General features: G+C 40.1%; 490 protein-coding genes, 14 tRNA genes, 3 pseudogenes, 3 riboswitches and 7 other annotated features (2 of these 517 cut by a window edge). Of the genes and pseudogenes, 107 read left to right on the forward strand and 400 right to left on the reverse strand.

Features of this window, described 5'->3' with window-relative positions; genetic code table 11:
* From opp4C to FPV17_RS13345, 10 genes are all read right to left on the reverse strand, one after another.
* Positions 1-724 carry the 5' portion of an oligopeptide ABC transporter permease gene (gene opp4C / locus FPV17_RS13300; RefSeq protein ID WP_035398754.1) on the reverse strand. 188 nt of this gene lie to the left of the window's left edge, so the window shows 724 of its 912 coding nt (coding positions 1-724); its start codon is at positions 722-724; its stop codon lies beyond the left edge, outside the window.
* A gap of 12 nt (positions 725-736) precedes the next feature.
* Complete coding sequence (locus FPV17_RS13305; RefSeq protein WP_144559229.1) at positions 737-1702, reverse strand: ABC transporter permease; 966 nt, start codon at positions 1700-1702, stop codon at positions 737-739.
* Between the two features lie 74 nt (positions 1703-1776).
* A complete protein-coding gene (locus FPV17_RS13310; RefSeq protein ID WP_060703930.1) occupies positions 1777-3525 on the reverse strand; it encodes a peptide-binding protein in 1749 nt (582 codons plus the stop codon).
* Positions 3526-3606: 81 nt separating this feature from the next.
* Positions 3607-4590 carry an ABC transporter ATP-binding protein gene (locus FPV17_RS13315; RefSeq protein ID WP_035398753.1) on the reverse strand — a complete coding sequence of 328 codons (984 nt, stop codon included), beginning with the start codon at positions 4588-4590 and terminating at the stop codon, positions 3607-3609.
* Entirely contained in the window at positions 4587-5606 is a 1020-nt protein-coding gene (locus FPV17_RS13320; protein ID WP_144559230.1) for an ABC transporter ATP-binding protein, read from the reverse strand. The genes FPV17_RS13315 and FPV17_RS13320 overlap by 4 nt, the downstream gene beginning before the upstream one ends.
* Before the next feature lie 155 nt (positions 5607-5761).
* On the reverse strand, positions 5762-7168 hold the full coding sequence (lpdA, locus tag FPV17_RS13325; protein WP_035398752.1) for a dihydrolipoyl dehydrogenase: 1407 nt from the start codon (positions 7166-7168) through the stop codon (positions 5762-5764).
* Positions 7169-7171: 3 nt separating this feature from the next.
* Positions 7172-8458, reverse strand: coding sequence for a dihydrolipoamide acetyltransferase family protein (locus FPV17_RS13330; protein WP_144559231.1), 1287 nt, complete (start codon positions 8456-8458; stop codon positions 7172-7174).
* Positions 8459-8555: 97 nt separating this feature from the next.
* Positions 8556-9533, reverse strand: a complete 978-nt coding sequence (locus FPV17_RS13335; RefSeq protein WP_035395840.1) for an alpha-ketoacid dehydrogenase subunit beta — start codon at positions 9531-9533, stop codon at positions 8556-8558.
* Positions 9534-9536: 3 nt separating this feature from the next.
* Positions 9537-10622 (reverse strand): pyruvate dehydrogenase (acetyl-transferring) E1 component subunit alpha, encoded by a 1086-nt coding sequence (pdhA, locus tag FPV17_RS13340; protein WP_035395838.1) that lies wholly within the window; start codon positions 10620-10622, stop codon positions 9537-9539.
* 506 nt (positions 10623-11128) lie between these two features.
* A complete protein-coding gene (locus FPV17_RS13345) occupies positions 11129-11779 on the reverse strand; it encodes a YkyA family protein (protein WP_052008053.1) in 651 nt (216 codons plus the stop codon).
* 292 nt (positions 11780-12071) lie between these two features.
* Between FPV17_RS13345 and FPV17_RS22595 the strand changes: the two are divergent.
* The 5 genes and pseudogenes from FPV17_RS22595 to FPV17_RS13370 all read left to right on the forward strand — a co-directional run.
* A pseudogene (locus tag FPV17_RS22595) lies at positions 12072-12143 on the forward strand (YjcZ family sporulation protein); the annotation flags it as partial.
* Positions 12144-12304: 161 nt separating this feature from the next.
* Entirely contained in the window at positions 12305-12856 is a 552-nt protein-coding gene (def, locus tag FPV17_RS13355; RefSeq protein ID WP_035395834.1) for a peptide deformylase, read from the forward strand.
* A gap of 284 nt (positions 12857-13140) precedes the next feature.
* Complete coding sequence (locus tag FPV17_RS13360) at positions 13141-13350, forward strand: DNA-dependent RNA polymerase subunit epsilon (protein WP_035395832.1); 210 nt, start codon at positions 13141-13143, stop codon at positions 13348-13350.
* A complete protein-coding gene (gene rnjA, locus FPV17_RS13365) occupies positions 13351-15018 on the forward strand; it encodes a ribonuclease J1 (protein WP_144559232.1) in 1668 nt (555 codons plus the stop codon).
* A 152-nt stretch (positions 15019-15170) separates the two neighbouring features.
* On the forward strand, positions 15171-15947 hold the full coding sequence (locus FPV17_RS13370) for a mechanosensitive ion channel family protein (protein ID WP_144559233.1): 777 nt from the start codon (positions 15171-15173) through the stop codon (positions 15945-15947).
* A 39-nt stretch (positions 15948-15986) separates the two neighbouring features.
* On the opposite strand, the gene FPV17_RS13375 is transcribed toward FPV17_RS13370, so the two are convergent.
* The 8 genes from FPV17_RS13375 to FPV17_RS22000 form a co-directional block, all read right to left on the reverse strand.
* Positions 15987-16238: a YkuS family protein gene (locus FPV17_RS13375; protein WP_144559234.1), complete on the reverse strand. Its 252-nt coding sequence runs from the start codon at positions 16236-16238 to the stop codon at positions 15987-15989.
* Positions 16239-16300: 62 nt separating this feature from the next.
* Positions 16301-17422, reverse strand: a complete 1122-nt coding sequence (locus FPV17_RS13380; RefSeq protein ID WP_035395830.1) for an N-acetyldiaminopimelate deacetylase — start codon at positions 17420-17422, stop codon at positions 16301-16303.
* Complete coding sequence (locus tag FPV17_RS13385) at positions 17419-18627, reverse strand: aspartate aminotransferase family protein (protein ID WP_035395829.1); 1209 nt, start codon at positions 18625-18627, stop codon at positions 17419-17421. Before FPV17_RS13385 ends, FPV17_RS13380 begins: the two co-directional genes overlap by 4 nt.
* A gap of 59 nt (positions 18628-18686) precedes the next feature.
* Positions 18687-19406 carry a 2,3,4,5-tetrahydropyridine-2,6-dicarboxylate N-acetyltransferase gene (dapD, locus tag FPV17_RS13390; protein WP_060703927.1) on the reverse strand — a complete coding sequence of 240 codons (720 nt, stop codon included), beginning with the start codon at positions 19404-19406 and terminating at the stop codon, positions 18687-18689.
* A gap of 63 nt (positions 19407-19469) precedes the next feature.
* The gene (locus tag FPV17_RS13395) at positions 19470-20366 is read right to left on the reverse strand and encodes an AEC family transporter (RefSeq protein WP_035395853.1); all 897 of its coding nucleotides are present in this window, start codon (positions 20364-20366) and stop codon (positions 19470-19472) included.
* A gap of 33 nt (positions 20367-20399) precedes the next feature.
* The gene (locus FPV17_RS13400) at positions 20400-21425 is read right to left on the reverse strand and encodes an HD-GYP domain-containing protein (protein WP_186370622.1); all 1026 of its coding nucleotides are present in this window, start codon (positions 21423-21425) and stop codon (positions 20400-20402) included.
* A gap of 102 nt (positions 21426-21527) precedes the next feature.
* A complete protein-coding gene (locus tag FPV17_RS13405; RefSeq protein WP_144559236.1) occupies positions 21528-22628 on the reverse strand; it encodes a mechanosensitive ion channel family protein in 1101 nt (366 codons plus the stop codon).
* Between the two features lie 58 nt (positions 22629-22686).
* The gene (locus tag FPV17_RS22000; RefSeq protein WP_158332003.1) at positions 22687-22863 is read right to left on the reverse strand and encodes a hypothetical protein; all 177 of its coding nucleotides are present in this window, start codon (positions 22861-22863) and stop codon (positions 22687-22689) included.
* 191 nt (positions 22864-23054) lie between these two features.
* On the opposite strand from FPV17_RS22000, the gene FPV17_RS13410 reads away from it, so the two are divergent.
* Positions 23055-23630, forward strand: coding sequence for a copper resistance CopC family protein (locus tag FPV17_RS13410; RefSeq protein WP_035395822.1), 576 nt, complete (start codon positions 23055-23057; stop codon positions 23628-23630).
* 389 nt (positions 23631-24019) lie between these two features.
* Positions 24020-25114 (forward strand): sporulation integral membrane protein YtvI, encoded by a 1095-nt coding sequence (gene ytvI / locus FPV17_RS13415; protein WP_144559237.1) that lies wholly within the window; start codon positions 24020-24022, stop codon positions 25112-25114.
* 46 nt (positions 25115-25160) lie between these two features.
* Here ytvI and FPV17_RS13420 read toward each other — a convergent pair whose 3' ends face one another.
* Both FPV17_RS13420 and FPV17_RS13425 read right to left on the reverse strand, forming a co-directional pair.
* A complete protein-coding gene (locus tag FPV17_RS13420) occupies positions 25161-25805 on the reverse strand; it encodes an SDR family oxidoreductase (protein ID WP_035395819.1) in 645 nt (214 codons plus the stop codon).
* Positions 25806-25934: 129 nt separating this feature from the next.
* Positions 25935-26006: transfer RNA gene (locus tag FPV17_RS13425), tRNA-Val, on the reverse strand.
* Positions 26007-26158: 152 nt separating this feature from the next.
* Here FPV17_RS13425 and FPV17_RS13430 point away from each other — a divergent pair.
* Complete coding sequence (locus FPV17_RS13430) at positions 26159-26710, forward strand: GNAT family N-acetyltransferase (protein WP_144559238.1); 552 nt, start codon at positions 26159-26161, stop codon at positions 26708-26710.
* A 27-nt stretch (positions 26711-26737) separates the two neighbouring features.
* Here FPV17_RS13430 and FPV17_RS13435 read toward each other — a convergent pair whose 3' ends face one another.
* Positions 26738-26947, reverse strand: coding sequence for a copper ion binding protein (locus FPV17_RS13435; protein ID WP_144559239.1), 210 nt, complete (start codon positions 26945-26947; stop codon positions 26738-26740).
* A 21-nt stretch (positions 26948-26968) separates the two neighbouring features.
* The gene (locus tag FPV17_RS13440; protein WP_144560491.1) at positions 26969-27253 is read right to left on the reverse strand and encodes a metal-sensing transcriptional repressor; all 285 of its coding nucleotides are present in this window, start codon (positions 27251-27253) and stop codon (positions 26969-26971) included.
* A gap of 169 nt (positions 27254-27422) precedes the next feature.
* Between FPV17_RS13440 and FPV17_RS13445 the strand changes: the two genes are divergently transcribed.
* Together FPV17_RS13445 and FPV17_RS13450 are read left to right on the forward strand one after the other, a co-directional pair.
* Positions 27423-28196, forward strand: coding sequence for a Cof-type HAD-IIB family hydrolase (locus FPV17_RS13445; RefSeq protein WP_035395814.1), 774 nt, complete (start codon positions 27423-27425; stop codon positions 28194-28196).
* Between the two features lie 259 nt (positions 28197-28455).
* The gene (locus FPV17_RS13450; protein ID WP_144559240.1) at positions 28456-28881 is read left to right on the forward strand and encodes a cytidine deaminase; all 426 of its coding nucleotides are present in this window, start codon (positions 28456-28458) and stop codon (positions 28879-28881) included.
* Positions 28882-29273: 392 nt separating this feature from the next.
* Here FPV17_RS13450 and FPV17_RS13455 read toward each other — a convergent pair.
* The 9 genes from FPV17_RS13455 to FPV17_RS13495 form a co-directional block, all read right to left on the reverse strand.
* Positions 29274-29346: transfer RNA gene (locus tag FPV17_RS13455), tRNA-Arg, on the reverse strand.
* Positions 29347-29414: 68 nt separating this feature from the next.
* A complete protein-coding gene (locus FPV17_RS13460) occupies positions 29415-29780 on the reverse strand; it encodes a hypothetical protein (protein ID WP_035395808.1) in 366 nt (121 codons plus the stop codon).
* A gap of 144 nt (positions 29781-29924) precedes the next feature.
* Positions 29925-30353, reverse strand: a complete 429-nt coding sequence (locus FPV17_RS13465; RefSeq protein ID WP_035395805.1) for a BrxA/BrxB family bacilliredoxin — start codon at positions 30351-30353, stop codon at positions 29925-29927.
* A gap of 65 nt (positions 30354-30418) precedes the next feature.
* Entirely contained in the window at positions 30419-31687 is a 1269-nt protein-coding gene (locus FPV17_RS13470; protein ID WP_437183298.1) for a dihydrolipoamide acetyltransferase family protein, read from the reverse strand.
* 10 nt (positions 31688-31697) lie between these two features.
* Positions 31698-32681 (reverse strand): alpha-ketoacid dehydrogenase subunit beta, encoded by a 984-nt coding sequence (locus FPV17_RS13475; RefSeq protein WP_144559242.1) that lies wholly within the window; start codon positions 32679-32681, stop codon positions 31698-31700.
* On the reverse strand, positions 32681-33682 hold the full coding sequence (locus FPV17_RS13480; RefSeq protein ID WP_144559243.1) for a thiamine pyrophosphate-dependent dehydrogenase E1 component subunit alpha: 1002 nt from the start codon (positions 33680-33682) through the stop codon (positions 32681-32683). The genes FPV17_RS13475 and FPV17_RS13480 overlap by 1 nt, the downstream gene beginning before the upstream one ends.
* Before the next feature lie 16 nt (positions 33683-33698).
* A complete protein-coding gene (gene lpdA, locus FPV17_RS13485) occupies positions 33699-35120 on the reverse strand; it encodes a dihydrolipoyl dehydrogenase (RefSeq protein WP_144559244.1) in 1422 nt (473 codons plus the stop codon).
* A gap of 15 nt (positions 35121-35135) precedes the next feature.
* Positions 35136-36233, reverse strand: coding sequence for a Glu/Leu/Phe/Val family dehydrogenase (locus FPV17_RS13490; protein ID WP_144559245.1), 1098 nt, complete (start codon positions 36231-36233; stop codon positions 35136-35138).
* Positions 36234-36389: 156 nt separating this feature from the next.
* Complete coding sequence (locus FPV17_RS13495; protein ID WP_035395799.1) at positions 36390-38366, reverse strand: sigma-54 interaction domain-containing protein; 1977 nt, start codon at positions 38364-38366, stop codon at positions 36390-36392.
* Positions 38367-38521: 155 nt separating this feature from the next.
* On the opposite strand from FPV17_RS13495, the gene FPV17_RS13500 reads away from it, so the two are divergent.
* On the forward strand, positions 38522-38773 hold the full coding sequence (locus FPV17_RS13500; protein ID WP_035395795.1) for a DUF2627 domain-containing protein: 252 nt from the start codon (positions 38522-38524) through the stop codon (positions 38771-38773).
* Positions 38774-38798: 25 nt separating this feature from the next.
* Here the strand turns inward: FPV17_RS13500 and FPV17_RS13505 are convergent, their stop codons facing one another.
* The 24 genes from FPV17_RS13505 to FPV17_RS13620 all read right to left on the reverse strand — a co-directional run bounded on the left by FPV17_RS13505 (position 38799) and on the right by FPV17_RS13620 (position 58957).
* Positions 38799-39554 carry a hypothetical protein gene (locus FPV17_RS13505; RefSeq protein WP_144559246.1) on the reverse strand — a complete coding sequence of 252 codons (756 nt, stop codon included), beginning with the start codon at positions 39552-39554 and terminating at the stop codon, positions 38799-38801.
* A gap of 196 nt (positions 39555-39750) precedes the next feature.
* Positions 39751-40542 carry a sporulation transcription factor Spo0A gene (spo0A, locus tag FPV17_RS13510; protein ID WP_144559247.1) on the reverse strand — a complete coding sequence of 264 codons (792 nt, stop codon included), beginning with the start codon at positions 40540-40542 and terminating at the stop codon, positions 39751-39753.
* 264 nt (positions 40543-40806) lie between these two features.
* A complete protein-coding gene (spoIVB, locus tag FPV17_RS13515; RefSeq protein WP_144560492.1) occupies positions 40807-42093 on the reverse strand; it encodes a SpoIVB peptidase in 1287 nt (428 codons plus the stop codon).
* A 125-nt stretch (positions 42094-42218) separates the two neighbouring features.
* A complete protein-coding gene (gene recN / locus FPV17_RS13520) occupies positions 42219-43898 on the reverse strand; it encodes a DNA repair protein RecN (protein WP_144559248.1) in 1680 nt (559 codons plus the stop codon).
* Positions 43899-43916: 18 nt separating this feature from the next.
* Positions 43917-44366, reverse strand: coding sequence for a transcriptional regulator AhrC/ArgR (gene ahrC, locus FPV17_RS13525; protein WP_035395786.1), 450 nt, complete (start codon positions 44364-44366; stop codon positions 43917-43919).
* A gap of 190 nt (positions 44367-44556) precedes the next feature.
* Positions 44557-45366, reverse strand: a complete 810-nt coding sequence (locus FPV17_RS13530; protein ID WP_144559249.1) for a TlyA family RNA methyltransferase — start codon at positions 45364-45366, stop codon at positions 44557-44559.
* Positions 45367-45372: 6 nt separating this feature from the next.
* Complete coding sequence (gene dxs / locus FPV17_RS13535; protein ID WP_144559250.1) at positions 45373-47259, reverse strand: 1-deoxy-D-xylulose-5-phosphate synthase; 1887 nt, start codon at positions 47257-47259, stop codon at positions 45373-45375.
* Between the two features lie 158 nt (positions 47260-47417).
* A complete protein-coding gene (locus FPV17_RS13540; protein WP_246117038.1) occupies positions 47418-48302 on the reverse strand; it encodes a polyprenyl synthetase family protein in 885 nt (294 codons plus the stop codon).
* Entirely contained in the window at positions 48299-48502 is a 204-nt protein-coding gene (xseB, locus tag FPV17_RS13545; RefSeq protein ID WP_052008054.1) for an exodeoxyribonuclease VII small subunit, read from the reverse strand. The genes FPV17_RS13540 and xseB overlap by 4 nt, the downstream gene beginning before the upstream one ends.
* Before the next feature lie 19 nt (positions 48503-48521).
* Entirely contained in the window at positions 48522-49889 is a 1368-nt protein-coding gene (gene xseA / locus FPV17_RS13550; RefSeq protein WP_144559251.1) for an exodeoxyribonuclease VII large subunit, read from the reverse strand.
* Between the two features lie 36 nt (positions 49890-49925).
* Complete coding sequence (gene nusB / locus FPV17_RS13555; RefSeq protein ID WP_035395775.1) at positions 49926-50330, reverse strand: transcription antitermination factor NusB; 405 nt, start codon at positions 50328-50330, stop codon at positions 49926-49928.
* Between the two features lie 117 nt (positions 50331-50447).
* The gene (locus tag FPV17_RS13560; protein ID WP_035395770.1) at positions 50448-50852 is read right to left on the reverse strand and encodes an Asp23/Gls24 family envelope stress response protein; all 405 of its coding nucleotides are present in this window, start codon (positions 50850-50852) and stop codon (positions 50448-50450) included.
* A gap of 14 nt (positions 50853-50866) precedes the next feature.
* A complete protein-coding gene (gene accC / locus FPV17_RS13565) occupies positions 50867-52228 on the reverse strand; it encodes an acetyl-CoA carboxylase biotin carboxylase subunit (protein WP_035395768.1) in 1362 nt (453 codons plus the stop codon).
* Between the two features lie 19 nt (positions 52229-52247).
* Positions 52248-52727 (reverse strand): acetyl-CoA carboxylase biotin carboxyl carrier protein, encoded by a 480-nt coding sequence (accB, locus tag FPV17_RS13570; RefSeq protein WP_035395765.1) that lies wholly within the window; start codon positions 52725-52727, stop codon positions 52248-52250.
* Positions 52728-52859: 132 nt separating this feature from the next.
* Positions 52860-53207, reverse strand: coding sequence for a hypothetical protein (locus FPV17_RS13575; protein WP_035395762.1), 348 nt, complete (start codon positions 53205-53207; stop codon positions 52860-52862).
* 111 nt (positions 53208-53318) lie between these two features.
* On the reverse strand, positions 53319-53861 hold the full coding sequence (locus tag FPV17_RS13580; protein ID WP_035395759.1) for a SpoIIIAH-like family protein: 543 nt from the start codon (positions 53859-53861) through the stop codon (positions 53319-53321).
* 2 nt (positions 53862-53863) lie between these two features.
* Entirely contained in the window at positions 53864-54514 is a 651-nt protein-coding gene (spoIIIAG, locus tag FPV17_RS13585) for a stage III sporulation protein AG (protein WP_060703914.1), read from the reverse strand.
* Complete coding sequence (spoIIIAF, locus tag FPV17_RS13590) at positions 54502-55119, reverse strand: stage III sporulation protein AF (protein ID WP_035395756.1); 618 nt, start codon at positions 55117-55119, stop codon at positions 54502-54504. Before spoIIIAF ends, spoIIIAG begins: the two co-directional genes overlap by 13 nt.
* Before the next feature lie 12 nt (positions 55120-55131).
* On the reverse strand, positions 55132-56319 hold the full coding sequence (gene spoIIIAE / locus FPV17_RS13595) for a stage III sporulation protein AE (protein ID WP_035395753.1): 1188 nt from the start codon (positions 56317-56319) through the stop codon (positions 55132-55134).
* 15 nt (positions 56320-56334) lie between these two features.
* The gene (spoIIIAD, locus tag FPV17_RS13600; RefSeq protein ID WP_035395846.1) at positions 56335-56724 is read right to left on the reverse strand and encodes a stage III sporulation protein AD; all 390 of its coding nucleotides are present in this window, start codon (positions 56722-56724) and stop codon (positions 56335-56337) included.
* A gap of 18 nt (positions 56725-56742) precedes the next feature.
* Positions 56743-56949, reverse strand: coding sequence for a stage III sporulation protein AC (gene spoIIIAC, locus FPV17_RS13605; protein WP_038481281.1), 207 nt, complete (start codon positions 56947-56949; stop codon positions 56743-56745).
* A gap of 26 nt (positions 56950-56975) precedes the next feature.
* The gene (gene spoIIIAB, locus FPV17_RS13610; protein ID WP_035395751.1) at positions 56976-57488 is read right to left on the reverse strand and encodes a stage III sporulation protein SpoIIIAB; all 513 of its coding nucleotides are present in this window, start codon (positions 57486-57488) and stop codon (positions 56976-56978) included.
* The gene (gene spoIIIAA, locus FPV17_RS13615) at positions 57485-58387 is read right to left on the reverse strand and encodes a stage III sporulation protein AA (protein WP_144559252.1); all 903 of its coding nucleotides are present in this window, start codon (positions 58385-58387) and stop codon (positions 57485-57487) included. The genes spoIIIAB and spoIIIAA overlap by 4 nt, the downstream gene beginning before the upstream one ends.
* 123 nt (positions 58388-58510) lie before the next feature.
* On the reverse strand, positions 58511-58957 hold the full coding sequence (locus tag FPV17_RS13620; RefSeq protein ID WP_035395746.1) for a hypothetical protein: 447 nt from the start codon (positions 58955-58957) through the stop codon (positions 58511-58513).
* Between the two features lie 159 nt (positions 58958-59116).
* Between FPV17_RS13620 and FPV17_RS13625 the strand changes: the two genes are divergently transcribed.
* Positions 59117-59659, forward strand: coding sequence for a shikimate kinase (locus FPV17_RS13625; RefSeq protein ID WP_035395743.1), 543 nt, complete (start codon positions 59117-59119; stop codon positions 59657-59659).
* A 55-nt stretch (positions 59660-59714) separates the two neighbouring features.
* Here the strand turns inward: FPV17_RS13625 and efp are convergent, their stop codons facing one another.
* From efp to FPV17_RS13640, 3 genes are all read right to left on the reverse strand, one after another.
* Positions 59715-60272, reverse strand: coding sequence for an elongation factor P (efp, locus tag FPV17_RS13630; protein ID WP_035395740.1), 558 nt, complete (start codon positions 60270-60272; stop codon positions 59715-59717).
* A gap of 88 nt (positions 60273-60360) precedes the next feature.
* Positions 60361-61425, reverse strand: a complete 1065-nt coding sequence (locus tag FPV17_RS13635; RefSeq protein ID WP_035395737.1) for a M24 family metallopeptidase — start codon at positions 61423-61425, stop codon at positions 60361-60363.
* Positions 61426-61473: 48 nt separating this feature from the next.
* On the reverse strand, positions 61474-61983 hold the full coding sequence (locus FPV17_RS13640) for a YqhR family membrane protein (RefSeq protein WP_246117039.1): 510 nt from the start codon (positions 61981-61983) through the stop codon (positions 61474-61476).
* A 196-nt stretch (positions 61984-62179) separates the two neighbouring features.
* Between FPV17_RS13640 and FPV17_RS13645 the strand changes: the two genes are divergently transcribed.
* Positions 62180-62563 carry a hypothetical protein gene (locus tag FPV17_RS13645; protein ID WP_144559253.1) on the forward strand — a complete coding sequence of 128 codons (384 nt, stop codon included), beginning with the start codon at positions 62180-62182 and terminating at the stop codon, positions 62561-62563.
* Positions 62564-62583: 20 nt separating this feature from the next.
* On the opposite strand, the gene FPV17_RS13650 is transcribed toward FPV17_RS13645, so the two are convergent.
* The 3 genes from FPV17_RS13650 to splB form a co-directional block, all read right to left on the reverse strand.
* On the reverse strand, positions 62584-63480 hold the full coding sequence (locus FPV17_RS13650; protein ID WP_144559254.1) for a patatin-like phospholipase family protein: 897 nt from the start codon (positions 63478-63480) through the stop codon (positions 62584-62586).
* A gap of 128 nt (positions 63481-63608) precedes the next feature.
* Entirely contained in the window at positions 63609-64034 is a 426-nt protein-coding gene (gene mntR, locus FPV17_RS13655) for a transcriptional regulator MntR (protein ID WP_035395733.1), read from the reverse strand.
* A gap of 78 nt (positions 64035-64112) precedes the next feature.
* A complete protein-coding gene (gene splB / locus FPV17_RS13660; RefSeq protein ID WP_035395731.1) occupies positions 64113-65138 on the reverse strand; it encodes a spore photoproduct lyase in 1026 nt (341 codons plus the stop codon).
* 144 nt (positions 65139-65282) lie between these two features.
* Between splB and dat the strand changes: the two genes are divergently transcribed.
* The gene (dat, locus tag FPV17_RS13665; protein WP_035395729.1) at positions 65283-66137 is read left to right on the forward strand and encodes a D-amino-acid transaminase; all 855 of its coding nucleotides are present in this window, start codon (positions 65283-65285) and stop codon (positions 66135-66137) included.
* Here dat and helD read toward each other — a convergent pair.
* Positions 66134-68437 carry an RNA polymerase recycling motor HelD gene (helD, locus tag FPV17_RS13670; RefSeq protein ID WP_144559255.1) on the reverse strand — a complete coding sequence of 768 codons (2304 nt, stop codon included), beginning with the start codon at positions 68435-68437 and terminating at the stop codon, positions 66134-66136. The genes dat and helD overlap by 4 nt on opposite strands.
* Positions 68438-68515: 78 nt before the next feature.
* A complete protein-coding gene (lipM, locus tag FPV17_RS13675; RefSeq protein ID WP_508609591.1) occupies positions 68516-69349 on the reverse strand; it encodes an octanoyltransferase LipM in 834 nt (277 codons plus the stop codon).
* Positions 69350-69465: 116 nt separating this feature from the next.
* On the opposite strand from lipM, the gene FPV17_RS13680 reads away from it, so the two are divergent.
* Complete coding sequence (locus tag FPV17_RS13680; RefSeq protein ID WP_035395727.1) at positions 69466-69852, forward strand: rhodanese-like domain-containing protein; 387 nt, start codon at positions 69466-69468, stop codon at positions 69850-69852.
* A 44-nt stretch (positions 69853-69896) separates the two neighbouring features.
* Here the strand turns inward: FPV17_RS13680 and gcvPB are convergent, their stop codons facing one another.
* Genes gcvPB through gcvT form a run of 3 tightly spaced genes read right to left on the reverse strand, consistent with a single transcriptional unit; the run spans position 69897 to position 73839 of the window.
* The gene (gene gcvPB, locus FPV17_RS13685) at positions 69897-71381 is read right to left on the reverse strand and encodes an aminomethyl-transferring glycine dehydrogenase subunit GcvPB (RefSeq protein ID WP_144559256.1); all 1485 of its coding nucleotides are present in this window, start codon (positions 71379-71381) and stop codon (positions 69897-69899) included.
* The gene (gene gcvPA / locus FPV17_RS13690) at positions 71378-72724 is read right to left on the reverse strand and encodes an aminomethyl-transferring glycine dehydrogenase subunit GcvPA (protein WP_144559257.1); all 1347 of its coding nucleotides are present in this window, start codon (positions 72722-72724) and stop codon (positions 71378-71380) included. The genes gcvPB and gcvPA overlap by 4 nt, the downstream gene beginning before the upstream one ends.
* A 20-nt stretch (positions 72725-72744) precedes the next feature.
* Positions 72745-73839 carry a glycine cleavage system aminomethyltransferase GcvT gene (gcvT, locus tag FPV17_RS13695; RefSeq protein WP_144559258.1) on the reverse strand — a complete coding sequence of 365 codons (1095 nt, stop codon included), beginning with the start codon at positions 73837-73839 and terminating at the stop codon, positions 72745-72747.
* A gap of 153 nt (positions 73840-73992) precedes the next feature.
* A riboswitch (glycine riboswitch) is annotated at positions 73993-74088 on the reverse strand.
* A 158-nt stretch (positions 74089-74246) separates the two neighbouring features.
* Between gcvT and FPV17_RS13700 the strand changes: the two genes are divergently transcribed.
* Both FPV17_RS13700 and FPV17_RS13705 read left to right on the forward strand, forming a co-directional pair.
* Positions 74247-75923, forward strand: coding sequence for a DEAD/DEAH box helicase (locus FPV17_RS13700; RefSeq protein ID WP_035398854.1), 1677 nt, complete (start codon positions 74247-74249; stop codon positions 75921-75923).
* Complete coding sequence (locus FPV17_RS13705) at positions 75910-76710, forward strand: YqhG family protein (RefSeq protein ID WP_035398856.1); 801 nt, start codon at positions 75910-75912, stop codon at positions 76708-76710. The genes FPV17_RS13700 and FPV17_RS13705 overlap by 14 nt, the downstream gene beginning before the upstream one ends.
* Before the next feature lie 42 nt (positions 76711-76752).
* Here the strand turns inward: FPV17_RS13705 and FPV17_RS13710 are convergent, their stop codons facing one another.
* Positions 76753-76938: a DUF2759 domain-containing protein gene (locus FPV17_RS13710; protein ID WP_035398858.1), complete on the reverse strand. Its 186-nt coding sequence runs from the start codon at positions 76936-76938 to the stop codon at positions 76753-76755.
* 124 nt (positions 76939-77062) lie between these two features.
* On the opposite strand from FPV17_RS13710, the gene FPV17_RS13715 reads away from it, so the two are divergent.
* On the forward strand, positions 77063-77695 hold the full coding sequence (locus tag FPV17_RS13715) for an MBL fold metallo-hydrolase (RefSeq protein ID WP_060703902.1): 633 nt from the start codon (positions 77063-77065) through the stop codon (positions 77693-77695).
* Between the two features lie 50 nt (positions 77696-77745).
* Here FPV17_RS13715 and FPV17_RS13720 read toward each other — a convergent pair whose 3' ends face one another.
* From FPV17_RS13720 to comGC, 7 genes are all read right to left on the reverse strand, one after another.
* Positions 77746-77988 (reverse strand): DUF2626 domain-containing protein, encoded by a 243-nt coding sequence (locus tag FPV17_RS13720; protein WP_038485837.1) that lies wholly within the window; start codon positions 77986-77988, stop codon positions 77746-77748.
* 72 nt (positions 77989-78060) lie between these two features.
* Complete coding sequence (locus tag FPV17_RS13725; RefSeq protein ID WP_035398860.1) at positions 78061-78246, reverse strand: YqzE family protein; 186 nt, start codon at positions 78244-78246, stop codon at positions 78061-78063.
* Positions 78247-78292: 46 nt separating this feature from the next.
* A complete protein-coding gene (gene comGG / locus FPV17_RS13730) occupies positions 78293-78655 on the reverse strand; it encodes a competence type IV pilus minor pilin ComGG (protein ID WP_035398862.1) in 363 nt (120 codons plus the stop codon).
* Positions 78633-79094, reverse strand: a complete 462-nt coding sequence (locus FPV17_RS13735; protein WP_035398863.1) for a competence type IV pilus minor pilin ComGF — start codon at positions 79092-79094, stop codon at positions 78633-78635. Before FPV17_RS13735 ends, comGG begins: the two co-directional genes overlap by 23 nt.
* On the reverse strand, positions 79075-79368 hold the full coding sequence (locus FPV17_RS13740) for a hypothetical protein (protein ID WP_035398866.1): 294 nt from the start codon (positions 79366-79368) through the stop codon (positions 79075-79077). The genes FPV17_RS13735 and FPV17_RS13740 overlap by 20 nt, the downstream gene beginning before the upstream one ends.
* Positions 79349-79774 (reverse strand): competence type IV pilus minor pilin ComGD, encoded by a 426-nt coding sequence (comGD, locus tag FPV17_RS13745; RefSeq protein WP_158332084.1) that lies wholly within the window; start codon positions 79772-79774, stop codon positions 79349-79351. The genes FPV17_RS13740 and comGD overlap by 20 nt, the downstream gene beginning before the upstream one ends.
* A complete protein-coding gene (gene comGC / locus FPV17_RS13750; RefSeq protein WP_035398870.1) occupies positions 79761-80072 on the reverse strand; it encodes a competence type IV pilus major pilin ComGC in 312 nt (103 codons plus the stop codon). The genes comGD and comGC overlap by 14 nt, the downstream gene beginning before the upstream one ends.
* A gap of 162 nt (positions 80073-80234) precedes the next feature.
* Here comGC and yidD point away from each other — a divergent pair, with 162 nt between their 5' ends.
* Positions 80235-80477, forward strand: coding sequence for a membrane protein insertion efficiency factor YidD (gene yidD, locus FPV17_RS13755; protein ID WP_035398872.1), 243 nt, complete (start codon positions 80235-80237; stop codon positions 80475-80477).
* Between the two features lie 22 nt (positions 80478-80499).
* Here yidD and FPV17_RS13760 read toward each other — a convergent pair.
* From FPV17_RS13760 to hlpB, 12 genes are all read right to left on the reverse strand, one after another.
* Positions 80500-80582: transfer RNA gene (locus FPV17_RS13760), tRNA-Leu, on the reverse strand.
* A gap of 7 nt (positions 80583-80589) precedes the next feature.
* Positions 80590-80680, reverse strand: a tRNA-Ser gene (locus tag FPV17_RS13765).
* A 15-nt stretch (positions 80681-80695) separates the two neighbouring features.
* A tRNA-Ile gene (locus FPV17_RS13770) sits at positions 80696-80769 on the reverse strand.
* A 21-nt stretch (positions 80770-80790) separates the two neighbouring features.
* A tRNA-Gly gene (locus FPV17_RS13775) sits at positions 80791-80861 on the reverse strand.
* Between the two features lie 25 nt (positions 80862-80886).
* Positions 80887-80958, reverse strand: a tRNA-Gly gene (locus FPV17_RS13780).
* A gap of 7 nt (positions 80959-80965) precedes the next feature.
* A tRNA-Gln gene (locus tag FPV17_RS13785) sits at positions 80966-81040 on the reverse strand.
* A 4-nt stretch (positions 81041-81044) separates the two neighbouring features.
* Positions 81045-81121: transfer RNA gene (locus tag FPV17_RS13790), tRNA-Met, on the reverse strand.
* 47 nt (positions 81122-81168) lie between these two features.
* Positions 81169-81261: transfer RNA gene (locus tag FPV17_RS13795), tRNA-Ser, on the reverse strand.
* Between the two features lie 8 nt (positions 81262-81269).
* Positions 81270-81342: transfer RNA gene (locus FPV17_RS13800), tRNA-Ala, on the reverse strand.
* Between the two features lie 157 nt (positions 81343-81499).
* Positions 81500-82537: a competence type IV pilus assembly protein ComGB gene (gene comGB / locus FPV17_RS13805; protein WP_144559261.1), complete on the reverse strand. Its 1038-nt coding sequence runs from the start codon at positions 82535-82537 to the stop codon at positions 81500-81502.
* A 3-nt stretch (positions 82538-82540) separates the two neighbouring features.
* The gene (locus FPV17_RS13810; RefSeq protein ID WP_144559262.1) at positions 82541-83539 is read right to left on the reverse strand and encodes an ATPase, T2SS/T4P/T4SS family; all 999 of its coding nucleotides are present in this window, start codon (positions 83537-83539) and stop codon (positions 82541-82543) included.
* Between the two features lie 61 nt (positions 83540-83600).
* The gene (gene hlpB / locus FPV17_RS13815; protein ID WP_035397035.1) at positions 83601-83900 is read right to left on the reverse strand and encodes an HNH nuclease-like protein HlpB; all 300 of its coding nucleotides are present in this window, start codon (positions 83898-83900) and stop codon (positions 83601-83603) included.
* A gap of 75 nt (positions 83901-83975) precedes the next feature.
* On the opposite strand from hlpB, the gene FPV17_RS13820 reads away from it, so the two are divergent.
* Together FPV17_RS13820 and FPV17_RS13825 are read left to right on the forward strand one after the other, a co-directional pair.
* Positions 83976-86264, forward strand: coding sequence for an ATP-dependent helicase (locus tag FPV17_RS13820; RefSeq protein ID WP_144559263.1), 2289 nt, complete (start codon positions 83976-83978; stop codon positions 86262-86264).
* A gap of 82 nt (positions 86265-86346) precedes the next feature.
* A complete protein-coding gene (locus FPV17_RS13825) occupies positions 86347-87729 on the forward strand; it encodes a glycosyltransferase (protein WP_246117040.1) in 1383 nt (460 codons plus the stop codon).
* Here FPV17_RS13825 and FPV17_RS13830 read toward each other — a convergent pair.
* On the reverse strand, positions 87703-88791 hold the full coding sequence (locus FPV17_RS13830) for a glycosyltransferase (protein WP_035397038.1): 1089 nt from the start codon (positions 88789-88791) through the stop codon (positions 87703-87705). The genes FPV17_RS13825 and FPV17_RS13830 overlap by 27 nt on opposite strands.
* A 112-nt stretch (positions 88792-88903) precedes the next feature.
* On the reverse strand, positions 88904-90451 hold the full coding sequence (locus FPV17_RS13835; RefSeq protein WP_144559265.1) for a glycosyltransferase family 2 protein: 1548 nt from the start codon (positions 90449-90451) through the stop codon (positions 88904-88906).
* A gap of 88 nt (positions 90452-90539) precedes the next feature.
* Between FPV17_RS13835 and FPV17_RS13840 the strand changes: the two genes are divergently transcribed.
* Positions 90540-90950, forward strand: coding sequence for a hypothetical protein (locus FPV17_RS13840; RefSeq protein WP_035397042.1), 411 nt, complete (start codon positions 90540-90542; stop codon positions 90948-90950).
* Here FPV17_RS13840 and FPV17_RS13845 read toward each other — a convergent pair.
* A complete protein-coding gene (locus tag FPV17_RS13845) occupies positions 90939-91895 on the reverse strand; it encodes an NAD-dependent epimerase/dehydratase family protein (protein WP_035397044.1) in 957 nt (318 codons plus the stop codon). The genes FPV17_RS13840 and FPV17_RS13845 overlap by 12 nt on opposite strands.
* A gap of 9 nt (positions 91896-91904) precedes the next feature.
* Entirely contained in the window at positions 91905-93158 is a 1254-nt protein-coding gene (locus FPV17_RS13850; protein ID WP_060703888.1) for a nucleotide sugar dehydrogenase, read from the reverse strand.
* Between the two features lie 503 nt (positions 93159-93661).
* Here FPV17_RS13850 and FPV17_RS13855 point away from each other — a divergent pair.
* The 3 genes from FPV17_RS13855 (at position 93662) to FPV17_RS13865 (ending at position 96145) form a co-directional block, all read left to right on the forward strand.
* Positions 93662-94363 carry a BMQ_0737 family morphogenetic spore coat protein gene (locus tag FPV17_RS13855; protein WP_144559266.1) on the forward strand — a complete coding sequence of 234 codons (702 nt, stop codon included), beginning with the start codon at positions 93662-93664 and terminating at the stop codon, positions 94361-94363.
* A 142-nt stretch (positions 94364-94505) separates the two neighbouring features.
* Positions 94506-95234, forward strand: coding sequence for a hypothetical protein (locus FPV17_RS13860; protein ID WP_144559267.1), 729 nt, complete (start codon positions 94506-94508; stop codon positions 95232-95234).
* Complete coding sequence (locus tag FPV17_RS13865; protein WP_144559268.1) at positions 95231-96145, forward strand: glycosyltransferase family protein; 915 nt, start codon at positions 95231-95233, stop codon at positions 96143-96145. The genes FPV17_RS13860 and FPV17_RS13865 overlap by 4 nt, the downstream gene beginning before the upstream one ends.
* Before the next feature lie 15 nt (positions 96146-96160).
* Here the strand turns inward: FPV17_RS13865 and FPV17_RS13870 are convergent, their stop codons facing one another.
* The 8 genes from FPV17_RS13870 to FPV17_RS13905 all read right to left on the reverse strand — a co-directional run bounded on the left by FPV17_RS13870 (position 96161) and on the right by FPV17_RS13905 (position 101262).
* Positions 96161-96643: a glycosyltransferase gene (locus tag FPV17_RS13870; RefSeq protein ID WP_144559269.1), complete on the reverse strand. Its 483-nt coding sequence runs from the start codon at positions 96641-96643 to the stop codon at positions 96161-96163.
* Positions 96640-96978: a hypothetical protein gene (locus FPV17_RS13875; protein ID WP_144559270.1), complete on the reverse strand. Its 339-nt coding sequence runs from the start codon at positions 96976-96978 to the stop codon at positions 96640-96642. The genes FPV17_RS13870 and FPV17_RS13875 overlap by 4 nt, the downstream gene beginning before the upstream one ends.
* A 243-nt stretch (positions 96979-97221) precedes the next feature.
* Entirely contained in the window at positions 97222-97548 is a 327-nt protein-coding gene (locus FPV17_RS13880; protein ID WP_035397053.1) for a DUF1360 domain-containing protein, read from the reverse strand.
* 106 nt (positions 97549-97654) lie between these two features.
* Positions 97655-98434 carry an enoyl-ACP reductase FabI gene (gene fabI / locus FPV17_RS13885; protein WP_035397055.1) on the reverse strand — a complete coding sequence of 260 codons (780 nt, stop codon included), beginning with the start codon at positions 98432-98434 and terminating at the stop codon, positions 97655-97657.
* Between the two features lie 54 nt (positions 98435-98488).
* Complete coding sequence (locus FPV17_RS13890; RefSeq protein ID WP_144559271.1) at positions 98489-99430, reverse strand: RluA family pseudouridine synthase; 942 nt, start codon at positions 99428-99430, stop codon at positions 98489-98491.
* Positions 99423-100223 carry an NAD kinase gene (locus tag FPV17_RS13895; RefSeq protein ID WP_035397057.1) on the reverse strand — a complete coding sequence of 267 codons (801 nt, stop codon included), beginning with the start codon at positions 100221-100223 and terminating at the stop codon, positions 99423-99425. Before FPV17_RS13895 ends, FPV17_RS13890 begins: the two co-directional genes overlap by 8 nt.
* 16 nt (positions 100224-100239) lie before the next feature.
* Positions 100240-100863 (reverse strand): GTP pyrophosphokinase, encoded by a 624-nt coding sequence (locus FPV17_RS13900; protein ID WP_035397059.1) that lies wholly within the window; start codon positions 100861-100863, stop codon positions 100240-100242.
* Between the two features lie 21 nt (positions 100864-100884).
* Positions 100885-101262: a UPF0738 family protein gene (locus FPV17_RS13905; RefSeq protein ID WP_052008181.1), complete on the reverse strand. Its 378-nt coding sequence runs from the start codon at positions 101260-101262 to the stop codon at positions 100885-100887.
* A gap of 100 nt (positions 101263-101362) precedes the next feature.
* On the opposite strand from FPV17_RS13905, the gene FPV17_RS13910 reads away from it, so the two are divergent.
* The gene (locus FPV17_RS13910; protein ID WP_186370623.1) at positions 101363-101944 is read left to right on the forward strand and encodes a CYTH domain-containing protein; all 582 of its coding nucleotides are present in this window, start codon (positions 101363-101365) and stop codon (positions 101942-101944) included.
* Between the two features lie 51 nt (positions 101945-101995).
* On the opposite strand, the gene FPV17_RS22390 is transcribed toward FPV17_RS13910, so the two are convergent.
* Positions 101996-102637 carry a lytic transglycosylase domain-containing protein gene (locus FPV17_RS22390; RefSeq protein ID WP_052008182.1) on the reverse strand — a complete coding sequence of 214 codons (642 nt, stop codon included), beginning with the start codon at positions 102635-102637 and terminating at the stop codon, positions 101996-101998.
* Positions 102638-102805: 168 nt separating this feature from the next.
* Here FPV17_RS22390 and FPV17_RS13920 point away from each other — a divergent pair, with 168 nt between their 5' ends.
* The 3 genes from FPV17_RS13920 (at position 102806) to FPV17_RS13930 (ending at position 104451) form a co-directional block, all read left to right on the forward strand.
* Positions 102806-103201 carry a globin domain-containing protein gene (locus FPV17_RS13920; protein WP_144559273.1) on the forward strand — a complete coding sequence of 132 codons (396 nt, stop codon included), beginning with the start codon at positions 102806-102808 and terminating at the stop codon, positions 103199-103201.
* Positions 103202-103218: 17 nt separating this feature from the next.
* On the forward strand, positions 103219-104112 hold the full coding sequence (locus tag FPV17_RS13925; RefSeq protein WP_144559274.1) for a ClpXP adapter SpxH family protein: 894 nt from the start codon (positions 103219-103221) through the stop codon (positions 104110-104112).
* A 153-nt stretch (positions 104113-104265) separates the two neighbouring features.
* Positions 104266-104451, forward strand: a complete 186-nt coding sequence (locus FPV17_RS13930; protein ID WP_035397063.1) for a hypothetical protein — start codon at positions 104266-104268, stop codon at positions 104449-104451.
* Between the two features lie 3 nt (positions 104452-104454).
* On the opposite strand, the gene pepF is transcribed toward FPV17_RS13930, so the two are convergent.
* From pepF to trhA, 8 genes are all read right to left on the reverse strand, one after another.
* A complete protein-coding gene (gene pepF, locus FPV17_RS13935; RefSeq protein WP_144559275.1) occupies positions 104455-106260 on the reverse strand; it encodes an oligoendopeptidase F in 1806 nt (601 codons plus the stop codon).
* An 83-nt stretch (positions 106261-106343) separates the two neighbouring features.
* On the reverse strand, positions 106344-107522 hold the full coding sequence (locus FPV17_RS13940) for a competence protein CoiA (RefSeq protein WP_186370624.1): 1179 nt from the start codon (positions 107520-107522) through the stop codon (positions 106344-106346).
* 99 nt (positions 107523-107621) lie between these two features.
* On the reverse strand, positions 107622-108251 hold the full coding sequence (gene mecA / locus FPV17_RS13945; protein ID WP_035397065.1) for an adaptor protein MecA: 630 nt from the start codon (positions 108249-108251) through the stop codon (positions 107622-107624).
* 191 nt (positions 108252-108442) lie between these two features.
* Positions 108443-108838 (reverse strand): transcriptional regulator SpxA, encoded by a 396-nt coding sequence (spxA, locus tag FPV17_RS13950; RefSeq protein WP_035397066.1) that lies wholly within the window; start codon positions 108836-108838, stop codon positions 108443-108445.
* Between the two features lie 498 nt (positions 108839-109336).
* Entirely contained in the window at positions 109337-109906 is a 570-nt protein-coding gene (locus FPV17_RS13955; protein ID WP_144559277.1) for a GNAT family N-acetyltransferase, read from the reverse strand.
* 160 nt (positions 109907-110066) lie between these two features.
* On the reverse strand, positions 110067-111296 hold the full coding sequence (locus FPV17_RS13960; protein WP_035397068.1) for a putative glycoside hydrolase: 1230 nt from the start codon (positions 111294-111296) through the stop codon (positions 110067-110069).
* Between the two features lie 24 nt (positions 111297-111320).
* Positions 111321-111548, reverse strand: coding sequence for a MerR family transcriptional regulator (locus FPV17_RS13965; RefSeq protein WP_035397070.1), 228 nt, complete (start codon positions 111546-111548; stop codon positions 111321-111323).
* A 270-nt stretch (positions 111549-111818) separates the two neighbouring features.
* The gene (gene trhA / locus FPV17_RS13970; protein ID WP_035397072.1) at positions 111819-112469 is read right to left on the reverse strand and encodes a PAQR family membrane homeostasis protein TrhA; all 651 of its coding nucleotides are present in this window, start codon (positions 112467-112469) and stop codon (positions 111819-111821) included.
* Positions 112470-112550: 81 nt separating this feature from the next.
* On the opposite strand from trhA, the gene FPV17_RS13975 reads away from it, so the two are divergent.
* Entirely contained in the window at positions 112551-113066 is a 516-nt protein-coding gene (locus tag FPV17_RS13975) for an HD domain-containing protein (RefSeq protein WP_035397074.1), read from the forward strand.
* Between the two features lie 3 nt (positions 113067-113069).
* Here FPV17_RS13975 and FPV17_RS13980 read toward each other — a convergent pair whose 3' ends face one another.
* Entirely contained in the window at positions 113070-113579 is a 510-nt protein-coding gene (locus FPV17_RS13980; protein WP_052008183.1) for a TlpA disulfide reductase family protein, read from the reverse strand.
* Between the two features lie 31 nt (positions 113580-113610).
* Between FPV17_RS13980 and FPV17_RS22005 the strand changes: the two genes are divergently transcribed.
* Both FPV17_RS22005 and trpS read left to right on the forward strand, forming a co-directional pair.
* Complete coding sequence (locus tag FPV17_RS22005; protein WP_158332035.1) at positions 113611-113772, forward strand: hypothetical protein; 162 nt, start codon at positions 113611-113613, stop codon at positions 113770-113772.
* A 103-nt stretch (positions 113773-113875) separates the two neighbouring features.
* Entirely contained in the window at positions 113876-114865 is a 990-nt protein-coding gene (gene trpS / locus FPV17_RS13985; RefSeq protein ID WP_144559278.1) for a tryptophan--tRNA ligase, read from the forward strand.
* Positions 114866-114960: 95 nt separating this feature from the next.
* Here trpS and FPV17_RS13990 read toward each other — a convergent pair whose 3' ends face one another.
* The 3 genes from FPV17_RS13990 to FPV17_RS14000 form a co-directional block, all read right to left on the reverse strand.
* A complete protein-coding gene (locus FPV17_RS13990; RefSeq protein WP_035397075.1) occupies positions 114961-115437 on the reverse strand; it encodes a MarR family winged helix-turn-helix transcriptional regulator in 477 nt (158 codons plus the stop codon).
* Between the two features lie 275 nt (positions 115438-115712).
* Positions 115713-116459 carry a YjbA family protein gene (locus tag FPV17_RS13995; protein WP_035397076.1) on the reverse strand — a complete coding sequence of 249 codons (747 nt, stop codon included), beginning with the start codon at positions 116457-116459 and terminating at the stop codon, positions 115713-115715.
* 41 nt (positions 116460-116500) lie between these two features.
* Complete coding sequence (locus FPV17_RS14000; RefSeq protein WP_035397078.1) at positions 116501-117340, reverse strand: DUF2268 domain-containing putative Zn-dependent protease; 840 nt, start codon at positions 117338-117340, stop codon at positions 116501-116503.
* Positions 117341-117503: 163 nt separating this feature from the next.
* Here FPV17_RS14000 and coaA point away from each other — a divergent pair, with 163 nt between their 5' ends.
* Entirely contained in the window at positions 117504-118454 is a 951-nt protein-coding gene (gene coaA / locus FPV17_RS14005) for a type I pantothenate kinase (RefSeq protein WP_052008184.1), read from the forward strand.
* 43 nt (positions 118455-118497) lie between these two features.
* Here coaA and FPV17_RS22230 read toward each other — a convergent pair whose 3' ends face one another.
* Positions 118498-119151 (reverse strand): CAP domain-containing protein, encoded by a 654-nt coding sequence (locus tag FPV17_RS22230; RefSeq protein ID WP_081762346.1) that lies wholly within the window; start codon positions 119149-119151, stop codon positions 118498-118500.
* Positions 119152-119530: 379 nt separating this feature from the next.
* Between FPV17_RS22230 and FPV17_RS14015 the strand changes: the two genes are divergently transcribed.
* The 3 genes from FPV17_RS14015 to FPV17_RS14025 all read left to right on the forward strand — a co-directional run bounded on the left by FPV17_RS14015 (position 119531) and on the right by FPV17_RS14025 (position 123172).
* Positions 119531-120124 carry a cell wall hydrolase gene (locus FPV17_RS14015; protein WP_144559279.1) on the forward strand — a complete coding sequence of 198 codons (594 nt, stop codon included), beginning with the start codon at positions 119531-119533 and terminating at the stop codon, positions 120122-120124.
* 83 nt (positions 120125-120207) lie between these two features.
* Positions 120208-120633 carry a hypothetical protein gene (locus FPV17_RS14020; RefSeq protein WP_060703875.1) on the forward strand — a complete coding sequence of 142 codons (426 nt, stop codon included), beginning with the start codon at positions 120208-120210 and terminating at the stop codon, positions 120631-120633.
* A 79-nt stretch (positions 120634-120712) separates the two neighbouring features.
* Entirely contained in the window at positions 120713-123172 is a 2460-nt protein-coding gene (locus FPV17_RS14025; protein ID WP_144559280.1) for a CBS domain-containing protein, read from the forward strand.
* Positions 123173-123193: 21 nt separating this feature from the next.
* On the opposite strand, the gene fabF is transcribed toward FPV17_RS14025, so the two are convergent.
* The 4 genes from fabF to FPV17_RS14045 all read right to left on the reverse strand — a co-directional run bounded on the left by fabF (position 123194) and on the right by FPV17_RS14045 (position 126021).
* Positions 123194-124435, reverse strand: coding sequence for a beta-ketoacyl-ACP synthase II (gene fabF, locus FPV17_RS14030; protein WP_144559281.1), 1242 nt, complete (start codon positions 124433-124435; stop codon positions 123194-123196).
* 43 nt (positions 124436-124478) lie between these two features.
* Positions 124479-125414 (reverse strand): beta-ketoacyl-ACP synthase III, encoded by a 936-nt coding sequence (locus FPV17_RS14035; protein ID WP_035395387.1) that lies wholly within the window; start codon positions 125412-125414, stop codon positions 124479-124481.
* Positions 125415-125524: 110 nt separating this feature from the next.
* Positions 125525-125836, reverse strand: a complete 312-nt coding sequence (locus FPV17_RS14040) for a hypothetical protein (protein ID WP_035395389.1) — start codon at positions 125834-125836, stop codon at positions 125525-125527.
* Entirely contained in the window at positions 125833-126021 is a 189-nt protein-coding gene (locus FPV17_RS14045; protein ID WP_035395390.1) for a ComZ family protein, read from the reverse strand. The genes FPV17_RS14040 and FPV17_RS14045 overlap by 4 nt, the downstream gene beginning before the upstream one ends.
* 145 nt (positions 126022-126166) lie before the next feature.
* Here FPV17_RS14045 and FPV17_RS14050 point away from each other — a divergent pair, with 145 nt between their 5' ends.
* Positions 126167-127771, forward strand: coding sequence for a peptide chain release factor 3 (locus FPV17_RS14050; protein ID WP_144559282.1), 1605 nt, complete (start codon positions 126167-126169; stop codon positions 127769-127771).
* 26 nt (positions 127772-127797) lie between these two features.
* On the opposite strand, the gene FPV17_RS14055 is transcribed toward FPV17_RS14050, so the two are convergent.
* From FPV17_RS14055 to ctaG, 14 genes are all read right to left on the reverse strand, one after another.
* The gene (locus FPV17_RS14055; RefSeq protein WP_144559283.1) at positions 127798-128541 is read right to left on the reverse strand and encodes an STAS domain-containing protein; all 744 of its coding nucleotides are present in this window, start codon (positions 128539-128541) and stop codon (positions 127798-127800) included.
* Positions 128528-129187 (reverse strand): cobalamin B12-binding domain-containing protein, encoded by a 660-nt coding sequence (locus tag FPV17_RS14060; protein ID WP_035395394.1) that lies wholly within the window; start codon positions 129185-129187, stop codon positions 128528-128530. Before FPV17_RS14060 ends, FPV17_RS14055 begins: the two co-directional genes overlap by 14 nt.
* Positions 129188-129288: 101 nt before the next feature.
* Positions 129289-129957, reverse strand: coding sequence for an NAD-dependent epimerase/dehydratase family protein (locus FPV17_RS14065; protein WP_144559284.1), 669 nt, complete (start codon positions 129955-129957; stop codon positions 129289-129291).
* Between the two features lie 32 nt (positions 129958-129989).
* The gene (locus FPV17_RS14070) at positions 129990-130646 is read right to left on the reverse strand and encodes an alpha/beta fold hydrolase (protein ID WP_144559285.1); all 657 of its coding nucleotides are present in this window, start codon (positions 130644-130646) and stop codon (positions 129990-129992) included.
* A 151-nt stretch (positions 130647-130797) separates the two neighbouring features.
* Positions 130798-130977 carry a YjzC family protein gene (locus FPV17_RS14075; RefSeq protein WP_035395400.1) on the reverse strand — a complete coding sequence of 60 codons (180 nt, stop codon included), beginning with the start codon at positions 130975-130977 and terminating at the stop codon, positions 130798-130800.
* 35 nt (positions 130978-131012) lie between these two features.
* A complete protein-coding gene (gene argF, locus FPV17_RS14080; protein WP_144559286.1) occupies positions 131013-131969 on the reverse strand; it encodes an ornithine carbamoyltransferase in 957 nt (318 codons plus the stop codon).
* Complete coding sequence (gene carB / locus FPV17_RS14085) at positions 131945-135103, reverse strand: carbamoyl-phosphate synthase (glutamine-hydrolyzing) large subunit (protein ID WP_144559287.1); 3159 nt, start codon at positions 135101-135103, stop codon at positions 131945-131947. The genes argF and carB overlap by 25 nt, the downstream gene beginning before the upstream one ends.
* Positions 135096-136172: a carbamoyl phosphate synthase small subunit gene (locus FPV17_RS14090; RefSeq protein ID WP_144559288.1), complete on the reverse strand. Its 1077-nt coding sequence runs from the start codon at positions 136170-136172 to the stop codon at positions 135096-135098. Before FPV17_RS14090 ends, carB begins: the two co-directional genes overlap by 8 nt.
* Positions 136173-136247: 75 nt before the next feature.
* Positions 136248-137399: an acetylornithine transaminase gene (gene argD, locus FPV17_RS14095; protein WP_144559289.1), complete on the reverse strand. Its 1152-nt coding sequence runs from the start codon at positions 137397-137399 to the stop codon at positions 136248-136250.
* A gap of 15 nt (positions 137400-137414) precedes the next feature.
* On the reverse strand, positions 137415-138179 hold the full coding sequence (gene argB, locus FPV17_RS14100; protein WP_052008022.1) for an acetylglutamate kinase: 765 nt from the start codon (positions 138177-138179) through the stop codon (positions 137415-137417).
* A gap of 13 nt (positions 138180-138192) precedes the next feature.
* Positions 138193-139419, reverse strand: a complete 1227-nt coding sequence (argJ, locus tag FPV17_RS14105) for a bifunctional glutamate N-acetyltransferase/amino-acid acetyltransferase ArgJ (RefSeq protein WP_432813896.1) — start codon at positions 139417-139419, stop codon at positions 138193-138195.
* A gap of 16 nt (positions 139420-139435) precedes the next feature.
* Complete coding sequence (gene argC, locus FPV17_RS14110; protein ID WP_144559290.1) at positions 139436-140473, reverse strand: N-acetyl-gamma-glutamyl-phosphate reductase; 1038 nt, start codon at positions 140471-140473, stop codon at positions 139436-139438.
* Between the two features lie 293 nt (positions 140474-140766).
* Entirely contained in the window at positions 140767-141366 is a 600-nt protein-coding gene (locus tag FPV17_RS14115) for an SCO family protein (protein ID WP_035395409.1), read from the reverse strand.
* A gap of 15 nt (positions 141367-141381) precedes the next feature.
* A complete protein-coding gene (ctaG, locus tag FPV17_RS14120) occupies positions 141382-142269 on the reverse strand; it encodes a cytochrome c oxidase assembly factor CtaG (RefSeq protein ID WP_060703861.1) in 888 nt (295 codons plus the stop codon).
* A 117-nt stretch (positions 142270-142386) separates the two neighbouring features.
* Here ctaG and FPV17_RS14125 point away from each other — a divergent pair, with 117 nt between their 5' ends.
* The 6 genes from FPV17_RS14125 (at position 142387) to FPV17_RS22010 (ending at position 148889) form a co-directional block, all read left to right on the forward strand.
* On the forward strand, positions 142387-143199 hold the full coding sequence (locus FPV17_RS14125) for a Cof-type HAD-IIB family hydrolase (protein WP_035395414.1): 813 nt from the start codon (positions 142387-142389) through the stop codon (positions 143197-143199).
* A gap of 22 nt (positions 143200-143221) precedes the next feature.
* Positions 143222-143677, forward strand: coding sequence for a GNAT family N-acetyltransferase (locus tag FPV17_RS14130; protein WP_035395416.1), 456 nt, complete (start codon positions 143222-143224; stop codon positions 143675-143677).
* A gap of 118 nt (positions 143678-143795) precedes the next feature.
* Positions 143796-144401 carry a YkzI domain-containing protein gene (locus tag FPV17_RS14135; RefSeq protein WP_035395417.1) on the forward strand — a complete coding sequence of 202 codons (606 nt, stop codon included), beginning with the start codon at positions 143796-143798 and terminating at the stop codon, positions 144399-144401.
* Positions 144402-144535: 134 nt separating this feature from the next.
* Entirely contained in the window at positions 144536-145789 is a 1254-nt protein-coding gene (locus FPV17_RS14140; RefSeq protein ID WP_144559291.1) for a hypothetical protein, read from the forward strand.
* Positions 145761-148727 (forward strand): DEAD/DEAH box helicase, encoded by a 2967-nt coding sequence (locus tag FPV17_RS14145; RefSeq protein WP_144559292.1) that lies wholly within the window; start codon positions 145761-145763, stop codon positions 148725-148727. The genes FPV17_RS14140 and FPV17_RS14145 overlap by 29 nt, the downstream gene beginning before the upstream one ends.
* Before the next feature lie 15 nt (positions 148728-148742).
* A complete protein-coding gene (locus tag FPV17_RS22010) occupies positions 148743-148889 on the forward strand; it encodes a hypothetical protein (RefSeq protein WP_186370625.1) in 147 nt (48 codons plus the stop codon).
* Positions 148890-148917: 28 nt separating this feature from the next.
* Here the strand turns inward: FPV17_RS22010 and FPV17_RS14150 are convergent, their stop codons facing one another.
* From FPV17_RS14150 to FPV17_RS14190, 9 genes are all read right to left on the reverse strand, one after another.
* Complete coding sequence (locus FPV17_RS14150; protein ID WP_035395421.1) at positions 148918-149418, reverse strand: BsuPI-related putative proteinase inhibitor; 501 nt, start codon at positions 149416-149418, stop codon at positions 148918-148920.
* Between the two features lie 14 nt (positions 149419-149432).
* Entirely contained in the window at positions 149433-150254 is an 822-nt protein-coding gene (locus tag FPV17_RS14155) for a YitT family protein (RefSeq protein WP_035395423.1), read from the reverse strand.
* The gene (locus FPV17_RS14160; RefSeq protein ID WP_060703853.1) at positions 150244-151026 is read right to left on the reverse strand and encodes a serine aminopeptidase domain-containing protein; all 783 of its coding nucleotides are present in this window, start codon (positions 151024-151026) and stop codon (positions 150244-150246) included. Before FPV17_RS14160 ends, FPV17_RS14155 begins: the two co-directional genes overlap by 11 nt.
* 53 nt (positions 151027-151079) lie before the next feature.
* Entirely contained in the window at positions 151080-151340 is a 261-nt protein-coding gene (locus tag FPV17_RS14165; RefSeq protein ID WP_035395425.1) for a YbyB family protein, read from the reverse strand.
* Positions 151341-151454: 114 nt separating this feature from the next.
* A complete protein-coding gene (locus FPV17_RS14170) occupies positions 151455-151832 on the reverse strand; it encodes a rhodanese-like domain-containing protein (protein ID WP_035395427.1) in 378 nt (125 codons plus the stop codon).
* A gap of 20 nt (positions 151833-151852) precedes the next feature.
* Positions 151853-152401 (reverse strand): hypothetical protein, encoded by a 549-nt coding sequence (locus FPV17_RS14175; protein WP_144559293.1) that lies wholly within the window; start codon positions 152399-152401, stop codon positions 151853-151855.
* A gap of 117 nt (positions 152402-152518) precedes the next feature.
* Positions 152519-153964, reverse strand: coding sequence for an acyl-CoA carboxylase subunit beta (locus FPV17_RS14180; RefSeq protein ID WP_035395490.1), 1446 nt, complete (start codon positions 153962-153964; stop codon positions 152519-152521).
* A gap of 61 nt (positions 153965-154025) precedes the next feature.
* Positions 154026-154868, reverse strand: a complete 843-nt coding sequence (locus FPV17_RS14185) for a dimethylarginine dimethylaminohydrolase family protein (RefSeq protein WP_035395431.1) — start codon at positions 154866-154868, stop codon at positions 154026-154028.
* A 202-nt stretch (positions 154869-155070) separates the two neighbouring features.
* Complete coding sequence (locus FPV17_RS14190) at positions 155071-155367, reverse strand: IDEAL domain-containing protein (RefSeq protein WP_144559294.1); 297 nt, start codon at positions 155365-155367, stop codon at positions 155071-155073.
* 155 nt (positions 155368-155522) lie between these two features.
* On the opposite strand from FPV17_RS14190, the gene asnB reads away from it, so the two are divergent.
* Positions 155523-157406, forward strand: coding sequence for an asparagine synthase (glutamine-hydrolyzing) (asnB, locus tag FPV17_RS14195; protein WP_144559295.1), 1884 nt, complete (start codon positions 155523-155525; stop codon positions 157404-157406).
* Between the two features lie 65 nt (positions 157407-157471).
* Here asnB and FPV17_RS14200 read toward each other — a convergent pair whose 3' ends face one another.
* The 12 genes from FPV17_RS14200 to FPV17_RS14255 form a co-directional block, all read right to left on the reverse strand.
* Positions 157472-157918, reverse strand: a complete 447-nt coding sequence (locus tag FPV17_RS14200) for a chemotaxis protein CheW (RefSeq protein WP_144559296.1) — start codon at positions 157916-157918, stop codon at positions 157472-157474.
* Complete coding sequence (locus FPV17_RS14205) at positions 157908-159854, reverse strand: chemotaxis protein CheA (RefSeq protein WP_144559297.1); 1947 nt, start codon at positions 159852-159854, stop codon at positions 157908-157910. Before FPV17_RS14205 ends, FPV17_RS14200 begins: the two co-directional genes overlap by 11 nt.
* A gap of 174 nt (positions 159855-160028) precedes the next feature.
* Complete coding sequence (locus tag FPV17_RS14210; protein WP_144559298.1) at positions 160029-160397, reverse strand: hypothetical protein; 369 nt, start codon at positions 160395-160397, stop codon at positions 160029-160031.
* Between the two features lie 81 nt (positions 160398-160478).
* On the reverse strand, positions 160479-161126 hold the full coding sequence (gene phoU, locus FPV17_RS14215; RefSeq protein ID WP_035395439.1) for a phosphate signaling complex protein PhoU: 648 nt from the start codon (positions 161124-161126) through the stop codon (positions 160479-160481).
* Between the two features lie 12 nt (positions 161127-161138).
* Entirely contained in the window at positions 161139-161915 is a 777-nt protein-coding gene (gene pstB / locus FPV17_RS14220) for a phosphate ABC transporter ATP-binding protein PstB (protein WP_144559299.1), read from the reverse strand.
* Positions 161916-161931: 16 nt separating this feature from the next.
* Positions 161932-162735 (reverse strand): phosphate ABC transporter ATP-binding protein PstB, encoded by an 804-nt coding sequence (gene pstB / locus FPV17_RS14225; protein WP_144559300.1) that lies wholly within the window; start codon positions 162733-162735, stop codon positions 161932-161934.
* A gap of 10 nt (positions 162736-162745) precedes the next feature.
* Positions 162746-163633 carry a phosphate ABC transporter permease PstA gene (pstA, locus tag FPV17_RS14230; protein ID WP_144559301.1) on the reverse strand — a complete coding sequence of 296 codons (888 nt, stop codon included), beginning with the start codon at positions 163631-163633 and terminating at the stop codon, positions 162746-162748.
* Positions 163630-164559, reverse strand: coding sequence for a phosphate ABC transporter permease subunit PstC (gene pstC / locus FPV17_RS14235; protein ID WP_035395442.1), 930 nt, complete (start codon positions 164557-164559; stop codon positions 163630-163632). Before pstC ends, pstA begins: the two co-directional genes overlap by 4 nt.
* Before the next feature lie 91 nt (positions 164560-164650).
* Positions 164651-165580 carry a phosphate ABC transporter substrate-binding protein gene (locus FPV17_RS14240; RefSeq protein WP_144559302.1) on the reverse strand — a complete coding sequence of 310 codons (930 nt, stop codon included), beginning with the start codon at positions 165578-165580 and terminating at the stop codon, positions 164651-164653.
* Between the two features lie 217 nt (positions 165581-165797).
* Positions 165798-166271: a DinB family protein gene (locus FPV17_RS14245; RefSeq protein ID WP_144560500.1), complete on the reverse strand. Its 474-nt coding sequence runs from the start codon at positions 166269-166271 to the stop codon at positions 165798-165800.
* A gap of 72 nt (positions 166272-166343) precedes the next feature.
* Positions 166344-167807 carry an amidase family protein gene (locus tag FPV17_RS14250; RefSeq protein WP_035395446.1) on the reverse strand — a complete coding sequence of 488 codons (1464 nt, stop codon included), beginning with the start codon at positions 167805-167807 and terminating at the stop codon, positions 166344-166346.
* Positions 167808-167855: 48 nt separating this feature from the next.
* The gene (locus FPV17_RS14255; RefSeq protein WP_144559303.1) at positions 167856-168548 is read right to left on the reverse strand and encodes a gamma-glutamyl-gamma-aminobutyrate hydrolase family protein; all 693 of its coding nucleotides are present in this window, start codon (positions 168546-168548) and stop codon (positions 167856-167858) included.
* 130 nt (positions 168549-168678) lie between these two features.
* Between FPV17_RS14255 and FPV17_RS14260 the strand changes: the two genes are divergently transcribed.
* Both FPV17_RS14260 and FPV17_RS14265 read left to right on the forward strand, forming a co-directional pair.
* Complete coding sequence (locus FPV17_RS14260) at positions 168679-169794, forward strand: NAD(P)/FAD-dependent oxidoreductase (RefSeq protein ID WP_060703844.1); 1116 nt, start codon at positions 168679-168681, stop codon at positions 169792-169794.
* 74 nt (positions 169795-169868) lie between these two features.
* The gene (locus tag FPV17_RS14265; protein ID WP_144559304.1) at positions 169869-170312 is read left to right on the forward strand and encodes a DUF4385 domain-containing protein; all 444 of its coding nucleotides are present in this window, start codon (positions 169869-169871) and stop codon (positions 170310-170312) included.
* A gap of 1 nt (position 170313) precedes the next feature.
* Here the strand turns inward: FPV17_RS14265 and FPV17_RS14270 are convergent, their stop codons facing one another.
* The 10 genes from FPV17_RS14270 to FPV17_RS14310 all read right to left on the reverse strand — a co-directional run bounded on the left by FPV17_RS14270 (position 170314) and on the right by FPV17_RS14310 (position 177005).
* Positions 170314-170937: a uracil-DNA glycosylase gene (locus FPV17_RS14270; RefSeq protein ID WP_035395450.1), complete on the reverse strand. Its 624-nt coding sequence runs from the start codon at positions 170935-170937 to the stop codon at positions 170314-170316.
* Positions 170938-170943: 6 nt separating this feature from the next.
* Positions 170944-171078: a hypothetical protein gene (locus FPV17_RS22395; RefSeq protein WP_281284303.1), complete on the reverse strand. Its 135-nt coding sequence runs from the start codon at positions 171076-171078 to the stop codon at positions 170944-170946.
* Between the two features lie 28 nt (positions 171079-171106).
* Positions 171107-172255 (reverse strand): amidohydrolase, encoded by a 1149-nt coding sequence (locus FPV17_RS14275; RefSeq protein ID WP_246117041.1) that lies wholly within the window; start codon positions 172253-172255, stop codon positions 171107-171109.
* A gap of 59 nt (positions 172256-172314) precedes the next feature.
* Entirely contained in the window at positions 172315-172602 is a 288-nt protein-coding gene (locus FPV17_RS14280) for an AbrB/MazE/SpoVT family DNA-binding domain-containing protein (RefSeq protein ID WP_144559305.1), read from the reverse strand.
* Positions 172603-172816: 214 nt separating this feature from the next.
* Positions 172817-173095, reverse strand: a complete 279-nt coding sequence (rpmA, locus tag FPV17_RS14285; protein WP_038481584.1) for a 50S ribosomal protein L27 — start codon at positions 173093-173095, stop codon at positions 172817-172819.
* A 4-nt stretch (positions 173096-173099) separates the two neighbouring features.
* Positions 173100-173441, reverse strand: a complete 342-nt coding sequence (locus FPV17_RS14290; RefSeq protein ID WP_035395455.1) for a ribosomal-processing cysteine protease Prp — start codon at positions 173439-173441, stop codon at positions 173100-173102.
* Positions 173442-173446: 5 nt separating this feature from the next.
* Positions 173447-173755: a 50S ribosomal protein L21 gene (rplU, locus tag FPV17_RS14295; protein ID WP_035395457.1), complete on the reverse strand. Its 309-nt coding sequence runs from the start codon at positions 173753-173755 to the stop codon at positions 173447-173449.
* Between the two features lie 12 nt (positions 173756-173767).
* Positions 173768-173841: a sequence feature (ribosomal protein L21 leader region), on the reverse strand.
* 55 nt (positions 173842-173896) lie between these two features.
* Entirely contained in the window at positions 173897-175381 is a 1485-nt protein-coding gene (locus FPV17_RS14300) for an Rne/Rng family ribonuclease (RefSeq protein ID WP_186370626.1), read from the reverse strand.
* 69 nt (positions 175382-175450) lie between these two features.
* Entirely contained in the window at positions 175451-176236 is a 786-nt protein-coding gene (locus FPV17_RS14305) for a M50 family metallopeptidase (protein ID WP_144559307.1), read from the reverse strand.
* 49 nt (positions 176237-176285) lie between these two features.
* A complete protein-coding gene (locus FPV17_RS14310) occupies positions 176286-177005 on the reverse strand; it encodes a peptidoglycan DD-metalloendopeptidase family protein (RefSeq protein WP_052008030.1) in 720 nt (239 codons plus the stop codon).
* Positions 177006-177124: 119 nt separating this feature from the next.
* Between FPV17_RS14310 and FPV17_RS14315 the strand changes: the two genes are divergently transcribed.
* The gene (locus FPV17_RS14315; protein ID WP_144559308.1) at positions 177125-178042 is read left to right on the forward strand and encodes an aldo/keto reductase; all 918 of its coding nucleotides are present in this window, start codon (positions 177125-177127) and stop codon (positions 178040-178042) included.
* Between the two features lie 29 nt (positions 178043-178071).
* Here FPV17_RS14315 and FPV17_RS14320 read toward each other — a convergent pair whose 3' ends face one another.
* Positions 178072-178605 (reverse strand): biotin transporter BioY, encoded by a 534-nt coding sequence (locus FPV17_RS14320; RefSeq protein ID WP_035395461.1) that lies wholly within the window; start codon positions 178603-178605, stop codon positions 178072-178074.
* A 154-nt stretch (positions 178606-178759) separates the two neighbouring features.
* Here FPV17_RS14320 and FPV17_RS14325 point away from each other — a divergent pair, with 154 nt between their 5' ends.
* Complete coding sequence (locus FPV17_RS14325) at positions 178760-179215, forward strand: cyclic pyranopterin monophosphate synthase MoaC (RefSeq protein ID WP_052008031.1); 456 nt, start codon at positions 178760-178762, stop codon at positions 179213-179215.
* A gap of 214 nt (positions 179216-179429) precedes the next feature.
* Here the strand turns inward: FPV17_RS14325 and minD are convergent, their stop codons facing one another.
* The 12 genes from minD to FPV17_RS14385 all read right to left on the reverse strand — a co-directional run bounded on the left by minD (position 179430) and on the right by FPV17_RS14385 (position 193357).
* Entirely contained in the window at positions 179430-180227 is a 798-nt protein-coding gene (minD, locus tag FPV17_RS14330) for a septum site-determining protein MinD (RefSeq protein WP_035395463.1), read from the reverse strand.
* Positions 180228-180259: 32 nt separating this feature from the next.
* A complete protein-coding gene (gene minC / locus FPV17_RS14335; RefSeq protein WP_144559309.1) occupies positions 180260-180946 on the reverse strand; it encodes a septum site-determining protein MinC in 687 nt (228 codons plus the stop codon).
* A gap of 66 nt (positions 180947-181012) precedes the next feature.
* Entirely contained in the window at positions 181013-181537 is a 525-nt protein-coding gene (gene mreD / locus FPV17_RS14340) for a rod shape-determining protein MreD (protein WP_060703835.1), read from the reverse strand.
* Positions 181534-182436: a rod shape-determining protein MreC gene (gene mreC / locus FPV17_RS14345; RefSeq protein WP_144559310.1), complete on the reverse strand. Its 903-nt coding sequence runs from the start codon at positions 182434-182436 to the stop codon at positions 181534-181536. The genes mreD and mreC overlap by 4 nt, the downstream gene beginning before the upstream one ends.
* Positions 182437-182447: 11 nt before the next feature.
* Positions 182448-183479, reverse strand: a complete 1032-nt coding sequence (locus FPV17_RS14350) for a rod shape-determining protein (protein WP_035395468.1) — start codon at positions 183477-183479, stop codon at positions 182448-182450.
* 242 nt (positions 183480-183721) lie between these two features.
* Positions 183722-184411: a RadC family protein gene (radC, locus tag FPV17_RS14355; RefSeq protein ID WP_144559311.1), complete on the reverse strand. Its 690-nt coding sequence runs from the start codon at positions 184409-184411 to the stop codon at positions 183722-183724.
* Positions 184412-184424: 13 nt separating this feature from the next.
* Positions 184425-185006 carry a Maf family protein gene (locus FPV17_RS14360; RefSeq protein WP_035395471.1) on the reverse strand — a complete coding sequence of 194 codons (582 nt, stop codon included), beginning with the start codon at positions 185004-185006 and terminating at the stop codon, positions 184425-184427.
* A gap of 243 nt (positions 185007-185249) precedes the next feature.
* Positions 185250-187199 carry a S9 family peptidase gene (locus FPV17_RS14365; RefSeq protein ID WP_144559312.1) on the reverse strand — a complete coding sequence of 650 codons (1950 nt, stop codon included), beginning with the start codon at positions 187197-187199 and terminating at the stop codon, positions 185250-185252.
* A 91-nt stretch (positions 187200-187290) separates the two neighbouring features.
* Entirely contained in the window at positions 187291-188361 is a 1071-nt protein-coding gene (locus FPV17_RS14370) for a hypothetical protein (protein WP_035395472.1), read from the reverse strand.
* A gap of 45 nt (positions 188362-188406) precedes the next feature.
* Positions 188407-189144, reverse strand: coding sequence for a prepilin peptidase (locus FPV17_RS14375; protein WP_144559313.1), 738 nt, complete (start codon positions 189142-189144; stop codon positions 188407-188409).
* 225 nt (positions 189145-189369) lie between these two features.
* Entirely contained in the window at positions 189370-190656 is a 1287-nt protein-coding gene (locus FPV17_RS14380) for a bifunctional folylpolyglutamate synthase/dihydrofolate synthase (protein ID WP_144559314.1), read from the reverse strand.
* A 58-nt stretch (positions 190657-190714) separates the two neighbouring features.
* Positions 190715-193357 carry a valine--tRNA ligase gene (locus FPV17_RS14385; protein WP_144559315.1) on the reverse strand — a complete coding sequence of 881 codons (2643 nt, stop codon included), beginning with the start codon at positions 193355-193357 and terminating at the stop codon, positions 190715-190717.
* Positions 193358-193405: 48 nt separating this feature from the next.
* Positions 193406-193627: a binding site (T-box leader), on the reverse strand.
* A gap of 155 nt (positions 193628-193782) precedes the next feature.
* Between FPV17_RS14385 and FPV17_RS14390 the strand changes: the two genes are divergently transcribed.
* Positions 193783-193995, forward strand: coding sequence for a YszA family small membrane protein (locus FPV17_RS14390; protein ID WP_035395480.1), 213 nt, complete (start codon positions 193783-193785; stop codon positions 193993-193995).
* A 12-nt stretch (positions 193996-194007) separates the two neighbouring features.
* On the opposite strand, the gene FPV17_RS14395 is transcribed toward FPV17_RS14390, so the two are convergent.
* From FPV17_RS14395 to ilvD, 23 genes are all read right to left on the reverse strand, one after another.
* On the reverse strand, positions 194008-194694 hold the full coding sequence (locus FPV17_RS14395; protein WP_144559316.1) for a DUF1129 domain-containing protein: 687 nt from the start codon (positions 194692-194694) through the stop codon (positions 194008-194010).
* 138 nt (positions 194695-194832) lie between these two features.
* Entirely contained in the window at positions 194833-195837 is a 1005-nt protein-coding gene (gene ysxE / locus FPV17_RS14400; RefSeq protein WP_060703826.1) for a spore coat protein YsxE, read from the reverse strand.
* A complete protein-coding gene (locus tag FPV17_RS14405) occupies positions 195834-196712 on the reverse strand; it encodes a hypothetical protein (RefSeq protein WP_144559317.1) in 879 nt (292 codons plus the stop codon). Before FPV17_RS14405 ends, ysxE begins: the two co-directional genes overlap by 4 nt.
* Before the next feature lie 10 nt (positions 196713-196722).
* Entirely contained in the window at positions 196723-197826 is a 1104-nt protein-coding gene (spoVID, locus tag FPV17_RS14410; RefSeq protein WP_186370627.1) for a stage VI sporulation protein D, read from the reverse strand.
* Between the two features lie 139 nt (positions 197827-197965).
* A complete protein-coding gene (hemL, locus tag FPV17_RS14415) occupies positions 197966-199261 on the reverse strand; it encodes a glutamate-1-semialdehyde 2,1-aminomutase (RefSeq protein WP_144559319.1) in 1296 nt (431 codons plus the stop codon).
* Positions 199262-199263: 2 nt separating this feature from the next.
* Positions 199264-200256 carry a porphobilinogen synthase gene (hemB, locus tag FPV17_RS14420; protein WP_035395960.1) on the reverse strand — a complete coding sequence of 331 codons (993 nt, stop codon included), beginning with the start codon at positions 200254-200256 and terminating at the stop codon, positions 199264-199266.
* The gene (locus tag FPV17_RS14425; protein WP_144559320.1) at positions 200240-200992 is read right to left on the reverse strand and encodes a uroporphyrinogen-III synthase; all 753 of its coding nucleotides are present in this window, start codon (positions 200990-200992) and stop codon (positions 200240-200242) included. Before FPV17_RS14425 ends, hemB begins: the two co-directional genes overlap by 17 nt.
* Complete coding sequence (hemC, locus tag FPV17_RS14430; protein WP_035395955.1) at positions 200992-201921, reverse strand: hydroxymethylbilane synthase; 930 nt, start codon at positions 201919-201921, stop codon at positions 200992-200994. The genes FPV17_RS14425 and hemC overlap by 1 nt, the downstream gene beginning before the upstream one ends.
* Before the next feature lie 195 nt (positions 201922-202116).
* Entirely contained in the window at positions 202117-203490 is a 1374-nt protein-coding gene (hemA, locus tag FPV17_RS14435; RefSeq protein ID WP_035395953.1) for a glutamyl-tRNA reductase, read from the reverse strand.
* A 162-nt stretch (positions 203491-203652) separates the two neighbouring features.
* Positions 203653-204252 carry a ribosome biogenesis GTP-binding protein YihA/YsxC gene (gene yihA / locus FPV17_RS14440; RefSeq protein WP_060703822.1) on the reverse strand — a complete coding sequence of 200 codons (600 nt, stop codon included), beginning with the start codon at positions 204250-204252 and terminating at the stop codon, positions 203653-203655.
* Positions 204249-206582 (reverse strand): endopeptidase La, encoded by a 2334-nt coding sequence (gene lon / locus FPV17_RS14445; RefSeq protein WP_144560502.1) that lies wholly within the window; start codon positions 206580-206582, stop codon positions 204249-204251. Before lon ends, yihA begins: the two co-directional genes overlap by 4 nt.
* A 198-nt stretch (positions 206583-206780) precedes the next feature.
* The gene (gene lonB / locus FPV17_RS14450) at positions 206781-208451 is read right to left on the reverse strand and encodes an ATP-dependent protease LonB (RefSeq protein WP_035395949.1); all 1671 of its coding nucleotides are present in this window, start codon (positions 208449-208451) and stop codon (positions 206781-206783) included.
* A gap of 141 nt (positions 208452-208592) precedes the next feature.
* Positions 208593-209864 carry an ATP-dependent protease ATP-binding subunit ClpX gene (clpX, locus tag FPV17_RS14455; RefSeq protein ID WP_035395947.1) on the reverse strand — a complete coding sequence of 424 codons (1272 nt, stop codon included), beginning with the start codon at positions 209862-209864 and terminating at the stop codon, positions 208593-208595.
* 316 nt (positions 209865-210180) lie between these two features.
* Positions 210181-211479, reverse strand: coding sequence for a trigger factor (gene tig, locus FPV17_RS14460; RefSeq protein ID WP_035395946.1), 1299 nt, complete (start codon positions 211477-211479; stop codon positions 210181-210183).
* Between the two features lie 156 nt (positions 211480-211635).
* A complete protein-coding gene (locus tag FPV17_RS14465) occupies positions 211636-212691 on the reverse strand; it encodes a hypothetical protein (protein ID WP_060703821.1) in 1056 nt (351 codons plus the stop codon).
* Between the two features lie 207 nt (positions 212692-212898).
* Entirely contained in the window at positions 212899-213486 is a 588-nt protein-coding gene (leuD, locus tag FPV17_RS14470; RefSeq protein ID WP_035395937.1) for a 3-isopropylmalate dehydratase small subunit, read from the reverse strand.
* Positions 213483-214898, reverse strand: a complete 1416-nt coding sequence (leuC, locus tag FPV17_RS14475) for a 3-isopropylmalate dehydratase large subunit (RefSeq protein ID WP_144559321.1) — start codon at positions 214896-214898, stop codon at positions 213483-213485. The genes leuD and leuC overlap by 4 nt, the downstream gene beginning before the upstream one ends.
* Positions 214899-214909: 11 nt before the next feature.
* The gene (gene leuB / locus FPV17_RS14480; protein WP_144559322.1) at positions 214910-215992 is read right to left on the reverse strand and encodes a 3-isopropylmalate dehydrogenase; all 1083 of its coding nucleotides are present in this window, start codon (positions 215990-215992) and stop codon (positions 214910-214912) included.
* A 10-nt stretch (positions 215993-216002) separates the two neighbouring features.
* Positions 216003-217541 carry a 2-isopropylmalate synthase gene (locus FPV17_RS14485; RefSeq protein WP_035395933.1) on the reverse strand — a complete coding sequence of 513 codons (1539 nt, stop codon included), beginning with the start codon at positions 217539-217541 and terminating at the stop codon, positions 216003-216005.
* Positions 217528-218556, reverse strand: a complete 1029-nt coding sequence (ilvC, locus tag FPV17_RS14490) for a ketol-acid reductoisomerase (RefSeq protein WP_035395931.1) — start codon at positions 218554-218556, stop codon at positions 217528-217530. Before ilvC ends, FPV17_RS14485 begins: the two co-directional genes overlap by 14 nt.
* A gap of 19 nt (positions 218557-218575) precedes the next feature.
* Positions 218576-219094 carry an acetolactate synthase small subunit gene (gene ilvN / locus FPV17_RS14495; RefSeq protein ID WP_060703820.1) on the reverse strand — a complete coding sequence of 173 codons (519 nt, stop codon included), beginning with the start codon at positions 219092-219094 and terminating at the stop codon, positions 218576-218578.
* On the reverse strand, positions 219091-220830 hold the full coding sequence (gene ilvB, locus FPV17_RS14500; protein WP_144559323.1) for a biosynthetic-type acetolactate synthase large subunit: 1740 nt from the start codon (positions 220828-220830) through the stop codon (positions 219091-219093). The genes ilvN and ilvB overlap by 4 nt, the downstream gene beginning before the upstream one ends.
* Positions 220831-220901: 71 nt before the next feature.
* Positions 220902-221126: a binding site (T-box leader), on the reverse strand.
* Between the two features lie 3 nt (positions 221127-221129).
* Entirely contained in the window at positions 221130-222794 is a 1665-nt protein-coding gene (gene ilvD, locus FPV17_RS14505) for a dihydroxy-acid dehydratase (RefSeq protein ID WP_144559324.1), read from the reverse strand.
* A gap of 269 nt (positions 222795-223063) precedes the next feature.
* Between ilvD and FPV17_RS14510 the strand changes: the two genes are divergently transcribed.
* The 4 genes and pseudogenes from FPV17_RS14510 to FPV17_RS22405 all read left to right on the forward strand — a co-directional run bounded on the left by FPV17_RS14510 (position 223064) and on the right by FPV17_RS22405 (position 224635).
* Positions 223064-223474, forward strand: a complete 411-nt coding sequence (locus FPV17_RS14510) for a hypothetical protein (RefSeq protein ID WP_052008062.1) — start codon at positions 223064-223066, stop codon at positions 223472-223474.
* A gap of 84 nt (positions 223475-223558) precedes the next feature.
* Positions 223559-224113 (forward strand): CatB-related O-acetyltransferase, encoded by a 555-nt coding sequence (locus FPV17_RS14515; RefSeq protein WP_035395927.1) that lies wholly within the window; start codon positions 223559-223561, stop codon positions 224111-224113.
* Positions 224114-224136: 23 nt separating this feature from the next.
* A pseudogene (locus FPV17_RS22400) lies at positions 224137-224346 on the forward strand (glycosyltransferase); the annotation flags it as partial.
* A complete protein-coding gene (locus tag FPV17_RS22405; RefSeq protein WP_144559325.1) occupies positions 224339-224635 on the forward strand; it encodes a glycosyltransferase in 297 nt (98 codons plus the stop codon). The pseudogene FPV17_RS22400 and the gene FPV17_RS22405, both read left to right, overlap by 8 nt.
* 79 nt (positions 224636-224714) lie before the next feature.
* On the opposite strand, the gene FPV17_RS14530 is transcribed toward FPV17_RS22405, so the two are convergent.
* From FPV17_RS14530 to FPV17_RS14585, 12 genes are all read right to left on the reverse strand, one after another.
* Positions 224715-224788: transfer RNA gene (locus tag FPV17_RS14530), tRNA-Arg, on the reverse strand.
* Positions 224789-224790: 2 nt separating this feature from the next.
* A tRNA-Gly gene (locus tag FPV17_RS14535) sits at positions 224791-224864 on the reverse strand.
* A 193-nt stretch (positions 224865-225057) separates the two neighbouring features.
* Complete coding sequence (locus FPV17_RS14540; protein WP_035398143.1) at positions 225058-225570, reverse strand: metallophosphoesterase family protein; 513 nt, start codon at positions 225568-225570, stop codon at positions 225058-225060.
* Between the two features lie 2 nt (positions 225571-225572).
* Positions 225573-226160, reverse strand: a complete 588-nt coding sequence (locus tag FPV17_RS14545; protein WP_144559326.1) for an XTP/dITP diphosphatase — start codon at positions 226158-226160, stop codon at positions 225573-225575.
* Between the two features lie 20 nt (positions 226161-226180).
* Complete coding sequence (gene rph / locus FPV17_RS14550; RefSeq protein ID WP_035398141.1) at positions 226181-226897, reverse strand: ribonuclease PH; 717 nt, start codon at positions 226895-226897, stop codon at positions 226181-226183.
* Positions 226898-226993: 96 nt separating this feature from the next.
* Entirely contained in the window at positions 226994-228127 is a 1134-nt protein-coding gene (locus FPV17_RS14555; RefSeq protein ID WP_144559327.1) for a GerMN domain-containing protein, read from the reverse strand.
* Between the two features lie 131 nt (positions 228128-228258).
* Positions 228259-229227, reverse strand: a complete 969-nt coding sequence (gene trhO, locus FPV17_RS14560) for an oxygen-dependent tRNA uridine(34) hydroxylase TrhO (RefSeq protein WP_144559328.1) — start codon at positions 229225-229227, stop codon at positions 228259-228261.
* A 184-nt stretch (positions 229228-229411) separates the two neighbouring features.
* Complete coding sequence (fdxA, locus tag FPV17_RS14565; protein ID WP_035398139.1) at positions 229412-229651, reverse strand: 4Fe-4S ferredoxin; 240 nt, start codon at positions 229649-229651, stop codon at positions 229412-229414.
* Positions 229652-229782: 131 nt separating this feature from the next.
* The gene (gene racE / locus FPV17_RS14570; protein ID WP_144559329.1) at positions 229783-230601 is read right to left on the reverse strand and encodes a glutamate racemase; all 819 of its coding nucleotides are present in this window, start codon (positions 230599-230601) and stop codon (positions 229783-229785) included.
* A gap of 31 nt (positions 230602-230632) precedes the next feature.
* Positions 230633-231100: a MarR family winged helix-turn-helix transcriptional regulator gene (locus FPV17_RS14575; RefSeq protein WP_144559330.1), complete on the reverse strand. Its 468-nt coding sequence runs from the start codon at positions 231098-231100 to the stop codon at positions 230633-230635.
* Between the two features lie 221 nt (positions 231101-231321).
* Positions 231322-233037 (reverse strand): phosphoenolpyruvate--protein phosphotransferase, encoded by a 1716-nt coding sequence (ptsP, locus tag FPV17_RS14580; protein WP_144559331.1) that lies wholly within the window; start codon positions 233035-233037, stop codon positions 231322-231324.
* Positions 233037-233300, reverse strand: a complete 264-nt coding sequence (locus tag FPV17_RS14585) for a phosphocarrier protein HPr (protein ID WP_035398136.1) — start codon at positions 233298-233300, stop codon at positions 233037-233039. Before FPV17_RS14585 ends, ptsP begins: the two co-directional genes overlap by 1 nt.
* 373 nt (positions 233301-233673) lie before the next feature.
* Between FPV17_RS14585 and FPV17_RS14590 the strand changes: the two genes are divergently transcribed.
* Entirely contained in the window at positions 233674-233898 is a 225-nt protein-coding gene (locus FPV17_RS14590; RefSeq protein ID WP_035398135.1) for a helix-turn-helix domain-containing protein, read from the forward strand.
* A gap of 23 nt (positions 233899-233921) precedes the next feature.
* Here the strand turns inward: FPV17_RS14590 and FPV17_RS14595 are convergent, their stop codons facing one another.
* From FPV17_RS14595 to FPV17_RS14610, 4 genes are read right to left on the reverse strand one after another with little or no spacing between them, the layout of a single operon-like run.
* The gene (locus FPV17_RS14595) at positions 233922-234362 is read right to left on the reverse strand and encodes an acyl-CoA thioesterase (protein ID WP_035398133.1); all 441 of its coding nucleotides are present in this window, start codon (positions 234360-234362) and stop codon (positions 233922-233924) included.
* A gap of 57 nt (positions 234363-234419) precedes the next feature.
* Entirely contained in the window at positions 234420-235169 is a 750-nt protein-coding gene (sdhB, locus tag FPV17_RS14600; protein ID WP_060703812.1) for a succinate dehydrogenase iron-sulfur subunit, read from the reverse strand.
* Positions 235166-236932, reverse strand: a complete 1767-nt coding sequence (gene sdhA / locus FPV17_RS14605; protein WP_144559332.1) for a succinate dehydrogenase flavoprotein subunit — start codon at positions 236930-236932, stop codon at positions 235166-235168. Before sdhA ends, sdhB begins: the two co-directional genes overlap by 4 nt.
* Positions 236933-236964: 32 nt before the next feature.
* A complete protein-coding gene (locus FPV17_RS14610; protein WP_035398131.1) occupies positions 236965-237573 on the reverse strand; it encodes a succinate dehydrogenase cytochrome b558 subunit in 609 nt (202 codons plus the stop codon).
* Positions 237574-237867: 294 nt separating this feature from the next.
* On the opposite strand from FPV17_RS14610, the gene FPV17_RS14615 reads away from it, so the two are divergent.
* On the forward strand, positions 237868-238290 hold the full coding sequence (locus FPV17_RS14615; protein ID WP_246117042.1) for a YslB family protein: 423 nt from the start codon (positions 237868-237870) through the stop codon (positions 238288-238290).
* Between the two features lie 17 nt (positions 238291-238307).
* On the opposite strand, the gene uvrC is transcribed toward FPV17_RS14615, so the two are convergent.
* The 15 genes from uvrC to FPV17_RS14690 all read right to left on the reverse strand — a co-directional run bounded on the left by uvrC (position 238308) and on the right by FPV17_RS14690 (position 256147).
* Positions 238308-240083 (reverse strand): excinuclease ABC subunit UvrC, encoded by a 1776-nt coding sequence (uvrC, locus tag FPV17_RS14620; RefSeq protein WP_144559333.1) that lies wholly within the window; start codon positions 240081-240083, stop codon positions 238308-238310.
* 57 nt (positions 240084-240140) lie between these two features.
* Positions 240141-240455 carry a thioredoxin gene (gene trxA, locus FPV17_RS14625; protein WP_035397723.1) on the reverse strand — a complete coding sequence of 105 codons (315 nt, stop codon included), beginning with the start codon at positions 240453-240455 and terminating at the stop codon, positions 240141-240143.
* Positions 240456-240617: 162 nt separating this feature from the next.
* Positions 240618-241583, reverse strand: a complete 966-nt coding sequence (locus tag FPV17_RS14630; protein WP_035397716.1) for an electron transfer flavoprotein subunit alpha/FixB family protein — start codon at positions 241581-241583, stop codon at positions 240618-240620.
* A gap of 14 nt (positions 241584-241597) precedes the next feature.
* A complete protein-coding gene (locus tag FPV17_RS14635; protein ID WP_144559334.1) occupies positions 241598-242368 on the reverse strand; it encodes an electron transfer flavoprotein subunit beta/FixA family protein in 771 nt (256 codons plus the stop codon).
* Positions 242369-242385: 17 nt separating this feature from the next.
* Positions 242386-243156 (reverse strand): enoyl-CoA hydratase, encoded by a 771-nt coding sequence (locus FPV17_RS14640; protein WP_060703811.1) that lies wholly within the window; start codon positions 243154-243156, stop codon positions 242386-242388.
* 5 nt (positions 243157-243161) lie between these two features.
* Positions 243162-243761, reverse strand: a complete 600-nt coding sequence (gene fadR / locus FPV17_RS14645; protein ID WP_144559335.1) for a fatty acid metabolism transcriptional regulator FadR — start codon at positions 243759-243761, stop codon at positions 243162-243164.
* 124 nt (positions 243762-243885) lie between these two features.
* Positions 243886-245586 (reverse strand): long-chain-fatty-acid--CoA ligase, encoded by a 1701-nt coding sequence (locus tag FPV17_RS14650; RefSeq protein WP_144559336.1) that lies wholly within the window; start codon positions 245584-245586, stop codon positions 243886-243888.
* 383 nt (positions 245587-245969) lie between these two features.
* Entirely contained in the window at positions 245970-246380 is a 411-nt protein-coding gene (locus tag FPV17_RS14655; protein ID WP_038481759.1) for a DUF350 domain-containing protein, read from the reverse strand.
* Between the two features lie 12 nt (positions 246381-246392).
* On the reverse strand, positions 246393-248756 hold the full coding sequence (locus FPV17_RS14660; RefSeq protein ID WP_144559337.1) for an endonuclease MutS2: 2364 nt from the start codon (positions 248754-248756) through the stop codon (positions 246393-246395).
* Entirely contained in the window at positions 248756-250486 is a 1731-nt protein-coding gene (polX, locus tag FPV17_RS14665) for a DNA polymerase/3'-5' exonuclease PolX (RefSeq protein WP_144559338.1), read from the reverse strand. Before polX ends, FPV17_RS14660 begins: the two co-directional genes overlap by 1 nt.
* A gap of 48 nt (positions 250487-250534) precedes the next feature.
* Entirely contained in the window at positions 250535-251074 is a 540-nt protein-coding gene (locus FPV17_RS14670) for a CvpA family protein (RefSeq protein WP_035397711.1), read from the reverse strand.
* A gap of 1 nt (position 251075) precedes the next feature.
* Entirely contained in the window at positions 251076-251312 is a 237-nt protein-coding gene (gene zapA, locus FPV17_RS14675) for a cell division protein ZapA (RefSeq protein WP_035397709.1), read from the reverse strand.
* A 298-nt stretch (positions 251313-251610) separates the two neighbouring features.
* Positions 251611-254037 (reverse strand): phenylalanine--tRNA ligase subunit beta, encoded by a 2427-nt coding sequence (gene pheT / locus FPV17_RS14680; protein WP_144559339.1) that lies wholly within the window; start codon positions 254035-254037, stop codon positions 251611-251613.
* Positions 254038-254053: 16 nt separating this feature from the next.
* On the reverse strand, positions 254054-255088 hold the full coding sequence (gene pheS / locus FPV17_RS14685) for a phenylalanine--tRNA ligase subunit alpha (protein ID WP_035397706.1): 1035 nt from the start codon (positions 255086-255088) through the stop codon (positions 254054-254056).
* A 54-nt stretch (positions 255089-255142) separates the two neighbouring features.
* Positions 255143-255353, reverse strand: a binding site (T-box leader).
* Between the two features lie 50 nt (positions 255354-255403).
* Positions 255404-256147, reverse strand: a complete 744-nt coding sequence (locus tag FPV17_RS14690; protein ID WP_035397704.1) for a TrmH family RNA methyltransferase — start codon at positions 256145-256147, stop codon at positions 255404-255406.
* Positions 256148-256262: 115 nt separating this feature from the next.
* Here FPV17_RS14690 and sspI point away from each other — a divergent pair, with 115 nt between their 5' ends.
* Entirely contained in the window at positions 256263-256469 is a 207-nt protein-coding gene (gene sspI / locus FPV17_RS14695) for a small acid-soluble spore protein SspI (RefSeq protein ID WP_035397702.1), read from the forward strand.
* 286 nt (positions 256470-256755) lie between these two features.
* On the opposite strand, the gene FPV17_RS14700 is transcribed toward sspI, so the two are convergent.
* Both FPV17_RS14700 and FPV17_RS14705 read right to left on the reverse strand, forming a co-directional pair.
* Positions 256756-257040, reverse strand: a complete 285-nt coding sequence (locus FPV17_RS14700) for a hypothetical protein (RefSeq protein WP_035397700.1) — start codon at positions 257038-257040, stop codon at positions 256756-256758.
* A 17-nt stretch (positions 257041-257057) separates the two neighbouring features.
* A complete protein-coding gene (locus tag FPV17_RS14705; RefSeq protein WP_490723215.1) occupies positions 257058-258128 on the reverse strand; it encodes a M42 family metallopeptidase in 1071 nt (356 codons plus the stop codon).
* Between the two features lie 172 nt (positions 258129-258300).
* Here FPV17_RS14705 and FPV17_RS14710 point away from each other — a divergent pair, with 172 nt between their 5' ends.
* Positions 258301-258708 (forward strand): hypothetical protein, encoded by a 408-nt coding sequence (locus FPV17_RS14710; protein ID WP_035397698.1) that lies wholly within the window; start codon positions 258301-258303, stop codon positions 258706-258708.
* 54 nt (positions 258709-258762) lie between these two features.
* On the opposite strand, the gene FPV17_RS14715 is transcribed toward FPV17_RS14710, so the two are convergent.
* From FPV17_RS14715 to FPV17_RS14770, 12 genes are all read right to left on the reverse strand, one after another.
* Positions 258763-260289, reverse strand: a complete 1527-nt coding sequence (locus FPV17_RS14715) for a solute symporter family protein (RefSeq protein WP_035397695.1) — start codon at positions 260287-260289, stop codon at positions 258763-258765.
* Positions 260286-260612 (reverse strand): DUF485 domain-containing protein, encoded by a 327-nt coding sequence (locus FPV17_RS14720; RefSeq protein WP_035397693.1) that lies wholly within the window; start codon positions 260610-260612, stop codon positions 260286-260288. The genes FPV17_RS14715 and FPV17_RS14720 overlap by 4 nt, the downstream gene beginning before the upstream one ends.
* 173 nt (positions 260613-260785) lie before the next feature.
* A complete protein-coding gene (locus FPV17_RS14725; protein ID WP_035397691.1) occupies positions 260786-261370 on the reverse strand; it encodes a TVP38/TMEM64 family protein in 585 nt (194 codons plus the stop codon).
* 29 nt (positions 261371-261399) lie between these two features.
* A complete protein-coding gene (locus FPV17_RS14730; RefSeq protein ID WP_035397689.1) occupies positions 261400-261657 on the reverse strand; it encodes a DUF1294 domain-containing protein in 258 nt (85 codons plus the stop codon).
* 56 nt (positions 261658-261713) lie between these two features.
* Complete coding sequence (gene rplT, locus FPV17_RS14735; protein ID WP_035397687.1) at positions 261714-262073, reverse strand: 50S ribosomal protein L20; 360 nt, start codon at positions 262071-262073, stop codon at positions 261714-261716.
* Between the two features lie 32 nt (positions 262074-262105).
* Complete coding sequence (rpmI, locus tag FPV17_RS14740; RefSeq protein WP_035397685.1) at positions 262106-262309, reverse strand: 50S ribosomal protein L35; 204 nt, start codon at positions 262307-262309, stop codon at positions 262106-262108.
* 38 nt (positions 262310-262347) lie between these two features.
* Positions 262348-262851 carry a translation initiation factor IF-3 gene (gene infC / locus FPV17_RS14745; RefSeq protein WP_035397683.1) on the reverse strand — a complete coding sequence of 168 codons (504 nt, stop codon included), beginning with the start codon at positions 262849-262851 and terminating at the stop codon, positions 262348-262350.
* A 66-nt stretch (positions 262852-262917) separates the two neighbouring features.
* Positions 262918-263042 (reverse strand) — a sequence feature (ribosomal protein L20 leader region).
* Positions 263043-263102: 60 nt separating this feature from the next.
* Complete coding sequence (locus FPV17_RS14750) at positions 263103-264296, reverse strand: ABC transporter permease (RefSeq protein ID WP_035397681.1); 1194 nt, start codon at positions 264294-264296, stop codon at positions 263103-263105.
* Positions 264297-264320: 24 nt separating this feature from the next.
* Positions 264321-264992, reverse strand: a complete 672-nt coding sequence (locus FPV17_RS14755) for an ABC transporter ATP-binding protein (protein ID WP_035397679.1) — start codon at positions 264990-264992, stop codon at positions 264321-264323.
* Positions 264989-266332: an efflux RND transporter periplasmic adaptor subunit gene (locus FPV17_RS14760; RefSeq protein WP_035397677.1), complete on the reverse strand. Its 1344-nt coding sequence runs from the start codon at positions 266330-266332 to the stop codon at positions 264989-264991. Before FPV17_RS14760 ends, FPV17_RS14755 begins: the two co-directional genes overlap by 4 nt.
* Position 266333: 1 nt before the next feature.
* Positions 266334-267056 (reverse strand): YIP1 family protein, encoded by a 723-nt coding sequence (locus FPV17_RS14765; protein ID WP_035397673.1) that lies wholly within the window; start codon positions 267054-267056, stop codon positions 266334-266336.
* Positions 267057-267251: 195 nt separating this feature from the next.
* Complete coding sequence (locus tag FPV17_RS14770; RefSeq protein ID WP_318251696.1) at positions 267252-267635, reverse strand: OsmC family protein; 384 nt, start codon at positions 267633-267635, stop codon at positions 267252-267254.
* A gap of 119 nt (positions 267636-267754) precedes the next feature.
* Here FPV17_RS14770 and FPV17_RS14775 point away from each other — a divergent pair, with 119 nt between their 5' ends.
* The gene (locus FPV17_RS14775; protein WP_035397671.1) at positions 267755-268291 is read left to right on the forward strand and encodes a GrpB family protein; all 537 of its coding nucleotides are present in this window, start codon (positions 267755-267757) and stop codon (positions 268289-268291) included.
* Positions 268288-268605, forward strand: coding sequence for a hypothetical protein (locus FPV17_RS14780; RefSeq protein ID WP_035397669.1), 318 nt, complete (start codon positions 268288-268290; stop codon positions 268603-268605). Before FPV17_RS14775 ends, FPV17_RS14780 begins: the two co-directional genes overlap by 4 nt.
* Before the next feature lie 85 nt (positions 268606-268690).
* Here FPV17_RS14780 and thrS read toward each other — a convergent pair whose 3' ends face one another.
* From thrS to FPV17_RS14860, 16 genes are all read right to left on the reverse strand, one after another.
* Positions 268691-270610: a threonine--tRNA ligase gene (gene thrS, locus FPV17_RS14785; protein ID WP_144559341.1), complete on the reverse strand. Its 1920-nt coding sequence runs from the start codon at positions 270608-270610 to the stop codon at positions 268691-268693.
* Between the two features lie 322 nt (positions 270611-270932).
* Complete coding sequence (ytxC, locus tag FPV17_RS14790) at positions 270933-271790, reverse strand: sporulation protein YtxC (protein ID WP_035399041.1); 858 nt, start codon at positions 271788-271790, stop codon at positions 270933-270935.
* Positions 271791-271944: 154 nt separating this feature from the next.
* Entirely contained in the window at positions 271945-273057 is a 1113-nt protein-coding gene (mqnC, locus tag FPV17_RS14795; protein WP_144559342.1) for a cyclic dehypoxanthinyl futalosine synthase, read from the reverse strand.
* Positions 273058-273186: 129 nt separating this feature from the next.
* Entirely contained in the window at positions 273187-274113 is a 927-nt protein-coding gene (gene dnaI, locus FPV17_RS14800) for a primosomal protein DnaI (RefSeq protein WP_144559343.1), read from the reverse strand.
* Complete coding sequence (locus FPV17_RS14805; RefSeq protein ID WP_210244242.1) at positions 274114-275529, reverse strand: replication initiation and membrane attachment family protein; 1416 nt, start codon at positions 275527-275529, stop codon at positions 274114-274116.
* A 54-nt stretch (positions 275530-275583) separates the two neighbouring features.
* Positions 275584-276039, reverse strand: coding sequence for a transcriptional regulator NrdR (gene nrdR, locus FPV17_RS14810; protein ID WP_038481841.1), 456 nt, complete (start codon positions 276037-276039; stop codon positions 275584-275586).
* A 75-nt stretch (positions 276040-276114) separates the two neighbouring features.
* Positions 276115-276516 carry a hypothetical protein gene (locus FPV17_RS14815; RefSeq protein ID WP_052007691.1) on the reverse strand — a complete coding sequence of 134 codons (402 nt, stop codon included), beginning with the start codon at positions 276514-276516 and terminating at the stop codon, positions 276115-276117.
* 142 nt (positions 276517-276658) lie between these two features.
* A complete protein-coding gene (gene speD, locus FPV17_RS14820; RefSeq protein WP_035393973.1) occupies positions 276659-277051 on the reverse strand; it encodes an adenosylmethionine decarboxylase in 393 nt (130 codons plus the stop codon).
* A 207-nt stretch (positions 277052-277258) separates the two neighbouring features.
* Positions 277259-278290, reverse strand: coding sequence for a glyceraldehyde-3-phosphate dehydrogenase (locus FPV17_RS14825; protein ID WP_035393971.1), 1032 nt, complete (start codon positions 278288-278290; stop codon positions 277259-277261).
* 260 nt (positions 278291-278550) lie between these two features.
* Positions 278551-279144 carry a dephospho-CoA kinase gene (gene coaE, locus FPV17_RS14830; protein WP_035393970.1) on the reverse strand — a complete coding sequence of 198 codons (594 nt, stop codon included), beginning with the start codon at positions 279142-279144 and terminating at the stop codon, positions 278551-278553.
* 15 nt (positions 279145-279159) lie between these two features.
* A complete protein-coding gene (gene ytaF / locus FPV17_RS14835; RefSeq protein WP_144559345.1) occupies positions 279160-279783 on the reverse strand; it encodes a sporulation membrane protein YtaF in 624 nt (207 codons plus the stop codon).
* Positions 279784-279841: 58 nt separating this feature from the next.
* Complete coding sequence (gene mutM / locus FPV17_RS14840) at positions 279842-280666, reverse strand: DNA-formamidopyrimidine glycosylase (RefSeq protein ID WP_035393969.1); 825 nt, start codon at positions 280664-280666, stop codon at positions 279842-279844.
* 17 nt (positions 280667-280683) lie between these two features.
* Positions 280684-283311, reverse strand: a complete 2628-nt coding sequence (gene polA / locus FPV17_RS14845; protein WP_144559346.1) for a DNA polymerase I — start codon at positions 283309-283311, stop codon at positions 280684-280686.
* A 219-nt stretch (positions 283312-283530) separates the two neighbouring features.
* Positions 283531-285294, reverse strand: coding sequence for a two-component system histidine kinase PnpS (gene pnpS / locus FPV17_RS14850; RefSeq protein WP_144559347.1), 1764 nt, complete (start codon positions 285292-285294; stop codon positions 283531-283533).
* Positions 285287-286006 carry a response regulator transcription factor gene (locus FPV17_RS14855; RefSeq protein ID WP_060703800.1) on the reverse strand — a complete coding sequence of 240 codons (720 nt, stop codon included), beginning with the start codon at positions 286004-286006 and terminating at the stop codon, positions 285287-285289. The genes pnpS and FPV17_RS14855 overlap by 8 nt, the downstream gene beginning before the upstream one ends.
* 93 nt (positions 286007-286099) lie before the next feature.
* Positions 286100-286543, reverse strand: a complete 444-nt coding sequence (locus FPV17_RS14860) for an Lrp/AsnC family transcriptional regulator (RefSeq protein WP_035393966.1) — start codon at positions 286541-286543, stop codon at positions 286100-286102.
* A 149-nt stretch (positions 286544-286692) separates the two neighbouring features.
* Here FPV17_RS14860 and FPV17_RS14865 point away from each other — a divergent pair, with 149 nt between their 5' ends.
* Positions 286693-287316 (forward strand): YitT family protein, encoded by a 624-nt coding sequence (locus FPV17_RS14865; RefSeq protein WP_035393964.1) that lies wholly within the window; start codon positions 286693-286695, stop codon positions 287314-287316.
* Positions 287317-287355: 39 nt separating this feature from the next.
* Here the strand turns inward: FPV17_RS14865 and mdh are convergent, their stop codons facing one another.
* The 11 genes from mdh to FPV17_RS14920 all read right to left on the reverse strand — a co-directional run bounded on the left by mdh (position 287356) and on the right by FPV17_RS14920 (position 301594).
* Complete coding sequence (gene mdh / locus FPV17_RS14870) at positions 287356-288300, reverse strand: malate dehydrogenase (protein ID WP_038481872.1); 945 nt, start codon at positions 288298-288300, stop codon at positions 287356-287358.
* A 41-nt stretch (positions 288301-288341) separates the two neighbouring features.
* Positions 288342-289607, reverse strand: coding sequence for an NADP-dependent isocitrate dehydrogenase (gene icd / locus FPV17_RS14875; protein WP_035393963.1), 1266 nt, complete (start codon positions 289605-289607; stop codon positions 288342-288344).
* A gap of 66 nt (positions 289608-289673) precedes the next feature.
* Positions 289674-290789, reverse strand: a complete 1116-nt coding sequence (gene citZ, locus FPV17_RS14880; RefSeq protein ID WP_035393961.1) for a citrate synthase — start codon at positions 290787-290789, stop codon at positions 289674-289676.
* A gap of 324 nt (positions 290790-291113) precedes the next feature.
* On the reverse strand, positions 291114-291512 hold the full coding sequence (locus FPV17_RS14885; protein ID WP_035393959.1) for an FxsA family protein: 399 nt from the start codon (positions 291510-291512) through the stop codon (positions 291114-291116).
* A 55-nt stretch (positions 291513-291567) separates the two neighbouring features.
* On the reverse strand, positions 291568-293322 hold the full coding sequence (gene pyk, locus FPV17_RS14890; RefSeq protein ID WP_035393958.1) for a pyruvate kinase: 1755 nt from the start codon (positions 293320-293322) through the stop codon (positions 291568-291570).
* 21 nt (positions 293323-293343) lie between these two features.
* A complete protein-coding gene (pfkA, locus tag FPV17_RS14895; RefSeq protein ID WP_035393957.1) occupies positions 293344-294303 on the reverse strand; it encodes a 6-phosphofructokinase in 960 nt (319 codons plus the stop codon).
* A gap of 142 nt (positions 294304-294445) precedes the next feature.
* Entirely contained in the window at positions 294446-295423 is a 978-nt protein-coding gene (locus tag FPV17_RS14900) for an acetyl-CoA carboxylase carboxyltransferase subunit alpha (protein ID WP_060703799.1), read from the reverse strand.
* Positions 295424-295438: 15 nt separating this feature from the next.
* Positions 295439-296284 (reverse strand): acetyl-CoA carboxylase, carboxyltransferase subunit beta, encoded by an 846-nt coding sequence (gene accD / locus FPV17_RS14905; RefSeq protein WP_144559348.1) that lies wholly within the window; start codon positions 296282-296284, stop codon positions 295439-295441.
* Positions 296285-296307: 23 nt separating this feature from the next.
* A complete protein-coding gene (locus FPV17_RS14910; RefSeq protein ID WP_035393954.1) occupies positions 296308-296967 on the reverse strand; it encodes a FadR/GntR family transcriptional regulator in 660 nt (219 codons plus the stop codon).
* 9 nt (positions 296968-296976) lie between these two features.
* The gene (gene ystJ, locus FPV17_RS14915; RefSeq protein ID WP_095151166.1) at positions 296977-298179 is read right to left on the reverse strand and encodes an NADP-dependent malic enzyme; all 1203 of its coding nucleotides are present in this window, start codon (positions 298177-298179) and stop codon (positions 296977-296979) included.
* Between the two features lie 136 nt (positions 298180-298315).
* Positions 298316-301594 carry a DNA polymerase III subunit alpha gene (locus tag FPV17_RS14920; protein ID WP_035393995.1) on the reverse strand — a complete coding sequence of 1093 codons (3279 nt, stop codon included), beginning with the start codon at positions 301592-301594 and terminating at the stop codon, positions 298316-298318.
* 111 nt (positions 301595-301705) lie between these two features.
* On the opposite strand from FPV17_RS14920, the gene FPV17_RS14925 reads away from it, so the two are divergent.
* Both FPV17_RS14925 and ytrI read left to right on the forward strand, forming a co-directional pair.
* A complete protein-coding gene (locus FPV17_RS14925; protein WP_035393950.1) occupies positions 301706-302041 on the forward strand; it encodes a YtrH family sporulation protein in 336 nt (111 codons plus the stop codon).
* Entirely contained in the window at positions 302041-302559 is a 519-nt protein-coding gene (gene ytrI / locus FPV17_RS14930; RefSeq protein WP_144559349.1) for a sporulation membrane protein YtrI, read from the forward strand. The genes FPV17_RS14925 and ytrI overlap by 1 nt, the downstream gene beginning before the upstream one ends.
* Positions 302560-302571: 12 nt before the next feature.
* On the opposite strand, the gene FPV17_RS14935 is transcribed toward ytrI, so the two are convergent.
* Positions 302572-303501, reverse strand: a complete 930-nt coding sequence (locus FPV17_RS14935) for a DHH family phosphoesterase (RefSeq protein ID WP_144559350.1) — start codon at positions 303499-303501, stop codon at positions 302572-302574.
* An 84-nt stretch (positions 303502-303585) separates the two neighbouring features.
* Between FPV17_RS14935 and FPV17_RS14940 the strand changes: the two genes are divergently transcribed.
* Positions 303586-303873 (forward strand): YtpI family protein, encoded by a 288-nt coding sequence (locus FPV17_RS14940; protein ID WP_144559351.1) that lies wholly within the window; start codon positions 303586-303588, stop codon positions 303871-303873.
* Positions 303874-303900: 27 nt separating this feature from the next.
* Here FPV17_RS14940 and FPV17_RS14945 read toward each other — a convergent pair whose 3' ends face one another.
* From FPV17_RS14945 to FPV17_RS14955, 3 genes are all read right to left on the reverse strand, one after another.
* Entirely contained in the window at positions 303901-305211 is a 1311-nt protein-coding gene (locus tag FPV17_RS14945) for a DRTGG domain-containing protein (protein WP_144559352.1), read from the reverse strand.
* 69 nt (positions 305212-305280) lie between these two features.
* On the reverse strand, positions 305281-305520 hold the full coding sequence (locus FPV17_RS14950; RefSeq protein ID WP_035393943.1) for a hypothetical protein: 240 nt from the start codon (positions 305518-305520) through the stop codon (positions 305281-305283).
* A 100-nt stretch (positions 305521-305620) separates the two neighbouring features.
* Positions 305621-306307 (reverse strand): metal-dependent hydrolase, encoded by a 687-nt coding sequence (locus tag FPV17_RS14955; RefSeq protein ID WP_144559353.1) that lies wholly within the window; start codon positions 306305-306307, stop codon positions 305621-305623.
* Positions 306308-306421: 114 nt separating this feature from the next.
* Here FPV17_RS14955 and FPV17_RS14960 point away from each other — a divergent pair, with 114 nt between their 5' ends.
* Positions 306422-307534 (forward strand): M24 family metallopeptidase, encoded by a 1113-nt coding sequence (locus FPV17_RS14960; protein WP_060703791.1) that lies wholly within the window; start codon positions 306422-306424, stop codon positions 307532-307534.
* A gap of 36 nt (positions 307535-307570) precedes the next feature.
* Here the strand turns inward: FPV17_RS14960 and FPV17_RS14965 are convergent, their stop codons facing one another.
* The 19 genes from FPV17_RS14965 to ezrA all read right to left on the reverse strand — a co-directional run bounded on the left by FPV17_RS14965 (position 307571) and on the right by ezrA (position 325921).
* Positions 307571-307948 carry a hypothetical protein gene (locus FPV17_RS14965; protein WP_035393941.1) on the reverse strand — a complete coding sequence of 126 codons (378 nt, stop codon included), beginning with the start codon at positions 307946-307948 and terminating at the stop codon, positions 307571-307573.
* 46 nt (positions 307949-307994) lie between these two features.
* Positions 307995-308747, reverse strand: a complete 753-nt coding sequence (locus FPV17_RS14970) for an SDR family oxidoreductase (RefSeq protein ID WP_035393993.1) — start codon at positions 308745-308747, stop codon at positions 307995-307997.
* A 163-nt stretch (positions 308748-308910) separates the two neighbouring features.
* Positions 308911-309057, reverse strand: a complete 147-nt coding sequence (locus tag FPV17_RS22015; RefSeq protein ID WP_158331950.1) for a hypothetical protein — start codon at positions 309055-309057, stop codon at positions 308911-308913.
* Positions 309058-309146: 89 nt separating this feature from the next.
* Positions 309147-310526, reverse strand: a complete 1380-nt coding sequence (gene argH, locus FPV17_RS14975; protein WP_144559354.1) for an argininosuccinate lyase — start codon at positions 310524-310526, stop codon at positions 309147-309149.
* Positions 310523-311734: an argininosuccinate synthase gene (locus FPV17_RS14980; protein WP_144559355.1), complete on the reverse strand. Its 1212-nt coding sequence runs from the start codon at positions 311732-311734 to the stop codon at positions 310523-310525. Before FPV17_RS14980 ends, argH begins: the two co-directional genes overlap by 4 nt.
* 235 nt (positions 311735-311969) lie before the next feature.
* Entirely contained in the window at positions 311970-312746 is a 777-nt protein-coding gene (locus FPV17_RS14985) for an EcsC family protein (protein WP_144559356.1), read from the reverse strand.
* Complete coding sequence (locus tag FPV17_RS14990; protein ID WP_035393935.1) at positions 312743-313651, reverse strand: hypothetical protein; 909 nt, start codon at positions 313649-313651, stop codon at positions 312743-312745. The genes FPV17_RS14985 and FPV17_RS14990 overlap by 4 nt, the downstream gene beginning before the upstream one ends.
* 186 nt (positions 313652-313837) lie before the next feature.
* On the reverse strand, positions 313838-315022 hold the full coding sequence (locus tag FPV17_RS14995) for an acetate kinase (RefSeq protein ID WP_060703789.1): 1185 nt from the start codon (positions 315020-315022) through the stop codon (positions 313838-313840).
* A gap of 179 nt (positions 315023-315201) precedes the next feature.
* A complete protein-coding gene (locus tag FPV17_RS15000) occupies positions 315202-316188 on the reverse strand; it encodes a class I SAM-dependent methyltransferase (protein WP_144559357.1) in 987 nt (328 codons plus the stop codon).
* A 307-nt stretch (positions 316189-316495) separates the two neighbouring features.
* Complete coding sequence (gene tpx, locus FPV17_RS15005) at positions 316496-316996, reverse strand: thiol peroxidase (RefSeq protein ID WP_035393932.1); 501 nt, start codon at positions 316994-316996, stop codon at positions 316496-316498.
* 117 nt (positions 316997-317113) lie between these two features.
* Positions 317114-317566 (reverse strand): GerW family sporulation protein, encoded by a 453-nt coding sequence (ytfJ, locus tag FPV17_RS15010; protein ID WP_035393929.1) that lies wholly within the window; start codon positions 317564-317566, stop codon positions 317114-317116.
* Between the two features lie 15 nt (positions 317567-317581).
* Positions 317582-318256, reverse strand: a complete 675-nt coding sequence (locus FPV17_RS15015; RefSeq protein ID WP_144559358.1) for a DUF2953 domain-containing protein — start codon at positions 318254-318256, stop codon at positions 317582-317584.
* A 67-nt stretch (positions 318257-318323) separates the two neighbouring features.
* Complete coding sequence (locus FPV17_RS15020; RefSeq protein ID WP_052007678.1) at positions 318324-318857, reverse strand: RDD family protein; 534 nt, start codon at positions 318855-318857, stop codon at positions 318324-318326.
* 11 nt (positions 318858-318868) lie between these two features.
* Entirely contained in the window at positions 318869-319831 is a 963-nt protein-coding gene (sppA, locus tag FPV17_RS15025) for a signal peptide peptidase SppA (RefSeq protein WP_144559359.1), read from the reverse strand.
* Positions 319828-321414 (reverse strand): amidohydrolase, encoded by a 1587-nt coding sequence (locus tag FPV17_RS15030; RefSeq protein ID WP_144559360.1) that lies wholly within the window; start codon positions 321412-321414, stop codon positions 319828-319830. The genes sppA and FPV17_RS15030 overlap by 4 nt, the downstream gene beginning before the upstream one ends.
* Positions 321415-321509: 95 nt before the next feature.
* The gene (locus FPV17_RS15035; protein ID WP_035393924.1) at positions 321510-321704 is read right to left on the reverse strand and encodes an alpha/beta-type small acid-soluble spore protein; all 195 of its coding nucleotides are present in this window, start codon (positions 321702-321704) and stop codon (positions 321510-321512) included.
* Positions 321705-321780: 76 nt separating this feature from the next.
* The gene (thiI, locus tag FPV17_RS15040; protein ID WP_144559361.1) at positions 321781-322986 is read right to left on the reverse strand and encodes a tRNA uracil 4-sulfurtransferase ThiI; all 1206 of its coding nucleotides are present in this window, start codon (positions 322984-322986) and stop codon (positions 321781-321783) included.
* The gene (locus tag FPV17_RS15045) at positions 322986-324116 is read right to left on the reverse strand and encodes a cysteine desulfurase family protein (RefSeq protein ID WP_144559362.1); all 1131 of its coding nucleotides are present in this window, start codon (positions 324114-324116) and stop codon (positions 322986-322988) included. The genes thiI and FPV17_RS15045 overlap by 1 nt, the downstream gene beginning before the upstream one ends.
* Before the next feature lie 107 nt (positions 324117-324223).
* On the reverse strand, positions 324224-325921 hold the full coding sequence (ezrA, locus tag FPV17_RS15050) for a septation ring formation regulator EzrA (RefSeq protein ID WP_186370628.1): 1698 nt from the start codon (positions 325919-325921) through the stop codon (positions 324224-324226).
* A 190-nt stretch (positions 325922-326111) separates the two neighbouring features.
* Between ezrA and hisJ the strand changes: the two genes are divergently transcribed.
* On the forward strand, positions 326112-326900 hold the full coding sequence (gene hisJ, locus FPV17_RS15055) for a histidinol-phosphatase HisJ (RefSeq protein ID WP_035393921.1): 789 nt from the start codon (positions 326112-326114) through the stop codon (positions 326898-326900).
* Here the strand turns inward: hisJ and refZ are convergent.
* Positions 326897-327529, reverse strand: coding sequence for a forespore capture DNA-binding protein RefZ (gene refZ, locus FPV17_RS15060; protein WP_035393918.1), 633 nt, complete (start codon positions 327527-327529; stop codon positions 326897-326899). The two genes, hisJ and refZ, sit on opposite strands and share 4 nt — an antisense overlap.
* A 166-nt stretch (positions 327530-327695) precedes the next feature.
* Here refZ and msrC point away from each other — a divergent pair, with 166 nt between their 5' ends.
* Together msrC and rpsD are read left to right on the forward strand one after the other, a co-directional pair.
* Positions 327696-328193 (forward strand): free L-methionine (R)-S-oxide reductase MsrC, encoded by a 498-nt coding sequence (gene msrC / locus FPV17_RS15065; RefSeq protein ID WP_144559364.1) that lies wholly within the window; start codon positions 327696-327698, stop codon positions 328191-328193.
* Between the two features lie 211 nt (positions 328194-328404).
* A complete protein-coding gene (gene rpsD, locus FPV17_RS15070; RefSeq protein ID WP_035393914.1) occupies positions 328405-329007 on the forward strand; it encodes a 30S ribosomal protein S4 in 603 nt (200 codons plus the stop codon).
* Positions 329008-329074: 67 nt separating this feature from the next.
* On the opposite strand, the gene tyrS is transcribed toward rpsD, so the two are convergent.
* On the reverse strand, positions 329075-330319 hold the full coding sequence (gene tyrS / locus FPV17_RS15075) for a tyrosine--tRNA ligase (RefSeq protein WP_144559365.1): 1245 nt from the start codon (positions 330317-330319) through the stop codon (positions 329075-329077).
* Positions 330320-330364: 45 nt separating this feature from the next.
* Positions 330365-330574 (reverse strand) — a binding site (T-box leader).
* A gap of 104 nt (positions 330575-330678) precedes the next feature.
* Between tyrS and FPV17_RS15080 the strand changes: the two genes are divergently transcribed.
* Positions 330679-333183 carry a transglycosylase domain-containing protein gene (locus FPV17_RS15080; protein ID WP_186370629.1) on the forward strand — a complete coding sequence of 835 codons (2505 nt, stop codon included), beginning with the start codon at positions 330679-330681 and terminating at the stop codon, positions 333181-333183.
* A gap of 40 nt (positions 333184-333223) precedes the next feature.
* Here the strand turns inward: FPV17_RS15080 and acsA are convergent, their stop codons facing one another.
* The gene (acsA, locus tag FPV17_RS15085) at positions 333224-334933 is read right to left on the reverse strand and encodes an acetate--CoA ligase (RefSeq protein ID WP_035393910.1); all 1710 of its coding nucleotides are present in this window, start codon (positions 334931-334933) and stop codon (positions 333224-333226) included.
* A 186-nt stretch (positions 334934-335119) separates the two neighbouring features.
* Here acsA and FPV17_RS15090 point away from each other — a divergent pair, with 186 nt between their 5' ends.
* Genes FPV17_RS15090 through FPV17_RS15100 form a run of 3 tightly spaced genes read left to right on the forward strand, consistent with a single transcriptional unit; the run spans position 335120 to position 337616 of the window.
* Positions 335120-335752, forward strand: a complete 633-nt coding sequence (locus tag FPV17_RS15090) for a GNAT family N-acetyltransferase (RefSeq protein ID WP_035393908.1) — start codon at positions 335120-335122, stop codon at positions 335750-335752.
* A 47-nt stretch (positions 335753-335799) separates the two neighbouring features.
* Positions 335800-336450 (forward strand): acetoin utilization AcuB family protein, encoded by a 651-nt coding sequence (locus FPV17_RS15095; RefSeq protein WP_035393906.1) that lies wholly within the window; start codon positions 335800-335802, stop codon positions 336448-336450.
* The gene (locus FPV17_RS15100) at positions 336450-337616 is read left to right on the forward strand and encodes an acetoin utilization protein AcuC (RefSeq protein ID WP_144559366.1); all 1167 of its coding nucleotides are present in this window, start codon (positions 336450-336452) and stop codon (positions 337614-337616) included. The genes FPV17_RS15095 and FPV17_RS15100 overlap by 1 nt, the downstream gene beginning before the upstream one ends.
* A gap of 25 nt (positions 337617-337641) precedes the next feature.
* Here FPV17_RS15100 and ccpA read toward each other — a convergent pair whose 3' ends face one another.
* The 10 genes from ccpA to FPV17_RS15150 all read right to left on the reverse strand — a co-directional run bounded on the left by ccpA (position 337642) and on the right by FPV17_RS15150 (position 348484).
* Positions 337642-338640 (reverse strand): catabolite control protein A, encoded by a 999-nt coding sequence (gene ccpA, locus FPV17_RS15105; protein ID WP_035393903.1) that lies wholly within the window; start codon positions 338638-338640, stop codon positions 337642-337644.
* Positions 338641-338985: 345 nt separating this feature from the next.
* Complete coding sequence (locus tag FPV17_RS15110; protein ID WP_144559367.1) at positions 338986-340077, reverse strand: bifunctional 3-deoxy-7-phosphoheptulonate synthase/chorismate mutase; 1092 nt, start codon at positions 340075-340077, stop codon at positions 338986-338988.
* Positions 340078-340231: 154 nt separating this feature from the next.
* Positions 340232-340675, reverse strand: coding sequence for a YtxH domain-containing protein (locus FPV17_RS15115; protein WP_035393901.1), 444 nt, complete (start codon positions 340673-340675; stop codon positions 340232-340234).
* Between the two features lies 1 nt (position 340676).
* Positions 340677-341123: a DUF948 domain-containing protein gene (locus FPV17_RS15120; RefSeq protein WP_035393898.1), complete on the reverse strand. Its 447-nt coding sequence runs from the start codon at positions 341121-341123 to the stop codon at positions 340677-340679.
* A 263-nt stretch (positions 341124-341386) separates the two neighbouring features.
* The gene (murC, locus tag FPV17_RS15125; RefSeq protein WP_144559368.1) at positions 341387-342694 is read right to left on the reverse strand and encodes a UDP-N-acetylmuramate--L-alanine ligase; all 1308 of its coding nucleotides are present in this window, start codon (positions 342692-342694) and stop codon (positions 341387-341389) included.
* 169 nt (positions 342695-342863) lie between these two features.
* Positions 342864-345527, reverse strand: coding sequence for a DNA translocase FtsK (locus tag FPV17_RS22410; RefSeq protein ID WP_144559369.1), 2664 nt, complete (start codon positions 345525-345527; stop codon positions 342864-342866).
* 60 nt (positions 345528-345587) lie between these two features.
* Positions 345588-346190, reverse strand: a complete 603-nt coding sequence (gene ytpR, locus FPV17_RS15135; protein ID WP_144559370.1) for a YtpR family tRNA-binding protein — start codon at positions 346188-346190, stop codon at positions 345588-345590.
* A gap of 64 nt (positions 346191-346254) precedes the next feature.
* A complete protein-coding gene (locus tag FPV17_RS15140) occupies positions 346255-347055 on the reverse strand; it encodes a DUF1444 domain-containing protein (RefSeq protein ID WP_035393892.1) in 801 nt (266 codons plus the stop codon).
* A 75-nt stretch (positions 347056-347130) separates the two neighbouring features.
* Positions 347131-347457: a thioredoxin family protein gene (locus FPV17_RS15145; protein ID WP_035393889.1), complete on the reverse strand. Its 327-nt coding sequence runs from the start codon at positions 347455-347457 to the stop codon at positions 347131-347133.
* A gap of 10 nt (positions 347458-347467) precedes the next feature.
* Positions 347468-348484, reverse strand: a complete 1017-nt coding sequence (locus FPV17_RS15150) for a PTS sugar transporter subunit IIC (protein ID WP_144559372.1) — start codon at positions 348482-348484, stop codon at positions 347468-347470.
* Between the two features lie 142 nt (positions 348485-348626).
* On the opposite strand from FPV17_RS15150, the gene FPV17_RS15155 reads away from it, so the two are divergent.
* The gene (locus tag FPV17_RS15155; protein WP_144559373.1) at positions 348627-349073 is read left to right on the forward strand and encodes a YtoQ family protein; all 447 of its coding nucleotides are present in this window, start codon (positions 348627-348629) and stop codon (positions 349071-349073) included.
* Positions 349074-349115: 42 nt separating this feature from the next.
* Here FPV17_RS15155 and FPV17_RS15160 read toward each other — a convergent pair whose 3' ends face one another.
* Together FPV17_RS15160 and FPV17_RS15165 are read right to left on the reverse strand one after the other, a co-directional pair.
* Positions 349116-349610: a DUF84 family protein gene (locus tag FPV17_RS15160; RefSeq protein ID WP_144559374.1), complete on the reverse strand. Its 495-nt coding sequence runs from the start codon at positions 349608-349610 to the stop codon at positions 349116-349118.
* Positions 349607-350680 carry a M42 family metallopeptidase gene (locus FPV17_RS15165; protein WP_144559375.1) on the reverse strand — a complete coding sequence of 358 codons (1074 nt, stop codon included), beginning with the start codon at positions 350678-350680 and terminating at the stop codon, positions 349607-349609. Before FPV17_RS15165 ends, FPV17_RS15160 begins: the two co-directional genes overlap by 4 nt.
* A 249-nt stretch (positions 350681-350929) precedes the next feature.
* Between FPV17_RS15165 and FPV17_RS15170 the strand changes: the two genes are divergently transcribed.
* A complete protein-coding gene (locus FPV17_RS15170) occupies positions 350930-351232 on the forward strand; it encodes a hypothetical protein (RefSeq protein ID WP_035393876.1) in 303 nt (100 codons plus the stop codon).
* Between the two features lie 35 nt (positions 351233-351267).
* Here the strand turns inward: FPV17_RS15170 and trmB are convergent, their stop codons facing one another.
* A complete protein-coding gene (gene trmB / locus FPV17_RS15175; RefSeq protein ID WP_144559376.1) occupies positions 351268-351903 on the reverse strand; it encodes a tRNA (guanosine(46)-N7)-methyltransferase TrmB in 636 nt (211 codons plus the stop codon).
* A gap of 74 nt (positions 351904-351977) precedes the next feature.
* Between trmB and FPV17_RS15180 the strand changes: the two genes are divergently transcribed.
* A complete protein-coding gene (locus tag FPV17_RS15180) occupies positions 351978-352214 on the forward strand; it encodes a YtzH-like family protein (protein ID WP_035393873.1) in 237 nt (78 codons plus the stop codon).
* Positions 352215-352261: 47 nt separating this feature from the next.
* On the opposite strand, the gene FPV17_RS15185 is transcribed toward FPV17_RS15180, so the two are convergent.
* The gene (locus tag FPV17_RS15185) at positions 352262-353056 is read right to left on the reverse strand and encodes a phosphotransferase family protein (protein ID WP_035393870.1); all 795 of its coding nucleotides are present in this window, start codon (positions 353054-353056) and stop codon (positions 352262-352264) included.
* Positions 353057-353421: 365 nt separating this feature from the next.
* On the opposite strand from FPV17_RS15185, the gene purU reads away from it, so the two are divergent.
* Entirely contained in the window at positions 353422-354285 is an 864-nt protein-coding gene (gene purU / locus FPV17_RS15190) for a formyltetrahydrofolate deformylase (protein ID WP_144559378.1), read from the forward strand.
* Between the two features lie 47 nt (positions 354286-354332).
* Here purU and FPV17_RS15195 read toward each other — a convergent pair whose 3' ends face one another.
* Together FPV17_RS15195 and FPV17_RS15200 are read right to left on the reverse strand one after the other, a co-directional pair.
* The gene (locus FPV17_RS15195; RefSeq protein ID WP_144559379.1) at positions 354333-355055 is read right to left on the reverse strand and encodes an SDR family NAD(P)-dependent oxidoreductase; all 723 of its coding nucleotides are present in this window, start codon (positions 355053-355055) and stop codon (positions 354333-354335) included.
* Positions 355056-355146: 91 nt separating this feature from the next.
* Positions 355147-355449 (reverse strand): hypothetical protein, encoded by a 303-nt coding sequence (locus tag FPV17_RS15200; protein ID WP_035393864.1) that lies wholly within the window; start codon positions 355447-355449, stop codon positions 355147-355149.
* A gap of 297 nt (positions 355450-355746) precedes the next feature.
* Here FPV17_RS15200 and cysK point away from each other — a divergent pair, with 297 nt between their 5' ends.
* Both cysK and FPV17_RS15210 read left to right on the forward strand, forming a co-directional pair.
* Entirely contained in the window at positions 355747-356682 is a 936-nt protein-coding gene (cysK, locus tag FPV17_RS15205) for a cysteine synthase A (protein ID WP_035393862.1), read from the forward strand.
* 334 nt (positions 356683-357016) lie between these two features.
* On the forward strand, positions 357017-357235 hold the full coding sequence (locus tag FPV17_RS15210; protein ID WP_038482055.1) for a DeoR family transcriptional regulator: 219 nt from the start codon (positions 357017-357019) through the stop codon (positions 357233-357235).
* A 12-nt stretch (positions 357236-357247) separates the two neighbouring features.
* Here FPV17_RS15210 and FPV17_RS15215 read toward each other — a convergent pair whose 3' ends face one another.
* The 7 genes from FPV17_RS15215 to FPV17_RS15245 form a co-directional block, all read right to left on the reverse strand.
* Complete coding sequence (locus tag FPV17_RS15215; protein WP_144559380.1) at positions 357248-357973, reverse strand: pseudouridine synthase; 726 nt, start codon at positions 357971-357973, stop codon at positions 357248-357250.
* Between the two features lie 49 nt (positions 357974-358022).
* On the reverse strand, positions 358023-359183 hold the full coding sequence (rodA, locus tag FPV17_RS15220) for a rod shape-determining protein RodA (RefSeq protein ID WP_144559381.1): 1161 nt from the start codon (positions 359181-359183) through the stop codon (positions 358023-358025).
* A 20-nt stretch (positions 359184-359203) separates the two neighbouring features.
* The gene (gene ftsW / locus FPV17_RS15225) at positions 359204-360346 is read right to left on the reverse strand and encodes a putative lipid II flippase FtsW (RefSeq protein ID WP_035393860.1); all 1143 of its coding nucleotides are present in this window, start codon (positions 360344-360346) and stop codon (positions 359204-359206) included.
* 177 nt (positions 360347-360523) lie between these two features.
* Positions 360524-362137, reverse strand: coding sequence for a putative polysaccharide biosynthesis protein (locus tag FPV17_RS15230; RefSeq protein WP_035393857.1), 1614 nt, complete (start codon positions 362135-362137; stop codon positions 360524-360526).
* 153 nt (positions 362138-362290) lie between these two features.
* Positions 362291-363160 carry an SMP-30/gluconolactonase/LRE family protein gene (locus FPV17_RS15235; RefSeq protein ID WP_144559382.1) on the reverse strand — a complete coding sequence of 290 codons (870 nt, stop codon included), beginning with the start codon at positions 363158-363160 and terminating at the stop codon, positions 362291-362293.
* On the reverse strand, positions 363157-363558 hold the full coding sequence (locus FPV17_RS15240; protein WP_035393853.1) for a secondary thiamine-phosphate synthase enzyme YjbQ: 402 nt from the start codon (positions 363556-363558) through the stop codon (positions 363157-363159). Before FPV17_RS15240 ends, FPV17_RS15235 begins: the two co-directional genes overlap by 4 nt.
* Positions 363559-363773: 215 nt before the next feature.
* The gene (locus FPV17_RS15245) at positions 363774-364961 is read right to left on the reverse strand and encodes a M20 metallopeptidase family protein (RefSeq protein ID WP_144559383.1); all 1188 of its coding nucleotides are present in this window, start codon (positions 364959-364961) and stop codon (positions 363774-363776) included.
* Positions 364962-365097: 136 nt separating this feature from the next.
* Here FPV17_RS15245 and FPV17_RS15250 point away from each other — a divergent pair, with 136 nt between their 5' ends.
* The gene (locus FPV17_RS15250; RefSeq protein WP_144559384.1) at positions 365098-366360 is read left to right on the forward strand and encodes a BaiN/RdsA family NAD(P)/FAD-dependent oxidoreductase; all 1263 of its coding nucleotides are present in this window, start codon (positions 365098-365100) and stop codon (positions 366358-366360) included.
* A gap of 35 nt (positions 366361-366395) precedes the next feature.
* Here FPV17_RS15250 and leuS read toward each other — a convergent pair whose 3' ends face one another.
* A complete protein-coding gene (gene leuS / locus FPV17_RS15255) occupies positions 366396-368810 on the reverse strand; it encodes a leucine--tRNA ligase (protein WP_144559385.1) in 2415 nt (804 codons plus the stop codon).
* 53 nt (positions 368811-368863) lie between these two features.
* Positions 368864-369081, reverse strand: a binding site (T-box leader).
* A gap of 73 nt (positions 369082-369154) precedes the next feature.
* Positions 369155-370354: an MDR family MFS transporter gene (locus tag FPV17_RS15260; RefSeq protein WP_144559386.1), complete on the reverse strand. Its 1200-nt coding sequence runs from the start codon at positions 370352-370354 to the stop codon at positions 369155-369157.
* A 153-nt stretch (positions 370355-370507) separates the two neighbouring features.
* Here FPV17_RS15260 and mnmL point away from each other — a divergent pair, with 153 nt between their 5' ends.
* From mnmL to FPV17_RS15275, 3 genes are read left to right on the forward strand one after another with little or no spacing between them, the layout of a single operon-like run.
* Complete coding sequence (gene mnmL, locus FPV17_RS15265) at positions 370508-371458, forward strand: tRNA modification radical SAM protein MnmL/YtqA (protein WP_144559387.1); 951 nt, start codon at positions 370508-370510, stop codon at positions 371456-371458.
* Positions 371455-372027: a tRNA 5-(aminomethyl)-2-thiouridylate-methyltransferase MnmM gene (mnmM, locus tag FPV17_RS15270; protein WP_144559388.1), complete on the forward strand. Its 573-nt coding sequence runs from the start codon at positions 371455-371457 to the stop codon at positions 372025-372027. Before mnmL ends, mnmM begins: the two co-directional genes overlap by 4 nt.
* A 16-nt stretch (positions 372028-372043) precedes the next feature.
* The gene (locus FPV17_RS15275) at positions 372044-372610 is read left to right on the forward strand and encodes a beta-class carbonic anhydrase (protein ID WP_144559389.1); all 567 of its coding nucleotides are present in this window, start codon (positions 372044-372046) and stop codon (positions 372608-372610) included.
* Here the strand turns inward: FPV17_RS15275 and brfA are convergent.
* Both brfA and FPV17_RS15285 read right to left on the reverse strand, forming a co-directional pair.
* Positions 372575-372796: a ribosome rescue factor BrfA gene (gene brfA / locus FPV17_RS15280; protein ID WP_035393848.1), complete on the reverse strand. Its 222-nt coding sequence runs from the start codon at positions 372794-372796 to the stop codon at positions 372575-372577. The two genes, FPV17_RS15275 and brfA, sit on opposite strands and share 36 nt — an antisense overlap.
* A gap of 52 nt (positions 372797-372848) precedes the next feature.
* A complete protein-coding gene (locus tag FPV17_RS15285; protein ID WP_060703763.1) occupies positions 372849-373631 on the reverse strand; it encodes an alpha/beta hydrolase in 783 nt (260 codons plus the stop codon).
* Positions 373632-373720: 89 nt separating this feature from the next.
* Here FPV17_RS15285 and FPV17_RS15290 point away from each other — a divergent pair, with 89 nt between their 5' ends.
* Complete coding sequence (locus tag FPV17_RS15290; protein ID WP_035393846.1) at positions 373721-374239, forward strand: gamma carbonic anhydrase; 519 nt, start codon at positions 373721-373723, stop codon at positions 374237-374239.
* A 66-nt stretch (positions 374240-374305) separates the two neighbouring features.
* Here the strand turns inward: FPV17_RS15290 and metK are convergent, their stop codons facing one another.
* Positions 374306-375505 carry a methionine adenosyltransferase gene (metK, locus tag FPV17_RS15295; protein ID WP_055736184.1) on the reverse strand — a complete coding sequence of 400 codons (1200 nt, stop codon included), beginning with the start codon at positions 375503-375505 and terminating at the stop codon, positions 374306-374308.
* Positions 375506-375733: 228 nt separating this feature from the next.
* Positions 375734-375839, reverse strand: a riboswitch (SAM riboswitch).
* Positions 375840-376195: 356 nt separating this feature from the next.
* Between metK and pckA the strand changes: the two genes are divergently transcribed.
* Positions 376196-377779, forward strand: a complete 1584-nt coding sequence (pckA, locus tag FPV17_RS15300; RefSeq protein WP_144559390.1) for a phosphoenolpyruvate carboxykinase (ATP) — start codon at positions 376196-376198, stop codon at positions 377777-377779.
* 10 nt (positions 377780-377789) lie between these two features.
* On the opposite strand, the gene FPV17_RS15305 is transcribed toward pckA, so the two are convergent.
* The gene (locus tag FPV17_RS15305; protein WP_144559391.1) at positions 377790-378575 is read right to left on the reverse strand and encodes an alpha/beta hydrolase family protein; all 786 of its coding nucleotides are present in this window, start codon (positions 378573-378575) and stop codon (positions 377790-377792) included.
* Positions 378576-378681: 106 nt separating this feature from the next.
* Here FPV17_RS15305 and FPV17_RS15310 point away from each other — a divergent pair, with 106 nt between their 5' ends.
* Genes FPV17_RS15310 through FPV17_RS15320 form a run of 3 tightly spaced genes read left to right on the forward strand, consistent with a single transcriptional unit; the run spans position 378682 to position 381217 of the window.
* Positions 378682-379668: an ABC transporter substrate-binding protein gene (locus tag FPV17_RS15310; RefSeq protein WP_144559392.1), complete on the forward strand. Its 987-nt coding sequence runs from the start codon at positions 378682-378684 to the stop codon at positions 379666-379668.
* Positions 379669-379680: 12 nt separating this feature from the next.
* On the forward strand, positions 379681-380433 hold the full coding sequence (locus tag FPV17_RS15315; protein ID WP_144559393.1) for an ABC transporter ATP-binding protein: 753 nt from the start codon (positions 379681-379683) through the stop codon (positions 380431-380433).
* Positions 380420-381217, forward strand: a complete 798-nt coding sequence (locus FPV17_RS15320) for an ABC transporter permease (RefSeq protein ID WP_035393838.1) — start codon at positions 380420-380422, stop codon at positions 381215-381217. Before FPV17_RS15315 ends, FPV17_RS15320 begins: the two co-directional genes overlap by 14 nt.
* 43 nt (positions 381218-381260) lie before the next feature.
* Here the strand turns inward: FPV17_RS15320 and ytkD are convergent, their stop codons facing one another.
* The 5 genes from ytkD to FPV17_RS15345 all read right to left on the reverse strand — a co-directional run bounded on the left by ytkD (position 381261) and on the right by FPV17_RS15345 (position 385048).
* A complete protein-coding gene (gene ytkD / locus FPV17_RS15325; protein WP_144559394.1) occupies positions 381261-381740 on the reverse strand; it encodes an RNA deprotection pyrophosphohydrolase in 480 nt (159 codons plus the stop codon).
* Positions 381741-381805: 65 nt separating this feature from the next.
* Entirely contained in the window at positions 381806-383107 is a 1302-nt protein-coding gene (locus FPV17_RS15330; RefSeq protein ID WP_367614609.1) for an MFS transporter, read from the reverse strand.
* Between the two features lie 21 nt (positions 383108-383128).
* Positions 383129-383620, reverse strand: a complete 492-nt coding sequence (locus tag FPV17_RS15335) for a YwpF-like family protein (RefSeq protein ID WP_144559396.1) — start codon at positions 383618-383620, stop codon at positions 383129-383131.
* A gap of 20 nt (positions 383621-383640) precedes the next feature.
* On the reverse strand, positions 383641-383841 hold the full coding sequence (locus FPV17_RS15340) for a hypothetical protein (protein ID WP_035393833.1): 201 nt from the start codon (positions 383839-383841) through the stop codon (positions 383641-383643).
* Positions 383842-383875: 34 nt separating this feature from the next.
* Positions 383876-385048: a MalY/PatB family protein gene (locus FPV17_RS15345; RefSeq protein ID WP_060703761.1), complete on the reverse strand. Its 1173-nt coding sequence runs from the start codon at positions 385046-385048 to the stop codon at positions 383876-383878.
* Between the two features lie 148 nt (positions 385049-385196).
* Between FPV17_RS15345 and FPV17_RS15350 the strand changes: the two genes are divergently transcribed.
* Positions 385197-385829, forward strand: coding sequence for a deoxynucleoside kinase (locus FPV17_RS15350; protein WP_144559397.1), 633 nt, complete (start codon positions 385197-385199; stop codon positions 385827-385829).
* Positions 385822-386451 carry a deoxynucleoside kinase gene (locus tag FPV17_RS15355; protein WP_144559398.1) on the forward strand — a complete coding sequence of 210 codons (630 nt, stop codon included), beginning with the start codon at positions 385822-385824 and terminating at the stop codon, positions 386449-386451. The genes FPV17_RS15350 and FPV17_RS15355 overlap by 8 nt, the downstream gene beginning before the upstream one ends.
* Position 386452: 1 nt before the next feature.
* On the opposite strand, the gene FPV17_RS15360 is transcribed toward FPV17_RS15355, so the two are convergent.
* The 6 genes from FPV17_RS15360 to FPV17_RS15385 all read right to left on the reverse strand — a co-directional run bounded on the left by FPV17_RS15360 (position 386453) and on the right by FPV17_RS15385 (position 391842).
* Positions 386453-387058 (reverse strand): restriction endonuclease, encoded by a 606-nt coding sequence (locus tag FPV17_RS15360; RefSeq protein WP_035393829.1) that lies wholly within the window; start codon positions 387056-387058, stop codon positions 386453-386455.
* A gap of 111 nt (positions 387059-387169) precedes the next feature.
* Positions 387170-388144 carry a siderophore ABC transporter substrate-binding protein gene (locus tag FPV17_RS15365; protein ID WP_144559399.1) on the reverse strand — a complete coding sequence of 325 codons (975 nt, stop codon included), beginning with the start codon at positions 388142-388144 and terminating at the stop codon, positions 387170-387172.
* A gap of 101 nt (positions 388145-388245) precedes the next feature.
* Complete coding sequence (locus FPV17_RS15370; RefSeq protein WP_144559400.1) at positions 388246-389061, reverse strand: iron ABC transporter ATP-binding protein; 816 nt, start codon at positions 389059-389061, stop codon at positions 388246-388248.
* A complete protein-coding gene (locus tag FPV17_RS15375) occupies positions 389058-390011 on the reverse strand; it encodes an iron chelate uptake ABC transporter family permease subunit (protein ID WP_035393827.1) in 954 nt (317 codons plus the stop codon). The genes FPV17_RS15370 and FPV17_RS15375 overlap by 4 nt, the downstream gene beginning before the upstream one ends.
* Positions 390001-390954 carry an ABC transporter permease gene (locus tag FPV17_RS15380; protein WP_144560504.1) on the reverse strand — a complete coding sequence of 318 codons (954 nt, stop codon included), beginning with the start codon at positions 390952-390954 and terminating at the stop codon, positions 390001-390003. Before FPV17_RS15380 ends, FPV17_RS15375 begins: the two co-directional genes overlap by 11 nt.
* Positions 390955-391203: 249 nt before the next feature.
* Positions 391204-391842 carry a phosphatase PAP2 family protein gene (locus tag FPV17_RS15385; protein WP_052007645.1) on the reverse strand — a complete coding sequence of 213 codons (639 nt, stop codon included), beginning with the start codon at positions 391840-391842 and terminating at the stop codon, positions 391204-391206.
* A gap of 134 nt (positions 391843-391976) precedes the next feature.
* Here FPV17_RS15385 and FPV17_RS15390 point away from each other — a divergent pair, with 134 nt between their 5' ends.
* Positions 391977-392120: a Fur-regulated basic protein FbpA gene (locus tag FPV17_RS15390; protein ID WP_144559401.1), complete on the forward strand. Its 144-nt coding sequence runs from the start codon at positions 391977-391979 to the stop codon at positions 392118-392120.
* Positions 392121-392128: 8 nt separating this feature from the next.
* Here FPV17_RS15390 and FPV17_RS15395 read toward each other — a convergent pair whose 3' ends face one another.
* From FPV17_RS15395 to cyoE, 4 genes are all read right to left on the reverse strand, one after another.
* On the reverse strand, positions 392129-392623 hold the full coding sequence (locus FPV17_RS15395; RefSeq protein ID WP_035393824.1) for a small multi-drug export protein: 495 nt from the start codon (positions 392621-392623) through the stop codon (positions 392129-392131).
* A 220-nt stretch (positions 392624-392843) separates the two neighbouring features.
* A complete protein-coding gene (locus FPV17_RS15400) occupies positions 392844-393215 on the reverse strand; it encodes a DUF1516 family protein (RefSeq protein WP_144559402.1) in 372 nt (123 codons plus the stop codon).
* A 69-nt stretch (positions 393216-393284) separates the two neighbouring features.
* Positions 393285-393779 (reverse strand): CcdC family protein, encoded by a 495-nt coding sequence (locus tag FPV17_RS15405; RefSeq protein WP_144559403.1) that lies wholly within the window; start codon positions 393777-393779, stop codon positions 393285-393287.
* A gap of 82 nt (positions 393780-393861) precedes the next feature.
* Positions 393862-394788 carry a heme o synthase gene (gene cyoE / locus FPV17_RS15410; RefSeq protein ID WP_246117043.1) on the reverse strand — a complete coding sequence of 309 codons (927 nt, stop codon included), beginning with the start codon at positions 394786-394788 and terminating at the stop codon, positions 393862-393864.
* A 309-nt stretch (positions 394789-395097) separates the two neighbouring features.
* On the opposite strand from cyoE, the gene FPV17_RS15415 reads away from it, so the two are divergent.
* Positions 395098-396030, forward strand: a complete 933-nt coding sequence (locus FPV17_RS15415; RefSeq protein WP_035397556.1) for a manganese-dependent inorganic pyrophosphatase — start codon at positions 395098-395100, stop codon at positions 396028-396030.
* Between the two features lie 24 nt (positions 396031-396054).
* On the opposite strand, the gene FPV17_RS15420 is transcribed toward FPV17_RS15415, so the two are convergent.
* The 13 genes from FPV17_RS15420 to FPV17_RS15475 all read right to left on the reverse strand — a co-directional run bounded on the left by FPV17_RS15420 (position 396055) and on the right by FPV17_RS15475 (position 409351).
* Positions 396055-397230 (reverse strand): Ger(x)C family spore germination protein, encoded by a 1176-nt coding sequence (locus FPV17_RS15420; RefSeq protein WP_246117212.1) that lies wholly within the window; start codon positions 397228-397230, stop codon positions 396055-396057.
* 5 nt (positions 397231-397235) lie between these two features.
* The gene (locus FPV17_RS15425) at positions 397236-398693 is read right to left on the reverse strand and encodes a spore germination protein (RefSeq protein WP_144559405.1); all 1458 of its coding nucleotides are present in this window, start codon (positions 398691-398693) and stop codon (positions 397236-397238) included.
* Positions 398680-399783, reverse strand: a complete 1104-nt coding sequence (locus FPV17_RS15430; RefSeq protein ID WP_035397563.1) for an endospore germination permease — start codon at positions 399781-399783, stop codon at positions 398680-398682. The genes FPV17_RS15425 and FPV17_RS15430 overlap by 14 nt, the downstream gene beginning before the upstream one ends.
* A gap of 107 nt (positions 399784-399890) precedes the next feature.
* Positions 399891-401258, reverse strand: coding sequence for a GntP family permease (locus FPV17_RS15435; RefSeq protein ID WP_035397566.1), 1368 nt, complete (start codon positions 401256-401258; stop codon positions 399891-399893).
* A gap of 87 nt (positions 401259-401345) precedes the next feature.
* Positions 401346-402344, reverse strand: a complete 999-nt coding sequence (gene pdxA / locus FPV17_RS15440; protein ID WP_144560505.1) for a 4-hydroxythreonine-4-phosphate dehydrogenase PdxA — start codon at positions 402342-402344, stop codon at positions 401346-401348.
* Complete coding sequence (locus FPV17_RS15445) at positions 402344-403642, reverse strand: four-carbon acid sugar kinase family protein (protein WP_144559406.1); 1299 nt, start codon at positions 403640-403642, stop codon at positions 402344-402346. The genes pdxA and FPV17_RS15445 overlap by 1 nt, the downstream gene beginning before the upstream one ends.
* A 20-nt stretch (positions 403643-403662) precedes the next feature.
* Positions 403663-404430 (reverse strand): DeoR/GlpR family DNA-binding transcription regulator, encoded by a 768-nt coding sequence (locus tag FPV17_RS15450; RefSeq protein WP_246117044.1) that lies wholly within the window; start codon positions 404428-404430, stop codon positions 403663-403665.
* 205 nt (positions 404431-404635) lie between these two features.
* A tRNA-Ala gene (locus FPV17_RS15455) sits at positions 404636-404708 on the reverse strand.
* Positions 404709-404820: 112 nt separating this feature from the next.
* Complete coding sequence (locus FPV17_RS22020; protein WP_158332046.1) at positions 404821-404982, reverse strand: hypothetical protein; 162 nt, start codon at positions 404980-404982, stop codon at positions 404821-404823.
* Between the two features lie 61 nt (positions 404983-405043).
* Positions 405044-405460, reverse strand: a complete 417-nt coding sequence (locus FPV17_RS15460; protein ID WP_035397575.1) for a YugN-like family protein — start codon at positions 405458-405460, stop codon at positions 405044-405046.
* A gap of 98 nt (positions 405461-405558) precedes the next feature.
* On the reverse strand, positions 405559-406905 hold the full coding sequence (locus tag FPV17_RS15465; RefSeq protein ID WP_144559407.1) for a glucose-6-phosphate isomerase: 1347 nt from the start codon (positions 406903-406905) through the stop codon (positions 405559-405561).
* A gap of 66 nt (positions 406906-406971) precedes the next feature.
* Positions 406972-408075, reverse strand: a complete 1104-nt coding sequence (gene ddlA, locus FPV17_RS15470; protein ID WP_060703746.1) for a D-alanine--D-alanine ligase — start codon at positions 408073-408075, stop codon at positions 406972-406974.
* A gap of 112 nt (positions 408076-408187) precedes the next feature.
* Positions 408188-409351, reverse strand: coding sequence for an iron-containing alcohol dehydrogenase (locus FPV17_RS15475; protein WP_144559408.1), 1164 nt, complete (start codon positions 409349-409351; stop codon positions 408188-408190).
* Between the two features lie 171 nt (positions 409352-409522).
* Here FPV17_RS15475 and FPV17_RS15480 point away from each other — a divergent pair, with 171 nt between their 5' ends.
* Complete coding sequence (locus FPV17_RS15480; RefSeq protein WP_035397578.1) at positions 409523-409756, forward strand: DUF378 domain-containing protein; 234 nt, start codon at positions 409523-409525, stop codon at positions 409754-409756.
* A 29-nt stretch (positions 409757-409785) separates the two neighbouring features.
* Here FPV17_RS15480 and yugI read toward each other — a convergent pair whose 3' ends face one another.
* The 5 genes from yugI to FPV17_RS15505 all read right to left on the reverse strand — a co-directional run bounded on the left by yugI (position 409786) and on the right by FPV17_RS15505 (position 413925).
* Positions 409786-410199: a S1 domain-containing post-transcriptional regulator GSP13 gene (gene yugI / locus FPV17_RS15485; RefSeq protein WP_035397581.1), complete on the reverse strand. Its 414-nt coding sequence runs from the start codon at positions 410197-410199 to the stop codon at positions 409786-409788.
* Positions 410200-410278: 79 nt separating this feature from the next.
* Positions 410279-411412: a DEAD/DEAH box helicase gene (locus FPV17_RS15490; RefSeq protein WP_060703745.1), complete on the reverse strand. Its 1134-nt coding sequence runs from the start codon at positions 411410-411412 to the stop codon at positions 410279-410281.
* 14 nt (positions 411413-411426) lie between these two features.
* Positions 411427-412206, reverse strand: coding sequence for a hydroxyethylthiazole kinase (gene thiM, locus FPV17_RS15495; RefSeq protein WP_035397611.1), 780 nt, complete (start codon positions 412204-412206; stop codon positions 411427-411429).
* A 28-nt stretch (positions 412207-412234) separates the two neighbouring features.
* The gene (locus FPV17_RS15500) at positions 412235-413428 is read right to left on the reverse strand and encodes an aminotransferase (RefSeq protein ID WP_144559409.1); all 1194 of its coding nucleotides are present in this window, start codon (positions 413426-413428) and stop codon (positions 412235-412237) included.
* Positions 413428-413925 carry an Lrp/AsnC family transcriptional regulator gene (locus FPV17_RS15505; protein WP_144559410.1) on the reverse strand — a complete coding sequence of 166 codons (498 nt, stop codon included), beginning with the start codon at positions 413923-413925 and terminating at the stop codon, positions 413428-413430. Before FPV17_RS15505 ends, FPV17_RS15500 begins: the two co-directional genes overlap by 1 nt.
* Positions 413926-414054: 129 nt before the next feature.
* On the opposite strand from FPV17_RS15505, the gene FPV17_RS15510 reads away from it, so the two are divergent.
* On the forward strand, positions 414055-414603 hold the full coding sequence (locus tag FPV17_RS15510) for a cysteine hydrolase family protein (RefSeq protein ID WP_144559411.1): 549 nt from the start codon (positions 414055-414057) through the stop codon (positions 414601-414603).
* A gap of 64 nt (positions 414604-414667) precedes the next feature.
* Here FPV17_RS15510 and FPV17_RS15515 read toward each other — a convergent pair whose 3' ends face one another.
* The gene (locus FPV17_RS15515; RefSeq protein WP_035397590.1) at positions 414668-415138 is read right to left on the reverse strand and encodes an S-ribosylhomocysteine lyase; all 471 of its coding nucleotides are present in this window, start codon (positions 415136-415138) and stop codon (positions 414668-414670) included.
* Positions 415139-415260: 122 nt separating this feature from the next.
* Here FPV17_RS15515 and FPV17_RS15520 point away from each other — a divergent pair, with 122 nt between their 5' ends.
* Both FPV17_RS15520 and hbs read left to right on the forward strand, forming a co-directional pair.
* Complete coding sequence (locus FPV17_RS15520) at positions 415261-416085, forward strand: YihY/virulence factor BrkB family protein (RefSeq protein ID WP_035397592.1); 825 nt, start codon at positions 415261-415263, stop codon at positions 416083-416085.
* A gap of 70 nt (positions 416086-416155) precedes the next feature.
* Complete coding sequence (gene hbs / locus FPV17_RS15525; RefSeq protein ID WP_035397595.1) at positions 416156-416428, forward strand: non-specific DNA-binding protein Hbs; 273 nt, start codon at positions 416156-416158, stop codon at positions 416426-416428.
* 34 nt (positions 416429-416462) lie between these two features.
* On the opposite strand, the gene FPV17_RS15530 is transcribed toward hbs, so the two are convergent.
* The 3 genes from FPV17_RS15530 to FPV17_RS15540 all read right to left on the reverse strand — a co-directional run bounded on the left by FPV17_RS15530 (position 416463) and on the right by FPV17_RS15540 (position 419810).
* Positions 416463-417788 (reverse strand): Na+/H+ antiporter family protein, encoded by a 1326-nt coding sequence (locus tag FPV17_RS15530; protein ID WP_035397597.1) that lies wholly within the window; start codon positions 417786-417788, stop codon positions 416463-416465.
* 120 nt (positions 417789-417908) lie between these two features.
* Positions 417909-418190: a hypothetical protein gene (locus FPV17_RS15535; protein ID WP_035397599.1), complete on the reverse strand. Its 282-nt coding sequence runs from the start codon at positions 418188-418190 to the stop codon at positions 417909-417911.
* Positions 418191-418325: 135 nt separating this feature from the next.
* Positions 418326-419810, reverse strand: a complete 1485-nt coding sequence (locus FPV17_RS15540; protein WP_144559412.1) for a leucyl aminopeptidase — start codon at positions 419808-419810, stop codon at positions 418326-418328.
* A gap of 139 nt (positions 419811-419949) precedes the next feature.
* Here FPV17_RS15540 and FPV17_RS15545 point away from each other — a divergent pair, with 139 nt between their 5' ends.
* The gene (locus FPV17_RS15545) at positions 419950-420423 is read left to right on the forward strand and encodes a divergent PAP2 family protein (RefSeq protein ID WP_035397603.1); all 474 of its coding nucleotides are present in this window, start codon (positions 419950-419952) and stop codon (positions 420421-420423) included.
* 37 nt (positions 420424-420460) lie between these two features.
* On the opposite strand, the gene FPV17_RS15550 is transcribed toward FPV17_RS15545, so the two are convergent.
* From FPV17_RS15550 to FPV17_RS15560, 3 genes are all read right to left on the reverse strand, one after another.
* The gene (locus FPV17_RS15550; protein ID WP_035397613.1) at positions 420461-421084 is read right to left on the reverse strand and encodes a 3D domain-containing protein; all 624 of its coding nucleotides are present in this window, start codon (positions 421082-421084) and stop codon (positions 420461-420463) included.
* A gap of 85 nt (positions 421085-421169) precedes the next feature.
* Positions 421170-421496: a YuiB family protein gene (locus FPV17_RS15555; RefSeq protein WP_035397606.1), complete on the reverse strand. Its 327-nt coding sequence runs from the start codon at positions 421494-421496 to the stop codon at positions 421170-421172.
* Positions 421497-421617: 121 nt separating this feature from the next.
* Positions 421618-422820, reverse strand: coding sequence for an NAD(P)/FAD-dependent oxidoreductase (locus tag FPV17_RS15560; RefSeq protein WP_144559413.1), 1203 nt, complete (start codon positions 422818-422820; stop codon positions 421618-421620).
* Between the two features lie 250 nt (positions 422821-423070).
* On the opposite strand from FPV17_RS15560, the gene FPV17_RS15565 reads away from it, so the two are divergent.
* The gene (locus tag FPV17_RS15565) at positions 423071-424066 is read left to right on the forward strand and encodes an NAD(P)/FAD-dependent oxidoreductase (RefSeq protein WP_246117045.1); all 996 of its coding nucleotides are present in this window, start codon (positions 423071-423073) and stop codon (positions 424064-424066) included.
* A 39-nt stretch (positions 424067-424105) separates the two neighbouring features.
* Here the strand turns inward: FPV17_RS15565 and FPV17_RS15570 are convergent, their stop codons facing one another.
* Genes FPV17_RS15570 through FPV17_RS15585 form a run of 4 tightly spaced genes read right to left on the reverse strand, consistent with a single transcriptional unit; the run spans position 424106 to position 429507 of the window.
* The gene (locus tag FPV17_RS15570; protein WP_035398263.1) at positions 424106-425236 is read right to left on the reverse strand and encodes a mannitol-1-phosphate 5-dehydrogenase; all 1131 of its coding nucleotides are present in this window, start codon (positions 425234-425236) and stop codon (positions 424106-424108) included.
* Positions 425236-425670 carry a PTS mannitol transporter subunit IIA gene (locus FPV17_RS15575; protein ID WP_035398266.1) on the reverse strand — a complete coding sequence of 145 codons (435 nt, stop codon included), beginning with the start codon at positions 425668-425670 and terminating at the stop codon, positions 425236-425238. The genes FPV17_RS15570 and FPV17_RS15575 overlap by 1 nt, the downstream gene beginning before the upstream one ends.
* Positions 425667-427730, reverse strand: a complete 2064-nt coding sequence (locus tag FPV17_RS15580; protein WP_144559415.1) for a BglG family transcription antiterminator — start codon at positions 427728-427730, stop codon at positions 425667-425669. Before FPV17_RS15580 ends, FPV17_RS15575 begins: the two co-directional genes overlap by 4 nt.
* 55 nt (positions 427731-427785) lie before the next feature.
* A complete protein-coding gene (locus FPV17_RS15585) occupies positions 427786-429507 on the reverse strand; it encodes a PTS mannitol transporter subunit IIBC (RefSeq protein ID WP_144559416.1) in 1722 nt (573 codons plus the stop codon).
* Positions 429508-429718: 211 nt separating this feature from the next.
* Between FPV17_RS15585 and FPV17_RS15590 the strand changes: the two genes are divergently transcribed.
* Both FPV17_RS15590 and FPV17_RS15595 read left to right on the forward strand, forming a co-directional pair.
* Positions 429719-430546, forward strand: a complete 828-nt coding sequence (locus FPV17_RS15590; RefSeq protein ID WP_144559417.1) for a transporter substrate-binding domain-containing protein — start codon at positions 429719-429721, stop codon at positions 430544-430546.
* Positions 430547-430564: 18 nt separating this feature from the next.
* Entirely contained in the window at positions 430565-431239 is a 675-nt protein-coding gene (locus FPV17_RS15595; RefSeq protein ID WP_035398270.1) for an amino acid ABC transporter permease, read from the forward strand.
* A 33-nt stretch (positions 431240-431272) separates the two neighbouring features.
* Here the strand turns inward: FPV17_RS15595 and FPV17_RS15600 are convergent, their stop codons facing one another.
* Positions 431273-431626, reverse strand: a complete 354-nt coding sequence (locus FPV17_RS15600) for a HesB/IscA family protein (RefSeq protein WP_035398272.1) — start codon at positions 431624-431626, stop codon at positions 431273-431275.
* A gap of 63 nt (positions 431627-431689) precedes the next feature.
* Complete coding sequence (locus FPV17_RS15605) at positions 431690-431860, reverse strand: Spo0E family sporulation regulatory protein-aspartic acid phosphatase (RefSeq protein ID WP_081762414.1); 171 nt, start codon at positions 431858-431860, stop codon at positions 431690-431692.
* 213 nt (positions 431861-432073) lie between these two features.
* On the opposite strand from FPV17_RS15605, the gene mqnE reads away from it, so the two are divergent.
* Complete coding sequence (gene mqnE, locus FPV17_RS15610; protein ID WP_060703736.1) at positions 432074-433168, forward strand: aminofutalosine synthase MqnE; 1095 nt, start codon at positions 432074-432076, stop codon at positions 433166-433168.
* A 37-nt stretch (positions 433169-433205) separates the two neighbouring features.
* Here the strand turns inward: mqnE and dapF are convergent, their stop codons facing one another.
* Genes dapF through FPV17_RS15625 form a run of 3 tightly spaced genes read right to left on the reverse strand, consistent with a single transcriptional unit; the run spans position 433206 to position 434571 of the window.
* Positions 433206-434057 (reverse strand): diaminopimelate epimerase, encoded by an 852-nt coding sequence (gene dapF / locus FPV17_RS15615; protein WP_144559418.1) that lies wholly within the window; start codon positions 434055-434057, stop codon positions 433206-433208.
* A 6-nt stretch (positions 434058-434063) separates the two neighbouring features.
* Entirely contained in the window at positions 434064-434303 is a 240-nt protein-coding gene (locus tag FPV17_RS15620) for a hypothetical protein (RefSeq protein ID WP_035398276.1), read from the reverse strand.
* A 43-nt stretch (positions 434304-434346) separates the two neighbouring features.
* Entirely contained in the window at positions 434347-434571 is a 225-nt protein-coding gene (locus FPV17_RS15625) for a YuzB family protein (RefSeq protein WP_246117213.1), read from the reverse strand.
* 213 nt (positions 434572-434784) lie between these two features.
* Here FPV17_RS15625 and FPV17_RS22245 point away from each other — a divergent pair.
* Together FPV17_RS22245 and FPV17_RS15630 are read left to right on the forward strand one after the other, a co-directional pair.
* Positions 434785-434949 (forward strand): annotated as a pseudogene (locus FPV17_RS22245) (TetR/AcrR family transcriptional regulator); the annotation flags it as partial.
* Between the two features lie 393 nt (positions 434950-435342).
* Entirely contained in the window at positions 435343-436410 is a 1068-nt protein-coding gene (locus FPV17_RS15630) for an NAD(P)/FAD-dependent oxidoreductase (protein ID WP_060704078.1), read from the forward strand.
* A gap of 39 nt (positions 436411-436449) precedes the next feature.
* On the opposite strand, the gene FPV17_RS15635 is transcribed toward FPV17_RS15630, so the two are convergent.
* Entirely contained in the window at positions 436450-436782 is a 333-nt protein-coding gene (locus FPV17_RS15635; protein WP_081762415.1) for a YuzD family protein, read from the reverse strand.
* A gap of 286 nt (positions 436783-437068) precedes the next feature.
* Here FPV17_RS15635 and FPV17_RS15640 point away from each other — a divergent pair, with 286 nt between their 5' ends.
* Both FPV17_RS15640 and FPV17_RS15645 read left to right on the forward strand, forming a co-directional pair.
* On the forward strand, positions 437069-437308 hold the full coding sequence (locus FPV17_RS15640; protein WP_035398283.1) for a NifU family protein: 240 nt from the start codon (positions 437069-437071) through the stop codon (positions 437306-437308).
* A 99-nt stretch (positions 437309-437407) separates the two neighbouring features.
* A complete protein-coding gene (locus FPV17_RS15645; RefSeq protein ID WP_081762416.1) occupies positions 437408-437629 on the forward strand; it encodes a hypothetical protein in 222 nt (73 codons plus the stop codon).
* A 45-nt stretch (positions 437630-437674) separates the two neighbouring features.
* Here FPV17_RS15645 and FPV17_RS15650 read toward each other — a convergent pair whose 3' ends face one another.
* The 4 genes from FPV17_RS15650 to yutH form a co-directional block, all read right to left on the reverse strand.
* Positions 437675-437896, reverse strand: coding sequence for a transcriptional regulator SplA domain-containing protein (locus FPV17_RS15650; protein WP_035398285.1), 222 nt, complete (start codon positions 437894-437896; stop codon positions 437675-437677).
* A gap of 45 nt (positions 437897-437941) precedes the next feature.
* Entirely contained in the window at positions 437942-438832 is an 891-nt protein-coding gene (gene thrB / locus FPV17_RS15655) for a homoserine kinase (RefSeq protein ID WP_060703734.1), read from the reverse strand.
* 2 nt (positions 438833-438834) lie between these two features.
* The gene (gene thrC, locus FPV17_RS15660; protein ID WP_144560506.1) at positions 438835-439896 is read right to left on the reverse strand and encodes a threonine synthase; all 1062 of its coding nucleotides are present in this window, start codon (positions 439894-439896) and stop codon (positions 438835-438837) included.
* Positions 439897-440021: 125 nt separating this feature from the next.
* A complete protein-coding gene (gene yutH / locus FPV17_RS15665; RefSeq protein ID WP_035398287.1) occupies positions 440022-441068 on the reverse strand; it encodes a spore coat putative kinase YutH in 1047 nt (348 codons plus the stop codon).
* 117 nt (positions 441069-441185) lie between these two features.
* Between yutH and FPV17_RS15670 the strand changes: the two genes are divergently transcribed.
* Positions 441186-441668 carry a phosphatidylglycerophosphatase A family protein gene (locus tag FPV17_RS15670; RefSeq protein ID WP_144559420.1) on the forward strand — a complete coding sequence of 161 codons (483 nt, stop codon included), beginning with the start codon at positions 441186-441188 and terminating at the stop codon, positions 441666-441668.
* 100 nt (positions 441669-441768) lie between these two features.
* Here the strand turns inward: FPV17_RS15670 and FPV17_RS15675 are convergent, their stop codons facing one another.
* The gene (locus tag FPV17_RS15675; RefSeq protein WP_035398291.1) at positions 441769-442533 is read right to left on the reverse strand and encodes a TIGR01457 family HAD-type hydrolase; all 765 of its coding nucleotides are present in this window, start codon (positions 442531-442533) and stop codon (positions 441769-441771) included.
* 2 nt (positions 442534-442535) lie between these two features.
* Positions 442536-442982: a type VII toxin-antitoxin system HepT family RNase toxin gene (gene hepT, locus FPV17_RS15680; RefSeq protein ID WP_035398294.1), complete on the reverse strand. Its 447-nt coding sequence runs from the start codon at positions 442980-442982 to the stop codon at positions 442536-442538.
* A gap of 70 nt (positions 442983-443052) precedes the next feature.
* Here hepT and FPV17_RS15685 point away from each other — a divergent pair, with 70 nt between their 5' ends.
* Positions 443053-443298 carry a hypothetical protein gene (locus FPV17_RS15685; protein WP_038482437.1) on the forward strand — a complete coding sequence of 82 codons (246 nt, stop codon included), beginning with the start codon at positions 443053-443055 and terminating at the stop codon, positions 443296-443298.
* 39 nt (positions 443299-443337) lie between these two features.
* On the opposite strand, the gene FPV17_RS15690 is transcribed toward FPV17_RS15685, so the two are convergent.
* Positions 443338-443613, reverse strand: a complete 276-nt coding sequence (locus FPV17_RS15690; protein ID WP_038482440.1) for a YutD family protein — start codon at positions 443611-443613, stop codon at positions 443338-443340.
* 170 nt (positions 443614-443783) lie between these two features.
* Here FPV17_RS15690 and FPV17_RS15695 point away from each other — a divergent pair, with 170 nt between their 5' ends.
* Complete coding sequence (locus FPV17_RS15695) at positions 443784-444389, forward strand: YhcN/YlaJ family sporulation lipoprotein (protein ID WP_052008317.1); 606 nt, start codon at positions 443784-443786, stop codon at positions 444387-444389.
* Positions 444390-444428: 39 nt separating this feature from the next.
* Here FPV17_RS15695 and lipA read toward each other — a convergent pair whose 3' ends face one another.
* Positions 444429-445355, reverse strand: coding sequence for a lipoyl synthase (lipA, locus tag FPV17_RS15700; RefSeq protein WP_144559421.1), 927 nt, complete (start codon positions 445353-445355; stop codon positions 444429-444431).
* A 173-nt stretch (positions 445356-445528) separates the two neighbouring features.
* Between lipA and FPV17_RS15705 the strand changes: the two genes are divergently transcribed.
* Positions 445529-446524: a M23 family metallopeptidase gene (locus FPV17_RS15705; RefSeq protein ID WP_144559422.1), complete on the forward strand. Its 996-nt coding sequence runs from the start codon at positions 445529-445531 to the stop codon at positions 446522-446524.
* 26 nt (positions 446525-446550) lie between these two features.
* Here the strand turns inward: FPV17_RS15705 and FPV17_RS15710 are convergent, their stop codons facing one another.
* From FPV17_RS15710 to FPV17_RS15785, 18 genes are all read right to left on the reverse strand, one after another.
* Positions 446551-448167, reverse strand: coding sequence for a Na+/H+ antiporter NhaC family protein (locus FPV17_RS15710; RefSeq protein WP_144559423.1), 1617 nt, complete (start codon positions 448165-448167; stop codon positions 446551-446553).
* 87 nt (positions 448168-448254) lie between these two features.
* Positions 448255-448427: riboswitch (Lysine riboswitch) on the reverse strand.
* Between the two features lie 83 nt (positions 448428-448510).
* Entirely contained in the window at positions 448511-449257 is a 747-nt protein-coding gene (gene yunB / locus FPV17_RS15715) for a sporulation protein YunB (RefSeq protein WP_060703728.1), read from the reverse strand.
* A gap of 61 nt (positions 449258-449318) precedes the next feature.
* On the reverse strand, positions 449319-449801 hold the full coding sequence (locus FPV17_RS15720) for a dihydrofolate reductase (RefSeq protein WP_035398625.1): 483 nt from the start codon (positions 449799-449801) through the stop codon (positions 449319-449321).
* A complete protein-coding gene (locus FPV17_RS15725) occupies positions 449798-450592 on the reverse strand; it encodes a thymidylate synthase (RefSeq protein WP_144560507.1) in 795 nt (264 codons plus the stop codon). The genes FPV17_RS15720 and FPV17_RS15725 overlap by 4 nt, the downstream gene beginning before the upstream one ends.
* Positions 450593-450608: 16 nt before the next feature.
* On the reverse strand, positions 450609-450920 hold the full coding sequence (locus FPV17_RS15730) for a YunC family protein (protein ID WP_035398624.1): 312 nt from the start codon (positions 450918-450920) through the stop codon (positions 450609-450611).
* 38 nt (positions 450921-450958) lie between these two features.
* Entirely contained in the window at positions 450959-452317 is a 1359-nt protein-coding gene (locus FPV17_RS15735) for a bifunctional metallophosphatase/5'-nucleotidase (protein ID WP_246117214.1), read from the reverse strand.
* A gap of 81 nt (positions 452318-452398) precedes the next feature.
* Positions 452399-453160: a sulfite exporter TauE/SafE family protein gene (locus tag FPV17_RS15740; RefSeq protein WP_246117046.1), complete on the reverse strand. Its 762-nt coding sequence runs from the start codon at positions 453158-453160 to the stop codon at positions 452399-452401.
* A gap of 18 nt (positions 453161-453178) precedes the next feature.
* Positions 453179-454024, reverse strand: coding sequence for a DUF72 domain-containing protein (locus tag FPV17_RS15745; protein ID WP_035398622.1), 846 nt, complete (start codon positions 454022-454024; stop codon positions 453179-453181).
* Positions 454025-454209: 185 nt separating this feature from the next.
* Positions 454210-455607 (reverse strand): Fe-S cluster assembly protein SufB, encoded by a 1398-nt coding sequence (gene sufB / locus FPV17_RS15750; RefSeq protein ID WP_035398621.1) that lies wholly within the window; start codon positions 455605-455607, stop codon positions 454210-454212.
* Between the two features lie 19 nt (positions 455608-455626).
* On the reverse strand, positions 455627-456070 hold the full coding sequence (gene sufU, locus FPV17_RS15755) for a Fe-S cluster assembly sulfur transfer protein SufU (protein ID WP_035398611.1): 444 nt from the start codon (positions 456068-456070) through the stop codon (positions 455627-455629).
* Entirely contained in the window at positions 456057-457280 is a 1224-nt protein-coding gene (locus tag FPV17_RS15760; protein WP_035398609.1) for a cysteine desulfurase, read from the reverse strand. Before FPV17_RS15760 ends, sufU begins: the two co-directional genes overlap by 14 nt.
* Complete coding sequence (gene sufD / locus FPV17_RS15765) at positions 457277-458587, reverse strand: Fe-S cluster assembly protein SufD (RefSeq protein ID WP_144559426.1); 1311 nt, start codon at positions 458585-458587, stop codon at positions 457277-457279. The genes FPV17_RS15760 and sufD overlap by 4 nt, the downstream gene beginning before the upstream one ends.
* A 51-nt stretch (positions 458588-458638) precedes the next feature.
* Positions 458639-459430: a Fe-S cluster assembly ATPase SufC gene (gene sufC / locus FPV17_RS15770; RefSeq protein ID WP_035394565.1), complete on the reverse strand. Its 792-nt coding sequence runs from the start codon at positions 459428-459430 to the stop codon at positions 458639-458641.
* Between the two features lie 202 nt (positions 459431-459632).
* Positions 459633-459782 carry a YuzK family famiily protein gene (locus FPV17_RS22630; protein WP_496196956.1) on the reverse strand — a complete coding sequence of 50 codons (150 nt, stop codon included), beginning with the start codon at positions 459780-459782 and terminating at the stop codon, positions 459633-459635.
* A complete protein-coding gene (locus FPV17_RS22025; protein WP_186370630.1) occupies positions 459722-459883 on the reverse strand; it encodes a hypothetical protein in 162 nt (53 codons plus the stop codon). Before FPV17_RS22025 ends, FPV17_RS22630 begins: the two co-directional genes overlap by 61 nt.
* A 110-nt stretch (positions 459884-459993) precedes the next feature.
* Positions 459994-460323, reverse strand: coding sequence for a carboxymuconolactone decarboxylase family protein (locus FPV17_RS15775; RefSeq protein ID WP_144560508.1), 330 nt, complete (start codon positions 460321-460323; stop codon positions 459994-459996).
* 99 nt (positions 460324-460422) lie between these two features.
* A complete protein-coding gene (locus FPV17_RS15780; RefSeq protein ID WP_060703723.1) occupies positions 460423-461334 on the reverse strand; it encodes an ABC transporter substrate-binding protein in 912 nt (303 codons plus the stop codon).
* A protein-coding gene (locus tag FPV17_RS15785) for a cobalamin adenosyltransferase family protein (protein ID WP_144560509.1) crosses the window boundary here: on the reverse strand, positions 461331-461373 show its 3' end. Its footprint extends 479 nt past the window's final position; only the last 43 of its 522 coding nucleotides appear in the window; its start codon lies off the right edge, out of view; it ends in the stop codon at positions 461331-461333. The genes FPV17_RS15780 and FPV17_RS15785 overlap by 4 nt, the downstream gene beginning before the upstream one ends.

Below are 461373 nucleotides of genomic sequence, written 5' to 3' on the forward strand. Positions count from 1 at the left end.
AACTTAAAGCAGATTCCGCTACAATCATTGTGGCCATAATAATGGTGGCACTCACAATAATTGGGCCAACAGCATTTGGAAGAAAATGTTTTCGAATAATTCGAGCATCCGAACAACCAATGCTTCTCGCACTTAACACGTATTCTTTTTCACGGATTGACATAAACGTCCCTCGAAGGATCCGACAAATTTGCGGCCAAGAGGTAATAGCGATGACCATTATAAAGATCGGAACCGTCGTTCGCTCAAGAATAGCCACAATCGTCATAAACAATAAAATGAACGGGAAGATTAAAACAATATCCGTCATGCGCATAATAAGAGAATCTACTTTTCCCCCATAATAACCGGCGATCGATCCTAGCGTTCCCCCAATAAGAACCGTAAACAACATCGCAAAAAATCCAACGGTAAGAGAGATTCTTGCTCCATAAACAAGTCTAGAAAAATTATCCCGACCTGACCCATCTGTCCCCAACCAATTCTCACTGTCCGCTCTCGCTTCAATTTTTGTTAATTGTGAAGCAGTTGGGTCATGAGTGGCGATCACATCAGCAAAAATAGCGATGACAATCATGATACTTAAAAACACAATTCCTACGATTGCTAATTTATTTTTTCGGAAACGGCGGAAGGCAAGCCTCGTCGGACTTACACTTTTTTCCTCAGTTAAATTCGGCAGTGTAGGGGCAATATCAGGTGTTTCGTTTAATCTCGGTTCCATTCTTCACTCACCTCAATCAAGTCGAATACGCGGATCAATGACCGCATAAAAAATATCCGCCAATAAATTTCCTACTAAAACAGATAACCCAATGAGTAAATTCACTGCCATAATAACAGGATAATCTCGATTAGACATACCAGACAAGAACAGTGTCCCTATTCCAGGATAATTAAATACCGTTTCAACAATAAACGCACCACTTAACAGCATGCCAATTTCCATTCCGAGCAAAGTCACAATCGGGATCATCGCATTGCGTAACGTATGCTTGTACAAAACAGAATTTGCTCCAATTCCCTTTGCACGTGCCGTCCGAATAAAATCACTGCCCTTTATATCAAGCATTTCCGATCTCATGTAGCGCATAAAGATCGCCGTACTTGAAAGACCGAGTGTGACACCAGGTAAAACAAGATGTTGAATTCGACTAATAAAGGCTTCAAAACCTGTTAAACCCGGAGAGCCAATCGATCCTTGTGTTGGAAACCACCCAAGCCCAAACGAAAATACATAGATAGCTAATAACCCTGCGAAAAAGTTTGGCGTTGCTAACCCTACAAACGCAAATGAAGTCGCTGCGTAATCTAATACAGAGTATTTTTTTCTTGCTGAGTAAATTCCGATTGGAACTGAAACGATTAACGTTACAAATAAAGCAAATGCTCCTAAATAAAACGTATTCCCCAAACGCTGTGAAATTAATTCGCTAACAGAGCGTCCTGTAAAATGGGTTGACATACCTAAATCACCCGTTGCCGCTCTTCTGAGCCAATTCCAGTATTGAATATGTATCGGATCATTTAATCCTAATGCAGCTCGCCGTTCCTCAATAACTTCTCGTGGTGTATTTGGATCAATTGCTTCTCCACTCAAAGCATCTCCAGGCGCCAAATAGGCAAACAAGAAAACAATGACAGTAAGGAAAAAAACCATTGGGATAAATTGTATAATGCGCCTTAAAATAAATTTGAGCACGTAGGCCACCTCTTTTTTAAACCAAAATGAAAGAAAGTTGAAGCAGCTTAGTAAAGCTGCTTCACTCCATAACGTTATTCTGAAAGATACCATTCATGAGTATCGTCTTTAAACGTGAACGGCTTAATGGTTAGGCCTTGGACACGGTTGTTAAAAACATGGATTTCACTTTCAGCGTAAAGTGGTACTGTATATGCGTTATCGATATAGAGCTGAGCCCACTCTCCATATTTTTCTCGTCTAAATTCTTGATTATCAAATGCTAATTCAGGATCAACCGCTTCTTCTAGTAGCTCTTCTTGTGCTTCATCATAGAAACGAGAATAGTTATAACCTGCCGTACCACCATTGATTGGCCACGGATCTGGGTCACCTGATGATAGAGACCAGCCTGCTAAAAATAAATCTAAATCATTATCATTTTGCTCAATGAGATCAAAATGCGCTGGCGCCTCACGTGGTGTATTTAAGTTTACTTGAATACCAACTGCTTCTAATTGTTCCTTGATGACAGGCGCTACCTGTTCCCGAACTGGGTTTCCAACTGGGTAATCCACATTAATGACAAGATCATTCCCATCTGGATCTTCTACAAAACCATCACCGTCTACATCTTCGTAGCCAGCATCAGCAAGTTTTTGTTCTGCTAATTCTGGGTCATATGCTAGCCCTTCAACAGCATCTGGGTTATACGCCCATGATGCTTCAGGGAACGGCGCATCTAGCACTTCACCATGTCCACGTAAAAATCCATCAACAAAGGACTGACGATCAATCGCATGCACAATCGCTTGTCTAAACTCAACATCTTGAAGCTTTTCATTTGGCTCCCAACTATCACGGTCCGTTAATTGATCATTTGGCCCATGGTTCACCTTAAATCCAAGATACTGGTAACCGAGTTGTGGTTGTTCTTCAATTGTTAATGAATCGTTTCCTTCGATTGTCGCAACATCGGCTGCCGGGAAGTCTCGTGGAACATAATCAAGTTCTCCTTGTTCAAGCATTCCAGCTGCTACAGATGCTGAAACAATATTCCATGTAATCGATTCAAGTTTAGGAGCACCTAAATAATAATCTTCATTCGCTGTTAATACATACTGCTCATTCTCTAAAGCCTCTGTTAATTGAAATGGACCTGTTCCAATAATTTCACCTGGGTTAATAGAGGCGCTATGAGAAGCCATATCCCCAACTTCCACATCTGCAAACACATGCTCTGGAAGAATCGCCATAGCTGTGTCCGCTAATGCTTTTACACTAGGCGTATCAAAAATAAACTTAACCGTGTATTCATCGACTTTTTCTACTCCAGCAAACGTATCCGCTTCACCGTTTACATACTCCTCATAGCCAGTAAGTGTATTGACATAGTTTTGTCTAATTCCACCAGCTCCGGCATAATCAGGATCAGCCATAGCGGTAAAGGTAAACACCACATCATCCGCAGTAAAATCTTCTCCATCATGCCATTTCACATCTTCACGCAAGTAATAGGTTAATTCTGTATTGTCATCGTTAAATTCCCAGTCTTCTGCTAGCTCTGGAATAAATTCAAATTCTTCATTTTGCTGTACAAGGCTTTCATGGGTAATGTCTAATATATGAGCATCGTATAAGGACGTATAAAAAATCGGGTTAAATAAGTTGTCAGGTGGTGAAAACATGGCTAAGTTTACATTTCCACCTTCAACTTCCCCTGTCTCTCCGCCTTCGCTACCCTCATCATCTGTACTTGTATCTGTATCTCCACCATTACAAGCGACGAGCGCAGTGGCAAAAACGGCTGTTGCTAAAAATGTGTAAAACGGCTTCTTTTTCATTCATCTTCCCCCTAATTTTTTCATTCACATTCTGGTAAGACGTTCATATGTAGAAGCCTCACCCCCTCTAAAAAGTTCAATTTATTCGCTTTTTTCTGTATATAAGTGACAAGCAACAAAGTGTTCTGGCTTGTACTCAACTAAATCAGGTCTTTCTTGTTTGCATCGATCATGTACGTGCGGACATCTCGTATGAAACGCACAGCCTACTGGCGGGTTTGCAGGACTTGGCAGTTCACCTGTCAACGTAATTTTTTCCTTCTTTTGCGTGACGTCAGTGGAAGGTACAGCTGAAATTAATGCCTCAGTGTACGGATGCAACTTCCCCTCATACAGATCTTTTTTCGTGGCCACTTCAACAATACGACCTAAATACATAACGGCCACTCTAGTACTAATATGCTTTACGACACTTAAATCATGGGCGATAAATATGTATGTAAGCTTAAATTCATCTTGTAAGTCTTTCATTAAATTTAATACTTGTGATTGAATGGATACATCTAAAGCAGAAACAGGTTCATCCCCTATAATGAGGCTAGGTTTTGTACTTAACGCTCTTGCAATTCCAATACGTTGCCTTTGTCCCCCTGAAAATTCATGTGGGTATTTATCGTATGACTGCTTTGGAAGTCCAACAGTTTCCAGTAATTCTTCTGCTCTTTTCTTTCGCTCCGCTTTCGTCGTTACTGTTTTATGAACCAAAAGAGGTTCTTCTATTAATTCACCTATGCTCATTCTTGGGTTTAGCGAAGCGTATGGATCTTGGAACACCATTTGCATATCTCGACGAAACGGTCTTAATTTTCGATTTGAGATACCAGAAATTTTCTCTCCTTTGTAAAAAACATCACCGTGAGTTTGGTTTTGAAGCTGTAAAAGGATTCTTCCTAATGTTGATTTTCCTGAACCTGACTCTCCAACAATACCGAGAGATTCACCTTCATATATTTTTAAAGAAATTCCATCTACTGCCTTTATATGTCCAACGGTACGTTTTATGACACCTTGTTTAATCGGAAAGTACATCTGTATGTCTTTCGCTTCTATTAGTACATCCTTCATGAATGAACCTCTCTCTCTTGAAGACGTTGCTCGTTAGGTGTTAAAGAGCCTTCTTTATACATAAGACATCGAACTTTACGCGCCCCCTCAGTCTTAACTAATTCCGGCAATACGTCGGCACAAACATCGGTTGCATAATCGCATCTTGATGCGAATCGACAGCCAGAAGGGAATTGGTGCGCTGGTGGTACCATTCCTCTTATCGCCTCTAGACGTTCCTTATCATCCTCTAAATTCGGCATACTTTTTAACAAACCTTGAGTATACGGGTGACTTGGGTTTGTAAACAATTCATAAGCAGGAGCCTCTTCCACAATTTGCCCCCCATACATCACAAGTACCCGGTCAGCTGTTTCCGCTACGACTCCTAGATCATGAGTAATTAATAAAATAGAAGATTGAAACTCATTTTTCACTTTAATCATTAGGTCTAAGATTTGCTGTTGAATGGTTACATCTAAAGCAGTTGTAGGCTCGTCTGCAATTAAAAGCTTCGGATTACAAGACATAGCCATGGCAATCATGACACGCTGTCTCATCCCTCCAGAAAGTTGATGTGGGAATTCAGTTAAGCTTTCTTCTGCTCTACTAAAACCAACAAGCTTTAATAGCTCGATTGCACGCTCTCTCGCCTGATTTTTCGATACATTCGTATGCTTCCTGATTGTCTCAATAATCTGATTTCCTACTGAAAACACAGGGTTTAAAGATGTCATTGGTTCTTGGAAAATCATCGCAATGTCTTTCCCGCGGAACTTGTCTAGTTTTTTGGCAGACAATGTATTTAAGTCAGTTCCGTTTAACGTAATAGTGCCAGTCACTTTTCCTGGTGTATCGACTAAACCCATAATAGACATGGACGTCATACTTTTTCCACTACCCGATTCTCCTACTAAGGCGACAACTTCATTCTGGTCAATGTGGAAACTAACGTCATCTACAGCTTTAACGAGACGATGCTTGTTTACTTGAAAATAGGTTTTAACATTCTTCAGCTCTAGTAACGGCTTTCCCATCTTTACCTCCGTTAATTTAATTTGCTAATTTTTTGATAATTATAGCACAAAATAAACATTTGCCAATCCTTTTTTGATAGGATTTCTTACATTATTTTATTTACGCGTAAAAAACCCCTTATATGATAAGAAATCACATAAGGGGCAACTTTTTATTACATTGTGTGAATCGGTGTTCCAAGCGCTACTTCCGCTGTTTCCATCGTAATCTCTCCAAGAGAAGGGTGAGCATGAATGGTAAGAGCAATATCTTCTGCAGTCATACCAGCTTCAATCGCAAGACCTACTTCAGCAATCATATCTGAAGCATTCGGGCCAGCAATTTGAGCACCGATTACTAAGCCATCTTCTTTACGCGTAACAAGCTTCATGAAGCCATCTGTGTCATTAAGAGACAGAGCACGTCCATTTGCTGCAAATGGGAATTTCGACGCTTTTGCATCGTAACCAGCTTCTTTTGCTTCCGCTTCTGTATAACCAACTGTTGCAAGCTCTGGCTCAGAGAAACATACCGCTGGAATAGCAAGGTAATCAATTTCAGACGCTTCGCCACTAATCGCTTCTGCAGCAATTTTCGCTTCATAAGATGCTTTATGTGCAAGCGCTGGACCAGGAACAATATCACCGATCGCATAAATGTTTTTCACATTTGTACGACATTGCTTATCAATCTTAACAAGTCCACGATCAGTCATTTCAACGCCAATACCTTCAAGGCCCAGTTCGTCTGTATTAGGTGTACGACCAACTGTAACAAGTACATAATCCGCTTCAATAACCGTTTCTTCACCTTTTACTTCTGCTGTTACTTTAACACCTTTATTTGTTTCTTCCACACCTTTAGCCATTGCTTCAGTGTGGAATGTTACATGATTAGCTTTTAATTTCTTTTCAACAAGTTTCGCCATTTGTTTCTCGAAACCAGGCAAAATTTGTTTCGATCCTTCAAGTACAGTGATTTCAGTACCAAGGTTAGCATATGCACCTGTTAGCTCAATACCGATATAACCGCCACCAATAACAACCATTTTCTTTGGTACTTCTTTTAGTGCAAGAGCACCTGTTGAATTGATCACACGATCTGTGTACTTAAATGATGGAATTTCAATTGGACGTGAACCTGTCGCGATAATACAGTTCTTGAACTTGTATGTGCTTGAGTTCTTTTCGTCCATAATTTTAACGGAATCTTCTCCAGAGAAATATGCTTCCCCACGAATAATTTCCACTTTATTTCCTTTTAAAAGTCCTTCAACGCCTCCTGTTAATTTCTTAACAACAGAACCTTTCCACTCTTGGACTTTGTCGAAGTTAACTGTTACATTTTCAGCAACAATTCCCATGTCTTCAGAAGATTTTGCTTGGTGTGCACGATGACCTGCTTGAATTAATGCTTTTGAAGGAATACATCCAACGTTTAAACAAGCGCCACCCATGCTATCTTTTTCTACAATAGTTACTTTCTGTCCAAGTTGCGCTGCGCGAATAGCTGCAACGTAGCCTCCTGGACCAGAACCAATTACGAGCGTATCTACTTCTTGTGCGAAATCTCCTACAACCATGTCTTACCCCTCCATCAATAGTAATTGTGGGTCATTAAGCAATCGCTTAATTTGATTTAAAGCGCTTTGTGCCGTTACACCATCAATTAAACGGTGATCGTAGCTAATTGATAGTGATAACATTGTACCCACAACAATTTCGCCATCTTTTACGACTGGCTTCTCTTCAATTCGACCAATCCCAAGAATCATTACTTCTGGGTGGTTAATTACTGGTGTGAACCATTGTCCACTTGCAGAACCAAGGTTTGAAATTGTTGCTGATCCACCTTGCATTTCCGCACTTGAAAGCTTTCCATCACGGGCTTTTACTGCTAGCTCATTAATTTCATCTGCCAATTGGAAGATTGATTTACGGTCTGCGTCTTTAACAACTGGAACGACTAAACCTTGCTCTGTGTCTGCTGCAATTCCGATGTTAAAGTACTTTTTGTAAACAATTTCGCCTGCTTCATCATCGATGGATGCATTTAATGCAGGATACTTACGAATCGCTGACGTTAATGCTTTTACAACGTAAGGAAGATACGTTAATTTCGTACCTTGATCAGCTGCAACTTGCTTGTACTGCTTACGGTGAGCAACAAGTGCTGTTACATCAATTTCATCAAGATGCGTTACGTGAGGCGCTGTCTGCTTCGACTTCACCATTGCTTTTGCAATTGCTTTACGGATTCCTTTAAGCGGTACACGCTCTTCTCGTTGTTCGCTAGAAGCTGCTGGTGCAGATGTTGTTGTTTTCGCTTCTTTTTCTTCACTTTGATCCGCTGATGAAGTTGTCTCTTCACTTTGATCACCAGATAAGAATGCGTCAATGTCTTCTTTCACAACACGTCCATTTTTTCCTGAACCTTTAACGCTTGAAATGGTAACACCTTTCTCACGTGCGTACTTACGAACCGATGGCATTGCAATAACACGAGCACCGTCGCTTGATTCTGTATCAGCTGATTCAGAAGCTTTTTCTTCTGTTTTCTCAGCAGACGCAGTTTCTGATTTTTCTTCTTTAGCAGACTCATCGCTTCCGTTTTCTTCCTCGCCATCATCTTCAGAACCGTCATCAATAACTAAAATAACGTCTCCAACATAGCTTGTTGTACCTTCGTCTACTTTTACCTCAAGTACTTTACCATCAACTGGCGATGGCAGTTCCACTACAGATTTGTCGTTTTGCACTTCAAGAAGAATATCATCCTCTTTAACTTCGTCGCCTTCTTTGACAAACCATTTTACAATTTCGCCTTCATGGATTCCTTCGCCCACTTCTGGCAGTTTATATTTATAAGCCACGGCTAAGCGCCTCCTTCATTATAACTCGAATTTAATCTCTATAAAAGAAAGAACGACCTAGTTTTCGACTAGCTTCGTTTCTTTCTTGAAATTTTTCTTAGAAGTTTATTACTTCTTTTGCTTTTTCTACGATAATGGCTGGGTTTGGTAACCAAGCATCTTCAACCGCTGCGAATGGATAAACCGTATCAGGTGATGTTACACGAAGAACAGGTGCTTCTAAAGAAAGGATCGCACGCTCTGTAATTTCAGCAACAATTTGAGAAGCGATTCCCGCTTGTTTTTGTGCTTCTTGTACAACAATTGCACGATTCGTTTTTTCAACAGACGCAATGACGGTTTCCACATCAAACGGGCTAACTGTCATTAAGTCAATTACTTCTGCTTCAACGCCTTCTTCAGCAAGTTCCTCTGCTGCTTTCATTGAAGCTTGTACCATTGCTCCATAAGCGATGATGGTAATATCTTTTCCTTCACGCTTAATATCTGCTTTTCCAAGCTCAATCGTGTATTCTTCTTCCGGTACATCTTGACGGAACGAACGATACAATTTCATGTGCTCAAGGAATACAACAGGATCGTTATCACGAATCGCTGAGATTAATAACCCTTTTGCATCGTATGGATTAGAAGGAATAACCACTTTAAGACCTGGAGTTTGCGCCATTAATCCTTCTAAAGAATCAGCGTGCATTTCAGGTGTTTTTACGCCTCCACCAAATGGTGAACGTACAGTAACTGGCATTGTTTGCTTGTTACCTGAACGGTAGCGCCAACGAGACATTTGACCAGCAATAGAATCAAATACTTCGAATACGAATCCAAAGAATTGAATTTCCATAACCGGACGGTGTCCAGTAAGTGCAAGACCAATTGCTAGTCCACCAATACCAGACTCTGCTAATGGTGTATCAAACACACGATCTTCACCAAATTCTTTTTGTAAACCTTCTGTTACACGGAAAACGCCGCCGTTTTGACCGACATCTTCACCAAAAACGAGTACATCTTCATTTTTGTTAAGCTCATTACGCATGGCATCCGTAATCGCTTGTGCCATTGTCCAATTACCCATGGGTTACTTCGACTCCTTTGCCGTATACTCTTCCAATTGTTCACGAATGTTTACTGGAGGGTTTTCAAACATAAAGCCTAGCAAGTCTGTAACGTTTTGCTTAGGTGTTTTATCTGCATCTTTAATTGCTTGCTTGATGTCCTCTTTCGCTTGTTCAACAACTTCGTTTTCTTTCTCTTCGCTCCAAAGCTTTTTGCCTTCAAGGAATTTACGGAAACGAATAAGTGGATCTTTTTTCGCCCATTCATCATCCTCTTCAGATGTACGGTAGCGAGTTGGATCATCACCAGCCATTGTATGTGCACCATAACGGTACGTAAGTGTTTCAATAAGTGTAGGACCTTCGCCAGCTAGAGCACGTTTACGCGCATCAAGGGTTGCTTTATAAACAGCCAATACGTCCATTCCGTCAACTTGAATGCCTTCAATTCCAGCTGCCACAGCCTTTTGAGCAATCGTTTTCGCCGCTGATTGCTTTTCAACTGGTACAGAGATAGCAAAACGGTTGTTTTGAACGATGAATACTGCAGGTGCATTGTACGCACCAGCAAAGTTAATTCCTTCATAGAAATCACCTTGAGAAGCTCCACCATCACCTGTATACGTAATCGCAATGTTTTCTTTCTTTTTACGCTTAAGTCCAAGAGCTACACCAGCTGTTTGGATAATTTGTGCGCCAATGATAATTTGAGGAACAACAATGTTTAATCCATCAGGGAATTGGCTTCCACCAAAATGTCCACGAGACCATAGAAACGCTTGGTGTAAAGGTAAACCATGGAATACAATTTGTGGAATGTCACGATAACCTGGTAAGATCCAATCTTCTTGCTCTAAAGCAAAGTGTGAACCAAGTTGAGATGCCTCTTGTCCAGCTGTCGGCGCATAGAAACCTAAGCGTCCTTGTCTGTTAAGGGAAATCGCACGCTGATCCCAAATACGCGTATAAACCATACGTCGCATAATTTCTTGTAGTTGTTCGTCGCTTAAATCAGGCATTTCTGATTCATTTACGACTTCTCCTTCTTCGTTAAGAATCTGGAAGGTCTCAAATTGTTCTTCAACTTGATCAATTGTCTTTGTACTCAATTTGTTCACCAATCCTTTCAATAGTTAAAAGCGGTATGTGAAGTCTTGCTTGTATACGTTTTTCATTCGAAAAATGCACTGTTAGCATGCCCAATCCTAATGAATACATAACCGCAATAAGTCGTTGTTAAACCAGACAACTATTTTAGCACTAAGCACGCGGTCATCTGTTACAATGAATTGTAATTACTAGTAGTACAACTTCTTACTGATTGTAAGTCTACATGAAGAGCACAATGATCGTCAATCCTTTTGCTTACATATTACTAACGTTATTTACTAACAATCTTTGGAAACGCTTCATGTTTAATGTGTTATAGTATACATTAAATCTGGACTAATACAGTTTGAACTTTACTCATTTCCCCTCCCTTTAGAACTTCACCGTATGAAAACGCCATCATTTTAAATTAGTTAGAAACGCCTATGCCGTACTAAAAACACCCTCCCTCATTTCCACTTTTGACAGTGTGCATGAGAGGGGGTGCACAAACACTTACCTACACTTATTCAAACCGTACTTCTAAATCAGATGCTTCATAAAAAGCTCGCTTTGCATCATTATAAGCTGTTGTATATTCATTAAACTGCTCTGTTGCTTCACGACGCTCTTCGTATTTTTGATTCGTTTCTTCAATATGAGCTGTTAATGTTTCTGCGTCTAACTCTTCGTCTTTTAACATTTCATATAATTGTTCATCCAAGTCTAACGATTCTTCGTAAATAGTATGTAGGTCTTGATAACTGGCATAACGATTATCCATCGCTTCTTGTACGTCGTTCGCTAAGTCAACTAAGTTTTCATCTTCAAGCTCCGAAAAATCAGCTACAGCATTTTCAAACACATTGTATCCTTCTTCAATGCTCTCTTGTTCATTAGAAAGTAATTCTCGTCTCTCTCCTACAGATGCAATGGCTTCATCTGCTAAGCGAACAATTTCATCGTAAGCATCCATGTCCAAATCAACAATTTGAGAATAGAGCTCAGCTTCATGTTCTTCCGCATCCATCATCGGTTGCTGTTGCTCATCAAATCCTTCATTTTCTATTTCAGCGGCCTCTTCTAATGAACTATGAATCGACTCGGTTGCTGTTTGTCCACAAGCTACTAAAAACAAGCTTGAAAACGCCACGGTCGCTATAAACCTTTTCGACAAAAACCTCTCCTCCTTCGAGCTTTCTCAACTCTTTTTTCTCTTCTCTCACAATATCTAACAATCGATCATTTGGCAAGCTTTTACTATTATAAAAAAAGATATAGGCATTTATCCAAACATTTTTTTCTTTCTTGCATAGGATGTGGATATAAATCGCCTAGTGCGGTGGTTATTAAAGGAGGAATTTCAAATGAGTTATGGAGAAAAGTACGGATATAACTATGGGTATGACCAATGCTGTGAGCCTTATGGCTATGGGTATGGATACGGACAACATTGTGGTGGAGGCGGTGGAAAAGGATTTGCGTTAATCGTTGTTCTTTTCATCCTTCTAATTATTGTTGGTGCTTCTTGGTTCTCAGGTGGCGTAGAAGAAGGTCCTGACTGTGATTACCAAGGTCCTGGCCACGGTCCAAAAAAATAAACGAAAAAGCGACGCGAGATGTTCGTGTCGCTTTTTTCTGCTTGCACATCGGATTATTTATCCTTAAACTATTGAAAGATAAGTAAAGGAGTGAAATCCATATGATCACAATGAAAGACGTGGTTCGTGAGGGACATCCTGTGTTAAGGAAAGTGGCAGAGCCTGTAGAAACCCCATTAAGTCATGAAGATAAAGAGACATTACTTTCCATGCTTGAGTTTTTAAAAAATAGTCAAGACCCGGAAACCGCCGAAACGTACGATTTACGACCTGGTGTTGGCCTTGCGGCTCCACAAATCGGTATTTCAAAACGATTATTTGCTGTCCATGCGACAGACGAAAACGACAAGCTCTATAGCCTTGGAATCGCCAACCCTAAAGTAGTTAGCCATTCTGTTGAACAAAATCAATTAGATAGTGGTGAAGGGTGCCTTTCTGTTGACCGTGAAGTAGAAGGGGTTGTTCCAAGACATGCTCGATTAACCGTAAAAGGAATCGATCACAATAATGAAGAGGTCACATTACGATTACGTGGCTATATTGCTATCGTGTTTCAACATGAGCTTGATCACTTAGATGGGGTCATGTTCTATGATCGAATTGAAGGGCTTGAAGATAAATTTAAGCAGCCGCTTCCTGGCTTTGCTCTTTAATTTCCAGTAACCCCCTCGTGTTTATTTTGTTTGTTGATACACACTATGAACAAAACAATGAGAGAGGGGGTTTTTCTTTTGTTAAAGAAGTGGCGTGAAAAACTCTTGAAACGGTGCAAAGATCTTTTGCCAAAGTCTTTATTTCTTGATGTGTAATTCAACTTAATTGTGGAAAGACTTGAAGCCATCCGGTATTATTTATACGGGTTGGCTTTTTGGCATTTCTAAAAAGCGTGATTTCCGATATAATAGATAAACAATGGTATTAAAGGAGAGGTTCATTCATGATCTTTAAAGTGTTTTTCCAAGAAAATCATACACAGGCGCCTGTAAGAGAGCGCACAAATTCCTTATATATTGAGGCTGAAAGCGTTAGTGATGTTCGTGCTAAGTTAATCGAACACCCTTACAATATCGAATATATTACACCGCTCACGGGTTCGTTTCTAGAATATGAACAGCAACGTGACGGTTATAAGGTTGTGAATGCATAAATGAAACAAGTAAAGAACAATCAAACCGCAGTTTTCGCTCTTGGAGGTATGGGTGAGATTGGAAAAAATACATACGGTGTTCAGTTCCAAGATGAAATCATCCTTATTGATGCAGGAATTATGTTTCCAGAAGATGATTTACTTGGCATCGATTATGTAATTCCAGACTACACGTACCTGGTAAAAAACAAAGATAAGATTAAAGGCTTATTTATTACTCACGGTCACGAAGATCATATTGGTGGTATCCCTTATTTATTAAGGGAGTTAAATATTGACGTGTATGGTGGGAAGCTTGCACTTGGATTGTTAAAAGGAAAGCTTGAAGAGCATGGTTTACTTCGCAATGCAAAGCTTCATCCGATAACGGAAGATCAAGTTGTGAAATTCACAAAAACCGCTGTCTCGTTCTTCCGGACAACCCATAGTATTCCTGAATCCTATGGAATAGTGGTGAAAACTCCTCCTGGGAATGTTGTTCATACTGGTGACTTTAAGTTTGACTTTACACCTGTAGGAGAACCAGCCAACTTAACAAAGATGGCTAAAATTGGCGAAGAAGGCGTCCTATGCCTATTGTCTGATAGCACGAACAGTGAAATTCCAGACTTCACCATGTCTGAACGAAAAGTTGGTGACAGCATCAACAATATTTTCCGTAAAGTCGACGGTCGAGTCATTTTTGCCACTTTTGCTTCCAATATTCATCGCTTACAGCAAGTTATTGAAGCAGCAGTTGCCAATAACCGTAAAGTCTGCGTGTTTGGTCGTTCCATGGATTCGGCTATAGCGATTGGACAAGAGCTAGGACATATCGTTGCGCCAAAAGGAACATTTATTGAGCACTCTCAATTAAATAAGCTTCCTGATAATCAAGTCACCATTTTATGTACGGGTAGCCAAGGAGAACCAATGGCTGCTTTATCTCGTATAGCATTCGGTACTCATCGTCAAATTCAGATTATCCCTGGTGACACGGTTGTCTTTTCAAGCTCTCCGATCCCTGGAAATACACTTTCTGTCGGTAAAATTATTAATCAACTTTATCGCGCTGGTGCAAATGTTATTCATGGACCACTTAATGATATTCATACGTCTGGTCACGGCGGACAAGAAGAACAAAAGTTAATGCTTCGCTTAATGAAGCCACAATATTTCTTACCTATTCACGGTGAATACCGGATGTTAAAAACCCATAATAAGCTGGCGCAAGCATGTGGTGTTTCAGCTGATAATTGCTTTATTATGGACAATGGCGATGTTTTAGCGCTTCACCCAAATGAAGCTGGCGTTGTTGGTAAAATCCCTTCTGGTTCTGTTTATGTTGATGGGAATGGTATCGGCGATATTGGAAATATTGTTTTACGTGACCGCCGTATTTTATCAGAAGAAGGTCTCGTTATTGTAGTCGTTAGTTTGGATATGAAGGAATATAAAGTGACTGCGGGTCCTGACTTAATATCTAGAGGCTTCGTTTATATGCGAGAGTCTGGGGACTTGATTCATGAAGCGCAAAAATTACTTACTGCTCACTTGCATCAAGTAATGGAACGAAAAACAAACCAGTGGTCAGAAATCAAAAATGAAATTTCAGACTTACTAGGACCATTTCTATACGAAAGAACAAAAAGAAAGCCAATGATCCTACCGATTATTATGGAAGTGTAATGACAAGCTGTCCTATTAAAGTTGTTTCTTTAGCTTTAATGGGATAAGCTTTTTTTAAATCCAGTAACATTGCTATTTTCCAATCACTTTTTGAGAAATTTGTCCAAATATGATACGCTCTTTTTGCAACAAAAAAGGAAAGGGATGAACATATGTTTGAAAATCTTAACGATTGGCTTTATCACCCAATCACGCAAACATTATGGCAAGTTCTTTTTGCCATTATTATTTATTTTATTGTTCGATCAGTTGGTAAAAACATCATTAAAAAAGTATTTAATAAAAAACAATCGAAGCAAGTGTCAAAAGCACGGTTACAAACACTTGAGAAGTTGCTTTTAAATGTATTTTCATACGTGCTATTCTTCATTATCGCCTTCAATATACTTGATACCCTCGGGTTTAACTTAGGGCCAGTTCTTGCTGCAGCCGGTGTTGTTGGTTTAGCAATTGGCTTCGGTGCTCAAGGGTTAGTGAGCGACGTTGTAACTGGTTTCTTCTTGCTATTAGAAAGACAGCTAGAAGTTGGGGACTATGTTACGGCAGGTGGTGTTGATGGAATTGTAGAAGAGCTCGGGTTTCGCACGACAATGATTCGAGGTTTTGACGGGACGCTTCATTATTTGCCAAATCGCAACATTACTAATGTAGACAACCATTCACGCGGGAATATGCGTGCCCTCGTTGACTTAACAATTCCATCAGGAGAGCAAACCGATACTTCTATTAAAAAAGTACAAGCAGCAATCCAGTCTTTTGACCACCCTGCTTTAGTAACAAAGCCTGAAGTAATTGGCGTTGAAACAAATGATCTTTCTGCTACTGTTATACGCGTCATTGCTAAAACAGAAAATATGCAACAATGGGCTGTTGAACGTGAATTACGTAAAGTCATCCGTGCTTATTTTGAAACAGAAGAAGACGCTTAAAAAAGAGTCTGCCGAAATCCATTCGGTAGACTCTTTTTTCTATTTGTTTTGATTCGATAACACTTGTTCTACCCGCTCGCCTACTTCTTGAGCAGTTAGACCATCTGCTGACACAATACTTGTTTGCCCTTGAGGGCTCATCCCTGCCACATCTGCGTCTCGACCTGAAACAATACAACAGTCGCAATCGTTTGTCTCCGTAGTCTGTTGCATATGAACAACGTCATGTCCTCGTGACTGAAGCTCGTTTTCAATATCCGTTAATCCTGTTTGAATCGCGATTTTAGCCATATGAATACCTCCTTTTATCAATCGTTACGAAACCTAGTTTGCAACGATCGTAAGGAAACTATTCATCCTTGTTTTTGGTTTAAAAACGAACACATATGTTCAACGGCTAATGTGATCGCTTCTTCTTGGGGGTTCAACCTTGCATCATGAAGACCAAACGAGCTGTCGACCCCTAACCAAAACATGAGTCCTGGATAGGCTTTAAGAAAATAACCAAAATCCTCTCCAGTCATTGCTTCTTTCGCATGTACAAACTGAACGGCGGACTGGGCTTCACTAAAAGCGATAAAAGCTTGTGTAAGAACTGTATCATTGTTCACTTCACAATAATTCGAGCCATAGTCAATGGTCGCTTCGCAAGAAAAGCCAACTTCGATACCATGAGTGAGCGCTTCAATCCGTTGTTTTACTTTCTTCATAGCATCCATTGATAATGTTCGAATGGTTCCTTCCACTCGCGCCCCACTAGCAATAACATTTTGCTTGGTTCCACCTTTTATTACGCCAATCGTAACAACAGCAGAATCAAGTGGATCAACATTTCTCGAAACGATTGATTGCAATTGCGTCACAAAATGAGCAGCCGCTACAACCATGTCATTTGCTGTATGAGGATAAGCGGCATGACCGCCTGTTCCTTTAAAGTCAATAAAGAGCTCAGATGTATTGGCAAATAGCAAACCCGGCTTCGTTGAAATCGTTCCAACAGGCAAATTAGGATCAATATGAAGAGCGTACATTTCTTCCGGCTTCCACTTATCTAATACTCCGGATTCAAGCATTGGTTTTGCTCCACCCGGGCCTTCCTCAGCTGGTTGAAATACAAACAACAGTGAAGTTGGCGGTTCATTTTCACTAAAATAATTGAGCATCCCTAGAGCAATTGTCATGTGAAGATCATGACCACAAGCATGCATGGCGCCTTCATGTAGTGAACGATAGGAAAGGTTCGTTTCTTCTTGAACTGGTAAACCATCCATATCTGCTCGATAAGCGATGGTGTAAGGGGATTTCCCGTCAACCTTTACAATAACGCCAGTTCGCCACGTCGTTACAGTTAACCGTTCTTGGTTTAACGCACCGACTGTGTCTAAAATTAAAGCTTGCGTTTTGTATTCTTCAAACCCAAGCTCGGGAATTTGATGGAATTTACGTCTTAGTTGGATAAGTGCTTCATCATTCATACGTTCAGCTCCTGCTCCACCTCTTGCAACACGCTCGTAAAATGTGCAATAAACAAATCAACTTCTTCACTTGTTACGACCAGAGGTGGTAATAAGCGTATAATCGTTCCCTGTGTTAGGTCAACAAGCACACCTTTTTCGATCATACGTCGTTGAATAAACGCTGCTTGCTTCGGTGTTCCTTTAGTTGGTAGCCCCATCATCATTCCCCGTCCTCGGAAACGGTCCAAAATATGTGGGAATTGTGCTTGTACGTCTGATAACCCTTTTTGTAACTGCTCCGCTCTCATACGACTAGTATGAAGCAGTCCCTCCTCAAGCAAGTCTAAAACGGTTAATCCTAACGCACAGCTTAAAGGAGACGGCGCAAAGGTTGTTCCGTGATCCCCTGGCGCAAATAAGTGAGTCAGGCGTGGGCTTACGATCATTCCGCCTAATGGAAGACCTCCACCAATCCCTTTTGCAAATAAAATAACGTCCGGCTGAACATTAGCCTGCATATAAGCAAATAGCGTTCCAGTTCGTCCCATTCCTGTTTGAATTTCATCCATACAAAAAAGAACATGATGGGTTGCGCACAATTGTGATACAGTTTGCACATACTCATGTGACAATGGAACAACGCCACCTGATCCTAACACTGGCTCCATTACGACAGCAGCTGGCTTCTTTTGAATAAGAATGTCTTCCAACCCTTTTGCATCTTCAGGCTCTACTTCATACACAGGTAGGTCATGTAACGGAAAATCTTGATAGACACCTTCTTGCCTCGTTAACTTCATAGCACCGAGGGTCCGTCCATGAAAGCTCCGTTTTAAAACAACAACGCCCTTTCTAGAGAAATCATGCTGCTTGCTCCATTTATGAATAAGTTTGATAACCGCCTCGGTCGCCTCTGCGCCAGAATTCGCAAAAAACACCTTTCCACCGATTGTCCGCTCCGACAATTTTTCAGCGAGCTCGACAGCAGGTTTATTTACGTATAAATTTGAGATATGTAGAAACTTACTTCCTTGGGTTTGAAGTGTTTTTAAAATAGCAGGATGTGAATGACCTACTACATTGACCGCTAAACCTGTTATAAAATCCAAGTACTGACGGCCTTCTTCATCAATTAAAAAGCTTCCTTTCCCCTCACTAATAACAAGAGGAAGTCGGCGATACGTGCTCATTAATGCTTGTTCATCTCTTTTTAGCCAATCCATGATAAAGACTCCTTTTTATGAAAACAGCTTTGCCTTAAAGGCAAAGCTGGATTATCAAATTAATCTTCATTTAAACGACGAAGCTCTTGCTTAATTTCTGTTTTTCCTTTTGTTTTTTCGTCGATTTGCTTAATCACTTTTGCTGGTGTACCAGCAACTACTGTGTTAGCTGGAACATCTTCTGTAACAATCGCTCCTGCTGCAACAACAGCACCCTCTCCAACACGTACCCCTTCAAGAATGACTGCATTCGCACCAACCACTACACCATCTTCCACAACAACCGGTGAAGCAGATGGTGGTTCAATGACACCAGCTAAGACAGAGCCTGCACCGATATGACAGTTCTTTCCTACTGTTGCACGTCCGCCAAGTACAGCGTTCATATCAATCATTGTTCCTTCTCCAATAACGGAACCAATATTAATACTGGCGCCCATCATAATGACAGCACCTTTACCAATTTCTACTTGGTCGCGAATAATTGCACCTGGTTCAATACGTGCTTCTATTCCTTTTAAGTCAAGTAGCGGGATGGCTGAATAGCGTCGATCATTTTCAACAACATAATCTTCAATACTAGCCTCGTTCTCTTTTAAAACTGGCTCAATAACAGCCCAATCTCCAAAAATAACCCCAGTCGTGCCATTAAAGAACGTTTGTACTTCTTCAGCAAATGATAGCTTCTCAAGCTGTCCCTTAATATGTATTTTTACAGGTGTTTTCTTCTCTGCTTTTGAAATAAATTGAATAATTTCGTTTGCATCCATCATGTTCATCTGTATAGCCTCCTTATATCACTGTTCATTATGATAAAGTGTGTTTCGAAAAAATGCAATGGACTAGCTTAAGATCCATAGAATAAATGTAATGGAGAACAAACTAAATAAGGTTGTAATGAGCGTAATCGTTGACACTAACTTAGGTCTTGCATCAAATCGAACCGCGTACATAACAATCGTCGCTGCACTTGGCATTGCTGATGAGACAATAAATACATTTCGAAGCATCTCATCTATTGGTAAAAATAACGTAATTCCATACGCTACTACTGGCGAAATCATCATGCGGAGAAACACACCAACACCAATTTTTTCCCAATCAAATTGCTTCCACTCAATCATGGCAAGCTGCATCCCAAGAATAAGCATCACAACTGGAATCGCTGCTTCAGCGACTAAATCAATGGATGCAAACAGTTGGGCAGGAAAAGGAATTGAAAAAACATTTAAACTAAGAGCGATAACCGTCGCATACGTCGCAGGCATTTTTAGAATTGCTTTAAGTGCAACCGTAATGGTCGCTTTCCCTCTCGCTGCATAGTAGACACCGAAACTATTCATTATGATGGATTGCAAGACCATAAAGGAAATGGCAAGTTCAAAAGCAGTCTCACCGTATGCAAATAAAATAATAGGTGTTCCATAGTTTCCAACATTCATAAAGGCTGTCGATAAGATCATTCCGCTCTCGTCTTCGATCGATAATGATCTCGTTTTTGCATATATTTTTGCAAGAATAATTAATATAAACATTAACATAATCGAAAATAAAACCATATAAAAATAGTCCATATTAAGAGGAGATGTATAAAATGTACGGAAGACGAGGCATGGTGTTAATATGTAAATAGCAACACTTGATATGGAACGTATATCAAGCATAAACGCTCGCTGGAGTAGAAATCCTGCTCCAAAAATGCAAAAAACAGGTAAAACGACTTGAAAAAATAGTGTCACAAAGGTCAACCTTTCTTCTTACAAAAAAATAAACTAATATATAAACAACGTATAATCTTTTGCTAAATCAACTTTTTTAACAGTTTGATTGCTTCGGCCAGCGCTGTCTTCTTGCGGAATCATCGTCACAATTGGACGGTGAGGCAACCCCTTATTTTGAGAAACGACGACACCATAGTTTCCGTTCGACAAACGCACCTGACTTCCAGTTGGAAAAAACGTCACACACATCATAAATGCACTTAAACTGAACGAACTGTATCGCTTAGGGGCAAATGCTAGCATAAATTCTAATGCTTTTGCAAAACTCATTAATGGTTTCTTTTTTCGCTGATTTGTTAATCGATCAAACACATTTGCAACAGCGATCGTTTGTGTTATTTCATGAAGGAAGTTCGCTTTTATCCCCCTTGGATAGCCGCTTCCATCAAGAGATTCATGATGACTAAGAGCAACAATAGAAGCTAAAGGGTCTAGGTTTCTTTGCGTTTGCAAATAGTTGTACCCTCGCCAAGTATGATCATCCCCTAATACTTGATTTTCTTCATTAAATTTCTCCGAAACGACTTTACCAATATCGTGAAGCAAGGCTGCTCGCACTACCCGCTTTAATTGCTGCTCATTAAACCCATTTTCCATCCCTATCGCTGTAGAGAGAAAAGCAACCGTTAAAGAATGCTGATACAAGCCTTCGTCCATCCTATTAAGCATTGTTAATGATTCTTGCACTTCAGTTTGTTGTAACACTAGTGTGAAAATCTCTTTCAGCTTATTGTTCCAGATAAGTGATTTTTCTTCAACAAGTAGCTGTTGATTGGACATATATAGGCGAGTATGCGCGCAGCAGACTGTCTCATCAGCATTATGTTGTGATAGTGGGACTAACAACGGCAACGTATCAATACCAAATTGCTTTAACCGTTTTAAATGAATGGCCGTTAAAGAAACCCCTTTTCTTAAAAGGATTTGTCCATCCAGGGAAAAAATCTCTTTGCCTAACAAAGATCCAGGCATTACATCTTTTAGACGAACGTATTTCGTCTCTAACCCAACTACCATACACATACCCCCTTCAATCGTTAACGCTTTCATTATTATAACGAAGGAACGATGATTTAGGAAGTAAGCAAGCAAAAACCTTGCACAGCTATGCAAGGTTCGTTAACTTTCTGCTTTTTCCAACTGATACTGTTCATGTTCGTGGGCGTCAAATACAACAATAGGTTTTAGTACAGACACACCTTCTTTCGATAAAATATCCAGAATTTCATAATTAATCTCTTCTTTAACTTCATGCCATTCCGACCAAGCCACGGTTTTTGTGAAATAGTAAATAAAAATGTTGTAGCTCGATTCACCAAATTCGTCAAAATAGATCATCACTGTATCTGTTACAACACCTGGATGACTAATGACAAGCTTTCGAATTTCTTGGACAGAATGCTCTAAATCCGATCGAGTGGTTTCTTGACCAACACCAATTGAATAATTGACTCTTCGCATATTCATCTCGGACCAGTTCGTTATCGCTTCATTTGATAACGTTTTATTTGGTACAACCACAACAGCATCTGCAAACGTTCGGATTTTTGTACTTCTAAATGTAATATCTTCTACCGTACCTTCTACTGAAGCAGATGATATCCAGTCGCCTTTTTTAAACGGCTTTTCCGTAATAATGACGATCCCTCCAAAAAAATTAGCAACCGTTTCCTGAGCCGCTAATGCAAACGCTAATCCACCTAAACCAAGACCAGCAACAAAACCATTGACATCAACGTCAAAGCTAGAAAGTACGGTTACAAACGTAAGAGCGATGACGACAAAACGAAGAATATTTGAAATAAACGGCAGCAGCATATGGTCGTCGCTTAATTGAAGCTTATTCTTTGTATAAGCCATAAACGTACCGTGAGTAGAAACGTAGTTGTATAATCCCCAGCCACCAAGAATGATTAAACTTGCATTAAACAAATTTTGTAGGGCTTCAATATCGGAAAAATTGACGCCGTAATAAACAAGTGCTACTCGAGCACCAATAATGACAAAGAGAAAACGAAGTGGTTTCTCATAAGAAAGCAACAGTTGAGTAAGAAGTGTTGCATGCGTTTTACGTGAGAGCCCTAAAATTACTTTAAAGAGATACGTAATAAAAATCTTTCGAAATACAAGAAACAAACTAAAAATCCCAATAGCAATCAGTAACCTAATCCATGGAAATTCCACAAAAAAGCTAACAATTGAATCCCAAATCGTGCTCATGGTCCAACTCCTCTTACAATCGATCTACCCGTATTCTAGCATGGAGAAAATGTTTAGGCTATTGTAAAAGAATGCGAAATAAACGACCCATTTTGGATTTTTGGTTAATTGTGTAAAATGTCGGTCGATTGTTAACATAGGCAACAGGCTTTGACTGAAGCGGAATAACACGCATCGTTAGCAACCCTATTAAAGCGATCATAACAATAAAAACATCTACTTTACGAATAAGCATCCTCGTTTATTCCTCCACTTTTTTCGTTAGTATGCAACAGGATCTAAGCAATTATTTGATTGCCCATGATTTTGTTTAACAGAAGCTGTCTATACTAATAATCGTGACAATTTTGTAGACAGATAAAGACTTCATCAAAAACACACAATTTATTGTTACAATACAAGAGAACATGAATTGGAGGGTTACAAATGAAACGTAGTTTTACAAGTTTTTTACTTTTACTTACACTTATGTTAGCACTACCTAATTTGGCTCAAGCTCATTCACATCAAGAGTCATCTTCACCTGAAGAAAATGAAGAAGTAACGGCGCCTTTAGACGAAATAACCGTCACGTTTGATTCAGGTATTGCTAGTGGAAATATGACGGTTACAAACAATACATCAGGTGAAGAAGTAGAACCTGATTCCGTTGACGTGGAGTCAAATGCGATTATTGCCTCTTTTAGCGAACCACTTCAAAATGGGGAGTACGTTGTTTATTGGGAAAATATTGGTGACGATACCCACCACATCGATGGTGAGTTCACTTTTGTTGTTAATGTTGAAGAAGAAGGTGAAGAGGAGTCAGCTGTAGAAGAAGACATAACTGAAGAAGAATCTACAGATGAAGCAACAGAGCAAGAAACAGATGTCGAGCAAGATCAGTCTGAAACAGAAACAGCAGAATCTGGTTCTGCCGTTCTATGGATTTCCATTATCCTAGCCATTCTGTTTATTGGCGGTTTAATTGGTTTTGTTGTATCTCGTAAGAAAAAGAACTAATTGAAGTGGAGAAGTCACTGATGTGGCTTCTTTTTTTTGTTGCGAAGCGACTGTATTTGTCGACTTCTTCGATTTAAGATCATTCGTGTTTCTTACTAAAAATACATTCTGGTCATATAGGTGTGAAAACGTGTGTTTACGCATTCACAAGCAGTACCTAACTTGTTCCTTTTTTAACCCGACTACACACGATTGAAAGAACAAGGAAAAAATGTTTAAAATCAAGAAGTTTTCGTTTTGAGATTGAACACTTTCAGCTATAATAGTAATAAGAAATTGTTTTTCAACACATTTAATTTGATGACTACAGATAGCCCCTTTACAAATGTTTATGCTTGGCTACATTAAAATCACGTGTTGTGTTGTATTAAAGGAGGTTGTCTTAAATTATGCTTAATCGCACCGTTTTAAAGAAGCTCTTCATGGTTATTCTGATTGTCGCAGCGGTGCTTTTCGTTTACTTTAATTTCTCGGCGTTTATGCCTATTCTTTTAGCTTTATTGACGGCAATGATTTTTGAACCATTTGTCAAATTCTTAAAACGAAAATTAAACAGTGAGCGTCGACTTCTACCTGTAACGATTGTCTTCCTTTCGTTTTTACTTATTTCAGGTTTGGTACTGTATGTTTCAATTAGGTATCTAGTGGAATCGATTTATGGTTGGTCATTACAAGTTCCTCAATATGCATTTGAAGTACAGCAGTTTGCAGATGAAATGATTGAAGGATTTCAAAATACATTAGAAAGTATTCCTCAAGGAACAGCGATTATTGCTGAATTAGAGCGACTGTCTACTACAATGGTCGATGCCGTTCTCGGGTTTACAGCAACTGTTATCACGACTGTTGCTTCGTGGTTGCAATCAATACCTAATTTACTCTTTGTTGCGTTGATTTATGTAATTACATTGTTTTTATTCAGTCTTGATCTACCACGTCTATTAAATAACACCTTTAATTTATTTAAAGATGAAACATCACAAAAGCTCCGATTTGTTTTTCAACGAATGGGGAAAGTGTTTTTAGGTTATTGGAAAGCTCAGTTTATATTAAGTGTAGGCGTTTTTATTGTTTGCTACATCAGTTTACTGTTTATCGCTCCTGGACCTGCGCTTATTATGTCAATTCTAATCTGGGTTGTCGATATTATTCCCCTTTATGTTGGACCTGCTCTTATACTCGTACCTTGGGGGTTAGTAGCAATGATTCTCGGAAACACGGCTCAAGGAATTCAGCTTATTGTCCTTGCACTCGTTCTACTCATTATCCGTCGAATTATTGAACCAAAAGTATTAGGTGATTCAATTGGTTTAAATGCTTTACCAACTGTATTATCGATGTACTTCGGTTTTGTTTTCTTTAATGTTATTGGTTTAATTCTCGGTCCATTTGTTTACATAGCGATTCGATCGGCAAAAGAAGCAGGCTTATTTCAATTAACAGCTGAAAAAGCGCCTATACCGAACAACAAACACTCTCTTTAATAGAAAAAGCGCAACGAACGGTTCATTCGTTGCGCTTTTTGGCCTGTTAAAGATTTGTTAACGCTTCTTCAATGGTTTCATGTCCGCTTGTTAAGTCAAACGATTGATTTATCGTACGCTCATCTTCAAGGCACGCGATTATCACATTGGCAACATCTTCACGTGGGATGTCTCCACGATCCAATTCCACGTTTATTTTCACTTTACCCGTTCCTTCATCATTTGTTAGGCCACCTGGGCGGATAATTGTATAGTTTAGACCACTTCTTCTTAGCCACTCGTCTGCATAATGTTTAGCCGCACTATAGTATGGGGCTTTCGACATCCAGTTATTGCGATCATGTACGCCAATTGCACTAACAATCATAAAACGGTTAACATTTGCTTGTTTCGCCGCTTCCATTGACTTGATGGCTCCATCAAAGTCAATCATCATCGTCTTGTCTGCCCCTGTGTGACCTCCAGAGCCAGCTGTAAAAACAACCGTGTCAACATTGTCCATTATTGAAACTAACTCCTCTACGGTCCCCTCAAGGTTACCGATTACAGCATGTATTCCTAAGTCTTCATAATTTTCTTTTTGTTCCGTTTTTCGAACCATTGCAATCGGCGTATGATCTGTATGCTTTTCTAACTTTTGGACGATATGCCGACCAATTTGTCCGTTTGCTCCTATGATTAGTACATTCATTATTGACTCATCCTTTCATTATTTGCACTTTCTTTACTATACCCTAGTCTAAAATGAGAAAAACATTGGGGAATCAAGGATCGGTGCCAAACGAAAAAAAACACCGCTTAGATGAGCGGTGTTTTACGATGCGCTGTACAAGATTTGAACTTGTGACCCCTTGCCTGTCAAGCAAGTGCTCTCCCACTGAGCTAACAGCGCATATTTTTATGTATGACCAACAAGATACATCTTAGCAAATAATCTTTAAACCGTCAATCGTTTTTTCGTACTTTTACTAGCGCAATTATTGTGCAATTGTGTCGTTTTCATGCTAAAATACGAGTATTATGATAGAGAGATGGTGAACGCTGTTGGAATCCGAAAGTTTTAGTACCCCTCGACTAATGTTACGTGAGTTAACGCTAGAAGACGCAGCATCGCTCTTACCCATTTGGTCTGACATCCGTGTCACAAGGTACATGAAAATTGAACGATTAACAACGGAAGAGGAAGCGCAGCAATTAATTCAATTATTAAAAAGCCAAATTAAAGCTGGGCAGTCCTCGCGATATGCAATTATCTTAAAAGACACCCACACCATTATTGGTACATGTGGTTTTGAAAGCTTTCAACCAGAACATCAAAGCGCTACGATTAGTTATGAATTAGGTAAACACTACTGGGGAAAAGGATACGCGTCGGAAGCTCTATGGGAAATTATTGAAGACGGTTTCCAGCGACGTCGCATACATCGTATTGAAGCGCGCATTGAACCTGAAAATGACCGTTCCATCCATGCACTACATAAGCTAGGCTTTATGCATGAAGGTCGTTTAAGAGGTGCGCTAAAAAAAGGAGATAAATTTGTTGATCAACTAATTTTCTCCATCCTGGCTGAAGAATTTGAGTCATCCCTACGGTAAAAAAACGTGCGCGATCTCGCGCACGTTTTATTCCTTTTCAATCTCGTATCCTTGATCTTCAATTTCTTGTTTTACCTTGGATAAAGTTACAACGTCGCGATCATATTGTACAACCACTTCTTGCTCTTCTAACGACACCTGAACTTTTTCTACACCCATTAACCCTCCAACAGCTGATTCAATTGCTTGAACACAGTGCTGACAAGACATTCCGCTTACCTTTACTTTCTGTTCCATGTTGGACAGCTCCTTTAAGATTTACTTTGAAAAACGACTAATCACGTCTATTAATTCTGAGATAGCTTCATCACCATTTCCATTTTTCACAGCATCTGCTACACAATGTCTTGAATGATCTTCTAGCATTGTCATACTCACTTTCCGCAACGCTGCTTGAATTGCAGATAATTGGATGAGCACATCTACACAATATCGATCTTCTTCCACCATTTTTTGAATCCCGCGTACTTGTCCTTCTATTCGTTTAAGTCGATTGGTCAACGACGTTTTGTCATCATGATGTCGGTGTGTTTTTTGTTCCATTTGCTGCTCACTCAACCGTGTCACCCCACTTTCTTTTAGTATACAAGATCAACTATTGATTGTAAAAGCAACGAACTCTATCATTGACACGTTGCGTTCAATACGATATGTTTTGTTGGTGAATGTCTTAAATTAGAGAGATAAAATCTATATAATTGGGAGTGTAAATATGGAGAAGGCAACGATTTTTTTTGATATTGATGGGACTCTTTTAGATGACAACAAAGAATTACCTGTATCTACAAAAGAATCGATTAAACAGCTGCAAGCCGATGGACACCATGTCGCGATTGCAACTGGACGAGCTCCTTATTTTTTCAAAGAGCTAAGAGAAGAATTACAGATTGATTCTTATATTTGTTTTAATGGGCAATACGTTGTTTATAAAGGTGAGATTATTTATCAAGACACATTAAATCCGACAACGTTTAGCCGTTTTGAGCGCTATGCTACTTCGGTTAATCATCCGCTCATCTTTATGTCAGCAGAAACGTACACAGCGAATCATGCTGAACACCCACATATTCTTGAAAGTATCCATTCATTAAAATTAGATTTACCTTCGTATAATCCAAATTATTACGAGCAAACCAACTTGCACCAAGCACTTCTCTTCTGTAAACCTACTGAAGAGGAACAGTATCGCGAACGGTTTCCTGAGTTTAAATTTGTACGCTGGCATCCCCTTTCCGTAGACGTACTGCCTGCCAACGGCTCAAAAGCCCTCGGTATTTCTAAATTTATTGCCCATGCAGGAATTGATTTAAAACATGTATATGCATTTGGCGATCAACTAAATGACCTTGAGATGCTTTCTTATGTTGAACACGGGGTTGCAATGGGCAATGCGCCACAAGAGGTGCAAGCACAAGCACGCTACATTACGAAGCACGTGAATGAAGGCGGAATTAAGCATGGCCTTTCTCTTGTGGGATTATTATAGGCTTTAGACGTTCTGTCTACAGAAAAAAGAGCAATCGGCCGATTGCTCTTTTTCTTAGTTACAGTATGTAATTATCGGCAGTTTACAAAGGTTAATGAACGTCATTACTCGGAGTAATCGACAACGATTTTTGGTTAAGATTTAATAATATTTATATTATTCATAATGAACACTTCTTAAGTTAGAATATAAAGATACTGTAAATAGACATATTTTAAATCTATGTAAGTAAACAAATAAGAAAAAATGAGGGGAACTTATGAAAACTTATCCTTTAACAGAAAATGATTTTAACTTAATTGATGAAGCTAAGCGTAAAATTACTCAGCTCTACGAAGATGATAGGCATCATATAGGAGCGGCTTTAAAAACAAAGTCAGGTACTATTGTTTCTGCGGTACATATAGAAGCATATATTGGACGGATTACAGTATGTGCTGAAGCTATCGCGATTGGAAATGCCGTTTCAAACGGAGAAAAATTCTTTGATACAATTGTTGCCGTTAGGCATCCTTATTCTGATGAAAAAAATAGAGAGTTAAGAGTCGTTAGTCCGTGTGGGATGTGTAGGGAACTCATCTCCGATTATTCACCAGATTGTTTTGTTGTTTTAGATATAGATGGCAAGTTACAAAAAACTAAAATTGGTGAACTAATCCCACTAAAATATAGTCGCGAATCATAGTTTAGAAACTTTAATGAACTAACAGCGAGCGTTAGCAGTATAAAGTATATTAGCTATTAATCTTATGATAGCTTATTTATGCCTATCTATAGTACAACATAGGACCAAAAACAGGTGCTCTTTACCTCTTAAAGTGACACAAAATAAAGACAACCTCCCCTTTTTAGGTGTGCCAGATTCTATCCATGCAAAACGCCTCAAAAGCATCGTCAAAAGACACCTCGCGTAGGCTTTCATAATTACTCAATGACCGATACTCAAACGACTCTAACTTATTTTTACGCACAAAAATACGCCTCCCTCTTTCGAAGAGAAGACGTTCTATTTCCGCTTGGTCTTGCGTTATATGACCGACATAAACGGCTGTAACCGTTGGTATGAAGGGATTTAGACGCGCCTAGCAGGATTCGAACCCACAACGCGAGAACCGGAATCTCGTGTGATATCCCCTTTCACCATAGGCGCCAACGACACGTATAAATATACTTGAATAAGAGGGAGTTGTCAATAAAAAGATCTCCCTCCACATATCATTACGTTGACTGTTGGTTGCTTTCACCTTCAGCAAACATAACTTTAAAGCGCTCGTTAATGTCTTCTTCTTTATAACCAGCTTGTCCTAAACGAACACCAAAGTTTTTCGCATAAAGCTGTAAACGTTGAGACATTTTCTTGTATTTCTTCGCTTCTTGATTGGAGGCATCACTTGCGCGACCATCAGCATTCGAAATAATGTTTTCAACAACAAATAACGCTTTCCATAGCGTTTCTTCATCCATTCCTTGATGAATCGTGCTTAGTTCATCTACTACTTCTTTATAAAACTGCTGAAACTCTTTAAAGGTAATATCTTCTTCCATATTTAAATAATGTTGGATTTTATCGTATTGCGCTTGCATGTTTTTGACCTCCTTTATTCTCCGTTATTATACCATAGGACCGATTAGCGTGCGACTGTATGTCGAATTGATTCCCATCGAACGTATACATAAAAAAGCTTATTTCAAGAGGATCTTCAACCTCTTAAAATAAGCTTTTCATTTTTATTTACAGTATTCATCAAATGCTTGTTCAAGCTTTTGTACAACTTGTATTGGTTCGTGACCTTCAATTTCGTGGCGTTCCACCATCATTTTAATTTCTCCATCTTTTAAAAGTGCAAATGATGGAGATGAAGGACCATATCCTTTGAAGTACTCTCTCGCTTTGGCCGTTGCTTCCTTATCTTGACCAGCAAATACGGTCACAAAGCGATCTGGTGTTGCTTCATAGTTTTTCATATATGCCGCCGCCGGACGAGCAATCCCACCAGCACAACCACATACTGAGTTAACCATTACGAGCGTCGTGCCCTTTTCAGTAAGCGCCTGATCAACGTCTTCAACAGTTTGAAGCTGCGTATAGCCAGCTTGTATCATATCATTTCTTGCATCTTGTACGACATCATTCATGAAAAAATTAAATTGTTGCATGAAATCACCCTCCTCCCTATTATTTTAGGGGAAACGAATCGAATGTACAAGTTTAAAAACTTCGGTTAATAAACAGATGTCGTTTCATTAATGGCTTCAAGCTTTGTTTTAATAGCTTGTAAAAACTTCCCGCAAATTAGTCCGTCAAGAACACGGTGATCAAGAGAAAGGCACAGGTTCACCATGTGACGAATGGCAATGACCTCTCCTGCTTCCGTATCCAAAACAACAGGTCGTTTTACAATCGACTCCACAGAAAGTATAGCTGCTTGTGGGGTATTAATAATCGGTTGTGACAGAATGGAGCCAAATGATCCCGTATTGTTAATAGTAAATGTACCACCTGTCATATCATCGCTTTTTAACTGACCTGTTCGGACTTTTTTAGCAAGATCATTTGTACGCTTCGCTAATCCTTTTACAGTTAATTCGTCTGCATGTTTAATAACAGGAACAAACAAAGCATCTTCAGTCGCTACTGCCATCGAAAGGTGAATGTCTTTTTTACGGATAATCGCATCGCCCGCCCATTGAGCATTAACTTCCGGGAATTCTTTTAGCGCTTCGACACAAGCTTTCATAAAGAATGGCAAGTACGTTAAGCTGAAGCCTTCTTTTTCTTTAAAGGAGTCCTTTAACCCTTGTCGGACTTTGACAAGATTCGTCACGTCCACTTCAATCATCGTCCAAGCATGAGGCGCCTCTGTTTTACTTTTCACCATATTTGTTGCGATTGCTTTACGGACACCTGAAACAGGAATGCGCTCATCCTCACCAGATGCAAGGCTAACCGATTGGGTATCATTCGATTTTGTGACAGATTGTTCCACAGACACTTCGTCCTCTACTGATTGCTGAGGTTTTTCCACTCCACCTTGTACACGGTAAGCTTCTACATCTTTTCTCGTAATGCGGCCACCTTTTCCAGAACCGGTTACATTGGCTAAATTAATTCCATAATCTTGTGATAAGCGTAAAACAGCAGGTGAATACCGTTGACGCTGGTCTGTAGTGCTTTCTTCATTTGCCTCTACTTTCGGTTCAACATCGACTTGTTTCGGCGTTTCAGAAGGCTTCGCTTCTTGGCTGCTTCCCTCTTCTTCAATCGAACAAATCGCCGTTCCAACGGACACCGTATCTTCTTCTTTAACAAGTAACGCTTGTATCGTACCTGTATAGGAAGAAGGAATTTCGGCGCTTACTTTATCTGTCATGACTTCAGCTATCGGCTCGTATTTAGTTACTTTATCACCAGGTGCTACTAGCCATTTGCTTATCGTTCCTTCTGTTACACTTTCGCCTAGCTGAGGCATCGTCATGTTCGTTGCCATCATATTCCTCCTTCTAAAACTCCGCCAAATCGCGGATGGCTTTTTCGACTTTATCAGGATTAATCATAAATTCTTTTTCTAATGTAGGCGCATAAGGCATTGCCGGAACATCAGGTCCAGCAAGACGCTTAATTGGTGCATCAAGATCAAATAAACAATGCTCCGCAATAATTGCACTTACTTCACTAATAATGCTACCTTCTTTGTTATCTTCTGTAATTAACAAGACTTTTCCTGTTTTTTTCGCCGCTTCAATAATACCATCTCGATCAAGTGGATAAACGGTTCTTAGGTCAAGAATATGCGTTTGAATGCCTTCTTTTTCTAAGCGCTCCGCTGCTTGTAAAGCGAAATGGACAGCAAGACCATAGGTAATGACCGTCACATCATCCCCTTCGCGTTTTACATCTGCCTTGCCAATAGGAAGCGTGTAATCCTCATCCGGCACTTCGCCTTTAATTAATCGATACGCTCGCTTGTGTTCAAAGAAAAGCACTGGATCATCAGAACGAATCGCGGCTTTAAGAAGGCCTTTTACATCATAAGGTGTTGAGGGCATCACAATTTTTAACCCCGGTGTATTAGCAAACATCGCTTCGACGCTTTGTGAGTGATACAGGGCTCCGTGGATACCACCGCCGTAAGGAGCACGAATGGTGATCGGACACGTCCAGTCGTTATTTGTGCGATAACGAATTTTCGCTGCTTCAGACACAATTTGATTTACAGCTGGCATAATAAAGTCAGCAAACTGCATCTCTGCCACAGGACGCATCCCATACATAGCCGCTCCAATTCCTACGCCTGCAATCGCCGATTCTGCTAAAGGTGTATCAATTACTCTCTCCTCACCGAATTGTTCGTACAAGCCAGCTGTTGCACGAAACACACCGCCTCTTTTACCAACGTCTTCACCTAAAACAAAGACGCGCTGATCCCGCTCCATTTCTTCATGTAAAGCCTTCGTCACAGCTTCAATATATGATAATACTGCCATTAGTTCCCCTCCTCACTATAAACATGCAAATACATGGTGCTCGGATCTGCATAAGTTGCTGCTTCCGCATATTCCGTTGCTTCATTTACAAGCTGCTTTACCTCTGCTTCCATTTCGTCAAGCACCTTATCAGTTAACAAACCAGCTGTTTGTAAATAAGCTGCATACGTGTGAAGGGGATCTTTTTCTTTTGCTTCTGCCACTTCTTCTCTTGAGCGATAGGCGCGATCATCATCGTCACTTGAATGGGGAGTAAGACGATAAGAGACCGTTTCAATTAAAGATGGACCTGCCCCAGCTCTTGCACGATCAGCTGCTTCCTTTACAGCTTCATAAACAGCAAGCGGATCATTTCCATCTACAGTTACTCCTGGCATTCCATAACCAATTGCCCGATCCGACACTTTTTCACAAGCAAGCTGCTTTTCAATTGGAACACTAATCGCGTATTTATTGTTCTCACACATAAATATAACAGGGAGCTTGTGTACGCCTGCAAAGTTCGCTCCTTCATGGAAGTCTCCTTGGTTAGATGAGCCTTCTCCAAATGTGGTAAACGCAACAAAATCTTTCTTTTCTAGACGACCGCCTAACGCTACGCCAACGGCATGTGGCACTTGTGTCGTTACAGGGGAAGAACCCGTTACAATTCGGTTAGTTTTCTGTCCAAAATGACCAGGCATTTGACGTCCACCTGAATTTGGGTCCTCTTCTTTCGCGAAGCCTGACAGCATTAAATCTTTCGCAGTCATACCAAAGGTTAGCACAACCCCCATATCTCGATAATAAGGGAGCACATAGTCTTTATCTCGATCAAGTGCAAAGGCCGCGCCTACTTGCGCCGCTTCTTGTCCTTGACAGGAGATGACGAAAGGAATTTTTCCAGCTCGGTTTAACAACCACATGCGCTCATCAATTCGTCTAGCGAGTAGCATAGTGCGATACATATCAACTGCTTGTTCATCCGTTAACCCTAATTGTTCATGTTTGTTTTTTGTCATTCAAATATCCCTCCCATTACATGTGAATAGCACGTTTATCAATTAATAGGGCTGCCTCACCTATTGCTTCAGACATCGTCGGATGCGGGTGGATCATCTCACCTAATTCAATGTGAGCAGCATCAACGTATTTTGCAAGAGCCGCTTCACTAATTAAATCCGTTGCATGTGAGCCAATTATATGAACTCCTAAAACATCATTTGTTTTTTCATCTGAGATGACTTTCACAAAACCCTCTTCTTCTCCTTGAACAAGCGCTTTGCCAACTGCGGCAAATGGAAAGGTGCCTACTTTCACTGAATGATTTTGCGCTTTTGCTTCCTCTTCTGTCAAGCCTACTTGTGCGGCCTCCGGAAAACTATAAATACAAGATGGGACTATTGCTTTGTTCAGAGGCTCCACCTTTTCACGCGTCATGTGAGCTACTGCTATTAACCCTTCGTGTGTTGCAACGTGAGCAAGCTGCAAGCCGCCGATACAGTCACCAATTGCATAAATATGCGATTCTTTCGTTTGACCGAATTCATTCACTTTTATGTAACCGCTTTCTAAATCAATTTCTGTGTTCTCTAAGCCAATGCCTCGAACATTCGCCGTTCTCCCAATAGATACCATTAACTTGTCAACGTGAAATTGAATTGAACCCTCTTCTGTTTGTACATTCACCTTAACAGCGTGCTCCTCCACAGCAATTGATGATTCATCGATTGTCGCATTCGTATAAATGGCGACGCCTCTTTTTTGAAGCTGCTTCATCATTTCCTTGGAAATATCACCATCGGCTGTTGGTAAAATACGACTTCCTGCTTCGACAACTGTTACTTTTACACCAAAGTCAACGAGCATGGATGCCCACTCCACTCCAATAACGCCTCCACCTATAATAACGATAGAAGAAGGCAATGCGTTAAACTGAAGCGCCTCTTCTGAGCTAATAACAGTTTCCCCATTAAACGGCGTATTCGCTAACGCTCTTGGAGAAGAACCTGTTGCTAGAATGACATTTGAGCCTATTAACATTTCATTTTCTCCATCGCCTAGGTCGACAGACACAGTTCCTGGGGTTGGTGAAAAAATAGACGGTCCTAACAATGTTCCTTTTCCTTTATATACATCAATTTTCCCTTTTTTCATTAACCCTTTTACACCATTAGCTAAACGATCAACAATACTCTGCTTTCGCTCTTGTACTTGTGGGAAGTCTAGCTCAGGCTCGCCAACAGACACACCATAGTGGCTAGCTTCTTTTGCTAACCGAAACACTTCTGCACTTCTAAGCAATGCTTTACTCGGAATACAACCCTTATGTAAACAAGTTCCCCCTAGAAGTTGCTCTTCTACTAGCGCTGTCTTTAATCCTGATTGTGAAGCACGGATGGCGGCAGCATAGCCACCAGTACCGCCACCCACTATTACGAGATCATAATTCTCTGCCATGATAGTCCGCCTCCATTACTTTTTACGAGAAAGAATGTGGTGCTCATTTTGCAAAAACGTTCCTCTTGCATAACGCATCCGTTCAATTCGTTCTTCTGCCATTTTATCCGCAGCCTGTGAAGTAGGTATCTGCTTTGTACGAGCAATTTCAAAAACACGAGAAACATTATCATAAATGCCTTCTACTTTTTTAAACGCTCGATCTCGGTTGTACCCATTTAATTCATCCGCTACATTAATAACGCCACCTGCATTAATAACATAGTCAGGTGCATAGGCGATGCCCATATCTTGTAAAATTTGACCATGACGTTCTTCTTTTAATTGGTTGTTAGCCGCGCCTGCAATTACTTTAGCCGTTAACTTGCTTAGCGTTTCATCATTGATTACTCCGCCTAATGCACATGGCGCGAAAATATCACAGTCTTGCTCGTAAATATCATCAGGGTCTACTGCTTTTGCCCCAAATTCAGAAACAGCTCGTTCAACAGACGGTTTGTAAATGTCCGTAACAATAAGTTGAGCGCCTTCTTCATGTAAGTATTTACATAAGTGATAGGCAACATTACCGACACCTTGGACTGCGATTGTTTTACCTGCTAAATCTTCCGAACCAAGACCCGCTTTAGCCGCAGCTTTCATTCCAACATAAACACCGTAAGCTGTTACTGGTGAAGGATTCCCTGAAGCACCAAAAGCAGGGGAAATACCTGTAACATAATCCGTCTCATCATGAATAATATCCATATCTTCAACCGTTGTGCCTACGTCTTCTGCAGTAATGTAGCGCCCGTTTAACCCTTGAATATAACGACCAAACGCTCGAAACATTTCCGGATTTTTATCTGTACGAGCATCGCCAATGATAACGGCTTTACCTCCGCCAAGGTTTAACCCAGCTGCCGCATTTTTATAAGTCATGCCCCTTGAAAGACGTAGAACATCTTCAAAGGCATCCTCCTCTGATTGATAATTCCACATTCTTGTACCGCCAAGCGCTGGTCCCAATGTAGTATCATGGATCGCGATAATCGCTTTTAAACCTGACGTTTGATCTTGACAAATAACAAGCTGTTCATAATCTTTCTCTTCCATCTTTGTAAATAATTTCATTTTTAAGTCCCCCTATAAGAATTTCTGGCTCGTCTTCACATGTTCACAACTGTATACATGCAAAAACAATGCCAACTGCTAATCTTAAGGAAATAGGCTAATGTAACCTTCCGCCTGCAAAATCTTGCACTCCCCTGAAATATTTTGCATGCAAAATCATTCAATTCCATATTTCTCTAGTTTATAATAAAGCGATCGAACAGAAATACCGAGGCGTTTTGCAGCTTCTGTTTTAACATAATGAACATGGGCTAACGTCTCTAAAAGAAATCCACGCTCTTGCTCTGCTAAAAAATCCTCTAGCTTTTCTGGTTTGGCACGATCCACCTTAGGCGCACTTCCTGGTTTTAGCACACTTATATCTGCATGTGCAACAAAATCGATTTCAGTTTCACCTAAGTTTTTGTATATCATTTCTCTTGCCAATACATTTTCTAACTCACGAATATTGCCTGGCCACGCGTACTGTTGAAGTTGAGCCAATGCATAATCCGATAAGTTTCTAATATTACGTCCATAGTCTTCATTTATTTTTTCAATAAGGCGCAAAGCAAGTATTGGAATATCTTCTATTCTTTCCCTCAATGGAGGAATGTAAATCGGCAATGTATTTAAACGATAATAAAGATCTTCTCTAAACCGTTTTGTTGACATAAACAACTGCAAGTTCACATTTGTAGCTGCAATGACTCGGGCTTTAATCTTAATTGGTTTTGTTCCCCCAACTCGGACCACTTCACTTTCTTGAAGAACGCGCAATAATTTTGCTTGTGTCTGTAAGGACATTTCGCCTACTTCGTCAAGAAAGATACTTCCTTCTCCAGCCTCTTCAAATAACCCTTTTTTCCCTGTTCGTAAAGCACCAGAAAACGCACCCTGTTCATAGCCAAAAAGCTCACTTTCGAGAAGTGTTTCTGTCAACGCCGCACAGTTTACGCGCACAAACGGTTGATGCCGACGTTCGCTTTCATAATGGATTGCATGTGCGAATAATTCTTTTCCCGTTCCTGTTTCACCTAAAAGCAATATAGGTAAATCAGTGTTCGCTCCTAATTTTCCTTGGGCGATGGCGTGCTGAATACCATTAGATTGGCCTAAAATATCTTGAAACGTATAATTTGCTTCTAGGCTGGCAATTTTCTTCTTTGCTTGCTTTAACTCGCCCATAAGGGAGTTTAATTCAGATACATCATGGATAACGCCAATACTTCCTTTTAATTTCTTGTCCACAATAATAGGCGCAACATTGACAATGACGTCTCGTTTGGCTGGGCCTAACTTTAATCGTGCCCCTCGTACAGGTCGCTGGGTTTGCAACACTTGCATATGAATGCTTTCGCCTTCTGAGATATCTGTTGTCGCTGGTTTACCAATAACTTGCTCTTCCGTTAAACCAGTAATTTTCTTATATGCTGGATTTATAAGAAGACCGACACCAAACTCATCAACAACCGAAATTGCATCATTAGAAGAATTAATGATCGCTTCCAGCATTTCTCTCATTCGATTAAGATCCGTGATTTGCTCTGCCATTTGCCTTGCTTCTGTTACATCTTTAAAAACAGCAATCGCACCTCTAATCGTACCTTTTGTACTTAACGGCATACGAGTCGTCACTATTTTCGTCCCGTTTGCAAACGTTTGAAGCTGATTGTATTCTGGTTGCTGACGTTCAATTACACGTGGCAAACCACTTGTTGGCAGTAGAGATTGAATTGCCTGACCAACACTTTCATGCCTGTTCACATCAGCCATTTCTGCTGCTGCATCGTTCAAATACATCACTGTGTAGTCTGCTTTGACAATAATAACACCGTCATCAATAGAATCAATTGCTTTTTGCATTAGGGATTGTTTCGAGAATTCAGCACTAATGACTCCCCACGTTTCTTCATAAGACCAAACATTAGTTTCTGCCGTAGTGCCGATCTTTGTATACCTTTGAATGATCGTAAAATCATGTTGATTAAAAGACTGTTCATCCATTAAATCAATATTGTGCTCTGCTGCAAAAGCATTTATTTTAGCTGTTTTGCTATGTATGGCCGCAACAGTAAACATAGGCAGATGCGTTAAACATCGTAATAAGGCAAATGCATCAGGACCATCATCAATAAACAGAATCTTATTCATTCTCGCACCTCTGATATTTTTAGTAGTTGGTCATAAATGCTACTGCCATTTATTTTAGTATCGTACAATTAATGATCTTATGCAAGATTAAACTTGTCCATAATGGTTTTTTTGGTCTACAATAGATGTGAAATACGAACAAGAAAGGATGTTCTATGGGCAGAGTGTTTGCTTTATTACTAATTCTCATCCCAATAGTTGGCGCTGGTTATGGAATTAAGTTAATGCGAGATGCGTTTTTCCTCGTTGAGCTTTTCCCTTATCCAAACTTATGGATTCAATTTTTTGCTGGCTTATTTTTCTTCCTTATCGGGTTAGGATTAATGGCAGGTTTTATTTTCCATAGAGACAAAAAACGTGGTAAAGTGTCAGAAACGTTTTTAAAGAAAAACGAACAACAGCTGTGAGAGATGTATCCTTTCAGCTGTTGTTTTATTCTGTTGAACCTATTTTTTTAGTCCATTGACTATACGCTCCTTGTAACATTGGCCAAATCAGGAATAAAACGATACTGATACTAGCTAGTGAGAGGAATAACAATTGCCCTGATGTTCCTGGCACTGTAACTGTCCACAACGCAAGGGATGCGCCAAGAATAAGAGAACCATTGATGCCGTAAATTGCTTGACCTTCTACCTCTAATACAATGATGATGTAAAAGATCGTTGTAACATACAAAATGTCAATAAATGTTGGTAGTGTCATAAAAAAACAACCAATCAACAGTAACGTTAAATAGTAAATTGTTAACCTAAACGGTATTTTATTCGCCATATAGCTAGCAAGAGGGAATAGAATAAAGCAAGCAGTGTTAACACTAAACACTTTTATGTTACCCATTGACAATAGATAGGAAAAAAAGACAAGTATCACAACGTAACAACAAATCATACCTGTTTGATTGATGGTTTGCTTTGTTTTTTTCTGGTGTCTTTTTAACTGACTTAAATCGAGATAAAAGCCAACAGCCCATGTTAAAAAGATGTAGGCAATAGCTAAATATGAAAAATACAAATGAGTCCCCATTACTAACGAACTAAGCGCTATATAGCCATATAAAAGAAAGGTCCCAAGACTAAAAGGGATGAACGTATCTTGAGGATTTTTTTTACTCCATTGTAAATCTTTAAAGCCGTACATCAGAGCAACCGCAATAAAAGGAAGTGATAAAAATAATGAAGAAATCATGAGACGATCACTCGCTTCCACCTTCTATTAACTGACTCGCTGCTTTTTTAAAACGAGAAAAACAACATGCTTTATTATTTACCATCATTTCAATCCTCTCCCTTTCCTTTTTCTTAGTATTTGAAGAAGAATTGAATCCATACAAAAAAGCGTGAAAATGAATGAATCATTCCACGCCTTGTGTGTAAGCCAAACGCTAGCTTACTTTATGCTCAATTCGGAGTTTATCTGCAACCATAGCGATAAATTCTGAATTTGTAGGTTTTGCTTTTGTATGACTAACCGTATAGCCAAACAAATTCGAAATTGAATCAATATTCCCTCTGCTCCAAGCCACTTCAATGGCATGACGAATAGCTCTTTCCACTCGACTAGCCGTTGTATTAAACTTTTTTGCAATATCTGGGTAAAGTACTTTCGTAATTGAGCCAAGAAGCTCAATATCTTTATACACCATCGTAATGGCTTCTCTTAAATACATATATCCTTTAATATGTGCAGGGACGCCAATTTCATGAATAATGCTTGTGATGCTCGCATCTAAATTAATTTGCTTGCTTTCTTTCCTAGGTGCTGAAGCAAACGACATTGATGTTGTTTTCGGTATACGCACTTGTTGTTTGCCAGCAATTTCTCGAATTTTATCCATTAATGCTTCCATATCAAATGGCTTAAGCACATAGTAAGCTGCTCCAAAGTCTACTGCTCGCTTCGTCACATCTTCTTGGCCAAAAGCCGTTAACATGACAATTTGAGGTCTGTTGCTTTTTTGACTAAGCCGTTCTAATACAGCTAACCCATCTAAGTGTGGCATAATAATATCTAACAGTAATACATCTGGTTCTTTTTCTTCAACCAAGCTTAAGCATTCCTGCCCATTAAAAGCTGTTCCAGCTACTTCCATATCTGGTTGCGCACCTACGTATTCACTTAATAAATGCACTAATTCTCTGTTATCATCAGCGATACAAACGTTAATCTGACTCATTATGTTTTCCCCCAGTTCCTTTTGTTGTATGTAACCGATTCGACAAAGATGCAGACAATCCTTTTAAATAAATCATTTAGATTTTAATTATAGGAAATCCTACGTTTTTCTTGTAAATCTTCTTCTTTTCGACAGATTTTCAATCGTACTTTCTTTTTAATATACCATATCCTTAAAGGGGATGTGACGATTCTTGAGGATTTCTTCACGGTGATTTCGTCACATAAAAATGAGGATAACAAAAACACCAAGCAAAGCAGAGAATTAACTCGCTTGCGCTTGGTGTTTTACTAATCCTGTATGAATACCCGATTCCTCAAGCATCCAGCTAATATGGCATCCGTATCCAGAAGTAGGATCGTTGACAAATACATGAGTGACTGCTCCAACAATCTTATCCCCTTGAATAATAGGACTACCGCTCATTCCTTGTACAATGCCACCTGTTTTTTCTAACAGTCGTTTGTCTGTCACCTTTATAACCATTCCTTTGGTTGCTGGGCTTTCTTGTGGCGTACTTGAAACAATCTCAATATCAAATTGCTCCACTTCTTCTCCATCTAAAACCGTTAATATTTTCGCTGGACCTTCCTTCACTTCTGAGGCCGTAGAAATCGGCAATGGTTGGTCATAGACGTTATTCTTCAATTGAACCGTCTCATTTAACGTTCCATAAATGCCTAATGCGCTGTTTTTTTGAATGGTCCCTAATATTTCACGATCTTTTGATATGCTAGCAAGCTTTTCACCAGGCTCCCCATTTATTCCACGGGAAATGGATGTAACTGATGATCGTAATAACTGGCCATTTAATACTGAAACTGGCTTCTTGGTATCAATATCGGATATAACATGGCCAAGGGCACCATATCGTTTACTCTCCGGTTCATAAAAAGTCATAGTGCCCACACCCGCAGCTGAGTCACGAATATATAAGCCGAGACGATACAAATGATCCCCTTTTGCTTTCTCTGGCTTCAATACCGTGGTAATTTCTTTCTCGCCTCGTAATACTTTCACTTTTAATTCTTTGTTTGCTTCTCCTGCATGCTGAACATGTTTAGACACTTCGCTCATGGTATGCATTTTTTCTCCGTTTATGTTCGTTATCATATCACCGACTTCAATTCCAGCAAATTCCCCTGGGGATTTCTGTCCTGATTTAGTGTCTATTTTATGATGACCAACAACTAGAACGCCTTCTGTGTTTAACTTAACACCGATTGATTGACCGCCTGGTACCACTTTTATTTTTGGTAAAATGGAAACGTCAATTTTTTTTGCTGGCCAATTTCCATTTTGCAGAGTCACGTTTGTGTGACCTGTTTTTATTCCTTGAAGAATCGTCTCACTTTCCATGTGCTCTACTTCTAGATGCGAATTCCCCTCAATTGCAAAGCCGTTTGCTTCAATTGCCGTCTCGCTTCCTTCAAATAGAACGATGGATGTTGGAATGTCTATAAATTGTTTAAATTGTGGATTAAACCCTAAAAAAAGTAGACAAACTAAAAACAAGACCCCAATAACATACCGTACACCCTCTTTTAGCAACCTTTTCACTCCTCACTCCCAACCTACACCTCCATGCTGGCTGTACTATTAATGTTGCCTTCACACGGACGAAATATAACTGTAAATAAAAGAAAAAAGCCACCTAATCAAGGTCGCTTTTCCAATTATCCTTTTTTGTGCGTTGCCAGTTCAAGCAATTCTTTAGCATTTTCCTTCGTAATCTCTGTCACTTCAAACCCAGATAACATTCTTGCCAGTTCATTTGTTTTTTCATCATCATTTAATTGAATAACGTCGGTTTTCACTCGTCCTTCAATTGTTTCTTTCCGAATAAATAAATGATGATCGGCCATAGCTGCTACTTGAGGAAGGTGCGTAATACATAAAACTTGTGATCCCTCTGATATTCGGTACATTTTTTCGGCAATCGCTTGCGCCACTCGACCACTCACGCCTGTATCCACTTCATCAAAAATAACAGATGTAATTTGCTGAGAAGCAGAGAAAATGGTTTTAAGCGCGAGCATAATACGTGAAATTTCTCCACCTGAAGCAACTTTCACAAGTGACTTTAATGGTTCCCCTTCATTTGTAGAAATTAAAAACTCTGCTTGATCTTGACCATTTTTATAGAAGGTTTCCCCTGTTTCAAGCTGCACTTTGAATGACGCTTTTTCCATATACAGCTGGCTTAACTCCATCATCAGTGAAGCTTCAAGGTTCTTCGCTAACCGTTTACGAATATCTGTTAACGCTTCACTTTCAATTGTTAAATCTTCAATAATAGCGTTTCGTGTGTTTTGTAGCTCTTCTAAATGGATATCTTTATTCTCCATTTCTTCTAGCTCTTGCTCGATTGCTTCTGCATATGCTAACACTTCTGCTATGGATTCCCCATATTTACGCTTCACTTTTTCAATCTCTGCGAGTCGATTTTCAACATCCTCTAGTATAGTTGGGTTAAAATCAACCTGATCTAATGCTTCACGAATAGAGTAAGACGCTTCTTCAATGAGGTAATAGCTTGATGACACTTGTTCGAATAGTGGCTGTAAGTCTGTATCAATACTAGCGGCTGTTTCCAAATGGCTTAGCATGCCACTTAAATAATCAAGGCCCTTATCTTCTCCATAAAGATGCTCATAACTTCTTGTAAGCGCTTCGTACAATTTTTCACTATTAGCAAGCTTATTACGATTTTTTTGGAGCTGTTCATCTTCTCCAATTTGTGCATTCGTCTTAGCGATTTCTCCTAGTTGATACGTATACAAATCAGTCTTTTGTGCAATTTCCTGAGCATTTTGGTCAAGTTCATTAATGCGCTTTACTGTTGTTTGAAGCTTATTGAAAAGCTTTCGGTATTCGTGAAGCGCTTTTTTTATATCATTCCCGCCAAACTGATCTAATAATCCTAAATGCTCGTCCGCTCTCATTAGGGATTGGTGCTCATGCTGACCGTGAATATCAACAAGAGCTTGTCCAATTTCGCGTAGTGTTCCGATCGTCATGAGCTTTCCATTTATGCGGCAAATGCTTTTACCTGTATGAGTAATTTCCCGTCTCATAATGAGCATATCATCTTCAACATCAATGCCTAAGGATTCCAACTTAGCTTCTATTTGATGCCCCTCTTCCATGACAAACAAGCCTTCAATCTCTGCTTTCTTCTCACCGTGGCGAACAAACTCAGCTGAGCCTCTTCCTCCTAAAAGTAAGCCAATAGCATCAATAATAATCGATTTTCCAGCACCAGTCTCTCCTGTGAGGACGGTTAATCCTTTCTCAAATGGAACGGTAAGGGAAGAGATGATGGCAAAATTTTTAACGGTTAATTCCATTAGCATAGTAGACTGCCCACCTCTTTAAAGCATATTTAAAAATCGTTCTGTGACGGTTTCGCCATTTTTCTCGGTTCGACAAATAATGAGAATAGTATCATCGCCACATATCGTTCCCATCAATTCTGGCCAGTCTAGATTATCAATGAGAACAGCAATCGCATTGGCGTTACCAGGCATTGCTTTCATAACGACTAAGTTTCCAGACTGATCAATGCTTATAAAGCTATCGGTTAATATCCGCTTAAGTTTTTGCTGCGGGTTGAACTTTTGATCAGCAGGTAAGCTATATTTATAGCGTCCGTCCTGCATAGGAACCTTCACTAAGTGCAGTTCTTTAATATCTCTTGACACAGTCGCTTGCGTAACGTTGTAGCCATCACTTCTTAGTTGATCAACTAAATCATCCTGTGTCTCAATTTCTTTGTTTGTTATAATTTCTCTAATTTTTATATGGCGTTGTCCTTTAGTCATGCCATCACCTTACCTTTTAACAAATTCATTACGGTTAGCCTCTTCTATTATCTATGCTTTGCTTGTTATGAGAAAGAATTCAGAAAAGAACAGTTGATCAAGCTGTAAAGAAACCCTCTTCTGCAAGCAAGAAAAAGATCATCATCGTGTCCAATTCATCGCTAGTATAAAAGAGGGTATCTTTCGTTATTTACTTTCGAAGGGCTTGCGCCGCTTCTACAATGTGTTCAATTGTTTCAGCAGTCAATTCCACCTGTTCCACTTGTTTTTTCAGATGAAGTAAAAATTCGATGTTGCCGTCTCCACCTGTAATTGGTGAGTAGTCTAGCGCCAGAGAGCTAAAGCCAAGCTCATGAGCCACTGTTAGAACGGAACGAATCACATGCTTATGCACGAGGGGATCACGTACAATGCCTTTTTTTCCAACATGTTCTCTTCCTGCTTCAAATTGAGGCTTGACTAGCGCAATAACATCGCCATTATTAGCAAGAATCGTGTACAATGGTGGTAAAATCAACCTCAAAGAAATAAATGATACGTCTATTGAAGCAAATTCTGGTTGTGCTTTGGCAAAGTCGTCTTTTGTCGCGTAACGAAAGTTCATTCGCTCCATGACTGTCACACGCTCATCTTGTCTAATTTTCCAGGCTAATTGATTGTACCCAACATCAACAGCATACATCGCTTTTGCATGGTTTTGAAGTGCACAGTCTGTAAACCCTCCCGTTGATGAGCCAATATCTAGACCTACTTTGTCTGCTAGCTCTAACTCAAAGACGTCAATTGCTTTTTCTAATTTTAACCCTCCGCGACTAACGTATTTAAGCGTATCTCCTTTAATGCGTAAAGGAACGTCTCTGTCTACTTTTAAACCCGGTTTATCCAAGCGCTCATGCTCACTGTAGACGAGTCCAGCCATAATACTTCGCTTTGCTTTTTCTCTTGTGTCAATTAGTCCTCGCTCAACTAATACAACGTCGAGCCTTTCTTTTTTTCCCATTTGTCGTTAGGCTCTTTTCTTTTTTAGTGGTAGTTCAGAAAGAAGAACATCCGCTATTCGCTCAGGTGTTAAGCCAATTTCCTCGTACAATTCCTTTACACTTCCGTGCTCGATAAACCAATCTGGTACACCAAGTCGTTTTATAGACGCTTGTAGACCCTGATCATTGTAAAATTCCATTACAGCACTTCCGAAGCCACCTTGAAGAATCGCTTCTTCTACCGTTAAAATAGGTAACTCTTCTTCAGCAATTTTGCGAAGCATGTCTTCATCAAGTGGTTTAACCGAATTCGCATTAACAAGTCGAACATTATACCCTTGTGCTGTCATGTTTTCAATTGCTTTCTCAGCCACTGGAATCATTGTTCCAAATGTAAGAATGACCGCGTCTGTTCCTTCATTTAATACTTCCCATTTGCCAATTGGTAGCTGCTTTAATTGTGCGTCCATCTTTACGCCCGTCCCATTTCCTCTAGGGTATCGAACGGCAATTGGGCCATCATCGTATTTTATCGCTGTATAAAGCATATGTTGAAGTTCATTTTCGTTTCTAGGATTCAAAATAACCATATTTGGTAACGCTCTTAAGAAAGAAATATCGAATACACCTTGGTGGGTTTCTCCATCCGCTCCAACAAGACCCGCTCGGTCGATGGCTATAAGTACATTAAGATTTTGACGACAAATATCATGAACAACTTGATCGTACCCTCGTTGCAAGAACGTTGAATATACGGCAAATACTGGCTTCATGCCTTGGGTAGCAAGACCAGCAGACATTGTTGCTGCATGCTGCTCAGCGATTCCAACATCAATCATTCTTTCTGGAAATTCTTTTGCAAACAAATCAAGTTTTGATCCACCTGGCATTGCTGGCGTAACAGCAACGACACGCTCATCTTCACGAGCAATGGTTTTTAACGTATTTGCAAAAACACTAGGGTAACTTGGTGGCCCAGATTTTTTAACCATTTCCCCGTTTTCGATTTTATATGGGCCTGTTCCATGCCAAGCGCCTGTTGCGTCTTCTTCTGCTGGCTTGTAGCCTTTTCCTTTTTTCGTGACAACATGAACAAGTACCGGTCCACTTACCTTCTTCGCATAATTTAAGTTGTTTTTTAAATCGTCTAAATCATGACCATCCACTGGACCCAAATACGTAAAGCCCATCTCTTCAAAAAAGATTCCTGATACAACCATATATTTAAGGCTATCCTTTAGACGTTCCGCTGTATCAGCAAGCTTTCCACCAAATGCAGGAATTTTTCTTACTAACCATTCTAAATCGTCCTTCGCTCGCTGATACTTTCCAGCTGTACGGAGCTTTCCTAGAATATGATGCAACGCACCAACATTTGGTGCAATCGACATCTCATTGTCGTTTAAAATAACAATTAAGTTCTTTTGTTCATGTCCGATATGGTTCAACGCTTCTAACGCCATTCCACCGGTAAGTGCACCATCCCCAATGATGGCAACCACACTTTCGTCCGTACCTTTTAGATCTCTTGCTGTCGCCATGCCCATTGCGCCAGATAGGGAAGTAGAGCTATGACCTGTTTCCCATACATCGTGTTCGCTTTCATTTCGCTTAGGGAAGCCGCAGAGTCCTTTATATTGACGCATTGTATCAAACTGATCTGCTCGTCCAGTTAGTATTTTATGGACATACGCTTGGTGCCCTACATCCCACAAAAACTTATCCCTCGGTGAATCAAACAATTGGTGAAGTACGAGGGTCAATTCGACAACACCTAAATTTGGCCCAATATGACCACCATTTACAGATAGTTTTTCAATTAAAAACTGGCGAATATCTGTTGCTAACTGTTCAAGTTGTTTATTCGTATAATGTTTAAGAAAGCTGGGATCTTGTATTTCTTCAAGGTTCATAAACGAAACCTCCATTTACTCTTCATTTTTTATCTTTATCTCGTTAAGATGATGTACGTCTAGTATAACAAAAACAAGCCTATCTAGAACAGTAATACCCTGTATTGTGAACCATACACCATTCTCATAAAAAAAACCAGCCAAACGATGCTGGTTTCTTAACGATCCCGATTAACAATATACGTTGCCATATCTTCAAGCAGTGTGTTTCGTAACCCAAGTTCATTTAATGACTGTAGTGCTTGGTCGTAATGACTGGCTAGCATTGCCTTTGCTCCGTCCAGCCCCAATATGCCAGGATACGTACTTTTATCATTATGTACATCGCTACCGACTGGTTTTCCAATCGCTTCTACGTTGCCTTCAAGATCCAGGATATCGTCTTTAATTTGGAACAACAATCCGATTTCTTTTCCAAAGGCACTTAATTTCCTTTGGACATCTGGTGTGGTTCCAGCAATAACTGCGCCTGCTTCAACAGCGAAAGCGAGAAGCTCACCTGTTTTACGATTGTGAATAGATGCGAGTTCATTTACATCGAGATTTTTCCCCTCTGCAAACATATCGGCAAGCTGTCCACCCACCATCCCTTTTGCACCAGCTGCTTCACTAAAAAGGGAAATAAGCTGTAGCTTGGTTTCAGCCTTGAAATGGGAAATTTTTGAGAGAAGATAAAAACTGTGTGTTAAGAGAGCATCTCCTGCTAATATCGCTGTCGCTTCGCCAAACACTTTATGATTGGTTGGTTTTCCACGTCGAAGATCATCGTCATCCATTGCTGGTAAATCGTCATGAATCAGCGAATAGGTGTGAACCATTTCTAGCGCACAAGCTACTTCAAGACCATCTTTTATCGGGAGCTTGTATGCATCTAAGACGGCCATCAACAGTACTGGTCGAACTCGTTTTCCACCAGCCTCTAACGAGTAAAGCATCGCGTCTTTTAAACGGCTTTCTGCATCTATGGTACGAACGTATTCCGGTAATTCTCGTTCAATTAATTGCTTGGTTTCGTGAAGGAACAATTCAAATGTGGTGCTCACTCTTGTTCCTCCTTCTGAACGTTCAGCTCTAAGATTTCACCATCTTCGGTCATAATTTGGTCAAGCTGCTCTTCAATTGAAACTAATTTATCATGACACGTTTTTGATAAGCTAATGCCTTTTTTATAAAGGTCAATGGCTTTCTCCAATGCAACATCCCCTTGTTCAAGCCCTTCAACAATTTCCTCTAGTTGTTTCATTGCTTCTTCAAACGGAATATCATTCTTCTGTTTCTCCACCTTGGTCAACTCCTTCGTGTATGATTTCTTTAATCACGCCTGTTGCCCGTCCATCTTTAAAAAGAAGGCGAACTTCAAGGTTTTCTTCTAGCTCATCTACAGATTTCACGAGCTTGTCTTCATTCTCACTATAAATGAGAGAATAACCACGGTTCATGATTTTTAACGGACTTAGCAGTTCAAGTTGAGCGAGAAGAGACGTCAGCTGGTTTCGCTTAACCGTCACTTGATTTTTTAACGCTTGACCTAATCTATGATCCAATACGTTTAACTCTTTTTTCTTTAATGCAGCCGCTGCTTCTGGATGATGACGCAAAAAGCGGTGTTGTATGGATGTATAAGAAGCTCGTTTTTCTTTTGTAAATCGCTGCATTTCTCGATTCATTCGCTCAACCGCTTGGTCTAACTGCTGTTCCTTTTGCTCAACGAGCTGCCTTGGGTAACGAAACGCATAGGAACGCTTAGCATATTGGAGTTGCGCCCGTTTCTTTTCAGCCATTTGCACCATGGCTCTTACCAACCGCTGTTTGTAATGATTTACTTGCCGTAATTGTTCACGAACATCAGGCACAGCAAACTCTGCTGCTGCTGTAGGTGTAGGCGCCCGTAAATCGGCTACGAAATCACTAATGGTAAAATCTGTTTCATGCCCCACTGCGGAAATAACCGGTATAGACGATGATCCAATGGCTCTAACAACGCGCTCTTCGTTAAACGCCCACAACTCTTCCATTGATCCTCCGCCTCTTCCTACAATAATGACGTCAAAAAGAGCTGCTTGATTTGCTTGAAGTAATGCCCGTTCAATTGAATCAATTGCTAAATGGCCTTGAACTGCAACTGGAAAAAGCGTCACGCGAATGTTAGGCATTCTCCGTTTTAACGTCGTCATAATATCACGTATGACTGCACCTGTTTGTGAAGTAATAACAGCAATATGCTTCGGATAAACCGGTAAAGGCTTTTTACGCTCATCAGCAAACAAGCCCTCATGTTCCAGTTGTTTTTTCAAGCGCTCAAAGGCAACATGCAAGCTTCCTATTCCATCTGGTTGCATTTCTTTAGCATAAAATTGATACTGTCCATAAGGTTCGTACACATTAACCTCGCCCCTTATGAGCACGTTCATTCCGTTTTCAGGAATAAAGCGCAAATGTTGATTGTAGCCAGCGAACATGACCGATTGCATTCTCGCATTCGCATCTTTAACGGTAAAGTAAAGATGTCCTCTAGAATGACGCTTTACGTTCGAAAGCTCGCCACGAATCCACACTTCCATTAATTGTGTATCGTTCTCAATTAACCGCTTGATGTAACGAGTCGCTTCACTAACGGACCATGCTTCCATTATAGCCCTCCTTCCGCTTTCACTTCTCCCTACACGTTATTGATCTTTTAAGGCTGTTTCATATGCGCCTGATAGTACGCCATTCATAAAGCGTCCTGATTCTTGTCCACCAAATGCTTTGGCAAGCTCAATCGCTTCATTTAATGAAATGTTTTTTTCAATATCCTCTATATAGAGCATTTCATATAAAGCCATTCGTACGATTGAACGGTCAACATGACCGAGTCGATCAATGGTATAGCCTTTTAAGTTCTGACTAATAAAGTGATCAAGCTGTTCTTTATATGTTAACGTTCCTTTTACTAAATCTAGAAAGAATTCGTTTGATTCCTCTTCCTCAGTGAGCGTGTTCTCGATTGCTTGATCAACCGTTAGTGTTGACACTAAACTAAGCTGATAAAGAACTTGGACGGCTCGAAGTCTTGCCACACGTCTATTCATAGTAAGCTCCTTTATTCTTAATCCTGTTCATTATAACGTAAAATCTTGTCTAGGTAAAAACGCAAAGAAAGAGAATCGACCATGGTCGATTCTCTTCTCCATATCATCGTCTTACTTTTATTCAACTTCTTCTTCCGTGGGTGCGTTTGGTGTATCAAAATAGACGCCCACAACATGAACATTTATTTCTGTTAATTGAATGGCAGTCATCGTTTCAAGGGCTTGTTGAATATTTAACTGAATCAACTTTGCCACTTCTGGAACCGATGCTCCGTATGAAATAACAATAGAGACATCAACGATAATTCCTTGTTCTGTTAAATCAACTTTAACACCTTTGCCGTGATTTTTGCGGCCTAATCGTTCTGCTACATCAGCAGCGAAATTACCTCGAAGTGCTGCCACACCTTCAATTTCTTGTGTAGCGATTCCAGCAATAACTTCAATTACTTCTGGTGAAATTTCAACTTTTCCTAAACCGTTTTTTTCTTCTTCTAACTCAAGTAATTGATGATCTTCCATTATGCACGACTCCTTTACGATTGTTTAGTAGGTATGACTTCATAGTCTTCAATAAATTTCGTATTGAAATCTCCAGAAACAAACTTTTCATGATTAAACAAATGTAAATGAAATGGAATCGTCGTATCAACGCCATCAATTTCAAATTCTTCAAGCGCTCGCTTCATCTTCGCAATCGCTTCGTCTCTTGTTTCACCGTGGGTAATGACTTTAGCAATCATAGAGTCATAAAATGGGCTAATTCGATAACCAGGATAAGCTGCCGAATCGACTCTTACACCAAAGCCACCAGGAGCAAGATACTCTTGAATCGTTCCAGGTGAAGGCATGAAGTTTTTAAGCGGATTTTCAGCGTTAATACGACATTCAATTGACCAACCTTTAAACGTAATATCTTCTTGTTTAACACGAAGTTTTTCGTTGTTGGCAATTCGAATTTGTTCTTTCACCAAGTCAATTCCCGTCACCATTTCTGTCACAGGGTGCTCTACTTGAATACGGGTGTTCATTTCCATGAAATAATAACTGCCTGTATGGTGATCAAATATAAATTCAACCGTTCCAGCTCCTGAATACTCAACAGCTTTTGCAGCAGCAACAGCTGCCGCTCCCATTTCTGCACGTTTTTCAGGGGTAATGGCTGGAGATGGGGTTTCCTCTACTAACTTCTGAAGTCTTCTTTGGATCGAGCAATCACGTTCACCTAAGTGAATGGTATTCCCGAAATTATCAGCTAATACTTGTATTTCTACATGTCGAAAATCTTCTATATACTTTTCTAGATAAACACCCGGATTACCGAAAGCCGTGGCTGCCTCTTGCTGGGTTACGGAGATTCCCGATTTCAACTCTTTTTCATCACGCGCAACGCGGATACCTTTTCCGCCTCCGCCAGCCGTTGCTTTAATAATGACTGGATAGCCAATTTTTTCAACAACTTGTTGGGCATCCTCAAACGACTCAATGATTCCTTCTGAACCAGGCACTACTGGAACTCCAGCAGCTTTCATCGTCTCTCTTGCTACATCTTTTGTCCCCATTTTACTAATGGCTGACGGACTCGGACCGATAAATGTAATGTTGCAATCCCCACATATCTCTGCAAAATTGGCATTCTCGGATAAAAAGCCGTAACCGGGATGAATCGCATCTGTTTCAGTTAATGTCGCAACGCTCATTAAGTTCGTGAAGTTCAAGTAGCTTTTTGTTGACGCGGTTGGTCCGATACAAAAAGCTTCATCCGCTAATTGGACGTGCAATGCATCCGCATCGGCTTCAGAAAACACTGCAACTGTTTCAATTCCGAGCTCTTTACAGGCTCGAATAATACGTACCGCTATTTCTCCTCTATTTGCAATCAATACTCGTTTTATCATAACTTGTCCTCGCCCCTAGCTATTGACGTTCAACAACCATTAACGGCTGCCCGTATTCTACTAGTTCTCCATTTTCAGCAACAATCTCGACGATTTTCCCTTTTGCTTCAGATACAATTGGATTCATTAATTTCATCGCTTCTACGATACAAACAACCGTATCTTCATCAACTGTATCGCCTTCTTGTACGTATGGATCTGCGTCCGGTGAAGGAGCTGCGTAAAACGTTCCCACCATTGGAGAGGTAACCGTAATAAGGTTTTTGTTTTCCTGAACCGGTTCAGCAGCTGGCTCTGTTTTTGGAGCCTCTTGTACTTGTGTAGGTGCTTGATTCGTTGTTGTAGCTGGTGCAACAGCTTGTACAGTTTGTTCACTCACTTGGGTCGCTACTTGCTTTTTCAATGATAGTTTCACATTCTCTTGTTCTAACTCAAGCTCATTTACGGAAGATTGATGTAATGCATCTATTAAGGTTTTAATTTCTTCTACTTTTAACACAATAAAACAACTCCTTATGATTGACAATTCTTCTTAGAAACTTCGTCTACTTTATAGACTTCTCGATAAAACTCTAGAATCCTCTATGTATGCTTATCTTTGTAAACAAAGAGGAAAGAGGGTTTCCCCTCTTTACTCAGCTGGTTCTGTTGGGTTCGATACCTCTGTTTTATATTGGCGAAACACAGGAAACTCAGACAAGTTATCAGGGATTTTCCCATTTTCTAACAAAATAATTTTGACGACGTTTTTATTTCTCGCCATGTGAAACTTATCACCGTATTCATTTTCTTGAGTGTACTGCTTTAAGTTTGTATAGTCTTCTTCTTGAATGGAGACACGAAACGAGTCGCCATCCTCATCTTGGACTTCTTCAGAAAAGCCTACTTCGAATTCAACGATTTGTATATGATCGTTTTTAATGTTTCTGGTTTGCTCAAGGACAGCCTTTGCCCCTTCTGTTAATTCGGACCAATCCATTACAATCTCTCCTTGTTTCATTCTACATTGCTGTATTATACCATGGGTGAGGATGGATTGCATTCTGAATCTAAAAAGAGGACTTGAATTGCTTCAAGCCCTCTGTTTCTATTATTCTCCGTGCTTTACATAAACTTGGTCTTGATCCGTCAAACTTAACTCTTCACGAGCAAGTGACATAATGGCTAGCGCTTCAGTTTTTGAAAGCGCGTCTGCTTGAACCAGTATCTCAATTTTATTATCTCCCGTTTGAACAAGTGCATCTGAGTAGCCAATTTCCTTAATTAATTCCTCTAATTGCTCTTCCACATCTGTCACAGCTAGTACTTCAAGCGCACGATCATTCGCAGCAACTTTTTCTTCTGCTGTTGTTTCTGAACTTGCAGCTTCACGACTAACCTCTTCTGCTTCTTTTAATCGAACTTCTTCACGCTTTAAACGAGCCTCAGTCATCGTATCGCTGCCAGATACTTGGCTTAACAACTCCTCATTTGCATCTTCTTCGTTCAGCCCGTCCAGTACTTGTTCAGCTTCTTCTAGTAGATTATTTGACGTTGCTTCCTCACCAGAATCATTTAACACATAGTACGTTCCTAATACGAGCATTAGAGATAACATTGTTAGTAGCCATACTGTTTGTTTTTTCAAGACCATTTTTATTCCTCCTCGATTTTTCTAGGTAATACCGATACGCGATGGGGGGCGACATCCAATAAGCGTGTAACCGCTTCTACAACAAATGCTTTTACTTGAATGTTTTCCACTCCTTCCGCCACAACAAGAACGCCCGCAACGGAGGGTTTTTCTGTTGAGCTCACTAAAGGCTCTTCTTTATCGCCATTACGGATAATGACAACAGACTCTTCTTCTTGAACATCTTCTACTTGGCGTGTCCCACCTTCTCGATCGGTTTCTGAAGTTGTTTGTTTACCTATGCGCACATTCTTTTCATACACATGTCGTTCAGATTCCGCTAAATTAACGGTTACGGATACTGCATTCACTCCAACAATTTCCGTTAATAGATCTCTTAACTCGTTTTCGTAGCGCATTTCATAATCTTCCATCGAGTTCCTCTCAGCTTCTTTTGCAAATACTGGTGTTGCGTCCTCTTCTTCTGGGGCTACAGCAGGGAGATCCTCTTGAGCTGGTTGATACAGTTGACCTAAAAGCATGAAGAGTACGCCAATACCGCCTAAGAGCAACAGATACCTGGGCGAAATGTTCCGTTTTTTTTTATCCGGCTGCTTCGGTAACCATTTCTTAAACCAGTCTGTATCTTTTGCTTCATTATTCAATTCACCCATCCCCCTTCCTCTTTTAGCGTTATGACTGAACTCGGCACTCCCCAAATGTCCGCTAACATCGAAATCACATCTTGCTCCTCATAAGAAACCGCATCTTCCTTAGATTCGGTTTCGCCAATCATAATTGAAACTGGCTCTACCTCATCTGTCCGAGATGTGCTTGTACGTTCTTCTTCTTGATAAGGAACAACAACTACTTCAATCTGTGTGAATTCTCCGTTGTTATCTTGAATGATGGAAAGGTCCGTGACCATGAGGTCTTCTTCTTTTTTCAAGTCTCCATTTGCTTGGTCTTTTAATTGGACAGCCACTTGTTCAGATGTATATGCATCAAAGAACCGTTCTATATCTTTTTTTTGCGAATTTATTTCTTCTTCTACATTTATTTCCTCTGAAGTCGTTTGCTGTATGACTTCATTTAGCCATTCATCTGGATCTTCGTAGAATATGTTCAGAACTGGTTGGAGCAAAAAAAGGAGTAAAAGTAAACTCATTGTGATTTTTACGTAGTTCTTTAATTTGGTGTTCGGTAAAGCCATTTCCAATACAACCGCTAGAAGAATAATGATAACGATCGATGTTATCCATTCGTTTATATACGTCATGCTCTTCCCCTTTCATCGCATCATGAAGGCAATATTGCTTGCAGCAACCATAATCGTGATTGCTAAGAAAAACATAAAGCCGATTAACGCCATTGCAGCAAATATATACAAAACAGCTTTGCCAATGATGGCTAAGCAATCAATAATTGCGCCATTTCCAAGAGGTTGTAGCACGGCAGCGGAAAGTTGGAAAATCAATGCAATGGAAAGAACCTTTAAAGCTGGAAACGCACAAATCGCCAGCAGCATAATTAAACCGCTCATGCCGATTGTATTTTTCAGTAATAAGGATGCGCTCATAACCGTGTCCGTTGCGTCTGTAAACATCCGTCCAACAACCGGGATGAAGTTGCCTGCAATAAATTTTGCGGCTCGGAGTGTGAGACCATCTGCAGCTGCTGCTGTTGTGCCTTGAACAGACACAGCGCCTAGAAAGACCGTCATAAATACGCCGAGCAAGCCTAGCGATAGCACTCGAAAGAGATTCGATAAGCGCGTCACTTTGTAATCGTCTGTAAACGTACTCACGATTCCAAGAACAGCAGAGATAAACAACATTGGCAATACGAATGTTTTGACTAAGATACCACTCGTATGCACTAAAAATATGATAACCGGATGAAAAAGTGCTGAACTCGATAGCCCACCGAGAGAAGCCATTAATGCGAGCAACATTGGCAAGAGCGCTATTGAAAAGTGAATCATAGCGTCAATCGCTTCAATGGCATAAGTCATCGCACTATGAAAGCCATTCATTGCAATCATACACAGTACAAGGAGCGTAACCGCATACGCTGTTTTACTTACCGTGTGCTGCTCAAACGCACTTTGAAACGACTGTAAAATGTATGAAAAGATGGTTAAAAGCAAGATCATACCAAGCAATTTCCCATTTAAAACAAGTTCATGAAGCAAATATTTAATGAAGCCGATAAACCATTCTTTAACATCAAACGTTTTCTCACCAGTTAAAAAATCAGTTAGAGAACCTTTCTGACTCTCTGGCAAAAAACCGCCGTATTCATCAACGATTTCATTCCAGAAAACTTGTATCTCATCCATTTTCAGAATATCAATCTGTTCCTCTACTAAGTCATGAAGGGCTTGTGTTGGGTCCTCTTCTTCCGCAGAAACCCTTTCAACGTTAAAGGTGATAAAGAGCATAAGCATGGTGGCAACAAAAACCAGTTTACCTTTCATTTATGCTTGTCCTCCTTACGATGGGAGTAAAGCGAGAATCATTTCAATCACTGCTTTAATGATTGGAATCGCGAGGACAAGAATAAAAATTTTCCCTGCTAATTCAATTTTACTCGCTATAGCCGCTTGACCAGCATCCCGTGAAATTTGAGCACCAAATTCTGCTATATAGGCAATCCCAATTATTTTTAAAATCGTTTGTAAATAAACTGTGTGAATATTTGCTTGTACAGCTAAATCATTAATTAATTGAATAACACTGGCTATCTCGTCGAGTAAAAATAGGAAAATGAGTGAGCCGACAAACAGCGTTAGCAAAAATGCAAAAACAGGCTTTTGCTCTTTCACAATTAAAGCTAAGAACGTGGCGATAAGACCCAAACCAACAATTTGTATAATTTCAATCGCCGATCCCCTCCACTTCTAAGCTTGGAATAAGAAAACGCTTCTTATTTTTTGAAACAAATCATCTACAATGGTTGCAACCATATAGAGAACAACAACAAAACCAATTAACGTCACCCAATGGGCCCAGTCTTCTTTCCCCATTTGTTTAAGAACTGTATGCAACATCGCTACAATAATGCCGATCCCTGCTATTTGAAAAATGGTATTTACATCATAGGCCACGTTACTGTTCCTCCTTTTCACTTGCACTACATCATTAGAATGATAATTAATAAACCTGCTAACACGCCTAATGTTTTGTACATTTTTTCATACCTTGCTTGAAGACCTCTTGCTTCTTCTTCATCTCTTTCTAAATGAGTTTGCGTTAATTTCAACTGCTTTTGCTGATGGTTTCTATCCATTGTCCCGATAGTCGCACCAAATTGAAGCAAGACTTCCTTTTCTTTTTCTTTCAAAGATAGGGATTTCCATGTCTCCTCAATGGCCGCTTCCCATGCTTCATTGGCAGTAGCTTTTCGTTCGGTTAGCTTTAGTGAAAAAGATGCAAATAACGCGGCAACAGGGCCATTTAGTTGCTTGGAAATATTAATGGATGCCTTTGCTAAAGGTGTTTGTCCATATACGATCTCTGCTTCAAGAGATTGTAGTGCTGACCGCAACTGCCGGATATGCTGCGGACGTTCTTTAAGAAGTCGTGCCTGATAAAATCCGTAAGCTGTCGTACAGCAAACAATAAGAAGCGCTCCTAGCCATCTCATCGTTGATAAACCAATGAAGGAATGCGTATTTTGCTAACGGCACCTGGATATGGTGTTCGTCCAACTTCAATAACACGATCAAACGCTTGCTCTTTAAGAAGTTGTTTAAAGATTGGCCGTTTCGCTATCTCTTCAAATGAGTACCCATGAGCAGTTGCCATGATGACAACTCCAGCATGTCTCGCTTCAAGAATGGCTTGAGCATCTTCTTCTCTTCCAATTTCGTCGACGATCATCACTTGCGGAGACATGGAGCGAATCATCATCATCATACCTTCTGCCTTTGGGCAACCATCTAATACATCTGTTCGTGAACCTAAGTCGTGTTGGGGTGTACCATTCATACAACCAGCTATTTCTGAACGTTCATCCACAACCGCTACTTTACTCGCCGGAATGGTTGCTGTTCCTGTACTAACATTTCTGGCTAGATCACGTAATAATGTTGTTTTTCCTGTTTGTGGGGCGCCAATAATTAATGTATTGCGCCAACCGTTTTTTCCGTCATAAAGCTCAGCCACAAGCTTATTTGATACACCTAGCTTTTGTTTTGCAACTCGAATATTAAAAGAACGAATAGGACGAATCGTTTTTACTTTTCCATTATCCAAAATCGTTTTTCCAGCTAACCCTACCCGGTGCCCGCCTTCAATAGTGATATAACCCTTTTGAAGCTCCTCTTCAAATGCGTATAGCGAGTACGCACTAAGTTGATTTAGAAACATATTTGCATCTTCTTCTGTAAAGAAAGTGGAAGAAAATAACGTCTTATTCGAAAACAAGCATTCCACCGTCTGATTAATACGTAAGCGGATCTCTTCTATACTTTTGTTCGTTTTCATCGCTTGTGTAACATAAGCCTCCACGTGTTGAGGCAGCAAGTTCAAAATTGACTGCATTAGCTTCTACCTCTCTTACTTGGATTTTCTAGACATAGAACGCTTTGCACGTTTTGTATTACGTTATGTAAAAGTAGACAAGTTAAGAACCAACCTACACAACAAAAAAAACGATCTCCTTTGTTAGGAAACCGTTTTGTTATCTAAATCTGCATACAACACTTGCTGAAGCGGGAGCAAACGCTTCAGTAATTTTCGTTGCTGAATCACTTGGCCGTCCGTCCTCAGATGAACAAGATGTTCAGGTAGTTGAATATGGGTACAGGAGCGAACATGATCTCTTACCAACATTTGAATAATAGCGTGGTGAGCGTCTGTTCCTTCTGTTGTAATAATCGTGATTGATGGCTGGTGATCGCTCTTAAGACCACGGAATAAGCGTTTCAAATGGAGATAAGGCGTTTTTTTAGCCGGAATAATAAACACTAAATGTGTCGCTCGGTTTTGATTAAGATCATGAACTGACATCGTTTCAAGGGAATAAGCATTGATAAAGGGATAAGTCATTTGTAAATAAGCTGTTAAACCGTCTGCTTTTTTAGATTGACCGTTAATAACGGAAACATTCATTTAAACACCCCTTATTCTTATTAATTTAATCGGGATTAAGATACTACTAGTTTACGTCATTCAAAGGGATAGTGCAACACCGTTTTGATTAAATTATTCGGCACCATCCTTTATTTCTTGCTATACTGGGACATAATGCATAAAAGTGAGTGTTGACTAGTGAATAATTTGCCTTTAATTGAAAGAAACATCGTTCTCGTTGGATTTATGGGTGTAGGGAAGACAACGGTTGGACGTTTACTTGCCCAAAAGCTTTATCGAGATTTTATTGATATTGATGCAGAAATTGAGCATGCGCAAGGGATGTCTATTCCCGATTTATTCCGGAAACATGGAGAACCATATTTTCGCGAAATAGAAAAAGAACACGTGCTTCATGCTAGCGCTTCAAGAATGAAAGTCATCTCTCTAGGCGGTGGTGCGTTTACACAAGAAGCAATTCGCAACTACTGTTTAAAACATTGCCTGGTTATCTTTTTGGACATTCGTTTTGATTCTTGGAAAGATCGCATTCATATGCTCACCGGTAACCGTCCCATTTTAGAAGGAAAATCAGTAGAAGAATTAGAAGACCTTTACACATCAAGACAACAAGCCTATGCACTAAATCATTCACAAATGACTACAGACTCGTTAACAGCAGATGAAATCGCAAGCTATTTAAAAGAGTCATTAATTACTGCATATGAATTAGAAAAATAAAAGCCGCCGCAATCGTTAAGATTGCGACGGCTTTTCTATTTCAACTTTAACCCTACTACGCTCTTGATACATAAGAAGAGTTTCTCGTATCAATAATAAGCTTATCTCCTTGGTTAACAAAGAAAGGCACTTGAACAGTTAAACCCGTTTCCACTGTAGCCGGCTTTGTGCCACCTGAAGCTGTATCGCCTTTAATTCCCGGTTCTGTTTCAGTCACTTCTAACGTCACCGTGTTCGGTACTTCTACGCCTAAAGTTTCACTTGCAAATGTAATAACATGTACTTCCATGTTTTCTTTCAAAAACTTCAGTTCATGTTCAATTTGCTTTGTTGGAAGCTCTAGCTGCTCATACGTTTCATTATCCATAAACGTATGCATATCGCCACTTTCATACAAGTACTGCATACGGCGATTTTCAATGTGCGCTTTCGCTACTTTTTCTCCAGCGCGAAACGTCCGTTCTTGGACAGCACCAGTACGCAAGTTACGCAATTTTGACCGTACAAATGCAGCTCCTTTACCTGGTTTTACGTGTTGAAACTCCATCACTTGCCAGATACCATTATCTACTTCAATCGTTAAACCTGTTTTAAAATCATTAACTGATATCATTCTATATCCTCCAATTAAACACTCTTATTCCCAATAGTTACTATACCACAGCTTCACGAGTGTGTCTCCGCCTTTTCCGATTCCTTTTTTAAAGGATAATAAGTTCTTTTGAGGAATAATTTAATCGTTCATTTCCCGTTTCCGTAATTAAAATATCATCTTCAATTCGTGTTCCGCCAACACCAGGAATATAAATACCCGGTTCTACCGTTACGACCATGCCTGGCTGTAACGGCACATCTGATGCCATTGATAAACCAGGCGCTTCATGTACTTCCATTCCTAAACCATGACCTGTAGAATGTCCGAAATAGTCCCCGTATCCTTTTTCTTTAATATAATCACGCGTTAGCGCATCTGCTTCTTTGCCAGTCATCCCTGGTTTTATGCCATCAATCCCAAGTTGCTGTGCCACACGAACCGTTTCGTAAATCGTTTTCAACTCATCGGAGATGTTACCAACGGCGAGTGTACGTGTAATATCAGAGCAATACCCTTCATAATAAGCGCCAAAATCTAACGTAACTAGCTCGCCACTTTCAATGGTTTTTTCAGAGGCAACACCATGTGGTAAAGCAGATCGTACACCTGAAGCGACGATAATATCAAAAGACGACGAGACAGCACCTTGTTTGCGCATAAAAAACTCTAGTTCATTTGAAACGTCAATTTCTTTGATCCCTGGTTTAATAAACGTTTGAATGTGCGCGTACGCTTTTTCGGCAATATCAGCGGCTTTTTTCATCGTTTGTATCTCTTCTGGCGTTTTGATAAGGCGGAGCGGTTCCACCATTTGATTGATTGCAACGAGGGTTGCACCTGTTAACGTTTGCTCCAATTGTTCATATTCTGCATATGTAAGTTTTGTTTTTTCAAATCCTAATTTCTTAATGCCTAAAGAACTTGATTGAACAGCAATTTCGTTCATGAGCGTCCCAGCTTGTTTCACAATTTGAAAACCATGAACTTGTTCTTCCGCTTGTTCCACATAACGAAAGTCAGTGATGAATCGTGCATCCGTTTCAGTAAGGAGCACTGCACCTGCTGTACCTGTAAATCCAGTAACGTAACGACGATTAATCGGACTCATGATTAAAAACCCATCCACGTCATGGTCCCGTAATTTCTTTTGCAAAGACTGAATAATAGTCATGCGACTCCCTCATTTCTAAATGGTTAATAAGAGAATTGTAGCACAACTTCATTCAGCTTTAAATGAATCTTCCTTTGACATCGGTTCATTTTGTTCAGCATACTCATAAGAAATGGAATAGCCGATGAATAATCCATACAAAATAAAGAGACAAAGTGTTGTCACAATCGTGTTTAATGAATAGCTTTGAACAGGTTTGAGATCAACAATAAACGGGTTAAGTATATAAAATACAATGACCCAAAGCAAAACACCAAATCCTACACCTGGCCACATGCTATTCACTTTTTGTAACGTCCACTTATAGAAAAAGGCGATGCCTATTGAGAGAATGGCAATGACAGCAATGCCAACGAGTTGACCAGTGTGACCTAGCTTCCAGTCTCCTAAAGCCCACGGCAGTAAGACAAAGGACGGACCAACTTCTGTTAAATGAAAATAGTAGCTACTATAGCCTATAAACGACCAAATTAAACCGCCAAAAAAACCAATAAGAACGACTTTCATTGGAAATCCCATTTGTTTCGTGTCAATGATTTCTTGATCCATTTTATTCATACGATCAACACCTCCACTAGTAGGATGTCCTTAAAAAAACAAAAACATGACTTTTTTTAACAGGATACCTCTTATTTTTAAAAAAACTGTCGAAATAGAAATGTATCATGCACTTGATTGCGTTGTGTCATTCACTTTATACTGTAAGTAGAAGAACGTGATCGATTGTTCATGTCCATTTAGGAAGGGGATTGTTATGAAGAAACTCTTTATGATTTTAGTGCCGATTATTTGTATACTGGCTTTTATCCAAATTCTTTCAAACATTCCTTACTTTTTAAGCGCCATTGGGGGTATGGCTCTTTTTGCTGGTATGATTTATCTCGGTTACCGGTTTTACTTATCCAAGCGATATGGCGTTCCGTTTAAAGGCCGAACATCAAAAGGACCGAACCGATCACAAATACGAAAAGCACAGCGAACAAGCACCGTAAAGCCTCAAACAAAAAAACCATTCTCTCCTTCTGTTAAGCAAAGAGAATTAAATCAAAAACAGTTAAAAAAAGTTCCAAAGCGTCGATCTTCTCCTCATTTAACGGTTATCGAAGGAAAGAATACGAAAAAGAAGAAAAAAGCGTAACTATGGTTTTTTCTTCTTTTTTATCCGCTCCAACTTGTTAAAAATTGTGCCGTTTTCTCCTTACCTAATCTAATCATCTTCTGTTTTTCTTCATCAGTTAAATCAAAATCAGTTGCTTTAATATGTTCAACCGGTATAAATACAATATTGCGCGCATGATCCTGACTTATGTAACGTGCGTCATGTGCATGCGTCATTGTCTCAAAAATCGCTTTATACAAATCAAAAGCATTGTGCACTTGATTAATAGGACGTTCCCCTTCTTTAGGGGATAATTGAAATCCAATGACTGGCCTTTTATAACCACCTCGCACACCATCTTTGAAAACCCACATCGGAAAATTACTTAATAAACCGCCATCCACAATATAGGAAGGCTTGTTCCCAACAGCTTGATTTTTTAATTTAACCGGTTCAAAAAAATAAGGAATGCTACAACTCATTCGTACAGCAGTCGCCACACTAAATCGGTTTGGGTCTAATCCGTACTTCGGTAAATCATCTGGAATGACCACCATTTGACCTCTTGTGACATCTGATACAACGACTCGTAACGAACTCGGGGCTAAGTCACTAAACGTTCTGACTCCTTTTTGTTCTAATTGTTCTTTAATCCACTCTTCTAATTTATCCCCTTTATAGAGACCCATTCGGAAATAGAGGTTTAACCATTTCGTAATTTTAAAAGGCATAACCGCAAGACGTTCATCTCGAAATGTTGCTACATCAAGAGAATTTAACATCGTGAAAATGTCTTTACTTGAATAACCGGCCATTAGAAATGCCGCCACAATTGAACCGGCACTTGTACCTGCAATGCGTTCAAATAAAAGCCCTCTCCTTTCCGCTTCATCAATGGCTCCAACAAAGGCAAAAGCTTTCACCCCACCACCAGCAAAGACAGCATCGACCTTCAATACGATCCCCCCTTTTACTTTAACTGTATGAGCAAAAGGGGTTGACTCATTTCTTATCAACCAAAAAGCAATGAAAACAAAAAAGATGCAAGGCATTGTTAACCCTTGCATCTCCCTTAAAAACCCTATTAATCAGCTTGATCGTTTCGTTTCTGAATATCCCTTAATGTTTCCAGTCTACTTTCTTTTTCTTGAAAGTACTGAACTAAATCACCGATTCGATCGATCGCATCCCAGCTAATATGATGCTCAATCCCTTCAACATCTTGATAGATATGATCTTCATTCACACCAATAATTTTCATGAAATCTTCCAACAGTTCATGTCTGTAGACTAACCGCTTTCCAATTTTATTTCCTTTTGCTGTTAGCATCAAACCTCTATATCGTTCATAAACAAGATAATCGCTTTTGTCTAGCTTTTGTACCATTTTCGTTACCGAAGAAGGGTGGACTTCAAGTGCTTCTGCAATATCAGATACACGGGCATAGCCTTTTTCTTCAATCAACATATAAATACGTTCTAAATAATCTTCCATGCTCGGTGTTGGCATAGAATCCCCCCAATCCAAAGCGGACATAAATCCATTCACTCTTATCTTACTATAAAATGGGAGGAAGAACCAAGGAGATTAAGTGAAGTATTCAATTTTCGCTTGTGGGAAAAAGCGATCAATATAGTCAGTTAACGTATTACGCAGCTCACCGGCTTGTTCATCTTGGTAGACATATTTCCCTCTACCGTAGCGTCCCCACTTGTATTTGCGTTCTTCCTCTTCCATTTCAAGCTTTGATTTCGGATAGCGTTTTTGAATAATTCGCTTTGCCGTTTTTGTAAACCGGTGCTGAATCATTTCAAACGTGAGGTCTTTTTTGGCATAAGCAGGTAAAATCGCTTCTAGTCGCTCAAACAATTCGAGATAGCCTTCTTCCCAACCTTCATGCCAAATAATTGGCGCAACGATAAACCCTAATGGATAATCCGCTTTCGCTACTTTTCCTGCTGCTTCTATTCGTTCTAAAAAAGTAGATGTCCCCGGCTCGAAGTATTTAATGACATGTGCCGCATTAACGCTAAAACGGAAACGAGTATTCCCGTTATGCTTGGCATCAAGTAAATGGTCAACATGATGATATTTTGTAACAAACCGTAAACGAGCGTGATCGCGCTCACCCATAAACTCAATTGTCTTCTTTAAAGAGTGGGTTAAATGATCGATGCCAACAATATCAGATGTACAAGCCGCTTCAAATCGAGTTGCTTCTGGGGCTCGTTCTTTAATGTATCGATCAGCAGATTCATAAATATCTTCTAAATTTACATATGTGCGAATATATGGCTTATCTCCAAGAGTCGTCTGCAAATAACAGTAATGACAGTGACCCATACAGCCAGTCGCTAAAGGAATCGCATATTCTGCTGAAGGCTTTGATGTATCAAATTTTAACGTCTTACGAACACCAATAACGAGTGTAGATTTAGCATTTCGGTATTTTTGATTATCATTCTTTCCTGGAATATTCCGCACTTGGTTGTGAGAGGTTGTTTCTCTAATTTCAACGCCCTCTTTTTTAAACTTTTCATATAGCTGTTTTCCTAACGGATAGTCAAGAGCACGTGGCTCAATATATACTAGCTGAGGATAAAAGGGTCTCACGCTCAACTTCCTTTCCTACTTTGATACTACTATCGTGCTTAAAAATCAAAATTTCATACAAAGGTTTTTGAACGTTATTGACAAATTGTTAAGGATTACGGAAAATAATAAGGTAAATACGATAAAAAAAGCGAGGGCATCTTAATGACATACGTTCTCTATAACGATTCAATTCTTGATGAAAATGACGTGGCAATTTCTTATAAAGATCGTGGCTATCATTTTGGGGATGGCGTCTATGAAGTCATTCGCGTTTATAACGGCCAATACTTCACCCTTGATGAACATTTAACTCGACTTTATGAAAGTGCAAAAAAAATTGAGTTAGAAATTCCTCATTCATTTGAAGCATTTAAAACACTGCTACACGATTACAAAGAAACATTAAAAACGGAAAACGGCTCGATTTATGTGCAAATTACCCGAGGTGCTAGTGACCGCAATCATTTGTATACGAAAGAAGAAAAGCCGGTTATCCTTGGCTTTGAAGTAAAAGGAAAAAGTGTGGACACTAAGCAAGAACAAGGTGTCGCTGCTTATGTAACAGAGGATGTACGCTGGCTTCGATGTGATATTAAGTCATTGAATTTACTTGGAAATGTTATGGCTAAACGAAAAGCGTTTGATCATGATTGTGAGGAAGCCATTCTCTATCGTGAATCAGGTGTAACGGAAGGATCATCTTCCAATTTATTTTTAGTTAATAATGAGACTCTTTATACCCATCCAGCTAACAACCTCATATTGAACGGGATTACACGGCAAGAGATTTTAGCGATTGCAAAAGAACTCAAAATTGGGGTTATTGAGGAACCATTCCCTAAAGAAGTACTCCTGCACGCAGACGAAGCATTTATTACCAGCACTTCACTAGAGATCGTGCCTGTTCATACGTTTAAAGGTGATATTGAAGCGACTATTTCTGTTGGTACTGTAACGAAAAAGCTTCAGCAAGCATTAAAAGAACATGTACAAAAGAAAACAAACGCATCCGTTTAGGATAGCGTTTGTTTTTTGTAGGCAGACTCATCAATTTCCTGCAAGAAACGAGACGGCGCTCCTACAGAAAACAGCGCAAGCTCATGCATCGCTCGTGTACATGCTGTGTACAAATGAAACCGTTCTTGCTCCGTATGAAACTGCTGGTCCGACGCATTAAAAACAAGAACGGAATCAAATTCTATTCCTTTTGCTAAATAAATTGGTAGCACTACAATCCCCGTATCGTATTCATGATGATCCTCTGTAACAAGCTGAATCGTTAGCCATTCACTTAACGTCGCATGGGCTTTTTTCGCTTCTTCAGCTGTTTTTGTTAAGATTGCAATGGTTTGATACCCTTCGTCTTGTGACGCTTCAATGAACTCTACCATAGGCTTAATGACGGTTACTTGATTGGCCGCCTGAACAATGGTCGGCTGTTTTCCGTCTCGATCAAATGGCTCCACTTTCTTCGGCTCTGGCAATAGTTCACGGCTAAACGACATAATCGGTTTTGTCGATCGATAACTCTTTTTAAATTCAATGTACGTGGATTCTTTAGGAAGACCTATTCCAGCTAATAATTCTGCAGCCGTACCGAACTGATGGTTTAAGGATTGCGAATAATCCCCAACGATTGTAAAACGGGCACGCGGATATAACATCTGCAAATACATTAATTGAAACGACGAATAATCTTGAGCTTCATCAATAAACACATGTTTAATTGATCGGTCTACTTGCAACCCTTTTAATTGATCCAACAAGTATAAATAAGGTGTGGCGTCTTCATAGGGCATTCGTCCTTCGCCAAGCTCGTGGACGGTAAACAAAGCTACTTCTGAAAACCCATCAATCTTCTTATGACGATCCGAAAGTAGAAATTGTTCGTACATTGCATCACTATCTAAAAACGAAAACGACCGCACAAGTCGCTGTAATGGCTTAAATGCTGCTTTAGCAATCCGTTTTGCCAGCAATTTTTCTTGTTGCTCTTCAAGATCAAATGTATCGCTATTTAATTGCTTCCCGTCTACTTGATGGTAAGTCTGCATTAATGTCTCTTTATCGGCAAGCTCTCGTTCTTGTTCCACCCAATCACTGGAGCGCTCTTTACCTTCTTGCTTAGCAAGCTCCTTTAACAGCCACTCAGCCGTAAGTTTTAAGCGGTTTTGAAGCGTAATGGAATGGTCTAAGCAGTAAAAGTACGTTTGAATATCTGTTTTTTTCACAATCGTACTGCCTTTAAAGCGTAGGTCTTTAAACAAAACACCGTCAATTTCAAGTTCAGCCAAATAATCGTCCAAATAGTGTTTGAATAAAGGGCTCGATTTTAATTCAATACTACGTTTCCGTGTACGATAACGCTCTGTTGTCTCATTTGAGAGCATAAACTCCAACTGTTCAAAATGATTCTCGACTTCAAATTTTTTCCCTAACCGTTTATATAAGTAACCTTTTAAAGTTTGCTGAGTCATATTTTCTTCACCTAATTCCGGAAGCACAGTCGAAACATAGTTTGAAAACAACTCATTTGGAGAAAACAATATCAACTGCTGCGCATCCAGCTGCTCTCGGTGTCGAAATAATAGATAGGCGGCTCGCTGCATTGCAACAGACGTTTTACCGCTACCAGCTACTCCTTGCACAATTAAAAAGCGGTTTTTTTCATTTCGTATCGCTTTATTCTGCTCTTTTTGAATGGTAGATACAATGGTTTTCATGGAAGTGGACGCTTGATCACTTAGCGCATCCTTTAATCGTTCATCTCCAATCGCAAGAGAGGTATCAAACATCGCTTTCAGCTGACCTCTGCGAAACACATATTGCCGCTTCCCAACTAAGTCAGCCTCTATCTTACCAGCAGGCGCATTGTAGGAAACTGGTCCAATCTCTGCGTCATAATACACACTTGAAATTGGCGCTCGCCAATCATAGATAAGAAACTCTTCTTCCGACTCGTTCATTAATGAGGCTAACCCAATATAAATAGGATCTTCTTGCTTCTGTCCTTCTTCTTTTAAATCAATCCGTCCGAAATAAGGGGCGTTAGCGAGTCTACGTAGCGTCTTCATTTGCTTTTTCATAACATCGCTGCTACGCTCTCGCTCATGTAAAAGCTCTGCTTGCTGACGGATACTAGAGATTGTTTCTTCAGCATCCTCCGTATTGGAAAAATTCATTGTTACATTATCCCAAAAGGTTTCTTTTATTTCTTTTTCATCTTCGTGCACACCTTCAAGCTGTTGCTTTAATAGCGTTTGTTTTGTACGAATAAAGGCATGAATAAATGCCGCACGTTCATATTCATATTGCAAAAAAACACGTCCCTCCAGCAAACTCCTTTTAACCGTATCGTCTATAGTAGCACAAACAATTTTTCCTCTTCAAGGTTTTCATCTCTTATAATTCCACTCGTCGTTTTCATACCGATCTTTTGCAAGCTGCTGGACTTCCTTTTCTTCCTCCGCTGTTAACGTATAAGGTTCAAGGATAATCCCTAGTCCTTTTTCAAATCCGCTTTTAAATGCATGAACAGCTTCTTGCATAGAAACAGGCTTTTCCCTTAACTCATTAATGGCTACAGCTTTTTTTAAAAATTGCTGCTGCATTCGTTCTCGCAATCGGTTCGAGCGATAATGAAACAAATCGAACAGCTTGTCGACGTCAAAATCGAATACGATTGAGCCATGCTGTAAAATGACCCCTTTTTGTCTCGTTTGAGCGCTTCCAGCAATTTTTCTACCTTCTACAACAAGTTCATACCAAGACGGTGCATCAAAACAAACAGAAGAACGAGGGTTTTTTAACGCTTCCTTTTCTTGCTTACTTTCAGGAACAGCAAAGTAAGCAGAGAGCCCTAACTCTTTAAACCCTTCAAGTAGACCGGTAGAAATGACACGATACGCTTCTGTTACAGATGCAGGCATAGCGGGATGCTGCTCTGAAACGATAACACTATACGTTAATTCATGCTCATGAAGTACACCTCTCCCTCCTGTGGGACGACGTACAAAACCTAACTCTTTTTCTTTTACTTTTTCCATATTGATTTCTTTTTCTAACTGTTGAAAGTAGCCAATGGATAGCGTCGCGGGATTCCAACCATAAAACCGAATGGTTGGGGGAATGGCACCGCTACTATGCCAATTTAATAACGCTTCATCTAAAGCCATATTGTAAGAGGGTGTTTTGTTTCCGGAATAAATAAATCTCCAAATTTCAGTCAACTAAATCGCTTCCTTCTTGTTGTTGTTTTCGTTTTGCCATACTTACGATTGAAAAACCTACGCCCTATCGATATAATAAAGAAAGATGAAACATTGAAGGGGAGTTCGCTAGAATTATGGAATTACAGACTATTATTCTTATTGTGCTTACAGTTGCATTACTTACATTTATCGTTGTCCGGTTACGTACACCAAACTATTTAAAAACACTATCTCAAGATGAGTTTATTAAAGGCTACCGAAAAGCGCAACTTATAGATGTTCGTGAGACCCGTGAATTCGACGGCGGCCACATTTTAGGCGCACGAAATATTCCAATGTCTCAGCTTCGTCAGCGACAAAACGAAATTCGCAAAGATCAACCTGTGTATATTTACTGTCAATCAGGGGCTCGAAGCAAACAAGCAGCAAAACTTATTAAAAAGAAACGAGGAGCCGAAGATATTTCTCATCTAAAAGGCGGCTTCCGAAAATGGACAGGTAAAGTAAAAAAGAAAAAATAAACGAAAAGCAGCTGTTGTGCACAGCTGCTTTTCTTTGTTTCTAACTACGAATGCACCGTTTCTCCATGCCGTTCATATTTTAAAATCGGTTTTCTAGCTGCCAACGTTTCATCAAGTCGGCTCACAACGGTGTGGTGTGGTGCTTCCTGAACCACTTCAGGTGTTTTTTCTGTTTCCTCAGCAATTTGAATCATTGCGTCTATAAATGCATCAAGGGTTTCTTTTGATTCTGTCTCTGTTGGCTCAATCATCATGCATTCTTCAACATTTAACGGAAAGTAAATGGTTGGTGGATGGTAGCCAAAATCAAGCAATCGTTTTGCTATATCAAGCGTACGAACACCCAGTTTCTTTTGTCGTCTTCCAGATAGCACAAACTCATGTTTACAGTGCTGTGTATACGGTAAATCATAAAAAGGTGCTAATCGTCTCATCATATAGTTTGCGTTTAAAACGGCGTATTCAGATACGAGCCTTAATCCTTCTGCTCCCATTGTGCGAATATAGGTATATGCCCGTAAATTAATGCCGTAGTTTCCGTAGTAAGGCTTCACACGACCAATAGACTGGGGACGATGATAATCGAATTCATATTGATCTGCTTTTTTCACTAGAACCGGTTTTGGTAAAAACGGCAACAAATCTTTTTTCACACCAACAGGACCTGAACCTGGTCCACCGCCTCCGTGAGGACCAGTAAATGTTTTATGCAAATTTAAGTGAACGACATCAAAACCCATATCTCCTGGACGAGTAATTCCTAAAATCGCATTTGAATTCGCACCATCATAATAAAGCTTCCCACCTGCTTCATGAATGATTGCCGCCATTTCAACGATATCTGCTTCAAACAATCCGAGAGTATTCGGGTTTGTTAGCATTAACGCTGCCGTTTCTTCATTAACAACTTCACGTAAATGATCCAAATCAACAAGACCAAACTCATTTGTTCTGACTGTTACCGAATCAAATCCTGCTACTGTTGCTGATGCCGGGTTTGTACCATGAGCAGAGTCAGGCACAATGACTTTCGTCCGTTTAAAGTCTCCGTTCGCCTCATGATACGCACGAATCATCATTAGTCCTGTCCACTCACCATGAGCACCGGCTGCTGGCTGAAGAGTGACTTCATCCATACCTGTAATTTCTGCTAGTGACGTTTGAAGCTGATACAACATCTTAAGAGAACCTTGAACTTGATATGCTGGCTGGTAAGGGTGTACGTTGCTTAGTCCAGATATTCTTGCGACATCTTCATTCACTTTCGGATTGTATTTCATTGTACACGAGCCTAGCGGGTAGAATCCTGAGTCTACACCGTGATTTCGTCTCGATAAAGCAGTATAGTGCCGCATAATTTGTAGTTCTGATACTTGAGGTAACTCAGGTTCTCGCTCACGCAAAAACGCTTCCGGAATAAGAGAACTCATATCTTCTTCAATAATGTCGAGTTCTGGTAAACTATGTCCGAGTCGCCCTTCTTTGCTTTCTTCAAAGATTAGTGCCATTCCTCCGTTTTGTACTGTCATGCGAACGCCCCCAGTTCTTTTGCAAAGTGATCCAACTCTTCTTTTGAACGTAGCTCTGTCACACAAATGAGCATTTGATTTTCACGAGTATCATCGACTTCAGCCAAATTAAATCCGCCAATAATCCCTCTTTTGAAAAGCTCTTTGTTTACAAGTTCAACCGATTGATTCAGTTCGACTACAAATTCATTAAACGTTGCTCCATAAGCTTGAATAGCGACGCCTTGTTGCTGGAGCTGTTTCTTTAAATAGTTTGTTTTTTGTACATTTTGTGTGGCCATTTCTTTTACGCCTTTTTTCCCAATAGCTGTCATAGCTACAGAGGCAGCTAACGCGTTTAATGCTTGATTAGAACAAATATTTGACGTTGCTTTGTCACGACGGATGTGCTGCTCACGGGCTTGCAACGTTAACACAAAGCCTCGATGGCCATTTTCATCAACCGTTTGACCAACAAGACGTCCTGGCACTTTACGCATTAATTTTTTTGTTGTTGCAAAATACCCACAATGCGGACCGCCAAATTGCGTCGGTATACCGAATGGTTGAGCATCGCCAATAACAATATCTGCCCCGAATTCACCAGGGGGCTTTAATAAACCGAGTGCAAGCGGATTACTTGAAACAACAAATTGCGCTTTTGTTGAATGAGTGATTTCCTCAATATCGGCTAACGGCTCTAAACTTCCAAAGAAATTCGGATGTTGAACAATGACACAGGCCACATCATGATCATGAAGCTGCTTCAAAGCTTCTACATCCGTTACACCGTCTTTTGTATCAATTTCTTTTACTTCTAAATTTTGTCCATATGCGTTTGTTCGCAGTACGTCTCTTGCTTCTGGATGAACCGACTTTGATACTAGAATCGTTTTCTTTTTCGTATGCCCTGCTGAGAGCATTGCCGCTTCTGCTAAAGCGGTTGGTCCATCATACATAGATGAATTGGCTAAATCCATTCCCGTTAACTCACAAATCATCGTTTGAAATTCAAAGATCGCTTGTAGCTCACCTTGTGAAATTTCTGGTTGATAAGGCGTATACGCTGTATAAAATTCAGATCGAGAAATGACGTGATCAACGATAGAAGGAATATAATGTTCATAAACACCGGCACCTAAGTACGATGGAAATTCTTTAATGGATGTATTCTCTCTAGCAAGTTGCTGAAAAAACGAAAGCAACTCTGGCTCTTTTAACGCCCGTTCAATTGCTAATGTCCGATTAAAGCGTGTATCCTCTGGTATATCTGATAACAAATCTTCAATTGATTGAACACCAATTGCCTGTAGCATCTCTTGTTTATCTTCTTCAGTCATTGGTAGATAACGATGTGCTTCCATTCAAAATTCCTCCTATTATCTTAAACACCACGTTTATAAAATGGCGTTTTCACTACTTTGGCTGCAATGTTTTTACCTCGAATATGAACGGTAACTTCTGTATCTAATGCGGAAAAGCTGGCATCCATTAATACGAGTCCAACATTTTTCCCTAGAGTCGGTGATTGAGTGCCAGACGTTACAACCCCTACCTTCTTATCATCTTTATACACCTCGTATCCATGTCTAGGAATGCCTCTTCCAATCATTTCAATTCCGACTAGCTTTCGAGCTGGGCCTTCCGTTTTTTGTGCTTTTAATGCATCTTGACCAATAAACGAAGTCGCTTTATCTACTTTAACTGCAAAGCCGATGCCAGCCTCAATAGGGGAAATTTCACGATTAAGTTCTTGACCGTATAGTGCCAATTTTGCTTCAAATCGCAACGTATCTCTGGCTCCTAATCCACATGGAAGCAAGCCATACGGTTCTCCTGCTTTTAAAATGTTGTTCCAAAGCGCTGGCGCATCATTACTGGATACATACAGTTCAAAACCATCTTCTCCTGTATAACCTGTTCTTGAAAGAAACGTCGGTACAGTCCCAAGGGATACACCTTCTTTGAAACGAAATGGTTTGATGCTCCCTATAGTCGTCTCCGTAAGTGTTTGTAAAATGTACATTGCTTTAGGTCCTTGTACAGCAAGTAGCGCCGTTTCTTTCGACACATTGTTCAAACGTACATTGCCTTGAATGTGCTCTTGAATCCAAGCAATATCCGATTCAATATTGGCAGCATTTAGAACAAGTAAATACGCATGTTCTGAGCGACGATAAACAATTAAATCATCCACTGTCCCACCGTTTTCTGTGCACATTGCATGATACTGGGCCTGACCATCTTCCATTTTTGAAAGATCATTTGTCAAAAGTCTTTGTAAATTAGCTAGTGCATCTGGTCCCTCTACTTCTAATTCACCCATATGTGATACATCAAATAGTCCAGCTGCTTCGCGAACCGCAACGTGCTCTGCTTTAATTCCACTAAACGAAACGGGCATTTCCCATCCACCGAAATCAACTGTTTTCGCAAGATTTTGATATTCTTCAAATAAAGGTGTTCGTTGTAACGTCATATGTACCCTCCTCTAAGTTCTTGACCGATAAAAAAGGACAGAGCAAACACATCTGTGTCTGCTCTGTCCTTTGAACCAGAAAGTTTCATTCAGATTTATCTATTCTGAATTGTCTTCGTAGGTGGCTTGCTCATCAAGCTCTCTCCAGAGATGCGTCCAGTAAAAGTCTTCTTTGCCTGAGAGATTCACATTTGTTTGCTCCTTCGGCGCTATGCTAATGAATCACATAGTCTCTCCCTTTACTATCATCCGCTTTATTCAATTCATTTACCGTTTAAAAAGCTGGAATTCGTACATACTAAAAAGAGTCTGTTAACACTTCTAATCCTACCAACGGACAAATAAATAAGCAACAGATTTTTCTTAATTTCAGCATATTTTTTCTTAATATAAAGGATGTGAACCCGTTGGATATTAACATTAATTTCGATAAAGACTGGAATGTTCGGTTTTTAGAAAAAATGGATCATGATGGTCCTTGGTCAGACTTTGAAACCTATAAACTTGCTTTTGAAGCGCAACAACATTTACAAATACCAGAATTTAGCGGCCTTGTTGCGCCACGATACCTTCCGCAGCTTCAGCCTTATCAACATCAAATTGAAGCGGCAGAAACCGTTATTGAAGAGATGCACGGAAAAGCGATTCTTGCTGACGAAGTAGGACTAGGTAAGACCATTGAAGCAGGCCTTATTTTAAAGGAGTACATGATTCGTGGTCTAGTGAAAAAAGCCCTTATTTTAGTACCCGCTTCCCTCGTTTCTCAGTGGGCAAACGAGCTCAATTCAAAGTTCTTTATTCCAGCTATCCCACAAAAAAAAGCATATGTGTGGGAACAGTGCGATGTGGTCGTTGCCTCCATTGACACCGCGAAACGGGCACCACATCGTGACATTGTCTTAGATCAACCGTATGATATGGTTATTATTGATGAAGCACATAAATTAAAAAATCCTAAAACAAAAAACTATGAATTTATCCGATTGCTAAAGAAGAAGTACTGTTTGCTTTTAACAGCAACCCCTGTTCAAAACAAGCTTGAGGAAATTTTTAATCTTGTATCCTTGCTTAAGCCTGGACATCTGGGGAACATTGAAAGTTTTGATAAAGCCTTTCGCTCTGACAAACGCTCAGCTAAAAATGATGAACAGCTGCGTTCCCTCGTTCAAAAAGTAATGGTACGAAACAGACGTGAAGATACAGGTATTGAATGGACAAAGCGCGTTGTCCAAACGATCCCTATTCATTTTAGTACAAGTGAGCGTCAGTTCTATGAAAAGCTAGAACAAAGTAAAGGGGCAATTAACCACTTCACTTTGCTAACCTTAAAGCGAGAGTTGTGCTCAAGTCGAGAAGCAGTGTTTATGACACTAAAAAATACGATTGAAAAAGCCCAAGAAAACGAAAGCGATCCTAGCTATGCAATCAATCTTCTAAACGAGGCGGCTACGATTGAAGGCCATGCGAAAGCAGAAAAAGCGTTGGAGCTTATTAAATCAATTGATGATAAAGTGATCATTTTTACTGAGTACCGTGCGACGCAACTTTATTTACAGTGGTTTTTTAAACAGCATCACATTACATCGGTACCTTTCCGAGGCGGATTTAAACGTGGAAAAAAAGATTGGATGCGTGAGCTCTTTAAAAACCATGCTCAAGTATTAATTGCAACAGAAGCAGGTGGTGAAGGGATTAACTTGCAATTTTGTCACCACATTATTAACTACGATCTTCCGTGGAATCCGATGCGTATTGAACAACGAATAGGACGTTTACACCGCTTAGGTCAGCAACATGATGTGCAAATCTATAATTTCGCTGTTCAAGATACCATTGAACAGAAAATATTAGACTTGCTGTACGATAAAATACATTTATTTGAATCTGTCATCGGTCAACTAGATGACATTCTTGCCAAAATCGAACTGCCTGATTTAGATGAACATGTCAACAACATATTCGAACATTCTTCTTCAGACGGTGAAATGAAAATTAAATTCGATCATCTTGCTGCGGTGATTAATGAAGCTCAAGAAGAACTGAAGTCAGAAAACGAGGAGAAAGAGGATCATGAATCAGCTTGATATTCACAGCTATTTAAAGCGCTATTTCCTTACTCATGACAGTACTCTAGTAGAAGAATCTCCAGCTCATTTAACGGTTAAACTGTCAATCAAACTCGATAAAGCGCTTATGAACCGTCCTTTTTATTGGCATTACCAAGAGAAAATCGGTTCTGAACCTAATCCGATGACCATCACTCTCATTACAGACCAAAATCGCTGTCCAGAAGATCTGCAGGGAGAAGTTATTCATTTCGGTTCTCCTCGTTTATCGCAAATCTTTGAATCAGCCAATGAACTCGGCTCTTTTATACGTATGTATGAAACAAAATCAAACGTTAGTGCAGGCTCACATCCTTTACACCCTTGGCTTTCAATTAATGCCAATATTTCGTTTCAGTGCGATCGAAAAAAGGACATTCTCCTTTCACTAGGACTGAATTTAATTCACGGACAAATTGTTCCTCAATTTTTTGATAAAGTGCAGCAACTTACATTGACGCCAAAAATTCCTGATTACTGCTTTACCCTTTCTCCTCTTATTAGGATAGAGTCTGGCATCACTCGGCTTCAAAAAGTGATGAAAACCTATATTGAAAACGAACCAACGGAGTGGGCTTTATCTGCTAATAAGCGTTGGGCTTATGACGAAGCGTTATTAGAGTCCTTTTATGAAGGTATTGATGATAAGCCAGACAGTTACTTTGCTGAAAAAGAGGCGCTGCGCGAACGCTACGAACCTCATATTAACGTTTCGATTGTCAATGGGGGCATTTTTTACCTGCATCAACAATTGTTCCAACAATAACAAAACCCAAGCTGCTTGAACAGCTTGGGTTTTGTTTTCGTCCTATTCTAAAGGAACTCCTCCACCACGAACAATATAAGAATAGATTGTTGCGATTGAAAAGAATCCAAAAACAAGTACAGATACGCCACTAAAGCCTACAGCGAAAAAGTTTTTTCGCTTTAAACTGACGATGGCACCTGCAACAGAAAAAATTGCTACTAATAATGCTAAACCTGCAAAAACCATGAGCTTTTCCTCCAGTATGTATTTGATTTTATTGTACTCGTTTTCATTACGTTTGTCGAGCGCTCTTCTTTTCTAATAAGTAGCGCTATGATACACTTTACTTCACAAGTAAAGGAGGTTTCATATGTTTAAACAAATTCCATTAGGTCCTATTCAAACTAATGCGTACGTACTGTATAACGATGCGAAAGAAGCCGTCATTTTTGACCCAGGCGGGGATGCTGAAGCACTTATTAATTGGTTGAAAAGAGAACAGCTTACTCCACTTGCTATTTTACTTACACATGCACACTTTGACCACATTGGCGCTGTCGATGCCGTTCGAGATACTTATTCCATACCCGTATACTTACATACGAAAGAACGCCGCTGGTTAGAAGACCCTGACTTGAATGGTTCCTCTCGCCTGACGGGACGTCCCATCACAACCGCTAAGCCCGCAGATATTTTGCTTACAGAAGACAAGTCATTAACGATCGGTTCCTTTACCTTTTCTGTCTTCCATACACCTGGACACTCACCTGGAAGCGTCTCCTTTTATTATCAAAAAGAAGCTGTTTTATTTTCAGGAGATGTTTTATTCCAACACAGTATCGGCCGAACAGACCTCCGTGGAGGCGATCACGCTTTATTATTAGCTAGCATTCATAATAAGATACTACCTTTACCTGAGGGCACTGTTGTTGCATCCGGACATGGTCCGCTTACCACCATTGGACAAGAAATGGATCATAATCCGTTTCTCTCAGGTTATTAAAAGAAACCGCTGCTTACTTACGTTAAGCGGCGGTTTACTGTATGTATATATTAGTGCCCAAAGCTCGGTACATTGATAAAGAGAGCGTAGTATGTAAAACCTACAAAAAACACCGTACAATAGCCTGCAAAAATATACACATATACACGTTCAGACAGCTTCAGGTAGCCAAGCGCAATTAAAATAAACGTTTGCGCAAAAAACAGGAGAGACATATTATACATATTGCCAATGTAAAATAAAACTGCAAAAATTCCTGTCCAAAACCCTAGGCCTCGATACATGCGATCCATCATGTCTACCCCTCCTCTTCTTAGACGGCTGTCCTACCCATTATATACGAGAATATGATTTTTTGTAAATGCTTACTTACGTCTTAGCTGTCTTTTAAAGACCGAAAGAGCAAATGGAGCTATACCGAATGCCCAATGAGAAAGAGGTTCTCGCTCCATCTTCTTTTGTTCACGTTTTTCAGTTCGCTCAGATTTAGGTTGATCAATTTTTTTCACTGCTTCTTGGGTCGCAAATTTTAATAAATCTTGAAAAGACATATTCTCACCTCACCCTTTAGTCTTCCCAAGATCATTTGATCATATGCTAATCCTTTTCCATCTCATCACGCATCTCATCTACTGAATCCAACATAAAGGTAGCAACTCGTTCTTTGCCGTTGCGCAGTGTTGCTTTCAGCTTATACGCCCTTTCACTCTTATCCAAACGTTCTCCTAAAACGTCACCAATTGGAAGCTGTATGAAAAAAGCATGTTCGTTGTCTGTCACTACTTTTTGAACTCCTATATGGAGTAAATTCTCAAGTTGCATAAGATCTTTTTGGTCCTGCAAATAAGCTTGTTCACGCTGATAATGATCCACTTGCCATAAAAGATACAGTGTTAACAGAAGCAAAAAAAAGAGGGTTGGCAAAAAGACCATCCCTTCATCTGATTGTTTGATACGCATGCACCCACTCTTTCGTCGAAACAAACAGTCTTTTATAGTGTTGACCCGTTTCTAGTGTAATGGAACAATGGAGCTGCCCATACAACTGGCGATCAGATGATGGCGGAGAGCAATGAAACGTGGAGACATCATCTAATACGATTACTAGGCCTTTTTTATCTTTAAAGCGCTGTATTCTTGATTCCATCCTTAACTCATACGAAATGACTGCACCATCAATAACGATTTCTAAAGCTTCATTATGCCACCTTATTGTTTCCGCTTCTTTTACGTCTTGATTAACATGATTCAAAAAACGAATAACATCAACATTGCTATGGTTCACATCCGTTTGAACGAACAAAAAAAGATTGGTTAAAAGAAGAACGATAAAGCTAACAATACTTAAACCAATTAACTGTTCTACGTACGTAAACCCTTCATGGTTGTGCCAACGCATAGACACATAGCAATTCTTGTTTTTTCACGTAGCTTATCGCACAGCTTTCTACAATGGAAGTATCTGAAGTCGTTGGACGCCACCCTTCATTCAGTGGTAAAAGCAATCGTCTCTCTTCTAGCTCATACAAGAGGGTTAATTCTTCGACAATGGTTTGTCGCTTCTCCATTATCCATAAACAAGTTGGCAACAGTGTAAGTCCCATAATACTTACAAGCAATAGTGCAGCCATTGCATCTATTAAGATAAACCCTTTATTGTTGCCGATAAACAATACGCCCCTTTCCAATTTGAATCGTAAATCGAGTGTGGTAATGTTCCGTACGTACATCCCAAGAACCAGACTTGCGTGGATGTCCATTCGCTAAAAACGCTACATCCTCTAACTGTATGGTAACAGGTTCAATTTCTATACTTGTCGGGTAAACAACACGACGTTTTTCTTTTTGATCGACAAATAAAATGAGGGTATTGTCTTCAAAAAGTACCGTAGCCACTTTCCCTTCTGTCATTGCTAAATGTTGTGCATGCACTAGATCATTTTTAAATTGCTCGATGGTTTGTTTTTGAACGGTTTTGTCTTGTGATTGGAAATAGAGTATAGGGAGGAATAGAAACAGTGAAAGCAGGAGAAGAGTAAAAAGTAATTCGATAAGCGTAAAACCTTCATTCGTTTTCAATAACAACTTGTCTTCCATTTAATACTAGTTTTTTGCCGGATGCACATGTAATGTGATCTACATACTTTTCAGCTACTAATACATCTAGAGAATCGGGTAATTTTCCGTGTTCCACTTCATAAGCGCCCACTTGGGTTTGGACAAGCTTTTTCGTGGCGTCACAGCTCTTTCCACCGGCCATGTCTGTGTTTTTACTCATATTCGGCAGGGCAATCAAAAGCAACACAGAAATAATCATTAAGACGACAAGCATTTCAATTAATGTAAACCCTTCGTCTCTCTTACTTGTTTTTTTCATAGATCACCTCATCATTATCGTAAGTATAAATCCATTTCCTCCTTTCTTTTAAGCTTAGAACTTAATTAGACAAAACCTTCCATATTCCTGCAAACTTTTTAACTTTTTCTCGTTCATTTATTTGTTATACTAAGAGAGAGCTCGCATGAAAGGATTTTCTACGTGAAATTTATTTTATTAAGTTTAATTCGATTTTATCGAAACTATATCTCCGTTGCATTGCCACCTAGATGTCGATTTTATCCTACCTGTTCTCAATATGGGCTAACAGCTATTGAACAGCATGGTGCAATTAAAGGAAGCTACTTAACGATTAAACGGTTATTAAAATGTCATCCTTTTCATCCAGGTGGCTTTGATGAAGTACCGAGTCCCAAAACCTCAAAAAAAGACAACGACATTTAAATGTCGTTGTCTTTCTTTTGTATGCGGGTGAAGGGACTTGAACCCCCACGTCATAAAGACACTAGATCCTAAGTCTAGCGCGTCTGCCAATTCCGCCACACCCGCGCATTAATGGCGGAGAAGGAGGGATTTGAACCCTCGCGCCGCTTACACGACCTACACCCTTAGCAGGGGCGCCCCTTCAGCCACTTGGGTACTTCTCCGTAATCTATAAGGGATGGGCCTGAGTGGACTCGAACCACCGACCTCACGCTTATCAGGCGTGCGCTCTAACCAGCTGAGCTACAGGCCCCTTTTATTAACAAAATAAAAAAGCGGGTGATGAGAATCGAACTCACATCATCAGCTTGGAAGGCTGAGGTTTTACCACTAAACTACACCCGCATGGTAAAAATAATTTTCATAAAAGAGCGGAAGACGAGATTCGAACTCGCGACCCCCACCTTGGCAAGGTGGTGTTCTACCACTGAACTACTTCCGCATATAAATGGCTGGGCTACCTGGGATCGAACCAGGGAATGACGGAATCAAAATCCGTTGCCTTACCGCTTGGCTATAGCCCAAAGTTGGTTGCGGGGGGCGGATTTGAACCACCGACCTTCGGGTTATGAGCCCGACGAGCTACCAGACTGCTCCACCCCGCGTCGTTATATTGCATTTGGACATTGCTTATTCACAAAGGAATTAAATATGGCGGAGGAAGAGGGATTCGAACCCCCGCGGGCTTTGACACCCCTGTCGGTTTTCAAGACCGATCCCTTCAGCCGGACTTGGGTATTCCTCCGTATAAAGTGGAGCCTAGCGGGATCGAACCGCTGACCTCCTGCGTGCAAAGCAGGCGCTCTCCCAGCTGAGCTAAGGCCCCATAAATCATGACGTATGTAAGTCGTAAGTGATTACCTTAGCGACATTTAATAATATAGCATATAAAAATCATAAGCACAAGGCTTTTTTAAAATTTTTATTGGAATCTCTTTCGTCTCTTTATTTTACCTATTAAAGAAATCTCATGCAAGTTTTGCCTACATGAGATTAAACATTTCATACATTGGCAGCATGATAATCAAAAATAAAAAGAAAATAAAACTACCAATGAAAAGAAATAATAGCGGCTGTACAGCCTGCAAACCTCGTTCGATTTTTTGATCAAGTTCTTCCAGTATCCAACTACTAAAGAACTGTAAATCAGATGCTAACTTACCCGTGCGACTTCCATTTTCAACGATAATGCGTAACTCCTCCATATAATATGGCTGTGTTTCTAAATAAACGGCAAGGCTGTAGCCGTCCTTTAAGGATTGATTTATTTGATTCGCTTCATCTTTGAAAAATGGCATGTAAGATTGTTTCTCAAAAATGAAAATCGCTTCATGAATCGACATCCCTGTCTGTAATAGTTTCCCTAATTGCAATGAGAAATAAAATGTAATTACTTGTCTTATCATTGTGTTAGTTGGCTTCCATTTCATTAGCAAACGTACCTTTTCATGTGGCGTTTGCTTTTGCACATATTTTCTAAACACAGCGTACATCATTATGGCGAAAAGAAGGAAGCTAGCTAAAATAATTGGAAGGTTTGTTAGGAAGGCAAAGAAATACTTAATAAAGCGTGGGGGTGTTTGATTCATTGTTACAAACAGTGATTGGAAATGAGGCACGATATAGAGATTTAATAAAACGAGGGCGACGATAGCACCAAACAGTAAAACAAGGGGATAGCGTACTAATTTCTGAAGCTGCAGGCTCGTTTGTAACCTTTTTTGATAAAGCTTGCTTGCTTCCATTAGTCCCTCTGCGACCTTTCCCTGCTCTTCATAAAAGAAAATATACGATTGAACATCAAGTGGCAACTCCATATCCAATAAGCTGGAGGAAAGAGCCTCTCCTTTTGTTAACTTGTGCTCCATAAGTTGAATGATACGTTGCGTTTCTTTTGTTGATTGAACAGATAAAAAAGATAAAGCCTGTTCTGTACTATACCCACTCTGCAATAGTTCTCCTAATTTCATAATAAAGGAGATCTTCATTAACTTTGTCATACGTTTACGTTTTTTTATCATGGACTACCTCGTCTGACTTAAACGCATGCAAGTCTCGTCATCGATCATACCTATTGCCCATGCCTTTTTTGTGACAGGTAGAAACGGAGCTTGCAGCTGCACTCCATCCATCGCTTCCTTTAACTCTTTCCCTAGTAGCCAGTCAAATATAGCCATACGATTGCCTCCCTCTTTTTGTGTAACGAGCTTTTGATAAAGAATAGCTTGAATACACGAAAGGCTACTTTCTATCCCTAAATCCCTTAATCTTTCTAACGTTGAAAATGAATTTGTCACATGAAGGCTAGCAATAACAACATGACCAGTATTGGCAGCTTGGACAGCTATAGCTGCGGTTGCTTGATCTCGAATCTCACCAATCACGATAATGTCTGGGTCATGCCTTAAAATGGCCCTTAACGCATGTTTAAAAGAAAGACCACCCCTTGTTTGAATTTCAACTTGGGTCATGCCTTCAATCCGATGTTCAATAGGGTCTTCTACGGAAATAATTCGATAGCGTTGTTTTTCAACAAGTTGCTTTATGATGGAATAGATGGTTGTCGTTTTCCCTGAACCTGTTGAACCGGTTACTAGGACTAGTCCTGGTGTCGCATTTAACAGCTGATTAAAATGATGTTTGTCTTTCTTGAAAGGAGAAAGAGTTTGTAATGGTTGGAGGCTTGCGCTGTTCAAAATTCGAATGGCGATACTTTCTAAAGGGGTTGTAGGGAGGGTAGAGATTCTCATTGCAATGGGCGTTTCATTCCACTTGTATTCAAGTGCCTTACTTTGTGAGTGCCTTCGTTCACTAATGTCCATTCCAACAACGTATTTAAAATGATTCGAAAGCTTTTTAGATTCTTCAATACTAATACGCTGAACAAAGGTCATTACGCCTGTTATCCGATAATAGACGCAATAGCCGTCGTTGCTAGGACTAAGGTGAACATCTGTCGCTCCTACTTTTAATGCCTGTATAAGTAGCGTATCACTAATAAACGTGTTTGTCTGTATATGCATCCACTACTCCTTTCTGTTTCGTTGACCTATTTATTCTACGGTTCTTTCTTCAATCCCTGCTTCACCTTCTTTTTTTTCGATTTCTTGCTGTTTTTGTTTTTGGAATGGTTTCTGGTGGTTGTTTTCGAATCCATTTTAGAAACTTTCTTAGTTTATCATCTTGTTTTAAATCAAGAATGGTTGTTAAGCGTGAAGCAAGTTCTTTATTTGTATACAGCGCATGAATCTGTTTGTGGCAAGGGATACAAAGATTCGCCGTTTCTGCAAACGTCCCTCCTTCATCCTTTGGTAGTAAATGGTGAACTGTTGTGGTGACATTTTCACGCTCACACAGTTCACAACAGCCTTGTTTCTTATTCATCCCTACACCCTCCTTTATCTTTATATTGAAGTCTACCCTTTTCATTGGTACGATAAAAGCTTGAAAGGAGCGCTCATGCAAACAGCACGATATTTTAATCAAACCGTTAACATACACACACTTGAACGATCTGAGTGGAATAAACTGTACTTAGCTAGTAAGCAAGGTAAACTGACTTGCATTCACTGTAAAGCTCCTTTACGCATGGCACTATCCATTCACAAAAAACCGAGCTTTATTCACCCTGATCCAGTAAATGAGGCTTGTTATACAGAGACCAGTTCAACCATGACTGTTCAAAAAGCGCGGACACAACCAAGAGAGTTTTCCGGCTTTCGCTTACCAACGAATAGCCAAATTGAAAAGGAACCAACAAATGAAACGGATTGGAAAGAGCCAGAACCATTAGTTGTCCGACATCGTTTTCAGGAACCAAAACGCTCCGACCGCCCAGACGATTCTTACCGCCGCACTCTTGAAGATGCATCGCTGTCGTTTAATGATGATCAATGGCGCAGCATAAAAAAAACAGACGGTCCTTTGCTTATTCTTGCAGGAGCTGGTAGCGGAAAGACACGTGTCATAACAGCAAGAGCTGCGTATATGATCACAGAGCTTGACATTCCGATTAATCGCATCGCGCTCGTTACCTTTACATCGAAAGCAGCACAGGAAATGAAGGAACGCATGCTACTTTATCCTGGTATTACGAGGGAAATTGGCGAAAAAATACTCATTCGGACATTTCATAGCTTGTTTTTACAAATGCTTAAACACCATCAGAGCGAGCAATGGCACCACTCACGATTAATTCAATCCCCTCATTACCTTGTTAAACAAATAGGTATGACCCTTGGACTTGATGAAAATGAATTTGCATACGATTCAGCGGTTACGCAAATAAGTTATTGGAAGAATCATATGATCCCCCCTGAACAGGTACAAGCCAAAACCGCTTTTGAGGAAAAAGTAAAAACGATTTACCAAGAATATGAACAACAAAAGCAGTTTCAGCACTATTATGATTTCGACGATATCTTATTAGGTTGTTTAGAGCTCTTAAAAGAGAACTCAGCTTTACTTGAAAAATACCAAGAACGATTTTCTTACTTATCTGTTGATGAATTTCAAGATATTAATTTACTTCAATTTGAAATTGTGCGTTTGCTCTCTCAAAAGAACAATAACCTTTGCGTAGTCGGTGATGATGATCAATCCATCTATGCCTTTCGTGGGAGTGATCCGTCCTTTATTCAGTCGTTTCAATCATATTATCCATCGGCAACGGTTGTGACGCTTGAAGATAATTACCGTTCAACCCATGAAATTATTGGGACAGCCAACACGGTTATACAAAAAAACCAGCAACGATTATCGAAAACCTTACGAGCTCAAGTAACAAAAATGGACAATACACCAACAATTTTTTATCCCTACAATGAGGAAGAGGAAGCATCAATTATTGTTGAGGAAATTGCTTCTACATTGGCAACCGGTCAATCTATCGAGCAAATTGCCGTTCTTTTTCGAACTAGCGCCGGGGTACGTGCGCTAACAGAGCGTCTCATTGATGCCGACATTCCCTTTCAATTAGATCAAACAGCTGGGACGTTTTATGATAAGCCAATCGTTCAGAAAGCACTTGCTTTTTTAAGGCTTTCTCTTTATGAGGATCATGATGAAGCCGCTCCTTATGCTTTACAAGCTTTATTCTTAAAGCAAGATAAACAACAAGAATTAATCGCTATCAAGCAAAAACGAGCTTGTACATTACTTGAAGCATTCCCATTTTTAACCGGAACACAACCGTTTCAGAAAAAAAAGTTGCAACAGCTACCAGAGTTATGTAGAAAATTAACGACACTCACTCCTATTCAAGCGCTTGAAAGTATTGAACAAGATATCGGTTTTAAAGATACACTAAAGAAACAAGCTCAAGAAGGAAATCAGCTGGACAAAGGAAGCGATTCGTTTAGACAATTAAAAGCATTAGCCAGGCAACATGATACTGTTGCTTCCTTTCTCCATTATATTGACTGTATGACGGTAAAAATAAAAGAACATAAGTACCGTCCCCATTCTTCAGGTGTACAGTTATTAACCATTCATCGTGCAAAAGGGCTAGAGTTTGAGCATGTCTATATTATTGGCTGTGTGGATCGGTCTCTTCCACATGATTATGCCTTAGACGCTTTAAAAGAAGGAGACGAAGCCCCTCTACAAGAAGAGCGACGCTTGTTGTATGTAGCGATGACACGAGCAAAATCACGCTTGTACCTTTCTTCTCCTCTTTATTATTTTGAGAATAGAAGCTTCGCGTCTCGCTTCTTGCTTCCTGTATTAAAAAACCGCTCACGGTCGTGAGCGGTTTTTTCCTTTGGACTAGTACAACCTTCCCTGCTCATAGATTGATAAAGGAGAAAAAAATGAAAGGTAGGAAATGACAATGAAGCGACTAACAAGCATTATTATGTTAACGTACAATCAGTGGTCTTTAACGAAGCTATGCTTAGATAGTTTGTTTAAGCATACTGATCAGTCAATGATTGAAGTAATCGTAATTGACAATGGATCCACTGACGAAACCAAAAGCGAATTGGAAAAAGAAGAACGTATTACTTTTATTGCCAACGACCATAATAAAGGATTTGCAGGCGCATGTAACCAGGGAGCCGATCTAGCAAAAGGAGATGAGCTGCTCTTTTTAAACAACGATACAATTGTTACCCCACAGTGGCTCACTCGTATGCAACAAACATTAGACTCGGACCAGCATATTGATTTAGTTGGACCGGTTAGTAATTACGTTAGCGGAGAACAGCTTATTCAAGATCCATACCATTCTCTTGATGACATTGATGAGTACGCTAAGAAAAGACGCGATGTATACGACAAACAAAAGAAATACGTCATGCGTCTCGTCGGCTTTTGTTTACTCGTTCGTAAAGCTGTTTTTGATCAAATCGGTGGATTTGATGAACGGTTTGCCATTGGCTCCTTTGAAGATGATGATTTTTGCTTACGAGCCGTTCAATCTGGTTCTCGATTAGCGATTGCCCTTGATGCTCATGTGCATCATCACGGTCATGCTACGTTCACCGGTAGCCCAGAAATTAATTTCAATCAAACTTACGCAGAAAATTACGCACGCTATGTAAATAAATGGGGCACCGATCTCTCTTATTTTATGCACGGAAGACCAGAGCTTGTTCAAGTCGTGCCTCAAGATGCAAAACGTATTTTAGATATTGGATGCGGCGCAGGTGCAACTGGTCTACAGTTACTAAATCGGCAGCAATGTAAGCTGGTTGGCATAGAAGGAAATGAAAAGATGGCACAGATTGCTCGTAGCTATTATGAGTCCGTCTATACCATCAACATTGATGAAACGATCCCTCCACTGGAAACAGAATCCTTTGACGTTCTTTTATTCGCTGACGTTTTAGAACATTTAAAAGACCCTTGGAAAACGATTCAAGAATATAGCAAGTTTCTAAAAAAAGACGGAGCTATTATTGCGAGTATCCCAAATATTGCTCATGCTGAAGCACTAATTCCACTTTTAACTGGCCGTTTTGATTATCGTGATGCCGGTATACTAGACCGCACACATTTACGCTTTTTCACACCACAAACATTGTATACGCTGTTTCCAACTGACCAATTCTCTATTCGCCAACAATTTTCCACACACATTCCTGTCGATGCTAAAATAAGTACATTTTTTCATGAAGTTAGTTTATTAGGCAAAAAGTTCGATTTAGAGTTAAGTGGATTGTCAGACTTAATCAAAACCTACCAATCAGTCGTTTTGTTTAAGAAGTTGTAGTTGTTCTTTAAAATAAGAACGGTTGTATTCAATTCGGCTATCATCCGGAAGAAACGTTGCTGCCTGTTCATTGTGCTCGTTTGCTTTTTCTGTAAACCCAAGCTTGTCGTAACATACCGCTAGTTGAAGATTTGGAATCCATGTTTCGCATGCGACATTTTGGAAGTAAGCATTTTCTTCTTTATTACGTATCGCCATTTCATACCAGAATACCGCCTCTGAAAATGCTTGCTTCTCCATAAAGGAGTGACCAATACGGCAGCACGTTTCTGGTTTTGGTTTTCCGTATTCTAATGCTCGAAATGTCCAATCTTTTGCTACTTTCGGCAAGCCTAGGTTTATATAGCAATCAGCTAATTTGTTACAAGAACGAATGAGGTCTTCTGACCAACCTTTATCCGTTTTAATGAATTTCAAATAATACTCAACAGCATCTTCAAACCGACGATGATCTGTTAACTCATTCGCGTAATAAAGCAAGTCTCTTGGAGTAAACGCTTCCCCTGACGCTTTCATCCCTTCATAAATATCAAGGTTGCGTGTTAAATCGTGGCCATCATCAGCCGATAAGTGGGTTACAGCAATATCACTATGATGCAATTCTCCGTATACTTCTAAATATTCGTGAACCGCTCCGTGCCAGACAAAGCCACGTTCTTTCTTTACGATTCGAAATCGTCTGATACTCGATGTCACCCCTCCATTCCCATCAAAAGCTAAATGATAATCCATTGATACAGCATCAACCTTTTCTTCCAGGGTAGACTTTAGTAATTTAAGCTTTTGACGGTCCTCTTCCTTTAAAATATCATCCGCATCTAGCCACATGACATACGGTTTCGTTGCATAAGAGAACGCTTTGTTTCGTGCTTTAGCGAAGTGATTTACCCAAGTAAAGTCATACACTTTATCTGTAAACGAAGTAGCAATCTCTTTTGTCCGATCAGTAGAACCTGTATCTAGAATAATAATCTCATCTACTACCTCTTTCACGCTGGACAAGCAGCGCTCTAACACGGCTTCTTCGTTTTTCACAATTAAGCATAAACTGATTTCAATCATCCGAAACACCTCCACAGCCCATTTTATGTGTCAGCATGCTGGGATGTGCCTGTATACACATAGGATAAAGATAGCTTTCTACTGTCTACCTTAAGTCTAGATTCTTCGATTGCTACATTTTGGAGTAGCTCTCGTCTCCTTCCCTCATCACTAAAGCCACCTCGAACGGTTTTTTTGTAAATAGATAACGAAAGCCGAGAAGCAACTCACGTATAAGTTCATCCTCAAACATATGAAGAAATGGCTGCACATTTACCTCTGGCCCAGCAAACATTGATACGTCTTCAAGTAAAAGGTCAATCTGCAATCTTTCAGGTATACCAACTTGTTGTGCCTTCATTTGCGGCAAAAGAAACGGCGGTAGAAGCAGGCTTGATAGATGCGCACTTGCTGTAAGATTTAACATGGTTACTAACTGCTGGCCAGAAAAAAACACTGACATGTCTTCGAGTGAAGTAAACAACTGCTCTTGGTTATTGTAAATAAGTGCATCTGGGTGAATCATCGCTTGTTCAACAAACTGAGCGATATGGTAAACGGTTAATGGTATACAGCCGTGATGAAAGAGACAATAATCTCCTCGCGAAAACCGCTGACCAACTTTAAAAGCAGGCCCCATTTTTTCAATTTGTTGAAGGCGGAGGTAAGGTTGTTTCATTTGCTCTAGTTGCCAGCATAGTACAGAGCATTCTCCTGAAACAACTGGAATCACTTCTACCGTTTCATTGTGCTGTAATTGAGCAATCGTTGTTACAAGTGAAGTGTCGTAATGATCATCAATATAGACGCCAAAAGACACAGGTTTTTTCGGCTGATCTTTGCACCACGCCTCTCTGCATTGTTCAAGCTCTTGCTCATCCCACACTACTTGTATTTCTACGAGATCACGATTACCGTGATGAATTACGTAATGAAGGGCTTCTAACATATCACCTTGCATACGCTGCATCGCAGTAGAAAGCTGACCGCTTCCTTTTGCTACATGATTCTTTCGAGGTTTATTCATTTTTAAGACATCAATTGTAAAAGGGACTGTTACGTTCTTTGTTTTCTGTAAAGCCATACTGTTGGCAAGCATCGGATTTACCAATGCAGAAACGCCGATTTCTTGAATTAAGTGATGGCTCATTGTATGTGGAATGGTTAAGAGATTTTCTGCTCGAAGGTCTTTTCGACCCTGGATGTGATTTAAAAAATAGCGTCCAGCTGAAATCGTATCTGCTTTATCAAAATGGGTAATCCAATCAATAGAGTTTAAACTTAAATCTTCTCCGTTTTCAATGGCTACTATAAAAGGGATGTATTGCTCTGCCTGTATAACAATATCGGCGTCTGTAAACAAATAAATATCTGCATTTGCTGCTTCTGCACCGATAGCACGACCTACATCATTTCCTAGCGGGTAATGAAATTGAATGACTTTAGCACCTTTTTCACTGGCAACAGCGGCTGTCTGGTCCTTCGAGCCATTTACAACAACAATCAATTCATCAGGCATGAGCCGATTGATTTCATCCAGCACTGCGCCCAGCGTATCTTCTTCATTCATAGCCGGCACAATAACAGCTAATCGATAGGCATGATTCCGCTGGACTGGCTGTTTTTGCAGGGGGTGCTCTTTCTTAACACGGTTTTGATTTTTGCGCTGGAAATATTGCATTTGCCGCCTTCCTTTCTCTTTTTTGCATCATGAATCGCCTCTTTCGTTCATAAGATGATAGAAATGCCAGCTGAGAGGACTGAGTAAAATGACACAATCCACTTCACGGCTAACACCCGTACAGCTTCATCAACGTCTCATCCATGCAGAATCAGAAATTGTCCGCTTAAATAAAGAACTAGAGCGTTATAAAAATGATTATCACTACAACATGATTGATGAATTGCTTGCAGAAAATCAAGACCTTCTTGAAGAGTGCGCGCGATTAAAAGAACAGGCATCGGATAACAAGTCGCCTAAAACAAGCCAACAAACGGAAAGTGTTGAACCCGCACCTAAAGTTGAAAAGAAACAGGATGAACAGCAGCATCCTCATTCACCAGATGAATCCGTCTTCTTTTCTAGTAAAGCCAGTTTACCGAAGCAACAAGATACGCAAGAAGATTCAAGTCAAACTAGTTGGTTCGCTCGAAATATGAAAACTAGATCAAAGAAATAAGCGATAATACCGAATAGTGTCTTTTAGCCCATCTGTTAAGGAAACAGATGCCTGATAGTGAAGTATCTTTTCCATCTTTTCCGTACAAGGTACGCGCTTCCTCATATCTTCAAAGCCACTCTTATAAACCTGTTTATATGGTATAAACTGGATATCTGATTGGCTATTTGTGAGCTGAATAATCGACTGTGCAAGTTGTAAAATGGATATTTCCGTGGAAGACCCAATATTAATCACTTCACCATTGCAATGATGGCCAACTGTTCGACTCGTCGCTTCCACTGTATCTTTCACATACGTGAAGCACCTTGTTTGCTTACCATCGCCATGAACAGAAAGGGGCTCATTTCGTAAAGCAGCTGAAATGAAAATTGGAATGACCCCTCCATACAAACCCGACTTTGCCCTCGGTCCATACGCATTAAAATAGCGTAAAATTGTCACCGGCAATCCTTTCTTTGCAGCGGCCAAAAACATGTGCTCTTCTAACGCTTTAACTGTCGCATAGCACCAGCGATGGGTACTCGTTGCTCCCACTAACCGATCACCATCTTCTTTATAGGGCAAGTTCTCACTTTTTCCGTATACTTCAGAAGTGGATGCAAAAACGACTTTCGTCTTGGAGTTGACTGCTTTCTTCAACACGACTTGCGCAGGGATTAAGTTTCCTGCAATAATTTCATCTGGTTCCTCTACACAACGGCGAACACTAAGTGAAGCAGCTAAATGAAACACGACATCAGCCCAGTTAATCCAGCGCTCGGATACATCAGCATCTTCTACCCGACTTTTAATAAAAAAGAACCGTTTTGAGCGAACGAATTCTTCCACTAGACGTGTATCTTCCACTTGATCCATGACGCATACCGTGTGCCCTTCCTGAAGTAGCTTTTCTGTTAAGTGAGAACCAATAAACCCCAGTCCCCCTGTCACCAATATGTTCATACGCTCCTCCTATAACTTGTGAATATGCGGACCTTCGACGCTCAAACATTGTTTTGTATCAAAAATGCATTTACTGTGCTGTACAACCTTGTCATAATCAAGATCATCATGATCGGTCAGTAAAACAACAAGATCAAAGACAGCCAACGTATCTTCTGCGATCGTAATAGATTGATACGCTTGATCGCACAAGGTGTAAACCGGTACAAAAGGATCGTGGTAAGCAATAGTAAAGCCTGCTTGAATGAGTCGCTCCGCCACTCCTATCGATTTAGACTCTCTCGTATCCCTAGTATTCTTTTTGTAAGAAAGCCCAATTAATAAAATGGCAGCCTCTTCCACCGAATGAATGAGGGACCGTATTCGCTTGACAATATAATCCGGCTGCTCATCATTAACCGCTTTAGCTAGATCAATAAACCGTGTTGTCGCTCCAACTTGATTAACCTTCCATTTAAAATAAAGAGGATCAACTGGTATACAGTGCCCCCCTACACCTGGTCCAGGACGATATGCTGAAGATCCATATGGCTTCGTTTCAGCAGCGAGTAAGACTTCTTCAACGTTAATCTCTAATTCGTAACAGGCACGCGCCATTTCATTCACAAACGATAGATTAATAAAACGCTGGGTGTTTTCAAACATCTTCACCGCTTCTGCCACTCTTGTTGAACTGACAGGCACGAGCTCTTTAAATATGGTTTCATAAACATCTTTCACTCTCTGTAAACATTCCGAAGTCATGCCACTTATTACTTTTGGAACATCGGTTAAATGGAATTGCTTATTCCCTGGGTCGATTCGTTCTGGTGAATAGCCAACAAAAAACGTTTTTCCGATAAGAAATCCTTCTCTTTCAATAAGAGGCACAACGATTTCTTCTGTTGTTCCTGGAAACGTAGAACTTTCCAATATAAGAAGCTGACCTTGTTGCAAGTGTGGTGCTAATTGTTTTAAAGCGGTTTGCACATAGCATAAATTGGGAGTCCCGGTACTAGCTAATGGTGTAGGGACACACAAAATAATAACCGTCGCTTGTTTTGCTTCTTCACACTGGTCTGTTACTGTGAACGATTCGTTCATCAACGCCTCAATCGCTTTATCGTCCACTTCGTTTATATACGAGCGGTGTCGATGTAAGTCATGTACCTTCCCTTGATCTTGATCAATGCCAATGACACGGTGCCCTCTACGACTACATTCAATGGCTAAAGGCAGCCCAACGTATCCTAAGCCAACAATGGCTATATTCTGTTTCTTCATGTCACACAAACCTCTCTTATTTATCTTTCTGGTACATTTGCCTAATGATCTACACTATTCACCTCAAAAACAAAACGTTCAGTAAAGCCCTTTTTTAGCGAAAAATGCTTTTCATAAAGAAACGATTTTAGAGAACTGGAGAGCCGAGAGAAACAAAAAACCGTTTATCTCTATAGAATAGAAACAAACGGTTTTTCTCATTAAGGTCTTTTCTTACCACAACAGCCAGTGTTGTGTTTCTTATCTGCTGCTGGCTTAGCGACTGGTCTTTGTGTCACGAAATACCCATGTGGATTCTTTTTATATTGCATTATAATCTCTCCTTATCTAGAAAAATGAACGCCTTCTATTCTATGCAAAGAAAAGAAAGTTTGTTTAAGGTTTAAAAATAAGCGCACATATTTAGACAACAGTCATACTATACAGTAGTCCGAACGCCTTTAGTTGCTTTGTTATTTTTAACAACTGCCTACTAACGGTTAAAATTAAAAGGAGGTCCCTCCATGAGTCACGATCATGAAAAACACAATGTTTGCATTAGTGTCCCGAAGGTCTTTGATTGGGTGACACGTCAAGTTGATTTACCAACACTTAGCTTTAGAGAGCCTGAACTTTCAACGCTCTTCCCTGATTGCACAGGTCCAACACCGGGACCAGGCTCACTATGCGCTTTACTACAGGCATTCCCGAACTACCAAACGGTTTGCCGTGTGTTAGAAAATTCACTTCTAACAAACGAAGTAACAAACCCATTCGGCCGTACAGAAGTTGAAGTTACGTTACCGAACGGTGAAGAAGTATGCTTAGAAAAAGTAAAAGTATTAGCGAAAGGATTAATCGAGGTTGATATTCTAGATGAGCTTGGGAACCTAATCTGTACCTCAGATCCAATTGATTTCGCAACGATTCAAACGTTTTATCTTTGTGCTCCTGAGGGCACATCTGTAGATGCATTTATTTCTGCAGGTCAGTGCGACGCGGAAGTAGTTTGTGATGCCAACTTCTCCCAACTCGATATTTCATTCTCGTTCTGCTTAGATGTTCACGTATTTGCTGATGTTCGCTTAGAAATTGAAGCAGCTTACTGTAAGCCAAGACATGAGTTCCCAGTATCTGATGTCATTTGCAGCGAGAACAAATTCCCACCTCAGTGCCCGGTTGTATTCCCTGGCAAAGGGTTCGGAAAGAAATCGCCTGTTAACTAAACAAGCGTAGGTCGCACTCGAATAGTGCGGCTTTTTTTCTGTTCTTACGTTCCAAATGGACAGATGCACAGCTTTTTCTTCTTATTTTCGAAACTGTCTCATAGACTGTAGCAAGGGAAATTAAAAAAGTGAGGCGGTTTAATTGACGGAAAAACGAATGAATACGTTAGATAAAAAAATCATTCAACTTAATCAAAAAATTCTTCACTATCGTTCAGAGGTAGTAAAACAAGATCGACTATTAACAGATCAACGTAAACGAATTCATGACCAAGATGCGGTGATTGAAGAATTAACACTTCGTTTAGAGGAATTAGCGAATGATCCGGCTGTTTCGGAAGCGATCTCCTCACCAAAAGTAGAGGATCCCCCTTCATTAGGGGACAATGACATTCAAGTAGACTCGTTTTTCACGTATGCAATTATGGCCCCCTTTGAAACAAATGAAGAGGAGCCCTTCGTCATTAAAGGACATATGATCATTGAAAACCGAGGAGCATCTCCTTTAGTTAATCCAGTAATTTGTTTAAGTTTCAATAAACCCGAACTCGCCAATTTATCAGGAAGGATCGAACGTTCAAAGAACAATCTGCAGCACTATTCCGTATCTCGAGAAGGCGTAACAGATACGTGGAAATTTGTTGAGGAACAAGCCGATAAGCACGCAAAACAAACAGGACAATTCTGGCTATCACCTCCTATTGACGAAATCCCACCACGATCATCTATAACCTTTTCCGACTTTGAAGTGGTGATTCCAGCAGTTAAAAAAAACACTTCCCTTTCTTTACAAATTACAGGGTTTGTATATGGAGCGGATTTAACTGAAGGAAAAGCGTCTTTAAATACGATTGCCTTAACCGTGTCATGAATCTTTTATTCCTTACATCTCCTTTTGGTGGGGTCTATCCTTTTTTTGAAAACGCATTAAAAAAAGGATTAACGGTATTTGCTACTGTCTACACCCAATCTTATACTGCCTGTAACGGTCAAACACTGGTCCGGTTTTGTCGACAAAACCAGGTCGATTGGATCGTAACATTTAATGGTTATTTTTTTTCAGCTAAAGACAAAGACCTTTTTCATGCAAATCAGCTTCCTCCATTAGCAGTTTGGTTAACGGAAGAGCCTTATTACACTTCATCTTCGCTCGATGTGCTTACATTCGCTACAGTAGCATGGTCTGTCGAATCTGCGTCCGCTGCATTTTACAACAATCATTCTACACCCATTTCTGTCACTTATGTACCCCTTGGTTACGATGATCAATCGTTTTATCCTGCAAAGAACAACGGTGTTCCACACTATGATCTTACGTTTGTTGGCTACCCATATGAAAGTCGAATGACTTGGTTAAAGCAAATTGACCAGCACTTTTCGTTAAAGGTGGCCGTTGTTGGACCTTGGCAGAAGGATGACCTTCCATCTAAAGCCGACCACATCGCCACCTGGTTATCACCTGAAAAGGTAGGCAGGCTCTATCGCCAATCGCGCGTTGTCTTAAATAGTTATCGAACTGGAAACAAAGACATTGAAGCTAGAAGTATAAACAATCGTACGTTTGAAATTGCCGCTACAGCAACATGTCAACTTAGTGAATACCGAAGTGGAATTCGAGATTTTTTTTCACCAACGGACATTGCCACATTTACGAATTCAGAGAATTTGCGAACCCAACTTCAGAAATTATTAGAAAACGACGATATTCGTACTCAGTACGCCCTTTCAAGCCCAAAAAGTTGCAGAGCATACGTTTTACCATCGGGCTCAGCAACTTTATAAAGAGCTTCACTCTTACTACTCGTAAGAGTGAAGCTCTTCTTTTGTTAAGCATCTTTTTTTGAGCTGTTCATAAAGAGCTGCTCCTGAGACCTCTTCCACGACCCATCCTCTCCCAATGGTTTTAACAGCTTCTGCTTGTGCACCTAAATTGAAAACAAGAACAGGATAACCTAACTTAATTGCTTCGTGTGTGGTGTAAGAAAAGGTTTCTGGAACGACGGACGGGATACAAATCAAATCAATTTGATCTTCGATTAACAGTGCTTCTAAATTTTCTCCATTATAAGGACCACGCTCAATGATTCTTCTTCTCTGCTTTAATGATGATGCGAGATCCCCATAGGAATAGAGTGCTAACGGAAGAGGGGCTTGATCAAGGTGATCTAGCAGTTGAGCCACAACATCCTCTCCCTTATGTAAAAAGAGGTTGCCCAGAAAGCCAAGACGAAGTTGCTTATGGTTCTGTTGGTCATGCTTTCGAATTTGTTTTTGTTTCAATGGGGCAAGGAGTGGGGAATAACAGTAATTTGTAAATCAGGGAAATAGGTTAGGTACATCTCTTTTGTCGAGACACTAGGGGCAACAATGGCAGATGCTTTTTTATAAAGCGAGTGGTAGCGATTTCTCCATTCATCGACCGTAAAAGAAGGACCTCCTGCTTTTACCAATATAGATCTAGTTGCTGTTTCTGTTATGCAACCTTCGCAAACTGTACTATCTTTTTCCATTCCACAATAGCGACGGTTATTATTAATAAAAAAAACATTTGGACAAACCCCAAAAAAATCATGAAGACATACCGTATACGGACAACCAAGCACTTGCAACAGCATCTCAACGTCACCAAATGGAAAGCCCCATAAATGATGAAGCTCTATTTTTTTAATGGAGAGATTTTTTAATCGATTGATAAGCGGATAAATGGATGAGTAGGTTTCCTTTTTAGCATTGCTCCATACAAGTCGGAACTGGCGCGCAGTTGCAACGCATTAAATTGTCATATCATCTAATCGTGTTTGGATATACTGACTAACGCCCCCGCCACCGTTATGGTGCATAAGAAGGGTGTACATTTGTTAAATCCTTCTTGAGACGGACTCAATAATAGCGGCTCCATACGCAATGCTGAGACAAAGAAAAATCGGAAAAAAGAAGCTTGGCAGGCACCAAAAGCCAATAAAAAAGAATACTGCTACCCACACACTTGTACACCAATAACACGACAGTAATGAGCCAATAAACTTACGTAAACCTTTCCCTTTCGGGTATGCATACAAGGTTCCATCTTCTTCTTTCAACTGAATAAAAGAATTGCGAAACCATTCCATAATATCGTCGGTGACAAAGAGCCTTGTCATTCTTGCTGTTGCTAATAATAAAATCAACCATTCAAACCACGTCATTGCCGACGCCTCCTCTCCTTTATATATATGAGTATATGAAAGGAGATATGAAGATAGGGTTTGCATAAAACAAAAAAGCGACCGATTACTTCGGTCGCATTAAAGATTATACAAGAGATAGCGTGCTATAACCGCCATCTACATGAATGATTTCACCTGTAATTCCACGAGATAAATCGCTAGCAAGAAAGAGGGCTGTGTCGCCAACCTCTTCTTGTGTCGTCGTTTTACGTAATGGTGCTTTTTCTTCAATCTCTTTTAGAACATCATTAAAGCCGCCAATTCCTTTTGCAGCAAGGGTACGAATCGGTCCAGCTGAAATGGCATTAACACGAATACCATCTTTTCCTAAATCATTTGCTAAATATTTTACACTTGCATCAAGTGCTGCTTTCGCTACGCCCATCACATTGTAGTTTTTCACAACGCGTTCGCCACCTAAGTACGTTAACGTCATCACGCTTCCACCTTCTGTCATAAGCGGACGTGCTGCTTTACAGACAGCTGTTAGTGAATAGGCACTAATATTTTGAGCTAAAAGGTAGCCATCACGGGTAACGTTTAAATACTCGCCTTCTAATTCCTCTTTATTGGCGAAAGCAATACAGTGCGCAACACCAGAAATGGTTCCAACTTGTTCTTTAATGTCGTTAAACGTTGCATCAATTTCTTCGTCACTCGAAATGTCACAAGGAAGAACGAGATGCTCTCCTTCAAGAGATTCAGCTAATGTTTTTACATTTTTTTCTAATCGTTCTCCTGCGTATGTAAAAACGAGTTTTGCACCGGCTTCGTCTAGTGATCGTGCAATTGCCCATGCAATGCTTCGCTTGTTCGCTACACCCATTACTACATATGTACGTCCAGTTAAATCAATTGATTTCATCTGTTAAGCCTCCAATTTTTATTATCAGGTACTAATAGTTTATCACATTATTAATCAGTCAACTAGCTTAGAAGGGAAAAAATCTTGATTCGTATCTTCTATCGCCATATCGGCACAAACCCGTTTCCAAGCTTTAGGCAGTGGGCTTTTGATTACATACCTTTCTCCAGTTAGCGGTTGTGTGAATGTTAGCTGGTAACAATGCAATGCTTGATGGGAAAAACATCGTTGATCGCCTCCGTATAAGCCATCTCCTAAAAGAGGAAAACCGATCGATTGAAGGTGAACGCGAATTTGATGCGTTCTCCCTGTTTGCAATTCAAGTTGAAGAAGACTTTCTTTCTGATTAGAGGCAATTCGTCTGTAATATGTAAGAGCTGGCTTGCCGTCAGCCCGTACTTCTCTTTCAATAATGCTTGAAGCTTTGCGACCGATTGGTGCGTTTATCGTTCCCTTTAATTTCGGTACACCCGTGACTACTGCTGAATAATAACGTTTCAATTCACCTTGTTGCTGCGCTTTAGAAAGTAGATCGTGCGCATGACGATGTTTGGCAATCATTATTAATCCACTCGTTCCCCGATCTAGTCTGTTAACCGCATGAAACGTTGCCGCAATATCTTGTTTTTGGTAATAGTTCAACACTGCATTGGCTAGCGTATGATCAGGATGATCGTGGGAAGGAATGGTTGCCATCATGGCTGGCTTTTCCACGACGAGAAGGTCTGTGTCTTCATAATGAATGGTGAGTGCTATGTTTTGTGGCTTTAAAGATGAACTCACCTGCTCATTAGGTAGACAAACTCGTACGTGATCTCCTTCTTTCACATATGCTCTAACAGTAACAGGCACATCGTTTAGAAAGATTTCGCCACCTTGAAACTTTATCGCAGACAGCAAACGCTTGGAGAGCTGTTTTTCTTCACGTAAAAAAGCGCGCAGTGAGAGATTTGCCTCACTTTTCCTAACGCGCCATTTTAGCTCCTTTTTATTCACTGATAAACGACTCCTTCACACGCTTCCAAAACGGAAACGGACGAAAACGTGCAAAACGAACTTTTTCTTCCGCTACTCGACATTGAACGGTATCAACATTTTCCTCATAATTTGGCACATTGAAATGATCAATCGTTACTTGAACGGATACATCATTTAATAATTTCAATAAACACGTATGATGTTGAGGCAACACAAGTGGCGAACCCAACGTACGATAAACTCGATTATTAATCGAAGCCATCTCAGAAAGCTGAATCGATGCTAAGGATGGATGCAAAATAGCCCCACCTAATGCTTTGTTATAAGCTGTGCTTCCTGACGGAGTTGACATACAAAGCCCGTCTCCTCTAAACGTTTCAAAGACCTCACCTTTTATTTCGACATTACATACTAGAGATCCTTCTGAACTTTTAATCGTTGACTCATTCAACGCTAAGTAGCGCCTTGAGGCTCGTCCATCTCGATACCGTATCACCACTTCTAATAAAGGATACTCAACAATTTGATAGGGCGTTTTAATGATATGTGTGACTAAGTGATCCGCTTCTTCTGGTACCCAATCTGCATAAAAACCAAGGTGCCCCGTATGTATACCTACAAAAGCCGTTTCTTCTAACCGGTGTGCATATAAATGAAATGCTTCAAGTAACGTGCCATCTCCACCTACAGTAATGACAATGTCTGGTTCTTCATGATCGAGAATTAAATCCGCCTTAAGCAACTTTTCTTTCATTGACTCACATAAATCATTCGAAAGGTTATCCCCTCTCGAAGCAACTGAGAACTTCACGCCATTAGCCTCCTGCCTATCCTCTATTTTGGCGTTGTTTCGCGGTAATAATCCGCTGCGCCTCTTGAACTTCATCCCGAATAATGGACATTTCCTCATCTAGCCAAAATGCAGCTTCAGACGCTCGTTGCAACCGCATGTTAATATCATCAGGGATCTCTCCACTGTACTTATAACGTAATGAATGCTCAATCGTTGCCCAAAAGTTCATTGACATCGTTCGAATTTGCAATTCGACAATGACATTTTCTCTACCCTTAATCGTATGAACAGGATATTGGAGCATCATATGATAGGACCGATAGCCACTCGGTTTCTTTTCTTTTATATAATCACGCTCAGAAACAATCACGAAATCCGTTCGAGATCGAATTAAATCAATAACTTTATCAATATCTTCTACAAATTGGGTGACAATCCGAACACCACCAATATCTTGCATTTCCCCTAAACGATCAAGAGGGATTTGCTTGCGTTCTGCTTTATTTAAAATACTAGATATTGGTTTTACTCGACCAGTAACAAATTCAATCGGTGTATGGAGAGATGTTTTTTGATATTGCTCACGAATTCCCTTTAATTTCACTTTTAACTCGTCTACCGCTTGCTTATAAGGAGTTAAGAAAGAATCCCAATCCATTTTTCATCACCTGCTTTTTCGCTATTCAAACACAGACTTCACAGCCAGTTCAAATGCTTCTCCGTAGTTTCCATTCCCTTGTATATTTTCTAACAAAAACGTCATTTCATCATTAAATTGCGCTAATGTCAAACGAGTACTTTCGTTCAATTTTAAATAGAAGGTTGTTTCGCTTTCATAACCTTTTTTCAACTCGGGCCAAACTTGTTCATCGAACCGTATGCCACGGAAGCCTTTATGATCTTCAATAATATACAAAAATGCAAATTGATCAGAGTCCACTAAGATCCGCTCGCCGTCCTTTAAGTCATTCGCACTACGCTCGCTAACCTCCTGATTTAAATAGACCGTTGTTACCTCGTTTCCTACTTCAATTGATTGTACGTGTAAGTATTCCATCTGACCCCTCCAACTTGCCTCTTTTTCCGATTATATCTTATCATAAATGAGAGCCAAAACACACATGATGAGTATAAGCGAACGAAGGGTGAGACGATTAATGACAACAGAAATGGAATATGAAGCGAAATCTCTTCTGACAAAAGAAGAATACGAGCAATTACAACACGTCCTCGGTAAGAAACAACCACTTACTCAGCGAAACGAATATTTTGATACACAAGCATTTCATTTAAAGGATAAAACGGCCGCATTACGCATACGAACGAAGGCAGGAAAAGCTGTCTTAACGTTAAAGCAACAAACAGACGAAGGTATGGTGGAAACCCATCAAAAACTAGAAGAAACCGATCAAGCTTTATTCCTTTCAGGAACATTGCCTGAAGGGGCTGTAAAAATAGCCATAGAATCCCTTCTTCCAAATACGTGCGTTTTTTATCCATACGGACAGTTGACTACACACCGAATTACGTATCCATATAAAGACGGGTTACTTTGTCTCGATCACAGTGAATACAACCATCGAGAAGATTATGAGATTGAGTATGAAGGTACCTCGATGATCCAAGCAGTTGAAGTGCTGACAGAGCTGTTACATCAACAGCAGATAACGTGTAAACCTGCTGCCAACAAAGTCGCTCGCTTCTTTTCCACCTCTCCTCACTTTACCGATAGTAACTAATTCGCAAGTAACAAAAGGAACCAAGCGCACGAAACGTTTGGTTCCTTTTTGTTAGGCTTGCTGATAAGTACTCATTACTTTCGGTACATACGCTTGAGTTTCTTTAAATGGCGGTATTCCGTTGTATTTATCAACGTTACCTGGACCTGCATTATAGGCGGCTAGCGCTAGAGATACATTACCATCGTAACGATTGAGCATATCTTTTATGTAACGTACGCCGCCTCGGATATTTTGTTCCGGATCAAATATCGATGTCACGCCAAGCCCTCTTGCAGTTCCGGGCATAAGCTGCATTAACCCGCTCGCCCCAGCAGAACTTACCGCTTTTTCATTAAAATTTGACTCATGCTTTATTATAGCCATCGTCAGCTTCGGATCCACTTGATATTCATTCGAAATCCGTTCAATTAAAGGCATATAGGCTTGAGCGTTTGCATCGACATTTTTAGATAAAGAAGCCCCATTTATCGATGAAGAGGCACCACTTCCTGCAGGCACCTGCTCTAACTGCTGATTAAATAAGGGCAATAAAAAAGGTAACGATAAAGAAGAAGATTGCGCAGAAGATGTTTGTTGCATCGCCGTTGCCAAAAACGTGCTAAAATCAGTTTGATTCAAGGGCACTGTTTGAGCAGTGCTAGTGCTCACGCTATCATACCCTTGTGCTAGTGGCCAAAAATGAATAGTCAACCTAGTTCACCTGCTTTTCACGTACATTTTCTTCTATTGTACAGGGATCTCCAAAAATAGACAATATGATTACCCTTTTTACTCGTTCTAAAACACATGATTTGCCCAACGTCGTAAACGTTGCTACAATAGAACTATGGTATTGATGTAAAAGGAGCGAGGGTAACCGTGCCTGACCAAAACAAAACTAGCCCTTATGCTTTAATCGGTGGAGAAGCGACACTTGATTCTCTCGTTGAAGCTTTCTATGGCTACGTAAAAAACCATAGTGATTTAACTCATTTATTTCCTGACGATTTAACAGAAACAAAAGATAAGCAAAAAAAATTCTTAACGCAATTTTTTGGTGGTCCACAAGCATATACAGAGGAGTACGGTCATCCACGACTGAGGGCTCGTCACATGCCATTTGTCATTAGCCCTGTTCAAGCGGATGCTTGGCTTGCCTGTATGGAAAAAGCGATGGACGACGTGCATTTATCAGGTGATATTCGTGAATTTATGATGCAGCGACTTACACTTACCGCTCATCATATGGTAAATCACGCATCAGCACCAAGGTAAAAGAAAGGAGTTGTACCATGAACCTTAAACGTCATTCTTTCGAAGAGTGTAATCAAGAAATGGGTATTTGTGGCATCTCCGACTCACGTGAGCAATTGCCACTAAAAAAGCCGATTGAAATTTATTTCTTCATTGATCCACTTTGCCATGATTGTTGGACCATTGAGCCGATTATAAAAAAGTTTCAGATTGAATATGGTCATTACTTTAAAGTACGAATTCTTTTAGCAGGGAAATTATCGTATTGGAACGCTTTTAACCGCTCTTTAAAAAAGAAAAGCAAACAAGAAACACAACTTGATCCTACGATGTGTTGTGCAGGTAAAGTTGAACTAAACAAAATGGATATCAATCCATATAACGCGTACATTGCGGTTAAAGCAGCCGAACTTCAAGGACCTCGTGCTGGTTTACGTTTCTTAAGAAAACTACGGGAAGCGTTGTTTCTCCGAAAATGTAACGTGACAGATGAAGCCATTTTAAAGCAATGTTCTAGAGAAGCTGGACTAGATGTAGATGTCTTTTTAGATGACCTGCATTCTGCGACTGCTACAAAAGCGTTGCAATGTGATATTCAGACAACATCAGAAATGGATGTTGAGTCTGTACCGAGTCTCGTGTTTTTTAACGGCAACTCTGAAGAAGCCGGTATAAAAATTTCTGGTCATTACCCTTATCACATTTACGTACAGCTATTGGAAGACATGTTAGGTTTTACTCCTGAGCGCGCATCCCATCCAAACTTGGAGGCGTTCCTTTGTCATTATGGATTTTTAGCAACCTCAGAAATTGCTACTGTTCTTGATAAATCGCCTGAAGAAGTAGAGCGTTCATTAAAATCGTTAATGCTCCAGCAAAAAGTAGAAGCGGTCCCGTTTAAATATGGCACTTTTTGGAAATGGATTGCATAAGAAAAGCTACGTATCTTTGACTAGATACGTAGCTTTTTTATATTGCAAAGAGAATGTGACATGCAAAATCTATCTTAACGTATAATGAAAGTAGAATGCAAGTTTTTCTTTATGATCCTTCGCTATCTCGTTTAACAAAGGAGCGTTTAACCAATGAAAAAAAGCATGTTTTTCCTTCGTTTAGTGCTATTGTTTGTTGCATTTGGCCTTTACTTGATGAGTTTGTTGCATTTATTTCCCATTTGGATTGCAACACCGTTATTATTTGGTGCCAGCTACTTTCTCTTTCGACCGAATCAAAAGAAAAACCGGTTTAAAGGCTATCGATCTCGGGGTTAACTATTATTCAGCAAGCATTCTCTCAAGCTCATCTAATGTTTCTTCAAAGCGCTTCATCGTCACTTGTACAGGTTCTTTTGCTGTCATATCAACACCCGCTTCTTTCAGAAGCTCAATAGGAAAATCTGTCATACCTGATTGTAAAAACGTGATGAATCGGTCAGCTGCAGGCTTTCCTTCTTCATGAATGGCATCTGATAAAGCGACAGCAGCACTATAACCGGTTGCATACTGATACACGTAGTAGTTCATAAAGAAATGAGGTATTCGTGCCCACTCATAGGCGATGGCGTCATCTGTAATCACATCTGGCCCATAATACTTTTCATTTAACTCTTTATAAGCTTTTGCTAGTACGTCTTTTGTAATCGCCTGACCTTTTTCATTTTGACTATGAAGGAAATGCTCAAATTCTGCAAACATTGTTTGACGAAAAACAGTTGTTCTCATCCCATCTAATAATTGATTTAGTAAGTAAATCTTCTTTTGTTTATTTGTTTCTTTTTTTATTAAATAATCGTGTAACAACAGCTCATTTAAGGTTGATGCTACTTCAGCCAGAAAAATGGTGTAGCGTCCATACACAGGAGGCTGATTTTCTCTCGTGTAATAGCTATGAACACTATGCCCAAATTCATGTGTGAGAGTCGACAAACTCGTATGCGTGTCCTGCCAATTCATTAAAATGAACGGTTTCGTTCCGTAGCTCCCTCCACTATAGGCACCACTATCTTTCCCTTTATTTTCATACAAATCGACCCAACGTTCATTTAGACCTTTTTGAACAATGGATACATACTCTTCTCCAAGAGGCGCAAGGGATGAGAGCATCGTTTCTTTCGCTTCCTCATAGGTAAAAGGCAGTTGAACATCTTGTACAATGGGCGTGTATAGATCGTACATATGTAAATGTTCAAGTTTTAACAAGCGTTTTCTAAGGCGCATATAGCGGTGTAAAAGCGGCAAACTCTTTCCAACCGTTTCAACTAGCTGGTCATACACACGTTCTGAGATGTAATTTTCATCAAGGGCTGCTGCTCTTGCTGAATCATAGCCTCTCATCGTTGCTTCAAACTGCTTTGCTTTTACCTCTCCACTTAAAATTGACGCGATTGTATGGCTAAATTGCTCATAAGTAGCATAGTAAGACTCATATACTCGCTTTCGGACAAAACGATCCGGTTGCGCCATAAGCGTTATAAATCTTCCAGGCGTTACAGTAATGTCTTCTCCCTTTTCGTCTTTAACCGTCTTAAACGTAATATCAGCATTTGTTAGCAATGAATAGGTTTTTCTAGATGCTGCAAACGGTTCTTGCAAACGGGATAATAACGCTTCTTCCTTCTCCGATAAAATATGGTCTTTTCGATGATGCATGAAAGCAACATATTGCTTGTACTTTTGTAACGGCTCATACGATTGTAAAAAGTGGGCTAAGTTCGACTCATTCATTTGCAAGATCTCTGGTTGCAAAAAGGCGGTCTTATCATTAAAATTTACATAGAGCTGTGATCCTTTTTCACTGCGCTCTTGTAAAACAGAGTTGGTCGTGTCTACATCACTACTATGACGAGCATAAACCAAGATCTTTGTAGCCTCTACCTCCAAATCATAATACCCTTCTAAAACTTGAAACAACATGTTTGCTGAAGAGACCACTTTCCCTTTATACTTTTGGAAATCCTCAACTTTTTCACGCAACTGCATACAAGCGTGTTCCCATTCTTCAGGTGTACTATAAATGGACTCCAAATCCCAAGTTGACTCTTTCGGAATTTCTTCTCGTTTTAACACTGTTTCTTCTGCCATTCCGCCTACCTCCTTCTATATGTTTTTTCATTATAACAAGTATTTTGAACAATAGCACGACTGTTCCATAATAGATGGTACCATCACGACAAATACGCCTCTTGCTTTTTATTTACTTCTGACCATTTTTGCACAAGAACCGTTTCACTTTCAATCGTTTCTTTTGCCGAATAGACTCGTTTATATACGAGGGACGAAACAGCTGATTTTTCCAAATAACGGAAGGAAATGAGAAGATCCATGTATTGTGTGACTAATTTGGGAACAACACTACTGTAGGTACATTGGGCTCGCAGCCCCCATTGAAATCGTTGAACTAGGGCAGTCAATCGTTGGTTTATAGTTGTATAGGAGAACGGTTTATGAAGGGGAAACTGTTCTAAAATATCAAAAACGAAAAAGGTTTGCCATACATGAGGGGGAGCTGTCACATATAGTTGAGCTGGTAATGACCATCCAATCAACGGAGGTATTCGATCTAAACGCATTTGTTGGTAATAAGGAAGGAGGAAGGGATATTGAAGCATCATTTGTGTAGCTGCTTTTTTACGGTATCGTACATATTCATCGTTTAAAGAGATCGCGGATCGCCAAGGAGGTGAGAATAAGCGCTGCGGCGTTAATTGATTCAATTTGATATAATCACAACTAGCAAGCACGACGTTGCCATGAAGACTAAACAAATTTGATAAAAAGCAAAACAAGTTACATAGGGGGTCAAAATAATAGAGGTATCGACGGTGGTTGTATAGATAGATGGCGTAAAATTCAAATTCATGAAGAAGAAATTGAGCAGCTCGTTTTCGCTTTAATCGCTGTGCACCGAGTACCCATACAGGCACAATATTTAATGAACGGTAGGCATCGTTACGCGAAATCATATCTTCAGCACTTATAGCAGAACACTGATATTCAATCGCAATACTTGTATTGCCAGCTTGGATGTGAATATCTGGTCGTTGTTTTGTTTGGGGTAAGTAATGTTCCAGTGACGTTTTTGGGAAGGTGTGTAAGAAGAAAGCGTGGAGTAGTTCCTTTCCTTGTTGGTGAAGTAGCGATTCGTTCGTTGAGCTCCCTTTGCACGCAGTTAATTTGCGATGAGCAAAGTGCCAACGACGTTTCTTTCCTAGTCGTACGACAACTTCTTGCTTACAACTTTGACAAAAGAACGTCTCTTCTCGTCTTTTTTTTAACCAGTATTGTTTTGATTGCGAATTGTGAATGTGGACTTGCGCGTCGTTTTGATTTTTCGCAGTGTACAAACCATCTCTCCTTTCTTTCTTAATAAGACACATTCTCGCTATCGTCTCATTAATCCTTCTTCCATCACGAAAAAAAGGAACGTCAACGGACGCTCCTTATTAAAACGCTTGCTTAATAACACTTAATGCATTTGTAACAGCAATTTCTTTTCCATACTCTTTTAGCCTATGGATCGTCAATTCTGATTCATATCCAAACTCTAACATACGACTTAATAAGTTATCTTGTTCATCTTCTGTATAATGATCGTTATTAAAGTGGATATGCAAATAGTAACGACCTTCGTAATGATACAAGCTATTTGTCAAAAACTCAGGCTGAACGGATTGACTCAGAGAAATAACATCTTCGAATTCTCTGAAACCAATAATAATCTCAAGTTGGTCGTACTGTGAGTCCACTTGCTTATTTAATTCGTCTAGCTCCGTGTTTTCTTCCTCAACATCTTCTTCTTTAACAGGAATCTCAAGCTTCATATTTCCATCAGAGATTTGGCCACGTGTCACGAGAATTTCTAAGCCTTTATCGTGTGCATGGACTTGAATCCATAGAGGCCCATCAAGCTCAAAATCATCACGATCACTTGCTTCATTCATCATGTCATAAAAGAGTTCTTCTCCTCGTTCACGATTATACCAGATCTCTTCACGCTCGAAACCACGTTCCTCAATATCTTTATAGGTAATAAAAAATCGAATTGTTGTATCGTTTACGCGTTCAATCTCCATTCTCGCTCCCCCTCCTAACGGATTATGGTTGTCACACTCAAGAAGTGAGCAGATCCTCTATTTCTATTGTATGATAGATCAGAAAAAAATGAAATGAATCTGCATGCTTTCGGCGAGATTATTGATTAATAATTTTCTCTTATTGAAAGAAAAAAGTCAAGAAAAAACCTTCTGTATCCAACAGAAGGTCATTAATTCACAAGACGTTGTGCTTCTTGAAGTTGGAACGTACGAACTTTTCGTGGCAAGAAGCGACGAATTTCCGCATCATTGTAACCTACTTGAAGGCGCTTTTCGTCAAATATAATCGGTCTACGTAATAATCCTGGATTATCACTAATAATGGTAAATAATTTTTGTAGCGGCAAAGATTCCAATTCAACATCAAGCTCTTGGAATACTTTAGAGCGAGTTGAAATGATCTCATCTGTACCATCTTCCGTCATACGAACGACATGTTTTACTTCTTCTACAGAGAGTGGTGCTGCAAAAATATTCCGCTCTTCAAATGGAATATCATGCTCTTCTAACCATGCTTTTGCTTTTCTACAAGATGTACAACTAGGGGATGTTAGTAGTGTGACCATCTTATTGAATCTCTCCTTTACATCATTATCAAATGGACTTCTATTTGCATTCGTTCACTTAATCACATTCTTATTATACAATTTTGTCTAATAGTTGTATAGTGTTGAACCGTAAAACTTATACAAAGATTAAACAAAAAGTATGTGAAAGACTACAACTATTTGTATAGTTACCCCGAATTGTTTTTATTTAAACCTGTTTTCTTTTCCTCATTTGTTGCTTTTAATGATTACAAAGGGATTTTTCACATACATTACGATCTAACCTAAAAAAGACAGATACAGAACAACGCTCTCCAATTATGACAGATGTCATTCTAGAGAGCGTTGCTTGCCTATCTATCGTTAAGCACTACATTTTTTTGATTGAGGATACGGATGGTCATGTAGACGACGTTTCCGAAACTTGCCAAAACGCTTCCGCAATAAATCTTCCCAAATCCGACGTTTCTTTTTATTTTTTTGCTTCTTTTTCTTTTGCACACAAACACCACCTTTTCAAGAAGGTTTCAAAGGTTTGCTTTCTTCCTCATACGTTAATACTTTATTTACTGGCTCATAGGATTCTCCATATAAATGTTTATCTTTATACGTATGAATCGTTTCGTACGTGTGCTTCATTTGTTCATAAATTGTATTCTCATCATCGTTCTCTGGTGACCAAAAAAGAATCTCTAATTCATTGACTTCATTCGTCGCTAGAGAACGCCGACGATAGCCGATTGATTTAGCATGAGTAAAGCCTTCTCGCTTATAGAACCGCTGTCTTTTTTTTGTATCTGTGTCTTCGTAATCAATGGGCTCTACTTCTAGTATAATCGGCTTCTTCTTATTTTTCAATTGGTCCAACAATTTTTTCCCTAAACCTTCCCCTCTCGCATTGCTTGAAACAAACAGATAATCAACAAATACAAACTCGTCTGTTTCCACATACATTAGTACATGTTGATCACTCTCGTCTTTGTGATAAATATCGCTTTTTTCCTTTAACAAAAGCTTCATATGCTCTTCCGATTTCATTTCCTCAATAGGGAAATACTCTGCAAGTTTATCATACCAAGTTTTCATTACACATTTCCTCCTTTTTATTTACTATACCGTCATTTCATTATTTACAAACCTACTCTCTAGTAGTATTTCCTGACGAGACCATCTTATGAATAAGCGGTTCCTAAAAAAAAGTTGTTCAACTAGGTTTACACCTAGTTAAACAACCTCTTTGTTTTGTTTAAGGATTCACGTAATTAACGCCTTCTGTATACGTGTTACTTGCATTCCAAAGTAAAAATTCATGAATATCATTGTCATGAAGTGCTTTAATTTGTGCTTCAACTTCATTTACACCATAGTTTATATAGTTCCCAGACCCTAAATAACTGGCTGTAAAATCTTGCAACCAAGGTCTTTGAACAGGTTTTTCATCACCTAATTCAGCTAACACATCGTTTTCTAACTGAGAATACTCGTCCATAACTTCATATGGATACAAATCAGGCTTATCAATATCTCCAATGGAAAATGGTCCCCAGTGACTCGGATACGGCATTGACGAAATAACGTCAACATTTCTAGAGATTTTCACGAAATCTTGTCCAACATTTTCTTCAAAGCCACGAGCTGCAGCACCGAAGATATCAACAGATACATCTACACCAAATGGCTGTAATTCTTCTCGTGCATAGCCAACAAAATCTGCAACTGCATCAATTCGGCTTTCAACGGTAGCCCCATTACCGTCATCATAGTTTCCTAAACCATACTCTAAGCTGTCTGAACGACTTAAGAAACCTTCTGGGAAGCGAACATAATCAAATTGAATGTCTTTAAAGCCCATTTTCGCAGCTTCTTTTGCGACTTCTACATTGTAATCCCACACTTCTTCTAAGAATGGATTTACAAATGCATCATTATTTCGGTTTTTCCATAATTGACCATTGCTTTCTCTAAAAGAAAGCTCTGGCCTTAAGTCAGCAAGTACCGAGTCTTTAAACACAACAATACGCGCAATAGGATAAATATCATTCTCTTCTAATACTGACATCATTGCCGCTGGATCATCAATATAGTTTTTGGCAATATCGTAAAATGGTGAATCCTCTTCAGGCATGTACGTAATGTTTCCAGTATCATCCTTAATATCGATGACCATTGAATTAATGTCTGTCTCATTTACAAAGTCAACAAGTGTATTTAACCTGGAGCCGCCTGCAGAGTGAGCTGTTAAAAAGATCCCTCTTACACCGTCCTCAGGATAGTCAAATTGATAGCCAGATTGATAGACAAATCGAGCAGATGACGAAGGGATTTCAAATGCTTTGCTGTCGCTTGTTACTTTTTGTGAATGCATCAATGCCACACCAGAATCTGCCTTTGCTTCTGATGTTGCCATTAATAACAACGCAGATCCTAGTGCCCCTGCACCGATGGTATAACATGTTCGTTTTAAAAAGTTATTCATACCTACACTCCTTATTTTTAATCGCTAATCTTCGTCTTTAGCATCCCAATCTTCTTCTAACTCTAGCTGCTCTTTTAAAAGCTGTTTTCGTTTTTGTTCTAGCCGATCTTTATGCTGAACAAATTGTTCTTTGTTAAAAAGCCATCGATTCCCGTCGTAAACACCTTTAATGTTTCCTAAAAGAAGCTGTTCTTTTATGTACGATTCAGTAAGTCCTAAATATGTGGATAACTGCTCTAACGTAATATACAAATTACGAGCCTCCTCGACATAAAGTATAACGTCCTTGGTTCATTTATGCCATCAAAAAGGCAGAAAAAAATCTAATTTTTTTCAAGAACCTTCCTTTTTTCCCAACACGCTTTTTTCAACTAATTGGAAATCGGTAAACCTTCTTGCAATTTTTCTCGATTTGAATAAATTCTTTTTATTCGTCGCAGCCACTTGCCCTTTTGCTCAAAAGAAAAAAGCGCATTTGACATGGCACATACGTCAATGGCGCTTCGTTTTTTTATTACTTCATTACAAACCTACTGGTAACACATGATGGAGGATTAAAAAGAAATGGAAAACCGAGCCGGCTATAACAAACAAATGCCATACCGCATGATGATAGGGAAATCCTCTCCACATATAAAAAATCGTACCAACTGAGTAAAAGATACCACCAATGAGTAAATACCAAATACCCGTAGTTGAAAGTGAATGAAAAATCGGCCCTATTGCAAGCAATGCAAGCCATCCCATTAATAAGTAAATCATTGTTGATATGAACAAGAATTTTTTCACGAAAAAGATCTTAAAGATCACGCCACCAATGGCAAATCCCCAAGCAATTCCAAATAACGTCCATCCTAAGCCGCCACCTACTAGAATAAGTGCAATAGGCGTATACGTCCCTGCAATAAACACGTAAATGGCTGCATGATCCATTATTTCAAACACATCTTTTGCTTTACCAGGTGGAAAGCTATGAACCATTGTTGAGGAAATATATAGGAGCAACATACTTGCCCCATAAATGGTAAATGTCACAACATGCCAAGCAGTACCATACAAGCTCGAATAGACAATGAGCAACGTTAGGGCAGCGATACTCAGCAGTGTACCAACACCATGTGTAATGGCATTTGCAATTTCTTCTCGTTTTGTAAAAATATGCGTCTCCGCCAACTAAACCTCTCCTTTACAAACGCTTTAAACCATTATAGCATAGGTAATTAAAACTGCATATTGCTTGGAAGGAGTGAAAAGATGAGAGATGTTACATTAACTCAAGTCTTTGACCATCATATTACACAAAAATACATTAATCGTTCAGGTATGGCTCATGCAATTCGTGTGGCTTATCACGCGTACGCCTTAGCCATTAATCATAAAGTTGACGTTGATTTAGCTACTAAGGCGGCATTCTTGCATGATATCGGCCATTACACATGGTATAAAAATGGAAAATGGGACTATTCACTTTATAAAGCGTATGACATTCATCCCATAAAAGGTGCTGAACGTGCCCATAAACTATTAATTCGACTTGGTGAACATCCAAAAAAAGCAAAAGAAATTGCCATTGCTATTCTTCTTCACACCGATTCACATTTACCTCCAAGTCAGTTATCTTTAACACCGCTTCAACAAATTGTTGCTCAAGCGGATACGCTCGATGAAGAACCAGGAGGCGATCACCATTATCGTTCAATTACAATGGAACGCGCCCGTAGCCTTCTTCAAGACCTTGATGTTCAAATTGATGCGCTTTTGAATGAGTAAGCTTTACGATTGTTCGCTAATGGATAAAAACTCTTCTTTATTAATAGGACCGTTTATCCGTTGAATAATCGTTCCATCGGCATTAATCACAATCGTTGTGGGTATGCCAAAAATTTGAAACCCCTTTTGCAAAGATCCGTCATTATCTAAGAGTGGATCAAATGTTGCCTCATATTGTTGTAAAAATGGGGTTAACGCTTTTACGCTATTTTCCGAGCTAGTTAAATTTATGGGGATAAATTGACTCTTTGGTTGCTGGTTTAATTGTTCACTTAAGCTAACAATAGCAGGCATTTCTTCTTGACAGGGATAGCACCAAGTCGCAAAAAAATGAATTACCGTTTTATCATATGCACCAATCTCATAATGGATTGTTTTTCCATTTAGTGTTGAGCCACTAAAGGGTGCCAATACTTGATTCATGTGAGGCCCTTCTTCCCGAGCTTCAGCTGTAGATGTCACGAGTAGAAGCCCTATTAGCCAAAGTACGCCGAGCCATTTTCCTTGCTTCATTTTATCCCTCTTTCTCTTAAGGAGCTTTTTTATGACCCTATTACATGTGTATCAGTTCGTCGCTGTTCTTGCTTTCTTACTATTTGTTTTCTTTTTTCAAGATATACCTTTTTCTTTATTTTGGTTTTCGCTATTACTTGCACTAAACATCGGTCTTTTTATTTTGCGAAAGAAAAAGAGTCAGCATCGTTAATGGACACCCTTCACAAACCTGAGATAAACAGAATAGGTCCATTTGCAATTATAGATAAACTGAATTAGGATAATTTAGGAGTAGACGAACAGGAGTGAACGTTATGCAAACAGTATTTTCAGGAATTCAGCCGAGCGGTATCTTAACCCTCGGAAATTATTTAGGTGCATTAAAGCACTTTTCTTCTATGCAACATGATTATGATAGTTATTTTTGTATTGTAGACCAACATGCCATTACAGTCCCACAAGAGCGGTTAAAGTTAAGACAGCAAATACGAAGTCTTGCGGCCCTTTATCTCGCATCAGGGATTGATCCCACGAAAGCGACGTTATTCATCCAATCAGAAGTACCTGCCCATGCTCAGCTTGGCTGGATGATGCAATGTTTATCCTACATTGGTGAACTTGAACGAATGACCCAGTTTAAAGACAAATCAGCAGGAAAAGAGGGGGTTTCGTCTGCACTACTTACATATCCACCTTTAATGGCTGCAGACATTTTGCTTTATCAAACGACAATTGTTCCTGTTGGAGAAGATCAAAAGCAACATCTAGAGCTTGCTCGCAACTTAGCAGAACGCTTTAATAACAAATATGGCGATGTATTTACAATTCCAGAAGTTCAAATTCCTAAAGTCGGTGCCCGTATTATGTCATTGAATGACCCGACTAAGAAGATGAGTAAATCGAACCCTCAACCAAAAAGCTATATTTCTTTACTAGACGAACCTAAAACCATTGAAAAGAAAATAAAGAGTGCTGTTACCGATTCAGATGGAACGATTCGCTTCGATCCAGAAAATAAACCTGCTGTTTCAAACCTGCTCTCAATCTTTTCATTATGTACAGACGAAAGTATTGCATCACTTGAAGAGCGTTATCGTGACTCCGGCTACGGTCCGTTTAAATCGGATCTTGCTGAAGCCGTTATTCACACGCTAGAACCCGTGCAAAAACGCTATTACGAGTTAATCAACTCTAGTGAATTGGATGATATTCTTGATGCCGGCGCCGATAAAGCCGCCAAGCTAGCTAACAAGACCTTGAAAAAAGCGGAAAACGCAATGGGCCTTGGACGAAAAAGAAGATAAGTCATTGCCCCCTCATGAATCATGTGGGGGGTTTTTTATAGTTGGAACACAAATAAAACGCCTTCTCTAATTGAAAGCGTTCTGTGTCGATCGATCTATTTATCAAGCGATTGCTTGTGTTCGCTAATTTTCACTGAGCTATATTGGCGCAATCTGTCCCTAATTTTATTCATTAATTGATAAAACTGAGCCACTTCTTGTGCCTCAAAATCTGAAAACAAAGCGGTAAAGTAAGTATGTACCTCTTCTTGGTACGCCTTCATTTTCGCTTTTCCCTCTTCTGAGAAATGAACATATTTTAAGCGACTATCTTTGTCACTCTCTTTAAATTGAATTAACTTTTTTTGTTGTAATTTTTTCAATCGATTGGATACTGCGCTTTTATGTGTCCGTTGGTATTCTGCAATCTCTTTTGATGTTAATGGTCCTGTTAAATCAATTATAATTAGTACAGCAAGCTGTTCAGGAGAAAGCTCCCTGAATTCATGCGAAAGTTCTTCTTCAATTATTTGATGGCCATAAAAAAATACATCTTTAAAGACATCCATAGCTTCTAAAAGCGTATTTTTCAAGTCACCACATCCTTTTATCTATCCATTTTTAACATGATGAAAAAAAGGCTTCCGACTATGGAACCCTTCTTTTTTGTTTAATAGCCGTTTTGCTTTTTCAATACTTTTCCAACAAAAAATGACAATCCGAGTGTACCGACTAATAAAACAACTGAAAAGATTTGCATGACTAAATAGGCCATATCGTTTGTATCCAACCGACTTCCCCTCCTTCTTACTTATTATTATTATAAGAGAAAGCCGATTTGATGTAAATAAAACGCTTTAGAAAAGATTTACTTTACTCGTTCAGGGTGCTCAAGCTCCCACAGTTTTTCAAAAAACGTATGGCCCTTAACCATCCCCTTGCACAACTGATAGTGTTCAGTAGACCAACCTGCGCCTACACCATCTAATAAGTAGGCCCAAACATCTTCCCGTGCCTTATTTTTCAATTGTTCATAGGCATTTGGATCCCATTCCGTACACCAATAAATCAGCTCAGCATCAGAAGCAGTGGTATAGAGTTGATCCAATACCATAAACAATAATTGTTTTAATTGACGCTCACTTCTTGTTAAGCCTTGTAAATCATTTGGGCTCAATGACAATAAGTGATAGTCTTTGTCAGGCAAAGGAGCCAATAATTCAAAATATTGAACTTCTTGATCGTTCAGTGCATCGTAGACGAGCTGTTCCTGCCTTGGCGTTAACCGGCTCTTTCGTATCGGTGTTTTATATCCCATCGTATCAACCGCTAAAATTCTTGTGCCATCTGTTATGATAAAACAGTAGTCTAACTGAATACGAGACATGTTCTTTCTTAAATAGCTCTTTTGATGCACAGCATCTAACAGGTTCTGTGGTAAATCCAGCAACTGATTTTCAATATAGGAAAAAAGATCGCTGCTTCCACGGATTAGTTTTACTTGATCCAACACTTCAACACGATCTACACTTCGCCACTCATGGAACTCGCACACATTATAGCCGTTTTCTTCACCTTCAAACCAGTTAACCCAAACATCACGCATCATCACCATACTTTTTCCTCCTCGCTAGTTTGTTCTTGATCACAGTATGGTCATGGCTTATCGTTCTTAAACCCATTTTCTATAGATCCATAGCGATAGATTTTTTCTGCAGGTGTTGTAAGAAGCCCAATCGTTTCTTCTTTTAAATGAGAGGCAGCCTGTTGACATAATTGATAGCCAAAGTAGTAGCCAAGCATAGGGGGTATGTGCTTTTTGGCATTTCCATATAAATGATCCTTATACCTTCTCCTGCCCTTTAATTGGAGCTTTTTATGAATAAAGATGACCGCCCATTTATCGTTCCATGTCTTGTCATATAAAGAAGTCCACGGTGCTAAATACGCTTCTCCTAACCATTCCTTCACAGCTAGCTCTGCCAATCCCTCCATTACCATCGATTCCAATAACGTAATGGTTTCTTCATTCTCTTTTGTATGAGACAGCCTGCAAACATGGTGATATTCATGAATTAAAAGGGCAAAAAGATCGTTTGCTTCAATGGTTTCCGGAACAATTAAAACAATGCCATTTTGAAAACTGAGACCCATCATACCTTTCACATCGGTCTGTCTTTTCTTTAATTGCTCGTTGGCAAGTAAAAGATATACAGGTACATTTGGCCCATTCCAGGCCTCTTTTAGCTGTAAAAACTTTTCTTGTAAAACGGACCAATAGTTTTTAGTAATAAACAGAGAAAGTGCATCTGTATCTTTTATTGTAAATAAACCTACTTTCTCCAAATACATGGCCAGCTCCGTATCCGTTCCAAACTGAAAAAGCGGCTGCAACGGTTGAGCAAATAAACGTTGATACGTTAATTCACTGTCCTTCTGAGCACGAACATGCTTTAAAAACATTTCACCCCATTTATTTGTGCGAATAACAGCCATCTTCTCCTCCTTATGCTTTCTTACGTCTCCAATGGACAAACTTCTGTATAAAACATACGCTTTCATTTACACTATGCAAGAAAGACTCCGATCTTGATTATCCGATCTGACCATGCTACGCTTCTCATACACATGTTAAGAATTGGCCGTAAAGGAGATCCATATGACAACGGATGAGCTGACAAAAACACTAGATGCTTTTACACGGCTAACTCGAAAAGAGTGGGCCACATTGAATAAAGGATTGCGTTCAAATTTAACGGAACAAGAGCGAAAAGAGATAGAAGGAATTTATGAGACGATTTCCGCTTCTGAAGTAAACGATGTGTATATGCCATTATCTGAATTACTTTACAAACGAATGTATCATAATGTAAAACTACATCAAGATATGAATGAATTTTTACAAAGGAGCCGAAAACGGGTTCCCTTTATTATCGGCATCGCTGGAAGCGTCTCTGTTGGAAAGAGCACCACGGCTCGTTTAATTCAAGCACTTGCAAAAAGGTGGCCGAATCAACCAACTGTCTCGCTTGTGACAACCGATGGCTTTTTATATCCAAATGAGGTTCTAGAAGAAAGAGGTTTAATGAAACGAAAAGGGTTTCCGGAAAGTTATGATATTCGTCGCCTGATCTCATTCCTAACTGAACTTAAATCTGGGGTAAATGAAGTTGAAGCGCCTGTCTATTCCCACCTAACATATAATATTGAAGCAGCTCAAACACAGAAAATCGTTCAACCTGATGTTGTCATTGTTGAAGGGATTAACGTTTTGCAAGTAAACCGCAAAGGAAAACGGATGCCGCCTCTATTCGTATCTGACTTTTTTGATTACAGTATTTATGTTGATGCTGATGAGGAAGACATTATTTCCTGGTATGTGGAACGATTTCACTTACTAAGAAATACTGCCTTTCAAGATCCAAGCTCTTACTTTCATCGCTACAAAAACTTAAATGATGCAGAGGCAACAGAAATGGCTAAATCGATTTGGCACTCAATTAACGGTGTAAATCTTGAGAAGAATATTAAGCCGACACGATTGCGCGCAGACTTAATCTTAACAAAAGGAAAGCAACATCGGGTTGAACACATTCAACTTCGAAAATAAAAAACACCTTATTCCGTTAAAACGGAATAAGGTGTTTTTGTCATTACCCTTTAAATAATTGAACGAACATTTTTCCATAAGGACCGCCATCAACAATGCCGATTCCTACTTCTGAATAGCTACTACTTAAAATATTTTCTCTATGACCTTGAGAGTTCATTAAAGCAGTATGAGCTTGCTCAACCGTTTGATTTCCTGCCAAATTTTCACCAGCTGTCTGGTATGTAATACCAAAGTGGTCCATCATTTGAAAAGGAGAACCATAAGTAGGAGATTCATGAGCAAAATAGTTGTTGTCAATCATATCTTGAGCTTTCACACGAGCTACTTCTGTTAACTCTTGATCAATTTCAAGCGGAGCTAAGCCGCTTTCAGCGCGTGCTGAGTTAACAAGATCAACCATTTGCTGCTCTTCTTCGCTAACGTCGCTTGCTTCAGCAACCTCTTCACTAGCATCTGACTCTTCTTCTACTACTTCAGTTTCTGACTCTGGTGCCTCTTCTTCTACTTCAGGCTGTTGCCAATCGCCAGTAGACCAATTTATATCACCATATGATGGAGCTGAGGAAAAACAATCGCCACTCCATTGTATTGGTGCAGTGTTATATTGATGACCTGTTGACGCCTCTGCACGATCAACGTGGTTCAATCCTAGAGCTAGTGTTGCTACGAATGTTGCAATCGCAAGTTTCTTCATTCCAGTATCCTCCTAAAATAGATCAAGTTGCGTTGCCCAATTACTTGAGCACATGGCAATCCTAGCATAGCTTTTTTTTTGAGACGATGGAAAAATGTTCATGTGTATCCATGTTGAAATGAATTGTAATAGTGGTTTTGGCTCGATAATACAGGTCTTTTTTGCTGTCAACTTTTCTTTTTTTAACTGGAAATTGCGTCGATAATGTTATGAAGCTGTAATCTTTGTTTTATCTGTTACATACTTGTCATATTTGGTACAGACCCACTGCGATCATACTCTTCACTAATTGGAAAACATTCCTAGGTGCAACGGCTTCTTTTTTTGTTAAAGTTAGATCGTGCGTTTTTTACTAAACATTCTAGGAGTGAATCATGTTATGTTAAAAAAAATAACTCTTTCATTCGTTGCTTTTTTTGGTATCAGTTTGTTTTCATCTACTTCAATAGATGGTAAAACGATTAAGCATCCGGTACAAGCTGGAGAATCACTGTATACAATTAGCGAACGTTATGGCGTATCACAAGCTTCTATCCAACGAATTAATCAGTTACAAACGAATCAGCTTGAAGCTGGAACTACCTTAACCATTCCGACAGCCATCACAGCTTCCGATCGTGAATGGATGGCGAAACTCGTTTATGCTGAAGCAAAAGGAGAATCCTATGAAGGAAAAGTCGCGGTAGCTACTGTTTTACTCAATCGACTCGACCACCAAGATTATCCTGATACAATGTATGATGTGATTCATCAAGTAACACCATCAGGTCACTATGCTTTTTCTCCTGTATTAGATGGTGCCATTCATAACGATGCCGATGAAGAATCACGTCGAGCTGTCAATGAAGCCATTGCTTATCGAGGGTTAGGTCAACAGTCCCTGTATTTTTATAATCCTGCTACCGCAACAAGTGGTTGGGTGGCTACAAGAGAGCAAACAATTGTTATTGGTAACCACGTCTTTGCAAAATAAATAGTGAAAAAAACACATTGTCTGCAAAAGCAATGTGTTTTTTTCATAGATATGGGTATGGATAAACGAAAGAGGTGATTACATTGAAGACGATTACACGTTATGATCGAATGGTGGCTGGTGCTCTTAGTAGCCGTTTTGAACCACAAGGGGTTGAAACCATTAAACGTATCTCAAAAACAAGTCCTACGTTACGAACAGCAAGATCCGTTTCTGAAAACGACATTTACAGTTATGGCTTCGCTTTTTATAAGAAAGAAGCGCAAAATCCTTCGAAACGAGCCTATTCGTTGCCGAATGAATCCCTTCATCTTTTGCAAAATCACTACATTTTTAACACTCTTTATCATAAAATCAAACCGTTCATTCACTCATTATCGACAAGCCCGTTTCACAATGATCAACAGCATGACATCAAAGTTCTCGCAACTCACATTCACGGGTTTAACGAAACATCGAAGCTGACACCCTTTGTTCAGGATGGCTTTGTTATCGACTCCTACCGATAAGAACAGCGGCTAAAACCGCTGTTTTTTTGTTATACTAATATGATAAGTGAATCGCCTAGGGCATGAAAGGAGTGGTGACATGAGGCTCATTGTTAGCCATACTAATCTTGATTTTGACGGGCTCGCCTCGTTAGTAGCTGCGCATAAATTCGATCCTAAAGCCGTTTTAGCGCTCCCACCTAGTCTAGGAGAGCGAGTAAAACAATTTTTACATTTTTACAGCGATTCCTTTGATTGGTACACGTATAAACAGATTGACTGGAGTAACGTCAGTGCTATTACGTATGTCGATTGCTCCACAGATGAGCGAGCGGGCGTTGCCTCTTTTTTAGTTAATAATGAAATCGAGCGTTCTTATATTGACCACCACCAATCAGAAGCTACTGGTGCAAATATTACATTATTACTCCAACCAATTATTCATCAAGGAATCGCCGTATCCCCTATAGAAGCTACGTTATTCGGCTTAGGCTTATATAGCGATACAAATCGACTTACAAATGATACTGTTACGATTGCCGACATGAAAGCGGCGGTCTTTTTACATGAAAATGGTATGGATTTAACGGTTATACGGGAGTTTTTACAAGCACATGCCGGCGAACACCCTTTGTTCAAGACACTTTTTAATGCGGTCGATATTCAGACGATTGCAGAAAAACGAATTGTTTTTTCAACTTGTATAGCCGATCAGTATATCGCCGATATCGCAACGGTAGTAGAAGAAATTCACAGCCTGTATGCACCAGATGCAACCATTGTTCTTTGCCAACTGCACCATCACACGTATATGATTGCACGCGCTACGAGTGCAGACATTCCCATTCAAATTCTTGCGCAACAGTTAGGTGGAAATGGGCATGATTATGCAGCTTCTGCCATTTGTCGAAACGAGCCACTCGCTAAAGCCTATGCAACCGTACGCCATTTGCTCACAGCGTGCATCCAAGTTAAAACCCCTATCCGTTCTATTATGCACTGGCCAGTTCAAACTTTTTTTGCTTCCTCTACTGTAGCGGAAGTATTTCATGAAAGTAACCACTTACCGTATAAGGGATTTCCTGTTGTGAATGATAGGAAGCAGGTTATAGGAATGCTAACAGCAGCAAAGCTTAAAAAGGCGATTGATTTAAACCAAGGCACTGAATTAGTAGCATCAATCATGTCTAAAAAAGTTCTTACATTAAAGGCAACCGATTCAATTGAACAAGGAAAAAAAGTAATGATGGAAAACGAAATTGGTCGCATCCCCATTTGCCAGAGCGATGGAACATTAGAAGGAATCATTACTCGCAGTTCGATCATTACGAGTCCATTTGAACATCCGCCTCATTACAGCGATAGCGAACTCACTCGCTACTTCGGGGAGAAACGCTTTACCTTTTTGCGGAAAATTGGAGAGCTTGCTGATGCACAAGATGTGCAAGTATACATCGTTGGCGGTATTGTGCGTGATTTTATTTTAAACCGTCTTTCAAAGGATATTGATTTGGTTGTAGAAGGAGATGCGATTTCGTTTGCACGTACCCTCGCCAATCAATTTGGAGGAGAGGTACAACAACACGATCATTTCTTGACTGCCACGTGGATCATTCATAGCGTTTCCATTGATCTTGTAACAGCAAGAAGGGAACACTATCGCACACCCGGTGCTCTGCCAGACGTTCAAGCAGCTAGCATAAAGGATGATTTAGCTCGCCGTGACTTTGCAATAAATGCGATTGCCGTTTCGCTTAACGCGTCCTGCTTTGGTGAAATATTGGATCCGTTTCAAGGTCGTCAACAGATTCAAGCAAAAACCGTTTCCATTTTGCATCCATTAAGTTTTATTGAAGACCCGACACGCTTGTTTCGAGCACTTCGCTTTGCAAAAAGACTAGGCTTCCAATTAGGCGACGAAACAAAAAAACAGGCAAAGATAATGGGACATGCTATCCAGACTATTAGCAAGCAACGTCTTTATCATGAGTTGGAGCTCAGTCATAGAGAAGATCAGCTTCCTTGGTTGTTTAAAGCACTTAATGAATATCACGTTTGGAAAATCTTCTTTGGTGCAAACATGAGTGAAAATGCGTATAAACACATTCAACACTTGTTTCGTGAAGGTGTTAACGAATCCATTTTTTTGGCTATTGCCGCCATTGCTTACGAGCAACATTCGTTAGAGTCCCTGCACGCATTCGCATTAACCAAGTTAACTAAAAAGCTTTTAACCGATATCCAACTTATTGAAGACTATCAAGACGAAACCTCTCTCGACAACTTACATGGCTCACTTTTTTCAGTAAAGGACGCCGCCATTTTCTTTTTTATTACCCTACCAAATAAAGAGAATTCGATGCTGTCACAGTATCGGAATGCACGAGAGATGCTAACACCTCTCGTTACTGGAAGAGATTTAATTGCACTAGGGTTTAAGCCGAGTCCACTCTTCTCAACATGGCTTTTAGACATTGAAAAACGACAGTTAACTGGAGAAATAAAAACGAAAGCAGATGCGCTAGCATGGGTAAGCAAAAAAAACAAGCATGAGAGCTAATTCTCATGCTTGTTTTTATTACTACTCTTCAAAGCGTTTAAAGACGAGGGATGTGTTATGCCCTCCAAACCCTAATGAGTTGCTTAATACAGCTTCTACATTCATTTTGCGTGCTTCATTTGGTACATAATCTAAATCACACGCTGGGTCTGGTTCCTCTAAGTTAATTGTCGGTGGGACAATCCCTTCTTCTATTGCTTTAACAGAAAAGATTGCTTCTACTGCACCTGCAGCACCAAGCAAGTGACCTGTCATCGATTTTGTCGAGCTAACAGCTACTTTATACGCATAGTCACCTAACACCGTTTTAATCGCGTTTGTTTCATAAGGATCGTTTAAATCCGTACTTGTTCCATGTGCATTAATGTAGCTAATTTGCTCATTCTTTAAACCAGCATCTGCAATTGCAGCTGCCATTGCACGAGCTCCACCCTCACCATCTGGTGCTGGCGCCGTCATATGATGTGCATCACCAGTAGAGCCGTAACCAACGATCTCAGCATAGATTTTCGCTCCACGGGCTTTCGCAGACTCTAAGCTTTCTAAAATAAGAATTCCCGCACCTTCACCCATGACAAAACCACTTCGATTTACATCAAACGGTCGTGACGCTTTCTCCGGATTATCAGACGTTGTAATGGCCTTTGCAGATGAGAATCCGGCTACTGCCATGTTTGTAATAGGTGCTTCACTTCCACCAGCAATCATAGCATCTGCATCGCCACGCTGGATTGTTTTAAACGCATCACCAATTGAGTTTGCGCCAGAAGCACATGCTGTTACAGAGCAAGAGTTAGGTCCTTTTGCCCCAGTAAAAATGGAGACTTGACCACTTGCCATGTCAGGAATCATCATTGGCACAAAAAATGGACTTACCCGTCTTGGACCTTTTTCAAGTAATGTCCGAAACTGTGTTTCATACGTTTCCATTCCACCTATACCGGAACCAATCCATACACCGACACGTGCAGCATTATCATCGTTTATTTCTAGTCCCGAGTCGGCAAGTGCCTGTTTTGCCGAGGCCACGGCAAATTGTGTAAAGCGGTCCATGCGTCTTGCTTCTTTTTTATCAATAAAATCCGCTGGATCGAAGTCATTAATTTCGGCAGCTACTTTCATTGGATAAGACTCCGCATCAATCCTTGTTAAATAACCAATCCCTGACTTGCCAGCAATAGCGGCTTCCCAAGAGCTTGCTGCATTTAGTCCCAATGGTGTAACAGCACCAATACCTGTAACAACTACTCGTCGTTTCTCCACTATAGTTCGCTCCTTTATTTACGTTTAATAATCTAACTTTTCATTAACGTCCCCAGCGCAAAGCAACAGAACCCCATACAAGACCTGCTCCAAAGCCTACTAGCACTAGTACATCACCGTCTTTAATTTTCCCAGCCTCAAGTTCCTCTACCATAGCCATTGGAATGGATGCGGATGAGGTATTTCCAAATTTATTTACGGTGACTGACATTTTTTCTTTCGGTAATTCTAATCGTTCACGAGATGCTTCCATAATTCGAATATTCGCTTGGTGAGGAACAAGGAAATCAACATCTTCCTTTGTTAAGCCAGCTTTCGTTAGTGCTCGAATGGATGAATCTCCCATTTGACGAACAGCAAACTTAAATACTTCGCGACCATTCATTTCAATAAATTCATTTTTCTTATTAATATGCATGCCGCCAGATCCATCTGAACCTAGGTCAAATGCTAGGATACCACGATCTTCTGAGACTGGTCCTACGACACACGCACCTGCTCCATCACCAAATAGAACGGCTGTATTTCGATCGTTCATATCAGTTACTTTTGTTAACTTCTCCACGCCTATAACAAGAACATGTTGATAAGCACCTGTTTCAATAAACTGTTGTGCTGTAGCAATTCCGTATATAAAACCAGCGCAAGCAGCACTAATATCCATTGCTGCTGCTTTTGTCGCCCCTAAGCGATTTTGTACAATCGACGATACACTTGGAAACGGCATGTCAGGTGTAACAGTTGCAACTAAAATTAAATCAATCTCTTCTGCCTTTACTTCTGCCGATTCAAGGGCTTTTCTTGCTGATTGATAAGCCATTTCTGACGTTTCTACGTCTTCAGCAAAACGTCGTTCTTCAATACCGGTTCTTGTACGAATCCATTCATCTGACGTTTCTAAAAAGGATTCAAAATCTTTATTTGTAACTACTTTTTCAGGAACAAAGCGTCCCATACCGAGTAAGCCTGCTTTAGCCATGGATATTCCCCTTCCATATCGAACAGAAATTAGTACCTGATACTAATATTAGCAAACAATTTAAGAAACTGTCTAGTACTAATTCTATTCAATTAGAATGGAACCCTTTTTTAAACGTCATTTAGCCCTTTTAACAGCGCCTCAAACCATTTATCCAAATCTGTTTTCATCTTCTCTTCCGCTTCATTTGCAGCCGTTTGCTGTTTTATTTTTTCATACGAAGACATAAAAGGTTCGATTTGACCTGTTTTAAATTGAGCGACTGCATAATAATAGAAGATTTGAATTGGTAAGTGATCCGCTTGCTCTAACATGCCAATAAATGGCGCCATCGTCTCTAGTCCTTTATCATACTCACCTTTCTTTATGTATGAAATCCCTTCCTGAACCGGCTTCATAAAGCGCTGCAATGGCTGTGTCATGCTTCTTCGCTATCTTTCTGCCCTAACTCATACGCTTCATTCATCACTTTGGTAAACAATGCTAACATGGGCTGCAAATCGTCAAATCCTAGTTCAATCCCTTTTCCTTCTAACAATTCTTTAGCCTCTGGCACATATTTCATTGCAATCTGCATAAATGCCATGTTTTTTTCTTGTTCAGTCATCTGTACAGCCTCCTTTTTATCTTTCTTAACGTAACTGATTGTATTTTGATTCGCAAGTGAATTGCCCCAATCTAAAAAAGGAAAGTGAAACGGAAAGAAAAACTTGTTATAATAGGTAAATCGACGTTTGGAAATGAGGATGAACATGAACGGAACATTAACAGATAAAATTAATTCAAGACGCACATTTGCGATTATTTCTCACCCAGATGCAGGAAAAACAACGCTTACGGAAAAACTATTGCTTTTTGGTGGTGCGATTCGTGAAGCTGGAACTGTAAAAGGAAGAAAGAACGCGAAACATGCAACAAGTGATTGGATGGAAATAGAAAAGCAACGTGGGATATCTGTAACAAGCTCTGTACTTGAATTTTTGTACAACGGCTACCATGTCAATATTTTGGATACACCAGGACACGAAGACTTTTCAGAAGATACGTATCGGACTTTAACTGCTGCTGATTCAGCAACCATGTTAATTGATGCCGCTAAAGGAGTAGAAGCCCAAACAAAGAAATTGTTTAAAGTGTGTAAGCTTCGCGGTATCCCCATTTTTACGTTTATTAATAAATTGGACCGACAAGGTAGAGACCCGTTTGAACTAATGGAAGAACTTGAAAATCTGCTAGGAATTCGATCTTTTCCAATGGGATGGCCAATTGGGATGGGCCAGTCATTCAAAGCCGTTTACGATCGTGTAAATAAACGTTTAGAACTCTACAACCCAAACAACCCGAAGGATATTGATATTATTAGCGTCACTGGTCCAGATGATCCGAAAATTGACGAAGTTGTTAAAGACGAAGGGCTTGTACAGCAATTTCGTGAAGAGTTAGAGCTTCTTGACGTAGCTGGTGATGAGTACGATTTAGAGCGAATTAACAATGGCGAGCTCACACCTATTTTCTTCGGATCCGCTATTTCTAGTTTTGGAGTACAGACTTTTCTTGAACACTTCTTAAGCTTATCACCTGCGCCTAGCCCGCGCGATAGTTCTATTGGAACGATCGATCCGATGGAACGCGAACAATTCTCTGGCTTTATATTTAAAGTACAAGCGAATATGAATGCCAAACACCGTGATCGGGTAGCGTTTTTACGGATAACGTCAGGTACATTTAAGCGAGGCATGTCTGTTAAGCATGTCCGAACGAATAAACCATTGAAACTTGCACAGCCTACACAATTTTTGGCGCAAAGTCGGAGCATTGTAGACGAGGCGTATGCGGGTGATATTATTGGCTTATTTGACCCAGGGCATTTCCGGATTGGCGACACATTGGTTGAAGGCGATTCATTTGAATTTAGCGAGATGCCACACTTTTCACCTGAGCATTTTTCAGCTATCACAGTAAAAGAAGCGCTTAAGCATAAATCGTATGAAAAAGGGCTACAGCAGCTGACAGAAGAAGGGGCTATCCAGCTCTTTCGTACGTATAATAAATACGTTGAACAACAAATTGTTGGCGTTGTTGGCGTTCTTCAGTTTGAAGTGCTCGAACATCGATTGAAAAGCGAATATCATGTAGATATTCAAATGAGCCGTCAGCCATTTTCTTTTGCACGTTGGATTGATGGTGATGAAAAAGAGTTGAGCGTATTTAAAGAAAAACAGCGAAATTTAGTTACAGATCGTGAAGATCGTATCGTTGCTTTATTTGAAAATGAATTTCAAATGCGGACAGCGCAGGAAAAATACCCTAACCTACAGTTTTATGAAAACTCGTTTTATAAGAAAACCGTTGAATAAAAAAACCAGCCAAATGGCTGGTTTTTTTACATATGCTTACGAATCATTTCAGCTAAACTACCGTTAAATTGAGTTCGTTTCTGAATATCATTTCCGTGTAATAGCTGTGCATGTTCTGGTCTTAAACCGATAACTCGTGTTTCAATTCCCATGATTTGTAGAGCTTGGACTAAACGTAGCAACTCTCTCATCCCTAGGTTAGTGATGTTACCAACACCACTAAAGTCGAAGAAAAGATAGTCATAATCGGCTTGATACACATTTTTTGAGATGACTCCCTGATTTTGCTTAATTAAATGTTCATCTAAGTCACCAAAAAACGGTACAAATGCAAGCTCAGCTGATATGGCAATAAACGGAGCTGAAAGTTGTTTAATCATACTTAAAGATTCTTCAAGCTCTTCTTTTTTCTCAAGCAGTTCAAAGTCTGTCTGTGCCAAGCGTCTGCTTTGCTTTTGAACCTTTTCAATCAGCTCTGTTAAGTTTCCATCTTGTTTAATACAAATAATATGGAAACGCTCTTCGTCCCAATTTGCAAACAATGTATGCAGTACATAAGGAGCTTCTATTGTATCCATATTTAATTCGATCTTCCCGTTTTCTTGTTTAGAAAGAAAGCGGGTTACTTTATCCACACTTCCTATATCTAAAAGATCGATAAACGAATCAGCTAGTTTAAACGCTTGTTTAGCTACAGTGGATCGATTCAAAATTCGATACGTTTCGTCTAACTCAAAATAGGGAACTGGTAAACGATTAATTGCGGACATCCGCACTCACCCCTAATTGTCTTTCCTGCCATTTAGCTAGTTCTGTTAAGTTTCCAATTAATACGGTCTGATTATTACAGAGCGGACTTAAGTCGTACATTGAGACAAGTCGTCCACCAATTACAATCGTTGGTTTATGGGGTAATTTTTCTAACGTATCAACATACAAATTCAAACTACGGGCGTGATAGGGAATAGACACTGAAATGGCAATGGCATCGGGCTGCCATTTCTTCGCCATCATCTCCGCTTGCTCGAGGGGGACACTTGCTCCTAATAGACGTGTCGTCCAGCCAAGCTCTTCCAATAAACAGGCGCACATTTTGATGCCTAGATCATGTTGCTCTTGATCTAAACATAGAAACATGACGCTTTTACCGTTTTTAGGCGCTCGCCATTTTCGTATATAATAGTGATAGCGTGTCAATACAAAATCGCACGTTGACGTAGCTAAGTGCTCATCAGCAATTGTAATTCGATTCTGTTCCCATAGCCATCCAGTATGAACCATTGCTTTCGTTAATAATTTTTCATATATCCAAATACTATCATACCCAGCATCAGAAAGGCGACGGACACAATTCCAAGCACGATCTTCATCTCCATCAAGCAAGGCGTCTACTAACACTTCCCATGACTGCTCCATTAAACGTTCCGCCTCCTCCCAACCATTGTCCTTATTTACCTAGTTTAAGAGTAAAGGTTTTGTCCTACGAACGCAAGTACGAACAGCTGCTGGAAAACCAGTTATTTTAAGTCATTTTGTCGGATCCACTTTTTTTCTGCCTCCTTGTATGCTCTGCGCCCCTCATCAAGAGACCATTTTGGCGAAAAAGGGAGAAAGTCCTCATTTTCTTCGTCACTTCCAATTACCGAATACGTCCCATTCTCTTTTTCAATAGCAGCATACACATAATCCACTAAATCGTTAATGTAAAGCAAATCCCGATTGCCTTGATTTATTTGTTCATCAATATACGAAAACGATAGATTGCTGTGTAATCCGTACGCTTGTGGACTACGCAAAATAATAAGAGAGAATGGTGTGGAAGATGCCAATGCCTTTATCTCTTCTTCCATTGTGGTGCGCGTTTCCCCTTTTCTTGTTGTTGATAGATAAAGCAGACGATCATGCTGATGTAAGCCAGAAGCAAATGCGAGTACTTCTTCTTTCTTTTCATTATCTGCGACGTACACATAAGTAGCATTCTCGCTTAACGGTCTAAACTCGTTTACGTTTTTATGGATAAACGTAAAGTGTGCATTCCTCCCCATACTCATTTCAATCATTTGTTTTTCCTGTGTCTTTTCTACCATGTGGTCAACAGCGACCACTTCCCAACCTTCATCAAGAAATTTCGCGCACACATGACTCCCAATAAAACCCAAACCACCAATAACCGTTAGTTGATTCATTTTACTAACTCCTTTCCTTCGTCAGAGCACCATTACGTTGCTGAGATAAAGGTTTGATAAAAGCCACTTAGCTCGTTCGCCAACGTGCGAGTTCTAGATAAATTCACTTTCGTTGACTCTTCTGCGCTGTCTCTTTTCACATTCTGTAAAAACGACTGGACTGGTAAATGGTAGGCTGTAAATAGTTTTTTATCCAAATTTGCTACTATCTTTCTATCACAATGCTTTAACCCATATTGTCTACTCATTTCTTTTTTAAATCGTTTTAACGTGACCTCGTCATCTTGGTAATGAAGAAAACAGTCTTCTAAGGACAAGAGTGGATTAATAAAGGCTGCAGCTCGTATATGAATGTCATCTGAGCAACATAACTGCTGCGCTATAAGCGCCCCTGTTCCTTCCGCACATAAGAATATTTTTTCGTTAATGGTTTCTTGACGCAATAAAAGCTGAATTAAATGTTCAGCATGCTTTACCGCTTTTTTTGAACCCCATTCAGCAATTAAGAGCCCTGAAGAAAATACGGTATACCCTTTTTTTACAAATGGATCAATAAAGTGCTCAGCATGACCTGAATGGAGGGTTTGATAATCAAGTAACATAAATATGGCATAGCCGTTAGGCTTCTCCGGAATACAATAGCTATTTTTACAGCCATTTAAGTCAATGTAGCGGACATAAACAGGCATAGTGTCCATCTCTCCTGAACGATATAGATTCGTAATAGCTTATGTTTTTCCAGCAAAAAGTGAAAGCAAATTAGAAAAGAAATTCATCAATCCATAAAAAAAAGCTATACACACCTATTGAAAGGGTGTACAGCTTGGTCATGTGAGATGGTTATGGCTTACGTTTTTGCGTCCATTTTCGATCATCATTTGTTAATTCTGGAAAAACATCTCCAGCTTGCAAATGAACCGATTTTGGACGAGTAACCATACTTCCGGTTTCACCAATTTCGACGTAAATTCCATTATTAGGCGCTTTTTGTCCAGCAGTAAATTGTTTGTTTTGGCCCATTTCTCCACCACCTTTAACAAAAAGGATTCCCTACACTAGCATCCATTATGTGAAATTACAGAGGCCAAAATAGCTTTTTGAACATGAAGTCGATTTTCTGCTTGATCGTATACAACAGATTGTGCACTATCAATGACTCCGCTTGTCACTTCTTCATCTCGATGTGCAGGAAGACAATGCATAAATATCGCCTTCGAATCAGCTTCAGCCATTAAGCCTTCATTTACTTGATAGGGTTTCAAGTCTTGACTATGTTTGCTTTGCTCGTTTTCATAACCCATACTCGTCCATACGTCTGTATAGATGATGTCAGCTCCTTTAGCCGCGACGAGTGGATCCTGCTCCACCTTAATGATCGCACCGGTCTCCTTTGCTTGTTCCTTCGCTCGAACGAAAATTTCGCTATCAACTTCGTAACCATCAGGGCTTGAAATCGTAACATTCATCCCTGTTTTGGCACCCACAGCCATTAAAGAGTGAGCTACATTGTTTCCATCACCAACATATACAAGGGTGAGGCCTTTCAAAGCCCCTTTTTTCTCTTTAATCGTCAGAGCATCAGCAAGCGCTTGACAAGGGTGATAGGCGTCTGTTAAAGCGTTAATAACAGGAACCGTTGCATGGGTTGCAAATTCCTCTACAGTTTGATGTGAGTTCGTTCGAATCATGATGGCGTCAACATAACGAGATAGTACATTTGCCGTATCTTTTATTGGCTCTCCTCGACCAATTTGTAAGTCTTTCGGGCTTAAAAATAATGCATGCCCACCTAATTGTGTCATCCCTACCTCAAACGACACTCGAGTTCTTGTTGACGCGTTCTCAAAAATCATACCGAGTGATTTCCCGCGTAAAAGTTCGTTTAACTCTCCCTTTTGAGTCGCTTGTTTTAATTCACTTGCTTTCATTAACAAATAATCAATTTCCTCGACGGTATAGTCAAGCAAGGTTAACATATGTTTTCCGGTTAAATTGATGGCAGTGCTTTGCATAGTGTCGACTCCTTTTTCACATTTAATGGGTCTCGCCACTCCGCTATTGACTTTAATCGGAAGGACGGATGATCATAATAATAAAGACTGGCAGCAACGGTAGCTTGTTCTGTAAAGACCGACAATTGCTGTGCAAGCGCTTGATGGCGATACCTTTCATTGCCTGGTTGCCCTGGTAGTGTTAGGTCAATTAGCGCCTTCGCGCCAGTTGTTTCAATCCACTTTTCAAATTGGTCCGTTTCAATGGTAAAGCCAGCTTCTTGCAGTAAAGGTGAGACGTATTCTTCTATGCCAGCTTCTACCTGTAAGAAAACGGATTTGTTCAGATGATCTTCAAACAATGATGGCAACGTCTCAAATGGTGCACTTACTTTCGCTAGAGCCTCTTCTGGCGTTTCACCGATCATTAATAATTCTCCCGTTGATTTCATTTCTGCTCCTAATTTTGGATCAAGACCAGACAATTTCCCGTATGAGAATACAGGTGCTTTAGCCGCAAAGAAGGACGGCTTCTGTTTTCTTATAGGAAGCTGATCAATGGTTTCCCCTAGCATTAATCTTGTTGCATAAGCAACAAATGGTTCACCTGTTAGCTTTGCGAGGAGTGGCACTGTACGAGAAGCACGAGGATTTACTTCAATAACATAAATGTCCTCTCCTTGCACAACAAATTGAATGTTAAAAATGCCCTTGAAGGCCATCGCATCGGCTAGTTTTTTGGCGATGATTTCTAAACGATTCTGAATCGCATTGCTTACACGATAAGGTGGCGTAATAGCCAAACTATCGCCAGAGTGAACGCCTGCTTGTTCCACATGTTCAAACATACCAGCGACATAAATCTCTTCTCCATCTGTTAACACATCCACATCTATTTCAACACCTTGTACATACGTATCCATAAGGAGTGGAAATAACCCTTTATACGGATGATCCTTTAAATAATCTTCCACTTGTTCTTTCGTTTGTAATATGGCCATCCCTTGACCTCCAATAACAAACGAAGGTCGCACTAATATTGGAAATGTTGCTTCATCACAATAATCGAACGCTTCCTCTATCGATGAAACGGCCACACCAGGAATCGGTTCCACGCCAATTGTTGAAAGTAATGTATAAAAAGCATCACGTTCTTCCAGCTCATCTACACAAGCGGAAGAAACACCAAATACATGAATTCCTGCTTGTTCAAGCTCCTTTGTCAGTTTTATGCCAGTCTGACCACCTAGCGTTACAACAACGCCTTCAACATGTTCATGATTTACAATAGCCACTACATCTTCAAGAGCGAGAGGTTCAAAGTAAAGGCGGTCTGCGGTCATGTAGTCTGTGCTAACAGTCTCTGGGTTGTTATTAATGATAATGGCTTCATAACCAAGCTCACGAATCGTCTTTGCGCCATGAACGGAACAATAATCAAATTCAATCCCCTGACCAATTCGAATAGGGCCTGAACCAATAATGATAATTTTTTTGTTGGGTGAAGGAAGACTTTCATTTTCGCCAAAGTAGCTTGAATAAAAGTAAGGTGTTTGTGCTTCAAATTCTCCAGCACATGTATCAACCATCTTATAAACAGGTTTGATTCCCATTTCTAGACGCGTGTCTCTTACTTCCACTTCAGTGACTCCCCATAGATTGGCTACGTTTTGATCGGAAAAACCTGCTTTTTTGTAGTCTTCCATTTGGCTTTTCGTTACAGATTGTAAAGAACCGGCCTTCAAATCGTTCTCTACTTCAATTAGGCTTGCAAAACGTTGCAAGAAAAAGCGATCTATTTTCGTTTCTTGATGAAGCTCTTCAACATTTATTCCACGGCGAAGAAGTTCAAACAGAATAAAGAGGCGACGATCATCAGCTTGACTCATTAACGTCCAAAGGTAGGACGTCTCGTCTTTATCAAACTCGCCTCTTGCTAAATCTTCAATACCAATCTCCAGTGACCGAATGGCCTTTTGCAGCGCAGCACCAAAAGACCGCTCAATTGCCATCACTTCACCTGTAGCTTTCATTTGTGTCCCGAGGGTTCGATCAGCTTGATAAAATTTATCAAATGGCCAGCGTGGAAATTTTACAATGCAATAATCCAAGGCTGGTTCAAAGCTTGCGTACGTGTGACCTGTAACAGGATTTAACAGTTCGTGTAAGTGATAACCAACCGCTAACTTGGCAGCAATACGGGCAATGGGATATCCTGTTGCCTTTGATGCAAGTGCCGAAGAACGTGAAACCCGAGGATTCACTTCAATTAAGTAATATTGATCACTATGCGGATCAAGCGCAAATTGAATATTACAACCACCGATAATGCCTAGCGCGCGAATGATTTTTGTTGAAGCCGAACGAAGCATTTGATAATCCCGGTCAGTCAACGTTTGTGATGGTGCTACAACAATTGAATCTCCTGTGTGAATGCCAACTGGGTCAATGTTTTCCATATTACAAATCGTAATACACGTATCGTTCGAATCACGCATCACTTCATACTCAATTTCTTTAAACCCTGCAATGCTTTTTTCAATCAAGCATTGATTAATCGGGCTCTGTCTAATTCCATTGGCCACAATTGTACGCAACTGATTCACATTCTGGGCAATTCCGCCCCCGGAACCACCAAGGGTATAGGCAGGTCTAACAATAATAGGAAAATCAATTTTCTCAGAAAAAGCAACGGCTTCTTCAACCGTGTGGATAATGTCACTTTCAGGGACAGGTTCTTGTAATTCATTCATTAAATCACGGAATCGTTCTCGATCCTCCCCTTTTTTTATTGACTCAATGGGTGTGCCCAACAAGCTCACGCCATATTTCTCAAGGGTTCCTTCATCATGAAGTTTTAACGCTAAATTTAATCCTGTTTGACCACCAAGCGTAGCCAATAGACCATCTGGTTTTTCTTTTTTTATAATATTTTCTACTGTCGCAGCCGTCAATCGTTCAAAATAAACAACATCAGCACAGTGCTCATCTGTCATAACGGTTGCTGGGTTAGGGTTTAGTAAAATTACGCGAATGCCTTCTTCTTTTAATGCAAGACATCCTTGTGTCCCCGCATAATCAAATTCTGCTGCCTGACCAATCACAATGGGTCCTGATCCGATGACTAACACGCTTTTTATGGAATGGTTATGCATATAGATGATCTCTCTCCTTTAGCGCCACAGTTTGAATAAACTCATCAAAAATGGCGTTTGAATCCATTGGTCCGGGGCTTGCTTCTGGGTGAAATTGTACTGTCATGATTGGTAAATGCTTGTGCATAAGCCCCTCAACGCTTTTATCGTTCACATTAACATAGCGAACGTCAAAATCAGTCTTTTGAATGGATGCCTCGTTTACAACGTAACTATGATTTTGACTTGTCATATAGACTCGGTTCGTTTGATAGTCCAAAACGGGTTGATTTGCTCCTCGGTGACCGAACGTTAGTTTTTCTGTTTCACCGCCAAACGCTAAAGCTAAAAGCTGATGACCTAGGCAAATCCCTAATGATGGATACGTAGTTGCCAGTTCATAGATAGTCGTTAAACAGGATTCTAGTTTTTTGGGGTTTCCGGGACCATTTGAGAAGATCAGTCCATCTGGTTTTAAAGCATCAATGGCTTCTTTTTTTGTCTCATAAGGCACTACGGTTACTTTCATTCCTTTTGCGACAAGTTCAATGGCAATAGACTGTTTATAACCGTAATCGATAAGAACAATGTGTTTTGTTCCTTCCTCGTTGAAGATCTTTTGATCTTTCGTACTGACAAATGGGACAACATCTTTGTGTTCAAGTCCTTCGTTTTCTTTAACTGACTGACTAGCGTCTGTTGTCATTGTTGCTTTCATATCTCCATGTTTACGAATACGTTTGACGATTGCTCTTGTATCTACTTGCGTCATATATGGAATGCCATGTTTTTCTAAGTACATACAAAAGCTCTCTACTTGACTATAATGGGAAGGATTTTCCTCTACTTCAGCTAAAATGACGCCCTCTACTTTCGGACCTTCGCTTTCAAAATCCCTTTCATTTACGCCATAGTTTCCAATCATTGGATACGTAAAGACAACAATTTGTCCTTTAAATGAAGGGTCACTAACTACTTCTTGATAACCCGTCATTCCTGTAAAGAAGACAATTTCTCCGTTAACAGGTTCCTTCCCGTGCCACAAACCTTCAAATTGCTCTCCACTCTCTAATAAAACGTACCCTTTCACACTCTATCACCTCGTAAAGAATAAATATTCTTTTTATCGGATAAAAATACATTTATGTGTAAAAAAAATGCCCGTTTATCCGTTTTGTTCAATGTCTGTTAAAACAGTCTTTAGTATTAGTTGAGCTTCTTTCCACTCTTGTTTCGTTATTGTAAGTGGCGGTAATAATCTAGTTACATGAGCACCTGCAGGCAATAATAACAATCCTCTTTCTTCACACCTATGAATAACTTGCTGTGCTTCCACTGTCGTTTCAAGTCCAATAAGGAAGCCACTGCCACGGATGTCTTTCACAATAGAACATGTGGATAGCTCTTTTTTTAATTCTTTTACCCATTCGTCTGCATGCGTGCGGATCGTTGTCAAGAACGCAGGTTCATAAATGTCTAAAACAGCTTTTACAATAGCCATTCCTAACGGATTTCCACCGAACGTTGAGCCGTGTGAGCCTGCTTGAAACGATTCAATTAATGGTTTCTTTCCTAACATGGCGCCGACTGGGAACCCGTTTCCTAGTCCTTTAGCGACCGTCACAATATCCGGATCCAACCGATAGTGTTCATAAGCAAAAAACGTACCTGTTCGACCGATTCCTGTTTGGATTTCATCAATGATTAGCAAAAGATTGTGTTTTTCTTTAAGGGTGTTGATGGCTTCCACATACGCTTCGTTGATCACATGTACGCCACCTTCTCCTTGAACAACTTCAATCATAATGGCGGCTGTATCCTCTTGCACGGCTAATTCGAGTGCATCGGTATCGTTAAAATCAACATAGGTAAAGGAAGATAGTAAAGGACCGTATCCTTCATGAATAGCGGCTTGACCTGTGGCGGCCATAGAACCTAGCGTTCTTCCATGGAACGATTGCTTCATCGATATAATATGTGACTTGCCAGTAGCTTTTCTAGCAAGCTTGATTGCTGCTTCATTTGCTTCTGCACCGCTATTGCAGAAAAACACCGCATCACAACTACTTTTTTCAACAAGCTGTTTTGCTGCTTGTTCTTGAACTTCATAATGGAATAAGTTGGAGCCATGCCATAATAAATCTGCCTGTTTGTGCAATGCTTGCACGATACTTGGGTGATTATGCCCTAAATTCGTAACGGCGATGCCAGACATAAAATCAAGGTATCGTTTGCCGTCTTGACTGTATAAAAACGCTCCCTTACCTTGGGTTAACTGGATATCTTTCTTTTTATAAGTAGGAAATAAATAGCTCATAATCGACTCCATTCTTTATGGGACAAGCGTTCCTTTCTCAATAACCGTGCCACTTTCTACAGTTAATCGCTCTTTTCCACTTACAATACGCACTCGCTGCAAATGTTCAGAAAGACTATCCAGTGCACCTGTCACTTTAGGAATCATTCCGCCTGTAATGTCCCCTTGTTCAATAAATTTCTTAATGTCTATTTCATTTAGTTTAGCTTGTTTCTCGGCTTTAATATAAACACCATCTACATCAGTCACAACAATAAACTCTTCTGCAGCTAAAGCTTTTGCCACGGATGAAGCAACTGTATCTGCATTAATATTTACTTGCTTGCCACATGCCGTTAAGCCTAACGGAGAAACAACCGGAACCATTTGTTCACGAAGTGCCGTTTCTAACACTTCTGTATGAACCATCTTCACATCACCAACTAAGCCTAATCGTTGTTCATCCATTAAAGTTGCATGAATGAAACGGTGATCATACCCGTTTAACGAAATCGCGTTCATTCCTAGAGCTTGAAGTTGATTAACAATGGATTGGTTCACCTGATGAAACAAGACATCCTTTACAATCGTTAGCACCGGTGCAGTTGTCTTTCGTAACCCTTGTTCAAATTCGACTTCAATGTTGGCTTTCTGCAATTGGTCATTAATAGCTGGCCCACCACCGTGAACGATAATAAGTTCCTCACCTGAGCGCTGACGCTCAATTAGACCATTGTAAAAATCTTCACTAAGTTCAGCTAGCATGCTTCCACCAATTTTTATAACCGTTCGTTTGCTCACGTATGATGACCTCCTAAGTACGATACCCTGCATTGATACGAACATAGTCATAGGATAAATCACAGCCCCATGCTTTCCCTACTCCTGTACCTACATGGAGATTAACTGAAATAACGATCGTTTCTTCATCTGTCATATAAGTCGTTATCGCTTTATCGTTCGTTCCGCATGGTTCGCTTTCCTTTAGCGTTGCATATGGACCAATAGCAATATCAATTAGATCCGGAGAAATCGTGCAACCACTATAACCAATTGCACAAATAATCCTACCCCAATTGCCATCTTTCCCAAATACTGCTGTCTTCACTAAATCGGAACCTACTATTGTTTTCGCTATTATTCCTGCTTCGTCATTGGATTTTGCACCAACTACCTGTACCTCAATAAGCTTTGTCGCACCTTCTCCATCTCGAGCAATCATTTTAGCAAGCTCTGTTGCACAAAGCTGAAATGCTTCTTGAAAAACAGCCCATTGTGGATGGTCTTGGTTAAGCTGATTATGCTGCACCTTGTTAGACGCCAAGGCAAGAACCATATCATTTGTAGAGGAGTCACCGTCTACGGTTATTCGATTGAATGTTTTATTTGTTACGTCTTTTAATAATTGTTGTAGCTCGTTGCCTTGAATCGTTGCGTCTGTAACTAAAAAACTAAGCATCGTCGCCATATTTGGATGTATCATCCCCGAACCTTTTGCAACCCCAGCAATACGAACTGCCTGCTCATCGATAACAAATTCTACACAAATTTCTTTTGTTGTCGTATCTGTTGTTAGAATGGCTTCCGCAAAGCTTGCTTGGCTTTCTGTTAATGATAACGTTTTGATTCCTGTTCTTACTTTCTTCATTGGCAACGGTTCGCCAATCACACCTGTCGAAGAAACAGCCACATCGGTTTCATTGAGATTTAATTTCTCTGCTACACATTTTTGCATTTCCTCGGCATCAATCATCCCTTGTTTACCCGTACAAGCGTTGGCATTGCCGCTATTTACAACGACTGCTTGTAACGTACCTGTAGTTTCAATAAGAGATTTCGTAAGACGAAGCGGCGCTGCTTGGATTTGATTTGTCGTAAATACACCAGCTGCCTCTGCTACGTTCGAACAATAAATGAGTCCAAGATCAGGTTTTTCTCGTTTTAACCCGCAATGAGTGCCAGCTGTATGAAACCCTTGCACATCGTCAATACAGCCGTTTTTTATTATGTTTATCTGTTCATGTTGTTGCTCATTTAAAATCACGGCTTTACCTCCATTACGGATAAATAGGAAGCATCGTTAAACCTGTATGCTCATCCCATTCATTCATTAAATTCATATTTTGAATGGCTTGCCCTGCAGCGCCTTTGACAAGATTATCAATGACGGAAACAAGGATAACCCGGTTCGTACGCTCATCATAAGCGACACCAATATCACAATAATTACTCCCATACACATGTTTGGTCTGAGGAAAATCGCCAATGTCACGAATACGAATAAATGAATGTTGCTCATATGCTTGTTTCAGACAATCGTAGAGCTTCTTATTAGTGACACCTTCTATTCCTGATGCATAAATGGTCGCCATAATGCCTCGCACCATCGGAACAAGGTGTGGCTGGAAGCTTACTTTCACTTCTTCGTTTGTAAATGATGTCAGCTCTTGTTCAATTTCAGGTGTATGCTTATGGGAAGCAACGCCGTAAATCTTAAAATTCTCATTCATTTCACTGAAATGCGTCATTTGTGTTGGGCTCTTCCCTGCTCCAGATGTGCCTGTCTTTGCATCAATGATAATGGATGTTGGATCAATCAATTCTGCTTGTAGTACAGGTCCCAGCGCTAGCAATATTGCAGTTGGAAAACACCCGGGGTTCGCAATGAGCTGTGCCGTTTGGATTGTCTCTTTATTCCATTCACTCAATCCATAAGACGCTTGTTTTATCAATGAAGCAGATGCAGCTTCTCGTTTGTACCAAGTTTCATAGATTGATTGTGAATGTAACCGCAAGTCCCCCGACAAATCAATGACCCGAATGCCTTGATCTAGTAGCCATTGACTCCACTTGCTTGACACTCCTGGTGGTGTCGCTAAAAAGACCGTGTCTACTTGACCACTCAGCTCTGATTCGACTAGTGGCCGAAGCTTATATGTATCGCCATTACGTAAATGAGGATAGTGATTGGTTAACAGTACTCCTTCTTCACTAGATGTATAAAGATTAATGGAATTTATTTTTGGATGCTGGTTCAAAAAACGGATTAACTCCACCCCTCCGTATCCACTAGCACCGATAATACCAACATTCATCGTCTCACTCCCGAATCATTTTCTTTTGATATTTACCTATTATAAATATGAATAAAAATAAATTCAACTGTATTTTTATTTTATTTATACTCTTTTTTCATAAGTGGTAAACAGAATTGATTTAAACTGTAATGCTCTAAACACTTTCATTACTTACTCAGGAACCACCTCTCGTATTTCCTTCTTATTGAGATTAAATCGTTTAAGCAAAATAAAAAAAGCACGATCGGTAACCGCTCTAGTGCGATTGACGATCATGCTCTTCCATTAAAAACGCTGAGAAACGACTTGCATTACTCATTTTCTGATACATATCTAATAATATCTTCTAGAATGTCAGCTTGGTTCATTTCAAGTCCATTGTACTTCCTTACAACCTGTCCCTCTTTATTGACTAAAAAGAAACTTGTGGAATGGATAATATCTTCTGGTGTATCACCATACGCATAAGGTACACGAAAGGCTTCATTTGAAAATGTTTCAAGTTCGTCGATGTCATACCCTGTAAGAAAATCCCAACTTCTAGAACCAACACCGATGTTTTCCGCATATTGCCTTAGTTGCTCAGGTGTGTCTAAAATCGGATCAGCTGTGAAGGTAATAAACTGAAGAGGATAGCCCTCTGAAGCTAAATCTTGTTGCAATTGATTCATATTTGGCATCATAGTCAAGCATACAGTTGTACAGTTTGTAAATGCGAAATTAGCAAGCCAATGCTCTCCTGCTACATCATCCGATCCAAATGCTTGCTCATCCTGATTGGTAAACGTAAATTCTGGTACATGAATAGCAGCTTCTGTTAAATCGAATTCAGATGATTGGCCCATCCCATACATCCAACCGCATCCAGATAATAAAAATAAGGTTATTATACTTATAATCGTTTTCATCATAACCACCCTTCGTCTTTAGGATCGAGGAATATCGCTAATAGTTAATTCACCGTCTTGAAGCTTTTCTTTCTTTAACCATTGTTTAAAGACGTAACCAATTGAAATGCCATACACTATTTCTTGGAATACTTTCATTAGAACACCGGCCAATTGTTGATCTGTTCGTGCATCCAAAAATTGCAATGATTCAGGACTACCGAACGCTGTTAATAACGCTTCTGGACCTGTTCCACCGGGTAAACAATACGCCATCACATTTGCCCAAATGAGTGGATCCGTATATACAGCATACATTGCATTAGGTGCGAATATAATCAGTGCACAAGCTGGCGTAATTAATAACCCATTAGCAAAAATATAAAAAATGCGTCGTAATTCTCGAAGCTTGTACGAACTTGGTACAGGCGCTAGAATAAACCACCACATTAAAGCTGCTGTAAGAAGCAATACCCATTGATAGAGGCTATGTAAAAATGGTGCTTGCATGAGCGTGTCAAACATGAGCGGAACATGATAAAATGAAAAAAGACCATTAAACAGAAGTAGCGCAGCAACGGGATTCCATATGTAACGTAACGGTCGAAATGCCCATTTGCTTTTGAGAAAAGTTTCGTACCATTTTGTTGGAATACCGAGTATTAGCAAAGGCACCGCAACAAAATAGGCGAAGACCATTTGTAACATATGAATCGTCATCATGACGTGACCAAATACATAAAGTGGACTCCCCCAGCCTAAATAAAGCGCTAGCAAGCCGCTCATAAAAAAGAAACTCTTTTTAACAGAGCCTGTTTTTGTTTTTCGGATCAACCAACAATAAAAAATGGCAACTATCACAATGGATACAAGCAATTCCGGTGTCCATAATGCACGGAATCCTAAGCTTGAAGCAAACGTTTCCATCTGCGTCCTCCTTCCAAGCAGGAACTTCTTATACGTACCTATCATAGCACATCGAGGTCTTATTCCATATGTGCATCCGTGTATTTTTTGTTACTAATTTAAATTAAAGGAGAACGTATGTTACCAAGACATTTAATCGCACTAGACTTAGACGGCACGCTACTACCAGGGAACCAGACTATTTCAACACGTACAAAAACAGCCTTATTAAGCGCTAAAAAGGCTGGACACCTCGTTGCTATCGCAACAGGACGGCCGTATCGCGCAAGTAAACGTTATTATCAAGAACTTAATTTAACAACACCCATTATTAATTTTAATGGAGCAAGCGTTCACCACCCACTGGATCAACATTATCCTAAAACAAAGGCCACAATTGATTTGGAAACGAGCCGTCATCTTATTAAAACGTGTCAGCAAGTTGGCATTGAGAACATGATGGTTGAAATTGATGATGCTTTTTATATGGCTAAAAATGAAGGGTTCTTCGCTAACTTCCTAACAGAAGGTATTGAGCCCATTGCATCTGGAACAGTAGACGACTTACTCACTGCTCCACCAACAGCAATTCTAGTTGAGCCCCTTGTAGATAAAACGTTGGAGCTACGGGCTGCATTAGAAGGTACCAAGAGCGAGACAACTTTGCAACGTTGGTGGAAAGGGCAAGTGCCGGTGTTAGAAATAGCCCCTAACCATGTCACCAAGGCTACTGCTTTACAAGAATTGGCTAACCACTATAATGTGTCAACTGAACATATTATCGCTTTTGGGGATGAAGAAAATGATTTAGAAATGATTCAATTTGCTGGACAAGGTGTTGCCATGGGTAACGCCATCCCTGAACTTAAGGAGATTGCCCACGCGATTACTGACACAAATGAAAAAGATGGGATTGCGAAATACATTGAACAAGCACTTCAACTGAGGTAACTATTTCTGGGAGGGGACAATCATGATTGACATTGTTGAACTTTCAGCGGATACAACGGCTGAAACAAAAAGAGAGCTAACCTCTCTCTTTGAAAAACAACTGCATAACATTGCGGGGAAACAAGCCATTACGCAAATTGAAACGCTATTAAACGAAGCCCTACTTCCCCATTCTCAAACGTATTTCTTTATTGCACGCTATGAAGGAAATGCAGTTGCCTTTGCCTTCTTTAACACAATGACAAGTTTCCAAAAAGGCGGTCAATACATTTGGTTAAATGAAATTTATGTAGACGAAGCGTATCGGAACCAAGGTATTGCCAAAAAACTGTTGCTCCGCATTATTTACTGGGCAGAGAATCGAAAAATAAAAGGAATTGAATTGGAAACAGGATTACATAATGAAGCGACAAAAGCATTATACAATTCACTTGGCTTTTATGACGTCGTTTCAAAACGATACTCTTTCCGTTTTTAACAATAAGCTATGCGCCTATTTTCTTGAGAACTAGGCGTATAGCTTCTTTTTTTTTACGATTTTACATAGACTAAAGCAATCTCTTATTTAGTGCCTTCTGCAAAAGGAGTGTAAGAACATGTCTGCAATTCCTTGGCCGACAGAATTTCAAGAACTTTCAATCAAAATCACAAAGCGCACACTGCATCAGTTTATTAAAAAAATGATGGCACATGAATATGCTCTTTACTGGCGCTATGATTCAAGCTTTATCTATCTCATTATTGAGTTGGAAGACTTGGTTCATGAACTTCCTTTCATTCGCAATGATCAGTTTCTAACCCTAAAAGCAAAAAAGCTATATGTTTATGATTCCATTCTTTCTGATGTGATTGAAGAACTCTTACAATCTGAAAAAGGAACAGGCGTCGTGAAAAGAATGACGGAAGGACCACAGTATGTAACAACATACGAACATGGCGATATTGCCTCTACAGTTGAAATTGAAGGGAGTGAGCAAGGTATGGCGAATAAAAATGTACCGATGATTCAATATAAAGAGAACGGAAAATCCCTTGGTCCAAAAACAATGATTAATGTAATGAATTTAGAAATCAATTATATTTTAATGGAGCTGTTTGAAGCAATGGAAGAAAGCAACGAAGAAGCCATCGCTGAACACAAGCACCGTCTGAAAAAATTAGTAAACCGTCGCTCACAAGTAGAAAAACTTCTTAAACTTTAATGCATTTTACCCTTAGCACATCATGTGCTTTTTTTTTGAGTTTACACCATTTACAGCAAATCATTGGCTAGGCTTTTTTTTCATCGCTAAAACAGGTAAAATAGAGAGATACTGTTTTATCATGAGGTGAAAAATTGACGAACACCTATCGCCGGTTGCGTACTGAAATGGAACCGTTTCTAAAAGGAATGAACCGAAAGCTAAAATCATCTCGATACCTCTCCCCTAATCAGATTGAGACATTTGGGCTAGAGGTGAAATCAGAATTACAATCATATAAAGAAGACGAACAGTTACAAGGATTCTTTGTCATCATTGATTTTGTCTATGAACAAGCTCAACAAGACGGACAATGGTCTTCCCTTGAACGGAGGCTTAATCCTTTTTTTGATACAGTCGCTCATTATTTATATACAGCTTACTTTTCTAAATCAAAGAAACTAAAAGCACGCTTTGCAAAAATGTTAGGAACGTATGTGGTACAGGCTATGCAAGATGATGACGCCCCTTATGCTCGACTTTTTTCCGCATATATGAAGACTTTCTCAGCGGATCAAATTGACAAACTGGATCATTACTTTATTGGACAAGATATGAAAGATGCTTCACGCAGCTTTTGCATTGCGATTAGCTACTTCTATTTATACATCGGTAAAGAATCTCAAGCAATCACTTTAATGAAGCAAGCAAGCCCATTAACAGCAAGTGAAGCCGAGGCACATATCGCATTATTAACACAGCGTGAACGATATGAGCAAGTGCTGCGTTGGTTTGATACCTTCTTTCCAAACAAATCCGACAAACTTGGCACGCTACAAGAGTATTATGATCAGTCAACTTCCTTACATGACTCATCGTCAATTCAGTATGAAACATGGGATCGGTGGTTAAAAGCCCCTTCTTTTAAACGCTTTAAGACGCTAATGAGTCATTATTCGGCTAAACAAAAGGAGTTAGTGCTCGATTATTTATTGCCACATCTAGAGGAACGGCTTTTTAATGAGGCCAATAAACTCGTTTATATACAAATGCTACTTGAAAAGGAAGACTTTGAACGAATTCAGCGCTATTTCCTTTTGCATGAAACCAACCCATTAGAGTTACATGAGCAGAAACAGCTGCTGTTGCAACGACTTGCTGAAGCGCGACCTGCACTTTCACTTCCTGTGTATCACCAGTTTATTATTCGTCTAGCAGAAAAACGCTCACGAAAATATTATGTTGAAGCAGCTGAATATGTTGACAAGCTCGCCTTTATTTATAAGCGGTTAAATGAACCAAATCGGTACAAGCAATTTAAGCAAACTTTACTGAAACGATATCAATCGTATCGTGCGTTTATTGAGGAGTTGAAACGTCGTGAACCAAACATCAATATGGATTCATAGTGGCTGGGTGGATCAGTCCTTTTTCATTTGGGCTGAATCAAAAGGACAAACAACTCAAGGAAGAAGCGGGTTTATTTACCCTTTTCTCTATTCTCCTTTTGAATTAAAGCTCCGACTCTTTCAAACCGATCCGATTTCATTTTATGGCACATTCTTGACGTTATCAAGAGCCATCATTCATGTTCCTCTCGCTTCACGTGAGTTCCAATCTTATGTGGGCTCGACCATTATTTATCAATCGGCTGATTCATGGAAGACGCATTTTTTTCCTATAGAAGGCATTGAGCTGTCGCTACAAGAATTTGTTCAGTTTTATCCATTATTCCGTACTTGGAAACATGATTTTCAATTAGCGGATGATTTTCACGTATGGCTTCGTTTTTTGGATGATGTGTACAGGCTTATTGAAGAAGGTTTTTTTGAACCAAATCAACATGGTCAGTGGATACTAAAGGTGAAGGATAGCTGGTATACAAACTGGATGAACGCCATGCCAAAATCGACTTTTTCTATAGCAGCAACTCAAGAGGGGCAACAATTTGCTCAACAAGAAGATGACGATTATGATTTAGCACGAAAAGCCATTATGGAAGCGATTATTGATGCCGCAATTCGCAGCATTGTACTTGAAGAAGACGTTGCTCCTGTTTACGATCAATGGCAACAATCCGTAGATGAACCGATTCAGCCATTCTTGAAATCATTAAAGAATAGAGAAATAACACCGATGATGAAGCACTGGCACACGCATTCGTTTCAGCACCAACTCGGACTGAAACAGGAAGAACCATTTAAAACGGCAATTGTGTTAAATGAACCTCAAGACAATCAAAACTGGACCTTGTCTCTTGCTTTAATTGATCGAACGAATCAAGAACAACTTGTACCGGTGCAGCAGTTGTTAACGGGAGAACACCCATGGTTAACGAATCCAATTCCGCAGTTAAAAAAAGATTTAACCTATGTACAAGATGCGTTTACAGTACTCTCGGGCTTAAATTTATCTTCACCTACTGTTCATGTTAGCAGTGATGAAGCGTATGAACTCTTTATGCAGCATGAACAGTTTGAGCAAGTGGGCATTACATTAATTGTTCCTAATCAATTAAAACAAACACCATCTATTCAAGTGAAGCTCAAAGATTTGCAACAAGAGACGTATAATAGCGTCGATCCACTATTAAATTGGCAAAGTTTATCGCGATTTGATTATTCTATTATGATCGGTTCTGAAGAAATGAGCCAAGCCGATTTTGAAGCCTATGTCAATGAGCAAAAATCGCTCCTGAATATTAATAACCAATGGCTCGTTTGGGATCCAAACCTTGCCGAACGACTAAAGCAGTTCCTTGATAAACTACAACATCAGTATACGTACTTAGATGCATGGCGACTCGATCAGCAAGAAGAGTTTGATGAGCTAGAAGACATTGATGTATCCATTGAATGGTCGCAAAAAATACAGGAAAAGCTGCCTCATTTATATCGAAATGAGCCTAGCATTGTCTCTATTCCTTCTACATTAGAAGGAGATTTGCGCACCTATCAACAGCAAGGGTTCAGTTGGCTGGTTCATTTAAGACAAATTGGCTTTGGTGGCTGTCTTGCAGATGACATGGGGCTTGGAAAATCCATTCAGACGATCACGTATATTCTATATGTTCTCGAACAGCAAGAGGAAAAAAAGGAGCCATTTCTTCTTATTTGTCCCACCTCGTTACTTTATAACTGGGAAGCGGAATGTCAAAAGTTTGCTCCAGATTTAAATGTGTTTATTCATCATGGAAATGACCGTCTTCTAGAACAAGATAAGCGACTCTATGAGTACGATCTTATTATTACGTCTTACACACTTGCATTACGTGATGAGAGCATGCTTCACGCTCATTATTGGAATGGCCTTATCCTTGATGAAGCGCAGCATATTAAAAATAAAGAAACAAAACAGCGTAAAGCGATTCGTAAACTGAACGCGACTCATCGAATTGCTTTAACGGGAACACCTATTGAGAATCGCTTAACGGAACTTTGGTCATTGATGGATTTACTAAACCCTTCTCTACTTGGAACGTACAAACAGTTTTATTCAAACTATATTAAACCGATTGAAAAAGATCGAGACGAAGTTCGTCAGCACCAACTAAGAACGGTTATCCAGCCATTTTTACTTAGACGTACGAAAGAAACAACAGAAGCAGAATTAAACTTGCCAGCCAAGCATGAACGATTAACACACGTTCCTCTTTCTATTGAACAAATTAGCTTATACCAAGCGATTGTAAACGATATTGAAGATCAAATTCATACCGTTTCAACAATGGAACGTCGAGCGCTTATATTGCGAACAATCACCCGGCTAAAGCAAGTTTGCAATCATCCAGCTCAGTTTCTAAAATCGTCCTTAGATGAACATACTTCTGGTAAATGGCAAGCCTTTCAATCATTGATACAAGACATCTATGAACGTGGTGAAAGCACCCTTATCTTCACACAATATAAAGAGATGGGTAAGCTGATTCGTACGTATCTAGAAGAAACATACGATGCATCTACTTCTTTTCTTCATGGGGGATTAACAAAAAAACAGCGACTTGAAGCCGTTCAAACATTCCAAGAAAGTCAACAGCCTTCTTTCTTTGTTCTATCTTTAAAAGCAGGCGGCGTTGGCTTAAATTTAACAAAAGCTACAAATGTGATCCACTATGATCGTTGGTGGAACCCTGCAGTTGAAAACCAAGCAACTGATCGAGCATATCGTATTGGTCAAACCGATGATGTGCATGTCTACAAATTGTTAACAGAGGGTACAATCGAAGAAAAAATAGATCGGATGATAGTAGGTAAACAACATTTAGCCGACGGTATTTTAGCATCTTCTTCACAAGTAACAGAACTTAGTGATGATGAATTACTAGCGTTGCTACGGTTATCTTCTTAAAAAGGTGGTATGACTGTGAGAGAAGAATTTGAAATGTATTGGAAAGCAAAAAACAGAGAGCAAGGGGCTAAAGAAGAAACTCTCCCGCAAACACCTGCAGGCTCACCTGAATGGAAGGCGCTCAAAGAAGCCATTCAACAAAAGGCAAAAGGAAAAAGGTAGGCACTTCATCTGTGCACTACCTTTTTCTTTATTCTGATTCACTTATTTCAACTTCTATTGACTTTGTAAACGTACCTGGATCACTTAGTGATTCTACAGTACTGTCGTCAACCATTAGCTCTACAGTCATCATATAGGAACCGGCTGGTATATCCTCTGTGGGAATCTCTTCTCTTAAATCTTGTGTTTCGCCTGGTTCATATGTCTTTTCGGTTACACTTTGTGCAAACATATGCTCATTTGAATAACGGAACACTTCTTCTTCTTGTGCGTTTACAAGGGTAATTTCATACAGCTGTTGCGAAGGAAACGTTAGTGTCTGGGCTTCCTCTGAATCGTTTTCAATATACATTTCCACATAGAGCATGTCGTCTGAAAGTTGATGATCAACTGTAAATAACCACTCACCACTCATCGTTGAATCTCCTCCGGCAGGTATATCTTGATTTTCTTCTTCATCAGCCTGTCCTCCACATGCGGCTAACGTAAAGGCAAGTGATATACCTACTAATACATTCCACGTCTTCATCGCAATCCCTCCTATTAATCTTTCCGGAACAAACCAAAGATACTAGCCGTTTCTACAATATTGGTAAATGCTCCCGGATCAACTTCCTCCACAATATTTTTCAACTCATACAATTCGTATCGTGTTAACACGATAACGAGCATTTCTTTTTCTTCAAATGTATAGCCGCCTTTTGCAGGTATACGAGTAATTCCCCGTGTAAGCCGCTGATGAATGGCTTTATTTAACACGTCCGCATTTTTCGTCACGATCATAGCTGTTAGCTTTACATACCTTGTATGGATGGCATCAATAAAGCGTGATGTCACATAAATGGAAATAAGGGTAAATAACGCTTTTTCTGGATCGAGCATGACACCTGAAGCAATGACTATGATCGAATTTAAAATAAAGAAAAAGCTTCCAACAGGACGGTCGGAAATACGGGCTAACACGAGTACGATAATATCAAGTCCGCCAGAAGAAGCGCCCCATTTAAGTAATAATCCTGCACCTGCTGCAGCGATAACACCTCCGAAAACGGCATTAAGCATGATGTCTTCAGAAAACGCATAGACAGGCAACACTTCCAAGAAAATGGTTGTTAAAACAACACTTGCAAAGCTATAAATGGTAAAGCTTTTCCCAACCTTTAACCAACCTAGAATAGCAACGGGTATGTTTAGTAACAGCAATAATATCCCTGTTGATAGTGGCACGATATACGATAAAAGCTGTGCAACACCTGTAAAACCACTCGCAAAAACATCCGCTGGTATAAAAAAGAAGTTTAAAGAACTGGCTAACAGAAATGAGCCAATGACAACAATAAAAATTTTACCGATTTCACGATTCATACGAGAGGGTCACCTTGTCCTGATTCGTGCTTTGTTTCTCGAACCAAGCAGATGCATCAAGAATCGCCTTTCGCGTAATCTTATGGTCGGCTCCTTTTTCAGCAAAAAACGTAATGTTTGCATTGTTCACATCAGGAGCGTCTTTTAGCTGTTTTAGAAAGCTTTCTGCAAATGAATACGGAACCGTCTCATCCTCAGTTCCGTGCCAAATGTAAAGCTGGCGCCCCTTTAAAACACTGACATCTTTTGAAAGATCATCGATTCTAACTTGGTCCAAGACATGTTTCTTTTGCTCTTCTGTTAGATGTGTACCTCGCTGAGCAGCTACTTCAAACATGAGTTTTGAAAATTCCTCATATTGCGGTGCACCCATAAATAAGCATGCCTTTTTAATCCACTCGTATCGCGCTAATAGACCATACGACGTAATCGCCCCCATTGAGGTTCCGCCAATATAGAGTTCATCTTCTTGTACAGCGTAACGCTCAACAACGCCTTCTACTAAATCAGGGAATTCTGTAATCGATTGTTGAACAACTGTCCAGAAATGGTGGTAAGGATCATGTGTACCTTCTCCTCGGGTTCCATGATAGAGCGCGTCTGGCAAAATAACTCGAAACCCTTGTTTGGCAATCGTATAGGCAATGTGTAAATTGTGTTCTTTGGCACTCGTTACACCGTGATAAAAAAACAACGTTGGTTTCTCATCGGAACCTTCTTCCTCTACAACTAGCATTGGCACAGTATGTATCATGTCTTCTTGTATAATCATTTTTTCACTCCTACGCTCAAAAAAGCTACCTTGTTAGGCAGCCTTTACATTCATTATTGATATCGCTCATTGTAACGCTGAACGCTGTACAAAGAACCCTCATCCACCATTTTACTATCTTCTGAAAAAGGCCTTGGATTGCCTAATTGGAACGCTTTGATTTTTTCTTCTTTTGTTTTACCTGTTACTTTGTTAAGAAAGTCTGTCCCTTTCTCTTTTAACTCAGCTCGTTTGTCACCATCCACTAAGTAAACGGTTAATGCTCCTGCCACAGCGGCTGATGCTACTGCAACAACAGTTTTTTTTGCGTCCATTATGAAAAACCCCTCTCTAACATAATCAGCTTTCGTCTCTTATAATATGTTCCCAAGTAGGGTGGTTCATAAACCTAATAAGGAACTCTTCCAACAGAGTCCCTTATTTTTTACTTATTTTTCATAGAGTTCGGCAGATTCTTTTACAATCCATTCTTGACCGAATGTTTGCTCACCATCCCACTCTAACATGCCGCCTTCATAATTACGGACATTTAGAAACCCTTGTTCTTTCATATATTTAGCTGTATGTTGACTTCTTCTCCCACTACGACATACTAGGATATAACTTTTTGCCTCATCCATCTTTGGAAGCATTGTGGGCATCTCGTTCATCGGAATTAACGGAACACCTGGAATATGCCCGTCTTCGTATTCCGTCACTTCTCTTACATCAATGACGATCGGTTCCTGATTTGGTTGTTTGTTTGTTAATTCATCTTTTAATTCTGCTGTTGATAATTGGATAACACCATCTTCTACTTTACTCATCGTAGCCTCCTATTTTTTTCTTATTCAATTGACATCTCAATATGCGGGAATGACTCACGCACTTGCGTTAACGTCACTTCTTCTGCTTGTAACTGCTCGAAGGCAGATAACACAACACCATCAATATAGTCGGATACGTTAATCGTGCCGTCTGAGCGCACATAGGCTTCATCATTTTCAGCTATTTCATAAAGAGGCTGAAAAGATTGGATACGAAAACCGATTGTTCTTCCTTGTATGTCTCGCGTGTAGTCTCTAGTATCAATGGCATGTACGCGAAAAACCGAGGAAAGATGGATATAGCGCACTTGTTCACTTTCCACATGTTTTTCTTGATCACTAGCAATTAATACATCCCCACCGTACGCAGCAGGTGTAAACACAGACATAATAAAATAAAGCGTTAAGGCCATTAGAAAGACTAGAAAAGAGCTTGTCCGTTCTCTTGCTTTTGTATACACACCTTTTTTCTGAATACTACGATGAACAATGACAAGCGTTACCGCAAGTAGAACAATGCTAATCCCAATAATGACAAATTGAAACCATCCTTCTGATAAAATAACCATTTAAAACGACTCTCTTTCTCGTACAATGATGTTGTTAAGTCATTTTTTATCGTACCATAAGAGCGGTCATTAACAAACGAAAAAGGATAGAAACTGTTAAATCTATTCATCTTGTCGTTACATAGGCATATTACCGCTATGCCTTTTAATTTCTGTACGTTTATGATGTAAACAAGCAAAACGATTAATTAAATACATCCGTGTGTCTCGAGGGCGAATCACATCATCAATATAGCCTTGTTCTGCTGCTTCATAAGGAGAATCAGACCGATTCGTTTTCGCTTCAGCCAAAATGGTTTTTGAGCTTTGATGACCCATTACCGCAATAGAAGCCTGTGGCCAAGCCGCGACAAAATCTGCTCCAATCCCTTTGCTATTTAACGCGACAAAGGCTCCTCCATACGCTTTTCGAAGAATCACAGTAATCTTTGGAACCGTTGCCTCTGCAAAGGCATAAATAAGCTTAGCACCGTGGCGCAACAACCCTTTACATTCTTGGTCCTTTCCGGGTATAAATCCACTAACGTCCTCTAAGACGAGAATAGGAATTGAAAAACAATGACAGAAACGAACAAACCTTGCGCCTTTATCACTCGCATTAATATCTATGCATCCCGCTAAATGTACCGGATTATTCGCTACTACTCCAACTGTTTCACCATTTAAACGAATAAAAGCGGTAACCATGTTTTTCGCATAGCCTTTTGAAAGTTCGAATAATTGCTGCTCGTCCGCTAAACAAGTAATGACGTCTTTTACATTGTAAACATCGCAGTCACTTTTCGGTAGGCAAGCCTCAATCTCTTGTAATTTGTCATCATGTCCAATTCTTGTATTCGTCTCTTGTAAATAGGATAAAAATGTGCGCACTTGGTCAAATGCTTCCTGTTCCGTTTCAGCAACAAAATGAGCTAGCCCGCTTTTTGTTCCGTGTACATCCGTACCACCTAACTCTTCACTCGTCATCGTTTCTCCACTTATTGCTTGCAACACCTTTGGTCCTGTAATAAACATTTGGCTTATTCGTTTTACCATAAAAATGACGTCGCTTAATGCTGGAGAGTATGCAGCACCGCCTGCACATGGGCCAAGCATAATCGAAAGCTGAGGGACTTTTCCAGAATAGTGTACATTTCGCTTAAAAATCTCTCCATAACCATGAAGTGCTTCAATGCCTTCTTGAATCCGTGCACCACCTGAATCGATTAAGCCAATGATTGGCATCTGTTTTTCGTATGCAAAATCCATTAATGAACAGATTTTCTTTGCATGCATGGCGCCTAATGTCCCTCCAGCTATGGTAAAATCTTGGGCATATAAACAGACATGCTGACCATTGATTTTACCAATTCCGGTAATAACACCATCGCCAGGAAAACGTTCTTTGCCAGTAGCAAATCGGAAAAGTTCAGAGAAACTGTTTTTATCAAGAAGTTGATCAATTCGTTCCCGTGCTAACAACTTTCCACGTTGATATTGTGCTTGTTGTTTGTCCTTTCCACCACCAAGCCTGATCGTCTCCAAGCGCTCTTCAAACTCGGTTTGTTCATTTTGCAGGTCCATTTCCATCCGCCCTTTTTTAGCATCTGGTTGTAATGTAACCAGAATGAACAAACCTATGCGTTTAGCCCTTCCGCAATACAGGTAGCGTCACACAACGAAAGGAACCACCTGATTTAATAATTTCTGAAAAATCGATTTCAATAATGGTGTACCCTCTAGCTCGTAACGCTTCATTTGTTTTCTTGTTTTGTGGCAAGGCAATCACTCGTTTTTTTCCAATTGATAAAACATTGACACTCAGATAAAATTGCTCTTCTTTCGAAACCTCAATACAATCATACCGATCCGTTATCTTTTTTAAAAACGACGGTTCAATGGCATCAGGGTAAAGTAACGCTTCATGATCAGATACTGGCTGAAACACGCAGTCAAGATGAAGAAATTTATGATCAAATGGAATCCATTCAAATTGTTTTTCTTCGTGATTTGCTTTTAACGTGTCAATACTATTTTGCGACGTACGACCGCTCGCTCCTACAAAAACAACATCTTTTGTGACAATAACGTCACCACCTTCAATCGTTCCTTCATGTAGTGAATAGAATGGGCGTCCAATAGATTGTAGAAAGGATTTTAATTTCTTTTCTTCCCCTTGCCTAACCGCACTTTCCATCCGACCGACGTAAAGTTTATTCCCAATTGTAAAACCACTATCACGCATAAAGATTTGTTCAGGAAATGCTTCATTCGGAGGCAATACTTTTACATCAATTCCCTCTTCTCTCATCGTATCCACAAGTGTCTGATGCTGCTTGCAAGCGAGCGCTTGGTCAATATTTTCATTCATATACTTTCGCTGTGTTTCGTTAATCGGTTCTTTAATCGTCATAAATTCCGGCTCGCACACGAGAACTTCTTTTAATGGATCAAACTCAGTATTACAATACACTTTTTCATTTTCCATAAGTGAAAAGCTCCTATCTTTTGATACAATCCTTTATTAAGATTTGCATAAGCCATTGAAAAAATCAATTTTTTCCATTATATTTTTATATATTCGTATACCTACAACTAGGTGTATAATAAAGAAGGTAATCTTACCTAATTTATACAGTATATCCGATATTAAAATGAAAAGAATCAGACCAAATGTATTGGTCTGATTGTTAATGAAAAGTCAGAAATAAATTGTAGCCATTTTCTGAAATGGTTTTACCGTATTTATGACGCTCGATGTGAGAGGAGAGCTCTGAAGAAAGAATGTGGAATTGTTCTTTATCACGGTTTTCCAAAGCAAGATCAATTTGTTTTCTTAAGTATTGATCTTTAAAGTAGTAACTAGAATAAGCAAGAACAGCACGTGCATAAAGTGATTGAACCGTCAAATCAGTACGAACTTCTAAACTATTAATGATTTGCAACTGCTTTAGGACATTCTTATCAATGGCAAATGGCTCTTTCATTATTCTCCCTCCATCTGTTATGATGATATCGTTTGATTTACGTATTATTTACCCTTAATAGTATGGTCATAAACCTTAGGGCTATGGATGTTCCGGCCCATTTTTTATTGATGATAGGAAAATTTATATCCAATTTATGCGGAGGTGCCTCACTAATGTGTGGTTTTATAGGAGAACTGTTACACAAACATAATGAAACTAATCATGCAAGCGACCAAACCTGGAATGAAGCCTTAGAAGTTATTCATCATCGTGGACCAGATCAAACTGGTGAATATAAAGATGGCTTTGTTCGCCTTGGCTTTAAACGTCTTAGCATTATTGACTTAGAGAATGGCTCTCAACCATTTTCTTACGAAGATGGCCGCTACCAGATGGTCTTTAATGGTGAAATTTATAACTATATTGAGCTTCGTGAAGCATTACAGGAACAAGGTGTTACCTTTCATACTCATTCCGACACAGAAGTGTTAATTGCTCTTTTTGCCCATGAAGGAAAAGACATGATTAAAAAATTGCGCGGTATGTTCGCGTTTGCGATTTGGGACACTGAAGAAAAAACGCTTTTCTGTGGTCGTGATCGATTTGGTATTAAGCCATTTTACTATATGCGTGATAATGGTCGAATTCACTTTGGCTCAGAGCAAAAATCATTGATGCCATACATTCAAGAAATTGAAGTGAATACGGAATCGTTGCAACACTATGCTACTTTTCAATATGTACCAGAGCCAAATACATTAACAACAACGGTTGAGAAATTGTTGCCTGGACATTGTTTAACCATCGATCAGAATTTATCAATTGAAGTAACAAGCTACAGTGATCGCTCTTTTTATCAACAATCTCGCAACCAGTCTCTTGAATCATTAGTGACAGAAACAAAAGAAGTACTAATAAATTCTGTCGAAAAACATATGCGCTCGGATGTACCAGTCGGTTCGTTTCTTTCTAGTGGCATTGACTCTACAGCGATCGTTGCGATGGCAAAAGAGCAGCACCCTGACTTATTAACATTCACAGTTGGTTTTGAAACACAAGGCTATAGTGAAATTGATATTGCTCAAGACTCCGCTGACAAATTAGGTGTCCGCAATATTTCTAAGATTATTACACCCGAAGAATTTTTACATGAACTTCCGAAGATCATGTGGCACATGGACGAGCCAGTTGCTGATCCAGCAGCAGTCCCTCTCTATTTTGTGGCAAAAGAAGCAAGTAAACATGTAAAAGTAGTTTTATCCGGTGAAGGGGCAGATGAGCTATTTGGTGGCTACCGAATTTATCGTGAGCCTTTAGACTTAAAATTCTTTGATAAAGTTCCTAAGAGCCTTCACCCTGCATTAAATCGTCTTGCACACCGTCTGCCATCTGCTGTTAAAGGACGAGGATTCTTGTTAAGAGGAACAACGCCGATAGAAGAGCGTTATGTCGGAAATGCCTTTATCTTTAATGAAGAGGAAAAAAGAGAGTTATTTCACTCTTACAATTCATCTCATCCTTACACAAATGTTACACGCCCACTTTATGATGCTGTGCGTGACTATGATGATTCTACGAAAATGCAGTACGTTGATATGCATACATGGCTTGCAAGCGACATACTTGTTAAAGCAGACCGTATGACAATGGCTCATTCTCTCGAATTACGCGTACCATTTCTTGATAAAGAAGTGTTTGAATTTGCGCGTGCACTTCAAACCGACTTTAAGCTTGCCAATAAAACGACAAAATTTGTTTTGCGCGAAGCTATGAAGGAAATTGTTCCTGAGTCCATTGTATCTCGAAAAAAATTAGGCTTCCCAGTTCCAATTCGTGTTTGGTTAAAAGACGAGCTGTACAGTTGGGCTGAGCAAACGATAAAAACGAGCGGAGCTGACGAATACTTTAATAAAGACTATTTGCTAAGAATGCTTGAAGACCATCGTCAAGGAAAAGCAGACTACAGTCGAAAGCTATGGACAGTGCTTTGCTACATGATGTGGCATGACTTACATCTTGCGCCAACGAATGAGACGGCAATTAAAAACGTTATGTAGTAAAAACTTGCTTACAGCAAAAAACAGCTCATGGAAAGAGTTCCATGAGCTGTTTTGTTTATCGTTTAGGAGGCTAGACATTCTGTTTCCAAAAACGCTAGAAAAGCTTGTAAATCGATAATCGTTACAAAACGATCGCCCATTTGCACGAGCTGCTTTGAAAACGAACGATCCATACTTTGTTCCTGTAGATCTTGAAAAGCCCCTTCTTCTACTTGAACAATATCGCTTGCTTCTTCCACCAATAGGGCTACGTTTTTATCTTCCCATTTACACACAAGTAATCGTGTATGTATAGTACCTTCTGTCTTTTCCTGCTCGAATACGTTCTTCATATCGACTACTGCAATAAGTTCGCCTCTTACAAGTATGACTCCTTCAATAACCGTCGGCGTATTTGGAACAGTCGCGATGGTTTTGAGCCTTTCAATGGATAGGAGCTGGCTAAGTGGTAGCCCGTATTGCTGCTGTCCACTAGTAAAAACAATGATTTTCTCTAGATTATTGCTCATGATAAGCCCTCCATTGATTCGTGAAAAATAAAGAAGTGTCTACAACCATAGCAATATTTCCATCGCCAAGAATCGTTGCCCCTAATAATCCTTTTGTTGTCTTCAATAAATGACCGAGAGTTTTAAGGACAATTTCACTATGACCAATAAAATCGTCTACACGAAGAGCGACGAGCTTGTCTTTTTGATATAAAACCACAACGGACCATTCCTCTTCCTCTAAAGGATCTTGTGCACCAACAAATGCTTGAAGAGAATAAAGCGGAATAAACTGTCCTCGAACGTGTATCATGGCTTGATCTTGCGAATACTGAATCGCCTCTTGTCTGACTGTTGCTGTTTCCAAAACAGCTGATACTGGAATAGCATATGGCCGGTTGTCTACTTGAACGAGTAAGGCTTCCATAATCGACACAGTAAGAGGTAAGGAAATCGAAAAAGTAGATCCTTTCCCTGCTGTTGAATAAACATCAATGGTACCGCCGATTTTTCCTAAATTTGTTTTTACAACGTCCAAGCCAACGCCTCGACCTGACAAGTCAGTCACTGCTTCGGCCGTACTAAATCCTGATTGAAACAGTAATTGATAAATGTCTTCATCCGCTCGCTGCATAGCTTCTTCTTCAGAAAGGAGATTTAACTTAAGAGCTTTTTGCAATACTTTCTCGCGGTTGATACCGCCTCCATCATCTTCAATCTCAATCGCTACTCGACTACCCTTGTAAAATGCCCTTAGCGTTATTGTACCTTTTTCCTTTTTTTGTTGTGCTAAGCGCTGTTCTTTTTGTTCAATTCCATGGTCAATGGAGTTTCGTAACAAATGCAAGAGCGGGTCGCTTAATTCATCAATTAACGCTTTATCAATTTCTGTTTCTCCACCCTCAATAACAAAATCGATGTCTTTCTTTACCTCTTTAGCGATTTTGCGGACCATTTTTGGAAACCGCGAAAAAATCGTGTCGAGTGACATCATTCGAATGGATAACATAACCGATTGAAGGTGGCTTATGCTTCGATTAATTTTTTCAGTTGTTGTCGTCAAGTCTACATCGTCCACTTTTTTGGATAACTCTTCTAAACGGCTCTTTTCGACAACAAGCTCCTCAAATAAATACATAAGCTCATCAAGCTTACCTAACTGAACACGGATTGATTTTTGCGTTTTTTCTTCTCTGGCTTCTTGCTTACGTTGCTCAGGAACGGCTGTGGGTGTCTGTTGCTGTATCGTAAAATCTTTAACGTCTACATGAGTGATTTCTGTTAGCGATCCAACCGATTGAACAATTTCATTAGTTTCTACACCTGTAGCTGCAACTACTTGAAAGGTCTTTTCAAATAATCCTTCTTCAAGCGCCTCTGTGTAAGGGTTTGTGTACAGAATTTCACCTAGCTTACTGATTTCACTGATGACCATGTATGCACGCACACCTTTTAGCATCGCTTGTTCATCAACACTAACGGTAATCGTCTTAACCGAGATCCCTTCTTGAACGGCCTGTTCAATAATACGCAACGTATGTTCATCCATCTCTTGACTCGTAGATGTTTGTTGACCTGAACCTTGGTTAATCGCATCTAATTGCTGTTTAAGCTCTGGTGTGTGTGAGAGCTCGATACCTTGTTCGGCAACAGATTCAATTGAGCTATCTAAAAAATCAACGATGGCGTAAAAAAAATCGACATAGTGATCAGTTAAGCGTACTTTTTCCGATCGTAAATCATCAAGAACATTCTCAAATTGATGGGTGAGCTCTGCCATAACGGTAAAGTTCATCGAAGCAGCCATCCCTTTTATTGTGTGTGCTGATCGGAAAATATCATCAAGGGTTTTCCCTTGATGTTCTTCTTGTGCTAATTTTGGTAAATGCTCATTTATAAGTGAAAGGTGTTCAAGACTTTCATCAATAAACATGGACACATAACGGTTTTGACTCAATGGATTCTCCACCTTAAAAAAAGAATACGAGGAGATTTACCCTCGTACTCTTTATCGGATTGGTTTGGTTAGAAGTTTATAGTATTGTTTATTTCAGCGAGAGACTCTCTTATTACCTATTATGTGAGACAAAACGTTAAGTGCAACTAATCACGTACCCATAAACTATTACCATCACCGTCCATTTACGCCAAGTAACCATACTGTTAAACTAGCAAACACAACAATACTCATATGTATGGAAAAACCTGCATAGTCTTGACGCTTTAAAGCCATTCTGCTCGTTTCAAAAAAGAAAAACATCAGCAAGGCAATGGCACCTTTTACGGCATAATAAGGCATAAATTGATACATATATAGACTAACACTACCCGTTAAAAGCAAAAGAATTTGCGTAACACGAACAAACAGAGCGACTAATGTACGCCCAGTTCGAATGTCTCTCCAAGTTAGCAATAGCCAGATAGCAGCCCCGATAAAGAACAGTGGCCAAACGTGATTATGAAACGACAAATACGGTAAAAAGGTTTGGGCAGGAATCACGCAATGCCCTCCTTCAGCTGTAGAATAAGAATACCTACTCAGTATAGCATAAAACAAAAAAACGAGAGCAAAGAACCCTCGTTAGTTTAAATCAAAATGGTGACCATTCGCTTCATAAATAATCCATTCTGATAAATTCGTTGCATAGTCAGCAATACGCTCTACATAACGAGCGATAAAAGCTAACTGAGTCGTTCCTTCCACATTTTGTTCGTTCACATCTTGTCTAAATAAGCGTTTAATAAATTTCCCGAACTGCTCATCAATAAGGTCATCTTCTTTCGCCAATTGCTGTGCAGCAATGACATCTTTTTCTTTATAAGCGATTAGCGCTTTTGCAACCATTGCCCGGGCATCCTTTGCTAAAGTCGTTAACTCAGTTAACGTTGCCTCGTCGACATCTGAAAGTCGTCTTGACACTTTAGCCATATCGACTGCTAAATCCGCTACGCGTTCTAAATCACCGCTAATTTTCATCACAACGATCAGCTTGCGTAAATCACCTGCAACTGGTTGTTGTCTAGCAATAATATCAAAAACTTGTTCGTTTAATTCTAGCTCTCGCTTATTGATCTTTTTATCATTTGCGATAATCGCTTCTACTTTTGTCGTATCACGATGCTCAAACGATTGAATGGCTTCGTCTAGCTGTATGAGCGTACGTTCACCTAATTCTTGAATATGCGATACAGTTTCCTCAAGCTGTTGAACAAACATGCTTCGTAACATTTGGTTCGCTCCTTATCCAAATTGACCTGAAATATAAGCTTCTGTCCGCTTATGTTCCGGATTTGAGAAGATCTTACGTGTATCGTCCATTTCAATCAGTTCACCCATATAGAAAAAGGCGGTTTTGTCCGAGATGCGAGCGGCTTGCTGCATGTTATGTGTGACAATGACAACCGTATAGGTCCCTTTTAAATTGGAAATAAGTTCTTCAATTTTTGTTGTTGAAAGCGGATCTAATGCACTCGTCGGCTCATCCATTAACAGGACTTCAGGTTTCGTCGCAAGAGCTCGTGCAATACATAGACGCTGTTGCTGCCCTCCAGACAACCCCATTGCGTTTTTGTTTAATCGATCTTTTACTTCATCCCATAAAAAGGCACCTTTTAAGCTTAATTCAACACGTTCATCAAGCTCTTTTTTCTTCCGAACACCATGCACTCTGGGCCCGTAGGCTACGTTTTCGTAAATGGATTTTGGAAATGGATTAGGCTTTTGAAACACCATGCCGACATGCTTTCGTAATTCTGCTAGATCCATTGAAGAATGCAGAAGATTATCCTGCCGATAATTTAATTCCCCTGACATTCGAATTGTTGGATTTAAACGTGACATTAAGTTCAATGTTTTAATAAATGTTGATTTACCACACCCTGAAGGACCAATAATGGCTGTCACTTCTTTTTCATGTAAATCGAGATTAATATTTTTCAAAGCATGGTTTTGGCCGTACCATAAATTAAAATCTCTCACGCTGTAGACTGATTTTATTTCCTCTAATGTCTCCACCATAGCAAATGTCTCCTCCTTACCCAAATCGACCAGAAATATAAGCCTCTGTTTGTTTATGATCAGGGTTACTAAACAACTTTTCTGTTGGATTCGTTTCGATTAGTTCACCATTATAGAAAAACGCCGTTCGATCAGACACTCGTGAAGCTTGCTGCATATTGTGTGTCACGACAACAACTGTATATTGTTTTTTGAGTTCAATCATTAATTCTTCTACTTTAGCAGTAGCAATTGGGTCGAGTGCTGATGCAGGCTCATCGAGTAAAATAACCTCAGGCTTTAATGCTAACGTTCTGGCAATACATAAGCGCTGTTGCTGTCCACCTGAGAGTTCAAGTGCTGAATCATGCAAGCGATCTTTTACTTCATCCCATAGCGCAGCTTTTGTAAGAGATTCCTCAACAATGTCTTTCCACTGCTTTTTCGGCACACCGTGAAACCGTAAGCCATGAGTCAAGTTATCGTAAATGGACTTTGGGAATGGATTCGCTTTTTGAAATACCATTCCGATTTCCTTCCGCAACGCTACAACGTTGACGTCGTCACTTAATAAGTTCACTTCCTCATACATCATGTTCCCAGTTACTCTTGCCGATGGAATTAAGTCGTTCATTCGATTAATACTTCGCAAGAACGTCGATTTTCCACAGCCTGAAGGACCTATTAACGCCAGGATTTCATTCCGATGAACAGCTAAATTTAAGTTTTTCACAGCATGGTTTTCACCATAATAGATATTAATATCTTCTGCTTTTAGTAACGTTGGTGCAGTCATCATTTCTGTTTGTTCCACTTCTTTTTGAACGGTCAGCGTCGACATCAAATTCCTCCTATTTTGCAGACGTTAATTTTTTGTGTACGTAGCGCCCTAGTAATCGAGCTAATAAGTTAAATAAGAGAACCGCAATGATAAGAACGAGAGCCGCGCCATCGGCAATATCTCTTGCATCAGGAACAAGCCCTTGTGTATTCACTTTCCAAATGTGTACTGCAAGAGTCTCTGCTGGTCGAAACACATTAAGAGGTGATGTTTCTGAGAACGGGTTGAAGTTCGCCCAATCTAGCCTTGGTGTTGTCACACCTGACGTGAAAAGTAAGGCTGCTGCTTCACCAAACACACGACCTGCAGATAAAATCACTCCTGTCAAGATGCCGGGAAACGCTGCTGGTAAAATAATGGTTCGAATGGTATCCCAATGCGTAATTCCTAATGCCAAACTTGCTTCTTTTTGCTCTCTTGGTACGCTCGTAATAGAATCTTCCACAACACGAACCATTACTGGTAGATTAAATACTGTTAATGCAAGAGCTCCACCTAATATAGAGTAGCTCCACCCTGTTAGTTGAACAAAGACAAGTAAACCAAACAAGCCAACAACAATGGAAGGCAATGACGCCAGCACTTCAATACAAGTACGTATAAAATCTGTCACTTTCCCTGGTTTAGCGTATTCAGCCATATAGATGCCGCCGCCTAAACCGAGCGGTACAGTGAATAACATGGTTAATACTAAAATGTAAAATGAATTAAATAACTGTGGTCCAATTCCTCCACCTTCTCGGAAAGAGCTAGGTGGGCTTGTTAAAAAGTCTAAATCAAGCTGGCTAAAACCACGTACTACTATATAACTAATTAAACCGGCTAATACGGCAACGATCACAAGTGCAATCATCGTAAATACTGACGTTGCTAATCGATCTGTCCATCGTTTATTCATGAAAAACGCCTCCTAGATGACAAGAAACGAACGATGATAATGAACAAATAAGACATAACAAGCAAAATTAATCCGAGCGACCAAAGCACATTGTTTTCTGTACTACCTGGTACCGTATGCCCCATGTTTAATGTAATAATCGTCGTTAATGTTGCGGTTGGATCAAGTAAAGACTCAGCAATTGTGCGAGAGTTTCCGATAACCATTTGTACTGCAAGGGCTTCACCAAATGCTCGAGCCATCCCTAGCACTACAGCGGTTAATAACATAGGTGTTGCTGCTGGTACAATCACACGCCGAATCGTCTGCCATCTCGTCGCACCGAGTGCCAATGACGATTCTCTCATCCCATTTGGTATGGACCGAAGAGCGTCTGTTGCTATGCTTGTAACAGTTGGTAAAATCATGATGGATAACACGATCATTCCGGCTAAAAGACCAAATCCTTGGCCACCAACATTTTCTCGGATAAATGGAACAATGAGAGTTAAACCGATAAACCCGTATACAACAGAAGGAATACCAACTAATAACTCTACTGCTGGTTGAAGAATTTTTCGCCCCCAGCTTGGTGCAATTTCTGTCATATAGATAGCGGCACCAATTCCTAAAGGTGCAGCTACAAGCGCAGCTAAAATGGTGACGGCAAATGAGCCCACAATAAATGGTAGAGCGCCGTATACCGGTCCACCTTGCTCTGCACTTCTTGATGGGTTCCATTCTAAACTTGTTAGAAATTGTATAGGGCTAACTCCATCAGCTACAAATGCTTGTATCCCACGCAAAACGAGAAAAAGCGTAATGGCTAATGTTGTTAAAATAATAATGGCCGCACATGTATAAACAACAAGTTTTCCAGTGCGTTCTTTTTTTATCGTTTTTTTCTTGTCTAGCAAACGGTCTGCTACAGATTGGGTAGCTGGCATGAACTTCTTCCTCCTTGATCTTCTCCTCAATGAAAATCAATGTTTGAAAAAGAGACTCGACTTGTGGAAGCAAAGTCTCTTTTATTTATCTTTATTTTGCTGTTTCGTTTCCTTCGGCATCTCTTTCCACTTGCATACCGGTTTCTGGAATATAACCCATTTCTGGAATGACGCCATCTTGAACCGTTTCACTGAATAAGAAGTCGATAAACGCTTTTGTTAACCCTTCCGGTTCCCCATTTGTATAAGAGTGCATATATGCCCAAATTGGGAAGTCCCCAGACATAACATTTTCGTCTGTTTGTTCGACTCCATCTACCGACAATGGAAGCACAGAACCTTGATCATCATAATAAGAAAATGCAAGGTATCCAATCGCTCCTGGTGTCTCGCTAATAATTTGACGAACGGTACTTGATGAGTCTTCAGTAATGGCATCTGAAGAAGGTTCATTTCCTTCTAAGCCGTATTTTACAAATGTATCTCTCGTTCCTGAAGAATCTGGACGATTTACAAGAACGATGTCTTGATCAGCACCACCAATTTCACTCCAATTTGTTACTTCTCCTGTAAAAATATCAATCATTTCTTCTGTTGAAAGATCGTCTACTCCTACTTCAGGGTGAGCGGCTGGTCCCATTCCAACAACTGCAATTCGGTGATCAACCAAGTTGGAAGCATCAATATCATCTTTCTCTTCTGCAAATACGTCAGAATTTCCAATCTCGACCTGTCCACTTGCAATGGAAGAAAGACCTTGACCAGAACCTCCAGCTTGTACAGAAATACTCGCTTCTAAATTCTCTTCCATGAAGACTTCACTTGCTGCCGCCACGAGCGGTTCCATTGCACTAGAGCCAGCTACGAGAATGCTCCCTGATACTTCTTCGCTGTTGGTATTCTCATCAGCTCCACCGGTTGATGCATTGTCTCCTCCTGTATTTGCTCCATCGTCTGACCCACATGCAGCTGCTGTTAATAGAAAGGCTGCGAAAACGGCTCCAAGGTTTAGCTTCTTCATCTGTTTTATTTCCCCCTATTTGTTGAGCGGTATCGTTCTTACAAGCCCAAGTATAGTTGTAAAGTATTAAGTTCATTTATGGCTCATGTAAAGCTTTTGTAAAAAGCATGAAGGTGGCATTTACAAACATTTGCACATTCAGGCTACGTATCTTGACTCTTCCAGCACAAAAAAGCACATGGCGCTTAACTCCTCCATGTGCTTTCATCCATTTTGTTTATCTTGATTGTTCTTTCGTCGGTCCGTATAGACCAGGAACTGTTAAACCTGCTTGACGAAGTAGGACTGTCATTTGACCACGATGATGGGCTTGGTGATTTATCAGTAAACGCAACATCGCTCCTTTTGTCAAGGTTGCTCCTAATGCTTGAAGTTGTTCCTCCATAAATGCATCTGAATTCACCTGCTCCACAGCGTGTAACAACGCTTGGCTGACACGTTCATAAGAATCTTTCATTACACTTGCACTACTAGGCTGTTTGTCGGAAAGGTCCACATCCAGATTAAGACCGAGTTGCCCAACAAAAAAGACAGGCGAAGTAGTCAAATGCCAGCCTAGCCAACCCAATGTATTATGCCCCTCTTCAATGGCTTGTCCTAACTTCTCGTCTGATAGGGCATTTAATACTGCTAGTGTTAACTGAGACTCCTGTTTCCACTCTTGAATAAAATCGTCAACTTTACGATACATCATGTCCAACTCCTTTTTTCTATCATATAGTAGTATAGTAAAAAGCATCTCATCCATTCAAGCAAGACGAACTCAACCTTGCCAACGTTCACTTTGCTCAAGGGTTAAAGCTAAACGAAATAATAACGATTCGTTCCCTTTTGCTGCCATCGCTTGAACGCCAATCGGCATTCCTGCTTTTGTTTTGTAAACTGGCAAACTGATGGCCGGTTGACCTGTTAAATTAGCCAGTTGTGTAAACGGTGTGTACGTCAAACTTGGTAAAAACATTTCATATACAAACGCTAGTTGCTCTTTTGCAGCCAGCTGCTGAATTTGCTCTTTCATCTTTCTTTCATCAGCAGCAGAGGGGGTCAATTCACCAATCTTTGGTGCGATGGAAGCGGCACTAGGCGTAAAATAAAGATCATAGGTTTCGTGGAATTCCATGGCAATTGCCGCATGCTGATCCCAAGTTGTTAAGCTATTGGCATAATCAGCGGCTCGAACATTTTTTCCAGCTTCCGCTAATACAAAAGACTCTGTCTCGAAATCCTCTTCATGTAATTGACGATTTAAAGATTGTTCTAGTCGCTGCCGTACGTTTGCCATCTCTCCTGCATTCATCAAATAATATTGCTCCATTAATGAGCGCCCATCAATTGCCGGCGTCGCCTCTTCAACGTAATGACCTAAAGAATCAAGATATTGAATCGTTTCCATAAGTGCTTGCTTTGCTTCGCTAGAAACAGGCGTCCCGACTGGCGAAGTGTACGAATAAGCAATTCGTAATGGAGAGAGTCGTTTAGATAAAGATCGCTCAAATCCCTCTTCAAAAAGCGGTGTATGAAAAGCGGCTTCTGGTTGATGAATTTGCAGGACATCCAATGAGCGAGCACTATCACGAACAGAGCGACTGAGTACAAAGTCAATTGCTGCTCCTTGCCACTGCCTTCCGACTCCTGGTCCAACTGGCGTTCGTCCTCTCGTTGGTTTTAAACCAACAAGGCCACTAAAAGAAGCGGGAATGCGAATGGAACCACCACCATCACTGGCACCTGCAATTGGTACGATTCCACTTGCCACAGCAGCTGCAGCTCCACCGCTCGACCCACCTGGAGAATAGGATTCATTTAGTGGATTTTTGGTTGCACCGTATAATTTCGGTTCAGTAATATTCTTCAATCCAAATTCCGGAGAATTCGAGTAGCCCATCATACAAAAACCGGCTTTTTGAAGTCGTTTGGTGTAGTGGCTTGTCTTTGTCGCAATAGATCCTTTTAACAAACCACTTCCTCCATTCATTTCTTCTCCTTCGAGCGCTTGCGATGAATTTTTCAATAAAAAAGGAACGTGATAAAACGGTTCATTGTGGTTTACTGTCTCCAGTTCGTTAAAGACCTTTTCTTCTCGAGTTGAAAGAACGGCATTTAACTGTTGATTCGTTGCAATTCCGTCCAAGCAAGCTTGCAACACCTCAGTCGGCTTTACTTTTCGTTCTTTTACTAATGAGCTTAGCCCTACACCATCGTACTGCTTGTATTCATTAAAATTCACGTTAGATACCTCCTTTTCTTCAGTATAAAAGAACGCACATCATTTTGCTTATGATGTGCATGCATGAATAAAGGCTTGAAACAATTTTTTCGACTGCTCATCTGTCAAATTTTCCGGGTGCCACTGAACACCAATTTGAAAAGGGTGAGATTGATGTTCAATTGCTTCAATTACACCGTCATTCGTCCAAGCAACCGCTTGAAAAGGAAATGATACATTGCGGACAGCTTGATGGTGAAAACTATTCACGTACATAGTCGTGCAGTTAACAATTGATTCTAATTTCGACGATGCCTTTAGTTGAATTTGGTGACTTCTATATTCCCTAGGTGCTCGTTGACGATGTTGCACGAGTTCTCCTTCATATTGTGTGTGTAAGTCCTGATACATATCGCCTCCGGCTGCAATAGTTAAGATTTGCATGCCACGACAGATGCCCAATATTGGCTTTCCTTCAGCTAAAGCCGCTTTCGCTAGTTCGTATTCAAAATGATCCCGCTCGGGGGTAAGATCGCCTAAATCCGGGTGTGGATCTTCATTAAATAACATCGGGTTAATGTCCCCGCCTCCTGTTAATAACACGCCGTCTACTGTTTTTATGTAGTGCCATGCTTTGTCAGGCTCAATGTTTGGTAAGACAACCGGAAGTACAGTTTTACCATTTATCGACGAGATATTGTCGATGGCTGTACTCAGTCTTCCTTCTTCAACAATAGATGAGGTAATTCCAATTAGAATCATTTGCAAGCCTCCTTTATTACTTACACTATGCGTAGCCTTAAAAATGATGTCAAGGGCACAATTGACATTTCCTACTGAATTCGCTACGCTTTTCTAATGATCGTTTGAACAGAAGTGAGGCATTTTATTTATGAAGCGAATTGTGATTCTTGGTGGTGGGATTGTTGGAAGTTCCACAGCTTTTCATTTAGCAAAACAAGGCTATGACGTCATTCTAATAGATAGCCGTCATCCCCATCGTGCTACAAATGCTGCAGCCGGCATTGTTTGTCCGTGGCTATCAAAAAGAAGAAATCAAGCATGGTACCAATTAGTAAGACGAAGCGCAGCTTATTACCCATCGTTTGTGAAATCATTAACAGCATTTGGTGGAGAAGAGACTGGATTTAAGCGTACTGGAGCCTTATGGATACATGAAAAAAAAGAGAATGTTTTAGAAACTATTGAGCGTGCAACAGAGAAGCGTCGGGAGGCACCGGAAATTGGTTTGCTCACTTATCTTGAAGGGGAAGAGCTACAGGAGCATTTCCCTCTTCTCCACTCAGAGTATTACGGTGTCTTAGTAGAAGGGGCAGGTCGTGTAGATGGTCAGCTGTTAACAAACTCAATTCAGCAAGCTGCTCAAGCCCTCGGTGCTTCAATTCTTCACGATGAGGCATCTGTAAAAGAGCATGAGGATGGTCGAATTGCCGTCGTTACAAGTGCTGGCGAACTCGACTATGATGAACTTATTATTACGAATGGTGCCTGGGTAAAACCGCTTTTCGAATCAACCTCGATGACAATCGATATTCGGGATCAAAAAGCACAAATTGTCCATATGCAAATTGATGCAGATACATCTCGTTGGCCAGTTGTTATTCCTCCTGGAAATCAATATCTTCTCGCTTTCGAAGGAGGAAAGATTATCGCAGGTTCTACTTACGAAAATCATACAAACTTTGAACCGTCTATAACCGTTGACGCCGTTCATACAATACTTCATGAAGCACTGTCTGTCGCTCCTGGTTTAAAAGCAGCTACATACATTGATACAAAAGTCGGCTTCCGTCCAGTTGCCCCTCACCATATGCCATTGTTCGGAAGACTACCGAACCAAAAAACAGTATGGATTGCAAATGGACTTGGATCTACAGGTCTTACTGCTGGTCCATATATCGGCTATGCACTTGCTGAATCTGTCGCTAATCGAGAAGTACCGCTCTCTCCATCCCTGTTTGATGTAGCATCTATTATCAAGCACTAAGTCCAGTCCATACGCTGGGCTTTTTTTGCTTACAGATTGTGTCATACGGGTATGGTATGAATGGAGGTGTTAGGATGAGCTACTACAAACAAATGGATAAACATGCGAATCATCGTAAATCCCCTGAAAAGTATTTAGTAGGCAGAGGCGAGCAAGGGGTCTTAATGGTTGAACCCTATAAAAGTGAAATTTTACCTCATTGGCGCTTTAAAACACCTGATATCGCTAAGGCTTCTGCAGAGAAAATATACGAACAGTTTCTCCAATATCAAAAGGAGGAAGATTTCGTAGGTATGGACATGGCAAGAAAATTTCTGCAAATGGGCTATACGAGGGCAAGACGATATGCCAATTATCCAGGTGGAAAAAAATACGATCAAGATGGTCATTTAAATAAACGAGATATTGATGAAGAAAAGGCAAAAGCAGCACGTTATTTTGAAGAAAAGTGGAAAATAGTTCGAGAAGATAAAGACTATTTAAACATGAAAAAACAGCATCAAGACCGTTATGGATAACTTACAAAATGGTCAAGAGCTGTTTTAAACGTTTCATGTCAGCTAGTATCGTTTCTTTAATGGCCGGTCGGTAAAAAATAGAAGAAGGATGATACGTCGGAAAGATGATTGCCCTATTATCTCGTATGTACGTACCCTCTAATCCATAGGAAAGCAGTTTTGTGCAAAAAGGTTTTCCATGTTGCTCGCTTACCTTAAACGGAGAACCAGCTAAGCGTTCCAAAGCTATTCTGCCCAACGTAACAATGACTTCAGGCTGAATAGAAGCAATCGTTTCATCTAGAAGAACTGCATGCGCGGCAATCTCCCTTTTTGTTGGCGTACGATTTCCGCGTTCTTGTATCGGCTTGTTTTTGCTTTTTCGATCTGTTTTATAAGGCCTACTACGAACAGTACTTGTCACATAAATCTCCTCACGACTTAGACCGATTAACTGTAAGTACGCTTCAAAACTTTGTTCAGATCGTCCCGAAAAAGGTTTTCCAGTCACTAATTCCGTTCGTCCTGGTGCTTCCCCAACAAATAGAACACGCGCCTTTTCATTGCCTTCCCCATGTAAAAACCCCTCGCAAGGGAAAGGCTGCATTCCTCGTTGTGCGTCTCGTATTAATTCCTTTTTGAGCATTGTTTCTTAGCCTCTTTTAGTCTTTAATTGGGCTTGTAAGAGCGCTAACTTCGTAATGCATCGTTTACGCTCTCCATCGCTTGTTGCGCACCATATCATTTGATGCAATGTGTGAAGCTGGTGTTGATCTCGGCTTTTCATAGAAACCTACTTCCTCTTTTTCGTCTTATTACCTAGTATAGACCGCTTCACCATTTATAATCGTCTGTTCTACTACAGTGTCAATCGCTAATGGATGACCACTCCAAATCACAATATCGGCATCTTTACCGCTTTCAATGGTTCCTACTCGATGTTCTAACTGAAGATGTTCTGCTGCATACACCGTGATGGCTTTCAAAAGTGTATGTTCATCAATCCCATGCTTTCGCGCATACCCTGCAGTCGTTACTAAATGTTCAATTGGAATAACTGGATGATCTGTTGTGATGGTAAACGGAACACCTGCGTCTGCAAAACCTTTCACCGTATCCCAGCTCTTATTAGCAAGTTCTTGCTTAGACCGTGCAGAAAATGTCGGTCCAATCGTAAAACGAAAGCCACTATCAAGCAGTTCTTTTTCAACGAGATGACCTTCTGTTACATGCTCAATGGTTATTTCAATCGAAAATTCTTTTGCTATCCGAATGGCTGTCATAATATCATCTGCTCGATGTGCATGAATGCGCATTGGTATGTCACCCTTAAGAACTGGCAACAGTTGTTCCATCCCCAAATCCCTCGTCAATAATTCACCTTTAGCTTTTCGATTATAGTAATCCTGTGCATGCATTAGTTCTTGACGAAGAACAGCAGCAACCCCCATTCTCGTTATAGGCATTTTTCCTTTTGCCCCGTGAACTGATTTCGGATTCTCTCCTAAAGCGGCTTTCATCGCTGATGGTGCTCTAACAATCATTTCTTCTACAGAACGACCAGTTGTCTTGATTACACACGTTTCGCCACCAATCACATTCGCGCTCCCTGGAAGAACCTGAACGGTTGTCACACCCGCTTTTCGCGCATCAAAGAAGCCACTATCACTTGGGTCAATCCCATCAAGAGCTCGTACTTCTGGTGTACACGGTTTAGTGATTTCGTTAAAATCATGACCCGCTTTTCCCACATCTTGTGCGTAAACACCTAGATGAGTATGAACGTCTATAATTCCAGGTGTAACCCAGCCTCCATTTGCATCGATGATCACGCAATCTTCTTTGCTATTAACCTTCGTTGCAACATCAATGATTTGATGTCCTTCTAGTAAGATTTCAACAGATTCTTCTTCTGTCTTAACACCTGACCAGACTTTACCGTTCCTTATGACTGTTTGTTTCACTTTATCCTCCCCTTTCTCTATACTAGTTCGACGCAAAAAAACCGCTGCCTTCTTTTTGGCTAACGGTGGGAATCCTCCATTTTTTCTTGTAGTTCTTTAATGAGTTGTTCGGCGCCTTCTTTACTCAAACAAATACTACCATTTGCGAGTTTAATATTTTCATCCGAACTCTCCCCAGTAATTAAGCACGCACTGTAGGGCTGATATTTCTCAAGTACAATTTGATCTCCATCAATTAAAATAGCAAGAGGTGTTTTAATTTCAATATTTAACATGCTTCTTAACTCTTTGGGAATCACAATTCGGCCTAACTGATCTAACTTTCTAACAATACCTGTTGATTTCACTTTTTTAACTCCTCCTTGATTTGACGAATTCCTAATTTTACCTATTTATTCACCACTCTAGTTTACTTCATCTTTTCCTGTTTTAACAGTGTGTTTCGACAAAATTAGTGTTAAGTCGCATCGGAATTCCAAAAGCTGCTAGCTTATCTAGTACTTTTTAATCATTTTCGCACAGCTGTTTTTTCAACAAAAAAAACCTTGCGTATGCAAGGTTTTATGCTGGATATACACTAACTTGTTTACGATCACGACCAACGCGCTCGTATTTAACAACACCGTCTACTTTCGCAAAAAGAGTGTCGTCTCCACCTTTACCAACGTTTGTTCCAGGGTAAACGCGTGTACCTCTTTGACGAACAAGGATTGATCCTCCCGTTACCGTTTGACCATCAGCACGCTTTGCGCCTAGGCGTTTAGAACGAGAATCACGACCGTTTTTCGTACTACCTACTCCCTTTTTCGATGCGAAAAATTGAAGGTCCATTCTTAACATATCGTCACCTCCTGTCGGTTTCAATACTCATAAATGAGCGATATGATTGTTCCATTGAATGAAGAGAAAGTTCCATCCCTTTCAAAAGCAATTGAACTTGATCATATGTTTTTGTATCCAGATTTTCTGGAACTTCACAGTGTAAATAACCACCTTCTGAACCAGCCAAATCAACAACAAGATCAACACCACATAACGAATGAACAGCATTTATCGCTCCAATGGAAACAGCAGAAGCACCTGCACAAACAATATCTTGTCCATGAGGACCTGCTTCAGCATGTCCGCTCATCGTAAACATGGTAATATTCTCTTCTTGATCATGGTGAAATTGAATACGTATCATCGGGCTTAGCCGTTAATTTTACCAATTACAACTTTTGTATACGGTTGACGATGACCTTGCTTACGACGGTAGTTTTTCTTCGCTTTCATTTTGTATACGATGATTTTCTTATTACGTCCGTGTTTTTCAACCGTTCCCGTAACAGATGCACCTTCTACGAATGGAGCGCCGACTTTTGCTGAATCGCCACCTACAAATAGGACTTTATCAAAGCTTACTTCTGCTCCAGCCTCAGCATCTAGTTTTTCAACGTAGATCTCTTGACCTTCTTGAACTTTGATTTGTTTACCACCAGTTTCAATAATTGCGTACATTTCTGCACCTCCTCATAACATAAGACTCGCCATTTTAGGCAGGAGCGTATCCGTTTAACACCTAATCCGCGCGGTTGTAAGTTCATTGGGTGCCACCAAATCACTAACACACATCATCATAGCACAGTTTCGAATTCACTGTCAATCATTGTTCGTAAGGGTTTTAAGTCGTTTTTTTGCAGCCTGTTCGTCACCTTGAAACAGAATATCATATGGCTTTTCTACTGGCAGTTGGTTTGTGCTTAGAAGAATAATACTTGAATTCAACCAATACTCTAATCGCTTTAATACAGCTTCATCGTTTTCATGAAATAGATGAACTAGCTCTGGACGAGCTTGAATAAGCATGCACTCAGCACCTCGTTGCTGGGCTAATTCATTTTCCAGTTGAAAAGCAAAGCCATGATTCGTAAGAATGCGTCCACTGCCTTGGCAAGTTGGACAAGTTTCCTGCAACATATCTGCCATCGGTAACGATGCTTTTCGGCGTGTCAGCTCTAGCATGCCTAGCTTCGTAAAACCCTTTACACTTGTTTTAATATGGTCCTGCAGTAACTCTTTTTCAACTCGCTTCAAGATGTCTCGTTGTGCTTTTTCGCTTTCCATTTCGATAAAATCGATTAAAATCATACCGCTATAATTTCGTAAGCGCAGTTGTCTACAAATTTCCACTGCTGCTTGCTGGTTTACTTCAAAGGCCATTTGGGGTTTTGTTGCTTTTTTAGTGTATTTTCCTGAGTTTACATCTACAACAGTAAGCGCCTCTGTTTCATCAAAGATTAAATAGCCACCATTCTTCAACCATAGATGGCGTCGTAGCGCTTTGTGAAGCTGACCTGAAACAGATAAGAAAACATCTTCACTTCCTGCTGTAAGTCGAACCCTTTCCTTCAGTGAAGCAGGTAGGAGTTGTTTCAACATTTGAAAATCATCATAATCGTCAACAATCCATTCATGAAGCTCATCGTTCGACTGGCGTTTTATCAATTGCTCAATTAAAGATGAACCTTGGAACAGTTGTGACGGAACTTGTGACTGATCTGTCTGTGTTCTCTTCCATAGTGCTCTTAGAAAACGCATTTCCTCTTCAATATCGGCTAGTGTAGCTTTTTCACCTTGCGTTCTTACAATAACGCCCTCTTCGCCTTGTAGAAAAGAAGTAACGTGCTCAGCTAGAGATTGGCGCGTCTCTTCTTCACGAATCTTCTTTGATATGGATACGCCGTGCCCTTCTGGTAAGTAAACAAGCGCATGTCCTGGTAGCGAAATTATTTCTGTTAGTCGAGGCCCCTTTGTTCCATCGCTTTCTTTCGTTACTTGCACGATAATCTCGGTACCCGCTTTTACATATTGGTTGATTGACCGCTCCTCGTTCCCTTGACGAGCATCCCTTTGAAAAGCTAACAACTCGTCTCGATGAAGAAAACCGTTCTTTTCGCCACCGATTGACACAAACGCAGCCTGCATGTTTGGCATCACTTTTTCGACTTTCGCTTTAAAAACAGATCCAACTAGATTAGAAATAAACTCGCTCTCGATATACCACTCTACTACTTTTTCATGATCGTCAATAACGACCGCTTCTCTTTTCAATGCTGTTTTTTTCATTCTTATTGTTTTGGCCATTCGTATACTGCTCCTTTTTCCTACCTTCTTATTGTAAAGGATGCAAAAAGAAGACACAATCATGTCTAGTTATCTCTTATTCAATTCGTCTATGGTCACGTGCGCTCCTTTTTGAAAGTAGACGTCTAACACTGCCGCTAATGAGTAAGTGGTTCGAACATGATTCTCTACTAATACAACAGTGTGTAAGTGATTTTTTCTAATCTTCTCACTCACTACTCTAAGCGTCGTTTCTTTCTCAACATAAAGATTCGACCTTTTTGTTGAGGTTTGATCGTCTAATTTAGCCATTAAAAAACGTATAAATCGATAATTCCGTTGGCGATAATCTAAAATCAAGGTGAGGATCAAGAAAGAGAAAATCATGATAAGATTTAACTTGAGCATAAAAATTAGTACAACAAAGAAACCAATGAAAAGCAGGATAAGTGACGTTAACCGTGTTGCTCTCATTGCCAGTTTATAAGGCAGGAAAGCACTGTACAGAAGATGGACAAGTCTCCCGCCGTCAAGGGGATGAATGGGAATTAAATTAAAGAGTAAAATGGCCATGTTGTGACTGATAAATAGTTGATGGTCTTGTACCATCCAAACGTCTGTCGTGTGTAAAAGGAAATAGGAAAGCCCCATCATCCAAGTATGTTGTAAGGGGCCCCAACAGACAATCCATGCCTCTTCTCTAGCAGGTCGAATGCCTTTAGGTTCTAAAACAGCGGCTCCACCGAAAGGCAGTAGTTCAATTTTAATAACGTCCCAATTAAACCGCCGCGCCATCCATACATGACCCATTTCATGGACAAAAACGATGAATAAGAGCATGAGCACTTCTTTAAAACGCCCACTTAACACACCCATTGCAATAATGACCCAAAAAAACGGGTGGATGTGTATTTTTTTTAGAAAATTAATCAAAGTTCATCACAGTGCTAGGGTCAATGTACTCACCATTTTCTTTTAATGCGAAGTAGAACAATCCTGCCTGCTCTTCATCCGCTTCTAGGATCGTACCAATTGCCGATCCTTTTGATAAAATATCATACGGGCGTACATGAACATCATCTAGCATTCCATAAACAGATACAGTTCCGTCTTGATGCTGAAGCTCAACCACTTGCCCAAGTGACTCTTCATCTTCATACAAATTAATGACATGACCGCCTTTCACTGCCTTTACAACTTCTTCAACACCTGTTTCAAGTAGAATGCCCTTTCGATCTTCTGAGAAGCTTTCTTTAATACTACCTGAAGCAGGTAATGCATAATTGACAATGTCATCACTACCTTCTTGTGCCCTTTGATCAGGCAATAGTTCCAATGGTGAACCAAATACACTTTCAAAATAAGAAGAAACAGCCGCAAATTGAAAATGTTCTTCAAAAGAATGATTGACGAATGCTTGAACACTTTCCGCTTGCTTATGATTAGCATCATAGGCGATTCCGATTGCAAAGAACAAACAACCTGATAGAATCGCTTGCAGCGCAAATTTATGAAAGCGAGAAGAGGTTGGCTCCTTGTCTTCTAACCGTTGAAATGGCATTCGGTCCTCTACTTGTTTAGGGTTGTCTTCTTTTTGCTTCTGCATGGAAGCAATTTGTTTTTCAATTTGTTTTCGTCGATCCACCTTTAAGCCCTCCTTAACGTGCGAAACACACTTTCTTTCATCGTATGACTTGTCCTGTTCATCTATTCAGATTAATACTAAAATAAATAGGGAATAGATTCTCAAGAAGGAGTGGTAATATGGAAAAAAGGAAACTTGGACAATCGTCCCTATACATCAGCAAGATGGGATTAGGTGGAATGTCTCTTGGAACAAACATAGAAACCGCTAAATCCATCATTGATGAAGCACTTGATCTAGGCGTTAATTACTTGGATACTGCGGATTTGTATGATTATGGGCAAAATGAAAAGATTATAGGAGAAGCAATTAAAGGAAAGCGGGACCAAGTCATTCTTGCGACAAAAGCTGGCAATCGGTTTACACCAGGAAAAGAAGGCTGGGAATGGGACCCTTCTAAGTCTCATATAAAAGAGGCCGCTAAAAATAGTCTTTCACGTTTGAACATTGACTATATTGATTTGTTTCAGCTACACGGTGGAACCATTGAAGACCCTATCGACGAGACGATCTCTGCTTTCGAAGAATTGAAAAAAGAAGGATACATTCGCGAGTATGGTCTTTCTTCCATCCGTCCAAATGTCATTAAAGAATATGCGGAGCGCTCTGGAATCGTCTCCATTATGATGCAGTACAGCATCCTTGATCGTCGTCCAGAAGAATTATTCCCTTATTTAGAGGAGAAACCTATTAGCGTTGTTACTAGAGGGTCATTAGCAAAAGGCATCTTAACAAATCGAGCATTGCAACAGGTGAAAGCAGCTAAAGATGGCTATTTATCCTACTCTTCAAAAGAGCTAGCACAATTAAGAGATGTTCTTCAACAAAACTATGGGCACACCCACTCATTAAATGGACTTGCCTATCACTACTGTTTATCACACTCACCTGTTGCAAGTGTCGTAGCAGGGGCAAGCAGTATAGAGCAAATTCGACAAAATGTAAAAGCTGTTACAGACGAATCATTAGCACAAAAAGAGTTGGAGAATATCGCACGCATTGCAAAACAAGATGTTTATGAACAGCATCGTATGTAAAAAAAGACCGTGGCCCCGGTCTTTTTCTCTTAAATGGCTGGAACTGCTCGTAGTACTCGAAGCGTTATAAAAGTCGCAAGAATGGCTTTTAAGACATCTCCAGGTACAAAAGCTAGTGTCATTCCAAATGCTTCTTTTATTGAAACACCAGTAGTAGCCGCTAAATAGCCAGCACCACATATGTATAGTAAACCTAATCCAAATAGAAGATTTACACAAAATACGTTAAAAAACGTTCTCTTTTTCATTCTTGACACAACGTACCCTACACTTAGCGCGACAAGCATCCAGCCAATGATGTACCCCCCAGAAGGACCGAAAAGTACTCCAACCCCACCTCTTCCACCAGCAAGCAAAGGAAGGGAGCATGCAACAAGGAAAACAAATAATAATACGGCTAAAAATCCTCGTTTTGCACCAAGTAGACCACCAATAATCATTGGCGCAATGGACTGTGCTGTAATTGGCACAGGCGATATCGGTAACGGAATTGGAGGTATCGCTCCAAGCACTGCCATTACAGCTGTCATCATTGAAATTTTTGTTAAATCTCGAATCCCCATTCGACTTACCCCACTCTTTTTTCTTATACATTAGCTGAAGAACGCCCTATTGTCAACTTAATTTATAAACGGTTAACAATCATGACAATCTTGACGTAGACCGGTTCTGTCGATTATGATTACGGTAACAATCTGTCGAGAAAAGAGGGGTAGGATGAGGCGAAGGCAAGAAGTTGATTCTAGTGGCTTTATTGATATTTCATCAATGAATGCAATAAAACAGCATGCTTATGCAAAATCAAGCGTTCAAATTGATAAAGAGCTCTACGAAAACTTTCAAAATGGCGATTTACGGCATAAGCATATTTTAGAGAACGCACGTTTTGCTGGGATCATGGCTGCTAAAAACACATCAACGCTTCTGCCAAATAACCACCCAAAAGAACTAACGTACATAGCGATACAGTTTAACTGGGAAGTCAATTCAGGCAGCTGGGATTTAATTATAGAGGTAGAGGCAAAAGCAAAGCACCCTTTGCCGATTCACACAGAAGCGATGGCGGCAGCTTCTATTGCCGCATTAACTGTTTATGATTTATGTCAGCACGATGCGCAATCGATTGTGCTAGGACCTACTTATCTTTCTCGGAAAGGCAACCAAAGAGCGTGAATCGCTCTTTTTTCTTTTGTTTAACGCATTGCCCTAAACCGATTTAAAAAGCGATCGTCCCATTACGTAGTAGCAAGCAAAAGCCCTTTCTTTTTGTAGAAGCTCATCAATTCGATCCATCTTCAAATTAGAAGTCTCTAAAAACAAAAAAAAGCTAACCCCATTAAAGTCTGATACATGACCTTAATGGACTCAGCTCCGTTTCTACTTTTCCTTATCGAACACCAAACAAACGTTTGATCTTTGTAAACATTGTTGTCGATTCTTCAATTGACATTAAAGGAATCGTTTCTCCAAGAATTCTACGTGCTATATTTCGATAAGCAATAGATGCTTTGCTCGTTGAATGTAAAGCAATCGGTTCGCCTTTATTAGAATGCTTTATCACTTGATCATCATCGAGCACAATGCCAATTAAATCAATTGCAAGGATCTTCGTAATTTCGTCTACATCGAGCATTTCACCATTTTTCACCAAGTGCGTTCGAATTCGATTAATTACCAAACGAGGACGTTCAACGTTCTCCTGTTCAAGAAGACCGATAATACGATCCGCGTCTCTTACAGACGAGACTTCTGGCGTGGTAACAACAATCGCTTTATCTGCACCGGCTACCGCATTACGAAAGCCATGCTCAATCCCAGCTGGACAATCAATAATCACAAAGTCGTATTCTTGTTTTAATTCATCTACAAGATGCTTCATTTGCTCTGGTAAAATGTCCGTTTTATCTTTCGTTTGTGCTGCAGGAAGTAAGTACAGATTCCCGTCGAAACGTTTATCTTTAATCAATGCTTGGTGCAAGTCACAGTTACCTTCCACGACATCAACTAAGTCAAAGATGATCCGATTTTCTAAACCCATCACAACATCTAAATTCCTTAAGCCAATATCCGCATCAATTAAGCATACTTTTTTTCCTTCTAGAGCAAGCGCAGTTCCAATGTTTGCAGATGTAGTTGTCTTTCCTACACCGCCCTTACCACTTGTAATTACAATTGCATCGCCCACGCTCATATCCCCTTTCTTTCGTACGATCCAAATTAAGAAACCGCTTCGGCCTCTTTTAATCCTCTACTCTCTACATCAAATAAACGTTGCACTTTTGTCAAGGTCATTTCACCGCTCGTACTGTCGATAAATACCGCCTGCATCTCAGCATCTTCAATTGTTTTATCAGCAAAATGAAGCATATGTTCATGAATATGTAAGCTTGTTGGAGACATATGGCTCGCACAAATAAAGGCACTCGTATCACCGTTATAACCGGCGTGAGCCTTCCCTTTTAACGCCCCCATAATGTAGATATTGCCAGTAGCCATTAAACAGCCACCCGGATTCACATCACCAATTAGAAGGACATTTCCTTTCATTTTAACGATTTGACCAGACCGAATCATTCTCGTTAAGGTTGCCGTCTGTACTTCCTCTTGCATCGCTTTTGCCTTTTCAACCGTCACAACATTCGAATGATAGTGATGGACGCGCAAATGGCTATTCGATGTAATAATGGATTCAATCGTTTCCTGATCGGATTTAGTTAATAATCGATTACCTAAATCAATTTGTACGTAAACAATTGGATCATTCTTCTCGCTTTTATAGTAATCAGATGATAATTTCTCACGAAGATCTTCTATTAACTGATCAAATGAACAACGATCATCTAACAAAAAGATCAAACCATCTTTTGTTCCTTTTATTGTAACGAGTGATTTCACTTGTGACATCCCTATTTCACCTCTACTAACTCCCATTGTAACAATACATTCCACGTTTAATGCATAATTCCTGCTTTAACGATTGCGAAAGCTTGCTTGCTCATTTACATGGTTCGCTAATTTTCTAAACGGTAACACTAATAATATGGCTAGTGCACTGTTTAAAACGAGTGTTGGTAGCAAACGGTCGAGAAGGAAATCCCCACCCGTCATCGTCGTTACACTTAGAATATAAAACAGACCATATTGAAAATATTCAAAGAGAAAAACAGCTATTGTACAAAGTAAAACTGCCCAAAGCGCCGATTCTTTTACCGCTTTTAACGGAACTGCTGATAGATAGCCTAAACAAGCAAATCCAAACATATAGATCCCTAAATAATTCGTAAATACAACATCATAAAGGAGACCAAAAGCAAGTCCATAAATAAGCGCAACTTGCTTGCCTGAATATAAACCAATTAAGACAATGGTCATTATAACTAACCTTGGAACGACATATTGTGTCGCTTCTGTATAGTTAGCCAGCATATAAGGAAGAAGAGAGCCTTCTAAAATGAAAAGAAAAACGAGTACAATGGAAAAATAGGTCCGACTCATTCTCCCTCACCCTCTTCATCACCCAGGTCCTCTTCGGCTGAATCCATGCTAGGTAAATGTCTTTGAACAACGAAGACGTAGTCGAGTTTTGAAAAATCAGCAGTTGGATGAATATAGATATTCTGAGATAGGCCAAATTCATCTACTTCCACTCTCTCTACTTCACCGATTAATAAGCCTGAAGGGTAAACATCGCCTAAACCAGATGTTGTTACCGTTTCCCCTTCGCTAATCGGCACGTCGATATCCACTTTTCGCATAATCAATAAATCTTCTGCGACATCGTACCCTTCAATAAAGCCCATAGCTGGATCCTCATCTTCTTCCTCAACGAGCACTTGTGCTGACACTAAATTAGTTGGGTCATTATCACTTAATAACTGCACAAAAGAAGTAAACTTACTTGCGTCAGTCACTTTCCCAACCAATCCACCTTGTGAATCGATAACAGCCATATCACCTGTCACTTCATCTCTCTGACCGCGATTAATGCCAATATACTGCTCCCATGCATCAGGTGAACGATTAATCACAACAGCCGATATACGAGAGTAGTCGCTAAGGGTCTCGTCAATATCTAACATCCCTCTTAGACGTTCGTTTTCTTCATCCAACAAATCTTTTTGAACAGATAACTGTGCGTATTCCTCTAATCGTGTGCGTAGTAATTGATTCTCATCGTATACATGAATGATCTCACTTACATTTTCATAAATCCCACCAATAAAATGCGCGGGTGCAGACACTAAGTTCTGAACCCAACCAATGGCATCACGCATAATTTGTTCTGGTTGAGATAAATTCCGGTCGTCTCTCATCGTGTAGCCAATTAACGCCATTAAAATGATAATACTTACTAATAAAACAATGAGCTTCTTGTTAGAGAAAAAAGATCGCATTCTCTATCCCTCTATTTCCAATTTGATCGAGCTGAACCTGCTTTTGTACGGAATAAATGAATATTTTCCAGTGCGCGTCCTGTGCCAATCGCTACACAATCAAGTGGGTCTTCAGCCACAATAACAGGCATATTTGTTTCTTCACTTAACACTTTGTCCAAATTCTTCAGTAATGCTCCTCCACCTGTTAAGACAATACCACGATCCATTATGTCGGCGGCTAACTCAGGTGGTGACTGCTCAAGTGTATCTTTAACTGCTTCAATAATCGTTTCCACTGTGTCCGAAAGCGCATTGGATATTTCACCTGACGTTACCGTAATCGTCTTCGGAAGTCCAGTTAAAAGATCTCGACCACGAATATCCATATCCTGACTTTCTTCGTCGTCAGCGCTTGCTGAACCAATTTCAAGCTTTAATGTTTCGGCTGTACGTTCCCCAATCATTAGATTGTAAGTCTTTTTCACATATTGAATAATGGCATCGTCCATCTCATCGCCAGCTACGCGAATGGATTGACTTGTTACAATTCCGCCTAATGAAATAATGGCGACTTCTGTCGTACCACCACCAATATCAACTACCATACTACCGGTTGGTTCCCAAACTGGTAAGTTTGCACCAATTGCAGCCGCAAAAGGCTCTTCTAGCGTGTATGCTTCTTTTGCGCCTGCTTGTTTTGTTGCATCCTCTACAGCTCGTTTTTCAACTGCTGTAATACCAGACGGCACGCACACCATGACAGCTGGTTTGCGGCTAAACATCGAACTATTTTTCATTGCTTGTTGAATAAAATGCTTAAGCATTGTTGCAGTAGTATCAAAGTCAGCAATGACACCATCTTTCATTGGTCGAACCGCCACAATATTCCCTGGCGTACGACCAATCATTTTCTTTGCGTCATTTCCCACCGCTTGGATTGAGTTCGTGTCTGTACGTAGTGCTACAACAGATGGCTCTCTAAGCACAATTCCCTTTCCTTTTGTGTAAACGAGTGTATTTGCTGTCCCTAAATCAATTCCAATGTCTCTATTTCCAAACATGTATGTATACTGTCTCTTTCGCTTTCTGTACAAGCGACCTAATAAATAGACAGATTCCTCCCTTTGCATTCACGTAGGTTCGTGGTTTTTCATTCTATTTATAATGGATGTGCATGCTTTCGCTACATTTCGACATCACTATAACGCAAACTCATACCCTTTATTATATCGAATTGTAAGCAAAAAAAATAGCCTTAAAGTTCCCTAGGCAAAAAAAAGTGATTCCATGGTTATTGATAATTTTACATACTTATAAATCCACGTTCTTTTAAACTCACATAATGAGTTTCATCACCAATGATAATGTGATCCAAAAGTGAGATGCCAAGTATTCTTCCAGCTTCATTCAGTCTTTTCGTTACATTAATGTCTTCTGGACTAGGAGAAGGATCACCACTCGGATGATTGTGAAGACAAATAACAGCAGCGGATGACGTACGCAATGCCTCTTTAAATACCTCTCGTGGATGGACGATGCTCGCATTTAAACTTCCAATAAAGACTGTTTTTTGTTTTATTACATAATTTTTGGTATTTAAATAAAGTACGACAAAATGCTCTTGATGAATGCCGATTAGATCATCGGCAACGATCTGAACCGCATCATCTGGAGAAGCAATGACTCTTTTTTGTCCTTTTCCTTCTCGGTTTATTCGTTTACCAAGTTCCATTGCCGCTGCAAGTTCAATTGCTTTTGTTACTCCTATCCCTTTAATGAGCCTCATTTCTTCAAGTGATGATTCACTTAAAGCAGTTAATGTTTTATAAGTAGAAAGCAATTGAGCAGCAACCTGCAACGCCGAGTATTGCTTTGTACCTGAACGGAGCATAATGGCAAGGATTTCTTGATTTGAGAGGGCTTTCGCCCCCTCACGGAGGAATCGTTCTCGGGGACGCTCTTGAAGAGGGACATCGCGAATAATAATGGACACGTACGTAGCTCCTTTATTTAGAGATTTTAGGGAAAATGCGAAAGGTAGCGAGAGCTTGAATGGTTTTAACAACTGGTAAACCAACAACTGTGTAATAATCACCTTTTATCTCTGAAACAAACATGGCACCTAAGCTTTGAATGCCATATCCACCCGCTTTATCACACCATTCATCTGTTTCTAAATATTGCTGCAGAAGTTCATTTTGAATCGATGTCATTGTCACGTAGGTTGTTTGAGAGAAAAGAATGGACTTTTCACGCTGAAAAAGCGCAACTCCGGTAGAGACACTATGAGTTGAATCCGACAATGAAAGTAACATTTCTTGTGCCTCTTGCTTTGATTGTGGCTTTCCCAGATGGTGGCCATTATGAGACACAATTGTATCAGCAGCTAACACAACGTGATCCGGAAATTGTTTCGCAACAACACTGGCTTTTCGACGTGCAAGAATACAGACCGCTTCTTCGGTTGATTGTTTACCATCTAGTGATTCGTCTACCTCGCTTGCATAAACAGAAAATGGAATGTGGCATTGTTTAAGGAGTTCACTTCGCCTTGGGGAACTAGAAGCTAATAGAAGGGGATGGATCATAAAGCACCTCTACTTTTTCTTTTTATTGTACAGGTGTTAGAAGTAGTTTACCAATAGTAAAGAGGAAAAAACAACAACAATTTAAAAGAAGACGAAAAACCTGATGATGTAAGGTTTTTCGTCTCTATAATACTTCTTCTGTTTCGTTAAATTTAACAGAGTTCTGCTATCCTACATTCTATTTAGCTACGTATCTTCTCAACATACCGTAATATAAATTTAAGTATGAAAGAAGTTGACTTATTACGAAAGATACTCTTCGAACCAACCTAGAATAGCTTCTAATCGCTTCACACGGAGACTCGGTTTTCCACTTCTGGACAATTCATGATTCGCTTCAGGAAAACGAATAAACCGTGTTTGTTTGCCTAATCGTTTTAATGCGATAAATAGTTGCTCTGCTTGCTCTATTGGACATCGAAGGTCATTCTCACCGTGCAAAATAAGCAAAGGTGTTTCCACATTGGCAACATATTTTATAGGAGAATGTTGCCAAAGAGTCTCCATCTCATCAAGCTCAGCTTTAATTTGCCAGTCAGAAAAATAATACCCTATGTCACTAACGCCGTAAAAGCTAATCCAGTTTGAAATCGAACGTTGCGTAACAGCTGCTTTAAATCGATTGGTATGACCAACCGCCCAATTCGTCATAAACCCACCGTAGCTTCCGCCAGTCATACCAAGCCTAGACTCATCAACCCAACTATTTGTTTTAACGACATCGTCAAGAATGTCCATAAGATCCTGAAAATCGCCTCCACCGTAATCGCCGCGAACAGCATCAACAAAGGCTTGTCCATAACCATGGCTTCCTCTCGGATTTGTATAAAGCACACCGTATCCTTTTGCCGTCAACATTTGAAATTCATGAAAATACGTATTCGCGTACATCGCATGTGGTCCACCGTGCACTTCTAAAATCAACGGATACGTTTGACCTTCTTCGTAAAAAGTCGGTTTCATTAACCAGCCCTCTACAAATGAACCATCTTCCCGGCTAACATTTACTTTTTCAGGAACACTAACTTGGAATTCTTCTTCAAATGCTTCATTAAACGTTGTTAAACGGTTTAATGCCTTGTCTTTATTGCTTACATGATAACATTCACTTGGCTCCACAACAGAACTATGGGTTACAATGAATTCATCTTGATAAAAATCAAAGCCGTTTATATGTGCATCCGTGTTAGTCAGCTTTTGCTGATCACCATTTAGTGAGAATCTCCATACGTTTACTGCCCCTTCGCTGGAAACCAACGTATATAGCGACTGACCATCGTTAGAGAAACGCAATCGATTTGATCCTGTTTGCTGTAAAAAGTCTCCAATTGCTATATCGCCAATAAAATGATCGACATTTTCTGTTAGATTTAGTGTTTCCACAGTACCGGTGCGATAAATGTTTATCTTTGGAAGAGTCGCATTCTCATATTCCCGTTGATGGCTCAATAAAGCAATTGTCTGTCCATCTGGCGACACAGCTCCGCCAGTAATCACTTGAACTTCTTTCGTCACTTGCCGCTCCTGCTTCGTATCCATATTAATAAGGTAGGCGTGTGCGCTAAATGAGAAATCACGGTTTTCCGCTCGATCACTCGCAAAAAGAATGTGACGGGAGTCTCCCGAAAAGTCTAATAGCTGACTATCATATTGATCAGTAGTTAGCCACTGTTGTTTGTCTGTCCTTAAATCAACGCTTCCAATGCGCATCACTCGATCGTCATGCAGACCACGCTGGTCAGACTTATATTTCATTTGATCAATAACAAGCGGCTCTGGTTTTTGTCGTGCTTGTTCATTTTCTTCGGACTCTTTAAAAAACGTTGAATACGCGACTGTTGCTCCATCGGGGGCCAGCATATAAGAAAGAATCCCATGTTCCTCATACGTTACTTGCTTGGCATCGGCCAAGCCCTGCTTTAAGAATACTTGGTTTTTTCCTTCGCGATTGGATAGATATGTATAGCCATCACCACTTGGTAGCCACTGAGGCGCCACATGCTTACCTTTTTCTTGGGTTAATTTAGTTTGTTTACCTGTCTTTATGTCTATTACATATAAATGAGATTGATAAGTATTCTCGTGCTCATCTAAGTTCGTCACGACAAGGATTGCTTTTGTTCCATCAGGAGAAACAACTGGATTCGTTACCGTGCTTAATTGATATAAAGATTGTGCCATTAACTCTTTCACTCGATAAACCTCCTTTTTTGTAAAGTATATCGAAATCTTTCGGAAGACGAAAGAAAAAAGATGTCAAATGACATCTTTTTAATGGCACTGGCTATTCTTCATTAATAAATGTTACTACTTCTTCATATTGGACAATGAGCTGAAGTAACTGTTGTTGTATGTGATAAAGCGCATCGTTTTCGTTAGATTCATGATAGGTATTCAGTTCTTTTACAGCCGAAAATAATGTATCCGCATACTGCAAACTTTTTTCACGAGCTTGCTCATTCATTTGTGAAAAAGCTCTATCACGAGAATCGCGCAAATGCTCAACAGACTGATTTAATTGTGCTATATTCTCCTTGCTAATGGAACCGCGTTCGTTTGCCACAATGAATTGGGAAGAAACGTTATTCAAAAACTGATAGACTGCATTCGCGCTCGTGTACCAATTTGCAGCATCTTCTCCACCGACTGACACTTCACCACCCTCTACTGTATACGTCTTCACATATGTCTCCTGTCCCTGTTCACCGTAATGCTCGCTTAGTTCTGTACCCCTTGCTTGATCATTAGCTACTCCTAAAAACATATATTGCGTTTCCTCACCTGGTATGAGTACGGCAGGCAGCCCTTTTTCTTTTGTCTCTAATACAACTTTTTCAGCTGTTTCCATATCTGTGAATGCGGCTCCTTGAACAACGTCCACGTGTAAGCTTGGAAAGGAGACATCTGTATAGACCGTTGCTTGAGCAGGAATAACAGCCTCGCCATACGCCGTGTCATCGTTTAAAAAGAATTGGAAGACAACAATACCAAGTCCTAGTCCAACAACAATAGCAGACATAACAGCACCAACAATTGGCCAAGGAATGGACAGCTGGATTTTATTTTTTCGATTTTTAGGAGGGAGCTTTGGTCCTTTAGAGCGGTCACCATCATCCCAAAAAGGCTCATTTCCAGATTTTTTCACATTTAATTTTTCAGTGAAGTCCACAACTTTATCTTCTTCTGGTTGTAAATCGTCATTATCTTGTGGCGTTGAATGGTTTTTTTGAAATACTGAACGATCCCAGCTAATCACTTCAATCGGTTCTGAGTCTTCACTTTTGGGTGCAGGACGACTGTTTTTTTTCATTGATTGCGGGAACTTAAAATTCATCGAATGCTTTTGATCACTCATAAGTAAACACCCCTTTCCCTCTATACATATGAGGCTTGTCTTTATTTAGACCACATAAGGTAAAAAATAGACAATTAGTGCGGCGATGCTAATAAATGGTGCAAACGGAATTTTCATTCGCTTACTGTCTTCATATTTCTGTCTAAACGAGGGATGTATAAACACAAATAATAGGGCAATTGAGGAAGCCACTGCAATAATGAGCAATGTCGATTGAATACCAAACAACAGCATAAAAAGAAGAAATAATTTAACATCGCCACCACCGAGCTGTTCTTTTTGACAAGCATAAAGTAAGGTACTCAAAAGTACAAGGCTAATGACCAATGAAAAAAGATCAAACGTAATGGGATGAACAAAGAATCGTAGCGCAAGGAGCGGAATGGAAAACAAGAGTAAAATACGATTTGGTATGCGAAAGGAGCGAATATCTGTAAGTGTAAGGAGGATTAACATTGAAATGAGTAAAAACGACATAACATAGTCTACGAAGTGATTAGCATAATACCAAGAGAGAAAAAATAAGACACCTGTTATGACTTCAATAAGAGGAAAGTAAAAAGGGATCTTCTGATGACAAAAGCGACATTTTCCCCTTAATAACAAATAAGAGATAACAGGAATCAAGTCGATGGCTTGGATTGTCTGTTGACAATGTTCACACTTTGATCGCCCTTTCATCGTTTGCTTGAACGTTCCACGGGACAGAAATGAAAGAAAGTACGAGCCTGTAACCATCCCTACGAGGCTTATATAGATGCCGATTACAAAAGATTCAGCCAACCGCTATGTTCCTCCTTCTACTTTATGTGTCTTTACTCATTCCACACCATTTGTCTCTTTCCCTGCTATTTTAGAAAATGATTTCCACTCATGTGCGGAATAAAATTTTTGCTATTGCAACTATAAAAAAGATCACTGTCCTTTAGAGCATGTGCTAAAAACCGATAATGAATCGTATCAGGTTTTTTCACTTTAATAGGACAGCATTCTCTTTGTTTATCTTAACTAAATGTTTCCGACTTCCTTCTTTTTCAGAAAATGACGAGCCTCTGAAATAAAATAAAGAGAGCCAGTTACAATAATGACTTCATCCGCAGCGGCTGTTTCTATTTTCTCTACTATTTTTGTCTTCCAATCAACCACTTCTTCTTTTTGTACAACTTGCTCAATTTGTTGAAACAATTCTTTTGCAGGCATCCCACGAAAGAATGAAAAGGAACAACAGTAATACGAAACGTTCATAGATTGGAGCGCTTTTATTAAAGGTGCAACGTCTTTCCCTTCTGTCACGCCGATAAATAACGCAATTTTTTTGGAAGCAAATTGTTGCCTTAACGTCTGTGCAAGTGCATGAAAGCCTTCTTGATTATGTGCACCATCAATTAATAATGCAGGATACTTACTTAACCACTCCATCCTACCTGGCCATGTTGTTTTTCGTAATCCTTCTCCTTTTGCAAAATCGGATATGGGTCGGTCTAAATGCTTCTCGATTTCTTCACTTGCTTTTAATGCAAGCGCAGCATTATGATGCTGATGCTCTCCAAGCATTGACACCGTGTACGAATTACCTTGATACGTAAATCGACTTGTGTCCATCGTTTCGTATGTGAAATCATCCTTTAGAATTGAAATAGCTGCCTGCTTTTTATGCGCTTGCTCTTCAATGACCGCTCGCACATCACTTTGAATGTCACCAAGAATAATTGGCGTGTTCGGTTTAATAATCCCTGCTTTCTCAAACGCAATCTCTTCCAGGGTATTTCCAAGAATATGCATGTGGTCATGTCCAATCATTGTGATCATCGATACGATCGGTTGAATCACATTGGTCGAATCAAACCGACCACCTAAACCTACTTCAATTAAACAAATATCTGGTTTTGCTCGCTCTGCAAAATAGAGGAACATAATAGTCGTAATCACTTCAAATTCTGTTGGCGAACCAAGGTCCGTATCCGCTAATTGTTCAACCAAAGGTCTTACTTTGTTTGCTCCCCACACTAAATCTTCACTAGAAATTGGATTGCCGTTAACTGAGATACGTTCTTCAAATCGTTCTATGTAGGGAGACGTAAATGTTCCTACTTGAAATTGTTCTTCTTCTAGTATATGTCTTAAAAAACTTACAGTGGACCCTTTCCCATTTGTTCCGCCAATATGAACAGCTTTTATCTGTTGTTCCGGATGATTTAATTTCTCAAGCATCCATTCCATTCGCTTTAAGCCGGGCTTAATACCAAAAGGCAGCAAGGAATGAATCCATGCAATTGCTTCTTCACTCGTTTTCACTGCACGTCTCTCCTTAAAAAAGGAGCTCAGGCGTTCTTTACGCTTGAGCTCTTTCATTTTATGCGCTTAGTTCTGCAATTCGTTCAATAACAATCGTTCGTTTTGACTCATAATCTGCTTTTTTCTTCTTTTCTTCTTCTACTACTTGCGCAGGTGCTTTTGCAACAAATCCTTGGTTGCTAAGCTTCTTTTCAATACGCTCAACTTCTTTTGTTAATTTTTCTTTCTCTTTTTCCAACCGTGCAATTTCTGCGTCTAAATCAAGAAGTCCTGCTAACGGCATAAAAATCTCCATCCCAGTTAAAGCATGCGACATTGCTTTTTCTGGCGTTTCTAAATCATTTGCAATAACGAGCTTACTCGGATTTGCAAACTTTTCGATGTAGGCTGAGCCAGTTTCTAAACATGCTTTGGTTTCATCATCTGCTGGTCGAATAAACAATTCAATTTGTTTACTCATTGGTACATTTAGCTCCGAGCGAGTATTACGAATAGAACGAATGAGTGTTTTTAATGTTTCCATATCCTGAAGTGCCTTTGGATCATAGAATTCACTCGTAAAGAGCGGCCATTCTGCAACTGTAATAGACTCTCCTTGATGAGGCAAGTACTGCCAAATTTCCTCAGTAATAAACGGCATAAATGGATGAAGCATGCGCATCGTATGGTCAAGCACATAAGCAAGAACGGAACGAGTCGTCGCTTTTGCCTCTATATCTTCTCCGTATAGAGTTAGTTTCGCCATTTCAATGTACCAGTCACAAACGTCATCCCAAATAAATGAATAAAGCGTACGTCCGGCTTCTCCAAATTCGTAACTATCCAGCAAACGCGTAACCGTTTCTGCTGTTTGACCTAAACGTGTTAAAATCCACTTATCTGCTATCGTTTTCTCTTTCGTTATATCAATTTCGTTGTAGTTTAGCCCATCCATATTCATTAACGCAAATCGAGAAGCATTCCATATCTTGTTACCGAAATTCCAAGTAGACTCGACTTTTTCCCAATAAAAACGAAGGTCATTCCCTGGAGTACTTCCCGTTGCTAAGAAAAAGCGCAATGAATCGGCTCCGTATTTATCAATTACCTCTTGCGGATCCACACCGTTTCCTAGGGATTTACTCATTTTCTTACCCTCAGCATCACGAATGAGTCCATGAATAAGTACATCTTTGAACGGTCTTTTGTTCGTAAACGCTTTTCCTTGGAAAATCATACGAGATACCCAGAAATAAATAATATCGTAGCCAGTTACAAGCACATCGGTTGGATAATAACGTTTTAAATCCTCGGCATCTTCATTTGGCCAGCCCATTGTTGAAAACGGCCATAGCGCTGAAGAAAACCACGTATCTAATACATCTTCATCTTGTACCCAGTTTTCTGGATCTTGAGGTGCTTCTTTCCCGACATAAAGCTCATTCGTCTCTTTATGATACCAAGCTGGGATTCGGTGTCCCCACCAAAGTTGTCTAGAAATACACCAGTCGCGAATGTTTTCCATCCAGCGTGTATAGGTGCCTTCAAAACGTTCAGGCACAAACGTTACTTTCGTGTCTTCATGCTGCTGCATTTTGAGAGATTCTTCTGCAAGAGGCTGCATTTTCACAAACCACTGCATTGATAAATAAGGTTCGACCACAACGCCGCTACGCTCTGAATGACCAACAGAGTGAAGGTGCTCTTCAATTTCAAATAATACACCTGACGCCTGTAAGTCTTTAACAATCTGCTTACGGCAATCAAAACGATCGAGCCCTTGATACTTGCCAGCATTTTCATTCATGGATCCATCTTCGTTCATAACGAGAATGCGCGGCAGATCGTGACGATTTCCAATTTCAAAGTCATTCGGATCATGAGCTGGGGTAATTTTAACAGCTCCCGAACCAAAATCACGATCAACGTACTCGTCTGCTACAATCGGAATTTCGCGACCAATAATTGGTAGCTTCACCTTTTTACCTACTAGGTGACTGTACCGTTCATCTTTTGGGTGAACAGCTACTGCTGTATCTCCAAGCATGGTTTCCGGCCTTGTCGTTGCGATTTTAATAGAACCTGTTCCGTCCACTAACGGGTACTCCATATGATAGAAAGCACCTTGAACATCTTGGTGAATAACTTCTATATCAGAAAGAGCTGTTTTCGTATGCGGGTCCCAGTTAATGATATATTCCCCACGATAGATAAGACCTTGTTCGTAAAGTGATACAAACACTTCATTAACTGCATCCGATAAACCTGAATCCAATGTAAATCGTTCTCGGGAATAATCTACGGAAATACCAACCTTTGCCCATTGCTTTCGAATAAAATTGGCATATTCTTCTTTCCATTCCCAAGACTTCTCAACAAAGCCTTCACGACCAAGATCATGCTTTGAAATTCCTTGTTCTTTTAGGCGCGCCTCCACTTTAGCTTGAGTTGCAATTCCTGCATGGTCCATTCCCGGAAGCCAAAGTGTGTCATAACCTTGCATTCGTTTTGTTCGAGCAAGAATATCTTGCAAGGTGGCATCCCATGCGTGACCAAGATGGAGCTTTCCGGTAACATTTGGTGGTGGAATGACAATGGAGTACGGTTCTTTAGATGGATCGTCTGTAGGTTTAAAGAACTCGCCTTTTTTCCAGTAGTCGTACCATTTCCTTTCTGTTTCATTTGGATCATATTTTGTTGGCATTGTATGCTGCTCCGTCATTGGGCAGGCCTCCTTTAGCTTAAAAAAATACAAAAAAACCCTTCCGTCTCAAAGGACGAAGGGATTGTTCGCGGTGCCACCTTTGTTCACAGACTTAGTCTGTGCAACTCAAATCGACTAACGGCTCGAAACCGTTTCTGTTTACTAGAAGGTTCAACAGAAAAGCTTACAGGCGACTTTCAAGTACTTACTCTCTAGAAAGACTTTCAGCCAAGGTCCTTCCTCTCTACTAGAAGCAGTTTCTTTACTCCTCCTGATCACAGCTTGTATATAGGATCTATCCGTATTTTATCGCTTGCTTACAAGTACGTCAATATTAGCTTTGGTTATTTTTATATAGTCTATACATTCAGAACTGCTTTTGCAACAGTTTTAGGCTGCTTGCATACAATACAGTAATCATTATACAAAGGAGGAAGGTTGCTATGACTAAGCGATTTCAAGGCTTTCCACCACCATGTCCGCCACCTGGTCCACCTAAAAAATTTGGGCGCTTTAAATTTATTTGTATTCAATGCTTACCGCCCATTTTAGTGTTTCAGCTTATTCGTACATTACTTCTTCCAACAGCTGTAGACTTATTTTTATTAACCCTTATTATCGTTTTTTTCATTTGCTTGTTTTTCGGTATTGTGTAGTGTAAGCCACCTTCAAGAAAAAAGAATCACATCATTTTGATCCTTTTCCAGTTCTTTTTCTTCTAACTGATTTTTCCATTTACCTGCAACAAGAAAGAAGACAACCATGAAAACCGCAATAACGGTTGAATTGATGAGGGTTAACCGAATCGTTAAAATGCCGTCCCACAACCGCATGCTCGCAAAGAAGAGAAGAAATGCCGTTAATTGCGTTACGATGCCAATCCCTTTCCACATAACGGCTTTTTCTTTTGTCGAAGCTTTATCATATAGATAAAAGCCGAACAAGCCTACACTCGCTAAAAGAATAATAGGTAAAAACGAAAAAGAAGATGCCTGAATATTTGAATCTAATAAGCCTGCTATTTGAATAATGAACTGCAAAACAAAATAGACAACTAGGATAAGCAAACCAACTCTTAGTAACAAAGCCATTTTTAACGATGTTGACATTTTTGGAACGTTTTTTGTTCGCTTCTCACAGTATGTGTAAATGTTCTTTTGATTCAGCTCTAAATCAATCGCATTTTTTTCAGCGTACAACCACTCATCTAGTATTTGGTGAAGAATCTGATTTCGTTTCCGTTGTGAAAAGCTAGCAGCTTCCATATAGTCAATTGCTTCTTCAAATAAGGCTTGCTTTTCATTTGTGAGCTTTTTCTTTTTTTCTTCAAGCGCTTCAGTGCCTTTTTTCTCCATCTTATACACCTACTCTCTTTTATCTGCCATTACTTTAAGCATACCCGAATTGTCCCGAACTAAGCGTATACCTCTTTATTTAATGCCATATTTTTCTTTTTATCAAGTGTAAAATCCTAAAAAAAAGCAAGCATCAGCTTAAGACTGATTACTTGCTTCCTCTTCTTCCTGAGGGACAATCTTCGGAACAAATCGCTGCACTTTACGCAGTGCATAAATGCGTTTTTCAAGTTTTTGCGTTAGCTCTAACTCATTTCCACCTTTTCGATAATCCATCATCGTGTAGTAAATCGGCTCAGGAAAAAGGAGATAGGCACTTACTAAGTATTTTTCAGCAGTAACGAGGGGCAAATGCTGTTCATATCTAGCGAACCAGCGCAGTACTTCATTTTCATCCCACAATGAGTGCGGAAAACCGTGTCTACACAAAGTCGCTAAATCGCGAGCTGGTGTATCTAAACTGGCACGCTCAAAGTTAATCAATAAAGGCTGGCCATTTGTTGCGTGCAACAGATGATGTCGAGATAGGCGCCCATGAGTTAACACACTACGGTAACTACCTTTATCGATTGTAGTCTTGTACCATTTCTCCAAATAGGTCGTTGCCTCATCCGCTAATTGCTCAAACATTTTAAAATGCGTAAGAAATGAAAGTTCAAATGGAGATAAATACGCTTTTACTTCTGCTTCATCTGCAAAACGGGATAATTCTAGCGAGTGCATTTCCCACCTAGACAGTAGGCGTTCACACGATTGATCAATAACATCTTTTGAAGCAGTTTGAGATTTAACCGTCATCCGATGAATGGTTCCAATTGAATCAGCCATAATCTCTTCAATTGATTGTCTTCCTTGGTAATCCTGGGTTTCGATCCAAGGCATTAGATAATACGACTTACCGGATACAAATAACGAATATTCCCCGAATTTTGTCGGAATAATCGGAACGAATGATGGATAGTTTAATCGTGAAAGCTTCCTTATCGCATGAATACATTCTTCTGCTTGAACTGGATCCATTGATGATTGTTTTAATGCAAACGCTCCATGTTCAGTTTCAATACGATAAATATTCCCTTGTTGTTCAACCGTTACGGCTGTTAAATCGTAATAATAAAGCAATGCTTCAATAAACGGGTTCATGTTGTCACCTTCTTTGCATCAAGCCACTTTGCTAATGCCGAAGCAAATGACTGCGTTTTATCCCACTCTCTTTTTAGGTAATCAATTAATTCAGAAAAGGCTTGACCATTGGAGGCCGCACTCCCTCGTAATAACGTATCCAATTCATCAGGAATAAGCACTGTAGCCATGATGGCTTTTCGTTCGTTGGCAGTCAACATTGCCTGTTTATCCAATTCATTTAACAATGCATGCAATGACGCTTCATCTTTGCGCTCGTACCACGATTTAAGAAATGCCTTAAACGACTGATAACCGTACTCCGGTTTTTTTACACTTCCTTGTACGACTAGCATATGTCCACGGAATGAGCCTGTTAGTTCTGTAAACGAATCCATTTTAGGTACAGTCATTTCGTCAGACTTAACTATCTTCTTAGCCATCGTTAAACGATGATTCGCTTCCTGAAATAGAGTCCGAAAAAACAGCCTTTGTTCACGAGTGGCTTGTTCTAAAATAGGATAATCACTCGATAGCTCTTTTGGCAGCGAGATCATCGATTGATCTTTCCGGCCGGCCTGAATCATCAAACCTAGAATTTCTCCCCACCGCTTCTCATCTTGATCTTCCCGTTGTCCAGTTGGTACTTCATCATGCAAACTAATGAATTGGTTGTCCTCTTCCATATAAGCAGCGCCTTCAACGGTTCTTAGCATCCGGTTCATCATGACATAAGGCGCGACACTACAGTTGTCACGCCACTCCATATGCCACTTTAAACAAGCTTCATCTTCCCAATAGCAGATTTGCTTTATACCTTTTTCTGTGTTTAGTTTATGTTTTGATTCTAAAGACGCCTGTTTAAACCCATACTCTTCTTTGATGCGCTCAATCATCGGTCACCACCTACTTACCCTTCGAAGGTATATAAATGATTTGCCCCTCTTCAACTTTTTCACTATCAAGGTTGTTATAACGCGTTAATTGACTAGTGGAAAGTTCATAACGATCGGCAATAACCTGTAGCGTTTCTTCTTCTTGAATAATACACATCTTCCATCTGGAGAACTGTTCATCCTCATTTCGAAGCATGCTCGTTAAGTACGAAGCGCTGTCACGTTCATTCTTTCCTACATCCTCAGTCACTTCTTCGACTACATCAACTGGATCTTCAAGCTCGTTCATTTCACTCGTTTCAGTCAAATAACGGTAGGCAGGAGAGGCCTCATCATTTAGATCACTGACAGTAGCGATATCATCTTCATCCACCTCTTCTTCCCAATTGGATTGAGTGAACGTCTCCACAATGTCTTGCTCCATACTTCTATGGTTATAAGCTAGTTCTTGTTCTGGTTCTTGCCTTGGTTCTTGTTCTAGTTTTTCTTCTGTTCTTTGCTCCACATATGATTGACTTTCCTCAACCGCTTCATCCGACTGATACGCTTCGAATTGAAAAGCCGTTTCCTCTGTGCTTTCATACTCTTCTGATTCAGTTTCATTTTCAACAACTTCGTACTTATACTCAGAATCAACCAACTCAATTTCTCGCTGTTGCTCGTCTGACTTCACGCCACTAATCGACACATCTGCTGTTAATTGAATGCAGCTTTTCTCTGGTAAATCGTAATCAAAGCTCGATACTTCTACATAAATATCATCAACATGCTGAATTCGTGTCATCGGGATCGTAATATCAATTGGAAAAACATGTTCAATCTGGCCTGCTCCGGCTTCCGTTTCTGTCTGAATATCACCTGATTGACGAAAATCACTTAAAGCAGTAAAAGATGCGTCTTCATCTTCTTCTACCTCTTCCTGTATTTCTTCTACCATTTTGTATTCGCCAATAAAACGAAGACCACCTTGAATGGTTACATGATCGTCCATTTGCTTGACTGAAATTTCCGGTGTGAGGGACATGCCAATAATTTCATCAATTTGTTGCCCTTTATTAAGCCAAACAGAATCTTCAATCGAAAATGTTAAGGCTGACGACTGTTCTTGAGACAATTTAATTCCTCCTTCTTCACCATCATCCGTTGTACACGTACACTATTACGTCTATGAGCTAAGCTAGTCGATTATGCGTACAACAGACGAAAAAAAACAAGCCTTTCTAGTTTCGTACTAGCAAAAGGCTTGTAGTCGATCATTCAGCTTGAGAAAGAGTAGCAAATACACGATTTGCCGCTTCAATTGTTTTTTCGATATCGTCGTCTGTGTGAGCCGTTGAGAGGAAGAGCCCTTCAAATTGTGAAGGAGCAATTGAAACCCCTTCTTCTAACATCCCTCTAAAATAACGTGCAAATAACTCTAAATCAGCAGTCTTCGCCTGATCAAAATTCGTGACATGCTCATTTGTGAAGAAAAGACCAATCATCGATCCTGCACGGTTAATTGTATGGGGGATGCCATGTGCTTTTGCAGCCTCTGAGAGACCTTGCTCCAAACGTTCTCCTTGTTTACGAAACACTTCGTAGTCTTCTCTCGTTAGTTGAGAAAGGGTATAATATCCTGCTGTCATTGCAAGTGGGTTCCCGGACAATGTACCAGCTTGATAGATAGGTCCGCTAGGGGCAATTTGTTCCATAATTTCTCGTTTTCCACCAAATGCACCAACAGGCAGTCCTCCACCAATCACTTTTCCTAAACACGTTAAATCAGGTGTAACGCCAAGTTCTCCCTGCGCACATTCATAGCCAACCCGAAAGCCTGTCATGACTTCATCAAAAATCAACACCGTTCCATTGGCTGATGTTAATTCTCTAAGTGTTTCTAAAAACCCAGGTTCTGGACGAACAACACCCATGTTTCCAGCTACCGGCTCTACAATAACTGCCGCAAGGTCATCACCAAACTGTTCAAATGCATACTTTACACTATCAACATCATTGTAATGAACGGTTAACGTGTTCTGTGCTACTGATTCAGGAACACCAGGGCTATCTGGTAAGCCAAGTGTCGCAACACCAGAACCTGCTTTTATTAGCAACGAATCCCCATGTCCGTGATAACAGCCAACAAATTTTAATATTTTGTTACGCCCTGTATAACCTCTTGCTAATCGAAGTGCGCTCATCGTCGCTTCTGTACCAGAATTAACCATACGAACTACTTCGATTGATGGCACACGTTCAATCACTAGTTCTGCCATCTTGGTTTCTAACTCATGAGGCGCACCAAAGCTTGTCCCAAGTTCCGTTGCTTTTTTTAATTCTTCCACTACAACTTCATCTGCATGCCCTCGAATAAGCGGTCCCCAAGATAGTACATAATCAATATATTGATTCCCATCAATGTCTGTGATTTTTGATCCTTTTCCTTGTTTCATATAAACCGGATTCATACCAACTGATTTAAAGGCACGAACAGGGCTGTTTACACCACCTGGCATCAGCGGCTTTGCTTGTTCAAACGCTTGTTTTGATTTTTCGTAGTGAGCCATCTTTAGTAACCTCCTTGTGTCTCTTCATACAGCCATTGTGCAGCGTCTTTTGCAAAATAGGTTAGAATGAGCGATGCTCCAGCTCGTTTCATACTTAGAAGCTTTTCTAACACAATTGCTTTCTCGTTCACCCAACCATTTTGTGCTGCTGCCTTAACCATCGCGTACTCTCCACTAACGTTATAAGCCACGATGGGGACATCCGACATTTCCTTTACATCACGTACAATGTCTAAGTAAGATAAAGCCGGTTTGACAATGAGGAAGTCTGCTCCTTCTTCCAAATCAGACGTCGCTTCTCGCACCGCTTCTTCTCGATTAGCAGGATCCATCTGATACGTTTTGCGGTCCCCAAAAGCAGGTGCACTATTTGCCGCATCACGAAACGGACCGTAAAACGCTGAAGCATACTTCACAGCATAAGACATGATGGGGACATCCACATAGCCTGCCTCGTCTAAGCCCTGACGAATTGCTGCTACAAAGCCGTCCATCATATTTGATGGCGCAATAATATCAGCACCAGCTTCTGCTTGTGAAATCGCTGTTTTTACTAAAAGGTTAAGACTCTCATCATTCACAACATCTCCTTCACGGATGATGCCACAATGTCCGTGATCTGTGAATTCGCATAAACAAGTATCTGCAATGACAAGCATATCAGGAAATGCTTCTTTTATCTGTTTCGTTGCTTTTTGGATGATGCCATGACTCGCAAATGCTTCTGACCCAATTTCATCTTTATGATGGGGCAAGCCAAATAAGATAATGGCACGAATCCCTAATTTTTGCACTTCAGCCACTTCGTCATTTAAACGATCTAACGAAAACTGAAACACTCCTGGCATTGAAGGAACTTCTGTCTTTTTATTCGTTTCTTCAGTTACAAACAGCGGGTAAATAAAATCGTTCGCTGAGAGCGTCGTTTCCTTCACCATTGCCCGAATAGCTGCTGTTTTTCTTAGGCGTCTATGTCGCTTAAACGTTACGTTCATGTTTGTGTGCCTCCTCTATAAGCATGGCCTTTACTAAACCATCTGTTGAATAAGTATCTGCCGTCACCGTAGGCGTTAGCCCTAATTGAATTGCACGTGCATTGGTTCTTGGGCCAATACAAGCAATTTTTCGATAAAAAATGGGACATGTTTCCATGATCGTTCGTAAATGAGTAGCCGTAGATGGACTCGTTAACGTTACATAATCAAACACGAGATTTGGTAAAGCTTTTGCTTCCTCAATTACTTCCTCAGGCATGATAGTATCATAGGTAGTTAGAGCTTCAACTTTAATGCTCTTCTCCTCTAACGCATGAATAATGGTTGGCCTCGCCAATTGACCCCTCACTACTAGTACACGCTCTCTTTCACCTACTACCGTTCGTAACATACGTGCCAACGCTTCTCCATCTTGAACCTTTGGTACGACAGATACATGATAGTGGTACTGCTCTATTTCTTGAGCTGTTTGTATGCCAACCGCTGCAATTTTTGCCTTTAATGGCCCACCTTGATAGGCTGAAAAAAACGAACGTACACCATTGACACTTGTAAATACAAGCCAATCAGCACGTGCCGCTTTTTTAGAAGCTTCAGCACCTACCGGTCGAAAGACGATTTTTATTAAAGGTAAGAAATAAGGGGTTCCGCCGTACGCTGTAATCAATTCAGCGAACTGCCTCGCATCCTTTTCCTCTCGCGTTAGCAAGATGTGCTTATTTCGCAGCGCGAGCATCACTCTAGACTCTCTCTCACTTTATTTAAAATGTCTTCCGCTCCTTGTGCAGACAACTGCTTTGCCAAATCCGTTCCTAGCTTTTCTGGATCACTACCTGATGCCGTTTCTTTTAGTAAAACTTGTCCATCTGGGGAGCCTACTAAGCCTGTTAAAGTAATTGTGCCGTCATTTTCTACTGTAGCATACCCACCAATCGGAACTTGACACCCGCCATTTAACGTATGAAGGAAAGCGCGCTCTGCTCGAACCGCAGATGCTGTTTCTTCATGATTCAATAATTGTAAAAGACGGTTCACCTCTGTATCATCTTGACGCCCTTCAAGGCCTAATGCACCTTGGCCAATTGCAGGGATACATTCATCCGTCTCTAAATAATGTGTGACAGCTGATTTGGCATATCCTAATCGATTTAGTCCAGCAGCAGCAAGTACAATGGCAGAAAACGATTCTTCCTTTAATTTTCGCAGCCTTGTCTCAACGTTGCCTCGAATCCATTGAACGGTAAGATGCGGATAGCGATGCAAAATCTGCGCAGATCGACGCAAGCTGCTTGTTCCAATAATAGCCCCTGGTGGCAGCTCACTTAACGGCACATGGTTTTCACTAATAATGGCATCTCTTGGGTCCTCTCGATCAGTAATAGCTCCTAATACAAATTCAGGCAACATTTCTGACGGCACATCTTTCATTGAATGAACGGCAATATCAATTTCCCCAGTTCGCAACGCCTCTTCAATTTCCTTTACAAAAAGACCTTTGCCGCCGACTTTTGAAAGAGTAACGTCTAGTATTCGATCCCCTTTTGTTACAATTTCCTTTATTTCAAATTGGTACGGCACATTTAATTTCTTAAATTGCTCAATGACCCATCTTGTTTGCGTCATCGCTAAATTGCTTCTTCTCGTACCGAGTACAATTGTTCTCATGCTCTTCCTCCTAAAATCATAAAACCATTATGTACATCTTTCATTTTAAAAAGGAAAAAAGCGCAATCATTGACGCTTTTGTGGCAAACGTCCGCTAGCCCAAAAGCTTCAGCTAGTAACATTCCCACTGGAGTCGTCGCCTGATGCGCTTTTCACTCTCATTATCAGCTCATATGGAAATTCAACAATGACGGCTTACGAGCGCAAAGCAACAGTGCCTTCAATCTCGCTATAGGACTCACTTTCTTGCTTCCATAGTGCCTTTATATCATTTTGGCGTTCCCGTTCTTTCTGTTCTTCTAACGTCTCTTCTAACGCAAAAATGTCCGTGAACAACTGTAGCGATAATTGAGCATCAGGCTCAGCTGCTAGTTCTTTTACCTTCGTTAACGGATCACGAAGAAGTTGATTCACAATACTTTTTGTATGCTTACGAAGAACTTTTAACTCACGATCGGTTAAATGAGGTAATTTCCGTTCAATACTAGACATCGTGTCACCTTGAATTTGCAATGCTTTCCCACGTAAAGCTGTGATGATGGGAACGACTCCTAGTGTGTTTACCCACATATTGAACTCCACAATCTCTTCTTCAATCATTAAAGAAATTTTCTCTGCTTCGCGCTCTCGCTCTTGCTTGTTCGATTCAACGATATGTTGCAAATGATCAATGTCATACAAGTGAACATTTTCCCATTCGTTTAATGTTGGCTCGACATCACGCGGAACCGCAATATCAATAATGAATAACGGCCGCTCCTCTCGGGAACGTAATGCTTTTTCCGTATTTTCTTTTGTTAATACAAATTCTCTTGCTCCTGTAGAGCTTATGACCACATCTGCACGCTTCAATTCTTCTTCTAAATGATGAAACGAGACCGCTTCACCACTGAATTGATTAGCAAGATTCTCAGCTTTTGCAACACTTCGATTCATAACAACAATGGAAGCGGCTCCATTCGCATGTATATGCTTTGCCGTCAGCTCACTCATCTCTCCTGCACCGACAATAAGGACACGCTTTCCTTCAAAACTACCAAAAATCTTTTTACCAAGTTCAACGCCGGCATAACTAACTGAGACGGCTTGAGAAGAAATGGCCGTCGAACTATGAGCACGCTTACCTAAGGTAATCGCTTGCTTAAATAGCTGGTTAAAGACCGTACCTGTTACTTGTAATGATTGAGCGAGCTGAAACGCTTGCTTAGCTTGACCAAGAATTTGCGTTTCACCAATAACCATTGAATCTAGACCACACGATACTCGAAACAAATGTTCAACTGCATGATCATTTTCTTTTATTGTTAGATAAGCGGTTAATTCATCCTTATTAATGGAAAACCAGTTTGCTAAAAACGTTTTTGTAAAATGCCTTCCGGTATGAATTTGATCTGCTACAACATAAAGCTCAGTGCGATTGCAAGTTGATAGAATCACACACTCCATAATGCTTTTTGAAGTGCGCAGTTGGGCAAGAGCCGCCGGCAACTGCTCTTCATCAAAAGCTAGCTTTTCGCGAATTTCCACCGGGGCAGACTTATAGTTCACTCCTACGACAATCGTATGCATTTAAAAAGCCCCCTAAAGCTACGTTTCCAATCTCTTACTTCTACTTTATCCAATTCTCATTATATCATGCCTAAATTATAACATGTCTAAATAAGGACTCAAAATTTTTTTGTGAACAATCCTAGACAATCCAGACAGTGAAAAAAATAAGCAGTGCAAGCACTACTTATTTTTCGTTAATTGGAGGTGGGATTGAATCGTTTTCCAAGCTTCTTCTTTTCCATACCCTGTTTCAGAGGAAAACAGTAATAAAGGATCTGCGTCATCACGATCAAGCTCTTTACTGATGATACTTAAATGCTTTTGCCATTTTGATTTAGAAATTTTATCTGCTTTTGTGGCGACTAAAATGACCGGAATTCCGAAATGCTTCATCCAATTGTACATAAGCTTATCGTCTTCCGAAGGCTTATGGCGTGCATCAATTAATTGCAACACCGCTTTAAGCTCTTCCCGCTCTGATAAATACGTTTCAATCATTTTTCCCCAGGCTGCTCGTTCGGTTTTCGACACTTTTGCATAGCCGTATCCTGGAACATCTACAAAATAAAGCATTTCATTAATTTCATAAAAGTTCAATGTTTGCGTTTTACCAGGTTGACCAGATGTTCTAGCTAGCCCTTTTCGATTGAGCATTTTGTTAATAAAAGACGATTTCCCCACATTCGAACGACCTGCAAGAGCAAGTTCCGGTAAACGATTAACTGGATATTGTTCAGGTTTGACAGCTACATGTTCTAGTTCAGCTTTTACTACTTTCATTTTTTATCTTCACTCTCATTTAATGCGACTTTCAAGACTTGATCAAGATGTTCCACTAATACAATCGTCAATTCTTCACGAACACTAGCTGGAATATCGTCAATATCTTTTTCATTCTCTTTTGGAATAATAATCGTTGTTAACCCAGCACGGTGGGCACTCATTGCTTTTTCTTTTAAACCACCAATTGGTAATACTCGACCTCTTAATGTAATTTCTCCTGTCATGCCCACTTCACGCTTCACTTTTCGACCAGTAAGTGCAGAAATTAATGCTGTCGCCATTGTGATGCCTGCTGATGGACCATCCTTAGGGGTTGCCCCTTCTGGAACATGAATGTGTATATCCGTTTTATCGTTAAAATCAGTTGATATTGAGAGCGCTTCTGACCGAGATCGAATATAGCTAAACGCTGCTTGTGCAGACTCTTTCATGACGTCTCCTAACTTGCCTGTAAGGGTTAATTTCCCTTTCCCTTTCACAGCAGAAACTTCAATAGAAAGCGTCGTACCACCTGCTGCAGTGTACGCTAGGCCAGTAGCTGCACCAATCTGATCTTCTTGCTCAGCCATACCGTAGCGAAATCTTGGCTTTCCAAGCATATCTTCTACTAGCTTTTCTGTTACTGTCACACGCTTTCGATCTTCCATTACGACCATTTTAGCGGCTTTACGACAGGTTGAGGCTAACTGGCGCTCTAAGTTTCTAACCCCAGCTTCACGGGTGTAGTGTCGTATAATTTTCGTTAACGCCTCATCTTTTACAGGCATCTGACTTTTTGTTAAACCATGCTCTTTTATTTGCTTTGGAAGTAAATAGTTTCGTGCAATTTGTTTCTTTTCAAGCTCCGTGTAACCAGGTATAGAAATAATCTCCATTCGATCCAATAAAGGGCCTGGAATCGTACCAATATTATTTGCCGTTGTGATAAACATGACGTTTGATAAATCATACGCCTCTTCAAGGTAATGATCGCTAAACGTATTGTTTTGCTCTGGATCTAACACTTCAAGTAAGGCGGAGGCTGGATCTCCTCTAAAATCATTTGCCATTTTATCAATTTCGTCTAATAAAAAGACCGGGTTAATCGTTTCTGCTCGTTTCATCCCTTGAATGAGCCGCCCTGGCATGGCTCCAACATACGTTCGACGATGACCTCGAATCTCTGCCTCGTCACGCACGCCCCCTAACGACATTCGCACAAATTTTCGATTTAACGATCTAGCAATAGATCGTGCTAGCGATGTCTTTCCGACTCCTGGAGGTCCCGCAAGGCATAGAATAGGACCTTTCATCGAATTTGTTAGCTTTCTAACAGCCAAATATTCAAGTACTCGCTCCTTCACTTTCTCTAACCCGTAATGGTCTTCATCCAAGATTTTACTCGCTTTTTTCACATCAAGCTGATCTTCTGTTTGTTTGGTCCACGGTAATTGAATAAGCCAATCAAGGTAGTTTCGCAATATAGAGCTTTCTCCAGCATTGGCTGGCATTTTCTCATAGCGGTTTAACTCTTTCATTGCTTTTTCATACACATGTTCAGGCATTTCCGCTGCTTCTATTTTTTCCTTCAACTCAGCAATTTCACCTGTTTTACCTTCACGATCTCCTAATTCTTTTTGAATAGCTTTCATTTGTTCGCGTAAGTAATACTCTTTTTGTGTTTTTTCCATTGATTTTTTTACACGTTGGCCAATTTTCTTTTCAAGGCCTAACACTTCTTGTTCATTACCAAGAAATTCAATAAGCTTTTGCAACCGTTCCTTTACATCGATAAACTCAAGTAGTGTTTGCTTTTGAGACAGCTTCAACGTTAGATTGGCTGCTATTAAATCAGCAAATTGCTCTGGTGCTGTTGTTTCCTTCAAATTCGCGAGAGTTTCTTGTGAAGCGCGTTTTGATTGTTTGGAGAACTGATCATACATGGAAAGTAGCGTACGCATTAATGCTTCTGTTTCTGTATCTGCTTTGCCATCTTGCTCACATAATTGAATATCTGCAACAAGAACATCTCCATGGTCATGAAAATGAGTAAGGGAAGCTCGTTGTAATCCCTCTACTTGAACACGCACCGTTCCATTGGCTAATTTAGTTGATTGAACAATTTTAGCAAACGTTCCAATTCTATATAAATCTTCTTCCGTCGGATCTTCTTTTGTTGTTTGTTTTTGTGTTGCTAAAAATAAATATTGATCGTTTTGCTTGGCTTCTTCTAATGCTTTTACCGATTTTTCACGACCTACGTCTAAGTGCATAATTGCCCCTGGAAAGATTAATACACCACGCAAAGGAAGGAGCGGAACTCGGCGTTCTTGATATTGGTCAACCATCCGCATGACACCTCCGCCTTTATCTTGATAAAAAATTCATTATGTCTAATCATCTTAATTCTATGCTAAAAAACACAAACGATGATACACACAATGGAGAAAGCGTCATTCTCAGTAGAGTGACGCTTTCAATCATTCATTTCCGGTTTGTTAACCATCTACTCATTTTAGCTTACGAAGTGGTTTGTTGTCCATTATTTAGATTGGTACAGCTCCTCCAGAAGTGAAGGTTTGGGCAGGTATAACATTTTCTGCGCTTTCCTCCTGGGTTAAAGCAAGTTGAAAGACTTCGTCGAGGGTTGTTACCGCAATGACGTCAATTCCTTTGATTTCTCTTAAGATCGCTTGTTCATTTTCTTTCGGAATAATAACGGTTTTTGCACCAGCTAATTTAGCTGCTTTCACTTTTGCAATAACGCCACCAATAGGCTTTACTTTTGCATGAATACTTAACTCCCCTGTCATCGCCACTTCATTCGAAACAGGAATTTGTTTAATTCCAGAGTAGATACCAGTTGCGATGGCAATTCCAGCTGATGGTCCGTCGACTGGCGTTCCTCCTGGAAAATTCACATGAATATCATAGTCATTTGTAGGAACACCTTTTCTTTTTAAAACAGAAATAACATTTTCAACAGATGAACGAGCCATGCTTTTTCGTTTAATAGAGCGAACTTGTGATCCAGATTGTTCTTCTTCTGCAATACCTGTAATCGTCAATTTACCATGCTGCACATTTTCGTGCACGAGCACTTCAATTTCAAGTAATGCACCGCTTGTTGGTCCCGTTACTGCTAACCCATTTACTAAACCAATAACCGGTTGCTCATGAATTTGTCGCTCAGGACGTGGTGCCATCTGACTTGAATGGGCAACCCATTCAATATCTTTAAGCTGTACTTCTTGCCTTCCGTCAGCGCGAGCCGCACCAACAGCAATCTGTAGCATATTTACGGTTTCTCTTCCGTTCGTTGCATAGGAAGCTATTTTTTTCGATGCCTCATCTGTTAACGTCATCGCAGCTTTTTCCGCAGCTCGCTTCGCAATTTCTTCTATTTCACTAGGGTCTAACCCGCGAAAAAAGACTTCTAAACAGCGGGAGCGAATCGCTGGCGGCATTTCTTCCGGTTGTCTTGTTGTCGCAGCAATTAAACGAAAATCTGCCGGCAAGCCACGTTTAAAAATATCATGTATATGTGTAGGAATTTGATCGTTTTCTGAGCTATAGTACGCACTTTCAAGGAAGACTTTGCGATCCTCTAACACTTTTAACAATTTATTCTGTTGAATGGTGTGTAGTTCTCCAATCTCATCGATAAATAAAATTCCACCATGTGCCTTTGTGACCGCTCCTGGTTTTGGTTGCGGCACACCAGCTTGTCCCATTGCGCCGGCCCCTTGATAAATGGGATCGTGTACAGAGCCAATTAATGGGTCCGCTATTCCCCTTTCATCAAACCGCGAGGTAGCACCATCCACCTCAACAAATACAGCTGTTGATTGAAATGGAGATTGGTTGCTTTGTTTTGCTTCATCTAACACAAGACGTGCTGCTGCTGTTTTTCCAACACCAGGTGGTCCATAAATAATGACGTGTTGAGGATTGGCTCCACACAATGCCATACGTAATGTTTTCAAACCATCTTCTTGCCCAACGACTTCTGATAACGATTTTGGTCGTACTTTTTCAGCTAATGGTTCAGATAATCGAATAGAGCGAAGTTTTTTCATTTTATCTAGTTCAACTTTTGATTCTCGATCAATGTACGTTTTTTGACTGCGCTGGTTTTTTAATAAGTTCCAAAAATAAACACCAATAATAATCCCAAAAAATAATTGGACAAATAATGCAATTGTCGTAAACCCCATTTGCTTGCCTCCTAATTGTTATGTTGTCGTTAGTATGACCTTGAGACAAGTCGTTAGTCGAAAACAGCCAAGCGCATTATTTCCAATTCTAAACACGATGCAAAAAAACCACGCTGGCCATGGACCAACGTGGTTTCTACTTTATGCACTTTCTTTTGGCTTATTAAGGGTTAACTCTGTTCCGTCTGCAGATTTAATAATCGGTTCTGCACCATCTGTTATACAGCCTTCATGAATAATACACTTCACTGCATCTTCCCTAGATGGAAGATCGAACATCACATCAAGCATAATGCTTTCAATAATTGAACGGAGTCCGCGAGCACCTGTTTTACGTTCGATTGCTTTTTTGGCAATCTCTTTTAATGCTTCATCTGTAAACTCTAATTCAACATCATCGAGCTCAAGCAGTTTTTGGTATTGTTTTACGAGCGCATTTTTAGGCTGCGTTAAAATCTCAACAAGCGCATCTGTATCGAGCGGAGCAAGACTTGAAATAATCGGAAGACGACCAATAAATTCTGGAATCAGTCCAAATTTCAAAAGGTCTTCAGGAAGTACTTTCGATAGGTATTCACCTGGTTTTAGCTCTTCTTGTTTTGAATCGTCGGAGCCAAATCCAATAATCTTCTTCCCTAAACGGCTTTTAATAATTTGTTCGATTCCATCAAAAGCCCCACCACAAATAAAGAGGACGTTTGTTGTATCAATTTGTATAAATTCTTGATGAGGATGCTTTCTCCCACCTTGTGGTGGCACGCTAGCAGTTGTACCTTCAAGAATTTTTAGTAACGCCTGCTGAACACCTTCACCTGAAACGTCACGGGTAATAGATGGATTTTCAGACTTACGAGCTACTTTATCGATTTCATCAATATAGATGATACCTTTTTCAGCTTTCTCTACATCATAATCAGCCGCTTGAATGAGTTTTAGTAGGATGTTTTCTACATCTTCACCAACATAACCAGCTTCCGTTAACGATGTAGCGTCTGCAATAGCAAAAGGTACATTTAAAATACGTGCAAGAGTTTGTGCAAGAAGGGTTTTTCCGCTTCCTGTTGGTCCAATCAACGTTATATTACTCTTTGCTAATTCAACATCTTCGGAACGTGCCATTGAATTAATTCGCTTGTAATGGTTGTAAACGGCAACGGCTAAAGATTTCTTCGCATCTCGTTGGCCGATAACATAATCATCAAGAATGACACAAATTTCACTAGGTTTCGGAATTTCCTCTAGTTCAACCTCTTCTTCAGTCCCAAGTTCTTCCTCAACGATTTCCGTGCAAAGCTCAATACACTCATCACATATATAGACTCCAGGTCCAGCTACAAGCTTTCTGACTTGATCTTGAGTTTTACCGCAAAAAGAACACTTAAGCTGTCCTTTCTCCTCGTTAAATTTAAACATAACCTCACCCCTTACAGGATTTCTTTTTTCCATGATTTGCTCATAAAAGCTTAATGTCAAATCATTTTAGCATAGACTAATTCAACAAACTAGAAATATGCATTTTATGTATGAGTTAGAGCAATCACTACCCTTACTCTTCCCTCTCAAAGTACAATTCAAGCTTCACCGTGAAAACCCTTTTTTTTGAGCTACTATCATTTTGTTCAACTTAGCAGGCAATCATACTATACTTATGAATAAAAGCCTACTTTCATGTTAGGGTATCGCTGTATAAGGGAAAAAGGTACGGGTGTTATGCCCGCACCTTTTTACATTAAGCTGTTGCTTCTTTACTGTGATCAACGAGTACGTCAATCGCTTTGCGCATTTTTAAATCACCTTTTACTGTGTCAAGTCCACCTTGCGCAGAAAGTAATGCTTTGATTTCATCAGCAGAACGCTGGTACATCTCAGCCATTTTTGTAATTTCTTCTTCTACTTCTTCATCAGAAACTTGTACGTCTTCCACTTCAGAAATAGCTTCAAGCGTTAAGTTAACGCGAACACGCTTCTCAGCATCTTCTTTGAATTGGTTACGCATATCTTCTTCTGTTTGACCAGAGAATTGGAAATACATATCCAAGTTCATCCCTTGTGCTTGTAAACGTTGACCAAATTCTTGAAGCATACGATCTACTTCAGTATTGACCATTGCATCAGGAACAGTGATGTCAGCTTGATCTGCTGCTTTTTCAAGTAACGCATCACGGACAGCATTTTCTGATTCTGTTTTTCTTTGCTCTTCAAGCGTCTTACGTAACTCCACTTTAAGCTCATCCAATGATTCTACATTTTCGTTCGCATCTTTAGCAAATTCATCATCAAGCTCTGGAAGTTCTTTACGTTTCACATCATGAATTTTCACTTTGAACGTCGCTGGTTTTCCAGCTAGATTTTCTGCGTGATACTCTTCTGGGAACGTTACTTCAACTTCTTTTTCGTCTCCTGTTTTAAGACCAACTAATTGTTCTTCAAAACCTGGAATGAACGAATTTGAGCCAATTTCAAGTGAATAGTTCTCAGCAGTACCGCCTTCAAACGCTTCACCCTCTGCATAGCCTGCGAAGTCAATAACAGCTGTATCGCCGTTTTGAATTTCTCCATCTTCAACAACAACGAGTTCAGCGTGACGCTCTTGAAGTTTTGTTACTTCTTCTTGCACATCTTCATCTGTAACTTCTGCACTTGGCACTTCAACTTCTAAACCTTTGTAGTCGCCAAGCTTCACTTCTGGCTTAACTGTTACAGTTGCTTTAAATACTGCTTTTTCGTTTTTGCCAATTGATTCAATATCTACTTCCGGGCGATCAACAGGGAAAATTCCTGTTTCTTCAACGGCATTTGAGTAAGCCTCTGGTAACATAAAGTCGATTGCATCTTGATAAAGTGATTCAACTCCAAATTGCTTTTCAAAAAGACCTCTTGGCATTTTCCCTTTACGGAAACCAGGTACGTTTACTTTTTGCACAACTTTTTTAAATGCTTTATCTAAAGCGTCGTTGACTTTATCTGCTTCAACTTCAAACGTTAAGACGCCTGTATTCTGTTCTGTCTTTTCCCAATTTGCAGACATAATATTTCCCTCCAACATGTAATTTCTACACTACTTTATCACGTTTTTGACAACCATTCCATTATAACATATCGAATGAATCTTTCAATGTCTTCCTTCTTATGAAATAAGTCGGGTTCATTTATGTTGTTTTTACTATAGCTGAAGCGCCTAAGCCTATGTATGAAACCACTCGTTTTGGTTTTGAGCCTCTAATAAAATGTCTTGTTCCAATGCTTCAATTTCATGTGAAGCAGAGAGAACATCGAATCGCTCACACTCATAACATTGGACCATTGTCGTCTCATCTGTTTCGAGACCGAGTTGTTCCGCAGCGACTAGATGAAACGCACAAGCCCAAGCCTTTGGATTTTCTGGATTAAGTTCAAATGGGTATGTCATAAGCAAGTATGTGTGGTGTAGTTGTTTTGCCATATGTAATAAAGTTGGGTCTTCTTGCTCAAGCTGGTCTTCTAAAGCTTCTCTTATCGCCTGATCTACCTGTCTTTCTCCTGGCTCTTCAAGCTCACTAGGGGTGATAACAACCACTTGATGATCACGTTCATATCGTAATGGTTTACGGTCTCCCCATTCATGTAACAACTGTAACGCATATGTGCGCATAAGCGGGTTCGTTTGTTTATTTTGGACAAAGCTTCTAATCTCATCAGTTAAATCTGTCAGACCGAGTTTACGAACAGTTTGCAATGCATTCCATTTAGCTGGTTCATTTGCTGCATGAAGTCCAGCTTTTAATTCAAGCATTGTTTCTTCTTGATTTTGTTTTGACACTGATGCTTCACTATACTCATTTGATTCGCTCATTTGTCGACTGAAATGAAGTAGTTCATAGAAGGTTTCTGCATCTTTTGCAGGAATTTTATCTTCGCTTAGAACTGCTTCCAATAAGTGAACGACTTGATCATAACGAGATAGTTGGACAAGTAATGAAACATGCACTTGCAGGATTTCAAAATAATTACCAATTCCTTCATTTAATAGCTTTTCTGTCTCCATGACAGCTTCCTGCTGACGATTTAATTCAATTAAGCTTAGTACAGTCCCAAATCGCGCTTGTGGATCCCCTTGATCATAAGAAGAAGCTTCTGCAAAAAGCTTGTACGCCTTTTCTGCATGCTTTTGCTTTAATTCATTCATCCCTTCTTCGACCAAACGTTTCACTAAGCCAGGAAATAAAATGATATTATTTTTCCCTTGCTTTTTCTCTTTCAATTTTTATCGCCTGCCTTCTCTATATGCCTACTTTAACACGCCTTCACTCTCTAACAAAAGATTCCCATGTTTTTATTCGTTATTCGTTCCCTAATCCCTTTCATTCAAAACCTTAAGAAAGCCCCTTAGTCATATACTAAGGAGCTAGGATCATAGAAGTTTTTAAAACGTTACGTGTTTTTAGCTGATATTGAATGGCTTTGACTGTTAACCATTTGTGTAAGACGCTTCAAATGTCGTTATCCGGTCTTCAAGCTTCAGCGTTAAGTCAATTTCATCCCATCCGTTAATAAGCATATTTTTCCAATGTGGATCAATTTCGAATGATGACTCAATGTGATCAGCGATAACTTTTTGCTCGAGCAAATCAACTGTAATATGGCTCTTACCTTGATTCACCAGTGTCATCCATCTGTTTACTTCCTCATCTGATAGTTGTATAGGTAATAGACCATTCTTTACACAATTGTTGTAAAAAATATCAGCGAAGCTTGAAGCCATTACTACTTTAAAACCGTAATCATATAACGCCCAAGGAGCGTGTTCCCTTGACGAACCACAGCCAAAGTTATCTCCGCTAATTAAAATACTTGCTCCTTTAGCAGAGGGGTGATTTAATTCAAAGTCCGGATTTTCTTTTCCTTCTGCCTTGTAACGCCAATCATAGAACAAAAATTGACCAAACCCCGTTCGTTCAATTCTTTTTAGAAACTGTTTCGGAATAATTTGGTCGGTATCAACATTTACGCGATCTAATACCGCTGCCTTACCTCTATGAATGCGGATCGGATTCATTTTACATCGCTCCTTACATCAAATGTTCGCACGTCGACAAAATGACCGCTCACCGCAGCCGCTGCTGCCATCGCTGGACTCACTAAATGTGTACGTGATCCTTTTCCTTGTCGTCCTTCAAAGTTACGATTTGACGTTGATGCACACCGTTCTCCTTCTGGTACTCTATCCGGGTTCATACTAAGACACATACTACAGCCGGAGCTGCGCCAATCAAAACCTGCGTCTTTAAAAATCTGATCAAGGCCTTCTGCTTCAGCACGACGCTTTACTTTTTCAGACCCAGGCACAACAATTGCCGTAACATCTTGGTGTACATATCTTCCTTTTACGATTCGAGCGGCGGCCTCAAGGTCACTAAAGCGCGAGTTCGTGCAAGATCCAATAAACACATGTTGGATTGAAATATCTGTAAGAGGCGTATTCGGCTCTAACTCCATATAAGCAAGGGCTTGTGCAATTGCACGCTTTTCATTTTCTGAAGATGCATGCTGTGGATCCGGAACAAAAGAAGAAATTGGGGCACCTTGACCAGGATTTGTTCCCCACGTCACCATTGGCTCAATTTCACTTGCATCAATCGTAACCGTGCGATCGTAAGTTGCATCAGCATCCGTTGCAAGTGACGACCAGTATTCAACAATCTCTTCGAACGCCTTATCTTCTGGTACACGACTTCTCCCTTTTAAATAGTCAAATGTGACAAGATCAGGACTAATTAAACCTGCCTTTGCCCCCGCTTCAATAGACATATTGCATATCGTCATTCGCTCTTCCATCGTCATCCCACGTATTGCTTCACCAGTGAATTCAATGACGGAACCAGTGCCTACATTTACACCAAACTTTGAAATGATCGCAAGGATCACATCCTTTGCAGCAATGCCAGTACCTAATCTTCCTGTAATATGAACTTGTAATGTTTTCGGTCTTGACTGCCACACTGTTTGAGTAGCCAATACATGCTCGACTTCACTCGTACCAATTCCAAATGCCAATGCCCCGAAAGCTCCATGAGTAGATGTATGGCTATCTCCACAAACAATGACATGTCCAGGTTGCGTTAAACCCAGTTCTGGTCCAATTACATGAACAATTCCGTTATCTGGATGCTCCAGATCAGCAATTTCAATACCAAATTCACGGCAATTGTCCGCTAATGTCTCCATTTGTAAACGGGCAATTTGATCTTGTATATCGTAACGGTTAAAAGTCGGTACGTTATGATCCATTGTTGCAAATGTACGCTCTGGTCTACGCACCTTCCTATTTGCGATTCTTAATCCTTCAAATGCCTGTGGTGACGTCACTTCATGGACCATATGCAAATCAACATATAGCAAATCCGGCTGGTTAGATTCTGAAACAATCGTATGTTTCTCCCATATTTTTTCGATAATTGTTTTTCCCATACATGCTCCTCCTAAGAGTGAATTGCTACTTTTATTTCCTTAATGACTGCCGCCGTCATTTCTTTAGTTGAAATCGCATCGATCATCGTTAAATCGGCTGTACGATACCCTTTTAATAGCACTTGATTAATCGCCTGTTCAATACAATCTGCTTCTTCTAACATACCGAAGCTATACCGAAGTAGCATCGCAGTCGATGCAATGGTCGCTAATGGATTCGCTTGGTTTAACCCAGCTATATCTGGTGCTGATCCGTGTACTGGTTCATACAACCCAAAGCTCGTTCCGTTTAAACTGGCGGAAGGGAGCATTCCAAGTGAACCAGTAATCATTGAAGCTTCGTCACTTAAAATATCACCGAATAGATTTTCTGTTACAAGAACATCAAATTGCTTTGGATTTCGTATAAGCTGCATAGCGGCATTATCCACAAGCATATGTTCTAGCGTCACCGACGGATAATGAGTGGCAACTTCGTTTGCACATTCTCGCCACATTCTGCTGGACTCAAGAACATTGGCTTTATCGACTGATGTTACATGCTTTCCCCTAATCTCCGCAAATTGAAAAGCGCGATGCAAAATACGTTCGATTTCGCTTTTTTTGTATACAAGTGTATCAACCACCCCTTCTTCATTATCAATCGCACGACGTTCTCTCGGCTCTCCGAAATAAATACCACCCGTTAACTCTCGAACGATGAGCACATCTACGCCACTTACTACTTCTGGTTTTAAAGTTGATTCTTCTATTAAGGCATCGAGCGCTTGCACCGGCCGCAAATTTGCATAGAGATTTAATGCTTGGCGAATGGCAAGTAATCCTTTTTCCGGTCGGAGATGTGGTGGTTGCTGGTCCCATTTCGGTCCTCCTACCGCACCCAGTAAACAAGCATCAGAGGATTGGCAAAGCTCAATTGTTTCTTCCGGAAGCGGAACGCCAGTCGCATCAATGGCTGCTCCGCCTATTAAGCCCTCTTGGAATTCAAATTGGTGTCCATATAAGTCCGCGATTACTTGAAGTACCGCTTTACCTGACTCGACAATTTCAGGGCCAATACCATCACCAGCTAATGTTGCAATCTGTTTCTTCATTTGTATCCTCCTACCCTACTGTTGATGGTTCTTTTTTTCGTTTTTTTTCATTTAACATGCGGTTTACAGCGTGCAAATAGGCTTTCGCCGATGCTTCTAAGACGTCATGTGCGACACCTCGACCAGACTGGGACTGCTCCTCTTTAGACAGTTTAACGTGTACTTCAGCTAACGAATCTTCCCCTTCCGTTATGGATTGAATACGGTAGTCTGTTAAACGATATTCATAGTCTGTTAGCTTTGCTAGTGTATTATAAATGGCTTCTACACTCCCAGACCCTGTACTTGCTTCTGTCATTTCTTCTTCACCAGATTTGATTAATTTTATAGTCGCTGTTGGCGTTTGATTTGTACCGTATGATACTTGTAACGCTTGAAGGGTGTACGTCTGCACTTGTTCGTCGTCACCTTGATCAATCATTAGTGCGTAAAGATCATCTTCTGTAACAGTTTTCTTTTTATCCGCTAGTGTTTTAAACGATTGAAACAATTGATTGAGTTCTTCGGTAGAGCCTTTAAAACCTAATTCTTTCATTTTCTCTTGGAAAGCATGTCTTCCAGAATGCTTCCCTAAAGGATTTGATGACGTTGCGCCAACAAGCTCTGGCGTAATAATCTCATATGTTTCTTTATGTTTTAACATTCCATCTTGATGAATACCCGATTCATGTGCAAATGCATTTGAGCCGACAACCGCTTTATTTTTTGGAATTGGCATAGACGTGTAGCGACTGACTAATGCACTTGTTCGCTTCAATTCGTTAAGCTGTATATTCGTACCCGTTTTATAGAAGTCTGAACGGATATGCAACCCAACGGCAATTTCTTCTAGGGAAGCGTTTCCTGCTCGTTCACCGATGCCGTTAATCGTACACTCGACCTGCCTTGCTCCTCCTTGAATAGCAGCAAGAGAATTTGCCACACCCATTCCAAGGTCATCGTGATTATGAGTAGACAATATAGCCCTGTCGATATTTGGAACGTTTTTAGTCATATATTCAAATAATTCGGATATTTCCTTTGGCATCCCGTACCCAACTGTGTCAGGTAGATTAATAACAGACGCCCCCGCATCAATTGTCGCTTCAATAATTTTAGCTAAAAATGCCCAATCAGAACGACTTGCATCTTCTGCAGAGAATTGAACGTGTGGGAATTTTTTTGCAGCATACTTTACACTTTCGACTGCACGCTCAACGACCTGTTCTGGTGTCAGTTTTAATTTATATTGCATGTGGATGGGTGATGTTGCTAAAAATACATGAATACGCGGTTCAGCACTTTGCTTTAAGGCTTCCCAACATGCATCAATATCTTCTTGCTTTGAACGCGCTAACCCTGTTACAGACGAGTTTTTTATTTGGGTTGCAATATCCTTTACAGATTGGAAATCTCCTTGAGAGGAGGCTGGAAATCCAGCCTCAATGATATCTACACCTAAACGCTCTAGTTGGAATGCAATGTCTAACTTTTCTTTATGGTTAAGGTTTATTCCTGGAGATTGTTCTCCATCACGCAATGTTGTATCAAATATTTTAACCTTCCCCATGGTTAACGGCTCCTTTTTTTTGTTTTGATTGCTTAACAAATGGCATCATTTCGCGAAGTTCACGACCAACTACTTCCAATGGATGATTGGCTTCGGCTGTATTAATAGCGTTATACTCTGGACGATTTAACTTGTTTTCAAGAATCCACCCTTTAGCAAACTTTCCTTTTTGAATGTCGTCTAGGATCGCTTTCATTTCTTTTTTCGTCTCGTCTGTTACGATACGCGGTCCAGCTTGGAAATCTCCCCATTGAGCTGTATCCGAAATGGAATAACGCATGTACTCTAATCCACCTTCATACATTAAATCAACAATTAGTTTCAACTCGTGTAGACATTCAAAATACGCAATTTCTGGCTGATAGCCTGCTTCAACTAATGTTTCGAAACCAGCTTTTACTAATGCGGATGTTCCACCACACAATACAGCTTGCTCTCCGAAAAGATCTGTTTCCGTTTCTTCTTTAAACGTCGTCTCCAACACACCTGCACGAGCAGCACCGATTTGTTTCGCGTATGCAAGAGCAATTTCCTTCGCTTCACCAGTCGCATCCTGATAAACTGCGATTAACCCTGGTACACCAGCACCTTCTGTGAATGTACGGCGTACGAGATGACCTGGTCCTTTTGGTGCAACAAGGAATACGTCTACATCACTTGGAGGAACGATTTGATTAAAGTGAATGTTAAAGCCATGTGCAAATACTAACGCTTTTCCAGGTGTAAGTTCACTTTCAATAGAAGCTTTATACACTTCCGGTTGCTGTTCATCTGGAAGAAGAACCATGATTACTTCTGCTTTTTCTGCTGCTTCTTGAACGGGATACACATCAAAGCCGTCTTCTTTTGCTTTCTCCCAAGACTTCCCTTGACGCAAGCCAACAATTACATCTACGCCTGATTCCTTTAGATTTAAAGCATGTGCATGACCTTGAGATCCGTATCCAATAATTGCTACTGTTTTCCCATTTAAAAACCCTTCGCTTACATCACCATTGTAATAAACTTTTGCCATTGTCAATCTCTCCCTTTTTTTAATAAATAAGTGTTAAACGCGACGTGTCCGGTTGTGTTTTCACGCTACGGCTTATGGCTGTAACGCCAGTTCTTGCGATTTCTTGTATGCCATAGGACTTAATCAATTCAATAAATGCTTCGACCTTATCCGTGTGACCCGTTACTTGAAGGGTTAATGAATCTCTCCCTACATCAATCATTTGTGCTCGAAATGTCTCAGCAAGTGATCCGATTTCTGCCCGTTGTTCAGGTGTTGCGGCTATTTTAATTAAGGCTAGCTCTCTTGATACTGTTGCTTCTTCAGTCACATCTTTAACCTTCAAAACATCGACTTGCTTATGGAGCTGTTTCATCACTTGTTCAACGTTTTCCATTGCATCAGCTACAACAACAAACGTCATTCTTGAAACAGTAGGATTGTCAGTGACACCTACAGTGATGCTATCAATATTGTATTGGCGTCTCGCAAATAAACCAGTAATTCGATTTAGTACGCCTGAACGATTCTGAACAAGGACGGTGATTGTTCGTTTCACAATGGCTCAACCCCTTCCATACAGTGATGGCCTTGACCTGGACAAATCATGGGATAGACATTTTCTTCTTTTGCTACACAAACTTCCAGCAATACTGGACCTTGATGATCAAAAGTTTCTTTAATTGCTTCTGATAACTTCGACCGTTTTTCAACCTTAATAGCTTTAATATCATAAGCTTCTGCCAATTTAGAGAAGTTCGGCTGAACCGGAAACAACGAGTGTGAATAACGTTCACCATGAAATAATTGCTGCCATTGCCGGACCATTCCGAGTGAAGCGTTATTTACAATGACAATTTTCACTGGCAGCTGTAGTTCTTGTAAAATGGACATCTCCTGCAAGGTCATCTGAAATCCTGCATCACCAGTAATTGCGATAACTGGAAGTTCAGGCTCAGCAATTTGTGCACCAATTGCTGCAGGGAATCCAAATCCCATGGTGCCAAGCCCCCCACTTGTAATCCAACGATTCGGTTTGTTGAAGGAGAAATATTGGGCTGCCCACATTTGATGCTGTCCTACATCTGTCGTGACAACAGCTTCACCGTCTGTATGCTCATAAAGTCGTTCAATTAATTCTTGTGGTTTAATGACTTCTTTGTCGAGTTTATACCATAATGGAAACTCCTTTTTCCAACGCTGTGTTCGCTCTCGCCATTGATCATGTTGTTCAAGTGGACGAATATCCCCTTCTAATAAAAGTGTTAAAGCAGCTTTTGCATCGCCAACCACTGGAATTTCAGCAGGAATGTTTTTTCCAATTTCAGCTGGATCGATATCAATATGTGCAATTTTTGCATTTGGCGCAAAATGTTCCAATACACCTGTTAAACGATCGTCAAAGCGAGAACCAATATTCAAAAGAAAGTCTGCTTCATGCAAGGCCATGTTTGCTGCATAGGTGCCGTGCATGCCTCCCATTCCAAGATGATTTTCATTATTTCCCGGGTAAGAACCTAATCCAAGCAACGTTGATACAAGAGGAATTTTTGTTTGTTCCACAAAAGAAGTCAGCTCTTCAGACGCTTTTGCGTGAAGTACCCCAGCTCCAGTAAGTAGAACTGGTTTTTTCGCTTCTCGAAATGATTCCAGAACCTTTCGAATTTGCTGCTTATTCGGTCTTGCATTCGGTTGATACCCTGGTAAGTAAACCGGCTTGTCGTACGTAAAAACCCCCATTTGCTGCGATATATCTTTTGGTAAGTCAATAAGTACTGGTCCCGGTCGACCACTTTGAGCAATGTGAAACGCTTCTTTAACCGTTTGGGACAATTCTTCAATGGAGCGGATTTGGTAATTATGCTTTGTAATTGGCATTGTTATACCGAGCATATCCGCTTCTTGAAAAGCATCTGTTCCGATTACTTTTGTTCCAACTTGACCTGTAATGACAACAAGAGGAAGTGAGTCAATCATTGCATCCGCAATTCCAGTGACTACATTTGTTGCTCCAGGTCCTGAAGTGACAATACATACACCAGGCTTCCCTGTTACCCTTGCATACCCTTCCGCTGCATGAATCGCACCTTGTTCATGTCTTGCTAAAATGTGATTGATACCGAGCTTATAAATTTCGTCATACGTTGGAAGAATAGCCCCCCCTGGGTAACCAAATATTACATCTACTTGTTCCTTTGCTAAGGACCGTAATAAAATCTCAGCTCCAGTACAAGGCTCATTCGTTTCTTTGGTTGCTTTGTTCTGTTCTTCCGCTTGTTCACTCGCATGTAGCATGCATTCTCTCTCCCTTCCCTCTTTTATATAAAAAAAGAAAGACTTCCTCAAACCCCATGTATGATTACCATACAAGGGGCGAGAAAGTCTCTCGCGGTACCACCCTTATTCACTAATATCATTATTAGCCTCATTTTTTTGATAACGAATGGTGGTTCAAACCATCCGACGACTCCTACTTATGTTCAAAGTCATACTCAAAGGTGAGTTTCACATTTACTTTATCACCGTTTTCCAGCAACCAACGGCTCTCTGTAGATAATGTCAAATGTTACTTTCCTTCTCAACGTGTTGTGCTATTAAATTTTCATAATACCGCCAGTATTTGCGGATGTCACAAGCTTTGAATAGCGGGCGAGGTAACCTTTTTTCACTTTCGGTTCTGGCTCTACCCAGCCTTCTCGTCTTCGGGCTAAATCTTCTTCAGAAATATCCCAATCAATTGTACGATCAATTAAATTAATTGTGATTCGGTCTCCATCTTCTACAAAGGCAATCGGTCCACCTTCAGCAGCTTCTGGTGAGATGTGTCCAATTGAAATGCCTCTTGAAGCACCTGAAAAACGGCCATCTGTCATTAAAGCGACTTTTGTACCTAATCCTCTTCCTTGGATCGCTGAAGTTGGTGCAAGCATTTCCGGCATCCCCGGTCCACCTTTAGGGCCTTCGTAACGAATGACGACAACGTGGCCTTCACGTACTTTCCCTTTGTTAATTTGCTCTTGAGCTTCTTCTTGAGAGTTGAAGCAAATGGCTTCGCCGTCAAAAATTCGAATCGATGGATCAACGGCTCCTACTTTAATAACAGCACCATCAGGAGCGATATTACCATAAAGAATCGATAAGCCACCTACAGGACTATATGCCGTTTCTTTTGTTCGAATGACATCGGTATTCGTAATTTCAGCATGAGCCACTGTTTCATAAAGAGACTTCCCTGTTATCGTCAGTCGATCTCCTTTAATAGCTCCCATGTGAATTAATTCTTTAATTATCGAAGCGACGCCACCAGCCTTATGCACATCATCCATTGAATAATCTGAAGCAGGACTTATTTTGCACAAATACGGAACTCTTTCCGCCACTTCATTAATTCGAGTTAAGTCATATTCTATTTCTGCTTCATTTGCAATCGCTAATGTGTGTAACACTGTATTAGTCGAGCCACCCATTGCCATATCAAGTGCGAATGCATCATCAATTGTTTCTTCTGTGACAATATCTCGTGGTCGAATATCTTTTTCAATTAAATTCATGAGATGCTTTGCTGCATCTTTTATTAAATCATGTCTCGCTTGTGATGTGGCAACAAGTGTACCATTTCCTGGTAACGCAAGACCTAGCATTTCCATTAGTGAGTTCATGGAATTAGCGGTAAACATTCCAGAACAAGAGCCACAAGTCGGACAAGCTTGTTGTTCAATTTCAAGTAATTCTTCTCTTGTCATTTTTCCTGACGCAAATGCGCCTACGCCTTCAAATACGGAAACGAGAGATAAGCTTTGCCCATCCTTTGTTCTTCCGGCCTCCATCGGGCCACCAGAGACAAAAACGGAAGGGACATTCGTCCGTACCGATGCCATTAACATGCCTGGCGTTATTTTGTCGCAATTTGGAATATAGAAAACACCATCAAACCAATGTGCGTTAATTACCGTTTCCGCTGCGTCGCAAATAATTTCTCGACTTGGGAGTGAATACCTCATCCCAATATGCCCCATTGCGATTCCATCATCTACACCTATTGTATTGAATTCAAACGGAATCCCTCCGGCATCAATAATCGCTTGCTTCGCTACTTCTGCAAACTTATTTAGATGCATGTGCCCAGGAATGATATCAATATATGAATTACAAACACCGATGAACGGTTTATCCATATCTTCCTCACTTACACCTGCTGCACGAAGAAGACTCCTATGAGGTGCGCGATCAATTCCTTTCTTGATCATGTCGCTTCTCACATCAATCTCCCCTTACTAAACTGTTATTTCTTGTGAACAAAAATATCCACCTGAGAAATACATCTGTTTTTTGTTTAACTATTATTGAAACTTACTATACGCGTGTTCATTTTTAAGGTCAACCTTTTTTTAAAAAGAAATTTAATCTTTCTGTCATTTGAATACGCTTACAGTATCAAGGGATTAAGGATTCAACCTATAAAAAAATCTTTTTAAAAAAGGCTATAAATTTCTGAAAAACGGGGATAGTAAAAAAAGGTGGTGATTTGATGCAAGCAAACCATAATAAGAGAAAAAGCAAATTTGCTCCTTTATCCTTTCTAGTCAATCTGTTTAAACCTGTAAACCGTCCTTCTCTCATTCTCGTTACAAATCATTGGAATGAATGTAAAAACGAGTCTCAACGACTACTTTGCCGAACGCTAAGAGAAAACGGCTTGTATGCGTCACCAGATTTTTTTGTAGGCAACATTCTTGTTCATGTTGCATTGGTACCTTACCGAATTGCTTTCTTGAAAAAACAAGATAGCATCCAAGAAAAAAAAGCTACTCGCTCGTTACAGCGAAAAGGATGGACCGTTTATTTCATTTCTGAAGATCAGCTAAAAGAAGATGTTAACACATTTTTATACGCGTTTAATAAACAAGCGCAACCTCTTAAAAACGCCTCCCCCCAATAAATGTAGGCGTTTTTTGTTTTGTCTTTTTCATAGTTCTTTACTCAGAGGAATACATTGTAAGAAGCTTTTTGAAAGGAGCATGCTATGCTGTTTTTAAAAGATCATCCAAACTTACAAGGATTTGAGATTGGGGCATTCTCGTACGGATCAACACTTGAAATTGTACATTTAGTTCCAAATGTGACATTAAAAATCGGAAATTATTGTTCATTTGCGGCAGGTGTACACATTCTTTTAGGTGCGGACCATCAAGTTGACTGGATTACCACTTACCCATTTAACGTTTTCTATCCTACTATATCAACAACAACTGAACACCCAACGAGTAAAGGTGATATTATTGTCGGTAATGATGTCTGGGTGGCAAGTGGTGCGGTCCTTTTATCAGGCATTACGATCGGTGATGGAGCCATTATCGCTGCCAATGCCGTTGTCAGCAAAGACGTTTCACCCTACTGCATTGTAGCAGGCAACCCGGCTAAACCGATTAAATACAGGTTTACAGAGGAACAACGAGAGCAGCTCTTACAAATAAAATGGTGGGATTGGCCAGTGGATGAAGTCATCCAACTATCGCCTGTTTTACAATCTGGCGATATCGACCAATTAGTCGCTTATGCAAAACAGCGATCGACGTAAGGTGAGCATTACCAGTTCGTGTTGCTGTCAGTATGGCCGCTGGTTACCATTCTGGTATCAACCAAGCAGTAGGACAATACAAAGTGTATTTACATCAAGATAGTTTTATTCTGAACCAATCTTTTCTATACGACCTGCTTTTTATATTTCAGAATAATAAAAACCTCGGTTTATTTGGTGTCATTGGCACTAGAGAATTGCCGTTCCGTGGTATGTGGTGGCTAAGTGACTAAAAGGTTAAAGTGGGAAAAATCATCGAAGTTCGCGATACGTTTAAACGATGGCCTTTTAATGGCGGCACAATATGACCTAACTTGGTCAGAGGAAGCCATTACAGGTTGGCATTTTTATGACACTGCCCAATCTTTGCTTTATGCAGCAAAGGGATTTGATGTAGGTGTAGCACACCAGCCAAGTCCATGGGTCATTCACTATTGCGGCGACTCTACGATGAAAGGCTATTATGAAGCGTTACCGGCTTTTCAGCAATGGCGCAAACAGTTAAAGCAAACGTTACAGTAGCGCACGTCAACTACCTACCCTTTTCATACTAAAAAACCCCTCTTTCAAGTAAGAGGGGTTTCACTATGTATTATATAAGCGTCCCAGGAGAGATTCGAACTCCCGACCGACGGCTTAGAAGGCCGTTGCTCTATCCTGCTGAGCTACTGGGACAATGGAGCGGGTGATGGGAATCGAACCCACATCATCAGCTTGGAAGGCTGAGGTTTTACCACTAAACTACACCCGCATGGTTTTTATCAAACATCTGCTATGTGATGCTTTTAAAAAGATGAGTTTGACATGGCTATGACCATGCCATTCTGTTATGTAACGCTTATGAACAGCGCCGCAAGAACTATTTGCGACGCTTATAAATATACACGATTAAAGCTAAAGTGTCAACTAGTATAAAGAAATTTGTTAAGCTTTTCTAGCTGTATTTAGCGGGAAGTAAAACGAGCTTGTAACTCTTCAATGGCTTTACCGTCAATTGTGTAGTAATCAACGCTCACTGTGTCTTCGGACAATTCAATAAGGCAGTACGATCCTTCAAACGAACCTTTAGGTAATCGAAGGCTCCCAGGATTAATTGTAATCACGTTATCGAATCTCTGTACTTTCGGAATGTGGGTATGTCCATAGATCGCTATGGATGCTGCATTGTCCTGCGCTTTACGCACAAGCTCTCCTAAGGAACTCTTTACACCCTCATGATGCCCATGGGTTAATTGAATGCGATGTCCTACTAAATCAAATGTCTCTTCTGAGGGAAAAGCAGCGAATACATCACAATTTCCTGCTACCGTTTTAACATCCATGAGTACAGCCGCATCAACCGGTAATTCGGAATCTCCGGCATGAAGAATGAGGTCAACTTGACTTCTGAGAGGGTTTAAAAAGGAGACTAGTTCTTCTTCCCACCCATGTGTATCGCTTAAAACAAGAATCTTCATGTTTATTCTCCTAACAAATAATCTTTTAGCTGTTCAATGGCTCTTGCGCGATGGCTAATTTCATTTTTTTCCTCTAAAGTCAACTGTGCCATCGTTTTCGCGGTTTGACCAACATAAAAAATAGGATCGTAGCCAAATCCATGCTCTCCCACTTGTTCATGGGAAATAAAGCCTTCGCACTGTCCTTCAAAGAAAATGGTTTCCTTATTCGGGCTAGCTAGGGCAATGGTACATACAAATCGGGCTGTTCGGTCTTGTTCAGCAACTCCTCTTAGATCTTCAAGTACTTTTTCGATATTAGCTTGATCATTTTTCTCTTCGCCTGCATAACGAGCTGAAAATACCCCTGGTCTTCCATTTAAAGCATCGATGACCAACCCAGAGTCATCAGCAACAACCGTTTCGTTTAGCGCAGTTGAAAGAATCTCCGCTTTCTTTTGCGCATTATCTTGAAATGTTTGGCCATCCTCAATAATGTCAGGAATGTGGGGGTAATCTAAAAGAGACTTTACTTCATACATACCCTGAAATAGTTTTTTAAAATCTTCTACTTTCCCTTTATTCGACGTTGCGATTAGTAGTTCTTTCATAGCTAGATCCCCTCTTTTCCCTAAGTAAGCTCACCTATTATGGCTTTCTGTGCTTCTATAAGCTGTTTAATGCCTGCTTCTGCGAGATCTAACAACTCATTTAATTGCACTCTACTAAAGACCGCTTCCTCACCACTGCCTTGTATCTCAACGAATGCTCCAGCACCTGTTTGCACAACGTTCATGTCAACATCCGCTGTAGAATCTTCACTGTAATCTAAATCACACAAAGCCCCTTTGCCTTCTACTATACCAACAGACACAGCAGCAAGATAATCTTTAACGAAACGCTTTTCGACGCCTTCTGTCTTTTGTAAGGCAAGTACCATCGCAACAAATGCACCCGTTATCGCCGCTGTACGTGTACCACCATCCGCTTGAATAACATCACAATCAATCCAGATTGTTTTCTCACCAAGCTTGTCCAGATCCACAACTGCTCGCAAACATCTTCCAATTAATCGCTGAATTTCCATTGTTCGTCCACTAAGCTTTCCTTTAGCAGCTTCTCGGATCGTTCGTTGCTCAGTCGCTCTTGGTAACATGGCATATTCAGCTGTAAGCCAGCCTTTTTTTTGTCCTCGTAAAAAAGGCGGCACTTTATTTTCGATCGTCGCTGTACAAATCACCTTTGTCTCACCAACTGTGATCAGTACTGACCCTTCCGCGTGCTTTGTAAAATTCGGCACAATCTCGACTGGTCGAATTTGATTATGATTTCTGCCATTATGTCTCATGTATTTTACCCCTCTTCTTATCAAGAAGATTTTCTCTTTATCGTCGTATAGTATAACATAATAAAAAGAGCACCTGTAAGGACAGGTGCTCAATTCTTATAATGGATTTTTATTAATATGTGCTGGTCGTTGAATCGTCTCTACTGCTTCACCTGATTCAGAAAAGACATTCTCTTTACCATTGACAAGAATTGAAATTTTTTCGACATCGTTTCGTTCTGTTAGCGATAGCGCAATAGATTCGATAATGGACTGCTCAATATATGCTTGATCGCCAACCATCGTTTGAATGGCTTCATTAAAATCAAGAACGAGCTCACCATCTTTAATTTCAGGATCGTTCAGCAACATCATATCGTCATTCATCTCTGTAAGCAGTGTTCTCATTTGTAAAGATGGACCGTCGATTAACTCATTCACTACAGTAACAATTTCATTATCTGCATCTGCAACTCTTCGCGTAACTGGAACATAGTACGTTTCATTTTCATGAGACCCTAGGAAATAAACGGTTACATCTTGACTATTCGTAAAGTCAACGACATTGCTATAGTCTAAATTTATACCGTCTTCTCGACTAAAGTTGCCAACGATAGGCGTTTCGCTCATCGGTAACTGCTCTAGTTCTACCCCGTTCACTTCGATTTTCACTTCATCGACATCTTCGAATTGTGTTAATGTCCATGTCACCGCTTCAAACATGCCCTTCTCATCTGCCACATTGTATTCCTCGAATTCATTCGAAAAATTAGCAACAGCAATCTTATCTTCTTTTAAATGATTCACATCTACCGTTGTTCCTGCAGGTAAGACAGCTCTAAACCCATTCGGTAATACATCTTGAAGCGGGCCATCTGCAACAAGATACTCTAACGATTGCTTCATAGTACTATCTGTTTTAGGAAGTTCGATTGTTTGCGGTACGACCATACCATTACTATCGAATAAGTAAAGTTGACGCAGGTTTTGCGCTTCTGGATCTTGATCAGGCGTTTGCTCAGCATCCGCTTCATTGTTCTCGTCTGTATCCTTATTTTCCTCAGCATCCGATTCCTCTTCAGAATCTTCTTCATCTGCTTCACTCAAGGAAGGATCCGTTTCTTCCGTTTCGTTTGTGTACGTGATTTCCGGATCATCTAAACTTACAGGCTCATCCGCTCCAGTTGAACACCCTACTGCTAATGTAAGTGTGACAATAAGTGGCGCACTGATTCCAACTAATTTCCGCATTGCTTTCCCTCCCAGAATGGTTGTACTTCCATGTATACGAGCCTACTGTTCGGTTTAGACCAGCTTGTTCAAGAAAATAAAAAAAACGCTCTTAAAAGAGCGCTTTTTTTAACCATATCTTTCAGAAGCGACTAGGAACGTACCGGGAGCTTTTCCCCTAGCACGTCTAAGCGCTCTTGATGCTGTTCTGGCGAGAGCTGCTGTTCCTTGACATATAAATTTCTCGGATGCACACGGCATTCAGGTGTACAGCCGCGTAAATATTTATGCTCATTATCTTCAGAAGCAAGGATCTGTTTATTACATTCTGGATTTGCACAATTCACGTACCGTTCGCAAGGCTGTCCATCAAAATAATCTTTTCCAATTACTTTCGGATCAACTTGATTAATTGGGACCGTTAAACGTTCGTCAAAAACGTAGCACTGTCCGTCCCATAATTCTCCTTGGACTTCTGGGTCTTTTCCGTATGTCACAATCCCACCATGAAGTTGAGACACATCTTCAAAGCCCTCTTGCTTTAACCACCCAGAGAATTTTTCACAGCGAATGCCACCCGTACAGTAGGTTAAAATCTTTTTGTCTTCAAATTGCTCTTTGTTTTCACGAATCCATTCTGGTAGCTCTCTAAACGTTTTTATATCTGGCCGTACGGCACCTCTAAAATGACCTACATCATATTCATAGTCATTTCGAGCATCAATAACAACTGTATTCTCTTGCTGCATCGCTTCTTTCCACTCAGCAGGAGATAGATAATTCCCTGTCACTTCAAGGGGATTAACATCATCTTCATGCAACCTCAACGTTACAAGTTCTTCGCGCGGTCGTACATGCATTTTCTTAAAGACATGCATTTCTTCAAAATCCTCTTTAAACACAATTCTTTCAAAGAGTGGATTTGACTCAAGCGCCTGTTTGTATTGATCGGTTTGCTCTTTTAAGCCAGACACCGTTCCGTTGATCCCTTCCGTCGCAACAAGAATGCGGCCTTTTAAATCTAAACTTTTACAAAATGCTAAATGATCAATCGCGAATTGCTCCGGATCCTCAATGGTTGTGTAATGATAGTACAACAATACACGGTATTCTTTTTCCATGTTCACCTATCTCCTTATATTTGCAAGATACAATTTGCAGGTGGCTTACCTCAATTTACATCTGTGCTACTTTTATTCCACTCCATATTATACAAAAATATCACCAAATGTCTAGCTTGCAAAAAAAAGCTGCCCCGTCAAGGTTTAGTAAGCAACCTTACAGGACAGCATCTATTGAATGTATTTATTCAACGCCGAAAAATGCTTCAGCTTTCTTTAAGTATTTTTCGTCTTCAGGTGCCATTTCGTACTCCTCAACAATCGCATCTACCGGGCAAACTCCTTGGCAAGCACCACAATCGATACAAATATCCGGATTAATGTAGTATTGATCTTCTCCCTCTTCAATACAATCTACAGGACAAACATCAACACATTCTCCCGCTTTTTCACCAATACATGGACTTAAAATTACAAAAGCCATTCTTTGTTACACTCCTTTGTATAAAACCGAAGCTTGTTTACTTCAAATTTTGTAGTTCATTATAGTACTAGCATACACTCGATTCCGAAAAACTTAAAGCATTTCACTCAAAATCTTTCCTTATTTATACCCTATCGCTCTACTTTTAAACGGTGGTCGAGTGTAATGGACTCGATTTGAGCCGATATCAAGTTAAACCGATCTCGAGCAAACGCTTCAAACGGCTTCGCTGCGCCTGTAGTAAAGAATCTGTGCTGTGGCGTTTGACCAGCTGTTCGGTTTAACGATTGATGGAACAGCACACTACTCACTTCTCTAGCCGTTTCCTCTCCAGAAGAAATAACTGTAACGTGAGAAGGTAGATTGTGTTCAATGATGGGCTTTAACAGTGGATAGTGTGTGCACCCTAAAATCAACGTGTCATACGTCCCATTTTGTAGTGGTTCTAACGATTCTTTTACGATTAACTCCGCCTCTTCGCCAGCGATGATCCCCTGTTCAACGAGTGGAACAAATAATGGACAAGCTAGACTTTCTACCTGTACGTCTTCACTTATGGACGAAAGAGCTAGAGAGTACGCTTGACTCTTTATTGTTCCAGTTGTTCCAATCACGGCTATCTGTTGATTGTTCGTCACTTTCATAGCGGTAATAGCGCCTGGTTGAATAACACCCACTACAGGAATGTCTAACTGTTGCCTTGCTTCATGCAACACAACAGCTGTAGCTGTATTACAGGCAATGACGATCATCTTCACTTCAAATGTCAATAAGTGGTCAATCATTTCCCACGTATAGCGCCGTACCTCTTCAACGGATCTCGGTCCGTAAGGGCAACGTTTTGAATCGCCTACATAGTAAATAGCTTCCTTCGGCAATTGACGCATTAGTTCCGTAGCAACCGTTAATCCGCCATACCCCGAGTCAATAACCCCGATCGGTTTATCCATAAAGTTCTCTCCTCAATAAAACGATCTTACACTATTCTGACCGAATTTCTCGTTTCGTCTTCATTGTTTCTAACAGCATGCTCAAGTTTTCTTCAAGTATGTTAACTTGTTCACATGAAAAATCTTCGAGCATTTCAGCTAAATAATGCTGACGCTTTTTTATCACTTCTAAAATGATCTCTTGACCTTTTGTCTTTAAATGTATTCGGACGACACGACGGTCGGATTCATCTTTAACTCTTGACACGAGCTCATTTTTTTCCATACGATCGATTAAATCGGTTGTCGTACTACAAGCGAGATGCATGCGATCAGAAAGTTCACCTATGGTCATATCACCATATTCATTGAGCCATTGGAGCGCGACAAATTGTGGCGGAGTAATGGGAAAATGCGTTAAAATCTCCCTTCCTTTTTGCCTCACTAAATCTGCTACTTTTCGTAGAGACTTTTCAATATCCTCAAACTGGCGATAGGATACCTCATACGTTTTTTCCAACCAAAACACCTCCGCAATTAATCAAACCGTACCTCTTTTATTCTCATTGTACCTAACTATTTCCTATTACCGCAACCAGTACTTCCAACAATTTAAAGGCAGTTTCACTACATTCCTTTAAATAACCAGACTGTACAACACGCGTAATTAAAAAAATTGAGAGAATGCGTTATCATTCTCCCAATCCTTTTTGACCTATATCAGCTAATTTAACAGCCTTTTTATTGATAATGCTTTTTAACTAACGTTTCCACCGCTTCTGATGTACTCTCAAGCAAAGCGTTTTGAGCAAAAGTACTTAACTCTTCTTTAGAAAGCTTACTTAGCTGACTACGCGCTGGTAAAACAGATGTCGCACTCATACTAAATTCGTCTAATCCAAGACCAAGTAACAATGGAATGGCAATCTCATCTCCTGCCATCTCCCCACACATACCTACCCATTTGTTTTCTGCATGGGCTGCCTTAATAACCATATCAATTAGCCTTAGCACAGCAGGGTGATACGGTTGATAGAGATAGGACACACGTTCATTCATGCGATCCGCTGCCATTGTGTACTGAATTAAGTCATTAGTTCCAATACTAAAGAAATCAACTTCTTTTGCAAATTGTGGTGCCGCTACAGCAGTGGAAGGGATTTCTACCATGATTCCTACTTCCAGTTCCTCTGAAACCGTTACACCGTCTGCTTTTAGCTTTTCTTTCTCATCAGCTAAAATTTCTTTTGCTTCACGAAGTTCTTCGATTGTCGCAATCATTGGGAACATAATTTTTAAATTTCCGTATGCACTAGCTCTTAAAAGCGCACGTAATTGGTCACGAAACATATCTTGTTTTTCTAAACAAAGACGAATCGCACGGAAACCTAAAAACGGGTTCATTTCTTCTGGTAAATCAAGGTACGGAAGCTCCTTATCGCCACCAATGTCGAGTGTACGGATCACAACAGGCTTGCCTTCCATTCGTTCAACCACTTCTTTATACGCTTCAAACTGTTCTTCTTCACTAGGAAGCTCTGTTCTTCCCATATAAAGAAATTCTGTACGATAAAGACCAATGCCTTCTGCACCATTTGCAAGTACACCGTCTAAGTCTTGAGGAGTTCCAATATTAGCTGCTAATTCAACATGAACACCGTCTTTTGTGACTGTTTGTTCATTAACAAGCTTAGCCCATTCCGCTTTTTGTTCAGCAAACTGTTGTTGTTTTTGCTTGTAAGTAGTAAGTTCCTCTTCTGATGGGTTAATTAAAACATCGCCATCAATACCATCAACGATAATCATATCGCCATTGGCAATCGTTTTCGTCGCTTGTTTTGTTCCAACAACTGCTGGAATCTCTAAAGAACGAGACATAATAGCAGAATGTGATGTACGGCCACCAATATCTGTGGCAAAACCTTTAATGACAGCTGGGTTTAATTGCGCTGTATCAGAAGGCGTTAAATCATGTGCAATAATAACAGTATCTTCGGCGATTGCTGCTAATGATACTACTTGAATGCCCATTAAGTGCCCTAATACACGACGAGATACATCACGAATATCAGCAGCACGTTCTTGCATATATGCATTATCCATGTTTTCGAACATGGAAATAAACATATTAGCTACTTCGTTTAATGCATATTCAGCTGTATCTCCATCATCATTAATTTTTCCCTTTACAGAATCAATTAATTCAGGGTCACTTAATACAAGTAAGTGGGCAGAGAAAATCTCAGCTTTATCTTCGCCAAGTTCTTTTAATGCCTTTTGTTTAATTTCTTCTAGTTCTTTCGTAGATTGTGCTAACGCTTCCGTTAAACGTTCTACTTCTTTCTCTTTGTTCGATGCTTCTTTTTGCTTAACCGTAAAGTCAGGTTCTTCATGAACAAAAGCTTTAGCAATCGCGATTCCTGCAGAAGCAGCGATTCCTGTTAGTGTGTTACTCATTATTCTCCTAATCCCTCTTTTACAACTTCTTCAATTGCTGCTAATGCTTCATCAGCGTCCGAACCTTCTGCTTTAATTGTTACATCAGCGCCTTGTCCAACACCTAATGACATAACACCCATAATGGATTTTAAGTTTACAGACTTTCCTTTGTACTCTAACGTAATATCTGAAGAGAATTGACCTGCTTTGTTCACAAGCTGTGTTGCTGGACGAGCATGAATTCCTGTTTCCGCTGTAATTTTAAACGTTTTTTCTGGCATAATAAGTTCCTCTTTTCTATAGAATAATTTAGTTGTGTCCGATTTTTTTGATCTTTCTCAACCATACCCGGAATGAGCAATAACTAACATCATGTTTCATTAAAAAATCTAAAACCTCATTCAGGCTAGATCTTTGTTTAAAACATCGTCATTATAGCATGCCCCATTTCCCCTTTCAACACAAAAGAATCCTTATTTCTTTGTATTTAGACTAAATCCGACATCAAATGCTCACAAGCGTATTTCGACACCTTGTTTTAGAAGTTTTTTCATGAATGCTCACATCTTCCATTCATTATACATATACTGTTTTGACTAAAGCCTTTCTGGTTACGATAGCCATCTCTTAGCCCGGCATGAAGGAGTGAACATATTGAAAGGAGCAGACTTCGGACCTAAACCCTTGCTTACAAAAAGGGAACGCGAAGTATTCGAACTACTTGTCCAAGATCAAACGACAAAAGAAATAGCGAATCATCTTTTTATTAGCGAAAAAACCGTTCGTAATCACATTTCGAACACAATGCAGAAATTGGGAGTAAAGGGGCGCTCTCAAGCAGTAATTGAGCTTATTCGACTTGGAGAAATTCAAATATAAAAAAAGCCTGCAAAGGGCTTTTTTTATATGCGTATTTTTTGCTTAATGGATTCTTGAAAAGGAGATGCCTTCCCTGTTTTTCCGTCAATTTGGACAAGTGAACCGCGGCCAAGCAAAGTCGGTTGATCATTTACTAAGCCTAAATAATGAAGTTCCATTGACGAAGTCCCTAGCTGCTGAATCTTCACGCCAACGTTCACCTGATCTCCATATTTCATTTGTGCTACATAATCACACTGTAAGTCTGCAGTAACAATCATTAATCCATTGCCTTTTAGCCATTCTTCCATTAACCCTTTGCTTTCAAAAAAAGCTAAACGCGCTTGTTCAAAGTAAATAAAAGCAACGGTGTTATTCACATGTCCAAATGCATCTGTTTCCGAAAAACGAACGGAGATGTCTGTAAAGAAATCAAATTCTTTTTTCCAGTCTTCTAGATTTTCAATATATGCTGGTAACCGCAAAGGTATCGCTCCTTTTGATAAAAAAAAGACTGCCTAAAAGACAGCCTTTTTCGAGTTTTAATAACTACCAAAGAAATTTTTAAAGGATTGCAGCGCCGTTGCACGATTCAGCGAGGCAATGGATGTTGTCAAAGGAATTCCTTTTGGACAAGACTGCACACAGTTTTGTGAGTTTCCACAATTCAACAGTCCCCCTTCATCCATTAATGCTTCAAGTCGTTCTTCTTTATTCATTTCACCAGTTGGATGAGCATTAAACAAACGAACTTGTGACAATGCGGCTGGACCGATAAACTCTGATTTTGAGTTTACATTCGGACAAGACTCTAAACAAACACCACATGTCATACATTTTGAGAGTTCATATGCCCATTGACGGCGTTTCTCAGGCATTCTCGGCCCTGGACCTAAATCATACGTACCATCGACCGGAATCCACGCTTTTACTTTCTTCAATGAGTCAAACATGCGGCTACGGTCTACCATTAAATCACGAACGATCGGGAATGTGCGCATTGGCTCTAAACGTATTGGCTGTTCCAGTTTATCAATTAAAGCTGTACACGATTGCTGTGGTTTGCCGTTAATGACCATTGAACATGCCCCACACACTTCTTCTAAGCAGTTCATATCCCACGCTACCGGTGTTGTACGCTCACCTTTCGCGTTAACTGGGTTACGTCGAATTTCCATCAAGCAAGAAATGACGTTAAGGTTTGGCCGATACGGAAGTTTAAATTCTTCATCGTATACGCTACCGTCTGGACCATCTTGTCTTGAGATAATAATCGTAATCATGTCACTCATTTCGCTGCAGCTCCTTTACTTTTTTGTGTATAGTCACGTTTACGCGGTTTAATAAGTGACGTATCGACTTCTTCATATTCAAAATCTGGAGCCCCTGTTGCTGGATTATACCAAGCTTTTGTTGTTTTTAAGAACTCTTCATCGTTACGCTCAGGGAAGTCTGGTTTGTAGTGAGCCCCGCGACTTTCATTACGATTGTACGCACCAATTGTAATAACCCTTGCAAGGTTTAACATTCCTTCTAATTGACGCGTAAAGGATGCCCCTTGGTTCGACCAGCGAGATGTGTCGTTAATGTTAATGTTTTTAAAGCGCTCCATTAGTTCTTGAATCTTTTCATCGGTTTTTAAAAGCTTATCGTTGTAACGAACAACGGTTACGTTATCCGTCATCCATTCACCAAGCTCTTTATGAAGAACGTATGCATTTTCTTTACCGTCCATCTTTAGGATGGATTCAAACTTATCTTGTTCTTTTTTCACTTCTCCTTCAAATAAAGAAGAGGACAAGTCTTCTGCTGCTTGATCTAATCCATTAATATAGTCAAGCGCTTTTGGACCTGCCACCATACCGCCGTAAATAGCAGATAGCAATGAGTTTGCACCTAAACGGTTTGCTCCGTGCTGAGAATAGTCACACTCACCAGCTGCGAATAGTCCAGGAATATTTGTCATTTGATCATAATCGACCCACATGCCACCCATTGAATAGTGAACAGCAGGGAAAATTTTCATTGGTACTTTACGAGGATCATCACCCATGAACTTTTCATAAATTTCAATGATGCCGCCTAGTTTAATATCAAGTTCTTTTGGATCCTTGTGGGAAAGATCAAGATAAACCATGTTTTCCCCATTAATGCCAAGACCTTCATCAACACATACATGAAAGATCTCACGTGTCGCAATATCACGAGGAACAAGGTTTCCATAAGCTGGATATTTCTCTTCTAAGAAATACCAAGGCTTTCCGTCTTTATAAGTCCAAACTCGTCCACCCTCACCACGGGCTGACTCACTCATTAGACGCAATTTGTCGTCTCCTGGAATCGCTGTAGGATGAATTTGGATGAATTCACCGTTGGCATACGCTACACCTTGCTCATACAACTTCGCTGCTGCATAGCCTGTATTGATCATGGAATTCGTAGATTTTCCGAAGATAATTCCTGGTCCACCTGTTGCCATAATAACTGCATCGGCTGGAAAACTTCTAATTTCAGCAGAATTTAATTCTTGCGCCGTTAAGCCGCGACAAACCCCGTCATCAATAATGGCCGATAAAAACTCCCAACCTTCATATTTCGTTACGAGACCTTGTACTTCATAACGTCGAACTTGTTCATCTAGTGCATAAAGTAACTGCTGACCAGTTGTTGCCCCAGCAAAGGCTGTTCGGTGATGCTGCGTTCCACCAAAACGACGGAAATCAAGTAATCCCTCTGGTGTTCGATTAAACATCACGCCCATTCGGTCCATCAAATGGATAATAGACGGTGCTGCGTCTGCCATTGCTTTTACTGGAGGTTGGTTTGCTAAGAAATCGCCTCCATAAACCGTATCATCAAAATGTAGTGCCGGAGAATCTCCTTCTCCTTTTGTATTAACCGCTCCATTAATACCACCTTGGGCACAAACAGAGTGGGAACGTTTTACTGGTACAATTGAAAAGAGATCAACAGGAACCCCTTTTTCAGCAATTTTTATGGCTGCCATCAAGCCAGCTAAACCGCCGCCAACTACAGCTATTCTTCCTTTACTCATTTCGTCCACTCCCTATACGTTGCAAGTCTTATTTACACAAATGCTAGAGCTGAAGCAACACCTACATATGTAAGTGCTATAAAAACGACGATCGATACATACGTCATAATCTTTTGCGACTTAGGTGTTACGGTAATTCCCCACGATACTGCGAAAGACCATAATCCATTTGCAAAATGGAAGGTTGCTGCCACGATACCCACTATATAAAATGCAAACATCCAATTGTTTTGCAAGATATTTGCCATCATTTCGTAATTTACTTCTTGACCAAACATAGCTTGGACTCTTGTATCCCAGACATGCCAAGCGATAAAGATCACTAAGAAAACGCCTGATACACGTTGTAACAAGAACATCCAGTTTCTAAAAAATCCATAGCGGCTTGTGTTGCTTTTGCCTTTAAAAGCAATAAAAATGCCATAAACTGCGTGGAACATAATTGGTAAAAAGATAATAAAAATTTCAAGTGCATAGCGAAATGGAAGGCTTTCCATAAAGTGTGCAGCTTGGTTAAAAGCTTCTGGACCTCTTGTTGCAAAATGATTAATAACAAAGTGCTGAATTAAAAAGATACCAATAGGAATAACTCCTAATAACGAATGCAGTCTTCGATTAAAGTACTCTAAATTACTCGGCATACACGTTCCCTCCACAAATGTTTTCCAGTTTCTTACCCCTTTTAGAAATGAATGACAATTTCTATCTCTTTCGTATACATGTACCTCCCGCTTCATTTCTTGCCTATTCACAAAAATTCAACAAAACTATGAAACAAACAGAACACTTTCATTTTACTCCTAGGGGTTTTTTGAGTCAAGAAAACGGATTCAATTCTTATTGATTTAAAAGGGTTTTGAATCTTCTGTCCAATCGATCATTTAAAAAGGCTGACAAATGATTCAAAGAACTGTACTATAGAAGGAGCAATTTTTTTGAATCAATGGGGTGCTGTTATGAGTGAAACAAACCAGCAATTAAAAGGCTACGAATTAATCCGAAATGATGTGCTTCAACTTGTTCTAGGCAAGGAGCATGACCACTTATTGTATTGGGTTGGAAAATCGTTAGCACGAAAGTATAAGCTAGAACAAATAGAAGAACTACATACGTTTTTTAAACAAGTGTATTGGGGAGACCTCTCCTTAGTTAAACAAAAGAAAAATGAGTGGTACTATGAATTAAGCGGAGAATGGATGACGAAAGAAGATGAACGGTCGTACCAATTAGAAGCAGGATTTCTAGCAGAAACACTTGAAACCCAGTTTGCCGTTGCAACCGCCGCGACCTATACAAAAAAAGGCAAAGCGATACGCCTTACCGTTCATTTTGACCATAAAGACACAGTAGCCATTTAATTAGAAAAAACTGCAGTTTACTTTTCTGACTGCAGTTTTTCATATATTTGCTTAGCTACGTTTCTTGGCACATACTCTGCCAATTGATCCATACTCGCTTCGCGCATTTTCTTCATCGAGCCAAACGCCTTTAAGAGCGTTCGCTTACGTTTTTCGCCTACACCAGAGATGTCGTCAAGCGCAGATTGAAAAAAACTCTTCGAACGGGTTTGGCGATGAAATGTAATAGCAAATCGGTGCACTTCATCTTGTATACGCTGTAGCAAATAGAACTCATGGCTATCGCGCTTTAATGTTACTACTTCAGGTGGGCTACCTATGAGGAGCTGTGATGTTTTGTGAGTCGCGTCTTTTGCAAGACCACATACAGGAATCGACAGCCCTAACTCATCCTCTACGACTTCTTTTGCTGCTGTAATTTGACCAGTACCCCCATCAATAACAATTAAATCTGGTAATGGCGCCTCTTCTTTAAGCAACCGTATATAACGTCTTCGCACTACTTCGCGCATGGAGCCATAATCATCGGGCCCTGCCACTGTCTTAATTTTATACTTTCGATAATGTTTTCGAGCCGGCTTCCCATCAATAAATGTCACCATCGCAGAGACCGGATCTACTCCTTGAATATTGGAATTATCAAACGCTTCAATGCGGTAAGGTGTTGAAATATTCATCGCTTTCCCTAGACGTTCAACGGCTTTAATTGTTCGTTCTTCGTCTCGCTCGATTAACGAAAATTTCTCTTTTAATGCAATTGCTGCATTTTCTTCAGCTAGATCAAGGAGAGATTTCTTCTGTCCTCTTTTTGGTTGGCTGACTTTTATGTTCAAAAGCTCTGTTAATAGTTCTGCATCCACATGTTCAGACACAAACAGTTCTTTTGGTTTAATATGGTTTTTTTCTAAATAAAACTGCGCAATGAAGGAGAGCAGCTCTTCAGATGCTTCTTGATAAATTGGAAACATGGCGACATCCCGTTCAATTAACCGCCCTTGTCGCACGAAAAAGACTTGTACACACATCCAGCCCTTATCATATGAAAACCCAAATACATCTCGATCGGTTTGATCTGAAAAGGACATTTTTTGCTTTTCCATCACTTTATCCATTTGAATCAACGTATCTCTTAGTTCTTGGGCACGTTCAAAGTCTAGCTTTTCTGCTGCTTCTGTCATTTTCGCTTGAAGACTTTCCTTTATTTCGGTATGACCATACTTTAAAAAGCGAGTAATTTCATGAACCATTTCTTGGTTTTGTTTATCGGTGACGTTATACACACACGGGGCTAAACATTGACCAATATGATAATACAAACAAACGCTATCTGGCATCTTACGGCACTTTCGTAGAGGATACAACCGATCTAACAGCTTTTTTGTGTCAGAAGCAGCCCCTGCGTTTGGATACGGTCCAAAGTACTTTCCGCCATCTTTTTTCACTTGACGCGTAATGACAAGGCGAGGATGTTTTTCATTGGTTATCTTTATATATGGAAAGCTTTTATCATCTTTTAACAGCACATTATATTTAGGATCATGCTTTTTAATTAATGTCAATTCAAGAATTAAAGCTTCAATATTGGTAGAGGTGACAATATATTCAAAATCATGAATTTCTGTAACTAAACGCTGCGTCTTGGTATCGTGGCTGCCAGTAAAATAAGAGCGAACACGGTTCTTGAGAACTTTCGCTTTTCCTACATAAATAATCGTTCCTTGCCTATCTTTCATTAAATAACAACCAGGTTTATCAGGAAGAAGCGGAAGTTTATTTTGAATGGCATCATTCATAAATTGACCTCCTATGTGTAAAAAAACCGCCTCCCTTTTAAAAGAAGGCGGATCGTCTTACATTTGTTTGTTAAGAAGTTCAGCTAGCGCTTCTTTTGGTTGGAAGCCAACAGCTTTGTCAACGACTTCTCCGTCTTTAAGAACAAGTAAAGTTGGAATACTCATCACACCAAATTTACCAGCTGTTTCTTGATTTTCGTCAACGTCTACTTTAACGATTTTCGCTTTATCGCCAAGGTCTCCATCTAACTCTTCAAGAACTGGTGCAATCATCTTACAAGGTCCACACCAAGGTGCCCAAAAATCAACGAGTACAACACCGTCTTTTGTTTCTTCTGTAAAGTTTTGATCAGTTGCGTTTACAATTGCCATTTTTAAAAATCCCCTTTCCATTACAACGTGCTTTAAGTATAACACTTCCATTTGAAGCAAGAAAATAATTTGCTCTATCATGTAGAGTGCCCACTGTTGATTTATGATAAACGATAAAGTTATAAAAGAAAAGCCACTTGCTCAAGCAAATGGCTTACAACTTTAATTTGTTACCAATACGTTGCGTAATTCTTCTGTTAAAAGCGGTACTATTTCAAACAAGTCTCCAACAATCCCGTAGTCAGCTACCTCAAAAATGGGTGCTTCCGGATCTTTATTAATAGCGACAATGACTTTTGAATTCGACATACCCGCCAAATGTTGAATAGCTCCAGATAAACCAATAGCAAAGTACAAATCAGGTGTTACCACTTTTCCTGTTTGCCCAATCTGCAATGAATAATCACAGTACTCAGCATCACATGCACCTCGAGAAGCCCCGATTGCACCGCCAAGAAGCTCAGCTAATTCTTCTAACGGTTTAAAGCCGTCAGTACTTTTAACGCCTCGTCCTCCTGCTACAATGACATTCGCTTCAGATAGATCCACTCCGCCTGTCGCTTTCTTTACAACTTCTTTTACAACTGTGCGTAAATCACGAATATCAACTGCTAGTGTTTCCACTTCACCTGTTTTCGTATCATCTTTTTCAAGTGCCAAAATATTGTTTGGACGGATTGTAACAATCATTTTGTCGCTTTCTGTTGTTCGTTTTTCAAATGCCTTCCCAGAGTATATCGGTCTTGTGAAGTGCAGATCATCAATTGCAACAACGTCTGAAAATAGTGCCGCATCCATTTTCACAGCGAGTCGCGGAGAAACGTCTTTCCCTATAGACGTATGACCAAGAACCACAGCATCTGGATTTTCTTTGTCAAACACTTGTAAAAATGCCTGTTTAAACCCATCGGTCGTGTAGTGTTTAAGTGCCTCATTCTCTACTGCGATGACACGGTCTGCTCCATATGCAAACAACGTTTTCGCAAGATCCTTCACCGTATCGCCAGCTAAAACTGCTACGATCTCTCCTCCATCAGCAATTTGTTGTGCAGCTCCAATTGATTCAAACGATACGTTTCTTAACTCACCATTTTTCGCCTCTGCAAGAACAAGTGTTTTTCTACTCATGATGAAGCCTCCTTTTATATCACTTTCGCTTCTGATCGTAATAATGAAACAAGTTCTTTCACTTGTTCGCTTGGTTCGCCTTCTAATTTCTTACCAGCTTGTTTTTCAGGTGGTAAATACACTTCGCTAACGGACGTTTTTGCTTCAACATCCTCTTCATCCACATCTAAATCATCAAGGTCAAGTGTTTCTAGAGGCTTCTTCTTCGCTTTCATAATCCCCGGCAAAGAAGGGTAGCGTGGCTCGTTTAAGCCTTGTTGAGCCGTTACGAGCAAAGGCAGCTGCGCTTCTACTTTTTCTTCGTCTCCTTCCACGTCACGAACAATAGATGCGGTTTGACCATCAATGGAAAGACTTGTAATCGTTGTTACTTGCGGAATATCTAATAGTTCTGCAAGCCTTGGACCAACCTGGCCAGATCCACCATCAACGGCTACATTTCCAGCTAGTATAATATCGAAATCCTGCTCTTTAAAATAAGCGTGTAATAATGATGCTGTGGTATAGGGGTCACTCTCTTCAACCTCTTCGCGGTCAAGAAGCACGGCTTTATCTGCCCCCATCGCTAATGCGGTGCGAAGTTGTTTTTCCGCATCTTCTTCGCCTACCGTTACAACTGTTACTTCCCCACCATGAGCTTCTCGAAGAACGAGCGCTTCTTCTACAGCGTATTCATCATAAGGATTAATAATAAATTCTGCACCATCTTCTTGGACTTTTCCATTTGTTATCGTAATTTTTTCCTCTGTGTCAAAGGTGCGCTTTAAAATAACAAAAATATTCATCTATAAACCCTCCTCTATTAATTCCCTTTAAATACAGGCTTTCTCTTTTCTAAAAATGCTTGAACACCCTCGTTCCGATCTTCTTGTTTAAACACTTCTCCAAATGAGGCACGCTCTTTCTCTAACCCTGCTTCTAGCTTGTTATCGCTAAATGCCACTAATTCCAAGGTTTTCTGAACGGTTAGAGGGCTCTTACCTGCAATAACCTTGGCCATTGAACGTGCTTCTGAAAGAACGTCTTCTTCAGGTAAGACATGATTAATTAGCCCAACTAAGTAGCCTTCTTCTGCTGTAATTGGTTCACTTGTAAGCATGAGCTCTGTTGCTTTAGCTTTTCCAATGAGTTTAGGTAATCGCTGTGTTCCACCAAATCCAGGAATTAGGCCTAAATTCAGTTCAGGCAACCCGAGCTTCGTTCCTTTTGCAGCTAATCGTATATGACAGGCTAACGCAAGCTCTAAACCGCCACCTAAAGCCGCACCATGAATGGCAGCAATAACTGGTTTAGGGGATTGCTCAATTTTCGTAAACGTTTCTTGTCCAATCCGACCTAATTGAGCAAACTCCTGTTCATCTTTTACTTCTGTAAATTCTTTAATATCAGCACCAGCTGCGAAGAAGCGACCCTCTCCATGAAGAACCACTGCTTTAATCTCCTGATCTTTGTATACGTTTTCAAAAATCTCGTTTAACTCAGCCATTACACCACGTGAAAGCGCATTGGCTGGAGGTCGAGTTAGTGTAACAATGGCTACACCATCTTCAACCTTCCACTTAACATGCTCCATTTCCTCTAACCCCTCTCCTCTTTACCGGTTAAGCCATGAAGTAACATTTCTTGAACCGTATTTGTTTGGTTTGTTAACGAAAATTTCCCTTCGGACATAACCCAGTTTGAAACGACTTCATCAAGCGTTCCAAAAATCATTTGTCTCGCCAATAAAGGATCCAATTCGACATGAAAGGTACCAATTTTTTTCCCCTCTTGTACTATTTCGTCTATTAAGAGAAGATATCCTTTTAAAACTTGATTTATTCTTTGTCTCAATTCTACTTTAGACTGACGTAACTCTAATTGAGTGACAACAGCAAGGTGATAATCTTTCTCCAATTGAGCAAAATGAGACGAAATCAACACCTTTAATTTATCTTCAATGGTTTTTTCTTGTTTAATTTTCAACTTGCTCGTTTCAACAAAAGAACCCATTTTTTCTTGAAATAAGGAGATCAATATATCTTCTTTGTTTTTAAAATATAAGTAAATGGTTCCATCTGCCACACCAGCTTCTTTTGCGATCTTTGACACTTGAGCTTGATGAAACCCATGCTTAGCTATGACTAATACCGCTGCATCAATTATTTTATCGAATTTTTGACCTTTACGTTTGCTCACTACAATCTCTCCTTGCCACAATCATGAATGAGTATTCATTCATATTACTATTATAGTAAATAAGAGGATGATTGTCAAATAAGAAACTGGTTTCTTTGCCTGCATAGCAAAGAAACCTTGTGTTCTAAGCTTGCTTTTTTTCGTGTGTATCTCTCTTTGTTCGTTCTTCATCTAATAATACTCTTTTCAATATTTTACCTGTTAATGTAGCAGGCAGTTCATCTCTAAATTCATAGTACTTAGGAAGTTTGAAAGCTGCCATTCGTTTTGCGCAATAGCTTTTTAACTCCTCTTCCGTAATGGAAGCACCCTCTTTTAATACAACAAATGCCTTCACCGTTTCACCACGGTATTCGTCTGGTACACCGATTACAGCGGCTTGCACAATCGCTTCATGTTCATAGAATACTTCTTCAATTTCTCGAGGATAAATATTGTACCCGCTTGCAATAATCAATTCTTTTTTTCGATCCACTATATATACGTAGCCATCCTCATCCATTCTGCCCATGTCACCACTTTTAAACCAGTCACCATGAAACGTTTGACTTGTGTCTTCTGGTCGATTCCAATAGCCCGACATCACTTGAGGACCTTTGATAAACACTTCACCAATTTCTCCTATTTCTGCTGGTCCGTCACGTTCTAACGAAAAAATCATAACATCTGTATCTGGCCAAGGAATACCTACACTTCCTGGCTTTCGCTTATCCCATATAGGGTTCGCGCATGCAACTGGAGATGTTTCCGTTAATCCGTACCCTTCTACAATTCGACCGTTTGTCAGCTTTTCAAACTTTTGCTGTACTTCTAGCGGAAGAGCGGCCGCTCCACTAATACATGCGTTCACTGACGTCAAATCATATTCCGTAATATCTTCTTGTTTACAGAGCGCAATATACATCGTTGGTGCACCTGGAAATAGCGTTATCTTCTGCTTTTCAATTGTTTTTAGCACATCTTTCGGATTAAATCGTGGTAAAAGAACCATTGTCTGCGCCTTCAAAACGGCGACATTCATAACAGTAGTCATACCATACACGTGAAAAAATGGCATCACACCGAGTACACGCTCTTTAGCCGGTTCAGCTTTATACAGCCACGCATTACACTGCTGAGCATTCACAACAAGATTATAATGAGTTAAGATAACGCCTTTTGCTAGCCCGGTAGTACCCCCAGTATATTGCAATAACGCCACATCCGTACTAGTCACTTCAACATCGGGCTGCTTGAGACTACCCTCTTTAACAAGTTTAGTAAACCGTAATATCCGATCTGAGTATTCCACTTTCACTTTTGGAATGCCTTGCTTTTTCTGTACAAGTGGAAAAAGCATGCCTTTTGGAAATGGTAAGTAATCTGGAATACTTGTAACAATAATCAGTTCAAGTGGCGTTTGCTCCATTACCTTTTGTACCCGAGGTAAAACTGAATCAAGACAAACAATGAGTTTCGCTCCTGAATCAGATAGTTGATGCTGTAGTTCTCGTTCCACGTAAAGAGGGTTTGTTTGAACAACAATTCCACCTGTCATTAAAATGCCGTAATAGCTGATGATTGATTGTGGAGAGTTTGGTAACATTACCGCTACTCGATCTCCTTTTTTCACCCCCAATTTAATCAGCTGATTTGCAAAAGAAACTGCTTGGTTATGCAAATCCTCATATGTGATTGATTTTCCTAAAAAATGAACAGCCTCGTGTTCAGGATACGCCTTGGCAGATTCAGTGAAAAAATGTTGCAACGGAAGCTCATCATAATGCATGGATTCCTTCACAGTTTTCGGATAGTGCTGCGTCCATCTTTTTTCAACGATCTCCATCGTTCCCCTCCTCATTCAGGCTCCTCACAATAGAAATGCATTCTCCTCATTTCCATTGTATTGTAATCGCTTACAGTTTCCAATTGTTTTTTCTTATTTTTTCAAAAAAATATCTTTATGAAGTCTTCCACTCTCCTTTACTCGCTTTTGTGCATGCTTTGCGTCGAAGGCATTTACGAAAAGTGCTCTTTTTCTTATGTTGAAAGAAACCGATCTCTACCGGTCCTTTTTAGCTTAGCTAACCAAAAAAAGAAACGGACGATGTCCGTTTCCTTACGCTTTTGAGCATGTTACGCATAAATGAACAAGAATAGAATTCCTGCTAGCGCAAAAATAGCACAGCAAATATACAATATGCGAATTAACAGTTTCATGGCTTTCCCCTACCCTTTTATTCCTGCTGAAATAACGAAAGACAATCCAATTGACAGAAGGAGAGATACTAGACCGACCGCACGATTATCATTGCCTATTTCTTCATCGACGTTGAAACCTGGTGTTAAAAACTCAAAAATAAAATAGCTAAATAGTAGAAGTACAAAGCCAAAGCTACCCCACATGAGCATCATAAGCAACGATTCAGATTGATGAATGACGTTGGCGAAAATATTCGCCACACCAAACATCTTGCCACCAGTTGCCATTGCAACAGCAACATTGCCTTGCTTAATCTCTTCCCAGTTATTGTACTTCGTGACCGTTTCAAAAATCGCAAGAAAAACAATGAGCATTAAAATCGTAACACTATAATTTGCGATTGTTTGAATCCATTCATTTGACAATAAGCGCTCCATCTCTATAGCCTCCTATTTCAATTCCACTACCGTATTGCCAAGCCCACCTTCATTCATTCCACCATCACGAGAAGATTTAATACGTGGATGACTAGCAACAAATTGCTTTACACCTTTTCTTAGTGCACCAGTGCCTTTTCCATGAATGATGGAGACTTGATGGTAACCAGCAAGGAGGGCATCATCAATATATTTTTCAATTCGATTCATCGCATCATCATAGCGGACACCACGTAGGTCGAGCTCCGCCTTTACATGAGCATCACTACCACGAATAGTTGTAATCGCTTTTTGTGGCTCTATAGTTTTTGCTTGTTCAAGCACTTGTATGTCATCAAGCGCAACTGTCATTTTCATAATACCAAGCTGAACTTGATACTCGTTGTCCGTCACCTTCTTTACAACCGTACCTTTTTGGTTAAAACTGATGACTTTTACTTCATCTCCAGATTTTGGAATACGTTTGGCTTTTTCTGCCGTTTTCTTCACTTGTTTTTGCTTTTTATTGAGCTTTGGCACCGCTTCATTCAGATGCTTTCGAGCGTTAATAAGCTGATGTTCTTTTACCTCATAACCGGCTTTTTGCAAATCTCTAAGTTCGGAAATGATCACTTCTGCCTCTTCTTTCGCATCAGCCACTGCTTTTGCTGCTTTTGCTTCCGCTTCTTCTATCATTTTTTCTTTCATTCTTTCAAATTCATCGAGCTTTGTCGCTAACTCGGTTCGAAGCTTGTCTGCTTCAAGCCGTACTTGGTGCGCTTGACTCCATTCTTGTTCAGTCGATTTGCGGCTATCTTCTAAAGATGAAATCATATTTTCCACTTGTGTCGAATCGCTATCAATCTGTAGTTTCGCATCCGCAATAATACCTTCTCCAAGTCCTAATCGTCTCGAAATCGCAAACGCATTGCTTCGTCCAGGCACACCAACGAGTAACCGGTAAGTCGGTCGAAGGGTTTCTACATCAAATTCGACGCTAGCGTTAATAGCGCCTTCCCGGTTAAACGCATACCCTTTTAATTCACTATAATGCGTTGTCGCAGCCGCCAAAGCCCCTTTCTTATAAACAAAATCAAGAATGGCAATGGCAAGTGCTGCTCCTTCTGTTGGATCTGTGCCTGCTCCTAATTCATCAAAAAGCACAAGGCTATTTGCATTCATTTTCTCTAAAATCGAAACAATGTTTTTCATATGGGATGAAAAGGTACTTAAGCTTTGTTCAATAGACTGCTCATCCCCAATATCTGCAAATACATGCTCAAATACAGCTAATTGGGTTTCTTCTTCAGCAGGCACATGGAGTCCTGATTGCGCCATTACCGTTAGCAAGCCAATTGTTTTAAGGGTAACCGTTTTACCACCTGTATTCGGTCCTGTTATGACGAGAGAACGGACTTGATTTCCAATCGCAATATCACTTGGGACAACGTCTTCACTTGGCAATAAAGGATGCCTCGCTTGTTTTAAATCAATGACCCCTTGATTGTTTAAAATGGGTTTTACCCCTTTAATCGACTTTGCATAATAGCCTTTCGCCGAAATAAAATCCATATCCGCTAGCGTCTCTACATTGACTAATAATTGCGCTTCTTCTTCAGCTACTTTTGATGACAATTCTGTTAAAATACGTTCGATCTCTCGTCTTTCTTTCGCTTTCGCTTCTGTTAACTGATTATTTAACGTGACGATTGAAGCAGGTTCAATAAACAGCGTCGCTCCTGATGAAGATTGATCATGGACAATCCCGCCAAAACTCCCTCGATATTCTTGCTTAACCGGAACAACATACCGGTCGCTACGAATCGTCACAATGGCGTCAGATAACATCTTTCTCGTACCGCTCCCTCTTGTGAGAGATTCGAGTTTTGATTTAATTGTCGATTCATAACTACGCATTTGATGACGGATCGTGCGTAATGCTTGACTCGCTTGATCTAATACAGTGCCATAATCGTCAATACAGCTTTTGATCTCCCTTTCAAGTGGTGACAACGGTTCAAGGACTTCTATTCGCTCTTGCAACAGCGGAATATCAATATTTCCTTCATCAATGATCTCTTCAAAAAAATACTTAAGTTGTTTACTTCCGTAAAGAGTTGATGCAATTTCTGTAAGTTCACTTGCAGAAAGAACCCCTCCAATCGCCGCTCGCTTTACGTGTGCTTTTATATCGCTAATTCCACCTAATGGAACATGGCCTTTTAGACGAATAATATCACTTATTTCAGCAGTTTCATTTTGTACTAATTGAACGTCATCTAAATCGATTAAAGGCTTCAATGCTTGTACACGTTGCTTTCCTAAGCTTGATGCCACAAAACCAATCAGCTGCGCTTTCATTTTATCGTATTCTAACACTCGGAGTACGTGCTCCATTAGTAAAGCCTCCTGTCCTGCTTGTTCGTATTTAACCATGCAATCAATTTTTCCGTTGACCACGTATTAATAATTGTATCATGCGGTACCTTCGCTTTCGTTGCTTGTCCATAACCATAAACAACATCTTCTAACATGTCTATTCGATGAGCATCTGAATTGATTGCAAGAGGTGCACCTACTTCAACCGCCCGCTTTAGCCACATTAATTCTAAATCAAGACGATTTGGATTTGCATTCAGTTCTAATACAGTCCCTGTTTCTTTTGACCATTGAATAAGCTGTTCCACATCTACTTGATAACCTGCACGCTTTCCAATTAAACGTCCGGTGGGATGAGCAATCATGTCGACATGAGGATTAAACATCGCTTGCTTCATCCGTTTCATCATATCTGCTTTACTCTGTGAAAAAGAAGAGTGAATGGATGCAATGACAAAATCAATTGATGCTAGCACGTCATCTTCATAGTCTAGGCTACCGTTTGGTAATATGTCCATTTCAATTCCAGTAAAAATCGAAAAATCCGTATGTCGCTCATTCCAATCCCGAATCGCTTGATGCTGTGCTTTTAACCGTTCGACAGTAAGTCCATTTGCAACTTTTAGATAGTGTGAGTGATCGGTAATGGCAATATGGTGATAACCTTTTTCTTTAGCGGCTTCGGCCATTTCTTCAAATGATTGGGCACCATCACTCCATGTCGTATGCATGTGTAAGTCTGACATCACTTTATAGGGCACAAACTGTTGTCCAATTGGATGTGCATCAATCTCTGTGCCATCTTCTCGTGCTTCCGGGGGAATAAAGGCAGTATGAAAGTGGTGAAAAAAATCAGTCTCATTAGGAAATGTGAGAATTTCGCCGGTTTCTAGTACCTCTACGCCGTACTCATTTATTTTTTCACCTTGTTGTTTTGCTAGCTGCCTCATACGGACATTATGGTCTTTGGAGCCAGTAAAGTGGTGTAAAGCGGTGGCGAACGCTTCATCCGACACAATTCGAAAATCAACAGACACAGAATGAGGGTTTCCTTTTATGTTCAAAGAAACTTTCGTATCCCCTTTTGAAATAATATCGGTTCGATCCTGTAAATCAAGAAGGCGTTGTTTCACAACGGCAGGTTGATCGGTAGCAATGATGTAATCTAAGTCTTTTACAGTTTCGTTTAACCGTCTTAAGCTCCCAGCTCTCGAAAACCGAATGACTTCTGCCCATTCGTTTAACTGACTTTCCACCTTTTTAGCTATAGGCAGGACAGTCGCTAGTGGGAGTCTGTCAGGACGTTCACTCCACGACTCAATCGCTTGAATCATTTTCTCTTCAGACTTGGCTCCAAACCCTTCAAGTGCTTGAATCGTGTTCAATTTGGCTGCTTCAAGCAATCCTTCTTTACTCTCTATCCCTAGCTCTCGATACAATCGCCCTACTTTTTTGCCACCTAAACCTGGAATTTGGATAAGTTCCATTAAGCTGGCAGGTAAGCTTTCTTGTAATTCACTTAATACGGTTGACTGTCCTGTCTCCTTTAACTCTAGTATGACTTCTGAAGTAGCTTTCCCAATTCCTGCAAGTTGCTGTGGTCGATCAATCTCTTGCAAGGACCGTTCATCCTTCTCCAATGCTTGTGCCGCTTTTCGATAAGCTGAAATTTTAAAGGTGTTTTCTCCTTTGATTTCTAAATAACGTGCAATTTCCTCAAGGGTTTGAATCACTTGTTTTTTATCCAACTTCTAACACTCCTTTACAAAAAAAAGCTCGCTATGCGCGAGCAATCATTAAAATGAAGGTCTTACCCATAATTCACTTAACCAGTCTGATAAATAAGGTGTATGATTAATCATTAAATCTGCTACAACCGATGATTGAAGCGCCCCTTGTATGCTTCCTACTGGAATAACTGTTGCAACAAATAAGAGAACAAATAGTAATAGATAAATTTCTAAAAACCCTAATATGCCGCCTAAAAGACTGTTTACCGTTTTTAATATAGGCAAATGAGAAACAAAATCTAACATCGATCCGATAATATGCAAAATGATTTTTGTCACAAAAAAGAGAATCGCAAACGCGATGGCAGAATAATACACACTTTCCGCATCGAACGATTGGATAATCATACCGATGGCTCCATCCCCTGAAAAGTCCGGATATGGAATGTATAGTCGTATCGTATTTGCTAATGGCTCATAATAACGCCAAGCAATAAAAATTGCTACAAAAAAGCTTACTAAGTGAATGAGTTGCAAAATAAACCCTCGGCGCCTTCCAATAAAGAAGCCGAAGAGCAATAATACAAGGATAATTAAACTGAGCATCTTACTCTCCTTCAATGTCCCGTTTTAATTTTAAATAGTCATCCGCAATATTTAATGCAGTGAGTACGGACAATTTCGTTGTATCTAAATATGGATTTCTTTTTTTTAATTCGTCCATTTTATCGTCTATATATTTGGCAACCGTTTTGACATGGGCAGCTTGTTCTTCACTTACCACATTGTACGTTTGACCTTGAATACGGACTGTCGTCCTCGTTTTATTATCATCATTTTCCACGAGAGAACCTCCATACCGTTAAGGCATTAGTTGAAACTAATCTTCATCATACCATGTCAGACTTAAATTGGAAACTGCTAAATAGCTGAAACCCAAAGCTGGCGCAGTTTTTCCATTCTTTCACATAAATCCTCCTTGCCACGAATGCGCCGTTGCTTTGGCCATAACCGGAAAGCCTTTGGCGCAAGCACAGCGTGATACTATTTGCGAAACCTAAAAAAAGAGCTCTTCCATCCATCACTTTAAGTGACTTATTGGAAAAACTCCTTCCATAATTTAAACTAGCAAACGTTTTTTTTTATGAACGTAATGTCGCTTGGTACGTATCTGTTAAAGCTTGTAACACTTGCTCATGCTGCTCTTGCACCTCTTCATCTGTTAACGTTCGTTCATTATGGCGATACGTTAACGAGAAAGCAACTGACTTTTTACCGTCCTCTAAGTGATCACCTTCATATAAATCAAACAGACTCACTTGTTTAAGTAAGCTACCGCCTGCTGCTTGAATCACTGTTGTTAAGTCGGCAACAGGAATGTGCTGATCCACGACAAGAGCAATATCTCGTCCAATCGATGGGAATTTCGGTACACCTTGGTACAGAACCATCTGATTAGCTTGGGTGAAAATCGACTCTATTGTCAATTCAAACACATAAGACTCATCAAGGTTCCACTCATCCTGTAACGCTGGATGAACTTGACCAATTATTCCAATCGGTTCACCTTTTAACAAAACGGTTGCGGTACGACCAGGATGAAAATCAGCTTGTTCTACTTGCTTGAAACTCACGATATCTGTTAAACCGAGTGAAGCAAATAGTTGCTCAACCATGCCTTTTAACAAGAAGAAATCACTTTGCTTCTTCTCGCCTTGCCACATATGGTTTAAGTAAGTGCCGCTAATAAAACCAGCGACACGCTCTTCTTCTCTAGGTAATGTCGTTAATGTTTCTTCCGTTGTTAAGAAAACGGACCCTAGTTCATAAATAAAAAGGTCTTGATTACGGTGGTTACGGTTATGAGCAGCGATATCATATAAATGTGGCAGCAAGCTCGTACGCATCACACTTCGTTCTTCACTCATCGGCTTGTCAATGCGTATTGGCTGGTAGACATCGTCAACGAAACGTGCTGCTTTGGCAGGACTTGTTAAAGAGTAGCTTATGACATCTGCCAACCCAGAAGCGCTAAGAACACTGCGAATTTGAGTGCGAATGAGCTGTTTCGGCGATCGTTTTCCTTGAGTGGTTGTGCCGATTGGTAACGTAGAAGGAATGTTATCATATCCGTGTATACGTGCGACTTCTTCATAAAGGTCTTGTTTAATCACAAGGTCTTTTCGACGCTCAGGGATGGTGACAACGAGATCATGATCTACTTTTTCGCACGGAAGCTGGAGACGCCCCATGATGCTAGCCACTTCAGATATGGATAAAGTCGTTCCTAAACGATGGTTCATTTGATCCAAGTTAAGAGAAATCGTTGTTTCTTTTTTCACACGATGATCGACAGTTACATCGCCACTTAATACTTGACCACCAGCTAAGTCTTGAATTAAGTAAGCTGCTCTCCTCGCCGCTTCTCCAATTCTGCTCTCATTCACACCTTTTTCAAATCGAGCACTTGAATCGCTTCTCAGATTGTTTCGTTTAGATGACTTTCGAACAAGTCCAGGTGCAAACGATGCCGCTTCAAGAACAATCGTTGTGGTTGAATCTGTCACTTCGGAATCCAATCCGCCCATTACCCCTGCTAAAGCAACAGGCTCTTTTCCATTCGTAATAACGAGTTGCTCTTGGCTTAACGTCCGTTCAATCCCATCTAATGTAGTGAATGATTCATCGCTGTACGCGCGTCGAACGTGAATTTTTCCTGTTCCAAGGGCATGATAGTCAAACGCATGTAACGGCTGACCATATTCAAGCAACACATAGTTCGTCACGTCTACCACATTGCTTATCGGGCGTATTCCCGCTGCCATTAGGCGATTTTGTAACCAAGCAGGTGAAGGTCCAACTTGAACATTTTTTATTACTAGTGCTTGGTAAAATGGTGTTTCTTCAGCATGATCAACTTGTACGCTAATATAATCTTCAGCCGCTTCTTTAATTTCTCTTACTTTTGCTTTTGGCAACTTAACTGGACGATCATATAGAGCCGCTAACTCATAGGCTACACCAATCATATGCATACAATCTGATCGATTCGCAGTTAAGTCTAGTTCAAGAACTCGATCATTTAATGCCATTATCGCAAGCACATCATCTCCAGGGTCTACTTCTGCACCCTCGGGAAAAACATAAATTCCTTCTGCATAGCGCTTAGGAACAAGCTTTCCTTCAATGCCAAGCTCTTGTAAAGAGCAAATCATCCCTTGAGAAAGTTGGCCTCTTAATTTTGCCTTTTTAATCTTCACATTACCGGGTAATCGCGCTCCAACCTTAGCAACAGCCACATATTGACCAGCGTCAACATTCGGTGCACCGCAAACAATTTGAACTGGTTCCTCTTCCCCAATGTCTACTTGGCAGACATTTAATTTATCTGCGTCTGGATGTTGCTCAATTGCTTTTACATAACCGACCACAATGTTGGTTGCGCCGTTGTTTCGATTATGAATAAAATCAATTTCGATTCCACTTCGCGTCATCTTCTCCGCAATTTCTTCTGGCGTAATATCATCTATTTCAATGTAGTGTTGTAACCATTCGTATGAAACTAACATTTATTTTTTATCCCCCTCACTTTGTATGAAACTGCTGTAGAAACCGGTTATCATTTGTATAAAACTGGCGAATATCATCAACGTCATACTTTAGCATCGCTAGTCGCTCAACACCCATTCCAAAAGCAAATCCACTGTATTCATTTGGATCAAATCCACTCATTTCGAGTACACGGGGATGAACCATGCCTGCGCCTAATACTTCAATCCAGCCAGATTGCTTACACACTCGACAGCCTTGTCCTTTGCAAATCCCACATGACACGTCAATTTCTACTGATGGTTCTGTAAAAGGAAAGAAGCTTGGACGTAAACGAATTTCGCGATCTTGTCCAAAAAACTGTTTAGCAAAGAGTTCAAGTACACCTTTTAAATCACTCATACGAACGTCTTTGTCTACATAAAGCCCTTCTGCTTGCATAAATTGATGAGAATGAGTCGCATCATCATCATCACGTCTAAATACTTTTCCTGGAGCGACTACTTTAACTGGCCCCTTCCCTTTATGAGCTTCCATTGTTCGTGCTTGAACTGGCGATGTCTGCGTTCGAAGCAATGTGTCCTCTGTTATATAGAAAGAGTCTTGCATATCACGAGCAGGGTGATCTTTCGGTAAGTTTAAGGCTTCAAAATTGTAATAGTCTGTTTCAATTTCAGGACCTTCCCCAACTGAAAAGCCCATTCCTAAAAAGATTTCTTCAATTTCACGAACGACTTGATTTAGTGGGTGGGTTGTTCCTTGTGTCGGTTTACGTCCAGGTAGCGTGACGTCAATCGTTTCTGCCTTTAATTTCTGATCAAGAGCAGAAGCGGCCATCTTCTCCATTTTTTCGTCAATTGCTGCTTTAATCTCATCACGAACGACATTAGCCAATGCGCCAATAACCGGTCGCTCTTCAGCAGATAACTTCCCCATCCCACGTAATACTTCCGTGATCGGACCTTTTTTCCCTAAATAGGCGACGCGTACGTCTTGTAATTCTTTCTCTGATTGAGCTGCTGTCACTTTAGCTAACGCTTCTTGTTTTAATCCTTCTAATTGTTCTCGCATCTTATAGCCTCCCTTAGCATTCAAGAAAACAACAAAAAGAGCCTCCATCCCCTGGAAAGGGACGAAAGCTCGCGGTACCACCCTTAGTTCACATACGTAAAAACGTTGACTTCATTCACTATAACGGCTCTTAACCGGTATCCTCTTTTAAGAGGACAGCTCCAGAGTGAATTCAGTCCTGCCGTTCCTTAAAGTTGCTTCCAGTCTAGACAACTTCTCCCTATAAGGTGGTCATGAACGTACTACTCTCTATCATTGCTTTTTTCGTTATTTTATTGTCTTCTATTATAATCAACTTGCCCTTAATGTGCAAGGCTACCCTTGTAAAGAAAAAAGCAAAATGCCAGTTGCTATTCCTACATTAAGCGACTCCGAACGCTGACTGATTGGAATATAGACATTTTCGGTTGCTTGAGAAAGTAAAGAGGGCTGTACACCTTCTCCTTCATTCCCTACGAGTAGTGCAAAGGAAGGGTAGGTTTGATCTCGCTTAAGAGGAGAAGCGTTTGTTAAAGCTGTACCTATGACGGGTACAGTTTCCTTTTTAAAAGTCTCTATCCATTGATGAAGATCACCTGTGTAAACAGGCATGTGAAATAAAGCACCTTGGGTCGAGCGAATGACTTTATCATTATATACATCCACTGTTCCTTTACCTAAGATGACGCCTGACGCATGTAGTGCGAGAGCCGTCCGTATGATCGTCCCAACGTTTCCTGGATCTTGAACGCTATCAAGCAACACATACGTTCCGGTTAACGACGTCGGTTGTTTCCAAACTTTTTTTTGACAAACGGCGATGATACCTGGAGCCGTTTCGGTCATTGATAATTCATCCATAACTGCTTGTGTGACATAGTATACAGAACCAGAGAAAGGTGTCTCATAGTCGGTACGAGTTGTGATCATCGCCTCGATCGCAACAGATGCTGCAAGTGCCTCATCAACTAGATGATCGCCTTCTATGAGGAATGAGTCAGCCTGCTCTCTCCCTTTTCTCGTGTGTAACTTTTTCCATGCCTTTACGCGTTCATTTTTCGTTGATTCAATTGTCTTCAACTGTTTACCCTCTCTTTTTTACTGTTCTTCCTAAAAGAATAGCTTGTTTTATACATAATTTCTACCCTTTAGAAGCCATACTATAGAGGATTCATTTAACCTAGGGGGTAATCGCATGGGATTTAACTTACGTGGTGCCATTATGTCTAATATTCAAGGATCAAGCCAAGAGGATGTTGAAGCAACGATTCTAGACGCTATTCAAAGCGGCGAAGAAAAGATGCTTCCTGGACTTGGCGTTCTCTTTGAAGTGTACTGGCAGCAAGCAGATGAATCAACAAAAGATCAACTTTGCGCCGATATTAGCAAAGGCTTAAACTAAAAAAAGCGAGCGATTCCGCTCGCTTTTTTTGTATATACCTTTTAAGACTACTTGCCTTTATCCCGCATAGACATAGTACATGTCTATTATTTGAGGTGTAACCTTTGCTAATCCGATGGTTCTTTTCCATAATCGCATTCATCCTACTGTGTTACGGTATATCGTTTATGTTTCAACATCCGATGGAAACATATGGGTTCCGTGGATTTCGCTTTTTCTTATTTATCTTCCATCTTTGCATCTTCTTATATGGCATTGATTTAATTCGTAATCGTTTAAACGAACCTTAATTCATATAAACGACATTAATCAGAATAAATAAGACGACGACGCTTAAACCGATTAAAACCCATGGCGCCAATTTCCACTTCCCTTTTTCTCCTTTTCCAAGAGAGGCCAAACTAAAGCCAACACTAGCAAATAAGACGAGTAGTGCAATGGAACCAAGCGCATTGGTGACCCATGAAGGATAAGTTGTTGCAAAACCCGTTATAAGAAACACCGCAAATACGCTCAGCATAACAGAAGAAATGACTGTTAACACAAAAGACCACTTTCCGTATCGATCCATTTGCTAACCCCTTTTACTTATGAACCAAACGTTAACTGTTTCACTGTGTCTGCATCCAATTTTTTAATGACTTCCACTAATAGCTTGACCGTATTCTCATAGTCATCTCGATGTAAAATACCTGCATGAGTGTGGATGTATCGCGTCGCAACGGTAATGGAAAGAGCCGGTACCCCATTTGCAGTCAAATGAATAGAGCCAGAATCAGTACCTCCACCTGCAATCGAATCATATTGATACGGTATTTTATTTTCATCTGCCGTTTGTATAACAAGATCTCGAAGATCTTTATGAGGGATCATCGATGCATCAAACAAGATGATTTGCGGACCTTTCCCTAAGGTACCTTCGCCTTTTGTTCCAGGTGTGTCAGCTCCTATCCCTACATCAACACCAAATCCAATATCTGGTTGAACAGCATGGGCGCTTGTCTTTGCTCCTCGTAATCCTACTTCCTCTTGGACGGTACCCACACCATAGACAACATTAGGGTGCTCTTGACCTTGTAACTGTTTTAAGACGTCAATAGCGATTGCGCACCCGATACGGTTATCCCAAGCCTTCGCCATTAATAGCTTTTCATTTTTCATAACGGTAAATTCACAAACTGGCACAACTGCATCTCCTGGCATAATTCCAAATTCAGCTGCTTCTTCTTTAGAGCTTGCCCCAACGTCTATAAACATGTCTTTTATATCAACAGGTTTTTTTCGAGCCTCTGGTGACAAAACATGAGGTGGTTTAGAGCCGATGACACCTGCAACATTTCCTTTTTTCGTCATAATGGTCACTCGTTGTGCGAGCATCACTTGCCCCCACCAGCCACCAATCGTTTGAAAACGTAGGAAACCTTTATCGTCAATTGTCGTCACCATAAAGCCAATCTCATCTAAATGGCCAGCAATCATAATTTTAGGACCTGCTTCATTGCCCACTTTCTTAGCAATCAAACTTCCTAGATGATCGGTCTCGATCGAATCCGCATATGGAGAGATGTATGATTTCATTACATCTCTAGCTTCTTTCTCAAAGCCAGAAATTCCATTTGCATCTGTTAAATCTTTTAGCATTTGTAATTGTTGATCCAAATTTAGCACTCCCTCTTTGCACAATACCGTTAGTATAACGAAATTTCTTTTTTTCAACAAACGTTTAGTGGACAAGTTGTTCGGGAAACTTTATAACTATTAATGAAACCTTCCTTTTTCTTCTTACGTAGTATGACTAGTAAGGGATCTATTTTGAAAGGAGCTGTCCTCTATGCTTGTTATTCTATTCCGCATTCTCATTATCTTAACCATAATTGTCATTGCTTATAGCCTCATTAAATATATAGTAAAGCCTGAGAGGAAGCTGACAAAAGCGCAGGAAAAAAGAGAATTTTATTTCCTTGATGAAGAGGATAATGTCCGAAAAAATTTTTTTATAACGTATAAGGGCTTAATGTTTGAAGGGGAAAAATATTTAGAGGCTACAGCTGATTCCTTTGACATTACTCGTATTCACATGCAAATGGATCAGCATTCTTTAAAGGGCTTTCGCTATGAAGACTTTCATTTTTTAGAAGAAGAAATTCGAATCCGCTATCCAAAAGCTTCAATAGAATGGTCAAAACCAGTTAAAGCGTTCATGAAATCGTCATCGACAAGCGATCAACCTATTACGTAAGTAAGCAAAGACAACGCCAGCATACTCTTACTTGAGTACGCTGGCGTTTTGTTATTACTCGGCTTTTTTCAAGCCAATATTAGCTCGAACCTTTACTTCAGAATATTTCTGCTCATTTCGTTCTTTAGATAAATAGGTGCCAATAATGCCTCCTAAGAAGCCAATAGGAACTGAAATAATTGCCGGATTCGTTAAATCAATTAACGGATCACCGACTATAAACGCAGTGCCATCAGCTCTTATGACATTCGGACTCACGGCAACTAAGAACAACGCAGACAGTAAACCTGATAGCATAGCCGTAATGGCCCCCGTTGTGTTAAAACGCTTCCAATAGATGGTGTATACGATGACTGGGAGATTCGCACTTGCCGCCACACAGAACGCTAGTGCAACTAAAAAAGCAACGTTCATATTTTGAGCAAACAGGGCAAGTATGATTGACAAGATCGCTACTGTGACAGAGGCTAGTCGCGCTGCTACCACTTCTTGTTTTGGTGTTGCTTGACCCTTTTTAATGATTTGTCCATACACATCATGGGCAAATGCAGATGCTCCTGACAAAACTAGACCAGCAACAACAGCAAGAATCGTCGCAAATGCAACAGCTGCTACAAACGACATGAATAGTTCTCCACCCAGCTCCTCAGCTAATAAAGGGGCTGCCATATTCCCAGCTGGATTTGCTTCCATTATAGCATCAGAACCTACAAAAGCAGCTGCACCAAAGCCTAAGAAAATCGTAAGTAAATAGAAGATCCCAACAATCCACGTTGCCGTTACAACAGAGCTTCTTGCTGTCTTCGCATCTCTTACTGTGAAGAAGCGCATAAGAATATGTGGAAGCCCCGCTGTACCTAGTACTAATGCAAGCATTAAGGAAATGGAATCAATTGGAGCTCTTCCCTGGCCACCTGGATTTAAAAACCCTTCTCCTTCCATTGAACTTACCGTTGAGAACATTTCAGCAATATTAAAGTTAAATTGAAACAGCACCATAATGGAGATTAACACTGTAGCAATCATAAGCAATGCTGCTTTTACGATTTGCACCCAGCTCGTCGCAGTCATTCCTCCAAAAAGTACATACGTTGTCATCATCACGCCTACTAGTAAAACAGCCCATGTATAAGGAATATTGAAAAGAAGTTGTATAAGTGCACCGGCTCCTACAAGTTGCGCAATCATATAGAAAATGACAATGGTAATCGTACTTCCAGCGGCGACACCTCGAACTTTCCGAGCATCGAATCGAGAATGAATCATATCAGCTAATGTATATTTTCCTAGGTTGCGCAACGGCTCGGCGACAATGAACATTACGACGAGGTACGCGACTAAGTAACCAATACTATAAAAGAAACCATCAAATCCAAAAAGGGCTATTGCACCTGCTATCCCTAGAAAAGATGCCGCAGATAAATAATCTCCAGCAATCGCCAAACCATTTTGCCACCCTGTAAGCCCGCCTCCTGCTGTATAAAATTCACTTGCTGTTTTTGTTCGCTTGGCAGCAAAATACGTAATAACAAGGGTTAATGCAACGATTGCTAAAAACAGTGTAATGACGGCTGGATTCATAGACTAGCCCTCTCTTTCTGTTCACTTTCTTCGATTACCTCTTCAGCGAGTTTATCGAATTTAGCCGCTTTTTTTACGTAAAGCGTACACAAAGTCCAGGTCATGATAAATTGTGCTACAGCTAACACCCAAGCCCACGTAATATCGCCAAAAACTCGTCCATTTAACACATCTGTATAAACGGCAAGTACGGGTAACGAAAAGTAAAAAAGCATAAAAAAGATGATGGATGGAATTAAAAAGCCTTTTTTCTCTTTCATCAGACGTTTAAAAGACGGGCTCTTCTCAATTTTCTCATAGTACGAATCCTGATTTTTCCTCATGCCGACTCCTCCTCTATGGGTTTCAATTCATTAGTAAAACGATTTTCCTCCTTAAACATATCAGAATATATTTAGTTTATGAAAACGCTATCAATAAGTCAATTATTAATTTTCAAAAAATAACATCATTTGCGATTGTGGTCGTCTACCTCATACCAAAAAGAAAATCCCCCTTACTTTTGAGGTAAAGGGGCGTCAATGTCGTTTGGCTGATAGGTGTCAGTAGGCTTTTTAGGACGAATAATAAACATAAATAAAACTAGGAATAAACAAAACACGACTAATCCTGGTAAGGGTAACTCATGGATTAAGCCGCCGAAAGCTGTGTAAACAATAGCTGGTGACATATTCATTACCGCTGATTGTTTCACATAATCACGATAATGCTTAGACTCTTCCATTACATAAAACGAAAGCGCATGGAAGTGAACAAACGGCATAATACGCAATAAAAGTAGCTGCCATATAGTTAAACTCGTTTTTGATCCGAGAAGCTTTTCTTTCACCATTTTTAGCTTGTCATATACTTTTGGAAATCGCTCAATGAGCCAATAAAACGTTAGACTTACTCCCATTAAGCCAACATATGAAAAAATCATTCCGTAAAAGAGTCCAAATACATAACCACCTGCTAGCGTCACAAGCAATACAGGTAGAAATAGCACAGGACGTAAAATATGAAGAATTATAAATAATACCGGTGCCAACCAGCCAGCAGCTTCAATATAGGCGAGTGCGTCTGTTAGTAAGCCGTCCATCGTCATGCCTCCTCTTTACCATGTGTATGCTACAACGATGTGTAAATGAACAACCCTACAGCTAATTGCAGAACAACAAGTGCCGGTATTCCATATTTAAATGAAGGCTTTCTTGTCTTATGGCGAAAACTATACATACCTGCTAGTAAGCCAACACTACCACCAACTATAGCTAATAAAAATAGACTCTTTTCTGGTATTCTACTTTTTTGATGGCGGGCATTGTGCTTATCCATACCCATTACAATAAAAGTAAAAACCGAAAGCAAACTAAGATAAACAAGCATTGATTTATTTCTCCTATATACTTTAAAAAAGTACAGCCAGGTGGCTGTACTTTATATTAGTTATTTAAGCTAGCTTTCGCTTGGTCAGCTAATTGAGCAAATGCTTTTTCGTCATTTACAGCAAGTTCTGCAAGCATTTTACGGTTTACATTAATTTCAGCAAGCTTTAATCCGTGCATTAGACGGCTGTAAGAAAGACCGTTAATACGCGCTGCTGCATTAATACGTGTAATCCAAAGCTTACGGAAATCACGCTTTTTCTGACGACGGTCACGGTAAGCATACTGAAGTGATTTCATTACTTGTCCTTGAGCGGACTTGAATAACGTATGTTTGGAACCGTAATACCCTTTAGCTAGTTTTAAAACCTTTTTACGACGACGACGAGCGACATATCCACCTTTTACTCTTGGCATCGCAAATCCCTCCTTCTATCTGAACGAACAGTTTATTTTTTCTTGTATGTTAGCATTTGACGAATACGTTTGAAGTCTCCAGAATGAACAATTGCAGACTTACGTAATTTACGCTTTTGTTTCTGAGATTTGTTACGGAACATGTGGCTAGTATACGCGTGTGAACGCTTTAGCTTGCCAGTCCCAGTTTTCTTGAAACGCTTTGCAGCGCCACGGTGAGTTTTCATCTTAGGCATAATAACGTCCTCCTTTTAACTAATCCTAAAAACTAAAATTATTTCTCCGCTTTTGGAGCCATAATGAGAAACATGCTACGTCCTTCCATCTTTGGACGAGATTCAATAGTGGCAATATCTTCACATTCTTTTGCAAGACGCTCTAGTACATCACGCCCGATTTGAGAGTGTGTAATCGCACGACCGCGAAAACGAATAGAAGCTTTTACCTTATCGCCTTTTTCAAGGAATTTACGTGCATTTCGTAATTTCGTATTAAAATCGTTGTCTTCAATCGTTGGACTAAGACGAACTTCTTTAACAGTAATTACTTTCTGCTTTTTACGTGTTTCCTTATCTTTTTTCTGCTGCTCATAGCGATATTTTCCATAATCCATGATACGGCAGACAGGCGGTTTCGCATTTGGTGCCACGCAGACAAGGTCAAGATTTACTCTTTGTGCCATTTCCAGTGCTTCATGCTTTGATTTCACGCCAATTTGATCGCCATTAGCGCCAATTAAACGTACTTCTCGAGCTCGAATCCCTTCATTGACCAACATGTCCTTGCTAATAATGAGCCACCTCCAGTGGTTTTTGTGATGCAGCTAAAGCAATATAAAACGTCGATACGCAAAAAAATGCAGGTACACACGGCACCCACATTTAATCAGCTTATTAAATAAAAAACTGACGATTTCTAACCTGACAACCATTGTCAACAGGTGAGAAGCGGGTGCTTCTTCTTGCTTTATTTGACTAACACAAGTGCTAATATACCATTATTTTTCACCCTTGTCAACGTATGTTCTCTTTATTCGTACCGCAACGCATCAACGGGATCCAATTTAGCAGCTTTATTAGCCGGTAGTAAACCAAAAATGACCCCAACAACAATAGAGAACGTTGTAGCAATTGTAATTACAGGAATGGAAAGTGCAACGTCTAAATCAAACCCATTTCCAATTAACACGACGAGTAGGCTTCCAATCAAAATTCCCATTAGTCCACCTAAGAATGTGAGTACGACCGATTCAACGAGAAATTGTAGCATAATTTGTCCTGTTGTCGCCCCCATTGATTTACGAATACCAATTTCCCTTGTTCGTTCTGTAACGGAGACAAGCATTATATTCATAACGCCAATCCCACCAACAAGTAAAGAAATGCCTGCAATCCCACCAATAATAACCGTTAAAATTTGTGTTATTCCAGCATCCGCTTCTAAATATTGGCTGACATCATGGCTTTGATACGCATCAATCGTATCGTGGTTCGTATTCAACGTATACATGACATCGGCAACGGCCCATTCCGCTTGTTCAACAGACGCTGCGGAAATACTCAAACCTGAGTATCCTTCTCTGAAGAAAATTTGTTTCCACGTTTCATATGGCATAATGACTTGTTCATATTCATAACTAAGAATGCTTTCCGATGGAGCTAGCACTCCAATAATTTCCATTGGGTAAGCGCCAATTTTCATCGTTTGGCCAACAGGAGATTCATATGGAAACAACATTTCTGCTAATGATGAACTAATGACTACTTTTCTCGTACCTGCTAAAAAATCAATGGGCGTTAACAACTCACCATCCATCGCTTCATATTGGTAAAGATCAAAGTAATGCATATTTGTGCCAATAATATCGGCTTCGCTCTCCATTTCTCCAACGCTTAACGTCCGGTAGTCAGAGGCTGTAGCAACAACTGACTGCACATCTGGTAATGCTTGAATATCTTCTAAGTCTTGTTCGGTATATTGCTGTCCAAACCATATATTTGGGTTCTGTGCTTGATCTTCCTCTGAAGGTTCAAAATAGACGGTGCGAATGTTTTCGACACCAATCATTTGCTCTTTTAGCTTTTGTTCTGCTCCTTGCCCGATAGCAACAACAATGATAACAGCAGCAACACCAATAATGATTCCTAGTGTCGTTAATATAGCGCGCATCTTTTGGGCAGCAATAGAACTAAAGGCCATTTTTATATTCTCGATAATGTTCACGTTTTCAGTCCTCTCCCCAATACGTTACGATGCGGCATCGTTAATTTTACCGTCACGTACGTATACAACTCGATCCGTCTGAGCAGCTACCTCGTTTTCGTGGGTAATAATAACAACCGTCGTACCTGCTTGATTGAGCTCTCGTAATAAGCGAATAATGGCTTCACTTGTTTTCGTATCAAGTGCTCCTGTAGGCTCGTCAGCAAGAATTAAGGATGGTGAATTTACTATTGCCCGGGCAATAGCGACACGCTGTTTTTGTCCACCTGAAAGAGAGGTGGGCTTGTAGTGAACACGGTCCGCTAAGCCCACTTTAGCAAGGGCAGCAAACGCTCTTTCCTTACGTTCTTTTTTCTTCATTCCACTATAAATTAATGGTAGCTCAACATTTTTCCAAGCAGATTGCCGTGGGAGTAAGTGGAACTGTTGAAACACAAAGCCAATTTTTTTATTACGAATTTGCGCAAGCTGTCGCGGTGTCTGTCGATCAATTTTTTCACCATCGAGTATATACTGACCTGTAGTTGGTTTATCGAGACAGCCTAAAATGTTCATAAGCGTTGATTTACCAGAACCGGAAGGACCCATAATCGACATAAAACTCCCTTTCTCAATCTGTAAATCAATTGGAGAGAGCACTTGCGACCAAGAAGGACCTAAGCGAAATGATTTCGTCACTTGATTTAACGTAATCACAACTCATCATCTCCTTCTTGCTCCTCTAATTCTCCAGTCTCATCTTCTTGATCCATTTCATCGAAATCACCTTCTTCAAATTCGCCCTCTTCAAATTCGCCCTCTTCAAATTCGCCTTCAATAAATCCTTCTTCATAAAATTCTTCTTCATTGAATTCACTTACCGTAATCGTCATTCCTTCTGTAACCATTTGCATATAGTCTGCAATCACAAGATCTTCTTCTGTTAGGCCCTCTATGATTTTCACTGAGTAATCATTCGCGTAATCAATTTCTATTTCACGACGAACGGCAACGCCGTCTTCATAAACAAAGACAAAGCTCCCCACCTCATCATATTGAACCAACTCCATATCCAGCGTCAGGCCCATCTCTTCACTCGTCACAATTTCCGCCATCACTTGATAACCAGGACGTAAATTTTCCGTTTCTCCCTCGGTTATTTTAATCGTTACAGGGTATTGCGAACCAGACGAATCTCCATACCAATCATCACCCTCTGTTGGAAAATAGGATACATCAATCACTTCACCAGACCAAAATCCGTCTTCAATTGTATCGGAATAAATAGACGCAACATGACCGAGCTCCACATCCAACGATTGTCGCTCTGACACATTTCCTGTAATTGTAAATTGAGTCGTATCGGCGATTTCCATTAAAGGCAACGAGTTTCCTAAATCGTCTGTATTTCCACCTTGATCGTTGATGCTCAGCACTCTTCCGTTAATTGTACTCGTTAACGTCAGCTCTCCTTTTTGCTTTTTCGCTGTTTCTAATTGATTTTGCAGACGTGAAATGGCATAGTTTTCCGCTTTTTTTTGATCTGCCAATTCTGCCAGTTCAGCATCTAATTCAGCAACCGTTACAAGAGGTTCTATTTCCGTCCGATCCCCTGTTTCTTCATCTTCAAGATAGGTCGGTTTAACGTCAGGTCCGTTTTTCCGTTTTGTTATCTCCGCCTCTGAAGCAGTTAAATTACGGATCGTCGTTTGTCCTTGTTCAATCTGTAACTCAAGATCTTGAATTTCAAAATCAATTTCTGTGGTGCTGTATTGTAAGATTGGCGTACCTTCTTCTACTTCATCACCCACCTCGACAAGCACTTGATAGGAACCTTGTTCAGTAGAAGGTTGCACGACTTGTCGATTCACTAGCTCAAGTGATCCTGGCACCATCACGACCGTACTCAAATCCTCATACATAGGCGAAATTAAATCAAACGTTTCCTCATAACTACTTACAGCCAAATCTTTTCCCTTTGTCATACCATAAACCGTAAATGTACCAACAGATGCAACAACTAAACTAGCAATGATCCCCTTTTTCCAAGATTTCATGTTACATCATTCCCCCTACTACTTGAAAAATAAATACTACTGCATACATACCTATACCAACTGCAATCGCAACAAATCGTTCAAATGCTGCAGTTCGAATTAAACCGATCACAATTAAAATGATAAAGAGCAACGTCGATATTTCTAAACTTGCTAAAAAGGGATAGAGAATATGCTCTTGATTGACAAACACCGTTGGTGCTGTGTACATATAGCCATATGTTCCGGCGATCGTGTTCATAATCATGACATACAAAAAGCCTATACCTACGACGAGTGTAGCAAACACCGTCATGGAATAGAGAGTCCCATACGTAGTATCCCGATTGTGCATTTTCGCAAACGCAAACAGAAGCAGCGAAAGAAGAGGTGGAACAGCAGCAAATACTCCTAAAACAGCAAGCCATACAATCGCGTTCGTCACAAATGAATCTATATTTATACTTGAGAGTGGATCGGGCTCATAGTAATAGTCGTCCATGTACATATCCTCACCATAAAATTCACCCGTTTGAGATGGAACAAGACCACCTTGTCCTGCTAAAACAGGAATAAGTAAGCCAATAAGCACGATAGCTAAAATAAAAAACATTGGTCCGAGCGCTTTAGGTTCATAACGAATGCGATCAAATTGCTTTATAGGGCTTATAATAAATGAAAAAATATTTGGTTTTTTATAATAATTAGCTTCCTCCATATGGTGTAGCTCACTTCGTTGCTCCATTACACGATCCCCTTTTTTCTTTTTATTTCCTTAATTATACAAGCATTTCATAAAAAAAGGGGCGACTTTAGAAAAACTTTAGAATTTTTTTGTTTAAATGATCACTTTTTAGGGAATAGTATTCGATTAAACATAATGAGAATTGATCCGTTAAAAAACGCCGTCCCCTTATAAGGAGCCGGCGTTTGCATTTATCTATATCATTTTAATGGTTTCTGTAATGTTTATACTCTTGTTCACCGACTGCACAATTGGACAATTTTTCGTCGCTAACTGCAACGCTTTTTCCAATTTCTCGAAATTCGCTTGAGCGCCTTCAATGATGAAGGTTAGATGGACTTCCGTCACTTCATTTACATTCGCTTCATTTCGAACAACGTCGGCTTCTAGATTAATTGATTTGTACGAAATGCGCTTCTTATCCAAAATGGTTCGAAACACGCCTCCGCTACAGACGGCAATAGACGAGACAAGTAGTTGGAATGGCCTAAATCCAGCAGATTCATCACCACTTATATCGAGCTTTCCGTACGGTAAATCAATTGTGTACCCGATATCTTTCATTTTATAGTTAAGCAACCTAAATCACTCCTATTCTCTACTTCTAGTATACGTTACTTCTAAAAGAAAAAACAGTCTATTCATTCCTTAGAAATAGACGTATCATCGTACCTATACTGTTTATATGGAGTGATGCTATGTTTGGTCTTGAACAAAACCGCGTTTCCCTTTCCCTACACAATGAGCTGTGGAAAGAAGGTTTCCAAAAGGAGAAGCAACGATTAAGTACGATTCTTTATGCGTTTACTCCTACGATTGAACACATTGGTTCTACAGCCATCCCTGGTTTAAAAGCAAAGCCTATACTTGACATTTGTATTGGCATCGACACTCTATCACTTTTTCATCAATTTCCATTTGAGACACTTCAAAACGATCACTTTCACCGCTTAAAAAATGTTCAGCTTGACGACCGCTTTGTTTTAGCTAAATTCACCGATCAAACGTACACAAACAAATCGATTGTTTTGCACATTGTTGAAAGAGACTCAACTACTTGTAGCACCCTTCTCTTATTTCGCGATTATTTGAGAAACAATCAGGATGTCGCGCTTTTATACGAACAGCTTAAACTGTCATTAGCGAAACAATTCCCCACAGATCCAAAGGCATATACAGATGGGAAAAAAGCATTTGTTCAAAAGATCTTAAAAAAGGCTGGTGACCACCGATGAACGTTGTCGAACTTACCGGAAAACACATTACCCACTACCAATCAAATGTACTATCCTTCCCCCTTGCACTTACAAAAGAAGCTACTCACATTCAACTAATGGCTCTGCAAAAAGGCAACAAAATTGGCATGCATAGAGCGGCAACGTCCCAACGACTATACTGTGTAAGTGGCTTGTTAGAAGTACGTAATGAATTCAGTCTTGAATTAGTCAAGCCTTTTCACTTTGTTGAGTGGGAACGAGGTGAACTTCATGAAACACTTGCACTAGAAGACGCACAAATCATCGTCATCGAAACCATTTCATTTAGCTAGTGGAAATTGATGCCAGACCATTAAAATTCATTTAAGAGATTGTAAAAAGGCTGGCATTAAGAAATCTCAATGCCAGCCTTCATTTTTACTTACGTGCCTCCGCTTTAATCATGTCGACAAACGTTTGTAACGCTTGTGATTCAGATTGACTTTCACCATATTTACGAATATTAACAGTGTCTGCTTCTAGTTCTTTATCACCTAGAACAAGCATGTAAGGAATTTTTTGCATTTGTGACTCACGAATCTTGTAGCCGAGCTTTTCGTCTCGGTCATCAATTTCTACGCGAACACCAACGGCTTGCAATGCTTCTTGTACTTGTTTCGTATAGTTTAAGTGCACTTCATTTGAAACCGGAATGAGTTGAACTTGTACAGGTGCTAACCATGTTGGTAAAGCCCCTTTGTATTCTTCGAGTAAGAAGGCAACAAATCGTTCCATTGTGGAAACAACTCCACGGTGAACGACAACAGGACGATGCTGCTTCCCATCTTCTCCTACATATGTTAAATCAAAACGCTCAGGGAGCAAGAAATCAAGCTGAACAGTTGATAACGTTTCTTCTTTCCCAAGTGCGGTTTTCACTTGAACATCTAGTTTCGGACCATAAAAAGCCGCTTCACCAATCGCCTCATAATAAGTAGCACCGAGAGCATCCATTGCTTCTTTTAACATGGATTGGGCTTTAGTCCACATCTCATCGTCATCAAAATACTTTTCTTTATCTTCAGGATCACGATAAGATAACCGGAATGAATAATTTTCTAAACCAAAATCTTTGTAAACTTCTTGAACAAGACGAACAACACGAACAAATTCATCTTTAATCTGGTCAGGGCGACAGAAAATATGTGCATCATTTAGAGTCATTCCTCTTACACGCTGTAATCCTGAAACCGCTCCTGACATTTCATAACGATGCTGCATTCCAAGTTCAGCAATGCGTAAAGGAAGCTGACGATAGCTTCTCATATCTTGTTTATAAACCATCATATGGTGTGGACAGTTCATTGGACGGAGCACGAGGGTTTCGTTATCCATTTCCATCGGCGGAAACATATCATCGCTGTAATGCTCCCAGTGACCTGATGTTTTGTATAGTTCAGATGAACCTAGAATCGGTGTATACACATGCTGGTAACCAAGACGCTCTTCTTTATCGACAATGTATCGTTCAATAATACGACGAATTGTCGCACCTTTAGGCAACCAAAGCGGCAACCCTTGTCCTACTTTTTGGGATAACGCGAAAATACCGAGCTCTTTTCCTAATTTACGGTGGTCACGCTCTTTTGCTTCTTCAAGCATTTGTAAGTGAGCTTTTAAGTCTTCTTTCGAAAAGAAGGCCGTTCCATAAATCCGTTGTAACATCTTATTTTTAGAGTCACCACGCCAATAAGCACCTGCTGTTGACAACAGTTTAAATTCTTTTATTTTGTTCGTTGAAGGGACATGGATTCCTCGACATAAATCAAAAAACTCACCTTGCTTATAAATCGTAACCTTTTCATCCTCTGGAATGGCTTCAATTAATTCAAGCTTATACGGATCATTTATTTCTTTAAAGCGAGCAATGGCTTCTTCTCGACTAACAACTTCACGAATGATTTCTAAATTCTCACCAACAATCTTCTTCATTTCTTTTTCAATTTTTGGTAAGTCCTCAGCTGTTATAGACTCATCGGCATCAATGTCATAATAGAAGCCCCCCTCAATAACTGGTCCAACTCCGAGCTGCACGTTAGGGAACAAACGTTTCACTGCTTGAGCTAGTAGATGGGCGGTACTATGACGCATGATCTCCAGTGCTTCTTCTGAAGATGCTGTAACGATTTCAATCGTGCCATCGTTTGGTAGTGGTGTCTTCAAGTCGATCAAATCGCCATTCAACTTTCCTGCTAACGCTTTTTTCTTAAGTCCTGGGCTAATTGAAGCTGCGATCGCTTCTGTAGATGTACCACTTGGAAATTCTTTTTTAGCTCCATCTGGAAATACAAACTCCATGTGTATTCATCCTTTCTTCTTCGCTTTTTTTCAAATAAAAAAACACTCGTTCCTCTAAAAAGGGACGAGTGTGGTTTCGTGGTTCCACCCTAATACAATACTCTACATACACATAACGGTTGCGGGCCGGCTTCGATTACTTGTTTTCACCGAAGCAGTTCAAAGGTGGTAATGATTCAATCGTACTTAGGAGCTTCCAGCCTAGACTCCATTCTCTAGTAAGCCATCATTTGAAACATCTTGTCCTTCTCATCACTTTTTGCTTTACTTCTTCACATTATACATAGACGCATAGGCAGAATGCAAGTCTATTTTCGTCTTCTTACTTGCTTGTTGTCGCATACCGTTCGAATGGATACACTTTTAACCGCTCTTGGTAAATGGATTGAATGAGTAAAATGGTATGATGGTCCGGCTGTTTTGTGAACAAGTAGATGTATTCTGGGGACATTTCAATGAGGGCAAGAATGAGGTACTCCATTTTCCCTGCAACCGTATGGTCGCCTGTTCTTTCAGCCATATAGAAGTGACATTCATCCTTTGTTAGTTCTCGAAATGCATCATCATAAAAACGGAACGTCTCATCGTGCACTAGATAAATAACACGCCGCTTCGTTTTTTGCTGTCCAACAGTCTGACGAATGACATCAAGAGTTGTTTGATGTTCTTGTTCTAGCCAATATTCGTCCACCGCTAATTCTAAACAATCCATCACAATTTCCGTGTATGCTTTCATTCTGAATGTTAGAAACGGTTCATAAAAAAGTGAATCCTGTGCCTTCAATTGGTATAAAAAAGCTGTATAGAGCGCTGTACATCGACTGCTTGCCAGCCTTTTACTAACAACGTCTTCTCGATCTTCGTTTAACATCGCTTGCGCAATGGAGATCACTTGTTTTTGTTCTTCTTCTACTAAATTGTACTCATTATAGGCAAACTGGTTTAGCAAAAGGTGTTCCTTTGTTTCAATGACATCTTCTGTTAAAAGCGCTGCTAAAAAACTATAGTAAGGGTCATCTGATTGATCTGTCTCATCGGTAAGGAGAAACCGTAGTTCATTCCCTTCTCTTTGTTCCATTGTGGCATTTATGCCGAGTTCATGAAATTGTTTAATGGATTTAGCTATTTTTTTAGCTAGTCTATCATAATTGCCTTTGTCTTCAAAATAAATTGCAAGCAAACTCAAGTCCCCCTAACATCCCGCATACTCTTCTTTCTTCACACTTTACTTTTAACGTATGTATTAAAGAGAAGAAACATGCCTTCCGAATGCAGAGGCTATTATAAAAAATAAATGCCCTTGAGCGCCAAGCACTCAAGAGCATTTACATTCGTTAATTTTGCATGACAAAATCTTTATCAACAGTCTCATCGCCTTCAAAACGGTGAAGGATGTCATACTTTGTATTTCGCTGAGCTGGAATCTTACCAGCTTCGCGAATCAGTTTTAGGGTTAAGTTGGAATTGACCTTATGTGTTGTGTTCGCAGCAGACACAACATTTTCTTCCATCATCGTACTTCCAAAGTCATTACAGCCAAAATGCAATGATTTCTTTCCAACTTCAGGGCCCATTGTTACCCAAGAAGACTGGAAATTAGCAATGTTATCAAGGAAAATACGAGAAATTGCCACATTCTTTAAATAGTCTTCAGGCGTTAATTTTTCTAAACGTCGTAAACCTGTGTTTTCAGGCTGCAATAACCATGAAATAAACGCAGTAAAGCAACCTGTTTCGTCTTGAGCATCACGAACGCGTTGTAAATGAAGCGCCCGCTCCTCGAATGACTCGCCAAAACCGATAACCATTGTTGCTGATCCAAACATACCGACTTTTTTTGATGCCTTCATGGCTTCTAACCATTGATCGGCAGTTACTTTCAAACGGCTAACACGCATTCTTGTTTCCTCTGTAAGAATTTCTGCGCCACCGCCTGGCATTGAATCAAGTCCTGCTTCATGAAGTTCACGCAATACATCTTCAACAGACATATCCATTACTTCTGCTATCTTCCATATTTCAGCTGGCGAGAACGAATGCATCCAAATGTTAGGAAACCTTTTTTTGATTCCTTTTAAGAGGTCTGTATAATAATCGAGTTTTAAATTGGGATTGGTTCCACCCTGCATTAAGATTTCTGTTCCACCAACGTCTTCTGTTTCTTTTATTTTTTGAAAGATTACTTCATCATCAAGAACGTAGCCGTCTTTATGATTTGGCGGACGATAAAAGGCGCAAAACGAACAATACGTATCACAAAAGTTTGTATAATTGACATTACGTCCAATTACAAATGTTGTCACTGGCTCAGGGTGCCATTGCTTCATTATTGCGTCTGCCGCTCGTCCTAATTTATCTAAGTCATCACATTTATAAAGTTCCACAGCATCTTCCATGGAAATACGTTCGCCGTTAACGGCTCTTTCTAGAATCGCATCTACGCTCATCTCTTGTACCCCCAAGCACAAATAAATAGTCTAGTAGTCTCTATAATCGTATCATAGTTATTCTTAAACTTCCAATTCAATCGGCTTCAATGCTCTATACAAAAAGAAGGAAGGGATGACGCTCCCCTCCTAACTTCGGCGATTTTTTCCTTTTACTTCAACAAGAGTTGTAAAGTGCTTGATTCGTTCCATGATCCGTTTCGCTTTCAATTCTTCTGTTCCACCTTTATCCGAATAGGATAGCTGAACTTCCAACTCATCGTAATCATAATTCGATGTAAAAACAGTGGGCAATCGCTCTGACATGCGATACTGCATAATAGGACCAAGGATTTCGTCTCTTGTCCACGCTGTTGTTGTTTCCGCTCCAATGTCATCTAACATAAGAACCGGTACTTTACGAACCGCTTCTAATTTCTCTTGAAAGGTTCCATCTCCAATGGCGGCCTTCATCTCGCGAAAGAAATCAGGTGTATAAATAAGTGCGCTTTGAATACGACTTTCTTTTAAATCATTAGCGATTGCACCTAATAAATAAGATTTACCGACACCAAATTTCCCATGTAAATATAAGCCGTGACCATTCTCTCCAGGCTGTGCTGTTGAAGCAAATTTAATCGCTTCCGTTATTGCCTTTGTTCGATCAGAATCCTGCTCTATAAGGTCAAAAGTTGCTTCTAACACATCTTTTGGAATATAAAAAGATTGGATCAAGCCTTGCTGAAGCTTTTTTTCTTCATCATCCAGTTTAAGTGGACATTTAGAATACGTTAGCTCCAAACTACCTCTTTCCACGTAGACACTTGGACGATACCCTTGCATCATATTAGGACAGTTTTCCAAACCTGGACAGGTTTCACAATGCTCCCGTTCCTTTTTAAATTCATAGAGTTTGCTTAAACCGCGATCGATCATGTCTTCAGTCACTTCATTCGCTTCACGTAAAAATGATTGAACTGGTTTCGACATCACGACTCGTTTTTTTTGTTCTGCGATTTGTTTTTGAAGTCTTCCGCCTTTATCAATGGCAGCAAACGATTTTTGAATGGAATCCATTTAATGATCTCCCTTCTGCGCACGACGACGGTTCCGTTCCGCCATCAATTGGGCAAGCTCTTGAGTATCTGTATTTCCTTTCGATTCGCTTGTTTTCACAGCAGGTTGCTGAGATGATTGCTGCTGATTTTTTTCTTCATCCTTCTCTTGGACTAGCCATTTAGGAAGCGCACTCTGTCGCTTATTCCGTTTGCCAGCAGAACGGTTTGCTTGTCCTTCTTTTTTCTTTTGTTTATCTGTTTTAACGAGCTGGATAGCCTCCGGAACCGTTCCAATCTTTTTTCGCTTCCAATGGCCGGCAATTTTTTGCATAAATAGTTTTGATAATTTCATATCATTCTGGAATAAATTATAATCAATCAACACATTAATGACTCCAGGATTTAATAGATAATCCACCATTAACTCTTCAATAATTTTTATGTCAGGAGGTGACACAACTGCCCCTTCTTGTCTTAATTCAAGTAACGTTAAAGGAGCTGTTTCTTCATAAAACCGAATAACCCGCTCTTCCTCTGACTTCGGCTCCTCTTGAACCGTCCGTTTTGATTCTGGTTGCGTTTTTAGTCCAAGAGCAGGTGCTACTGCACTGCTTTCGAGCTTATACCATGTTTGTACCGTTTTCCGTAAATTCTTACCCTCTAATTCTCCATTCACAATGGCGCGTTCAATTAAATTTGCCATTGTTAATGGTTCAACTTGATAAACAAAGGCTAATTTTTTCACTAATTCTAGTAACTCATCCGTTAGCACATCTTTTGGCACTACATAACTTGATAAGGATTGTATCATTAGCTCACTATCGAAGTTCTGAAACGACAGCCCTTGTTTGTCTTTCCCGAGAATATTATGCCGACCATCTGTTGTAGAGCCTTGTCGATCCATTAAAGCAGACTGCATTTCTGAATGCTGCAACGAAGCAAAGACATCAGAAAACGACACCGTCACTTCTTCATAAGCATCTTGATCAATTTCCTTTAAACTGAATCGTTCCTTGATAGCAAGATACCCTTTTTTGCCTAATTTATTAAATAAAAAGACACTAAGCACGTCATCAGTGAAAAACTGAACTGGTTTCATTGGCGGCTGAATCTCATAGATAAACGATCGCTTATCCTGTGATTTATGCTGATATGTTCGCATTAAATCAATCGCTTCTAGCTTTTTTCGAGCTTCTAGCAAATCTGACATCGTTAACCCAACCATTAATCGTAAATGCTGATGGGTATGCACATCCCCTTCGAAAACGTCTTTTGGTAATTGAGCAAGTAAGCTTTTGTATAGCCCCACAGCATTAGCGCCAATTAACGGTTGATAAAGCAATGTGAGGACATGTGTATCAATCTCGGTAATAAAGTCCGCTAGCCTAATCCTATATGAGTCAACTGGCAATACTTCTTTCCAGTGTGTAGACATCATTCTCCTCCTAGCGTAAAAAAGAGCTCAAGCGCAGCTTCGCTTTAGCTCCTTTTATCCTTTGTTCATTAAATCCGTTAGTTCTTTAATAAAAACATTAATATCTTTAAACTGCCTATAAACAGATGCAAATCGCACATAGGCAACGTCATCGACTTCTGCTAAATACCCCATAACGAGTTCGCCTACGTCTTCACTTTGGACTTCTTTCTTCCCATCGTCACGCAATTGGCGTTCAATGTTTAGAACGATGTCTTCAAGGGTCTCAATAGGAACAGGACGTTTTTCGCACGCACGAACAAGCCCTCTAAGCATTTTTTCTTTACTGAACTCTTCACGCATTCCGTCTTTCTTTATGACCAGTAACGGTGTTTCTTCGACCGTTTCAAAGGTTGTGAAACGCTGCATGCACTGTTCACATTCGCGTCTTCGTTTAATTGAACGACTTTCATCGCTTGGTCTAGAGTCTAATACCCGTGTACCATTATGGTGACATTTGGGACAGCGCATCTCATCATCTCCATTTGTGACCTATACACTTCATTTTAGTCTATCATAGTAAAAAAAACACGTTCTGGCAAGCAATTATAATAATTCACTCCCAAGTGCTGAACCTATGTATGGAAGGGTATCATCTAGTTCCTTATATAGAGAAACTGTTAATTTACGGCTGCTTCCGAAGTCACTTGGCAATGCTGTTTCGGTTGCGCAAGAGAAATCGACTGCTGTGCGGAACGGCTTAACCGTTATAACCGATACAACGATAAGCACTTTTTTTCCTTTTGTAGACTGTCCAACAATCTCTCCACGCTCTTCCTCACTGCGCTTAATCACGAAGCCACGTTTTTTTAATACGTCTTCTACAGCTTTCATTGCTTTATCTTTTGACGTTTTATAGTAACGTGTTTGCAGCTCTTTACTAGGATGCACTTCCCCTGTTTCTGTTCTAGTACTAAACACTCGATTAAATGTATCGCGAACACCCAAAGCATCCAACTCCCCTTATCACCTTTTTTCTTATCATACCATAAGATTGTAAGCGGTACAGAAGCGTTTTATGCACATACTTTCTTTAAACTACAACTACGCAAAAAAAGTACCGCATTGTGTATGCGATACTTTTTATTCATTAACGAGCTGTTTCGCTCATTTCCATTTTCTTATCCATTTTTATCGGTCCCATACCGCGAGGAATTTCAACCACTTCACTCGTTTTTGCGCCTAACTCTTCTGCAATAAAGGATGCAGCTACGTTAGGATCAATAATTGGACCACATGTATACACGTCAATGCTAGCATAGCCATGCTCTGGAAAGCTGTGAATGGTTAGATGTGATTCAGAAATAATCACGACTCCACTTACACCTTGTGGTGCAAATTTATGAAAAGCAACCTCTCTCACTTCGGCTCCTGCTTTTAACGCTGCATTCACAAATACTTTTTCAATAAATTCCATGTTATTCAGTTTCTCTGTGTCACAACCCCAAAGCTCGGAAATGACATGACGACCCATTGTATCCATATCGATATCCCCCTTAATCGTTATTCGCCATGCACGCATCTGCATGTAGGATCGCATTCGTACAGGGGGGAAAGTTAGTCCAAAGAGGTCCTAACCCATGCTGTAAGAAAAAACGAATCCCGTAGTTAAACGAACTCACGGGATTCAGTATACTTGTTTTAAATCGTTATTGCAACTGAAAATTAAAGAAATCAGCGTAATTCAACCTTAGGACGCAGAGTACTCTTCCTTCTTGTTTTTCATTCGCTCAGCAACAAAGTTCATAAGGTCAACAACTCGGCAAGAGTAACCCCATTCATTATCATACCAAGCTAATAGTTTTACTTGACGATGATTTAACACTGTTGTTGATTGCCCATCAATGACTGCTGACTGCTCTTCGCCATTAAAATCGATCGAGACGAGAGGCTCACTTGTAAAACCTAAGATTCCCTTCATCGAATGATTCGCTGCGTGTACAAAGGTTTGATTCACTTCATCAACAGTGACATCAGTTTTCAACTGCACCACAAGATCGACAAGCGATACGTTTGGTGTCGGAACACGTAAAGCCATACCCGTTAATTTTCCTTCTAACTGGGGTAATACTTTTGAGATTGCTGTCGCTGCACCCGTAGAAGTCGGGATAATTGACTGGCCACAAGCACGAGCACGACGCAAATCTTTATGTGGGTTATCAATATTTTTTTGGTCATTCGTATAGGAATGAACCGTTGTCATCATACCGCTCTCTATGCCATATGTTTCTTCAAGTACTTTGACTACAGGAGCTAGGCAATTTGTCGTGCAAGAAGCGTTTGATAAAATTTGATGTTCTTCTTTGTAATCGCTTTCGTTTACGCCCATCACAATCGTCACATCTTCGCCTTTAGCAGGAGCTGTAATGATGACTTTCTTTGCCCCAGCTTCAAGGTGGTAACCAGCTGTTTCTCTTGTTTTAAATTTTCCAGTCGCTTCAATGACAATATCAACGTTGAGTTCTCTCCAAGGAAGTTGTTTAGGATCTCTCTCGGAAAGTAACATTACTTCCTGTCCATTTACGAATAGTTTTCCATCTTGTGCAAATACTTCACCGATAAAAGGACCATGAACTGTATCATATTTTATAAGATGCGCCAACGTCTCTGCTGGATAGGAGGCGTTAATCGCTTTAATGGTTACATCACCTTCCAAAAATGCTTTACGGAATACCATTCTTCCAATTCTTCCAAAACCATTGATCGCTATGTTCGTTTTCATCAGGATTTCATCCTCTCGGTCTGAAATGTGTTATATTTTTTAGTATCATTCTATGAAATAGTATAACATAAATGAACAAAATAGCGCTATTATTTTTCTTGAATCGAAAAAAAACCGATTAAAGGATCACTTTTGGTTCTTTTACTGTTTCCAAAGGATAAATGAGGAGTAAAAAGGGATAACACAATACATGAGCGAATCATAACGAAAAAAAAACTTTCATCATTTCATTTATGATGAAAGCTTTTTGTTTTTCACAATTATGTTGCTGTGATTGTTTGTAAAATGGCATCAATCTGATTGTATGTTTCTTGCTTCGTTCCCGTATTTTTAATCACTTGATCTGCATACTGTACTTTTTGCTCTAAAGGAATTTGTGCACGTATTCGCTGTAACGCTTCCTCTTTTGTTGATTGATCTCGCTGCATTAAACGAGCTAATTGCGTTTGTTCGTCAACATAAACAACCCAAACTTGATCGACTAAATGAAATAAGTGACTTTCTACTAAAAGTGGAATATCAAAGATGATAAGCGCATGCCCTTTTCGTTCAAAAGCCTCTGCTTCTTTAAGCATTTGTTTTCTTACTGCTGGATGAACAATTTTGTTGAGCTGCTGTCGTTTTTCTTCACTTGTAAACACAATGGACCCTAGCGCTTTTCGATTTAACTGGCCATCCTCATGCAACACATTTACACCGAATGTATTACTAATTTCTTCAAGCGCTGGTGTACCAGGTTCAACAACCTGTCTTGCAATTTTATCTGCATCAATAATAGGGTGGCCTTTTTCGTAAAGATAGGTTGAAGCTAAAGACTTTCCACTTGCAATTCCACCTGTTAAACCAATTTTCAAGACGGTTTCCCTCCACTACAGCTTCAAAAGCCCAATAAGTATAAGTAATAAGCCTGGAAGAAAAGACAATCGTTTTACCCATTTCACATGAGCGAGTCGATATCCCCCTACCATCCCTAATGATACAAATAGAGCGCTAAGAAAAGCAACCATTAGTGCCAAACCAATTGGTGAGAAGCCCATTAAGGCCGCCGCAATCCCTGCTCCAAATGCATCTAGTGAAAGCGCTAAGCCAAGTAAGAGAGCTTCCCGTCCTGTTACCGTTCCCGATGAATCCATGTCTGCTTTCGCTGGATCTCGCAGGATATGAATGACGTATCCAAACATTTTTATGGTAAAATCGACATCTTGTTTTTGCAAGCGCTGAACAGGTTCCTTTTGTGGACGATACGTTTCAACTAGTGCCCATGCTCCAATGGCAATTAGAATCAGTGCACCAATTGTTTCAGCTGCAGAAATGGAAATCACTTGCGCAATCGTAGCTCCGACACTCATGGCAATCAGAATGGAAAATCCAGAACACAATCCAATGAAGGCAAGCGAAAGCCACGGAATTTTAATTTTTCGCATTCCGTATGTTAATCCAACACCAAAGCTGTCAAGACTCAAGGCCATGGCTAAAATGATTAAGGATAACAAAAAACCCCTCCTTACTAATTCATCATTGAACTAGTATATGGAGAGGACTGATTTTGTGTTAATGCTGACATTGAGGACAATAATGTGTGCCTCGTCCTCCTACAACTGTCTTCGTGATAAGCGTCCCGCATTCATGACATGGTTCGCCTTTTCTACCGTAAACGTTCAGACTTTGTTGGAACATCCCCATTTCACCTTGACCGTTTACATATGATTTAATAGAACTTCCTCCAGCATCTACCGCTTCCTGTAACGTTTCTACAATAGCTGTATGCAACACCGTCATCTCCTCTTCCCCAATTGATGAGGCTAGACGCTCAGGTTGAATACGCGCTCGATACAACGCTTCATCCACATAGATATTCCCTAGACCAACAACCGTTTTTTGGTCTAACAGCGCCGTTTTAATCGTGCGCTTCGATTGTTTATAGGCATCATTTAATCGTTCAACCGTAAACTGTTCAGAGAATGGTTCCACCCCTAGTTGCGCAAGCGGCAAAACGGTCTCTTCTGTACCCTTCGTAAACAAGTGCATCGTTCCAAACTTTCGTACATCTGCATACCGAAGTTCTGTTCCATCTGTTAAATGAAAAATGACATGGGTGTGCTTACCTGAAGATTCTTCAGGCGTATACACCCCATAACGTCCTTCCATTCTTAAATGTGAGATAAGCACAAAATCAGTTAGTTCAAATAAAAGAAACTTCCCTCTACGTCTTATGTCCAAAATGGTTTGACCAGCAATTTGTTGCATGAACTCATACGCATCGTCTGGTTCCTTAATCATTTTAGGCCAATGAATGGTCACGTTATGAATCGTTTTGCCTTTAACGAGTTCAAGTAATGTTCTTCTAACCGTTTCCACTTCAGGTAACTCTGGCATCTGATCTTCCTCTCCTTTTACTTTGCGTCATACCAAGAAGAACCGCTTGACACGTCTACCTGTAGGGGAACATCTAATGATAATGCATTTTCCATTACATTTGTAACAAGTTCCTTCAAAGCCTGTTCGTCTTCTGGCGCAACTTCAAAAATCAATTCATCGTGTACCTGTAACAACATCGTGACTTTCAACGAAGAACTCGCTAGTTCGTCACTCATATTTACCATCGCTTGCTTAATAATATCCGCAGCCGTCCCTTGAATAGGCGTATTCATTGCCGTACGTTCGGCAAAACTACGTTGATTAAAATTACTACTAGCTAACTCAGGCAAATACCGACGTCTCGCCAATAACGTTTGAACATAACCTGTTTTCTTTGCTTCTTTTACGACATTTTCCATATATGCTTTTACATCAGGGTAGCTAGCCAAATAACGATCTATAAATGCTTTTGCTTCTTTTCGAGTGATGTTTAAATTTTGCGAGAGACCGTAATCACTAATTCCATAAACAATACCGAAGTTTACTGCTTTTGCGCTACGCCTCATTTGGTCCGTCACTTCATGTTCTTCAACATGAAACACGTCCATAGCCGTTTTTGTATGGATATCCATATCCTTCAAAAATGCTTCTTTCATTCTTTCGTCGCCTGATATGTGTGCAAGTACTCGTAATTCAATTTGTGAATAGTCAGCAGACACCATCACCCAACCCTCTTGAGACGGTACAAATGCTTTACGGATTTTTCTTCCTTCTTCTAGTCGTATCGGAATATTTTGCAAGTTGGGATCTGTTGAAGAAAGCCGTCCAGTTTGTGTAAGTGCTTGATTAAATCGTGTGTGCACTTTTCCTGACTGCTCATCCGCTACTTTTAACAGTCCTTCAATGTAGGTTGAATACAGCTTTCCGAGCTGACGATAGAGTAAAATATGTTCAATAATTGGGTGCGAACCTGCTAATTTCTCTAATACATCTGCACTTGTAGAATAACCTGTTTTTGTTTTCTTTACTGGCGGAAGCTCTAACGTTTCAAATAATACTTGTCCTAATTGCTTCGGAGAATTAATGTTAAACGTCTCACCAGCTTCTTTATGAATCTCTTTTTCAAGATTTGCTAATCGTGTCGATAAATCGTCACCCATGTTCTGAAGCTGCGAGCGGTCGACTTTGATGCCTTCTTTCTCCATTCGTCCTAATATAACAGATAACGGCATTTCAAGTTCTGCAAAAAGCGAAAATTGTTCGTTTTCCTTCAGCTCATTTGCCAATATGTCTTTTAATACATACATCGCATAAGCTTTTCTAGATAAATGCGCAGCAAGCTGCTGCTCATCAGGAATTGCTTGCTTTGCCCCTTTTCCATAAACGGTTTCATCTTCTAAGACACGGACTGATCCTTTTCGAGATGCAATATCGCTCATTTCATGGGAAGAAAGAGACGGATCAAGTAAATATGATGCCATTTGTAAATCGAAAGCAACACCATGTAATTCAATATCTTGCCATGCTAACGCAACAACTGCTCGTTTCGCATCAAACAAATACTTTTCTTTCTTCTGATCGGCCATAAACGTTTGAAAGAGATCTGACTCTACAGCAACCTTTGTCGGAATAAAGTAGCTCCCATTTTTATTTGCTAAGCCAACCCCGATAATATCAGCATGATGATAATTGTCACCGAGCATTTCAATCACTAAAGCGGATGGACTGACAAGATGATCTTCCTTTATCTCCGAAACCACTTCAAATGGCACTTTCTCCAATGCCTCTTCTTTTTGATCTTGATTGCCACCAATCCGATTTAATAAAGAATTAAATGCATATGCTTTAAACAATTCCTTAACTGCTTGATAATCAAATCCGTTATATGCTAAGTCGTTAAGAGCCGTTTCTAACGGTACTTCCGTCATAATGGTTGCAAGTTGTTTACTTAAAATCGCTTGTTCTTTATTTTCCTCTAACCGCTCTTTAAGCTTTTTCCCTGAAACCTCATTAATCGAGTCAAGTACAGTTTCCACGTCTGAGAATTGAGTTAACAGCTTAATAGCCGTTTTCTCTCCAACACCAGGAACACCAGGGATATTATCAGAGGTATCCCCCATAAGTCCTTTTAAATCAATAATTTGTTTGGGTGTTAGCCCGTATCGCTCTTCTATTTTTGCTTCATTATAACGATCAACTTCGGTTATTCCTTTTCGAGTAAGCACGACTTCGATATGGTCATCAACAAGTTGGAGTAAATCTTTATCTCCCGTAATGACAACAACCTCAAACCCTTCTTTTGCTGCTTCTACAGCCTGTGTTCCAATAATATCATCTGCTTCGTACTCTTTTGCTTCATATCGTTTTATAGAAAAAGCATCTAAAAGCTTATGAATCATAGGAATTTGACCGGATAATTCTGAAGGTGTTTTTTGACGCGTCCCTTTATATTCAGCATACGTCTTATGTCGAAATGTCGATTTGCCTGCATCAAATGCTACGAGTAAATGAGTGGGCTTTTCTTCCTCAAGTACTTTTAAAAGCATCGTTGTAAAACCATAAACTGCGTTCGTATATTCCCCTTTTTCATTGCTTAAAAGCGGTAATGCGAAAAAGGCTCGGTAGGCAATACTATTTCCGTCAATTAATACTAATTTTTTCAATCGGGATCTTCCCTTCCTAGCATAACTTGTATCGGTATTGTACCATACTCGCAATTGAAAAAGAAAACAGATGGGAACGAGCGTACGCAAAAAAAGACAAGAGACATAGCTCTTGCCATCAAAGTCGACCGACAGAGGAATATCGATCAGGATAAGACCGTTCTTCCTAAGTGTAGGCGACAAATGTGTTGTGGATATAAACGAACTGTAAAGATCTTGTTAAGCTTGTCTCTTTGGAAACAAAATTTTAAATACCGATCCCTTTCCTTCTTCACTTTCCACTTCTAGTTTTCCATGATGAGCTTCAGCCAAATGTTTCACAATCGCAAGACCCAAGCCTGTTCCTCCAGAATTTCGACTCCTCGCTCGATCAACTCGGTAGAAACGTTCAAAAATACGAAGTCTTTCTGGCACACTAATGCCAATTCCTGTATCTTTCACTTGAAGCTCCACATCATTTTCTTTTTCAATTAACTTTACGTGAACCGTACCATCCGCTGGTGTGTACGCAATCGCATTTGTAACAAGGTTTAAAATAATTTGTTTTAAGCGTTGTGCGTCTCCCTCAATAGTAGATTGACCTGTTTCTGTTACATGAATGGTCATTTTCTTTTCTTCAGCTTTGCTTGAAAGCAATGTGACAACTTCATCGGAAATCCCTTTTAAGGAGACTTCTTCTAAATGGAGTAAGAACTGAGCATTTTCAATTTTAGACAGTTCAAGTAAGTCCATGATTAGCGTTTGTAGACGATCACTTTCTTTCCAAATAATCTCCGTAAATTGCTTCGACAATTCCGGCTCTTGAAGCGCACCATCAATTAACGTTTCCGCAAAACCTTTAATTGACGTTACCGGTGTCTTTAATTCATGAGAGACATTTGCGACGAAATCTTTGCGAATTTGTTCAAGTTTCTTTTGCTCTGTTATATCATGGAGTACAATCGTTACCCCACGCAAACGACCGGAATCTGTCACAACAGGAGCCCCGTAGACGTCATAGAATTTCGTGACAAAATGATCTGTCCATTCGATTTGTCCTCGTTGTTTTGTTTCAGTCATATAGACCGACTGGACAAATTTACTAAGATTATCACTTGGAATAATTTCATAGTAAGGCTTACCTGTTATTTCCTGCGCTTTAACGAAAAACAGTTGTTCTGTTGTTCGATTTACCAGCTCTACATCGCCACGAACATTAATAAATAATAACGCACTCCCCATATGATCAATCAAAGCAGCCATTTGTTCTTGCTGTACTTTATGACGCCTTGACAGTTGTTCTAGATTGTATGCGAGTATATTAATGGAGCGACCTAAGCGTCCCAGTTCTTTATGTTGATCTTCAAACGTCCGTGTTTTATAGTCACCTTCTGCTAAACGAATCGCTGCCTCTGTCGCATGATCAATCGGTTTAATAATTTGCTTTGTAATGCGTGTAACAAGAATAAATAGAATGAAAAATGCAATGAAAAAGCTTGCTGCAATGACGAACCATACGGTTTGATTAATTTGGTTAAGTGATTCTACTGATAAACCTACACGAATATAACCTAGAAGCATTTCATCTTCATAAAGAGGTAAAGCATAATAAAGCAAGTCCTCACCGATTGTCTCACTATACCTTAGTTCAACGTCGTTATCAGCAAGGGCGCGCTTAATTTCAGGTCGATCAAGATGATTTTCCATTTCTTCTGGCTCAGCCCATGAGTCTCCTAAAACCGTTCCTGTGTCATCAATAATCGTTAAACGTCCTTCAAATAATTCACCGGCTTTAGCCGCAATTCGCTGTGCTTCCTCTTGCTCTGGAAAGCCATTTTCCGTGACGGTCCATGTTGCTAGTGCTGTTTCGTTCTTCATTCGCTCTTCAATAAAATTTAAATACTGCTCATTTGACCAGGCACCAATGGTTAGTCCGAGTGCTAGCAAAACAAAGGTAACAACAAGCATAATGCTTACAACGAACCGATTTTTTACGTTAGTCATTTGAGATTGGTTCTTCCAACTTATAGCCCAGCCCACGAATCGTCTTAATGTACACAGGCTTTTTCGGATTTGGTTCGATCTTTTCTCTCAAGTGGCTAATGTGTACATCGACTATTCGTGTATCACCAACAAATTCATAATTCCATACAGCATTAAGAAGCTGGTCTCTCGTTAACACCCGGCCTTTATTCTCAGACAAGTAGACGAGTAGCTCAAACTCTTTTGGTGTCAAGGTTAGCAAATCCTGCTTTACGTATACTTCATAATTGTCTGGGTAAATGGTTAAGTCTTTTATGACGCGTCCCTTCCCTTTTACAGCTACATCTTCTTTAGTAGCCTGTGTCTGGTCGACCCGACGTAAAATGGCACGGACTCTTGCGGATACTTCTCGAGGTGAAAATGGTTTAGTCATATAGTCATCGGCACCTAATTCTAGACCGAGTACTTTATCAAATTCATCATCTTTAGCCGTTAGCATTAAAATTGGTACAAAAATATGTTCCTGCCTTAAATTGCGACACACATCCATTCCATCCATACTTGGTAACATAAGATCAAGTATGATTAAATCGAAAGGAACTTCTTTTGCTCGCTCAAACCCAGCTAGTCCATCTAACCTCGTTTCCACTTCAAAGCCAGCCTGTTCTAAGTTGTACTTGAGTAAGGTGGAAATGGATGGTTCATCATCGACTACTAAAATGCGCTTTGCCATATAGGTAGTTGCACTCCTTTTTCTTGTGTTTGAACGGTCTTATCCTATCTTCTCTCTATTCTCTCTTAAGTATAGCAAAAATATAAGAATGTGCTATTCCTTTATATCAGGAAGGATTGTTCGGTAAGGTACAGGTGAATTTAAAACGGTTGATGTATTAATGGTTCCGTACGGTATTAATCGATCAATAAGAGCACGCATACTATTCACATCCGACACAGCGGCTTTTAAAAAGTAGCTTACTTCTCCAGTTACTCGATGGCACTCGATAATTTCTGCTTCATCCTTTATAACCTCTTCAAAATCCGATAGCGCCACTTTCAACCCGCTAACTTGTATTAAAAGCAAGATATCCTTGCCGATTTCTTTTAATGATACCCGCGCTGTAAACCCTTCAATAACACCTTTTTCTTGTAAACGTACGAGACGTTCTGACATACTCGGTCGGCTTAATGCCAGCTCCTTTGATAATTCACTAATTGTCATCCTGCCATTGTCTTGAAGCAGCTTTAGGATATCGCAATCCATTTTATCCATTAAGAAAATCACCTTTTTTCATTTTGTACAAATAATTTATCATTTCCCTTCATTTATTAAACCACATTTTAGAAGATCCTACTAGTTGTTATACAAAACTCCTTCATTGTTATATAAACTTATAGTAACAATAACGTGTAGGTGATTGAATGATTTTTTTCCGAAAGGCCATTGCGATTTTATTAGGTTGTTTCATTGTTTCGATTGGCGTTTTATTGCTCCGTCACGCTGGTCTTATTACTGGCGGAACAGCTGGTTTGACCTTAACCTTATCCTATTTAGTTAACCTTCCTTTTTCCTTACTCTTTTTCCTAGTAAACATACCGTTTTACATATTTTCTTTTATAAGAATGGGCTTAAGCTTTACAATTGTGACGATGCTATCGGTTACATTTTTATCCTTGTTAACAGCGGTTGATACGTTTTTACCTTCTTTTACAGTCCCAATGTTTTTTGGAGCTGTCCTAGGTGGGGTTAGCATTGGGACAGGATTAACGCTTTTATTTAATCAGCAAGCTTCTTTAGGTGGGGCAAATATTCTTGCTTTGTATCTGCAAAAGAAAGCTGGAATTGACCCAGGCAAAACAAACTTTCTTTTTGATGCGTTTGTTGTACTCCTCAGTTTCCTAGTCGTCGGTCTTATCCCGGGACTGTTTTCCGTTCTGTCTATTCTTATTACATCTAAAATCATCAGCCTCTATAAACATCGCTTTATTAAACATGTCAAACCAGTTCAATTGAAAAAAGCCTCTGTCTCTGGTGCCGGAGTATAATAGAAAAATCCTCACGCGTAAACGCATGAGGATTTTTATTTATGCTGTTGGTAAAGCATCCATTACATGACGAACAGAATCAGCAGACTTATTTAACTGGTCTTGTTCCTCATCTGTCAAGTCAAGCTCAATTACTTTTTCAATACCGTCTCCACCTAAAATAGTAGGAACCCCTAGATATAAGTCGTGATGTCCATACTCGCCTTCTAGATAAGCAATTGTCGGAATCACTCTTTTCTTATCTTTGACAATCGCTTCAACCATTTGCGTTAGGGATGCTGCCGGTGCATAGTAGGCACTACCGTTTCCAAGTAGTCCAACAATTTCACCGCCACCTTTTCGTGTCCGTTCAACAATTTCCTCTAAACGCTCAGGCGAGATTAATGTTGAAAGTGGCACGCCGCCAGCTGCTGAATAGCGAATAAGTGGAACCATATCATCACCGTGACCACCAAGAACAAATCCAGTAACATCTTCAACAGATAGATTTAATTCCTCGGCAATAAACGTTCTAAATCGAGCTGTATCCAATACACCCGACTGACCAATAACCCGATTTTTCGGTAATCCCGATTCTTTGAATACCGTATACGTCATCGCGTCTGCTGGATTCGTTAACACGATGATATAGCAATCTGGAGAATGTTTGACAATTTCTTTTGTTACAGACTTCATAATTTTAGCGTTAGTGGAAACTAGGTCATCGCGACTCATACCTGGCTTACGCGCAATTCCAGCTGTGATGACAACAACATCGGAGTCTTTTGTATCTTCATAACTCGATGTGCCAATAATTCGGGAATCAACACCTTGTACAGGTGTTGATTCCATCATATCTAACGCTTTTCCTTTTGTCGGTCCTTCCATATCCGGAATATCAACAAGAACAACGTCGCCTAGTTCTTTTTGTGCAACCATAAGAGCCGTTGTTGCACCTGTAAAGCCACTACCGATAATTGAAATTTTTCTACGTTTAATCGCCATGCTAACATCTCCTCGTTCCCATTATGATTCACATTTGTTGATTAGAGGTTTTTGATTAGTTCATCAGCAAAACCAGAACAAGAAACTTCTGTTGCACCATCCATCAAACGTGCAAAATCATATGTCACGACTTTACTTTCAATGGTTTTATCCATTGACGACATGATCATATCAGCTGCTTCTGTCCAGCCAAGGTGACGGAGAAGTAGTTCACCAGACAATAGAACAGAAGATGGATTTACTTTATCTAATCCAGCGTACTTAGGAGCAGTACCGTGAGTAGCTTCAAAGATTGCATGCCCTGTATCGTAGTTGATATTCGCTCCTGGAGCAATACCAATTCCACCAACTTGTGCTGCTAATGCGTCGGAAATATAATCTCCGTTTAAGTTCATTGTAACAACAACATCAAACTCTTTTGGACGTGTTAAAATTTGTTGCAAGAAGATGTCTGCAATTGAATCTTTCACAATAATTTTTCCAGCGGCTTCTGCTTCACTTTGTGCTTGATCGGCAGCTTCTCTTCCTTTTTCCTCAACAATTTTATCGTATGTTGCCCACGTAAAGACTTTATCTCCGAACTCGCGCTCAGCTAAATCGTAGCCCCAGTTTTTAAATGAACCTTCTGTATACTTCATGATGTTTCCTTTATGAACAAGCGTTACACTCTTTCTACCTTCATCCAAAGCGTATTGAATAGAAGCACGCACAATTCGTTCTGTTCCTTCTTTTGAAACTGGCTTAATACCAATTCCAGATGTTTCAGGAAAACGAATTTTATTAATGCCCATTTCATCTTGTAGGAACGCAATGACTTTTTTCACTTCATCGGAACCTTCTTGGAATTCAATTCCTGCATAAATATCTTCTGTGTTCTCACGGAAAATTGCCATATTTGTGTCTTCTGGACGTTTTACAGGCGAAGGAACACCAGTGAAATAACGAACTGGACGTAAACATGTATAAAGATCAAGCTCTTGACGAAGCGCAACGTTTAACGAGCGAATTCCTCCACCAATTGGTGTTGTTAAAGGCCCTTTAATCGCAATTAAATATTCACGTACAGCATCTAATGTTTCCGCCGGAAGCCATTCACCTGTTTGGTTGTACGCTTTTTCACCAGCTAAGATTTCTTTCCAGTGAATTTTGCGCTCTCCACTGTATGCTTTTTCTACTGCTGCGTCTAATACGCGAGATGCTGCTGCCCAAATATCAGGACCTGTGCCGTCTCCTTCAATAAAAGGTACAATTGGTTCGTTTGGTACATTTAGAACTCCGTTAGTTGTTTGAATTTTTTCTGCTGCCATGTGTATTCCCTCCATCCAAATATGTAGAACGGATGACTCCGTTCAATTTTTACATTAAACTAGTTGCTATCTTGATTCAATGGAAACATATGAGCGTTTATCAGGACCAACATATTCTGCCCTTGGTCGGATTAAACGATTGTTTGCATATTGTTCTAAAATGTGCGCAAGCCATCCTGATGTGCGACTAACTGCAAAAATAGGTGTAAACAAGTCATGCTTAATTCCAAGACTATGATAAACCGTTGCAGAATAAAAATCGACGTTTGGCAATAAACCTTTTTCTTTTGTAATCATCTCTTCAATTTGAATCGACATATCGTACCATTTCGTTTCATTTACAACACTTGTTAATTGTTTGGACATATCACGCAAATGCTTTGCACGAGGATCCCCATTTTTATAGACACGATGTCCAAAACCCATAATTTTTTCTTTGTTGTCTAATGCTTTTCTAAGGTATGGTTCTACTTCTTCTGGCTCATTAATGTCTAATAGCATGTTCATGACAGCTTCATTTGCTCCACCGTGTAAAGGTCCCTTTAATGCACCAATAGCAGCTGTTATTCCTGAATAAACGTCAGACAGTGTTGCTACACAAACACGTGCAGTAAAAGTTGAAGCATTCAATTCATGATCGGCGTGCAAAACAAGTGCTTTATTAAACGCCTCTACAGATAAATCATCCGGTGTTACACCATTTAACATGTATAGAAAATTCGCAGCAAACGATAGATCTTTGTTCGGTGGAATTGGCTCTTTTCCAGAACGAATCCGTTCAAAACCTGTCACTATTGTCGGAATTTTCGCTTGAAGTCGAACTGCTTTGTTATAATTTTCTTCTTCGTCCATCTTTTCTGCATCTAAGTCAAACAAGCCAAGCGCTGAAATAGCTGAGCGCAACGCCGCCATTGGATGTACGTCATTAATTGGATAGGCTTTCATTTGAGTGAAAATTTCTTCAGGAACTTCGGCTTCAGCAGCCAACTTCTCTGTAAACGATTTCAATTCTTCTTTGGTCGGAAGTTCACCATTCCAAAGTAAATAAATAACCTCTTCAAAGCTTGCATTTTCTGCTAACTCATCAATGCCATAGCCTTGATAGGTTAATTCATCGTCAATAATTGAACTTACGCTTGACTGTGTTGCTACAATACCTTCTAATCCACGAGTAGTAGTCACCTATATCTCTCCTTTTCTCTAATAAATCCTTCACAAGACGTAACGATACCAAGTGAAGCGTTTTCGCAAAAGGATGCGAACTCTCCTATCTCCTTCAACAATGAAAGAATACGATTCAAACTGAATCGAGAGCGGGTTCATAGTCTAGTAGGCTAGCCATAAACCAAACTTGTTAAGCAACTTAAATGAAGTCGAATGACAAAACAGATTTATCTCTACCATAACCGAAAGAAGGTAAGATATAAAGTGTTTTGCGACAACCTAAGCACTTCATATCATACCATAATTTTAAAAATACGGCTATAACCAGCATTTTTCGACATGCTATCTTCTTTTGATGACAACAAACCTACCGTTTGCAATACCAGAGTGAATGCTTTTTAATATGCCCGCTTTTATAATGGTTCTTGTCCACGGTATTAAAAACATCGCTCCGACAACATCTGTAAAAAAACCAGGTAACGTTAACAGTGCACCACCAATAAAGATACAAGCACCATCAATCATTGCCTGACTAGGAACTTGTTGCTTTTGCATTTGGAGTTGAGCTAAACGTATGACCTGCATGCCTTGACGACGTGCAACTAAAAAACCGATAATGCTGGTCGAAAGCATAGCAAGAATGGTGTACCAAACTCCAATCCATTGCACGGAAAAAACAATGAGCAAAAGCTCAATTAATGGAATTCCAATCGCAACAGGTAGAAGAAACCGTTTGAACATAAATGACCACCTCATTTATAAGAAAAAGAAGAGCAGTTGCTCTTCTTTTTCTACATTATAGTACACGCGCTTTGCCGCTGTAAATATTCCCGGTTTTTGCATCAACCGTTACTTCTTCCCCATCGGTAAAGAGAGCCAATGCATCATCAACACCTACAACAACAGGTGTGCTTAAGTTCAAGCCTACAACTGCAGCGTGAGACGTTAACCCGCCTTCCTCTGTAATAACAGCCGCCGCTTTCTCAAATGAGTCAATCATATCTTTGTCAGTAGATTTTGTAACAAGGACTGCGCCTTGCGTCATTTTCGCACTCGCTTCAGCTGCATTCTCAGCTAAAACGACTTTGCCTGAACCAGAACGCTGGCCAATGCCTTGACCTTTTGCTTTCACTTCTCCTAGTACATGTACTTTAAGAAGATTTGTTGTTCCCGTTTCCCCTACTGGCACACCAGCTGTAATCACAACAAGGTCTCCTTGAGCCACATGTCCTGATTCCATAGCCGCCTCAACTGTTAAGTCAAGCATTTCATCTGTCGTGCTTGCTTGCTTACCAAATAGCGGTGTTACGCCCCATACAAGCGCCATCTTCCGAAATGCTCTTTCATTGCTTGTAATCGCCAAGATTGGTGATTTAGGACGGAAGCGTGAAGTCATGCGTGCCGTGTAGCCACTTTCTGTTGCTGTTAAAATAGCTGTCGCATCTAGGTTAGACGCCGTATGCGCTACAGACTGACCGATGGCGCTTGTGATCGTTTGCTTTGATTCTTCACTTTTCTTCCGTAACAGTTGATCGTAATTCAAAGCTTGCTCCGTACGGCTAGCAATATTGTGCATCGTTTGCACAGACTCTACAGGGTAATCCCCTGCTGCTGTTTCACCCGATAACATAATCGCGTCTGTACCGTCAAAGATAGCGTTAGCTACGTCACTTGCTTCGGCACGAGTTGGGCGTGGATTTCTTTGCATTGAATCAAGCATTTGTGTTGCCGTAATAACAGGCTTTGCTTGTTCGTTACATTTCTTAATTAACTGCTTTTGTACAAGTGGTACTTCTTCAGCAGGAATTTCAACGCCTAAGTCGCCACGAGCAACCATTAATCCATCTGATACTTCAAGAATTTCATCGATATTATCGACACCTTCTTGGTTTTCAATTTTAGGGATAATCGCAATGTCGGCTGCACCGTTTTTCTCAAGTAATTCGCGAATTTCTAATACATCAGATGCACGACGAACGAATGAAGCCGCTATGAAATCAACATTTTGCTCCACACCAAACAGAATATCTGCCGCGTCTTTATCTGTCATACCTGGTAGGTTGACACTAACATTTGGCACATTTACACCTTTTTTATTTTTCAATGTACCGCTGTTTTTTACTGTTGTAACGATTTCGTTATCACGAACATCTGTAATCTCAAGGCCAATTAAACCATCATCGAGTAATAACGTACTACCTACACTACAATCATTGACAAGACCTGGGTACGTAATCGAAATCTTTTCTGTTGAACCGACTACTTCTTCCATCGATACAATAAGTTGTTGTCCTTTTACAAGGTCAATTGCACCGTCTACAACCGTTTGCGTACGAATTTCAGGACCCTTTGTATCTAGTAAGATCGCAACGGTTTTTCCAGTCTTCTCGGATGCTTCGCGGATATTACGAATACGCGCTCCATGTTCCTCGAAATCTCCGTGGGAAAAATTTAGACGGGCTACGTTCATACCAGCGTCTATTAATGAAACCAGTTGATCCACCGATTCACTTGCTGGTCCTATTGTACATACGATTTTTGTTTTACGCATTTTGTTCCTCCTACTATTTTCTTAAATCGACAGTTCTTGCGAAAGCTTGTACATATCTGTGTCAATTTTATGTGGTTGATCTAAAATATCATTAATGGAATGACAAACAATTTCATTACGTTGTATTCCTACAGTCATGCCCGCTTTACCTTCTAATAATAAGTCAACGGCTTTTGCAGCTAAACGACTAGCAAGCACTCGATCAGCTCCAGTTGGTGATCCACCCCGCTGAATATGTCCTAGCACCGTTACACGTGTCTCCACATTCATTTCAGCACTAATTTTTTCACCAAAATCAAAGCCTGATCCAACACCTTCAGCAACAATAATAATACTATGCTTTTTGCCACGCTCAACACCACGTTTAATGTTGGCAAGAATGAGGTTCATATCATGCTCTTCCTCTGGAATAACAATTGTTTCAGCACCATCAGCAAGTCCTGCCCAAAGCGCAAGATCTCCTGCATGACGACCCATTACTTCAATAACGTACGTACGCTCATGAGATGTAGCAGTGTCACGGATTTTATCAATGGCATCAATAATGGTGTTTAGCGCTGTATCAAAACCAATTGTAAAGTCTGTTCCAGGTATATCGTTGTCAATCGTCCCTGGTACACCAACTGTTGGGAAACCATGCTCGCTTAATTTTTGCGCGCCACGATAAGACCCATCTCCACCAATGACGACAAGTCCTTCGATTCCATGTTTCTTAAGTTGTTCAATACCCTTTTTTTGTCCTTCAAGGGTTTTGAATTCTTCACATCGTGCTGTATATAACATTGTGCCGCCTCGGTGGATAATGTCCCCAACAGAGCCGAGCTCCATTTTCTTAATATCGCCTTCAATTAAACCTTGATAGCCATAAGAAATTCCATACACTTCAATTCCATGATAGATTGCTTTTCGAACAACTGCGCGAATCGCTGCATTCATACCAGGTGAATCGCCACCACTTGTTAATACACCAATACGTTTCAATTATGTTCCTCCTAACGAACAATAAGACAGACGAAGCTTGTCTTAACTAGTCTCTGCAAGTAAAGATACCACTTTGATTTCCTGAACACAAGTGTTTCCATACTACAAAAAATGCTTTCATATCAATGAAAGCACTTCCAAATCATTTAGATTCTGCTTTAACTCGTTTATCAGCTATTTGTCCCATTTTCTTATACTTTTCATATCGTTCCTCTAAAAGCGTCTCTACAGGCTTTGCTTTTAAGTCATTCAAGGCATCACGTAACACACGTCTCATGCTAACAGCCTGCTCCTCCATGTTACGTTGCGCGCCGCCTTTAGGTTCTTCAATAATTGAATCGATTACACCAAGCTCATATAAATCCGGTGCAGTAATTTTCATCGTCTCTGCCGCTCTTTTCGCTTGTGTAGAATCTTTCCATAATAATGCAGCTGCGCCTTCTGGTGAAATAACCGAATACGTTGAGTTCTCCAACATATAAATTCGATCAGCAACGCCGAGGGCAAGTGCCCCACCGCTTCCACCTTCTCCTATGACAATGCTAATAGTTGGAACGTTTAAACCAGCCATCATAAGTAAGTTTCTTGCAATGGCTTCGCTTTGTCCACGCTCTTCTGCCGACTTACCTGGATAAGCGCCTTTAGTGTCAATAAAGCAAACGATTGGGCGATTAAATTTTTCTGCTTGCTTCATTAAGCGTAATGCTTTTCGGTAACCTTCTGGATGAGGAGAACCAAAGTAGCGCATAATATTTTCTTTTGTATCTTTTCCTCGTTGGTGACCAATTACCGTAATAGGCTGATCTTCAAACGTCGCAATTCCAGCAACAATCGCTTTATCATCGCCAAAAAGTCGATCACCGTGAAGTTCCAGAAAATCAGAAAACAAAAGAGAAATATAATCAAGGCTCGTTGGCCGTTCATGATCTCGAGCAATTTGCACCCGTTCCCATGGCTGTATGTTCGTGTAGACCGATTCCTCTAGTTCTTGTAAACGAACTTCCATTTTATGGATCTCAGAACTTAAATCTAAATCTTTTTCTTTTGCAAATTTGCGAAGCTCTTCTATCTTATTTCGAAGCTCCAATACAGGTTTTTCAAAATTTCGTTCAGTAGTCATGTTTGCTCCCCCTACCTACTGGTGAATTGCCAACACTGTTGTCAGCGTATCTTTCATTTCTAGTCGTGGGATAACTCGATCTAATTGCCCATGCTCTAACAGAAATTCCGCAGTCTGGAAGTCTTCCGGAAGTTCCTCTCGAATCGTTTGTTCAATAATGCGACGACCAGCAAAGCCGACAAGTGCTTTTGGTTCTGCAAAATTGTAATCACCTAACGATGCGAAACTTGCGGAAACACCACCTGTAGTCGGATGTGTCATTACTGAAATAAACAAGCCACCGGTGCGATCTAATTTTTCAAGTGCAGCACTTGTCTTCGCCATTTGCATTAAACTAATCATCCCCTCTTGCATACGCGCACCGCCAGAAGCAGCCACGATAATTAGAGGATGTTTCGTTTCAATTGCTTTTTCAATTGCTCTTGTCAGCTTTTCACCGACCGCTGCCCCCATACTCGCCATTCGGAAATGAGGATCCATAACAGCTAAAACAACTGAATGACCGTTTAATTCACCAACACCTGACACACACGCTTCGTTTAAGCCTGTTTTCTTACGGTCTGCTTCAAGTTTCTTCTCATAATCAGGAAACGCTAATGGATTTCCACCAATTACATCGGCATCCATTTCCTGAAACGTTCCTTCGTCTATTAACGCTTCAATTCGTTCCCAAGCGCCCATCCGGTGATGATGTCCACATGTTCGGCACACACTTAAATTCTTTTTAAGGTCTTTAGTGTACATAATCGTGCGACATGATGGGCATTTTGTCATTAGCCCTTCAGGTACTTCTATTTTTGCTCGCTCAGATGGAATCGTTGCATATCGTTTCTTTTTCTTAGAAAACATATCCTTTAACATGGGATCGCTCCTTGCTATATCCTTTAAAAACGGCTGTTTTTCAAGTGATGACTCATCGCTTCCAACGCCTTCTCTACTTCTCCATGCTTAATCGCTTCGACAACTAGCTCGTGTTCTTTAATCGACTCAGGTGGCCTTCCCTTACGTTCAAGAGATTCTTTAATTGCTTCTTTATTAAACGCCACTAACGATTTCCAAATATTATAAAGTAAAACATTCCCACATGCTTTAACGATAGTCTCATGGAACTGGTAATCTGCTTCTACAGGAAAGTCCCCATGACTCCATTTCATTTTCGAATGTGAAATAAGCTCGTCTAAGTGGTGTACTTCGTCTTCAGAAATTCGATAGACAGCTAACTTTAACGCTTCTATCTCTACAATTCGCCTCGTCTCACTTAAATCCTTCCTTGCTTGGTCGTCTTTTAAGATAAAAGATAAAAGCAGATCCACTAGCCTATAGCTTGAGGGAGCTTTCATGAAAGTCCCTTCGCCTCTTTTTGTCTCAATGATGTCAAGAAGCTCTAAGCCTCGTAAAGCTTCACGAATGGATGAGCGACCAACTTGGAGTCGGTCGCTCAATTCTCTTTCCGATGGTAGCTTGTCGCCACTTTTTAAGTCATCTTGCTGAATCATCTCGCTAAGGGCACGAATAATTTCAATGTAGCGTTTGTCCGTAGCCATAGCGCCTCCTTAGTCGATGATCGTTAATTGTCTCGTTTTCTCCGCAACCTCTTCAGGATCCACCTTTACTCTTGAAACCCCTGTTTCCATTGCTTTTTTCGCTACTGCCGCTGCAACAGCTGGAGCAACACGTGGATCAAACGGTGCAGGAATGACGTAATCTGCCGTTAAATCTTTCTCGTCCACTAAGTTAGCAATGGCATAAACGGCTGCAACTTTCATTTCTTCATTTATATGCGTAGCTCGTACATCTAATGCTCCTCTGAAAATACCAGGGAAAGCAAGTACGTTGTTTACTTGGTTAGGAAAATCTGAACGACCTGTTCCGATTACAGATGCACCTGCTGCTTTTGCATCCTCAGGCATAATTTCAGGAATTGGATTGGCCATAGCAAAGATAATGGGATCAACGTTCATGCTTTCAACCATTTCTTTTGTAACGGCTCCAGCAACAGACACACCAATAAAGACATCGGCGCCTTTCATAACGTCTGCCAGTTGACCTTCTTGTCTATTAGGGTTTGTACGCTTTGCAACTTGTTCTTTAACAGCGTTCATTCCATAAGGACGACCTTCATAAATGGCGCCCTTCGTGTCGCACATAACGATATCACGAACACCCATCCGCAACATTAATTTAATTATCGCAATACCAGCAGCACCGGCACCATTTGCCACTACTTTAATTTCTGATAGCTTTTTGCCGCTTAGTTTAAGTGCGTTGATTAAACCAGCTAATGTAACAATAGCTGTCCCGTGCTGGTCATCGTGGAAAATAGGAATATTTGTTTCTTTCTTTAAACGTTCTTCTATAACAAAACAGTCTGGAGCAGCTATATCTTCTAAATTCACTCCACCAAACGTAGGCTCAAGCATTTTAACGGTATTAACAATTTCATCCACGTCGTTCGAACGGAGACAAATTGGAAACGCGTCTACTCCAGCAAACGATTTAAATAAAACTGCTTTACCTTCCATAACAGGTAAGGATGCTTCTGGACCAATATTCCCTAGCCCAAGCACAGCAGTCCCGTTACTAACAACCGCAACCATATTGCCTTTCATCGTATATTCATAAACCGATTCAACATCTTCAAAGATTTCTTTACATGGCTCCGCTACTCCTGGTGAATAAGCTAAGCTTAAATCCCTTGCATCTTTAACGGGCACTTTCGCTTTTGACTCTAGTTTTCCTTGATTAACACGATGCATGTGAAGCGCTTCTTCTCTCGTAGTAGACACAATTCTCTCTCCTTTATATAAAACCTGACTGGTCAGACCACCTATTGTTCGCCTTCTATTATAAACACGTTCGTTCCATCTGCCAATAGGTTGATGGAAACTTCTTTTATTCTTGCTCATCCTCACGTTCTTCTATGCGGACGTTATCTTCACCAAATAACCGTTTTAAAAGCTGGATCGTTCGCTTTGACGGCTGCACAGCATATTTATCTGGAAGCTTTATTTTGGTATGATTTTTTTTTCGATATAGGATGACAGGTGCTGTCCCCCTATCTTGGCTTAAGATGTATTTTAAATCACTTAATTTCGTCGGCACATCTTGCTCTTTTTCAATATAAACGTGTAGAAATTGTTTACTTTCAGTTGACGGCAGTTGATTCAGATCAATCGCTTTTTGAACAATGAACTGTTTTTTTCCTTCTCTTTCCTCTACAACTCCATGTAAAAGCACGAGGCTTCCCTCAGTTAAGACCGTTTCCACATCTTTCCACACAGTAGGAAAAACTACACACTCACATTCTTCCGTCTCGTCACTTCCAATAAAAAAAGCCATTGCTTTCCCTTTTTTTGTTGTAATTTTTTTTAGTGCTTTCACTAACACCCCTACTCGAATACCTTTTCTTGAAGGTTCCGCTTGGATAAGTGTCGTGCGGTGAAAAGGCGCGAGACGCTCCTTTTCATTTTCAATTGGATGACCAGAGAAGTAAAACCCAAGCACTTCTCTCTCCCACCCGATTTCTTCCATCTTTGTTGATGGTTCAATATCTATATAGGCAGGTGTAACTGGATTAATCGTAAACAAACTACCTGCTGACTGCTTAAAATCATCAATTTGTTTAGCAAATGCAATTGCTTTATCTACGTTTGCCAATAAAACCGCTCGTGAATATCCCCAATGATCACATGCACCGGCTTTAATTAATGCAGTTAGAACTGGTTGCGTGATGGTTGAAGAATACACCTTTGCAACAAAGGTAAAGAAATCTTGGAACGGTGTCGTTCTTGCTTCTTTAATTTGATCTACGATGCGCCGATTTACGGTTGTAATTGGAAGTAGCCCAAAGCGAATGCACGCTTTTTCCACAGTAAATAAAGCATGACTATCTTGAATAGATGGTGGAAGCACCTCAACGCCTGCTTTTCTAGCTTCATAAATATAGTTGTAAAGCTTCTGATGATCTTGCCAATTGGCTGAACAGAGTGCCGCAAAAAACGCTTCTTGGTAGTGCACACGCAAATAAGCCAGCCAATAACTGATCATACTGTAAGCCGTTGCGTGAGACTTTGGAAATCCGTAATTCGAAAATTTTTCAATTAATGTAAATAACGTCTCTGCTTCCTCTTTCGTATAACCTCGTGCTATCGACCGCTCGACAAAAGAATCCTTATTCATTAACTCTCGCTGTTTTTTACTGATGGCTCGTCGAAATATGTCTGCCTCAGCAAGACTATATCCAGCACTAATTTGTATCAATTGAATAATTTGTTCCTGGTAGACGATGACACCGAAAGTTGGTTGTAGAATGCGGTTAATCTCCACATGGTGAGAAAATGTTTTTTTCTGCTCATGTTTGCTTTGAATATAGTCTTTAATAAATGTCATTGGACCTGGTCGATACAACGAAGTCGTTGCGACAATATCATTAAAACTGGACGGCTTTAACTGCTTTAACACACGTCTCATTCCGTCTGATTCTAATTGGAAAATACCCGTTGATTCTCCTTGTTGTAATAAGCGAAACGTCTTCTCATCATCGAATGGAATATCGCGCAAATTGAGTTTCTGATTTGTTGCTCCTTCAATTAAACGGAGCATCTGTTCAAGCAATGTCAAATTCTTCAAGCCAAGAAAATCAAATTTTACGTACCCGAGCGCATCAAGACTATCCATATCCGCTTGTGTAATGACCCGTTCATCGCTTCCATACTGAAGAGCTACTTTTTCTTTAAGGGGACGATCGCTAATAATCACTCCAGCAGCATGAGTTGATTCATGTCTGAGCATGCCTTCTAATTGCTTTGCAAAGAAAAGAAGTGTATCAAGCTCAGTTGATTGAAACGATGAAAATAGCCCTTGCTGTTCAGCCTCTTCCAATGTGAGCGCTGAATTCATCGCCTTTGCAACACGATCAACGAAGCCACTGTTCAGTCCAAACGCTTTTCCTGCATCTCGAATGGACGCTTTTCCTGCAAACGTACCGAACGTCAACACTTGCGCGACGTGATCGTTTCCAAACCGTTCTCGAACGTATTGAATCACATCGTCTCGACGGTAATCAGGAAAATCAATATCAATATCTGGTAGCGAAATTCGCTCTGGATTTAAAAAACGTTCAAAGAGCAGACCATGCTTAAGAGGATCAACATCTGTAATACGCAATGCATAAGCAACAATAGAGCTAGCAGAGGAACCCCTTCCTGGCCCTGTAAGAATATTAGAGCGATGAGCATAATTCATAAAATCAGCCACAATTAAGAAGTACGAAGCAAAACCAAGCTGTTTAATTACGTTTAGTTCTTTTTCCAATCGCTCCATTGCTTCTTCCGAAGGGTTGGACTGGTACCGTTGCTGAAATCCTTTCATTGCTTTTTCCTGCAGTTGTTCATGTGCCTCTTTTTCTTCTAAACCGTCAAAGCGTGGGATAGTCGGCTTTTGAAAAAGAGTAAACGTCTCTATCTTGTCAGCCAACGCATCCGTCTCCTGCAGAAGTGCTTCTGAGAACCGTTTCTTCCGTTCTGTTAACGACAATAAGTACGCGTTTTCCGATTCTTCTTCTAGCACTACATGATCCACCGTTGTTCCTGCGCCAATTGCAGTGAGCAAACGATAGAAATCGTAGTTTTCCTCTTTCAAAAATCGAATAGGCGGTGCTGCCACGCATACAATACCATGCGCTTCCGCAAATTCGATAAGTGTATAATCACTTGCACCATGAATTTCTAATCTTCCTTCACTATGTGAAGTAAGTGCTAACCACCTTTTGTGCCAGTCCTTCGCTTGAGTAAATGACTGACGCGACAATAAAACAATACACGCCGTTGTATGTTGCTGAAAAACTTCATATGAAATTCCGTTCTCCTTGCTCATCCGCATCGCTGAGCTTAGTTCAACTAGTTGTTGATAACCTTGCTTATTTTTAGCAAGCAAGCGTACGGTAAGTCGAACGTCTTTAACAAGGACTGTGCATTCTAGCCCGACCAATGGTTTCATATCAACTTTCTCACACTCTTTTAAGAAATCGTACACGCCACTTAATGTATGCTTGTCTGTTAATGCAAGGTTTTTATATCCTAATTGCTTAGCTTGCTGTACATAGGCTTTTATCGTTAAGCCGGACTGAAGTAGACTATGCTCACTATAAATATTTGAAAGCAAGGTGCTCAACACCATCACTCTCCTTTACCTTCTACTATCGAATCTCCGTTATTTGTTGTCATAAACGTAATGGTTTGTCCTTATATATAATTAATACGTAGAAACGAGGTGGTGAAATCAATGCTTTTAACAAAAGAAATGCTTGCCCATTTAGTAATGAACTTCTTCATCGCTTTCGGCGTCATGATTGGTGGTGCATTAATTGGCGGTATAGGTGCCTTTCTAATCGGAAAACCCGTCCTTAGTGAAATTTTCAGCTTATCGAACAGCTTAAAAATCTGGGCAATTGTCGCAGCCATTGGTGGTTCTTTTGATGCGATTACGAAAATAGAAAGCGGCTTATTTAGCGGTGTACATGAAGATATTTATCGAACGCTTGCCATGCTGCTCGTTGCTTTTTGCGGTGCACAATCTGGCTCTATCTTGTTAAGGTGGATTGTAGGTGATCCAGTCTAATGTTTATTCCCAATTACTCGAAGCACCGAGGCTGGCTGCGTTTTTTCGCTGGCATCATGATAGGCGCCTTAATCGGCTGGTCTTTTTTCATTGCCGAATACGGACAAAAACACGACCGCCTTCATGGAGAAATTGGAAAAAAAGACATCATTATTGAAGAATTACAAGCAAAGAACGCACAATTCATTCATGATTTATCATTACAAAATGAAGAAAATGCCCGACAGCTTCTGGTGCAAACCGTGTCTGTCACCATTTTAAATGCTGAACGCTACCATTTGAGCCAACTAAACGTATATGAACTAAGGCAGCAAATTTTAAAAGAGCTACAGCACCTTCAAGGGACAAGTATTGAAACCATTGCTAGTTTAACCGAAGTCATGGAAAGCGCCGTCGAGAATAAAGTCTACAAAATTAATGATAACCACTATACTGTAAAAATTACGAGAACGTACGCTTTACCAGACTTTCGTATTGATGTTGAAATCATTCATGAAGAACAAGCGAGCACCCCTTAAATCTTTCAATGCTTAAACATGCACTGCTTGTCTTAGCTTCCGAATGATTTCTTCCACTTCCTTCCAAGAATACGCAGTTGCTCCAGCGGCTACAGGATGACCACCACCATGGTGTTCTTTAGCAATCCCATTAATGACAATGGCCTTCGATCTTAGTCTTACTCGGATACGATCTTCCTCTTCTACAAAAAAGACCCAAATTTGAATATCTTCTACACCAGAGAAGCAATTTACAAGCAAAGAAGATTCGTTAGATGTAACATCAAATGATTGTAACGTCGCTTTTGGAAGCTTCATTACCCCAACACGCCCATCAAACAACTCAAAATTTTGCAGAATATATCCCTCTAAGCGGACAAGCGGTAATTCTCGCTTGTAGAGTTGATTAAATAATTTCTGAGTATCCACTCCTTGATCAAGCAATAAAGCAGTTCTTCTTAACGTCTCTCCTGTTGTATTGCGGAATCGAAAACGACCTGTGTCTCCGACAATTCCTGAATAAAGTAAAAATGATGCTTCTTCAGTCAGAGTTAACACAGACGAATGCTCTTGTAGCGCAACAATTAATTCCGACGTTGAACTTACCGTGGTATCCACAAGCACAATGTCTCCATAAGGCTCTTCATTCGGATGATGATCTAGCTTAATTAGCACTTTCCCATCATTGAAACGATCGTCGCTTATCCTGTCTGTGTTTGCTGTATCACAAACAATCACCAATGCACCCTCATACACGTCGTCATCAATTGTATCCATTCTTCCTAAGAACATAAGAGATGGTTCTTCCTCGCCTACAGCATAGACATGTTTATTCGGAAAGCTTTGTTTAATCATAGCCTTTAAGCCAAGTTGTGACCCTAACGCATCAGGGTCTGGTCGCACGTGACGATGAATAATGATCGTTTCAAATTGTTCGATTTTCTCAATAATATGGTTAAACATTCTATGACCTCTTTCAATCAGAACTAGTCTTTTCTATTTTTACGCTGTACAATAAACACAGCTTGTCTATATAGGAGGACCTGTATGTTGAATCAAATTCTTATTATTGTAGCCATTGCTGCTTTTCTTTTATATCTTTTTAGTCGAATTAAAGCGATTCGTTTAAAAGATTCTTTAGAAAAGAAGATTTTAGAATCTCGAGCGCAACTGGCCTTAGGTGCGACGTTAATCGCTATTAGTGTTATTTTACTACTCTTGTCAAACTTCACTGCCATTCAAATAGTAATTGGCGGGATCTTTTTACTGTTTGGTATTGCCAACACTACTCACGGGGCACGCGCCCATAAACATTATACAGCTCAACTTGACTAAACTTCCCTAGGCTACTAGGGAAGTTCTTTAAGCTTCGATCAACTGTGCTGTTAATAACGCTTTCCCAACAATCTCTCCTTCTCGGTAAACCTCCACATCAAATTTGCCGTGTTTTCTCCCCACTTCTAGCAATCGTGGTATAACTTTTACTTCTGTATCAATTTGAATGGGCTTTAAAAAGTATAGTGTTAAATTTTCGACAACGATATCGCCACGCTTGTGCATACGTAATGTACGTCTAGCCCCTTCAATCATAATCGTTGTCATTACCCCATAAGAAACCGTTCCTAATTGATCAGTCATTTGCGGGCTAACAACAATATGATAAACAGGCTCTTGTTTATTTTCTGTCACCTGCTCCATTCTGCTTGTTACAATTTCTTCTAAGGTCTCTCCTACGTGCGGCTGACGTTGTGTTGTTTGCATAGCCTTTAAAACATCTTGTCTACTAACAACACCAAGCAACCTTTTTTGTCCATCGGTTACAGGTAGCAATTCAATGCCTTGCCACACCATAATATGGGCTACAGCGGCAATTGACGTTTTTTCATTCACAGTAATAGGGTTTTGCGTCATCACTTTTTCGATTGGCTGTTGTTTTAATTGATCAAATACGTCTTTTGCAGCAATCATCCCTTGTACTTTAAGCGTATTGTCCACAACTGGATAGCGACTATGACCTGTTCGTTCGTTGAGTTCTTGCCAGTGCTGAACCGATTCACCTATCGTTAAATAGTACGTTTTTTCTAACGGAATTAAAATATCATCAACTACGACAATCTCTTTTTTAATTAACTGGTCGTATATAGCTCGGTTAATCATTGCAGCGACTGTAAATGTATCGTAAGACGTCGAAATAACCGGCAAATCAAGTTCATCTGCAAGCTTAATCACATCTGAGCTCGTATCAAAGCCTCCTGTAATTAACACTGCCGCTCCTGTTTCAAGGGCGATCTTATGCACTTGATAACGATTACCAACAATGAGTAAGTTTCCTGCCGTTACATAGCGCATCATAGCTTCTGTTTTCATCGCTCCTATGACAAAGCGACTTAGCGTTTTATGTAAACCAGATCTCCCTCCAAGAACTTGTCCATCAACAATATTTACGACTTCTGCAAAGGTTAGCTTCTCGATGTTGTCTTTTTTCTTTTTCTCAATTCGAATCGTTCCTACTCGTTCAATCGTTGAAACAAGCCCCTGTGATTCGGCTTCTTTAATTGCTCGATAAGCCGTCCCCTCACTTACAGACATTGCTTTAGCAATTTGACGAACGGAGATCTTTCCTCCAATTGGGAGCTGAGTAATATAATCAATTATTTGCTCATGTTTAGTCACTTTGGCACCACGCTTTCACCATTTCACTTCTATTTAGTATACGACTTGACGTAGTGCCCTAGCAACTTCTTATCCGTACTGTCTTAACTTTTTTCGATTTGCCGCTTTAGCAGCAAGTTTTTCCTTCTGTTCCAAACGTTGGGCTTTTAAAACAGCAAGTCCATTTCCTACGACTACAAGCAAACAAAAGCCAACCCAAGAATAAGCAAAAACTTGGCTTAAACCAGCTTCCTTGAATGGTAAGTGTTCAAAAGCATAAGCCCCCATAATACATGCGAGGAGCAAACAAATCACACCACGTTGTTTCATCGAATCCCTCCTTGTCTACTACTTTATGTACAAACAAGTGGAACATGACTAAAAAAAGACCGAATACAAGGGATTCTGTCCTTGCATTCAGCTATATGTCTTAAAGGCGAATCGTTTCACCCGCTTCTAAAAATTTTCCTTTTCCGTGTGGCAATCGCTCCACAAAAGCTTTAGCATCTTGCTTAATAGGTGGGAAGGTATTGAAATGAATTGGAACCGCTACTTTTGGGTTTATCCATTCAACAGCTGTCTTTGCATCTTCAGGGCCCATTGTGAAATTATCTCCCATTGGTACAAAGGCAACGTCAATATTATTTCGTTCACCAATCATTTTTAAATCACTAAATAATGCGGTGTCACCCATATGATAAATCGTTTTGCCTTCTGCTTTAAACAAAATTCCACCTGGCATTCCTGTATACACAATTCTTTGGTTTTCCTCCTCTGTATACGAGGAACCATGAAATGCCTGTGTAAACTTCACGGTACCAAAATCAAATTCGTACGAGCCACCAATCGACATAGGATGAACAGATTCTACACCTTGAAAACTCATATAAGTAGCGAGTTCTGCTACGGCAACCACTAGTGCACCAGAGCGTTTGGCTATTTCCACAGTGTCCCCAACATGGTCATTATGACCGTGGGTAAGTAAAATGACATCAGGATGTTCGTCTTGCGCCGTCAGATCCGTTTGGCTATTTCCTGTAATGAACGGATCAATTAAAATCGTTTTCCCGCTTGTTTTAACTTTAACAACTGAATGTCCATGAAAACTGACTTCCATTCTCTATCCCTCCAATTCAAACTCATTCATTCTTTTTATTAGCCTGTTTAGAATTAACCTAAACATTCCTACTTTTATGTTTTATAATAATAAAGAAGAGGGGGCAGGTAAAGAATGAACTTAGAGCGACTGCAATTACTACAACAGCATACGAAACAAGAAGAAGCGGACTTTGCTTTTATTACGAACAAAGACTCTTTATTTTATTTAACTGGATTGCTTGCCAATCCCCATGAGCGATTAATGGCGCTTTTCATCTTACAGGATTCTTATGTATTTGTTATTCCTAAAATGGAACAAGAGCTTGTTCGGCAAGCAGGTTATCAAGGCGACATTCTCCCTTACAGCGACCATGAAGACGTATGGCAACTGATAAAAGAAAAACTTCAGGAAAACCAACTAACTACTATTACGTCGATTTTAATGGAGGAAAGCACACTAACTTTCGCCCGTATGAAAGCTTTAGAATCGCTGGGCCATTCGATTCGTTTTACGAATTGCGAACACGTTCTAATGAATCAGCGTTTAGTAAAATCTGATGATGAATTGGAAATTTTACAAGAAGCGGCTGCTTTTGCTGATGCTGGTGTCGAGTTTGGCATTAAAGCATTGTATACAGGAGTTACAGAATTAGAAGTCATTGCTGAAATTGAATACGAGTTAAAAAAGCAAGGCATTTCGGAAATGGCGTTTCAAACAACGGTTTTGTTTGGCGATCATGCCGCCTCTCCACATGGTAAACCGGGGACACGCGCGTTAAAAGAAGGCGAATTCGTATTGTTTGATTTAGGAGTTGTAGTAAATGGCTACTGTTCCGACATTACACGTACAGTTGCATATGGCGAAGTCCCTGAAAAGCACCAGCTTGTTTACAATACAGTCTTAGAAGCAGAGGAAACAGCGGTTGCAGCGGTTAAACCAGATGTTGTCATTGGGGAATTAGACACGATTGCTCGAACCGTAATCGAAAACGCTGGGTTTGGTGATTATTTTACTCATCGTTTAGGTCACGGTCTCGGTATTAATGTACACGAATTCCCTTCTATGAGTCAGAACAATGTCGATGTACTGCTAGAAGGCATGACGTTTACAATTGAACCAGGTATTTATATCCCTGGTGAAGTAGGTGTTCGAATTGAAGATGATGTCGTTGTCACAGATAGTGGCGTCGAGACACTGACCATTTTCCCTAAAGCACTTATTAACGTCCCACCAAGAGAGCACTAGTATAAAAAACAAGGGGCTATGGACCGCCCCTTGTTTTTACTTTTCCCAGCTCCATATATAGCGCTCACTCTGAGAATCCATCCATCGTATCTCAAAGCTAGACATCTGTGGGTAATATGGTTTTAACACCTGTTTATACTGGTCAGCTGTTTTCGTTTGATCTAGTTGAAGCAAAGCAGTCATTTTTAGTACTTGAACCTTGGCATGGTCGCCTTTCATCACTTTAGTACCTTTCTCGTACTCGTAATGGTTTGGATTATCAAATTCCCATTGATATTCCACATCCTCTTCCACAACAGTAATTCGAACTGAAAAAGCATCCATCAATTCATTTCCAGATACCGCCACTGCTTTTTCTGACATTTGAGTAAAGCAAAGCAGCATAAGTAACAACATACCGATCACACGCTTCATATCGCACCTCTTTTTTCTTAACGTGTGTGGTTTTCGATAAATTTATTCATCTGTATCGGTGGATAACATCGACTCCGCCAGTTACTTCAACTACGGTGCCTGTGACCATATCTGCGTTATCTTCACATAAAAACATAACGGTTCGGGCAATATCTTCTCCTGTGCCTGATCGCCCGATTGGTGTATTTTGATCCTTATGATGACGTGCTTCTTCAATCGTAGCTTCCTTCATCTCTCCCATTATATTACCTGGACATACCATATTCGCCGTAATGCCGTATTCCGCTTCCTCAATTGAAATGGTCTTCATTAATGAAACGAGCCCCACTTTAGCAGCTGCATAAGCAGATCGGTAAATCCAGCCAGGTGCATTGTTGGCACCTTGGAAGCCATAAAAGACGATTCGACCAAATTGCTGTTTTCTCATAATCGGAACGACTTCTTTCATTAGATGAAAAGAAGACGTTAAATTGCCATCAATCATAGCATTCCACTCAGCTTCTTCATAATCCACCAGCTTCTTCTTCTCAAATACATAAGGGCCTGCATTATGAATACATACATCTATTCGACCTGCAAATGCTTGAGCACGTGTAACAAGTTCTTTGCAATCGTCTCGCTTTGTCACGTCTGTTCGAATAATTTGTAAGCGCTCTGTTCCCCATTTGTCTTGCAACGTTTGTGCACGTTCGCGGTCATTTAAATACGTAACCGTTACTTGATAGCCTGACTTCAGAAATGATTCAGTTACTTTTAAACCTAGTCCTTTTGTTCCAGCCGTTATCATTGCATGTCGCAACTCATTCACCACCACATCGTTAGTTATCTCTTTTTAAGATACACTACCTTTATGGTAGTAGGCAAAAAAAAGACGACCACGCTTGAAAGGATGAAAGCGCGATCGTCACAAGGTACTTTTCTAAATGGAAAATTGTCCTTCCGTTGTCCGAATAAACATGACCTTATTTAGCGTCGTCTTTATGATCCTCTTTCGTTTGGTTTAATGCTTTTCCTTGATCTTCTACTGTACCTTGCTGATAAGATGCCATCAATTGATCATGTACAAGCGTTTCTTCTGATTGTTGTTTTCGTTCTTCGTGTTTGTCCATTTTACGACCTCCTTTTTCTATAGAATGCCTTAAAAAAAGAAAACTATGAGAAAAACAAAAAGGCTTGGATTTCTATCCAAGCCCTTGTGCTAACCCTTACTTACGATTTCTTTCGCTTTTTGTATGGCGGTTTCAACTTGAGCGAAGCCTGTACCACCTGCACTATTTCGACGAGCCACTACAGTCTTTGGTTGTAAGACATCGTAAATGTCTTCATCAAATAAGGCACTTGCCTCTGTAAAATCATCCATTGATAGATCAAGTAAGTACACGTTTTTTTGAATTGCTTTTAAAACAAGTTTCCCCACTACTTCATGAGCTTCACGAAACGGCATTCCTTTTGTCGCTAAATAATCTGCTAATTCTGTTGCATTGGAGAAATCTTGACTTACTGCCGCTTCCATTTGCTCTGTTTTCACCGACATACTCGCAATCATACCTGAAAAAATGCGAAGTGATCCTTTTACAGTTACAACGGTGTCAAACAATCCCTCTTTATCTTCTTGCATGTCTTTATTGTATGCGAGAGGAAGCCCTTTTAACGTCGTTAATAGGGAGAATAAATTACCATACACACGACCGGTTTTTCCGCGAATGAGCTCTGCCATATCAGGGTTTTTCTTTTGCGGCATAATACTAGAGCCTGTCGCAAACGCATCATCCAGTTCAATAAACTGGCATTCTTGAGAGGACCAAAAAATCATTTCCTCACACAGGCGAGATAAGTGCATCATGAGAGTAGATGAAGCTGATAAAAATTCCACAATAAAATCACGGTCACTAACCGCATCTAAACTATTCTCATAAATACCGTCAAACCCTAGTAGCTCTGCTGTCATATGACGATCGATCGGAAACGTAGTTCCTGCAAGTGCACCTGCACCTAGAGGCGACACATTCACTCGTTTTAAACTGTCATGAAAACGACTGTAGTCACGCTCAAGCATCCAAAAGTATGCAAGTAGATGATGTGCAAATGACACTGGTTGCGCACGCTGTAAGTGTGTATAACCAGGAATGAGGGTTTCTACATGCTCTTGAGCCTGATGAATAAGTGATTCTTGCATAGCCCGAATCGCTTCCATAATTGTCTTTGTCTCTTTATACAAGTACAGGTGCATATCTGTAGCCACTTGATCGTTACGGCTACGTCCTGTGTGTAGCTTGCCTCCCACAGGACCAATCTCATCAATTAGTTGCTTTTCAATATTTAAATGAATGTCTTCCTGAGCAACTTCATATGCTAGCGTTCCCTCTTCGGCTTTTTTCTTCAACGTTTGTAAGCCAGCTACAATTGTATTCTTTTCTTCTTCCGTCACGATTTCACAAGCGGCAAGCATCGTCACATGAGCGATGCTACCTTGAATGTCTTCAAATACTAATTGTTTATCAAACCCAATGGAGGCGCCAAATTCATCGACCCATTCTTCGGCTGATTTGGTGAATCTTCCGCCCCACAGTTTACTCACGATGTTACCTCCTCTTTTGCTTTTGTGACCATGCTGTGTACCTTCGTTGGCAATCCCCATAAGGAAATAAAGCCAACTGCTGCATTGTGGTCAAACTCATCATCCGGTGTATACGTTGCTAATTTTTCATTGTAAAGAGAATACGGTGATTTTCTTCCTTCTACAATTGCATGCCCTTTAAAGAGCTTGACGCGTACAATACCTGTTACGTGCTGCTGTGACTCTTTTAAGAAAGCTTGAAGAGCTGGCTGAAGGCTGGAGAACCATAAACCTTCATAAATTAATTCAGTTAATTTCTTTTCAATAACAGGTTTAAAGTGTGCCAATTCCTTCGGCAACGTTAAGTCTTCAAGCTCTTTATGGGCCTTAATTAGCGTCATTGCACCTGGACACTCATATACTTCACGCGATTTAATACCAACAAGACGGTTCTCTACATGGTCAATGCGTCCAACACCATGCTTACCAGCAAGGTTATTTAAAGAAAGAATCAGTTCATCTAATGGCATCGCTTGACCATTAATAGCCACTGGTACCCCTTTCTCAAAATGAATCTCAATTGTATCGGCTGTATCAGGTGTTTTCTCTAATGGCGCTGTTAATTCATAGGCGCCTTCTGGTGGTGTCGCCCAAGGATCTTCTAGAATACCGCACTCATTGCTTCTGCCCCATAAATTTTGATCAACAGAATATGGGTTATCTAAATCAATTGGAATTGGAATATTGTTTGCTTTTGCATATTCAATTTCCTCATCACGGGACCATGCCCAGTCACGAACAGGTGCAAGGACCTTTAGATCGGGATTAAGTGCTTGAATGGATACTTCAAAACGGACTTGATCATTCCCTTTTCCAGTGCATCCATGGGCTACTGCGGAAGCACCTGTTTGTTCTGCAACCTCTACAAGCTTTTTCGAGATTAATGGGCGAGAAAGAGCAGATACTAGCGGATATTTTTGTTCATAGAGTGCATGAGATTGAAGAGCTGGAAGAACAAATTCCTCAGCAAACTCTTTTTTCGCATCAATGGTATACGATTGAATGGCTCCAACAGTTAATGCTTTTTGCTTCACAAATTCTAAGTCTTTTCCTTCGCCTACATCAAGGCCAACGGCAATCACATCATACCCTTTATCGGTTAACCATTTCACTGCTACGGATGTGTCTAATCCACCTGAATATGCAAGTACTACTTTTTCTTTCGCCACAAAAATCTCCTCCAGTTTTTATGAATAAAAATTCTCATTATATTATTTTTATACAATCAAAGGTGAAAAATGAACTGGGGGTATGCTCCCCAGTTGTATAAAACCAAACAATCAACTTATGAATATACATTACTTTACCAGTCATAGATTGTTTTGACAAGAGGTTTTTGGGATTTTTTGTTCTAAGTTTTAAATCCCTTCTATCGAACTATTCGTTTCTGTATAATTCTAACTATTAGTTCTCTGAAAAGCGATGAAGCCAACGCTTTCTGTAGAAGCATTGTGCATCCAATGTTAACGATTGCATAGATTTATAGGAGACTGAAGCTTGATATGTACCAAGAATGATACGTTTCAACGGAACACGTTTAGGTCCAACTTGTTTATACAGTGACATGCGTATAATCTGTTTTAATAGCTGCTTTATAACGGCCTCTGATATCATGTCTTCTTTCCCAAGATACATAGGCTCATTTTGGTCACACACAATACCATCATTTGTTAACGAGCGCCACTCTTCATACTTTAAATGCTTTGGTAAAAAACTGTATAGTAACAGCCGCAGTGACAAAATGGTTTCTGCAGTCCCACCTGTTTGAGTGAATTGATAAAAATGACCGACTTTATTAAGTGCTTTCTTTGATAAATACAGACTAAGAGGAATGTGTGTCAGTAAAGCCATGTTTGAGTGGATACTCATCCCCCCCTGTAAGAGAGCAAGCAATCGAGTTCGCGCTAATTCTTTTTGTAAGAGGTGTTCCTTCTCATTTCGAACAGCAATGGAATCATCTGGTTCTAACTGTATCATTGACTGAAACGTTGACTGTTGTAAAAAGTCAGATTGAATCCACTGATACAATTGAATGGCAATTGGATCCGTGTACTGTGTCCACTTTTCGTCAATTGGTTGCCTCCCATCATCCCAGCCCTTTTTCTTTGATTGAATGAACAACTGCTTTTCATACTGATCAATTTCTGCTAACCATTGCTCAACACTAGACACGCTTGTCATTCTCCTTCCTCATCAAAGTGGGTAAACATTTTCCTTTTAAATAAAGGAATATATGGAAATCCTGCTTCGTTAACTTGCTCTAGTGCTCGTAATTCTGTATTCATCCGTTTCAAATAAAAATACAAAATAGCTTCCGCCGTTTTTGGCTTTACTGATGTCTCTTCTGTTTGATCATACTGACCAAGAATGGTGTGTTTTAGTTGTACAATCTCTTTATTAAACCCATCAATCTTTTGCTGTTGTGCCGCTTGATTGATCATTTCGACACTTAATACAACTTGACCAATCAGCTCACCTACAGCTGTATATTCAGGGGTAAGTGGATCATTTAATGCTTGAATTTTTCCAATGTCACCTAATAAGCAAGCCGCTAAAACAATGTCTCGATTAACCGTCTTATACAAAGGAAGGAGCTGCAGTGCTGCCGTCATAAGTTCAACAATTTGCTCTAGTAGCCCTGCATAATAAGCATGATGATAGGTTTTACCAGCAGGATAGGTAGTCAATTTCTCACGAATCCCACGATTACTGTATATTTCTTTCACAAGCTGTTGTAGAATAGGCGACTCAATCTCATCCATCATCATCCGTAACTCATGCCAGAGATCTTCTCGGGATAAACCCGGCTTCGAGATTAGTTCAGTTCGATTTATTTGATCATCCTCTGTCGCCAATCGGATTTTCTTTATTGTTAACATTTGCTTCGAACGAAAGGTTTCAATGGCTCCTTCAACCTTCACAACCGATTTTGGGACAAACTTCTGCTGTTGGTCATCTGTTATATCCCACAGCCGAGCCGAGAGGAGGTTATGTTGCTGTTGCAACGTAAAATTTGCGTAAAGCGACCCGTTTGCTGCCTGCTTAATTTCACGCTCTCGAATCATATAAAAACCAGATTCCATCATCAACACCTCCATCCATTATCTTAGCTGAGAAGCGTTTAAAAGGCAAAAGAAGTTCTTACCCTCATTCTAGCTTTCAACCTGTATCTATACTATTTTTTTCTCATTCCAAGCATTCTCAAGAATAAAAAAAAGCTAATCCCAATAAGGTTTAGCGAAACAACCTAATGGGACAGCCTTCTTTCTTTATTACGTTAAACGAACTGTATCACGGGCAATCATAACTTCTTCATTCGTAGGAACAATCAAGACTTTCACTTTGGAATCCGCAGTTTGTAAGAAGGTTTCTTTTCCGCGTACATTATTTTTAGATAAATCAACTTCGATTCCCATAAATTCTAAGCCTTTTAGAACGCGCTCTCGAACAACGGTGCTATTTTCGCCAATACCGGCTGTGAAAATAAGAACATCAATGCCGCCCATACGTGTTGCATATGCACCAACATAATCCTGAATTCTTGAAGTAAAGACATCAAGAGCTACCTTTGCACGCTCGTTGCCTTTTGCTTCTTCACTTTCGATATCGCGTAAATCACTTGAAAACCCTGTAAGACCAAGCAGTCCACTTTGCTTATTTAACGTGGAAATTACTTCTGTCACCGTTTGATTGGTCTTATCCATGATGAACGGGATAAGAGCTGGATCAATATCACCAGAACGTGTGCCCATTGTCACACCTGCAAGAGGTGTAAAACCCATAGACGTGTCAACTGACTTACCACCATCAATTGCTGCTATACTTGCTCCATTTCCTAAATGACAAGAAACCATTTTTAAGCTTTCAATTGGCTCAGCAAGCATTTCAGCAGCTCGTTCAGACACATATTTGTGAGAAGTGCCGTGGAATCCATATTTACGAATACCGTGCTCTGTATAGTATTCATATGGAAGGCTGTACAAGTATGCGTGTTCTGGCATCGTTTGATGGAAAGCCGTATCAAATACTGCGACGGCCGGTACATTTGGAAGCACTTCTTTAAATGCTTTTATTCCTGTAATATTTGCCGGGTTGTGAAGTGGAGCCAATTCGGACACTTCTACAATGCCTGCTAATACATCGTCCGTTATGAGAACCGAATCGTTAAATTTCTCGCCGCCATGAACAACACGGTGACCAATTCCCTCAATATCATCTAGAGAGGAAATAATATTTAAGCTTGTTAGTTTATCAAGTAACATCTTCACAGCTTCGGAATGATCCGCAATATCTGCTGTAGTTTCGTGCTTTTCTCCGTTTTTCTCAATTGCAAAAACAGAGTCTCTCAATCCAATGCGCTCAACAAGGCCTTTTGTAATAACTATCTCTTCAGGCATTGAGAGTAATTGAAATTTAAGGGATGAGCTCCCTGCGTTAATTGCCATAATCGTAGCCATAATTTTTCCTGCACTCCTTTAATCTAAAGCCATCTCTACCATTTAAGCATTCTCTATTCGTCATTTCAAGCAGACAAAATTGGTAAAGCGCATACATGTAAATAATTAAAATTTACTGTTAATTAGAATAGTTTTTCTATAAAAAAAGGGGTACCATGCTCACATGATACCCAGCCCTCTTAGCGCCCAAGTTGCTCCTTAAACCACTTATTAATACTACTCATCATTTCCTGCATAGCAGATACGTTTGAAAACGATGGTAACTCTGCGAGAAGAGCTTGCTGTGGCTTCTTCATTTTTTCCGCTTTCTTTTGAATCATTAAGATGCTTTTTTGCTGTTGCTTATTGGAAAACATTGACGCTGGTAACTGCAATAAGCCTAAGACAACTGCATGCTCTTTTAGGAAAGCGTGAAGCTTATCGGCTTGATCACTTTCAAAAATAAAATTTGGCACCAGTAACAAGCCAAAACCGCCTGGCTGGAGCGCCCGAATACCTTGTTCAATCATTAAGTGATGAATATACGAATGGCCTGATTCAGCTTTTAGATCATAGTTAGTTGCGATATCATCTTTTGGATAATAACCTACAGGCAAATCCGCTACAACAAGATGAACATCAGGCATGTTGACGTGCAAACTATCTTGGTGAAACAGCTGAATTTCATGCTTTTGTAGATTAGCACTTGCAAAAGCATTCTTAAGCAGCGTCTCATCCACTTCAAAACCATAGGCCTGACCAATTCGACCTTCTGCATGGTTACAGATCGAGAAAAGCAAGTTTCCAGATCCCACTGCTAAATCGAGGACATCTCCTGTTGAATCTGTACCCTGTAGTTTATTTGCTAGATAGCTCATGAACAAGTTAACAGCATCAGGGGTCATGGAATGGTTAGGCTGAACAGTCCCTTTCATTCCTTTCATCACAGCAAGTTGAAATGCTTTTCGAACGTCTTCTTTCGTAAACGTGATGGAGTTCACTGGCTCCATTAACTGAAGAAGCTGCTCTTTACGTTCACTTGCAAGCTCTTGAATGATAGCTTTTTCAAATAAATTGTCCCCAGCTTCTGCTAAGGCGTCTAAATAGGTCACATCCAGTACTTGCTCTAATACCTTTGCTGATTCGTCTAAATACTCGTATAGCGCCGTTACATTGGTTTGTTCCATACAACCTTCACCCTTTTGTTCTCATTTTCACACTTAGCAAATGAAAAAGCGCTACCGACGGTGAGTGTTCATGGACAACGCCTCAGCTTTTTTCACATAGATCACTCTTATGTGTCTAAGCTGCCGTTCTCCTGAATTGATCATCGTCGAATGCGCCCCATCACTCCAGCTCTTTTGTTTCACTTTACTCACACAGATGTTGCCCCTATGTCGGAGGTCTTTGTTATTCAGAAGTTCCGTCTTCTGTCTGTATACGTGCGTTTACGTTCACCTTTCTAACATGAACATTTTTAAGACACGTTAATCATTATGACCGATTTTTTATTGCTTTCAATGCTGCATCATAATCTGGGTGCTCACTCACTTCGTTAACGTACTGCGCATAAATCACTTCGTCTTCTTCGTTTACAACGAATACCGAGCGTGCTAGTAGACGTAACTCTTCAATTAATACACCATAGGCTTGTCCAAAAGCAACCTCTTTATGGTCAGATAATGTTTTCACTTCATCAATTCCTTCTGCAGCACACCATCTTCTTTGCGCAAAAGGTAAATCGACACTAATAGTTAACACAACTGTGTTTTCTAAAGTCGCTGCTTCTTCATTGAAACGTCGCGTTTGGGCATCACATACACCTGTATCAATAGATGGGATGACACTTATAAGCTTTATTTTCCCTTTAAAATCAGCTAAAGAAACTTCTGTTAAATCATTTGCTAGCACACGAAAATCAGGTGCCTTGTCACCAACTTGTACTTGTTTACCTACTAATGTAACTGGCTTTTGTTTAAACGTTACTTGTGTCATATGTAATCCACTCCTTTATCTTCTTATCATACCGTCTCTTCCTTGTGTATTGCAAAAATGATGCACAACACTACGTAAGAAAAAGCGTAAAGATAGAAGTCTTTACGCTCTTACTCGTTATACTATTGGATCTTCATAAGGTTCATGATCATCGTCATGTGAAGCATGGTGTTTATCATGATGGTCATGGCCATCATGTCTCATGAGATGTTGAATCTTTTCAAACGCTTGAGGCGCTAAGTCTAATAATCGTTCGTACAGATGGGTTGAACTGTCAAGATGAACCATATTAACTCCTTTATGATTCACAACAAGAAAAGCGATAGGTGTAATGGATACGCCACCTCCGCTTCCTCCGCCAAAAGGATGCCCTTGTTCAGCATAAGTTTGTGAGTGCTCTGTATAAAACTCACTTCCTCCAGCGGCAAAGCCAAAACCCACTTTTGATACAGGCATAATAATACTGCCATCAGGTGTTTCGACTGGATCACCGACAATGGTGTTGACATCTGCCATTGCTTTAATGTTTTCCATAGCAGTCTTCATTAAGCCTTGAATAGGATGTTCCATTTCACGTATGCTCCTTTATTGAGTAAAATAACGTTCCCCACCTGAAGCCGGTTCAAAACGCTTTTCAATTTTTTTGTAACTGATTACTAACAACAGCAATGTAGTCATAGCGTGCCACAATGTAAAGGTGACTATGCACGATAGAAACATTCGATATCCTTTCATTTGAAAATGTGGCGTTACTTCCAGTCTTTTTTCCCCCTTCCAATTCACTTTCGTCTGTACCCATCCTAAACACATTGATTTTATTGTCCAGATCAGTCCGGCTAGCTGCGCGGTTTTCGCAGCGTCCCCTGTTCCGAACTCTGTTTTCCACGTCACATGTTTGCATGTAACTTTCCCTAAAAAGCGGTACGCCAATTGCTTTAGTTTCGGAAAATGTGCCGCTAATCGTTTAGCCATTTTGATGTATTTCTTAAGACTTTCAATCCCCCACTTTTTTTTCTTTTTCTTATCGTTAAAGATCGATTCCTCTTCTTCTTCCACTGTAACAGTTTGCGTTGAAGCATTCACATGAATAACAGGCACTTCCAACGTATAGACTTTCAGTCCTATAACGTATACGTACAACGTTAATAAATCATCCTGCTGGTGATGAGCATAGCGGATATGTATTTTAATTGGTATAAATAAAACAATCAGTAAGATGACTAAAAGAATGATTAGTGGTAGTACAATCCAAATAAGCATAAGACCGCCTCCTTTCCTTTACTATGCTCAACTAAATAAAAAAAAACCAGCTAATGATTTAGCTGGTTTAATCAATATGGACAACATACGTTTCGGCAAATAAATCATGTATTCCTTGTTTCTTTGGTGTACATGCAACAACAATGTAAGCAAGCCCATTAATATTTCCTAAAAGAGGGGCATGTTGTAAGAAACGTCCTACCCCTTCTCTAAAAAACAATTGACTCCACGTTAGTTTTGCTCCATTAGATGATATGACGCGTATGCCAAAAATCATTTTTCCTAGCGTTTGTTGAAAATAGCGGGTCATTAACGCAAAGTAAAGAAAGAAAACAATAGCGTAAAGAACACTCGGTAGTAAGAAGACCGTCGCAAAAAATGCCCACCGTGAGTCTCCGTCTGCAATGAGCGGAACCCATGTACTAACGAGCACACCGTTTAAGCCTGTAATTATTAATAAATCAACTATAAATGCCCAAAATCGCATCCAAAACCCAGCATAACGATAGGTATGGGGTTGCGCCTCTTCTTCAATAATTTCGGTGGCATCTGCTGGTCTAAGGTGTCGTTTTAATCGAACTGATCCTGTTGTATACTCCATTTATTCACACCTCATTCATGATTGTACATGTAGTATGGCTTTGGCTGATTAAAGTCAATTTTTATCGGGCTATCATTCCCAAACAATTGCTGCAACGTCAATCCTAATAAGTTTCCGAAATTCAAAAATTCATCGTTTGATACGACTTGATAATTACTTCCTAATTCCTCACGCATAGCAGTAATGGCATCTTCTAACGAGCCTAATTCATCGACTAATCCTTCTTCCAACGCCTGTCTGCCTGTATAAATACGGCCATCCCCAAGTTCACGTACACGATCTTCTGCCATATCGCGACCTTGAGCAATCACATCTACAAATTCATCATAGTATTCATCGACAATCGCTTGAATAATTTCATCTTCCTCTTCAAGTGGCTCTCTAGTTGGAGAAAGAATATCTTTGTACGGACCACTCTTGTATACTTGCTCTTCAATACCAATATTGTCGAGTAGTTCAGATACATTGTACGAGCTCATAATAACACCTATTGAGCCTGTTAATGTTTGGGGCGTTGCAAATATCCGATCCGTCGGTGCGGCAATATAGTAGCCTCCTGATGCGGCCATACCGCCCATTGCTACATATACAGGTTTATCTGTTTGTTCTTTCATTTCAACGATGGCTCGGTGAATTTCTGCAGATTCTAATATACCGCCACCAGGTGTGTCGACAGACAAAATGATTCCTTGTACATCACGGTCTGTCATTGCTGTATCAAGATCTGTTAAAAAAGCAGCGTGATCGTAACCGCCTGTATCAAATAAACCTGGTTCTCCTGTATCAATAATAGGACCAGTCACTTCAAGTAATGCAATTTGTCCACTAGGATCGCCATCACTTACAATGGTTTGGTCAGCCCCTCCAAGAACGGGTGCTGAATATGTATTAAATGCCACTGAAATGGTGGTAATCAGTGTAAACAATAGAACAAAGGCTCCAATTCCTAATGCTATCCATCTTCTTGCTTTCATTCTGTTACTCCTCCTTTTTCATAAACCGTATACCCATTTACAATCGTTTCCAACACACTTGCTTTCATAAATGCTTCTTCTCCTCCTCTAAAAAGATCTCGATCAAGTATTGTCAGGTCCGCGTCATAGCCAACCTTGATTTTTCCTCTTGTTGCTTCTTTTTCAATGGCATAGGCGCTTCCTATTGTGAATAGCGCTACTGCTTCATAGGGAGTTAATGCTTCTTTTACGTTATAAGTACCTTGATTGTTCTTTCGATAAATGGCCGCATGCATCCCTTTTAAAGGTTCGATGGGTTCAATTGGTGCGTCAGAGCCTCCTGCACAATGAATTCCAGCTTCTATCAGCGTTTTCCACGCAAAGGAAAACGACATTCGCTTTTCCCCAAGCCGCTCTTCTACCCAAGGAAAATCAGACACAACAAAATGTGGCTGCACGTCAATAACAATTGGCAATTTTGCCATGCGTTGCAATAAATCTTCTCTAGCTACTTGAACATGAATAAGTCGATCACGCTTCTTACTTTTTTCATTTTGTTCAATTGCGGTTAACGATAATGCCAAGGCTTGATCGCCAATAACGTGAATAGCTACTGCTAGCTGTCGTTTTCTAGCTTGGCAAACCAAGTCATGAAGAGCAGTTTGGTTATGAATTAACAGTCCAGATGTACTCGGATCATCTTCATAAGGCTCACTTAATGCTGCTGTTCTGCCACCAAGAGCACCATCTGCAAAAATCTTTAACGCTCCCAGCTCTATATAAGGGCTTATGGTTTGTTGCTGTGTATACGGCGATGCGTCATACGCAGACAGTTCTTCGTGATGAATGAGTAAATGAGCACGGAACGGCTTTTGCACATTCACAACTTCTTGGTAGATATCCAATGTTTCAGCGAGACCGTTGTAATAATGAAGATCTTCACTATGACCTCCTGTTAACCCTTTCGCATGGCAATCATCAATCGCCATCTGAAGCGCTTTTTTAATTGAAGCTTTTGCTAGTGGTGGCATTAAAGCTTGGACGTAGTGTACTGCAGCATCATGCAAAATTCCATTCGGATTTCCATGTTCATCTCGCTCAATCTTCCCACCATCTGGATCTGGCGTATGGCGGTTAATTCCAGCTAAATCAAGAACCGTTTGATTCACAATAGCTGCATGACGACAAATACGCATAACAAATAGAGGATGCTTTACGCTAATCTTGTTTAAATCGGTCACTGTTAGTAACGCATGATTTGGATCATTATGTTCGTTCCAACCTAACGCTTCAATCCATTCCCCTTCTTGCACACATATCGCTTTTAATTTTGCTAACGCATCTTCCTTAGTAGACTGCGATAAATCTACTCGAAGTAGCTTTTGTCCGTGAGCAATTAAATGAAGATGGCTATCTACGAAGCCCGGATAAATAAAAGCGCCATTAAGATTTTTCGTGCTTGAAGCGTGCCTAGACCACTTTTCAACTAAATGCTTTGACGTACCACAATCGATAATTTTTCCATTTTCTATGTAAAGTGCCTCTACTTGCTCTCCTTCTACTTCCATCGTGTAGACGACTGCATTATAAAGAAGTGTTCCCATTCTCCTCCTCCTTTTTGTACTAAGTATAGCATTAGACATCAAATGAGAACATGAAAAAGGAGCAGGGAATCCTGCTCCTAGCCATGAATATGAAATTATTTTTGATATCCACCCATTTGTTGTTCAGCTTGAGCTACAAGACGTTTAGTGATTTCACCACCTACAGATCCGTTAGCACGAGCAGTTGAATCAGGACCAAGGTTTACTCCGAATTCGCTAGCGATTTCGTATTTCATTTGGTCAAGAGCTTGTTGTACACCAGGTACTACTAAGTTGTTTGTGTTTGCCATGTTGTTTCACCTCCTTCGGTACTTCTAGAATGTGCGAAAGAGGAAATAACATACATACAAAATCACTGGAAATTTTTTAAAATAAATTTTCGACTGAAGAACTGCCTTCATAAGCGTTGATATGAACTGTCTCAATCCTATTTAAGGCGTCCTCACATTTTTTTTCAATCTCCACATATTGCTCAAATTTTGCGGCCCCTTCTCGTTTCGGCTTTGTCTTGGAGTCTGTTGGTAAGAAGATGGTACAGCAATCTTCGTAAGGCAGAATTGATGTTTCATACGTACCAATACGCTTTGCATAAGCAATGGTCGTTTCTTTATCAATCGCAATTAAAGGACGAATAACAGGCAATGTCGTAACTTCATTAATCGTATTCATACTCTGCAACGTTTGCGATGCCACTTGTCCAAGGCTTTCCCCATTTGAAATTGCTAAAATTCCGTTCTTCTGAGCAAACGCATCTGCAATTCGTAACATCATTCTACGCATAATAGTCATCTCATAATTAGAGGGAACCTCTTTATGGATATGTGTTTGAATATCTGTAAATGGAACAAGGTGCACCTTAATGCTTGTCCCGTATTTCGTTAATTCTTTTGTTAAATCGAGTACCTTTTGTTTTGCTCGTTCATTCGTATATGGTGGACTATGAAAATGAAGCATTTCAATTTGGGCGCCACGTCCCATTAACATATGTGCTGCAACAGGTGAATCGATTCCTCCAGATAACATGTGCAACACTTTTCCACTCGCTCCAACTGGAAGTCCTTTTGCTGCTTCTATTGCCCCACCAGTAATATACGTACCTGCATCACGCACATCAATGGATAGTTCGAGTTCAGGTTGATGAACATCTACTTTTATGGCTCCGTCTAGAGCGCGCAAGATATGTCCACCGATTAGATGGTTAAGTTGTTGAGATTGAACCGGAAATCCTTTGTTCGCACGCCTAGCTGAGACTTTAAACGTTTTAACATTCGGATGAAGTTTTTCAATAAAAAAAAGGGCTCCTTCTTTAATCGTGTCGACGTCATTCTCCACCTGCATGGCTAAACTAAAGGAATAAATACCGAAAACATTTTTTAATGCTTCTTGAATGGGTGTTTCGTCAGCACCATGTAAATGAACAATAATTCTCCCTTGAATTCGTTTTGCCGTTACACCTGGAAACGGCTTTAATACTTTACGAATGTTGGCAAGGAGAAGCTTTTCAAAATGACTCCGATTTTTCCCTTTTAATGCTAGTTCTCCGTAACGCACAACAATATGATCGATATTCATTATGTTACCTCCTGAAGTTTTGGAACGAGTCGCTTTAGTGCCTTTATACACGTGGTCATCTCTTCTTCCGTTGTTAAAAAAGACAAACTGATTCGTATTGCCGTTTCCGCACGCTGCCGATCATGCCCTGCACCTAATAGAATTCGGCTTGGAACACCTGTTTTTGTTGAGCATGCTGATTGAGTTGAAACGTATATTTTTTCTTGAGAAAGGGATTGCACGAGTACTTCCGCTTTGACCGCTGGAATGGACACATTTAAAATATGTGGCGCACTATTGCTAACCGGCGAATTGATGAACACACCTTTTATTTGCTCAAGTTCGTGTATGACTAGCTTTCGCAAAGAAAGTAGACGCTCTTGCTCTTTATTCGCAACCGATGCTCCCATTTCAAGAGCTTTTGCGAAACAAGCGATACCTGCTACGTGTTCTGAACCGGGCCGAAGAGATTGTTCTTGCCCACCGCCATATAGGATAGGCTTCACTAGAGAAGGGTTTTTCGCATACAACAGCCCTGTTCCATTTGTACCATGAATTTTATGAGACGATAACGTCATTAAATCTATGTTGGAAAGTGAGCCAATCGGGACTTTTAGCAAGCTTTGCACAGCATCAACGTGGAACTGTATTCGTGGATAAGCTGATAACATCTCCGCTAGTTCCTGAATGGGTTGAATCGTTCCTAACTCACCTTGCACATGGCCGATGCTAACAAGCACCGTGTTCTTCTTAATGGCATCTTTCACTTGCTCAACCGTTACTCTCCCAAAAGCATCTCCTTGAAGATATGTCACTTCATGACCTGCATCTTCTAGTTGTCGAACCGTTTCATAAACAGACGCGTGCTCCACAGTTGTCGTAATCATATGTGCACTCTTTTCTTTTGTCACAATGCCTTTAATTGCTAACACATTGGCTTCTGTACCGCCACTTGTAAAGAGTAGCTGTTCTTTCTGACAAGAAAGAAAGTGGGCTATTTTCTTTCTTGCGTGGTTCAATACCTGCTCCGCTTCCATTCCTACTGAATGGAGCGATGAGGGGTTTCCAAAGTACTGCGAAGAAATCGTTGTATATAATGTTAAGACCTCTGGATAAGGTTTTGTTGTTGCACTATTGTCAAGATAAATCATGTAACAAACTCCTTTAACCTATAAACGCTGTATAATCACAGCTAATCTTAGCATAGATACGTTGTTTGTGCAGACAAAAAAAACGAAGCCACTTGAAGTGTCTTCGTTTAAGCTGAAAGATGTTTTGTCACTTTATTAAGTAAATCTGGTTCGTAGCGTTGAACAGCTTGTTGGACAATGGAGAGTGCTTTTTCGTAATCGTATTCTAGAAAAGCTTGTTCTGCCTCGTCAAGCTCTTTTCGAACAGTATCATCCTGTCCTCGATAACGATTACTATATTGAATGGCAAGCTCTGCCATTTGTGCGGTTTCAACCATTTCTTTAATGGCAGCACTGTTTTCTTCAACGACTCTTACGGCATCTTGAACGAGAGCTTCTACTTCTGTCATTTCGAGAGGAAACGATTCAAGCCCTTCAATTGCTTTGTTGATTTTTCCTTCCGCTTCATCTAATGCTTCTAAGTACGTAACAGGAACACCTGGTAAATTACTTTTATAAAGCAATCGCTTTGATTCAAGCACTAGCTCTCGCAACTGACTAACTGTTTCTTGGGCCTGTATTTCGTCTTTTCGCAGTCTTCTTAAACGGTCGATACTTTCTTCAATCCCGTTAGAAAGCTCTTCCATTTGTTTTCGCCATTCTTCTGTCATTTCAAAAATAGAAGAAAACGATTGTTTTCGATTTTCAAACACATCCATAATAAGCGTTAGCTGGCTCTGCACATTCCGTAAGTTTTTTTGCAATGTTTGTTGAAGCTGAATTTCTTCCGCTGCAATCATATAGCTTTTTTCCACTTGCGTTGTTTCATCAATAAGCTGTTTCATATTTTGATAGGCTTTTTCCACTTGGGCTTTTAAAGCTGGAACTTGCGCTAACAGCTTGCTTTTATAATTCGCTTCCTTTTCAAGGGTTTCATACATTTCATCAATTTCTGTTTGAAGCGATTCAAGCGCTGCTGCCGCTTCATCCACATTTAATTCTTTTAATGCTATGTACGCCTCATCAATTTCTTCTTTTTGCATGGAGATTTTTGATCCAAAAGAAAATGTCTCAAGGTGATAACCATCTTCTTCCATTTCTTTAATACCTAATTGCAAATTTGATAATTCACCAGGAAGTGTAGAACGAACTTGCATAAGAAGATGAGGGATGCGTTCCATCTTCTCATTTAGAATATAAAGGGAGTCTTTAATTTGCAGAAGCTGCTTTCTTGCTTGCAGGTAGCTTCCATTTTGTGTCGATTCTTCAAAAGCTAGTAATGCTTGTTTAGCATGACTCATCTCTTCATCAAGGGCTTTAATCGATTCACCAAACGAGCCTCGTTTCTTTAATAATTCGGCAGACAGCGTTTGGTAAAGCTCCTTTATTACTGCAATTTCACTGCGATTCTTTTCTTCTGCAGAAACGAGCTTATCAATATCCTCTACCATTAAATCAAGCTGCTGCTCAACAGACAGAAGTCGATTTTCTACCCATTTTAGCTGGTCTTTCGCTTTTGTAATTCGGTATTTACCGGCTAATTCTTCCACCTCAATAAGTTGTTCTTCAATGCTAGGGAGAATAGACTCAAGAATTTCGTCCCAGTCTTTTCGCCAGCTTTCAAATTTCTGTTCTGTTTCCCCAGACATTTTCAGCTTTTTCACTTTTGAAATTTCCTCTGAAATATTCCGATTAAGTATTTGGTTTTTTCGATTATCTAATTCATCGACTGATTTATGTATTGTTCGCCTAATTAACATTCCAGCAACTGTACCAATTACAATCACAATTAGTAAGACGACAACGATACCAATAATAATATCCACTGGAGACTCCCTTCCGACAAGCTCTTTCATCCTCTGCTAATTTTCTAGTTTATCCGTTTTCTAATACGTATTATAATATCATGAAAGCGACAGTTTGTGTGCAGATTCAACAGATCACTTCAAGACAATTTTCGCACTACCTAAAACCGATTGAATTGTTATACACAGACGAAGGAGGTTTTCGATAAAAATGCTAGATGGGCATGTCCACACACCTTATTGTCCGCATGGATCGGCAGACGCAATGGCTTCTTATTGTGAAGAAGCCATTAAACAAGGGATTACTCAGCTTTCATTTACAGAGCACGCTCCCCTTCCTGAGGGTTTTAAAGACCCTACCCCAGCCCAAGACAGTGCGATGCGTTGGGACGATGTTCCTACTTATTTTGCTACAATAAAACAGTTAAAAAACGACTACGCCAAATCGTTGCGCATACTCGCTGGTTTGGAAGTTGATTATATTGTTGGTTTTGAGAAGGAAACGACCGCTATCCTTAACGAACTCGGACCCTATTTAGAAGACAGTCTGTTATCGGTGCACTTCTTACAAACGACTAACGGTTATCATTGCTTAGACTACAGTGCTGATGGCTTCTGGTCCCTTGCAGAAAAAATTGGTGGCGTAGACGCTTTATATCATCTTTATTATAAAACCGTGCAATTGTCCATCGAAGCTTCACTAGGCTCTTTTAAACCAAAACGGATTGGGCATATGACATTATGTAGAAAATATCAACTGCGGTACCCAGCTAGTCATTCTTTTGAAACAGAGTGGATGCATATACTAAAAGAAGTTCGGGCGCAGGGTCTTGAATTGGACTATAACGGTGCAGGCATCATAAAGCCTGACTGCCAAGAAACCTACCCTCCTCTTTTTATTGCGAAGACGGCTAAAGAGATGGGCATCCCACTTATTTACGGATCTGATGCCCACACTGTAGCTGGTTTAAAAAGTGGATATGACGCTTTGCTTCCCTAACTTCTAACTAAATGAAGTCGCTTAACATCCCTTGTCTCTAATAACGATCTCATCCATTGCTCGGCATGGGTCACATATCGTCTCATAAACAGATGATCGTCTGGCGCAACTAAAAAGAGTTCTTTTAAATATTGCGGAGATGAAAATGGTAGTGTTAACATATTTCGTAAGTGAAGAACGGTCAAATCTATTGGTACTCTTTTCACTTGCTTCGCATTAAGGTGGACCTGAATAACTTGCTCTAAAAGAAATTGCTCTTTTCTCAAGTACGTACTCATCACTTCGCGTACGAGGGTAGAGTCCATTGTCATTTCTCGATGCGCCATTCGTGCAAGTAAATGGCAAGATTGTTGATACGTAAAGACTCGTTTAAATAAGTGAGATAATACTTGCTGTAGGTCGCCATCTGATGTGCGCATGGCTTCTTCTATAGAATGAATGTAGCCTTCAAAAAATTCAATGAGTAAGGTTTCAAATAATACGTGTTTTCCACCAAAGTAATACGAAATTAAAGCAGAATTAACCGAAGCTTCTTTGGCAATATCTCGAACGGACGTACCATGATAACCATTCGTATAAAAGAGCCGCGTCGCAGCAAGCTTAATAGAATCTTTTGTTTGATCACTCATTTGGATCCCCTCCGATAAGAGTTGATTGCACAAAACCTTTTCCCTTACTTCTGTATTCGACTTGCTCTTACAAGCTCCTGTTAAAGAATCCAAATATAGACCAAATATTTTTAGACAAATACCGTGATAAAAAGGCGATTATTGTATCATAAAAGGAGAATCTGTCATGTTTTCAACAAGCTCATATTCCAACAATAAACAAGAAGCATATGAATTGCTTTTAAAACAAGCAAAAGCACTACTAGAGGATGAACCAAGCACGCTTGCAAATTATGCAAATGCGAGTGCCTTGCTTGGTCAATTTTTAACGGATATAAACTGGGTCGGTTTTTATATAGTAAACGAAACTGAACTCGTTTTAGGTCCTTTTCAAGGATTACCTGCCTGTACTCGCATCGCTATTGGTAAAGGGGTTTGCGGTACAGCCGTTTCTGAGAATAAAACGATGAGGGTTGCAGATGTTCACACCTTCCCAGGTCATATTGCCTGTGATGCAGCATCAAATTCGGAACTTGTTGTTCCAGTGTGTCATGATGGAAAGGTAATTGCCGTGTTGGATATTGATAGCCCACTAAAAAATCGCTTTACGGAGGAAGATCAACTCTACTTAGAGCGTTTCGTTGCAACAATAGAGCCATACTTGAAAGCAAACCTTGACTTTTAAACAAATGTTAAGTATGATTATTCGGTGTGAAAGACAGCCGAGACAAGCTGTTGTTTGTTTTATTCCATTCCTCGCGGCTGCAAGGTATGAGGTGCACTGTGTAACTTCTAGCTGTCGAAGCGAAGGTGCATGAAAATGGAATAACTTACATTCAGAGATTGTCAGACAGGTTGTTATTTTGCAAATCAAAATAACAAGGAGGAGACTACTTATGTCTCGTTATACAGGTCCATCTTGGAAATTATCTCGTCGTCTTGGTGTTTCACTAAGCGGCACTGGAAAAGAGCTTGCGAAGCGTCCTTACGCTCCAGGTCAACACGGTCCAAACCAACGTAAAAAACTTTCTGAATATGCGCTTCAGCTTCAAGAAAAGCAGAAGCTTCGTCATATGTATGGCGTTAATGAGCGTCAATTCGTTCGTATCTTTAATGATGCTGGCAAAATGTCTGGTATCCACGGCGAAAACTTCATGATTCTTCTTGAGTCTCGTTTAGACAATCTTGTTTACCGTTTAGGTCTTGCTCGCACACGTCGTGCAGCTCGTCAACTTGTTAACCACGGTCACGTAATGGTAGATGGCTCTCGTGTAGATATCCCATCTTACCGCGTAAAGCCTGGTCAAGCGATCTCTCTTCGTGAGCGTTCTCGCAACCTAACTGCAGTGAAAGAGTCTTTAGAAGTAAATGACTTCACTCCAGCGTATGTATCATTTGACGAAGAAAAGCTTGAAGGAACGTACACGCGTCTTCCTGAGCGTTCTGAACTTCCTGCTGAAATCACAGAAGCACTTATCGTTGAGTGGTATTCTCGTTAATAAGCACGTAAAAAACGTCTGCCTGATAAAGGTAGACGTTTTTTTTCGCATGCATCACCGCTAATTCTTATACTAGACGTAATTTCGCGAATTTCCGCTTTCCAACTTGGACAATCATATCGTTTTCCACTGAAACGATCATCTTTATGTCATCTTGCTTTTCTTCATTAATCTTGACGCCGCCACCTTGAATCATACGACGCGCTTCTCCTTTTGAGTTTTGAAGTTTCAACTCAACAAGTAAATCAATAATGGATACGTCTTTGTCACCATTCCAATCTACAACAGGTAAATCCGTTGGTAGCGTTCGTTTTTGAAAGACTGTCTCAAAATAATGTTGTGCTTCTTTTGCTGCTTCTTCGCCATGGTACATTTCAACTAACTTTCGTCCGAGATGCATTTTCGCATCACGAGGATGAACGGAGCCATCTTTCAATCCTGCTTCAATGGCTTCTACTTCTTCCATCGGAACGTCCGTCGCAAGCTTAAAGTATTTCGCCATTAACTCATCTGGAATGGACATCGATTTACCAAAAATTTCATTTGGGGCTTCGTCAATACCAATATAGTTGTTCAATGACTTTGACATTTTGCGAACACCGTCTAACCCTTCAATCAGAGGAAGTGTCATCATGACTTGCTTTTCTTTACCGTACGCATCTTGTAACTGCCTGCCCATCAGAAGATTAAACGTTTGATCTGTACCACCCACTTCAATATCTGTATCCATTGCCACAGAATCATATCCTTGCATAAGTGGGTAGAAAAACTCGTGTACAGAAATCGCTTGACCAGATTTATAACGCTTATTAAAGTCTTCTCGCTCTAGCATACGAGCAACTGTCATTTGGCCAGCTAAATTTAACACATCTTCAAACTTCAGTTCTGATAACCAGTGTGAATTATAAAGAATTTCCGTTTTATCCATATCTAAGATTTTGCCGTATTGCTCTACATAGGTTTGTGCGTTTTGTTTTACTTGCTCATCTGTTAACACTTTACGTGTTTCTGATTTTCCAGTTGGATCTCCGATCTTACCTGTGAAATCACCAATTAGCAATTGAATATGATGACCATATTCTTGAAACTGACGTAGCTTTTGAAGCACAACGGTGTGACCAATATGCACGTCAGGCGCAGATGGATCCATGCCTAATTTAATGTTAAGAGGCTTACCTGTGCGCACACTCTTTTCAATTTTTTTGCGAAATGCTTCTTCTGGCACAATTTCTACAACCCCACGCATTAGCGTTTCAACTTGCTCATTTACTCGATTTATTTGCTCAGCGGTTAACTGATTTTCTTCTGACATGTCTCTTCCTCCTCTATTTTTGAACACAAAAAAAAGCTCCTCCCAAAAAGGGACGAACATTCGTCGCGGTACCACCCTTGTTGAAGGCAGAATAAGCCTTCCACTCTAACGATAACGGTTTTCCCGTCTTTGTGGTAAACACAAAGAAAGCTCCCAGCTGTAATTCTGCTCATGACATGTGCTAGCTTTCACCGCCCGCTAACTCTCTACTGACTACAACATCATAGGCATACTTCGGCTTTTCAACGCTTGTATACTAAATATAAACTTAGTTTTATCATACCTCGTTTTTAAAGTCAACAGAACGTGTATGCCCGTATTCTCATTTATGGTATACTCACCTTTATAGGGGGGAAACAATGAAATCTTTTCTATTACATGTAAGAAAATCCTTTGAGCAAGTGAATCAAAAGCTTGCCGACATTCATTTTTTTCGTAAGGTAGGCATTACCTACCAAGTACTTTGGAATTTACTACTTGTTGCACTTATCGTCGGGTTTTTACTCGTTCTATTAGCTGGTGGAACAGCAGCCGGTTATTTTGCATCTCTCGTTCATGATGAGCAACCTTACTCAGAAGAAGAATTACGCACCCACGTAGGGTCTCTAACAGAAACGAGTGAGATCTATTTAGCTAACGATGTCTATTTAGGAAAAATACGAAGTGATGTTGAGCGAGACATTGTGACATTAGATGACATAGCTGATGAAGTGAAATGGGCTATTGTTGCAACGGAAGATGAACATTTTTACGAACACGAAGGCATTGTTCCAAAAGCGCTGCTTCGCGCTACGATGCAAGAAATCGCAAATTCGTCGGTGCAAACTGGTGGAAGTACGCTTACTCAGCAATTGATTAAACAACAAGTCCTTTCTAACGAAGTGTCGTTTGATCGGAAAGCAACTGAAATTATGCTTGCCATGCGACTAGAACACTTCATGTCAAAAGACGAAATTTTAGAAGCTTACTTAAATGTAGTTCCATTTGGACGAAATGCTTCAGGTCGAAATGTAGAAGGTATTCAAGCGGCTTCAATGGGCATTTTTGGCGTAGCTGCGTCTGAGTTAAATTTAGCCCAATCAGCTTATTTAGCTGGTATGCCACAAAGTCCATTCGGCTACACACCATTTACAGGCGATGCAGATGTGAAAGATGAAGATGGCTTACGTCCAGGCTTTAATCGCTTCCGCACAGTCCTTAACCGGATGTATGAGAGTGGATACATTGACCAAGAGCAGCGTGATGAAGCCCTTGACTATGACCTTGCCGCTGATTTTATCGAATATGCTCCGGACCCAATGGCTAGACACCCGCGGTTAACATCTGAAATTCTTGAGCGGGCAACAGAAGCACTGCTTGCTGTAGAGAAAGAGTCCTTTGAAGGGTGGGATCAGCTTAGTGCCAGCGCCCAAAGTTTAGAGGAAGAAGAAATGCGCGGTACTGTACAAAATCGAATTGAAAATGGCGGGTATAAAATTACTACAACCATTGATGAAGACTTATATAGCGCAATGAACGATGCTGCCAGCAATTCTGATTATTATTTCGGTCCGAATAATGGCAATGGGGACCCAGAAGAAGTCGGTGCCGTTTTGATTGATAATCGCACAGGAGCCATTCTTAGTTTCGTTGGCGGACGGGAAGAAAATTTAGATAATCAGTTAAATTATACGACTCGTTTACGTTCACCTGGTTCAACGATTAAACCCATTCTACCGTTTGCCGGTGCTTTGGAAGCAGGGGTGACCCAACCAGGGCTTGTCATTCCAGATACGCCGACTAATCGTAGAGTAGATGGAGTACCAATTAACAACTATGATAATAGTCATGATGGGAATATTACGCTTCGTGAATCTTTAAAGCGTTCCCGCAACGTACCTGCCATTAAAGCATGGTGGCACGTACCAGAGGAATTAAAACAGCACTTAATTCAATCCTCAGGCGTTACCAATATGTCAACAGTTGAAACAGCTGCTATCGGCGGTGGCGGGGCAACCGTAGAACAAATTGTCTCTGCCTACTCTGCCTTTGCGAACGATGGTAAACGACCTGAAGCATACATGATTGAGAAAATTGAAACATACGATGGAGAAATTGTGTACGAACACGAAAAGAAAGAGTTTGACTACATTAGCCCACAATCAAATTACTTACTCGTCGATATGATGCGTGATGTCGTCAGTACTAGTGGCGGAACAGCTAGTCGAGTTCCAGGCTTGCTAAACTTTAGCGCAGACTGGGCAGGTAAAACAGGTACATCTAATGAGAATATTGACTCATGGTTTGTTGCGTCAAACCCTTATGTCTCTCTTGGTGTTTGGAATGGCTATACAGGCAGCAAACAAGTACCATTGTTAGAACGCTACAATGGAATGGGTACTGGTGAGCGTACGCAAAATATTTGGGCCAACATTGCCAATGCAGCGTACAGTGTAAAACCAAGCTTAATGACGGCTGAAGGAACAAAGTTTCAGCGTCCTAGTGGGTTAACCGAACGTCGCGTGTGTGGGTTAACAGGTGGTTCTTCAAACGCCATTTGTGACGAAGAAGGTTTAGTCACAACGGATCTTTATAATAACAACCTATTGTCTCGAATCGATGGTTTGTCCCCTTTCCAAAGTGAATTAAAAAGCACGGTTCAAAAACAGCTGGATGAATTACGCAAACGAGAAAGAGACGAACGACGTGAAAATGATAATGATGATGATGATGAAGACGATGACAGCTCTTCTGACGACGGCGAAGAAGAAAACGATAGTTCTAACGAAGATGAAGACAATGAAGATGAAAATGAAGATGATGATGATACAGACGAGGGAACTACAGACGAAGAAGAAGATTCAGCCGACGATGAAGAAGAATAAACGAGCAAAAACCATCCAACTAGTTGGATGGTTTTTTTGATTAATCTTCCATTGTCGATAGATCACCAGTCGGTAAATCAAGTTCCCATGCTTTTAACACACGACGCATAATTTTACCACTGCGCGTCTTAGGTAAAGAAGAACGGAACTCCATTTCCCGCGGTGCCGCATGGGCAGCTAAACCATTTTTCACAAATTGACGAATCTCTTCTTTTAAATCGTCTGTTACTTCATAACCATCACGTAAAGCTATGAATGCTTTAATGATTTCACCACGAACGGGGTCTGGTTTACCAATTACTCCAGCTTCAGCAACTGCTGGATGTTCCACAAGTTTGCTTTCAACTTCAAATGGACCAACACGTTCACCTGCTGTCATAATGACATCGTCAATTCTTCCTTGGAACCAGAAATAACCATCTTCATCCATATATGCTGAATCACCAGAGATATACCAGCCTGCTACTTCAAAATAACTCTTAAACTTCGGTTCGTTATTCCAAATGGAACGCATCATCGACGGCCAGCCAGCTTTAATGGCTAAATTCCCCATCCGGTTTGGAGGTAGTTCATTCCCTCGATCATCAACAATGGCCGCGTAAACACCTGGAATTGGTTTCCCCATTGAACCTGGACGAATTTCCATTGCTGGATAGTTACAAATCATTTGAGCACCTGTTTCCGTCATCCACCACGTATCGTGAATACGAAGATCGAAGACATTTTTCCCCCAACGGACAACCTCAGGATTCAGAGGCTCACCAACACTTAATACATGGCGTAATGAAGAAAGATCGTATTTCTTCACAAGCTCATCCCCTGCACTCATAAGCATTCTAAATGCAGTTGGTGCACTATACCAAACGGTTACATGATAACGTTGAATCGTCTCATACCAATCATCTGGAGAAAAACGTCCGCCACGTACCACATTCGTCACACCAGCAAGCCAAGGACCGAAAATTCCGTAAGATGTACCTGTTACCCAACCGGGATCCGCTGTACACCAATAAATATCATCATCCTTTAAGTCAAGTACGATTTTAGCCGTATGGTAGTGTTGTACCATTGCTTCGTGAACATGTAAAACACCTTTTGGTTTTCCTGTTGAACCAGATGTGTAATGAAGAATAAGTCCATCTTCTTTATCCACCCATTCTACTTCTAATTCATCTGATGCTTCGTCTAACCGTTTATTAAATTGAAGAAACGCGCCGTTATCTTCATACTTTTTATCATCAACAAGAACCGTTTCGAGCTGCGGTAAATCGTTAAACGGCACACGCTCTAGTAATGTAGGCGTTGTTACAAGTACTTTAGCGCCACTGTCTTCAAGGCGATCCTTAACAGCTCCCTCCATAAACGCTTCAAATAATGGGCCTACAATCGCACCTAATTTGACTGCACCAAGAAGCGCAAAATAAAGTTCAGGAGATCTTGGCATAAAAATAAATACACGGTCTCCTTTTTCTACACCCGCTTCTTTCAACACATTTGCTGCTTTGTTGGAATATGCTTTTAACTCTTTAAATGTATAGCGTTCATCTCGACGTGCGTCACTATAGTAAAGCGCAATTTGATCCGCTTTCCCATTTTCAGCGTGGCGGTCAATGGCTTCATAGGCTATATTCATTTTTCCTGTTTCATTCCAAGAGAATGCTTGTTTTACTTGATCCCAATTAAATTGTTCTTTTGCTTCTTCATAATTTTTCAGGTTATATTGTCCATCAATAACAGGAAGCGCTTTCATAATAGCTTCACACCTCTCCTTCTCTAATTGAGTTTATTATATACAAGAAACGTCTCGATTTCAATTGATTCATCTTAATAACTTTCAGAAGTGCTAGTCAATTTCTAATCCTTTAACGATAAGAAAAGACGTTAGACTTGATCTGTAGTATACTGGTTGGGAAGAATGTTTAATTGAGGTGAAGCCATGGACCATCCAAAAAAGTTTGTTAGAGAACCTTTCTCTTTTCAGTCGAAAACGCTTTATTTAGAAGGCCCATTACAACCAAATGAAATTGAAGCATTAGACTATCATGAAGCACTCGTTTCTTTTCGCCCTGCTGAAGCGCAAAAAAAAGCACTAATCGAAATAGCTGAACTTCCTGAAGGAAGAATTAATGTCATTCGTGACGATCAGAAAATTGTCGGTTACGTCACCTTCGTTTACCCCGACCCACTTGAGCGCTGGTCAGAAGGAAAGATGGAAAATCTAATTGAACTTGGTGCGATTGAAATTGCACCTGAGTATCGAGCAAATGGATTAGGAAAACAGCTACTTCAGATATCAATGAAAGATCCTGCAATGGAAAACTATATCATTATAACAACAGAATACTATTGGCACTGGGATTTAAAAGGAAGCGGTCTTGATGTTTGGGAATATCGTAAAGTAATGGAAAAGATGATGAATGCAGGTGGACTGATTTGGTTCGCTACAGATGACCCAGAAATTAGCTCTCATCCTGCTAATTGTTTGATGGCACGTATTGGTGCGAATATTGATCAAGCTTCTATGGAACAGTTTGATCAGCTTCGTTTTGTTAACCGCTTTATGTATTAACGAACGAGAGGGGGCTACGTTCTGCTTAGAAAGCAGGGTGTACACAAATGAAATTACATCTTATTATGCGTACAAACGTTTATACACTTACTTCAACTCATTCAATTCAAGACGCTATTGATTTAATGGAGCAAAAATCGATTCGTCATATTCCAATTATCGATCATGATGACAATGTTATTGGGATCATTTCCGATCGAGATATACGCGATGTGCGCCCGTCGATTTTAACTCAGAAAACAGATGAGTCTGTGTTTTTGAAACCGATTTCATCCATAATGGCGTCGCCTGTTTTAACGGCTCACGAAGATGACGATGTACAAGAAACGGCTAAATTATTCTATCAACATCGGATTGGCTGTTTACCAATAACCGCTAATGGACGTATAATAGGCATTATTTCAGAGTCAGATATTCTGTACAGCTTGACAGCACTTCTTGGTGCAGACCGCCCTACGTCTGTCATTGAAGTATGTGTGCAAAATTATCCTGGAATGCTCGCAGATGTAGCGACTATTTTCAAACAAGCTGGTGTGAACATTGTCAGTGCTGTGGCGTACCCAAGTCAAAAAGTAAACTATCATATGCTTTCTTTTCGTGTACAAACGATCGACCCAAGAAAAGTCATTCAGAAGCTTGCTGACAGTGGCTATGACGTATACGGACCATCCCTCCCATCCATTGGAGGTGAACGGTAATGACGAAAGAACGTTCTGCCTTTATTTATGGGGCAGATGCGTATCCGTACAAGTTTAGTGATACTCATCCATTTCATCCTCTTAGGCTCCAACTGACCCACTCTTTATTAGAGTCAATCGGTGCATTAGAGGGTGTACAGATCATTTCACCAGAGCGAGCAACAGATGAACAATTAGCCTACATTCACGATCCTAACTTTATAGAAGCTGTTAAAGAAGGTGGGCAAGGGTCACTTGATACGGTTAAAGCGCAAACATTTGGATTAGGAACAGAAGACACGCCTGTCTTTCCTCATATGCATGAAGCTTCTTCCTACTTAGTTGGAGGGACAATTGCTGCCTGTGATGCAGTGCTACGAGATGGATATGCGCATGCATTTCATCTTGGAGGAGGCTTGCATCACGGTTTTAGAGGACGAGCATCTGGTTTTTGTGTCTACAATGATTCATCGATTGCGATTGAATACATGCGACGCAAATATGGCGCTCGCGTACTTTACGTTGATACAGATGCCCATCATGGAGATGGTGTTCAATGGGCTTTCTATGAAGATTCTGATGTTTGTACATTAAGTATTCATGAAACTGGCCGTTATTTATTTCCAGGAACCGGTCATGTGACAGAGAAAGGGTCTGGGGAAGGCTTTGGTTATTCTATTAATATTCCATTAGATGCCTTCACAGAAGATGACTCCTTTCTTCACGCCTATAGGGAATCACTTAAAGAGGCTGTGACCTTTTTCCGCCCGGATATCATCTTAACGCAAAATGGAGCGGATGCGCATTATTATGACCCATTGTCTCACCTTCACCTCTCTATTCAATCGTTTCGTGAAATTCCTGCCATTGTGCATGAATTGGCACATGAATATTGTGAAGGTCGCTGGGTTGCGATTGGCGGGGGAGGCTACGATAAGTGGCGTGTAGTTCCAAGAGCTTGGTCCTATATTTGGCTAGCGATGACTGATCAGCTTCACCTTGCTGAGGAACGGATTCCTAAATCTTGGCTGCAACAATGGCAAAAAGAAGCTGCGGAAATTCTTCCTTCTACTTGGTCAGATCCAGCCTTTCCTGTTATTCCACGTAGAACCGAAATAACCGAAAAAAACCGACTTACTGTCGATAAAGCACTTTATCATATCCGACGCGAACAAGAAAAAAAATGATTGGCAGACAGCCAATCATTTTTCTTTATTTTGTTGAGTCTCTGCTTTCAATACGGTGAGGTAATGTGACAGTCGACTCTGATACGTCTTCTTTATTCATTAGTTTCGTTAACAGACGCATGGATACAGCACCGATATCATATAACGGCTGAACAACAGTTGATAATGTAGGACGAACCATTGTTGCTAAGCGCGTATTGTCAAATCCAACCACTTCATAATCCTCAGGAACGTGTAACCCTTTGTCTTGAATACCGTGAATAACACCGAGAGCCATTTCGTCATTTGAAGCAAAAATGGCTGTTGGCTTCTTCTCAACTTCTACAAAAGAATCCATTGCTTCAATACCTGAATCGTATGAGTAATCACCAATGACGATTAAGTCCTCATCAAACTCAATGTTATTCTTCTCTAAAGCGTTTCGATAGCCAGCGAATTTTTGATAGCCGTTGATGGGATCTTCTAATGATCCACTTAACATACCGATTCGTTCATGACCTTTATCAATTAAAAACTGAATAACGTCTTCTGCCGCTTTTGTGTAGTCAATATTAACAGATGGAAACGACTTTTCACTATCTAACGTTGCAGCTAGAACAATCGGTACTGGCGAGCGTTTAAATTGCTCTGCGTGCTCTTCAGTAATTTCTCCACCCATAAACACAATTCCATCCACTTGCTTTTCAAGTAATGTGTTGATTAAATGAATTTCTTTGTCTTTATTTTGATCTGAGTTACATAAGATAATGTTATATTTGTACATCGTTGCGATATCTTCAATACCACGCGCTAATTCCGAAAAGAAAATACTTGAAATATCTGGAATGATTACACCTACTGTTGTTGTTCGTTTACTCGCTAATCCTCGAGCTACAGCATTAGGTCGATACCCTAAACGTTCGATTGCCTCAAGAACTTTCTTTCTTGTTGTTGGTTTTACATTTGGGTTTCCATTAACAACTCTTGATACTGTTGCCATAGATACGCCTGCTTCTCTTGCTACATCATAAATGGTTGTATTCATATGTTTTACCTGCTAAACTTCAGCAGTTATCCTCCTTTTTATGTTTTATCAAATGTGTATTATTAAGTTCACTAAACTCTGTTTTTCAAACTTATTTCCTATAAGAATACGATATACAAAGATTTAGTGCAATATAAAAGCTCATTATCACAAACATTTTCATAAATGAAAAACAGTTTTCTTTTTTATGGAAAACAGTTGAAGCGCTACCATTAATAATGTGCCCGTTTTTAGTAAACTTTAAACAAAGGATTTGAGTAAGAGAATCCAGGTAGTAAGTAATAGAGGAACAAATAAAAAAGAAAAAAAGCGCGAAAACGCCTTTTTTCTTTTTATCATTATAATTTAAGATTGTGTCACTGCTTGTTTAATTAACCCTGATGATTCTAACGCAGTCATAAATGAATTAAACTCATCAAAGTTCATTTGTTGAGCAGAATCAGATAACGCAACTGCTGGATCTGGATGTACTTCAGCCATAACTGCGTCTGCACCAATAGCAAGTGCTGCTTTTGCAGTAGGAAGCAAGAGGTCTTTTCTTCCTGTTGAATGCGTAACATCAACCATTACAGGTAGATGCGTTTCTTGTTTTAAAATTGGAACGGCAGAGATATCTAGCGTATTTCTTGTTGCTTTTTCGTACGTACGAATACCTCTTTCACAAAGCATCAATTGGTCGTTTCCTTTGGACACAACATATTCTGCTGCATGAATAAATTCTTCTATCGTCGCTGATAGTCCGCGTTTTAGTAGTACTGGCTTTTTAACAGAACCAGCTGTTTTTAAGAGCTCAAAGTTTTGCATGTTACGAGCTCCAATTTGAATCACATCTACGTAATCCAAAGCCAATTCGATATCTTTCGGTGTAACGATCTCACTGACAACGGCCATATCAAGCTCATCAGCAACACGTTTTAAAATTTTCAGCCCTTCTAAACCAAGCCCTTGGAAATCATAAGGTGATGTTCTTGGTTTAAATGCTCCGCCTCTTAATAGACGCTGACCATGTTTTTTCATTTCTTTTGCAACGGCTAGGACTTGCTCATAGCTCTCAACTGCACACGGGCCAAAAACAAAGCGTTGTTTGCCATCACCAATCGTTTCACCTTTAACATTAACGGTTGTATTTTCAGGGTGTCTTTTTCGAGAAACGAGAAGTGCTTTACTATTGTCTTCCTCTTGAAGCTCTAGGCTTGCTTTAAAAATCTGCTTAAATAAATGCTGAAGGGTTCCTGTTTCAAACGGACCACTATTGTGCTCTGCAATGTGATCAAGCATTTTTCTTTCACGTACTGGATCAAATCGAGCTATACCCTGCTGTCTTTTTACTTCACCAATTTCTTTAACAAGACGAGCCCGCTTGTTAATTTGTTCAAGTAAATCTAAATTGACCTTATCTAATTGATCTCTTAATTCGTCTAGCTGATCGTGACTCATTTCTCTCCACCTCTCCAATGTTCTTTTATTTATTCTGTTTATTATAACGAAGAGCTCGCAAAAAGTCACGACTTTTTTCTTTATTACTTAAACGCTTTTATGCACTAAAGTATACAGGTGGTAAAAAGAGTGGGCTTAACCCACTCACTATTGATTACTTTTTAGCCGCTTGCTTTGCTTTTTTTTCAGCATCTTTCACTTCACTTTTAACTGTTTCAGAAATGTTTTTACCAGCTTCTTCAGCATCTTCTTTTAAATCTTTCGCTAAGCTTTTTGCTTCTTCCACTTGGTTCTCTGCTTCCTCTTTTGCTGTTGCACTTAAGTCTTTCACTTTATCCACTACTTGTTGTGACTGATCAGTTACCACTTTTGCTAAATTTGATGATTTTTCTTTAGCGATGTCAGCCCACTCGTTTCCTTTTTCATAAACATCGTTTGTTAACTGAGCTGTTTTTTCTTTCGCGTTATATGCTTGCTCACTAATATCGCTGCGAAGTTCTTTCCCTGACTTCGGCGCTAGAAAAAGAGCTGTAGTCGCTCCTACAATTCCACCTACTAATGTACCAATTAAAAAGTCTTTTGTATTCATGTCACCCATTTTAAAGTTCCTCCCTAGAATGTTTTTGTTCTAATTGTTGTTTGCGTTGCTTAAACTTTGTATAGAAATCCAAAACAGCCTGACCCCATTGAATGGCTTGAGAAACTGTTTCAGCATTTCGACTAGTTTCCGCGTTCACTTTTGTTGTCACTTGTCTAACCGATTGGTTAACCGACTTTAACGATTCCCCTAAATCTTTCGATGAGTCGAATAATACTTGAAGTGAATCGGACTTACGTTGAACATCATCAGCTAAAGCATTTGTTTTCTTTAATAGCTGTTCTGACTCTGTTGTGATACCTTTCATCTGCACTTCAAGTGATTTAATCGTTGCTGAAGTTTGTTCTAATGTCTTTGTTGTTGATTTCAGCGTTATGATTACGTAAATAACAAAAAGTGCAATTGCTATCGCAATAATGAATACACTTATGTATAGCAAAGCCTCCAATTAGCATACCCCCTCCTCTTGTTCTTTACCCAATTTTACTATCTTAAAACAAAAGATTCAAATTAGGGGTTGGAAAAAGTAATTCGACACGTGCACTTGAATTCCTTCTTTCTTCAATACTTTCTTGCACGATTTATAGGTTAAAAACACCGTATAAAACGAATTCAACTCACTTGCTTCCCAAGTTGAATAATGCAAAATAAAAAAGGTAACCGGTTTTGTCGGTTACCTTTTCTATACCCTCAATTTACACAAACTATGCATTAGCCGCTTTTTTTCTGACTAATCTCATATGCTTTTTGATATTTTTGTATATCACCGGCTCCCATGAATAAAAGTACTTCATGTTCATGAGCTTGCAAACCGTCAATATCCCCTTCATTCATTAGATGACTTCCATTAATGAGCTGTTGCAGCTGCTCGATCGTAAGGGAACCTTGATCCTCTCTCGCTGACCCAAAAATATCACACAAATAAACCGTGTCTGCTTGACTAAGTGCATCCGCAAACTCTTGCAAAAAAGCTTTTGTTCGTGTAAAAGTATGTGGTTGAAAAATCGCTGTTACTTTTCGATTTTTATATTTTTTCTTCGTCGCTTCAATCGTTGCCGCAATTTCCGTTGGGTGATGCGCATAATCGTCAATCAAAATTTGCGAGCCGAATACTTTTTCACTAAACCGTCTTTTTACACCTGCAAATGTTTTTAAGTGCTTGGCTACATCCTCATACTGAAGACCTTCATAATGACATAGCGTAATAATCGCTAGGGCGTTCTTCACATTATGATCGCCAAAACCAGGAATTAAAAACGTGCCATAAAGATCACCACGAATATAAACATCAAATACGGTGCCCTCATCCGTGCTTTTAATCTCTCTTGCTTGAAAATCATTGTCTTCATTTAGCCCGTAATACAGAATAGGTACATTGGCTTTGAGCTCTTGTAAATGTTCATCATCCCCACAAGCAATGATTGCTTTCTTTACTTGACTAGCCATTTCCTGAAAGGCATCAATCACGTCTGTTACACTCGAAAAATAATCTGGGTGGTCAAAATCAATATTCGTCATAATACAGTAATCAGGAGAGTAATTTAGAAAATGACGACGATATTCACACGCTTCAAAAACAAAGTAGTTAGAGTTACTCGTACCTTTACCAGTTCCATCACCTATCAAGTAAGAGGTGGGTTTTATTGAACCTAATACATGAGCAAGTAAGCCAGTAGTCGATGTTTTACCATGAGAGCCTGTAATAGCCACACTGGTAAATTGTGAGATAAATGTTCCTAAAAACTGTGGATAGACATCTACTTTTAAGCCTAACTCGCGCGCGCGAACGATTTCTTCATGTGTTTCTCCATATGCTGCTGACATAATCACATGCTGCTGTTCCTTAATATTGTCTGCTGAAAAAGGGAGTAAAGGAATCCCTTTTTGTTCCAATGGTTTCTGGGTGAAGATCGTTTCTGTAATGTCCGATCCTTGAACGTCTTCTTCCATATCATCTAATATTTGTGCCAATGCACTCATACCAGAGCCTTTAATTCCGGTAAAATGGTATGTTGTCAATGATAAAGCCTCCAATCTAAGCCCTAGGTTTCTCTAGGTGCAGATCCAATCACTAAATTTCCGCTAATAATTGTTAGTATATGCCGTAACCTTTAAAAGGTCCGATCAATCATGCTAATCCATCACTTTCCAATACATATCATATATAAATTTTATGCATTTCTCAAGTTCAAGCTAAATCTGATTCCTTTAACTGTTCCTCCGTAGCAAGCACCGTTCTTGGCTTGCTTCCCATAGCACCCGATATAACGCCTCTTTGCTCCATCATATCGATAAGCCTTGCTGCTCGATTATAGCCTACACGAAATCGACGCTGAATACTCGATGCTGAAGCAGTACCTTGCTCAACTACAAAGTAGCAAGCATCCTCAAACAGTTCGTCTGCCTGTTCAGTTTGTTCAAAAACCTTTTCTATTGTCTCACTCTCAAATGCATAGTTAGGTGTTCCTTGCTTTTTCACATAATCGATGACTGCTTCAATTTCGTCGTCTGATACAAATGTCCCTTGAACTCGTACAGGTTTTGAAGCACCGTTTTCATGAAACAGCATATCGCCTTTACCGAGTAAGCGTTCGGCGCCTCCCATATCCAAAATGGTTCTTGAATCAGTTTGAGACGAGACTGAAAACGCGATTCGAGTAGGAATGTTCGCTTTAATTAATCCTGTTATCACATCAACAGAAGGTCTTTGCGTAGCTAAAAGCAAATGAATCCCACATGCTCGTGCTTTTTGAGCGATACGGCAAATGGCATCTTCAACATCTTGCGGTGATACCATCATCAGATCAGCTAGCTCATCAATCACGACAAGAATGTATGGTAGCTTTTCATAACGTTCGTTATACTTCTCAATATCACGAACTCGCATTTGACTAAAGAGCTCGTACCTTCTTTCCATTTCTTGTACAACCCATTTTAATGACGCTGTAGCTTGCTTCGGATCTGTAATAACTGGCGCAAGTAAATGTGGTATATCGTGATAAGGAGCCAGTTCAACCATTTTCGGATCAACTAAAAGAAGCTTTAATTCTTCTGGAGAAGCTTTGTACAGCAAGCTAATTAAAATCGAATTAATACATACACTTTTCCCAGACCCTGTGGCTCCTGCCACAAGTCCATGAGGCATTTTATTGAGGTCTGTCACAACCGGATTACCAGATATATCAAGCCCCAATGCTGCAGTTAAAGGAGAAGATGGGTTTCGGAATACATCTCTTCGCAAAATTTCTCTTAACATAACTGGATTAGAAGTTCGATTTGGCACTTCAATGCCAATGGCGTTCTTACCTGGAATTGGCGCTTCAATTCGTATATCTTTAGCAGCAAGTGATAGCTTGATATCATCAGTTAGATTCGTAATTTTATTCACTTTTACGCCTCGTGCAGGTTGGATTTCAAAGCGAGTCACAGCTGGTCCTTTAGTACGATTGACCACTTTCGCATCCACATGAAAACTTTGAAGTGTTTCCTCTAGTAAAGTAGCCTGTTCATCAAGCCAAGCACTATCATCATCAGTCATTCGCTCTGGATATAAGAGCAATTTGAGTGGTGGCGGTTCATAGGCACTCGTTCTTTTTTGCTCTTGATTCTCCTGTTTTCTCCTGCGATCTGTCGGCAACATCAACACATTAAACGGAATGTCTTTTCTATGTTCTTTAGAATCGTTCCCTTTAGAGGGTGCCTGTTTCACTTGTCGCTGCTGTTGACGTTCTGATGTAACCAAGTGATGATCTTGTTCTTTCAGCTCTACTTCAGCTTGTTCCAAAGTTTCACCATCAGTTTGGTTCAGTTCCTCTTCCTGTACCGCAGTTTCCTCATTAGCTTGTTTGAGCTCTCCATCTTTTTGTACACTAATCACTGCTTCAGCTTGGTTCGTTTCTCCGCCTTCTTGTTCCACAGAGTTCGTATGTTTCACTTCTATTTCTGCTTCTTCCACAGCTTCAGCTTGTTTGAGCTCTCCATCTTCTTGTACACTAATCTCTGCTTCACCTTGGTTCGTTTCTCCGCCTTCTTGTTCCACAGAGTTCGTATGTTTCACTTCTATTTCTGCTTCTTGCACAGCTTCAGCTTGTTTGAGCTCTCCGTCTTCTTGTACACTAATCTCTGCTTCAGCTTGTTTAAGTGCTGTATCCTTTGCTCCAGCAGGTTTGCTCGACTTCAGGTTGGACAAAGCGGTTCGATCTTCTGTATGAAGACGAGTTGATTCTTTTTTGTTATCTGAACCGTATGTAGCTAGCTCTTCAACTCTTAACTCTTCTTCCTCGACCGACTGCTCTGACGTCTCCATGACGATCGCACCGTCTTCAACACGTTCCACATAGCCTTCATCCTCTTCTAATGCAGAAAGAAAAGACTGCTGAACGACTTGTTGATCATTCTCTTTACTTTGATGATTATCCTTTTCATTCATACGCTCCATAAATGTCTGTTGAGACTGTCGCGTATTACGCAATAACCAATTGTAATCACTATTATCTCGTATTGGGTCTTTAGGAAGTCCATGTACAGGTGATGGCGTAGCTGTTGGTTTAAAATTGCCCTGAAAGAATGTTGTATTTGCTACGTTCGTCACTCGATTATTCGGGCTCGTTTTTTTTGAGCGCTTCCCACTATTTTGCTCTGGTTTATCTAATGTCTCTTTAGTACCTTTGTCACTATGATACGCATACCCATAATAAAACGTCATGCGCGCTTCTTCTAATTCTTCCTCTTGGGTATTTTTACTACGCGTTTGTTCACTACGTTCGCCATCATTCGACGTATTTATAGGGGCTGAATCACTTTCTTCATCATCCCCTTTAAAAAAACGTGCCCATTTGTTCCAAATACTCATCTCTTCACCACCTGATGTAAAAAAGCTGGCAGTCGTGGAGAAAGCCAGCCCCCTTTACCATTATAAAAATGCAGACCCTACAACTCTATCCTCAGGTAAAACAAGTATGCCTTTTTCTGAAGAGGCATCTTGTAGGCCTAATTCTTTTGCAGAGCAAATCATTCCGTGCGACTCTTCCCCTCGCAATTTTGCTTCTTTAATAACCATACCACTTGGCATAACTGCACCAACTTTGGCAACAACGACCTTTTGACCTGCTTCTACGTTAGGAGCACCACAAACGATTTGTACGGTTTCGTTCCCTAAGTTTACACGGCACACAGACAACTTATCGGCGTTTGCGTGTTGTTCGCAGGCTTCGACATAGCCCACAACAAATAAAGGCTTCTGCTCTAGGTCAAGTTTAATAACTTGGCCATTATCCTTGGCAGCTTTTTTAAGAAGTGCTTGTACCTCATCTGTTAAGTCAATCGCACCTTCACCGCTAATTACTCCGTAGTTTGAAGCATTTAACACATTTATTCCCACTACTTCTCCAGATTCACGTTTACTAATTTGTACGAAGTCACCATGTTGCTCAACGAAACGATCGTCGATGCCTACTTGCTCTTTTACAAGTAATAAAACATCACCGATTCCTTTTTTGTTATAAAAAGCGTTCATTTTCTTCTCCTCTTGCTACGATTACATGTAGCGTTTCTAGTATACTTAATCATGCCCGAATGTACTATCGGTCTTTAGGCTTTTTTTGCGCCAAAATAAAAACAGGTTCAAGTTCACCGTTTTCAACTGCGAAAGGCAATGCCGTCACCGGGATGCGGCCTGTCCTAAAAAATTGTAAGGCCATTTGTCCTAACACATCATAACCTGTATGATTTTGAATATCTGCAATAATTAAAGAGTCTTGATGAGGAATTGCCATAGCAAGTTCCCCTTTAACCTGTTGTTCCATCTTTTCAATAAATGATTGATCGAGCACTCTACTTGCATCATAACCATCGTTTGCACTAACAAAGTAAAACGTATTTCCCGCAACCTCGTCCTGTTTTAACGGACAATCAAGTGATCGCACGTTAAACAGTGCAATTTCTTTTAATTCTTTTAACCCTATTGGACTGTTTTCTATAAGTTGTTCATCAAGTAGCGTGTATGTTTCACCTAAATCAAGCGCGTAATAAATTCTTGTTTCCGCCGTGTGCTCATCAAAGACTAGTTTTTTACCGTCCTTCGTTTCTTCTGGAAATGAAGCCGCACGAATAACTGGGAAGATGTGTTTTTCTTTCCCTTCGAGCGAAATTTGCTCTTTCATTGATTCTAATCCAACTCGTACATGCCGAATGGCTTCATCAATTGCATCATATTCTTTTCGCTCCCACCTTGCTAGTAATGGTTTAAGCGCTAATGTCACACCTTTATTAATAGACGGATCCTCAACTCGCAATGTGCTCTCTTTATGATCATAACGGATGGTCCAGCCATCCCGTTGCAGTTTGTTTTCAATTTGTTTTCTAAAGGTTTGAAGATTCAACGTTAACCCTCCTTCTCTTTCTAAGTTTAACATGAATGTGGTCAAACGAAAAAGCTAGGAGGTGTTTTCACCTTCCTAGCCAACTTTTGTTTCCGCTTCTGTTAAGAATGTTTGAATTTCCTCTTCCGTTTTACGATCTTTTGAAACAAATCTCGCTACTTCTTTTCCTTCTGAAAAAGCAAGAAAGCTCGGAATACCAAAAATATCATGAGCAATACATACATCCAATAGTTTATCTCGATCAACATAATAGAATGTAAACGTCGGATAATCCACTTCTAATCGTGGTAGAAATGGTTCAATCACTCGGCAGTCTGGACACCAGTCAGCAGAAAATAGAAATACAGCCGTTTCCGTTTCTTTAATTTTATTAAATTCTTCAACACTTGCTACATGTTCCATTTTTAGCACCTCATTTTTCATTTTGCATTAAATTCATGTCATTTACGTTTATCCAGCCTTTCGCTCTCATCCATTCGGATAGAAGGAGTGCAATGATAGCTGGTATCACTACATAGCATACTACAACTTGGGCGAAAAGCAACCAGCTAAACCCCATTTCTGTAAAAGTCATAATTGGTCCAACGAGTCCACTCGTCCCCATTCCTGCTCCTGCAGCGTTATTTACTAAACCAAAGCCAATTGTTCCGATTGGTGCGGCTACAAGGCTCGCCATAGTAGGTGGAATAAGTATTTTGGGATTTTTTATAATATGAGGTATAAGAAGCATTGATGTGCCAATACCGATAGACAATAACCCACTTACACGATTATCACGGTAGCTTGCTACTGCAAACCCGACCATTTGACCGGCACAACCAATGGCAGCAGCAGCAGCAGCCATTCCCGTTAAATCAAGCATAATTGCTATTGCAGCACTAGAAATCGGTGCTGTTAGTGCCAATCCCATTAACACAGCGACAATGCCGCTCATCACAAGAGGAGATTGAGTTGTCGCCCACGTGATCGTTTCACCTATCGAAAGCATCACAAATTGTATTGGCGCACCGAGTAGGAATGCTACTGTATAGCCAGTAACAATTGTTACGATAGGTGTCACCAGAATATCAATTTTTGTTTCACCTGCAACAAGCTTCCCTATTTCAGCACCTACAACAGCAGCAACAAAACTTCCTGCTGGTCCTCCAAATAGTGCACCAGCTGCTCCACAGACAACTGTCGCAAGCACAACAAAGTTTGGAGCACCTAATGCTAATGCCACAGCAGCACCAATAGCCCCGCCATATAAATCCATTGTGAATTGTCCAAGTTCAATCACGTGCTCAAGCTGAAACTGCTCCCCGATCGTTCGAATAATAATGCCAATAATTAATGTCGCAAACAAACCAAACGTCATTTGCCCCATTGCTTTTATAAAATAGGTACGAAGAGATGGGTTTACACCTTTTTTAGTTAAAAACGCTCGCATCGCTCACACTCCAATAGTTAATCAATACCTTATCTAGAATACGATATGTCTTTTCATGTGACAAGACATTTAGAAAGGTTTTATTTTCTTTTTTTAGGATATCCATTACTATAGAGAAATAAGGGAAAAAAGGAGCATCTATATGGAACTGACTGTTTATTTAGCTGGAGAAATTCATACCAACTGGCGAAAAGAGATAAAGGAACTGGCAAACAAGCAAAACTTACCATTACAGTTTAAAGGACCAATGGAAAACCATGACAAAAGCGATAAGATCGGCGAAATGATTTTAGGAGAACAGCCCTCAAAAATACTGACGGATGAAGCAGCTTCTAGCATTAACAACTTACGCACCCAACTACTTATAAAAAAATCAGACGTGGTTGTCGCTTTATTTGGAGAAGAATATAAGCAATGGAACACGGCTATGGATGCGTCAAGAGCAATGGAAGCCGGCATTCCTGTCATTTTAATCCGACCTAAAAAACTGCATCATGCTTTAAAAGAGTTAGCGAATAAAGCCCAAGTAGTCATCGAAACGCCTGAGCAAGCGATTGAAACCTTAGCTTATGTATTTGCCGAGAATTAATCTTCCATAAAAAAAAGCAATCGCTTAAAGCGATTGCTTTTTTTACTGATTGAATTGAAACATACCATAGCAACTCTCTACAATGTGAGCAAACATTTGTTTGCGGGTGATGCGACCGTTTGTTAATAAGCCAATTGCACCGTCTTTTTTGCCAATGTCATTGCCTATAATATGTGACAATTCTTTTCCAGCTTCAAGCCCTTTATTATACTCCTTCGGTAAAGGGAGACTTAAGCCTGAAGCGGCATAAACGTGTCCACCTTTCGTCACCATAACTCCCCAATTACATAAATAGTAAACACCTTCGTATAGATAAACGCCGCCTTCCAGACCAATTCCAGTATCAGCGTCGGCCTGTTCTCTCGCAAATTGCGCTCGATTCAACGCCCCTAATTTTGTTTCTTCATTTGAAAATGGCTGGGCTGAAACACCCGAAGGTGCCGAAACAGTCTCGATTTTAATTGGTTCTTTAAGCAACGTTTCTTTGACTGCAAACACTTTTGCAGGATTTTTTGTGCCTACCGCTAACGTAATCATTCGTATGACGTCAAGCTTTCGTATGTTGATTGATCGGTTGATCGAACAAGTTTAATTAGAAGCTCTTTTGCTGCAGCGTAATCATCAACATGTAAGATGGATGAAGATGTGTGAATATAACGTGCGCAGACCCCAATGACAGCAGATGGAACTCCGTCACCTGATGTATGAATACGACCAGCATCTGTTCCACCTGGTGATATAAAGTATTGGTATGGAATGTTATTTGATTCAGCTGTATCTAAAACAAAATCACGCATACCTTTATGGGTAATCATTGTACGGTCGTGAATTCTAACTAACGCCCCTTTTCCTAGCTGACCAAATGCGTCTTTCCCACCAGTTGCATCATTGGCAGGACTTGCATCAAGCACATAGCTTAGATCAGGTTGAATTAAATGCGCTGCTGTTGCTGCCCCTCTAAGCCCGACTTCCTCTTGTACCGTTGCACCTGAGAATAACGTATTCGGAAGAGATTCACCTTTTAATTCTTCTAATAATTCAATTGCGAGTCCGACACCGTAACGGTTATCCCACGCTTTTGCCATAATTTTTTTCGGATTAGCCATTGATGTGAAAGGACATTCAAGGGCTATCGGTTGTCCTGGTTTTATTCCTAAGGCCACGCAATCATCTCGATCGTCTGCACCAATATCAATATACATTTCTTCAATTGGCATTGGCTTTGAGCGCTGTGCATCTTGAAGAAGATGAGGTGGTGTTGACCCTATAACACCGACAATCGGTCCTTTGTCTGTTATAATTTGTACTCGTTGAGCAAGAAGAACTTGTGACCACCAACCGCCTAATGTTTGAAATTTAATTAAGCCCTTCTCGTTTATCGATGTCACTAAAAATCCAACTTCATCCATATGACCTGCTACCATTACCTTTGGACCAGCTGAATTTCCTCTTAATACACCAAACGTACTGCCTAATTTATCTTGAACAATTTCGTCGGTATGCTTTAACAATTCTTGTTTTACGTATGCCCTTACATCATGTTCAAAACCTGGAGGACCTACAAGCTCCGTTAATGCTTTAAACATTTGTTTTGTTTTATCGTTCATTTTGAACCTCCTACAAGCTAGTATCTTTACTATTTTACAAAACTTCATATTGATAAGCTAGCAAATGATTTAAATCCTTATAAAGGCTCATGAAAGAAAAGTTACTTTTCTTACAAAAAATGTGGTATCGTAATGTTGCGTACATAAGAGATGGTTTGGTTTTTATTTTCTACTTTTAGGGGATAGCAATGATTGTCTACTATTCCTGTGCAAATTGGTTCCCACTTTATTTACAAGGAGAGGTTAAATTTGAAACGTTTTTCAATCGGCGTCGGTATAGGTGTGTTAATGGGTGTACTTGCCTCAAGAGCTTGTCAAACGACAGAATTAAAGCCTGAACAAGTTCTTAAGAAAGTGAAAGCTGTAGTAAAGCAAGAATATATCATCAATGGATCTTGGATTCACATGCAATCTGAAACAGTCGAACACCTTGGCTTAACGTATCACGTTTATCGAGGCGGACTCACAAGCTCAACTGTCGACGGACCTGTACAATATGAGTTTGTTGCAGATGTAGAAAGTGGCGTTCTTTTAAAGCTCGATCAAATTTAATAAACAAAAAACAAGCCTATCGTAGGCTTGTTTTTTTAATAAGTTGCTTCTAAACGGTAAATCCGATCGCCTTTTGTTGAGAATTTCTCTTCATACTCTGTCATCATATTGCCTTCCATTTCGCTTTTATGCAAGTCAAGACTTACATTTTTGAATGACATACCGTAGCTGGACATGCTATGAAGAGAATATTCGAACAAGCCTTGATTATCGGTTTTAAAATGAATTTCACCATTGTCTGTTAACATACGGCGATACTTATCTAAATAATAGGGATGCGTTAAACGCCTTTTCGCATGACGAGTTTTCGGCCAAGGATCTGTAAAGTTTATAAATACCCGTTCCACTTCACTTTCAGCAAAAAATTCCTCTATATCACCAACATCTTCACTTAATAACTTCACATTCGTTATGCCTGCTTGTTCTACGTTTTCCATTGCTGTTAGTAGTACACTTTCGTATCGCTCAACACCAATAAAATTAATAGTAGGGTGAGCCATCCCCATTTTTGTCAAAAACTGACCTTTCCCAGTCCCTACTTCAACGTAAATCGGGTGGTCGTTGTTAAACAAATTGCTCCACTTTCCTTTTTGAGTAGTCGGATCTTGAACCACAATAGCAGGGCGCTTGCTTAGTTCTTCCCTTGCCCAGGGCTTATGTCTTAAACGCATTGCAACAAACTCCTTTTCGCTAATACATGTATATTTTTCATTTTTTTACTTACGCTATAAATAGGAGGGATCGTATGCCTTTATCAACGAACGACAAACTTTCATTAATAAAAGATTTATTACGAAGCCACCAATCTGAACATTTTCTTACTCAAAACGAACGCGAACAGCTTACGCATCTATTGTCTAATCTTGCGGATGAAACAACACTTGATTCGCGTATTTCTGATACCATTTCGCAAATTTCAAGTGCGAATCATACAGACACGCTAGATGCTCAAGCAGTAAATATGTGGATAGAACAATTATAATTGGCTTATTTCCTAGGAAATAAGCCAATTTCTCTCAAACAAATAGCTCATCTTTTTATAGATGAGCTATCGATTAAATAAGACAAATTTTTTTCATAGCTACGTACTTGTTCTTCATTTTGTCGACTATGGTGCCATAATAATTCTGATATTGAATGTGCAATCATATACCAATACATTCGTAACTGTAACGAATCCGTCAGCTCTTCTCCGTATGAGTGGAGCCAGTCCTCCCATTCACCCTCTGGGATATACGTGTAAAGCAATAGCCCTAAATCAAGAGCAGGATCGGCAACAGTCGCACCGTCCCAATCAATTAAATATAGATTATCATGTTCATCACGCATCCAATTGTTATGGTTAATATCGCCATGACAAACGGCATATTTTGTATCATCAAGTTGTCCAAGGAGTCTTTCTAATTCGCTTAGCCCTCTATCGACGATTTCATTATGAAGACGATAAAGTGAGACTTGTAAGTGCATATTCTCAATCATAACTGACGGAATCAACGGTTTATTACCCATCCGTGTAAACATATCAAGCAAGTCAGCAGACTCATGAATATTAGCTAACAGTTTCGCTGTACGATCATGTCTCATTTCCTTTGCTTTTAGTTCTCTTCCTTGAATCCAGCGCTGTGCGGTAATAACATCTCCGCTCTCCAACCTCTTTGTCCACAATAATTTCGGGACAATTCCTTCAGCAGAAAGAACCGCAAGAAAAGGAGATGAATTTCGCTTTATGAATAATTGATAGTCGCCTTGTCTAGCAACATATGCTTCACCAGTTGCGCCTCCAGCGGGTAAGACATCCCAGCCTTCTCCTAAAAACAATTCCACCAGGTTCACCCTCAATTTCCTTTTCTTTTCTTCCGCTTCCTTACTGCCTTCGTTTAGTATACCTTAAATAAGACTGGAAAAAAAACCATTAAAAAAGCAGAGCACAGCAAAGTCTCTGCCATTAATGATGTAAGCTATAAAAATGGTTACAATTGAAGCGGCCTCATGCATACTTGCATTCAATAGATAGGTCTTATGGTACCAAAAAGGTATAACGATCGTCAATGTGAGATTTTAAAAAAACAGCCGACTTTACGTATAAACATACCCTTTTAGATTGACAGCAGCTGAATAAGTTTGCTTCAATAGGGGAGTTATAAAACGATACACTTGTTAAGAAGGCGTTTAGAACGGAGGAACAAATCGTGCATCATCAGGAAAATCGAGCTATTTTACTTGTTACATGTCAAGATAAGCCAGGCATTGTGTCGGCCATTTCGACTTCTTTATTTCATCACCATGCAAATATCGTTCAATCGGATCAGTACTCAACAGATCCAGAACACGGGCGATTTTTTATGAGGGTTGAATTTGAATGGGAAGAATCAAAAGCAAACTATCAATCCATTCAAGAAGCGTTAAAACAAATCGCTCAAGAATATGCTTTCACATATAAAGTAGAAAAAGCAAGCCGAAAAAAACAAATGGCTATTTTTGTCTCTAAAGAAAATCATTGCTTATCAGAAATCTTATGGAAATGGAAAGCAGGTGAATTGTATGCAGATATTCCACTTGTTATTAGCAATCACAAAGACGCTCAAGAAGAAGTGGAGTCTTATGGCATACCGTTCTACCATATCCCTGCCACAAAAGAAAATAGAAAAGAAGCAGAAGAGCAAGCTATTCAATTGTTAAAAGATCATCAAGTTGAACTCGTTGTTCTTGCTCGTTACATGCAGATTTTAACGTCCACTTTTGTTTCTCAATTTCCAGAGAAAATTATTAATATCCACCACTCTTTCCTACCAGCATTTATTGGGGCTAACCCTTATGCAAAAGCTTTTGAACGTGGTGTTAAGCTCATTGGTGCTACTGCTCATTATGTAACAGACGATTTAGACGAAGGGCCTATTATTGAGCAAGACGTTATGCGTGTTGATCATCGACACTCGGCCAAGGATTTAAAAATTGTTGGTCGAAATATTGAACGAATTGCACTTGCAAGAGCCGTTCAGTGGCATTTAGATGACCGTTGCATCGTTCATCAAAACAAAACGATTGTTTTCTAATATAAGAAGAGCTTATCGACTAAAATACGATAAGCTCTTTTTACTACCTATTCATCGTGTGCATACACCATTTTTTTAGTCATGCCACCATCAATGGTAAGCGTTTCACCATTTATAAAGTTATTGTTTGGATTGGCTAAAAACAAACAAGCTTCCGCTATATCTCCTGGTGTTCCAACACGGTTAGAGGGGTGTTGAATATGATCAATATCCCTTAGCTGCTTTATATCTCCTGTGTGAATCCAACCTGGAGCAATGGCATTGACAGTAATTTGAGTATCGTGAAGGGACATTGCCATTGCATGGGTTAAGGCAGTCAATCCACCTTTAGAAGCTGCATAGGCTTCTGAATTAGCCTCAGACATAAAAGCCCTAGTCGACGATATGTTGATAATGGCACAGGGCTCTTTCTTTTGTTTCATAGTTTTCGCGAAACCTTGTGAAAGCAAAAATGCACTTGTTAGATTGGTCTTTAGCACTTGGTTCCAGTCTTCAAGAGTAAGTTCGAAAAAATTTTTAAAAGTAGACACACCAGCATTGTTAATTAAGACAGACGGTGAGCCATACTGACGATGAATCTCGTCTATAGCTGTTTGAAGCTGCTCATGATCCGATACATCTACTTGTAGCGCACGAACTTGGTCATGTTCCCATTCTTGTTTTTCTTTGTCCATCGTTATGACGTTGTAACGATTTTGCGCAAATGCTTTTGCTACTTCCTTCCCAATGCCATTTGCACCACCCGTAATAACCATTAATCGCTTGTCCATACTTCATCTCCTTTTTGCTGATTGCCGTTACTCTTTCCCCCTTTAACCAAATAAAAAACGCTCTCGTTAATAGAGAGCGCCGTTTAACACGTTAACCTTGTTCCAAGGCAAGTAATTCATGATTTATAAACGTAAATTCCGCTTTATCCATCGGAGCATCGATGAAAATTAGTTGTGGTCGATTAATGGGTGCTGGAAAACTATCCAATCCAAATGTTTGTTCCCATCGTTGGATACTCTCAGATAGGTTTTTTTTTGCTTCCAAAAACGTGTCACCAAACCCAACACACTCTTCCAACCCATATAGTTCTATCATAAGCTCAGTTGAACCAAGCCAATTATATACTTTTCTTACACGTAAATCATAGGTAGACATGAAGCTGCTCTGACGCATCAAATACCTCCTTTATTCCTGAACAGCCCTAAGCAAATTAACGTTCTATATTCAATAATGTTTTTAACGTATTACGGACATAATTTTTAACACGACCTTTTTATTATAGCCCCTTCGACGGGTTGTTTCAATGCTGTTTACCATTAAATTTTGCGAACACCTACTACGTTTTAATCATAATGGCCATTTAAGGTGGGAAACTATAAGCGTAATCAAATAGTCATTATTATTCGCATGTCGCAATCATTCCCTTTATAATGTGAAGCGTAGAGAAAGATATTTCAATGAGGTGAAAACATGAAAGTTGTAAATAACGTTGCTGAATTAATTGGTGAAACACCATTAATTCGTTTAAACAAATTAGGAGATCCAAATGGTGCGGCCGTCTATTTAAAATTAGAGATGTTTAACCCAAGTGGCAGTGTAAAAGATCGTGCTGCTTACTCCATGATCGTACAAGCTGAGAAAGATGGATTCCTAAAAGAAGGTTCCACCATTATTGAACCAACATCTGGAAATACAGGTATTGGTCTTGCGATGAATGCTGCTGCTCGCGGCTACAGAGCTATATTAGTTATGCCAGACACAATGAGTCAAGAACGCATCAACTTATTAAAAGCATATGGAGCAGAAGTTGTCTTAACAGACGGTGACAAAAAAATGCCAGGTGCCATTGATAAAGCGAAACAATTAGTAAATGAAATCCCTGGAGCATATATGCCCATGCAATTTGAAAATGAAGCCAATCCTGACGCTCATCGAAAAACAACAGCGTATGAAATTAAGAAGAGCTTAGATTCAATTGGAGCTCACCTAGATGGCTTTGTTGCTGCTTCAGGAACGGGTGGGACGATTACGGGAACCGGTGAAACATTAAAAGAACTGTATCCAAAAGCGATTATTCACGTTGTTGAGCCCGCTGGTTCGCCTGTATTATCTGGTGGTAAACCAGGTCCTCACAAACTTGTTGGTACGAGCCCTGGCTTTATCCCCCCCATTTTAAACCAAACAGTTTATGACAAAATCAGACGAATCGACGATGAAAACGCCTATAAAACGACAAGAGATCTTGCACGATTAGAAGGTATCCTTGTTGGCCCCTCTTCTGGAGCAGCATGTTTTGCTGCACTAGAATTAGCGAAGACGATGCGTACAGATCAACATGTCGTTGCCATTGCCTGTGACACAGGAGAACGTTATTTATCAACAGACTTATTTCAGTTTGACAATTAACAGACAGGGAATTTAACTTCTTTATTCCCTTACATAATCTTTACAATTCACACGATAAAAGAATAATCGTTCGGCTTTGACAATAGTTTTTGCTTACTTTACGAAATTCCATCCAACAATTTACATGATTTCTTCTTTGCGCTTTTTATTGTTTTGGTGTAAACTATAAGTGTCTATATAAAGAGTAGGTTTTTATATAGTCGATGCACGAAAATCAAGACCATCACCTCACCTTACCTAGCAATTTTTGACGACACTTTTTACTAAATTGTTTTCAACTTGCATAGGATTGGGTATAGGGATTTGAATTCATGTATAAAGAAGGAGTGGTTTTTTGCAAACTTCAACTGATCGTATGCTGACTCGAATTAAGTCCATCTACCTGTACATCAAACAGAAGGGAACTGTCACGACGAATGAATTAGTTGAAGAGTTCGGCATCACTCAACGAACCGTGCAGCGAGACTTAAATGTACTTGAATATAACAATCTTGTCGTTAGCTCAGCACGAGGTAAGTGGAAAGCAACGAGCAAAAAAACAAAGGTTTCATAATAAAAAAGACCATTAGTGGTCTTTTTTTTGATTTCTGCTGGCTAATTGACATTCTTCCAGCGACAATTCACGGTATTCACCACGAGAAAGTTCTTCGTCCAACCACAGCGCTCCAATGCGCACTCTTTCAAGTTCAAGAACTTGCTTTCCTACTGCTTCGAACATGCGCTTTACTTGATGGTACTTCCCTTCTGACACCTCTACACGAACGAGGGAATGGTCTCCTGCCTTTAAAATTTCCAAATGTGCTGGTTTTGTCGTATAGCCGTCTTTTAGCTCTAGCCCTTTATGAAAAGCCTCTACATCTTCTTCTGTTACATACCCTCTTACTTCTGCCTGATACAGTTTACCGACATGTTTTTTTGGCGCCATTAATTGATGGGAATACTGACCATCGTTTGTCAGTAACAATAGTCCTTCTGTATCAAGATCTAGACGCCCGATGGGAAAAAGATCATAATGACCATACTCTCGTGCTACTAAATCTACGACCGTTTGATGGACTCGGTCCTCAGTTGCTGATAGGACATGTTTTGGCTTGTTCAACATGATGTAAACAAACTCTCGGTAATGAACGTCAACACCCTTTACTTGTATGAGATCGTGCTCTCCATCAACTTGTGTTTTCGGGTCTTTTACTTTCTCTTCATTAATCGCTACAGCGCCTTGTTTTAAGAGCTTTTTCACTTCTGCTCTTGAGCCATAACCTGCATTCGCCAACAGTTTGTCGATTCGCATGCGTACACCCCTTTTTTCATGAAAATAGCTGAAGGAGGATCACCTGTCTTCAGCTATACGCTTCTTTACTTTTAAACATATATTCTCGCGTGCGATAGTGAACGTTTAATACAATTCCAATCGCTAGCATATTCGTTAAAAGGGCGCTCCCACCGTAACTTATAAACGGCAATGCTAAACCAGTAATGGGCATTAAACCAATGGTCATCGCAATGTTTTGAAACACTTGAAAGACAAGTAAGCCGATCACACCTGAGACAAGATACGTTCCAAACAAATTATTGCAGGTTAGTGCAATCATGATCATACGGTAAAAAAGCAAGAAGTACACGATAAGTAAAACCATGGCTCCTAAAAAGCCAAACTCTTCACCAATAACCGTAAAAATAAAATCGGTATGAATTTCGGGAATCACATCACTTTGGGTTTGAAGTCCTTCCATAAATCCACTTCCAAACAGCTGTCCAGATCCAATCCCTAGAATCGCTTGATTTAATTGATAGCCAATACCACTTGTATCATCATCTGGCGTTAGCCAACCATAAATCCTTGCTAATTGATGGGGTTCAATTAAATATTCACTAAAAAACTCAAAGTGTGCTTGATGCAAATACACCATTACTGCAATAAAGCCAACCCCTAGCCCAGCAAGGGTAAAAAGAATTCTCCATCGGATGCCTGACATTAAAACCATCGTTGCAATAACTGCACCAATGACTAAAGCTGTTCCTAAGTCAGGTTGCTTAAGAATAAGTAAAAATGGTGGCAACCCGACTGCTAATACTTTACCTAGAAGAATTAAATCTGCTTTCACACTAAAATCGTTACGTTCACTCGTTAAACGGTAAAGCAAATGGGCTAAAGCAAGAATGAGAAAAATCTTCATAAACTCAGATGGCTGAATACCAAAGATCCATCGTTGTGCGCCATTTCGCTCAGTTCCAAAAAACTCGACTGCTAATAGCATAATCATTCCAAACCCGTATAAAGGGATTGTCAAAAATTTAAAATGATCAAAGTCAACCAACATCACACCTGCGATTATAATGGCTCCAATTCCATACCAAATTACTTGTCGCACAACAAAATACGTTGGATCTTCATTAAAATACTGACCTGCCCCACTATAGATAGCAAGTAGACTAATACACATTAACAAAAAAACAAGGAACAAAAGCGTGTAATCCAGTCCATGTTGTTTTCGTTCCATTTTAAGCCTCCAAACTCCAATTAAGCACTTAGTGATTCTCCTTCATCCATCTGCTTTCGTTTTAGCCGTTCGTTGTTTTGATGGATGTTAGCCAATATGGCAACACTCATTAACGTCACGAGCAAGGAAGTTCCACCATAAGAAACAAGCGGAAGCGTAACGCCTGTAATCGGCAACATACCGGAAACAGCACCAACGTTAAAAATAATTTGGATGGCTAGAGAAAATACGATTCCAAATGCTAACAAACTTCCAAAAGGATTTTTACATTTGGTTCCAATTGATACACCACGAAATAGAATGATGCCGTAGCAGAGAAACACAATGGCAATCCCAAGAAAGCCTAACTCCTCAGAAATAATCGTTAAAATAAAATCCGTATGGCCTTCTGGAAGATTGCGCAACTTCTGCATGCTCTCACCTAATCCAAGACCTGTAAAACCACCATTTGAAATGGCTAAGTAGCCGTGAATAAGCTGAAATCCAGCTCCATCCGGATTTGCAAACGGATCTGCAAATGAAACTAAGCGCCTTAAACGATACGGTTCAAATACAGCCAAAGCTGCAAAAACCAGCCCACCTACAATGACTAGACCGATCAAATGACGCCATTTCGCACCTGAAATGACGACTAACATTATGGCTGTCAGCATAATCGACGTAGCTGTACCGAGGTCTGGCTGTAGCATAATTAAACCAAACATGACACCGACAATAATTAACGGTGGCATGACACCATTTACAAAATCATCAATATACGCTTGTTTTCGTGAATACACATGCGCTAAGTAAATAATTAATCCTAATTTCACAAATTCAGATGGCTGTAATCCGACTGGACCAATTCGAATCCAACGACTAGAGCCAACATCTTCTCCCAGTCCAATGAGCTTAACAAGGATTAATAACACAATCGACATAAAGATAATCAACGGTGTGATCTTCTGAAAATGCCGGTACTGAAAATGCATGAGCACAATGAATGCTACTGATGATAAACCTAGCCACATTCCTTGCCTTATGACATAGTAATAGGAGTTTTCAAACCGTAAATACCCCTCAACATAACTCGCGCTATATACCATCAGTAATCCAAATAATGCTAAAATAATCGTTGCACCAATTAAAAGCCAATCATTGTCTTTACGAAAGGAATAATTCATTCGTCCTCCTAATTGACTTGTTACGTAGATCAAGTCTCCTTACTCTCTCTTAAAACTGGCTTCATTATACCAAAGCTTGTCCGCAGGAAAAAGAGGCTTAACGATGAAACAAATGTCGAAAATCATCTACATTATGGGAAAGCTGTGAGAAAAAAGAGAGACACCTTTAAAGCGTCTCTACCTTAACTTAAATCGATCTCCTAATACCTTCCCTGCTAAGTGAGAGCGAATGCTTAAATAAAAGTAAACAACGACACCTGCGCCAACACTAATAAATAACGGTACCGCCACACCTATCCGGCTAACATCTCCTAGCCAGATTTTCATGCCTTCCCAAATTAATCCTACAGCCATCATCATCATTCCTGTAAAAACGGCAATGAGAATCGTTCTTCTAAAAATAATCGTATAATCAAAGTTCGCATGTCTTCCGATTGCATAAATGTTAAGGGCTAAGGCGACACCAAATCCGATGTAGGTTGTCCAAATGGCACCATAAGCGCCAAACCATAAAATAAAGACATAGGTGAATCCTAATTTTAAAAGTAAGCCAATCACAAGGCTTAACACGGCATTTTTTTGACGATTCATTCCTTGTAAGACCGCTCCTGTTACACCGTATACAGCAAAAAGAATGGTTACAGGTGAATAATAGCGCAACGTTTCAACACCAAGTAAGAAGTTTTCGTTGGCACCGAATAAAAGGTAGTAAATCGGCTCTGCAAGGATAAACATCCCAAATGATGCTGGAATGGTAATAAATAAAATCACTTGATACGTCTGAGTAATATAGGTTTGTAAAACAGTTTGATCCCCAGACGTGTATGCTCTTGTGATCGTTGGCACGAGTGTGATCGACAACGCTGTTGCGAGCGCCATCGGAATAAGAACGATCTTATGAGCCATCCCCGTCAAGATCCCTATATAATCTTTTGCTTGATCGCCTTCCCCTATACGATGCATGGCACCTTCAATCGTATACACATCAATCATTTGAAAAAGTGGAATCGATAAACCAACAAAAGAAAGCGGCAACGCATACGAAATAAGCTCTTTGTACATTTTAGGAAGTGGCTGCCGTGATGAAGTTGGCTGCCGTGTTTCTTCCACTTTTTTTAAAATATAGGCACGCTGCCCGCGATAATACCAAATGAGAACGCCGAGCCCTCCAAAAGCACCAATAAATGCACCTAATGTAGCAAATCCAACAGCAAGGGGCATATTGCCGCTCCCCAGATTCATAATGACAAAGGCGGCAGCTAAAATAAATACGATTCGAATAATCTGCTCAATTACTTGGGAGACAGATGTTGGCACCATCTGTTGAAATCCTTGCATATAGCCTCTAATCAGAGACATAACAGGAATGACAAGTAATGCGAAGCTAACCATGCGAATGACGAACACAACGTCATCAAACACGTATTGTTCCGTTTTACTCGGTGTATAACCAACCTTCGCCAACAACGGGGCTCCTAAAAATAAAATCCAAAACGCAATAAAGCCCATTAACAACATGAGCGGTATACCTGATTTAAATAAACGATGGGCAGTATGGTAATCACCTAAAGCGTGATACTTTGACACATACTTTGACAAAGCTACCGGCACACCCATTGTAGCAAGCGCAATCATAATTCCATATGGCATATAGCCCATTTGGTAGAGAGCAAGCCCTTGTTCACCAACGAGAGGTGCAAAAGGAATAATATAAAGAAATCCTATAATTTTAGAAATGAGTGTTGCAAGGGTTAGCGCCTTTGTTCCTTGCATTAATTTTGACCCAGCCATGACTTCCCCCGTTCAAGCAAAAAAAGACTTCTTTCGCATTTTAGCATAGTTTGTCATCGATTGCCTTATCTAAACAAACGGACAAAAAGAATTCACTTTTATCAAATGAAAAAACTCGTTTGTTCGCTGGGAACAAACGAGTGGATTGTTTCATTACAAACCACTTCTTTTTCCTTTATAAGAAATGGATGCCGTTCCTTTACAGTCAAGGGTTGCACAGAATAAATTTCCACTTTTCTCTTCTCCGTCTTTTGAAGCAGTTGTGATAAAGAGGGTTTGGTAATTTGTACCACCAAACACACAGGAAGTCGTATTTGAAGCAGGTACGGTTATTTTTTCTGATACGTTGCCTGTTTCAGGGTCAACTCGAATCACAGCACCGGCTCCCCATAATGCAACCCACAGCTTCCCTTCACTATCAATGGTCATCCCGTCTGGTGCTCCACCGTATTCGTCATAATGAATCGGTACAGTGCCAACTCTTGTTATCTTTCTCGTATCGTCTGGGTCGTAGCTAAAAACAGCTGTCTCACTCGTCACGGTTTCATTATGGTAAAACAAATGCTTTTGCTCATCCCACGCCATCCCATTAGAAATCGTTAAGCCATCACGTTTTTCTTCAATCGCTTCATTTTCATCGAAAACGACTAATTTTCCGATCGTGGACTGCCCATCAAATGCCATTGTCCCTGCCCAAAGACGCCCGCTTGGATCACATTTTGCATCGTTAAACCGAACGGTTTCTTCATTCAGCCTCATATGAGGGGTTAAGCGATCCCGATAATAGCTGTAAAGCCCATCCCTCATTGCCAGTAATAAGCCACCTTGCTCTTTTTTCACAACGGCAGTGACATGTTGTGCAAAAGGCAACGTCTCTGTAGTGTCATGTTTATGGTCATAGGCATGTAATTTATAGCCTTCAATATCAACCCATAATAATCGTTGCTCTTGATCATCCCAAAAAGGACCTTCTCCTAAACGCGCTTTGCCGTTCCATACTCGTTTCGCTTCTATCGTTTTCATGCTTGAACTCCTTTCACAACAAATGATCGGTTGCGTCGAGGTCCATCAAACTCGCAGAAATAAATGCCTTGCCATGTTCCTAACACAAGTTTACCATTTGATACGAGTATAGTTTGAGAAGGACCCACTGTTGACGTTTTTAAGTGCGCCGCCGTGTTGCCTTCCATATGTAGGTCTTGTTGATGCTCCCAAGGGTACACTTCGTCAAGACGCCGTAAAAAATCAGTCACAACATCGGGATCAGCATTTTCATTTACAGTAATACCCGCAGTTGTATGAAGGGATTGAACAATAACAAACCCTTCTTTTATTCCATTTTCTTGAATTACTTGTTTAACATCAGATGTAATATCAATCATAGCACTATGTGTTTCCGTATGAATTGTAAAAGTCTTCATTGAATAACTCCTTCTACTATGTGACTTCTGTTCTTCTACCCTATTAAAAGTAACTATAATCGTCATGTGTGGGATGTATGTGTGTCAAGTAAGCATTACTGTACCAAAAAATGCACCTCTTCCTTAAAACGATTTTGGAAGCCAGAGTCCCTTGTTCTGACTCCGTTTGATTCCAGCAATCGTATGGAAGCGGTGCAGCTTGTTCTACAGTAAGGCTAGATTTCATTTTCAATCAAGTAATGATTTGTTAGTGCTAAAAATAGAGACGCTATATGGTTTAATGCATGCTCATCAAAGTCAAAGCGGGGATGATGATGAGGAAATTGGGTGTACGCCTCCTCTGTACGTGCACCTACATGAAAGAAAGCGCCTGGCTTTTTTGTTAAATAATACGCAAAATCCTCTCCTCCTAGAATAGGTGGAGCCATCATAGCACTATTTTCTCCTAAAACATCTGTTACTAGCTGACGAACGATGTCGCTTTCTTTTTCACTATTAACAAGTGTCGGATAACCATTTAGATAGTCAACATCTGTCGTGACGTGAGTACTTTGTTCTTTCCCTTTCACAATTGCTCGAAGCTCGTCTTCAACCTTTTGGCGAACCCCAGCATCAAACGTACGAACCGTTCCTTCAATCGTTGCTGTATCTGCAATGACATTAAAGGCTGTGCCCGCTTGAAAGACGCCTACTGTTACAACAGCTGGAGCCATTGGATCAACTCTTCTACTCACAATTGTCTGCAATTCGTTCACAAGCTGACTACCGACAACAATGGAATCGAGAGTCGTATGGGGTTGCGCCCCATGCCCACCTTTTCCTTGTATATGTATACGAAATTTATCTACCGCTGCCATAACCGCTCCTGGGGTACAGCTTACTTTTCCAAGAGGTAAGTGACTTGATACATGCGCACCAAAGATAACATCAACATCGTCTAAACAGCCATCTGCGATCATTTCTTTCGCTCCACCAGGAGGAAGCTCTTCCGCATGTTGAAAAATGAGCACTATCGTACCTGCTAATTGTTCAACTTGATCTTTCATGATCGCTGCAAACCCGAGTAACGCAGCCGTATGTCCATCGTGCCCACAAGCATGCATCTTTCCAGGTACTTTCGAGGCGTACGACACATCGTTTTCTTCATCAATAGGAAGTGCATCAAAATCGGCACGGAACGCAATTGTTTTTCCTGGTTTGACTCCTTTTATACGCGCCACAATACCGCGTCCACCTACACCAGTGGTTATATCCGTAATGCCTAATTTTCGTAACTGCTTTTCTATGTATAAGGGTGTTTCTACTTCTTCGAACGATAATTCCGGATGCTCGTGTAGATGTCTGCGCCACATGACCATTTGCTCGTGAATGTGTTCTACTTTCTGTTTTGTTTCTAACGCCATATTTATCATCCTCTCTTCGTACTAAAAGAAACGTTCGCTCTTTTTCTTCTTTTTCCTGCAACATTTTCGTGCTTTTGTTTTGCGATAGAATGTGTACAATAGAAAGAGATCGTTAAAACGTTAGGTGGAAAAATAGATGTACGATGTTGTAATCATTGGTGGAGGCCCTTCCGGCTTAATGGCAGCTGTTGCGGCTGCTGAAAATGGAGCGAAGGTGCTTTTACTTGATAAAGGTACGAAACTAGGAAGAAAGCTAGCTATATCAGGTGGAGGACGTTGTAATGTCACAAACCGCATGGAACGAAAGCAATTAATTGAACATATCCCTGGAAATGGACGATTTATGCATAGTCCTTTTTCGGTTTTTGATAACGAAAATATTATTACATTCTTTGAAGACCTAGGCATTCAATTAAAAGAAGAAGATCGTGGCCGAATGTTTCCTGTAAGTGATAAAGCGCAAACAGTCGTTGATACATTATTGAATCGGATTCGAGCATTAAAAGTCGACATTCGCACAAATACAGAAGTAAAGGACATTCATTTTGAAGACGAAAGTCCTCATAAGATTCTTTTAAAAGATGAGACCACCATCTTCACAAAAGCCATCATAATTGCTACTGGCGGAAAGTCCGTTCCCCATACTGGAAGTAATGGAAGTGGCTATCCGTGGGCGAAAAAAGCAGGGCATACGATAACTGAGCTTTACCCTACGGAAGTTCCCATTACGATTGGTCAACCGTTCATTACAAATAAAGATTTACAAGGGTTGTCCCTACGAGAAATTGAACTAACGGTGACTGCACCAAACGGAAAGAAAATTAAAACCCATGAAGGGGACATGATTTTCACACATTTTGGTATTTCAGGTCCAGCAGCACTGCGTTGTAGCCAATATGTCGTAAAAGCATTGAAAAAGTTTGAGGCACAATGGATTCCAATGCATATTCAAATATTTCCTGGTTCTACCCATGAAGATCTTTTCCAACAATTGGTGAAATTAGTTAAAGCTGAACCAAAAAAAGCGTTAAAAACGGTGTTAAAAGGGTTTGCTCCTGAACGTTTATTGACGTTTCTCTATAAAGACTTACACATTGACGAGCAAGAAGTATGTGCCAATACATCCCACGATACGTTGCGCAAGCTGGCTCAGACGCTAACAGCGTTTCCATTAAAAGCAAACGGAACCCTCTCCATTGAAAAAGCATTTGTTACAGGTGGTGGCGTAAGCGTAAAAGAAATTGAGCCAAAAACGATGCAATCACGCAAAACAAAAGGGCTTTATTTTTGCGGTGAAGTTCTTGATATTCATGGCTATACAGGTGGATATAATATTACGTGTGCCTTTTCTACTGGTTACACAGCAGGAGCTGGGGCTGCGCTTCAAACGAAAGATTAAAAAACAGGATGCCAAATTGGCATCCTGTTTTTGTATTACCCTACAACAATATTTACTAGCTTTCCAGGAACAGCGATGATTTTACGAATGGTTTTGTCTCCAATCGCTTCTTGCACTTTATCATCTGCTTTCGCAGCTGCCTCTAGTTCGTCTTTTGATGCAGTCTTCGCGACAATTAACTTCGCTTTGACTTTGCCATTAATCTGGACGACGACTTCAATCTCATTTTCGACTAGAAGTGTCTCATCATACGTTGGCCATGCAGCATAAGCAATGGATTCATCATACCCCAGCTTCTGCCAAATTTCTTCGGCGATATGAGGGGCGATTGGTGAAAGTAACTTCACAAATCCTTCTGCCATCTCTTTTGGCAACACCTCTTGTTTGTTTGCTTCATTAACGAATACCATTAGCTGTGAAATGCCTGTGTTAAAACGAATTTCAGTAAAGTCTTCGGTTACTTTTTTCACCGTTTGATGATACGTTCGTATGAGCACATCTGTCGCGTCGGCTTCTTGCACTTTTTCGTTTAATTTGCCTGTTTCTTCGTTTACAATTAGTCGCCACACACGCTCTAAGAAACGTCTGGATCCATCAAGTCCATTTGTTGACCAAGCAACAGACGCATCAAGTGGTCCCATAAACATCTCATACAAACGAAGGGTATCAGCACCGTGACTAGCAAGAATATCGTCAGGATTGACGACGTTCCCTTTTGATTTACTCATCTTCTCATTATTGTCGCCCAGGATCATACCTTGGTTAAAGAGTTTTTGGAATGGCTCTTTCGTCGGTACAACGCCAATATCATATAGAAATTTATGCCAAAATCGTGCATAAAGAAGATGAAGGACGGCATGTTCCACACCACCGATGTAAATGTCAACTGGTAGCCACGCTTTTGCTTTCTCAGGATCAACAAGCACGTCTTCATTAGTAGGATCAATATAGCGTAAGTAATACCAGCAGCTACCAGCCCATTGTGGCATCGTGTTTGTCTCACGACGGCCTTTCATACCTGTTTTTGGATCGGTTACCTCTAACCACTCTGTTGCATTTGCAAGCGGCGATTCTCCTGTACCTGAGGGTTTAATTTCATCTAGTTCTGGCAACATGAGCGGTAGCTCACTTTCGTCCACCGTCGACATGGATCCATCTTCCCAATGGATAATAGGAATTGGCTCACCCCAATAACGCTGTCTGCTAAATAGCCAATCGCGTAGGCGGTACGTAATTTTCTTCGTCCCTGCTCCTTTTTCTTCAAGCCAAGTTATCATCTTAGCAATCCCATCGGCTTTATTCATACCGTTTAAGAAATCAGAGTTTACATGCTCTCCATCACCTGTGTACGCTTCTTTCGAGACGTCTCCACCAGCAACCACTTCTTTAATCGGTAGGTCAAACGTTGTTGCAAACTCATGATCACGCTCATCATGACCAGGAACCGCCATAACAGCACCCGTACCATAGCTTATAAGCACGTAGTCCGCAATCCAGACAGGAATTTCTTCACCATTAACTGGATTAATCGCATACGCACCAGTAAATGCGCCTGTCTTTTCTTTTGCTAAATCCGTACGTTCTAAGTCACTTTTCAGTGAAACTTGTTTCTTGTATGTCTCTACTGCATCCTTTTGCTCACTCGTTGTAATCTGATCAACAAGTTTATGCTCCGGTGCAAGAACCATGTATGTTGCGCCAAAAAGCGTATCAGGTCGCGTGGTAAATACACGCACTTCTTCACCTTTAATCTTGAATGCCACTTCTGCACCTTCTGATTTACCAATCCAGTTGCGCTGCATGTCTTTCAAACTTTCAGGCCAATCAAGTTCTTCTAAATCCTCAAGCAAGCGATCGGCATATTCCGTAATACGAAGTACCCACTGCTTCATTGGACGTCGCTCAACTGGGTGCCCCCCACGTTCACTTACGCCATCAACGATTTCTTCGTTTGCTAGTACCGTTCCAAGAGCCGGACACCAGTTTACAGCGACTTCATCCACATAAGCGAGGCCTTTTTCATACAGTTTAATAAAGATCCACTGAGTCCACTTATAATAGTCAGCATCTGTCGTGCTAATTTCACGATCCCAATCATAGGAAAACCCAAGTTCTTGGATTTGTCGCTTAAAAGTTTCAATGTTTTCTTTTGTGAAAATCGCTGGATGATTTCCTGTATCAAGCGCATATTGCTCTGCTGGCAGACCAAACGCATCCCACCCCATTGGGTGTAAAACGTTATACCCTTGCATTCTTTTCATACGCGCCAAAATATCTGTTGCCGTGTACCCTTCTGGATGTCCTACATGCAGCCCTGAACCTGATGGGTATGGAAACATGTCAAGGGCATAAAAATTTGGTTTATTCTGATCTTCTGTCGTTTTAAACGTTTTATGGTCGTGCCAAAACGTCCGCCATTTCTTTTCGATTTGTTGATGTGAAAATGACATTGCGATTCCTCCTTTTTCCATGTCGATAAAACACAAAAAGCCCCCATCCCTGTCAAAGGGACGAGAGCTGTTATATCCCGCGGTACCACCCAGTTTATTAAGCACTTGCTGCTTAATCACTTACACATAACGGTGTGTTCCGTTAAGAACTACTCTATGTTCATTCTTAATCACTAAAAGGCGAGTTCGCTACGCTATCTGACTGACTTGCACCTACCGTCAGTTCTCTTCTGTCCAAGCGCTCACTACTACTCCTTTATGGCTGTGTTATCATTATCGATTATTATCGTCATTGTATGCAAAGTTATGCCCAATGTCAAGCAGGCATATACCTATTTTCCCTATCATGAAGCGGATTGCTTTAGTTTCTCTTCTTTTTGCAAAGGTCGATCATATAGCCGAACGAGTGGTAATGATAGCAACAAGAGTCCACTAATGATAAAAAATAAGAGTTCGATTGAATAAAAGTCAACGATTAAGCCGCCTAGAAGAGGTCCAATCATTCTTCCACCAGTTGAAATGCTGTTGACAATGCCTTGATAAGATCCTTCTCTTCCTTTCGGTGAAAGCTGATTGGCAATTGTTGGTACCGCTGGCCAAACAAACATTTCCCCGATCGTTAAGATAAGCATCGCCACTAAAAACATGGAAAACACACTTGCTTGAGTTAACACGATATACGACAATGCAAAGATAATAATGCCTGCTGTCATTTGCCCTTTAATACTTAAGCGGAACCTCCGAATAACAAGGGCAATAAGTGGTTGAGCAAAGACAATAAGTAAGCCATTTATTGTCCACAGTACGCTGTAAAGCGGAAGTGCAATGCCTAGGTCTTGAATATGAACTGACACGTTCGCTTGCCACTGTGTATAACCAAGCCAAGAAATAAAGAATGCACCACAGACAATAATAAGTGCATGCAAGCGGTATTGTCTCTTAAATGGAACTTTATGAGAAATAGAAAGACTAGAGTCAGCAGTCCGACCAAGTTGTCCACCCCAGTGGCGAAAGAAATAGGCGATAAATCCAAGCATAAACACATGCACTGCCGCATTGGCAATAAACACGTCCGTTAGACGAACAAGTGTGACAATCCCAATTAATGCAGTCCCTAGAGAAACGCCGACATTTTGAGCGACATAGATGGCGTTAAATGGTCGTCTTCCTCCATCTGGCCATAAACTTCCGGCTAATGCATACATAGCTGGCGCCATCATCCCAGATCCAAAACCCATACATGCTAAAAATAAGCCATATAGCGTATACGTTTCAAAAAAGAACGCAAGTAAAACGGAAGCACTTGCGGATGTCGATGCTCCTATTAAAATCGTTCGATACGCACCTAATTTATCAAAAAGTCTACCACCAATTAGACTACCTAACACCCCGGCACCAGCATTAATCATTAACACGATGCCGGATGCCGTTAACGTTTGTCCGAGCACTTGCGTCATAATAACAGCGTTTAAAGGCCATAAAAAAGACGCACCTGTAATATTAATTGCCGTCGCAATAATTAAAATCCATATAGATTTAGGCATAAACCTGCCTCCTTTAGCGTTACAAAACCCTCACCAGTTTAGAAGAAATCAACCCATTTAGCAATAGTATTAGCTCTTTAAAAAGAAGGAGAAGACTTCTAATGAAAGAGATGATACACTAATCTTATTCTTTAAAAGGCAATGGTGGTTCACATGTTCAATAGGTTAAACAACAACCAAAACGCAAAACCTTATTATACGTGGAATGATCATCTGAAAGATCATTTCGGCTCAAAGGTAATGAAGATCTCCCTTGATGCCGGTTTTGATTGTCCAAATCGTGACGGCAGTGTTGCTTATGGTGGCTGTACGTTTTGTAGTCAACGAGGTTCCGGCGATTTTGCTGGTGATCGAAAAGATGATTTAATCACTCAATTCCATTCTCAAAGAGAGAAAATGGCGCGAAAATGGAAAACAGACAAATACATTGGCTATTTTCAAGCCTATTCCAATACATATGCCCCTGTTGAAACGCTACGTTCGTATTTTGAAACGATTTTAAAACAAGAAGGCGTCGTGGGGTTATCCATTGCCACTAGACCAGATTGCTTACCAGAAGAAGTCATTGACTATTTAGCTGAACTACATGAACGCACCTATTTATGGGTTGAGTTAGGACTGCAAACGGTTCACGAAAGAACGGCACAGCTTATTAATCGTGCTCATGACTATGACTGCTATAAAGAAGGCGTTGCGAAGCTCCGAGCACGCGGCATTCGCGTTTGCGCTCATATTATTAATGGATTACCCCTTGAAACAGAGAACATGATGCTAGACACAGCAAAAGAAGTGGCCAAGCTCGATGTACAAGGAATTAAAATACATTTGCTTCATCTTCTCAAAAAAACGCCGATGGTCAAACAATTCGAAAAGGGTTATGTTGACCTACTGGATCAAGAGCGCTATACAAAGATTGTTGTCGATCAACTTGAAGTGCTCCCACCAACAATGATGATCCATCGGTTAACAGGTGATGGCCCAGCTGATATTCTCATAGGTCCTATGTGGAGTACGAATAAATGGTCTGTTCTGAACGGTATTGAAGCAGAGTTTCAAAAGCGTAATAGTTGGCAAGGAAAGCTTTACGAAGGAGTTACACCATGAAATTACAAGGGATCTTACCGTTTGCACGTACACTTTTACAGGAGGTGATACAAGCTGGAGATACGGTCATTGATGCGACTGCAGGTAACGGCTACGACACGCTTTACCTCGCTACACTTGTAGGGGAAACAGGCATGGTCATTAGTTGCGATATACAAGCGGACGCTGTTCAGGCCACTGCTGAACGATTAGACCAAGCGAACGTGGCTGATAGAGTTGAACTCCATCAGATGGGGCATGAACAACTTTGTCACTTGTCTACATTTAAGTCCGCTGCCATAAAAGCAGCTGTCTTTAATCTAGGCTATTTGCCTAAGGGAGACAAACGTATTACCACTACAGGAGATACAACCATTGAAGCGATTAAGCAAATCTATTGCCAGCTCACGAACGAAGGACGTATAATTCTCGTTATTTACCACGGTCATCCTGAAGGCAAAGTAGAAAAGGATGCGGTACTAGACTATACACGTTCATTGCCGCAAGAAGAGGCGCACGTTGCTATGTATCAATTCATAAACCAACGCAACAATCCACCTTTTGTGGTTGTTATAGAAAAACGTAAATGAAAAGGAGCATTTAATCATGAGTAAACTAGATACGATTCTTGCATTTAATCAATCTTTTGTAGAAAACAAGCAGTATGAACAATTTTCTGTTGGTAAATTTCCACAAAAGAAAATGGTTATTCTTACGTGCATGGATACAAGGCTTACAGAACTCCTTCATTCTGCAATGGATTTACGAAACGGCGATGCAAAAATTGTAAAAAATGCCGGAGCCGTTATTTCTCATCCTTTTGGTAGTATTATGAGGAGTATCCTCGTTGCCATTTATGAGCTAGGTGCAGAAGAGGTTTATGTAGTCGGGCATTATGGTTGTGGTATGACGGGGCTTTCTTCAGAAGGTGTACTGCAAAAAGCGAAAGATCGTGGCATTCAAATGGATCATATTGATTCCTTGCGCTATGCAGGTGTAGACGTTGACGCATTTTTAACAGGCTTCGATGACGTTACGGATAGCGTAAAACATAGTATTGATTTAATTGTGAACCACCCTTTGTTACCTAAAGATGTAAGCGTTCATGGACTTGTCATCAGTCCAGAAACCGGAAAATTAGACGTTGTGCAACGGGATCTTCGTCCAAACTAAAAAAAACTCGTCGCTTTCATCAAAGCGACGGGTTTTTTGTCTTTGTTGCTCCATATATTCTTGTTTTGTTTTTGTTTTTCTCGTCGCTAAGTCAGCCATTGCATAAACGCCTCGATTAAGTGCTGGATTTCGCTTTCCTTCACGGATGCGTTTTTCTCGCTGCTTTTTTGCTTTTGATCTGCTCATATAGTATCACTTCCTTTCCTTCATTATAACAAAGGAAAGAGGAGGAAGGAAGTCATCGAATAAGCATGTTCACAAAACCAATTGTATAGCGAAAGACCTCTTCTTTCTCCGGTTCATTGTAAAGCTCATGATACAAACCGCTCCACTCTTTTACCATTTTATGACTAAGATCTAGATGATTAAACCACGTGAAAGCTGCACTGCTATCGACAACATGATCTTCACCAGCAACCATTAATAAGATAGGAATATTCGGCATCTTTTCCGGATAACGCCTTGTTTGAAGCATCGCTTTTGTTAATTCGTGATACCAACGCGCTGATACTTTCGTAACACGTAAAGGATCCTTTGTATATTCCTCCCGAACGACTTCACTACGAGTCGTAAGCTCAGGTTTTAAACCTGATTGCAAACTAAACGTTGGCACCACATGATTCAATACTTTCGCAGCTGCCTTCTTTGGTGGAGAAACAGGCATCTTTAACTGCAAGCATGGTGAAGATAGCACAACTGCCTCGATAAATGAATTATCCCTTTCGATTAACGTGCGAATGGCAATTAACCCACCCATACTGTGACCAACAAGGACAATTGGCAAATGCTTTGAACGTGCCTGCTTTAACCAGCGATCGACTGTTTTTATGTATTGTTTAAACGAGTCAATATGACCTCGCTTTCCTCTCGACTCTCCTTGACCTGGTAAATCACCAATTAAGCAGTCAAAGCCGTGTAAGTTCCATTTTTCTATTAACCAATGATAGCGTCCACTATGCTCACCTGCACCATGGACAATGACAGCTACTCCTCGGGGTTCTGGCACTTCAAAATAACGCACGACATTTCCTCCTTATCTAGCTATTCTATCTTACGTACGATAAAATCAGTATAGCTGATTTTATCCCTTTTAGGAAAGGACAGGTTTAGATGATTTTACCTTATCACGATAAAAAACCGTTTATTGATTCAACGGCTTATGTAGCAAGTAACGCGGTTATTACTGGAGATGTTGAAATTGGTGCGTATTCAAGCATTTGGTTTCATTCCGTTATCCGTGGCGATGTGGCGCCTACTCGTATTGGCAAACGTGTAAACATTCAGGATCAATCCATGCTTCATCAAAGTCCTAATCGAACGCTTCTTATTGAAGATGACGTTACAATTGGTCATCAAGTGACCCTTCATAGTGCGATCGTTCGTAAACATGCGCTCATTGGCATGGGCTCTATTGTTCTTGATGGCGCAGAAGTTGGTGAAGGTGCGTTTATTGGCGCTGGAAGTTTAGTACCACCAGGAAAAACCATTCCCCCAAACACCCTTGCATTAGGAAGACCAGCAAAAGTCGTACGAGAGTTGACAGAAGCTGACCGAAAAGATATGGAACGAATTCGCACAGAATATGTAGAAAAAGGTCAATACTATAAACAAGTAGATGATTGTCACTAACTCCTTACATAGGTCATGAACAAAAACAGCTCCCCAAACAATGTTTGAGGAGCTTCATTATTGATTTTAGGCTTCTGCTTTTAGTACTTCTGCTTTATCTGTTCTTTCCCAAGGAAGTTGCACGTCTTCGCGGCCAAAGTGACCATAAGCAGCTGTTTGCTTGTAAATCGGACGGCGCAAATCAAGCATTTTAATAATGCCAGCAGGACGTAAATCAAAATGTTTTCTTACAAGTGACACAAGCGTTTCTTCATCGGCTTTACCAGTGCCGAATGTATTAATGGAAATAGAAACTGGCTGTGCCACACCAATTGCATACGCAAGCTGTACTTCACAAGATTCCGCAAGACCTGCAGCGACAAGGTTTTTCGCCACATAACGAGCAGCATAAGCTCCTGAGCGATCAACTTTTGTTGCGTCTTTACCTGAGAACGCACCGCCACCATGACGAGCAAAACCGCCATAAGTATCAACAATAATCTTTCTTCCTGTTAATCCAGCATCTCCTTGAGGTCCACCAATAACGAATCGGCCCGTTGGATTAATAAAGAATTTTGTTTTCTCATCCATTAATTCAGCAGGAACAACGGCTTTAATAACGTGCTCTTTAATGTCTGCTTGAATTTGTTCCAGTGTAATCTCAGGTGCATGTTGTGTCGAAATAACGATTGTATCTACACGAACAGCCTTATCGTTTTCATCATATTCAACGGTTACTTGTGTTTTACCATCTGGTCGTAAATAATCAAGGGTTTCGTTTTTACGCACTTCACTTAAACGAAATGCTAATTTATGACTGAGTGAAATTGGAAGCGGCATAAGCTCCTTCGTTTCGTTTGATGCAAAACCAAACATCAACCCTTGGTCTCCTGCACCAATTGCTTCAATTTCTTCATCCGTCATTTGCCCTTCTCGTGCTTCTAAAGCTTGGTCAACACCTTGAGCAATATCAGCAGATTGTTCGTCAATTGACGTAATAACCGCACATGTCTCAGCATCAAAACCATACTTTGCACGCGTATAGCCAATTCCTTTAATCGTTTCACGCACTACACTTGGAATATCAACATACGTGCTCGTTGTAATTTCACCTGCAACAAGAACCATACCCGTTGTTACCGAAGTCTCACACGCAACACGCGCATTCGGATCTCTCTTTAAAATTTCATCAAGGATCGCATCAGAAATTTGATCACAAATTTTATCTGGGTGCCCCTCCGTAACTGACTCTGATGTAAATAAGTGCTTTCCTCTTTTTTCAGACATATAAAGTCCTCCCTTATTCCAAACTCTCGCTCGGAAGCATCTAGTATTCTAAAAACTAAAAACGAACAAATCAGATCTGATTTTAGTAAGTAGGCTAAAGGCATCTTATGCCCCCGGACACATAATCGCAACTTATCCGTATCGTTTTTATCTTATTGTTCACGTATGTTTACAAAAAGAAAAAGCTCTTTTCTACATGAGAAAAGAGCTGACTTGTCTATCGATCGCCTCTTATCTCCCAGAACAAAGATGTTCTGCAGGTTAGCACCTTTTCACGGAAGTGATGGTTGCTGGGTTTCAAAGGGCCTGTCCCTCCACCTTCTCTTGATAAAAGCGTGATGTTATCTGTTTTAAAAAGCAGTATAACTTTACCTATGAACATTCTTCACTATTCCATAGTCGCTTTCAACGCACTATGTAAAAGAACCGAGTGACGTTTAATGGAATAAAGTAAATCAATCAATAGGCTGCGCTTTGTTCGTTTTCGGACATTAGCATAACATAGTTTACCTGACTTTAAAAGGGAAAAGGCAGTAGAGCGGATTTCTTTTTTTAGATGATATACCTATTGCTGCACTTGCCCTTATTAGATATGTATCATTTCTTTCAACCATCTTTCACTTTAGTATGGATTATTTAATACAATGTGTTATACTAATACCACGAACACTGACCTTAAAGGAGCCGATTATGAAAATAGTAAATGGATCAACACAATTAGAACAGTTGCTTTCTAGCCCTAAAACAGTTCATCAGCTACCTGTCCCAGCTTTAGTAGAGCGAGCATTAATGAATCATGAAGGTGAACTTACAAACACTGGTGCGTTATCAGTTCAAACGGGTACGTATACAGGTCGCTCTCCGAAAGATAAATTTATTGTCGATGAGCCAAGTGTTCGCTCTACCATTGATTGGGGCTCAGTGAATCAACCCATCTCACGAAACACATTTAAAGCGCTTTACGAGAAAGTGTTATACTATTTACAGCAAAAAGATGTTCGATACGCTTCAAATGGATTTGTAGGTGCGGATCCTGCTTATCAACTTCCAATCACATATATTAATGAATTCGCTTGGCACCACCTTTTCGCACGTCAACTATTTATTCGTGAAGGTCAACCTGGAAAAAGCAATCAAGAGCCGTTCACCATTGTGAGTGCGCCAACTTTTAAGGCAAACCCAGCAATTGATGGAACAAATTCAGAAGCATTTGTCATCATTTCATTCGAAGAGCGCGTTGTTTTAATTGGTGGAACCGAGTACGCTGGCGAAATGAAGAAATCAATGTTTTCCGTGATGAATTACTTAATGCCCGATGAAAATGTGCTGCCAATGCACTGCTCGGCTAACACGAATGAAAATGGAGAAACAGCACTTTTCTTTGGTCTATCCGGTACAGGTAAAACAACGCTATCTGCTTCAACTCACCGTTCACTTATTGGTGATGATGAGCATGGATGGACGGAAACAGGCATTTTCAATATTGAAGGCGGCTGCTACGCGAAATGCATACATTTATCACAGGAGCAAGAACCACAAATTTGGAATGCGATTTCGTTTGGTACTGTACTCGAAAATGTTGCAGTAAGTGAAGGAAAGCCTGATTACGATGATGCACAGTTTACAGAAAATACGAGAGCGGCTTATCCCATTGAAGCCATACCGAATGCATTAAAGCCTAGTGTTGCTGGAAGTCCAACTGCAATCATTTTCTTAACCGCCGATGCGTTTGGAGTATTGCCTCCTATTAGCAAACTAACAAAAGAGCAAGCTATGTATCACTTTTTGTCTGGGTACACGAGTAAATTAGCTGGAACCGAAAGAGGCATCACTCAACCCGAGGCAACATTCTCTACTTGCTTTGGCGCACCATTCTTACCAAGGAAGCCTGAAACATATGCATCCATGCTTGGTGAAAAAATCGAAGCAAACGATGTTGACGTATTTTTAGTAAACACTGGCTGGACTGGTGGAAGTTATGGAACAGGGAGCAGAATGAAGCTACGCTACACTAGAGCAATGGTTGAAGCTGCACTTCAAGGAGAACTCAACCAGGTTGAAACGGAAACAGACCCCATTTTCGGACTCCACCTACCCTCTCGTTGCCCAGGTGTCCCAGATGAACTATTAAATCCTCGAAACGCTTGGGCTGATAAAGCTGCATATGATAAAACAGCTAGCGCTTTAGCAAGCCAGTTCGCAGATAATTTCGTCCGTTTTTCTTCTGCTAAAGCAAGTATCCAACAAGCAGGGCCAACGGTACCTAAACAGTAAAAAGAGTAGATTACGATCTACTCTTTTTTTGCATCCAACTAGCCGCTTTTTTTAGTATCGTAGCCTGTGCTGTCGCAGGAAAATGGTGTTCATACTCTGGAAAAAGCCATGTTTCCACTTGATGTTGTTTCGCTTCTGGAATGGAATCCAACAGTTGATAGACGTGCTCACTCGAGACATGTTGGTCTTTTTCTCCATGTATTAGTAAAAGTTTTGGTGAAAAAGAACTAAGGTGTTTTAATGGTGTTCTTGCTTCATACCGATCTGGATACTTCCATGGCGTTCCTCCGATTACTCGCTTCATCATTTTCCTTAAATCAATCCGCTCTTCATAGGTAAGGACCATATCCGTAATGCCATTCCAAGACGTCACTGTTTTCGTTTGCGGCCGATATAACCCTGTCCAAAGCGCCATAATACCACCACGAGAGAAGCCGACAACATGAATTCCCTTTTCACACGCAACAGAAGGATGTTGCTCAAGTAAATCAAATCCATTGATGGCATCAAATCGATCATCCCCGCAAAAATCTTCACGTCCTTCACCACCACGATTTCCTCGGTAGTAAGGAGCAAACACGACAAAGCCCTCACTCGCCCACTGAATGATTCGCTGTGACCTTACCATTCCAACCGTTTTAATGCCACCTCTTAAGTAGAGTAACCCAGGTAGTCCTGTTTGATTGATGGGTTCAGCCATTAAGCCGATCACGTTGAAACCACTGCTTTTATATGTCACTTCAAATAAATGGATTTTCCTACTAGGTGAGGGTACTCTTATTTTTTCAATGATCATAAAACCCTCCTTTTAGGCATACACCCTTTTCCTACTTAGCGCATAGTGTAACAATAAAATCTTTTTTCTGTTCTAATGCTAACAATAACATGTAAGGAGTGATACGATGAAACGATTGCTTGCTTTTCTATCTGTCGCTTGTTCACTCGCCTTCGTAGTAGGCTGTCAGTCAGATGGCCCTACAGAAACGCTTGAAGTCGCGGAAGTCACACGTTCTGTCTTCTATGCGCCATTATATGTTGCGCTCTCAGAAGGATTTTTCGAGGAAGAAGGCCTTTCCATCGAATTAACGACAACGTGGGGCGGCGACAAAACGATGACAGCTTTGTTATCTGGCGGTGCCGACATCGCACTTGTTGGGTCTGAAACCTCTATTTATGTTGCTGGCCAAGAAGCAACAGATCCAGCCATTAATTTCGCTGCATTAACGCAAACCGACGGCACTTTTCTCGTTGCTCGTGACCAAGTTGATTCGTTTCAATGGAGCGAACTAAAAGGAACAACTTTTTTAGGTCAACGTAAAGGTGGAATGCCACAAATGGTAGGGGAATTTGTTTTAAAGCAACATGATATAAATCCCCGAACCGACTTAACACTCTTGCAGAATGTGGATTTTGGCAACATTCCTAGTGCCTTTGCTTCTGGTACAGGTGACTACGTACAATTGTTCGAACCTCAGGCCTCTACATTTGAGAAAGAAGGTCTTGGTCATGTCGTCGCTTCATTTGGCGCAGAATCTGGTCGTGTTCCCTATACGTCATTTATGGCAAGACAGAGCATGATTGAAAAAGATGAAGAAGCGCTCATACGATTTGCCAGTGCCATTTACAAAGGTCAACAGTATGTAAAAAATGAAGATTCTTCCACTATAGCCATGTCTATTCAAGACTACTTTGAAGATACAGAACTAGACATTCTCACTAGCGCGGTAGAGCGATACAAAGACCAGGGTTCGTATGCGACGGATCCTTTATTGACAGAGGAAGCCTGGTCTACACTACTTGCTATTATGGATGAAGCGGGCGAACTCCCACTTCATATTCCATTTGATGAACTTGTTAATACAGCCATTGCTTCGAAGTCAATGGAGTAGAGGAGGAAAATCATGTCGGATGTATCAATTGATTCAGTCTCCTTAACCTACGTAAACGAGTCTGGCGCTTTTCCCGCCCTGGAAAATGTCTCACTAACGATTAAAGAAGGAGAGTTTGTTTCCTTTATTGGCCCAAGCGGATGCGGAAAAACAACTCTGCTATCGATTATTGCTGGCTTACTTGAACAAACCAGTGGTTCACTTTATATAAAGAATACGGAATCAATTGGCTATATGCTGCAACACGACTATCTGTTCCCTTGGTTAACAATCGAAAAAAACATGACCCTTGGGCAGCGTATTCAAGGAACCCATAATGAAGTCTCTCACCGGAAAGCACTCCGATGGCTCGAGCGATTCGGTCTGGCCGATAAGAAATTCGATCTTCCTAAAGCTTTATCTGGAGGGATGAGACAACGTGTTGCCTTAATTCGTACATTAGCAACAGACCCTTCTCTCATTCTTCTTGATGAGCCTTTTTCAGCATTAGATCAACAAACAAAGTTAAAACTAGAAGATTTAGTTTCACACACATTGAAAGCAGAACAAAAAACCGCTATTCTCGTTACTCATGATATTAGTGAAGCCATTGCGATGAGCGATCGTGTCATTCTTTTTTCACCTCGACCAGGTAAAGTTGCTCAAGTCTTTACGATTCCTCAAGAAATTCGAGCATGTACGCCATTTGAAAGTAGACAGCATAAAGATTTTCAAGACCAGTTCCAATTAATATGGAAGGAGCTGGATCGGTTTGAATCCAACTAAATTACATGAGCAATTTGTTCTGGAAAAGAAAAAAGAAAAGCGTTTTGTGAGGATAACCCAGATCACGATCATTGTCGTTCTTATTGCAATATGGGAGCTTGCGTCTCGCTTGGCATGGATTGATCCTTTATTATTCAGTATGCCGTCACGCATTGTTACATTGCTTTATGAGCACATAACAGCTGGCACTTTATGGATTCATGCGTCTGTAACAATGTTTGAAACGATCGTTGGCTTTTTACTTGGAACGATTGTCGGTACCTGTTTGGCTGCTTTACTCTGGTGGTCAAAACGATTATCGACCATTCTTGATCCCTTTTTAGTGATTCTTAACTCTATGCCGAAAGTAGCAATTGGACCGATTTTAATTGTTGGCATTGGTCCTAACATCGGTTCCATTATCGCTATGGGAATGCTTGTTTCTGTTATTATTACCACAATGGTCGTTCATACAGCTTTCAAAGAGGTAGATGAAAACTATATAAAAGTGCTTCAAACGTTCTCTGCTTCAAAAAAACAAATCTTTTTTAATGTCGTTTATCCTGCATCTATCCCGGTCATTATTTCCACTTTAAAAATGAATGTTGGCCTTGCATGGGTCGGCGTCATTGTCGGGGAATTCCTTGTTTCAAAACAAGGATTAGGCTATTTAATCATATATGGCTTCCAAGTATTTAACTTCAATCTTGTATTCATGAGTTTACTTGTTATCGCAATATTAGCCACATTTATGTATATCTTCGTTGAATACATTGAGAAAAAAATGACGAAATATAGCATTTAGCGCCCTTCAATGAGGGCGTTATTTGCTTGTATAGTACCGTTTTTTAGTTAAATAACCCGGTTGAAATGGCGTATTGAACCGCTTGTGGAACTACGTCATCTTGCATAATGGGGCTAAACCGTTTATCTGCCTTCATTCCAATAGGTAATTCTTCTATCAGCTTTCGTCCATTTGTTTCAAATCCAGAAGGCGTTTCGTCAAACCGTTTGATTTGAACGGCATAGATTGATTTATAAAAGACCTCTTGTGGATCTTGAACTTCATATTGACCAATATAGGAAATCCACTGAGCGTATCCACCTGTTTCCTCCCATAGTTCACGCTTTACCGCTGCCTCAAGCTCTTCATTCATTTCAACTTTACCACCTGGAAATTCATACCCTCTTGCTTTATGGTCCGTTAAAACCCAAGAACCTTGATGCCGCGCAATAATAAGCACATGTTTAGGTGACGATGTAAACGGCGATTCATCTCCAAGTACGAGGTTGACTGTATAGCCATTTTTATCTTGAAACGTTCGCATGATAGCCTCCCACTTTTACAGTATGTACCGTAAATTATAGAGGAAAACCCAACTGAGTTCTAATCCTACCATGTCTGCCTTCCTTTTTTTTGCGGTCGTATGCCCCATAAAACAAGTAAGATGGTGAGTAAGATCACGAACGCATTTCCTGTAAATGTTAGAAAATGATGGCCTTTCATAAAAATCGCAAACAATGGTGGACCTGCCGCAACACCGATAAACCGTGTACTATTGTAAAAAGAAGAAATAGAACCTCGCTGTTCTGCGGGTATGCCTTCTGTCACAAACGCATCTAAACTTGGTAGCGTAGCACCTATACCAATACCAGCTGCAAATAGTGCTGTCAACATCATATACAACTCCTTATTAAACGAAATGACAAACACAGCTAGAGTGAGAAGAGATAGCCCACCAACCGTTAACCACTTCATTTTTAGCTGATCTTGTCCAATTCCCTTTCCAGCTACATAAGAAGTTAAACATAGCGCAAGTAAAGGAAATGCAAGCATAACTCCCTTTCTAACGCCATGAATGTGATGACTTTCTTCTAAAAAAGTAGATAAATAAAAGAGAATACCAAAGAGAATGTACATAAGAATGCCACCAGTAATAAAGACTGTGTATAACCAACGGCCTTCGCGTTTAAAAATTTGCTTCACTGATTTAAGAAATTGCTTAAATTTTTTAGGTTTTTCTTTTTGTGGAGGTGTTTCAATAAGGTAAGACACCATGATAATAGAAATAGCACAGAAGACCGGAAAAGCAAAAAACGGTAAATACCAAATAATTGAAGCTAATAAAGCTCCAAATATCGGACTAAGCACTTTTCCGAACGTATTAGAAGTCTCAATTATTCCTAATCCTTCACTCACTTCTTGTTTCTTTTTAAACAAATCACCAACAAATGGCATAACAATAGGTGCTGCACCAGCGGCACCTATGCCCTGCAACAATCGACCAATAAAAATAATCCAATAAGAATGGTCTAATTTCCACGCAGCTAACCCTGCAACAAGTCCTCCTATTCCAGCTAAGATTAAACTTGGAATAATAACTTGTTTACGCCCGATATGATCCGATAAATATCCTGCAACAGGAATAAAAATAATTGCTACTACTGAATAAGCAGTTATTAAAAGACTTACCATAAAAGAACTTACATCTAATTCGCTTCCTATTTTTGGGAGAACAGGAATAAGCATCGAATTACCTAATGTCATGACAAGGGGTACAGATGACAATGATAATAATCCCCACATTTTCTTTGAATTTTCCACGTTGTTCTTAGACCCCTTTTTTTGCACGAGATACATGTAGTATGAGCAAACAGGAACAACGTATTCACAAATAAAAAAGCCTGCTATCAAAAAATGATAGCAGGCTTACTATTAGTGGAGATGATATTTTTCACTTTTCTTCAGTTGATCGTATACTTCTGCAATCGTTTTGTCAGAGTATGCATCTAGCTTTTCAACACGACTTTTATATTCTGATAAAAGTGATTCACGCTGAATACCTTCTTCTAGAATATCCTCAAATACGTCTTCTAAAACATCGTCACGACCTGAAACAATCTTTCCTTTCAAAATAATGCTCTTTCCTTCTTTTAAATCCGTAATCGATTCAATAGAAGTAATCATAACAGCTGGATGATTGTCTTTACTCGTAATGACAACGCTGACGAGAATATGACGTTCCGCTTCCTGCTCTCGTTCAAATAAACGAGCATCCTCCTTAGAAATTACCGCATCAATAAACCAGGTATGCTCCTCATTTTCCATATTAATAATGAGTCCCTCATGAAGCGGAATGGGCTCTTGTGTTACCTTCCCTTGCTGCCCATCAATTACTTGCATTGCGTATAGCTTGAACGTCTTCATAAAACGCCCCTCTTTCTACATTATGAGCTTTTTATTTCCTTAAACACTTGCTGAAAGTGGTTTGACACAACCCATTCGAGCAACTCACGCTCTTTTTCCACTAGCTCTCGTTGCAGCTGATCTGTACATTCCTTTTCAAGTTCGTCAAGCAAATAATTAGAAGGGTTTATCATTTTACTAACCGACTCCTCTTCACTCATTCGTCCTGCAAGCTTGTCCATTCATGTATTTCGCTAAAAATGAACGCTTTCCTGCTTAAAACTGCTTTTGATTGTAAGCTTTATGAAGTTGATCAAGTGCCTTCATCAAGGTTTCCCTTGATGTAGCAAGATTCATTCGCTCGTAGTGTTTGCCTTCCTCACCAAAAATGGGCCCATGATTTAATGCCACTTTTGCCTCTTCAAGTAGCCATTTTTTTCGTTCTTCTGCCGTTAACCCAAGCATTTCAAAATTCATCCATAACAAATACGTACCTTGAGGTTTCATTAATTGAATCTTTGGCATATGGGTACCGATGTAATCTTCCACCAATGAATAATTCTCTTGAATATAGCTCATTAACTCCTCTAACCATGGCAATCCATGATCATAGGCAGCTTTCGTTGCAACTTGTGAAAACATATTCGCGCCAATGAAGGTATTTGCTAGCACTTGTCGATACTTAAGTCGAAGAGCTGGATCCTTTATCACAACATACGCGCCTTGAACACCAGCCAAATTAAACGTTTTCGTTGGTGCTAATGCTGTAAACACATGATTTTCAAACGCTTCATTTACAGAGGCAAACGGTGTGTGGCTATAACCATCAAACAACAAGTCTGCATGGATTTCATCAGAAATGACGTATACATTATGCTTTAGACAAATCGATGCAAGCTTACTTAATTCCTCTTTCGACCACACTCGACCACCAGGATTGTGCGGGTGACACAAAATCAACATTTTTGTTTTTTCTGTTATCATTGATTCAAGACCGTCGAAATCCATTTTATACAGTCCATCTTTTAAAAGCAGAGGGTTTTTAACAACGTTGCGATTATTCTTTTCAATCACATCATAAAATGGGTAATATACAGGTGTCTGAATAATAATATCGTCTTCTTCTTCGCTGAATGTTTGAATTAAATTGCTAATAGCTGGAACAACACCCGTCACATGAACAATGTCAGATTCTTGAATGGTCCAGTTGTACCTGTTCGAAAGCCAGTTAACAATGGATTGATTTACAGCAGGAGAAGCTGCGGTATATCCATAGACCCCATGTTCTACTTTTTCTTTTAATGCATCAATAACAGGTTGAGGTGCTTTAAAGTCCATGTCTGCTACCCATAGTGGCAACAAACCCTCTTGACCAAATCTATCTTTGGCACCATCCCATTTCATTGAATCCGTTCCAACTCGATTAATGGTTTCATTAAAATGACTCATCTACTTGCTGCTAACGCAGACTCCCTCCTACTCACTCTATTTTATATATACAGTGTAACATAAACAGCGATAACGGTCGGTGTTCAGGCATCTTAAAAAATGATACACTATCAAAGTCGTTTAGAACAAAAGAAAGGAGTGATGGTAAATGGATGGGACATTCATCTGTGTTGAAGGCGTGATTGGCGTAGGAAAAACCACACTCGTAACAAAACTTTCCGAGCACTATCAAACGGAGCGATTGTACGAGATTGTAGCTGAAAATCCGTTTTTAGAAAAATTTTATGATGATATGGATGCGTGGAGCTTTCAAACAGAAATGTTTTTTCTCTGCAATCGAGTGAAACAATTAGAAGATATCGGAAAAATACTTAAAAAAGGACAAACTGTCTTATCCGATTATTATATAGGTAAGAATCTCATTTTTGCTCATCAGACGCTAGATGAACAAAAGTATGATCAATATAAACGTATATACAACATCGTAAGCGAGCCGCTACCTAAACCAAGAGCGATTATCTATTTAAAAGCTGATTTCGATACGATCATGCACAGAATTAAACAAAGAGATCGCTCGTTTGAACGAAAAATGGATCCGTTTTATATTGAATCTTTAATGCAAGACTACGATCAAGCCATGACAGCCATAAGTGACGTCATTCCTGTGTTAACCATTGATACGACTCACCTTGATTTTGTCATGAATCAAGACGACCTTTATTCAATCATTCATCAGATTACGTCTACATTTGGCCCACTAAAGGAGAATAAATATGACTAATATTCCATCTAACGCTATTATTACAGTCGCTGGTACTGTAGGTGTTGGCAAAACGACAATGACGAAAAAACTTGCTCACGCATTACAATTCAAAACATCTTTTGAAAAAGTAGACAACAATCCATACTTAGATAAATTTTATGCAGATTTTGAACGGTGGAGCTTTCATCTTCAAATTTATTTTTTAGCAGAACGATTTAAAGAACAGAAAGCAATGGTAGAAGATGGTGGGGGCTATGTGCAAGATCGCTCTATCTATGAAGATACGGGGATTTTCGCAAAAATGCATGCAGATAAAGGAACGATGACGAAAGTCGACTATGAAACGTATACCAGCCTATTTGAAGCCATGGTGTTAAATCCTTATTTTCCTACTCCAGATGTTCTCATTTATATAGACGGTGATTTAGATGCCATCATCAACCGTATTCAAAGTCGAGGTAGAGAAATGGAGAAACAAACATCTACAACCTATTGGGAAGAAATGCACGGTCGTTATCAAGACTGGATTGCCTCTTTTACTGCTTGTCCTGTGTTGAAGCTTAATATTCAAGATTATGACTTAATTAACGATGAATCGTGTATTCAAGACATCGTCAAAAAAATCGAACAGTACTTTTAACTTACTTAAGGAAATAATCACCAACCTGAATTTTTCTCCCATCGGTGGCAACCTTATCTAATTGGTTGCTCCGATTGCTCTTTTCAGGGATATGCGGAGTGGCTAGTAGCCAGTACACATCCTCCCACTTGTCTTTTTTAATAAGCTTAATCATTTCCTCGATATCGTCACGTACTAAAAAATGAACGTCCGTCATCGCCGCTAATTGCCAACAAGAGTCTGTTACGCTTTCAGCCGTTGTCAGAACAACGCTTTTTGATGCTTGATAGTACGCTCTTGCTGCATAAATCTCTTGTACGCTACTTAAGCCCAGATTTGCTCTATAGCGCTTTAATTGAATGACCGTAGTTTCATTTTCATCATCTGTTAGGACTAAATCAGCACCGTAATCTCTGCTTTTTTTCGTTTGCCACGTCCTGAATCCGCTCGCTGCATAGACTACAGCCATATAGTCTTCAAAGGCGTGTCCATCCATCTGGTCAATTTGCCGAAGTGTGACTTTCTTAACATCTGTTTGCTTGCGATGGGAGGCTTTTTGCCAAATCCATATAGTCAATATGATTATAAGACTGACGCCAATAACGCTAATAATTTGGTTAAACTCCATTTTCACTCTATCCTTTATGTCCGTCTCTTTGGAAGCATACACAAATTGTACGTACACGTCAAAAAAAAGTAAGCAACAGCCAATAAGCTGTGCTCACTTCTTTTAGGATTCTCATTGTTCGTACGCTTCATTGATTTCGTCAACAATTAGTTTGACTGATTCTAGACCACTACCACTTAAATACCACACTTCACTATTTAACTGATAAATATTGTCGTCTTGATACGCGTTTGTACGCTGAACTTCTTCATTTCCTAATACTTGATCAGCTGTTGCGGAATTTCCAATTGACGCACCCCGGTCAATAGCGAAGATGTAATCAGGATTTGTTTTGGAGAAGTATTCGTTTGAGACATTGCTTCCATGACCTTCAGCTGGAATATCTTCGTCTGCTGCAGGAATATTCATCACGTCATGAATAATTCCAAAGCGTGAGCCGATTCCATATGCACTTGCAGAGCCCTCATCGATTGAGACGATTAATGCATTAGCTTCACTGTCTGCTGCTCGACCTTGAACTTCTTCAATGACGCTGTTAATCTCGGCTAATTGGCTATCTACTTCTTCAGAAGCATCAAAGATTTCGCCGAGAACATTCATGTTACTTTCAAATGTCTCCATGAAATTTTGATTATCTACTTGTAAAAAGACAGTTGGCGCAATTTCGCTTAACTCTTCGTAATTGTCCGATGCACGTCCTGAAATAAAGATAACGTCAGGATCCATCTCGTAAATCTTTTCAAAGTCTGGCTCAAATAAAGAGCCAATGTTCTCGACATCACCACTTTCTAATTCTTGCAAATATTCAGGAACATTACTCCCCATTGGAATACCAGAAATGTCTCCGCCAATTGCTCTGATAGAATCTGTCACACCGTGGTCGAACGAAATGACTTTTTCTGGATTAACCGGAACCTCTACCATATCGCCATTCATTGTCTCTACTTCAACAGTTTGTTGCTCTTCTGTTTCGTTTCCTTCACCTGAAGAAGCGTTATTTGTGTTCTCTTCGCTATCTCCATTCCCACATGCTGCTAAAAATAGTGCTGCTCCTGCTGTAACAAACCACTTACTTGATGTATTCATTTATATAATCCTCCTAAGATATGTTGGTTTATCCTTATCATCGTATCGTAATATGTACTAAATACGTTCGGTCCACTCACCTCCTTCAATTACTAAAGCTTTTAATTAAAGTACACGCAAATTTTATTGCAGTTCACTTCTTGTATGGCAATTTCCATATCGTAAATATTGCGCAGTGAATCTGAATTGATGATGTCGTGACAATGACCTTCCTCAACAATCTCACCATTTTTCATGGCAACAATATTATCTGAGTAACAAGAGGCAAAATTAATGTCATGAACGACAATAAGAATGGTCTTGTTTCGCTCGTCAACTAAGCGCCGTAGTGTTTTCATAATTGAAACAGAGTGCTTCATGTCTAAATTGTTTAAAGGCTCATCAAGAATAATGTACTCCGTATCTTGTGCCAGAACCATTGCAACATATGCTCGCTGACGCTGTCCACCGCTTAATTGGTCTAAATATTTATCTTGAATATCTCGCAGCGACATAAAATCAATCGCATCTTCAACATATGCCCAGTCTTCTTTTGTTAACCGGTTTTGTGAATATGGAAATCGGCCAAAGCTCACTAATTCACGGATCGTCAATCGAATGTTAATGTGATTGGCTTGTTTTAAAATCGAAATCTTTTTTGCAAGATCTTTGCTTTTATAAGATTCTATTTCTTTACCATCAATTAAGACTTCACCACTGTCTTTTTTAGCAATACGGCTAATGAGTGAAATCAAGGTACTTTTACCAGCACCATTTGGTCCGATAAAGGAAGTAATGGTGCCTTTTTTTACGTCAACGCTGACGTTATCTAGCACTTTTTTTCCGTCATAATATTTACTTACTCCGTTTACTTGTATAGCCACTGGTAACGTTTTCCGATCAATCCGTATTTCGCGATCAATTAATGCTGTTGTCATGTCGTTTTCGTCCCCCTTAATAATAAGTAAATGAAGTAAATACCACCGACGAAGTTAATGAATACACTAAGTGGTGCAGAATAAGAAAATACTCGTTCAACTAATAACGTTCCTCCTACTAAAGCGATGATGCTGACGAGTGCACTTACTGCTGCCATATGAGTATGCCTAAAAGTCGGCAACATCTCTCTAGCCACGTTAACGACCAGTAACCCTAAGAACAAAATCGGGCCAACAAGCGCCGTAGATATAGCTACAAAAATCGCAATCATAATTAAAAATTTCCGGATCGCTTTATCATAAGGAACACCTAAATTAATCGCTTGGTCTCTCCCTAATGAAATAGCATCCAAATATTTCAAATATGGCCATATGTATAGAATCGTACACGCAATTAGTAGCGCGGATATCCACAACAGGTCTACGTGAATGTTGCTAAAACTCGCAAACATACGGTTTTGAATCGTCAAAAAATCGTTCGGATCAATGATTACTTGCATAAACGTTGATAGACTAGAAAATAACGTTCCGAACACAATACCTACTAGTAACAAAAAGTAAAGATTTTGCTGTTCACGTCTAAAAAGCATAACGTAAAGTAAGAGTGCAAATAATACCATAAAAACAATGGATAACCCGTAATTCACGTAGCGACTCACCGCCACAATGCCTGCCGTTCCAAATACAAACACTAGAATGGTTTGTATGAGCACATAGAGAGAATCAAGTCCAATAATGCTCGGTGTTAAGATCCGATTGTTCGTAATAGTTTGGAAGACTAATGTCGAAAAAGCAATCACTGCGCCTACGATTATAATAGCGAGCACACTTTTTGCTCGTCTTGGAAGGGCATAGCCCCATACACCAGGTGAAATCCCTGAAAATAAATAGAGTAAAATCAACACAATTGCTCCAGCACCGAAACCAATATAAATCCATTTAGCTCGCATATTTTGGCCTCCTTAAGAGCAAATAAAGGAAAATTCCGCTCCCAATGACGCCAACCATTAAACCAATTGGTATTTCGTATGGATAAATAAGGATTCGACCTAAAATATCACATGCTAGAAGAAAAATGGCTCCAAATAACGCCGTATGCGGTAAACTATTTTTTAGATTGTCTCCACACATGATGGATACAATATTCGGTATAATCAATCCTAAAAAGGGAACAGACCCAATCGTAACAACAACAGTAGCTGTTACCATCGCAACAATTAATAATCCGATATTCATAATTCGGTTATAATTCATTCCCAAGTTTGTTGCGAAATCTTTCCCTAAACCGGCAACCGTGAAGCGATTTGCAAATAGGAACGCAATAAACATTAATGGAATTCCTATGTAAAGCAACTCAAAATTACCCCGAATGACTAGAGCAAAATTTCCTTGCATCCAAGATGAGAGGGTTTGAATTAAGTCGTTTTGATACGCGATGAACGTCGTAATAGAATTCACAACACTTCCAAGCATTAAGCCTACCAATGGCACAAAAATCACATTCTTAAAACGAATTCGTTCTAAAATTTTCATGAATAACAGCGTGCCACCTAACGCAAAGATAAATGCAACAAGCATACGCTCCATTGTGCTTGCCTGCGTAAATACAAGCATCGCTACTAAAATACCTAAGCGAGCCCAATCCATGGTTCCTGCAGTTGTAGGCGAAACAAATTTGTTCTGCGTTAGTTGCTGCATAATCAATCCACAGACACTTAAGCTAACGCCAACAATGAGAATGCTCAAAAGTCTTGGTATTCGGTTTATTAATATAGTTTGGACTTCATCATCAGTTAAACGGAAAAGATCAAGTGGTGAAATGTCGTGTGCACCAATAAAAAGTGAACTAATCGATAACACAATGAGAATCGGCAAGAGAATCTTTATTTTCATGCTGTTCTTTACATGATTAAACCATGCAAGTGCCTCCCTCTCGTTAATAGTGATACTCATTATCAATTACATTCTCATTCTACCATTTCATACGGAAGAGTCAAGAGTAAATGAGAAAGAATATCATTATTAATTAGAAAGGCAGCTACATGTGCATACAAAAAAACATAGCTCACATGAAGCTATGTCTTTTAAAGCCATATTCTTTTTTCTTTTTTAAAAGCTTATGAAACCTTGAGTAAACTACTGTCATCTATTCAAATTCCTGCCATTACGTTGATAGTAAAACCAATAAAAGAACGATAGGATGGCGCCGCTGAGAAAGAGACCACCCATTACGTCTGTCGGAAAATGCACCCCTAAGTATACTCTTGATATACCCATTAATACAATCATGCCAATTGAGAAACTACTAATGGCAAAACGAATAGATCGACGGTCGGTTCTTTTCCAGATGAGAAAAGCTACTACGCTATAAAATGATGCAGCTCCCATTGTATGTCCGCTGGGAAAGCTAAAAGTCGAAAGTTCAACAATCATAAATTCTTCTGGTCTAACCCGAGCAAAGCTGTATTTCGCAGCAGTATTTAAAACACCTGTTGTAAGTAATACCGCTGCCGAAAAATAGACATCGTTAAGTGGAGAACGTCTGACTAATAGAAAGATTATGAGCACAATCCCTAAAATGGCGACTATCTTCGTTGAGCCAACAAACGCTAAGCCATCCATTAGCATAAGGAAACCATCGGTACGAGTTTGTTCAAACCACGATAGAATGCCTCGATCAAAAGCTGTTACAATGGTGGTTCGGTAAGTCAAGAAAACCACGAAAAAAGCCATAACAAATATCATACTTACGCGCAACGGCGCTTTTTGAATACGGTTCATACTACTCTCCTCTTAAAACCATTATGTTCCCTACACAACATAAGCGGTTCAGACGTAAAGATCTTTTGAAATCATTTCCATAATCGCGTTTAGTTTCCACAGATAGTGGAATAAATAAACTGGGAGTGATCAACATGATAGAAAAGCAACTTAACCAAACCGATCAATTAATTGACGAACTGATACAACAAGGCATCTATAAAATAAATGATCGACACTTATTCGAGTTAAGTGAAGAAGAAATAAAAGGGATTTACTCCATATGGGTGAAGGAGTAGTGAGTGATTTACACTACTCTTCCTCCAGCTTGGGGTCCAAAGAATGGTTCAAACCAGTGACTTGCATAAACAGAAACAATACCAAACACAATTGCCCAAATCACAACCCCTACTACTGTCCAAAAGATAGCCAGACCTTTTGGTACACCTAACGCTACAGCCGTAGCAGCCGATAAATGGCTACTTAATAAAAAAGATCCTAAAATACCAACTCCAGGCATACCATACTTCTCTAAGTATTTCTGCGTTTTCTCTTTCCGTTTATTCGGTTTTTCTTCTCCTTTTTCTTTTGCTCGCTTCACCATGCGTGAACGAATTTTGTCACCTAACAGAACAATGGCAACCACACCTAAGCTATTACCGATAATGGAAATAATGACTACTGGGACAACAGGCTCTCCCATCAAAATGACACCTACTGGTACTGCAATCATGTATTCCACTAATGGAATAAACGAGCCAATGAATAAAACGAGCATTAGGGATAAATCGACTTCAGCCATATTCTTATTCTCCTTTTTACGTCTCTTTAACTAGAATCAACAAACGAAAAAAGCGCAAGAGCAGCGTCTTCTTTTTAAGCTCCATCACAGCTAAACGATTCGCTTCGTCATAACTGAATGGGACCATTGACTAAGCAACTAGAATAGAATGATGAATAGTAGCTTTATCAAAAAAAGAAGGACGTCCGACTCAAAGCGCTTCATGATCTCACGTCATTAATTAGAAATTAATGACGCCAAATCCCATTAACACAACAACTAGTGCTAACACGAGAACAATAAACAGCGAACCAAGACTATTTTCGTTCCGCTTTGCCTTCCCAGCCGCCATTTCCATAAACCCAATCACTAATACAGCTAAGAGACCTTTTACAACATAGAAGAGATTAAAGTTAAGCGCAACCAACATAGCTATACCAGATACAAGCATAAAGAGATAGAATAGTCTTGTAATCATATGTAAGATTGTAGCTGCTTTCAATTTTCTACTTCTATATAAAACAAAGGCAACGATAAAAAGAACAATTAGAAATGCCCAAGAACCTTCGTGTGTTGCTCTGAAAATACTGTAGTATTCAGTAAAAAAGTCCATTTTTGTTCACCCTCCTTTCCATTATTTCTCTGTCATTAGTATACCGTCTCTGTTTGCAAAATGCGAATGTTACGAAGTCGTGTACTGATTCAAATTTTGTTTAAGTTTAGCGTAACGTCTTAGCATCGCAATTCTCCATGGTAAGAGCATGGAGAAGGCCAAAATGAAAAACATACCTGACAGCTCGGCAGGATCAATGTTCTGCCCGATAACCAATCGAAAAACAATTCGAACAAGTAGCAGAATAACCAGAATATAAGCAAATGCCTTCGATCGCTTTAAATATATATCTCCGTCACGAATTTCGAATTTAGACGTGTAAATCAAAATGAGGGAGAACAAAAATCCAACAACCATTGCTTCAATAACGTAAAACAATGGAGGTCTAGTTGGTTCATATAGAAACATGAGTGCGCCCGTAGACATTGCTATAGGTGGAATAATAATTCGTCTTGCTGATGTCGGTCTCTTTGCAGCTTTCATTCGAATGATGAAAGCCGCCCCTCCCATAAAAGCCGCAATGAGAACAGGGATAACAATTAAAATCCAGTTTGTTTCTTCCATAAATAATCACCCTAACATAGGCATTCATTTGATATGTACTGAATAAAAGGTGCCTTGCGATTATACAAGGCACCTCTTTTTATTAAAACAATGGAGCTAGCATAGAGAAGCCGATGATGACGGCAAATAAAAGAACCAAATGATTTAATGAGAAAACGAACATAAACGTTGCCCATTTCTTTGGTTCCATTCGCTTATGCCCAACGATACTTACAATGAGCCAAGCTAATGCTAGAAGAAATGCAACAACGGTAATTACCCAACTTACTGACACAAATAAAAAACTTGCAGCTATAAGAGCAACTAAATAAACGTTTGTTTGCAAGTACGTACGTTTAAACCCTTTTACAACCGGCAACATCGGTACATTAGCCGCTTTATACTCATCATGTCTACGTATCGCAATCGCATAAAAATGCGGCATTTGCCAGATCACCATGACAACAAAAAGCCCTAAAATAGCTGGGTGAAATAAATCCGGAGAAATGGCAGCCCAACCAATTAATGGCGGAACGGCTCCACCAATGCTCCCAATTTCCGTATTGTATATCGTCCGTCTCTTTGACCACATTGTATAAGGAACAACATACAAAAACAGACCTAAGAAGCCAAACAAAGCAGCGAGTGGCGTCGCTAACAGCAACAAGAGAATACCAACTAGCGATAATGAAATTCCTAGAAGAAGCGCATTTAATGGCTGCATTCTACCTGTAACGGTCGGTCTATTTTTCGTTCGATCCATAATGGCGTCAATATCTCTGTCATACAAGTTATTAAAAGCTCCTGCAGCTCCTATAACCAGTGCTGAACCAATGACGGCAAATAGTATTTCCGTAAAGCGCTCATTGAGTGTTGTCCCACTTATATAAAGCGCTAGACTTAGACCAGCAATCATTGCTAATAAGTTTGATTTTATAATCCCCGTCTTTAATGTTTCTGATAATACTTGTGAGAATGCCTGCTTAGGCGCAGCAAGAGAGGCTTTCTTTTCTATTTTTATTGACCGCAATCCTCTCTTCCCCCCCATCTGTTAGTATGATTCGTTAAAAGAATACCTTCATTTTATCATAAACCTTGAACATAGAAAGAAGCTGACAAAACTGTCGTTTGCTTGTCAAGAAGTTATGGCTAATTCTTGAACAACCCTTGTCCTTTTTACATCTCTTCTATTATACGCTTTTTAAATAGTAATGCAAAGCAAATCACGAACAAATATGAATTTTTGTCAGTAAACGTAGAAGGATGTCTTAACCTACCCTATTTGAACATGATATGATAGGGTAGATTATAACTTATGGATAAAAGGAGTCATTAACCAATGTCAAACCTGTTAATTTTCGGTCACAAGAATCCAGACACAGACACCATTTGTTCTGCTATTGCATATGCAGACCTTAAATCCCAATTAGGCTTTCAAGTAGAAGCTGTTCGCTTAGGGGATGTAAGTGGTGAGACGGCCTATGCACTTGAAACGTTTCAAGTAGAAGCACCGCGTTTCATTGAATCTGCTTCTAATGAGACTAAAGAAGTCATTTTAGTCGATCATAACGAGCGCCAACAAAGTGTTGATGACATTGATGCCGTTCATGTTCGTGAAGTAATAGACCATCACCGCATCGCTAATTTTGAAACAGCAGACCCTGTTTATTATCGTGCAGAACCTGTTGGTTGCACAGCAACAATTATTTACAAAATCTATCAAGAAAAAGGGTTGTCCATTCCGAAACATATAGCTGGACTGATGCTTTCTGCTATCATTTCTGACTCCCTTCTTTTTAAATCGCCAACGTGCACTGATGAAGACGTAGCAGTTGCAAAAGAACTAGAGCGTATTGCTGAAATTGATGCTGCATCGTATGGCTTAAATATGTTAAAAGCAGGAGCGGATGTTTCTACCAAAACATCAAAGGAACTGTTGACAATTGATGCAAAAGAGTTCTCAATGAATGATTATTCAGTAGAAATTGCACAAGTGAATACCGTTGACATTCAAGATATTTTAACAAGAAAACAAGAGCTTGAGACGGAAATAAGCAGCACGATTAAAGCAAAAAACTTGGATCTCTATGTATTAATTATTACAGACATCTTAGAAAACAATTCCACAGCTTTAGTCATTGGAGAGAAAACGGCTGTTTTTGAAGAAGCCTTTAACACTTCCTTAACTCAACATATAGCGTCACTCCCTGGCGTTGTATCACGAAAAAAACAGGTTGTACCTCCGTTAACTGAAAGCTTTTTAAATAAATAAGAGTAGGCGAATGCCTACTCTTATTTATTGTTGTTCTGATTTCGGAACACGGTCACGGTAGAATTCATATTCTCCAGTATGCTCAATGACAGCTCTAACGGTAATGTTTCGGAGTGACGCCTCCGTTAATTCAAACGTCTGCTTCATCTGATTATAGCTTCTCACGTCACTTCGATAGAATTGATTTTCTAAGCTATATACATCCTTCTCATTATTCAGTCCAAGTAAATAGGTGTCTCTTACCTGTTTTTCAATCATCTTTTCCATCAATTGAAGAATCTCTTTTATTGTTCTTGATGCGCCTAGGGTTTCATCTGGTGGAAAATCTAAAAGCGAAGCATGTACATCTATATGAACATCAAAAAAGACTTCTCCATTAATCACTTCTGAATGAATACGATTTTTAGGACGAATAATATTCAATGCAGCAATGGTTTTACCGTCTTCTTCAATTTGAAGTGGGCTATTTTCAGTCTGGTTATTTAGCCAGCGCAAGCCCGCAAGCTGAAGATCGGTAAACAACTTTGGCTCACTATCGCCTTTTAATAAAATCGCTCCATCAGACGACATGGCATCCTTTTTCTTGTTATTATTGTCCTTTAATTCCTTTTTATTTATCCCTACCCTCGGTAACACAACAATGCGCCCTTTCTCCGCATAGTTTCGCATTAGCTGGTGCAACGTAATGGGTTCAATGAACGCTCGCTCTTTATAGACCGTATCTGGGTTAAACAGCTCAGTATGAACAATATCGCCATACATATTCGTCAATAGCAAGATTTCCTCTAGGCTCTCAGCTGTTCCAAAAACCCAAGGTGTTGTTCGGACTTGATGAAAGCGATACAATCCTTCATTAATCTCAATAATTGGTTCATGTTCTAGTGCTTTCATGCTGTAAACCAATACATTTACATGTCCCCAATGAAGCATTTGATTTGATTTGGAACTGAAGTTTTCGAGCGCCATCAGGATTGTTTCCCCCCGTGCTTCTGCTACCCATGCGCCTGAATCTACCTCACTCATTCCTTCTTGACTCACTGACAAATGGCTAAAATCAATGGATTGTGCATAAATGATATACTCATCTTCTTCTGAATCATAATCTATCCCTAGAGCTGTTACATACTGGATATCTTGAAGATCGAATGAATCCCAGCAACCACTTAAACCAATTGCTGCTAATGTTAAGACAATCATCATTCTTTTCACCGAAATTTCCTCCTTGTAGAGTCAACCGCTTTTAGATTGGCCGGCCTACGTTTCCGCCACTTCCACGGCTTTACAAAGACTCCGGAAATAAAATCTCTTTTGTTGAAAGGCGATAACGGCGATAAATACGGTAAACCAAATGACTCTAAACTTGCTAAGTAAACAATGATTGAAATCACAGCAATACAAAAACCAAACATACCTAAGAAGGCTGACAACATCAAAACATAAATCCGAATGAGTGATACGGTTCCTGACAATACTTGGCTCGTTATTGCAAACGTAGATACTACGGTTAATCCTACAACCACCAACATTGTAGGTGATGTCAATCCTGCTCGAATGGCAGCATCTCCAATTATAAGACCACCAACGACAGCTAATGTTTGACCAACAGATTTTGGTAACGTGGTCCCAGCTTCCCTAAATAATTCAAATAAAGCAATCATGAGAAAAATTTCCAAAACAGAAGATAAAGGTAAGCCTAATCGAGAGACATAAATTGTAGCTAAAAAAGGGAGAGGGAGTTGATCAACATGAAATGTATTTAATGCAATCCACAGTCCCGGAAGAAAAAGCGCAAGTAGTAATCCAGTCATTCGTAAAAGCCGCTGAAAACCAACAGAAATGAATGAGTTATGTAAATCCTCGGCTGTCTTCAATAAAAACATTAAATTAACAGGTGCAATAATTCCACCTGGAGAACCATCGATCAATATAGCCACGCGCCCATTGTCCAAACAGGAAGAAATAAAGTCTGGTCGACTTGAATAGACCGTTAACGGAAAAAACGTAAATTTTGTGTTCGTTAATCGTTCCTCTACTTCAGCTAAACTTAAAACAGCATCAGTATCAATTGCTTCAATTTGTTTTCTTACTTCATTTAGTATCTCATCACGCACAATATCTTTCATATAAAGAAGGGATAGTTGCACTTGTCCCCTTTTACCAACTATATAGGATTCGTTAACGAGGGAACTAGTACGAAGTCGCTTACGAACAAGTGCAATGTTCTCTTCAACATCTTCGGTAAAACCATCTCGTGGGCCTCGAAAAGAAATTTCTGTGTTTGATTCCTCTGGTTTTCTTTTTGGAAATTGGGGTAATTCAATTTCAATAAACTGTTTATCCTGCTGATCATAAAAAAGAATATAACCTGAAAAAATTCGTTGTATGACGTCTTCTTCATTCGCATCTGCAGCAACCTTTTTCGCTTGGAGATGATGAATGGCTGAAGCATGTTGAAAAAAATCAGTGTCCGCTTGCTCAAACACCCTATACATAAGAGGAATTGTTTCAGTGTTCAATGCCTTAACATCCACAATAGAATGACAGTAAATCACCTCAACCTCATAGGGAGGCTGCTCACGAAATACAATTCGTTCTACAACAATATCGTCATTAATCGCTAGCTTTTGTTTAATTGAATCAAAGGAAAGTTTAGAAGGATACATGATCTTGGTTCCTCCTTTTTTTAGGTTTTTTCACCTTTTTAAAACTTACTAACCAGAGCCAGATCAGGACAATAACTGCAAACAAAAGTGAAAATGGCATATAAAAACGGCTCAAGTAAACGGAAAAAACAGGTTCATCTAAAGGGATGAAAATGGTCAGCCATAGTAAAACACATAGTGTCGCAATCGTTATGAATCGAGCTTTAGGCGATTCCTTCCCTAACAAATCGGCAGCAATATACAAGGCAACTGCTTGTCTTGTAAAAGCACCGGCTAGCCATTGAAAAATTGAAAAAAAGTCTAGCCTCGTTAAATATTTTCCAAGCTCTAAAATTCTCCACTGTGAAAAAGCAGGATACTTCATTCGCTGCGCTTCTTCAATTCCAAAAATCGTAATTGCCCCTACAAGTGGGCCTAACGCAAGACCAAATAATAAGAAAGCAACGATATATAAGTGCGATTTTTTTAATTTTGTGCGCGCACGATGTTGAACGAAAAGAAGAAAAATTAGTTCGGCAAAACCACACGCTGCGAGGAACGCACTTAAAAACGTTTCAGTATAGCCATTTTCAAACAGTGGGACTAAGAGCGAATAATCCTTTTCTTTTAGATTCCCTATCCCTACTAAAAAACCGAATGAAACAACGATTGGTAGTAAAATTCCTGCAGTAAACGCTATCGTTCGAATCCCACAATAAGCAGCAACTCCGCAAAGCAATAAATAGGGGAGGGCTAAAACAGGATTCGGTGTTAAAAGTAAGTATGTACTGGTTGTCCAACTGATGGTTGAATACAAAGTTGTATAACTAAACACGGTTAAATAGAGGAACAGTAAGAAACCAAAAAGAAATGCGCTCACTTTTGTTGAACGAGCACTAACGAAATCCATAATATGTTCTTGCTTTGTTTTTTTGCTTATAAAGACGATAATGGGTATCCAAAAAATTAAGAATAATATGGAAACCAATACACCTACCCACGAATCTTTTTCACCAAACTGTAAAAGAATTGGCATCATGATAACGTGATTCATTAATCCACTTGAGAGCAATATTAACGGAAACAGTTGAAACATCGTAACAGATCGCAATTCTTTCACCTCATTTTAGTGGACTGTACCGTTATCATTCCAGAGTTGAATGAATTTATTCAACTACAAAAAAGCTCGCATTCATAAAAGAATGCGAGCTTTTCCTTCTAAAAGAAGAAATCAGCAATGATAAGCATGATTAGTGAAACAAACCAAGCAATTGTTGTTGGAACCGACCAAACAAGAATTTGTTCTTTTGCTTGTTTTATGCCAATTGTCCGGTTCACAACCCAGAAAAGACTATCATTAAAATAAGAGAAAAACAGTGAGCCTAGCGCAGCTGCTTGAGCTGCCAATATCATGTTTACATCCATCCCTGCTAGAATAGGGGCTGTTATCGATGCAGCTGTAATCATCGCAACAGTTCCGCTACCTTGAATAAAGCGGACTAGTGTAGCAACAACAAATGGTAATAAAATCGCCGGAATTCCTGTATTTACGACAATTTCTGCAATATGGTCGCCAACACCCGTTGAACGAAGGACGAAGCCTAATGCACCACCTGCACCAGTAACAAGTAACACAATACCTGCTTGCTTAATCCCTTCCTCCATTCGATCGAGTGCTTCTGAACGCTGAACGTGTCCAAATAGTCCATAAATCGCTAGTAATACACCAATTCCTACTGCAATGACAGGTGATCCAAAGAACTGTACATATTCAACCCACATACCACTTACGTCCATAGCGGCAGTCGTCGTGTTTAAAAAGATTAAGAAAACCGGTACAAAAATGGGTAAAGCTGATCGTAACAATGACGGTAAATCTTTATTCTCTTTTTCTTCAATCCAATCTTCAATTGTCACTTCCTTTTCAGGACGAATCCAATCCATTCCATCTTCACTTGGAATTTGGTAAATTCGCTTTCCTAACCATTTCGCATAGAGTACCATCGCAATAACGATCGGAATGGCGAACAGCATACCTGTAATAATCATCCAACCAATATCAATATCAAAGATTCCAGCTACGCCTAATGGACCGGGTGTCGGGGGAACCGCACTGTGGATAACAACCGCACCACCAGCTAATGCAACAGCCAGCGTTACGATAGAGCGCCCTGTTTTCTTTGATAACGCTTTCGCAAGTGGACTTAAAATGATGAATGCCGAGTCAACAAAAATTGGGATAGACACAATATAGCCAGTGAGAGCCATCGCCCACTCTTCTTTTCGTCTTCCTAGCCACTTTACGACGGTGTAAGCTAACCGTTCAGCTGCTCCTGAAACTTCTAAAATACGTCCCATCATAACACCGAAACCGATGACAATCGCGATGGAGCCTAACGTATTTCCAAAACCTTGTGTGATGGCGTCTACAACGGCAGTTGGTGTCATACCGCCAACTAATCCAGTGATCGATGCCGCAATAATTAGTGCTAAAAACACGTGAACCTTTGTTTTCACAACCAAAAAGATTAAAACGATAATTGCAATGACAAGACCTAGTATCATTTGTGTACCAGATACGTCCATTTTTCTGTCCTCCAATACGCGTAAGCGCTTTAATTGTTACTAATTTGTGTGAAGGGCTCGTTACAGCCCTTCACGATAACTCTTCTTTTATTTCCCTACAAAATGTGGCGCGTATTTTGCAGCTAATTTAATGGATTCTTCCATAGAGACAGAGCTTGCAATACCTTGCCCAGCAATATCAAAAGCGGTTCCATGATCAACGGATGTTCTAAGGAACGGTAGACCGTTTGTGATGGAAATAGTACGGTGGAAGTCTGTCATTTTTGCTGCAATATGCCCTTGATCATGATAAAGAGAAAGAACTGCATCATAACGTCCATTTAAGGCTTGGAAGAATACAGAGTCAGCCGGTACCGGACCAACGGCATCAATCCCGCTCTCTTTCGCAAGCTCAATGCCAGGTTTAATCTCATCCATTTCTTCCGTACCAAAAAGTCCATTTTCTCCGCTATGTGGGTTCAATCCCGCTACAGCAAACTTACGATTTTCTACGCCCAACTGTTGCAGCGCAGCGTCGCAACGAACAAGATAATCATGTACGCGCTCTTTTGTCATTTGTCCAATGGCATCTTTTAAAGATAAATGACGAGTTAAGAAAAAGATTCGCATGTTGCGCACTTCGAACATCGTTAAAGGATCATCAATGTCGGCAATACCGGCTAACATTTCAGTATGACCAATGTAAGGAACCTTTGCTGCTTTTAAAGATTCTTTATTTATAGGTGCTGTTGCCATTGCTTGAGCTTCATTGGATTGACACAGTTCAGCTGCGTGCTTAATGTATTGAAAAGCGGCCTCACCATTCGCTGCATTTACTTGACCGAACTCATATTCTGGTAAATCAGGAAAATCAATGATATCGACAGTCCCAAACTCACCCTTTGCTTCTCTTGGCTTTTCAATCTTATTTAATGTGAAATTAACTTCTTTTACTGAAAATAAGTTTTCTAATACTCTTGCATTCCCTATAACAACTGGTGTGCATAAATCATAAATCTCTTTTTTATTTAAAGAACCTAGAGTAATTTCTGGTCCAATTCCTGCTGGGTCTCCCATTGTAATGGCAATAACTGGTTTCATTCTCATCATCCTCCTATTTTTGTTGACGCTTGATCAATAAACTTTACACATTCATAAATGGCTTTCTTATCGCCAATTAATCCACCTTTTGTCACAACAGGTAATCCGTCGAAATAGCCCCCATCAAAGGTGCCATATGCTGCTAACGGCATCACTTCATCCTTTAATGCAATGCCATTTGCCCGTCCTAAAGCACAAACCGAAGCGGTTACATCTCCGCCACTTGTAAAACAGCCTGCGTATGACATTTGCTCTTGTGTAAGCAGTTTTCGACTAATCGTCGCTAACCCATCGGTAATACGCTTGGCAAGGGCATCTGCACTTTTTCCTTCTACAAGTGCCTTTTCTTTTAAAGGAACAAGCTTCTGCCCGCTTTTATGAGTTGTTACAATCAGAATTCGGTCTACCTTCGATTGCTCTAGCGCCGCATGTGTTGCACGTTCTACTTCTTCATCCCATGTCTCGGTGTAACTCGCAAGCTTTTCTGGATCAACATAAACAGGGGTTGATCCTGTTTTGTCGATTAAATAAGACAACTGCTCCCCAGTTAAACTTGTTGCGCTCCCTACAGAAACAAGAATCGTGCCATTTTGCTGTTCTTTTTGAACCATTGCCCGCGCGTAATTCGCCGTTAATGGTCCCGGATCTGCACAAAGAATGGTTCTTTTCAATAACGTTAATGCGTTAGCCACTTTCTCAACCTGCTCGGTCGTCATCGCATCAACAACCATCACTCGTTTACCTTTGTTTATTTCCTGTTGTAAGCTGTTGCAAATGTCTGATTCCGCTTTCATTACTGTACTCAAGGGCACAAAACCAACTTGATGAATCGTTTGTTCCGCAAGTAAATCTGGTATAAAGGATTCAGTAATCGGAGCAATTGGATCTTTTGACACATAGGTTTCTTGCAATGGCACACCATCTAATAAAAGATACCCACCTGCCATTGTTCTTCCTGATTCCGGAAATGACGGCATCACGACGCTGATGGCGTCTTCTGGCATTAATGCGAGCATTTCATCAATCTCGATGCCAATGTTTCCACGGAATGTACTATCAATTCGCTTCGTGAAAATATCTGCTCCCCATGCTAACAACTCATTCATTGCCCGACTGACACGTTGTTTTGCAATTGGTTGATCAATATAACGACTATCCGTATCCATTACCACGGCATCGAAATAACTATTAGCTGGTAAGCTTGCACTATGAACAATCGTCGTCGCTTGAAAGCCTTGCTTTACTAGCTTGACACCGGATGCATTAGCGCCAGTTAAATCGTCTGCGATTACGCCAACCTTCATGTCGCTCGAACCCCTTTCTTCTACTCTACTAAGTCAACTTGAATAACATTTTCATGATAGTGCTCAAGTCCATTCAACGATTGATCTTTATTTGTAATAATGCCTTCTACTTTATTAAGTTCACTCACATGTGCAAATGACTTCTGTTCAAACTTACTTGAATCACAAAGCAACCACGTCTCTCGTGCCGCTTCAATCATTAATTGCTTCATTCTCGCTTTTTCTAGCGTCGGTGCCATAACGCCTAACGCTGCGTGTACCGCGTGAGCACCAAGTAAAAACAAATCAACGTGGATGGATTCAATTAGCGCTTGCGCTTGACTACCGTAAAGAGCGCCAACATCTGCTTGTACTTCACCGCCGGTCACAATGCACGTTACGGAAGAGTGTACGAGTTCAGCCGCAATCTTAATGTCATTTGTCACCACCGTTAAATCAGCTCGGTCTTTAATTAATCGCGCTACTTCAAGTGTCGTCGTACCTGAATCCAAGAGAATGGTTGAATTTGGTGCAATTAGCGCAATTGCTCTTTGTGCTATTTTTCTTTTTGCTTGCAGTTGTTCTACTTCTTTTCTGGCATAAGGTGTTTCTCGAATTAACGCTTTTTGTGGTACTGCTCCACCAGGTGTACGAATGACTTGATTTTCAGCCTCTAACTGGCTTAAATCTCTCCGAATCGTCATTTGTGACACTTGAAGCTGCTCTGCAAGCTCGTCTATTTCTACTTTTCCTTGTTCATCTACAAATTGTTTTATAAATGCTTTTCTTTCTTTCGCTTTCATGTTCATTTATAACACCTTTCATTGTTAATTTAAAACATATTTCGACATATGTCAACATAATTATGTTTATTTTTATCAATAACATGTGATTTATTTTCACAAAAGACGTTAGAATGTTTATTTTTATCAATTTAAGTATAGCAGAGAACAGAAAGAATATCATAGGTGCATAAAAAAAGTACTTTCTTTAAAGAAAGTACTTTTTTTAACATGGAGCCTAGGGGGCTCGAACCCCTGACCTCTTCGCTGCCAGCGAAGCGCTCTCCCAGCTGAGCTAAGGCCCCTCATTCATATAAAATTACAGTATGTATTGTCTGCATTCAATTGCACTCTCATAATATAGCATATGCGTCACTCAGACGACAAGACGTTTCATTCACTTTTTCTACAAAAAGATTACCCTAACAATACCCCAATTCCGTACCATAATACACCTGCCACTACGCCGACAAATCCTGCTTGAATGATGACTTCTCCTGTTAATTTCTTTGTTTTAACAACATCCAAAATCAGCCAACCAAAAAAAACAGCCAATGCAAGGACGATAGCATCTACCATAGCGATCCCTCCAACTTCTGTTTTTACTTTAGCAAGAAGCTAGAGGGACTGCAACTAATAACTAGATATGAAAGGTCTGTTCGACTTCTTCAAGTAGATTTTTTGCGGTGCTTACGTACTTTTCGTCCACTTCTCCATCTTTATCAATGGGACGTTGAAATTGATTTATGAGTCCGTCTACTGCTGGAGGAACATAGCCACCAATGCCTTCATCTGTATTACCATCTTGATAAACATGATTTAACAAATAGGGTTTTCCTAATTTAAAGACCGCGCCACTTGAGCCCACTTCCCCTTCTACGGCAGTAAATGGTAACCGTAAAAACGTATATCCTCCCTCTTCGGAGAGCTTGTAATCGTAATAGCCATGATCATAATCCCAATTTCCACCTAGATCGTAGCCAAGCGGCGTTAACAGCGATTCTAATTCTTTTGCCTTTACGACTTTTCCTTCTATTTTTGATGAAAGCTCGATCATTCTTACCGCCCCTAACATTTTTATTTATTAGTGTGTGAGGCTTCTTGGAACTTATACATAAAAAAAGTACGGATGACAATTCATCCGTACTTCGCCTTCTAGAGACGTTTTTCGAGCTCTTCTTTTTCTTTTTCAAAACCTGGCTTACCAAGTAGTGCAAACATATTTTTCTTATATGCTTCCACGCCTGGTTGATCAAATGGGTTTACTCCCATTAAATAGCCACTTACCGCGACTGCTTTTTCAAAGAAGTACACGAGATAACCAAACGTATATTCATCAAGTTTTGGTATGGATACGATTAAATTTGGTACTCCACCATCTGTATGAGCGAGCATTGTGCCTTTAAACGCTTGCTTGTTCACAAAATCCATCGTTTCACCAGCAAGATAGTTTAAGCCATCCAAGTCTTGATCTGCTTTTTCAATCTCAATATGCTTGTCCACTTGCTCCACATGAAGGACCGTTTCAAACAAGTCTCTACGTCCATCTTGTACGTATTGACCCATTGAATGAAGATCTGTCGAGAAGTCTACTGATGCAGGATAAATCCCTTTTTGATCTTTGCCTTCACTTTCGCCGAATAATTGCTTCCACCATTCGGAAACAAAGTGTAGCTGTGGCTCGTAATTCACCATTAGTTCAATGGTTTTTCCTTTATTGTAAAGAACATTACGAACAGCTGCGTATTGATACGCTTCATTTTCTTCTAATGTCGGTGAGGCATATGCATTTCTAGCTTCTTGAGCACCTTTCATCATTTGCTCAATATCAAGACCAGACACGGCAATAGGCAATAAGCCAACTGCTGTTAAAACAGAGAAGCGTCCGCCAACATCATCAGGAATAACAAATGACTCGTAGCCTTCTTCGTTTGCCAGTGTCTTAAGCGCACCTTTTTCTTTATCCGTTGTTGCATAGATACGCGTGCGCGCTTCTTCTTTTCCGTATTTCTTTTCTAAGAAGTCTCGGAAGATGCGAAAGGCAATGGCTGGCTCCGTCGTTGTTCCTGACTTAGAAATAACATTAACGGAAACATCCTTGCCTTCAAGAAGGTCGAATAAGTCACGAATATAGGTGGAACTAATATTTTGACCAACAAAAATGACTTGTGGTGCATTTCGTTGTTCATTTGATAAAACATTAAAAAACGAATGGTTTAATGCTTCAATTGCCGCTCGTGCACCTAAGTAAGAACCGCCGATTCCTGCAACAATGAGCACATCTGAATCTTGACGAATTTTCTTTGCTGCTAACTGTATACGTGCAAATTCCTCTTTATCATAATCGACCGGTAAGTCAATCCATCCCAAAAAGTCATTCCCTGCTCCCGTTTTTTCGTGAAGGGCTTGATGTGCAGTTGTCACTTGGTCTTGCAATTGCTTCATCTCATGCTCTCCGAAAAAGGAAAGTGCCTTACTGTAATCAAATTGAATATGTGCCATAAAAAAGAGCCTCCTTCTATTCGGTACTTCATAAATGTACCGAAAGGAGGCCAAAAACACAAGTCATCAGCGCTCAAATACAGAACTCTTGAGTAGTTTGTCTTGCTCGTGTCGTTCAATGGCTAAGTCAATTAACGTAGAAATTAAGTCTTGGTATGATAAACCACTTTCTTCCCAAAGCTTTGGATACATACTGATTTTTGTAAATCCTGGTAATGTATTAATTTCGTTAATAATCACTTCGTTTTGGTTTGTTAAAAAGACATCCACTCTTGCTAATCCTTCACAATTTAGTGCTTGGTACGCACGTATGGCGATGTCTTGAATAGTTTTACTTACTTCACCGGTTAAATCAGCTGGGATTGCTAATTTGGCACCGTCTTCGCTAATGTACTTTGCATCGTATGAATAAAAACCATCTTGAGGTAAAATTTCACCACAAACACTTGCTTTTGGGTGATCGTTTCCTAAAACAGCACATTCAATTTCTCGACCAACAACAGCCGCCTCAATTAAAATTTTGTGATCATAGGAATAAGCAAATTCAATTGCCTCGTTAAATTCTTTTTCATTCGATGCTTTACTTACACCTACTGAAGAACCTTGATTGGCCGGTTTAATAAAAACAGGCATCCCAAGATTTTCTTCAATTGTTTTAAAGTTAATTTGCTCTTTTGTACCACGAGTAAAACTAACCCCTGTTGCAACGTTTAAGCCAGCTATTTGAAGCAGCTTTTTTGCAACGTCTTTATCCATACTTACAGCCGAGCCTAAAACATTTGAGCCAACAAACGGTAAATTTGCCAAACGCATCATGCCTTGTAAGGACCCGTCTTCTCCAAGTGTTCCATGAACGATTGGAAAAATTACATCTAGTTGTCCAAGGGCCGTATTTTGATCGACTGGCTGAAGTTGATTGGACTCTTTCCCAGGCATAAAGGATACACCTTGATTTGATTTATTAAGCTCGATTAGAGCGGGATTGTGTTCATTTAATAAAAAGTTCGTGGCTTCATTTAAGTGCCATTGTCCTTGTTTATCAATACCAATGAGTGTTACATCAAAACGATCTTTATCAATGGCGTCTACGATGTTTTTCGCCGACTGTAGCGATACTTCATGCTCAGCTGATTTTCCACCGAATATAATTCCTACACGTGTTTTTGCCAAACCCTTCACTCTCCTTCCCGTTTATTATACACGGAAAAGGCTTGTTACAGAATGAGAAAAACGTAATGAAAAAAGACAGTCCCATTTGGACTGTCTTTTCTGCAGACATTCACTAAAGTGCTTGCTTTAAAATTTCTAGTGCTTCTGGGCGACCTATTTTATGGTAGTTACCGAAAATACCGTTCGCACTTGCAATATCTGCAATTTCATCAAGCTGATCTTCTGTAATAGTGTAATCACTTAGAGCGGTAGGTGCACCTAAAGCCGTCCAGAATGAAGCAAGTTTATCAATGCCTTCTAAAGCGGCATCTCGATCTTCTTTTCCAGAACGGTCGACTCCAAATACCCGTTGTGCTAGTTGCGCGCCTCTTTCAGGGTTTACATCAACACTATGTCTCATCCAGTGAGGGAATAAAATAGCAAGACCGCCAGCATGTGGAATATCTGATACCGCTGAAACAGCATGCTCTAAGTTATGTGATCCCCAGTCACCGCGAGCCCCCATTTGCGTAATCCCATTTAGTGCCATTGTACCACTGTAAAGAATCGTTTCTCTTAAATCAACATCGTCTAGGTTGTCCAGTAAATCTGGCGCTGCCTCCATAACAGTTGTAAGAATCGATTCACAGATACGATCTTGTAACGGTGTGTTTTCTGCAGGGTGAAAATACGCTTCTAAAACGTGAGTCATCATATCGACGATACCGTATACCGTTTGATCTTTTGGAACAGACACTGTGTTTTCCGGATCTAAAATAGAGAAGTTCGGGAACGTAAAAATACAACCCCAGCCAATCTTTTGGTGGGTTTCCCAATTTGTTATAACAGAACCAGAGTTCATTTCTGAACCGGTAGCTGCTAATGTTAAAATCGTTCCGAAAGGCAGGGCATCTTCAGCAAGTTCCTTTTTAGTAATGATGTCCCATATGTCACCATCATATCGAGCACCTACTGCAATTGCCTTTGTTGCATCGATAACACTCCCACCGCCTACAGCTAGAATAAAGCCAATGGCGTGTTCTTTGCACAAATCAATTCCTTTTTGCACCGTTGTTAAACGAGGGTTTGGTTCAACACCTGCAAGCTCTGTCACATTGCAACCTGCATATTCCAACTGCTGTCTTACTTTGTCATACAAGCCATTATTTTTTATGCTGCCACCACCATAAACAAGTAGCACATTTCGATCATAGACAACAAGCTCATCTGCTAAGCTTTCTGTCTTTCCTTGTCCAAAAATTAATTTTGTTGGGTTATAAAATGTAAAAGCGTCCATTAAGGAGCCTCCTTTTTAATTTATCCACATCTATCGTAGCGCGTTTTTATTATTTCCGCAAAGACAATGCTTCATTATTGGCAGACATCACCTAACATAAACACGCCCATTCTATCCCATTCTAAGAGGAGCACATCATTACTGTGCACAATCATTAGGAGGTGAAATCGAATGAGCGGAATTCAAAAAACAGCTTTAGTATTAGCCATTATTGGTGCCATCAACTGGGGACTAATTGGATTCTTCCGTTTTGACCTTGTTGCTTTTATTTTCAATGGTCAAGCATCAGTCATTTCTCGACTTATTTATGCTTTAGTCGGATTAGCAGGCCTTTACGCTATTTCCATTTTATTGAAGCCTAAAGAAGAATTAGGCAGAGACCACGAAGTCGAGCCACAACGATAAAAACAGCTAGTTTTCACTAGCTGTTTTTTTTATTTCTTCGCGCGCTTATTCAGATCTGCTTGAATTTCGTTAGACTGCTTTAACCATTCTTTTAACTTGTCTTCTAATGTATTAAAGCCTTGTTGTTTCTGTTGAGGCGCTTGAGGTTTACGCGCGCCACCGCCCGTATTAGCACGTGGCTTCGCTTGTGGACGAGCAGGCGCCTCTTGCGTTGCACGGATTGATAAAGAAATCTTTCCAGATTCTTGATCTACTGACATCACTTTTACTTTGACTTCGTCTCCTACTGTTAATACATCTGCAATATCTTTCACATAACCGTGAGCAACTTCAGATATATGAACAAGTCCTTGTTTTTTTTCATCGATCGCAACAAAGGCACCGAACGGCTTGATTCCCGTTACTTTCCCTTCGATAATGCTACCTTCTTCGTAATTAGACATTAAACACAACTCCTAAACAATGATTTAACCTTTTAATTTTACCATAGGTTTCGCTATAGCGCAAAGTCTGATCAATTGTTTATTGTGTGACCAAGGCCCCATTTTGTAAAATTGCGTTCGTAATCGTAATTGCTAACCGTTTTTCATATTTATCTTTTAAATACTGTTCTTGCTCATTAAACAAAGAAATCACTTTCCCTGCCTCGTTTACTCTTCCTGTTCGTCCAGCCCGATGAAGATAGCTTTCCACAGAACGAGTTGCATTTAACTGGATAATATGGGTTACTTTTTCAACATCAATTCCTCTTGCCGCCACATCTGTTGCTACTAGAATAGTGGCTGAACCATTTTTAAACTGAGAGATCGCTTGTTCTCGCTCTATTTTTGTCTGTTCAGACGATAACCCTACAGCTTCTATCTTACGGTATCGTAACTTATCGACTGTTTCCACTAATCGCTCTAACTGATTCACAAACACAATGCCTTTTGTAATTTGCTCAGCATGAATGATTTTTCGAACCGTATCAACTCGATCACGCTCTTCAATAGTGAGCGCCACATGTTCGATTTGTTCTGGCAGTGTAGACGTATTCTCTTCAACTTTTTCCACTTGAGGAGAAAATACCTTCAGTCTATCCTCTAGACCTTTTGGAATCGTTGCCGATGCAAACAATCCCTGCACATTATAGCCAAGACGTTTCCCTAGCTCTTCGACGTCTTTCCACGATTCTTGCTCTTCTACTAGTCGATCAACTTCATCAAGCACATACAGACGCACATTAGTTAGTTTCAGTTTCTTTAAACGGACGAGCTCCATTACTCTTCCTGGTGTTCCAACCGCAATATGCGGCTTGCTTTTCTTTAGTTTTTCAACTTGACGGTTGATATTCGCTCCACCAATAAATGCCATTGACGTTATGTCTGTATTAGCTGTGACTTCTTTAATAACCGTTTCAATTTGGACAGCAAGTTCTTGAGATGGAGCGATAATGATTCCTTGTATGGTTTGTTCCTTTGCAGCGATCGCAGAAAGCAATGGCAATACATAAGCAAGCGTTTTTCCCGACCCAGTTTGTGATCGAAACATTAAGCTTTCGCCTTGAATTGCTCGAGGAATGACAACATCCTGTATAGGTGTCGGTTCCTCAATTCCTTTCTTTACTAAATTGGCTCCTATTTGTTCTGGTAAATCCATGGTTAATTGTTTAATCATACTTAACTCCTCTATTATAGCCATTCCATTCGGTAAAACGGTTCTGCTTCTTCTTCTGATAACGTGCTCAATGCATCTAAAAATTCCAACTGAAAAGAAGCAACGCCTCGATCACTTGCTTTTGCAAAGGCACGTTCTGCTGCGACTCCATAATGAGCAAGTCCTTCTGCTGCAGCTTTAATCTTGTCGTCCCTATTAATAGCTAAGTAAGCCGCTAGGACACCACCTAATAAACATCCTGTGCCGACTACACGTGTTAGCCACTCATGTCCATTTTTTATCGTGACCGTACGGGACCCATCCGTCACAACATCTTGCTCACCCGTTACAACGATAAGGGTATTTAATTCCTCTGCTGCACGTTTTGCTAGGACAACCGGGTCTGTTTTAATTTGGGCATCTACCCCTTTTACAGTCCCTACTTCTCCTAAAATTGCTGCTATTTCCCCTGCATTTCCCCTAATTAAGGTGATATCAACGTGCTGTAAAATCCGAGCCACCAATTCATTGCGAAACGATGTCGCTCCTGCACCAACAGGATCAAGAATAACAGGTGTTCCTTTTTTATTCGCTGCTTGACCAGCATGTATCATTGATTCAATAACAGTTTCAGACGGAGTTCCAATATTTAACAGAAGCGCATCTGCCGCTTCTGCCATTTCATGTGTCTCTTCTTTTGCGTAAGCCATCACAGGTGAAGCACCAATAGCAAGAAGTCCATTAGCAGTGAAATTTGTTACAACTAAGTTAGTCATACAATGAATTAATGGATTCTGTTGTCGAAGTGTACTCATACATAACGATCCTTTCTCATAAAAAGCTTTACGTTTCCTTTTGCCAGTCATGCTTTTTCAAAAACCGCCCGACCCGATGAAGAGCCTCTTCTAAATTCTTTAGAGATGTAGCGTATGAACAGCGAATATGCCCTTCGCCCCCTTCACCAAATACGGAACCAGGCACCACAGCAACTCGTTCTTCTATAAGTAGTTTTTCCGCAAACGCCTCAGAAGATAAGCCTGTATGTTTAATTGATGGAAATGCATAAAATGCACCGCTTGGCTTATGACATGGCAAACCAATCTCATTTGCTGTTTTCACAAAATAGTTTCGTCGCTGTTGATAGGACAACTTCATTTTTTCTACATCTTCCATACCGTTTACTAATGCCTCTAACGCCCCGTATTGTGCCATCGTCGGCGCGCACATTAAGCTATATTGGTGAATTTTGAGCATGGCTTGCAGGAGATCAGGAGGCGCAAGAACAAAGCCAAGTCTCCATCCTGTCATTGCAAATGCTTTTGAAAACCCATTGATCACAATCGTTTGCTCTTTCATACCTGGTAATTCTGAAAAGCATGTATGCTCGTCGTCGTATGATAGTTCAGAGTAAATTTCATCTGAAAATACAATTAAGTTATGCTTCTGAATGATTGCGGCTATTTGTTCTAACTTTCTTCTATTTAAGGAAGCGCCAGTCGGGTTATTCGGGTAACAAATCATAATGGCCTTCGTTTTTTCAGTGATCACTTTTTCAATATCAGCAGGATTAACTTCAAAATGATTTTCTGCACTTGTTCCAACCGAGATAGGAACTCCACCAGCAAGGGTTACGAGCGGCGCATAAGAGACAAACGTCGGTTCCACAATAATGACTTCATCACCAGGATCTAAAATGGCTCGCATCCCAATATCAATGGCTTCACTTGCACCAACCGTTACAAGAATTTCTTCTTCCGGGTTATAGTGAACGCGATACCGCTGTTCCATATAAAGCGAGATCGCCTGTCGAAGTTCTGGTAAGCCAGCGTTTGCTGTATAAGCGGTAAACCCTCTTTCTAAAGAAGAGATGCTTGCTTCACGTACATTCCAAGGCGTTACAAAGTCAGGTTCTCCAACGCCTAGGGAAATTATATTGTCCATCTTAGATGCCAAATCAAAAAAACGTCGAATGCCTGACGGCTGAATACTTGATACTTTTTGTGATAAGCGCTCTTTTTTAATAACAGTATGTTTCATTACGGTGTCACCACAATTCTACGGTCTTCTTCAGGTTCTTTAAAGATGACGCCATCATGTTTGTAGGTTTTCAACTGAAAGTGCGTCGTTGTTGATAAAACCGAATCAATTGTAGACAAGCGCTCCGAAACAAAACGAGCCGTTTCTTGCATTGTCCTTCCTTCCACAACGACTGATAGGTCATATGCTCCTGACATTAAATAAAGGGCCTTCACTTCTGGAAAGCGATAAATTCGCTCAGCAACTTCGTCAAATCCGACGCCTCGCTTAGGTGCGACTTTCACATCAATCATCGCTGTGACTGCTTCTTGGACAGGAAGCTTTGCCCAATTTACAACTGCCGAGTAACTTAAAATTACGTTATTGTTTTCTAATTCTTCAATATACGAATCGACTTCTTTCTCAGTCAAATCAACCATCTTTGCGATTTTCTCTGAATCAATTCGACCATTTGCTTCTATAATTTGCAAAATCTCAATTGATTTTTTATCAAACATAGCCATCTCTCCTCGCCAAATCCTTCTCCTAAAGAGTAATTATACATTGTTTGTTTATCCTAATCATAACATAGGAATTTCCCAATCTCTTGTTTAAAATTAAGGGATCCTTTAGGAGTGTACACAACAATGGATAAACAGACTGCCTTACTTATTATAGATATGATCAATCCGTTATCTTTTGAGCATGGAGAAGATATCTATCCACAGACAAAAGAGACCGCTGAAAAGATCGCCTTACTAAAAGATGCAATGAAAGCACGAGGTTGTCCAATACTTTACGTAAATGACAACTACGGTAAATGGCAATCCGACTTTAACCAACTTGTTTACGACATTAAAACAAGTCATGAGTTGGGCGCCACTATAGCTGCTCGCCTCGAACCAACCGAAAACGATTATTCTGTCATTAAGCCGAAGTACTCTGGTTTTTTCAACACACCACTTCACTTGTTATTAGAACATCTTGAGGTACACACCCTTGTCTTAACAGGTATTGTTGGAAATATGTGTGTACAATTTACAGCGAACGATGCGTACACGCTTGAATACTCGCTCGTTATCCCCCAAGATGGCATTGCTAGCTTTACACAAAAAGACACGGATGTCGCCTTGCATCACTTTAAACACATATTAAAAGCGGACGTCCGACCCATTGAAACCTGGATAAAGAAATAGAAAAAAAGCGCAACCCAAACGGTAGCGCTTTTCAAATATGTGCTAAATACTAGGTGAACGATAGTTAAAAAACTTGCTTTAACTTTTCTTTATCTTCTGCAAGCCATTTCCGCATTCTTTCTTTTGTTCCTTCTAAATCATGTAGAATGGCCTGACCGCACTCTTTTTCTGTTGCAGCAGGAACTTGTTCTGTTTGAAGAGAATAAGTCATAGTCTTTTCGAGAACATCAATAATTTCAGCTACAGTTGGTGTCCCACTCATAATGAGATAGTAACCAGTTTGGCAGCCCATTGGGGAAATATCAATCACATCAAAATGATGATACTCCTCAGAGAAACGACGAATGTTAATAGCTAATAAATGTTCCAAAGTATGAATGACGTCAGGTTTAAGCGCGTCTTTGTTTGGCTGACAAAAACGAATATCAAACTTATTTACTTCTCCATCCGTTCCGATTTTGTGTGTTCCGCAATGTCGAACGTATGGCGCTTTTACTATTGTATGATCGAGCTCAAAGCTTTCTACTGATGGCATTTGCTACACTCTCCTTTCGTATTCGTTTATAGTATAAAGGATAGAAGTCTGTCCTGTCGAAGCTTTGATGGATTTTAACGAATTAAATTTAGTAAGAGGGTTTACCTCTTTAGGAGGAACGAATGAATTTCAAGCTTTTTTTCAAACAATTAATAGAACAAATTAAAAAAGACCCGATTCCCGATTTAGCCGCAACCCTGTCCTTTTATTTCTTGCTCGCTATATTTCCTTTGATGATCTTTGTGCTAGCAGGCGTATCCTTTTTTGATATTGACAATGACCAAGTTTCAGAGATGATTACCGATTTCTTTCCTGGTGAAATTGGCATTACCTTCAGTGAGATTGTGTTAAATACCATTGGTGAGCCACAAGTTGGTTTGTTTTCCATCGGCATCATTGGCACGCTTTGGTCTGCATCGAATGCCATTAATTCTTTTATTCGCTCTGTTAACCGCGCGTACAATATCGAGGAAACGCGTCATTTCTTGCGACTACGAGGAACTGCTATTGTTCTTACAGTCGCAATGGTCATCGTTATTATTATTACCCTTGCACTACCTGTATTTGGCAGTCTTATTCTTGATTTCTTAGAGAACTTTTTATCTGTTCCATCTGAATTAATCGCTATCCTTAATAATCTTCGTTGGGTTGTCGCTGTTATTGTCATGATATTTTCACTTATGGTGCTTTACCGTATTGCGCCGAACAAGAAGTTGCAATTAAAAGATGGTTTCCCAGGAGCTGTTGTTGCTACTATAGCGTGGTTGCTTATCTCGTTTTTCTTTTCTCTTTATGTAAATGATTTTACCAACTTTGAAAGTACATACGGACCACTAGCTGGTGTGATCATTTTAATGTTTTGGTTCTTCTTAACAGGCGTTATTTTAATTATTGGTGCAGAGATTAATGCCACTCTCCATCAAATGAAGAAAAAAAACGACCGATAATGTATAAACTTTTGACAGCTGGGCATGATGGTACCAGTAATTAACTTATACGTTTTAAGGAGTGTTCGTTATGAATAAAACAGAATTAATTAATTCACTTGCGGAGCGTGCAGAACTTTCTAAAAAAGATGCAACAACTGCCGTTAACAGTATGTTCGATTTAATTGCTGAGTCATTAGGAAAAGGCGAAACCGTTCAACTGATTGGATTTGGAAACTTTGAGGTTCGTGAACGTGCCGCTCGAAAAGGACGTAATCCACAGACAGGTGAAGAAATTGATATCTCTGCAACGAAAACACCTGCTTTTAAAGCAGGTAAACAGCTTAAAGACGCTGTAAAATAAAACAAAACGCAGTCGCTGACTGCGTTTTGTTTTTCTATAAAATTAAAGCTGCAATCCAGCCTACGAAGAATAGAGGAACCGTTAAATGAAGAAAAGTAGGCACACAAGTATCCCATATATGGTCATGTTGCCCGTCTGCATTTAACCCTGCTGTCGGTCCTAACGTGGAGTCGGAAGCAGGCGCACCTGCATCGCCAATTGCTCCAGCTGATCCGATAATTGAAATAATGGCCAGTGTCGACAATCCAACCTCTAAACCGAGAGGCACAAAAAGCGTCGTAATAATGGGGATGGTCGAAAAGGAAGAACCAATTCCTAACGTAATGATTAAGCCTACCACCATCATAAGAAGAACAGCAATGACTTGGTTCCCGTCGATCATATCCGATACATTTGTAACTAAACTTTCCACGTGCCCGGTTTCACGAATAACAGCTGCGAAGCCGGCAGCAGCTAGCATGACAAACCCAATAAAACCCATCATTTTAATTCCTTCAGACATCACTTCATCGGTTTTTTTCACTTTAACAGCACCTGAAACAAATAATACGAGTAAGCCTGCTAAAGCAGCTGGAATCATTGAATCGCGGTAAAAGCTCTGAACGACGACCGTTACAACAACAGCAAAAACGGCTAATGATAATGACGTTACACTATAAGTTTTTGTTTCATCATTGTTTTCTTCCGATAACGGCACATTTTTATAAATACGGCGCTGACGATACGTAATAAATACAGCAACCAGTAAACCAATGAATGTACTAATTGTTGGTAGAAGCATTGCCTCTGGAATTAAATCAATATTAATTGAAAGTCCGCTTGCTTCCATATTATCTGCTATCGTCTTATGAAAAATCTGCCCAAATCCATAAGGCAATAACATATATGGCGCTGTTAAACCAAAGGTTAAGATGCAAGCAATTAACCGTCGATCCACTTCTAACCGATTGAGAATAAGTAAAATAGGTGGAATTAATATAGGAATAAATGCGATGTGTACTGGCACAGCGTTTTGGGACATACACGCCACTGCAAGCAGCATTAAAAACAATAACATTCTCGTTAGCGTATCACGGTCACGATCCCCTTTACGCTTCATCCAAATTTGCAAACGATCAACTAAAAAGTCTGGTAAACCTGTTCTAGATAATCCAATTGCGAATGCCCCAAGTAGCACATAGCTAAAGGCAATCTCAGCATTTCCGCCAAGTCCACTTCCATAAATTTCAACCGTATCTGAAAATCCTAATCCGCCTATAAGCCCTCCAATTAAAGCCGAAAGCGTAATGGCTAGGACAACATGCACCCGAGCCAAACTGAGTATAATCATTAAAACTACTGCAATAATAACTGCATTCATAACCATCATCCTTTAGTCTGATAAATCACTAAAACATTTGTCTAACTTATCACCCTTTCCTTACTTTTGTCAAGACGAAAAAAACCGAAAGGCTTTTAGCCTCTCGGTTTTCTATACAGTTTATATTGCTAGGATTTTTGTAAAAGATAGTGATTTATCGCGACACCCTTTTAGCTGATAAGAGACTTTATCGCCTTCTTGAATCGATAATTCAACGGTCTCCGTAAAAGAAGCGTCATTTGTTGCGAAAAGTTTATGGGTTCCTGCCGGTACTTCAATCGTCATTTTTTGCCTACGTTTTAACGATCCTACAAAGTGATCATTAATAAACACTCGATATTTTCGATTTGCGGCATAAAGCTCACGTGCACACTTTATCTCCACATAAGCAGTATCAATCATTTTGTTCCCCTTCCTCTTACAGAAACGTTCTGCTTGAATAGGTTCCACTCATTAATACCCTTCATTATAACGATATGCTTCTTACGGTACAAGTATTAATATCTATTTATCTGTTTACGATTTGTTAATCGCTTTTTAGGAATGAGCCACGAACCATGCAAGCGTTCGCGCCATGATACCTGTTGCTCCAGCTGGTCCAAGAGACGAACCTTTGTCTTTAGAAGCTGTTCCAGCAACATCTAAATGTACCCAAGGTGTAGAACCGACAAACTCTCCGATAAATAAGCCTGCTGTAATGCTTCCACCTGCTCGGCCAGGAGCATTATTCAAGTCTGCTACATCACTTGTCTTAAGCATATCCTTGTAAGGTTGGCTATTTGGGAACGCCCATACAGGTTCACCCGTTTCTTCACCAGCGCGTCTTACACGTTCCATTAGCTCATTATCATTTGTTACCGCTCCTGTTGTATCATGTCCGAGAGCCACCACGCATGCTCCTGTCAATGTTGCAACATCAATGAGACGTGTCGCACCAAGTTGGACAGCATATGCCACACCATCGGCGAGAATGAGTCGACCTTCTGCATCTGTATTTCGTACTTCTATTGTTTTCCCATTCATTGCTCTTAATACATCGCCAGGCTTCATTGCCGAACCATTTATTAGGTTCTCACTAGAAGGGATGACACAAAGAACATTTTGCTTCGGCTTTGTTTGACCAATGATATCCATTGCACCAAGAACTGCTCCAGCTCCGCCCATATCTGTTTTCATGGTATGCATATTGGCAGCAGGTTTAAGAGAATACCCACCCGCATCAAAGGTTAATCCTTTTCCAACGAGTGCCGTCACTTCTTTACTTTCTTTATTCCCGTTATAGCGCATAACGATCATTTTTGCTTTTTGATCACTTCCTTGCGAAACAGCGAGAAGCGCGCCCATGCCAAGAGATTCCATCTCATCTTCTTCGAGCACATCATAGTCGAATCCATGTTTTTCAGCAAGTACTTTCGCTTCATAGGCAAGGTCTGTTGGCGTTAATAAGTTACCAGGAATATTAACTAATCGGCGAGCAGTGTTAGCGCCCTCCCCATATGTATATCCAAGCTCTGCCTGTTTTGTGAAACCTTCTTCGTCTACGTAAAAACTAACGGCCGAAAGGTTTTTCTTCACTTCATTACTTTTTTCTTTATAAGTCACTTTATCGTAAGAACTTAAAGCAAGAGCTTCTCCAAACGTAAAGGCAACCTCGTCAGATGATATACTTCCTTGTAAAAAGCTATCGACGATAAATCCAACTTGTTCTACTTTTTCTTTCTTTAGTTTCAGTCCAACGTTTCCAAGAGCATTACGCAATTCGTCTTTGTGTAGCTCTCCTTGAACCCCTAAATAAACCGCATAAATTTTTTTTACCCCTAACGTCCCAAGAGTAAAAAAGTCTATACATTCTCCTTTTTTTACAGGAAACGATTTCTGCTTTGACAATTCGGTTAACTGATGATTCATTTCACGATCAATTGCTTGAACCCCTGGTGTAAACTCACCTTTACTCCAAACGGCTAATACGAGCACATCCTCGTCTAATTGCCCTACATTCCATTGTGCTTTTTCCTTAAACATCCTTACAACTCCTCTCTTTAAAAACTAGTATAGCATGTAAAAAAAATGTCTCAAACAAATCGAACTGCAGGGCAATCACCGTTTTGGTATGATATAATATCCTCATTATCATTAACGAGAAGAGCGAAAGGAAGACATTATGGAAATCTTTCAGAACTACCCGCTTTGGACAGCATTAATTGCGATCGTGTTAGCTCAAGCGATTAAAATTCCTCTCGCTTTTATTGCTACCCGTAAGCTAGACTTATCGCTTCTAACGAGTACAGGCGGTATGCCGAGTTCCCATTCCGCTGCAGTAACAGGTGTTTCAACAGCTATCGCAATTGAACATGGTTTAGACTCTTCTCTCTTTGCCATTTCAGCTATTTTTGCTGTTATTGTTATGTTTGATGCCACCGGAGTAAGAAGACACGCTGGCTATCATGCAACCGTGTTGAATCAACTCGTATTAGATTTTAATCGACTTGTAGAAGAAGTAAAAACATGGCCGAAAAAAGAAAACGAACAAAAACTGAAAGAACTACTTGGGCACCAGCCAATTGAAGTTTTCTTTGGCGCAGTACTTGGAGTGATTCTCGCCTTTGTTCTTTATCCACTTCTAGGCTCAATATAAAAAAACAAGCTCACCTCTTGTAAGTGAGCTTGTTTTTTTAGGTTTCTCGTGTACGCTTGAAGTCATGAATACTCGTCCGCTCATTTAATTGGTTTAATTCCTCTTGCGTAATAGTCCCAGTTCCTTCTTTTATCACAAACACATCTAAATCTTTCTTCCCCCACTCATTAAACACATCTTCAATTGAATCATAATATAAATCAATTTTTGTTCCTTTTATGGCCGATCCTGTATCAGCTACAACGCCATACCCATATCCAGGAATAAACAATACCGTTCCTAAAGGGAATACCGTCGGATCCGCTGCCACTGTTGAATAAGCATCTCTTAAAACAGGCAATCCAGAATACGTAATGCCGTATGCTGGGTCTCCTGGATTTTTTCCAGTCGATTCTTCACCAGCTGTATAACCTGTTGCTGTAACGTGAACTCGATGATAGTCATTTGTCTCTAATTCTTGTTCCATTAACGTATAAGTAGGAACAGTCAACCCTGGTATAGATCGATCATGTTCATGAAACGGCTTTTCTCCCACATCTTGCACGTACAGTTTAGAAAAAGGTAAATTAGTAAAAACAGAAATAGTCATAAATACTGCACCTATAAACAAAGCACTCATAAATAAGCGAAACGCCCATTTAAACGTTGAATTATTATACATATTCAATGTCACACTCCTCTACTACAGCTTTTCCAGTAGAGAGAACATTATGCAAAAAAAAACAGACCATACGCGTTAGTCTGTTTTAAAACATCTGATAACCTGCTTTTCTTAGTAATTTCATAATAATTCCAGCGGCAATAGCACCTAGAAAGCCACTTGTTAACACAATGATATCTGCAACATATAAAGACGTTAACCGGTCAAATAGCTGCGTAAATGCCGCCCCCGGCTGTTGAATAAATGTTCCATAAGGCGCTCTGTTTACAATGAGCAATACAACAATTGGGTAAACAAATGCCATGATCCACGTTAATCGTAATACCATATTTAATAGAAAGCCAATTCCGGCAAATAAAATAAAAAACAATATAATCGATACAATTAATTGTAATATATGTAACCCTTCCATCATCCATCCTCCCCTCTCAGTGTACGAAAAAGCGCTTCCGAAAGTCAATACGAATCTACACTCATGAAAAAACAGTAAGGCACATTCGCCCTACTGTTTATTTTATAACCTCACATTCATTTTATAGAGGAAACTTCCCTTTTTTAAGAGTAAGCATCGGTCCACCAAGAATAAATAAGGCACGGTTATCAATCATTTTTTTCATGAAGTTTGCTGTTCCACCGTAAATTTTCTTCGAACCAACAACACCAATTGCTTCTTTTCCACCAAGAGAAGCTACAGTCCCTTTAATGTCTGGCTTAAAGCTCTCAAGACTTGAACCACCTTTGTTAAGTGTTACGATGTTATTTGCACATGTTTTAGCCATTTGCATCGCAATCTGTGCTGTCGGCGGATAAGGACGGTTTATTTCTTCATTAATAATCAGCGCACAGTCACCGATAACAAACACATCATCAAAGCCTGGTGCACGTAAATCCGGCTCCACTTTAATACGTCCACGATTTGCTTCAAAACCTGATTGATCAATAACTGGATTCCCACGAACCCCTGTCGCCCATACGATTGTCTCAGATTTAATCTCTTCGCCTTCTCCAACAATAACACCTGAAGCCGTAACCTCTTTAATAGGTGTGTTAATTTTGAACTCAACGCCACGACTTTCAAGCAAGTTCATTCCGTATTCAACAAGCTCTGGGTCGAATCCAGGAAGCGCGCTTGGAGCTGCTTCCACTACGAATAAACGAACTTTTTCACGTGGTACATCGTATTTTTTACATAGCTCTGGAATACGCTCAGATAATTCACCGATAAATTCAATACCTGTAAAGCCAGCGCCAGCTACTACGAATGTTAACATCCCCTCATGAGGATCAGCTGTGTTGTTGTAATTAGCAAACTGGGCATCAATGTGATCTTTTACTTGACGCGCGCCGTTTAACGTCCACTTTGTGAATGCATGTTCATGAACACCTGGGATGCCAAATGTTTCTGATACAGCACCTAACGATACAACTAAATAGTCGTAATCTAGCTCACCATCTTTAAGCATCACTTTTTTGTCGTCTGTTTTAATTTCTAGCACTTCATCTTGAACGAAATTCACTTTGTTTGTATTTAAGACATCGGAAATCTTAACTCGAGTACGATCTGGGTCCATCGTTCCCGCTGCTGGTTCATGTAACCACGTTGTTTGGTAATGGTAGTCGTGCTTATTAACAAGTGTAATGGATGCTTCGTTGTGCCCTAATTTTTTTGACAACGCTACAGCGGTATTCATTCCACCATATCCAGCACCTGCGATAACGATCTTTGCTTTGTTCACTTCAAATCACTTCCAATTTAGTATTTTAATTCTTATGGCGTTAATGTTTGTGAGAAATTTCACGTTCTTATTCACAACAAAGGAATTTCATAGAATCGTCATATAATCCAACACTCTAATAATATTCGTTTTTTCTTCAAAATTCAACTCCATTATACAAAAAAATTATCTTTCATTCCTGCCCTTTGTATTTGTTTCTTCCTCCATGTATAATGAGAAAGGATCTCAATTCAGTCGGGGGTGTAACACATTGGAAGAAAGAGAAGATTTGTATGATTTAACGATTATCGGCGGTGGTCCAGCCGGACTATTTGCAGCCTTCTACGCAGGTATGCGTCAAATGAAAGTAAAAGTAGTTGAAAGTATGCCTCAATTAGGTGGTCAACTTTCAGCACTGTATCCTGATAAATATATTTATGATGTTGCTGGTTTTCCAAATGTAAAAGCGCAAGATCTAGTTGATCAGTTGACTGCTCAAGCGCAGCAATTTAATCCTACACTTGCATTAGAGGAAGCTGTTCAAACATTGGTAAAGGAAAATGATGATACGTTTACATTAACCACAAATAAGCAATCTCATGCAACAAAAGCTGTTTTAATTACAGCTGGTGCTGGTGCTTTTGCTCCAAGAAAACTAAAAGTAGCAGATGCTGAACAATATGAAGATAAAAATATTCATTATTTCATTCGCGATTTAAGTGCGTTTACCGGAAAACGCGTTGTTGTTATAGGCGGCGGTGATTCTGCTGTGGACTGGGCATTAATGCTTGAGCCTATCGCAAAAGAAGTAACCCTCGTTCACCGTCGTGATGAGTTTCGCGCTCACGAACATAGCGTAGAATTGCTGAAGAAGTCTAAGGTGCGTTTATTGACACCATTTGAAACAACAGAGCTTCATGGCAACGGTGAGCTCGTTGAATCACTTACATTCACAAAAGTAAAAGGTGAAGAAACTGAGACGATTCATGTAGACGATGTTGTTGTCACATTTGGCTTTGTTTCTAGTCTAGGACCAATTAAAGAATGGGGATTAGACATTCATAAAAATGCGATTAAAGTGAACTCCAAAATGGAAACGAATATTGAAGGGGTTTACGCCGCTGGTGATGTGAGTACGTATGACGGAAAAGTAAAACTGATTGCTACCGGCTTTGGTGAAGCACCAACTGCTGTAAACAATGCAAAAGTATATATCGATCCAAAAGCCCGCGTCTTCCCTGGTCACTCAACAAGTCTTTTTGAATAAGAAGGAGCTCGCTACTAACGTAGCGAGCTTTCTTTCTTTTTATTCATGTCGTTTCCGTAGTAATTCAACAAGAGGGTGTGATTCTTCAATCCCAGTAATACTTGTAAACGCCCCGATTTTTCCTTTTTCTTCAATGAGCTGTTTAAGCTTTATACTTTCTTCATCTGTTTCATCATAAAAATGTAGGGCATCATCAATCGTTTCCACAAGTGATTCAGGATGCAAGCCTTTTTCAGCTAATGCTTTTGCTGGTTTTACTAAGCGATCCTTTACTCCTAATTTACGGATAGGGCCTCGACCAACACGTTGAACTTTATCCTCTAAATAAGGATTCTCAAATCGCGTAATAATTTTATCAATATAAGCTTCCTGTTCATCTGGATCAAATCCATGATCGTCAACTAGAATGGCTTTTGTTTCATTTAAAGCTCCGCGTACACGATGTTTAATATAATCACTCGCTAACGCCTCTTTGATCGTCTCAATCCCTGCTCGAAAGCCTGCATAAGAGGCTACAGCATGTCCAGTATTGACCGTAAACAGTTTACGCTCAATAAAAGGAGCTAAATCCTGTACTAGTTTCGCTTCACCTAGCGCTACGGTATCACCTATTAAGGACGGCTCCTCCACAACCCATTCAAAAAATGGTTCCACTGTGACAGCTAAAAGGTCTTCAGACTGCACATTCGGTACGATACGGTCAACGGCAGCATCTGCAAAGCCTGTGTATCCTTGGATCGTTTCCCATTCACTTTGACTTAGTTTTTCGATAACCGCTTCTTTCAGTTGTGATGTAGCGCGTATTGCATTTTCACAAGCAATAATATTAACCGGCTTTACCCCTTTACGCGCAAGCAACCCTTTGGCAATTGTGCTCGCAAGCATTGGCAAAATATGCGGTCCTACAGCCGTTGTAATCACATCAGCATCTTGAATCGCTTCTATTACAGCACCTTCGTTTTCTTTACTGTTGATTCCGGACACATTGTCCACAGTAAACGTCGTATGCTCTTCTCCAACAACATGAACTGTGTAGTTTCCACGCTCATTTAATGCTTGAATAACGGTATCGTTCACATCTACGAATTGTACGTGGTAGCCTGCATCAGCTAACAAAGCACCAATAAAGCCTCTCCCAATGTTTCCTGCCCCAAAATGAACAGCCTTCATTATTCAGCAACCTCAGAGAAAAAATCGAGTACGTCTTTTTCGGACTTCGCTTTAAGTAGTTCACGAACATTTTCTTCTTCAGAGCAAGCAATGGCAATCTGTGAAAGAATAGCTAAATGCTCGTCTCCTTTCCCAGCTATACCGATTACAAGCTGTACAGGGTTTCCGTTCCAATCCATTTCTTCCTCCAGTAATTGAATGGATAAACCAGAAGAACGTACTTCATCTCGTGCATCTTCTGTACCGTGTGGTATAGCAAGTAAATTGCCCATGTACGTGGACGTTACTTCTTCTCGTTCAAACATTTTATCAATGTACGTTTCGCTAATGTAACCTTGTTCAGCTAAAATTTCACCTGCTTGACGAATGGCTTCTTCTTTAGAGCTTACGTTCACATGTAAACGGATGTTTTCTTCTTTTAAAATACTCATCATGTATCGACTCCTTCGTTAATAAATCGCATTAAAAATGTTTTACTTTTTTCTTCAAGCAACGATTGGATGCTTGAAATGGTTTCTTCTTTAAAAACTTTCGTTTGTTCCTCCGATTCAATCAACAGGATACTTAAGTAACTCATATAAGCAAGCTGTTGCTCTGTTAAATCAAGAGGAGCTAGCATTAAGATAACCCTAGCAATGTCTTCTTTTTCTCCTGCCATCGATAACACAGGAGTAGATCGGCTTAATGTTAGTATCCCAAAAACAGGCGCAAGTATATCTTCTGTACGTGTATGATATAAAGCCATACCCGCATTTGGAATTGCTAACCCTCCAAGTTCTTCCCGCTCTTTTAAAGCCCTAAGAACCTGGTCGTGTTTTTTTACTTTACCCTTTTTTTCAAGATCCTCAACAACATTATCTAGATCGTTTTCTACGGTATCAATACGACAATGAAACACAGAATCAAGGACTTGTTCCATAAACAAGCTCATTGTTGTAATGTCCTTCATTGTTATAGGTGTCTGCAGCTCTCTAACTGAAGGAACGGTTACCATTGGTGGCTGTTCATTTTGACGATCTAGATACGTTTGAATCATCTTCACTTCATTGTCTGTTAAAACAGGACTAACATGGATTGCTTGACGCTTTCGCTCATTAATACGAACAGTAGACAAAAATAAATCAAAAGAATGAGGATCATATTGATTTAAATCTAATAGTGAGGCTAACGTAATCGATTGAACTTCAGGAAATTCATCTCGAATCCGACTAGACAGCATTCGAGCTGATCCGATCCCACTCGAACATACAACAAGCGCACGAATGGGTCCACGGTTACGATTTCTTGTAATGACCGCACCAAAGTGTAACGTTAAAAAACCAATTTCTTCATCTGGTAGTTCAATTGGCGAAAACACTTTTCCTGCTTTTTCTTTTGTAACATTGAATAGCGAACCGTAGTCTGCTTTAATTTTGTCGAGAAGCGGATTGTGTATTTTCATATGTTGCTCAACTCGATAAATCGTAGGTCGCAAGTGTGCAAGTAGTCCTTGAAAAAAGGAAGGATCGCTAAAAGAAATACGCAATGCCTCTTCCATTTCTCTTATAAGCGCTTTTACCCGATAAGACAGTTCAGGGTTCCCTTTTATAAACGTTTCTTCAAAAGGTTGAGACGTTCTCGTCCCTCGTAAATGCATGACTAAATAGCCGACTTCTTCTTTTGGAATATGAATATGAAACGTCTTCTCTAGCGCTTTTGCCAAGCTCTGCGCTAATGGCAACACATCTTTTTCCCGTTCTAGCACTTCTAGCTGCATAGCATCCATTTGAATCTTTTCACCTTGGCGAATTCGCTCGACTGCCAATGTAATATGAACGACGAGGGCTATATACGACTGGTCGGTTAATCGCTCCAAAGCCTCAGCATGAAGTTGAGCTAATGTTTTCTGAACGTTTCGTATTGTCACTAGATCAACGAAATGAAGCAAACGATTCGCTACTTCTTGTTGTAAATCCTCAGAAAAAACCGCATGATAAAACGTCTCTTCTGTTAAATGCTCTGAAAGAACAGCCGACATCGCTCGTCGTATAGACGTTTCGGTTCCAATTGCTTCAACCCCAAACCCTCTTTTTCGAACAAGTTCAATGCCAAAACGTTCAAGCCACTCACTCGCCTTATATAAGTCAGAACTAACGGTTGCTACTGCGACGTCTAACTCTTTTGCAAGGGCATAAAGTTTTACTGGCCCTTTCGCATCTAATAAGGTAGCAAGCAGTAGACTCACTCGTTCTTCTGCCGTTAAATGCTCTTGTTTGTTATCCGCTAATTTGGTTGCAAGCTTCTGCTTCGCTTCGATTGTGCCAAGAACTCTAACACGCGGTTTTCGCTGTAGCGTTAATTCATTCGTTTTAAGCGTCTTTTCTACATCTTTTAAATCGCGTTGAACAGTACGGAGACTAACCGAGGCCATTTCCGCTAGTTCTTTTATGCTCAATCCCATTTCATGATCCAGCAGCGTTTTAATGAGTATACGCTCTCTCGCCGTTAAGAACACAATAAAAACCTCCAATTACAGCAGGAAGCACCCCTAGAGTTAGGGATGCTATTTTTTATTTCAAGCGTTCAATTAACTCATCATACTTCGGACTGTTCATGAAGTTTTCCACGGAAATGTGTTCAGCGTTTGGCTGTTTTTGTTTTGCACGCTCCGTTAAGTCTTTATGGGTAATCACAATGTCAGCATCCGACGGAATAGAATTAATTGCTGTATTCGATATATGGATACCCTCAATGTTTGCCTTCTTAAACTTATTTTTTAATAAAGAGGCACCCATTGCACTTGACCCCATTCCGGCATCACACGCAAAGATAATTTTATCAACTTCTTCTTTTGTCGCTTCTGATGAAACAGGTTGCTCTATCGATTGACCACCTTTTAAATCTTCAATAATTTCATTATAGCGTGGGCTATTCATAAAATTATCCACAGATACGTGTATAGCAGATGGATTCTTTTGCTTAGCACGCTCGGTAAGATCCTTATGGGTAATCACAAGATCGGCACTGTCTGGAATATTGCTAATGGACGTATTCGAAACCGACACGCCTTCAATTCCTGCTTTCTTCACGCGATCTTTCATAATGGACGCACCCATTGCACTCGAACCCATACCAGCATCACATGCGAAGATGATGGATGAAACGTTTTCGTACCCATTTCCTGTTTTTGAACCGCTTGTTGAAACAACAGAAGATTTCTTACCTTTCATATCTTGCATCTTTGCTTGTGCTTCTTCAATATTGTCTTCCTCGCCTTTTTTGTCGAAGCGGAGGATAAGAGAAGCAATTACAAAGGAAACAACCGTCGCCACTAAGACCCCTAAAATAACACCTAGATAATCTCCCTGTGCTGTTAAAGCCATGATTGGAATAATACTTCCTGGTGAAGCTGGAGCAACTAAACCAACTTGGAAGAGGTTAAATACAAATACTCCAGATGCACCACCAAAGATAACGGCAAGAAACATTAATGGTTTCATTAATACATAAGGGAAGTAAATTTCATGAATACCACCAATAAAATGAATGATACCAGCTCCATATGCAGAGCCTCGAGCAACACCTTTACCAAATATCATAAACGCTAGTAAAATACCTAAACCTGGACCAGGGTTAGCTTCTAATAAGTAAAAGATTGATTTACCGAGAGTGTCAAATTGTGTTGCTGCTAAAGGTACGAGCACGCCATGATTGATGGCATTGTTTAAGAACAAGATTTTTGCTGGCTCAATAATAATACTTACAAGCGGTAATAAGCCAGTAGAGATAAGAAAATCTGCCCCTGCTCCTAGCGCACTTGTCAGTCCTTTTACAATTGGTGCTACAAGGAGTGATCCTATTACGGCTAAAGCAGCACCAATTAATCCAGCCGAGAAGTTGTTAACAAGCATTTCAAACCCTTGTCTAATCTTCCCATCAACCAATTGGTCAAACTTTTTAATGGCATAACCACCAAGTGGCCCCATAATCATTGCTCCAATAAACATTGGTGCGTCTGGTACAGCGGCAATGACACCCATTACTGCTGTTGCCCCTACTACACCCCCGCGCATATCATGGACTAGCTTACCACCTGTATAAGCAATTAGTAGTGGTAGCAAGTAGTAGATCATTGGTACAACCATGTTATCTAAAATTTGTATAAAGAAAAATGCATTAATAGCTGTGATAGTACCAAAAGCAATAAACGCGCCAATGTTTGGCATGATCATGCTACTTAAATTACTTCCGAATCGTTGTACACGGGATCGGATGCTTTTTTTCTCGGTCATATTCGTTCCTCCTATTCAAGTAAGTACTTTACTTGCATTTTATCCATCAATAGCTTGCCCTTCAAGAAAAGGAAAATACAATTTCGTCGCATTGGTTGCGACAAAACTGTTAAAAGTGCTTTCTTTTATAATAGAAGAAACTGTTTTCAACTTGATTGTTTTATACTTTCGTTGCATACTTACAAAGTACATAGAATTAGGGGGAATTACGATGATTAACAAACTTATTTTTCCTTCTTTGATCGCGACGGTTTTCCTTGCCGCTTGTGGATCAAACGAAGACAATATAGCATCTGGAAACACAGCTTGGAATGCCATTCAAGAATCTGGAACGATGACGGTCGCTACGGCTGGCACTTTGTTTCCTACTTCTTACCATTCGGAAGACGATCAATTGACTGGTTATGAAGTGGAACTTGTTAGGGAAATTGCTGCCATTCTTGATGTTGAAGTTGAATTTGAGGAAATTGGCGTAGATACAATGACACAGGCCTTAAACAGTGGTCGTGTTCATATTGCTGCCAATAGTCTGACAAAAACGGAGGAGCGGGAACAAAACTTTGATTTTTCTACTCCATATAAATACTCGTTCGGAAGTGCCATCGTTCGAGAGGAAGATTTATCTGGCATTGAAACGTTAGAAGACTTAGATGGAAAGATTGCGCTAGGAGCCATGAATACGACTTATATGCAAAAAGCAGAAGAATACGGCGCAACGCCAAAATTCTTTGATAATGTCACAAATGACGTCTATTTAAGAGCAGTCGAAAATGGTCAAGGAGACGTTATTCTAAACGATTATTACCTTCAATCCATTACAGTCAATCATTTAACGGATATTGATGTTCAAGTACATCCGACACTCTTTTACGATCCAAGCGAGCAAGGTATTATGCTTGCTAAAGACGAGCCTCTTTTACTTGAAGCGATAAATGAAGCCATTACACAACTATTAGAAGATGGAACAGCCGCATCGCTGTCTGAAGAATTTTTTGACGGCTATGATGTCACTCAGCTTCCTGATATTGATTTTGAATAACATAAAGGGTGTTTAAGAATGAGTTCTTTTGATCTGACACTTGCCATTGAATCGTTCCCCTATATTTTAAAAGGGCTTCAATATACTATGCTCGTTGCGGTTGTAAGCATGATCATTGCTTTAGTTCTTGGCTTTTTTCTAGCTTTAGGTAGGATGTCCAAGCATATTTATTTTCGCTGGCCAAGTATGCTTTTCATTTCCTTTAATCGCGGTGTACCGATCCTTGTTCTACTTTTTCTTCTTTACGCTGCACTACCAGAACTTGGGTTTAGTTTAAGCACAGTCGCTGCGGCTATCGTCGCCTTCAGTTTAAATACTTCCGCCTACATCGCGGAAGTAAACCGTTCGGCACTTTCTTCCGTGCCTTTGGGGCAACATGAAGCTGGCTCTGTATTAGGGTTAAATAAATGGCAGACGATGCGCTACGTTATTTTGCCACAAGCGATTCGTATTGCGTTACCTCCGTTAAGCAACGTCTTTTTAACACTCATTAAATCCACTTCAATTGCCTCTACGATTGCGTTACCAGAATTAATGTATCAAGCACGCATAATCGGTGGTCGTGAATTCAATTACTTAACCGTCATTATTGTAGCAGCATTAATCTATTGGGTTGTTTGCTCTTTACTATCCTGGCTACAACGGTATTTAGAAAAACGCTACAATCACTACTTAGAACCAGAACAAAAATAAGAAGAACCGAAGCAAACGCTTCGGTTCTTTGTTTTAACAGTTTTCTGGTGTACCGGCATTTGTTGCGGTTCTGAATGAAGAGCCACACCCACAATTGGCGATCGCGTTAGGATTATCAATCGTAAAGCCGCCACCCATCATATTTTGTTTATAGTCAATGACTAGTCCTTTAATAATTGGTTCACTTTCCTGGTCAACAATAACGTCAATTCCATTTACTTGGAATGCTGTATCGTCCTCTGTCTTCTCATCATCAAAGCCCATGCCATAGGAAAGACCAGAACAGCCTCCGCCTTGTACACCGATTCGGAGCTTTAGTGACTCGTCACCTTCCTCTTTCTTCATGGAAAGAATTTGCGCTGCCGCTGCATCTGTAAGAGTAATCATGTTCGTGCCTCCCTTTTTTCTTTCCTATAGTATAGACCTTTTTGTTTTTATACTCAAGTTTTTCTACTCTAAGGGTGATTGGTCTTTACGCATTAATCGATTATGTATATCGTCAATTTGTTCGCTGTATGTCAATACAAGAGGATGATTTAAACCATGACGCTTAGCCGCTTGCAGCATTTCATAGCGCAACAGCTCCAGCCTTTCCAAACATAGGTCATTCCGTACGTTCATTTTACCTCACACCTCAATTTTATAAGTATTCACCAACCTGTATATTACATCGTACACCTACCGTGTTTCAATAAGTCATTCTACTTATTTTCTTCCTTGTGTCTGTTTCACGTTTCTTTCTTTCTTAAAAGTGTAGTAGTATAATAGAATGTGAAATCAACAAAAAGACTTCGTTATGTGCATCAAGCGATGTTTTAAAGGAGGATTCCGAAGATGAGTGTGCTTTTGACAGACACAAACCTTCAAAACGTAAAAGAGAAAGTTTTGAACGGTGAACGCTTATCCATAGAAGATGGTCTAACATTATACGAAACACCAGATTTACTGGGTGTTGCTCAATTAGCTAATCTTGTAAACGAAAGAAAGAATGGTCAAAACGTTTATTTTATTGAAAACCTCTATATTAATCCGACAAATGTATGTGAGGCAAATTGTGGCTTTTGCGGGTTTAAACGGAAGCCAGGTGAAGAAGGTGCCTACACAATGGACGAAGAAGCGTTGTTAAAATACGTTTCTGACCGTTGGAACGATAATATTCGAGAGTTTCATATTGTTGGTGGTCACAACAATGAAGTCGGCTTTGACTATTACGTCAATATCGTTAAAACATTGAAGAAACATTATCCACAGGTAACAGTAAAAGCATATACTGGCGCCGAGATTGAATTCTTCTCCCGTCTCGCTGGCATTTCTATGAAAGAAGTGATTCAAACGTTAATGGATGCTGGCCTATCAACACTTACAGGTGGTGGTGCTGAGATATTAACGGAGCGCTACCGTGCCATTATGAGCCCTGAAAAAGCTTCTACTGACCAATGGCTTGAAGCACACGAAACGGCGCACAACCTTGGTTTACGCACGCATTCAACGATGCTCTATGGCTCAGTTGAATCAAAAGAAGAACGTTTGATTCATATGCAACGAGTACGTGAGCTACAGGACCGTACAAATGGGTTTATGGTATTTATTCCACTAGCGATGCAGCCAAGAAACGTGAAAGCTGGGTTAAATAGACGAACGTCTGCTTACGACGATATGAGAACCATTGCAGTTAGTCGCTTAATGCTTGATAACTTCCCTCATATTAAAGCCTACTGGATTAATATTGGCGTTCAACTTACACAAATGGCATTAACATTTGGATCAAGCGATATCCATGGTACATTAATTGAAGAACGGATTTCTCATTCTGTCGGCGCCTTAACGTCTGCCGGTATTACGAGAAAAGAATTAATTCATATGATTAAGAGTGCAGGAAAAAATCCGGTTGAGCGAGATACGTTCTACAACATTATTAAAGAATACTAAACAAAAAAGCTTGGGGCTTATTCGCCCCAAGCTTTTTTTACAAGCACACATCCCCACTGCATATATATTCAGCAGGGCCTTTCATCCACACATCTCCATCATCTTTCCACGTGATCTGTAAATCCCCACCTAATAAGTGCACAGTAACCTCTGATTCTTTCTCTAAGTGACCATTCAAAACACCTGCTACTACTGCTGCGCAAGCACCCGTTCCACAAGCCTGTGTTATACCGGAACCTCTCTCCCACACGCGGAAGTGAATTTCCTTTGGGCTCACAACTTCAACCCATTCGACGTTTACCCACTCAGGAAACCGGTCATGTTTTTCAATTAAAGGGCCAATTTCTTTAACTGGCGCCTTCTCAATTGAGTCGATAAATTGAACAGCATGTGGATTCCCCATAGAGACGGCGGTTACTCTAATGTCTTGATGGTACACAGGGATCGCTTCGTTAACGATCATTGCCTCACTATGCTCGTTTTTCATAGGAATTTCTTTTGCTAACAAACGTGGTTGTCCCATATTAACCGTTACAGATTGAACACAATTTTCATGGTCAACTGAAACGGTTGCTTCAACATTTCCACCTAACGTTTCAATTGTAAAAGAAGTTGTTGTTACAAGTCCATGCTCATAGCTATATTTTGCTACACAGCGCAAACCGTTGCCACAGTTCTTCGCTTCTGATCCATCATTGTTAAACACTCTCATTTTGACTGCTGCAGTTTGCGATGGATAGATCAAAATCATCCCATCGCTTCCGATACCTTTATTCTTATCTGCTAATCGTACAGCGGTTTCACTTAATTGCTTTTCGGGTAAGTTCTCATTAAACATATTGACATACACATAGCTATTCCCTAAACCATGCATTTTTGTAAATTTCATCTTGTTTCACCCTCTTAATGGTTGGTCTGCCCAGAAGTAATCATCATCTGCCTCTATTATTGTCATAACCGTATGACAGCAAGGCATATTTAAACGAACTTTAAACTGTTCTTTTGCGCGTTTTACGTCTTTTGGCTTCATGTTCGTTAACACATGTTCTTGCTTACAAAAAGGACATTCTTCAATATAGATATCTTTACCTTGTACTTCATATGGCCAAGTGTGACTAAATGGTAAAGGGTGCACAGTTCTCCTCCTCTATTGCTTGTTCAATACTCACTCAAACACGTTATGTTAAAGTAAAACATATCTTATTTATCTTTTCTAGTAATTGAGCTGGTGTCTCACCAGCAACATACGTATCATTAATGAACAGAAAATGCTCTTGGTTACACACTCCACACTGTGTTAAACAGCCATATTCTACTATTTCAACGTGTGGAAGTGACAGTAAGGAGTTAATGACTTCATCTGTCCCATTATGTACATTGTTCATGCAGCACTCAATCAACATCTTCACTTCGTTCACCTCTTTTTTATGCTACTTTGTCACTACTGTAAAGTCAATCTGAATCAAACGTATTGGTAAAAGAAGAAAGTGTAAATTTTGGGTTGTCGAATGAAAGCACAATCGGTATAATCAAAACTGACCAGAGTCATTTTTAGTTCCAATCACTCGTAACCGAGGTGAAAAAACAAACCGTATTCTTTGAACGGTTTTTAAAAAATGAATCAATCGAAAAAAAACCGAACACGATCTGCCATACTTCAATCTGCACATACCTTATTTTATGAAAAAGGGTTTGAAGAAACAACGGTTGCAGAAATTACAAAAGGAGCACATGTAGCGAAAGGTACATTCTTTAACCACTTCCCTACAAAAGAATCCATTTTACACGCTCTATTTGAGAAACAATTGTTAGAGCTATTAAATCAACAGCAAGAGAACCTTTCTTCAGAAACAATCTTAACGCAAATTCGTTCAAGCTTACTTTATTTACTAAAGGATTATGATATTCATCCTAGCCTAACGATTCAAACTTGGAAACATGTAATTGAAAATGAAAAGCGCTTGCACACATATTGGGTTGAGCTGTTAGAAAAAGCTTACGAAACACTTTCGTTAGCAGAGAGAGAGCATTACGCTCATATTATTAACAGCCATATTGCCTATACGATGAGTGCTTTCCATCAAGAATCCACAAGAATAGGACTTGTTCATCGAGCGATGTCCTTAATTGAAACTAGTTTTAACGCAATTTCGCTTAAAAGGAGATCTCTACTTATGAAGAAACTCGTTGTACTTGGAGCAGGTTATGGTGGTATGCGCGTCTTACAAAGACTGCTACCAAATGACTTACCAAAAGACTGGGAAATTATTCTCGTTGATGAAATGCCTTATCACTGTCTAAAAACTGAATACTATGCACTTGCAGCTGGAACCGCATCAGATCACCATTTACGAGTTACCTTCCCAGAAGATGCTCGTCTACAAATTAAATACGCAACTGTCACTGCTATCCACGCTGAAGACCACTCTATCCAGTTGAACAACGGTGAAACCCTTGCCTTCGATAAACTTGTTATCGGTTTAGGCTGTACAGACAAATATCACGGCGTACCTGGTGCGGATACATATACGTATAGCATCCAAACGATGAGTGCGACTCGCCGCACGTATGAAGCGCTAAATAATGTTAGACCAGAAGGCGTCGTCTCCATTGTAGGTGCTGGCTTGAGTGGCGTTGAATTAGCAAGTGAGCTACGCGAAAGTCGACCTGACCTTTCAATTAAACTATTTGATCGCGGCGAATCTGTTATGAGTCAGTTCCCTAAGAAATTAAGCGCATATGTTCAAAATTGGTTTGTAGAGCACGGAGTTGATGTCAGCAACAATTCAAACATTACGAAAGTAGAACCCGGCGCACTTTACAATCATGATGAACGAATTGAAAGTGATGCAGTCATTTGGACTGCTGGTGTCCAGCCTGTTCGTGTCGTACGCGATCTAGATGTAGAAAAAGATCGATCTGGACGTATCATTTTAACACCACAACATTTTATCCCCAATCATCCGGATATCTTTGTCGTTGGTGATTGTGCGAGCTTACCTCACGCACCAAGCGCACAGCTTGCGGAAGGGCAAGCAGAACAAATCGTTACCATCTTAAAACATCAATGGAAAGAGGAACCTCTTCCTGAAGAAATGCCTCGCATTAAGCTAAAAGGGGTTTTGGGCTCACTAGGAAAGAAACATGGTTTTGGTATGATGGGCGAACGTCCACTAACAGGCCGTGTAGCGCGAATCTTAAAAAGTGGAGTGCTTTGGATGTATAAGTACCACAGTGGCTGATAGTAAAAAGCGTTAAAGGAGTAGGTTCCTTTAACGCTTTTACTTGTAGAAAGAGGCAGAAAGAATGGCTTCTACTCGTTGTGTAACCACTTTCAAACTAGGATTTCCTTCCGCAAGAATTTCTCCGTTTACTACCAATAATGGATAGAAATACTCTTCATTTAAAATGGCTTCTGCTAGCTCTTTTTCTCGTTCGGTATTTGGGGACTCTATATCGACATAGTGAAAAGATAAATTTTCGTGAGGGAATTTCCGGGTTAATGCTGCTTCTAACCAATCTTTTGTCTCTAATGCGCTTGGCAAATGTACACAAGAAGCGCACTTTTGCTCTGCTCCATAAACCGTAAACTCAATTTTTTGCACCCACCTCATCCTTTCAATGCTCTTTCCTATTAGCTTACATGAGAACCGTGCTAGAAGCTATAAAAAAGATGCTTCCTTCTTTCTTCTCCTTCTCTCTCCATTCCTAATAAACCCTGTGAAACACCTTCAGAAGTCATTTTAATTAGAACGATGCATTAGTTAAACAAGGAGAATGGCCATTGTTCGCTTAATGCACGTCTTATCATCTGAACGAATCTAAAATAATTGAGCAGATGCATGGATTTTTTTCATCTAGGCGATTATAATGAGAGTATGATGAAAGGAGTGATTCCTAATGGAAACAAGCACAGATATGATGGAGCAAGTGCAAGAGGTATTGGATAAGCTTCGTCCGTTTTTGCTACGTGATGGCGGAGACGTTGAACTTGTTGATGTGGAAGACGGGATCGTAAAAGTACGCTTACTAGGTGCTTGCGGATCTTGCCCAAGCTCTACAATTACGTTAAAAGCTGGGATTGAGCGTGCCCTTTTAGAGGAAGTACCAGGGGTAGTTGAAATCGAGCAAGTATTCTAATCACCAGTCTATTCAGCAGTAAAGCATTGGCTTTACTGCTTTTTTGTGTACATAGTTTTCTTCTTTTGTAGAACACTTCTACTAAAGGAGGGTGACAACATGATGGCGAATGACGATAACCGTAGCGACAACGCAAGACAGATTCAATCCATTATTGAAGACACGAAGAAACGAATGCACGAGGCTGAAAGGTATAAGACTGAGCATGCTGCAGAATTGCATCCTGACGAAAAGCGAGCGCTGATTGAAAAGAAGCGTAACCGAGAAATGAGTCTCAACGCGCTTGAAAAGGAAAAAGAGGAAGAAAAGAAAGAGCGTTAATACTTTAGAAGGAGAAGGGTTGCTCAGACCCTTCTCCTTTTCTCTCTACATCATGTATTGGTTATACACTTGCTCTGCATCCTCATAAGAAGCAAAAACCGCATCATCTTCTTCTAATGTATGATAATAATCGTATACAACAACCGACGTTCCGAGTGCGTCAACCGATATATATCCTTCCTGTATTGTTGCAACAGTGGGTGTGTGGGGATTACTATAAATAACAAAAACCGACTGACCATCTTTCAATTCATTTACTTGTAGCATAGCATTCGCCTCCTTTTCACAGTAGTATGCCTACTGTTACAAAAGCTATGCTTGCACTACGGATAGTGCTGTTCCAACTGTAGCTGGTCTTACAACTTCAGCTTGATAATATGGAAAACGACGTTGAATCTCTTTTGCGAAGCGTTTGCCGCTACCTTGCTCCACAAAACACAATACCGTTGGACCCGCGCCACTTAAAGCAGCGCCATAAGAAAAGCGATGCTCATTTACAAAGTTCATGACGTCAGACCAATGCGGGATAAGGTGTTTGCGGTACGGTTGGTGGTACAAGTCTTCCATCATTAATTCACCGGCAAGACTCCAATTATCCGCTAGTATAGCAGCTGTCATAACATTTGAAACAGCGCTTGTCTGGATAGCTTGTTTGAATTGAAGCTGCTTTGGTAAAATACCTCTTGCTTTTTTCGTTTCCAAAATTTCTGGCGGAATAAGTGCGACTAACTCTACTTTTGGCTCTGAAACGTGAATAATGTCCGTACGATGATCTCGATGAGCCCCTACAATCAAACCACCATATATTGAAGGGGCAACATTATCTGGGTGCCCTTCAAAAAGGGATCCAATTCGCACTTTTTCTTTTTGAGACACGTTACGATCGGCACAATAGCAGGCAATTTCAATTCCAGCAACGATTGCTGCCGCACTTGATCCAAACCCCTTTGAGAGCGGGATATCATTTTTCATCGAAACACGACAAGGAAAAAGCGTCGTCTCCAAATGGTTTGCTGTAAATGCTGCCGCTTGATAAATTAAATTGTTCGGTCCTAAGTTTTCAAGTCCAGGGCTATCACAGTGAAAGGACCATGAGTCGCTTCGCTCTACATCTACGTGAAGATAGCGGTCTAACGCCATGCCAATTGAATCAAAGCCTGGTCCTAAGTTTGCTGTACTCGCTGGGATTGTCATTGCTAACATTGTTACACCACCATTTCTTTTCCATGCAGATACGCTTTAAACGCTTCATTTGTTTGATCTAATACCACTCGCTCTGATGGTGATACATCCATAGCCGTGATAGGATCTTTTAACCCATTTCCAGTTAAAACAGCAACCACTTTTGATCCTTTAGAAAGTTGACCATTTGCAACAGCCTTTTTAATTCCTGCGATCGAAGCACATGATCCTGGTTCAGCAAAAATACCTTCGTTTTTCGCCAGTTCTTGGTATGCTTCTATAATTTCTTCATCCGACACCATATCAATCAACCCTAGTGACTCTCTCGCTGCAAGGGTTGCTGTTGACCAACTTGCAGGGTTACCGATGCGAATGGCTGTCGCAATTGTCTCAGGATTGTCGACGACTTTATTTCGAACAATTGGCGCTGCCCCTTCTGCTTGAAAGCCAAATAGTTTAGGTAAGCCGGTTTGAAATCTTTGATGGTATTCTTTAAAGCCTAACCAGTATGCAGAAATATTCCCTGCATTTCCTACTGGAATAGCCAGCACATCTGGGGCAGAACCTAATTGATCACAGATTTCAAATGCGCTTGTTTTTTGACCTTGCAATCGATATGGATTAACAGAGTTTACAAGTTCAATGGACGAATCCTCAGTCACTTCTCGTACAGTTTTTAATGCTTGATCAAAGTTCCCTTCCACTTCAATCACTTCAGCACCTAACATCACCGCTTGAGCCAGTTTCCCTTGAGCAATTTTCCCTTTAGGAATAACAACAAATACCTTTAGTCCTGCTTTCGCCCCATATGCTGCAGCCGATGCAGCTGTATTTCCTGTTGAAGCACACATAATGGCGGATTTCCCTTTTTCAACGGCTTTTGCTACTGCCATGACCATGCCTCTATCTTTAAACGAGCCTGTTGGATTAACCCCCTCATGTTTTCCGTATAACTCGATGCCCAACCGTTCAGATAAACGCTCAAAATGAACGAGTGGTGTATTCCCTTCTCCAAGAGAAAGCTTAGGTGTTTGATCTTGCACAGGTAAATAAGCCTTATATTCTTGCAATAATCCCTTCCACATCAACAACTACCCCACTCCTTATCCCCCTGGTCTTGGCTCAAACCAATAAGTCTTTCCCAGAAGAACTAATGTCTTTATATAATGGACATTATATCGTCAGTTGCGATGGTTTTCAAGAGAAAAAATTAAATTTTTTGACCAATAATCCAATCTAATTCTGGAATAGACTGGTAGCGATGAAGTTTGGCTTCTTCTGCCAGCTCATTTAAGAAAGCACCATTTTCTTTTTCTTTGTCGAGAAACGACTCAATTTTGGAAGCAAATTGAAGCTGCTCCTGCGGCATTTGCGCTCTGTAATATTGTTCTACTAGTTCAAAATAATAAAGCGGGAAGAGCAATCGAGCATACATGAGCTGCCAAGAGTAGCGTGACAAAACTTGTGTTTCTTCATAACCTCTTAAAAAAAGGGAAATCTCTTGTTTCATTTGTCGATGTCTTTCCTCTGGCTGGACACGCCGATCGCGGATCCACTCAGCTAAGTCACGGGCTGGATGGTCAAACAAAAACGTTGTTGGCAGCTTAATAATTTGACCACTCTCTGATACTTTTAACCACGATGTGTCTTTAAAACGACTATGACAAATCGTACCACTATCCCGTGGCTCCATTGGGATATCTAGCTCTGTATCTACAGCGTACTGAATGGCATTTTCTGTTACGCCCATAAAGTAAGGATACGTATATAAAAACACTTCATCCGTTATCGTTGTCGGCCCCGTTGCTCGTTTTTGCGCATACCAATTTTCAAGTTGTTCTAAACGCTGTTCCCAAATAGTTGGCCAACGCCCAGCTGTCAGCGCCGTCCAGTTCGCAGCCCCTTGTTGGCCTTTTACATGCCAGTCTCGTAGTTGCCCTCCTAAATCTTGAGTAGAACGAATGCGTACACTGCGATCTTCTCGTACAGTTGGAATTTTAAATATATACACCTCGGAACCATCGATAAGAGTCGATGGTTGGTTTGAACGGTTTTGAACAAGCTCAAGGACAGAATAATCGCCAACACTTCTCATATAATCAGAGAAGGCAAGCATTTGCGACTCCTCCATCTGCAGTTCATCCTTTGGAATGATCAAATACGATTCTTGGTTAGCCTGAAACCCTTCAAAGTCTCCAATTGAAAACCGTTCCGTACAGTACAATTTATAATGATCGTACAAATTGCGTTCAAGCATGAACATGCCTCCTTCTCTTATGTAGTCTTACTAGTCTATGACCTAATCGCATAAAATGTGTATGGCAACGTAAACTATAAGGAACGATTTATTCACGCAAGAGAGATGGGGGATCATATGGATTCTGTCGAAAGAACAGCTCGGGATCTTTTAGTAGAACGAGGAGTTCCAATAGAGGAAATCGCAGAACTTGTTTATGAGCTACAAAGCCATTACCATCCTGCTTTAACGATTGAAGCATGTATTGAAAATATTGATCGGGTTTTATCAAAAAGGGAGGTTCAGAATGCCATTATCACTGGTATTCAACTTGATAAATTAACGGAGAAGAAACTGCTCGATGAACCACTTCAATCGATTTTAGCAAGAGATGAAGGTTTATACGGAATTGATGAAATCATTGCCCTATCCATTGTAAATGTTTATGGATCAATCGGCTTTACTAACTATGGTTACGTGGATAAAATGAAACCTGGCATTATTAAAAAGTTAAATGATAAGCATTCACCCTTATGTCACACCTTTTTAGATGATATTGTTGGTGCTATAGCCGCAGCAGCATCTAGCCGTTTAGCCCATCGAAAGGCAAACACGGAATAAAAGAAACGACGCATACGTCCCGGAGTATTCAATGCAAAAAAAAGACGATTCCTCAACTCGTAGAGCGAATCGTCTTTTCCTCATGTCTTATACATTTTGTTTAAACCTCTTCCAATTGCCAGCGATCTAAAGAGGAAATTGAAAAGGTTGGTTGGTTTTCATAGCTAGAACAATCGAGGGTGACACCTGTCTTTACGTGCAAGGTGGACATACCAGCGTCAATACCTGTCCTAATATCTGTTTCATAATTGTCGCCAACTAAAATGGTTTTGTCTTTTCGAAACTGGAGTTGCTCTAATGCCATTGTGATGATTTCTTTATTTGGCTTTCCAATTGTTACTGGCTCTTTCTGCGCAGCATATGAAATGGCAGCAACAATTGCGCCATTTCCACACACAAGCCCATTTGAAGATGGCAACATGCGATCTGGATTCGTGGCAATAAAAAGAGCTCCCTCTTTTACTAAACGCGCGGCTTGGCTCATCTTCTCATATGTGATGTGTCGATCAAGGCCAACAATGACTGCATCCGGCTGCGTTTCATCTTTAACAAACGTTGAAAAAGCCGTTTCTAACCCTTCTTCTCCAACGATAAACACGCGAGCTTTTTTTATCTTTTTTTTAACATATAGTGCTGTTGCTAAAGCAGATGTTACAATTTGATTTGTTTCAACATAAAGTCCAAATTTGCGAAGCTTATCCGCTACCTGTTCTGGTGTTTTTGTTGAATTATTTGTAATAAATCCATACGGAATGCCCTGCTGATTCAGTTTAGTAATAAACGAAATGGCACTATCAATTGGTTTTTCTCCATTGTAAACAGTGCCATCCAAATCAAATAAATAACTTTCATATTGACTGAGCATCTTTATTGTTCCTCCGGGATAAAGGCCGTAATGACACCTAGTTCATTTTTTAAATACGCGCGTACAGCAATTGGAAAGCGTTTTACTCCAGTTAGCTGTTCTGTTATCGTTTGATAAAGATGCTGATGATCAATTGTCGTATATTCGTACGCCAGTGTTTTTCGTAATTGGACGATTTTTTTCAATTCATCACATTCTTGGACAGTAATAACGTTTTCATCCTCGAGTATATCAATAATATCTTCATACCCTCCAGGATCACGCATAATAAAGCCATCAATGAGCTGATTCCCTACATCAATGATGGATTCAATTAAAACGGCTACGGCACGCTCAAGAGCAAGTCCACTTTTTTTATCTGTTTGTAAAGGTTCGACCTCTAAAAATTGCGTTACCTCTTCCATGTATGTAAGAACTTGTTCAATCCGTTTTCTGTCAACAAAATACACAATCATTCCTCCTGATCGTTTTATGTTTTCTTTCGCTTCTGGGCATAATGTTCTTAAAGGAGGAGATCGAATGGCAAAAAAAGACGACTACCATGACTTCAAAAATGTAGAAGCTTCTCATCAATATATTGTTCCAGAAGCAACCCCTGAAGGGCCTTACGGTTCACCCATTCATAAAGATACTCCAGTTGAAAATAAATCAACACCGTGGGAAAAGGATCAGCGAGAATACAGTGCTTTTAACTACAATGACAAAGACCAACACGCTCATCAGCCACGAAAATATCCAAGCCATCACCCAACCCATGATGAATAAAATGTACAAGCTTGTCGGCTAAGTCGATGAGCTTATTTCTTAATTATTTACTCGTTTTACAACAAAATAGGCACAGCCAAAATTACAGTATTCATACAAATAATCCGGTAGCGTACTTATTTTTTTATCAAACGTTGATTTTTTATTTTTGTCTTCGAAAAAACCACGAAGACGAAGTTGATTGTAACCCCAATCACCGACAATGTAATCGTATTTAGTTAAGACATCACTATAACGCGCTTTAAAAGCTTCTTCGTCCCAGCCTTCTTTTTCGTCTTGAACAACTTCATAATGTTGCCCACAAATGGTTAACATCTAAACCACCTCAATTCACTTCTTCAAAAAGTTATAGCCTTAGTTTAACATATTTGCTCACATTTCTCTGTAGTCTTTCCTCTTTCTCAACCCATTATTTGTTACCACTAGTTTAACGACCCATGTGGAATAGTAAAAGAGCAAGACTATTTATCAAATGGGGGATGATCATGAGAATTATCATGACGCTACTTGTTGCCGTCAGTATGTTAACGGCATGTAATCAAACGTCACAACAAGGCATGTACCAGACAAATGAAGCACAGCAAACCGCACGTGGGACAGAATATGATTCAAATCTAATGGAGCGTGGCTACGGTTTTTCTCGCCACACTTACGAAGAGATGCAGCATAATAACGACCAAGCAGGCGCTTTAGTCGTGAACCGTGATATGTTAGCGGAAGGCATCTCACGAATGATTGTTGACAACCCTGCCATTGAGGAAGCAGCCGTACTTGTTACTGATAAATACGTGCTTGCAGTGTATGAGCAGCAAAATAACCAAAAAGATAACATGGTTGCGGATCAGGTGAAACGTACTGCGCTATCCGTCGTGCCTAGCTTTTACGATGTGTATGTGTCTAATGATCCTACGCATATAAAGGATATTGAACGTTATCAGAATATGACTGCAGGCAATGCGGATTATGCATCCTTATTAGAAGATACGATTGAAGAACTTAAGCAAGACCCTCAAGGTGATGTTGATCTAGGCATGGATGAAGATATGGATATTATGCGGGACAAGCAAAAAGCCTTACGCGAACAACATTAAGAAAGAACCATGCTTTCCGCATGGTTCTTTGTTAGCAATTTAATTGTGAATGTGTGTTTCATTTTGAACTTTTTTTGCTTCCATGTTAACTTGCGCTTGGTTTACTTGCTCATCGGCATGATAAGAAGAACGCACTAGCGGGCCAGCTTCACAATGACTAAATCCCTTACTTAACGCAATCTCTTTTAATTCAGCAAACTCATCAGGATGGTAATATTTAATTACGTTAAGGTGTTTTTTGGTTGGTTGTAAGTATTGACCAATTGTTACTATATCAACATCATTTGCACGCAAATCATCCATCGTTTCAATGATTTCTTCTTTTGTTTCACCAAGACCAATCATAAGGCTTGACTTCGTAGGAATATCTGCATGCATCGCTTTTGCTCGACTTAAAAATTCTAATGTGCGATCATACTTTGCTCGAGCACGTACTTTTGGTGTTAGGCGGCGAACTGTTTCTATATTATGATTCATAATGTTTGGTCTAGCGTCCATTAACGTTTGTAAACTTTGTTCATTTCCAAGCATATCCGACGGTAACACTTCTATTGTGCAGAAAGGATTTTTGCGACGAATCGCTCGAACTGTCTCCGCAAATACAAATGCTCCACCATCCTTTAGGTCATCACGAGCAACTGCAGTGATGACGACATGCTTAAGACCCATTGTTTCCACTGAATCTGCTACACGTTCCGGCTCTTCTAGGTCTAATTCTGTCGGTAGGCCCGTTTTAACCGCACAAAAACGACAACCTCGTGTGCAAATATCTCCTAATATCATAAATGTCGCTGTTTTTCGTACAGCCCAACACTCATGAATATTGGGACAACGCGCTTCTTCACAAACCGTATGTAGCTTCTTTTCTCGCATCATCTTTTTTAAACCTGTATACGATTCATTGGTATTGAGTTTAATTTTTAACCAATCTGGTTTACGGACATGCGTATCGTTTTTTTCTGCCATTCAAAAACGTCCCTTCTTTGGGAAAATTCTTTTTTTCTAATTAATCGTAACATGATTTTCCATCATTGACCAATGGCGATTAGCAAAATTTCTACACAAAATGGCAAGTTTTTGTTGTAATTTTTTTCTTCGACAGTAGGAAACTAAGCAAAAGCCTACGAAGGAGGATACAAATGGCTACTTTTCGATCCACAATAAGTATCGTACTTGTGCTTGTCTTTTGTTTTCATACGATAAGTAGTGAAGCTCATGCGGAAGAAACAGTCAATCCATACACGGAACGCGAAGCGTTATATCATAAAATGGAAACCATCACAAATGTACCTTGGTATTATTTAGCTGCAGTTGATTCATATGAACGAGGATTACGAAAAGCAAGGCGAGACCGAGCAGATGCAGATGGCTTTATCTCTATTTATTATGCTAAAGAAGATTGGGTTGGTCCTTTAAACCCTAATCAAGATGACGAAAGTCCAGACACAATTAGCCTATTTGAAGGCATCGGCTTAGATGGAAACGGTGATGGCAAGGCACTTTTGACAGACGACGAAGATGTTCTATACACACTTGCTCGTTATTTAGAATCGTATGGTTTAACGGAAGAAGATTTCCGAATAGCATTATGGCATTTTTATCAACGAGAACAGAGCGTTAATATTGTAGCTGGTCATGCAAAAGTATACCAGCATTATCAAACGTTAGACCTTCATAAACATGCGTTCGTTATGCCTCTCCATCACAATTATAGTTACCGGAGTACTTGGGGAGATAGACGAGGTTGGGGTGGTAGACGTATCCATGAAGGAACGGACATTTTTGCTAATTACCAAGTCCCAATTCAGTCTTCATCTTATGGCATTGTTGAAACGATTGGCTGGAACCCTTATGGCGGTTGGCGTGTCGGTATTCGCGATTTAGATAATATTTATCATTATTACGCTCATTTAAGTGGATTTGAAAAAGGAATCGAAAAAGGTACCATTATAGAGGCTGGTCAACTAATCGGTTATTGCGGTTCATCTGGTTATGGAAAACCCGGTACACAAGGGAAATTTCCACCACACTTGCATTATGGTATGTATCGAGATAATGGTATTACAGAATGGTCGTTTGACCCATTTCCATCATTAAAACAATGGGAGCGAGCAGCTAAACAAGCAAAAAAATAAAAGCAAAGCGCATGCGCTTTGCTTTTTTATGAGGTCGCTGTTTCTTTTTTACTTATGCGTTGTAAAATAAAGACGGTAACAGCAAGCAGTATACCAACTACTATCCAGGCAACAACTGCTCCAAGAAAACCAAGGATAAAGAAGGCAATTGTTGCAAGAACAGCTGTAAGAATAGCATAAGGCAGCTGAGTGATGACGTGATCCATATGATGAGCACCTGAACCTGCCGCTGATAGAATCGTCGTGTCGGAAATAGGTGAAATATGGTCTCCAAAAATGGAACCAGCTAATACCGCCGCAAGCATAGGAATGAGCATAGTTGGCTCAACAACAACCGCAATTTGAGCTGCAATTGGAAGCAGCATCCCAAATGTTCCCCATGAAGTACCTGTGGCTAATCCCGAAAAGGCAGCAACTAAGAATAGTAAAACAGGTAAAAATCCTGGATGAATCGATTGATCAATTAAGGAAGCTAGGTAATTTCCTGTGCCTAATAAGCCAATCATTTCAATCGTTGTCCAGGCAAGCACTAAAATGCCAACTGCAGGTAACATCGATTGAATACCTGCCATTACAGCTTTACCGAAATCACTCTTTTTCGGTCGCGCCATAACGGTCATTCCGATGGTTACAGCCAGTCCAATGACACTTCCAATTAATAATGATAAGCCAATATCCGTATACTCCATGACTGTTAAGATTGTAACATCTAAACCATCACTACTTGCTCCTTGAGCTCCTGTATAAAGCATCATCCCAATCGTTGCTATAACGAGTACAAGAATAGGAATAAACAGCTGAGAGACACGACCGTTAGCCATTGCTAAATCGGCTGATAAGCTACCAGGAACCTCTCCTTTAGTTGGATCTGTTAACTGATTTTCTTTTTTGGCTCGGTCTTCATGTTTTTTCATTGCGCCAACATCAATATTAAAGACAATAACAAGTATGATAAAAATAAGAGCAATTAACGCATAAAAATTGATAGGGATCGTGTAAATAAATGCTTGTAAAGGACTAAATTCTATAATTTGATTCGCCGCAAAAATGGAAGCGAAAATCCCAATAATATACGCTCCCCAGCTTGACATTGGTGCAATGACACAAATTGGAGCTGAAGTGGAGTCAACAATATAGGACAATTTTGCTCGAGAAACACGGTAACGATCGGTTAAAGGTCGACTTGTGTTTCCTACTGTTAATGCATTAAAATAGTCATCAATAAAAATAACAAGGCCTAAAACAAATGGTAGGAACAACGAACCTTTTCTCGTTGTAATTCGCTTTTCTGCCCAGTGGCTAAAGGCTTGTCCACCACCAGAAAAGGTAATAAGACTTGCAACAATACCTAAAAAGACGAGAAACAGCATAATATACAGTTCCCAATCATTAATGGAAACGCCATTTTCCGCCATTGATTCAATAACCCCAGCAAAGCTTGGTTGATCGAGTGTCTCAAACGAAACAAAGAACGAAACAACCGTTTGGAAGATACCTGCGAATGCTTGCATGATGCCCTCATACGCAATAAAAGCACCTATTAAGATGGCAATCCCTAAGGATATAAACACCTTCCTTGTTAAAATCACTAGCGTTAACGCCACAATCGGCGGGACAAGTGATAACCAACCTATATGTTCCATAACTAACCTCTCCTTAAGAGACTGTTTTCAACAAAAAAAGACAATCATGGTATACATCCATTATTGTCTCAAACAATTAACAGTCCCATCCATAGTAGTCCTCCACAGTTACCTGTGACAGTCCGCCATTTATTCAATGACGACCCAGCTAAAAAGAACTGAACATTTCTTTTCGCTTCGGCAAAAAAGCCTTTCCACACCGTTCATTGCTGTTCTAGCTCCAAATGTGTACTGATTTTTTTTGCGCCTCTACCTCATCAAGCAGATGAGGTGTTCTATTCAATTCGTACTCTATCTTACCACACGATTCTTTAACAAACAATGACAAATTACGACATTTTTACTAATCCTGCTTTATTTCTTCTTCTCCAATAACAGGATAACCAAAACCACCCTGACCGCCGTAAAATTGAGGCACTGGTCCAGCTACATAAGCAAAACCAGCCGGTAGTTCGACCGAAATCGTCTCTGATACCTCTGAAAACGGCAAGATGACATCCATATTAACATCAATGTTGACATAAAAAGATAAACGCGTGTTGTTTATACCAAGCGTCTCTGCCTCGTCCCGCATCTGTACTTTCGCATCGCCCATTAAAGCAAACCGGATTGGAATACCGGGTCCTACATCGGTTAAAAGCGCATTATTTAGCGCTCTACCTAAAGGAATAGTTGCAACGATCGGGTTATCATCGCCATAGCTATTCACTTCCCCACGCTGTACTTGATTAATGACCTCATGAACACGGGTTTGTACTCTTCCCATTAACTCATTATACTTTTGAGTGTTGACATCAAGAAAAACGACAAGTCCATCATTATTCGTTTCTTTAATAAAAATCTCACTCATATCCATTTGGGATAGCTCTTCTGCCATCGCTTGTTCAATCGTATACGTAGCGACTCGCTCCATTTCACGCTGGGCAATTTGTGAAATAATTGGTCTTAATTGAGAATCAACAAACCAAAGCCCTTGTATTGAAAGAATTGCAAATAAGACGAATGACAACAGGAGCACATAGCGAAAAGGTAACGGAGCTTGTGATTGCTTAGAGCCTTTAATTGGTTGAAATCGATAACGTTTACGCAAAAATAGCCCACCCCCTCTTATAGATTTCTATGCAAGAGGGACTAGGCTTCGAACTAAAAGTTTATCTCTTTCTTACGTACGTACGGTATTCATGGGGGTAACGATTTTTTTCGTCCATTGTTCCAGCAATGGCTTCTACGAGCTCCCACTCATCCTCTTCCAATGCAGGAACGAACGTGTCTGCATCAAATGTATCCTCAATAACGGTAACAATTTGTTTATCACAATGATTCCAAAACAATTTAAAGATTTCTGTACCACCGATGACGAAAATCTCTTGTTCTTTACTGAGCGCTAATACGTCATCCACCGAATACACAACATCTGTATCTGGTGCAGCAAAGGAGTGATTTCTCGTCAAAACGATGTTGCGACGATTTGGCAAAGGTCCATTCATGGAATCAAATGTCTTTCTTCCCATCACAATCGTCTTACCCGTTGTCGTTTGTTTGAAATGTTTTAAATCGGCAGGAAGATGCCAAGGCATGTCATTGTTCTTTCCAATGCCATGCGCTTTATCACGAGCATATACGAATGTAATCATACAGACACCTCTGCTTTTATATGCGGATGCGCTTCATACCCAACAAGTTCGAAATCATCAAATGTAAACGAGAAGATATCGTTCACTTCTGGGTTCATTTTCATTGTTGGCAATGGATGTGGCTCTCTTGAAAGTTGCAATTTTGCTTGTTCAATATGATTGGAGTAAAGGTGTGCATCACCAAACGTATGAACAAATTCACCCGGCTCTAAATCACATACTTGCGCAATCATCATTGTTAATAACGCGTAAGAGGCAATATTAAACGGCACCCCTAAAAAGACATCGGCGCTCCGTTGATAAAGCTGGCAGGAAAGCTTTCCATCTTGAACATAGAATTGAAAGAGACAGTGGCATGGCGCCAGTGCCATATCATCAATTTCTGCAACGTTCCATGCATTTACAACGAGGCGTCGCGAATCAGGGTTCGTTTTTATTTGCTCCACCACTTCTTTTATTTGATCAACTGTTCTTCCGTTTGCTCCTTCCCACGAACGCCACTGTTTTCCGTAAACAGGTCCTAGATCACCAGTTTCATCTGCCCATTCATTCCAAATGCGCACACCATTATCTTGTAAATACTTTATATTCGTATCACCTTGTAAAAACCACAGGAGCTCATGGATAATTGAGCGCAGATGCACTTTTTTTGTTGTTACAACTGGAAAACCTTCTTGTAGATTAAATCTCATTTGATATCCAAACGTACTAATTGTTCCAGTGCCTGTCCGATCTGATTTTTGCGAGCCGTGTGTTAGCACATGCTCGCATAGCTGTAAATACTGCTTCATTGTTTGCTTCATCCCTTCACTCTGCTTGTTTCATTTTTAAAAGCGCTTCTTTACCAATTGTCCCTTTTGTTATGCCTAATTCTTCGCATTTAAACGTGACAGATTCAAGTGGCGCATCTAATAACTGTTCAATCGTACGGACACCTACTGCTCTAGCAGCAAGAATCCCACGTTCTTTTAACTTTTCATTTAACAGTGCGACGTCTAATGCTCCGCACATAATATAGCCTGCATCACATGTTACTGCCATAAAGTTGGTCTTTGGCAACTTAACGGTAATCGCCAAGAACGTTTCTCCTTCAATGCTAATAGGATCAACATTAATCATGGAACAATCGCTCCTTTTTCAATTCATTTCTTCACACATTATGAAAAAGTAAGCTTGTTTGTTCCTGTCTGCAATAATTTTGCCAGAATATCACGTAAAAACTCTGGTAGTAAATAGTGCTTCATTTCCGCATTGGCAATATGGGGAAACAAAAAACCAAACGTGTACATATCAAGTGTTGCCAACCGATAAAGCTTCGTTTCAGCAATGGTTTGTCCGTTTACAAGGATCCCTGTCGGTGTAATGGTAATACCAGTAAACAGCATTAGACCTAACACTTTGCCACGAAATCCAAAGCCTTTTAGCTCTAGCTTTACAATATCATCTGTCTGTGCCCGACGTATAGTCTCGATTAGCTGCTTCCCTGTTAACTCAACGATGCAAGGATTGATCGGGTGTGGACAAATACGATGAATATCACCATATGTCACATCCCCCATTGGTAAACTCTCCATTAATACACCAGCATTCATCATTCCAATTTCTTCTTCACACCATTCTGTTAAGGCATCACATAAGGCTTGTGTTGCAACCGATGGCTCGAACCATTTTACTTCAAAAGGTTTAACAAGCGAAACGATTGGTTGTGATAGTGCCTCCACAGCCTCTTGATTTAATGATTCTAAAAGCTGTTTACTCCCTTTGTCTTCTTTACAACTTGTCGGGTCAATTAATGTTGGCTGAACGCTTATAACATCCTTGTTATCAAATACTAACGTTAGCTCCCCTAAAAAAATCCCATGTTTCCCTGCTTGGGTTATCCATGTATCTTTCACTTTTAACCCATTTTGTAAACTATGGTGTGTGTGTGCGCCAATGATCGCTGTAATCCCTTCGACTTCATTGGCAATTTGTTCGTCTTTAGGAAGCCCTAAATGAGACAGAAGAATTACTGCATCTACTTTATCTTTCAATTGATTTACATGTGCTTGAATTCCCTCAATGGAATAAGACACATCCCAACCAAGCTGTTCATAAAAATGCGTCATCGCGGATGTATAGCCAATATACGCTATTTGTAACCCTGCAATTGTATCGATTTGGTGTGGAACTGCCCAGCTCGGACGCAAACCAGTTTTCCGGTCAAACAAGTTTGCAACAATAACGTTAAAGTCTGCTTCACTGTACATATCATCTAACATTTTTTGCGAGAACGTAACCCCTTCATTATTACCAATGGTAGCAAAGTCTACATTCGCTTCATTTAGTAACTGAATGTTTCCAATACCTCCTGTTGCTTCTGTCATTGGGTTTGCTCGATCCGCATGGTCTCCTAAATCCACGTAACGGACGTTCTCGTTTTGGTTACGTTTTATATGCCCAACGATATTTGCCCAATGTTGAAAACCACTGTGAATATCGTTTGTATGATAAATGGTTATAGTCGTTGTAATGATGGTTTCCTCCTTGAAGCAAGCTGGTTTACATGATGCCTTGAATGATTAGTTGAATGGCAAGAGCAATAAAGACAATTCTCATTACAATGATAAGTATGTTTGATTGTAAACGGCGGTTAAGCCAAGCACCACATTTTGCCCCGAAATAGGCGCCTGGAATAAGGGCCAGAACAAGTAACCATTCAACATGCCCCCCAAAGCATAAGCACCCGTTCCAACAATCGCTGAGAATAAGACAAGTAACATAGCAGTGGCAGTAGCAATCTTTATTGGAAAACCGAATAAAAGCATCATAACAGGAACCATGATCGCCCCACCACCAACACCAAATAAACTCGATAAGAAACCGACAACAACGCTAATGATAATGGCAGTTGGGTAAGAAAATCCATAAGCATACGGCTTTCCTGTGTCATCAATACCTGTACGCCAGTAAGCTTTCTCTACCTCTTTTTCTTTATGCTGCTGAGGTCGAAAAAACAAGCTTAACGCAATAAGCAGCATAAAAAAGCCGAAATAAATAAGGAATGCATCAGTGGGTAGGAGTCGACTTACAAAAGTCCCTAGTATCGCTCCAGGCGCTATACCAATGAGAAAGATAAACCCACTTTTCACATCCATTGTTCGCTGTTTCCCATAAGCGATTACGGAAGAAATGCCAGTAACAATCATTGTCGCGAGAGACGTTCCCGCCGCCGCTTGCGACGTTAGGCTAGGTACATCAGCTAACACCATTGGCAATAGTAATAAAGCGGGAACGACAATAACGCCACCACCAAGGCCGAGCAGACTTCCAAAAGCGCCTGCTATAAAACCTACAATAAGAAAAAGGATAATAAACACAAATCATTCTCCTAGCTTTTAAAATAAATCAAGCTGTCGCGATGCTAAGTCTTTGTATGTGATATTCATATTTCCGATTAGCGACCGGGCGTTGCTAGCCGCATGACCACCAGAATTGTTATTGAATACAACAAACACATCATCCACTTTCTGCGACAAGCGTTGCAAGTTTGCTTCCCATTCCTTTAATTCTTGCTGATTGTAATCGTAGAGATAACGAACATCACGCCAGTTCTCACCGTTTCGAGGACCATTCCAACCGTGACGATTGCGCCCGTGAAATCGCACAAGCGTTTTTTCTTTTGTAGTCGGTTCTAAAATGGTAGGGACGGAGCCCGGACCAGCTTGAGGTTCATCACAAATACTATGTATCCAATCATCTTCTCGCATATACTGTAACGTCTTCTCTTTATACGGAGCATCAAACCATGAATGATGACGAAACTCAAGGGCTGTCGGAAAATCTCTAAGCTTTTCACGAACAAATCGTAACGCATGGACATGTTTTGTTGTAACATCAAACCACGGTGGAAATTGACATAAAACCATTGCTAATTTATTCGCCTGTATTAATGGCTCTAACGAATCTTTAAACGCTTCATACATTTGATCTCTAGATGAAAAAGGCGATTCACCACGTTGGTGCCCCGTAATGTCTTGATAAGCTTTCACAATAAATTTAAACGAATTGGGTGTTTCCCGAATCCATTTCTCCATTGATGCTCTCGATTGCACAGCATAAAAGCTAGAATCCAATTCAACAATAGGAAAATAACCAGCATAAGTCTCTAGTTTCTGATGAGGTTTAACCCCTTCATATAATGAATAATGGTCGCCCCACCCGGTTAAACCAATGTATATCACATTCTGTTCCTCCAGAGATGTTTTTTTCTATTTTAACGTAAAAAAGAGAGAAATGCGATTCTCTCGTCTAGCTAAAACTAGAACCCTTCTAACTAGCTCTATTGGCAAAAGCTGATCAAACATCTTTTCCCATAAAAAAGAGAAGAACGGCATTCGCTCTTCTCTTTCTATCAAAAGGTTTTAGATTACCCAATTGAACCTTCCATCTCAAACTTGATTAAACGATTCATTTCAACGGCATATTCCATTGGAAGTTCTTTCGTAAATGGCTCAATGAAGCCCATAACGATCATTTCTGTTGCTTCTTCTTCACCAAGACCACGGCTCATAAGATAGAACAATTGATCCTCAGATACTTTTGATACCGTTGCTTCATGCTCAAGTGTAATGTTGTTATTGAGAATTTCGTTATAAGGAATCGTATCAGACGTAGACTCATTATCCATGATGAGCGTATCACACTCAATCTTAGATTTTGACCCATCTGATTTACGTCCGAAGTGGCAAATTCCACGGTATGTTACTTTTCCACCTTGTTTTGAAATGGATTTCGATACAATGGTAGACGAACAGTTTGGTGCAAGATGCGTTACTTTTGCACCAGCATCTTGATGTTGGCCTTTTCCTGCAATCGCAATGGAAAGAACTGTACCTTTCGCGCCTTCTCCACGCATAATAACGGCTGGGTATTTCATTGTTAATTTAGAACCGATGTTTCCATCTACCCATTCCATAGTTGCGCCTTTGTCAGCAACCGCACGCTTTGTTACAAGATTAAATACGTTTGGCGCCCAGTTTTGAATCGTTGTATAACGGCAATATGCGTTATCCTTTACGATGATTTCAACAACTGCACTGTGAAGTGAGTTTGTTGTATAAACTGGGGCTGTACAACCCTCAACGTAATGTACGGAACTGTCTTCATCCGCAATAATTAGTGTTCGCTCGAACTGCCCCATATTCTCTGAGTTAATTCGGAAATATGCTTGAAGTGGCGTTTCCACTTTTACGCCTTTAGGCACATAGATAAATGAGCCACCAGACCATACAGCTGAATTTAATGCAGAGAACTTATTGTCAGCTGCAGGAATGACAGAAGCAAAATGTTCTCTAAAGATGTCTTCGTTTTCTTTTAAAGCAGAATCTGTATCTTTAAAGACAACACCAAGCTTTTCTAGATCTTCCTGCATGTTGTGATAAACGACTTCGGATTCATACTGAGCCGACACACCTGCAAGATACTTTTGCTCTGCTTCAGGAATCCCAAGCTTATCAAACGTATTTTTAATTTCTTCCGGAACTTCATCCCAAGAACGCTCTGTTTTATCTGAGGCTTTAACGTAATACGTAATGTCATCAAAGTTTAACTCTGAAAGGTCGCCACCCCACTGAGGCATTGGCATTTTATAAAATTGTTCAAGTGATTTTAAACGGAAGTCTAACATCCACTTAGGTTCGCTCTTCATACGCGAGATTTCTTCAACGATCTCTTTTGTTAATCCACGTCCAGAACGGAAAATGGATACGTCACGATCCGAAAACCCGTATTTGTATTCACCGATATCAGGCATTTTTTTTGCCATTCGGAATCCCTCCTAATAGTTATGATGATGGTTTATCGTTCAAGCCTTGTTCAAGTGCCTTCCAGGCTAATGTGGCACATTTGATACGTGCCGGAAACTTCGTTACACCAGATAATGCTTCGATATCTCCTAGATCAAACGTTTCCTCATCATAGTCTTTTCCTTGCATCATATCTGAAAAAATTTGTGATAATTTTAATGCTTGTTCAACTGGTAGTCCCTTAATGGCTTGCGTCATCATGGAAGCAGACGCAAGACTAATGGAACAGCCTTCACCAGTAAAAACCGCTTCTGAAACCTCACCATTTTTCACTTTCATTTGTACTTGAACACGGTCGCCACATGTAGGGTTGTTCAAGTTGACTGTCAGGGAATCACCGTCAAGTTCACCACGATTTCGTGGGTTTTTGTAATGATCCATGATCACTTGGCGATACAGTGTATCTAAATCACGAGAAGACATCGCTAAAGTACTCCTTTGCCTTGACTAAACCGTTTGCCAGAGCGTCAATATCTTCTTTTGTGTTATAAACGTAGTAGCTTGCTCTCGCTGTCGCAACAACATTTAACCATTTCATAAGTGGCTGTGCACAGTGGTGACCAGCACGAACAGCAATACCTTGTGCGTCTAATACCGTTGCCACATCATGTGGATGTACGTCACCAAGCTGGAATGTAACAACACCAGCACGGTCACGAGGTCCAAAAATCGTTAAATCTGGAAGATCCTTCAACCGGTCAAACGAATAATCAACTAGTTCCTTTTCATGCTGTTCAATTTCATTAAAACCTATATCCGTAATAAAATCAATGGCTGCACCCATGCCAATCGCCCCAGCAATAATGGGTGTGCCGCCTTCAAATTTCCAAGGAAGCTCTTTCCATGTGGATTCTTGTAAACCTACAAAATCAATCATTTCACCGCCAAATTCAATCGGCTCCATGTTTTCTAGTAATGCCTTTTTACCATATAAAGCACCGATACCCGTAGGACCACCTAATTTGTGACCGGAGAAAGCAAAGAAGTCACAATTTAAGTCTTGCACATCCACTTTAATATGCGGGGCGCTTTGTGCGCCATCAACGACCATAATAGCACCGTTCTTATGGGCAATGGTGGCAATCTCCTTAATAGGGTTTACCGTTCCAAGCACATTTGATACGTGCATAACCGAGACGATTTTTGTTTTTTCTGTAACAACATCTTCAACATCCGCTAACGCGATTGTGCCGTCATTTTGAAGCGGAATGTATTTTAATAGTGCTCCTGTTCGTTTAGCTAATTGTTGCCATGGAATAATGTTTGAGTGGTGCTCCATTGGCGTAATAACAATTTCGTCCCCTTCTCGAACATTTTCATCCCCATAGCTTTGTGCAACTAAGTTAAGTGCTGTCGTAGTGCCTCTTGTAAAAATAATTTCTGCCGTATCATTCGCATTAAGGAATGCTCGTACTTTATCACGAGCACCCTCATATTCGTCTGTTGCCATCGTTCCAAGAGTATGAACACCTCGGTGAACATTCGAGTTGTAGCGACGGTAATAGTCATCTAACTTTTCAATAACTTGAATCGGCTTCTGTGATGTAGCCGCACTATCGAGATAGACGAGCGGATTTCCATTCACATGCTGATCAAGGATTGGAAAAAGCTTCTTTATCTCCTTTGCGTTCATCGTTGTGCCTTTCTCTCGATGACAGAACGCATTTGTTTACGAACTGATTCCACTGGTAATTGAGAGACAACTGGCTCTAAGAATCCGTGGATGACAAGACGCTCTGCTTCAACCCGAGAAATACCGCGACTCATTAGATAGAACATTTGTAAAGGATCAATTCGACCAACTGAAGCTGCGTGACCGGCTGTTACATCATCTTCATCAATAAGAAGGATTGGGTTTGCATCGCCACGCGCACGCTCACCAAGCATTAACACACGCTCCGTTTGCTCCCCATGAGATTTCGTCGCTGCTTTTTCAATCTTAGAAATACCGTTAAATATACCAAGCGCACGACCAGTCATAACACCATGCTTTAGAATGTATCCTTCAGAATGTTTACCGTAATGTTTAATGAGCGTTGTAAAGTTTTGTTTCTGCTGGCCTGTACCAATTGTGACAAGCTTCGCATCGGCAAACGAACCGTCACCAACTAAATACGTTGTGTTATCAGCAACAGTATCGCCATCATTCATTTGACCAAGTGCCCATTCAATACGACCATCGCGCTCTACATGACCACGACGAACAATATATGTTGTAGTTCCTGTAGCAAGGGTATCAACCCCACCGAAAGAAACGCGGGCACCCGCACCTACATATACTTCAGCGACTACGTTTGCTACTTTGATGCCGTCTCCATATGCTGCATAGTTCTCAACATAAGTGACAGAGCTATTATCTTCTGCAACAAGAAGTACGTGGTTAAAAAGACCACCATTTTCTCTTGATGACGCATAAAGTGCTTGTAGCGGGACTTCAACATGGACATTTTTAGGTACGTAAATGAATACGCCACCAGTCATTAATGCTGCATTCATTGCCGTTAATTTATTTTCATCTTGTCCAACTGCTTCAGAGAAAAGATACTTTTTAACAAGATCACCATTCTCAACAAATGCGGTTGCAAGGTCTTTAAAAATAACGCCTTTTTCATTTAACTCTGGTGCACTTGTCTGATAAACCGTTGATGCATTATCTTGAACGATTAAGCTGTTGCCAGTTGCTTCTTCATCAAGATATTCACGAATTTCTGCTGATAGCTCGTCTACAGCAGTGACAACTTTAGATTGTCCTAAATCCTGTGTGAAGTTTACAAAATCCCAATTGTGGATTTTCGTTTTGTCTGGTTTAGGTAGCTCCAATGCCTCAACTTTTTCAAGAGCTGCTAAGCGTAGGTCACTGACCCATTTTGGTTCATTATTTAATTCAGAGCGCTTCATAATGTCTTCCGCTCCAATTACTGGATTTGTCTCAACTGACATACAATACCATCCTTTGCTGTTTTATCGTTAAAAGCAGTTTTGTTAACTGAATTACGCTTCTTGACCAGCGTCAACTCGCTCATCTTCAATTCCAAGCTCTTCTTTAATCCAGTCATATCCTTCTGCCTCAAGACGCTCAGCAAGCTCTGCTCCACCAGATTTTACAATACGACCTTGCATCATAACGTGTACTTTATCTGGCGTGATGTAGTCAAGCAAACGTTGATAGTGAGTAATAATTAAGCAACCGAAGTTTTCACCACGCATTTGGTTTACACCTTCAGATACAACTTTTAACGCATCAATATCTAAACCAGAATCAATCTCATCCAGGATCGCGATGCGCGGCTCTAGCATAAGCAATTGCAGAATTTCATTACGCTTTTTCTCACCGCCTGAGAAACCTTCGTTTAAGTAACGCTGCGCAAAAGATTGATCCATGTCAAGAACATCCATTTTTTCGTCCATTTTACGGATGAATTTCATCAAAGATAGCTCGTCGCCTTCCTCACGGTTTGCATTAATGGCTGAACGCATGAAGTCCGCATTCGTAATACCACTAATCTCACTTGGATATTGCATCGCTAAAAACATACCAGCGCGAGCACGCTCGTCCACTTCCATTTCAAGTACATCTTCGCCATCCATTGTGACAGAACCGCTCGTAATTTCGTATTTAGGATGACCCATAATGGCAGAAGCAAGTGTTGATTTACCTGTTCCGTTAGGTCCCATAATGGCGTGGATTTCTCCACCGTTAATTTCTAGATTAAAATCCTTTAAGATTTCCTTATCGTCAATAGAGACGTGTAAATTCTCAATCTTTAAGTTAGGTACAGACATGTGTATTCCCTCCATGAATTAAGCAAGCCTGCTTATTCAAACAGACTTGCATGCTTTTTTTAATGATTATCAATCTATTCTCATTCTAATTTTATAACAAATACTCCTATACTTCAAGAAGACCGAGTTAGAAATATCAACCTCATTTAAAACAGAGCCTTACGCGGAAAGCATAAGGCTCTTTAAATTCGTGTTATGGCTATTAACTTGTGTGTGACTGGATAGACTGAACAAGCTGATTACACGCATCATGTTCTTTTGTTCGCTCTCGTTCGATTTGCAGGCGTTTGTCTAAGCTGCTTTCATACTCGGCGTAGCTAACACCATGTCTTTGTTGTAATCCTTTTTCCATTTCACTTGTGTAGGAAAGTCGCATGTTCGAAATTGTCTCTCATCCTCTCTTGTTTTAAAACGGTTTCTCTTTTTACCCGATAGAATAAGTGTACCAATCATTGTCTTCTTCCTCAAAAGAAAAAGAGTAGCAAATTGGCTACTCTCCCTTCGTATTCCCGGTTCCATTCAAATCAAACATCTCCATCTTAGAAATGCTACTGTTTTCTTCCTTATTGTACTTGATTATCAAGTTCACGATAGGCTTCTTGAACAAGTGTCGCTCCTTGACTTAGCGCCGCCCCACTACCAAATGCCGTTGCAACCGAAACCGCTTCAAGTAACTCCTCTTCACTACAACCGTTATCGATACATCCTTTTGTATGATAAATAATGCAATATTCATCTTGAGCATGAATACTCATTGCAAGGGCCATTAGTTGCTTATGTTTTTTTGAAATAGCCCCTTCTTTAAAGCACTGCTCTGTAAAGTCATTATACTTTTCAGCAAAGATTGGCATCTTCTCTTCAAATGATCCCACGCCTTTTTTATAAACCATCATATGATGTTCCGTTGATGTATGTCCTTGTCGATTCACGTCATTCGCTCCTTTATTTGTTATAAAGGTAGTATGAGCGGAATCATAAAAGGCATACACATTTTATTCAAACGCTTCAGGATAAGCGGTTTCGGCTAAAACTCTTGTTGCTTCTGCGATTCTCGGACCCGGACGATCCATAATATCCGGCGGCATCTGTTCTAATTGATCTTGTTGAATGGCTTCAATCGTACTCCAACCATCCCGCTGGCGAATGTCTTCAAGTGGATCGTCGGTATAATTCACAGTTGTATAAATAAGTTCTGGATTTCTTTCAACCACTTCTTCGTCACTAATACTCGTCCAGCCTTCAACGTCTGAAAATACATTTTCTAACCCTGCGATTTCAAGCATCTCATGTTGAAATGTACCTGCACCTAGCGTCCAAATATCTGGAGATGGACTTATTTCAAAATAAACAGAACGCTTCTCAACATCTGCAACGGCTTCAGCGATTTCATCAAATTCAGCTTTCATTTCTGCAATTAATCGTTCTCCTTCTTCAGGAACAGCAAGCACATCAGCAATGGTTTGAATATCTTCAAAAATGTCAGCCATCGTTTGTGCGGAATCAATAGCAAAGGCAGGTAAGCCGACATCATTTAGCTGTGCCATCTCATTTGAACCATAGTCATACCCAATAATAAGATCAGGGTCCAGTTCAAGCATCCGTTCAACATATGGATTTTCATACTCAGCAACGACTTCTATTTCAGTCACTTCTTCCGGATAAACATCTGTATCCGATACACCAATCACTTTATCTCCTTGCCCTAAAGCGAAAATAATTTCTGTGTTACTAGGCAAAATTGAAATAATCGTTTCAGGAGGCACATCAAACGTCAATTCCATTCCACGTGCATCTTCCACTGTATAACCTGTCTCTTCTTGTTGTTCACTTTCCTCGTTTCCAGAATCATTGCAACCCGTTAACACAAAAGTGAATGCTATTGTTGAATATAGCCATTTTCTCATTCTTTACGTCCCCTTTTTTTTGGATAAGATTGACTCGTA

This window comes from Shouchella miscanthi (assembly GCF_007725405.1).
Classification (GTDB): domain Bacteria; phylum Bacillota; class Bacilli; order Bacillales; family Bacillaceae_D; genus Shouchella; species Shouchella hunanensis.

Excerpts from the sequence above, each read along its gene's own strand:
- FPV17_RS15545 (WP_035397603.1), top strand. The coding sequence starts at position 419,950 with ATGGAAATCTTTCAGAACTACCCGCTTTGGACAGCATTAATTGCGATC.
- FPV17_RS14660 (WP_144559337.1), bottom strand. The coding sequence starts at position 248,756 with ATGGAGCACGTACTCCGAGTGTTAGAATACGATAAAATGAAAGCGCAG.
- FPV17_RS13440 (WP_144560491.1), bottom strand. The coding sequence starts at position 27,253 with ATGGAACAAAAAACACACCGACATCATGATGACAAAACGTCGTTGACC.
- FPV17_RS14270 (WP_035395450.1), bottom strand. The coding sequence starts at position 170,937 with ATGCTCAAAAAGGAATTAATACGAGACGCACAACGAGGAATGCAGCCT.
- leuD (WP_035395937.1), bottom strand. The coding sequence starts at position 213,486 with ATGAATCCGATCCGCATTCATAGAGGTAAGGCAGCGGTATTAGATCGC.
- ilvC (WP_035395931.1), bottom strand. The coding sequence starts at position 218,556 with ATGGCAAAAGTTTATTACAATGGTGATGTAAGCGAAGGGTTTTTAAAT.
- FPV17_RS13710 (WP_035398858.1), bottom strand. The coding sequence starts at position 76,938 with ATGGTTTTTGCAGGTTTAGCATTATTAGTAGCAATTTTTTCTGTTGCA.
- FPV17_RS15235 (WP_144559382.1), bottom strand. The coding sequence starts at position 363,160 with ATGAAAACGATAGAAGCGAAACGAGTATGGAACGGCAAAGCGCGTTTA.
- mreD (WP_060703835.1), bottom strand. The coding sequence starts at position 181,537 with ATGAGTCGGACCTATTTTTCCATTGTACTCGTTTTTCTTTTCATTTTA.
- FPV17_RS13580 (WP_035395759.1), bottom strand. The coding sequence starts at position 53,861 with ATGGTCTTGAAAAAACAAACAGTATGGCTACTAACAATGTTATCTCTA.
- FPV17_RS15230 (WP_035393857.1), bottom strand. The coding sequence starts at position 362,137 with ATGGCTGGGTCAAAATTAATGCAAGGAACAAAGGCGCTAACCCTTGCA.
- yugI (WP_035397581.1), bottom strand. The coding sequence starts at position 410,199 with ATGTCTAATTACGAAGAAGGTAGCATTATCGAAGGGAAAGTAACGGGA.
- hemC (WP_035395955.1), bottom strand. The coding sequence starts at position 201,921 with ATGAGAACAATTGTACTCGGTACGAGAAGAAGCAATTTAGCGATGACG.
- FPV17_RS15420 (WP_246117212.1), bottom strand. The coding sequence starts at position 397,230 with ATGATGATTGTCTTAACATTAGCAGCAATTGGTTTAAGTGGTTGCTGG.
- FPV17_RS15090 (WP_035393908.1), top strand. The coding sequence starts at position 335,120 with ATGGACCATCCAAAAAAGTTTGTTAGAGAACCTTTCTCTTTTCAGTCG.
- hemL (WP_144559319.1), bottom strand. The coding sequence starts at position 199,261 with ATGGCTCACTACGAAAAATCAAAACAAGCGTTTGAACAAGCAAAGCCG.
- icd (WP_035393963.1), bottom strand. The coding sequence starts at position 289,607 with ATGGCAGCAGAAAAAATTCAAACAACTAACGGAGTTCTAAATGTACCA.
- FPV17_RS15355 (WP_144559398.1), top strand. The coding sequence starts at position 385,822 with ATGACTAATATTCCATCTAACGCTATTATTACAGTCGCTGGTACTGTA.
- comGG (WP_035398862.1), bottom strand. The coding sequence starts at position 78,655 with ATGCGTATCAAACAATCAGATGAAGGGATGGTCTTTTTGCCAACCCTC.
- fabI (WP_035397055.1), bottom strand. The coding sequence starts at position 98,434 with ATGAAATCAATTGATTTAACTGGACGTACATATGTAGTAATGGGTGTA.
- FPV17_RS14245 (WP_144560500.1), bottom strand. The coding sequence starts at position 166,271 with ATGTATCGTAAAGTTGACGATTTTATTCAAGAGTGGAAACAGGAGTCT.
- FPV17_RS13310 (WP_060703930.1), bottom strand. The coding sequence starts at position 3,525 with ATGAAAAAGAAGCCGTTTTACACATTTTTAGCAACAGCCGTTTTTGCC.
- FPV17_RS13955 (WP_144559277.1), bottom strand. The coding sequence starts at position 109,906 with ATGAAAACTTGGTATGATAAACTTGCAGAGTATTTCCCTATTGAGGAA.
- FPV17_RS13420 (WP_035395819.1), bottom strand. The coding sequence starts at position 25,805 with ATGAATGTACTAATCATAGGAGCAAACGGACAAATTGGTCGGCATATC.
- FPV17_RS14855 (WP_060703800.1), bottom strand. The coding sequence starts at position 286,006 with ATGGCAAAGCGCATTTTAGTAGTCGATGATGAACCATCCATTTCCACC.
- FPV17_RS15575 (WP_035398266.1), bottom strand. The coding sequence starts at position 425,670 with ATGATGAGTATTTTAAAAGAAGAAAACATCCGTTTACATGTGAACGTA.
- FPV17_RS14760 (WP_035397677.1), bottom strand. The coding sequence starts at position 266,332 with ATGAAATCTTGGAAAAAGGGGATCATTGCTAGTTTAGTTGTTGCATCT.
- phoU (WP_035395439.1), bottom strand. The coding sequence starts at position 161,126 with ATGTTACGAAGCATGTTTGTTCAACAGCTTGAGGAAACTGTATCGCAT.
- FPV17_RS15350 (WP_144559397.1), top strand. The coding sequence starts at position 385,197 with ATGGATGGGACATTCATCTGTGTTGAAGGCGTGATTGGCGTAGGAAAA.
- FPV17_RS15590 (WP_144559417.1), top strand. The coding sequence starts at position 429,719 with ATGATTAACAAACTTATTTTTCCTTCTTTGATCGCGACGGTTTTCCTT.
- FPV17_RS15365 (WP_144559399.1), bottom strand. The coding sequence starts at position 388,144 with ATGAATACATCAAGTAAGTGGTTTGTTACAGCAGGAGCAGCACTATTT.
- FPV17_RS14670 (WP_035397711.1), bottom strand. The coding sequence starts at position 251,074 with ATGCTCAGTTTAATTATCCTTGTATTATTGCTCTTCGGCTTCTTTATT.
- FPV17_RS15685 (WP_038482437.1), top strand. The coding sequence starts at position 443,053 with ATGGCAAAAAAAGACGACTACCATGACTTCAAAAATGTAGAAGCTTCT.
- FPV17_RS13380 (WP_035395830.1), bottom strand. The coding sequence starts at position 17,422 with ATGAATGATGAAGCACTTATCCAACTAAGACGTAAATTCCATCAAATT.
- FPV17_RS15480 (WP_035397578.1), top strand. The coding sequence starts at position 409,523 with ATGAGCGGAATTCAAAAAACAGCTTTAGTATTAGCCATTATTGGTGCC.
- FPV17_RS14990 (WP_035393935.1), bottom strand. The coding sequence starts at position 313,651 with ATGATGGAATCTGGTTTTTATATGATTCGAGAGCGTGAAATTAAGCAG.
- FPV17_RS13335 (WP_035395840.1), bottom strand. The coding sequence starts at position 9,533 with ATGGGTAATTGGACAATGGCACAAGCGATTACGGATGCCATGCGTAAT.
- FPV17_RS14985 (WP_144559356.1), bottom strand. The coding sequence starts at position 312,746 with ATGACAAGCGTGTCTAGTGTTGAGCAATGGTTAGCAGAAATTGATCAG.
- recN (WP_144559248.1), bottom strand. The coding sequence starts at position 43,898 with ATGCTAATGGAATTAACCGTTAAAAATTTTGCCATCATCTCTTCCCTT.
- FPV17_RS13640 (WP_246117039.1), bottom strand. The coding sequence starts at position 61,983 with ATGAATAAAATGGATCAAGAAATCATTGACACGAAACAAATGGGATTT.
- dat (WP_035395729.1), top strand. The coding sequence starts at position 65,283 with ATGACATACGTTCTCTATAACGATTCAATTCTTGATGAAAATGACGTG.
- mqnE (WP_060703736.1), top strand. The coding sequence starts at position 432,074 with ATGAGTGTGCTTTTGACAGACACAAACCTTCAAAACGTAAAAGAGAAA.
- FPV17_RS15165 (WP_144559375.1), bottom strand. The coding sequence starts at position 350,680 with ATGAACGATAAAACAAAACAAATGTTTAAAGCATTAACGGAGCTTGTA.
- sdhB (WP_060703812.1), bottom strand. The coding sequence starts at position 235,169 with ATGAGTGACATGATTACGATTATTATCTCAAGACAAGATGGTCCAGAC.
- FPV17_RS15530 (WP_035397597.1), bottom strand. The coding sequence starts at position 417,788 with ATGAATGCAGTTATTATTGCAGTAGTTTTAATGATTATACTCAGTTTG.
- hbs (WP_035397595.1), top strand. The coding sequence starts at position 416,156 with ATGAATAAAACAGAATTAATTAATTCACTTGCGGAGCGTGCAGAACTT.
- hlpB (WP_035397035.1), bottom strand. The coding sequence starts at position 83,900 with ATGAATAAGAAACAAGGCTGTTGTGAACTGTGTGAGCGTGAAAATGTC.
- msrC (WP_144559364.1), top strand. The coding sequence starts at position 327,696 with ATGTTTTCAACAAGCTCATATTCCAACAATAAACAAGAAGCATATGAA.
- ysxE (WP_060703826.1), bottom strand. The coding sequence starts at position 195,837 with ATGAACCCGTTTATTGAAGCATTGCTTTATTATTACGATTTAACAGCC.
- FPV17_RS14190 (WP_144559294.1), bottom strand. The coding sequence starts at position 155,367 with ATGAAAGAGCCATTTGCCATTGATAAGAATGTCCTAAAGCAGTTGCAA.
- coaA (WP_052008184.1), top strand. The coding sequence starts at position 117,504 with ATGACAACGGATGAGCTGACAAAAACACTAGATGCTTTTACACGGCTA.
- FPV17_RS15160 (WP_144559374.1), bottom strand. The coding sequence starts at position 349,610 with ATGATTACGTTAGCGGTAGGCACAAAAAATCCTGCAAAAGTGTTTGCA.
- FPV17_RS13820 (WP_144559263.1), top strand. The coding sequence starts at position 83,976 with ATGCAAACAGCACGATATTTTAATCAAACCGTTAACATACACACACTT.
- FPV17_RS14900 (WP_060703799.1), bottom strand. The coding sequence starts at position 295,423 with ATGACTACTGAACGAAATTTTGAAAAACCTGTATTGGAGCTTCGAAAT.
- FPV17_RS13315 (WP_035398753.1), bottom strand. The coding sequence starts at position 4,590 with ATGAAGGATGTACTAATAGAAGCGAAAGACATACAGATGTACTTTCCG.
- FPV17_RS13645 (WP_144559253.1), top strand. The coding sequence starts at position 62,180 with ATGAAGAAACTCTTTATGATTTTAGTGCCGATTATTTGTATACTGGCT.
- FPV17_RS14035 (WP_035395387.1), bottom strand. The coding sequence starts at position 125,414 with ATGGCTAAAGCAGGCTTACTCGGTATGGGACGCTTTGTTCCTGAAAAA.
- FPV17_RS15675 (WP_035398291.1), bottom strand. The coding sequence starts at position 442,533 with ATGCTCAGTCAATATGAAAGTTATTTATTTGATTTGGATGGCACTGTT.
- lpdA (WP_144559244.1), bottom strand. The coding sequence starts at position 35,120 with ATGGCAGAGAATTATGATCTCGTAATAGTGGGTGGCGGTACTGGTGGC.
- FPV17_RS14860 (WP_035393966.1), bottom strand. The coding sequence starts at position 286,543 with ATGGATAAAATGGATTGCGATATCCTAAAGCTGCTTCAAGACAATGGC.
- FPV17_RS14180 (WP_035395490.1), bottom strand. The coding sequence starts at position 153,964 with ATGGACCTGCAAAATGAACAAACCGAGTTTGAAGAGCGCTTGGAGACG.
- lon (WP_144560502.1), bottom strand. The coding sequence starts at position 206,582 with ATGGTTGACCAATATCAAGAACGCCGAGTTCCGCTCCTTCCTTTGCGT.
- ilvB (WP_144559323.1), bottom strand. The coding sequence starts at position 220,830 with ATGCTACATGCGAGTGAACAAGCGGAAGAACAGAACAAAGCAACCAAA.
- rplU (WP_035395457.1), bottom strand. The coding sequence starts at position 173,755 with ATGTACGCAATTATTGAAACTGGTGGTAAACAAATCAAAGTTCAAGAA.
- leuS (WP_144559385.1), bottom strand. The coding sequence starts at position 368,810 with ATGTCATTTTCACATCAACAAATCGAAAAGAAATGGCGGACGTTTTGG.
- FPV17_RS15415 (WP_035397556.1), top strand. The coding sequence starts at position 395,098 with ATGTCAAACCTGTTAATTTTCGGTCACAAGAATCCAGACACAGACACC.
- pstB (WP_144559300.1), bottom strand. The coding sequence starts at position 162,735 with ATGTCGACGCTGACCGTTCAAAAAGAAGTGGAACAAACAGAAATGATG.
- FPV17_RS15395 (WP_035393824.1), bottom strand. The coding sequence starts at position 392,623 with ATGGCTGAAGTCGATTTATCCCTAATGCTCGTTTTATTCATTGGCTCG.
- argF (WP_144559286.1), bottom strand. The coding sequence starts at position 131,969 with ATGCAAAGCACTGCCATCAATTTAACCGGAAAACATATGTTAACCTTG.
- FPV17_RS14160 (WP_060703853.1), bottom strand. The coding sequence starts at position 151,026 with ATGATTATACAAGAAGACATGATACATACTGTGCCAATGCTAGTTGTA.
- FPV17_RS15460 (WP_035397575.1), bottom strand. The coding sequence starts at position 405,460 with ATGATCGAGCTTTCATCAAAAATAGAAGGAAAAGTCGTAAAGGCAAAA.
- pdxA (WP_144560505.1), bottom strand. The coding sequence starts at position 402,344 with ATGAGAATGAAACCAGTTATTGCCATTACAATGGGAGACCCAGCAGGA.
- FPV17_RS13375 (WP_144559234.1), bottom strand. The coding sequence starts at position 16,238 with ATGGCTAAAATCGCGATTCAAACAGGATTAACGGATATTGAAAACGAG.
- FPV17_RS15435 (WP_035397566.1), bottom strand. The coding sequence starts at position 401,258 with ATGGACGTATCTGGTACACAAATGATACTAGGTCTTGTCATTGCAATT.
- pepF (WP_144559275.1), bottom strand. The coding sequence starts at position 106,260 with ATGGCAGAAGAAACAGTGTTAAAACGAGAAGAAATTCCGAAAGAGTCA.
- FPV17_RS14135 (WP_035395417.1), top strand. The coding sequence starts at position 143,796 with ATGTCTGCAATTCCTTGGCCGACAGAATTTCAAGAACTTTCAATCAAA.
- FPV17_RS15400 (WP_144559402.1), bottom strand. The coding sequence starts at position 393,215 with ATGGACTTTTTTACTGAATACTACAGTATTTTCAGAGCAACACACGAA.
- FPV17_RS13495 (WP_035395799.1), bottom strand. The coding sequence starts at position 38,366 with ATGAATAAGATTCTGTTTATTGATGATGGTCCTGATGCATTTGCCTTA.
- FPV17_RS14585 (WP_035398136.1), bottom strand. The coding sequence starts at position 233,300 with ATGCCAGAAAAAACGTTTAAAATTACAGCGGAAACAGGAATTCATGCT.
- FPV17_RS15030 (WP_144559360.1), bottom strand. The coding sequence starts at position 321,414 with ATGGGAACACTTCTTTATAATGCAGTCGTCTACACGATGGAAGTAGAA.
- acsA (WP_035393910.1), bottom strand. The coding sequence starts at position 334,933 with ATGAAAGCGCTTCCTGTTATTGATGGACAATATAACCTGAAAAATTAT.
- FPV17_RS15360 (WP_035393829.1), bottom strand. The coding sequence starts at position 387,058 with ATGGAGTTTAACCAAATTATTAGCGTTATTGGCGTCAGTCTTATAATC.
- def (WP_035395834.1), top strand. The coding sequence starts at position 12,305 with ATGATCACAATGAAAGACGTGGTTCGTGAGGGACATCCTGTGTTAAGG.
- spoIIIAF (WP_035395756.1), bottom strand. The coding sequence starts at position 55,119 with ATGACGTATATAAACGAATGGATAACATCGATCGTTATCATTATTCTT.
- mutM (WP_035393969.1), bottom strand. The coding sequence starts at position 280,666 with ATGCCAGAGTTACCTGAAGTGGAAACGGTTAGAAGAACATTACTTGAA.
- FPV17_RS14425 (WP_144559320.1), bottom strand. The coding sequence starts at position 200,992 with ATGCTCGCGCTGCGAAATAAGCACATCTTGCTAACGCGAGAGGAAAAG.
- nrdR (WP_038481841.1), bottom strand. The coding sequence starts at position 276,039 with ATGCGCTGTCCCAAATGTCACCATAATGGTACACGGGTATTAGACTCT.
- FPV17_RS14710 (WP_035397698.1), top strand. The coding sequence starts at position 258,301 with ATGCTTGTTATTCTATTCCGCATTCTCATTATCTTAACCATAATTGTC.
- mqnC (WP_144559342.1), bottom strand. The coding sequence starts at position 273,057 with ATGAGCGTAGATGCGATTCTAGAAAGAGCCGTTAACGGCGAACGTATT.
- sspI (WP_035397702.1), top strand. The coding sequence starts at position 256,263 with ATGGGATTTAACTTACGTGGTGCCATTATGTCTAATATTCAAGGATCA.
- FPV17_RS13385 (WP_035395829.1), bottom strand. The coding sequence starts at position 18,627 with ATGGATTGGCTAAAAAGAGATGAACAAGCATTAATGAGCACGTATCGC.
- FPV17_RS15380 (WP_144560504.1), bottom strand. The coding sequence starts at position 390,954 with ATGAAAATAAAGATTCTCTTGCCGATTCTCATTGTGTTATCGATTAGT.
- FPV17_RS14885 (WP_035393959.1), bottom strand. The coding sequence starts at position 291,512 with ATGTTCAAACGGTTTCTTCTACCTGTTGCGATTGGAATTCCATTAATT.
- FPV17_RS22230 (WP_081762346.1), bottom strand. The coding sequence starts at position 119,151 with ATGAAGAAACTTGCGATTGCAACATTCGTAGCAACACTAGCTCTAGGA.
- tpx (WP_035393932.1), bottom strand. The coding sequence starts at position 316,996 with ATGACACAAGTAACGTTTAAACAAAAGCCAGTTACATTAGTAGGTAAA.
- mecA (WP_035397065.1), bottom strand. The coding sequence starts at position 108,251 with ATGGAGATTGAACGCGTAAACGATACAACAATTCGATTTTTTATTACC.
- trpS (WP_144559278.1), top strand. The coding sequence starts at position 113,876 with ATGCAAACAGTATTTTCAGGAATTCAGCCGAGCGGTATCTTAACCCTC.
- FPV17_RS13925 (WP_144559274.1), top strand. The coding sequence starts at position 103,219 with ATGAACCTTAAACGTCATTCTTTCGAAGAGTGTAATCAAGAAATGGGT.
- speD (WP_035393973.1), bottom strand. The coding sequence starts at position 277,051 with ATGGATACAATGGGTCGTCATGTCATTTCCGAGCTTTGGGGTTGTGAC.
- FPV17_RS15180 (WP_035393873.1), top strand. The coding sequence starts at position 351,978 with ATGCCTTTATCAACGAACGACAAACTTTCATTAATAAAAGATTTATTA.
- FPV17_RS15195 (WP_144559379.1), bottom strand. The coding sequence starts at position 355,055 with ATGGACAAGCGATTAATGGTTATTACGGGTGGTGCAAATGGCATTGGG.
- FPV17_RS15310 (WP_144559392.1), top strand. The coding sequence starts at position 378,682 with ATGAAACGATTGCTTGCTTTTCTATCTGTCGCTTGTTCACTCGCCTTC.
- FPV17_RS15035 (WP_035393924.1), bottom strand. The coding sequence starts at position 321,704 with ATGGCAAACACAAACAACTTAGTAGTACCTGGTGTACAACAAGCTCTT.
- FPV17_RS15315 (WP_144559393.1), top strand. The coding sequence starts at position 379,681 with ATGTCGGATGTATCAATTGATTCAGTCTCCTTAACCTACGTAAACGAG.
- FPV17_RS14165 (WP_035395425.1), bottom strand. The coding sequence starts at position 151,340 with ATGGACGCAAAAAAAACTGTTGTTGCAGTAGCATCAGCCGCTGTGGCA.
- ccpA (WP_035393903.1), bottom strand. The coding sequence starts at position 338,640 with ATGAATACAACCATTTATGATGTAGCAAGAGAAGCAGGCGTATCTATG.
- FPV17_RS13490 (WP_144559245.1), bottom strand. The coding sequence starts at position 36,233 with ATGAAATTATTTACAAAGATGGAAGAGAAAGATTATGAACAGCTTGTT.
- leuB (WP_144559322.1), bottom strand. The coding sequence starts at position 215,992 with ATGAAGAAACAGATTGCAACATTAGCTGGTGATGGTATTGGCCCTGAA.
- FPV17_RS14485 (WP_035395933.1), bottom strand. The coding sequence starts at position 217,541 with ATGGGGAAGGTTAAAATATTTGATACAACATTGCGTGATGGAGAACAA.
- FPV17_RS13910 (WP_186370623.1), top strand. The coding sequence starts at position 101,363 with ATGACAACAGAAATGGAATATGAAGCGAAATCTCTTCTGACAAAAGAA.
- FPV17_RS15375 (WP_035393827.1), bottom strand. The coding sequence starts at position 390,011 with ATGCGAGCTAAATGGATTTATATTGGTTTCGGTGCTGGAGCAATTGTG.
- carB (WP_144559287.1), bottom strand. The coding sequence starts at position 135,103 with ATGCATAACCATTCCATAAAAAGCGTGTTAGTCATCGGATCAGGACCC.
- FPV17_RS15670 (WP_144559420.1), top strand. The coding sequence starts at position 441,186 with ATGGATTCTGTCGAAAGAACAGCTCGGGATCTTTTAGTAGAACGAGGA.
- FPV17_RS13445 (WP_035395814.1), top strand. The coding sequence starts at position 27,423 with ATGGAGAAGGCAACGATTTTTTTTGATATTGATGGGACTCTTTTAGAT.
- FPV17_RS15515 (WP_035397590.1), bottom strand. The coding sequence starts at position 415,138 with ATGCCATCAGTAGAAAGCTTTGAGCTCGATCATACAATAGTAAAAGCG.
- FPV17_RS14640 (WP_060703811.1), bottom strand. The coding sequence starts at position 243,156 with ATGGAGCATGTTAAGTGGAAGGTTGAAGATGGTGTAGCCATTGTTACA.
- FPV17_RS13360 (WP_035395832.1), top strand. The coding sequence starts at position 13,141 with ATGATCTTTAAAGTGTTTTTCCAAGAAAATCATACACAGGCGCCTGTA.
- FPV17_RS14715 (WP_035397695.1), bottom strand. The coding sequence starts at position 260,289 with ATGAATCCAGCCGTCATTACACTGTTTTTAGCAATCGTTGCATTAACC.
- trxA (WP_035397723.1), bottom strand. The coding sequence starts at position 240,455 with ATGGCAATTGTAAACGCAACTGATCAAAACTTTACAGAAGAAACAAAA.
- racE (WP_144559329.1), bottom strand. The coding sequence starts at position 230,601 with ATGGATAAACCGATCGGGGTTATTGACTCGGGGTATGGCGGATTAACG.
- efp (WP_035395740.1), bottom strand. The coding sequence starts at position 60,272 with ATGATATCAGTTAATGATTTTAAAACAGGTTTAACGATTGAAGTAGAT.
- mnmL (WP_144559387.1), top strand. The coding sequence starts at position 370,508 with ATGTTCAATAGGTTAAACAACAACCAAAACGCAAAACCTTATTATACG.
- FPV17_RS15760 (WP_035398609.1), bottom strand. The coding sequence starts at position 457,280 with ATGAACGCAAAGGAGATAAAGAAGCTTTTTCCAATCCTTGATCAGCAT.
- rph (WP_035398141.1), bottom strand. The coding sequence starts at position 226,897 with ATGAGACATAATGGCAGAAATCATAATCAAATTCGACCAGTCGAGATT.
- FPV17_RS14305 (WP_144559307.1), bottom strand. The coding sequence starts at position 176,236 with ATGGGTGTGTTAAGTGGGCGTTTTAAAGAAGTGCTCATGCTCTTATTC.
- uvrC (WP_144559333.1), bottom strand. The coding sequence starts at position 240,083 with ATGAATGATGCCATTCAAAATAAACTTCCGCTTCTTCCTGATAAACCT.
- pstC (WP_035395442.1), bottom strand. The coding sequence starts at position 164,559 with ATGCCAGCTACCCAATCTGTAGCAGACCGTTTGCTAGACAAGAAAAAA.
- FPV17_RS15215 (WP_144559380.1), bottom strand. The coding sequence starts at position 357,973 with ATGCGAATCGACAAACTGTTGGCGAATGCAGGTTATGGCTCAAGAGCA.
- FPV17_RS15110 (WP_144559367.1), bottom strand. The coding sequence starts at position 340,077 with ATGAGTCACGATCAGCTAGACGAATTAAGAGATCAATTAGATAAGGTC.
- FPV17_RS14385 (WP_144559315.1), bottom strand. The coding sequence starts at position 193,357 with ATGACGGAGCAGCATACAATGCCAACAAAATATGATCCAAATGAAACA.
- ytvI (WP_144559237.1), top strand. The coding sequence starts at position 24,020 with ATGCTTAATCGCACCGTTTTAAAGAAGCTCTTCATGGTTATTCTGATT.
- accD (WP_144559348.1), bottom strand. The coding sequence starts at position 296,284 with ATGTTAAAGGATATGTTTTCTAAGAAAAAGAAACGATATGCAACGATT.
- FPV17_RS15505 (WP_144559410.1), bottom strand. The coding sequence starts at position 413,925 with ATGTTTGATAAAAAATCAATTGAGATTTTGCAAATTATAGAAGCAAAT.
- sufC (WP_035394565.1), bottom strand. The coding sequence starts at position 459,430 with ATGTCTGTACCTAACTTAAAGATTGAGAATTTACACGTCTCTATTGAC.
- brfA (WP_035393848.1), bottom strand. The coding sequence starts at position 372,796 with ATGAGCAGATCAAAAGCAAAAAAGCAGCGAGAAAAACGCATCCGTGAA.
- FPV17_RS14185 (WP_035395431.1), bottom strand. The coding sequence starts at position 154,868 with ATGGAAAATGAAAAAGTGTATTGTAATACTGAGTTTGATCCATTAAAA.
- FPV17_RS14805 (WP_210244242.1), bottom strand. The coding sequence starts at position 275,529 with ATGTCTACACACTGGAAAGAAGTATTGCCAGTTGACTCATATAGGATT.
- FPV17_RS13840 (WP_035397042.1), top strand. The coding sequence starts at position 90,540 with ATGACACAATCCACTTCACGGCTAACACCCGTACAGCTTCATCAACGT.
- argD (WP_144559289.1), bottom strand. The coding sequence starts at position 137,399 with ATGAGCTATTTATTTCCTACTTATAAAAAGAAAGATATCCAGTTAACC.
- pheS (WP_035397706.1), bottom strand. The coding sequence starts at position 255,088 with ATGCGAGAACAATTAGAAGGATTAAAACAAGAAGCGTTAGCTAAAGTG.
- FPV17_RS14045 (WP_035395390.1), bottom strand. The coding sequence starts at position 126,021 with ATGACTGAACAAGAAAAAAACATGGCATTTATGCAGATTGCAATGAAA.
- FPV17_RS15445 (WP_144559406.1), bottom strand. The coding sequence starts at position 403,642 with ATGAAGGTTGGCGTAATCGCAGACGATTTAACTGGCGCTAATGCATCC.
- FPV17_RS15370 (WP_144559400.1), bottom strand. The coding sequence starts at position 389,061 with ATGACAACAGCATTAATTGATCGCGAAATACGGATTGATCGGAAAACG.
- FPV17_RS14650 (WP_144559336.1), bottom strand. The coding sequence starts at position 245,586 with ATGGAGATCGTTGAAAAAAGATGGACGCAGCACTATCCGAAAACTGTG.
- gcvPA (WP_144559257.1), bottom strand. The coding sequence starts at position 72,724 with ATGGAAGCACATCGTTATCTACCAATGACTGAAGAAGATAAACAAGAG.
- FPV17_RS22025 (WP_186370630.1), bottom strand. The coding sequence starts at position 459,883 with ATGATTGGTACACTTATTCTATCGGGTAAAAAGAGAAACCGTTTTAAA.
- FPV17_RS15640 (WP_035398283.1), top strand. The coding sequence starts at position 437,069 with ATGGAAACAAGCACAGATATGATGGAGCAAGTGCAAGAGGTATTGGAT.
- FPV17_RS14320 (WP_035395461.1), bottom strand. The coding sequence starts at position 178,605 with ATGGGGATTCGAGATTTAACAAAAATTTCAATGATGACAGCTGTAATG.
- FPV17_RS14370 (WP_035395472.1), bottom strand. The coding sequence starts at position 188,361 with ATGAGTGATCAAAAGCATTCGATGAATTTTAAGTTCCCGCAATCAATG.
- spxA (WP_035397066.1), bottom strand. The coding sequence starts at position 108,838 with ATGGTCACACTACTAACATCCCCTAGTTGTACATCTTGTAGAAAAGCA.
- FPV17_RS14630 (WP_035397716.1), bottom strand. The coding sequence starts at position 241,583 with ATGAGTAGAAAAACACTTGTTCTTGCAGAGGCGAAAAATGGTGAGTTA.
- FPV17_RS15250 (WP_144559384.1), top strand. The coding sequence starts at position 365,098 with ATGTACGATGTTGTAATCATTGGTGGAGGCCCTTCCGGCTTAATGGCA.
- FPV17_RS14555 (WP_144559327.1), bottom strand. The coding sequence starts at position 228,127 with ATGCGGAAATTAGTTGGAATCAGTGCGCCACTTATTGTCACACTTACA.
- FPV17_RS15290 (WP_035393846.1), top strand. The coding sequence starts at position 373,721 with ATGATTTTACCTTATCACGATAAAAAACCGTTTATTGATTCAACGGCT.
- pstA (WP_144559301.1), bottom strand. The coding sequence starts at position 163,633 with ATGAATAAACGATGGACAGATCGATTAGCAACGTCAGTATTTACGATG.
- FPV17_RS13825 (WP_246117040.1), top strand. The coding sequence starts at position 86,347 with ATGAAGCGACTAACAAGCATTATTATGTTAACGTACAATCAGTGGTCT.
- ptsP (WP_144559331.1), bottom strand. The coding sequence starts at position 233,037 with ATGAGTAACACACTAACAGGAATCGCTGCTTCTGCAGGAATCGCGATT.
- FPV17_RS14935 (WP_144559350.1), bottom strand. The coding sequence starts at position 303,501 with ATGTTTAACCATATTATTGAGAAAATCGAACAATTTGAAACGATCATT.
- tyrS (WP_144559365.1), bottom strand. The coding sequence starts at position 330,319 with ATGTCAGAAGAAAATCAGTTAACCGCTGAGCAAATAAATCGAGTAAAT.
- pnpS (WP_144559347.1), bottom strand. The coding sequence starts at position 285,294 with ATGACTAACGTAAAAAATCGGTTCGTTGTAAGCATTATGCTTGTTGTT.
- FPV17_RS14925 (WP_035393950.1), top strand. The coding sequence starts at position 301,706 with ATGCTTTTAACAAAAGAAATGCTTGCCCATTTAGTAATGAACTTCTTC.
- FPV17_RS14720 (WP_035397693.1), bottom strand. The coding sequence starts at position 260,612 with ATGAGGAAAAATCAGGATTCGTACTATGAGAAAATTGAGAAGAGCCCG.
- FPV17_RS13855 (WP_144559266.1), top strand. The coding sequence starts at position 93,662 with ATGAGTCACGATCATGAAAAACACAATGTTTGCATTAGTGTCCCGAAG.
- FPV17_RS22395 (WP_281284303.1), bottom strand. The coding sequence starts at position 171,078 with ATGAAAAGCCGAGATCAACACCAGCTTCACACATTGCATCAAATGATA.
- ahrC (WP_035395786.1), bottom strand. The coding sequence starts at position 44,366 with ATGACTAAAGGACAACGCCATATAAAAATTAGAGAAATTATAACAAAC.
- cysK (WP_035393862.1), top strand. The coding sequence starts at position 355,747 with ATGAAAGTTGTAAATAACGTTGCTGAATTAATTGGTGAAACACCATTA.
- fdxA (WP_035398139.1), bottom strand. The coding sequence starts at position 229,651 with ATGGCTTTTGTAATTTTAAGTCCATGTATTGGTGAAAAAGCGGGAGAA.
- FPV17_RS15015 (WP_144559358.1), bottom strand. The coding sequence starts at position 318,256 with ATGCTTATTTGGATTGTACTACCACTAATCATTCTTTTAGTCATCTTA.
- FPV17_RS13880 (WP_035397053.1), bottom strand. The coding sequence starts at position 97,548 with ATGACGTGGTTTGAATGGTTGATTTTATTATTAGCAACAGCAAGAATG.
- FPV17_RS14725 (WP_035397691.1), bottom strand. The coding sequence starts at position 261,370 with ATGGACGGCTTACTAACAGACGCACTCGCCTATATTGAAGCTGCTGGC.
- sufB (WP_035398621.1), bottom strand. The coding sequence starts at position 455,607 with ATGGCAAAAAAAATGCCTGATATCGGTGAATACAAATACGGGTTTTCG.
- mntR (WP_035395733.1), bottom strand. The coding sequence starts at position 64,034 with ATGCCAACACCGAGCATGGAAGATTATTTAGAACGTATTTATATGTTG.
- FPV17_RS15100 (WP_144559366.1), top strand. The coding sequence starts at position 336,450 with ATGACGAAAGAACGTTCTGCCTTTATTTATGGGGCAGATGCGTATCCG.
- FPV17_RS22015 (WP_158331950.1), bottom strand. The coding sequence starts at position 309,057 with ATGGACAAACACGAAGAACGAAAACAACAATCAGAAGAAACGCTTGTA.
- FPV17_RS14175 (WP_144559293.1), bottom strand. The coding sequence starts at position 152,401 with ATGGTTATTTTATCAGAAGGATGGTTTCAATTTGTCATTATTGGGATT.
- FPV17_RS14050 (WP_144559282.1), top strand. The coding sequence starts at position 126,167 with ATGAACGGAACATTAACAGATAAAATTAATTCAAGACGCACATTTGCG.
- FPV17_RS14260 (WP_060703844.1), top strand. The coding sequence starts at position 168,679 with ATGAAGCGAATTGTGATTCTTGGTGGTGGGATTGTTGGAAGTTCCACA.
- FPV17_RS14730 (WP_035397689.1), bottom strand. The coding sequence starts at position 261,657 with ATGCTTGTTTATCTTAGTTTGCTTTCGGTTTTTACTTTTATTGTAATG.
- FPV17_RS13905 (WP_052008181.1), bottom strand. The coding sequence starts at position 101,262 with ATGGAATACTTACACGTACAATCAATTGAAGTAGGAAACGAGGTAACA.
- FPV17_RS14395 (WP_144559316.1), bottom strand. The coding sequence starts at position 194,694 with ATGGAGAAAAAAGGCACTGAAGCGCTTGAAGAAAAAAAGAAAAAGCTC.
- comGB (WP_144559261.1), bottom strand. The coding sequence starts at position 82,537 with ATGATAAAAAAACGTAAACGTATGACAAAGTTAATGAAGATCTCCTTT.
- FPV17_RS15710 (WP_144559423.1), bottom strand. The coding sequence starts at position 448,167 with ATGGAACATATAGGTTGGTTATCACTTGTCCCGCCGATTGTGGCGTTA.
- rodA (WP_144559381.1), bottom strand. The coding sequence starts at position 359,183 with ATGGAACGAAAACAACATGGACTGGATTACACGCTTTTGTTCCTTGTT.
- FPV17_RS15490 (WP_060703745.1), bottom strand. The coding sequence starts at position 411,412 with ATGATTAAACAATTAACCATGGATTTACCAGAACAAATAGGAGCCAAT.
- FPV17_RS15725 (WP_144560507.1), bottom strand. The coding sequence starts at position 450,592 with ATGAAGCAGTATTTACAGCTATGCGAGCATGTGCTAACACACGGCTCG.
- FPV17_RS14865 (WP_035393964.1), top strand. The coding sequence starts at position 286,693 with ATGATTTTTTTCCGAAAGGCCATTGCGATTTTATTAGGTTGTTTCATT.
- FPV17_RS13405 (WP_144559236.1), bottom strand. The coding sequence starts at position 22,628 with ATGAGCACGATTTGGGATTCAATTGTTAGCTTTTTTGTGGAATTTCCA.
- tig (WP_035395946.1), bottom strand. The coding sequence starts at position 211,479 with ATGTCTGCAAATTGGGAAAAGACAGAACAGAATACAGGCGTCTTAACG.
- FPV17_RS15540 (WP_144559412.1), bottom strand. The coding sequence starts at position 419,810 with ATGTTTAAGGAAAAAGCACAATGGAATGTAGGGCAATTAGACGAGGAT.
- FPV17_RS13470 (WP_437183298.1), bottom strand. The coding sequence starts at position 31,687 with ATGATGGCAACGAACATGACGATGCCTCAGCTAGGCGAAAGTGTAACA.
- FPV17_RS14965 (WP_035393941.1), bottom strand. The coding sequence starts at position 307,948 with ATGAAGCGTGTGATCGGTATGTTGTTACTTATGCTGCTTTGCTTTACT.
- FPV17_RS14955 (WP_144559353.1), bottom strand. The coding sequence starts at position 306,307 with ATGGAAGTCAGTTTTCATGGACATTCAGTTGTTAAAGTTAAAACAAGC.
- FPV17_RS15340 (WP_035393833.1), bottom strand. The coding sequence starts at position 383,841 with ATGGACAAGCTTGCAGGACGAATGAGTGAAGAGGAGTCGGTTAGTAAA.
- FPV17_RS15260 (WP_144559386.1), bottom strand. The coding sequence starts at position 370,354 with ATGCCTAAATCTATATGGATTTTAATTATTGCGACGGCAATTAATATT.
- FPV17_RS14825 (WP_035393971.1), bottom strand. The coding sequence starts at position 278,290 with ATGAAAACGAACATAGCGATCAATGGTTTTGGAAGAATTGGAAGAATG.
- FPV17_RS15690 (WP_038482440.1), bottom strand. The coding sequence starts at position 443,613 with ATGTTAACCATTTGTGGGCAACATTATGAAGTTGTTCAAGACGAAAAA.
- comGC (WP_035398870.1), bottom strand. The coding sequence starts at position 80,072 with ATGAAAAAAACAAGTAAGAGAGACGAAGGGTTTACATTAATTGAAATG.
- FPV17_RS13735 (WP_035398863.1), bottom strand. The coding sequence starts at position 79,094 with ATGCGTTGGCACAACCATGAAGGGTTTACGTACGTAGAACAGTTAATT.
- FPV17_RS15780 (WP_060703723.1), bottom strand. The coding sequence starts at position 461,334 with ATGAGAAAATGGCTATATTCAACAATAGCATTCACTTTTGTGTTAACG.
- FPV17_RS15200 (WP_035393864.1), bottom strand. The coding sequence starts at position 355,449 with ATGCGTCAGAGCAGCTTCATGTCTACCTATGATTTACGTGTAAGAAAA.
- lpdA (WP_035398752.1), bottom strand. The coding sequence starts at position 7,168 with ATGGTTGTAGGAGATTTCGCACAAGAAGTAGATACGCTCGTAATTGGT.
- rpmA (WP_038481584.1), bottom strand. The coding sequence starts at position 173,095 with ATGTTAAGAATGGACCTTCAATTTTTCGCATCGAAAAAGGGAGTAGGT.
- FPV17_RS13460 (WP_035395808.1), bottom strand. The coding sequence starts at position 29,780 with ATGCAAGCGCAATACGATAAAATCCAACATTATTTAAATATGGAAGAA.
- FPV17_RS14700 (WP_035397700.1), bottom strand. The coding sequence starts at position 257,040 with ATGGATCGATACGGAAAGTGGTCTTTTGTGTTAACAGTCATTTCTTCT.
- FPV17_RS14545 (WP_144559326.1), bottom strand. The coding sequence starts at position 226,160 with ATGAAAGAACTACTAATCGCAACGTCGAATAAAGGGAAAGTAGAAGAT.
- FPV17_RS15345 (WP_060703761.1), bottom strand. The coding sequence starts at position 385,048 with ATGAGTCATTTTAATGAAACCATTAATCGAGTTGGAACGGATTCAATG.
- FPV17_RS15450 (WP_246117044.1), bottom strand. The coding sequence starts at position 404,430 with ATGAACATGAAAGCGAAAGAAAGAAAAGCATTTATAAAACAATTTGTA.
- FPV17_RS15720 (WP_035398625.1), bottom strand. The coding sequence starts at position 449,801 with ATGATTACATTCGTATATGCTCGTGATAAAGCGCATGGCATTGGAAAG.
- FPV17_RS13835 (WP_144559265.1), bottom strand. The coding sequence starts at position 90,451 with ATGCAATATTTCCAGCGCAAAAATCAAAACCGTGTTAAGAAAGAGCAC.
- FPV17_RS13830 (WP_035397038.1), bottom strand. The coding sequence starts at position 88,791 with ATGATTGAAATCAGTTTATGCTTAATTGTGAAAAACGAAGAAGCCGTG.
- minC (WP_144559309.1), bottom strand. The coding sequence starts at position 180,946 with ATGTCACAAGTGAAATCACTCGTTACAATAAAAGGAACAAAAGATGGT.
- FPV17_RS15535 (WP_035397599.1), bottom strand. The coding sequence starts at position 418,190 with ATGATTGATACTGCTTATGTGGAGATAAAGTGTGCACGTGAGCTTTAT.
- FPV17_RS13725 (WP_035398860.1), bottom strand. The coding sequence starts at position 78,246 with ATGTCTTTTCAAGATTTATTAAAATTTGCGACCCAAGAAGCAGTGAAA.
- mdh (WP_038481872.1), bottom strand. The coding sequence starts at position 288,300 with ATGGCGATTAAACGTAGAAAAATTTCAATTATCGGTAGTGGCTTTACA.
- thrC (WP_144560506.1), bottom strand. The coding sequence starts at position 439,896 with ATGTGGAAGGGATTATTGCAAGAATATAAGGCTTATTTACCTGTGCAA.
- FPV17_RS13480 (WP_144559243.1), bottom strand. The coding sequence starts at position 33,682 with ATGACAAAAAACAAACATGAACAATTAGGGTTAACGGATGAACAAGCA.
- FPV17_RS15000 (WP_144559357.1), bottom strand. The coding sequence starts at position 316,188 with ATGGAACAAACCAATGTAACGGCGCTATACGAGTATTTAGACGAATCA.
- FPV17_RS15595 (WP_035398270.1), top strand. The coding sequence starts at position 430,565 with ATGAGTTCTTTTGATCTGACACTTGCCATTGAATCGTTCCCCTATATT.
- FPV17_RS15555 (WP_035397606.1), bottom strand. The coding sequence starts at position 421,496 with ATGGAAGGGTTACATATATTACAATTAATTGTATCGATTATATTGTTT.
- FPV17_RS14155 (WP_035395423.1), bottom strand. The coding sequence starts at position 150,254 with ATGAATCGTGAAATCGGTAAAATTTTTATTGTTGTCATTGGCTCATTT.
- FPV17_RS15625 (WP_246117213.1), bottom strand. The coding sequence starts at position 434,571 with ATGTTGATTGAGTGCTGCATGAACAATGTACATAATGGGACAGATGAA.
- FPV17_RS14960 (WP_060703791.1), top strand. The coding sequence starts at position 306,422 with ATGAACTTAGAGCGACTGCAATTACTACAACAGCATACGAAACAAGAA.
- FPV17_RS13960 (WP_035397068.1), bottom strand. The coding sequence starts at position 111,296 with ATGAATAACTTTTTAAAACGAACATGTTATACCATCGGTGCAGGGGCA.
- gcvPB (WP_144559256.1), bottom strand. The coding sequence starts at position 71,381 with ATGACAGTACAAAACGGAGGAATGGCACTAATCTTTGAAGAAAGCAAA.
- hemA (WP_035395953.1), bottom strand. The coding sequence starts at position 203,490 with ATGCATACGATTGTCGTAGGAGTGAACTATAAGTCTGCCCCGGTGGAA.
- FPV17_RS15275 (WP_144559389.1), top strand. The coding sequence starts at position 372,044 with ATGAGTAAACTAGATACGATTCTTGCATTTAATCAATCTTTTGTAGAA.
- ystJ (WP_095151166.1), bottom strand. The coding sequence starts at position 298,179 with ATGCATCGTGTTAATCAAGGAAAACTAGAGTCAAAAGCGAAAGTGCCC.
- thrS (WP_144559341.1), bottom strand. The coding sequence starts at position 270,610 with ATGGAGTTTGTATTTCCAGATGGAGCTAAAAAAGAATTTCCAAGTGGT.
- FPV17_RS15510 (WP_144559411.1), top strand. The coding sequence starts at position 414,055 with ATGGATAAACAGACTGCCTTACTTATTATAGATATGATCAATCCGTTA.
- FPV17_RS22005 (WP_158332035.1), top strand. The coding sequence starts at position 113,611 with ATGACCCTATTACATGTGTATCAGTTCGTCGCTGTTCTTGCTTTCTTA.
- FPV17_RS14290 (WP_035395455.1), bottom strand. The coding sequence starts at position 173,441 with ATGATACGTATTCAATTTCACCATGATCAAGAAGAGAATATTACCATG.
- thiI (WP_144559361.1), bottom strand. The coding sequence starts at position 322,986 with ATGAATATCGATCATATTGTTGTGCGTTACGGAGAACTAGCATTAAAA.
- FPV17_RS14065 (WP_144559284.1), bottom strand. The coding sequence starts at position 129,957 with ATGAATCAACTAACGGTTATTGGTGGTTTGGGTTTTATTGGGAGTCAT.
- FPV17_RS14780 (WP_035397669.1), top strand. The coding sequence starts at position 268,288 with ATGAACGTTGTCGAACTTACCGGAAAACACATTACCCACTACCAATCA.
- yihA (WP_060703822.1), bottom strand. The coding sequence starts at position 204,252 with ATGAAAGTAGTAAAAGCTGAACTAGAACATGTAGCTGTCAAACCTGAA.
- dnaI (WP_144559343.1), bottom strand. The coding sequence starts at position 274,113 with ATGGATTCCATTCAAAAATCGTTTGCTGCCATTGATAAAGGCGGAAGA.
- metK (WP_055736184.1), bottom strand. The coding sequence starts at position 375,505 with ATGTCTGAAAAAAGAGGAAAGCACTTATTTACATCAGAGTCAGTTACG.
- pckA (WP_144559390.1), top strand. The coding sequence starts at position 376,196 with ATGAAAATAGTAAATGGATCAACACAATTAGAACAGTTGCTTTCTAGC.
- FPV17_RS14910 (WP_035393954.1), bottom strand. The coding sequence starts at position 296,967 with ATGGCTACGGACAAACGCTACATTGAAATTATTCGTGCCCTTAGCGAG.
- FPV17_RS13720 (WP_038485837.1), bottom strand. The coding sequence starts at position 77,988 with ATGGATCGCATGTATCGAGGCCTAGGGTTTTGGACAGGAATTTTTGCA.
- FPV17_RS14075 (WP_035395400.1), bottom strand. The coding sequence starts at position 130,977 with ATGGGCCAAAACAAACAATTTACTGCTGGACAAAAAGCGCCTAATAAT.
- FPV17_RS13680 (WP_035395727.1), top strand. The coding sequence starts at position 69,466 with ATGGAATTACAGACTATTATTCTTATTGTGCTTACAGTTGCATTACTT.
- FPV17_RS15240 (WP_035393853.1), bottom strand. The coding sequence starts at position 363,558 with ATGAAGACTTTTACAATTCATACGGAAACACATAGTGCTATGATTGAT.
- yutH (WP_035398287.1), bottom strand. The coding sequence starts at position 441,068 with ATGCTTGAACGCAATTTGTACGATCATTATAAATTGTACTGTACGGAA.
- xseB (WP_052008054.1), bottom strand. The coding sequence starts at position 48,502 with ATGAAACAACTAGAGGAAATTGTTGAAGGGCTTGAACAAGGGGATGTT.
- FPV17_RS15335 (WP_144559396.1), bottom strand. The coding sequence starts at position 383,620 with ATGAAGACGTTCAAGCTATACGCAATGCAAGTAATTGATGGGCAGCAA.
- argC (WP_144559290.1), bottom strand. The coding sequence starts at position 140,473 with ATGAATGTTGGTATTATCGGTGCTAGTGGATACGGAGGGGTGGAGTTA.
- FPV17_RS13410 (WP_035395822.1), top strand. The coding sequence starts at position 23,055 with ATGAAACGTAGTTTTACAAGTTTTTTACTTTTACTTACACTTATGTTA.
- sppA (WP_144559359.1), bottom strand. The coding sequence starts at position 319,831 with ATGAAAGCAAGAAGATGGATAGCATTAGGAATTGGAGCCTTTGTTCTA.
- FPV17_RS13450 (WP_144559240.1), top strand. The coding sequence starts at position 28,456 with ATGAAAACTTATCCTTTAACAGAAAATGATTTTAACTTAATTGATGAA.
- FPV17_RS14950 (WP_035393943.1), bottom strand. The coding sequence starts at position 305,520 with ATGAAACAACGTGGTGTGATTTGTTTGCTCCTCGCATGTATTATGGGG.
- FPV17_RS13705 (WP_035398856.1), top strand. The coding sequence starts at position 75,910 with ATGAATCAGCTTGATATTCACAGCTATTTAAAGCGCTATTTCCTTACT.
- FPV17_RS13400 (WP_186370622.1), bottom strand. The coding sequence starts at position 21,425 with ATGGTAGTTGGGTTAGAGACGAAATACGTTCGTCTAAAAGATGTAATG.
- FPV17_RS22630 (WP_496196956.1), bottom strand. The coding sequence starts at position 459,782 with ATGGAAAAAGGATTACAACAAAGACATGGTGTTAGCTACGCCGAGTAT.
- FPV17_RS13980 (WP_052008183.1), bottom strand. The coding sequence starts at position 113,579 with ATGAAGCAAGGAAAATGGCTCGGCGTACTTTGGCTAATAGGGCTTCTA.
- ytfJ (WP_035393929.1), bottom strand. The coding sequence starts at position 317,566 with ATGGAACATCCTATTCAAGGCTTAATGAAGACTGCTATGGAAAACATT.
- gcvT (WP_144559258.1), bottom strand. The coding sequence starts at position 73,839 with ATGACGTTACAACGAACACCTTTATTTGAAGAATATCAAAATCTTGCG.
- thiM (WP_035397611.1), bottom strand. The coding sequence starts at position 412,206 with ATGAGTACACTTCGACAACAGAATCCATTAATTCATTGTATGACTAAC.
- sdhA (WP_144559332.1), bottom strand. The coding sequence starts at position 236,932 with ATGAGTAAAGGAAGAATAGCTGTAGTTGGCGGCGGTTTAGCTGGCTTG.
- FPV17_RS15650 (WP_035398285.1), bottom strand. The coding sequence starts at position 437,896 with ATGCTACAAGTAAATGAATTGAAAGATGGTCAGTCGGTTTTTGTTATT.
- FPV17_RS14255 (WP_144559303.1), bottom strand. The coding sequence starts at position 168,548 with ATGATTCTAATTGGAATTACCTCATCTATTGTTGAAGAAGGAAGACTG.
- FPV17_RS14125 (WP_035395414.1), top strand. The coding sequence starts at position 142,387 with ATGTTACCAAGACATTTAATCGCACTAGACTTAGACGGCACGCTACTA.
- FPV17_RS14200 (WP_144559296.1), bottom strand. The coding sequence starts at position 157,918 with ATGAGCAATAATCTAGAGAAAATCATTGTTTTTACTAGTGGACAGCAG.
- spoIIIAB (WP_035395751.1), bottom strand. The coding sequence starts at position 57,488 with ATGAGATGGCTAGGAGCGCTTCTTATTGTTTGCTGTACGACAGCTTAC.
- dapD (WP_060703927.1), bottom strand. The coding sequence starts at position 19,406 with ATGAACATGATGGATGCAAACGAAATTATTCAATTTATTTCAAAAGCA.
- FPV17_RS13995 (WP_035397076.1), bottom strand. The coding sequence starts at position 116,459 with ATGGTGATGATGCGTGATGTTTGGGTTAACTGGTTTGAAGGTGAAGAA.
- rpsD (WP_035393914.1), top strand. The coding sequence starts at position 328,405 with ATGTCTCGTTATACAGGTCCATCTTGGAAATTATCTCGTCGTCTTGGT.
- FPV17_RS14265 (WP_144559304.1), top strand. The coding sequence starts at position 169,869 with ATGAGCTACTACAAACAAATGGATAAACATGCGAATCATCGTAAATCC.
- FPV17_RS15425 (WP_144559405.1), bottom strand. The coding sequence starts at position 398,693 with ATGTATCCTTCTAAACTTTCCTTTGATTCAATTAAACAAAAGCTAGCG.
- mnmM (WP_144559388.1), top strand. The coding sequence starts at position 371,455 with ATGAAATTACAAGGGATCTTACCGTTTGCACGTACACTTTTACAGGAG.
- FPV17_RS15645 (WP_081762416.1), top strand. The coding sequence starts at position 437,408 with ATGATGGCGAATGACGATAACCGTAGCGACAACGCAAGACAGATTCAA.
- FPV17_RS15605 (WP_081762414.1), bottom strand. The coding sequence starts at position 431,860 with ATGAACGTACGGAATGACCTATGTTTGGAAAGGCTGGAGCTGTTGCGC.
- spoIIIAA (WP_144559252.1), bottom strand. The coding sequence starts at position 58,387 with ATGCAGTCAATTTTGAACTTGCTGCCTCAACACGTGGAGGCTTATGTT.
- ytpR (WP_144559370.1), bottom strand. The coding sequence starts at position 346,190 with ATGAACGCTTTTTATAACAAAAAAGGAATCGGTGATGTTTTATTACTT.
- FPV17_RS14115 (WP_035395409.1), bottom strand. The coding sequence starts at position 141,366 with ATGATGAAAACGATTATAAGTATAATAACCTTATTTTTATTATCTGGA.
- FPV17_RS15695 (WP_052008317.1), top strand. The coding sequence starts at position 443,784 with ATGAGAATTATCATGACGCTACTTGTTGCCGTCAGTATGTTAACGGCA.
- FPV17_RS14325 (WP_052008031.1), top strand. The coding sequence starts at position 178,760 with ATGAGGCGAAGGCAAGAAGTTGATTCTAGTGGCTTTATTGATATTTCA.
- spoIIIAG (WP_060703914.1), bottom strand. The coding sequence starts at position 54,514 with ATGGGTGAATTGAATAATGAAGCAAAAGATACAGACTGGTTTAAGAAA.
- FPV17_RS15150 (WP_144559372.1), bottom strand. The coding sequence starts at position 348,484 with ATGCGAGCGTTTTTAACTAAAAAAGGTGTAAACCCATCTCTTCGTACC.
- pstB (WP_144559299.1), bottom strand. The coding sequence starts at position 161,915 with ATGGTGGAGACATTAGAGGAAATAAAATCAGTCTACAGCGTGAGAGAT.
- FPV17_RS14055 (WP_144559283.1), bottom strand. The coding sequence starts at position 128,541 with ATGTCCGCAATTAATCGTTTACCAGTTCCCTATTTTGAGTTAGACGAA.
- FPV17_RS14000 (WP_035397078.1), bottom strand. The coding sequence starts at position 117,340 with ATGGCTGTTATTCGCACAAATAAATGGGGTGAAATGTTTTTAAAGCAT.
- FPV17_RS14775 (WP_035397671.1), top strand. The coding sequence starts at position 267,755 with ATGTTTGGTCTTGAACAAAACCGCGTTTCCCTTTCCCTACACAATGAG.
- asnB (WP_144559295.1), top strand. The coding sequence starts at position 155,523 with ATGTGTGGTTTTATAGGAGAACTGTTACACAAACATAATGAAACTAAT.
- FPV17_RS14635 (WP_144559334.1), bottom strand. The coding sequence starts at position 242,368 with ATGAATATTTTTGTTATTTTAAAGCGCACCTTTGACACAGAGGAAAAA.
- hisJ (WP_035393921.1), top strand. The coding sequence starts at position 326,112 with ATGCTAGATGGGCATGTCCACACACCTTATTGTCCGCATGGATCGGCA.
- FPV17_RS15155 (WP_144559373.1), top strand. The coding sequence starts at position 348,627 with ATGGAACTGACTGTTTATTTAGCTGGAGAAATTCATACCAACTGGCGA.
- FPV17_RS13475 (WP_144559242.1), bottom strand. The coding sequence starts at position 32,681 with ATGGCAGTATTATCATATATTGAAGCTGTGACGAAGGCTTTACATGAA.
- FPV17_RS14040 (WP_035395389.1), bottom strand. The coding sequence starts at position 125,836 with ATGACACAGCCATTGCAGCGCTTTATGAAGCCGGTTCAGGAAGGGATT.
- trmB (WP_144559376.1), bottom strand. The coding sequence starts at position 351,903 with ATGCGTTTAAGACATAAGCCCTGGGCAAGGGAAGAACTAAGCAAGCGC.
- FPV17_RS15500 (WP_144559409.1), bottom strand. The coding sequence starts at position 413,428 with ATGAAACATACTGTTATTAAAAAAGAGCGCTTATCACAAAAAGTATCA.
- FPV17_RS14060 (WP_035395394.1), bottom strand. The coding sequence starts at position 129,187 with ATGGAGCAGTCATGGGAAGTGTTAGTAGACGCCTTGCTTGATGGAGAT.
- FPV17_RS13715 (WP_060703902.1), top strand. The coding sequence starts at position 77,063 with ATGTTTAAACAAATTCCATTAGGTCCTATTCAAACTAATGCGTACGTA.
- FPV17_RS13465 (WP_035395805.1), bottom strand. The coding sequence starts at position 30,353 with ATGCAACAATTTAATTTTTTCATGAATGATGTCGTACAAGATGCAAGA.
- refZ (WP_035393918.1), bottom strand. The coding sequence starts at position 327,529 with ATGAGTGATCAAACAAAAGATTCTATTAAGCTTGCTGCGACGCGGCTC.
- pyk (WP_035393958.1), bottom strand. The coding sequence starts at position 293,322 with ATGCGTAAAACAAAAATCGTATGTACAATAGGACCAGCAAGTGAATCG.
- FPV17_RS15775 (WP_144560508.1), bottom strand. The coding sequence starts at position 460,323 with ATGATGGTTTATAAAAAAGGCGTGGGATCATTTGAAGAGAAGATGCCA.
- FPV17_RS14610 (WP_035398131.1), bottom strand. The coding sequence starts at position 237,573 with ATGCCGAGTAATTTAGAGTACTTTAATCGAAGACTGCATTCGTTATTA.
- FPV17_RS15115 (WP_035393901.1), bottom strand. The coding sequence starts at position 340,675 with ATGGGTGACATGAATACAAAAGACTTTTTAATTGGTACATTAGTAGGT.
- FPV17_RS15570 (WP_035398263.1), bottom strand. The coding sequence starts at position 425,236 with ATGAAGGCTGTTCATTTTGGGGCAGGAAACATTGGGAGAGGCTTTATT.
- FPV17_RS15705 (WP_144559422.1), top strand. The coding sequence starts at position 445,529 with ATGGCTACTTTTCGATCCACAATAAGTATCGTACTTGTGCTTGTCTTT.
- FPV17_RS14940 (WP_144559351.1), top strand. The coding sequence starts at position 303,586 with ATGTTGAATCAAATTCTTATTATTGTAGCCATTGCTGCTTTTCTTTTA.
- lonB (WP_035395949.1), bottom strand. The coding sequence starts at position 208,451 with ATGGGGTTTACGACAATTGCATTATTTGTCCAATTATTTTTTGGGATT.
- FPV17_RS15080 (WP_186370629.1), top strand. The coding sequence starts at position 330,679 with ATGAAATCTTTTCTATTACATGTAAGAAAATCCTTTGAGCAAGTGAAT.
- FPV17_RS13900 (WP_035397059.1), bottom strand. The coding sequence starts at position 100,863 with ATGGATTGGGATTCTTTCTTAACTCCTTATAAGCAAGCGGTAGACGAG.
- lipA (WP_144559421.1), bottom strand. The coding sequence starts at position 445,355 with ATGGCAGAAAAAAACGATACGCATGTCCGTAAACCAGATTGGTTAAAA.
- FPV17_RS14315 (WP_144559308.1), top strand. The coding sequence starts at position 177,125 with ATGGAAAAAAGGAAACTTGGACAATCGTCCCTATACATCAGCAAGATG.
- rnjA (WP_144559232.1), top strand. The coding sequence starts at position 13,351 with ATGAAACAAGTAAAGAACAATCAAACCGCAGTTTTCGCTCTTGGAGGT.
- FPV17_RS14515 (WP_035395927.1), top strand. The coding sequence starts at position 223,559 with ATGCTGTTTTTAAAAGATCATCCAAACTTACAAGGATTTGAGATTGGG.
- FPV17_RS13435 (WP_144559239.1), bottom strand. The coding sequence starts at position 26,947 with ATGGAACAGAAAGTAAAGGTAAGCGGAATGTCTTGTCAGCACTGTGTT.
- FPV17_RS14765 (WP_035397673.1), bottom strand. The coding sequence starts at position 267,056 with ATGGAGCAACGAAGTGAGCTACACCATATGGAGGAAGCTAATTATTAT.
- FPV17_RS13560 (WP_035395770.1), bottom strand. The coding sequence starts at position 50,852 with ATGGAAGATCATCAATTACTTGAGTTAGAAGAAGAAAAAAACGGTTTA.
- FPV17_RS15520 (WP_035397592.1), top strand. The coding sequence starts at position 415,261 with ATGAATTTCAAGCTTTTTTTCAAACAATTAATAGAACAAATTAAAAAA.
- clpX (WP_035395947.1), bottom strand. The coding sequence starts at position 209,864 with ATGTTTAAATTTAACGAGGAGAAAGGACAGCTTAAGTGTTCTTTTTGC.
- ytrI (WP_144559349.1), top strand. The coding sequence starts at position 302,041 with ATGTTTATTCCCAATTACTCGAAGCACCGAGGCTGGCTGCGTTTTTTC.
- hemB (WP_035395960.1), bottom strand. The coding sequence starts at position 200,256 with ATGAACGTAACGTTTAAGCGACATAGACGCCTAAGAAAAACAGCAGCT.
- thrB (WP_060703734.1), bottom strand. The coding sequence starts at position 438,832 with ATGTTAGCAATGACAATCCCAGCGAGTACAGCAAACTTAGGACCAGGC.
- ytkD (WP_144559394.1), bottom strand. The coding sequence starts at position 381,740 with ATGCGAACGTTTCAAGATAAAAATGGCTATACAGTCAACCTCGTACTT.
- FPV17_RS14350 (WP_035395468.1), bottom strand. The coding sequence starts at position 183,479 with ATGTTTGGAAATAGAGACATTGGAATTGATTTAGGGACAGCAAATACA.
- FPV17_RS15390 (WP_144559401.1), top strand. The coding sequence starts at position 391,977 with ATGATAGAAAAGCAACTTAACCAAACCGATCAATTAATTGACGAACTG.
- FPV17_RS13575 (WP_035395762.1), bottom strand. The coding sequence starts at position 53,207 with ATGGATTGGTCCGAATTAACAGAAGGGGCAAAGGCTGTCCTTGAGCAA.
- dapF (WP_144559418.1), bottom strand. The coding sequence starts at position 434,057 with ATGAAATTTACAAAAATGCATGGTTTAGGGAATAGCTATGTGTATGTC.
- spo0A (WP_144559247.1), bottom strand. The coding sequence starts at position 40,542 with ATGAGTCAGATTAACGTTTGTATCGCTGATGATAACAGAGAATTAGTG.
- rpmI (WP_035397685.1), bottom strand. The coding sequence starts at position 262,309 with ATGCCTAAGATGAAAACTCACCGTGGCGCTGCAAAGCGTTTCAAGAAA.
- FPV17_RS15095 (WP_035393906.1), top strand. The coding sequence starts at position 335,800 with ATGAAATTACATCTTATTATGCGTACAAACGTTTATACACTTACTTCA.
- FPV17_RS15475 (WP_144559408.1), bottom strand. The coding sequence starts at position 409,351 with ATGGACGCTTTTACATTTTATAACCCAACAAAATTAATTTTTGGACAA.
- FPV17_RS14070 (WP_144559285.1), bottom strand. The coding sequence starts at position 130,646 with ATGCCTGTTTATGTCCGCTACATTGACTTAAATGGCTGTAAAAATAGC.
- FPV17_RS13810 (WP_144559262.1), bottom strand. The coding sequence starts at position 83,539 with ATGCATATACAGACAAACACGTTTATTAGTGATACGCTACTTATACAG.
- FPV17_RS13620 (WP_035395746.1), bottom strand. The coding sequence starts at position 58,957 with ATGAATGTTTCCGTTATTAACGGTCAATCTAAAAAAGCAGACGGTTTA.
- FPV17_RS14405 (WP_144559317.1), bottom strand. The coding sequence starts at position 196,712 with ATGATTGAGCGCATCAAAGAAGAGTATGGGTTTAAACAGGCGTCTTTA.
- sufD (WP_144559426.1), bottom strand. The coding sequence starts at position 458,587 with ATGTCAGTTGAGACAAATCCAGTAATTGGAGCGGAAGACATTATGAAG.
- FPV17_RS13635 (WP_035395737.1), bottom strand. The coding sequence starts at position 61,425 with ATGACTATTATTCAGTCTTTGCAAAAGAAATTACGGGACCATGACGTG.
- FPV17_RS15600 (WP_035398272.1), bottom strand. The coding sequence starts at position 431,626 with ATGATTACTCTTACAGATGCAGCGGCAGCGCAAATTCTTTCCATGAAG.
- FPV17_RS15045 (WP_144559362.1), bottom strand. The coding sequence starts at position 324,116 with ATGATTTATCTTGACAATAGTGCAACAACAAAACCTTATCCAGAGGTC.
- FPV17_RS15245 (WP_144559383.1), bottom strand. The coding sequence starts at position 364,961 with ATGGCGTTAGAAACAAAACAGAAAGTAGAACACATTCACGAGCAAATG.
- FPV17_RS14130 (WP_035395416.1), top strand. The coding sequence starts at position 143,222 with ATGATTGACATTGTTGAACTTTCAGCGGATACAACGGCTGAAACAAAA.
- FPV17_RS14655 (WP_038481759.1), bottom strand. The coding sequence starts at position 246,380 with ATGGAGCGCTTATTGTCAAATGAATGGATTCAAACAATCGCAAATTAT.
- FPV17_RS14510 (WP_052008062.1), top strand. The coding sequence starts at position 223,064 with ATGCAAGCAAACCATAATAAGAGAAAAAGCAAATTTGCTCCTTTATCC.
- FPV17_RS15550 (WP_035397613.1), bottom strand. The coding sequence starts at position 421,084 with ATGTATAATAATTCAACGTTTAAATGGGCGTTTCGCTTATTTATGAGT.
- FPV17_RS14995 (WP_060703789.1), bottom strand. The coding sequence starts at position 315,022 with ATGGCTACGATTATGGCAATTAACGCAGGGAGCTCATCCCTTAAATTT.
- FPV17_RS13930 (WP_035397063.1), top strand. The coding sequence starts at position 104,266 with ATGAAAAAAAGCATGTTTTTCCTTCGTTTAGTGCTATTGTTTGTTGCA.
- xseA (WP_144559251.1), bottom strand. The coding sequence starts at position 49,889 with ATGGAAGCATGGTCCGTTAGTGAAGCGACTCGTTACATCAAGCGGTTA.
- dxs (WP_144559250.1), bottom strand. The coding sequence starts at position 47,259 with ATGAACCTTGAAGAAATACAAGATCCCAGCTTTCTTAAACATTATACG.
- mreC (WP_144559310.1), bottom strand. The coding sequence starts at position 182,436 with ATGCGATCTTTTTTCTCTAACAAGAAGCTCATTGTTTTATTAGTAAGT.
- FPV17_RS15630 (WP_060704078.1), top strand. The coding sequence starts at position 435,343 with ATGAAGAAACTCGTTGTACTTGGAGCAGGTTATGGTGGTATGCGCGTC.
- FPV17_RS15145 (WP_035393889.1), bottom strand. The coding sequence starts at position 347,457 with ATGGAACATGTAGCAAGTGTTGAAGAATTTAATAAAATTAAAGAAACG.
- FPV17_RS13875 (WP_144559270.1), bottom strand. The coding sequence starts at position 96,978 with ATGCTGTTGCAAGTGCTTGGTTGTCCGTATACGGTATGTCTTCATGAT.
- FPV17_RS14360 (WP_035395471.1), bottom strand. The coding sequence starts at position 185,006 with ATGATCCATCCCCTTCTATTAGCTTCTAGTTCCCCAAGGCGAAGTGAA.
- FPV17_RS15020 (WP_052007678.1), bottom strand. The coding sequence starts at position 318,857 with ATGGAGTATACAACAGGATCAGTTCGATTAAAACGACACCTTAGACCA.
- FPV17_RS14240 (WP_144559302.1), bottom strand. The coding sequence starts at position 165,580 with ATGAAGAAGCTAAACCTTGGAGCCGTTTTCGCAGCCTTTCTATTAACA.
- pheT (WP_144559339.1), bottom strand. The coding sequence starts at position 254,037 with ATGTTAGTTTCATACGAATGGTTACAACACTACATTGAAATAGATGAT.
- FPV17_RS13370 (WP_144559233.1), top strand. The coding sequence starts at position 15,171 with ATGTTTGAAAATCTTAACGATTGGCTTTATCACCCAATCACGCAAACA.
- nusB (WP_035395775.1), bottom strand. The coding sequence starts at position 50,330 with ATGAATAGACGTGTGGCAAGACTTCGAGCCGTCCAAGTTCTTTATCAG.
- FPV17_RS15635 (WP_081762415.1), bottom strand. The coding sequence starts at position 436,782 with ATGAGGTGGGTGCAAAAAATTGAGTTTACGGTTTATGGAGCAGAGCAA.
- rplT (WP_035397687.1), bottom strand. The coding sequence starts at position 262,073 with ATGCCAAGAGTAAAAGGTGGATATGTCGCTCGTCGTCGTCGTAAAAAG.
- infC (WP_035397683.1), bottom strand. The coding sequence starts at position 262,851 with ATGTTGGTCAATGAAGGGATTCGAGCTCGAGAAGTACGTTTAATTGGC.
- FPV17_RS14300 (WP_186370626.1), bottom strand. The coding sequence starts at position 175,381 with ATGGCCAAAACAATAAGAATGAAAAAAACAGCATTGAAAAGAGAAGCG.
- trhO (WP_144559328.1), bottom strand. The coding sequence starts at position 229,227 with ATGGAAAAAGAATACCGTGTATTGTTGTACTATCATTACACAACCATT.
- FPV17_RS15730 (WP_035398624.1), bottom strand. The coding sequence starts at position 450,920 with ATGATTAATGTTGATCCTATTAGCATTGAAGGAGAAACGTTCTTGGCG.
- FPV17_RS13530 (WP_144559249.1), bottom strand. The coding sequence starts at position 45,366 with ATGGGAAAAAAAGAAAGGCTCGACGTTGTATTAGTTGAGCGAGGACTA.
- accC (WP_035395768.1), bottom strand. The coding sequence starts at position 52,228 with ATGATAAAACGAGTATTGATTGCAAATAGAGGAGAAATAGCGGTACGT.
- FPV17_RS14025 (WP_144559280.1), top strand. The coding sequence starts at position 120,713 with ATGAGGCTCATTGTTAGCCATACTAATCTTGATTTTGACGGGCTCGCC.
- FPV17_RS13500 (WP_035395795.1), top strand. The coding sequence starts at position 38,522 with ATGGGCAGAGTGTTTGCTTTATTACTAATTCTCATCCCAATAGTTGGC.
- FPV17_RS15385 (WP_052007645.1), bottom strand. The coding sequence starts at position 391,842 with ATGAACCGTATTCAAAAAGCGCCGTTGCGCGTAAGTATGATATTTGTT.
- sufU (WP_035398611.1), bottom strand. The coding sequence starts at position 456,070 with ATGTCTTCTCGTGATTTAGATACACTGTATCGCCAAGTGATCATGGAT.
- FPV17_RS14390 (WP_035395480.1), top strand. The coding sequence starts at position 193,783 with ATGACTAAGCGATTTCAAGGCTTTCCACCACCATGTCCGCCACCTGGT.
- FPV17_RS13320 (WP_144559230.1), bottom strand. The coding sequence starts at position 5,606 with ATGGGAAAGCCGTTACTAGAGCTGAAGAATGTTAAAACCTATTTTCAA.
- FPV17_RS22410 (WP_144559369.1), bottom strand. The coding sequence starts at position 345,527 with ATGAGTATTTGGAACAAATGGGCACGTTTTTTTAAAGGGGATGATGAA.
- ctaG (WP_060703861.1), bottom strand. The coding sequence starts at position 142,269 with ATGGAAACGTTTGCTTCAAGCTTAGGATTCCGTGCATTATGGACACCG.
- FPV17_RS22020 (WP_158332046.1), bottom strand. The coding sequence starts at position 404,982 with ATGGTAGATGCTATCGTCCTTGCATTGGCTGTTTTTTTTGGTTGGCTG.
- FPV17_RS13505 (WP_144559246.1), bottom strand. The coding sequence starts at position 39,554 with ATGATTTCTTCATTATTTTTATCACTTCCTTTTATTGCGGTTGCTCTG.
- FPV17_RS14540 (WP_035398143.1), bottom strand. The coding sequence starts at position 225,570 with ATGAAGATTCTTGTTTTAAGCGATACACATGGGTGGGAAGAAGAACTA.
- FPV17_RS15405 (WP_144559403.1), bottom strand. The coding sequence starts at position 393,779 with ATGGAAGAAACAAACTGGATTTTAATTGTTATCCCTGTTCTCATTGCG.
- leuC (WP_144559321.1), bottom strand. The coding sequence starts at position 214,898 with ATGGGAAAAACAATTATCGAAAAAATATGGGAGAAACATACGATTGTT.
- FPV17_RS14150 (WP_035395421.1), bottom strand. The coding sequence starts at position 149,418 with ATGAAGACGTGGAATGTATTAGTAGGTATATCACTTGCCTTTACGTTA.
- FPV17_RS14170 (WP_035395427.1), bottom strand. The coding sequence starts at position 151,832 with ATGAGTAAAGTAGAAGATGGTGTTATCCAATTATCAACAGCAGAATTA.
- FPV17_RS15465 (WP_144559407.1), bottom strand. The coding sequence starts at position 406,905 with ATGGCACATATTCAATTTGATTACAGTAAGGCACTTTCCTTTTTCGGA.
- FPV17_RS13865 (WP_144559268.1), top strand. The coding sequence starts at position 95,231 with ATGAATCTTTTATTCCTTACATCTCCTTTTGGTGGGGTCTATCCTTTT.
- FPV17_RS15305 (WP_144559391.1), bottom strand. The coding sequence starts at position 378,575 with ATGATCATTGAAAAAATAAGAGTACCCTCACCTAGTAGGAAAATCCAT.
- spoIIIAE (WP_035395753.1), bottom strand. The coding sequence starts at position 56,319 with ATGAAAGGTAAACTGGTTTTTGTTGCCACCATGCTTATGCTCTTTATC.
- FPV17_RS13850 (WP_060703888.1), bottom strand. The coding sequence starts at position 93,158 with ATGAAGAAACAGAATATAGCCATTGTTGGCTTAGGATACGTTGGGCTG.
- ftsW (WP_035393860.1), bottom strand. The coding sequence starts at position 360,346 with ATGAATTATTCCTTTCGTAAAGACAATGATTGGCTTTTAATTGGTGCA.
- FPV17_RS15585 (WP_144559416.1), bottom strand. The coding sequence starts at position 429,507 with ATGACCGAGAAAAAAAGCATCCGATCCCGTGTACAACGATTCGGAAGT.
- FPV17_RS22000 (WP_158332003.1), bottom strand. The coding sequence starts at position 22,863 with ATGCTTATTCGTAAAGTAGATGTTTTTATTGTTATGATCGCTTTAATA.
- FPV17_RS13845 (WP_035397044.1), bottom strand. The coding sequence starts at position 91,895 with ATGAACATATTGGTGACAGGGGGACTGGGGTTTATTGGTTCTCACTTA.
- FPV17_RS14015 (WP_144559279.1), top strand. The coding sequence starts at position 119,531 with ATGTTAAAAAAAATAACTCTTTCATTCGTTGCTTTTTTTGGTATCAGT.
- FPV17_RS13975 (WP_035397074.1), top strand. The coding sequence starts at position 112,551 with ATGAGAGATGTTACATTAACTCAAGTCTTTGACCATCATATTACACAA.